The sequence below is a fragment of the Rhizobium sp. BT-226 genome, assembly GCF_025847085.2.
GTDB lineage: Bacteria > Pseudomonadota > Alphaproteobacteria > Rhizobiales > Rhizobiaceae > Rhizobium > Rhizobium sophorae.
Genome location: NZ_JAOYTI010000001.1, coordinates 610,986 through 1,061,170, shown reverse-complemented (window position 1 = coordinate 1,061,170; position 450,185 = coordinate 610,986). Strand labels below are relative to the sequence as shown.

The 450,185-nt window shown below is 61.4% G+C and carries 433 protein-coding genes, 9 pseudogenes and 5 riboswitches (2 of these 447 cut by a window edge); of the genes and pseudogenes, 228 read left to right on the top strand and 214 right to left on the bottom strand.

Annotated elements, in window-relative coordinates:
- A protein-coding gene (locus tag OIU37_RS05440) for a GNAT family N-acetyltransferase (protein ID WP_264256335.1) crosses the window boundary here: on the top strand, positions 1–277 show its 3' portion. Its footprint begins 230 nt before the window's first position; the window shows 277 of its 507 coding nt (coding positions 231–507); its start codon lies off the left edge, out of view; it ends in the stop codon at positions 275–277.
- A gap of 98 nt (positions 278–375) precedes the next feature.
- Positions 376–1,296 carry an ornithine cyclodeaminase family protein gene (locus tag OIU37_RS05435; RefSeq protein ID WP_264256334.1) on the top strand — a complete coding sequence of 307 codons (921 nt, stop codon included), beginning with the start codon at positions 376–378 and terminating at the stop codon, positions 1,294–1,296.
- Between the two features lie 14 nt (positions 1,297–1,310).
- On the opposite strand, the gene dapB is transcribed toward OIU37_RS05435, so the two are convergent.
- From dapB to OIU37_RS05420, 3 genes are all read right to left on the bottom strand, one after another.
- A complete protein-coding gene (gene dapB / locus OIU37_RS05430) occupies positions 1,311–2,081 on the bottom strand; it encodes a 4-hydroxy-tetrahydrodipicolinate reductase (protein ID WP_264256332.1) in 771 nt (256 codons plus the stop codon).
- A gap of 13 nt (positions 2,082–2,094) precedes the next feature.
- Positions 2,095–2,448: a hypothetical protein gene (locus OIU37_RS05425; protein ID WP_264256330.1), complete on the bottom strand. Its 354-nt coding sequence runs from the start codon at positions 2,446–2,448 to the stop codon at positions 2,095–2,097.
- A 62-nt stretch (positions 2,449–2,510) separates the two neighbouring features.
- Positions 2,511–2,726 carry a hypothetical protein gene (locus OIU37_RS05420; protein WP_171602912.1) on the bottom strand — a complete coding sequence of 72 codons (216 nt, stop codon included), beginning with the start codon at positions 2,724–2,726 and terminating at the stop codon, positions 2,511–2,513.
- Between the two features lie 192 nt (positions 2,727–2,918).
- On the opposite strand from OIU37_RS05420, the gene OIU37_RS05415 reads away from it, so the two are divergent.
- The 3 genes from OIU37_RS05415 to OIU37_RS05405 all read left to right on the top strand — a co-directional run bounded on the left by OIU37_RS05415 (position 2,919) and on the right by OIU37_RS05405 (position 5,302).
- A complete protein-coding gene (locus OIU37_RS05415) occupies positions 2,919–3,308 on the top strand; it encodes a VOC family protein (protein ID WP_180694778.1) in 390 nt (129 codons plus the stop codon).
- 221 nt (positions 3,309–3,529) lie between these two features.
- Positions 3,530–4,534 (top strand): carbon-nitrogen hydrolase family protein, encoded by a 1,005-nt coding sequence (locus OIU37_RS05410; protein ID WP_264256326.1) that lies wholly within the window; start codon positions 3,530–3,532, stop codon positions 4,532–4,534.
- A 294-nt stretch (positions 4,535–4,828) separates the two neighbouring features.
- On the top strand, positions 4,829–5,302 hold the full coding sequence (locus OIU37_RS05405; protein ID WP_264256324.1) for a VOC family protein: 474 nt from the start codon (positions 4,829–4,831) through the stop codon (positions 5,300–5,302).
- Positions 5,303–5,382: 80 nt separating this feature from the next.
- Here the strand turns inward: OIU37_RS05405 and OIU37_RS05400 are convergent.
- Positions 5,383–5,791, bottom strand: a pseudogene (locus tag OIU37_RS05400) (GFA family protein).
- A 106-nt stretch (positions 5,792–5,897) separates the two neighbouring features.
- Entirely contained in the window at positions 5,898–6,902 is a 1,005-nt protein-coding gene (locus OIU37_RS05395) for a LysR family transcriptional regulator (protein WP_264256322.1), read from the bottom strand.
- A gap of 89 nt (positions 6,903–6,991) precedes the next feature.
- Between OIU37_RS05395 and OIU37_RS05390 the strand changes: the two genes are divergently transcribed.
- On the top strand, positions 6,992–7,558 hold the full coding sequence (locus OIU37_RS05390) for a nuclear transport factor 2 family protein (protein ID WP_264256321.1): 567 nt from the start codon (positions 6,992–6,994) through the stop codon (positions 7,556–7,558).
- Positions 7,559–7,764: 206 nt separating this feature from the next.
- Entirely contained in the window at positions 7,765–9,645 is a 1,881-nt protein-coding gene (locus OIU37_RS05385) for an ABC transporter ATP-binding protein (RefSeq protein ID WP_264256319.1), read from the top strand.
- Between the two features lie 10 nt (positions 9,646–9,655).
- On the opposite strand, the gene OIU37_RS05380 is transcribed toward OIU37_RS05385, so the two are convergent.
- Entirely contained in the window at positions 9,656–10,432 is a 777-nt protein-coding gene (locus tag OIU37_RS05380; RefSeq protein WP_264256317.1) for a phosphodiester glycosidase family protein, read from the bottom strand.
- Between the two features lie 22 nt (positions 10,433–10,454).
- The gene (ubiA, locus tag OIU37_RS05375; RefSeq protein WP_264256316.1) at positions 10,455–11,369 is read right to left on the bottom strand and encodes a 4-hydroxybenzoate octaprenyltransferase; all 915 of its coding nucleotides are present in this window, start codon (positions 11,367–11,369) and stop codon (positions 10,455–10,457) included.
- 134 nt (positions 11,370–11,503) lie between these two features.
- On the opposite strand from ubiA, the pseudogene OIU37_RS05370 reads away from it, so the two are divergent.
- Positions 11,504–11,632 (top strand): annotated as a pseudogene (locus tag OIU37_RS05370) (VOC family protein); the annotation flags it as partial.
- Between the two features lie 161 nt (positions 11,633–11,793).
- On the opposite strand, the gene OIU37_RS05365 reads toward OIU37_RS05370, so the two are convergent.
- Entirely contained in the window at positions 11,794–11,967 is a 174-nt protein-coding gene (locus tag OIU37_RS05365) for a hypothetical protein (RefSeq protein WP_164735915.1), read from the bottom strand.
- 253 nt (positions 11,968–12,220) lie between these two features.
- Complete coding sequence (locus OIU37_RS05360; RefSeq protein WP_264256313.1) at positions 12,221–13,432, bottom strand: argininosuccinate synthase; 1,212 nt, start codon at positions 13,430–13,432, stop codon at positions 12,221–12,223.
- 124 nt (positions 13,433–13,556) lie between these two features.
- Between OIU37_RS05360 and OIU37_RS05355 the strand changes: the two genes are divergently transcribed.
- The gene (locus tag OIU37_RS05355) at positions 13,557–14,024 is read left to right on the top strand and encodes an Lrp/AsnC family transcriptional regulator (protein ID WP_171602904.1); all 468 of its coding nucleotides are present in this window, start codon (positions 13,557–13,559) and stop codon (positions 14,022–14,024) included.
- Positions 14,025–14,541: 517 nt separating this feature from the next.
- On the opposite strand, the gene OIU37_RS05350 is transcribed toward OIU37_RS05355, so the two are convergent.
- Positions 14,542–15,435: a hypothetical protein gene (locus OIU37_RS05350; RefSeq protein ID WP_264256311.1), complete on the bottom strand. Its 894-nt coding sequence runs from the start codon at positions 15,433–15,435 to the stop codon at positions 14,542–14,544.
- Positions 15,436–15,497: 62 nt separating this feature from the next.
- Between OIU37_RS05350 and OIU37_RS05345 the strand changes: the two genes are divergently transcribed.
- Complete coding sequence (locus OIU37_RS05345) at positions 15,498–16,373, top strand: helix-turn-helix domain-containing GNAT family N-acetyltransferase (protein WP_264256309.1); 876 nt, start codon at positions 15,498–15,500, stop codon at positions 16,371–16,373.
- A gap of 279 nt (positions 16,374–16,652) precedes the next feature.
- Here OIU37_RS05345 and OIU37_RS05340 read toward each other — a convergent pair whose 3' ends face one another.
- Positions 16,653–17,684 carry an aldo/keto reductase gene (locus OIU37_RS05340; RefSeq protein ID WP_264256307.1) on the bottom strand — a complete coding sequence of 344 codons (1,032 nt, stop codon included), beginning with the start codon at positions 17,682–17,684 and terminating at the stop codon, positions 16,653–16,655.
- Positions 17,685–17,819: 135 nt separating this feature from the next.
- Between OIU37_RS05340 and OIU37_RS05335 the strand changes: the two genes are divergently transcribed.
- Positions 17,820–18,440, top strand: a complete 621-nt coding sequence (locus OIU37_RS05335; RefSeq protein WP_264256306.1) for a TetR/AcrR family transcriptional regulator — start codon at positions 17,820–17,822, stop codon at positions 18,438–18,440.
- Positions 18,441–18,714: 274 nt separating this feature from the next.
- Here the strand turns inward: OIU37_RS05335 and OIU37_RS05330 are convergent, their stop codons facing one another.
- Positions 18,715–18,918, bottom strand: coding sequence for a hypothetical protein (locus OIU37_RS05330; protein WP_240603015.1), 204 nt, complete (start codon positions 18,916–18,918; stop codon positions 18,715–18,717).
- Between the two features lie 279 nt (positions 18,919–19,197).
- Positions 19,198–19,839, bottom strand: coding sequence for a dihydrofolate reductase family protein (locus OIU37_RS05325; RefSeq protein ID WP_171602896.1), 642 nt, complete (start codon positions 19,837–19,839; stop codon positions 19,198–19,200).
- A 90-nt stretch (positions 19,840–19,929) separates the two neighbouring features.
- On the opposite strand from OIU37_RS05325, the gene OIU37_RS05320 reads away from it, so the two are divergent.
- Positions 19,930–20,451 carry a helix-turn-helix domain-containing protein gene (locus OIU37_RS05320; protein ID WP_182209329.1) on the top strand — a complete coding sequence of 174 codons (522 nt, stop codon included), beginning with the start codon at positions 19,930–19,932 and terminating at the stop codon, positions 20,449–20,451.
- 25 nt (positions 20,452–20,476) lie between these two features.
- On the opposite strand, the gene OIU37_RS05315 is transcribed toward OIU37_RS05320, so the two are convergent.
- The 3 genes from OIU37_RS05315 to OIU37_RS05305 are packed head-to-tail and all read right to left on the bottom strand — an operon-like array spanning position 20,477 to position 23,099.
- Positions 20,477–21,280, bottom strand: a complete 804-nt coding sequence (locus tag OIU37_RS05315; RefSeq protein ID WP_264256300.1) for an ABC transporter permease — start codon at positions 21,278–21,280, stop codon at positions 20,477–20,479.
- Between the two features lie 2 nt (positions 21,281–21,282).
- Positions 21,283–22,083: an ABC-2 family transporter protein gene (locus OIU37_RS05310; protein WP_264256298.1), complete on the bottom strand. Its 801-nt coding sequence runs from the start codon at positions 22,081–22,083 to the stop codon at positions 21,283–21,285.
- Positions 22,080–23,099, bottom strand: a complete 1,020-nt coding sequence (locus tag OIU37_RS05305) for an ATP-binding cassette domain-containing protein (protein ID WP_240603017.1) — start codon at positions 23,097–23,099, stop codon at positions 22,080–22,082. The genes OIU37_RS05310 and OIU37_RS05305 overlap by 4 nt, the downstream gene beginning before the upstream one ends.
- A 161-nt stretch (positions 23,100–23,260) precedes the next feature.
- Between OIU37_RS05305 and OIU37_RS05300 the strand changes: the two genes are divergently transcribed.
- Complete coding sequence (locus tag OIU37_RS05300; RefSeq protein ID WP_264256296.1) at positions 23,261–23,803, top strand: NADPH-dependent FMN reductase; 543 nt, start codon at positions 23,261–23,263, stop codon at positions 23,801–23,803.
- A gap of 13 nt (positions 23,804–23,816) precedes the next feature.
- On the opposite strand, the gene OIU37_RS05295 is transcribed toward OIU37_RS05300, so the two are convergent.
- Positions 23,817–23,963 (bottom strand): hypothetical protein, encoded by a 147-nt coding sequence (locus OIU37_RS05295; protein ID WP_264256294.1) that lies wholly within the window; start codon positions 23,961–23,963, stop codon positions 23,817–23,819.
- A 140-nt stretch (positions 23,964–24,103) separates the two neighbouring features.
- On the opposite strand from OIU37_RS05295, the gene OIU37_RS05290 reads away from it, so the two are divergent.
- The 3 genes from OIU37_RS05290 (at position 24,104) to OIU37_RS05280 (ending at position 27,208) form a co-directional block, all read left to right on the top strand.
- Positions 24,104–24,775, top strand: a complete 672-nt coding sequence (locus tag OIU37_RS05290; protein WP_264256292.1) for a response regulator transcription factor — start codon at positions 24,104–24,106, stop codon at positions 24,773–24,775.
- Positions 24,775–26,127, top strand: a complete 1,353-nt coding sequence (locus OIU37_RS05285; protein WP_264256290.1) for a HAMP domain-containing sensor histidine kinase — start codon at positions 24,775–24,777, stop codon at positions 26,125–26,127. Before OIU37_RS05290 ends, OIU37_RS05285 begins: the two co-directional genes overlap by 1 nt.
- Positions 26,128–26,308: 181 nt before the next feature.
- Positions 26,309–27,208 (top strand): DUF3313 domain-containing protein, encoded by a 900-nt coding sequence (locus tag OIU37_RS05280; RefSeq protein ID WP_264256289.1) that lies wholly within the window; start codon positions 26,309–26,311, stop codon positions 27,206–27,208.
- Between the two features lie 132 nt (positions 27,209–27,340).
- Here OIU37_RS05280 and OIU37_RS05275 read toward each other — a convergent pair whose 3' ends face one another.
- From OIU37_RS05275 to OIU37_RS05265, 3 genes are all read right to left on the bottom strand, one after another.
- On the bottom strand, positions 27,341–27,931 hold the full coding sequence (locus OIU37_RS05275; RefSeq protein ID WP_264256287.1) for a GNAT family N-acetyltransferase: 591 nt from the start codon (positions 27,929–27,931) through the stop codon (positions 27,341–27,343).
- 154 nt (positions 27,932–28,085) lie between these two features.
- The gene (locus OIU37_RS05270) at positions 28,086–28,622 is read right to left on the bottom strand and encodes a BA14K family protein (RefSeq protein WP_264256285.1); all 537 of its coding nucleotides are present in this window, start codon (positions 28,620–28,622) and stop codon (positions 28,086–28,088) included.
- Between the two features lie 261 nt (positions 28,623–28,883).
- Positions 28,884–29,363 carry a BA14K family protein gene (locus OIU37_RS05265; protein WP_264256284.1) on the bottom strand — a complete coding sequence of 160 codons (480 nt, stop codon included), beginning with the start codon at positions 29,361–29,363 and terminating at the stop codon, positions 28,884–28,886.
- A 499-nt stretch (positions 29,364–29,862) separates the two neighbouring features.
- Here OIU37_RS05265 and OIU37_RS05260 point away from each other — a divergent pair, with 499 nt between their 5' ends.
- A complete protein-coding gene (locus tag OIU37_RS05260; protein ID WP_264256282.1) occupies positions 29,863–30,915 on the top strand; it encodes a calcium-binding protein in 1,053 nt (350 codons plus the stop codon).
- A gap of 162 nt (positions 30,916–31,077) precedes the next feature.
- On the opposite strand, the gene OIU37_RS05255 is transcribed toward OIU37_RS05260, so the two are convergent.
- The 3 genes from OIU37_RS05255 to OIU37_RS05245 all read right to left on the bottom strand — a co-directional run bounded on the left by OIU37_RS05255 (position 31,078) and on the right by OIU37_RS05245 (position 32,646).
- On the bottom strand, positions 31,078–31,287 hold the full coding sequence (locus OIU37_RS05255; RefSeq protein WP_180694802.1) for a hypothetical protein: 210 nt from the start codon (positions 31,285–31,287) through the stop codon (positions 31,078–31,080).
- A gap of 197 nt (positions 31,288–31,484) precedes the next feature.
- A complete protein-coding gene (locus tag OIU37_RS05250; RefSeq protein ID WP_264256279.1) occupies positions 31,485–31,766 on the bottom strand; it encodes a hypothetical protein in 282 nt (93 codons plus the stop codon).
- 43 nt (positions 31,767–31,809) lie between these two features.
- Positions 31,810–32,646 (bottom strand): alpha/beta fold hydrolase, encoded by an 837-nt coding sequence (locus OIU37_RS05245; RefSeq protein WP_168313299.1) that lies wholly within the window; start codon positions 32,644–32,646, stop codon positions 31,810–31,812.
- A gap of 635 nt (positions 32,647–33,281) precedes the next feature.
- Here OIU37_RS05245 and OIU37_RS05240 point away from each other — a divergent pair.
- Complete coding sequence (locus OIU37_RS05240; RefSeq protein ID WP_180694804.1) at positions 33,282–34,238, top strand: S1C family serine protease; 957 nt, start codon at positions 33,282–33,284, stop codon at positions 34,236–34,238.
- A gap of 37 nt (positions 34,239–34,275) precedes the next feature.
- On the opposite strand, the gene dusA is transcribed toward OIU37_RS05240, so the two are convergent.
- From dusA to OIU37_RS05185, 11 genes are all read right to left on the bottom strand, one after another.
- Complete coding sequence (gene dusA / locus OIU37_RS05235) at positions 34,276–35,277, bottom strand: tRNA dihydrouridine(20/20a) synthase DusA (protein ID WP_264256277.1); 1,002 nt, start codon at positions 35,275–35,277, stop codon at positions 34,276–34,278.
- Between the two features lie 185 nt (positions 35,278–35,462).
- The gene (locus OIU37_RS05230) at positions 35,463–35,675 is read right to left on the bottom strand and encodes a cold-shock protein (protein ID WP_003540801.1); all 213 of its coding nucleotides are present in this window, start codon (positions 35,673–35,675) and stop codon (positions 35,463–35,465) included.
- A gap of 532 nt (positions 35,676–36,207) precedes the next feature.
- Positions 36,208–36,675, bottom strand: a complete 468-nt coding sequence (locus tag OIU37_RS05225) for a YbjP/YqhG family protein (RefSeq protein WP_264256219.1) — start codon at positions 36,673–36,675, stop codon at positions 36,208–36,210.
- A gap of 228 nt (positions 36,676–36,903) precedes the next feature.
- Positions 36,904–39,732, bottom strand: coding sequence for a metal-binding protein (locus OIU37_RS05220; protein WP_264256217.1), 2,829 nt, complete (start codon positions 39,730–39,732; stop codon positions 36,904–36,906).
- Positions 39,733–39,920: 188 nt separating this feature from the next.
- On the bottom strand, positions 39,921–42,710 hold the full coding sequence (locus tag OIU37_RS05215) for a metal-binding protein (RefSeq protein ID WP_264256216.1): 2,790 nt from the start codon (positions 42,708–42,710) through the stop codon (positions 39,921–39,923).
- A gap of 381 nt (positions 42,711–43,091) precedes the next feature.
- Positions 43,092–43,478, bottom strand: a complete 387-nt coding sequence (locus OIU37_RS05210; RefSeq protein WP_264256214.1) for a GNAT family N-acetyltransferase — start codon at positions 43,476–43,478, stop codon at positions 43,092–43,094.
- Positions 43,479–43,547: 69 nt separating this feature from the next.
- Positions 43,548–43,955, bottom strand: coding sequence for a hypothetical protein (locus tag OIU37_RS05205; protein WP_264256213.1), 408 nt, complete (start codon positions 43,953–43,955; stop codon positions 43,548–43,550).
- A 345-nt stretch (positions 43,956–44,300) separates the two neighbouring features.
- On the bottom strand, positions 44,301–45,149 hold the full coding sequence (locus OIU37_RS05200) for a DUF4435 domain-containing protein (protein WP_264256211.1): 849 nt from the start codon (positions 45,147–45,149) through the stop codon (positions 44,301–44,303).
- Positions 45,146–46,540 (bottom strand): ATP-binding protein, encoded by a 1,395-nt coding sequence (locus OIU37_RS05195; RefSeq protein ID WP_264256209.1) that lies wholly within the window; start codon positions 46,538–46,540, stop codon positions 45,146–45,148. Before OIU37_RS05195 ends, OIU37_RS05200 begins: the two co-directional genes overlap by 4 nt.
- A gap of 442 nt (positions 46,541–46,982) precedes the next feature.
- Complete coding sequence (gene uvrB, locus OIU37_RS05190; RefSeq protein ID WP_264256208.1) at positions 46,983–50,012, bottom strand: excinuclease ABC subunit UvrB; 3,030 nt, start codon at positions 50,010–50,012, stop codon at positions 46,983–46,985.
- A 315-nt stretch (positions 50,013–50,327) separates the two neighbouring features.
- Entirely contained in the window at positions 50,328–52,118 is a 1,791-nt protein-coding gene (locus OIU37_RS05185) for a glycoside hydrolase family 15 protein (protein ID WP_168313852.1), read from the bottom strand.
- 248 nt (positions 52,119–52,366) lie between these two features.
- On the opposite strand from OIU37_RS05185, the gene OIU37_RS05180 reads away from it, so the two are divergent.
- Together OIU37_RS05180 and OIU37_RS05175 are read left to right on the top strand one after the other, a co-directional pair.
- Positions 52,367–52,708, top strand: a complete 342-nt coding sequence (locus tag OIU37_RS05180) for a hypothetical protein (RefSeq protein ID WP_168311667.1) — start codon at positions 52,367–52,369, stop codon at positions 52,706–52,708.
- Positions 52,709–52,913: 205 nt separating this feature from the next.
- Positions 52,914–53,207 (top strand): DUF982 domain-containing protein, encoded by a 294-nt coding sequence (locus OIU37_RS05175; RefSeq protein ID WP_319004710.1) that lies wholly within the window; start codon positions 52,914–52,916, stop codon positions 53,205–53,207.
- A 77-nt stretch (positions 53,208–53,284) separates the two neighbouring features.
- On the opposite strand, the gene OIU37_RS05170 is transcribed toward OIU37_RS05175, so the two are convergent.
- Positions 53,285–54,052, bottom strand: a complete 768-nt coding sequence (locus tag OIU37_RS05170; RefSeq protein ID WP_264256205.1) for an adenylate/guanylate cyclase domain-containing protein — start codon at positions 54,050–54,052, stop codon at positions 53,285–53,287.
- 231 nt (positions 54,053–54,283) lie between these two features.
- On the opposite strand from OIU37_RS05170, the gene OIU37_RS05165 reads away from it, so the two are divergent.
- Positions 54,284–56,500, top strand: a complete 2,217-nt coding sequence (locus tag OIU37_RS05165) for an adenylate/guanylate cyclase domain-containing protein (protein ID WP_264256204.1) — start codon at positions 54,284–54,286, stop codon at positions 56,498–56,500.
- 19 nt (positions 56,501–56,519) lie between these two features.
- On the opposite strand, the gene OIU37_RS05160 is transcribed toward OIU37_RS05165, so the two are convergent.
- Positions 56,520–57,044, bottom strand: a complete 525-nt coding sequence (locus OIU37_RS05160; protein ID WP_168311664.1) for a YHS domain-containing (seleno)protein — start codon at positions 57,042–57,044, stop codon at positions 56,520–56,522.
- 45 nt (positions 57,045–57,089) lie between these two features.
- Positions 57,090–57,737 (bottom strand): ankyrin repeat domain-containing protein, encoded by a 648-nt coding sequence (locus OIU37_RS05155; RefSeq protein WP_264256202.1) that lies wholly within the window; start codon positions 57,735–57,737, stop codon positions 57,090–57,092.
- A 210-nt stretch (positions 57,738–57,947) separates the two neighbouring features.
- Between OIU37_RS05155 and OIU37_RS05150 the strand changes: the two genes are divergently transcribed.
- From OIU37_RS05150 to OIU37_RS05130, 5 genes are all read left to right on the top strand, one after another.
- Entirely contained in the window at positions 57,948–58,736 is a 789-nt protein-coding gene (locus tag OIU37_RS05150) for a thioredoxin family protein (protein ID WP_264256200.1), read from the top strand.
- Positions 58,737–58,997: 261 nt separating this feature from the next.
- A complete protein-coding gene (locus tag OIU37_RS05145; RefSeq protein ID WP_264256199.1) occupies positions 58,998–60,758 on the top strand; it encodes a phospholipase D-like domain-containing protein in 1,761 nt (586 codons plus the stop codon).
- A gap of 158 nt (positions 60,759–60,916) precedes the next feature.
- Positions 60,917–61,282, top strand: coding sequence for a DUF4087 domain-containing protein (locus OIU37_RS05140; RefSeq protein WP_168313849.1), 366 nt, complete (start codon positions 60,917–60,919; stop codon positions 61,280–61,282).
- A gap of 129 nt (positions 61,283–61,411) precedes the next feature.
- Positions 61,412–61,789, top strand: coding sequence for a response regulator (locus OIU37_RS05135; RefSeq protein ID WP_168311659.1), 378 nt, complete (start codon positions 61,412–61,414; stop codon positions 61,787–61,789).
- A gap of 101 nt (positions 61,790–61,890) precedes the next feature.
- On the top strand, positions 61,891–62,142 hold the full coding sequence (locus OIU37_RS05130; protein WP_168311658.1) for a hypothetical protein: 252 nt from the start codon (positions 61,891–61,893) through the stop codon (positions 62,140–62,142).
- A 25-nt stretch (positions 62,143–62,167) separates the two neighbouring features.
- Here OIU37_RS05130 and OIU37_RS05125 read toward each other — a convergent pair.
- Positions 62,168–63,088: pseudogene (locus OIU37_RS05125) on the bottom strand (LysR substrate-binding domain-containing protein); the annotation flags it as partial.
- A gap of 100 nt (positions 63,089–63,188) precedes the next feature.
- Between OIU37_RS05125 and OIU37_RS05120 the strand changes: the two are divergent.
- A complete protein-coding gene (locus tag OIU37_RS05120; protein WP_168311657.1) occupies positions 63,189–64,070 on the top strand; it encodes an NmrA/HSCARG family protein in 882 nt (293 codons plus the stop codon).
- Between the two features lie 108 nt (positions 64,071–64,178).
- On the opposite strand, the gene OIU37_RS05115 is transcribed toward OIU37_RS05120, so the two are convergent.
- Complete coding sequence (locus tag OIU37_RS05115; protein ID WP_168313848.1) at positions 64,179–65,252, bottom strand: GlxA family transcriptional regulator; 1,074 nt, start codon at positions 65,250–65,252, stop codon at positions 64,179–64,181.
- A 98-nt stretch (positions 65,253–65,350) separates the two neighbouring features.
- Here OIU37_RS05115 and OIU37_RS05110 point away from each other — a divergent pair, with 98 nt between their 5' ends.
- The 3 genes and pseudogenes from OIU37_RS05110 (at position 65,351) to OIU37_RS05100 (ending at position 69,079) form a co-directional block, all read left to right on the top strand.
- Positions 65,351–66,400 carry a bifunctional 2-polyprenyl-6-hydroxyphenol methylase/3-demethylubiquinol 3-O-methyltransferase UbiG gene (locus OIU37_RS05110; RefSeq protein WP_168313847.1) on the top strand — a complete coding sequence of 350 codons (1,050 nt, stop codon included), beginning with the start codon at positions 65,351–65,353 and terminating at the stop codon, positions 66,398–66,400.
- A gap of 311 nt (positions 66,401–66,711) precedes the next feature.
- A pseudogene (locus tag OIU37_RS05105) lies at positions 66,712–67,519 on the top strand (class I SAM-dependent methyltransferase).
- Positions 67,520–67,828: 309 nt separating this feature from the next.
- Complete coding sequence (locus tag OIU37_RS05100; RefSeq protein WP_168313845.1) at positions 67,829–69,079, top strand: MFS transporter; 1,251 nt, start codon at positions 67,829–67,831, stop codon at positions 69,077–69,079.
- Positions 69,080–69,157: 78 nt separating this feature from the next.
- Here the strand turns inward: OIU37_RS05100 and OIU37_RS05095 are convergent, their stop codons facing one another.
- On the bottom strand, positions 69,158–69,991 hold the full coding sequence (locus tag OIU37_RS05095) for an RDD family protein (protein WP_168313844.1): 834 nt from the start codon (positions 69,989–69,991) through the stop codon (positions 69,158–69,160).
- 293 nt (positions 69,992–70,284) lie between these two features.
- On the opposite strand from OIU37_RS05095, the gene OIU37_RS05090 reads away from it, so the two are divergent.
- From OIU37_RS05090 to OIU37_RS05080, 3 genes are all read left to right on the top strand, one after another.
- Positions 70,285–70,632, top strand: coding sequence for a DMT family protein (locus tag OIU37_RS05090; protein ID WP_011652456.1), 348 nt, complete (start codon positions 70,285–70,287; stop codon positions 70,630–70,632).
- Between the two features lie 211 nt (positions 70,633–70,843).
- Complete coding sequence (locus OIU37_RS05085) at positions 70,844–72,355, top strand: DUF1800 family protein (RefSeq protein WP_264256182.1); 1,512 nt, start codon at positions 70,844–70,846, stop codon at positions 72,353–72,355.
- Positions 72,356–72,366: 11 nt separating this feature from the next.
- Positions 72,367–73,539 carry a DUF1501 domain-containing protein gene (locus OIU37_RS05080; protein ID WP_264256180.1) on the top strand — a complete coding sequence of 391 codons (1,173 nt, stop codon included), beginning with the start codon at positions 72,367–72,369 and terminating at the stop codon, positions 73,537–73,539.
- A 157-nt stretch (positions 73,540–73,696) separates the two neighbouring features.
- On the opposite strand, the gene OIU37_RS05075 is transcribed toward OIU37_RS05080, so the two are convergent.
- Complete coding sequence (locus OIU37_RS05075) at positions 73,697–74,284, bottom strand: hypothetical protein (protein WP_168313841.1); 588 nt, start codon at positions 74,282–74,284, stop codon at positions 73,697–73,699.
- A gap of 18 nt (positions 74,285–74,302) precedes the next feature.
- Positions 74,303–74,689: an acyl-CoA thioesterase gene (locus tag OIU37_RS05070; protein WP_168311648.1), complete on the bottom strand. Its 387-nt coding sequence runs from the start codon at positions 74,687–74,689 to the stop codon at positions 74,303–74,305.
- Positions 74,690–74,976: 287 nt separating this feature from the next.
- Here OIU37_RS05070 and OIU37_RS05065 point away from each other — a divergent pair, with 287 nt between their 5' ends.
- The 3 genes from OIU37_RS05065 to OIU37_RS05055 all read left to right on the top strand — a co-directional run bounded on the left by OIU37_RS05065 (position 74,977) and on the right by OIU37_RS05055 (position 78,730).
- Positions 74,977–76,794 (top strand): methyl-accepting chemotaxis protein, encoded by a 1,818-nt coding sequence (locus tag OIU37_RS05065; RefSeq protein ID WP_168313840.1) that lies wholly within the window; start codon positions 74,977–74,979, stop codon positions 76,792–76,794.
- Positions 76,795–76,945: 151 nt separating this feature from the next.
- Positions 76,946–78,247 (top strand): extensin family protein, encoded by a 1,302-nt coding sequence (locus OIU37_RS05060; protein ID WP_264256177.1) that lies wholly within the window; start codon positions 76,946–76,948, stop codon positions 78,245–78,247.
- A 135-nt stretch (positions 78,248–78,382) separates the two neighbouring features.
- Complete coding sequence (locus OIU37_RS05055; protein WP_264256176.1) at positions 78,383–78,730, top strand: CAP-Gly domain protein; 348 nt, start codon at positions 78,383–78,385, stop codon at positions 78,728–78,730.
- Between the two features lie 17 nt (positions 78,731–78,747).
- On the opposite strand, the pseudogene OIU37_RS05050 reads toward OIU37_RS05055, so the two are convergent.
- Positions 78,748–79,263, bottom strand: a pseudogene (locus tag OIU37_RS05050) (class I SAM-dependent methyltransferase); the annotation flags it as partial.
- 171 nt (positions 79,264–79,434) lie between these two features.
- Between OIU37_RS05050 and OIU37_RS05045 the strand changes: the two are divergent.
- Together OIU37_RS05045 and OIU37_RS05040 are read left to right on the top strand one after the other, a co-directional pair.
- A complete protein-coding gene (locus OIU37_RS05045) occupies positions 79,435–79,830 on the top strand; it encodes an Ohr family peroxiredoxin (protein WP_168311644.1) in 396 nt (131 codons plus the stop codon).
- A 114-nt stretch (positions 79,831–79,944) separates the two neighbouring features.
- Positions 79,945–80,991, top strand: a complete 1,047-nt coding sequence (locus tag OIU37_RS05040; protein ID WP_264256174.1) for a DUF3095 domain-containing protein — start codon at positions 79,945–79,947, stop codon at positions 80,989–80,991.
- A gap of 42 nt (positions 80,992–81,033) precedes the next feature.
- Here OIU37_RS05040 and OIU37_RS05035 read toward each other — a convergent pair whose 3' ends face one another.
- Positions 81,034–81,450, bottom strand: a complete 417-nt coding sequence (locus OIU37_RS05035) for an NUDIX hydrolase (protein ID WP_264256172.1) — start codon at positions 81,448–81,450, stop codon at positions 81,034–81,036.
- A gap of 232 nt (positions 81,451–81,682) precedes the next feature.
- On the opposite strand from OIU37_RS05035, the gene OIU37_RS05030 reads away from it, so the two are divergent.
- Positions 81,683–82,984: an epoxide hydrolase family protein gene (locus tag OIU37_RS05030; protein ID WP_264256170.1), complete on the top strand. Its 1,302-nt coding sequence runs from the start codon at positions 81,683–81,685 to the stop codon at positions 82,982–82,984.
- A gap of 86 nt (positions 82,985–83,070) precedes the next feature.
- Here OIU37_RS05030 and OIU37_RS05025 read toward each other — a convergent pair whose 3' ends face one another.
- Together OIU37_RS05025 and OIU37_RS05020 are read right to left on the bottom strand one after the other, a co-directional pair.
- A complete protein-coding gene (locus OIU37_RS05025; RefSeq protein ID WP_168313833.1) occupies positions 83,071–83,577 on the bottom strand; it encodes a MarR family winged helix-turn-helix transcriptional regulator in 507 nt (168 codons plus the stop codon).
- A gap of 147 nt (positions 83,578–83,724) precedes the next feature.
- The gene (locus OIU37_RS05020; protein ID WP_264256168.1) at positions 83,725–84,495 is read right to left on the bottom strand and encodes a siderophore-interacting protein; all 771 of its coding nucleotides are present in this window, start codon (positions 84,493–84,495) and stop codon (positions 83,725–83,727) included.
- A 238-nt stretch (positions 84,496–84,733) separates the two neighbouring features.
- Between OIU37_RS05020 and OIU37_RS05015 the strand changes: the two are divergent.
- Positions 84,734–84,823 (top strand): annotated as a pseudogene (locus OIU37_RS05015) (methyltransferase); the annotation flags it as partial.
- 120 nt (positions 84,824–84,943) lie between these two features.
- Complete coding sequence (locus OIU37_RS05010) at positions 84,944–85,339, top strand: hypothetical protein (protein WP_221981589.1); 396 nt, start codon at positions 84,944–84,946, stop codon at positions 85,337–85,339.
- Positions 85,340–85,344: 5 nt separating this feature from the next.
- On the opposite strand, the gene OIU37_RS05005 is transcribed toward OIU37_RS05010, so the two are convergent.
- Positions 85,345–86,037, bottom strand: coding sequence for a GntR family transcriptional regulator (locus OIU37_RS05005; RefSeq protein ID WP_168284355.1), 693 nt, complete (start codon positions 86,035–86,037; stop codon positions 85,345–85,347).
- 357 nt (positions 86,038–86,394) lie between these two features.
- Between OIU37_RS05005 and OIU37_RS05000 the strand changes: the two genes are divergently transcribed.
- Both OIU37_RS05000 and OIU37_RS04995 read left to right on the top strand, forming a co-directional pair.
- Positions 86,395–87,177, top strand: coding sequence for an alpha/beta fold hydrolase (locus OIU37_RS05000; protein ID WP_182210146.1), 783 nt, complete (start codon positions 86,395–86,397; stop codon positions 87,175–87,177).
- A 183-nt stretch (positions 87,178–87,360) separates the two neighbouring features.
- Positions 87,361–87,753 carry a VOC family protein gene (locus OIU37_RS04995; protein WP_171602846.1) on the top strand — a complete coding sequence of 131 codons (393 nt, stop codon included), beginning with the start codon at positions 87,361–87,363 and terminating at the stop codon, positions 87,751–87,753.
- 91 nt (positions 87,754–87,844) lie between these two features.
- Here OIU37_RS04995 and OIU37_RS04990 read toward each other — a convergent pair whose 3' ends face one another.
- The 3 genes from OIU37_RS04990 to OIU37_RS04980 all read right to left on the bottom strand — a co-directional run bounded on the left by OIU37_RS04990 (position 87,845) and on the right by OIU37_RS04980 (position 90,080).
- The gene (locus OIU37_RS04990) at positions 87,845–89,191 is read right to left on the bottom strand and encodes an epoxide hydrolase family protein (RefSeq protein ID WP_264256158.1); all 1,347 of its coding nucleotides are present in this window, start codon (positions 89,189–89,191) and stop codon (positions 87,845–87,847) included.
- A complete protein-coding gene (locus tag OIU37_RS04985; RefSeq protein ID WP_264256156.1) occupies positions 89,188–89,337 on the bottom strand; it encodes a hypothetical protein in 150 nt (49 codons plus the stop codon). The genes OIU37_RS04990 and OIU37_RS04985 overlap by 4 nt, the downstream gene beginning before the upstream one ends.
- A 71-nt stretch (positions 89,338–89,408) precedes the next feature.
- Positions 89,409–90,080 carry a TetR/AcrR family transcriptional regulator gene (locus OIU37_RS04980; protein ID WP_171602843.1) on the bottom strand — a complete coding sequence of 224 codons (672 nt, stop codon included), beginning with the start codon at positions 90,078–90,080 and terminating at the stop codon, positions 89,409–89,411.
- A gap of 93 nt (positions 90,081–90,173) precedes the next feature.
- Here OIU37_RS04980 and OIU37_RS04975 point away from each other — a divergent pair, with 93 nt between their 5' ends.
- From OIU37_RS04975 to OIU37_RS04960, 4 genes are all read left to right on the top strand, one after another.
- Positions 90,174–90,773 carry an NAD(P)H-dependent oxidoreductase gene (locus OIU37_RS04975; RefSeq protein WP_264256152.1) on the top strand — a complete coding sequence of 200 codons (600 nt, stop codon included), beginning with the start codon at positions 90,174–90,176 and terminating at the stop codon, positions 90,771–90,773.
- Positions 90,774–90,854: 81 nt separating this feature from the next.
- Positions 90,855–91,814: an acetylxylan esterase gene (locus OIU37_RS04970; RefSeq protein ID WP_180694842.1), complete on the top strand. Its 960-nt coding sequence runs from the start codon at positions 90,855–90,857 to the stop codon at positions 91,812–91,814.
- The gene (locus OIU37_RS04965) at positions 91,811–92,539 is read left to right on the top strand and encodes an esterase family protein (RefSeq protein ID WP_171602840.1); all 729 of its coding nucleotides are present in this window, start codon (positions 91,811–91,813) and stop codon (positions 92,537–92,539) included. Before OIU37_RS04970 ends, OIU37_RS04965 begins: the two co-directional genes overlap by 4 nt.
- A 212-nt stretch (positions 92,540–92,751) precedes the next feature.
- On the top strand, positions 92,752–93,264 hold the full coding sequence (locus OIU37_RS04960; RefSeq protein WP_264256146.1) for a hypothetical protein: 513 nt from the start codon (positions 92,752–92,754) through the stop codon (positions 93,262–93,264).
- A 101-nt stretch (positions 93,265–93,365) separates the two neighbouring features.
- Here the strand turns inward: OIU37_RS04960 and OIU37_RS04955 are convergent, their stop codons facing one another.
- The 13 genes from OIU37_RS04955 to OIU37_RS04895 all read right to left on the bottom strand — a co-directional run bounded on the left by OIU37_RS04955 (position 93,366) and on the right by OIU37_RS04895 (position 105,217).
- The gene (locus OIU37_RS04955) at positions 93,366–94,367 is read right to left on the bottom strand and encodes a dihydroxyacetone kinase subunit DhaK (protein ID WP_264256145.1); all 1,002 of its coding nucleotides are present in this window, start codon (positions 94,365–94,367) and stop codon (positions 93,366–93,368) included.
- Between the two features lie 47 nt (positions 94,368–94,414).
- Complete coding sequence (locus OIU37_RS04950; RefSeq protein ID WP_264256144.1) at positions 94,415–94,825, bottom strand: hypothetical protein; 411 nt, start codon at positions 94,823–94,825, stop codon at positions 94,415–94,417.
- 1 nt (position 94,826) lies between these two features.
- The gene (locus OIU37_RS04945) at positions 94,827–96,431 is read right to left on the bottom strand and encodes a putative PEP-binding protein (RefSeq protein ID WP_264256142.1); all 1,605 of its coding nucleotides are present in this window, start codon (positions 96,429–96,431) and stop codon (positions 94,827–94,829) included.
- Entirely contained in the window at positions 96,415–96,759 is a 345-nt protein-coding gene (locus OIU37_RS04940; RefSeq protein ID WP_180694845.1) for an HPr family phosphocarrier protein, read from the bottom strand. Before OIU37_RS04940 ends, OIU37_RS04945 begins: the two co-directional genes overlap by 17 nt.
- On the bottom strand, positions 96,759–97,157 hold the full coding sequence (gene dhaM, locus OIU37_RS04935; protein WP_264257448.1) for a dihydroxyacetone kinase phosphoryl donor subunit DhaM: 399 nt from the start codon (positions 97,155–97,157) through the stop codon (positions 96,759–96,761). Before dhaM ends, OIU37_RS04940 begins: the two co-directional genes overlap by 1 nt.
- 14 nt (positions 97,158–97,171) lie before the next feature.
- The gene (gene dhaL / locus OIU37_RS04930) at positions 97,172–97,792 is read right to left on the bottom strand and encodes a dihydroxyacetone kinase subunit DhaL (RefSeq protein WP_180694846.1); all 621 of its coding nucleotides are present in this window, start codon (positions 97,790–97,792) and stop codon (positions 97,172–97,174) included.
- A gap of 47 nt (positions 97,793–97,839) precedes the next feature.
- Positions 97,840–99,480 carry a dihydroxyacetone kinase subunit DhaK gene (locus OIU37_RS04925; RefSeq protein ID WP_264256138.1) on the bottom strand — a complete coding sequence of 547 codons (1,641 nt, stop codon included), beginning with the start codon at positions 99,478–99,480 and terminating at the stop codon, positions 97,840–97,842.
- Positions 99,481–99,533: 53 nt separating this feature from the next.
- Positions 99,534–100,541 (bottom strand): ABC transporter ATP-binding protein, encoded by a 1,008-nt coding sequence (locus OIU37_RS04920; RefSeq protein ID WP_180694848.1) that lies wholly within the window; start codon positions 100,539–100,541, stop codon positions 99,534–99,536.
- Positions 100,534–101,631: an ABC transporter ATP-binding protein gene (locus OIU37_RS04915; RefSeq protein ID WP_180694849.1), complete on the bottom strand. Its 1,098-nt coding sequence runs from the start codon at positions 101,629–101,631 to the stop codon at positions 100,534–100,536. Before OIU37_RS04915 ends, OIU37_RS04920 begins: the two co-directional genes overlap by 8 nt.
- Before the next feature lie 3 nt (positions 101,632–101,634).
- A complete protein-coding gene (locus OIU37_RS04910; protein WP_129420277.1) occupies positions 101,635–101,853 on the bottom strand; it encodes a hypothetical protein in 219 nt (72 codons plus the stop codon).
- Complete coding sequence (locus OIU37_RS04905; RefSeq protein ID WP_182210134.1) at positions 101,850–102,803, bottom strand: carbohydrate ABC transporter permease; 954 nt, start codon at positions 102,801–102,803, stop codon at positions 101,850–101,852. The genes OIU37_RS04910 and OIU37_RS04905 overlap by 4 nt, the downstream gene beginning before the upstream one ends.
- On the bottom strand, positions 102,800–103,768 hold the full coding sequence (locus OIU37_RS04900; protein WP_182210133.1) for a carbohydrate ABC transporter permease: 969 nt from the start codon (positions 103,766–103,768) through the stop codon (positions 102,800–102,802). The genes OIU37_RS04905 and OIU37_RS04900 overlap by 4 nt, the downstream gene beginning before the upstream one ends.
- A gap of 123 nt (positions 103,769–103,891) precedes the next feature.
- A complete protein-coding gene (locus tag OIU37_RS04895) occupies positions 103,892–105,217 on the bottom strand; it encodes an ABC transporter substrate-binding protein (RefSeq protein WP_182210132.1) in 1,326 nt (441 codons plus the stop codon).
- Positions 105,218–105,288: 71 nt separating this feature from the next.
- On the opposite strand from OIU37_RS04895, the gene OIU37_RS04890 reads away from it, so the two are divergent.
- From OIU37_RS04890 to OIU37_RS04865, 6 genes are all read left to right on the top strand, one after another.
- Positions 105,289–105,492, top strand: coding sequence for a hypothetical protein (locus OIU37_RS04890; protein WP_264256132.1), 204 nt, complete (start codon positions 105,289–105,291; stop codon positions 105,490–105,492).
- 342 nt (positions 105,493–105,834) lie between these two features.
- The gene (locus tag OIU37_RS04885; protein WP_264256131.1) at positions 105,835–107,280 is read left to right on the top strand and encodes an MFS transporter; all 1,446 of its coding nucleotides are present in this window, start codon (positions 105,835–105,837) and stop codon (positions 107,278–107,280) included.
- 277 nt (positions 107,281–107,557) lie between these two features.
- On the top strand, positions 107,558–108,622 hold the full coding sequence (locus tag OIU37_RS04880; protein ID WP_171602828.1) for a sensor histidine kinase: 1,065 nt from the start codon (positions 107,558–107,560) through the stop codon (positions 108,620–108,622).
- A gap of 223 nt (positions 108,623–108,845) precedes the next feature.
- A complete protein-coding gene (locus OIU37_RS04875; protein ID WP_264256130.1) occupies positions 108,846–109,397 on the top strand; it encodes a DUF924 family protein in 552 nt (183 codons plus the stop codon).
- A gap of 91 nt (positions 109,398–109,488) precedes the next feature.
- The gene (locus tag OIU37_RS04870) at positions 109,489–112,026 is read left to right on the top strand and encodes a mechanosensitive ion channel family protein (protein WP_264256129.1); all 2,538 of its coding nucleotides are present in this window, start codon (positions 109,489–109,491) and stop codon (positions 112,024–112,026) included.
- 112 nt (positions 112,027–112,138) lie between these two features.
- Positions 112,139–112,405, top strand: coding sequence for a hypothetical protein (locus tag OIU37_RS04865; RefSeq protein WP_168313812.1), 267 nt, complete (start codon positions 112,139–112,141; stop codon positions 112,403–112,405).
- A gap of 20 nt (positions 112,406–112,425) precedes the next feature.
- Here the strand turns inward: OIU37_RS04865 and arsK are convergent, their stop codons facing one another.
- The 6 genes from arsK to OIU37_RS04835 are packed head-to-tail and all read right to left on the bottom strand — an operon-like array spanning position 112,426 to position 116,355.
- On the bottom strand, positions 112,426–113,661 hold the full coding sequence (arsK, locus tag OIU37_RS04860) for an arsenite efflux MFS transporter ArsK (protein WP_180694854.1): 1,236 nt from the start codon (positions 113,659–113,661) through the stop codon (positions 112,426–112,428).
- Positions 113,658–114,383 (bottom strand): arsenical resistance protein ArsH, encoded by a 726-nt coding sequence (gene arsH / locus OIU37_RS04855; protein ID WP_264256124.1) that lies wholly within the window; start codon positions 114,381–114,383, stop codon positions 113,658–113,660. Before arsH ends, arsK begins: the two co-directional genes overlap by 4 nt.
- Positions 114,358–114,780, bottom strand: coding sequence for an arsenate reductase (glutaredoxin) (gene arsC / locus OIU37_RS04850; RefSeq protein ID WP_264256121.1), 423 nt, complete (start codon positions 114,778–114,780; stop codon positions 114,358–114,360). Before arsC ends, arsH begins: the two co-directional genes overlap by 26 nt.
- Entirely contained in the window at positions 114,777–115,472 is a 696-nt protein-coding gene (locus tag OIU37_RS04845; protein ID WP_171602822.1) for an MIP/aquaporin family protein, read from the bottom strand. The genes arsC and OIU37_RS04845 overlap by 4 nt, the downstream gene beginning before the upstream one ends.
- On the bottom strand, positions 115,472–116,002 hold the full coding sequence (locus tag OIU37_RS04840) for an arsenate reductase ArsC (protein WP_180694856.1): 531 nt from the start codon (positions 116,000–116,002) through the stop codon (positions 115,472–115,474). The genes OIU37_RS04845 and OIU37_RS04840 overlap by 1 nt, the downstream gene beginning before the upstream one ends.
- Positions 115,999–116,355, bottom strand: a complete 357-nt coding sequence (locus OIU37_RS04835) for a helix-turn-helix transcriptional regulator (protein ID WP_171602820.1) — start codon at positions 116,353–116,355, stop codon at positions 115,999–116,001. The genes OIU37_RS04840 and OIU37_RS04835 overlap by 4 nt, the downstream gene beginning before the upstream one ends.
- A 42-nt stretch (positions 116,356–116,397) precedes the next feature.
- Between OIU37_RS04835 and OIU37_RS04830 the strand changes: the two genes are divergently transcribed.
- Positions 116,398–116,922, top strand: a complete 525-nt coding sequence (locus OIU37_RS04830; RefSeq protein ID WP_264256119.1) for a DUF6428 family protein — start codon at positions 116,398–116,400, stop codon at positions 116,920–116,922.
- A gap of 107 nt (positions 116,923–117,029) precedes the next feature.
- On the opposite strand, the gene OIU37_RS04825 is transcribed toward OIU37_RS04830, so the two are convergent.
- On the bottom strand, positions 117,030–118,034 hold the full coding sequence (locus OIU37_RS04825; RefSeq protein WP_264256116.1) for a squalene cyclase: 1,005 nt from the start codon (positions 118,032–118,034) through the stop codon (positions 117,030–117,032).
- Between the two features lie 376 nt (positions 118,035–118,410).
- Here OIU37_RS04825 and OIU37_RS04820 point away from each other — a divergent pair, with 376 nt between their 5' ends.
- The gene (locus OIU37_RS04820) at positions 118,411–119,241 is read left to right on the top strand and encodes a response regulator (protein WP_171602817.1); all 831 of its coding nucleotides are present in this window, start codon (positions 118,411–118,413) and stop codon (positions 119,239–119,241) included.
- 186 nt (positions 119,242–119,427) lie between these two features.
- Positions 119,428–120,759: a diguanylate cyclase gene (locus OIU37_RS04815; RefSeq protein ID WP_017960878.1), complete on the top strand. Its 1,332-nt coding sequence runs from the start codon at positions 119,428–119,430 to the stop codon at positions 120,757–120,759.
- A gap of 219 nt (positions 120,760–120,978) precedes the next feature.
- Here the strand turns inward: OIU37_RS04815 and OIU37_RS04810 are convergent, their stop codons facing one another.
- Together OIU37_RS04810 and OIU37_RS04805 are read right to left on the bottom strand one after the other, a co-directional pair.
- A complete protein-coding gene (locus OIU37_RS04810; protein ID WP_180694859.1) occupies positions 120,979–121,998 on the bottom strand; it encodes a GlxA family transcriptional regulator in 1,020 nt (339 codons plus the stop codon).
- Between the two features lie 294 nt (positions 121,999–122,292).
- Entirely contained in the window at positions 122,293–122,493 is a 201-nt protein-coding gene (locus OIU37_RS04805; protein WP_240603056.1) for a hypothetical protein, read from the bottom strand.
- 132 nt (positions 122,494–122,625) lie between these two features.
- Here OIU37_RS04805 and OIU37_RS04800 point away from each other — a divergent pair, with 132 nt between their 5' ends.
- On the top strand, positions 122,626–122,763 hold the full coding sequence (locus OIU37_RS04800) for a hypothetical protein (protein WP_182210119.1): 138 nt from the start codon (positions 122,626–122,628) through the stop codon (positions 122,761–122,763).
- Between the two features lie 52 nt (positions 122,764–122,815).
- Here OIU37_RS04800 and OIU37_RS04795 read toward each other — a convergent pair whose 3' ends face one another.
- The 5 genes from OIU37_RS04795 to OIU37_RS04775 all read right to left on the bottom strand — a co-directional run bounded on the left by OIU37_RS04795 (position 122,816) and on the right by OIU37_RS04775 (position 129,521).
- Positions 122,816–123,463, bottom strand: coding sequence for a MarC family protein (locus tag OIU37_RS04795; RefSeq protein ID WP_240603057.1), 648 nt, complete (start codon positions 123,461–123,463; stop codon positions 122,816–122,818).
- Positions 123,464–123,570: 107 nt separating this feature from the next.
- Complete coding sequence (locus tag OIU37_RS04790; protein ID WP_240603058.1) at positions 123,571–123,975, bottom strand: hypothetical protein; 405 nt, start codon at positions 123,973–123,975, stop codon at positions 123,571–123,573.
- A 50-nt stretch (positions 123,976–124,025) separates the two neighbouring features.
- Entirely contained in the window at positions 124,026–126,182 is a 2,157-nt protein-coding gene (locus tag OIU37_RS04785; RefSeq protein ID WP_264256111.1) for a mechanosensitive ion channel family protein, read from the bottom strand.
- Positions 126,183–126,231: 49 nt separating this feature from the next.
- Positions 126,232–127,542 (bottom strand): alpha/beta hydrolase, encoded by a 1,311-nt coding sequence (locus tag OIU37_RS04780; protein ID WP_240603060.1) that lies wholly within the window; start codon positions 127,540–127,542, stop codon positions 126,232–126,234.
- 158 nt (positions 127,543–127,700) lie between these two features.
- Complete coding sequence (locus tag OIU37_RS04775; RefSeq protein ID WP_264256109.1) at positions 127,701–129,521, bottom strand: adenylate cyclase; 1,821 nt, start codon at positions 129,519–129,521, stop codon at positions 127,701–127,703.
- Positions 129,522–129,665: 144 nt separating this feature from the next.
- On the opposite strand from OIU37_RS04775, the gene OIU37_RS04770 reads away from it, so the two are divergent.
- The 9 genes from OIU37_RS04770 (at position 129,666) to OIU37_RS04730 (ending at position 136,483) form a co-directional block, all read left to right on the top strand.
- Positions 129,666–129,923 (top strand): hypothetical protein, encoded by a 258-nt coding sequence (locus tag OIU37_RS04770; RefSeq protein ID WP_180694867.1) that lies wholly within the window; start codon positions 129,666–129,668, stop codon positions 129,921–129,923.
- A gap of 152 nt (positions 129,924–130,075) precedes the next feature.
- A complete protein-coding gene (locus OIU37_RS04765) occupies positions 130,076–131,182 on the top strand; it encodes an HlyD family secretion protein (RefSeq protein WP_171602810.1) in 1,107 nt (368 codons plus the stop codon).
- Complete coding sequence (locus OIU37_RS04760; RefSeq protein ID WP_264256106.1) at positions 131,172–132,200, top strand: DUF2955 domain-containing protein; 1,029 nt, start codon at positions 131,172–131,174, stop codon at positions 132,198–132,200. Before OIU37_RS04765 ends, OIU37_RS04760 begins: the two co-directional genes overlap by 11 nt.
- 176 nt (positions 132,201–132,376) lie before the next feature.
- Positions 132,377–133,741 carry a DUF3300 domain-containing protein gene (locus OIU37_RS04755; RefSeq protein ID WP_180694870.1) on the top strand — a complete coding sequence of 455 codons (1,365 nt, stop codon included), beginning with the start codon at positions 132,377–132,379 and terminating at the stop codon, positions 133,739–133,741.
- A gap of 20 nt (positions 133,742–133,761) precedes the next feature.
- The gene (locus OIU37_RS04750; protein ID WP_264256104.1) at positions 133,762–134,718 is read left to right on the top strand and encodes a DUF2950 domain-containing protein; all 957 of its coding nucleotides are present in this window, start codon (positions 133,762–133,764) and stop codon (positions 134,716–134,718) included.
- Between the two features lie 81 nt (positions 134,719–134,799).
- Positions 134,800–135,033, top strand: coding sequence for a DUF2171 domain-containing protein (locus tag OIU37_RS04745; protein WP_171602806.1), 234 nt, complete (start codon positions 134,800–134,802; stop codon positions 135,031–135,033).
- Positions 135,034–135,155: 122 nt separating this feature from the next.
- Positions 135,156–135,341: a DUF3008 family protein gene (locus tag OIU37_RS04740; RefSeq protein WP_028756545.1), complete on the top strand. Its 186-nt coding sequence runs from the start codon at positions 135,156–135,158 to the stop codon at positions 135,339–135,341.
- Between the two features lie 192 nt (positions 135,342–135,533).
- Complete coding sequence (gene greA / locus OIU37_RS04735; RefSeq protein ID WP_171602805.1) at positions 135,534–136,016, top strand: transcription elongation factor GreA; 483 nt, start codon at positions 135,534–135,536, stop codon at positions 136,014–136,016.
- Between the two features lie 107 nt (positions 136,017–136,123).
- Positions 136,124–136,483, top strand: coding sequence for a FlxA-like family protein (locus OIU37_RS04730; protein ID WP_171602804.1), 360 nt, complete (start codon positions 136,124–136,126; stop codon positions 136,481–136,483).
- 38 nt (positions 136,484–136,521) lie between these two features.
- Here OIU37_RS04730 and OIU37_RS04725 read toward each other — a convergent pair whose 3' ends face one another.
- On the bottom strand, positions 136,522–137,415 hold the full coding sequence (locus OIU37_RS04725) for a LysR family transcriptional regulator ArgP (RefSeq protein WP_171602803.1): 894 nt from the start codon (positions 137,413–137,415) through the stop codon (positions 136,522–136,524).
- A gap of 100 nt (positions 137,416–137,515) precedes the next feature.
- Between OIU37_RS04725 and OIU37_RS04720 the strand changes: the two genes are divergently transcribed.
- Positions 137,516–138,124, top strand: a complete 609-nt coding sequence (locus tag OIU37_RS04720; RefSeq protein WP_171602802.1) for a LysE/ArgO family amino acid transporter — start codon at positions 137,516–137,518, stop codon at positions 138,122–138,124.
- Here OIU37_RS04720 and OIU37_RS04715 read toward each other — a convergent pair.
- Entirely contained in the window at positions 138,102–138,323 is a 222-nt protein-coding gene (locus tag OIU37_RS04715; RefSeq protein ID WP_240603064.1) for a hypothetical protein, read from the bottom strand. The genes OIU37_RS04720 and OIU37_RS04715 overlap by 23 nt on opposite strands.
- A gap of 72 nt (positions 138,324–138,395) precedes the next feature.
- Here OIU37_RS04715 and OIU37_RS04710 point away from each other — a divergent pair, with 72 nt between their 5' ends.
- Positions 138,396–139,337: a LysR family transcriptional regulator gene (locus tag OIU37_RS04710; protein WP_171602801.1), complete on the top strand. Its 942-nt coding sequence runs from the start codon at positions 138,396–138,398 to the stop codon at positions 139,335–139,337.
- 164 nt (positions 139,338–139,501) lie between these two features.
- A complete protein-coding gene (locus OIU37_RS04705; RefSeq protein ID WP_003540537.1) occupies positions 139,502–139,657 on the top strand; it encodes a hypothetical protein in 156 nt (51 codons plus the stop codon).
- 48 nt (positions 139,658–139,705) lie between these two features.
- Here OIU37_RS04705 and OIU37_RS04700 read toward each other — a convergent pair whose 3' ends face one another.
- Positions 139,706–140,059 carry a hypothetical protein gene (locus tag OIU37_RS04700; RefSeq protein ID WP_264256067.1) on the bottom strand — a complete coding sequence of 118 codons (354 nt, stop codon included), beginning with the start codon at positions 140,057–140,059 and terminating at the stop codon, positions 139,706–139,708.
- Between the two features lie 20 nt (positions 140,060–140,079).
- The gene (locus tag OIU37_RS04695) at positions 140,080–141,081 is read right to left on the bottom strand and encodes a glycine betaine ABC transporter substrate-binding protein (protein ID WP_180694874.1); all 1,002 of its coding nucleotides are present in this window, start codon (positions 141,079–141,081) and stop codon (positions 140,080–140,082) included.
- A 621-nt stretch (positions 141,082–141,702) separates the two neighbouring features.
- Between OIU37_RS04695 and OIU37_RS04690 the strand changes: the two genes are divergently transcribed.
- The 3 genes from OIU37_RS04690 (at position 141,703) to OIU37_RS04680 (ending at position 145,414) form a co-directional block, all read left to right on the top strand.
- A complete protein-coding gene (locus OIU37_RS04690; RefSeq protein ID WP_264257447.1) occupies positions 141,703–143,157 on the top strand; it encodes a cobyric acid synthase in 1,455 nt (484 codons plus the stop codon).
- A gap of 99 nt (positions 143,158–143,256) precedes the next feature.
- Complete coding sequence (locus OIU37_RS04685; protein WP_264256065.1) at positions 143,257–144,027, top strand: SDR family oxidoreductase; 771 nt, start codon at positions 143,257–143,259, stop codon at positions 144,025–144,027.
- A gap of 340 nt (positions 144,028–144,367) precedes the next feature.
- Entirely contained in the window at positions 144,368–145,414 is a 1,047-nt protein-coding gene (locus OIU37_RS04680; RefSeq protein ID WP_264256064.1) for an adenylate/guanylate cyclase domain-containing protein, read from the top strand.
- Between the two features lie 21 nt (positions 145,415–145,435).
- Here OIU37_RS04680 and OIU37_RS04675 read toward each other — a convergent pair whose 3' ends face one another.
- Positions 145,436–147,226, bottom strand: a complete 1,791-nt coding sequence (locus OIU37_RS04675) for a chloride channel protein (RefSeq protein ID WP_264256062.1) — start codon at positions 147,224–147,226, stop codon at positions 145,436–145,438.
- Positions 147,227–147,483: 257 nt separating this feature from the next.
- Positions 147,484–147,881, top strand: a riboswitch (cobalamin riboswitch).
- Positions 147,882–148,257: 376 nt separating this feature from the next.
- Between OIU37_RS04675 and cobU the strand changes: the two genes are divergently transcribed.
- From cobU to cobO, 4 genes are read left to right on the top strand one after another with little or no spacing between them, the layout of a single operon-like run.
- Positions 148,258–148,767, top strand: coding sequence for a bifunctional adenosylcobinamide kinase/adenosylcobinamide-phosphate guanylyltransferase (cobU, locus tag OIU37_RS04670; RefSeq protein WP_240603070.1), 510 nt, complete (start codon positions 148,258–148,260; stop codon positions 148,765–148,767).
- 4 nt (positions 148,768–148,771) lie between these two features.
- Positions 148,772–149,812 carry a cobalamin biosynthesis protein CobW gene (gene cobW, locus OIU37_RS04665; protein ID WP_264256059.1) on the top strand — a complete coding sequence of 347 codons (1,041 nt, stop codon included), beginning with the start codon at positions 148,772–148,774 and terminating at the stop codon, positions 149,810–149,812.
- A gap of 4 nt (positions 149,813–149,816) precedes the next feature.
- Complete coding sequence (gene cobN, locus OIU37_RS04660) at positions 149,817–153,974, top strand: cobaltochelatase subunit CobN (RefSeq protein ID WP_264256058.1); 4,158 nt, start codon at positions 149,817–149,819, stop codon at positions 153,972–153,974.
- Between the two features lie 13 nt (positions 153,975–153,987).
- Positions 153,988–154,638, top strand: a complete 651-nt coding sequence (cobO, locus tag OIU37_RS04655) for a cob(I)yrinic acid a,c-diamide adenosyltransferase (protein ID WP_264256056.1) — start codon at positions 153,988–153,990, stop codon at positions 154,636–154,638.
- A gap of 5 nt (positions 154,639–154,643) precedes the next feature.
- Here the strand turns inward: cobO and OIU37_RS04650 are convergent, their stop codons facing one another.
- The 3 genes from OIU37_RS04650 to OIU37_RS04640 all read right to left on the bottom strand — a co-directional run bounded on the left by OIU37_RS04650 (position 154,644) and on the right by OIU37_RS04640 (position 156,698).
- Positions 154,644–155,438 (bottom strand): helix-turn-helix domain-containing protein, encoded by a 795-nt coding sequence (locus OIU37_RS04650; protein WP_264256055.1) that lies wholly within the window; start codon positions 155,436–155,438, stop codon positions 154,644–154,646.
- Positions 155,438–155,803 carry a nuclear transport factor 2 family protein gene (locus tag OIU37_RS04645; RefSeq protein WP_264256054.1) on the bottom strand — a complete coding sequence of 122 codons (366 nt, stop codon included), beginning with the start codon at positions 155,801–155,803 and terminating at the stop codon, positions 155,438–155,440. The genes OIU37_RS04650 and OIU37_RS04645 overlap by 1 nt, the downstream gene beginning before the upstream one ends.
- A 109-nt stretch (positions 155,804–155,912) precedes the next feature.
- Complete coding sequence (locus tag OIU37_RS04640; RefSeq protein ID WP_264257446.1) at positions 155,913–156,698, bottom strand: TSUP family transporter; 786 nt, start codon at positions 156,696–156,698, stop codon at positions 155,913–155,915.
- Positions 156,699–156,798: 100 nt separating this feature from the next.
- Between OIU37_RS04640 and OIU37_RS04635 the strand changes: the two genes are divergently transcribed.
- The 8 genes from OIU37_RS04635 to OIU37_RS04600 all read left to right on the top strand — a co-directional run bounded on the left by OIU37_RS04635 (position 156,799) and on the right by OIU37_RS04600 (position 163,435).
- Positions 156,799–157,218 carry a cobalamin biosynthesis protein gene (locus tag OIU37_RS04635; RefSeq protein ID WP_264256052.1) on the top strand — a complete coding sequence of 140 codons (420 nt, stop codon included), beginning with the start codon at positions 156,799–156,801 and terminating at the stop codon, positions 157,216–157,218.
- Positions 157,219–157,288: 70 nt separating this feature from the next.
- Positions 157,289–158,242: a nucleoside hydrolase gene (locus OIU37_RS04630; RefSeq protein ID WP_264256050.1), complete on the top strand. Its 954-nt coding sequence runs from the start codon at positions 157,289–157,291 to the stop codon at positions 158,240–158,242.
- 190 nt (positions 158,243–158,432) lie between these two features.
- Positions 158,433–159,272, top strand: coding sequence for a uroporphyrinogen-III C-methyltransferase (cobA, locus tag OIU37_RS04625; protein ID WP_240603073.1), 840 nt, complete (start codon positions 158,433–158,435; stop codon positions 159,270–159,272).
- Positions 159,269–160,576 carry a cobyrinate a,c-diamide synthase gene (locus tag OIU37_RS04620; RefSeq protein ID WP_180694883.1) on the top strand — a complete coding sequence of 436 codons (1,308 nt, stop codon included), beginning with the start codon at positions 159,269–159,271 and terminating at the stop codon, positions 160,574–160,576. The genes cobA and OIU37_RS04620 overlap by 4 nt, the downstream gene beginning before the upstream one ends.
- Complete coding sequence (gene cobD / locus OIU37_RS04615) at positions 160,573–161,598, top strand: threonine-phosphate decarboxylase CobD (RefSeq protein WP_180694884.1); 1,026 nt, start codon at positions 160,573–160,575, stop codon at positions 161,596–161,598. Before OIU37_RS04620 ends, cobD begins: the two co-directional genes overlap by 4 nt.
- Positions 161,595–162,575 carry an adenosylcobinamide-phosphate synthase CbiB gene (gene cbiB / locus OIU37_RS04610; protein ID WP_171602786.1) on the top strand — a complete coding sequence of 327 codons (981 nt, stop codon included), beginning with the start codon at positions 161,595–161,597 and terminating at the stop codon, positions 162,573–162,575. The genes cobD and cbiB overlap by 4 nt, the downstream gene beginning before the upstream one ends.
- 80 nt (positions 162,576–162,655) lie before the next feature.
- A complete protein-coding gene (locus tag OIU37_RS04605) occupies positions 162,656–162,856 on the top strand; it encodes a hypothetical protein (RefSeq protein WP_171602785.1) in 201 nt (66 codons plus the stop codon).
- Positions 162,857–163,006: 150 nt separating this feature from the next.
- Positions 163,007–163,435, top strand: a complete 429-nt coding sequence (locus OIU37_RS04600) for a L,D-transpeptidase (protein ID WP_129420337.1) — start codon at positions 163,007–163,009, stop codon at positions 163,433–163,435.
- A gap of 113 nt (positions 163,436–163,548) precedes the next feature.
- Here the strand turns inward: OIU37_RS04600 and OIU37_RS04595 are convergent, their stop codons facing one another.
- Positions 163,549–164,271: a Crp/Fnr family transcriptional regulator gene (locus tag OIU37_RS04595; protein WP_264256045.1), complete on the bottom strand. Its 723-nt coding sequence runs from the start codon at positions 164,269–164,271 to the stop codon at positions 163,549–163,551.
- A 443-nt stretch (positions 164,272–164,714) separates the two neighbouring features.
- Here OIU37_RS04595 and OIU37_RS04590 point away from each other — a divergent pair, with 443 nt between their 5' ends.
- The 7 genes from OIU37_RS04590 (at position 164,715) to OIU37_RS04560 (ending at position 171,161) form a co-directional block, all read left to right on the top strand.
- The gene (locus tag OIU37_RS04590; RefSeq protein WP_003540486.1) at positions 164,715–164,993 is read left to right on the top strand and encodes an acyl carrier protein; all 279 of its coding nucleotides are present in this window, start codon (positions 164,715–164,717) and stop codon (positions 164,991–164,993) included.
- A gap of 204 nt (positions 164,994–165,197) precedes the next feature.
- Entirely contained in the window at positions 165,198–165,680 is a 483-nt protein-coding gene (locus tag OIU37_RS04585) for a 3-hydroxyacyl-ACP dehydratase FabZ family protein (RefSeq protein WP_171602783.1), read from the top strand.
- Positions 165,677–166,882 (top strand): beta-ketoacyl-ACP synthase, encoded by a 1,206-nt coding sequence (locus tag OIU37_RS04580; protein ID WP_171602782.1) that lies wholly within the window; start codon positions 165,677–165,679, stop codon positions 166,880–166,882. Before OIU37_RS04585 ends, OIU37_RS04580 begins: the two co-directional genes overlap by 4 nt.
- Positions 166,883–166,894: 12 nt before the next feature.
- Positions 166,895–168,181: a beta-ketoacyl-ACP synthase gene (locus tag OIU37_RS04575; protein WP_171602781.1), complete on the top strand. Its 1,287-nt coding sequence runs from the start codon at positions 166,895–166,897 to the stop codon at positions 168,179–168,181.
- Positions 168,182–168,237: 56 nt separating this feature from the next.
- The gene (locus OIU37_RS04570) at positions 168,238–169,266 is read left to right on the top strand and encodes a zinc-binding dehydrogenase (RefSeq protein ID WP_129420340.1); all 1,029 of its coding nucleotides are present in this window, start codon (positions 168,238–168,240) and stop codon (positions 169,264–169,266) included.
- A 4-nt stretch (positions 169,267–169,270) separates the two neighbouring features.
- Complete coding sequence (locus OIU37_RS04565) at positions 169,271–170,206, top strand: lipid A biosynthesis lauroyl acyltransferase (RefSeq protein ID WP_171602780.1); 936 nt, start codon at positions 169,271–169,273, stop codon at positions 170,204–170,206.
- A gap of 238 nt (positions 170,207–170,444) precedes the next feature.
- Positions 170,445–171,161 (top strand): PAS domain-containing protein, encoded by a 717-nt coding sequence (locus tag OIU37_RS04560; protein WP_171602779.1) that lies wholly within the window; start codon positions 170,445–170,447, stop codon positions 171,159–171,161.
- A 129-nt stretch (positions 171,162–171,290) separates the two neighbouring features.
- Here the strand turns inward: OIU37_RS04560 and OIU37_RS04555 are convergent, their stop codons facing one another.
- The 3 genes from OIU37_RS04555 to OIU37_RS04545 form a co-directional block, all read right to left on the bottom strand.
- The gene (locus tag OIU37_RS04555; RefSeq protein WP_171602778.1) at positions 171,291–171,650 is read right to left on the bottom strand and encodes a VOC family protein; all 360 of its coding nucleotides are present in this window, start codon (positions 171,648–171,650) and stop codon (positions 171,291–171,293) included.
- The gene (locus tag OIU37_RS04550; RefSeq protein ID WP_017988601.1) at positions 171,651–172,049 is read right to left on the bottom strand and encodes a polyketide cyclase; all 399 of its coding nucleotides are present in this window, start codon (positions 172,047–172,049) and stop codon (positions 171,651–171,653) included.
- Positions 172,050–172,119: 70 nt separating this feature from the next.
- Positions 172,120–172,911 (bottom strand): helix-turn-helix domain-containing protein, encoded by a 792-nt coding sequence (locus tag OIU37_RS04545; RefSeq protein WP_264256023.1) that lies wholly within the window; start codon positions 172,909–172,911, stop codon positions 172,120–172,122.
- Positions 172,912–173,121: 210 nt separating this feature from the next.
- Here OIU37_RS04545 and gndA point away from each other — a divergent pair, with 210 nt between their 5' ends.
- From gndA to OIU37_RS04520, 5 genes are all read left to right on the top strand, one after another.
- On the top strand, positions 173,122–174,573 hold the full coding sequence (gndA, locus tag OIU37_RS04540) for an NADP-dependent phosphogluconate dehydrogenase (RefSeq protein WP_017988599.1): 1,452 nt from the start codon (positions 173,122–173,124) through the stop codon (positions 174,571–174,573).
- 84 nt (positions 174,574–174,657) lie between these two features.
- Positions 174,658–175,416, top strand: coding sequence for a carbon-nitrogen hydrolase family protein (locus OIU37_RS04535; RefSeq protein WP_264256021.1), 759 nt, complete (start codon positions 174,658–174,660; stop codon positions 175,414–175,416).
- A 12-nt stretch (positions 175,417–175,428) separates the two neighbouring features.
- On the top strand, positions 175,429–175,923 hold the full coding sequence (locus tag OIU37_RS04530; RefSeq protein WP_264256019.1) for a GNAT family N-acetyltransferase: 495 nt from the start codon (positions 175,429–175,431) through the stop codon (positions 175,921–175,923).
- A gap of 54 nt (positions 175,924–175,977) precedes the next feature.
- Positions 175,978–176,487 (top strand): GNAT family N-acetyltransferase, encoded by a 510-nt coding sequence (locus OIU37_RS04525; protein ID WP_180694891.1) that lies wholly within the window; start codon positions 175,978–175,980, stop codon positions 176,485–176,487.
- A 104-nt stretch (positions 176,488–176,591) separates the two neighbouring features.
- Positions 176,592–177,209 carry a trans-aconitate 2-methyltransferase gene (locus OIU37_RS04520; protein WP_264256017.1) on the top strand — a complete coding sequence of 206 codons (618 nt, stop codon included), beginning with the start codon at positions 176,592–176,594 and terminating at the stop codon, positions 177,207–177,209.
- Positions 177,210–177,256: 47 nt separating this feature from the next.
- On the opposite strand, the pseudogene OIU37_RS04515 reads toward OIU37_RS04520, so the two are convergent.
- From OIU37_RS04515 to OIU37_RS04505, 3 genes and pseudogenes are all read right to left on the bottom strand, one after another.
- Positions 177,257–177,801: pseudogene (locus OIU37_RS04515) on the bottom strand (AAA family ATPase).
- 15 nt (positions 177,802–177,816) lie between these two features.
- The gene (locus tag OIU37_RS04510; protein WP_180694894.1) at positions 177,817–178,893 is read right to left on the bottom strand and encodes a D-alanine--D-alanine ligase family protein; all 1,077 of its coding nucleotides are present in this window, start codon (positions 178,891–178,893) and stop codon (positions 177,817–177,819) included.
- 33 nt (positions 178,894–178,926) lie between these two features.
- Positions 178,927–179,541 (bottom strand): C39 family peptidase, encoded by a 615-nt coding sequence (locus OIU37_RS04505; protein WP_180695441.1) that lies wholly within the window; start codon positions 179,539–179,541, stop codon positions 178,927–178,929.
- Between the two features lie 604 nt (positions 179,542–180,145).
- Here OIU37_RS04505 and leuS point away from each other — a divergent pair.
- The gene (gene leuS / locus OIU37_RS04500) at positions 180,146–182,662 is read left to right on the top strand and encodes a leucine--tRNA ligase (RefSeq protein WP_264256014.1); all 2,517 of its coding nucleotides are present in this window, start codon (positions 180,146–180,148) and stop codon (positions 182,660–182,662) included.
- Positions 182,663–182,719: 57 nt separating this feature from the next.
- Here leuS and OIU37_RS04495 read toward each other — a convergent pair whose 3' ends face one another.
- Positions 182,720–183,763 carry a LacI family transcriptional regulator gene (locus tag OIU37_RS04495; RefSeq protein ID WP_180694896.1) on the bottom strand — a complete coding sequence of 348 codons (1,044 nt, stop codon included), beginning with the start codon at positions 183,761–183,763 and terminating at the stop codon, positions 182,720–182,722.
- A gap of 454 nt (positions 183,764–184,217) precedes the next feature.
- Between OIU37_RS04495 and OIU37_RS04490 the strand changes: the two genes are divergently transcribed.
- The 11 genes from OIU37_RS04490 (at position 184,218) to OIU37_RS04440 (ending at position 198,665) form a co-directional block, all read left to right on the top strand.
- Positions 184,218–185,453: an ABC transporter substrate-binding protein gene (locus tag OIU37_RS04490; RefSeq protein ID WP_138329163.1), complete on the top strand. Its 1,236-nt coding sequence runs from the start codon at positions 184,218–184,220 to the stop codon at positions 185,451–185,453.
- 180 nt (positions 185,454–185,633) lie between these two features.
- Positions 185,634–186,539 (top strand): carbohydrate ABC transporter permease, encoded by a 906-nt coding sequence (locus tag OIU37_RS04485; protein WP_180694897.1) that lies wholly within the window; start codon positions 185,634–185,636, stop codon positions 186,537–186,539.
- A complete protein-coding gene (locus tag OIU37_RS04480; RefSeq protein ID WP_182210095.1) occupies positions 186,532–187,476 on the top strand; it encodes a carbohydrate ABC transporter permease in 945 nt (314 codons plus the stop codon). The genes OIU37_RS04485 and OIU37_RS04480 overlap by 8 nt, the downstream gene beginning before the upstream one ends.
- A gap of 4 nt (positions 187,477–187,480) precedes the next feature.
- Positions 187,481–188,572: an ABC transporter ATP-binding protein gene (locus OIU37_RS04475; RefSeq protein WP_180694899.1), complete on the top strand. Its 1,092-nt coding sequence runs from the start codon at positions 187,481–187,483 to the stop codon at positions 188,570–188,572.
- A 435-nt stretch (positions 188,573–189,007) separates the two neighbouring features.
- On the top strand, positions 189,008–191,467 hold the full coding sequence (locus tag OIU37_RS04470; RefSeq protein WP_264256010.1) for a glycoside hydrolase family 2 protein: 2,460 nt from the start codon (positions 189,008–189,010) through the stop codon (positions 191,465–191,467).
- 37 nt (positions 191,468–191,504) lie between these two features.
- Positions 191,505–192,266, top strand: a complete 762-nt coding sequence (locus OIU37_RS04465; RefSeq protein WP_180694901.1) for a sugar phosphate isomerase/epimerase — start codon at positions 191,505–191,507, stop codon at positions 192,264–192,266.
- 9 nt (positions 192,267–192,275) lie between these two features.
- Positions 192,276–193,409, top strand: coding sequence for a Gfo/Idh/MocA family protein (locus OIU37_RS04460; protein WP_240603094.1), 1,134 nt, complete (start codon positions 192,276–192,278; stop codon positions 193,407–193,409).
- Positions 193,410–193,720: 311 nt separating this feature from the next.
- Entirely contained in the window at positions 193,721–194,752 is a 1,032-nt protein-coding gene (gene mgrA, locus OIU37_RS04455) for an L-glyceraldehyde 3-phosphate reductase (RefSeq protein WP_264256008.1), read from the top strand.
- 93 nt (positions 194,753–194,845) lie between these two features.
- Positions 194,846–196,459, top strand: a complete 1,614-nt coding sequence (locus OIU37_RS04450; RefSeq protein WP_264256007.1) for a glycoside hydrolase family 43 protein — start codon at positions 194,846–194,848, stop codon at positions 196,457–196,459.
- 521 nt (positions 196,460–196,980) lie between these two features.
- Positions 196,981–197,907 carry an ABC transporter ATP-binding protein gene (locus OIU37_RS04445; protein ID WP_171602762.1) on the top strand — a complete coding sequence of 309 codons (927 nt, stop codon included), beginning with the start codon at positions 196,981–196,983 and terminating at the stop codon, positions 197,905–197,907.
- Positions 197,904–198,665 (top strand): ABC transporter permease, encoded by a 762-nt coding sequence (locus tag OIU37_RS04440; RefSeq protein ID WP_017964635.1) that lies wholly within the window; start codon positions 197,904–197,906, stop codon positions 198,663–198,665. The genes OIU37_RS04445 and OIU37_RS04440 overlap by 4 nt, the downstream gene beginning before the upstream one ends.
- A 521-nt stretch (positions 198,666–199,186) precedes the next feature.
- Here the strand turns inward: OIU37_RS04440 and OIU37_RS04435 are convergent.
- From OIU37_RS04435 to OIU37_RS04420, 4 genes are all read right to left on the bottom strand, one after another.
- Positions 199,187–199,624, bottom strand: a complete 438-nt coding sequence (locus OIU37_RS04435; protein WP_168313748.1) for an EamA family transporter — start codon at positions 199,622–199,624, stop codon at positions 199,187–199,189.
- 188 nt (positions 199,625–199,812) lie between these two features.
- A complete protein-coding gene (locus OIU37_RS04430; RefSeq protein ID WP_264256004.1) occupies positions 199,813–200,514 on the bottom strand; it encodes a TIGR02281 family clan AA aspartic protease in 702 nt (233 codons plus the stop codon).
- Positions 200,511–200,729 (bottom strand): DUF1289 domain-containing protein, encoded by a 219-nt coding sequence (locus OIU37_RS04425; RefSeq protein ID WP_171602757.1) that lies wholly within the window; start codon positions 200,727–200,729, stop codon positions 200,511–200,513. The genes OIU37_RS04430 and OIU37_RS04425 overlap by 4 nt, the downstream gene beginning before the upstream one ends.
- Before the next feature lie 18 nt (positions 200,730–200,747).
- Positions 200,748–201,530 carry an adenosylcobinamide-GDP ribazoletransferase gene (locus OIU37_RS04420; RefSeq protein WP_264256002.1) on the bottom strand — a complete coding sequence of 261 codons (783 nt, stop codon included), beginning with the start codon at positions 201,528–201,530 and terminating at the stop codon, positions 200,748–200,750.
- Positions 201,531–201,699: 169 nt separating this feature from the next.
- Here OIU37_RS04420 and cobT point away from each other — a divergent pair, with 169 nt between their 5' ends.
- Entirely contained in the window at positions 201,700–202,716 is a 1,017-nt protein-coding gene (gene cobT / locus OIU37_RS04415) for a nicotinate-nucleotide--dimethylbenzimidazole phosphoribosyltransferase (protein ID WP_264256000.1), read from the top strand.
- A 137-nt stretch (positions 202,717–202,853) separates the two neighbouring features.
- Positions 202,854–203,243, top strand: a complete 390-nt coding sequence (locus tag OIU37_RS04410) for a diacylglycerol kinase (RefSeq protein ID WP_264255998.1) — start codon at positions 202,854–202,856, stop codon at positions 203,241–203,243.
- Positions 203,244–203,347: 104 nt separating this feature from the next.
- Here OIU37_RS04410 and OIU37_RS04405 read toward each other — a convergent pair whose 3' ends face one another.
- Positions 203,348–204,883: a HAMP domain-containing sensor histidine kinase gene (locus OIU37_RS04405; RefSeq protein ID WP_180695442.1), complete on the bottom strand. Its 1,536-nt coding sequence runs from the start codon at positions 204,881–204,883 to the stop codon at positions 203,348–203,350.
- 106 nt (positions 204,884–204,989) lie between these two features.
- Here OIU37_RS04405 and OIU37_RS04400 point away from each other — a divergent pair, with 106 nt between their 5' ends.
- The 5 genes from OIU37_RS04400 (at position 204,990) to OIU37_RS04380 (ending at position 209,815) form a co-directional block, all read left to right on the top strand.
- Positions 204,990–205,547 carry a thermonuclease family protein gene (locus OIU37_RS04400; RefSeq protein WP_264255995.1) on the top strand — a complete coding sequence of 186 codons (558 nt, stop codon included), beginning with the start codon at positions 204,990–204,992 and terminating at the stop codon, positions 205,545–205,547.
- Positions 205,548–205,551: 4 nt separating this feature from the next.
- Positions 205,552–206,184 (top strand): uracil-DNA glycosylase family protein, encoded by a 633-nt coding sequence (locus OIU37_RS04395; protein ID WP_264255993.1) that lies wholly within the window; start codon positions 205,552–205,554, stop codon positions 206,182–206,184.
- Positions 206,185–206,253: 69 nt separating this feature from the next.
- The gene (locus tag OIU37_RS04390) at positions 206,254–206,742 is read left to right on the top strand and encodes an Lrp/AsnC family transcriptional regulator (RefSeq protein WP_003540387.1); all 489 of its coding nucleotides are present in this window, start codon (positions 206,254–206,256) and stop codon (positions 206,740–206,742) included.
- Positions 206,743–207,457: 715 nt separating this feature from the next.
- Entirely contained in the window at positions 207,458–208,486 is a 1,029-nt protein-coding gene (locus OIU37_RS04385; RefSeq protein ID WP_171602750.1) for a porin, read from the top strand.
- 432 nt (positions 208,487–208,918) lie between these two features.
- The gene (locus tag OIU37_RS04380; protein ID WP_180694909.1) at positions 208,919–209,815 is read left to right on the top strand and encodes a LysR substrate-binding domain-containing protein; all 897 of its coding nucleotides are present in this window, start codon (positions 208,919–208,921) and stop codon (positions 209,813–209,815) included.
- 27 nt (positions 209,816–209,842) lie between these two features.
- On the opposite strand, the gene OIU37_RS04375 is transcribed toward OIU37_RS04380, so the two are convergent.
- Positions 209,843–210,526, bottom strand: coding sequence for a DNA alkylation repair protein (locus tag OIU37_RS04375; RefSeq protein WP_264255932.1), 684 nt, complete (start codon positions 210,524–210,526; stop codon positions 209,843–209,845).
- Positions 210,523–211,392: an NAD(P)-dependent oxidoreductase gene (locus OIU37_RS04370; protein WP_182210083.1), complete on the bottom strand. Its 870-nt coding sequence runs from the start codon at positions 211,390–211,392 to the stop codon at positions 210,523–210,525. The genes OIU37_RS04375 and OIU37_RS04370 overlap by 4 nt, the downstream gene beginning before the upstream one ends.
- Before the next feature lie 266 nt (positions 211,393–211,658).
- Between OIU37_RS04370 and OIU37_RS04365 the strand changes: the two genes are divergently transcribed.
- The 10 genes from OIU37_RS04365 to OIU37_RS04320 all read left to right on the top strand — a co-directional run bounded on the left by OIU37_RS04365 (position 211,659) and on the right by OIU37_RS04320 (position 218,740).
- Positions 211,659–212,027 (top strand): hypothetical protein, encoded by a 369-nt coding sequence (locus OIU37_RS04365; protein ID WP_182210082.1) that lies wholly within the window; start codon positions 211,659–211,661, stop codon positions 212,025–212,027.
- A gap of 198 nt (positions 212,028–212,225) precedes the next feature.
- Positions 212,226–213,191: an aliphatic sulfonate ABC transporter substrate-binding protein gene (locus tag OIU37_RS04360; protein ID WP_240603106.1), complete on the top strand. Its 966-nt coding sequence runs from the start codon at positions 212,226–212,228 to the stop codon at positions 213,189–213,191.
- A gap of 369 nt (positions 213,192–213,560) precedes the next feature.
- A complete protein-coding gene (gene ssuD, locus OIU37_RS04355) occupies positions 213,561–214,736 on the top strand; it encodes an FMNH2-dependent alkanesulfonate monooxygenase (RefSeq protein WP_171602745.1) in 1,176 nt (391 codons plus the stop codon).
- 78 nt (positions 214,737–214,814) lie between these two features.
- Positions 214,815–215,651 (top strand): aliphatic sulfonate ABC transporter permease SsuC, encoded by an 837-nt coding sequence (ssuC, locus tag OIU37_RS04350; protein ID WP_240603107.1) that lies wholly within the window; start codon positions 214,815–214,817, stop codon positions 215,649–215,651.
- A gap of 10 nt (positions 215,652–215,661) precedes the next feature.
- On the top strand, positions 215,662–216,489 hold the full coding sequence (locus tag OIU37_RS04345; protein WP_240603108.1) for an ATP-binding cassette domain-containing protein: 828 nt from the start codon (positions 215,662–215,664) through the stop codon (positions 216,487–216,489).
- Positions 216,490–216,735: 246 nt separating this feature from the next.
- Positions 216,736–217,059: a helix-turn-helix transcriptional regulator gene (locus OIU37_RS04340; protein ID WP_171602742.1), complete on the top strand. Its 324-nt coding sequence runs from the start codon at positions 216,736–216,738 to the stop codon at positions 217,057–217,059.
- The gene (locus OIU37_RS04335) at positions 217,056–217,466 is read left to right on the top strand and encodes an SRPBCC domain-containing protein (RefSeq protein ID WP_180694916.1); all 411 of its coding nucleotides are present in this window, start codon (positions 217,056–217,058) and stop codon (positions 217,464–217,466) included. The genes OIU37_RS04340 and OIU37_RS04335 overlap by 4 nt, the downstream gene beginning before the upstream one ends.
- 57 nt (positions 217,467–217,523) lie before the next feature.
- Positions 217,524–217,745 (top strand): hypothetical protein, encoded by a 222-nt coding sequence (locus OIU37_RS04330; protein ID WP_171602740.1) that lies wholly within the window; start codon positions 217,524–217,526, stop codon positions 217,743–217,745.
- An 11-nt stretch (positions 217,746–217,756) separates the two neighbouring features.
- Positions 217,757–218,227, top strand: a complete 471-nt coding sequence (locus OIU37_RS04325; RefSeq protein WP_180694917.1) for a DUF1801 domain-containing protein — start codon at positions 217,757–217,759, stop codon at positions 218,225–218,227.
- 45 nt (positions 218,228–218,272) lie between these two features.
- Positions 218,273–218,740: a DUF1801 domain-containing protein gene (locus tag OIU37_RS04320; RefSeq protein WP_264255927.1), complete on the top strand. Its 468-nt coding sequence runs from the start codon at positions 218,273–218,275 to the stop codon at positions 218,738–218,740.
- A gap of 77 nt (positions 218,741–218,817) precedes the next feature.
- Here OIU37_RS04320 and OIU37_RS04315 read toward each other — a convergent pair whose 3' ends face one another.
- From OIU37_RS04315 to OIU37_RS04300, 4 genes are all read right to left on the bottom strand, one after another.
- Positions 218,818–219,294, bottom strand: a complete 477-nt coding sequence (locus tag OIU37_RS04315; RefSeq protein WP_180694919.1) for an SRPBCC family protein — start codon at positions 219,292–219,294, stop codon at positions 218,818–218,820.
- The gene (locus tag OIU37_RS04310) at positions 219,291–219,632 is read right to left on the bottom strand and encodes a helix-turn-helix transcriptional regulator (RefSeq protein WP_171602736.1); all 342 of its coding nucleotides are present in this window, start codon (positions 219,630–219,632) and stop codon (positions 219,291–219,293) included. Before OIU37_RS04310 ends, OIU37_RS04315 begins: the two co-directional genes overlap by 4 nt.
- Complete coding sequence (locus tag OIU37_RS04305) at positions 219,629–220,315, bottom strand: glutathione S-transferase family protein (RefSeq protein ID WP_264255926.1); 687 nt, start codon at positions 220,313–220,315, stop codon at positions 219,629–219,631. The genes OIU37_RS04310 and OIU37_RS04305 overlap by 4 nt, the downstream gene beginning before the upstream one ends.
- 102 nt (positions 220,316–220,417) lie before the next feature.
- Positions 220,418–221,236, bottom strand: a complete 819-nt coding sequence (locus OIU37_RS04300; RefSeq protein ID WP_264255924.1) for a class I SAM-dependent methyltransferase — start codon at positions 221,234–221,236, stop codon at positions 220,418–220,420.
- Between the two features lie 132 nt (positions 221,237–221,368).
- On the opposite strand from OIU37_RS04300, the gene OIU37_RS04295 reads away from it, so the two are divergent.
- Positions 221,369–222,094: a DUF2270 domain-containing protein gene (locus OIU37_RS04295; protein ID WP_171602733.1), complete on the top strand. Its 726-nt coding sequence runs from the start codon at positions 221,369–221,371 to the stop codon at positions 222,092–222,094.
- 50 nt (positions 222,095–222,144) lie between these two features.
- Here the strand turns inward: OIU37_RS04295 and OIU37_RS04290 are convergent, their stop codons facing one another.
- From OIU37_RS04290 to OIU37_RS04275, 4 genes are all read right to left on the bottom strand, one after another.
- Positions 222,145–222,411, bottom strand: coding sequence for an usg protein (locus tag OIU37_RS04290; protein WP_018242327.1), 267 nt, complete (start codon positions 222,409–222,411; stop codon positions 222,145–222,147).
- Between the two features lie 205 nt (positions 222,412–222,616).
- On the bottom strand, positions 222,617–223,447 hold the full coding sequence (locus tag OIU37_RS04285) for an ABC transporter permease (protein ID WP_171602732.1): 831 nt from the start codon (positions 223,445–223,447) through the stop codon (positions 222,617–222,619).
- A complete protein-coding gene (locus OIU37_RS04280) occupies positions 223,444–224,250 on the bottom strand; it encodes an ABC transporter permease (protein WP_171602731.1) in 807 nt (268 codons plus the stop codon). The genes OIU37_RS04285 and OIU37_RS04280 overlap by 4 nt, the downstream gene beginning before the upstream one ends.
- Positions 224,251–224,363: 113 nt before the next feature.
- Entirely contained in the window at positions 224,364–225,137 is a 774-nt protein-coding gene (locus OIU37_RS04275) for a transporter substrate-binding domain-containing protein (protein WP_171602730.1), read from the bottom strand.
- Between the two features lie 331 nt (positions 225,138–225,468).
- Here OIU37_RS04275 and OIU37_RS04270 point away from each other — a divergent pair, with 331 nt between their 5' ends.
- Positions 225,469–227,643, top strand: coding sequence for an OmpA family protein (locus OIU37_RS04270; protein ID WP_264255913.1), 2,175 nt, complete (start codon positions 225,469–225,471; stop codon positions 227,641–227,643).
- Between the two features lie 210 nt (positions 227,644–227,853).
- On the opposite strand, the gene OIU37_RS04265 is transcribed toward OIU37_RS04270, so the two are convergent.
- From OIU37_RS04265 to OIU37_RS04210, 12 genes are all read right to left on the bottom strand, one after another.
- Positions 227,854–228,942, bottom strand: coding sequence for an ABC transporter ATP-binding protein (locus tag OIU37_RS04265; RefSeq protein WP_171602728.1), 1,089 nt, complete (start codon positions 228,940–228,942; stop codon positions 227,854–227,856).
- A gap of 115 nt (positions 228,943–229,057) precedes the next feature.
- Complete coding sequence (locus OIU37_RS04260; protein WP_171602727.1) at positions 229,058–230,512, bottom strand: ABC transporter substrate-binding protein; 1,455 nt, start codon at positions 230,510–230,512, stop codon at positions 229,058–229,060.
- Between the two features lie 44 nt (positions 230,513–230,556).
- Positions 230,557–231,585, bottom strand: coding sequence for a carbohydrate ABC transporter permease (locus OIU37_RS04255; RefSeq protein ID WP_171602726.1), 1,029 nt, complete (start codon positions 231,583–231,585; stop codon positions 230,557–230,559).
- Positions 231,582–232,457 (bottom strand): carbohydrate ABC transporter permease, encoded by an 876-nt coding sequence (locus OIU37_RS04250; protein ID WP_171602725.1) that lies wholly within the window; start codon positions 232,455–232,457, stop codon positions 231,582–231,584. The genes OIU37_RS04255 and OIU37_RS04250 overlap by 4 nt, the downstream gene beginning before the upstream one ends.
- A complete protein-coding gene (gene rbsK / locus OIU37_RS04245) occupies positions 232,454–233,386 on the bottom strand; it encodes a ribokinase (RefSeq protein WP_264257445.1) in 933 nt (310 codons plus the stop codon). Before rbsK ends, OIU37_RS04250 begins: the two co-directional genes overlap by 4 nt.
- 11 nt (positions 233,387–233,397) lie before the next feature.
- Positions 233,398–233,853: an RbsD/FucU family protein gene (locus tag OIU37_RS04240; RefSeq protein WP_264255910.1), complete on the bottom strand. Its 456-nt coding sequence runs from the start codon at positions 233,851–233,853 to the stop codon at positions 233,398–233,400.
- A 158-nt stretch (positions 233,854–234,011) separates the two neighbouring features.
- A complete protein-coding gene (locus OIU37_RS04235) occupies positions 234,012–236,399 on the bottom strand; it encodes an aldehyde dehydrogenase family protein (protein ID WP_182210073.1) in 2,388 nt (795 codons plus the stop codon).
- Between the two features lie 5 nt (positions 236,400–236,404).
- Positions 236,405–237,418: a deoxyribose-phosphate aldolase gene (deoC, locus tag OIU37_RS04230; RefSeq protein ID WP_180694930.1), complete on the bottom strand. Its 1,014-nt coding sequence runs from the start codon at positions 237,416–237,418 to the stop codon at positions 236,405–236,407.
- 179 nt (positions 237,419–237,597) lie between these two features.
- The gene (locus tag OIU37_RS04225) at positions 237,598–238,320 is read right to left on the bottom strand and encodes a DeoR family transcriptional regulator (protein ID WP_171602720.1); all 723 of its coding nucleotides are present in this window, start codon (positions 238,318–238,320) and stop codon (positions 237,598–237,600) included.
- 90 nt (positions 238,321–238,410) lie between these two features.
- A complete protein-coding gene (locus OIU37_RS04220) occupies positions 238,411–238,683 on the bottom strand; it encodes a hypothetical protein (RefSeq protein ID WP_180694264.1) in 273 nt (90 codons plus the stop codon).
- Positions 238,684–238,708: 25 nt separating this feature from the next.
- Positions 238,709–239,467, bottom strand: a complete 759-nt coding sequence (locus tag OIU37_RS04215) for an alpha/beta fold hydrolase (protein ID WP_180694931.1) — start codon at positions 239,465–239,467, stop codon at positions 238,709–238,711.
- A 54-nt stretch (positions 239,468–239,521) separates the two neighbouring features.
- The gene (locus OIU37_RS04210) at positions 239,522–241,297 is read right to left on the bottom strand and encodes a cytochrome c biogenesis protein DipZ (RefSeq protein ID WP_182210072.1); all 1,776 of its coding nucleotides are present in this window, start codon (positions 241,295–241,297) and stop codon (positions 239,522–239,524) included.
- Positions 241,298–241,655: 358 nt separating this feature from the next.
- Between OIU37_RS04210 and OIU37_RS04205 the strand changes: the two genes are divergently transcribed.
- The 5 genes from OIU37_RS04205 to maiA all read left to right on the top strand — a co-directional run bounded on the left by OIU37_RS04205 (position 241,656) and on the right by maiA (position 246,405).
- Positions 241,656–242,705 carry an alpha/beta fold hydrolase gene (locus tag OIU37_RS04205; RefSeq protein WP_180694933.1) on the top strand — a complete coding sequence of 350 codons (1,050 nt, stop codon included), beginning with the start codon at positions 241,656–241,658 and terminating at the stop codon, positions 242,703–242,705.
- A 121-nt stretch (positions 242,706–242,826) separates the two neighbouring features.
- Complete coding sequence (locus OIU37_RS04200) at positions 242,827–243,567, top strand: response regulator (RefSeq protein WP_180694934.1); 741 nt, start codon at positions 242,827–242,829, stop codon at positions 243,565–243,567.
- Positions 243,564–244,886, top strand: a complete 1,323-nt coding sequence (locus OIU37_RS04195) for a HAMP domain-containing sensor histidine kinase (RefSeq protein WP_264255905.1) — start codon at positions 243,564–243,566, stop codon at positions 244,884–244,886. The genes OIU37_RS04200 and OIU37_RS04195 overlap by 4 nt, the downstream gene beginning before the upstream one ends.
- A gap of 191 nt (positions 244,887–245,077) precedes the next feature.
- On the top strand, positions 245,078–245,494 hold the full coding sequence (locus OIU37_RS04190) for an organic hydroperoxide resistance protein (RefSeq protein ID WP_264255903.1): 417 nt from the start codon (positions 245,078–245,080) through the stop codon (positions 245,492–245,494).
- Positions 245,495–245,769: 275 nt separating this feature from the next.
- The gene (gene maiA, locus OIU37_RS04185) at positions 245,770–246,405 is read left to right on the top strand and encodes a maleylacetoacetate isomerase (RefSeq protein WP_264255902.1); all 636 of its coding nucleotides are present in this window, start codon (positions 245,770–245,772) and stop codon (positions 246,403–246,405) included.
- 48 nt (positions 246,406–246,453) lie between these two features.
- Here the strand turns inward: maiA and OIU37_RS04180 are convergent, their stop codons facing one another.
- Both OIU37_RS04180 and OIU37_RS04175 read right to left on the bottom strand, forming a co-directional pair.
- On the bottom strand, positions 246,454–247,443 hold the full coding sequence (locus OIU37_RS04180) for an aldo/keto reductase (RefSeq protein ID WP_264255900.1): 990 nt from the start codon (positions 247,441–247,443) through the stop codon (positions 246,454–246,456).
- Between the two features lie 14 nt (positions 247,444–247,457).
- Positions 247,458–247,853 carry a cupin domain-containing protein gene (locus tag OIU37_RS04175; RefSeq protein ID WP_182210069.1) on the bottom strand — a complete coding sequence of 132 codons (396 nt, stop codon included), beginning with the start codon at positions 247,851–247,853 and terminating at the stop codon, positions 247,458–247,460.
- A gap of 186 nt (positions 247,854–248,039) precedes the next feature.
- Here OIU37_RS04175 and OIU37_RS04170 point away from each other — a divergent pair, with 186 nt between their 5' ends.
- The 3 genes from OIU37_RS04170 (at position 248,040) to OIU37_RS04160 (ending at position 252,740) form a co-directional block, all read left to right on the top strand.
- Positions 248,040–248,933, top strand: coding sequence for a LysR family transcriptional regulator (locus OIU37_RS04170; RefSeq protein WP_171602710.1), 894 nt, complete (start codon positions 248,040–248,042; stop codon positions 248,931–248,933).
- Between the two features lie 155 nt (positions 248,934–249,088).
- Positions 249,089–250,600 (top strand): ATPase domain-containing protein, encoded by a 1,512-nt coding sequence (locus OIU37_RS04165; protein WP_171602709.1) that lies wholly within the window; start codon positions 249,089–249,091, stop codon positions 250,598–250,600.
- On the top strand, positions 250,575–252,740 hold the full coding sequence (locus tag OIU37_RS04160) for a hybrid sensor histidine kinase/response regulator (protein ID WP_240603558.1): 2,166 nt from the start codon (positions 250,575–250,577) through the stop codon (positions 252,738–252,740). Before OIU37_RS04165 ends, OIU37_RS04160 begins: the two co-directional genes overlap by 26 nt.
- On the opposite strand, the gene mobB is transcribed toward OIU37_RS04160, so the two are convergent.
- From mobB to OIU37_RS04145, 3 genes are read right to left on the bottom strand one after another with little or no spacing between them, the layout of a single operon-like run.
- The gene (gene mobB / locus OIU37_RS04155) at positions 252,672–253,193 is read right to left on the bottom strand and encodes a molybdopterin-guanine dinucleotide biosynthesis protein B (protein WP_240603143.1); all 522 of its coding nucleotides are present in this window, start codon (positions 253,191–253,193) and stop codon (positions 252,672–252,674) included. The genes OIU37_RS04160 and mobB overlap by 69 nt on opposite strands.
- Positions 253,190–253,819 carry a molybdenum cofactor guanylyltransferase MobA gene (gene mobA, locus OIU37_RS04150; protein ID WP_171603065.1) on the bottom strand — a complete coding sequence of 210 codons (630 nt, stop codon included), beginning with the start codon at positions 253,817–253,819 and terminating at the stop codon, positions 253,190–253,192. The genes mobB and mobA overlap by 4 nt, the downstream gene beginning before the upstream one ends.
- A gap of 21 nt (positions 253,820–253,840) precedes the next feature.
- Positions 253,841–254,749, bottom strand: coding sequence for a DMT family transporter (locus OIU37_RS04145; RefSeq protein ID WP_171602707.1), 909 nt, complete (start codon positions 254,747–254,749; stop codon positions 253,841–253,843).
- Positions 254,750–255,078: 329 nt separating this feature from the next.
- On the opposite strand from OIU37_RS04145, the gene OIU37_RS04140 reads away from it, so the two are divergent.
- A complete protein-coding gene (locus OIU37_RS04140) occupies positions 255,079–255,846 on the top strand; it encodes an SDR family oxidoreductase (protein WP_264255894.1) in 768 nt (255 codons plus the stop codon).
- Between the two features lie 65 nt (positions 255,847–255,911).
- Here the strand turns inward: OIU37_RS04140 and ribB are convergent, their stop codons facing one another.
- The 6 genes from ribB to OIU37_RS04110 all read right to left on the bottom strand — a co-directional run bounded on the left by ribB (position 255,912) and on the right by OIU37_RS04110 (position 262,418).
- On the bottom strand, positions 255,912–256,547 hold the full coding sequence (ribB, locus tag OIU37_RS04135; RefSeq protein ID WP_168310848.1) for a 3,4-dihydroxy-2-butanone-4-phosphate synthase: 636 nt from the start codon (positions 256,545–256,547) through the stop codon (positions 255,912–255,914).
- Between the two features lie 126 nt (positions 256,548–256,673).
- Positions 256,674–256,824, bottom strand: a riboswitch (FMN riboswitch).
- 193 nt (positions 256,825–257,017) lie between these two features.
- A complete protein-coding gene (locus tag OIU37_RS04130) occupies positions 257,018–257,800 on the bottom strand; it encodes a glucose 1-dehydrogenase (protein ID WP_264255893.1) in 783 nt (260 codons plus the stop codon).
- 273 nt (positions 257,801–258,073) lie between these two features.
- Entirely contained in the window at positions 258,074–258,862 is a 789-nt protein-coding gene (locus OIU37_RS04125; protein WP_129420418.1) for an SDR family oxidoreductase, read from the bottom strand.
- 22 nt (positions 258,863–258,884) lie between these two features.
- Positions 258,885–260,363, bottom strand: coding sequence for a sugar ABC transporter ATP-binding protein (locus OIU37_RS04120; RefSeq protein ID WP_171602703.1), 1,479 nt, complete (start codon positions 260,361–260,363; stop codon positions 258,885–258,887).
- Positions 260,364–260,391: 28 nt separating this feature from the next.
- Positions 260,392–261,321, bottom strand: a complete 930-nt coding sequence (locus OIU37_RS04115; protein WP_171602702.1) for a sugar ABC transporter substrate-binding protein — start codon at positions 261,319–261,321, stop codon at positions 260,392–260,394.
- A gap of 116 nt (positions 261,322–261,437) precedes the next feature.
- Positions 261,438–262,418 carry an ABC transporter permease gene (locus tag OIU37_RS04110; protein ID WP_171602701.1) on the bottom strand — a complete coding sequence of 327 codons (981 nt, stop codon included), beginning with the start codon at positions 262,416–262,418 and terminating at the stop codon, positions 261,438–261,440.
- A gap of 204 nt (positions 262,419–262,622) precedes the next feature.
- On the opposite strand from OIU37_RS04110, the gene OIU37_RS04105 reads away from it, so the two are divergent.
- The 4 genes from OIU37_RS04105 (at position 262,623) to OIU37_RS04090 (ending at position 266,896) form a co-directional block, all read left to right on the top strand.
- Positions 262,623–263,432, top strand: a complete 810-nt coding sequence (locus OIU37_RS04105; RefSeq protein ID WP_171602700.1) for a transketolase — start codon at positions 262,623–262,625, stop codon at positions 263,430–263,432.
- Positions 263,432–264,388, top strand: a complete 957-nt coding sequence (locus OIU37_RS04100; RefSeq protein WP_168310842.1) for a transketolase family protein — start codon at positions 263,432–263,434, stop codon at positions 264,386–264,388. Before OIU37_RS04105 ends, OIU37_RS04100 begins: the two co-directional genes overlap by 1 nt.
- A 69-nt stretch (positions 264,389–264,457) precedes the next feature.
- Positions 264,458–265,924 carry an FGGY family carbohydrate kinase gene (locus tag OIU37_RS04095; protein ID WP_264255892.1) on the top strand — a complete coding sequence of 489 codons (1,467 nt, stop codon included), beginning with the start codon at positions 264,458–264,460 and terminating at the stop codon, positions 265,922–265,924.
- Between the two features lie 21 nt (positions 265,925–265,945).
- Complete coding sequence (locus tag OIU37_RS04090) at positions 265,946–266,896, top strand: sugar-binding transcriptional regulator (protein ID WP_168310840.1); 951 nt, start codon at positions 265,946–265,948, stop codon at positions 266,894–266,896.
- 114 nt (positions 266,897–267,010) lie between these two features.
- Here the strand turns inward: OIU37_RS04090 and OIU37_RS04085 are convergent, their stop codons facing one another.
- From OIU37_RS04085 to OIU37_RS04075, 3 genes are read right to left on the bottom strand one after another with little or no spacing between them, the layout of a single operon-like run.
- Entirely contained in the window at positions 267,011–267,763 is a 753-nt protein-coding gene (locus OIU37_RS04085; RefSeq protein WP_264255891.1) for an ABC transporter ATP-binding protein, read from the bottom strand.
- Complete coding sequence (locus OIU37_RS04080; RefSeq protein ID WP_264255890.1) at positions 267,757–268,827, bottom strand: iron ABC transporter permease; 1,071 nt, start codon at positions 268,825–268,827, stop codon at positions 267,757–267,759. The genes OIU37_RS04085 and OIU37_RS04080 overlap by 7 nt, the downstream gene beginning before the upstream one ends.
- 6 nt (positions 268,828–268,833) lie before the next feature.
- Entirely contained in the window at positions 268,834–269,970 is a 1,137-nt protein-coding gene (locus OIU37_RS04075) for an ABC transporter substrate-binding protein (RefSeq protein WP_171602696.1), read from the bottom strand.
- Between the two features lie 115 nt (positions 269,971–270,085).
- Here OIU37_RS04075 and OIU37_RS04070 point away from each other — a divergent pair, with 115 nt between their 5' ends.
- On the top strand, positions 270,086–270,871 hold the full coding sequence (locus OIU37_RS04070; RefSeq protein ID WP_171602695.1) for a methyltransferase domain-containing protein: 786 nt from the start codon (positions 270,086–270,088) through the stop codon (positions 270,869–270,871).
- A 160-nt stretch (positions 270,872–271,031) separates the two neighbouring features.
- Here the strand turns inward: OIU37_RS04070 and moaA are convergent, their stop codons facing one another.
- Positions 271,032–272,078 carry a GTP 3',8-cyclase MoaA gene (gene moaA, locus OIU37_RS04065; RefSeq protein ID WP_264255889.1) on the bottom strand — a complete coding sequence of 349 codons (1,047 nt, stop codon included), beginning with the start codon at positions 272,076–272,078 and terminating at the stop codon, positions 271,032–271,034.
- 136 nt (positions 272,079–272,214) lie between these two features.
- Between moaA and OIU37_RS04060 the strand changes: the two genes are divergently transcribed.
- Positions 272,215–272,589, top strand: coding sequence for a DUF971 domain-containing protein (locus OIU37_RS04060; RefSeq protein WP_264255888.1), 375 nt, complete (start codon positions 272,215–272,217; stop codon positions 272,587–272,589).
- Positions 272,590–272,650: 61 nt separating this feature from the next.
- On the top strand, positions 272,651–273,841 hold the full coding sequence (locus tag OIU37_RS04055; protein WP_264255887.1) for a low temperature requirement protein A: 1,191 nt from the start codon (positions 272,651–272,653) through the stop codon (positions 273,839–273,841).
- Positions 273,842–273,866: 25 nt separating this feature from the next.
- On the opposite strand, the gene OIU37_RS04050 is transcribed toward OIU37_RS04055, so the two are convergent.
- Both OIU37_RS04050 and OIU37_RS04045 read right to left on the bottom strand, forming a co-directional pair.
- Positions 273,867–274,490 (bottom strand): nuclear transport factor 2 family protein, encoded by a 624-nt coding sequence (locus OIU37_RS04050; protein ID WP_171602691.1) that lies wholly within the window; start codon positions 274,488–274,490, stop codon positions 273,867–273,869.
- Positions 274,491–274,559: 69 nt separating this feature from the next.
- Positions 274,560–275,039 carry a MarR family winged helix-turn-helix transcriptional regulator gene (locus tag OIU37_RS04045; RefSeq protein WP_171602690.1) on the bottom strand — a complete coding sequence of 160 codons (480 nt, stop codon included), beginning with the start codon at positions 275,037–275,039 and terminating at the stop codon, positions 274,560–274,562.
- A gap of 47 nt (positions 275,040–275,086) precedes the next feature.
- Between OIU37_RS04045 and OIU37_RS04040 the strand changes: the two genes are divergently transcribed.
- Together OIU37_RS04040 and OIU37_RS04035 are read left to right on the top strand one after the other, a co-directional pair.
- On the top strand, positions 275,087–276,067 hold the full coding sequence (locus tag OIU37_RS04040; RefSeq protein WP_171602689.1) for an alpha/beta hydrolase: 981 nt from the start codon (positions 275,087–275,089) through the stop codon (positions 276,065–276,067).
- A gap of 37 nt (positions 276,068–276,104) precedes the next feature.
- Entirely contained in the window at positions 276,105–276,716 is a 612-nt protein-coding gene (locus OIU37_RS04035) for a pyridoxamine 5'-phosphate oxidase family protein (protein ID WP_264255886.1), read from the top strand.
- Positions 276,717–276,912: 196 nt separating this feature from the next.
- Here OIU37_RS04035 and OIU37_RS04030 read toward each other — a convergent pair whose 3' ends face one another.
- The gene (locus OIU37_RS04030; RefSeq protein WP_171602687.1) at positions 276,913–277,980 is read right to left on the bottom strand and encodes a GGDEF domain-containing protein; all 1,068 of its coding nucleotides are present in this window, start codon (positions 277,978–277,980) and stop codon (positions 276,913–276,915) included.
- A gap of 347 nt (positions 277,981–278,327) precedes the next feature.
- Here OIU37_RS04030 and OIU37_RS04025 point away from each other — a divergent pair.
- A pseudogene (locus tag OIU37_RS04025) lies at positions 278,328–278,535 on the top strand (hypothetical protein).
- A gap of 25 nt (positions 278,536–278,560) precedes the next feature.
- On the opposite strand, the gene OIU37_RS04020 reads toward OIU37_RS04025, so the two are convergent.
- Positions 278,561–280,168, bottom strand: a complete 1,608-nt coding sequence (locus OIU37_RS04020) for a fumarate hydratase (RefSeq protein ID WP_171602686.1) — start codon at positions 280,166–280,168, stop codon at positions 278,561–278,563.
- A gap of 188 nt (positions 280,169–280,356) precedes the next feature.
- On the opposite strand from OIU37_RS04020, the gene OIU37_RS04015 reads away from it, so the two are divergent.
- Positions 280,357–281,190, top strand: a complete 834-nt coding sequence (locus tag OIU37_RS04015; protein ID WP_138329244.1) for an Ig-like domain-containing protein — start codon at positions 280,357–280,359, stop codon at positions 281,188–281,190.
- Between the two features lie 135 nt (positions 281,191–281,325).
- On the opposite strand, the gene fumC is transcribed toward OIU37_RS04015, so the two are convergent.
- Positions 281,326–282,717, bottom strand: a complete 1,392-nt coding sequence (gene fumC, locus OIU37_RS04010) for a class II fumarate hydratase (protein WP_171602685.1) — start codon at positions 282,715–282,717, stop codon at positions 281,326–281,328.
- A gap of 60 nt (positions 282,718–282,777) precedes the next feature.
- On the opposite strand from fumC, the gene OIU37_RS04005 reads away from it, so the two are divergent.
- Positions 282,778–283,044, top strand: a complete 267-nt coding sequence (locus OIU37_RS04005; protein ID WP_182211353.1) for a hypothetical protein — start codon at positions 282,778–282,780, stop codon at positions 283,042–283,044.
- 75 nt (positions 283,045–283,119) lie between these two features.
- On the top strand, positions 283,120–285,033 hold the full coding sequence (locus OIU37_RS04000; RefSeq protein ID WP_240603152.1) for a murein L,D-transpeptidase: 1,914 nt from the start codon (positions 283,120–283,122) through the stop codon (positions 285,031–285,033).
- 319 nt (positions 285,034–285,352) lie between these two features.
- On the opposite strand, the gene OIU37_RS03995 is transcribed toward OIU37_RS04000, so the two are convergent.
- Positions 285,353–286,069: an HAD family hydrolase gene (locus OIU37_RS03995; RefSeq protein WP_182211283.1), complete on the bottom strand. Its 717-nt coding sequence runs from the start codon at positions 286,067–286,069 to the stop codon at positions 285,353–285,355.
- A gap of 204 nt (positions 286,070–286,273) precedes the next feature.
- On the opposite strand from OIU37_RS03995, the gene rpiA reads away from it, so the two are divergent.
- The 3 genes from rpiA to OIU37_RS03980 all read left to right on the top strand — a co-directional run bounded on the left by rpiA (position 286,274) and on the right by OIU37_RS03980 (position 287,933).
- Positions 286,274–286,972 (top strand): ribose-5-phosphate isomerase RpiA, encoded by a 699-nt coding sequence (gene rpiA, locus OIU37_RS03990; RefSeq protein ID WP_138329249.1) that lies wholly within the window; start codon positions 286,274–286,276, stop codon positions 286,970–286,972.
- 15 nt (positions 286,973–286,987) lie between these two features.
- Entirely contained in the window at positions 286,988–287,551 is a 564-nt protein-coding gene (locus OIU37_RS03985) for a DUF2059 domain-containing protein (RefSeq protein WP_264255881.1), read from the top strand.
- 97 nt (positions 287,552–287,648) lie between these two features.
- A complete protein-coding gene (locus OIU37_RS03980) occupies positions 287,649–287,933 on the top strand; it encodes an acylphosphatase (RefSeq protein ID WP_264255879.1) in 285 nt (94 codons plus the stop codon).
- 57 nt (positions 287,934–287,990) lie between these two features.
- Here OIU37_RS03980 and OIU37_RS03975 read toward each other — a convergent pair whose 3' ends face one another.
- Positions 287,991–288,203, bottom strand: a complete 213-nt coding sequence (locus OIU37_RS03975; protein WP_064648318.1) for a hypothetical protein — start codon at positions 288,201–288,203, stop codon at positions 287,991–287,993.
- A 205-nt stretch (positions 288,204–288,408) separates the two neighbouring features.
- On the opposite strand from OIU37_RS03975, the gene gor reads away from it, so the two are divergent.
- Complete coding sequence (gene gor / locus OIU37_RS03970) at positions 288,409–289,794, top strand: glutathione-disulfide reductase (protein ID WP_264255877.1); 1,386 nt, start codon at positions 288,409–288,411, stop codon at positions 289,792–289,794.
- 6 nt (positions 289,795–289,800) lie between these two features.
- On the opposite strand, the gene OIU37_RS03965 is transcribed toward gor, so the two are convergent.
- Entirely contained in the window at positions 289,801–291,084 is a 1,284-nt protein-coding gene (locus tag OIU37_RS03965) for a pilus assembly protein TadG-related protein (RefSeq protein WP_182211286.1), read from the bottom strand.
- A gap of 219 nt (positions 291,085–291,303) precedes the next feature.
- Between OIU37_RS03965 and OIU37_RS03960 the strand changes: the two genes are divergently transcribed.
- Entirely contained in the window at positions 291,304–292,677 is a 1,374-nt protein-coding gene (locus tag OIU37_RS03960; protein WP_029875504.1) for a class II 3-deoxy-7-phosphoheptulonate synthase, read from the top strand.
- 212 nt (positions 292,678–292,889) lie between these two features.
- Here the strand turns inward: OIU37_RS03960 and OIU37_RS03955 are convergent, their stop codons facing one another.
- Positions 292,890–294,728, bottom strand: a complete 1,839-nt coding sequence (locus tag OIU37_RS03955; RefSeq protein ID WP_264255870.1) for an ABC transporter ATP-binding protein — start codon at positions 294,726–294,728, stop codon at positions 292,890–292,892.
- Positions 294,682–295,032, bottom strand: a complete 351-nt coding sequence (locus OIU37_RS03950) for a hypothetical protein (RefSeq protein ID WP_264255868.1) — start codon at positions 295,030–295,032, stop codon at positions 294,682–294,684. Before OIU37_RS03950 ends, OIU37_RS03955 begins: the two co-directional genes overlap by 47 nt.
- Here OIU37_RS03950 and OIU37_RS03945 point away from each other — a divergent pair.
- Complete coding sequence (locus OIU37_RS03945; protein WP_264255866.1) at positions 295,018–295,416, top strand: GFA family protein; 399 nt, start codon at positions 295,018–295,020, stop codon at positions 295,414–295,416. The genes OIU37_RS03950 and OIU37_RS03945 overlap by 15 nt on opposite strands.
- Here OIU37_RS03945 and OIU37_RS03940 read toward each other — a convergent pair.
- Positions 295,413–295,943: a DUF1003 domain-containing protein gene (locus OIU37_RS03940; protein WP_264255865.1), complete on the bottom strand. Its 531-nt coding sequence runs from the start codon at positions 295,941–295,943 to the stop codon at positions 295,413–295,415. The genes OIU37_RS03945 and OIU37_RS03940 overlap by 4 nt on opposite strands.
- Before the next feature lie 177 nt (positions 295,944–296,120).
- On the opposite strand from OIU37_RS03940, the gene OIU37_RS03935 reads away from it, so the two are divergent.
- Both OIU37_RS03935 and OIU37_RS03930 read left to right on the top strand, forming a co-directional pair.
- Positions 296,121–297,800: an NAD+ synthase gene (locus OIU37_RS03935; protein WP_168311179.1), complete on the top strand. Its 1,680-nt coding sequence runs from the start codon at positions 296,121–296,123 to the stop codon at positions 297,798–297,800.
- A 44-nt stretch (positions 297,801–297,844) separates the two neighbouring features.
- Complete coding sequence (locus tag OIU37_RS03930) at positions 297,845–298,672, top strand: hypothetical protein (protein ID WP_264255862.1); 828 nt, start codon at positions 297,845–297,847, stop codon at positions 298,670–298,672.
- Here the strand turns inward: OIU37_RS03930 and OIU37_RS03925 are convergent.
- From OIU37_RS03925 to OIU37_RS03910, 4 genes are all read right to left on the bottom strand, one after another.
- The gene (locus OIU37_RS03925; RefSeq protein WP_264255860.1) at positions 298,669–299,733 is read right to left on the bottom strand and encodes a 3-deoxy-7-phosphoheptulonate synthase; all 1,065 of its coding nucleotides are present in this window, start codon (positions 299,731–299,733) and stop codon (positions 298,669–298,671) included. The genes OIU37_RS03930 and OIU37_RS03925 overlap by 4 nt on opposite strands.
- Before the next feature lie 327 nt (positions 299,734–300,060).
- Positions 300,061–300,642 (bottom strand): hypothetical protein, encoded by a 582-nt coding sequence (locus OIU37_RS03920; RefSeq protein ID WP_168311182.1) that lies wholly within the window; start codon positions 300,640–300,642, stop codon positions 300,061–300,063.
- A 60-nt stretch (positions 300,643–300,702) separates the two neighbouring features.
- The gene (locus OIU37_RS03915) at positions 300,703–302,577 is read right to left on the bottom strand and encodes a methyl-accepting chemotaxis protein (RefSeq protein ID WP_168311183.1); all 1,875 of its coding nucleotides are present in this window, start codon (positions 302,575–302,577) and stop codon (positions 300,703–300,705) included.
- A 267-nt stretch (positions 302,578–302,844) separates the two neighbouring features.
- Positions 302,845–304,248, bottom strand: coding sequence for an MFS transporter (locus OIU37_RS03910; RefSeq protein WP_168311274.1), 1,404 nt, complete (start codon positions 304,246–304,248; stop codon positions 302,845–302,847).
- Positions 304,249–304,658: 410 nt separating this feature from the next.
- Positions 304,659–304,847, top strand: a riboswitch (cobalamin riboswitch).
- Between the two features lie 41 nt (positions 304,848–304,888).
- Between OIU37_RS03910 and bluB the strand changes: the two genes are divergently transcribed.
- A complete protein-coding gene (bluB, locus tag OIU37_RS03905; RefSeq protein WP_182211297.1) occupies positions 304,889–305,575 on the top strand; it encodes a 5,6-dimethylbenzimidazole synthase in 687 nt (228 codons plus the stop codon).
- 151 nt (positions 305,576–305,726) lie between these two features.
- Entirely contained in the window at positions 305,727–306,473 is a 747-nt protein-coding gene (locus OIU37_RS03900; protein ID WP_264255855.1) for an SDR family NAD(P)-dependent oxidoreductase, read from the top strand.
- Positions 306,474–306,589: 116 nt separating this feature from the next.
- Here the strand turns inward: OIU37_RS03900 and OIU37_RS03895 are convergent, their stop codons facing one another.
- On the bottom strand, positions 306,590–307,687 hold the full coding sequence (locus OIU37_RS03895) for a DUF2865 domain-containing protein (RefSeq protein WP_182211300.1): 1,098 nt from the start codon (positions 307,685–307,687) through the stop codon (positions 306,590–306,592).
- 575 nt (positions 307,688–308,262) lie between these two features.
- Here OIU37_RS03895 and OIU37_RS03890 point away from each other — a divergent pair.
- Entirely contained in the window at positions 308,263–309,900 is a 1,638-nt protein-coding gene (locus OIU37_RS03890; protein ID WP_182211302.1) for a hypothetical protein, read from the top strand.
- 149 nt (positions 309,901–310,049) lie between these two features.
- Here the strand turns inward: OIU37_RS03890 and OIU37_RS03885 are convergent, their stop codons facing one another.
- On the bottom strand, positions 310,050–310,646 hold the full coding sequence (locus OIU37_RS03885; RefSeq protein WP_171602664.1) for a demethoxyubiquinone hydroxylase family protein: 597 nt from the start codon (positions 310,644–310,646) through the stop codon (positions 310,050–310,052).
- Between the two features lie 129 nt (positions 310,647–310,775).
- On the opposite strand from OIU37_RS03885, the gene OIU37_RS03880 reads away from it, so the two are divergent.
- Entirely contained in the window at positions 310,776–311,309 is a 534-nt protein-coding gene (locus tag OIU37_RS03880) for a ribonuclease H (RefSeq protein WP_171602663.1), read from the top strand.
- A 171-nt stretch (positions 311,310–311,480) separates the two neighbouring features.
- Here the strand turns inward: OIU37_RS03880 and OIU37_RS03875 are convergent, their stop codons facing one another.
- The gene (locus OIU37_RS03875; RefSeq protein ID WP_168311191.1) at positions 311,481–313,793 is read right to left on the bottom strand and encodes an NADP-dependent malic enzyme; all 2,313 of its coding nucleotides are present in this window, start codon (positions 313,791–313,793) and stop codon (positions 311,481–311,483) included.
- A gap of 230 nt (positions 313,794–314,023) precedes the next feature.
- Between OIU37_RS03875 and OIU37_RS03870 the strand changes: the two genes are divergently transcribed.
- A complete protein-coding gene (locus OIU37_RS03870; RefSeq protein ID WP_264255846.1) occupies positions 314,024–315,463 on the top strand; it encodes an FAD-binding oxidoreductase in 1,440 nt (479 codons plus the stop codon).
- Between the two features lie 61 nt (positions 315,464–315,524).
- On the opposite strand, the gene OIU37_RS03865 is transcribed toward OIU37_RS03870, so the two are convergent.
- On the bottom strand, positions 315,525–316,085 hold the full coding sequence (locus OIU37_RS03865; protein WP_168317082.1) for a TetR/AcrR family transcriptional regulator: 561 nt from the start codon (positions 316,083–316,085) through the stop codon (positions 315,525–315,527).
- Positions 316,086–316,302: 217 nt separating this feature from the next.
- Here OIU37_RS03865 and OIU37_RS03860 point away from each other — a divergent pair, with 217 nt between their 5' ends.
- Complete coding sequence (locus tag OIU37_RS03860; protein WP_180694986.1) at positions 316,303–317,481, top strand: efflux RND transporter periplasmic adaptor subunit; 1,179 nt, start codon at positions 316,303–316,305, stop codon at positions 317,479–317,481.
- A 5-nt stretch (positions 317,482–317,486) separates the two neighbouring features.
- A complete protein-coding gene (locus OIU37_RS03855) occupies positions 317,487–320,639 on the top strand; it encodes an efflux RND transporter permease subunit (RefSeq protein WP_264255843.1) in 3,153 nt (1,050 codons plus the stop codon).
- Positions 320,640–320,704: 65 nt separating this feature from the next.
- On the opposite strand, the gene OIU37_RS03850 is transcribed toward OIU37_RS03855, so the two are convergent.
- The gene (locus tag OIU37_RS03850) at positions 320,705–321,454 is read right to left on the bottom strand and encodes a histidine phosphatase family protein (RefSeq protein WP_182211308.1); all 750 of its coding nucleotides are present in this window, start codon (positions 321,452–321,454) and stop codon (positions 320,705–320,707) included.
- A 257-nt stretch (positions 321,455–321,711) separates the two neighbouring features.
- On the opposite strand from OIU37_RS03850, the gene OIU37_RS03845 reads away from it, so the two are divergent.
- Entirely contained in the window at positions 321,712–322,554 is an 843-nt protein-coding gene (locus tag OIU37_RS03845) for a UDP-2,3-diacylglucosamine diphosphatase (protein WP_182211309.1), read from the top strand.
- Positions 322,555–322,765: 211 nt separating this feature from the next.
- On the top strand, positions 322,766–323,986 hold the full coding sequence (locus tag OIU37_RS03840) for an MFS transporter (protein WP_182211311.1): 1,221 nt from the start codon (positions 322,766–322,768) through the stop codon (positions 323,984–323,986).
- Here OIU37_RS03840 and dgcA read toward each other — a convergent pair.
- On the bottom strand, positions 323,938–324,921 hold the full coding sequence (gene dgcA, locus OIU37_RS03835) for an N-acetyl-D-Glu racemase DgcA (protein ID WP_182211313.1): 984 nt from the start codon (positions 324,919–324,921) through the stop codon (positions 323,938–323,940). The genes OIU37_RS03840 and dgcA overlap by 49 nt on opposite strands.
- 102 nt (positions 324,922–325,023) lie before the next feature.
- Between dgcA and OIU37_RS03830 the strand changes: the two genes are divergently transcribed.
- From OIU37_RS03830 to OIU37_RS03810, 5 genes are all read left to right on the top strand, one after another.
- Positions 325,024–326,193, top strand: coding sequence for an ABC transporter permease (locus OIU37_RS03830; protein ID WP_171602654.1), 1,170 nt, complete (start codon positions 325,024–325,026; stop codon positions 326,191–326,193).
- A 1-nt stretch (position 326,194) separates the two neighbouring features.
- A complete protein-coding gene (locus OIU37_RS03825; protein WP_171602653.1) occupies positions 326,195–327,037 on the top strand; it encodes an ABC transporter ATP-binding protein in 843 nt (280 codons plus the stop codon).
- A gap of 9 nt (positions 327,038–327,046) precedes the next feature.
- Positions 327,047–328,417, top strand: a complete 1,371-nt coding sequence (locus OIU37_RS03820; RefSeq protein ID WP_264255833.1) for an MlaD family protein — start codon at positions 327,047–327,049, stop codon at positions 328,415–328,417.
- Positions 328,418–328,441: 24 nt separating this feature from the next.
- A complete protein-coding gene (locus OIU37_RS03815; RefSeq protein WP_264255832.1) occupies positions 328,442–329,053 on the top strand; it encodes an ABC-type transport auxiliary lipoprotein family protein in 612 nt (203 codons plus the stop codon).
- 148 nt (positions 329,054–329,201) lie between these two features.
- Entirely contained in the window at positions 329,202–330,455 is a 1,254-nt protein-coding gene (locus OIU37_RS03810; RefSeq protein ID WP_264255831.1) for a sensor domain-containing diguanylate cyclase, read from the top strand.
- Between the two features lie 26 nt (positions 330,456–330,481).
- On the opposite strand, the gene OIU37_RS03805 is transcribed toward OIU37_RS03810, so the two are convergent.
- Positions 330,482–331,357, bottom strand: a complete 876-nt coding sequence (locus tag OIU37_RS03805) for a D-alanyl-D-alanine carboxypeptidase family protein (protein WP_264255829.1) — start codon at positions 331,355–331,357, stop codon at positions 330,482–330,484.
- A 372-nt stretch (positions 331,358–331,729) separates the two neighbouring features.
- Here OIU37_RS03805 and OIU37_RS03800 point away from each other — a divergent pair, with 372 nt between their 5' ends.
- Positions 331,730–332,479 (top strand): aminoacyl--tRNA ligase-related protein, encoded by a 750-nt coding sequence (locus OIU37_RS03800; protein ID WP_264255826.1) that lies wholly within the window; start codon positions 331,730–331,732, stop codon positions 332,477–332,479.
- A 72-nt stretch (positions 332,480–332,551) separates the two neighbouring features.
- On the opposite strand, the gene OIU37_RS03795 is transcribed toward OIU37_RS03800, so the two are convergent.
- Positions 332,552–339,676 (bottom strand): hypothetical protein, encoded by a 7,125-nt coding sequence (locus OIU37_RS03795; protein ID WP_264255823.1) that lies wholly within the window; start codon positions 339,674–339,676, stop codon positions 332,552–332,554.
- Between the two features lie 462 nt (positions 339,677–340,138).
- Here OIU37_RS03795 and OIU37_RS03790 point away from each other — a divergent pair, with 462 nt between their 5' ends.
- Both OIU37_RS03790 and OIU37_RS03785 read left to right on the top strand, forming a co-directional pair.
- A complete protein-coding gene (locus tag OIU37_RS03790) occupies positions 340,139–340,522 on the top strand; it encodes an Hpt domain-containing protein (RefSeq protein ID WP_003540152.1) in 384 nt (127 codons plus the stop codon).
- Between the two features lie 262 nt (positions 340,523–340,784).
- Complete coding sequence (locus OIU37_RS03785; RefSeq protein WP_003540151.1) at positions 340,785–341,105, top strand: 2Fe-2S iron-sulfur cluster-binding protein; 321 nt, start codon at positions 340,785–340,787, stop codon at positions 341,103–341,105.
- Positions 341,106–341,420: 315 nt separating this feature from the next.
- Here the strand turns inward: OIU37_RS03785 and OIU37_RS03780 are convergent, their stop codons facing one another.
- Entirely contained in the window at positions 341,421–342,047 is a 627-nt protein-coding gene (locus tag OIU37_RS03780) for a DUF922 domain-containing Zn-dependent protease (RefSeq protein ID WP_168311208.1), read from the bottom strand.
- Between the two features lie 101 nt (positions 342,048–342,148).
- Between OIU37_RS03780 and folP the strand changes: the two genes are divergently transcribed.
- From folP to folK, 3 genes are read left to right on the top strand one after another with little or no spacing between them, the layout of a single operon-like run.
- Positions 342,149–343,018 (top strand): dihydropteroate synthase, encoded by an 870-nt coding sequence (gene folP / locus OIU37_RS03775; RefSeq protein ID WP_168311209.1) that lies wholly within the window; start codon positions 342,149–342,151, stop codon positions 343,016–343,018.
- Complete coding sequence (gene folB / locus OIU37_RS03770) at positions 343,015–343,380, top strand: dihydroneopterin aldolase (protein WP_027667693.1); 366 nt, start codon at positions 343,015–343,017, stop codon at positions 343,378–343,380. The genes folP and folB overlap by 4 nt, the downstream gene beginning before the upstream one ends.
- Complete coding sequence (gene folK, locus OIU37_RS03765; RefSeq protein ID WP_168311276.1) at positions 343,373–343,891, top strand: 2-amino-4-hydroxy-6-hydroxymethyldihydropteridine diphosphokinase; 519 nt, start codon at positions 343,373–343,375, stop codon at positions 343,889–343,891. The genes folB and folK overlap by 8 nt, the downstream gene beginning before the upstream one ends.
- Before the next feature lie 67 nt (positions 343,892–343,958).
- Here the strand turns inward: folK and OIU37_RS03760 are convergent, their stop codons facing one another.
- The 4 genes from OIU37_RS03760 to OIU37_RS03745 all read right to left on the bottom strand — a co-directional run bounded on the left by OIU37_RS03760 (position 343,959) and on the right by OIU37_RS03745 (position 347,842).
- A complete protein-coding gene (locus tag OIU37_RS03760; protein WP_003540146.1) occupies positions 343,959–344,510 on the bottom strand; it encodes a hypothetical protein in 552 nt (183 codons plus the stop codon).
- A 210-nt stretch (positions 344,511–344,720) separates the two neighbouring features.
- Positions 344,721–345,800, bottom strand: a complete 1,080-nt coding sequence (locus tag OIU37_RS03755; protein WP_264255804.1) for a YcjF family protein — start codon at positions 345,798–345,800, stop codon at positions 344,721–344,723.
- Positions 345,797–347,272 (bottom strand): YcjX family protein, encoded by a 1,476-nt coding sequence (locus tag OIU37_RS03750; protein ID WP_168311212.1) that lies wholly within the window; start codon positions 347,270–347,272, stop codon positions 345,797–345,799. Before OIU37_RS03750 ends, OIU37_RS03755 begins: the two co-directional genes overlap by 4 nt.
- Positions 347,273–347,347: 75 nt before the next feature.
- Entirely contained in the window at positions 347,348–347,842 is a 495-nt protein-coding gene (locus OIU37_RS03745; RefSeq protein ID WP_168311213.1) for a histidine phosphatase family protein, read from the bottom strand.
- A gap of 276 nt (positions 347,843–348,118) precedes the next feature.
- Here OIU37_RS03745 and dksA point away from each other — a divergent pair, with 276 nt between their 5' ends.
- Positions 348,119–348,538 (top strand): RNA polymerase-binding protein DksA, encoded by a 420-nt coding sequence (gene dksA, locus OIU37_RS03740; protein ID WP_017964517.1) that lies wholly within the window; start codon positions 348,119–348,121, stop codon positions 348,536–348,538.
- 63 nt (positions 348,539–348,601) lie between these two features.
- Here dksA and OIU37_RS03735 read toward each other — a convergent pair whose 3' ends face one another.
- Together OIU37_RS03735 and OIU37_RS03730 are read right to left on the bottom strand one after the other, a co-directional pair.
- Positions 348,602–349,237: a DUF1062 domain-containing protein gene (locus tag OIU37_RS03735; RefSeq protein WP_264255795.1), complete on the bottom strand. Its 636-nt coding sequence runs from the start codon at positions 349,235–349,237 to the stop codon at positions 348,602–348,604.
- Between the two features lie 429 nt (positions 349,238–349,666).
- On the bottom strand, positions 349,667–350,737 hold the full coding sequence (locus OIU37_RS03730) for a flagellar biosynthetic protein FliO (protein ID WP_264255794.1): 1,071 nt from the start codon (positions 350,735–350,737) through the stop codon (positions 349,667–349,669).
- Positions 350,738–351,036: 299 nt separating this feature from the next.
- On the opposite strand from OIU37_RS03730, the gene cckA reads away from it, so the two are divergent.
- A complete protein-coding gene (cckA, locus tag OIU37_RS03725) occupies positions 351,037–353,640 on the top strand; it encodes a cell cycle histidine kinase CckA (RefSeq protein ID WP_077978293.1) in 2,604 nt (867 codons plus the stop codon).
- A gap of 237 nt (positions 353,641–353,877) precedes the next feature.
- Here cckA and OIU37_RS03720 read toward each other — a convergent pair whose 3' ends face one another.
- Both OIU37_RS03720 and OIU37_RS03715 read right to left on the bottom strand, forming a co-directional pair.
- Positions 353,878–354,804: a pseudouridine-5'-phosphate glycosidase gene (locus OIU37_RS03720; protein ID WP_240603175.1), complete on the bottom strand. Its 927-nt coding sequence runs from the start codon at positions 354,802–354,804 to the stop codon at positions 353,878–353,880.
- Positions 354,805–354,889: 85 nt separating this feature from the next.
- The gene (locus OIU37_RS03715) at positions 354,890–355,834 is read right to left on the bottom strand and encodes a carbohydrate kinase family protein (protein ID WP_171602635.1); all 945 of its coding nucleotides are present in this window, start codon (positions 355,832–355,834) and stop codon (positions 354,890–354,892) included.
- A gap of 229 nt (positions 355,835–356,063) precedes the next feature.
- On the opposite strand from OIU37_RS03715, the gene recA reads away from it, so the two are divergent.
- The 3 genes from recA to OIU37_RS03700 all read left to right on the top strand — a co-directional run bounded on the left by recA (position 356,064) and on the right by OIU37_RS03700 (position 360,980).
- Positions 356,064–357,158 (top strand): recombinase RecA, encoded by a 1,095-nt coding sequence (gene recA, locus OIU37_RS03710; protein ID WP_003540131.1) that lies wholly within the window; start codon positions 356,064–356,066, stop codon positions 357,156–357,158.
- Between the two features lie 154 nt (positions 357,159–357,312).
- The gene (alaS, locus tag OIU37_RS03705; protein WP_264255777.1) at positions 357,313–359,967 is read left to right on the top strand and encodes an alanine--tRNA ligase; all 2,655 of its coding nucleotides are present in this window, start codon (positions 357,313–357,315) and stop codon (positions 359,965–359,967) included.
- Between the two features lie 161 nt (positions 359,968–360,128).
- Entirely contained in the window at positions 360,129–360,980 is an 852-nt protein-coding gene (locus tag OIU37_RS03700; RefSeq protein WP_264255774.1) for a GyrI-like domain-containing protein, read from the top strand.
- A gap of 44 nt (positions 360,981–361,024) precedes the next feature.
- Here OIU37_RS03700 and OIU37_RS03695 read toward each other — a convergent pair whose 3' ends face one another.
- The 3 genes from OIU37_RS03695 to OIU37_RS03685 all read right to left on the bottom strand — a co-directional run bounded on the left by OIU37_RS03695 (position 361,025) and on the right by OIU37_RS03685 (position 363,457).
- Positions 361,025–361,651, bottom strand: a complete 627-nt coding sequence (locus OIU37_RS03695) for a glutathione S-transferase family protein (protein ID WP_182211344.1) — start codon at positions 361,649–361,651, stop codon at positions 361,025–361,027.
- A 77-nt stretch (positions 361,652–361,728) separates the two neighbouring features.
- The gene (locus OIU37_RS03690; protein WP_264255771.1) at positions 361,729–362,175 is read right to left on the bottom strand and encodes a GNAT family N-acetyltransferase; all 447 of its coding nucleotides are present in this window, start codon (positions 362,173–362,175) and stop codon (positions 361,729–361,731) included.
- Between the two features lie 70 nt (positions 362,176–362,245).
- A complete protein-coding gene (locus OIU37_RS03685; protein ID WP_240603179.1) occupies positions 362,246–363,457 on the bottom strand; it encodes an NADP-dependent isocitrate dehydrogenase in 1,212 nt (403 codons plus the stop codon).
- A gap of 186 nt (positions 363,458–363,643) precedes the next feature.
- On the opposite strand from OIU37_RS03685, the gene OIU37_RS03680 reads away from it, so the two are divergent.
- From OIU37_RS03680 to OIU37_RS03630, 11 genes are all read left to right on the top strand, one after another.
- On the top strand, positions 363,644–364,192 hold the full coding sequence (locus OIU37_RS03680) for a hypothetical protein (protein WP_171602630.1): 549 nt from the start codon (positions 363,644–363,646) through the stop codon (positions 364,190–364,192).
- 97 nt (positions 364,193–364,289) lie between these two features.
- On the top strand, positions 364,290–366,329 hold the full coding sequence (locus OIU37_RS03675; RefSeq protein ID WP_264255770.1) for an FUSC family protein: 2,040 nt from the start codon (positions 364,290–364,292) through the stop codon (positions 366,327–366,329).
- 4 nt (positions 366,330–366,333) lie between these two features.
- Positions 366,334–367,164 (top strand): RNA methyltransferase, encoded by an 831-nt coding sequence (locus OIU37_RS03670; protein WP_171602628.1) that lies wholly within the window; start codon positions 366,334–366,336, stop codon positions 367,162–367,164.
- On the top strand, positions 367,145–367,948 hold the full coding sequence (gene murI, locus OIU37_RS03665) for a glutamate racemase (RefSeq protein WP_264255768.1): 804 nt from the start codon (positions 367,145–367,147) through the stop codon (positions 367,946–367,948). Before OIU37_RS03670 ends, murI begins: the two co-directional genes overlap by 20 nt.
- A 91-nt stretch (positions 367,949–368,039) precedes the next feature.
- The gene (locus OIU37_RS03660) at positions 368,040–369,215 is read left to right on the top strand and encodes an MFS transporter (RefSeq protein WP_264255767.1); all 1,176 of its coding nucleotides are present in this window, start codon (positions 368,040–368,042) and stop codon (positions 369,213–369,215) included.
- Between the two features lie 109 nt (positions 369,216–369,324).
- Positions 369,325–370,839 carry an ATP-binding protein gene (locus OIU37_RS03655; protein ID WP_264255765.1) on the top strand — a complete coding sequence of 505 codons (1,515 nt, stop codon included), beginning with the start codon at positions 369,325–369,327 and terminating at the stop codon, positions 370,837–370,839.
- A gap of 223 nt (positions 370,840–371,062) precedes the next feature.
- Positions 371,063–371,680: a 30S ribosomal protein S4 gene (rpsD, locus tag OIU37_RS03650; protein ID WP_003586216.1), complete on the top strand. Its 618-nt coding sequence runs from the start codon at positions 371,063–371,065 to the stop codon at positions 371,678–371,680.
- Between the two features lie 102 nt (positions 371,681–371,782).
- Positions 371,783–372,712, top strand: a complete 930-nt coding sequence (locus OIU37_RS03645) for a glutaminase (protein WP_003540105.1) — start codon at positions 371,783–371,785, stop codon at positions 372,710–372,712.
- A 60-nt stretch (positions 372,713–372,772) separates the two neighbouring features.
- The gene (gene ttcA, locus OIU37_RS03640) at positions 372,773–373,642 is read left to right on the top strand and encodes a tRNA 2-thiocytidine(32) synthetase TtcA (RefSeq protein WP_264255758.1); all 870 of its coding nucleotides are present in this window, start codon (positions 372,773–372,775) and stop codon (positions 373,640–373,642) included.
- 47 nt (positions 373,643–373,689) lie between these two features.
- The gene (locus OIU37_RS03635) at positions 373,690–374,511 is read left to right on the top strand and encodes an inositol monophosphatase (RefSeq protein ID WP_264255756.1); all 822 of its coding nucleotides are present in this window, start codon (positions 373,690–373,692) and stop codon (positions 374,509–374,511) included.
- 40 nt (positions 374,512–374,551) lie between these two features.
- Positions 374,552–375,376: an inositol monophosphatase family protein gene (locus OIU37_RS03630; protein ID WP_264255755.1), complete on the top strand. Its 825-nt coding sequence runs from the start codon at positions 374,552–374,554 to the stop codon at positions 375,374–375,376.
- Between the two features lie 46 nt (positions 375,377–375,422).
- On the opposite strand, the gene OIU37_RS03625 is transcribed toward OIU37_RS03630, so the two are convergent.
- From OIU37_RS03625 to OIU37_RS03600, 6 genes are all read right to left on the bottom strand, one after another.
- Positions 375,423–376,253 carry a DMT family transporter gene (locus OIU37_RS03625; protein WP_182210183.1) on the bottom strand — a complete coding sequence of 277 codons (831 nt, stop codon included), beginning with the start codon at positions 376,251–376,253 and terminating at the stop codon, positions 375,423–375,425.
- Positions 376,250–376,831 carry a TetR/AcrR family transcriptional regulator gene (locus OIU37_RS03620; RefSeq protein WP_182210184.1) on the bottom strand — a complete coding sequence of 194 codons (582 nt, stop codon included), beginning with the start codon at positions 376,829–376,831 and terminating at the stop codon, positions 376,250–376,252. The genes OIU37_RS03625 and OIU37_RS03620 overlap by 4 nt, the downstream gene beginning before the upstream one ends.
- Positions 376,832–377,006: 175 nt before the next feature.
- Entirely contained in the window at positions 377,007–378,287 is a 1,281-nt protein-coding gene (locus OIU37_RS03615; protein ID WP_182210185.1) for a multidrug effflux MFS transporter, read from the bottom strand.
- A 35-nt stretch (positions 378,288–378,322) separates the two neighbouring features.
- Entirely contained in the window at positions 378,323–379,528 is a 1,206-nt protein-coding gene (locus tag OIU37_RS03610) for a multidrug effflux MFS transporter (RefSeq protein ID WP_182210186.1), read from the bottom strand.
- A gap of 137 nt (positions 379,529–379,665) precedes the next feature.
- On the bottom strand, positions 379,666–380,001 hold the full coding sequence (grxD, locus tag OIU37_RS03605) for a Grx4 family monothiol glutaredoxin (protein WP_182210187.1): 336 nt from the start codon (positions 379,999–380,001) through the stop codon (positions 379,666–379,668).
- A gap of 173 nt (positions 380,002–380,174) precedes the next feature.
- Complete coding sequence (locus OIU37_RS03600; protein ID WP_171602617.1) at positions 380,175–380,405, bottom strand: hypothetical protein; 231 nt, start codon at positions 380,403–380,405, stop codon at positions 380,175–380,177.
- Between the two features lie 163 nt (positions 380,406–380,568).
- On the opposite strand from OIU37_RS03600, the gene OIU37_RS03595 reads away from it, so the two are divergent.
- On the top strand, positions 380,569–381,747 hold the full coding sequence (locus OIU37_RS03595; RefSeq protein ID WP_182210188.1) for a hypothetical protein: 1,179 nt from the start codon (positions 380,569–380,571) through the stop codon (positions 381,745–381,747).
- Between the two features lie 175 nt (positions 381,748–381,922).
- Here the strand turns inward: OIU37_RS03595 and OIU37_RS03590 are convergent, their stop codons facing one another.
- The 4 genes from OIU37_RS03590 to OIU37_RS03575 are packed head-to-tail and all read right to left on the bottom strand — an operon-like array spanning position 381,923 to position 385,122.
- Positions 381,923–382,639, bottom strand: coding sequence for a transporter substrate-binding domain-containing protein (locus tag OIU37_RS03590; RefSeq protein WP_182210189.1), 717 nt, complete (start codon positions 382,637–382,639; stop codon positions 381,923–381,925).
- A gap of 13 nt (positions 382,640–382,652) precedes the next feature.
- Positions 382,653–383,417: a 4-hydroxy-2-oxoheptanedioate aldolase gene (hpaI, locus tag OIU37_RS03585; protein ID WP_264255750.1), complete on the bottom strand. Its 765-nt coding sequence runs from the start codon at positions 383,415–383,417 to the stop codon at positions 382,653–382,655.
- A 7-nt stretch (positions 383,418–383,424) separates the two neighbouring features.
- On the bottom strand, positions 383,425–384,207 hold the full coding sequence (hpaH, locus tag OIU37_RS03580) for a 2-oxo-hept-4-ene-1,7-dioate hydratase (protein WP_240603188.1): 783 nt from the start codon (positions 384,205–384,207) through the stop codon (positions 383,425–383,427).
- A gap of 21 nt (positions 384,208–384,228) precedes the next feature.
- Positions 384,229–385,122: an intradiol ring-cleavage dioxygenase gene (locus tag OIU37_RS03575; RefSeq protein ID WP_264255749.1), complete on the bottom strand. Its 894-nt coding sequence runs from the start codon at positions 385,120–385,122 to the stop codon at positions 384,229–384,231.
- A gap of 252 nt (positions 385,123–385,374) precedes the next feature.
- Here OIU37_RS03575 and OIU37_RS03570 point away from each other — a divergent pair, with 252 nt between their 5' ends.
- The 10 genes and pseudogenes from OIU37_RS03570 to OIU37_RS03525 all read left to right on the top strand — a co-directional run bounded on the left by OIU37_RS03570 (position 385,375) and on the right by OIU37_RS03525 (position 392,734).
- The gene (locus tag OIU37_RS03570) at positions 385,375–386,109 is read left to right on the top strand and encodes a GntR family transcriptional regulator (RefSeq protein ID WP_182210193.1); all 735 of its coding nucleotides are present in this window, start codon (positions 385,375–385,377) and stop codon (positions 386,107–386,109) included.
- Complete coding sequence (locus tag OIU37_RS03565; RefSeq protein ID WP_182210194.1) at positions 386,109–386,930, top strand: sugar phosphate isomerase/epimerase; 822 nt, start codon at positions 386,109–386,111, stop codon at positions 386,928–386,930. Before OIU37_RS03570 ends, OIU37_RS03565 begins: the two co-directional genes overlap by 1 nt.
- A 48-nt stretch (positions 386,931–386,978) precedes the next feature.
- On the top strand, positions 386,979–387,647 hold the full coding sequence (locus OIU37_RS03560) for an amino acid ABC transporter permease (protein WP_171602609.1): 669 nt from the start codon (positions 386,979–386,981) through the stop codon (positions 387,645–387,647).
- Between the two features lie 9 nt (positions 387,648–387,656).
- On the top strand, positions 387,657–388,307 hold the full coding sequence (locus OIU37_RS03555) for an amino acid ABC transporter permease (protein ID WP_264255746.1): 651 nt from the start codon (positions 387,657–387,659) through the stop codon (positions 388,305–388,307).
- Between the two features lie 43 nt (positions 388,308–388,350).
- On the top strand, positions 388,351–389,175 hold the full coding sequence (locus OIU37_RS03550) for a transporter substrate-binding domain-containing protein (RefSeq protein WP_182210197.1): 825 nt from the start codon (positions 388,351–388,353) through the stop codon (positions 389,173–389,175).
- A gap of 5 nt (positions 389,176–389,180) precedes the next feature.
- Positions 389,181–389,954, top strand: a complete 774-nt coding sequence (locus OIU37_RS03545) for an amino acid ABC transporter ATP-binding protein (protein WP_171602606.1) — start codon at positions 389,181–389,183, stop codon at positions 389,952–389,954.
- A gap of 18 nt (positions 389,955–389,972) precedes the next feature.
- Entirely contained in the window at positions 389,973–390,833 is an 861-nt protein-coding gene (locus OIU37_RS03540; protein ID WP_171602605.1) for a shikimate dehydrogenase, read from the top strand.
- A 15-nt stretch (positions 390,834–390,848) separates the two neighbouring features.
- Positions 390,849–391,217, top strand: a complete 369-nt coding sequence (locus OIU37_RS03535; protein ID WP_264255744.1) for a 5-carboxymethyl-2-hydroxymuconate Delta-isomerase — start codon at positions 390,849–390,851, stop codon at positions 391,215–391,217.
- A 32-nt stretch (positions 391,218–391,249) separates the two neighbouring features.
- Positions 391,250–391,699 carry a type II 3-dehydroquinate dehydratase gene (aroQ, locus tag OIU37_RS03530; protein WP_180695019.1) on the top strand — a complete coding sequence of 150 codons (450 nt, stop codon included), beginning with the start codon at positions 391,250–391,252 and terminating at the stop codon, positions 391,697–391,699.
- A gap of 2 nt (positions 391,700–391,701) precedes the next feature.
- Positions 391,702–392,734 (top strand): annotated as a pseudogene (locus OIU37_RS03525) (Gfo/Idh/MocA family protein).
- Positions 392,735–393,062: 328 nt separating this feature from the next.
- Here the strand turns inward: OIU37_RS03525 and OIU37_RS03520 are convergent.
- Positions 393,063–393,296 (bottom strand): BolA/IbaG family iron-sulfur metabolism protein, encoded by a 234-nt coding sequence (locus OIU37_RS03520; protein ID WP_004676237.1) that lies wholly within the window; start codon positions 393,294–393,296, stop codon positions 393,063–393,065.
- A gap of 19 nt (positions 393,297–393,315) precedes the next feature.
- Positions 393,316–395,547: a phosphoribosylformylglycinamidine synthase subunit PurL gene (gene purL, locus OIU37_RS03515; RefSeq protein WP_264255729.1), complete on the bottom strand. Its 2,232-nt coding sequence runs from the start codon at positions 395,545–395,547 to the stop codon at positions 393,316–393,318.
- Between the two features lie 261 nt (positions 395,548–395,808).
- On the opposite strand from purL, the gene OIU37_RS03510 reads away from it, so the two are divergent.
- A complete protein-coding gene (locus tag OIU37_RS03510; protein ID WP_264255728.1) occupies positions 395,809–397,551 on the top strand; it encodes an aconitase family protein in 1,743 nt (580 codons plus the stop codon).
- Positions 397,552–397,640: 89 nt separating this feature from the next.
- Here the strand turns inward: OIU37_RS03510 and OIU37_RS03505 are convergent, their stop codons facing one another.
- Together OIU37_RS03505 and OIU37_RS03500 are read right to left on the bottom strand one after the other, a co-directional pair.
- Positions 397,641–398,210, bottom strand: a complete 570-nt coding sequence (locus OIU37_RS03505; RefSeq protein WP_264255727.1) for an acyloxyacyl hydrolase — start codon at positions 398,208–398,210, stop codon at positions 397,641–397,643.
- Positions 398,211–398,332: 122 nt separating this feature from the next.
- Positions 398,333–399,751, bottom strand: coding sequence for a PLP-dependent aminotransferase family protein (locus tag OIU37_RS03500; protein ID WP_264255726.1), 1,419 nt, complete (start codon positions 399,749–399,751; stop codon positions 398,333–398,335).
- Between the two features lie 81 nt (positions 399,752–399,832).
- Here OIU37_RS03500 and OIU37_RS03495 point away from each other — a divergent pair, with 81 nt between their 5' ends.
- Positions 399,833–400,090, top strand: coding sequence for a DUF1127 domain-containing protein (locus OIU37_RS03495; protein WP_264255725.1), 258 nt, complete (start codon positions 399,833–399,835; stop codon positions 400,088–400,090).
- A gap of 44 nt (positions 400,091–400,134) precedes the next feature.
- Here OIU37_RS03495 and OIU37_RS03490 read toward each other — a convergent pair whose 3' ends face one another.
- From OIU37_RS03490 to OIU37_RS03460, 7 genes are all read right to left on the bottom strand, one after another.
- Positions 400,135–400,530, bottom strand: coding sequence for a hypothetical protein (locus OIU37_RS03490; RefSeq protein ID WP_171602597.1), 396 nt, complete (start codon positions 400,528–400,530; stop codon positions 400,135–400,137).
- 44 nt (positions 400,531–400,574) lie between these two features.
- Positions 400,575–401,246: a phosphoribosylformylglycinamidine synthase subunit PurQ gene (purQ, locus tag OIU37_RS03485; protein ID WP_264255723.1), complete on the bottom strand. Its 672-nt coding sequence runs from the start codon at positions 401,244–401,246 to the stop codon at positions 400,575–400,577.
- Positions 401,243–401,797, bottom strand: a complete 555-nt coding sequence (locus tag OIU37_RS03480; RefSeq protein ID WP_264255722.1) for an RNA 2'-phosphotransferase — start codon at positions 401,795–401,797, stop codon at positions 401,243–401,245. The genes purQ and OIU37_RS03480 overlap by 4 nt, the downstream gene beginning before the upstream one ends.
- Before the next feature lie 44 nt (positions 401,798–401,841).
- Positions 401,842–402,084 carry a phosphoribosylformylglycinamidine synthase subunit PurS gene (purS, locus tag OIU37_RS03475; RefSeq protein WP_018072257.1) on the bottom strand — a complete coding sequence of 81 codons (243 nt, stop codon included), beginning with the start codon at positions 402,082–402,084 and terminating at the stop codon, positions 401,842–401,844.
- Positions 402,085–402,099: 15 nt separating this feature from the next.
- Positions 402,100–402,864, bottom strand: a complete 765-nt coding sequence (gene purC / locus OIU37_RS03470) for a phosphoribosylaminoimidazolesuccinocarboxamide synthase (RefSeq protein ID WP_018242191.1) — start codon at positions 402,862–402,864, stop codon at positions 402,100–402,102.
- A 272-nt stretch (positions 402,865–403,136) separates the two neighbouring features.
- On the bottom strand, positions 403,137–405,428 hold the full coding sequence (locus tag OIU37_RS03465) for an EAL domain-containing protein (RefSeq protein WP_264255712.1): 2,292 nt from the start codon (positions 405,426–405,428) through the stop codon (positions 403,137–403,139).
- Positions 405,429–405,524: 96 nt separating this feature from the next.
- Positions 405,525–406,079 (bottom strand): alpha/beta hydrolase, encoded by a 555-nt coding sequence (locus tag OIU37_RS03460; protein WP_168311247.1) that lies wholly within the window; start codon positions 406,077–406,079, stop codon positions 405,525–405,527.
- 175 nt (positions 406,080–406,254) lie between these two features.
- Here OIU37_RS03460 and OIU37_RS03455 point away from each other — a divergent pair, with 175 nt between their 5' ends.
- Together OIU37_RS03455 and OIU37_RS03450 are read left to right on the top strand one after the other, a co-directional pair.
- The gene (locus OIU37_RS03455; RefSeq protein ID WP_264255709.1) at positions 406,255–407,067 is read left to right on the top strand and encodes a DUF2189 domain-containing protein; all 813 of its coding nucleotides are present in this window, start codon (positions 406,255–406,257) and stop codon (positions 407,065–407,067) included.
- 173 nt (positions 407,068–407,240) lie between these two features.
- Positions 407,241–407,729, top strand: a complete 489-nt coding sequence (locus OIU37_RS03450) for a low affinity iron permease family protein (RefSeq protein ID WP_264257444.1) — start codon at positions 407,241–407,243, stop codon at positions 407,727–407,729.
- Between the two features lie 532 nt (positions 407,730–408,261).
- Here the strand turns inward: OIU37_RS03450 and purB are convergent.
- From purB to OIU37_RS03425, 5 genes are all read right to left on the bottom strand, one after another.
- Positions 408,262–409,569 (bottom strand): adenylosuccinate lyase, encoded by a 1,308-nt coding sequence (purB, locus tag OIU37_RS03445; RefSeq protein WP_180695027.1) that lies wholly within the window; start codon positions 409,567–409,569, stop codon positions 408,262–408,264.
- A 125-nt stretch (positions 409,570–409,694) separates the two neighbouring features.
- Positions 409,695–410,180, bottom strand: a complete 486-nt coding sequence (locus OIU37_RS03440) for a hypothetical protein (RefSeq protein ID WP_180695028.1) — start codon at positions 410,178–410,180, stop codon at positions 409,695–409,697.
- Positions 410,181–410,212: 32 nt separating this feature from the next.
- The gene (locus OIU37_RS03435; protein WP_240603201.1) at positions 410,213–410,938 is read right to left on the bottom strand and encodes a DUF2259 domain-containing protein; all 726 of its coding nucleotides are present in this window, start codon (positions 410,936–410,938) and stop codon (positions 410,213–410,215) included.
- Positions 410,935–411,612 carry a ribulose-phosphate 3-epimerase gene (gene rpe, locus OIU37_RS03430; protein WP_003559730.1) on the bottom strand — a complete coding sequence of 226 codons (678 nt, stop codon included), beginning with the start codon at positions 411,610–411,612 and terminating at the stop codon, positions 410,935–410,937. The genes OIU37_RS03435 and rpe overlap by 4 nt, the downstream gene beginning before the upstream one ends.
- A 63-nt stretch (positions 411,613–411,675) precedes the next feature.
- Entirely contained in the window at positions 411,676–412,758 is a 1,083-nt protein-coding gene (locus OIU37_RS03425) for an ABC transporter substrate-binding protein (RefSeq protein ID WP_240603202.1), read from the bottom strand.
- A gap of 181 nt (positions 412,759–412,939) precedes the next feature.
- On the opposite strand from OIU37_RS03425, the gene OIU37_RS03420 reads away from it, so the two are divergent.
- Both OIU37_RS03420 and OIU37_RS03415 read left to right on the top strand, forming a co-directional pair.
- Positions 412,940–413,434, top strand: a complete 495-nt coding sequence (locus tag OIU37_RS03420) for a flavin reductase (RefSeq protein ID WP_171602587.1) — start codon at positions 412,940–412,942, stop codon at positions 413,432–413,434.
- Positions 413,435–413,470: 36 nt separating this feature from the next.
- Complete coding sequence (locus OIU37_RS03415; RefSeq protein ID WP_003540033.1) at positions 413,471–413,788, top strand: TfoX/Sxy family protein; 318 nt, start codon at positions 413,471–413,473, stop codon at positions 413,786–413,788.
- Here the strand turns inward: OIU37_RS03415 and OIU37_RS03410 are convergent, their stop codons facing one another.
- From OIU37_RS03410 to OIU37_RS03390, 5 genes are all read right to left on the bottom strand, one after another.
- Positions 413,789–414,211 carry an NUDIX domain-containing protein gene (locus OIU37_RS03410; RefSeq protein ID WP_240603203.1) on the bottom strand — a complete coding sequence of 141 codons (423 nt, stop codon included), beginning with the start codon at positions 414,209–414,211 and terminating at the stop codon, positions 413,789–413,791. It lies immediately after the preceding gene.
- A gap of 8 nt (positions 414,212–414,219) precedes the next feature.
- Positions 414,220–415,785: a DEAD/DEAH box helicase gene (locus OIU37_RS03405; RefSeq protein WP_171602585.1), complete on the bottom strand. Its 1,566-nt coding sequence runs from the start codon at positions 415,783–415,785 to the stop codon at positions 414,220–414,222.
- Between the two features lie 138 nt (positions 415,786–415,923).
- On the bottom strand, positions 415,924–417,243 hold the full coding sequence (locus OIU37_RS03400) for a peptidoglycan DD-metalloendopeptidase family protein (RefSeq protein ID WP_240603204.1): 1,320 nt from the start codon (positions 417,241–417,243) through the stop codon (positions 415,924–415,926).
- 104 nt (positions 417,244–417,347) lie between these two features.
- Positions 417,348–418,175 (bottom strand): ferritin-like domain-containing protein, encoded by an 828-nt coding sequence (locus tag OIU37_RS03395; protein WP_180695033.1) that lies wholly within the window; start codon positions 418,173–418,175, stop codon positions 417,348–417,350.
- Positions 418,172–418,645: a peroxiredoxin gene (locus OIU37_RS03390; protein ID WP_171602582.1), complete on the bottom strand. Its 474-nt coding sequence runs from the start codon at positions 418,643–418,645 to the stop codon at positions 418,172–418,174. The genes OIU37_RS03395 and OIU37_RS03390 overlap by 4 nt, the downstream gene beginning before the upstream one ends.
- 124 nt (positions 418,646–418,769) lie before the next feature.
- On the opposite strand from OIU37_RS03390, the gene OIU37_RS03385 reads away from it, so the two are divergent.
- Positions 418,770–422,174: an AsmA-like C-terminal domain-containing protein gene (locus OIU37_RS03385; RefSeq protein ID WP_264255692.1), complete on the top strand. Its 3,405-nt coding sequence runs from the start codon at positions 418,770–418,772 to the stop codon at positions 422,172–422,174.
- A 38-nt stretch (positions 422,175–422,212) separates the two neighbouring features.
- Here OIU37_RS03385 and OIU37_RS03380 read toward each other — a convergent pair whose 3' ends face one another.
- On the bottom strand, positions 422,213–423,874 hold the full coding sequence (locus OIU37_RS03380) for an alpha-amylase family protein (protein WP_240603206.1): 1,662 nt from the start codon (positions 423,872–423,874) through the stop codon (positions 422,213–422,215).
- 224 nt (positions 423,875–424,098) lie between these two features.
- Between OIU37_RS03380 and OIU37_RS03375 the strand changes: the two genes are divergently transcribed.
- Positions 424,099–424,419, top strand: coding sequence for a hypothetical protein (locus tag OIU37_RS03375; RefSeq protein WP_182210217.1), 321 nt, complete (start codon positions 424,099–424,101; stop codon positions 424,417–424,419).
- A gap of 56 nt (positions 424,420–424,475) precedes the next feature.
- Here the strand turns inward: OIU37_RS03375 and tyrS are convergent, their stop codons facing one another.
- A complete protein-coding gene (tyrS, locus tag OIU37_RS03370; RefSeq protein WP_171602578.1) occupies positions 424,476–425,732 on the bottom strand; it encodes a tyrosine--tRNA ligase in 1,257 nt (418 codons plus the stop codon).
- Positions 425,733–425,865: 133 nt separating this feature from the next.
- On the opposite strand from tyrS, the gene OIU37_RS03365 reads away from it, so the two are divergent.
- Together OIU37_RS03365 and OIU37_RS03360 are read left to right on the top strand one after the other, a co-directional pair.
- Complete coding sequence (locus OIU37_RS03365) at positions 425,866–426,984, top strand: anhydro-N-acetylmuramic acid kinase (RefSeq protein ID WP_240603207.1); 1,119 nt, start codon at positions 425,866–425,868, stop codon at positions 426,982–426,984.
- A complete protein-coding gene (locus tag OIU37_RS03360; RefSeq protein WP_240603208.1) occupies positions 426,981–427,508 on the top strand; it encodes a GNAT family N-acetyltransferase in 528 nt (175 codons plus the stop codon). The genes OIU37_RS03365 and OIU37_RS03360 overlap by 4 nt, the downstream gene beginning before the upstream one ends.
- On the opposite strand, the gene OIU37_RS03355 is transcribed toward OIU37_RS03360, so the two are convergent.
- Both OIU37_RS03355 and OIU37_RS03350 read right to left on the bottom strand, forming a co-directional pair.
- Positions 427,505–428,680, bottom strand: a complete 1,176-nt coding sequence (locus OIU37_RS03355) for an acyltransferase (protein ID WP_168317041.1) — start codon at positions 428,678–428,680, stop codon at positions 427,505–427,507. The two genes, OIU37_RS03360 and OIU37_RS03355, sit on opposite strands and share 4 nt — an antisense overlap.
- Positions 428,681–428,822: 142 nt before the next feature.
- Positions 428,823–429,500 carry an alpha/beta hydrolase gene (locus tag OIU37_RS03350; RefSeq protein ID WP_003559715.1) on the bottom strand — a complete coding sequence of 226 codons (678 nt, stop codon included), beginning with the start codon at positions 429,498–429,500 and terminating at the stop codon, positions 428,823–428,825.
- Positions 429,501–429,717: 217 nt separating this feature from the next.
- Here OIU37_RS03350 and OIU37_RS03345 point away from each other — a divergent pair, with 217 nt between their 5' ends.
- The 8 genes from OIU37_RS03345 (at position 429,718) to sufA (ending at position 437,124) form a co-directional block, all read left to right on the top strand.
- Positions 429,718–430,935, top strand: a complete 1,218-nt coding sequence (locus OIU37_RS03345; RefSeq protein ID WP_240603209.1) for a cysteine desulfurase family protein — start codon at positions 429,718–429,720, stop codon at positions 430,933–430,935.
- Between the two features lie 93 nt (positions 430,936–431,028).
- Entirely contained in the window at positions 431,029–432,498 is a 1,470-nt protein-coding gene (gene sufB / locus OIU37_RS03340) for a Fe-S cluster assembly protein SufB (RefSeq protein WP_168317039.1), read from the top strand.
- Position 432,499: 1 nt separating this feature from the next.
- Positions 432,500–432,745: a hypothetical protein gene (locus OIU37_RS03335; RefSeq protein ID WP_180695041.1), complete on the top strand. Its 246-nt coding sequence runs from the start codon at positions 432,500–432,502 to the stop codon at positions 432,743–432,745.
- An 80-nt stretch (positions 432,746–432,825) separates the two neighbouring features.
- On the top strand, positions 432,826–433,581 hold the full coding sequence (sufC, locus tag OIU37_RS03330; protein WP_018445225.1) for a Fe-S cluster assembly ATPase SufC: 756 nt from the start codon (positions 432,826–432,828) through the stop codon (positions 433,579–433,581).
- A gap of 25 nt (positions 433,582–433,606) precedes the next feature.
- Positions 433,607–434,881 carry a Fe-S cluster assembly protein SufD gene (gene sufD / locus OIU37_RS03325; protein ID WP_182210220.1) on the top strand — a complete coding sequence of 425 codons (1,275 nt, stop codon included), beginning with the start codon at positions 433,607–433,609 and terminating at the stop codon, positions 434,879–434,881.
- Between the two features lie 12 nt (positions 434,882–434,893).
- Positions 434,894–436,135 carry a cysteine desulfurase gene (locus OIU37_RS03320; protein ID WP_240603210.1) on the top strand — a complete coding sequence of 414 codons (1,242 nt, stop codon included), beginning with the start codon at positions 434,894–434,896 and terminating at the stop codon, positions 436,133–436,135.
- Positions 436,136–436,147: 12 nt separating this feature from the next.
- Positions 436,148–436,528, top strand: coding sequence for an SUF system Fe-S cluster assembly protein (locus OIU37_RS03315; RefSeq protein WP_003559708.1), 381 nt, complete (start codon positions 436,148–436,150; stop codon positions 436,526–436,528).
- A 203-nt stretch (positions 436,529–436,731) separates the two neighbouring features.
- The gene (sufA, locus tag OIU37_RS03310; RefSeq protein WP_180695045.1) at positions 436,732–437,124 is read left to right on the top strand and encodes a Fe-S cluster assembly scaffold SufA; all 393 of its coding nucleotides are present in this window, start codon (positions 436,732–436,734) and stop codon (positions 437,122–437,124) included.
- Positions 437,125–437,275: 151 nt separating this feature from the next.
- Here sufA and OIU37_RS03305 read toward each other — a convergent pair whose 3' ends face one another.
- From OIU37_RS03305 to OIU37_RS03290, 4 genes are all read right to left on the bottom strand, one after another.
- Complete coding sequence (locus tag OIU37_RS03305; RefSeq protein WP_240603211.1) at positions 437,276–437,746, bottom strand: alpha/beta hydrolase; 471 nt, start codon at positions 437,744–437,746, stop codon at positions 437,276–437,278.
- A 126-nt stretch (positions 437,747–437,872) separates the two neighbouring features.
- Entirely contained in the window at positions 437,873–438,178 is a 306-nt protein-coding gene (locus OIU37_RS03300) for a flagellar basal body rod protein FlgC (protein ID WP_180695046.1), read from the bottom strand.
- Positions 438,179–438,338: 160 nt separating this feature from the next.
- Positions 438,339–439,385, bottom strand: coding sequence for a GH25 family lysozyme (locus OIU37_RS03295; protein ID WP_171602570.1), 1,047 nt, complete (start codon positions 439,383–439,385; stop codon positions 438,339–438,341).
- Between the two features lie 166 nt (positions 439,386–439,551).
- A complete protein-coding gene (locus OIU37_RS03290) occupies positions 439,552–440,136 on the bottom strand; it encodes a TetR/AcrR family transcriptional regulator (protein WP_180695048.1) in 585 nt (194 codons plus the stop codon).
- 134 nt (positions 440,137–440,270) lie between these two features.
- Here OIU37_RS03290 and OIU37_RS03285 point away from each other — a divergent pair, with 134 nt between their 5' ends.
- Entirely contained in the window at positions 440,271–441,239 is a 969-nt protein-coding gene (locus OIU37_RS03285) for an SDR family NAD(P)-dependent oxidoreductase (protein WP_180695049.1), read from the top strand.
- A gap of 181 nt (positions 441,240–441,420) precedes the next feature.
- Here OIU37_RS03285 and OIU37_RS03280 read toward each other — a convergent pair whose 3' ends face one another.
- The 4 genes from OIU37_RS03280 to gcvT all read right to left on the bottom strand — a co-directional run bounded on the left by OIU37_RS03280 (position 441,421) and on the right by gcvT (position 446,184).
- Positions 441,421–441,666, bottom strand: a complete 246-nt coding sequence (locus OIU37_RS03280; RefSeq protein WP_240603560.1) for a DUF982 domain-containing protein — start codon at positions 441,664–441,666, stop codon at positions 441,421–441,423.
- Positions 441,667–441,797: 131 nt separating this feature from the next.
- Positions 441,798–444,662, bottom strand: a complete 2,865-nt coding sequence (gene gcvP, locus OIU37_RS03275) for an aminomethyl-transferring glycine dehydrogenase (protein ID WP_240603212.1) — start codon at positions 444,660–444,662, stop codon at positions 441,798–441,800.
- Entirely contained in the window at positions 444,662–445,024 is a 363-nt protein-coding gene (gene gcvH / locus OIU37_RS03270; RefSeq protein WP_003539971.1) for a glycine cleavage system protein GcvH, read from the bottom strand. Before gcvH ends, gcvP begins: the two co-directional genes overlap by 1 nt.
- A 23-nt stretch (positions 445,025–445,047) precedes the next feature.
- A complete protein-coding gene (gene gcvT, locus OIU37_RS03265; protein WP_264255636.1) occupies positions 445,048–446,184 on the bottom strand; it encodes a glycine cleavage system aminomethyltransferase GcvT in 1,137 nt (378 codons plus the stop codon).
- A gap of 76 nt (positions 446,185–446,260) precedes the next feature.
- Positions 446,261–446,341: riboswitch (glycine riboswitch) on the bottom strand.
- A gap of 3 nt (positions 446,342–446,344) precedes the next feature.
- Positions 446,345–446,433, bottom strand: a riboswitch (glycine riboswitch).
- Between the two features lie 156 nt (positions 446,434–446,589).
- Here gcvT and OIU37_RS03260 point away from each other — a divergent pair.
- Both OIU37_RS03260 and OIU37_RS03255 read left to right on the top strand, forming a co-directional pair.
- On the top strand, positions 446,590–446,970 hold the full coding sequence (locus OIU37_RS03260) for a hypothetical protein (protein WP_171602565.1): 381 nt from the start codon (positions 446,590–446,592) through the stop codon (positions 446,968–446,970).
- A 71-nt stretch (positions 446,971–447,041) separates the two neighbouring features.
- The gene (locus OIU37_RS03255) at positions 447,042–448,043 is read left to right on the top strand and encodes a DUF1775 domain-containing protein (protein WP_264255634.1); all 1,002 of its coding nucleotides are present in this window, start codon (positions 447,042–447,044) and stop codon (positions 448,041–448,043) included.
- Between the two features lie 73 nt (positions 448,044–448,116).
- Here the strand turns inward: OIU37_RS03255 and OIU37_RS03250 are convergent, their stop codons facing one another.
- Entirely contained in the window at positions 448,117–448,383 is a 267-nt protein-coding gene (locus OIU37_RS03250; protein WP_180695053.1) for a hypothetical protein, read from the bottom strand.
- 121 nt (positions 448,384–448,504) lie between these two features.
- Here OIU37_RS03250 and crcB point away from each other — a divergent pair, with 121 nt between their 5' ends.
- The 3 genes from crcB to OIU37_RS03235 all read left to right on the top strand — a co-directional run.
- Positions 448,505–448,882 carry a fluoride efflux transporter CrcB gene (gene crcB / locus OIU37_RS03245; protein WP_264255633.1) on the top strand — a complete coding sequence of 126 codons (378 nt, stop codon included), beginning with the start codon at positions 448,505–448,507 and terminating at the stop codon, positions 448,880–448,882.
- 94 nt (positions 448,883–448,976) lie between these two features.
- Positions 448,977–449,969 (top strand): RluA family pseudouridine synthase, encoded by a 993-nt coding sequence (locus OIU37_RS03240; RefSeq protein ID WP_168311378.1) that lies wholly within the window; start codon positions 448,977–448,979, stop codon positions 449,967–449,969.
- Positions 449,966–450,185: the start of an HAD-IA family hydrolase gene (locus OIU37_RS03235; protein WP_264255631.1), read on the top strand. 434 nt of this gene lie beyond the right edge of the window; only the first 220 of its 654 coding nucleotides appear in the window; it begins with the start codon at positions 449,966–449,968; its stop codon lies off the right edge, out of view. The genes OIU37_RS03240 and OIU37_RS03235 overlap by 4 nt, the downstream gene beginning before the upstream one ends.

The window sequence follows — 450,185 nt, the reverse complement described above, 5'->3', positions numbered from 1 at the left end:
GAGCAAGATGGCCCATCGTGCGACGATCATCATGGTTTACGTGAGAAGGAGCATGCGCGGAACGGGCCTTGCCGGCAAGCTGCTCAGCGCGGTGGCCGATCACGCGCGCGATATCGGCATCCTGCAGCTGGAACTCTTCGTCAGCGCGGAGAACCCGGCGGCAATACGCTTCTATCAGCGGGAAGGCTTCTCCGAGATCGGCAGGATTCCCGGCGGGGTTCTGGAGGAGGGCAGGGAGATCGACGACGTCATGATGGCTCGCCGTTTGGTCGGTTAGGTCTCACGCGGATGGCTCAACGCATATCGGCTTGCGCGACCTATTGACCTCAAGCGGGGTTGGGGTTGCAGCATGCCGGCATGCCTGGAGGTTTGGCGGTGACTAAAATTCTGAAAGACGAGGATCTGGTCGGCAGCTCGCTGATGATGATCGCGATCGATGCTCTCGAGACCGCTTTTCTCGCGAGAGCCGACAATCGACTGATCTCTCCGCCCCGGCACCATGTCTCGTTTCCCGAGCGCGGCGATCTCGTCTTCACCGTCGGCGGCATCCTCGGCGAGAAACCGCTCGCGGGCTTCCGGGTCTATGAAACATTCGACGGGGCGGAGCATTCGCAGATCGTCGCGGTATGGTCGGCCGACGACGCCAAGCTCAAGGGCATTATTCTTGGAGAGCGCCTCGGCAACCTCAGGACGGGTGCGATCGGAGGTCTCGCCATCCGCCATCTCAGTGCGCCGGATGCCAGGACCGTGGGGATACTCGGCAGCGGAGCACAAGCGCGAACCCAACTCGCCGCGGCTGCCGCCGTTCGGAACCTTGACCGCGCCCGCGTCTATAGCCGCGACGAGAAAAATCGCGCCGCCTTTGCAGCTGAGATGCAGCAGGTCTTGGGTATTGAAGTGGAGCCTGCCGGCAGCGCCTCAGAAGCCGTCGATGACGCCGACATCGTCATCTGCGCGACGACGAGCCGAACGCCCGTCATTCAGGCCAGGGATTTGAAGCCCGGCGTGCACGTCAACACCGTCGGCCCGAAAACGTGTGAGGGATACGAACTCGGCCTGGATATCGCCAATGTCGCAGCCGTGATTGCGACGGACTCTTCCGAACAGACGCGCGCCTATGCTTCGCCCTTTTTCCTGGCCGGCTCCGGCAATGAGCATCGCATGGCCGACCTTGCCGATATCATTGCCGGGAAAGCGGCCGGGAGAGGATCGCCTGGCGATACGACGCTGTTTTGCTCCGTCGGGTTGGCTGGAACCGAGGTCGTCGTCGCCTTGGCAATCCTTGATATACTGTGAGTCGTTTCCCCTATTCACGGCAGACCCAGCACATCTCCCATGGCGTATTCGCCGGGTGCGCGCCCTGCGATCCAGCGGGCGGCGGCAAGCGCGCCGCGGGCGAACATGCCGCGGTCGAGAGCCGAATGCGAGAGTGTCACGACCTCCTCGGCGGCGGCAAACAGCACGCTGTGTTCTCCAACGATCCCGCCGGCCCGCAACGCGGCAAAGCCGATTTCGCCGGGCGGGCGCTCGCCGGTAATGCCGTCGCGCCCGCGCCGCTCGACGGATGCAAGAGAAACGCCACGGCCCTCGGCGGCCGCTTCGCCAAGCATCAGCGCCGTGCCGGACGGCGCGTCGATCTTCTTGTTGTGATGGGCTTCGAGGATTTCGATATCCCAGCCATGCGCGGGAAGGGTGCGCGCGGCCTGGGCGACGAGGCCGGCCAGCATGTTGACGCCAATGGAGAAATTGCCGGAGCGCAGGATCGGAATCCCGCGGGCGGCCTCTGCGATCCGTTGGAGTTCATCCGGCTCGAAACCCGTCGCCCCGATCACCAGGGCCGGTCCGCCGGCCGACGCGCACAAGCCGGCAAGTTCGGCGGCAGCGCGTCCCGTCGTGAAATCCAGGATCACGTCGGCCGCCTTAACCGCAGCCGAACGGTCGATCAGCCCGGCACCCATGGAGTCCTCACGGCCAATGCCGCCGACGAACGCAAAAGCCGGATCTGTCGTCAGTAGCGGCAGGATGGCGCGCCCCATGCGGCCGTTCGCGCCGGCGACGGCTATTTTGATTGGTGAAATCACGGTCTTTCCTAATTCAGGAGGACAGGTGTGGTGCGGAGACGTTTTGGCGTTTTGCACGCAGACCAAGCAAAACGATAGCATAAACAACGAGTACCAATGGCGTTTCCCACAAGATCGGAAGTACCATGAAGCCATCGCCAGGTCCGCCAACTTCGTCTGGCGCCATCGTTGGCGTCGTCAATATGGCGAGCGTCAACGGCGAGAAGAACACCCATAGAAATGCGATTGTGTGTGGCAGCCATCTGCGCCGCTTGAGCCTTCGCGCAGCGAAAATAGCTGAAACAGGTATCAGGATGTTCAAAACGAAGACGAACGAAAGCGCGATGAACTCCGGCAAGATTGTCGGGTAATGCGGATCATATTCCATAAGGTTTTCTCAAAGACTGCTATCGATGGGATGTCGGCCAGTCCCAGCGGGTCAGCTGAGGTTTACCAGTTGCCGGGGTCGGCGGTGTGATCGATGCTGGCGAATTCATCGGCCTTCTCCCGGTCCAGCCTCACCTCCGTGGTCGCCTTCGTCTCGTCGGTGACCGCGTAGCGGTCAGGGACCGGTCCCCTTGATAGTTCCTGATACAGAAGCAGGGCGGCTTCCTCGGCGGTGTCGGCCTCGATCTCGCGGGCAATGGTGACGGTGAACTTGTGCATGGCTTCGGGCCTTTCGATCGGGTGCAGGCGTATGCGCAGCGAGACCAGTCTGACACGAGTTTTGTGTCGAGGACACAAAAAGCGCGCTGTTTAGAATTTGATTCATGCGACGGCTTCAGCTCTTTGTTTTTATGTGTGTCGTGGTGCCAAACCGCTGCGTCGTTGGACGAATTCAACCGAGGAGGGTAGATCATGCGCCTGAACCAGGTAACCGTTACCATGCCTGACCTCGATGCGGGCTGGAACTTCTACTGCGCTCTCGGTCTCAGGCCCATCGTCGACGCTCGTCCTCGCTATGCACGCTTCGTCTGCCCGGACGGGGACAGCACCTTCTCCCTGCATCAGGGCGAAAGTGGCGGTGGTGGAACCACGGTGTATTTCGAGTGCGAGAAGCTGGACGAGACGGTCGGCAGCCTCAGCGAGGCTGGTCTTCGTTTCGTCACCGGGCCAGAGGACAAGAGTTGGCTCTGGCGTGAAGTCGAGCTGTTCGACCCCGGCGGCAACCGCATCATCCTCTATTTCGCCGGATCGAACCGCACCGATCCGCCATGGCGAGTGGATAAGGTGGACCACCCGAAGTAGGGCCTTGGCGCCGGCCGATCCCGGCCATTCTCCGAATTGACGAATCGCGGCCGCCTCGGCATCTTTGCTTCGGCGTGGCCTAACGCCGAACCTCCCTAGACCTTCCCCAGCAGGGTCTTCAACCGGAGGCAAAGGGACTTTCGTCTCGGGTCGTGATCCTTGGTCCTGATGTTTCGGGCCTGTTGCTGGGGAACGATGTCCGGAACGTGAGAGGCCATGATATGACTGAGAACGGAAATTTCAAGCGGCGGGTGCGTGCGCGCGCCGCCAAGACGGGTGAATCCTACACCGCCGCCCGCATGCATGTTCTCCCCAAATCGGCGAATGACGCAGCGCCTGAGGTGAAACGCCTGCGTCTGGCCGTGGCGCAGACCACCTATGCGGACGATCCCCGCGATATCGACAAGCTTCGCCAAAGCGGGCAGGAGATGCGCCTGCTGATGAGGCAGGCGCGAGAGGCGGACGCGCGGCTCATCCACTTTCCCGAAGGGACGACATCATCGCCTAACAAGCGCATCATGTCGGAAATCGGGCCGAGAGAGATCGGGCCGTCCGATTGGCGGCGGTTCGAATGGGCCGTGTTGCGTGAGGAGCTGGATGCAACGCGCAAGCTGGCACGCGAGCTTGGACTGTGGACGGTCATCGGCTCGGTGCATCCGCTGACGCCGCCGCACCGGCCGCACAACAGCCTTTATGTCGTCTCCGATCGCGGCGAACTGGTGACGCGCTACGACGAGCGGCTGCTGTCCAACACCAAGATCTCCTTCATGTACACGCCGGGCTCGATACCAGTGACCTTCGAGGTCGACGGCATTCGTTTCGGCTGTGCGCTCGGCATGGAGTGCAACTTTCCTCAAATTTTTACCGAATACGAGCGGCTCGATGTCCACTGCGTGCTGTTTTCGTCCACTGGGGGGACGTCGGCCAATGATACCTCCTTCGCCGCCGAGGTGCAGGGGTATGCGGCGAGCAACAGGTACTGGGTGAGTTTCTCCATACTCGCACATCCCGGCCTAGCCGATCCGGTGCCTTCCGGGATCGTCGCTCCCGGTGGCCGGTGGGCGGCGCAATGCCCTACAGGTGGAATGGCCGCGATATCGCTTGCCGATATCGACGACAATCCCGAGGATATTGCCCGGCCGTGGCGGCGCAAAGCGCTGGGCGGCCTCTATGAGCCGCATCGCGTTGACGGCGACCCGCGCAGCGACGCGCGGGATATGTTTTAGAGCCGCGTCGCGCCAGCAAAGCGGGTAGAGACGATGCTGACCGCATTTGCGAAATTGTAACCCACGATTCCGCAGCCGCCCGCACATCCGCTTGGTATCTCTGCGCCCAAGGACTTGGGCGCACTGGATCCCTGTGACGAGCACAGGGATGAGGGAGGAGAGATGTGGCGGCGCCTCCACCAATTCAGCGCTCGGCAAGTATATGCGTGAAATCGCTCGTACCGGGCTGGAGAAAGACGGTTTGCCTCTTATTTCAGAACGAAAATGCCAAGCGAAGAGCGAGAGGATCATGCAATGGCAAAGAACACGATCTGCGTATGGTACGACAAGGACGCCGAGACTGCTGCCCGCTTCTATGCCGCCACGTTTCCCGACAGCGCCGTCGGCGCCGTCATTCGTGCGCCGGGGGATTATCCCGATGGGAAGCAGGGAGACGTCCTGGTCGTGGAATTCACCGTTGCGGGTATTCCCTGCATCGGCCTGAACGGCGGTCCTGTGTTCAAACACAACGAAGCCTTCTCCTTTCAGATCGCAACCGATGATCAGGAAGAAACCGATCGTTACTGGAACGCCATCGTTGGCAATGGCGGCCAGGAAAGTGAGTGCGGCTGGTGCAAGGACAAGTGGGGTGTGTCCTGGCAGATTACGCCGCGCATCCTCTCCGAAGCGCTGGCGGCGGGTGGCGGTCAGGCAAAGCGTGCTTTTGACGCGATGATGACCATGAGGAAGATCGACGTCGCGGTGATCGAGGCCGCCCGGCGCGGCTGAGGCAGCTTCGCGCAGAACGATCTTTTACCAGGAGCTCGCATCTGATGCGATCCGGCTCGGTGGCGTCTTCGCGGGTCGACTCAGAACCAGAGATCGCGTACGCAGCGCCCCTTGGACGGAAGGTCTTCAAATGTATCCAGGCCATCGAAATGATCGATAGTCAGATCCTGAACGATATCCGGCGGCGCAAGCCGGATATTGACAGCCATGCGCCTGCGGCCATCCTTTCGAAGCCGCAAGCCGCAAGCCGCGCCAGCTCAAGACACAGGCGCAGGAAGGGCAGAACAATATTTCGAGAGACGGCTCGTCTCTGTCGGCGCGGGTGTAGGAGGCGGTCTCACCGGTGAGAGCGATGCGCTCTCCTTCGTAGTCATAGGCCCACAGCGTGCCGTAGCGTCGGCAGAGCGTGCAGTTGCAGGCGGTAATCGAGCCCGGATCACCTTCGAGTTTCCAGCTTGCCTTGCCGCAATGACATGAGCCCGTCAGCATGAGCGTCGGTTCGATCCTGCTTTCTATTCAGGGACGGCATCCTGCCTCAATCGTGCGATGATCGCAATTGGGCGATCCAGGTGTCCGGTCTTATGCTATCGGCGGCTCAAGTGCCCGCCTTTATGGGAGCCGGACGACTTCCGCTGTCAGTGCGGGTTTTATCTATCGCGTTGCCGATGGATGCCTGCAGGAGCCTTACGAGCCAGGCCACGCCCTCGTCACGCATTGCCGCCTTCGGTGCAGCCGCGTTGATGGCGAAGCGTCCGAGGGGCAGGGGAGGATTGACGCTGACGACGCCGAACCGCGCGGTATGCATCTCGACGAAGCGGCGTGGCAAGGCCGAGATAAAGTCGGTTTCCGCAAGCACGGCGAGCGCAAACATGAAGTTCGGCACCGTCAGCGCCACGCGTCTGGAGTGTCCGTGGCTGGCCAGCACATTGTCGACAAAGCCATGTGTATCGCCCATATGCGAGACCACTAGGTGCCGCATGGCGCAGTAGGTGGCCAGCGTCTGATCTGTCAGGAAAGGGTGGCCCTGACGCGCGGCGATGACAAAATCCTCCTCGTAGAGCAGCAGGCTTGCGAAGCGGACCGGAAATTCGGCCTGAGGAATGATGGCGATGTCCATGTCGCGGGCTTCCAACGCGGCCAACGCATCGCGCCAAGCCATATCTGGCGATGGCTCGCCCTGTCTCGGCAGCAATTGCCGGACGCTGATTGCGATGCCGGGAGCAGACTTGGCCAATAGATCGAGCAATGGCGGCAGAAACACAGACGAAACGCCATCGGGCGCCCCGATCGTAAAGCGTCGCTGAGAGCGGGCTGGATCGAATGGCTCCGCTGTCGCCACCACGCTGCGAACGCGCGCCAATATATCGGCGATGGGTGCGGCAAGTCGCTCAGCCCGGTCTGTCGGAACGACACCCTTCGGTGTTTTGAGAAACAGCGGGTCGTCCAGCAACATGCGCAGCCGACCAAGGCCGTGACTGATGGCCGAAGGCGAGAGGTTCAACCGCTGCCCCGAACGCCCGACATGGCGTTCCTCAATAACAGTCTCGAACAGCACGAGCAGGTTGAGATCGATTCTGGAGAGATCAATTTGATTCAGCATATCGATGAAATCGTATCATTGGATTCATCATGATGAAAGTGAGAAATAACCATCATTCCGGTATTGCCGGCCACCGACAGGAAGATCCAATGTCCTCTTTCAAAAACAAAACGGCGCGCGGCGACCAACCCGTGCACGAGGCCACAACCATATCCCGGCGAGCCGCCCTGACGATGGCGATCGCTGCAACAGGGCGCGTCGTGCATGCCACCCCGGCATCCGATCAGGCGTTGCCAGGCATCATCCGCCGGACAGAACAGCAGGCAGCGGCTTTCATGGCCGGCGACATGACAAGGTGGGCGAGCCTCATCCAGCTCGATGACGATTTCACCCTGATGCAGCCATTCGGCGGCCCGGCCAGCCATGGCTTCGACGACAGTCCCGAGCATCTGGCCGAACTCGCTCGGTACTTCCGCAACGGCGGTGGAACCCTGGAGGTGGAAAAGTCCTATGTCTGCGGCGATCTAATCGTACTGGTGATGATCGAGCGCCAGCATGGCGAGGTTGGCGGCCTGCCGGACCAGAACTGGTCGCTGCGCGTCACGCAGGTCTATCGCCGGCATGGATCGGACTGGCGGCTCGCCCATCGTCACGCCGACCCCCTGGTTGGGAAGATCTCGCTGGAACAGGCCGCAGTCCTCGCCCGAGGCGAATGATGTCAGGCCGAATTGAAGCGATCGATGAATAGGAAGCAACTGTGGCTTGTTCGATGAAGGGGATGTGGGCCGGTCAGCCTTTCACGATAAACGCCTGTTGGGAGATTTTCTGAAATTTCTGATTGAGATGGTGGCCGGAAGGTGATTTTCTGCGACCCAGCGTAGCTGAGTCCACGCCTCCTCCCGATTTTTGATCCGAGTGGCCCATGTCGATTTCAGATGCGATCTATCGTCCCTTCGAAACCTTGATCCGGCCGCTCGACCTCCCTTACCGGCCGCTGCCGGCCAAGGGGCCGGTGGCCGTCCTTTTGCATTTCATCTCGATGTTTCGAGGCGTTCTGATTGCGCTCGCGCTTGCCTCCATGGCGATCGAGGCCATCAATCTGACGATCATCTGGGGGCTTTCGGTCATCGTCGACGGGGTGACGCAAAAGGGCGCGCCAGCTTTCCTACACAGCGAATGGCCACTGCTTGCCTTCCTCGGGCTGCTGATCTTTCCGGGTATGCCGATCGCCTCGTTCCTACTCAACACGTTCAACTCGCATACGCTCGGCGTCGGCATGCCAGCCGCCATCCAGTGGCAGGGCCACAAGGCGGTGGAGCGGCAGGATCTCGCCTTCTTTCACGACCTTTTTGCCGGGCAGGTCGCCTCACGCCTGTCACAGGTGGTGTCCTCCGTCCAGCAGCAGATCATTATTGCCTTCCAGACCGGTCCGCGTTTCCTGCTGCAGATGATCGGCTCGGTGATCCTGCTCATGAGCCTGTCCTGGCAGCTTGCCTTGCCTGTTATCGTCTGGATCGCGCTTAATGTGGCGCTGGCCATCAGGATGGCGCCGACCTTTGCCGAACGCTCGCGCCGTACCGCCAAGCAGCGCAGTCTTGTCGCAGGCGCCATCACTGATCTCTACACCAACATGCAGATGATCAAACAGTTTGCGGCCGAAGACAGCGAGGCGGGCGCAATACGCCGCGTCATTCAGAAATCCGTGCAGACGCAACATAGTGAGCAACGTATCTACCGCACGTCGGAATTGATCGTCGTGGCGCTCAACATGGTGCTGTGGCTCGCCATGCTTTCGATCGGCTTTTCGGGCCTCGTCAAGGGCTTTCTGACGGTCGGCGAGTTCGTGGGCGCGGTCTATATCCTCCAGCGGTTGTCTGGGCACACCTTCACTTTTCTGCAGATGGGCCAGCAGATCTTTCAGGCGATCGGCACGATTAAGGACGCCATGCCCGTCCTAACGACGCCGCCCACCATTACCGACCGGCCTGATGCGAAAAGCCTGATGGTCAGCCGGGGAGAGATCCGTTTCGAAAACGTCGACTTCGCCTACAAGTCAGGCAAGCCTGTCATCGACAGACTATCGCTGATGGTCCGGCCCGGCGAAAAGGTCGGGCTGGTCGGTCTCTCCGGGGCCGGCAAGACGACGCTCGCAAACCTGCTTTTACGTTTCTACGACATTCGCGGCGGCGCGATCCTGATCGACGGTCAGGACATTCGCGAGGTGACGCAGGCAAGCCTTCGCCGTGCCATCGGGGTCATCGCGCAGGACGTCGCGCTGCTGCACCGTTCAGTCGGCGACAATATCCGTTACGGCCGGCCGGAGGCGACGAAGGACGAGATCGAAGCGGTGGCAAAGATGGCAAGCGCCGATGGCTTCATTGCCGATCTCGCGGACGGCGAGGGCCGCAGGGGCTACGACGCCTTCGTCGGCGACCGCGGCATCAAGCTCTCCGGCGGCCAGCGCCAGCGCGTGGCCATCGCCCGCGTTCTCCTGAAAGACGCGCCTATCCTGGTGTTGGACGAAGCGACCTCCGCCCTCGACAGCGAATCCGAAGCCGCCATCCAGGAACGGCTCAACCTTGTGATGGAGGGAAAGACGGTGATCGCCATCGCCCACCGCCTGTCGACCATCGCCAGGATGGACCGGATCGTCGTGCTCGACCACGGGCGCATCGTGGAGGAGGGCAGGCCGGACGAACTGGTCGAACAAGACGGCTTGTTCGCGCGCCTATGGAAACGCCAGACCGGCGGCTTCATTCCCGAAGATATCGACGAACCCTTGTCGGCCTCGCCTGCGACCTGATGCGAGTGCGCTATTCGACGAGCCCGAAGATAGGGCCGTAACCGCCGTGCCAAGACCGGTCGTTGCGGCCCATTTCGGGGTTGTAAAGTCCGACACCCCGTCCGCCATCGAGAAACAGGGCATCCGGGCATTTCAGATGGTCGCGGAAGAGCCGTGCGAAATCGTGGAAATTCACCCCGTCTTCGCTCATCGCGAAACGAACCGCGCCGCGCTCGCAGACGCCGACACCGCTGCGGCGGGTTCGGTCGGTCGAGCCGACGATGAAGATCGGGTTCAGCTTGTTGGCGATGACAAGGATCGGACCGGATTGCGTGGCGAACCGCACTTTGGGCCGATGCTTCAGAAATTCATCCGTCGGGAGTATGCCGGCGCTTGCTTCACCCAGAAAGAACACGCCGTTCGGTTTCTTATAGAAATTCGGTACCTGACCGGCGGAGCTTTCGGCCTCTGTCGTATTGGCGGGTTTTAATTCCCTGCCGTTCTCGACATAGAGTCCCATCGGCGAAAAATCGGCACCATACATCCCGGCGTTAACAGCTAATGTCAGTGTTCGCCCCTCGGCGCGAACGGCTTCGGCAAGGCTTGAAAAAGCGCGGTATGGCGCGCCGTCGGCATTCTTCCAGAATAATCGCAGGTCGGCTTTGCCCGGCTCCAGCGTGCAGACGACGTATTTTGCTTCTTCGAAGGTTCGCTGCTCGCATGGTTGCGCATGCGCCTCATGCAGAGATGTCATCGTTGCTGCCAGCGTCACGACCGCGGCGAGCACGCTGTGTTTGAAGTAGGTCATCGGTGCTGCGTCCTCGAGCTGCTTACCATGTGCCTGAAAACGCCGTGCAGGCGAGCAGCACCCCCATCAGGATATTCGCCAGGAACAAGCGATAATTCACGTCCGGGCGGGCAAGGTCGATCCGCTGGGTCTGCCAGCCAAGATGGACAACGATCACCAGCATTCCGATCGCATAAGACGGCGACATTTCCAACAGCCAGCCCCCGAGCGACCACGCTCCGACCGCCAGAGCATAGCACAGGCCGATCAAGGTCTTGCCGTGCCGGCCGAACAGGATTGCCGTCGATTTCAGGCCAAGACGGGTGTCGTCCTTCAGATCGACATAGGCATAGATCGTATCATAGCCGATCTGCCAGGCGATGGCTCCGGCCCACATCAGCACGGCGCCGACCGGGATATGTCCGGCAGCCTCGGCCCATGCCATCAGCATCCCCCAATTGAACGCCGCGCCCAGGACCGCCTGCGGCCAGTGGGTGAAGCGCTTGCAGAGCGGATAGACAAAGACGAGCGGCAGCACACATATCGCGATGAGGCGGGTGTAAGGGGTCAGGAAAAACAGAAGCGAAGCTGCCAGTGCGAGCTCAGCAGTCAGGAAGATAAAGGCCGGCAGCGTGGCGATCTCTCCGCTTGCCAAGGGCCGAAAGCGGGTCCGCTCGACATGGCCGTCAAACTTCCGATCGGCGATGTCGTTGACCGTGGAACCGGCGCTTCTCATCAGAAGAGCGCCGAGAGAGAAGGTCGCCATTTGCCTGAGGTCCGGGAGACCGTGGGATGCCTGGATAAGGGCGGCCCAGCACGGGAAGAGCGTCAACCATATTCCGACCGGGCGATCCAGCCGCGCCAACCGCGTATATGGCCGCCATGCGGCCGGCAGCCGGCGATCCACCCAGTCGCCACGGTGGATATCGCTGAGATCGGGGCGGCTCAGAGTCGTCATGATGTGATCCAGATTCCTGTCGCAGTCGTGGGGTGCGCCGAGGTTTCATCGCTATCGGCAATGCGCAGAATAGGAATTTTTGCGGACACGGCAATCACCGTCTGCTGCGATGATTTTCGCGAAACTGCCAGTAAGCTGCGATGACCGATGGGGGAACGGATGAGGGCGCATCTGGTCTACGTCCGCATTACGGGCCGAACTGGTATTCCGCTTATATGCGTGACCCGGCTGGGAACAAGGTTGCTGTCGTCTGCAACGGCTGAGGTCAGCTCGATTGCCGTTCTCCGATGTTTCGGGGAATGTTCCTATTTGCCCCGGCATGGGGATCGGCGCCGCAGGCGGACGCTCAGGCGTCCGACTGGCAAGAAGCGGCGTTTCGCGCGTCCTTCGAGGCGGAGGGAGTTGGAGAGTGCCGCCTCGATCCCTACCAGGCGGTACGGGCGGTGCCGAGCGCGGTCGTATGGGAGGATGAGACGTGGGCGACGTTGGCTTTGAGCGACACGACGCAGTTTCCCGGAACGCTTAGCTTGTGCAACGTCAAGTGTTTCAGCAATGTCTCGGGGTCGCGCTTTTCGGTTAACGGAAATGTCACAGTCATGCGAGTTCTCCAACGAATAAACTGAGCATCCGCAACAATTAATGTCTAAATTCTTTTGCGTCGCAACAAGAAAATTTTAACGATAAAATTAAAATCGATTAACTTTCGAGTTGCTGTTTTAAAATCGTTTGAAATTGGTCGCGCTTCTCCATCCTAACCGGCTCGTTTCGTCCGGTTTCCGCCGGGCGAAGTGCTGAGGGGAAGGCGTTTGCAGTGTCGTGAGCGCGAAGTGCGCTGACCTAAGATCGGCCGGTCATCTGCCGTTGCGGGCTGCCCAACTCTTAAGCCGCAAGCCGTTAAGCCTGATGAAACCTTCGGCGTCATGATGATCGTAGGCGACCGGGCTTTCCTCGAAGGTGACGAGGTCGGCTGAATAGAGTGACCAGGGAGAGGTGCGCGAGATGACCGAGGCGCTTCCCTTGTAGAGCCTGAGCGTCACTTCGCCGCTGACGAAAGCCTGGCTTTGGTCGATCAAGGCTTGCAGCATTTCCCGCTCCGGCGCGAACCAGAAGCCGTTGTAGATGAGCTCGGCGTAGCGGGGCATGATCTCATCCTTCAGATGCGCCGCGGCGCGATCGAGCGTGATCGATTCAATGCCGCGATGCGCGGCGAGGAGGATCGTGCCTCCGGGCGTCTCATATATTCCCCTCGACTTCATGCCGATGAAGCGGTTTTCGACCAGATCGAGCCGCCCGATGCCATGCCGGCCGCCCAGTCCATTGAGTTCGCTCAGCAATGCGGCCGGTGTCATTGCCGTTCCGTTCAGGGAAACCGGATCACCTCCCTCGAAACCAATGGTGATGATCTCGGGGGCGTCAGGCGCATCGAGCGGATCAACCGTGCGCTGATAGACATAATCGGGCGCGACCTCCGCCGGATTTTCGAGAATCTTGCCTTCGGTCGAGGTGTGCAGCAGGTTGGCGTCGATCGAGAACGGCGCCTCGCCGCGTTTGTCGCCTGGCACCGGGATCCGATGCTTCTCGGCATATTCCAGAAGCTGCGTACGGGAGCGGATGTTCCATTGGCGCCAGGGAGCAATGACCTTAAGCGACGGATCGAGTGCATTGACGGCCAGCTCGAACCGGACCTGATCATTGCCCTTGCCCGTCGCGCCGTGGGCAATGGCATCCGCGCCAACCTCCTGGGCTATGCCGACCAGATGCTTGGCAATCAGCGGCCGTGCGATGGAACTGCCCAGCAGATATTGCCCCTCATAGAGCGCGTTCGCCCGCAGCATCGGAAAGACGAAATCGCTGACGAACTCCTCGCGCAGATCGACGATGCGGATGTCCTTGATCCCTGACATCTCCGCCTTTGCTCGTGCCGGCTCGAGTTCCTCGCCCTGGCCGAGATCGGCGGTGAACGTCACGACCTCGCATCCGTAGGTCTCCTGCAACCATTTGAGGATGATCGAGGTATCCAGCCCGCCCGAATAGGAAAGCACAATTTTCTCTATCTTCGTCATCAACCCATCTCCATCTCGATGCTGGAACGATAGGCCAAGTCCTACGCAATGAGCTTGCGAAGCGTCCGTAAAAATGCGAAAGTTTAGCATATCATGCCATTGCGGCACGGGTTGGAGCTATGAAATGCCAGTCACTTTGGATCCGATCGACCGCCATATCCTGCGCGTGCTTCAACGTGACGGGCGCATTTCGAACGTCGATCTGGCGAAGGAGGTAGGCCTTTCACCGTCACCGTGCCTGCGTCGCGTGCGGCTGCTGGAAGAGGCCGGGATCATCGATCGCTACGTCGCCGTGCTGGACCCTGCAAAAGTCGGGGCGGGGCTGACGGTTTTTGCCCGCGTGTGGTTCAAGACCCAGGATGCCGAGGTCACGCTCCGGTTCGCCGAAGCGGTCAGGCGGTTTCCCGAGGTGATGGAATGCTACCTGACGACAGGGGAGTGCGACGCCGTGCTTCGGATCGTCACCGCCGATCTGCATAGTTACTGGCGTTTTCAGGCCGATCACCTGACGCGCATCCCGAGCGTCCTCAGCGTCAAGACCGACGTGCCGATGGAGACGCTGAAGCGGAGCTACGAACTGCCGTTGCGATAGGCGTCGTGGCTCGATCCTTATCCCGAGGGAGAGGTGTTCCGGTTCCTTGCCAGCCAGACGAGGCCGGTGACCAGGAGCAGGATCATCGCGGCTTGCGGGGTCGTACGACCCTCCCTCCGGCCTCGTCCTGAGGTGCCCCGGAGGGGCCTCGAAGGACGGGGCCGGCCACCGGCGTCTCATCCGGCGATATCGGCATGCAGCGCCACTTGCCCTCCCTGCCGCCCGGCGTGGCAGGTGTTCCGGCGTTTGATGGATGCAGTGCTGCGGCGTGTCCTTCGAGGCTTCGCCCTTCGGGCTGCGCGTACAAGGATAAGGGACGTTGTAGGATGCCGCACTTCCAATAGATACGTTGGGTGATGCCGCACCAGCGTCGAAATGAGCCTCATCCCAAGGTGCGATCCGCTGAGAGTGGGAAGCGCCCTCTCCAAACTTTTTGTAATGGCGGTAATGGTTGCATCCGCGTTTGGCGGACAAACCGCCGATCCTGAGGGTCTGGGCAAGAGGGCCGGCGAGAGGGTTACTCGACCTGGATATGAATATGGTCGTCATGGCGGGCGGCGCGGCAGCCTTGAAAGCGGATATGGCTGTCGGTGATGCCGAGCGCGTTCTTCAGATGCGGCTCGATGAAGATCTTTTGCAGGCCGAAGCGCGTCACACCTTCGCTCGTCAACCAGCCGATCGCGGCCGATGTGCGCTGCTCCTCGATGCGATAGGCCGGAAACAGAGGCTGCAGCACATTGAAATCCCAGCGGGTTGTGAGCCAGTCGTTGCGCCCTTCGCATGGCAGTTCGTCGCCGGGGGCGGGTTGCTCGAAGGCGAAATAGCCGATCGGGGAGCGGGTGGCGCCATTCAGGAAGGCGCCGTCCACATCCCTGTAATAATAGGCGAAGTCCAGCTTTTTTCCGTCGGCATGCGACAGATGCGGCAGCAGCGGAAAGCCTCTCACGAAGGGAAAATTCGCATCCAGCGCGACGGTGACGGTTCCAGGAAATTCCCTGTCCATGTGGGCGGCAAGCGCCTTTGCCAGATCGTGCACCTCGGGTGTGACGTAGTTGCGGTTCAGCAGGCAATAGATCGGGGAGCGGACCACGAGCCGGTCCGCGGCGTCGGCGAGGCAGGAGAGGGGAACCCGCCCGAAGATCGGCGCGGCGAAGGTCGCGGTAAAGGTGGCGCCAGCATAGCAAAGCAGGAAGATCGCAAGCTTGGGCAGAAATCGCCGTAAGCCCCAGGCGCGTGAGGCGGCCAGCGCCACGAGATAGGCGATGCCGCCGATCTGCGTCAGCAACGTCAGAACGAGAACGATCAGGGCGTGGAGAGCAAAACGGAACACGGGAAGGCCTTGGGGACGTTGCCATTCCCATAAGCGAGGGGATGGTGGCGCGCAAGGCGGATGGTGGAGTGCGCGGCTCATTTGCGCGTCCCCTGAAGTGCCTTGAATTGACAGGATCAATTATCTGACTAAAGTCAGACAATATGACCTACGATCCTGTCTCTCGCGTCCGTCGCTTCAACCGTGCCGTCACCTCCGAAGTCGGCGCTCTCGATACGTCTTTCCTCGGGCGCGGCCGTCCGCTGGGTGCTGCCCGCGTTCTCAATTCGATCGGCCGGGGCCAATCGGATGTTGCGGTGATCCGCGATTATCTCGGTCTCGACTCCGGCTTGATGAGTCGCCTGCTGCGCAGTCTGGAAGAGGAGGGTCTCATCGAGACGGTGCCGAACCCTCAGGACGCGCGTCGCCGCGTTGCCAGGCTGACCGAAACCGGCCGTTCTGAGTTTCAGGCTTATGAAGCGCTTTCCAATGCGCAGGCGAAATCGTTTCTGGCGCGCCATCGTCGCCCGGACGAACTGCTGCGCGCCATGGATATCGTCGCTTCTTCGCTGAGACGTGAGCAGATCGTGCTCGAGGAGAAAGACCCGCGACACGAGGACGCCAGCTATTGTCTGCGCGAATACTACGGCGAACTCGCACGCCGCTTCGAGAAGGGTTTCGATGTATCGCTTTCTCGCGATCCAGACGCCAAGGATATGATCCGTCCGCGCGGTGCGTTCCTGGTGGCCATGTCGGATGGCCTGCCGATCGGCTGTGTCGGGCTGAAGGGTAATGGCGGCGAGGTCGCGGAGATCAAAAGGCTCTGGGTTGCCCCATCCGCGCGTGGCCTTGGGCTCGCAACGCGCCTTATGACAGCCGCGGAGAACATCGCCCGCGAACTATCCATCAAGCTCCTGCGTCTGGATACGAATAGCGCGCTGCCCGAGGCAACGCAGCTTTATCGCGGAACCGGCTGGAGTGAGATCGACCGTTTCAATGACGATCCATACCCGGACACGTTCTTTGAGAAACGCCTTTAAACGCAGGGGGCTTTGTGCTGCTCACTTCTCCTCCGTTATTCCTGTGCTCGTCACAGGAATCGTGTGCGCCCAAGTCCTTGGGCGCACGAGAGTTGTTGCTTGGATGGGAGTCATTCACGGCGCAGACGCGCCGTGGCTGGATTCCTGTGACAGGCACAGGAATGAGGGAGGTGAGGCGCTGCAGCCCGGCCCTTCGCTTGGCTCAGGGCGTTCGGCTCTGCGATCGATTCACTGGATCGATCGCTCCTGCTTTGCAGGACCGGGCCTCACCCCTGAGGATCAGGCGGCGAAGCGCTCCGTTATCGGACGGCGGCGCAGGTTGGGCTGCGTCACCGCAAGCGGGTTATAGGCCACCTCCAGCGGGCCGGTGTCGGTGCCGGGCGGGACGATCGCGTCAATCCGGTCGAGGATTTCGTCCGTCAAGCTCACCCCGGCGCCCGCAAGCAGATCGTCGAAGTGCTCCATCGTGCGCGGGCCGATGATCGCCGAGGTGACGGCGGGATGGGCGATGGTGAAAGCCATCGCCATGTGCGCCAGCGAAAGACCTGCCTGCTGCGCGAGCGGGATGAGTCGTTCGACCGCGTCCAGCCGGCGCTCGTCGTTCATCTGCCTGGGGAAGCGCTTGGCGCGGGCGCTGTCGGGTTGCGGTGCGCCCTTGCGATATTTGCCTGTGAGCATGCCCATCGCCAGCGGGCTCCACACCATCGCGCCCATTCCGTAACGCTCGCAGGCGGGCAGAACCTCACGTTCGATGCCGCGGTTGAGGATCGAATAGGGCGGCTGCTCGGCGCGGAAACGTGCCAGCCCGCGGCGCTCGGAAACCCATTGCGCCTCGATAATCTCCGAGACGGGGAAGGTCGACGATCCCACGGCGCGCACCTTGCCCGTCCGTATCAGGTCGGTGAGGGCCGATAGCGTCTCCTCGATATCGGTATCGGGCGCCGGCCGGTGGATTAGGTAGAGATCGATATGGTCGGTCTGCAGGCGACGGAGCGAATCCTCGACTGCGTGGATCAGCCAGCGGCGCGAATTGCCCTGTCGGTTTGGGTCGTCGCCCATCGGCAGATGCGCCTTGGTGGCGAGCACGACGTCGTCGCGCCGGCCCTTGAGCGCCTTGCCGACGATCTCCTCGGATTCGCCGCGGCTGTAGATATCGGCGGTGTCGATGAAGTTGATGCCGGCATCGAGAGCCTTGTGGATGATCCGGATCGAATCCTCGTGGTCGGGATTACCGGCAGAGCCAAACATCATCGCGCCGAGGCAATAGGGGCTGACCTTGATGCCGGTTCTTCCAAGCGTGCGGTATTGCATGGTCTGTTCCTTTTATTGGGGAGGCGGACTTCGTGCGCATCGATGTGGCCAACACCGCCGCGCTGTGTTAATTTGCATAAACGGAACCGAATTCCGTTTATATACGGAACAATGTTCCGTTTTGCAAGTGAGTGAATGATGAGCGACGCCAGACAAGAGCAGGAGGACGGCCTGAAGTCCGGGGAAAGCGCGGACAGGCGCGTGCGCGCCGACGCCAAGCGCAATCTCGACGGGCTGCTTCAGGCGGCATTGACGGTGTTTGCGACCTCCGGCGTTGATGCTCCGGTGCGTGAGATCGCGGAGAAGGCCGGCGTCGGCATCGGCACCGTTTACCGGCATTTTCCCGAGCGTTCCGACCTCGTCGTCGCCGTCTTCCGCCGCGAAATCGACGCCTGCGCCGACGCCGCGCTGATCCTTGCCGCCGAACATGCGCCGGGCGAGGCGCTGGCCAGATGGATGCAGCGTTTCGTGGATTTCATCGCGGCAAAGCGCGGGCTTGCGGCGGCCCTGCACTCCGGCAACCCCGCCTTCGATGCCTTGCCCGCCTACTTCCAGCAGCGGCTGCAGCCGGCCCTTCGCTCGCTTCTCGACGCTGCCGCTGCCGCCGGCGAGGTCCGCACCGATATCGCCGCCGAGGATCTTTTGAATGCGGCAGCAAGCCTCAGCATGCACGCCTACGCCCAAGGGTCAGAACATGCCCGGCGTATGGTTTCCCTGCTGGTCGACGGGCTGCGCTACGGCGCTGTACAGCGGTGACGCTCCGACAATGAAACGCGCCATTGCCCGGCCGGCACGCGCGCTCGGCCGGACAACGGGCCTACCCCCAAAGCGCTAGATCCTAGCCTATGCAGACGCCATGGCCGGTATGTTCTGTGCCTACCTCGAACAGCTTGGGACTGGCCGGCTGCGCTCTGTTGTGCCCGTGCTCGTGGTGCTCAGGGCGGCGGCGCGAGGGGAGTGGTAAGCGAAAGCGCTGCATCCCATCCGCCTGTCATCGCAGCTGTGGTCGTTCGATGGATGGAGTAGGGTTCTACAGGTGGTCCAGTTGCTTTGACATCTCGGCAAAAAGCTTGTCGCGGTCGGTGTTCATCTGGACGAGATCGACGGCGACGGTAATGGCGTGGCGTCCTTCGATGCTGTCGATGTCGAGCTTCCTCTGGCAGCACCATTGCCGAACGGCATCGGTGACGATGGTTATTTCATCATCATTCAGTGAGATGAGGGACAGGAGCAACTTCGTACCCTCCATGAAGCGGCAAGAGCACCTATGGTCTCTCAAGCGGTCGCGTCGATGATCCGATGGCGTTTACTCTACGCCCATTCCACAGCAATACCACGGCCATTTTGACACAGTTTGGTGAGAGCCGAACGATCCCGACAGGCGGCCGTCAGAGCGGTACCTGCCAGGATTGCTGGATCTTCTGCATCGGGATTTCCGTCTTGATGTTGCGGACGCCTTCAATGCGGACAAGGTATTCCACCTGAAAGCGCCTAAGATATCGACCGGGCTCGTTTATTTCGCCAGCACGATATGCGTAGCGTGTTCGGTTGCGACATGCTCGGCGACGCGGAAGCCGAGGGCCGGGAGGTCGATGCCTGTGAACATTGCTTCGCCCTTGCCGAGGACGACGGGGGAGATGGCGAAATGCAGTTCGTCGATCAGGCCGGCCTGCAGATATTGGCGGACGGTGCTGACGCCGCCGCCGATTTTCACATCCTTGCCGCCGGCCGCGGCCTTCGCCTTATCAAGCGCTTCCTCGACGCCGCCGGTGACGAAGTGAAACGTCGTGCCGCCTTCCATGACAATCGGTTCGCGGGGATAATGCGTCAGGATATAGGTCGGCGCGTGATAGGGCGGGTTCGGCCCCCACCAGCCTTTCCAGACGTCATCCGGCCACTCGCCGCGGATGGGGCCGAACATGTTGCGCCCGAGAATGAAGGCGCCGAAATTGGCCATGCCGCGGGCCGCATAACCCTCGTCGACGCCTTCAGAACCGCCGTCCTTTCCGATCATCGCGCGGAAGGTGCGGGTACGGAAAAACCATTCGAACATCTCCGTTCCCCGCTTGCCCAGCGGATCGGTCATGCTTTGCTCCGGCCCGGCGCCGAAACCATCCACGGAAAGGGAAAATGCTGCGACACGCACTTTGGACATGCTGCTCTCCTCCATCTGATTGCGGACCGAAACTAGTTGCGTTGTCGCATAAGTGATCCTATATTGCAACCAGTTTTAAGGAGAGAATTCGTGGATATTGAACTGAGGTCGGGCTGCCCGATCAACCTGACGATGGAAGTGCTGGGCGATCGGTGGAGCCTCATCATCATCAGGGACATCATGTTCGGCAACCGCCGCCATTTCCGCGATCTCCTGACCCATTCGGAGGAGGGAATTGCCTCCAACATTCTGGCCGCCAGGCTGAAGCGTCTGCTCTCGCTCGGGTTCATCAGCAAGCGGGACGACCCGAGCCACAGCCAGAAAGCGATCTACAGCCTGGCGGAGCCAGCGATCCAACTCGTGCCCGTCTTTGCGATGATCGGCGCCTGGGGACGACGGCATCTGCCTGCAAGCGAGGAGTTGAGCATTCGAGCGCAGCTTCTCGAAGAAGGCGGGCCGCCGCTGTGGGACGAGTTCATGGAGGATCTCCGGCAGATCCACATCGCCGATCCAATCGGTGGCGCCAACGGCACATGCACCTCGCCGGTGCTGGCGAAGCTGACGGCTGCGTTCCTCGAGGTCCGCGCGAGATCGTTGTCGCAGGCATCCTGATATCCAGGAAGATCAGTCCGCCTAATCAGCCGCCAGCGCCCTGGTACTTGCCGGTGGCATACCGCCAGTGAGCGATTGATATCAACACCCAGACTGGGCCGGCCACGAGAGCCACGGGCCCGGCCCAGTCCCCGAGGATCGGGATGGGTTTGCCGAGCAGGGCGCCGACGGGAACAGAACTGGTGAGGGCCAGCGGGACTGCGGTGATGAGGATGGTCTGGATGCCGCCCGGAAAAATATTGAGCGGGTAGCGGGTCAATTCCCAAAACCCGAAGAAGATCGAGAACAGGTGGTTGGACCGCACCCAGATCAGCGCCGTGGCGCCGATCATGGTGATGAGCGCACCCGTCAGCAGCGTCGCGCTGATAAGCGCAGCAATGAAGAATGACGCGGACCAGACCGACCAGGTGAAGTCGACGGACAGAACGGCCCAACCCATCAGCACCACCGCCAGGATGACGTGGCCGGCATAGCCGATATTGAGGCCAGAAAAAACCAGATAGGCCCAGGGGCTGAAAGGCTTGACCAACAGCGTGTCGAAAGTGCCGAGCCGCACCAGTTCTTCGAGGTCGCGCAATTGCACGAAGCTCATTGCGGCGCCGAGCGAGTAAGCCAGCAGCTGGAAGCTGAACAGCAGCGCCAACTCCGGCCAGGTCCAGCCGCCGAGCGTATCGAAGCGGGCGAGCAGAATGCCGATGGTGGCGAAGACGCTGCCATAGGAAAGGATCTGCGCAAGACGGTCGAGCCAGAAGGCACCGCGATATTCCATCTGGGAGCGGACATGCATCCGCACCAGCAGCGGCAGGACGCGAAGGTGATGAATAAGCACGATCAGCCTCCCTGCACGGTGATGCGGGTGGAGGCGCAGCGCCACAGCCAGAGGACGCCGGCGAGGAACAGCGCGGCCCAGGCAAGGCCCAGGCCGAGATGCAGCCAGACATCGGCCGCGGACAGCCTGCCGAGATAGACGGCATTGGGATAATAGACCACCCAGGCGAAGGGCAGGTGGCGGGCAATCGTGGCCAGCGGTTCGGGGAAGAACCAGAACGGTATCAGCAGGCCCGAGAACAATTGCAGCAGGGCGCCCAGGATCCAGTCCAGTGAGAAGCTCGTCATCAGCCAGAAGGCGACGAGGCCGAAGAGCGCCGACATCAGGAACAGCAGCGTAAAGGACAGCGCCCAGAAGGCGATGAACATCAGGCCATCGAACAGGCTTGCCGGCGGCAGCATGCCGTAAAACAACGCGGTGAAGGCGACGGTCGGAATGACCTGGGTCATCAGGCGATAGCCGAAACTGCCGCATTCGTTGGCGAAGAGATAGAGCGGATAGGACAAGGGCTTGAGCAGCCAAACCGCGATATCGCCCGTCTTCAGCGACCGGCCGATTTCGCCGATGATCCTTTCAGGGCGGGTTGCGCCCATCACGGCGCCGCCGAGCAGGGCATAGGTCACCATCTGCTGCAGGGAGACCCCGTCGACCACGATTGCGCCGAGGCCGGCATAGGCCGCCTGCCAGATGGCGACACGCGCGAAGACCTGCACGAGTTTGCCGAAGATGTTGGCCCATACTTCGTTGCGGTAGGCGAGCTGCGAATGGAAGGCACTGCGCGCGAAGGCGAAATAGGCGCTCATGATGCCCGGGCCTTGGCATTGCCACGCTGGTCGGCGTTGCGGCGCTGGTAGAAGGTGCGGATGACCTCTTCGATGTCGGGCTCATGCAGCGCCACATCCTTGAGGCCGCGCCCGCTGCCCACCTCCGACAGGATTGCGACCAGCGATATGTCTTCACGCTCGATGAGATAGTTCTTGCGCAAGCCTTCGTCGCTGACGAGGGTCGCGGTGCGCAACGACAGCGGTCCGGGGTCGCTGGCAAATTCGAGTGTCAGCCGCCGAGCCGAGCCCAATGCCGCGCGCAGGCTCTTCAACTCACCGTCGAAGATGAGCCTGCTGTGATCGACCATGATCAGCCGCGGGCAGATGGTCTCGATGTCCTGCAGATCATGGGTGGTGAGGATGATGGTGACGCCGCGCTCACGGTTGATCTCGGCGAGAAAACGCCGCACGGCATCCTTGGCGACCACATCAAGCCCGATGGTCGGCTCGTCCAGAAAGAGGATCTTGGGGTCGTGCAGCAGCGACATCACGATCTCGGCGCGCATGCGCTGACCGAGGCTGAGCTGGCGCACCGCGCGGTCGAGAAAGGGCGTCAAGTCCAGCAACTCGCTGAAACGTCGGAGATTATCCGCATAACGGGCGGCGGGGATGTCGTAGATGCGCTGGTGCAAGGTAAAACTGTCGACCAGTGGCAGGTCCCACCACAGCTGGCTGCGCTGGCCGAAAACGACGCCGATCTCGCGGGCATTGTCCATTCGCTTCAGATGGGGCGTTCGGCCGAGTACCGAAAGCGTGCCGGCGCTCGGCACCAAAATGCCGGTCATCATCTTGATCATCGTCGATTTGCCGGCGCCATTCGGGCCGAGATAGCCAACGGCTTCGCCTGCCGCAATGTCGAAACCGATGTCGGAAACGGCCAGAACTTCCGTATATTCGTTGGTCACCAACGTCTTCAGCGCACCCAGCAGACCCGGAAATCTCTTGTGCTGCCGGAAGCGTTTGCTGACGTCCCGCGCCTCGATCAAAGCCGTCATATGTATTTCCTCGAGGGTGGTTCCAGCCGATTCGGCAGCAGCATCCAGGCTAACGCGGGGCTCGGCCAGTTCAAGCAAAAGTCGCTTTTGGGGCGCTACTCAATCGAGCCTAGCCGAGCCTTTTGCGTTGACAGCCATGATCAAACATTTCCTGTGGGGTCATGAAGATTCTCGCAATATCCGGCAGCGTCCGGCACAATTCCACCAATACGGCCATGCTGCAGGCTGTCTGTGCCATTGCGCCAAGTGAGATCGAGATTTCGATCTTCGACGGCGTGGGGCGGTTGCCGGTATTCTCGCCTGATCTCGAGGGGGAGAATCTACCGGAGGCGGTGCGGGAGTTGATCGGTGTCATCGCAGAGAGCGATGGCCTGATCATTGCGAGCCCGGAGTATGTCCGATCCATTCCCGGCGGCCTCAAGAATGCGATCGATTGGCTCGTGTCAGGAGACGAGATCGTCCATAAGCCGATCGCCCTGCTGCACGCATCGCATCGAGGCGATGATATGCTGGCGGGTCTTCGCACCGTTCTTGCGACCATCACCGACCGGTTCGCTGGCGATATTTTCCTCAGGCTTCCTCTGATGAAGCTGGAGCCGGCCGAGGTGTTCAAGGCCGTCGAGGCAGCGGAGAACCGTTCCAGAGTGCAGGCCTATCTTCAGGCATTCTCGGCCTATTGCATGGCAGGCAGTAAGACCGCCTGAGGTTTCCGCTGCATCATCGGACCTCCATCAGCAGGCCGTTGTCGAATACCGTCTTTTCGTAAAGCGTGTGCAGAATGACGAGCGGGGCTGCGAGCAGCGCGGCGAGGATGAAGGCGGAGAGGAAGTGTCTCGTCAGGAGACGAAGGATTGGTCGGATCATCTTGATCTCCAGCGGCTGCAGATATTCTTTGTGCTGGACTTCAACAATTGCAGCAGCATGACCGGCTGCCTTGCAAGCTCCGCAATGCTGCCGCAACCCTTGTGGCAGAGAGAGGGGGAGAGCGAAACAATGGGCGGGCGATGCGGATACTGTTGATAGAGGATGAGAGGGAGCTGGCCGAAGCGCTGTCGGCCGCACTCGGCAAACATGGGATCGTCACCGACCACACGATGCATCTGGCCGATGCGGTCGAGCTGACGCGGCAGAACCTCTACGATGCGATCCTGCTCGACCGGCGCCTGCCCGACGGAGAGGGCCTGCACTTCATTCCCGAGCTGAGGCGGACGGGGAAAGATACGCCGATCATCGTGCTGACGGCGCTGAACGAACCGAAGGAGCGGATCGAAGGCCTCGACCTCGGGGCGGACGACTATCTCGGAAAGCCGTTCCTGGTGGAGGAACTGATGGCGCGGCTCAGGGCCGTGCTGCGGCGATCGCCCGAACTGGCCGAACTCAAGATCACGGCCGGGCGGATGGTGATCGACCCGCTGCATCTGAGTGTCGCCGTCGATGCCGTGCCGCTCGATCTGCCCCGGCGCGAACTTCTGGTGCTGGCGGCACTCGCAAGGCGCAAGGAGAAGACCGTGCTGCGCTCGACCCTGGAGGCGGCGGTTTACAACTACGAAGAGGAAATCCAGTCGAACGCACTCGACGCGCATATTTCGCGGCTGCGCAAGCGGCTGATCGATGCCGGTGCCGGCGTCGCGATCCATAATATCCGTGGCGTCGGCTATCTCATGAAGGAAGAATGATGCGCGAGGCGACCAAGTCGAACCTTTCACTCTGGTGGACGCTCAGCTGGCAGCTCAGTATCTTTTTCGTGGCCGTTGTTGCGACGGTGATCATCGGGCTTTGCATTTACGCCACCAGCATCCTCTCGCCCAATGAAGGAATGCAGGTTCAACTGACTGCAGCCCTCGAGGAAGCTCTTACGCGTGACACGCAGGGCGGGATCGTCATAGCTGATAGCCCGCGTCTCAGGTCGTTCAAGGCTGAGAACAACAGGCTCTGGTTTTTCGTCGCAACACCCAGTGGAGAAACGGCCTCCTACGGCGTAATACCGGCGCCCTATGCGGACCTAGCCCGGTACGTCTACCTCATCAAAGACGCCGACATACGAGGGGCGTCTGGTACGACCGAGGTCGCCTCCATCGACCGTGTCGACACGGCAGAAGGCGAGTACAGAGTGATGTACGGCGGAAACGCCAGCAGAAGCTCCGCATTTCTGGCAATACTCGGCAAAACCTACCTCATTTACACACCACTTTTGGCCATCGCTTTGCCCGGGGTTTTTCTAACGATCCCCCGCGTCGTAGCGCGCGCTTTGGCCGGCGTGAAGGATATAGCGAGCAAGGCATCGGAAATCGAACCCCGCCGGCAAGGAGCCCGATTGCCGGTGGATGGTATTCCCACGGAAATCGCACCATTGGTGATTGCTTTTAACGGAACGCTTGAGCGGCTCGAGAACGAGTTTAAGAAACGCCAGCGATTTCTGATGGACGCGGCGCATGAGCTGCGGACCCCTATCGCTATCATGCAGACGCGCATCGACGGCATGCCCGATGGGCGCGAGCGGCAGCGGCTGCTTGACGACGTGGCGCGGCTGGCCGAGGCGGCCGAGCAATTGCTCGATTTCGAGCGCAACGATCAAGCGGCTGACCTCGACGAACCTGTCGATCTCGTCGAGATCGCCCGCGGCGTGGTGGCCGATCTCGCGCCACTCGCAATCGGCGCCGGCTACCAAATTTCGTTTCAAAGCGAGATCGAGAGGCTGGAGCGCAAGGGCAGCCCTTCCGCCCTGCCGCGGGCTATGAGCAACCTCGTGCGCAACGCCATCGACCATGGCGGCGACAGAGGCATGATCACGGTTTCGGTGTCGCGCTCGACTTCCGGCAGCGGCCGGATCAGTGTCGCCGACGAAGGGCCAGGCATTCCGGCCGAGCATCGGGAGCTGGTTTTCGAGCCCTTCTATCGCGTCACCCCGAAGAGCAAGGGCGCCGGTCTCGGCCTCAGCCTCGTCAAGCAGGTCGTCGCAAATCATGGCGGCGAGGTCAGCATCGAAAGCGGTGCTGCCGGGACGCGCGTGACGATCGATCTCGCATAGGTGAGGCCTGTTTGAGCAGCATCCGCTCCTCCGAAACAAACTGTAATGCTGCGGCAATTCTCGACCGCCACTTTCGCCCGACACTAGAGCGCAGCGCGTCCGACAAGACGCGCCAAGGACGCTCTAGCGCTTTAAACCTGCGCATAATCCTTTCCGAAAATCGATTTCAATTTTCGGGGTTATGCGCTATCGGCGACGGAGGCCAGACAGCGTGCGCAGCAATCCATTCCTATTTTCCTTCCCATGGGCGTCGAGAGGTTTGTCCCTCGCTCTGCCGCTGGCGCTCGCCTTGGCCGCGGCCGGGTGCAGCTCGGTGCCGCTGAAGGAGGCCGGCACGCTTTCTTCCTACGGCAATCTCGGCGTGCCGAAGGGCAAGCTGTCGAAATCGCGCGTCTATGTCGACGGGACGCGCCTTAGCCCGGCAAAGACGGTGAGCATCGTGCCGACGACCTTCGCCTTCCACGCTGCGACCCGCGTCAAGTCGGATGCTGACCGCGTGATGGTGGCGAATGCTCTGGACCGGGCGCTTTGCATTTCGCTCAGCGACAGATATCAGCTGGTCTCTGCCGGTCAGCCAGCGGATCTAACGATCCGCGCCGTCGTTACCGACATCGTGCCGACCAACAAGGCGATGGCGGGTGTTTCGACCGTCGTGACCGTCGGCACCGGTTTCGTGCTGCCCGTCAGCGTGCCGCGGTTGCCGGCCGGCCTCGGCGGGCTGGCGGTCGAGGCGGAAGCCGTCGACAGCGGTGGAGTGCAGCGGGCGGCGATCGTCTGGTCGCGCGGGGCAAACTCGCTGCAGAACAACCCCCGCGTTTCCGAAGTGGGCGATGCCTATAGCCTGGCTTCGAAATTCAGCAGCGAGTTTTCCCGCATGCTGATCAAAGGCAATGAGCCGAAGGGATTGGATATCTCGCTGCCGTCCGGGCAGCGGATGAAATCCTGGCTCGGCGGGAAACCGAAATACGCCGCCTGCGACGCATTCGGCCGGCCGCCCGGGCTGATGGGGGCGGTGGCCGCCAAATACGGCGCCCCCCCGCAATGGACAGAGAAGAAGCCGAAACCGGCCGCGACCTATTGAGAGAATCCGGCGGCGGCGCCCGACAAGCGGCCGCGATCAGCACTCAGCCCGCCCCAGGCTGAGGGGACGGACGGAGCAAAAGCGGGTAAGGCTTGTGCTCCGTCCGTCTGAAAGTCCGTCGCGTATTTCACGTCAGCCGGCGGCTCCGGGCTTCAGCCAGAAATACAGTTTGATCTGATCGGGCCTGTCGGAGGGATGCGGGCCGCGCATGAACAATTCGCCGCCATTGCGCTCGATCACGCGCCGCGAGGCGTCGTTGCCCTCGTTGCAGAGGACGGTGAGGCGGTCGAGGCCTTCCTTCGCCGCCACGGCCAACAGAAGGCTCAGGGCGGTGGTCGCGTGGCCATTGCGCTGCTTCCACGGCACGACGGAATATCCGACATGGCCCGACACCTCGGGAGGCAGCTCCTCGTTGCACGCTTGAAAGCGCAGGCTGATGCTGCCGCAGAATTCGCCGTCCCAGATCCAGAACAGACGGATGGTCAGCGGCGGCGGTCCGGATCCGGCGCGTCGCCTGCCATCAGGACTGAGATCGTCGAGAAACCTTGATCTGTCCTGGCGCAGCCGCTGAAGCTCGCCGCGAACGTAGGCTTGGTCGCCCGCTCGGCGCGGATCGGGAGACCAGCCGGCGGCGAGCGCTGCTTCGAAGCCCGACAGGTTTTCCAGATCCGGCGGCAGCAGGATGACGGGGCCGGCGCGCTTTACTATATCTCCAGATGTCATTTCGCACCTATAGCGCGTTATCTACCTAAATGGGTCGACCAATCCTGGCCGCGCAGACAAGCACGACCGACCGGCGATCGGAAGCCGTGCAAGCTTCCGGCCATCAAAAAAGCCCCGCATCTTCATGCGAGGCTTGCTCCGATGGATGATTGGATTACCGGCACTGGCGGCGCGGGCCGTAGTTCGGCTGGTAGGTATTGTCATAGGCGCGGTATGACCGGTAGCGGCTATAGCAATACTCGGCATGTGAACTATAGGCACGCGCGCGCGGCTGCGAAGCGATGATGCCGCCGATGAGGGCGCCGGCTGCGAGGCCACCGATGATAGCGCCGCTGTTGTCATGTCGGCGATACCGGCGATCGTAGCGGCGATCCCAGCCGTACCGGTCGCCACGATCGTAGCGGCGATCCCAGCCATAGCGGTCGTCACGGTCATAGCGGCGCTCGCGGTAGCTGCGGCGGTCGCGGTCGCGATCGTTGTCGCGATTGCGGTAGGATCGGCGGTTGTCGCCATCGCGCGAGCAGACGATGGAGTATGGGTTGCAGGCGACGGTCATGACCCGGGCATCGGTACTTTGAGGGACCGTCTGGGCCGATAGCATCGGGCTCGGCATGAAGACCGGGCCTGCCGAGGCCGGCATTCCCGAGAAGGCCGTCGCTATCGACAGGGCAATGATGCCTAATTTGTTCATTTCACTCACCTTGGGTCAACGGATGTATGGAGGGGATAACGCGGGGGGAGGGAATAAGTTTCATTTTGGGATGGGGAGGGGTTATTTATGTGCGTATCTGCTAACGTACCGTGCTTTCATACATATAGGGCTGGTCGATAGGGGGCAAGGCGATTTGCTGTACGGCGTGCACTCTACGGTGTCCTGGGAAGTCGCGTAACGGGCTTTCGGCTATCAAAAAGCCCTGCATCTTCATACGAGGCTTGCACTAATGGATCGGCCCTAGCGGCACCGGCGGCGCGGGCCGTAGTTCGGCTGATAGGTATTGTCGGAGGCGCGATAGGACCGATAGCGGCTGTAGCAATAGTCCGCATGCGAAGAACCATAGGCAAGTGCGCGCGGCTGCGAAGCGATGATGCCGCCGATGATGGCGCCAGCCGCTAGGCCGCCGATAATGGCGCCGGTGTTGTCGTGACGGCGGTACCGGCGATCGTAGCGCCGATCCCAGCCATAGCGGTCGTCGCGGTAGTAGCGCCGGTCGCGATAGTCGTGGCGGTTGCGATACCATCTGCGATTATTGCTGAACTGACCCGGGCAGTTCGTGAAGTTGTTGCAGCCAACGGTCATGATGCGGGCATCGGAGCTTTGAGACGTCGCCTGCGCCGATTGCATCGGGCTCGGCAGGAAAGCCGGGCCTGCCGAAGCCGGCATTCCCGAGAAGGCCGTCGCTATCGACAGGGCAACGATGGCGAATCTGTTCATTTCACTCACCTTGGGGTAAACGGATGCATCGCGGGCAACGCAGGGGCAGGGATTAAGTTTCATTTTGGGATGGACGGGAGGGGCATATGTGCGTCGGCGCTAACGCAACAGGTGCTCGCCCAAAGGCCGACAGCGCGATACCGCAAATGGCCGGACCATCCGAAACGCTGATCGGCCGGCGCGTCTCCGCGGTGGCCTTCGCGATCTATGCCGCTGATGGCGCCGAGACGGGTCCATGGCTGGGGAAGCGCTGCCGGATGCGGTTTCGGAATTGTGGCTGCTGATACACGCCGATCTCAGCCGGACGGCGCGGGTGCGGGCTTTCAATACGTTTGTGTGGTGGGGGAACGGGATTTGCTGGAGGGGTGTGGGGATCGGTCTTCTTGCAATAGGTAGCGTTAACGCAACAGACATCTCAGAGTGGTAATTCCCTCCAAAAAGGGCTTGGTTACTGGCGGCGGTCGATGCCACTGGGTGCGTCTTGCCGGGGACTGGAAGAATGCTGAATTTGCGCGTGCCGCGGACGGCCCTGATCCTTGGATTGGGCCTGATTTTGTCGATAGGCATCTACGATAGGACATCCCGTGACAGCGCGCAGGTCGTCAACAACATCGTCCTTAAATCCGATCCCGACAGCAACCAACGGATCCATGCCGGGGCGGGTGATGACGTGGTATATGGTCGAGGCGGACAGGATGAAATCCGGGGTGACGAAGGGGACGACACGCTCTATGGCAACGAGGATGACGACCTTTTGACCGGCGGCACCGGCAACGACACCTACGGTTATGCACGCGGCGACGGCAACGACACCATTCTGGAAACGATCGAGGACAGCGGCAACGCCGACACCCTGATCTTTTCCGATATCGGCCCCGGCGATATCGCCCTTCGCCAGGAGGGCGACGATCTCATCGTTGCGATCAGGATGAGTGCGGCAGATGCCGCCAAGAACGCATCAATTATCGAGGAAGCGAGGCTTGCGGCCAAGAGCGACGGCAGGCTCGCCGGGGCGCTTGAAAGGACTGTCGCACTTATGGCCGCGGGCGGGTCGATCCTCATCAAGTCGGGACGATCAGGCGGCGAGAAGGGGATCGAAAGCATCAGGTTCAGCGACGGGACAATCTGGTCGAAGCAGGACATCGCCGCGCATATCAGCGTGGCTCAGCCCGAGGGTATAGCCGGCACGTCCGGCGGGGAAACCGTGGAAGGCACGATGGGCGACGACCTGATCATTGGGCTTGAAGGAAACGACACGCTTTCCGGATCCTTTGGCGACGACACCTATGTCTATGCCAGCGGCCATGGCTCCGACGTCATCGATGACATCGTCAACATGTCGAACGAGATCGACACGCTTCGCCTGACCGATCTCACCGCTTCCGACGTGATGTTGCTGCGGGATGCGGCAAAGCTGATGGTGATAGTCAAGCCCACGGGCGAAGTGATCACCGTCGAGAAGCAGTTCTTGGCCGAGGGCTATTGGGGAATCGAAAAGATCGAATTTTCCGATGGAATGTCCTGGGACAGGGACAAGATTCTTATGCGCTAGGTGCTGAACTGGAATGACTGCGCTGACTCCCAACGTGGTGTGTTCATCAGCGGCGGCGCAAGTTTCCGCGCCCAGGGTCTCTCCATGTGCCTGTCGGTGCCGGTAGATGGCGGGAGGAGTCGGTCCGCCCTTCGTTGTGCTAACGTGAGGCCGCTATCAGGCTCACCCTCCGCCGGCCAGCAATCGAAGCTGGTTCTCGTCATGCACACCCTGGCGGTAAAGCTCGATGATGAGGGCGCCTAAGCGGTCGGCCTCCTTGCCTGATCGGTCGATCTTTAGCCCACTACAGAGAGCTTCGTGGACACGCCGGCACACATCGAGGTCCTCGGAGGCGAGCGGTTCGTCACGCGTGCTGAACAGCTTGTCTGACATCGCAATCTGCCCTTTTTTGGATGCCGTGAATCGCTTTCGTGAAAAAAGATAATTTCGCGATCTTTGCTCTGCAAGATGGGCGAAGGTCTGAAATTCAAAAACAATTTTGGACACGCACGGGAAGATACGGGCGAGGGCGGCAGGGCATGGATATGAGACCCGATCGGCGTGCCGGCCTGATGGATAGCTTGCGCGTGCTATTTGGTTGCGGGGTCCTTGGCGCCTAGCTGCGATAGGCGCAGCTCTTTCAGCCGCTTGGTTTTTTCCCGGTGGGCCCGCTGCTCCGCCTCGATGGTTTCCTTGGCGGCTCGCTCGGTGTTTTCGAAACGATCCTGCCGGTAAGCCTTTGATGAGGGTTCACGTTCTCTTTTCATGGCCGCTAAACGCAAATCGGCGAAAACGGTTTCATGGGAAAATGAGTCTCTGGCTGTCAATCGATCGACATGGCCAGAACGCCGGCGTCTAGGATGGCAAGCCATCGTGGCAACCGGGCGCCTGATCGGCGCCCGGCAACATCACGGATCAGCCTTTGATGAAGGCGAGGATGTCGGGGTTTATGATGTCGGCATGGGTGGTGCACATGCCGTGGGGGAATTTCTCATAGACCTTCAACGTAGCGTTCTGCAGGAGCTTGGACGAGAGCAGGGCGGAGTCGGCGATCGGCACGATCTGGTCGTCGTCGCCGTGCATGACGAAGGTCGGCACGGTGATGATCTTCAAGTCTTCGGTGAAGTCGGTTTCCGAAAAGGCCTTGATGCCGTCGTAATGCGCCTTGGCGCCGCCGATCATACCCTGGCGCCACCAATTGTTGATGATCGGCTCCGAAACTTTCGCGCCCGGCCGGTTGAAGCTGTAAAACGGACCGGCCGGCAGGTCACGATAGAATTGCGAGCGGTTGGCGGCGAGCTGCTTGCGCAGATCGTCGAAGACTTCGATCGGCAGGCCGCCGGGATTGGCATCGGTTTTGACCATGATGGGCGGCACGGCGCCGATGATGACGAGCTTGGCGACGCGGCCCTGCGGCTGGCCGTGGCGGGCGACATAATGGGTCGCTTCGCCGCCGCCGGTGGAGTGGCCGATATGGACGGTGTTCCTGAGATCGAGATGCTCGACGACGGCTGCGGCATCGGCGGCGTAATGATCCATATCGTGACCGTCGCCGACCTGGGTGGAGCGGCCGTGACCGCGCCGGTCATGGGCGACGACGCGGTAGCCCTTCTCAAGGAAGAACAGCATCTGGGCGTCCCAGTCGTCGGAGCATAGCGGCCAGCCGTGATGGAACATGATCGGCTGGGCGTTCTTCGGCCCCCAATCCTTGTAGAAGATCTCGACGCCGTCCTTGGTGGTAACCGTGCTCATCTTTTGGCTCCGTTGGTTGGGGTTGGTTGGATTAATGCGGTCAGAAGTTTGCGCCGTTGCCGGCAGAATTGGCAAGGCCACGAGCGTGGTTGCGCCGGAGGCTTGGGGCAAGAAGATCACGCCTGAGGGGATCAACCGGCTCGAATTATGCTGATATGCTTATTGAATGGCTCTTTCTATTCTATTGATATGACAGAAGTTTGTATGGTTTCGCGAGTTGGGCGCGCAGCACCCGTCCATCTCGCATGACGGGGACGGGGGATTTGGCGATCCTCATCTGGCTGCTTCGTACTGCGAACATCTTTTGATCCCCGGTATGTCCGCCTGTTGAACACCTCAGGCATGTTCGTCATGGCATAACGAAGGCAGCTGATTTGACGGGCGAATGTCTGCAGTGAGCCAATTTTCTGCCGTTCGTTCAAGATATCTGTGCGGGTAGTTCAATATATCTGTCCGGCTAGGTGTGTTGGCATTCTCTGCGTTGCGCGCATTGCAGACTGCTGCTGGCGCTCACTTGAACGCGGGCCGACGCCCAACCATCTAATCCTCACATAACAGCACAATGGCGAACCGTCGCAATCGCGACCGCTTCGCCGGCAGCGGGACGGCCGTTATTGCCGCCTGAGGATCAAATAATGGGTTACATGGATAAGGACATAGCGCCTCAGAATGATGGGGCGCTGATCGATGCCTATTCGCAATCGATCGCAGCTGCAGTCGATATCGTCGGGCCGGCGGTCAGCCGGATCGAGAGGGTGGGTGGCCGGCAGGGGCATGGTTCGGGCTTCGCTATATCGCCTGACGGCCTGATCATCACCAACAGCCACGTCGTCGACGACGCCAAGGCCGTTCGCATCACCACGCCTGATGGCTTCGTCACCGAGGGTCGGGTGCTCGGCCGGGATGTGGATACCGATATCGCCCTCATTCGCGCCAATACCAGCACTGGCGCCTGGGCGAAGCTCGGAGATTCCCAGCGCTTGCGCCGGGGCCATATCGCCATCGCGATCGGAAACCCGCTCGGCTTCGAATGGACTGTTACGGCCGGCATCGTCTCGGCGCTCGGACGGTCGATGCGGGCGGCCAGCGGTCGGCTGATGGACGATGTCATCCAGACCGATGCGGCGCTCAATCCCGGCAATTCAGGCGGGCCGCTGGTGTCTTCCAGCGGCGAGGTTATCGGCGTCAATACCGCCGTCATTCAGGGTGCGCAGAGCATCGCCTTTGCCGTGGCGTCGAACACGGCCAATTTCGTGGTTTCGGAGATTCTTCGCTATGGCCAGGTCAGGCGCGCCTTCATCGGTATCGCCGGCGATACGATCGTGCTGCCGCGCCGGGTCGCGCTTGCGGCGGGCACGGTGCAGACGACCTCCGTCCGCATCCGGCGCGTCGAGCCGGAAGGGCCGGCGGCAAAGGGAGGGCTGCAGGAGGGCGATTATATCCTCGCCATCGACGGCAGCCCGGTCGGCGGCGTCGACGATATCGTCCGTTTGATGGATGGCAGCAGGATCGGCAGGGATACGGAGATTCTGGTGTTTTCGGTGGCGGGCCGGATCGAGAAGAAGATCTTGCTGCCGATGGCCCGGTCATGACGCCGCACGTCGGCGTCATGACAAGCCGTCATTTACGTCAGGCGCTGACGGCCTCCTGCTCGGTCCCCGAAAAATCCACCGCCGCAAAGGCTGCCGCCAGCACCTCCGGCCCGGCGCCGTTTTTCGCGGCATCGGTGGAGAGGATCTGGCGGTAGCGCCTTGCGCCGGGCAAGCCTGTGAAGAGACCGACCATGTGGCGGGCCACGTGCTGCAGCCGGCCGCCGCTGGCGATGTGGCTTTCGGCATAGGCCATCATCCGGTCACGCAGCGCCTCCCAGTCCGGCTCGCTCGCAGGCGCGCCGAAGAAACGCTGGTCGACGTCAGTAAGGATCGCAGAATTCTGATAGGCGGCCCGGCCAAGCATGACGCCATCGACATGGGTGAGGTGGGTTGCGGCCTCGTCGAGCGTGCGGATACCGCCGTTGATGCCGATGAAGACATCGGGCCAGCGCTGCTTCATCCGGTAGACGATCTCGTAGTCGAGCGGCGGGATCTCGCGGTTTTCTTTGGGGCTCAAACCCTTCAGCCAGGCCTTGCGGGCATGGATCCAGATCGCGTCGGCGCCGGCATCGAGAACGCGGGTGATCAGCTCGGGCAGTGCCTGTTCCGGGTCCTGCTCGTCGACGCCGATCCGGCATTTCACCGTCACCGGCACGGTCGCGACTGCCTTCATCGCAGCGACGCATGCGGCCACAGTTTCCGGCGTCAGCATCAGGCAGGCGCCGAAGGTACCAGACTGCACGCGGTCAGAGGGGCAGCCGACGTTGAGGTTGATCTCGTCATAGAGGTAGGGTTCGGCGATCTTCACCGCCTCGGCAAGCTTTGCCGGCTCCGATCCGCCGAGCTGCAGCGCCAGCGGGTGCTCGGCGGCGTCATGACCAAGCAGCCGGTCGCGCGGGCCGTGGATGATCGCATCGGCCACCACCATCTCGGTATAGAGCAGCGCCTCGCGGCTGATCTGGCGGTGGAAATAGCGGCAATGCCGATCCGTCCAGTCGATCATCGGGGCGACCGCAAAAATCGGCCTCTTCTGCGTCATCGACGTTCCATTGTTTGTTGTCTCTGGGTGCCGCAATGCGGCACCGCACCGCCGCAGGGGCGGGATCATCCATAAAGCGCGCATATAACACTTGCCGATGCGATCGACAAACGGCCGCCGCGCCGCAAACAGAAACGGCGCCCCTTGCGGAGCGCCGTTCAATGCCGCGTGAGCGGAAATCTGACTTACGAAGCCGAGATGTTGACGGCCTTCGGGCCCTTGCCCATGCGGTCCGGCTCGGTGTCGAAGGTAACCTGCTGGCCTTCGCGCAGCGACTGGATGCCAGAAGCCTGCAGCGCAGAGATATGGACGAAAACGTCCTTTGCGCCGCCGTCCGGCGTGATGAAACCAAAACCCTTGTCCTGGTTGAAGAATTTTACGGTGCCCTTGGTGGCCATTGGGATCGTCCTTTTCCCTTAGTCTGTGTAGTATCCGCGCCCCCGAGAGGAAGCGGACGGCTTTAGCTTTCGCCCCGATCGATTGGGACGAAGGGTCAGTCGGAGAAGTCACGTACGGGGAAAGAACGTCTACGTAGGCGGGTAGTCCCGCGCCGCCTTCCAAACGGAAGGGATTACCACATCAGTCCAGTCACCGGCATGCAAATGCCCGAGTAAGTCAATTCGTGCCAGCATTTCGGGCAAAAAGCAAGCGGGATTATTGTGGCATGCCCGCATCGATACCGGGAAATGCCGAAGATTCAGATACTTGACGATGGGTTAACGGATTCTTGCACGCCTGTGCCATATCGGGATTCCGTGCCGAAACGAGATGACGGGCGGATTCGATAGCCGGCCAGGGATTTCGTGGGCGGTCGGGGCGGCGGGCACACCGATCAGTCTTCATGGTGGGGTGAGGAACGGAGCAATCGATCCAGTGAAATCGATTGCAGTGGCAAACGCAGGGAACCACGAGGGCGCCCGGGCCGCCCGCCTACTGCGCGTCGCCCAGCAACGCGCCGAGGCTCCACGGACTATCACCCTTTTGATTGGCGATATCGTCGACCTTCCAGCCGCCGTGTTCACGCACCAGGGTGTAGAAGAGCGTCACCTCCTCGCCGTTTTCGAATTGCACCTCCACCTCGGCCTTGTCATTCAGCAGGATCGGTTGGCCGATCCTGACGTCGCTCGCCGCGCCATCCTGGCCAGCGATGACGGGATCGAAGTCGATCGCGCCGACATCGCCCTCCGCCGTGTTGTCGAGATCGGTCTGGAGGAGCTTGTTCAGGTGGTCGGAAAAGAAGGTCGAATAAGGTGAGGGCGCCTCGGCGTCGCTGTTGTCGGTGTCGTAGCTATAGAGCGCCTTAAGCAGCGCCTTCGGCGTCTTGTAGGTCTGCGCCGATGCAGGCAAGGCTGCGAGCGCCGAGACGGCGAGGGCGAGGATGAATGTGGGCAGGCGCATGCGGGCTCTCCTCGGATCGGCAGGAAATCATAGCCGAATCGGGTGCGAAGGGGGAGCAGCAATTTGGACCGGGCGGTCAGCCGAACTCCCTCTTCTACCCAGTGGGGAGAAGAGATTCGGTGGGGCACCTTGTTCCGCCTGATCGATACGGGGGCTTGCTGACCGCAAGCACCCCGTTTTGAAGGCCATTGGCGACGCATTTCTGCGTCGCCTGGAATCCAGTCGCAGTTAGATCAACGCCTCATGCGACAAGCTCGAAACCGACGCCTCGAAGACGTCCTTCACGGCGAGTGTGAAATCGTGGCTGGTGACGTTTCCTGCCGCGTCGTAGGCTTCGGCGGTGAAGGTCAGGCTATGGGTGCTTTCGTAGTCGATTGCGGCCTTTGTCTGGATCTTATTGCCGACGAGTTTGAAGATGCCGTCAGCATCGTCCGTCAGCCGCCATTTTACCGTGCCGCCTTCCGGATCGCGCGCCGAGAGAAGGCCGACCGAGGTGCCGATCGCGATATTCTCGGAGACTGAGCCGCGCGAGAAGGCGAGATTGGTCGGCGCCTTGTTGACAGGGGCTTCGTTGACGTCGAGGACATTGATCGTGATGTCCTTTTCGACCGTGACCTTGCCATCCGAAACGGCAACCTTGATCGTGTGCGACTTGTCGGTCTCGTAATCCAGCGCCTTGGAGGTGACGATACGGTCGCCCTTTATCCGGAAATGATCGTTGGCTCCGTCGAGCAGCGTATAGGTGAGGGCGTCGCCATCGGCGTCCTTGGCGCTGAGCAAGCCAACGGTGGTCCAGATCGGCGTGTCCTCTGAGAGGGCGGTCTTCGAAAGCTGGAAATTGGTCGGCGCGGTGTTATTGCTTGTGAAAGTTTCCGTGGCGAAATCGTAGATGCCGTCGGCGAAACGGGCGAATTCGATGTCGGTCAAGGTATCCTTGCCCTCCAGGGCGCTCGTCAGGATGTGGCTGCCATTGTCGATCGCGAAGGAATAGCTGGCGAAATCGCCGGAGAAGACGGCCGTGTCGATGCCGGTGCCGCCAAAGAGCATGTCGTTCCCGCCATAGCCATCAATTCTGTCATTACCAGCTCCACCGTCGAATATGTCGTTACCATCGGTGCCTTCAAGTTGGTCGCTGCCGCCACCGGTCGCGACGTCAATGCCGAAGGCCGTGCCACTTATATATGCCGAACGGGTGGCCAACTCGTCCGAGAGATCGACATGGGCACTGTCGGTCAATGTCAAGGAGATGATGCTTTCGTATCCCGGCTCGTAGACTACGATTTTGTCGAAACTTTCGAACTGCGCAGCCGAACCAATAGCGCCCGCTCCACCCAATTCGAGGATTTCGAAATTTTGGATCGTCAGGCCGCTCAGATTATAGGCTTGCAGCGTGTCGGTGTCGGCACCGCCATTGAGTGTTCCGGACGCCTCGACATCGGAGCCTCGAAACACAGTTACGGTGTCGTTGCCGTTGCCTGCATCTATATCGAAGATTTTTGCATCGGCGTAGTCGTCACCATCGGTGATCGTATCATCGCCCGCACCGCCTCTCAGGACGTCATTGCCGGCGTAGCCATGGATAACGTCATTGCCGGCGCCGCCGTCGAAAATGTCGTTGCCATCAGTACCTTCAAGTTGATCATTGCCGCCACCGGTCGTGACGTCGATGCCGAAGGCATTGCCGCTGATATGCGCCGAACGGGTGGCCAGTTCACCAGCAAGGTCGACGTGAACCCCGTCCGTCAATTTCAACGAGATGGCATAGCTATCGTAGTTTGGATCGTTGTAGACGACGATCTTTTCAAAGCTTTCAAACCGCGCCGCCGAACCAATAGTTTCCATTCCCCCCGTCTCAAGAATTTCGAAATTCTTGATCGTCAAGCCGCTCAGATTATAGGCTTGCAGCGTGTCGGTGTCGGCACCGCCATCAACTATTCCCGAATTCTCGATACTGTATGCGATCTGCAGGTTCACGGTATCATTGCCGTCGCCCCCATCTATATCGAAGACTTCTGGAGGGCCGAAAAAGTCACCGTCGCCGATCGTGTCGTTACCCGTTCCACCCCTGATCACATCATTTCCGGCGTCCCCATAGACTTGGTCGTTGCCTTCGCCGCCGGTCAACAGGTCATTTCCAGCATTGCCATGCAATGTGTCGTTGCCGGCGCCGCCGTCGAAAATGTCGTTACCGGCTGTTCCGACGAAATTGTCATTACCGGCGCCCGTCGTGACGTCTATGCCGAAGGCGGTGCCTGTGATGGAGGTCCGACGGGCTGCCAGCTCGTCGGAGAGATCGACATGAACGCCATCCGCCAATATCAAGGAGATGACGGAACTGTCGTAGATCGGATTGTCACCGTAGATGATCTTGTCGAAGCTTTCGAACTGCGCAGCCGAACCGGCAAGGTGGATCCCTCCCGTTTCAAGAATTTCGAAGTTCTGTATCGTAAAAGCGGTCAGATTGTTCAAGCCGGAAAGAACGTCGATCCCGTTGCCGCCATCGATCGCCCCTGTCAGCGATTCATCGCTTGCTAATATAATTACTTTGTCGTCGCCGTCCCCTGCATCGATCGTCGTTTTCGGTGTGTTAAAGTGCGCAGAGTCGGTGATCGTGTCATTGCCCGCGCCACCATTGATCTTGTCATTACCTTGCCCGCCGTCGAGCGTGTCGTTGCCGTCCCCGCCATTCAGCGTGTCATTACCAGCTCCACCTCGGATCGTATCTTCTCCGGCACCGCCGTTCAGCGTGTCTGCGCCATCGTCGCCATTTAGCGTATCGTTGCCTTCTCCGCCATTCAGCGTGTCATTGCCATTTCCGCCCGATATAGTGTCGTTGCCTCCGCCGGTCGTGATCGCATTGGCAGTGCTTGAGCCCGTCACCACTGCAGAAACCTGGCCCAACTCATCTGCAAGGTTTATCGTACCAAAATCCGACACCTTCAGAGTGACCATGGAGAGAGGATTATCGGCGGAGTAGCGGATGACATCGTAGGCTTCGAAGTCAGCGCCGGTCTTGGTGACCGTGGCGCCGTTCGTGTCCAAAATATTCAAGGCCATAGTTTAACTTTCCAAAAGGTGCGTGGTGCCAGCCTGGACGTGGCAGCGCCTCACGCGGAGGCGCGGCAGTCGTAGGCTGAAGCTCGAAGGGCAGGGAGCGCCGGATGCTCATTTTAGCGGAGCGCCGGCGTATTCTGGTCTCTTGAGCCCATCGGACGCATATCGCGTCCAGGGCAATCGTGCTGTGGCTAAATCAACGCCTCATGCGACAGGCTCGAAACCGACAGCTCGAAGACGTCCTTTACTGCCACCATGAAATCGTGGCTGGTGACGTTTCCGGCCGCGTCATAGGCTTCGGCGGTGAAGGTCAGGCTATGGGTGCTTTCGTAGTCGATTGCGGCCTTGGTCTGGATCTTGTTGCCGACGAGTTTGAAGATGCCGTCGGCATCGTCCGTCAGCCGCCATTTCACCGTGTCGCCTTCCGGATCCTTTGCCGTGAGCAGGCCGAGGGAGGTGCCGATCGCGACATTCTCGGAGACGGAGGTGCGCGAGAAGGCGAGGTTGGTCGGCGCCTTGTTGACCGGGGCTTCGTTGACGTCGAGGACGTTGATCGTGATGTCCTTTTCGACGGTGACCTTGCCGTCGGAGACAGCCACCTTGATCGTGTGCGACTTGTCCGTCTCGTAGTCCAGCGCCTTCGAGGTGACGATGCGGTTGCCATTGAGCCGGAAGTGATCGTCCGCCCCGTTGATCAGCGTATAGGTAAGCGTGTCGCCGTCGGCGTCCTTGGCGCTGAGCAGGCCGACCGTGGTCCAGATCGGCGTGCTCTCCAACAGGGAGGTTTTCGAAAGCTGGATATTGGTGGGCGCGCTGTTGCTGCCGTCGGGCGTGAACTTTGCCTTCGCGAAATCATAGACGCCGTCGGCAAAACGGGCGAATTCAACATCGGTCAGCGTATCCTTGCCCTCCAGGGCGCTCGTCAGGATGTGGCTGCCATTGTTCAACGCGAAGGAGTATTTGGCGAAATTGCCGGAGAAGACCGCCGTATCGATGCCTGCACCGCCAAGGAGCACGTCGTTGCCGGCGCCGCCTTCGAACCTGTCATTGCCGCCGGTTCCGTAGAAGTAATCGTCGCCGCCGCCGGTCTTGACGTCGATGCCGAAGGCGGTGCCGAAAATGTCGACGTGGCGGTTTGCCAACTCGTCGGAGAGGTCGGCATGGGCGCTGTCCGTCAAAGTCAGTGCGAGCACATCGTTCTCATAGCCCGGCTTGTCGTAAATGACGATCTTGTCGAAGCTTTCGAACTGGGCGGCCGAGGCGAGAACCTCGGCTCCCGCTGTTTCAAGAATTTCGACGTTCTTGATCGTCAGGCCGGCAAGCCCGATGAATTCATTGCCAGGGGCCAACGTGGGCTCGATCACACGGAGCGTATCCGTGCCGGCTCCGCCATCGATCGTTCCAGAAAGCGCGGAGGAGTGTGACTGCAAGTTGATGGCATCATTGCCGTCGCCGGCGTCAATGTCGAAGGCCTCAGGGGCGGTGGACATATTATCGCCGTCGGTGATCTTGTCGTCGCCCGCGCCACCCCTGATGACGTCATTTCCGGCGCCGCCTGAGAGCTGGTCATTGCCATCGCCGCCGGTCAATTTGTCATTGCCAGCATTGCCGTTGATCGTGTCGTTGCCGCCGCTGCCGTCGAAAATATCGTTGGCGGCCGTACCCGTAAACAGGTCGTCGCCGCCGCCGGTTTTGACGTCGATAGCGGAGACGGTGCCAATGATGCTAGCCCGACTCATTCCAAGCTCGTCGGAAAGATCGAGATGGGCATTGTCCGTCACTCTCAAAACGGCGAGAGAGGAGCCGAAAGCGTCCTTCGTTCCCGAGATCTTGTCGAAGCTTTCTAACTGTGCGGTCGAACCCGTAAAACCATAGTCACCGGTTTCAAGATTTTCGAAGTTCTTGATCGTCAGCTGGGCAAACCTGGACACTCGCAGTGTATCAATCCCGGCACCGCCGTCGATCGTCCCGGAAAGCGCCTGAGACGGTGTCTGGAGGCTTACGACATCGTTTCCGTCGCCCGCATTGATGTCGAAAACTTCCGGCGAAGAGCTGGAAAGCTGGCCATCGATGATCGTGTCGTCGCCCTTGCCGCCGATCAACCGGTCATTTCCGCCATTGCCATTGATATAATCGTTGCCGTCGCCGGCGTCTAAGATGTCTCTGCCGGCAGTCCCGGTGAGAAAGTCGCGAGCGCTTCCGGTCGTGACATCGATACCGGAAACGTTAGAGCTGCCAAAGATGTAGTTTAGCTTGCCTGCCAACTCGTCGGAAAGATCGACATGGGCGCCGTCTGTTAAGCTCAACTGGACGGAAGAATCGGAGCCTGTGCCGATGATCTTGTCAAAGGATTCGAACTGCGCGGTCGATGCGGTCACACCGGATGTCGCTGATTGGAGGATCTCGATGTTCTTGATCGTCAGGCCTGTTAGATCATTGGCTTGCAGCGTGTCGGTGCCAGCGCCGCCGTCTATCGTTCCCGATACCTTGGCGAAAGGGCCGTTGAACAAAGTCACTTTGTCGTTGCCATCGCCGGCATCGATATTGAAGGTTTCAGCGACATTGGAAAAATAATCTCCATCGCTGATCGTGTCATTACCCGCGCCACCCTTGAGAACGTCGTTGCCGACGCCGCCGTAAATCTCGTCATTGCCGTCGCCGCCATTCAGCGTGTCATTGCCAGCTTCACCATTGAGCAAGTCGTCGCCGCCGCCGCCGCTTAACGTGTCTGCGCCACCGCCGCTCACTATGGTATCTTTGCCTGCGCCCGTCGTGATCGTGTTGTCGCCGCTCGAGCCGGTCACGTTCGCGGAAACCGAGCCCAGTTCGTCTGCCAGATCTGCCACGCCGGAACCTGAGACGGCGAGGGTGACGGCGGCGAGAGGAGTGGCTTCAGAGTGGCGGATAACATCGTAAGCTTCGAACTCAGCGCCGGTCTTGGCAACTGTGGCGCCGTTCGTGTCCAGAATATTCAAGGCCATATATATCTTTCCCCAAAAGATGCGTTGTACTCGGCAATATGAGACATCCGCGAAAGAACTGTTTTATTGCTCGGCGGACGACAACCCCTCGGGGATCTATGCCAATCCCCGATTAAGTTTTCAATGCAAAATTGTGTCTTTTCATTGCTTTTTTAATGAAAAACTAAGGATGAAATACTGTGTAAACGAATTTTAATTTGAGAACTCAAAGACATACTTTGGTCTCCTAAATAGTATTATCTTTCATTTTCGGGTAGGATGCTCTCGCGAAAATTGTGTTTTCAGCGAGGTCTTCGCTGGTGCCGCGCCGCGCGACCATCCGCGTCACTATCGCAGGTTGGTGCTGGCTTCGACTTGTTTCGGCCTCTCTCGCGGGACGCCTCACACGAGCTTGATGAGTCCTGCCTTCGTCGGCTTGAATCCGCAGGCGCGGTAGAAGCCGCTCAGGCGCGGTTCGAAATCGACATGCAGCCACTCGGCGCCCCGCTCCCGCGCAACCCGCGTCGCTTCCCTGACCAGACGCGTCGCGATCCCCTGCCTTCGCATGTCGGGATGGACCGATGTATCGAGGATGAAGGCATGGATGCCGCCATCCCAAGCGACATTGACGAAGCCGATGAGCTGGTTGTCGTGGTAGGCGCCGATATGGGCGAGGCTGCGGGAGAGGATGTGGGTGAAGTCGCGCGGGGCGGGGGTGCCCCAGGCGGCGGACCAGAGGGCGTTGAATTCGGCGGAGGAGGGGAAGGGGTCGATGCGGAGTTCTGGCATGGGTGGCGGCTCCTTCCCTCATGCTGGCGGTGCTTTGGTCGGCCGTCCTGGCGAGTGTCCTGATATAACCTAAACCTGCCCCCATATTTTCCGCAGTGAAGATCCAAGGCATTCAGCCATCTTCCGGTCCTGCTCCTCGGTGGTATCGCCGATGCCCGGATTGTGGGCCTCGAGAGCAAAGCGGCCGAACGCGGCGGGCCAGACATACCGCAAGTCGTTCAATGATACGGTGGCGCCGCAGCAAGGGGCCATAGTGCTGAGGTCTTTAAACCCATCGGCAGACGCGGTTTCCATCGCCTCTCCCCACCATTCCTCGGCATCTGCACCGCAGGCGCTGCACTCCACGCCAGACCAGTTTTCGCCGGGATCGTAGAACCTGACCTCATCCTCGAAGCTCGATTTCACTTCGCCCGCGCCGGGGACGATGTTTCCAGCAGGGAGACCGCCTTGGTGGCGTTTTCCGGGGAGGGTTGCCAAGACGGGTCGGCTGGGACGTAGCGTAGGATGGTGTCGGACATTATTGGTTTCTTTCTGGTCACAGGCGCTCGTCAAACTGCGATAGGTATTCGATGCTTGAGGGGTTATTTGCAAGGTCCAGGAGGGTGAGCTAGGCGGCTGACCAGAGGGCGTTTAGTTCCGTAGCGGCGGGAAAGGAGTCGACGCGGAGTTCTGGCATCGCGGCTCCTTCGGTCATACTGTCGTGGCTTGACGATGTTCAGCCAGTTCCACATCTTGAAACAGGACATGTCGTCGCTGTCTATCTGCAATCTGGCAGCCCGCTTCTGCGGAGTCATGCTACGCCGGCGAGCTTATTGACGGTCATCATTTGAAAATATAGCGAAGCTTCAGATCAAAGTATTGTGCGCGCTCGTCCGCTTCATCAATGCTATTGAAACTGCGTGAAAGAAATGCCCGAATTAGGAATTTTTTTTCCACAGAAAACCGTGAATCCAGCTTTCTTGCCAAAAAGACCACCATTCTGTAGCTGATGTCCATCAGAAAATGGCCATTAATTCTTCTCTGCCAGTTTCCGTCCACATTCTCGTGCGAATTTTCCTGAAGATTTTGAGATATCCTAGACTGCTCGATTTCAACTATTTCCTCAGCTATTGTGGGTTTTCCGCCCAAGCGGCCATCTGTATACAGTCTCTGAAAACCGTCAGTTGCTATACCACCAACGTTAATCTTCCTGCTCATCTGATCGAATTTTGCAATCGTTCTCAGTATTTCGTCAGTATCTTCAAAGTAATTCATAATTTCCTGATTCCATTGTTGGCGGCGTTCGGCAATAGGGAGCTGATTATAGATAAAATAATCTATAAGCTCTTTCGAAAAAATGTCGTTTTCAAAGCTGTAACCGTATGTATATAGAACGTCACTACGATCAATATAATCTCCGCAGATATCATCGTAATCTCTATCCAACAAAAATAACGAGTTTCTATTCTCTTCCGGAGCTCCCTTTAGTATTTCTAGGATATCTGTTTTGCCGCCTGAAGGTAAGAATCTTACCTTAAGATCCGGACGAAAGCATTCGAATACATTGTTCCAAAATAAAGTATCAAGAGATATATCGTCCGTGCTGTTGCCTTCGTGGTACGCAACAATATCAACGCCTAGAAAAAGTGCGCGATTTGATATTCCATCAGGGGAGCGCTCGAATACAGTCACGAGCTTTTGCCTTCTTCAAGAATATGTTCCATGCGTATAACATTACGCTGGTTTCCAGCAACGATATCTGGAGAGTGAGTCGCAAATATTATTTGTGCATATGGATTAAGATGTTTTAGATTTGCAACGAGCTTTCTTTGCCAGTCTATATGCAGCGACAATTCCGGCTCGTCAGCAAGATATATGAAAGGTGCATTTTCTTGCACCAAAGAACTTCCTAGCATAATGAAAAGCTGTTTTTCTCCTGATGAGAGATCAGTAATGTCGACCTTTTTGTTATTGGCCGTAAATAACGGTTGATTTCGCTCGTCAAATCGGAATTTCTTGTTGACGAGTAAACCGTTTATTACCTCCGAAAATTTGTTTTTTGGTCCAAACGTTTCTTCCTTATCCTTTTGCAGCTCATTCCAAGTATCTACTAGTTTGTGAAGTCGAATTGTGTCGGATATAGCGATAAAATCGTTATAAAGAAGTGGTTTATTGTTTCTTCTGGTGGATATTGCTTTCTTTGCTCGATTGAAATGATTTTTAATAGATGTTCTATATATTGTATTGTCTTTAAAAAATTCTCTGAATATTTGTTCTAGACCAACTTGCTCCTTGTCCAAGTCGTATTGTTCTGCGTTCTCAATTTTTTCGACTGTTGCATTCAGCATGGATAAAAAATAATTCTGCTGAAATTCTTCTAGTTTTTTTGAATAGATTGTATCTAGAGCTGATAGATACTTAGTTGTTTCAATAATTATTTGGGATATCTTTTGATCGATCGGATTTTTTATGGTCTCGCCTATGCTCGATTTCTGAGACAGAAGGCCTCGATGCAGCGGGAGCCAGATCGCATTAGGCATCATTTCTGTAATGGCATTCTTTTCAGGCTCTTCTTCATCGTGGCCTAAAGTAAATATAGTCCATGTGTTAAGCGCCGATCTCGTGGTATCCGTGGTAGATATCACAATTATTGGATCGGCTTTCGAGGTGTTTCTGTATTGATACTCTATTGCCCACCGCATGGTGGTTGAAGTCGGTCGCTTTAGGATACGCAAATTTGGGCGATTTTTTCCTAATACCGGTATAAAAAATATAGATATTTCTTCGAATTCGGCTCCCCTTAGTGCCCGCGTATCGCAGTTCAACGCAGATCTAATTAAATTTATTAAGGTGGTTTTCCCGGTTCCGTTTAGGCCTATTATAAAGTTTATACTCTGGTCAAATCGGACTTCGATATTATTTTGCCCTAGAAACCCACGAATACTAATGTAGTCTATATACTTATTTCTCATCACATCCTCCGATTGAGTCATTTTAGGATGCCCTTTTCCGTTAAGCAAGATTGCAGAGTGAAGTTCTCCAATCCAAAGTGGCCATGGCGAGGCGGATACTCTTCCCTTCATCCACCACGCGAAGCTACTGCTGCCTAGAGCCGCGGATTGGTGTTAATGCATAGCGTGGGACGAATATAAGCACGTGCTCGCACTAGTTCGGTGCGTTAGATGAACCGTCCGCGTTTTTTGGGATATCAGCCAGGCTTGGCTCGGTGGGCTTTTACGTTTCGGCGCTGATTCCATTGAAGCTGTAGTGGCGAGTCACACCGGCTTCCTGCTCGTTTCTATTGGCTTAATATTGCGGCTTCGCGATTGCACGAGATGCAGGAGGCGAGATAAATGCATCGTCAATTTGTTCGTGACTAAGCGCTGAAAGCGCCGGACTATGACGGTGGCAGAACCATCTTGAGACGTGCCGTGTCGTCATCAATAATGTAATCGCTGGTCAGGTTGAGTATATCGATAGGCGATTGGAGTGACCGCCGCCGCATCGTTACGGACGCTCAGCCCTTCACCGCCCCGGCCGCCCGGTCTTCCCCTTCGTCCGCCCCTTGCGCTTCTGCTCGCCCGGGTCCTCATAGCTGCCCACGCCCGTCTTCCCGCGCACCACCGGCCGCACGTCGTCGCGTTCCGGCTGCGCGTCAAGCAACGGTGAAAACCGCTTCGTGCTCTTGGCGGCCTCCGGCTTTTCCGGAACCTGTCCGATGACCGGCTTTTCCGTTCGGCCGACCGTCATTTCATCGAGGTCGTTCTTGCGGAAGAGGGTCTTCTTCGTGGGTTCGGCGATGTCGCGGCCCATCTCATCCAGAGCGGGTTTGCGGAAGAGAGGGGTGGTGGTGTCGGTGCCTGGGCCCATGTCGTCGAGGCTGGGTCTGGAGAAGTAGGAGGGGGTGGCCCCCTCATCCGCCCTGCCGGGCACCGACCGGGGTCGAGCCACTTGTCTCGACCCGTCCTCCGGACCCCCGGCTGGGAGAAGGGACTCGCGGGTCGCTTTGGCGTTCCGTCTGACGCCTTCCATCGCCTTCGACTCCTCGCGCGCCATGGGATCGTCCATAATCGCCAGCTCGGCAGCCTTGAGGCGTTTGATTTCGTCGCGGAGGCGGGCGGCTTTTTCGAAGTCGAGGTCGGCGGCGGCGTCGCGCATGCTTTTTTCGAGCGCGTTGAGATGGGTCTGCAGGTTGTTGCCGACGAGGTTGCCGCCATCGGCGAAGCCCTTGCCCGAGACGCCGGAGATATCGGCGCGGACGTGGTCGCGTTCGTAGACGCTGTCGAGGATGTCGTTGATCCTGGCCTTGACCGATTCCGGGGTGATGCCGTGTTCCTGGTTATAGATCATCTGCTTTTCGCGGCGGCGGCTGGTTTCCTCCATCGCCCGCTTCATCGAGCCGGTGACCTGGTCGGCATAGAGGATGACCTTGCCGTCGACGTTACGCGCGGCGCGGCCGATCGTCTGAATCAGCGACGTTTCCGAGCGCAGGAATCCTTCCTTGTCGGCGTCGAGAATGGCGACGAAGCCGCATTCGGGAATGTCGAGGCCTTCGCGCAAAAGGTTGATGCCGACGAGCACGTCGAAGGCGCCGAGGCGCAGATCGCGGAGGATCTCGATACGCTCCAGCGTGTCGATGTCGGAGTGCATGTAGCGCACGCGGATCCCCTGCTCATGCAGATATTCGGTCAGGTCCTCGGCCATGCGTTTGGTCAGCACGGTGCAGAGGGTACGGTAGCCCTTGGCCGATGTCTCGCGGATCTCGCCGAGCACGTCGTCGACCTGGGTGCGGGCCGAGCGGACCTCGACCGGCGGGTCGATCAGGCCGGTCGGGCGGATCACCTGTTCGGCGAAGACGCCGCCCGATTGCTCCATTTCCCAGGCGCCGGGCGTGGCCGAAACGGCGATGGTGTCGGGGCGCATGGCGTCCCATTCTTCGAAGCGCAGCGGCCGGTTGTCCATGCAGGAGGGCAGGCGGAAGCCGTATTCGGCCAGCGTCGCCTTGCGCCTGAAGTCGCCCCGGTACATGCCGCCGATCTGCGGCACGGTGACGTGGCTTTCGTCGATGAAGACGAGGGCGTTGTCGGGGATGTATTCGAACAGCGTCGGCGGCGGGTCGCCGGGGTCGCGGCCAGTGAGATAACGCGAATAGTTCTCGATGCCCTGGCAGGAGCCTGTCGCTTCGAGCATTTCGATATCATAGCGGGTGCGCTGCTCCAGGCGCTGGGCCTCCAGCAAGCGGCCGGCCTTTTCCAGCTCCGCAAGGCGAAGCCTGAGCTCCTCCTTGATCGACTTGATGGCGCCGTTCAGCGTCGGGCGCGGGGTGACATAGTGCGAATTGGCGTAGATCTTCACCGATTTCAGGTCGCCGACCTTCTGGCCGGTGAGCGGGTCGAATTCGGTGATGGCGTCGATCTCGTCGCCGAACATCGAGATGCGCCAGGCGGCATCCTCCAAGTGGGCGGGGAAGAGTTCGATCGTGTCGCCGCGCACGCGGAAACTGCCGCGGGTGAAATCCATGTCGCGGCGCTTATATTGCTGGGCGACGAGGTCGGCCAGCAGTTGGCGCTGGTCGAGCCGGTCGCCGACCGACATCTGGAAGGTCATCGCCGTATAGGTCTCGACCGAGCCGATACCGTAGATGCAGGAGACCGAGGCGACGATGATGCAGTCGTCGCGTTCGAGCAGCGAGCGAGTCGCCGAGTGGCGCATGCGGTCGATCTGCTCGTTGATCGAGGATTCCTTCTCGATATAGGTGTCGGAGCGCGGCACATAGGCTTCCGGCTGGTAGTAATCGTAGTAGGAAACGAAATATTCCACCGCATTGTCGGGGAAGAAATTCTTGAATTCGGAATAGAGCTGGGCGGCCAGCGTCTTGTTCGGCGCCAGGATGACGGCCGGGCGCTGCGTCGCCTCGATCACCTTGGCCATGGTGAAGGTCTTGCCGGAGCCGGTGACGCCGAGCAGCACCTGGCTGCGGTCGCCATTCTCCAGCCCCTCGACGAGATCGCGGATGGCTGTGGGCTGGTCGCCGGCCGGCTCGTAATCCGACTGCATGCGGATGGCGATGCCGCCTTCCGATTTGTCGGGCCGGGCAGGGCGGTGCGGCGTCCAGATCTTGCCGTTCTTGTGCAGCGGATTGCCGCTCTCGATCAGCGCCGACAGCGCCTCGACCGTGGCGGTGACGGCGGTGCCAGCCTGCAGCGACGAGGCTTCCTCCAGCGTCGTATCCATACCGGAAACGGGATTGAGGCCGGCGGCCGCGCGCGTCTTCGGGTCGGTCGAGCCGCCCATCGAGGTGCCGCGCGCCGATTTCGAGGCGCTGACGCCGCCGTCGCTGGTTTTCGTCCTGGCTGCAATCTCCACCTTCTTGCGGTGTTTGCCCGCCTTGGAGGCGATCTGGCGCTGGGTCTCGACGCCCGAGGCCTCGGCATCGGCCTCCAGCTGCTTCACCCAATCGGCGACGGAGCCGGAAAGCGGCGCTCCCTCAAAGGACGATTGGGGAGCTTCCTCGAAGCCATTCGGGGCGGGGGATTTCTTCGGAGATCTGGCCATGGCGCGAATATGGAGAGAGTCAGCGCGAAAGTGAAGAGGGAAAGAGTACAAAAGGGAAACGAATGAATCGTTCGGATTTTTGAATAGTCTCCCGGTCGCGTGATACTAAAAGACCCCGCCCCAAACCCCTCCTGTCGGATGCCGGGGTCGAGCCACGGGTCTCGACCCGTCCTTCGGACCCCCACAAGTGGGAGGGGCTTAACCTGCCGCGCCGGCTTTCCAAATCCTCAACGTTTCGGAAGAGGCAAGGCGGTGCCGCCGGATTAGCCCCTTCCACCTGTGGGGAGGGGTCTTTCTTCAGCGATTCTACACTCATCAAGCCGAACGCTGGTCCGCCGGCCCCTCCAGCCGCGCGAGGTTCAACGCACTGTTGATCAACCCGACATGGCTGAAGGCCTGCGGGAAGTTGCCGAGCATGCGGCGGGCGGCGGGATCATATTCTTCCGCCAGAAGCCCGACATCGTTGCAGATATCAAGCAGCCGCTCGAACAGGCGCAGCGCATCGTCGCGGCGGCCGATCATGCCGAGGGCGTCGACGAGCCAGAAGCTGCAGGCGAGGAACGCGCCTTCGCCTGATGGTAGGCCGTCGTCCACCTCCTGCGTCTCGTAGCGCAGCAGCAGGCCATCGCGCAGCAGCTTGCGCTCGATCGCCTCGACTGTCGCGACATAGCGCGGATCATCAGGCGGGATGAAGCCGACCATGCCGAGCTGCAGCAGGCTGGCATCTAGCGCCTTGGAGCCGTAGGCCTGCACGAAACAGCCGAGTTCGGGATCGAAAGCCTTCTCGCAAACCTCGGCATGGATGTGATCTGCGAGCGTGCGCCAACGTCCGGCGGTCTCGGGCTCGCCGTCCGCCGCGGCAATCTGGACGGCGCGGTCGAAGGCCACCCAGGCCATGACCTTCGAATAGGTGAAATGCTGGCGCTGGCTGCGCACCTCCCAGATGCCTTCATCGGGCTCCACCCAGATTTTTTCGAGAAAGGGCAGAATGGCCGCCGCCAGTTCGCGTTCGCGGTGATGCGGCGGAAGCCCGCCCTTGCGGGCCTGCAGCATTGCGTCGGCCACCTCGCCATAGACATCGAGCTGCACCTGTTCGGCAGCGGCATTGCCGACGCGCACAGGTGTCGAGCCCTCGTAGCCACTCAGCCAGGGAACCTGCCATTCCAGCAGGTTTCGCTCGCCGGCGACGCCATACATGATCTGCATCTGCGCCGGGGCGCCGGCGACCGCCCGCAGCAGCCACTTGCGCCAGGCGCTAGCTTCCTCGTAGTAGCCGAGTTTCATCAGGGCGAGCAGGGTCAGCGTCGCGTCGCGCAGCCAGCAATAGCGATAGTCCCAGTTGCGCGGCCCGCCGATCTTTTCCGGCAGGGAGGTCGTCGCCGCGGCGATGATGCCGCCCGTCGGCATGTAGGTCAGTGCCTTGAGCGTGATGAGCGAGCGTTTGACCTGTTCCGTCCACCGGCCCACTTTCGGACATTTTGCGGCAAAGGATTGCCAGAATTCCTCCGTGTCCGGCAGCGCATATTCCACCTGCCGCTGAGCCGGCTGCGGCATGTGCGAGGGGGACCAGGTCAGGGTGAAGATCTGGCTCTCGCCAGCGGCAACCTGGAAGGAGCCGACCGTGCTCAGGCCGCGGCCTTCGAGCGGGACGGCGCAATTCAGGGTTAGCCTGTCCGGGCCGGCAATGGCGGTGATGCCGCCATCCTCGCCATGCGTGACCCAGGGAACGGTTCGGCCGTAATCGAAGCGAAGGTTGAGTTCCATATCGAAGGCGACAGTGCCGCTCTTGCCCTCGACGATGCGCATCAGATCGCTGGTGCCATCGCGAAGCGGCATGAAGTCGATGAGAACGGCGGTGCCGGTCTCGGTCTGAAACTCGGTTTCGAGAATGAGCGTATCGTTGCGGTAGCGGCGCGTGACGTGGACATTTTCACCTGACGGTGACAGCGACCAGAAGCCGTTATCCTCGGCGCCGAGCAGGGCGGCAAAACAGGCGGGGGAATCGAAGCGCGGAAAACAGAGCCAGTCGATCGAGCCGTTCTTCGAGACGAGTGCGGCGGTTTCGCAATCGCCGATGAGCGCGTAGTCCTCAATGGGTACCGACACCGGAGCCTCCTTTGCATAGCAGTCGGGCTTTTAGGTAGAGGCCGTGCGCGGAGGTCAAGCGCGGAAACTAACGGGGCGGTAGGCGTGCCGGGTATCATGCGAACTCCGGATATCGATGGGGGGCATCGCCAGCAATGCCAAGCCGAAATGGAAAGTGGCGATAAATAAAAGTCTGTGGTTGAAGGCTCCGCCGCCTCCCGCATTGCGCGCGCCGTTGTTACAGCTGTTGCGGGAATTGGGGACCATTCATGAACAAGATAATCATTGCATTCGCGGCCGCCGCGGCGCTTGCCAGCTGCGCCAAACGTCCTGACGCCATCGTCCAGGTCGATATTCCGATGGCTGCCTATACGAACCTCAGTTGCGAGGCGCTCGCAGTGGAACATAAGAAAGAGAAGGCCAAGCTCGACGACCTGTCCAAGCAGCAGATCAGCGCAGCGAACGGCGATGCTTTCGGTGTCTTCCTCGTCGGCGTCCCCATCGGCAGTGTCGCCGGGGGAGACAAGGAAGGCGAAATTGCCGCGTCCAAAGGCAAGGTTTCGGCCATGCAGTCCGCTGGAATGAGCAAGGGCTGCAAGCTGCCCGGCTGACAGCCGGGTCCGCAACCATAAAGATCGGCCCGGCCAAAAGTGAGGCATTGGCCGGCGATCCCGATTTCAATATCCATTCGCGCCCGTCGTTTCTTCGCCGAAAGGTCGGCGGCATTCGTGCAATGCCGCGCGGCCCCTCGTATCGGAACCAGAATCGGCCTTCCGCAGTTAGTTTCCTGTCACTTCAGCTTCAGGTGCTACTGCCATTAGCGATCATTCTGCCTTCTGGGAAAACCCCGTCTCGATCGACCTTGATACCGGCGAACGGCTGGTTCTTCGCTCACCGCAGGATGCGCTTTATGCACTCGTCTCGGACTGGCCGGTCAATGGTGGCGTCCACCAGCAAAGGGCGATCGATTTTTGCCGCGCCTGGCTTGCCGGACGGATGCCGGCCGAGACGGTGCGGCAGGCCGTTATCCTGGCGGCGCTGGAAGGTGGCGTTACGATCAATGATGATGACGACGGCGCAGAAGCCTCCGCTTTGAACCCTGCGGTATAGCTGGAGCGACGCGGCTATATCCACGCGTCACACGACCGGCATCCGTTTCGAAGAGATCGTCGCGTGGTCGCAGTCACTCAGGGCTTGGCCAGCACCCGTGCCTGCACCGGCTGCTCGATGCCCTTGAGCACAAGCATTCGGGTTTCGGCGCCTGCGGCGAGATCGGCAGCCTTCGCCGCCGTTTCGGAGGAGATCAGAATCTCGCCGGCTGCGGCCTGGGATTCCAGCCTTGCGGCCTGATTGACGACGCCGCCGATGGCGGTGAAATCGCTGCGGAAGCTTGAGAATTCGCCGATCTGAACCTCGCCGGAATGGATGCCGACGCCGACGCCGAGAGTGCGGCCGGGCAATGCCTCGAGCGCCAGACCGTTCAGCGCGGCGGCGCAGTTTTGCTGGATCTCCTGCGCGGCCAGGATCGCGGCGCCGGCGTGATCCTTTCTGACGATCGGAAAATTGAAAATCGCCATCAGGCCGTCGCCCATCTGCTTGTTGACGATGCCGTCATGCGCCCAGATTGCTTGCGCGCAACGATCCTGGAACTGGCTGACGATCTCGCTCAGCTGCACCGCTTCGATGCGCTCCGAAAGATCCGTGAAGCCCCTGATATCGGCAAACAGGATTGTGGCGTCGACGGTGATCTGGCGCTGCTTCTTGACATATCGGAAGGAGCGTTCGCAGATCGTGCAGATATCGGGGTTCATCTTGCTGCGGGTGATGCCGAGGGCGCGGAAGGGCAAGGCAAGCGGACCGCCGATCGGGATCGGCATATGCATCTGGTCCCAGCAGCCGCGGCAGATCCTGGCGCTGCCATGCCTGGCCGGCTCCGTGAAAGAGGCTGTCGTCATATCTAGCAATCCGTCGCCTGATAGCAAAAAATGAGCTTCCAACACTCGCCTGTTTTTGGCAACTCTACCGACCGTCGAGGGCGAGGATGGCTCGAACTATTTCGTCCGGGCCTATTCTTATCGGATACATCGCCACTAAGTTGAATATCGCACGGTCCGGCGATAGCATCGCGCTGGGACCTCCTGTAGGATATTGTTAACAATACATTCGCTCTCCAGGAAAGACCGGGGATGGAGCGCCGTCTTGCAGCAATCCTGATCGCTGATGTCGTCGGTTACAGTCGATTGAGCCAGATTGACGAAGAGGGCACCCGTGCGCGCTTTCAGGTGGACCAGAATGATGTCTTCGAGCCGGCGATCGAGCGTCACCACGGGCGGCTGGTCAAAACCATGGGCGATGGTCTGCTGGTCGAATTCCAGAGTGTCGTCGATGCCTTGCGCTGCGCGGTGGAGATTCAGCAACTGAAAGCCACGCAGAGTGCCGCGGCGCTGCCGGAACATCGGCTCGAGTTCCGGATCGGTATCAATCTCGGCGATATTATCGTCGAGGGCGAAGACATCCAGGGCGACGGCGTCAATATCGCCGATCGAATACAGGCGCTGGCCGAACCGGGCGGTATCGCCATATCGGGCACGACATATGATCAGGTGAAATCGAAAATCCCGGTCGGTTTCGCTTCGCTCGGCGAACAGCGGTTGAAGAGTATCACCGAACCGATCCGGGTCTATCGCATCCTGCTTGACCCGACTGCTGCCGGCAAGACCATCAAGACCCGCAGGCGCCTGCCGAGACGCCGCCTCGTTGCCGGCATCGCAGCGGCCGTCGTCCTCGCGCTGGCGGGCGCAGCACTCTGGTGGCAGCCGTGGATGGCGGCAAAACCGCCAGGGCCTGGCGAACGTTTCGCCTATCCGCTGCCGGACAAGCCCTCGGTCGCGGTTCTGCCCTTCATCAATGTCAGCGGTGACACCGACCACGACCATCTCGCGGACGGGTTGACGGACGATCTGATCACCGAATTGTCCAAAGTCTCAGGCCTCTTCGTCATCGCCCGCCATTCGGTCTTCGCCATCCGGGACTCCGTCGGCAAGATCCAGGATGTCGCCGCCGAACTCGGCGTTCAGTACGTGCTTGAGGGGACCTTACAGCGCGCCGGGCCGAGGCTGCGGATCAATGTCAAACTGATCGACGCAGTCACCGGCCTCTCGATCTGGGCCGAGCGCTACGATCGCCAGTATGCCGACCTCTTCGCCGTTCAGGACGATGTGATCGGCAAGATCATCTCGGCCCTGTCGGTCAAGCTCAGCGCCCGCGAGCGCGATCAACTGGCCCAAATCCCCACCGAAAATCTCGAAGCCTACGATTATTACTTGAGGGCCGAGCAGGAGGGCTTCATTTTACGGGATGTCGATACCTATCGCCGGACCCTGTCCTTCTACCAGAAGGCGATCGACCTCGATCCGGGCTTTGCCAATGCCCATGCGGGAATCGCCCGCGTGGCCGTCGATGTCTGGCGCAACGACTATAATTACCTCTGGTCGGCCGCCGTCGCCCGCAAGATTGCCTATGACGCCGCCGGGCAAGCCCTCAAGCTGGATCCCAACAATGCCAGGGCGCACACGGTGCTTGCCCTGCTGCAATGGGTGGATGGGCGCGAGACGGAGGCCAGGAACTCCGCCAACATGGCGGTTGCAATGGAGCCGAACGATGCGGAGTCCGCCGCCAACCTCGCTCTCATCCTGGTCCACACCGGAAGCAGCGGGCAGGCGATCACGGAGATTGAAAAGGCTTTGCGGCTCGACCCTTCGCCGGCGTCGAGCTTTCAACTGCTGGCGGGGATCGTCTTTTATACCGCGGGCGACGATCAGCGCGCGATCTCACTGATAGAGCCGACGCTCGACAGCCTGCCGAAGGTCGAGCCGGCACGCGAATATCTGGCTGCGGCCTATGCCGACCAGGGCAATGAAACCAAGGCTGCAGCGGAGACGGCAAAGCTGCTGGAGCTGTTCCCCGAAAGCAATCTCACCTATTACGGCTATCTCTATGATTACTGGCGGGACGGCGATCTGCAGCGCCATCTGGCCGGATTGCGAAAGGCCGGCATTCCCGAATGGCCCTTCGGCTTTACAGGCAGTCAAGCCGATAGGCTCGGCGAGGCAGACCTGCGCAATCTTGTCGATGGCAAGAGCTGGACCGGCAAGCACAAGAACGGCACGGATTTCACCCAGTATTTCGACAAGGCTGGAAACACGGCCTATCGCAGCGCGAATACCAACATCACCGGCACGATCGAGGTGCGGGGCGACAGTCTCTGCGAAAAATTCGACGGTTATTTCCTCGACCGGATGGTGTGCGGATATGTTTACCGCAACACCTCCGGCGAACAGCGCGACAGGCCATACGTACATGTCACGCCGCGCGCCTTGACGTTCTTTTCACCCACACCTTGACGGGCCGGGCGTTGCGGCTTCATTTCGTATCCGGTTGCTGCCAGACGGTGTGCATCTTCTCCGAAATCAGCGTCTGCTGAACTTCGGACCAATGCTTCTTCGAGTCGGTCACCTTGGTCGGATTCTTCTCCATGCCTTCCGCTGCCCCCGGGTCATAGCTCAGATACAGTTTGCCATCGATGATCCGCCAGGCCTTGGGATCGATATTGGTGGTCACCGTCCCGAAAGACACGCCGTCGGCGCAATAGCCGCCATATTGCGGCGCATACCTGGATGGATCGCCCTTGAAGAGATCGCGATTTTCCGCGCTGGCGAAATGCCAGGTCGCGCCAAGCCAGTGGTAGGAATATGTCTCGGACCCTTTAACGGCCTGGTTTTCGGTGAAATAGGCAACCGGGTCATAACCCTTGATCGCGATATCGCCGAAATAGCCGGTATTGACGAGATCTTCCGCTGCCGCGGGCTGAAGGAAAGAAAGCAGCATGACCGCAGCCCCAAGCGCCGCTCCCGTCCGCTTTCCGCATTTTTGCACGTGATAAGACATAACAAGCTCCGTTCCCGGACGCGGTCTATTACCTCAAGCGAAACGCTATTGCCGTTTGGTGCATTCCTTGTAGAGCGGTTCACCCACAAGCTCGGCTTTCTGGCAAACAGCACCGGCTTCCATCAGTAATTTGGCCGTATCCCAATGCGCCCGCCACCCGGCTTGAGTGAGAGGCGTGTACCCGTTTCTTTCCGTCGCTTCGACATCCGCGCTCTTCGTCAGCAGAAAAGCGACCACATCGGTGCGGCCCTCTTCGGCGGCGCCGTGCAGCGGCGACATTTGATAGAAATTCTTCCTGTCGTTGACATCAGCTCCCTCGGCGACAAGCCGTTTCACCACCTCCAGTTTTCCTGCATAGGCTGCTGCATGCAGCGCCGTCAGCCCACCCTTGTTGCGAATTTCGATGTCGGCGCCGCGATCCAGCAAAAGAACGACGACATCGGCATGGCCCGCCAATGACGCGATAATCAGCGCCGGCTCGCCCGCCTCATCGAGCTCCGACAGATCGGAGCCCTGGTCCAGCAACTGTGTGACGCGGGCGATATCGCCGTCCTTGGCCGCCTGATGCAAAGGACCTGCCCATGCCGGCAGGACGCCAATGACAAGCGTAGCAACAGTCGCGATAAAAATATTCACGGGCACGATCTCGGTTTGATCAGGGTTCGTATGCGCCGTTTTGTCGCGTTTTAGCACGTGTGCAATTTGTAAACAAGATTGCGCTAATGGACTCGCTCCCGGTTAACCGCACTTGCGCGCTACGGCTGCGACCGGCGGTATTCATGGAATACGGTCACACTTGTTACTCCCCCAGTTCGATTTCCGATGCGAAACTATCTCAGACCAATGCGCGATGAACGGGGCTTCCAAGCCCCAGAAATCGCCCCAATGAGGAGATTGAAAGCCATGACTGCTTCAGCCGAGAATGGAAAAAGCGGACAAGCGATGCACAAACCGCCGGTCGTGTCGCCGCAAGCCTGGGAAGCGGCCCGTGCGCAGCTGCTCGTCAAGGAAAAGGCTGAGACCCGCGCCCGCGACGCGCTTGCCGCCGAGCGCCGGCGTATGCCGTGGATGGCGGTCGAGAAGGCCTATGCGTTCGAAGGGCCTCAGGGCAAGGTCAGCCTGCTCGACCTGTTCGAAGGCAGACACCAGCTCATCCTCTACCGCGCCTTCTATGAGCCCGGCGTGTTCGGCTGGCCCGAACATGCCTGCCGCGGCTGCTCGATGGTCGCCGATCAGGTTGCCCATGTCGCGCATCTCAACGCGCGCGACACAACGCTGGTCTTTGCCTCGCGCGCGCCGCAGGCCGACATTGCACGGCTGAAGGCGCGGATGGGCTGGACGATGCCATGGGTCACGATCACCGACAGCTTCGACAAGGACTTCGGCGTCGACGAGTGGCACGGCACCAATGTGTTCTACCGCGACGGCGAGCGCATCTTCCGCACCTATTTCATCAACAGCCGCGGCGACGAGCAGATGGGCGGCACCTGGAACTATCTCGACATCACGCCGCTCGGCCGCCAGGAGGTCTGGGAGGATTCGCCCGAGGGCTATCCCCAGACGCCGACCTACAAGTGGTGGAACTGGCACGACAGCTATGTGCCGGACGCCGAGCCAGACAAGAAATGGGTCGAGGTCTCCGACGCCGGCGAGGCGGCGTTCAGGGCCGAGAGCGCAAACGAGAAACCGTAGGGTTGGTCCGGCTGTATCCTCCGTCCCGCCGGGGCAGGAGGGTACGGCGGTCCGCCTGAGATTTATTTCGGCGGTTTTTTCGGAGTGGTAGGGCTCAGCGTGCTCACCTTGGCCGAAGATTGTGCGACGGGGCGCTATCCCAGAACGTGCTTGCGCCATGCCGTCACGCCCTGCACCTTCTGCGGGCAAAATTTCACCGACATATCTCCTTACTGTCATGGAACCATGCTAGATTTCCTCCGATTTTGAGGGGAGGTGGGCATGGATACGGATTTTCGTGTGACCGGCGGGAATGCGGCTGCGCTCTTTGCGCTGACCATCCATCGCGGCGATGGCATGGTGCTGCTCGGCATGGACTGGAAGGACGGTCGGCCGCCGGTCGATTTCGTCGGCTTCGCCATCCAGTATCGCGAGCCGGGCACGGATTTCTTCAAGACAGTGCGCAACCGTATCGGCTTTCCCGGCCAGCCGGTTCCGGCAGACGGCATCCGCACCACCGAGGCGCCGATCCAGAAGTTTCGCTGGGTGCATTTTCCCTTCAATGCCGATCTGCCGGGCAAGTTTATCTATCGCATCACGCCAAAGTTCATGGATGCCGCCGGCGTGCTGACATCGGGCGAGGCGCAGGAGGCGGAACTGGCGCTGATGCGCGAGACCATTCCCGGCAAGCTCAACGTCGCCTTCACCCGCGGCTTCGTCTCGTCGCAGGCTTTCGTTCGCAATTTTGCCGCCGGCGAGCCGACGATCGTCACGCTGGTGCCGCCGAATGGCGACCAGGGGCTGGATTTCGTGCCGACCCATGCGAATGCCGAGCGGGCGCTTGCCTGGATGGGCTTCGAGGCGCGGGCGGAAACGCTCGATCTGCTCGACAGGGCTCACGATGTCGGCGCCGAGGTGCGCGTCATCGCCTATGACCTCAACCTGCCCGAGGTGGTCACCCGGCTGGAGGCGCTGGGGGACAAGCTCAAGATCATCATCGACGACAGCAACCGCACCGAGGGCCACGGCCGCCCGGATTCACCCGAGACGCGGGCCGCGGAGCGGCTGATCGCCTCGGCGGGTGCCGCCAACGTCAAGCGCCAGCATATGGCCAACCTGCAGCACCAGAAGTCGATCGCGGTCAGCGGCGGCGGCATCTCGACGGTGCTCTACGGCTCGACCAATCTCAGCTGGCGCGGTCTCTACGTGCAGTCGAACAACAGCCTCGCCGTTCATAGCGACAAGGCGATCGACGATTATTTCACCGCCTTCGAGAGCTATTTCACCGCCAATCGCGCCGAGGATTTCCGCGACTCGCCAAGTTCCGCCGGCTGGATCGATCTCGGCCTTGCCGGCGTCGACGCCAAGGTTGCTTTCTCCCCGCACAGCGCCGCCAATGGCCGGCTTGATGAAATCGGCGCCGATATCGATACCGCCCAGTCGAGCGTATTCTTCTCGCTCGCCTTCCTCGGCCAGATGACCAGGGGGGCGATCGGCCCGGCATTGGGGCGCGCCCTGGAGCGTCCCGGAATGCATGTCATGGGCATCGCCGATGCCGAGGTGCGGGCGGGCAATCTCGGCCTCACCGTCATGAGCCCCGACAAACGCCAAAGGGTGGTGCGCTCGGCAGCGCTCACCGGCAACGTGCCGCCGCCCTTCCTGACCGAGCCCTCGGGCCTTGCCGGTGTCGATGGCAACCAGCGCGGCACGCGCATGCACCACAAGTTCGTCGTGCTCGACTTCGACAAGCCGACGGCGCGGGTCTATCTCGGCTCCTACAATTTCTCCGAACCCGCCGATGACGAGAACGGCGAGAACCTGGTTCTCGTCCGTGACCGGACTGTGGCGACCAGCTATATGATCGAGGCGCTCCGGATGTACGACCACTACATCTTCCGCGTCGCCTCCGAAGCGGACGAGGGCACCGCCCGCCCGCTGGAGCTGAAACGTCCGCCCCAGCCCGGCGGCACCCCCTGGTTCGAGCGCGACTGGACCGACCCCATCCGCGCCCGCGACCGGGAGCTGTTTTCGCGGGCGGAGTAATGTTGCCGGTCACGACGGCCCTTAAACCTCAACCATTCCACCCGGGCGATATCGAAAAGGCGCAACAGGCGTTCGACGGACGGCTGCGGTGATACGGTCTTTCGCTTTGGGGGCGATTGCCTTGTCCGTCGAACGCATAGTGGTGCGTGGAGGGGCCGATGACCAGATTGACTGCGCTTGTTCTGGTGATTTTGCTTGCGTCCGCCGCGGCGCAGGCCGAGCAGCGCTGCGGCTGGCTGGATAATACCGCCGCGCGGACCTGGTCGCTGAACGATGCCGACGGCGGCTGGAGCATCATGGACAATACAGGCGGTCCCACGGCTAAGGGAATGGATGAGATTCCCGACATGACGCGCGGCGAATATGTCTACACGAATGCGGGTCACGGCTATGCCTGCGCCTGCATGAACGTCGATACGGATGACGAAGGGGCGATTACCCGGATTCATTCCGTGCGGCAATTGGCGCTTTCCCGATGCCGGAGCGACCGCGCCATCGGCTGGTTCCTCCACAAGGACGAATAGCAGAACCGGTAACGTGGCGCTGCCCGCCGATCGCCAACATTCTTCTCAAAGTGGAAACCTTCCGGTGACGGTTGCGTTGTAGCCGCTACCGGTAGTGCGCCTGACAGCACGCTAGGAGGAGGCTCATTCATGAAGGTCATGATTGTTGAAGACGAGAATTTTATTGCTCTGGAGCTCGAACGCATTGCGCAAGAGGCTGGACACCAGACTATTGGGCCGGTTTCGACAGTGGAGCAGGCTCTCGCCCACGCTCAAAGAAGCGATGTCGCGCTCGTCGATCTCAGTCTCTCCGATGGGCTGAGCGGCGCCCAACTCGCACGCCGGCTGATCGACCGCCATCGGGTTGACGTCATCTTCGTGACCGGCAGTCCCGAGAATGTCGGGCATGGTATCGAAGGCGCACTTGATGTCATCTCCAAGCCCTTCACCGATGAGAGGATTGCCAATGCGCTCTCGCGGGCGGAGGAGCGACGTCGAAACTTCGACAGCAGCAAGGCTGCTTTGTGACCGGCCGTGACGCTGCGTTGTGAACAGCGACCGGCGGCGTTGTGATAAGAAAGAAATCGACGTCGTTAGGCCGCTGGCGTCTGCCCGAGGAGATAGTCCGGATGAAACACGCGCTCCTTGCCGTTCTCTTCGCTCTCTCGGCCTGCGCCAGCGCAGGGGATCCGCAGCCTCTTCCCGGCAGCCTCACCTATGGCGAAAAGGTCATCCGGTCACCCTACCGTCCGGGAACGGTGGTCAAGAATACCTTTCTTGGCGATTTTGGCTACCGTGTGTTCGAGACTTACGTGGTCCAGCGGGACGGAACCCTCAAGCTTACCTCCCAGAGCACGGGGCCGGACTTCCTTTGGCAGTGAGGACTTCCGGTTCCTCAGCGCCCAAGCGCGAGACGATCGCGAATTCATCGCCGCCGGCGGTTCCCGTGGCGTTCAGCCGTCTGACGGCCAGCTCGATGAATGCCTTGACCAAAGGCGGCAGGTGCCGGCTGCTGGGATAGACGACGTGCAGGCCGCCGGCCGGCGTCGTGTAGCCGTCGAGAACGCGGCGCAGCCGCCCGTCCTTGATGCAGGCTTCGGCGAATCGGTGCGGCAATTGGGCGATGCCATGGCCGGCGATCGCGGCGGCCATCACCGCCTGCATCTCGTTGGCGGCGAAGCGGCCCGAAACCGCGACCGTTTCCTGACCGTGCGGACCTTCCAGCAACCATTGCGCATGGGCGGCCTGGCCGGCGATGACGCAGTCGTGGCGGACGAGATCTTCAGGCGCAGCGGGCGGGCCGCAGCGGGCGAGATAATCTGGGCTTGCGCAGAGAACGCGGTACATCGAGCCGAGTTTGCGGGCGACCAAGGTAGAATCTTCGAGGACGCCGGTGCGGAACGCGAGGTCTATACCGCTTTCGACGAGGTTCAGCCTGTCGTCGGTCAGGCGCAGTTCGACCCTCGTCTTCGGGTAGGTCGAAAGAAATTCGAAGATCGCATCCTGGAGGAAGTGGCCGCCGAAGCCGACCGGCGCCGATATACGGATCGTGCCGGCAGGCTCCAAACGCGCTTCCGCAAGCCGCTGGTTGGCGCCTTCGATGGTGCGCAGCGCCTGGCTGCTTTCTTCGTAATAGAGACGCCCTGAAGCCGTCGGGTTGAGGCTGCGGGTCGTGCGCTGCAGCAGCCGCACGCCGAGTTCGCGTTCCAGCTCGGCGATGCGGCGGCTGACCGTCGTCTTCGGGATGCCGAGCAAGCGCGCGGCGGCGGTGAAGCTGCCCGCTTCGACGACTCGGGCGAAGATCATGATATCGTTGAGATCGAGCATTGTATCCTGGGATGGCACGATGTTTTCCAATTATATGCCATTATGGCTCAATACGACAGGCCCTAACTTTGCTTCATCGGTCACAACAAGGAGCAGACAGATGAGCAATATAAGAAGCGTTCTGGTCACCGGCGCCACCGGCCAGCAGGGCGGCGCGGTCGTGCGCGCCCTGATCGCGCGGGGACATCGCGTCAGGGCGATCTCGCGCAAGCCTGACAGCGACGGCGCGAAGCGGCTGGCCGCGGCAGGGGTCGAAGTCGTCACAGGCAATCTTGATGACGGCGCATCGGTCGTGAAGGCCGCAAGCGGCGTCGACACGATGTTCCTGATGGGCAACAGCTACGAGGCCGGAGTGGAAGCGGAAACGCGCCAGGGCATCCTTGCTGCCGATGCGGCAAAGGCCGCCGGCATCGGCCACCTGATCTATTCCTCCGTCGGCGATGCCGACAAGAAGACCGGCATTCCGCATTTCGACAGCAAGTATCTCGTCGAGCAGCATATCGCCGGCCTCGGCATTCCCTACACGATCAGCGCGCCCGTCGCCTTCATGGAAAACACCGTGGCGCCCTGGGCGATCGACGGCCTGCGCCAGGGCGTCTATGCCGCCGCCCTGCCGCCCGCCCGCGTGCTGCAACAGATCACCATCGATGACATCGGCGCTTTCGTGGCAGCACTGGCCGAGCGGCGTGAGCAGGTGTTCGGCAAGCGTTTCGATATTGCCGGCGACGAATTGTCGGGCGAGCAGCAGGCGAAGACCCTATCCGAGGTCCTTGGCCGCCCGCTCCGCTACCAGGAATTGCCGATCGCGGCGATACGGCAGCAGAGCGAGGATACGGCGCTGATGTTCGAATGGTTCGACCGCACCGGCTACGACGCTGACATCGCCGCCCTCCGCCGGGATTTTCCTGAGGTTGGCTGGCATCGTTATGCCGGCTGGGCGAAGGGGTTTGATTGGAGTGTTGTCGACAAGGCCGCCGGCTGAGTTCGCCGTGACACCGGGTGATGCGATTGGCGTCACCGGCTGGTGATATATGGAAGGAAGCGGATCGGCTCGATCCGCTTTCCGAACGCGGCGAACGAGGCATCGTATTCAGGCACGCGCCATCGGCGCCACTGCTTGCAGCGCCGCCTCGACGTTGGCGGGCAGCCTGAAACGGCGGCGATATTCGCCGGGCGTCAGGCCGGCGAGCTTGCGGAACAGGCGGCGGAAGGAGGCGAGGTCGGAATAGCCGACTTCAAACGCGATCTCCTCGACCGGCCTGTCCTCCATTTCAAGCATCTGCTTGGCTTCCTCGACCCGCAGCCACTGGATATATTCGAGCGGCGAATAACCCGTCGCCTTCCTGAAGCGGCGGTCGAATGACCGCTTCGGCAGGCCGGAAAGCTTGAGCAGTTCGGCGACGATATCCGCCGACTGGTAGTGCAGGGGGGCATATTCCTGGCACTTCTTCACCACGGCGTCGCCGTGATCGGCATTGGCGATCATCGAGGCGTAGGGAAGCTGGCCATCGCGATGCCATTGATAGAGGAAGATCTTCGATATGCGGATGGCTTCCGCCGTTCCGGCATGCCGGGCGATGAGGAAGAGCGTCAGGTCCTGCCAGGATGATGCTCCGCCGGCACAGACGATAGAATGACCAGCGCCGGCCTGGACCAGGATGCGCTCTTCCTTAAGTTCCACATTCGGAAACTGGCTGCGAAACAGCGGCGCATACATCCAGTGCGTCGTCGCCGGCTGCCCTTCCAGCAGCCCCGCCTCGGCAAGCACGATCGAGCCGCCGCAGGCCGCCAGCAGACGCGCGCCGCGCCGATGCATCTCGATAATCCAGTTCAAGAGCCTGCGGTCGAGCGCCCTGATGGTTTCTGGCGTGTCGACAAGCACGTTCGGAACGAGGACATAGTCAGTCTCTTCGATGTCATCGATCGTTTCCTGCGGCATGATCGTCACGCCTGTTATCAGCCTCAGCGGGCCGGGCTCGGCGGCGACCAGGCGCGGCGCGAACATCACCTCGCTCGTCGGCTCGTTCGAGCTGCTTTTCCAGTTGGCGCCGGCGATCCAGAGCGTGTCGAAGATGCCGTACATGATCGAGGGGTCGCATTCCGGAAACGCGACGATGCTGACCCGCAAGGGACGCTTGGCGGAATGTGGCTCTATCGGCTTCATAGCGGCCATCCTGCCTCTGCTGCGGACCATTAGCAACACGTAAAAGGCGCTTCGAAAGGGGCGGTATGTCGCTGCCTGATGGAGAGGGTATCGCATCAATGGAACTGAATATCGAGAAATTGCAGACGCTGCTCGGCGTCATGGTGAGTGAACTCGGGGCGGCGCAGAACTCCGCCCTCGTCATCATCGGCGAGGAACTGGGTCTTTATCGCAAGATGGCGGAAAGGGGAGCGATCTCATCGATCGAGCTTGCTGAAGCGACCGACACAAAAGAGCGCTACGTCAGGGAATGGCTCGCCGCCCAGGCCGCGTCGGGATTTGTCGACTATGACGCGGCGACCGGCAGGTTCACGCTTTCGCCGGAACAGGCGGCGGTCTTTGCCGTCGAGGACAGCCCGGTCAACATGATCGGCGGCTTTGTTGCCCTCGACGCCATCTATGCCGATCGCGCCAAGCTCACCCATGCCTTCCGCCATGGCGGCGGCGTGTCGTGGACGGACCGGTGCAACTGCATGTTCTGCGGCACCGACCGCTTCTTCCGGCCGGGCTACAAGGCCAATCTCGTCGAGAGCTGGCTTCCATCACTCGACGGCGTCGTCGAGCAACTGGAGCGCGGCGCGCGGGTTGCTGACGTCGGCTGCGGCTTCGGTTCGTCGACGCTGATGATGGCGACGGCGTTTCCGAAGTCGCAATTCACCGGCATCGATTTTCACGCCCATTCGATCGAGCATGCGAGCAAGCACGCCGGGGGCATGAGCAATGTCCGGTTCGAGACGGCGCGGGCGCAGGATTTCGAGGGGGCGGGCTTCGACCTCGTCACCATCTTCGACGCGCTGCACGACATGGGCGACCCGGTCGGTGCCGTCAGACATATCGCCAAGGCTCTGAAGCCGGAGGGCACGCTGATGTTGGTCGAGCCGATGGCGGGCGACAGCCTGGCCGACAACCTCAACCCCGTCGGCCGCGTCTTCTATGCCGCTTCGGCTAACACCTGCGTCCCGGCCTCGCTCGGCCAGGAAGTGGGCGCCGCCCTCGGCGCGCAGGCCGGCCAGGCAAAGCTGACCGAGGTGCTCAAGGCGGGTGGCTTCTCGAAGGTGCGGCGCGCGACGGAGACCCCGTTCAACATGGTGCTGGAAGCTCGGCTCTGAAGGTTGCGGACGCAAATCGAGATGCGGGTGGCCGATGGCCGCCCGCAGAGGATATTGTGATCCACCGGGAATGGCTCCCGACCTTCTTGCCAATGCCGCGAACGCTCGCAAGCCGGCGTCGCGGGGAGTGCTGCTGTGCCGAGTGCGAGTGCTTCAAGCGGCGGCGTCCATCTCCGGGATCTTGTCCAGTTCCCCGGCAAGCACCTGAGCCTGTATCTTCAGATCGCCTCCTGGAGAAGTCCGCTTGCGATGCCTGCGGCGGAATCCTATTGTTTGACGGCAGACCAGCGTCCTTGACGGGGGAGACTTCAATGCCGTCGAGTTTCAATGTCGAAAGTGCGGATGGTTATGAACGGCTGATGGGGCGTTGGAGCAGGAAGCTTGCGCCGATGCTGATCGATTTTACCGGTCTTGCTGATGGCGACCATGTGCTCGATGTTGGTTGCGGCACCGGCAGCCTGACCTTCACTCTGGCGGAGACGTCGGGCCTCCGAGAGATCGTCGCGGTCGACTACTCGCCCGTCTTCGTCGAGGCTGCAACGCGGCGCAATACCGACCCGCGCATATCGATCCGGCAGGCCGATGCCTGCGCGCTGCCGTTCGAGGACGGCCTATTCGACCGGGCGATGTCGCTGCTCGTGCTGCATTTCGTGCCGGAGGCAGGAAAGGCGGTATCCGAGATGCGCCGTGTTGTGCGCCCGGGCGGCGTGGTCGCGGCCGCCGTCTGGGACCATTATGGCGGCATGTCCGGCATGCGGATGATGTGGGATACGGTGGCGATGCTTGATGAGGGCGCGCTGCCCCTGCGCCGCAAATATTGTTTCCAGCCGATGATGCGGCCGGGGGAAATGAAGGAAGCTTCATCGCGCAGGGCCTTGCCGATGTCGAGGAAACCTCGCTGCTGATCCGGATGGAATACCTCTCCTTCGAAGACTACTGGGACCCGATCGCCGCCGGCGAGGGACCGCTCGGCAAATATGTCGCGGGGCTGGACCCGGCGAAGCGAAAAGCGGTCGATGCCGCCGTCAGGGCCGCTTACGAGGCTGGCGATCCGGATGGGCCGCGGTCGTTTCGTCGGTGGCGTGGGCGTGCCGGGGCAGGGTGCCGGGAAAGAGCTAGGCATAGCGTTTTCGCTGTGGCTGCCTGTGGTGCGTATGGCGGCAACATCCAAGAGAGCGTCAGGATGAGGGGGTTGGAGGATGCCGGGCCGGCGGGCGGGCGGTCGTATGCCTGCGACAAGGAGCCGCGTGGGACGCCACCCGATCACGCCAATCGTGATGGAACAGCGGCAGGATTGCTGACGTTATTGCCCGCTGTCTCCGACTGCAAACGCAGCCGCTACAGCATCACCCGCCCGTTTCGGGCACCCCTTCCGACGGCATCCGGAATTGCCCGCCTCGCCGCCGCTTTCGGACGGAGGAATATCAGATGTCCGCTTTGGAAAGCCTGCGCCGGCTGACGCCGCAGCAGCGCAACACCGTCATCGCCAGCTATCTCGGCTGGACGCTCGACGCCTTCGATTTCTTCATTCTCGTCTTCGTTCTCAAATATATCGCCGAGGAATTCCACACCGACGTTCCGGCCGTCTCGGTGGCGATCTTCCTGACGCTTGCCATGCGGGCGCTCGGCGCGCTGGTCTTCGGGCTGGCGGCTGACCATTACGGGCGGCGCATCACGCTGATGGCCGACGTGCTGCTCTATTCGATATTTGAATTTTTGACCGGCTTTTCCACCGGGCTCACCATGTTCCTCGTCTTCCGCGCGCTCTACGGCATCGCCATGGGCGGCGAATGGGGCGTCGGCGCCTCGCTGGTCATGGAGACGGTGCCGGAGGATTCGCGCGGTATCGTCTCGGGCATCCTGCAGGCGGGCTATCCCTCGGGTTATCTGATCGCCTCCATCGTGTTCTTCCTACTGTTCCCCGTCATCGGCTGGCGCGGCATGTTTTTCGTCGGCGCGCTGCCGGCGCTGCTGGTGCTCTACATCAGGCGCAATGTCGAGGAGAGCCCGGCCTTCCTGAAGCGGCAGGCCGAAGGGCGCCGGCCTTTCCTGGCGGTGTTGCGGGAGAATATTCCGCTGTTCATCTGGGCGGTGCTCTTGATGACGGCGTTCAACTTCTTCAGCCACGGCACGCAGGATATCTACCCGACCTTCCTTGAGACGCAGCGCAACTATTCGAGCTACACGGTCGGCGCGATTGCCATCGTCTACAATATCGGGGCGATCTGCGGCGGGCTGTTCTTCGGGGCGCTGTCGCAGCGGATCGGCCGCCGACGGGCGATCGTCATCGCCGCGCTGATCGCCGTGCCCGTCGCGCCGCTCTGGGCCTATGCGCCGGGGCCAGTGCTGCTCGCCATCGGCGCTTTCCTGATGCAGTTCTTCGTCCAGGGCGCCTGGGGCATCGTGCCGGTGCATCTGAACGAGCTGTCGCCGGATGAGGTGCGCGGCACCTTCCCCGGCTTTGCCTACCAGCTCGGCAACCTGCTTGCGTCAGGCAATGCGACGCTGCAGGCGGGCTTGGCTGCCCGCTGGGATGGCGACTATGCCTATGCGCTGCTGATCGTCGCGGCCGTGGTGGCGCTCATCGTCGCGGCCCTTGCCGGCTTCGGCTACGAGAAGAAGGATGTCCGCTTCGGCACGGAGGAGGCCGAGGAACCGCATGGCGCGATGCGAATCTAGCGCTGCCTGCGGTTATGAAGGCCGGCGGCGGTGTCGCCGGCCTTTCCTTGTGCTCTGTCGCCCAGGCTACAGAGCCTTTCAATTCTTCACCACTTTGCAGGCGCAGATGCGATCGTAAAAGGTCTGTCCTCGCCAGAAGATGAGGGGCAAGAACCACCAAATCAGGGCAGCGATACCCAGGACGATGTCGAACATTGCGGCACCACTGTCCAAAAGTGTGTATCCGTCGCGGGACATGCGGAGCAACGCGTCGAAGTCTTCCGTGGGAAAGACCGGAAACAACGAAAACGCGAAATCGGCAGCGATGAAAAGCAGATACGGGCTGAATTTCAGGATCTCTCGTCTAAACTCGGTGCCAAGGCCGGGGTTTTTACCATCGACGGATTGGACTCTCACGCCCAGCAGCCTTTTTCCGATCGTGCGGCGGCCATTTGCGGAAAAATACGCAAAAGCCAACGCAAGAAGTGCAATGTTGACGATGCCGGAGATCACGATGGGGTATACGGACGCGGTTCCGATCGCTGGATTGCCGTCCGCGTCGACAGGGATGGTCAGCCACCGGGCCGATGTCCAGTTGTCTGTTTGATGGGAGACGCCCGTCTGCAGGTATCTTTGCTTGTCCGAACCGATTTGGCTGACTTCGCAGATCTGGTTAATGCGAACTTCCCCCGGTTTCAACGGCCATCCGGCGTCAATTCGCTTTGCAAGTTGATCCGACACCTCCACGCCGCACTGTGTGTAACTCCAGCCGGCAAAACGGAAGTCCAGAGGAATAACTGTTGAAATGCAGTAAACGGCTATGAGAATGACAGCCTGAAAGATGATGATGTCGACGATGCAGGCCACGGCGCGTCGCCAGAAGTGGCGGGAAGGCAAAGTAGCGTATTGCGGTATCTGCAGTGTCGTGTCCATGTCGCCCCCTATGTATCCGCGCAACCTAGTCCGGCAGGTTGATTCGTTTCAACATTAAGTAGAAAAATGCGCGGCATTTGTCACAGAAGCATCGCGCTCCCGCGAGTCAGGTTCCGATGCAATCTCTGCGCTGGGAAGGCGAGCCGCCGCGCGACCTGCCTGGTATCCGCATCGTCTCAGTGGCGTAAGGTCGCAACCGTTCCCGGGGCTTGCCGTCGAATAGCGGCGTGCTAGGTAAGGCGCGCCGGCATCTCGCCGGATCCATCGTTCCCTCCAAAGCCCCCGAGTTACCCATGCCATTTTCTCCCGCCGCCCTCTGGCCCGTCGTCATGCTGTTTGCCTCCAACATCTTCATGACCTTTGCCTGGTACGGGCATCTCAAGCACAAGAGCAGCGCCATCTTCCTCGCCATCATCGTCAGCTGGGGCATTGCCTTTTTCGAATACTGCCTAGCGGTACCGGCCAACCGGATCGGCTCGGCGGTCTATACGACGGCACAGCTGAAGACGATGCAGGAGGTGATCACGCTGATTGTCTTTGCCGGTTTCTCGATCTTCTGGCTCGGCGAGAACCTGACCTGGAACCATGCGATCGGCTTTGCCCTGATTGCAATCGGGGCATCGTTCATCTTCCGTGCATAAACTTTAGCCTTTTCAATAGATTACAAATTGTCCATGTCGGGAAAACGCCACATTTCCTACAGATTGGCGTCGCAATTGGTTGAGACTCTGTCACCTCAAGTATTTCCGGGTCACGGAAATGCTCTGACGTTTGTTTCACGCAATTCCGGACGCAAAACCGCGACGCACTTTTGCTGGAATTGCTTTAGCGGTGATCAGGAGGTGAACGGCCATGAGTCTGTCTTTCCCGACGATGGCGGCGATCCGGTTCGGCTATGGTTTTCGGCCGGGCGAGGTGCCGCCGAGCAGCAAGGACGAGCTCATCGGCCAACTGCGCTTTGGGGCGGCGGCAACGCCGGACTTTCCGCTCGGCGGCCCCGACATGCGCCACCAGGCGATTCTCAGCCTGCAGGCGCAGCTGCGGCAGATCCGGCAGGACGCCAAGACGGTGACCGACGATACGACGCAGCGCGAGATGCGCAAGGGCGTGCAGCGGCAGGCGCAGCAGCAGTTCCAACACGATGTGAACCTGCGGCTGATGCAGGCGGTACTGTCGCCCTACGGCTTCTACGAGCGGCTGGCGACTTTCTGGACTGATCATTTCTCCGCCAGCGCCAACAAGAGCCTGCCGATGCGCCTCATCGTGCCGCTCTACGAGGCCGAGGCGATCCGGCCGTTCATATCAGGCAAGTTCGGCAATCTGCTGCGCAATGCCACCGCCCATCCGGCCATGCTGATCTATCTCGACCAGGCGGATTCGCTCGGGCCGGATTCGGTCGGCGGCATCAAGCGTAACAAAGGGCTGAACGAGAATCTCGGCCGCGAACTGCTGGAGCTGCACACGCTCGGCGCCGGCAGCGGCTACAGCCAGGCGGATGTGACGGCGGCAGCCATGGTGCTGACGGGGCTCACCATCGACCGCAAGGAGATGGACATCGCCTTCCGGCCGAATATTTCCGAGCCCGGCTCACATGAGGTGCTCGGCGTCAGTTATGGCGGGCGCAGGCGCTCGCGCGATGATTATCTCGATATGCTCGACGATCTCGCGCTCCATCCGAAGACGGCGGTGCATATCAGCCGCAAGCTCGCGGTGCATTTCATCGCCGACCAGCCCGACGAGGGCATGGTGTCCAATATGGCCGAAGCCTGGAAGAAAACGGATGGCGATCTGACTGCCGTCTACACTGCGATGCTCGACCATCCCGCCGCCTGGCGCGACGAGGGCGCCAAGGCGCGCCAGCCCTTCGATTATATAGTCGCCGGCCTGAGGGCGCTGAATGCGGGACCGGTCAACGGCGTCGTCGGCAGCTTCCTGGCGGCGAACCAGCAGGGCACGGACGAGGGCGACATGGCGGCGAACACGCCTGGCATGGCTGGATCGCCGGTGACGACCGATCCCGCCGGCGAGGCAAGGGAGAAGCGCCTCAAGGCGTTCCGGACGGCGCGGGCGCTGGGGCAGGGAGCGCTCAGGCGCATGGGCCAGCCGACCTGGCTGCCGCCGAGCCCGGCCGGTTTCGAGGAAGGCTTCTCCGCCTGGATCACCGGCAGCCAGCTCGCCGAGCGGCTGGCCTGGGCAAGGCGGGCCGCAGCACAGTTCGGCCGGGACGAGGATCCGCGCGAATTCCTGAAATCGACGCTTGCCGATGCCGCGCGCGACGAAACGATCCGCGTGGTGTCGCAGGCGCCGAACAAGATCAGCGGGCTGACGCTGGTATTGGCATCGCCCGAATTCAACCGCCGTTAGGAGCCTCTGTTATGAACCAGATCTCGCTTTCCCGCCGCGGCTTTCTGACCTCTGCCTGTTGTCTTGCCGCCGCTCCCATCTTCACGCCCGTCACCCTCGCGGCGATGCCGGGTGACAACCGTTTCGTCACCATCGTGCTGCGCGGCGCGATGGACGGGCTGGACCTAGTTCAGCCCTATGGCGATGCCGGTTTCGCCGCACTCCGGCCGACCCTGGCGCTGACGCCCGACACCGGGCTGCTCGATCTCGACGGGCATTTCGGCCTCAATCCGGCCGCGGCCGATCTGATGCCGCTGTGGAAGAGCCGCGAGCTTGCCTTCGTGCATGCGGTCTCCACACCCTATCGCGACCAGCGCAGCCATTTCGACGGGCAAGACATGCTGGAATCCGGCGGCGAGCATGTCGCCGAGGAAAAGACCGGCTGGCTGAACCGGGCGCTCGCCGTCATTCCGCGCTCGGGTGCGCGCAAGGCAATCGACATCAATACCTCGACGGAGCTGATCCTCTCCGGACCGAACAATGTCGACGTCTGGGCGTCGGATTCCAATCTGGCGCCGGCGCGCGACGAGATGCAGTTCCTGGCGCGGCTCTATGCCGGCGATCCGCCGTTCGCCGAGGCGCTTGCCGAGGCGACACGGGCCGACACCGCCTCGATGATGGTCGAGCCGGAGGGCCAGCGCGGCGCAAAGATCGCCGATGTGGCGGCCCTCGCCGGCAACATGCTGAAGGGCGATTACCGCATCGCCAGCTTCTCGATATCAGGCTGGGACACGCATATCGGCCAGGCCGGCCAGTTCAAACGGCCGGTGCAGGACCTTTCGCAGGCGATCAATATGTTGAAGACCACGCTCGGGCCCGAGATCTGGGCAAAGACGGTGGTGCTTGCCCTGACCGAATTCGGCCGCACGGTGCGTCAGAACGGCTCCGGCGGCACCGATCACGGCACTGGCAGCTGCGCCCTGCTATCAGGCGGCGCGATCGACGGCGGCCGCATCCTCGGCCGCTGGCCGGGCGTTGGTGACGGTCAACTGCTCGACGACCGCGACCTGATGCCGACCGCCGACGTGCGCGAACTCGCCGCGGCGATGCTCTACCGGCAATTCGATGTGAGTGCGGATGATTTGTCGGGGAAGATCTTTCCAGGGCTGGGGTTCGACAAGGGGTCGCAGTTTTTGAGGGGATGAGCGGCGGGGCGAATGCACGGAGCGTAAGCGAAGGGCAAGAATAAGGTCCTCTCCTGGCTAGCCAGGGAGCTTGCCGCTTCCCGGCCCCTCGCATGGCTCAGGGCGTTCGACGTTTGCAATCGATTCACCGATTGCTCCCGCTTCGTGGGACCACGTCTCACCCCAGCACATCATAAAGCCTGAAGATGAAGCTGACTTGGTAGATCAGGTTGGCGATGATGAAGGCTGCGTGGAAGCGGCGGCTGGGAGTCCAGGCGGCGATGGCGCAGAGGATGATGTAGACGATGTTGCGGGCGGGATACTCCCAGCCGAGCGAGAGGATGCGCTCGTGGCCCTTGATCGCCGTGTCGAGAACATCGACCGCGTAGGTGAGACCAAGGATGCCGAAGAACCATTTGCGCCGGGAAATGAAATATTCCTCGTAGCCGCCATATTCGTCGAGTGAAGCAGGAAAGAGCAGGGCGCAGAGCAGGAAGAACAGACTGCAGAAGCAGACGAGGAAGAGATAGATGCCGAACCCGATCGCAGGCACGGCCTGCAGGCGATATTCCCACCACCAGATATGGATGATGAACAGGAACATCGACAGCGCCCAGCCGAGATGGATCGGATAGACCTTGGCCTTACCAGGATGCTGGACGATGCCGGCAAGGCCGGTCAGCACCCTCGCGAGCGAAAGGCTGATGACCATGCCCATCACCACCTTGATGTGAAGGAAAACCTCCGGCGAGCTGACCGTTTCCATGCTTTCGATCCTGGCCTGTCACTCTTCGGGGACTTGCTTCGGTTTGCCCTCTTCGTCGAGCGCCACCATGATGAAGGTGCCGGCCGTGACCTTTTCCTGTTGGTTGTAACGTGAACGATGCGCCCAGGCTTCGACGATCAGCGTGATCGAGGTGCGCCCGACACGCTCGATATCGGTATAGACCGACAGTGTATCGCCGATTTTGACAGGCAGCTCGAAGGCCATTTCCTTGACCGCAGCGGTGACGACGCGGCCTTTGGCGCGCTCGGCCGCACGGATACCCGATGCAAGGTCCATCTGCGCCATGACCCAGCCGCCGAAGATATCGCCAGCCGGATTGGCATCGCCAGGCATGGCAAGTGTGCGCAGCGTCAGTTCGCCTCTCGGCTTGGCGGCATCGGTCATCAAATCTTCTCCATCTGGCGCAGGGTAGGGTGTGTGATTCACTGAGAAAGACCCTAGTGCAAGGCCGTGGGCTGTAAAAGATGGGAAGGCCTGGCGCTGCGGGCGATGAACGGAAGAAATGCCGCATCCGTTTCCAATTGAAATTTCATTCGATTTCAACTGGTTGAATTTTGCAACCGCAGCATCCCCTTACGTTATTTAATCATCTTCTAATTAAGCTTTACGCTCCAGTAATTCCGATGGTTCAGTGTGGGACTGATCTCACACAAAGAATCGCCGGGAACCTCATGCGCAACGTCAAGATTTCCACCCGTCTTTACTGCCTCGTCGCCTTCACGCTTGCCGTGCTCACGGCGACGATGGTCTTCTTTCTGAACTATTCCTATTCCGAGCTGGAAGCGGAGCGGAAGGCAGGGCTGGCGCAACTCGATGCGACGGCGCTCGGCATCTTCGAAAAATATTACAAGATGGAGCAGGCGGGCACGATGACCCGCGAGCAGGCGCAGGCGGCCGCCAAGGACGTGATCGGCGCGATGCGCTACGGCGCCGACGGCTATTTCTGGATCAACGATATGCATCCCAAAATGGTGATGCACCCGATCAAGCCGGCGCTTGATGGTACCGATATCTCGCAGATGAAGGACCCGACCGGCAAATTCCTGTTCGTCGAGTTCGTCAATAAGGTGAAGAAGGACGGCAAGGGTTTCGTCGACTATCTCTGGCCGAAGCCGGGCGCCGATGAGCCAGTGCTGAAATACTCCTATGTCGCCGGTTTCGAGCCCTGGGGCTGGATCGTCGGCACCGGCGTCTATGCCGACGACCTTGCCGCGCTTTATCGCCAGAATTTGCTCTGGGCCACGATGGCCTGCCTGATTGGCGCTGCGGCGACGATCGCGATCGCCTTTGCCATCGTGCGCAGCGTGACGGCGCCGATTGCCCGGCTGAGGAAAGCGATGAATGCGATTGCTGCCGAAGAAGCGTCGGTAGAGATCGCCGGCAGCGAGTATCGCGACGAGGTCGGCCAGATGGCCAAGGTGCTGCTGGTGCTGCGCGACTCCGTCGATGAGCGCAGCGCGCTGCGCGGTCGGGAAGACGAGAGGCAGCGGCAGATCGAAGAAGAGCGCCGCGGCAACGAGGCGAGCCTGCGCTCTGCCTCCGAACGGCAGACCCATGCGATGCAGGCGCTCGGCGTCGGCCTCGAAAAGCTTGCGAGCGGCGATCTGACGGTCGCGATCGGCGATATCGGCGACGATTACGCCAAGCTCAGGAATGACTTCAATGCGGCGGTCGACGCGCTGAACGGCGTCATCCACGCGATCGCCGAATCGAGCCGCGTCGTCAACGACAGCGCGTCCGATATCAGCGAGGCGACGGGTAATTTGTCGAAGCGCACGGAACAGCAGGCTGCTGCGCTGGAAGAAACGGCCGCAGCGCTCGACGAGATCACCGCGACGGTCAAGACCGCATCCGAACGGGCGAACGAGGCGCGCGAGATGGTGGCCGAGACCAAGGCGAGTGCCGGAAAATCCGGCGAGATCGTCCGCAACGCGGTGACGGCGATGGGCCGGATCGAGGATTCGTCCAACCGCATCGGTCAGATCATCTCGGTCATCGACGAAATCGCCTTCCAGACGAACCTTTTGGCGCTGAATGCCGGCGTCGAGGCTGCGCGGGCGGGCGAGGCGGGCCGCGGCTTTGCCGTCGTCGCCCAGGAAGTGCGTGAACTTGCCCAGCGGTCCGCCAATGCGGCCAAGGAGATCAAGGAGTTGATCAGCCGGTCGGCGACTGAGGTCGAGGGCGGGGTGGCGCTGGTGCGCTCGACGGGCGAGGCGCTGCTGGAGATCGAGGCGCTGGTCAACCAGGTCAACGATCACGTCGCATCGATCGCGACGGCGGCGCGCGAGCAGTCGACCGGGCTGAACGAGATCAACGGCTCCGTCAATCACATGGACCAGATGACGCAGCAGAATGCCGCGATGGTGGAGGAGACGACGGCGGCAAGCCGCACGCTCGCCGACGAGAGCACCCAGCTGAAGACGCTGCTTTCGAATTTCCGCCTGCGCGGGGAGCCGCCGCCGGTGACCCGATACACACGGGCAGCGTGAGGAAACGTAGAGATGAGAGGCCGGGAAACCGGCCTTTTTCATTTCCGTCGCGTTCAGATTGTGCCGGTAAGTTTTCATTCACCGTTTTTAATTAAAATTGGAGTGAGTTTTTTCGGTCACTGCCCAGCCAGCCTGCGGAAGCGATAAGAGTATGGCGTTTGTTTCCTTTCCTCGGCGATCCCTTTTGCCCGTGCTGCTCTCGGTGGCGCTGACGACCTGTTCGATCAGCGACGGGCTGGTGCCGCCGGCCAATGTCGACAACGGCACCAGGGTCAGCTCGATTTCGCCGTCGCGGGGGGCAGCGCGCATGGCGCCTGCCGTGCGCATGGCGCCGGTGGAGAGCCAGGCCTCCTATCCGGTTTCCAGCGCGCCCGTCGGCAATAGCCAGGGCTCCGTCGATTATCTCGATACGCCAAACCTTGCCGGCACCGGCCACGCGCAGCGGGCGCAGGGGGGTAGGCTACCGATGATCGACAGCGACGAGGCGCTGGCGGCAGGCCAACCGAGCGGCAACTGGGGCGGCACGCAGGCGCTTGCGATCCCGTCGGGCGGCGTCAACATGGATGACGATCTCGGGGCGGAGCCGGTCGTCGGGCTGGCGCAGGAACAACATCAGCAGATCGCCGAGGGCAACGCCACCGAGCCGGTTGTCGACGGCATCGGCACCGATAATCCAACGCAGCTCAACCAGCCCATGCGCCAGCCCCCGCAGCAGCCAATGCCGCAGCCGGCGGCCGAGGCACAGATGAGCCGGGCGCCCGCGTGGAACGACGGCAGCCCTGTGGTGGCGCCGGCCCGTGTTCCCGAAGAGGACGAGAGCGAAGAGGTCGCGATGCTGCGGCCGAACAATCCGATGATGAGCCAACCGGCAGCACCCGTCGATCCCAGCGTCATGCCGTCCTCCGAGCTTGCCTGCCGGCGCGAGCTGAAGCGCATGGGGGTGCTCTTCGACGACAAGCCGCCGATTTCGAACGGCCCGGCCTGCCGGGTGCCTTATCCGGTGTCGCTGAAGGGGCTTTCCGGCAATATCGGCGTCCGCCCGGCTGTAACGCTGAACTGCCAGGTGACGCTTGCCTTCGCCAAATGGGTGAAGAACGAACTGGCGCCGTCCGCCCGCTACCGTTACTGGTCCGGCATCAAGACCATCCAGCCGCTCGGCGGCTATTCCTGCCGGCGCATGAACAACAGCCGGCAGAGATACAATCCGATGTCGGAACACGCCCGCGGCAACGCCATCGACGTCGGCAAGTTCGTGCTGAAGAACGGCCATGAGATCGACGTGCGCAAGAAGGGCCTGTTCTCGCTACGCGAAGGGCGGCTGCTGAAGGCGGTGCGCAGCGACAGCTGCCGCTATTTCAATACCGTGCTCGGGCCGGGCAGCAACCCGGAGCACTGGAACCACTTCCACTTCGATCTTCGCTCCCGCAAGAGCGGCAAGGCCTATTGCGACTGATGCATATCGCCTAAGCCATGCGGCGCGGGTGCGGCTGATGTCGCAGCATCGGCCTCGGCTGCCAAAAAACGGTTCATCCCTGCCGCAGGGCGCGCTATAGATCGGCGAGCCGATTGCGTTTCGAGAGTTTGATCCATGAGCTATGATTTCCATGTCGGCCAGAAGGTCATCTGCATCAACGACACCTTCAAGCATGTCAGCATCGACCAGCTGATCCGCAAGGGCGAGATCTATACGATCCGCTGGGTGGGTGAATATACCCATTATATCGACGGCACCTTCATCGGGGTGAAGCTCGCGGAGATCAACCGCGGCAATGACGACGGGCCGGAAGGTTATGGCGCGGCCGACATGCCCTATCGTGCCACGCGCTTCCGGCCGCTGGTGAAGGACAAGATCTCGTCGCTGCGCAAGCTGTTGGCGCCGACGCCCGATGCACCGGTGGAACCGAAGGAAAAAATCAGGAAAAAAGAGAAGGTCTGAACGCCCCACGGCACCGATCAGACCGTCTTTCTGCTCAGGAACAGCGCAGTCTCTTTGCTGACCTCAAGCACGCCGTCGCGTTGGCTGAACGCATCGGCAATGGCTTGACGGAACCTGACGAGTTGGGTTTCGTCGGCGCCATCGCCGGGCGGATAGGAGGTGAGCGCCAGGAAGACATCCTCAGGCTCGGTGATCCGCAGGCTTGCCGGTTGCTGCGACATTATCACGTTTCCAAACTGCGACCGCATCGATCGCTCGGCAGCGTCATATCCGAAGGCTTCGGCAGCCGGATCGTATGGGGCACTGCCGAATACGGTCGTCAGCGCGTAGATCTCACGCATATTGCCGGCGCCGTTGGTTGTGACTGCGAGTAAGCCGCCCGGTCTCAGCACTCTCGACATGTCCGCCATGCCTGCGGCCGGGTCGGGCAGGTGATAGAGCATATGCATCGCGACCACTGCATCGAAGGCGCCATCTTCGAAGGGGAGCGCGGCGGCGTCGGCCTGGCAGCCCCGAACGGAGCCGGGCCAGCTTGTTCGCATAGCTGCCGCTGAGGGTTGCCCGGATATGGCGCGTTTCCACATTTGCAAATAAATCGCATCCGATTAAATCGGAATGTTGTTGACATTGATTTTGGTGGGGCGTATTAAAGCGCATCCGATTTAATCGGACACGTATCAAACTTAGACCGAAAGGATATCACCATGACCGAGAAGCTTCTCTTTACCGGCAAAACCCACATCTCCGGCGGCCGCGACGGCTCCGCGCGCAGCAGCGACGGGACGATCGACATCAAGCTGCCGCAGCCGCATCCGGCCGCCGAAAACCTGTTCGGCATCGCCTGGTCGGCCTGCTACATCGGCGCCATCGAACTTGCCGCTGCCCAGAGAAAGATCACGCTGCCGGCCGGTCCCGAGGTCGACGCGGAGATTACTCTCAACGCCGACAACGGCTCCTTCTTCCTGAGGGCGCGCCTCAATGTCAGCCTATCCGGCATCGATCGCGACGTTGCGCAAGAGCTGATCGAGGCAGCACATGGCATCTGCCCTTATTCCAAGGCGACACACGGCAATATCGACGTCGAGACCAAGCTTGTCTGAGCGGGCGAGGGCAGACGTCATCGCCGAAGGATTTGATGCGGAGGGCCTGCCGGCCGGCAGACCTCTTGCTGAGGTAGCAGGCACGGGAAACCTTGCCGATCTGGAGAGCAAGCCATGATCAATAGCCACGGCCAGTCGCACCAGGCCTATGACGAGTTTTCACATGTGCTCGACCCCGATGTCTATCAGCCGTTGCCAGATGACTGGCTGATCGGCATCACTGATGTCGTCAACTCGACCACGGCGATCCGGTCGGGGCGCTACGAAGACGTCAATTATGCGGGCGCATCTGTTATCGCTGCCCTCGGCAATGCCTGGAGATCGTTCGATTTCCCCTTCGTGTTTCGCGGAGACGGGGCGGCATTTGCCTTGCCGCCGCAAGGCATCATGGCGGCGACATCGGCATTGCGGCAGGTCGCGGGCTTTGCAAGAGCCGATCTCGATCTTACCCTTCGTATCGGGCTGCTGACCGTGCGCGAAATCCGCACCAGTGGGCGCGACGTCAGAATTGCCCGTTATGCCGCCTCCGGGAACGCGAACTATGCGATGTTTACAGGGGGCGGGCTCAAATGGGCGGAGCAGCAGATCAAGAACGGCCGGTATCTGGTCAAGCCGGGCCGCTACGCGACGAAGCCCGATCTGACCGGCCTCAGTTGTGACTGGACGCCGTTCCCAAGCCAGAGGGGCGAGATCCTGTCGCTGCTGGTCGAGCCAAATGACCATACCCGTCCCGAGGTCTTTGCGGCGCTGGCGAAACGCGTGCTTGCGATTTTCGATGCCGCACCGCGCCAATCTCATCCGCTTCCCGGCGATGTTCCCATGTCAGGAGACAGCGGGAAGCAGGTCGATGCGAAAGGCTGGGCGGAGGTCGCCGCCAATTCGGATTTCCGCAAATTCGACGACGGTTTGCGCCTGACGCTGGACTGCACGCCGGAGCAGATCGACAGGGTCGAAGCGATCCTCGTTCCGGCGAGGGCGCGCGGCAAAATCAAGTTCGGACTGCATTGGCAATCCCATGCGCTGATGACCTGTCTCGTGCCATCGGACAGGCCGGATTCGCACCTGCATTTCCTCGATGGAATGGGCGGCGGCTATGCCAGGGCCGCCGAGAAGATGGAGGAAGGCGCGCTTGACGATGTCGTCCGGCATCATGCTCCGTAGGCTCAGGACCCAGCCGGCGCGGGATCATGGCCGCCAAGAGATCTAAGCGGGCTTCCCCGTCTCCCGGCTGACCAGGTTTGCGAGCATTTTGCCGAGTTGAGGTGGCGCCAGCTCGACATCGCATTCTATCGTGGCGACACTAAACCATCTAAGCTCGGTGTGTTCGTCATCGACCAGCCGCGGATAGCCGTGCCACTGATCGATGCGGTAGACATGGAAGGTGACGGATGCCTCAGGCGGGTCTTCCGATACGAACTTCCCAGCAAACTGCAAGCGCTGCGGCGTCACGCCTATTTCTTCCATCAATTCCCGGCGCATTGCCGTCTCGGCGTCTTCGCCGTGTTCGATATGGCCGCCCGGGAGGCTCCACCGATCCGGGTGCACCCTGCGCTTGGAACTGCGCTTGGCCAGAAGAACGGTTCCGTTCTGGCTCAAGACGCCCATCGCGATGTCGGGCATGCAATCTCCTCTGCCTCATCGATCTCGCGCCCATGCTGCCCGCAGCCATGGCTCTTTGCAATGACCGGTCGTCCATCGAGACAGTCGAGGCATAGCCTGACAGGGTAAGTTGACCCCTGTATTGCCCGGGCGCATAGTCCCCAGACAGACGCGAATGACCTGCTGTTGCGAACGAGGTCGGTCAGTCGATCTTCGTCCGTTTCCGAACAGATCAAACGAAGAGGAGAGCGTCATGCCGCCCACATCCCTGTCAACGCCCACGCGGCGCGAGCTGCTTGCGGCCACGGCCGCAGCCGGAGCCATCGGCATGCTTGCCGGGACGCGTAGCGCTGAGGCAAACGGCGACGGGCTTAGCCCGTTCAGCGTCAATTTCCCCGAGGATCAGCTTGACGATTTGCGCCGGCGCGTCGCGGCCACCCGTTGGCCTGATAAGGAGACCGTCGCGGATGATACGCAGGGCGTGCAGCTCGCGACAATCCAGAAACTCGCCAAGCATTGGGCGACGGATTACGACTGGCGCAAGATGGAGGCGCGGCTCAATGCTTTGCCGCAATTCATCACCGAGATCGACGGGCTGGATATCCACTTCATTCACGTCCGCTCCAAGCATAAAAATGCGCTGCCGCTGATCGTCACGCATGGATGGCCCGGCTCGATCATCGAGCAACTGAAGATCATCGAACCGCTCACCGATCCGACAGCGCATGGCGGGAGCGAAGAGGACGCATTTGACGTGGTGATCCCGTCTTTGCCGGGTTACGGCTTTTCCGGGAAACCGACGGGGTCGGGGAACTGGAACCCGCCCCGCATCGCGCATGCCTGGGCGACGCTGATGCAACGTCTCGGCTACACGAAGTTCGTGGCGCAGGGTGGCGACTGGGGCAATGCGGTGACCGAATTGATGGCGGTGCAGGAGCCGGCGGGATTGCTCGGCATTCACACGAACATGGCGGCCACGGTTCCTGCTGACATCGCCAAGGCTCTTGCCGCCGGTGGCATGCCGCCAGCCGACCTGTCGCCGGACGAAAGGCGCGCCTTCGATCAGCTCGACGATTTTTACAAGAATGGGCTGGGCTATGCCATCGAGATGAACAACCGGCCGCAGACGCTCTACGGGATCGTCGACTCGCCGGTCGGGCTTGCGTCGTGGATGCTCGATCACGACATCCGCAGTTATCGGATGATCGCCCGCGTTTTCGACGGAGAGCCCGAGGGGTTGACCAAGGACGATATCCTCGACAACGTCACGCTCTACTGGCTGACGAACACAGCAATCTCCTCGGCACGACTCTATTGGGACAACGCGCACCATCCGTCGGGCGGGTTCTTCGACCCCAGGGGGATCAAGATCCCGGTGGCGGTCAGTGCTTTTCCCGACGAGATCTACCAGGCGCCGCAGAGCTGGGCGGAGAAGGCCTATCCGAAGCTCATCCATTACAACCGGTTGCCGAAGGGCGGTCACTTCGCCGCCTGGGAACAGCCGATGGTTTTCACTGCCGAGCTCAGGACGGCGTTCCGGCCGCTGCGGCAGTAGACTTAAAGCGTGTTGCGATCCTTTAGATTCGCTTGCCACGTTTTAGGTCTTTGATTTTCCTCATGCCGCGATCGCAAATGCCGCGATCACGATTTCCCCGGTTCGCCCTGAGTTGACCGTAGGAGGTTGTCGCGCAGCGTCGTCACCGATTTCTGCACGACGGGAAAGTCGTCGCCAAGGCCGGTGGCCCCAAGCAGCGCGTTGCCGGGATCGGTTTCAACGAGTTGGCGCCCTGCCGGCGTCAGGCTGACCCGTACCTGCCGTTCGTCGGCGGGATCGCGGTGACGGGTGATATAGCCATTCGACTCCAGCTTCTTGAGGATGGGCGTCAGCGTGTTGGATTCGAGGAACATTTTTTCCCCCAACACTCCAACGGTCTGGTCGTCCTCTTCGGAGAGGGCCACCATGGCGATGTATTGCGTATAGGTCAGGCCAAGTTCATCCAGGATCGGCTTGTAGGCGCGGCCGAAGGCGAGATTTGCAGAATAGACCGCGAAGCACAGAAAGTTGGAAAGTTTCCGGCCGTCCTTGCCCGCTGACGGGGAGGCGGGCGCAGGCGTCCCAGGCTGTCTTGCGGTTTTAGATACGGGCATGGTTTCATCCTATCCAGGCTCTGAATACTAGGAGTTACATATACATCGTATCCGATTAAATCGCAACTGAATTTGTGACTCTTTTCGATCAGCTTGTCCGGCCGTCGCCCCAGTTTCGGGAGCGGCGGTCCGTAGACGCCTCGCCGCCTAGCCGAACTTCTCCGTCGTATCGGCCTTGCCGAATACCCAGTAGCCGGACGCCTTGATCCAGCCGAGTGGGCAACCTCGTTCCAGCAGGTAGGCGCGGATATCGCGTGTCACCGAGGCTTCCGCCGCGACCCAGACGAAGGTCTCCGGCTGGATATCGACCGCGCTCAACAGCTTCAGCAGCGCTGCGGCATCGGTTGCCTGCGAGAGAGGCCGATGCGCCCAGTGGAGGTGCAGTTCGGCTGATGTCTCGAAGCTCTGCTCTTCCAAGGGGCCGGTGACGGCTGCGATTGTGGTGATGACGGTTCCGGCGCCGCTCTCCTCGATCCGGCGGCCGATCGCCGGCAACGCGGTTTCGTCGCCAATCAGCAGCCACCGTTTGACTGTTGCGGAAACTACGGCGGAGCCCCTTGGTCCGCCGATCTCGAGCCTGTCGCCGGGGCGCGAATTGATCGCCCATTGGGTCACCGGGCCTGCTTCGTGCAGGGCGAAGTCGATGGTCAATTTCCGCTCGGCATTGTCATAGCGGCGCGGCGTGTAGTCACGACGTTCTTCTCCACCATCGGCAGTGGGAGTGAAGATCTTGATGTGATCGTCAGCACCGAGACTGATGAAATCGGCGAGATCGTCACCTGCCAATATGACCCGGCGCATGCTCGGAGTGATATTGATGACGCTTTCGACCGTCAGTAAGCGCCGCCGCGTATCGTGGCGAATCCGCTCAATGCCAGGGGTCGATGAAGCTTGAACTTTGAATTGATTGTTATCCATGTGTCCTTCCGGGGCTTCTGAAGCTCGATCCGCAGGACACAGTCGCGCAGATCGAAGCCGCAAAGCCGTTCGATCATACGCGTTGAGTGACGTTAACGCTTACGTGGCCGGGTGACCCGACCATTGACGGCATGATGTAGCCGACGACGGCGGCATCTGCAACGGCAAGGTGGTCAACAAGAGCGATGATTGCCAAAGTTTAACTTTCCGGTGCCGTTCCGCCGGGGCAATGATCGGCCGATCAGCGGAAGCCGTTCGCGCCAAGCCAGGGATATCAAGCGTGCTGCTGACGGTCGGCAGCGGGCTTGAGGTCAGTCGGTTCTATTGAGGCTGAGCAAGATTAGCGGCCATTTTGTTTTTTGGTTGCAGCAAAAAAGATGACACGTTTGAAGCTAATTTCCGACACTTTCCCGATCAAAGCTCCGCCATCGCGAGCTTTGGAGATGTGATGTCGGGCATTCTTATCGCCACGCTGTTGGCAACGGTTTCAGCAAAGATTCCCGCCGGATTTTCCAGCGGTGACCTCCTTTATTCTGATTGCGGCGGCTCACGGCAGTTTGTCGTCGGATATGTCGCGGGTTGGTTGGACAAGTGGAACCGGGACGAGTATTTGGCCCGCCGTATTTTCACCGAAGTCGTTCCTGCGCCCAAAGCAATGGTGAACTCGGCGTATTTTGCCAACTCCGTTGGGGTAAACGTCTGTGTGCCGGTTGGAACGACTGCGGAAGCAATCGGCAATACATTGTGTACATTCCTCCAAGAGAATCCCGGCATTCGCGAGGCCACCGGCGACGAGCTGATGACGACCTTGATCGCCTATAAATACCGCTGCCCCGTGCCGTAGGAACGTCAAACTCCCCCCGGCTTGTTGGTTTCGATGAAACGGCTGAGCGAGGTGGCGGCGTTCAGCATGTGGGCGCGCATGCGCCGGGATGCCATCTCACCGTCGCCTTCGGCGATCGCCTGCATGATTGCCTCGTGTTCGTCCCGGGATCGGCGGAGCCGTTCGCCCTGGCGCAACTGCGTGCGCCGGAAGGCGTTCAGGCGGTTACGCACGGCGATCGCCTGTTCGGCAAGGAAGCTATTGTGGGTGGCGTGATAGATGGCTTCATGGAATTGGCGGTTGAGGCTGTCGTAGGCATCGAAATTTCCGGCTTCGACGATCGGCTCTGAGAGGTCGTGCAGTTCGATCAGATGGCTGCGCTCCAGCGGCGTCATGCGGTAGGCGGCGAGCCTGACGCATACTGCCTCGATCTCGGCCACCGTTTCGAACATTTCCATGATGCGTTCCGGCGTCATGCGGGCGACGACACCGCCGCGTCGGGCGCGAAGCTCGACGAGCCCGCCCGCCGCCAGCTGACGCAGCGCTTCGCGAACCGGCGTGCGGGAGGCGCCGAAACGATCGGCAAGCTGCTGTTCGTCCAATGCTGCGCCCGCCGCCAGCGTGCCGGTGGCGATCTCGTCGGTCAGGGCGTTGCGGATGCGGTCGGAGAGCAACCCGCGATCATCGCCGTCATCCTCGGTTTCGAATCCATTCGCCATTCCGTTATCTCCCGACCTGTTTCAACATCGACGGCTCTATCGATTGTGTATGCAAATGCGATTGATGCGCCGCTCAGCGTATACACTTATGGCATCACGAAGGTTTTACGTATTCAATAATTGACTTTATATCGGATGGGAATACATAAATCTCAGTAAGCAAGGCTTCTGCATACACGAAGCGCTTCAAATACCATTTGAATACGACTGGAACCGCAACGCGACGAAGGCAGCGCCTGGCAAAGCGAACCGTTCCGATACGGCATCACAGACCAATTTTGACTTGGCTTCGGTTCTTCGGTTCCGTGCCAACATGCTTTCGATCCTTCAATTCCCCTACGCACAAGGAACCAGATCATGATGATGAACAGACGGACTTTCTCGGCTGCCCTTGTTGCCGGCGCCGCCGCTTCTCTGCTTTCTACCCGCGGCATGGCCGCGACATCCGCTCCCGTTAAGGCGCGCAACGTCGTGCTGGCGCACGGGCTGTTTGCCGACGGCTCGTGCTGGACCGAGGTGCTCGCGCGCCTGCAGGCGGCCGGGCTCAATGCCACGGCGGTGCAGAACCCGCTGACGACGCTGCCGGAGGCCGTCGCTGCCGTGAAGCGGGTGCTCGACCGGCAGGATGGCCCGACGGTTCTGGTCGGGCATTCGTTTTCCGGTATGATGGTCACCGAGGCCGGCGTGCACCCTGACGTTTCGGCGCTCGTCTATGTGGCGGCGCGGGCGCCGGATGCAGGTGAGGATTATACCGCTCTCGCCAAGACCTACCCGACGCCGCCGGCTTCGGCCGGCATCGTCTTCGACGGCGACGAGGGGCGGCTGAGCGAGGAAGCCTTCCTGCGTGATTTCGCCGGCGACCTGCCGGAGGCGAAAGCGAAAGTTCTCTATGCTGTGCAGCAGCCATTCCAAAAGGCGCTGCTGACCGGCAAGACGACGCAGGCCGCCTGGCGTTCGAAGCCGAGCTGGTATGCGGTTTCGACCGAGGACCGGACGATAAATCCCGATCTCGAACGCTTCATGGCCAAACGGATGGGCGCGAAGACCATTGAAATCCAGGCCAGCCATCTGTCGTTGATCTCCCACCCGGACGAGATCACAAAGCTGATCCTCGAGGCGGCGGGGCAGAATACGGACTGATGCCGAGGCCGGGAAGCGGCAGGGCCGTTCGCCGGCTGGTCACCGCTTGCTTTGGTGATGGGCCATGATGCCGCGACGGTCGCGTCAAGTTTGGCCGAGGTTCGGAACAAGAGGCGGCCGAGGGTGTTCACCGAACTAAGCCTCCATCGAAGTTGCAGGTCACCTCGTTTGCGAGAGACCGCTATGGCCATCCACTTCAATCATACCATCCTCTTGGCTCGCGACAGCAAGACCTCGGCAGATTTTCTGGCCGATATGTTGGGGCTGCCGGCGCCGCGGCGCTGGGGGCCGTTCTACATGGTCACGACCGACAACGACGCCAATCTCGATTATATGGATACGGAAGGCGAGATCGTCCGCCAACACTACGCCTTCCTGGTCGGAGATGATGAATTCGAGGCGATATTCAATCGAATTCGCGAGCGGAACCTGCGTTACTGGGCTGACCCCGGCCAGCGGAAGCCGAGCGAGACCAATGACCACGACAACGGGCGCGGGGTCTATTTCGAAGATCCGAACGGCCACCTGGTTGAGATCATCACGCGCGCTTATGGCAGCGGCGGCTGGAATCCGTGAGCTTGGCGCCAAGGGAGGCGACCCCCGTGCCGATCATGGACAATCATACCAGGCGGCAGCATCCCTGAGCGGCGAGGGGCCGCCGCTCCTCTCATATCGGTCGGCGCAACGGCCTGAACGCGGCTCGAAGCTCGGCGGAGAAGAGCTCCGGCTGCTCCCAGGCGGCGAAGTGGCCGCCCTTGTCGACCTTGTGGAAATAGCTAAGGTTGCGATAGGCGCGACGGGCCCATGTCTCGGGGGCCTGATAGCTCTCCCCAGGAAAGACGGTGATGGCGACCGGAAGCGCGATCTTGGAGGTCTTCTCCCCGGCCGCAAGGACGGGACTGCGCCCGCCGCCATATTCCCAGTAGATCCGGGCCGAGGAAGCGGCGCTGTTGGTCAACCAGTAAAGCGTGATGTCGTCGAGCACCTCGTCGGGAGACTTTTCGGGATCTCTGCTGTCGTAGGTCCAGTGTGTGAAGCCTGGATGACCGAGCGTCCATGCCGCAAGGCCGGCCGGGGAATCCGATATGGCGTAGCCGATCGTCTGCGGCCTCGTGCCCATCATCGTGGCATAGGACCTGTTCCCCATCTTGGCTGCGGCGCTGAGGGCATCGAACGCCGCGCGTTCCTCGGTGGAGAGTCGCTGCGGCGCCGGCCCGCCCGCGGCGAGCACCGCGGCAACTTCGGGCGGCACGACAGCCGGCAGGTTGATGTGGATGCCGAGCAGGCCTTGTGGCGCGAGCCGTGCCATCGCGCCGGAGACCGGCGAGCCCCAGTCGCCGCCCTGGGCGACGTAGCTGCTGTAAGCGAGGCGCTTCATCAATTCCGCCCAGGCCCGCGCGATGCGGTCCGGCCCCCAGCCGGTGCCGGTCGGCTTGCCGGAGAAGCCGTAGCCCGGCATCGACGGAATGACCACGTCGAACGCATCTTCGGCGCGTCCGCCGTGAGCGGTCGGATCGGTGAGCGGGCCGATGATCTTGAGGTTCTCGAATACCGATCCCGGCCAGCCATGGGTGATGATGACGGGCAGGGCATTCGGATGTTTCGAGCGGACGTGAATGAAGTGGATGTCTAGGCCGTCGATTTCGGTGATGAATTGCGGCAGCGCGTTCAGCTTCGCTTCCGCCTTTCGCCAGTCGTAGCCGGTGCCCCAATAATCGACGAGCGGCTTGATCTTTTCGAGCTGTATGCCCTGTGACTGGTCGTCGACCGTCTCTCGTTCGGGCCAGCGTGTTGCCAGCACGCGCCGGCGAAGGTCGAGGAGGTCCGCCTCGGGAGTGTCGACGCGAAACGGGCGGATCGCATCTCCCGTGGCAGCCGATGCCGGATAGGACGGAAACAGGCTGGTCGCGCCCGCGGCGGCGATCCCGATCGCCGCGGTGGTCAGGAACCTGCGCCGGTCGCGGTTCAGGGATTCCGAGCCGGCACTTGTGAGCATTTTGAAGAGCATGGTCATGGCATTGTCTCCTTTGAAGCAGACGCCTTGGGCAAGACTTCGATGAGTTCCGCCGTCGTCAGAATAGCATGGGCGTAGGTCGGGCCGTTCAGCTTGTGCGCAGCATCCATCATTTGGTGCGAGAAGGCGGCCGTCGCGTCGCTCACCAGGTCGTCCCGAAATAACCGAGTTCCATGGCGAAACGGGCGGTGGATTCGATACAGGTAGTCCCGCCGGATCATCTCGATGCGAGGCCGGCCGTATCGCGCAGGTGAGCGGGATGCGTGCCGCCGCCCATACTTCTCGCCACCATCGCGACGATGGTTTCGAAGAGTTCGTTCTTTGCCTCGACAGCGGTGATGTCGCCCGACGCGGCGGCATAGGAGAGGGCTTCGGCGGCGCCGAGCATGGCCCAGAGGCCGGCTGCGGCGATCGTGCCGGCACCGGTAAAGGGCGAAAGCGCGATGCGGCATTTCTCGATGAAGGCCGCTTCGTATTCGCGCTTGATCCTTTCGAGTTCCGGCGAGCCGGCAAGTGCTGCGATCACACCGGGGATTTCGCGGCCCTGAAGAAGCACGCAGTCGACATAGGAGGTGGCGATGACTGTGGCCCGGTCTACGAGCGACGGCTGGCTTGCTGCAAGGGCTGCGTCCATCACAGCCGTCTGGCGGGCGTCGAATTCGCGGTAGAGCGCTGCGAGCAGGCCGGGGCGGGTTTCGAAATGATCATAGACAACGGGTTTCGTTACGCCCGCCCGCTCGGAAAGCCGGCCGAGGGTCAGCGCTTCCGTTCCCTCGTCACGGGCGATCTGCCAAGCAACGTCGAGCAACTGGCGATGCCGATCCTGCCGCGACAGGCGGCGGCGCGGTTGCGGATCGGTCGGCTGACCTGTTGTTTCGGCGCTTGACATCACTATATACCAAAAGTAACTTACTGAAAGTAGCTTACCAAAGGTATACAGCCCGCGTCTTCCGTCCGCAATCATTCAACAGGAGTTTTCTGCATGCACGCGCTCATCGTCGTCGCGCATCCCGATCCCCGGTCGCTCACCCACGGCGTTGCCGCCCATCTTGCCGAAGGTGTCACACTTTCCGATGCCGGCCATTCCGTCGAGTTTGCCGATCTCGCGGCCGAGGGCTTCGATCCCCGGTTCAGCGCTGCCGATCTCGGCCTGCATCTGAGGGACGAGGCGGTGCCGGCCGATGTCGCCGCCGAGCAGGCGAGGATCGACCGCGCCGATGCGCTGGTGCTCGTCTATCCCGTCTACTGGTGGTCGATGCCGGGGCTGCTCAAGGGATGGATTGACCGGGTGTTCACCAATGGCTGGGCTTATGACGATCGCTCGGGTACCGGGGTGGCGAAGCTGCTCGGCCGTCTGCCGGTGCATCTGGTCGGGCTTGGCGGCGCCGATGCCGGGACCTATGCGCGGCACGGCTATTTCGGCGCCATGAAGACGCAGATCGATCACGGCATCTTCAACTATTGCGGCGCCCCCGTAGTGACATCGGAGCTGCTGCTCGAAGCCGGGCCGGACGATGTGGCCGCTCATCTCAAGGCGGCGCGTGCCATCGGCTGCGGGCTTTTTGACGGTTCGCGGCAATAGAGGGCTGTCCGGCCGCGCCGTTTTGCGGGTCGGCGGAGGCAGAGTCTTGCGCCGCCGGCCTTTTCACGAGAAAAGCCTTGGATGAGCATTCCCAAGACACATCCCTTCGATTTCGACCCCACCTACGGCATGCCTCTCGCGGAGCTTCTCGCGGTCGAGCCGCCCGAGGCGCCTGAGGGTTTCGATGCGTTCTGGCAGGCGCGCTATCTGAAAGCGCTGGCGGTTGATCCGCAGCCGGTGCTGCGCCGGAGCAAGATCACCCATCCCGACTGGCACGTGCTCGACCTCGTCTATCTCTCGACCGGCTCTTTCCGCATTGGCGGCTGGCTCATCCTGCCGCGCAAGGGGGAGGTGCGGCGCGGCCTCGTCGTCGGGCATGGTTATGGCGGGCGGGATCGGCCTGAATTCGATCTGCCGGTCACGGAGACGGCGGTGCTCTTTCCCTGCTGCCGCGGGCTGTCCCTTAGTGCTCGTCCGCCGATCTCGCAGAATCCCTCCTGGCATGTGCTCCACGATATCGACAAGCCGAAATCCTATATCATCGGCGGCTGCGTCGAGGATATCTGGCTCGCGGTTTCGACGCTTGCGGCGCTCTATCCCTGGCTGTCAGGGCATATAGGTTATAGCGGCATCAGCTTCGGCGGCGGTGTCGGGGCGATGGCGATTGCTTACGACCAGCGCATCGATCGCGGTCATCTGGCGCTGCCGAGCTTCGGGGATCAGCCGCTGCGGCTGACCTTGCCGACAGTCGGCAGCGCGCAATCGGTGCAGGAGTATTATAAGAAACACGCAGATGTGCTCGAGACGCTTCGGCTCTACGATGCGGCAACGGCCGCTTCGCGGATCAAGGTGCCGATGCTGGTTGCCGTTGCGCTGTTCGATCCTTCGGTGGCGCCGCCCTGCCAGTTTGCTGTCGCGAATGCGATACCAAAATTTAATGAAATCTTCATCCTGGATGCAGGGCATTTCGACTATCCTGGCAGCGCTGAGCAAGAGGCGGTTCTCCGCGACAAGGTGGGACAGTTTTTCAGGGTGCCATGAACCGCGAATATCTGCGCTGGTACAGTCAGCGGCTGCATCGAGACATGGAGATGCTGGTGTTCGGCCATGCCGGCGCCAAGGTGCTGGTTTTTCCGACGCGGGAAGGGCGCTTCTTCGAATATGAGCAGCTCGGCCTGGTCGGCAGCCTTGCCGACAAGCTGCAGGCCGGACAACTTCAACTCTATTGCATCGAAGGCTTGGCGGTCGAGACCTTCTATGCCTTCCACCATCACCCGGCCGAGCGCATCCGCCGGCATGGCGCCTTCGAGGATTATATCCTGCACGAAGTTCTGCCGTTGATGGCGGCGAAGAACCCGCATGACTGCACCATCGTGCACGGCTGCAGCCTCGGCGCCTTCCAGGCGGCAAGCCTGTTCTTTCGTCATCCGCATCTCTTCCGCAAGCTCGTCGCCTTTTCCGGCCGCTACGACCTGACGATGAGGGTGGAATCCTTCGGCGACCTGTTCGACGGTTATTACGACGACAGCGTCTATTTCCACACGCCGACGCATTTCCTTCCCGGTCTTGGCAGCGACTGGCGGCTAGACAGGCTGCGCGAGAGCGACATCGTCCTCACCATCGGCGATGCCGACCCCTTCCTCGACAATAACCGCTATCTCAGCCGGCTGCTTGGTGAAAAAAATATCGGCCATCAGCTGCATGTCTGGGACGGACGCGCCCACCGCGCCGGCGCCTGGAGGAAGATGGCGCCGCTTTACATCTGACGTCCTCGGGATGCGTTCATATGCAATCCAAACTCGCCGAGGTGTAAGCGGCACCTATGAATGTCGTAGTTTTTATGTGCGTCGGCCTTTGAAGCATTGACATTTGCAAAGAGTAATTCAAACGTAAAACGTTTTTGGCGATCGAAATGCACGCAGAGGATTAGTATTCTGGTTGTTGTTTAACACCGCATCAGACTTGTTCTGCAAATATGATGAATTTACTCGGCTTAAGATTGAATATTGGGGGTAGAAGTTTGTTTGTCGGTCGCCCTCGTCTTTACGGGCTTATTGTCGCTGCACTGGTATTTTTGCCGGGATTTAAAGCGACTGCGGCAGGCCTGACTTGTCACCAAAACATTGAAGGTTCAAGCCTTCCCACTCCTCCCTCTGGTTTTCTTGGGTTCTTCTGGAGTTTTGAGAGCGACGTTATTGCCGCCTTTCCACTTACTACGCCTGCTAGCCGGCTTTCATCTTGGATGGATCAGGAGAGCTTTAGCTGGCTGTCTTACGGTCCCTTCGATACAGCTACTATCGACGAAGATGATGAGATCCGAAGATCCTCTGAGCGGGTAGCCGCTGCGAAGAAAATAAATAGTAGATTTAAAGAGATTCGGACTTGGTGTGGGGTGTCGTACTTCTCAGTCGCTTGGAATTCCGATGGATGTGGAAACCTAACTGAGGTTTTCGCTGACGAAAAAATATGTGTAATGGATATTCTTCCGTAGGGGACAACTAATGGGCTCGCTACAATAGGCGTTAATAATTTTATTCTGGGTTTCGGCCACGCATTTGTCGAGATCGAAACGAGTAACGGCAGCAGGCAGATTCACGGAATTCCGCCCCAATGTAATGCGGCCGTCGCCACAGGGGCGTCCCAAAGCACGATCTCCTCGTCGGTCAGCAAGGCAAGGGTGACCGACAGTCCCTGCATGTCGAGCGAGGTGACGTAGGTTCCGACCAGCGAGCGCTCGACCGGGATGGCTTTCTCCTCGATGAAACGGCGGGCACTGTTATAGGCGAGGTAGAGCTCGGCGGGCGGGGTGCCCCCGAGGCCGTTGACGAAGAGCAGCGCCTTCGTACCCGGCGCTGCCGCGATGTCGCCGGCGATGGTTTCGCAGAGATGGCCGATGATGGCGTCGGAGGTGGTGAACGGCTGCCTGGCATGGCCGGGCTCGCCATGGATGCCGACGCCCATTTCCATTTCGTCGGGTCCGAGCGCAAACGTCGTGCGCTCGGTGTGCGGCACCGTCACGCCGTTCAGCGCCACACCCATCGAGCGGATGCGCGTGTTCAACCCCTCGCCAAGCTGCTTCAACTCGGCAAGCGGCATGCCGCGTTCGGCCGCAGCACCCAGGATCTTTTCGACGATCAGCGTTCCGGCGACGCCGCGCCGACCGCGGCCTTCGCCCGTTCTCGATGTTTCGATATCGTCGCTGACGACCACCATGTCGAGGCTGTGGTGGTCGCCGGCCATCTCGATCGCCATTTCGAAGTTCATCAGGTCGCCGTCGTAATTCTTGACCACGAGCAGGCAGCCGGCGCCGGTATCGGCCTCTTCGATGGCGGTAATGATCTGACTCGGTGTCGGCGAGGTGAAAATATGGCCGACGCAGGCGGCATCCAGCATGCCGTGGCCAACGAAGCCGATATGCATCGGCTCATGACCGGCGCCGCCGCCTGATATGAGCGCCACCTTGCCAGGGGTAAGATGGCGGCGGCGGATGCATTTGCGCTCGGGCCCGAACACCACGAAGGCCTCATGGGCGCGCACGAAGCCTTCGACGCTTTCGGCGACCATGGTTTCCGCAGTGTTCATGAACTTCTTCATCAAGCCTCTCCCAAGGCCAAGGGCATTACGTTACGTTAATCTGCTCACTACTCACTCGCCACTGAAAGCGCGACGATCTTCTGCACCAGATCGGAGATCGCCTCTTCCAGCAGGCGGTTTTTCCTGTCGTCGCCGAAATCAGGCACCATCAGCGACAGATGCCGCAATTTCTCGGAATGGCCGAGGTCCGGCAGCTTGCCGGGATGGGCGGCCTGATAGGCTTCGAGAAAGCGCTCCTGTTCAGCGGCGCTGAAATGGCAGACGCGGACGATCGTCGCGAGATGGCGCGCCGGCAGCGGCGTTGCATAGGTCGGGCTGGTGATCTGGGTGACGAAGCTGCGGTGTTTTCCAAGCGCCCTTGCCAGGCGCTGGCGCGTGCCCGATGGCCTGTTGTCGATGATCTGCGCCAGAATGGACTTGTAGGCGATAATGGCGTCTTCGGTGTCTTCGCGCGCCATTCTACTCTCCGGCTGCCCTTGTGCCATCGGCGTTGAGGCCGATGATCGCCGATCTTATCGCGGGACGCGGGGCCGGCGCCACGGAAAAATGCCGGAGGCCGGCGGCGAGTAATCCCGGCAGATAGTGCGGGTCACCGGCCATGTCGCCGCAGATGCTGATGGGCTTGCCGGCGGCAAGCTTCACCGCCTGGGCAATCAGCCGGAGCACGGCGGGCGCTGCCTTGCCGGCATCGGCGTCGATGTCGTCGCGGGCGGAGGCGGCGAGATACTGGGTGAGATCGTTGGTTCCGAACGAGAAGAACGCGGCAGATCCAAAAGTGTCGAGCATCAATGCGGCTGCCGGCACCTCCACCATCATGCCGATCGGCGGCATACGATGGAGCAGGGAACGGCGGCCGAGCTTTTCGGCTTCCTCGCGGAATATTTCGCGCATCCTGTCGATCTCGTCGGGAAAGGTCACCATCGGCAGCATTACCGACAGCTTGCCGAAGACGGCGGCGCGCAGCAGGGCGCGGGCCTGGACGCGGGCGATTTCCGGCCGGGCAAGCAGCAGCCGGATGCCGCGCAGGCCCGGGGAGAGAGCCGGCAGATCTTCGAGGCCGGCGAGCGGCTTGTCGCCGCCGATATCGAGCATTCTTATGGTCACCGGCTTTTCGCCCGCCTGTTCCATCACGTGGCGATAGATCGCGAGCTGCCGTTCCTCATTGGCGGCATCGGCGAGCGAGGTGACGGAAAATTCCGAGCGCATCAGGCCGACGCCCGCCGTTGCCGGATCGAGCGCATCGATCTCGGCGGGATCGTTGATGTTGATGGAGACGAGGATGGGCACACCGTCTGCCGTGCGCAGTTCACCGCTTTCGGTTTGCGTGTCGCCGGCGGGCGCTTGTGGGGGTGCAAGCGGCGGGATCAGCATGCCGCCCGCCTGCAGGACGACCGTGCCGGCGTCGCCATCGACGCTGACAGGATCGCCCTCCGCGACCGAAAAGCGGCCGGTGCCGACCACCATCGGTACCGATTTCGCCCGGGCGAGCAGGGCGACGTGGCCGGCGGTGCTGCCTGCAAAAAGCGCGATGCCGCCGCCTTTCGACCAGTCATGGGCGAGAAAACGGCTCGGCTCCATGTCCTTGCCGACGAAGACCGAGCCGAGCGGAAAATCGGCGATCGGAGTGCCGGCGAGCGCACCGAGCACGCGGTTCTTGATGTCGAGAATATCGACGGCGCGGGCCTGCATCTGTTCCTCATCAGCCGCTTCGAGTTCGCCGATATAGGCGTCCAGGGTGGCGACCCAGGCGAAGACGACGTTTTCGTCGCCCTGCATGCGTGCGCCCGTCGCCTCCGCGATCGTCGGATCGCGCAGCACCTCGATCTGGAAATCGATGATATCGCGGCTTTCGGCGTCGGCGCCCTCGGCGAGGCGTTCGAGTTCGCCGATCGAGATGTCGATCGCCTTTTCCAGCGCGCCGAATCCGCCGACGGTTCCGGGTGCTGCGGCAGCGTCCGGCCGTTCGGCAGCGGAAGGAGCCTTCGGCTCCTCCGCGAGAAAGGCCGGGCCGGATGCGATACCCGGGGATGCGCTCTTTGCCTTCAGCTTAAGCGGTTCGGCCATGTTTCTTTTCCTCATCGAAGTTGCGCTCGATGAGTTCCTTCAGGGCGCGGATCGCCTCTTCGGCCAGAATGCCGTCGGCGCGGATCCGGAGGATCGATCCTTTGCGGATCCTCGCGCCCATGATCTTGATGATGCTCTTGCCGTTCAGCCAGACATCGCTGCCGTTGACGGCGACCTCGATCGAGCAGGGGAAGGACTTGGCAAGCCGCGTGAAGGTGACGGAGGGGCGGGCATGCAGCCCGACGCCGTGCTTGACTTCCACCTCCGTCTGGCAATTCACATGCAATGGACCAGGCTCCTGTTTTTCAATCCGCAATCCGCTCGTCATCAGGGGGAGAGTTCCTCGGCTGTGGCGACGACCTTGGCCAGCGACGCGCCCCCCGACGCCTCGGCAGCGGCGACGACGGCGCCTTCGACGAGCGGCGCGTTGCAGATGGAGACGAGGCCCGAACGGGGAAGGCCCAGCATTTCGATCGCCATCTCGCTGTTGGTTTCTGCGCCGCCGAGATCGACGAAGACGGCGACGCCGGCATCGGACCAGGCCGCCTCGATCGCCTTGAGGATGCCGCCGGCATCGGTGCCGAGCTCGCCATGGACATTGCCGCCCGACCAGGCGAGCGGCACGCAGTCGCCGACCATCTGCCGCACCATGTCGGCGATCCCCTTTGCCACCAGCGGCGAGTGGGAGACGATCACGATACCCACATTTGCGGTCTTTCCATTCATGTCGGTCCTTGCATTCATTGGGGGCGGTGCTCCCCGAGGTAGCGGCAGATCGCCGTGGTCAGCAGCGCGCAACTCGACGCGCCGGGATCGACATGGCCGATCGAGCGGTCGCCCAGATAGGCGGCGCGCCCGCGCATCGCCTTCATCGCGGCGGTCCTGCTGGCTGACCGTTCGGCCTTGCGGGCGATGTCGCCAAGTGGAGACCGCTTTGCCAGTGCGGCATGCACGGGATAGAGCACATCAAGAAGCGTCTTATCGCCGGCATGCGCCCGCCCGCGCCTTGCTACGGCGTCGATCGCTTGTTTCAGCACCTGCGAAAAAACCGCCTTTTCCTCGCTTTTGCGAAGCTCGCGGCCGATCTCCATCAGCAGCGTGCCGTAGAGCGGTCCGGCCGCGCCGCCGACATTCATCACCAGCGTCAGGCCGATCTTTTCCACGGCATCGGGGAAGGGCAGGCTGGACAGGCTCTCGCCCTCGGCGCTCACCGCCTCGCAGCCGCGCCGCATATTGGTTCCGTGATCGCCATCGCCGATGGCGCGATCGAGTGCGCAGAGGCGATCGGTGTTCTCCGCGATCGTCGCGCGGCACACCTCGATCAATCCTGCCACCAGCATCGGTTCCGCCTGCACTGCCATCCTCCCTGTCGCCGCGTCTCCCGCGCGGCTCTCGAACTTTACGCCGGTCAGGCGAGGCTTGCCACCACGCCGAACGCGCCGGCAACCGCGACCGCACCGGGATCGGCAACGCCCGCCAGATCCCTTTCGCCGACGTAGGAGGCGCGTCCGGCTCTCGCCTTCGTCATCGTCTTGGTCGACTCCGCCCCCACTACGGCTGCCCTTGCGGCTGCGGCGACATCGCCGGATGCGAGCGCCTGCAGGGCAGGCGAGAGCGCATCGACCATCGTCCGGTCGCCGACTGCGGCTCCTCCATAGAACGTCATCCTGTCGAGCCCGGCAAGAAGGGCTGCCGATATATCGGCCTTGTCGGCCATCGCCTTTGCCGCCGCAGTGAAGAAGATCGACAACAGCACGCCGCTCGATCCGCCCATGCTGGTGCCGAGAATATCGCCGAGCGCGGCGAGCGTTGCCGCCGGCCGGTCGAGCGGCAGCGCGTCCAGGCGGGCAAGCACACTGCGGGCGCCCGTCGCCACCGTCGAACCGGTATCGCCATCGCCGACGCGGCCGTCCAGCCGGTTGAGCTCGCTTTCCTGTGAGATCAGATGCTCGCAGAGCGCCGTGATCAGGCGCCGGTTGTGGGCGTTCTCCCCGGCCACGGCCGCGCCGTTCAATCCGGCGGATGTTCTCGGTGCGGCGATGACCCTGATCTCGTGGCGTTCGACGGCCGGCATCCAGGCATGCGGCTCGACCGCTGCCGTCAGCGCCGCTTCGCGCGTGGCATCCAGTCGGATCAGCGACAGCGAGAAACCATTCATGTTGAGCGCGGTCATCATCGGCGCCGGGCCAACGATCAGCCGAATGCGATCGGCAAGCGGCGATGAGAGCACGGCATTGGCGATGACGGTCATTTCTAGCGGCGGCACCGCGCCGAGATTGTTGATGAGGAGGGCGTGGTTTGCGCCTTCGCGCAAGGCCGGGGTCAGGCGCGCTGCCATGGTGGCGACGATATCGACGACCGGCTGCAAAGTGATGCGCTCGACACCGGGCTCGCCATGGATGCCGAGGCCAAGTTCACCCTCGTTCTCGCCGAGGCGGTCCTCATGCGCCTGGCCGGGCACGCTGCAAGTGGAAAGCGACATGCCGAGCGAGACGATGTCGCCGGCCGCAGCCGCGGCATGGGCTGCGACCGTTTTCAGGTCCTCGCCCCTTTCGGCGTGATATCCAGCGATCTTATGGACGAACAGCGTGCCAGCGACGCCGCGCGGCTGGGTGATGCCGGGGATGGCGATGTCGTCGGCGACAATGACCATTTCGACGTCGAAGCCCTCGGCGCGCGCCTTCTCGGCGGCGAGGCCGAAATTCAGGCGGTCGCCGGTGTAGTTCTTGACGATCAGCAGGGCGCCTTTCGGGCCGGTCACGGCGCGGATTGCCGTCAGCACCGCATCGACGCTCGGCGAGGCGAAGATTTCGCCGGATACGGCAGCCGTCAACATGCCCTTACCGACGAAGCCGGCATGCGAGGGCTCATGGCCGGCGCCGCCGCCGGATATGATCGCCACCTTCGACTTGTCCCAGTCCGCGCGCAGGATCACCTTGATGTCGGGAAAGTTGTCGAGGCGGGCAAGACGGCCTTTGCTGCTCGTCAGAAGCAGACCGTCCAAGGCTTCGGTGACGATGTTTTCCCTGCGGTTGAAGAAATGTTTCATCGATTGAGACCCGTCTGTTGGTTTTTCATGCCATCGTCATGTCTGTTTGCCGGTCAGGACAGGCGCTGTCCAGCCGCATCGAAATAAAGCGGATCACGCAGCGTCAGGCTGATTCGGTCGCCTGGCGCAATCGCCAGATAAGGATCTGCAAGTGTGACGAGCTTGTGATTGCCAGCTCTGATATGCAGATGGTTCTGGTCGCCGAGATGCTCGATCCAATCGATCTCGGCATTGGCATCCGGGCCTAAGACGATATCAAGATGTTCGGTGCGGGCGCCGACTGTTTTCGTGCCGGCCGGTGGCTGGCCGCCCGGGAGAAGGTCGGCCGGCAACAGATTGATATGTGGCTGGCCGAGGCGGGCGGCCACATGCAGGTTGGCGGGATTACCATAAATCTCGCGCGGCGTTCCAACCTGCATCAGCAGTCCCTCGGCAACGATGCCGATGCGGTCGGCCATGGTCATGGCTTCCACTTGGTCGTGAGTGACATAGAGCAGCGTCGAGCCGAGTTCCTTCTGGATACGCTTCAGTTCCAGGCGCAGTTCGGCGCGCAGCTTGGCGTCAAGCGACGACAGCGGTTCGTCCATCAGATAGATCGCCGGCCGGCGCACCAGCGCCCGGCCGATCGCGACACGCTGCATCTCGCCGCCGGAAAGCCTGGTCGAGCGGTTCTCCAGCTTGTGGTCGATCCGGACCATGCGCGCGACTTCGCGCACGCGCCGGTCGATCTCCGCTGCACTCAGCTTACGGACCGGCGCCTTCAGCGGGAAGGCGAGGTTCTCGTAAACCGTCATATGCGGATAGAGCGAATATTGCTGGAAGACGAAGGCGACATCGCGTTCGGCAGGCGCTTCGGCGGCGACGTTGCGTCCGCCGATCTCGATGCCGCCGCTATCGGGCTTTTCGAGGCCGGCGATCAGCCGCAACGTCGTCGTTTTGCCGGCGCCGGTCGGCCCGAGCAGCACGACGAACTCGCCGTCGCGGATCGAAAGATCGAGGTCGACCAAAGCCTGGGTGTCGCCGAAGCGCTTGGCGAGGTTCCTGAGGACGACATCAGCCATGCCGGGTCTCCTGATAGAGCGAGGATGGCACCGCGCGGCCGGACGTGCAGTCGAAGAGCGCGAGTTTCGCCGGGTTGAATTCGAGGCCGACGGTCTCGCCGATCTGGAAGCTGCGATTGGCGGGAACGCGGGCCTTGATCAGGCCGCCCGGGGTTTCCACAGCCACGACCTGATTGGTGCCGAGATATTCGGCGCCATAGACGGCGCCGCGCAGCTGCGAGGCGTCGCTGAAGCGGATATGCTCCGGCCGCACGCCGAGCGCCAGTTCGCTTTCGGCCATGTCCTGATGGATTTCGGGAACGGCAACATCGACGCCGTCGAGCAGGATGGAACGGTCGCCGCTTTTCAGGCCGGAGGTGAAGCGCATGAAGTTCATCGGCGGCGAGCCGATGAAATCGGCGACATACATAGTCGCCGGCTTCGCATAGATCTCCTGCGGCGTGCCGAACTGCTCGATGACGCCATGGTTCATGACGGCGATCTTGTCGGCCATTGCCATCGCCTCATGCTGGTCATGGGTGACGTAGACGGTGGTCGCGTGGATGCGGTTGTGCAGTTCGCGCAGCTCATGGACCATGATCTCGCGGAACTCGGCGTCGAGTGTGCCGAGCGGCTCGTCCATCAGAAAGCATTTCGGACGCCGGACGATGGCGCGGCCGAGCGCCACGCGCTGCCGGTCACCGCCGGCAAGGCCCGAGACCGAGCGGTTTAGAATATGATCGATCTGCAGCAGACGCGCGGTCTCTTCGACACGCTGATGGATTTCGGCCTTGGGCATGCCCTGCGACAGCAGCGGGAAGCCGATATTTTTGCGCACGTTCATATGCGGATAGAGCGCGAAGAGCTGGAAGACGAAGGCGATGTCGCGGGCGCTGGCGCGGTTGAAGGTGACGTCCTCGCCGTCGAGATAGATCTTGCCGCTCGACGGCAGCTCGAGGCCGGCGATCATGCGAAGCGTCGTCGTCTTGCCGCAGCCGGAAGGGCCTAGAAGCGCCAGGAACTCGCCGTCATGGACGGTGAAGCTCGAATCCTCGACGGCGACGAAGCTGCCGAATTCCTTGCGGAGATTTTCGATCCGGATGTCCGCCATGGTTCACTCCGGGAATTTCGAAACGATGATGAACATGACGGTGCCTATGAGCAAGGTCACAAGCGAATAGGTATAGAGCACCAGCAGGAAGGGCTGGAACAGCATCAGGAAGCCGAGCCCGATCAGCACGGTGGCGATGGCCTCCATCGGGCCACGCCGCAGGAAGAACGGCCGTTTCGGGCGGGCAGGGGTGCGTGTGCGCGTTTCGATCAGATGGCTCATTTGCGGACGGCTCCGAAGGTGATGCCGCGCAGCAGCTGCTTGCGCAGGAGAATGGTGAAGACGAGGATCGGGATCAGGAAGATCGTCGTGCCGGCGGCGACCGCCGGCCAGTCCTGTCCGCCTTCGCCGATGATCGTCGGGATGAAGGGCGGCGCGGTCTGGGCCTCGCCCGAGGTCAGAAGGGCGGCGAAGGCATATTCGTTCCAGGCGAAGATCAGGCAGAAGATCGCGGTCGCGGCAATGCCGGTCGTTGCCTGCGGCAGCACGACCTTGCGGAAGGCCTGCAGTCTCGTATAGCCGTCGATCATTGCCGCTTCCTCGTATTCGCGCGGGATTTCGTCGATGAAGCCCTTGAGCAGCCAGACGGCGAGCGAGACGTTGACGGCGGTGTAGAGCAGGATCATGCCCAAGGCGGTGTCGGACAGGCCGAGCTCGCGATACATCAGGTAGATCGGGATGGCGACGGCGATCGGCGGCATCATGCGCGTCGACAGGATGAAGAACAGCAGGTCGTCGGCGAGCGGCACCCTGAAGCGGGAGAAGCCGTAGGCGGCGAGCGTGCCGAGGAAGACCGCCAGGAAGGTCGAGCCGAAGGCGATGACCAGCGAATTGACGAAGCGTGGCACGAAATTCGACGGGCCTGCTATCACCATGTTGCGCTTGCGCGTCACCTCATCGCAGGTGCCGACCGGTGCCGGCAGCGAGGCGATATAGTCAGGCGTCTGGCGCGTGCGCGTCGTGAACAGGTTGCAATAGCCTTCGAGCGACGGGGTGAAGACGATCTTGGGGGGATAGCTGATTGAATCCGGTGGCGACTTGATGCTGGTCAGGAAGATCCAGACGAGCGGGATGAGGGTGATCAGCGCATAGAGCACGACAATCGTGGCGGCGATGCGCTTGCTGGACAAGCTCGGTTCGACGACCGAATGGGCGGAGTTGGCGGCGCTCATCGTTGCTTCACCTTGTTCAATGCCTTGACGTAGATGTTGGCGAGGCCGAACACCGCGACGAAGAGGATGATGGCGAAGGCCGAGGCCCGGCCGGTCGCCCAGCTTTCGAAGGCGGCGCGCTTCAGCGTGATCGAGGCGACTTCGGTGACCGAGCCCGGACCGCCGCCGGTGAGCAGCGTCACCATGTCGAACATCTTGAAATTCTCGATGCCGCGGAAGAGCACGGCGAGCATGATGAAGGGCAGGGCCATCGGCACGGTGATCGACCAGAACTGGCGCCATGGCGAAGCGCGGTCGACCTCGGCTGCCTCATAGATATAGTCGGGGATCGAGCGCAAGCCGGCGAGGCAGATCAGCATCACATAGGGCGTCCACATCCAGGTATCGACGATGATGATTGCCCAGGGTGCCAGCGTCACATTGCCGAGCATCTGGATATCCGATGTCGGAATGCCTGTGACCAGCGACACGGCATAGGCGAAGAGGCCGATCTGCGGCTCGTAGAGAAAGCGCCAGAAATTGCCGACGACGGCGGGCGACAGCATCATCGGGATCAGGATGATCGTCGTCCAGAAGGCATGGCCGCGAAACTTGCGGTCGATCAGATAGGCGAGCGTAAAGCCGATCACTGTTTGCAGCACGATCGTCCAGAAGACGAAATGCGCGGTGGTCTGCATTGCCTGCCAGATATCGGGATCGTTGAGGACGCGCTGGTAATTTCCGAAGCCGACACCCAGGACCGGCGCATTCGGCCGGTTGGCGCGGTAGTTGGTGAAGGAGAGATAGACCGCCCAAAGCAGCGGGAAGATGTTGATCGCCAAGAGCAGCGTGATGGCAGGCGCAATGAACAGCCAAGCGATTGCCCTGTCGGAGAGGCCGCGGACGCGCCGGGCGACCGTGGAGGGCGTTGCCCTTACTGTCGCATCGGCTGCCTTCTCGACGATGGAGGAAGGGGAAATAGTCAAGTTTTCACCTGGCCTTTTTGGATTACTGGGTCTTTTGGGATATGGGAAATCTGGCGGCCCGGCTCGTCTGCCGATCCGGGCCGCCATCCTGCCGAGGATAGCGCGCATCAGGGATGCCACGCGTCAGATCTTGCCGTCGTCCTTGAAGACGTCGCTCCAGTCCTTCACCAGGCCATCGAGTGCTTCCTGGGCGGTGCCGTTGCCGGCGACCACGTAGTTGTGGACGCGCTTCTGCATGGCCTGCAGCAGCGAGGCGTAGCTCGGCTCGGCCCAGAAGTCCTTGACGATCGCCATCGAGTCCAGGAAGGCCTGGGCATAAGGCTGGCTCTTGGCAAAGTCCGGCGCGTTGACGACGGAGTTCAGGCAGGAAAAACCGCCGAGTTCCCACCACTTGGCCTGCACGTCGGGCTGTGCGAACCATTTGATGTATTGCAGGGCGGAGTCGCGCTTGTCGGAGTAGGAGACCACCGAGATGCCCTGGCCGCCAAGCTGGGCGAAATGCGCCTTCTCAGCCGGATTGGGGAAGAAGCCGATCCTGTCGCCGCCGACCTTCTCGTCCTTGTAGAGGCCGGGCCAGGTGAAGGCGAAGTTCATCTGCATGGCGACCTGGCCGGATTTGAAGGCATCGGCGGATTCGACCATGTAGACGTTGGAGCTGCCGGGCGGGGTGCAGCAGTCGTAGAGGGACTTGTAGAATTCGAGGCCCTTGACCGCATCGGCCGAGTTGACGAAGCCTTCCATGTCATAGGGCTTCTGCGGGTTGTCGTACTGGAAGCCCCAGTCGTAGAGCACGTTGGTCACGCCCATGGTGATGCCTTCGGAGCCGCGCTCGGTATAGATCGAGGCGCCGTAGACGGTCTTGCCGTCGATCTCGCGCTTCTGGAAGAACTCGGCGATCTGCTTCAGCTCACCATAGGTCTTCGGCGCTGCGAGATCGTGGCCGTATTTCTCCTTGAATTCCTTCTGCAGTTCCGGCTTCTCGAACCAGTCCTTGCGGTAGGTCCAGCCGACGACGTCGCCCATCGCAGGCAGCGCCCAGTAATTCGGGGTGTTCTTCGGCCATTCCGAGTAGCCGACGACGGTCGCCGGCACGAAGTCATCCATCTTGATGCCTTCCTTGTCGAAGAAGTCGTTGAGCTTGACATAGTGGCCATTCTCGGCCGAGCCGCCGATCCACTGGCTGTCGCCGATGATGAGGTCGCAGAGCTTGCCATGGGAATTCAGCTCGTTGAGGAAGCGGTCGGCATAACTCGTCCAGGGAACGAATTCGAACTTCATCTGCGTGCCGGTCTTGGCGGTGAAATCCTTCGACAGCTCGACGAGTGCATTGGCGGGGTCCCATGCGGCCCAGCACAGCGTCAGTTCATCGGCTTTGGCGAGATTGGGCAATGCCGACGACATGACGAATGCCGTGGCTAGCCCGAAAAGGGCTTTCGATGTTTTCTGCATAAGTTCCTCCCAGAACCAAGAGCCGGCTCCCCGCCGGCGTCGCATGTTCACCCACTTCAGAGAATGCTTACATGAACTCCTCAATCATCATGTTTAGCAATATGTTTAGTGATATCTATTTTTATAAACATTGCAAGCGCCAATCGTTGCTGCAATGCGACAGGCGTCGCACCACATGGGCGGATAGTTTTGGGGGGCCGATCTTTTTCGGCAGAACGCGAAAAATTCTTGGCGAGCGTACCGATGCAGCGACATCTGGCCTCGCTGCGACATGAATCGCACGGTATGGACTGCACGCCGCTCCCGTATTTCCCCGGAGCGGTTCAAGCTTGGCCTCGCTTCGGTGGGGCCTTTTTCTTGAATCCTGTTCTACGTTATATAGTTAGAGCATGATGTCGTCCGAAACCGCTCACACTTTTCGGCATCATGCTCTAGGTATCGGGCCGCATCGGGAATATTCCCGCGCAGTGCGAGATTTAGCCTTTCCGGCCGGATGCAACGGGCGTATTCAGCCAGTGCGCGGCTTTCCATGTCCGCGCTCCTCCGCGCGGCAGATCTCTGATCGGCTTCCTTCCCGTTTGCCTGCCGCGTCATCTTGAATTTTCATTGGCAGATCGATGACCACGGCAGAGACGAGCGAGAATGGGCAAGAGGCCGCAGGCGGCCGCCAGGCGAAGATCGTGGCACTGGTCGTTGCCGTTTCCTTCTTCATGCAGATCCTCGACGGCACGATCGTCGCCACCTCGCTGCCGCAGATGGCGGCAAGCTTCGGCGTGCAGCCGGTGTCGATGAGCATTGGCATCACCGTCTACATGCTGACGATGGCCGCCTTCATTCCGCTGTCGGGCTGGCTCGGCGACCGGTTCGGCGCGCGCCGTATCTTCCTGATGTCGATCGCCGTCTTCACCGGCGCCTCGCTGTTCTGCGGGCTCTCCGGCAGCCTTGCGGAGTTCGTCCTGTGGCGCGCCGTGCAGGGGGCGGGCAGCGCACTGATGACGCCGGTCGGGCGCATTATCGTCTTGAAAAATGCCCGCAAGTCGGAACTCGTGCAGGCGATCGCACTGATCACTTGGCCGGCGCTGACGGCGCCGGTGCTCGGCCCGGTGCTCGGCGGCTTCATCACCACCTATGCCAGCTGGCATTGGAACTTCCTCATCAATATCCCGATCGGCATCCTCGGCATCGCGTTGGTGCTGCGCTTCGTGCCGGAGCAGCGCGAAACCAATCCCGGCCGGCTGGATTTCGTCGGCTTCGTCCTCAGTGCTGCCGGGCTGACTTTCCTGCTTGCCGCACTGGAGCTTTCAGTCAAATGGCACGGCGGTCTCTTGCCGGTCATATCGATGCTGGCAGCCGGCATCGTGCTGTCGGTCATGGCGACGCGGCATTTCCTCGCCGTCGACAATCCGCTGCTCGACCTTTCGGCTTTCCGCATCCAGACCTTCTCGATGTCGACGCTGTCGGCGGGCACGGCCTGTAGGGTGGCGATCAATGCGACGCCGTTTCTGCTGCCTTTGCTGTTTCAGCTCGGCTTCGGCCTGAGCTCGATTGCCGCCGGCACCTATCTACTCGTCTATTTCCTCGGCAATTTCAGCATGAAGGCGGTGACGACACCGCTGCTGCGCTTCTTCGGCTTTCGCACAGTGCTTGGGGTCAACGGGCTGATCGCAGCGCTTTCGATCGTCGGCTGCGGTTTCCTCTCGCCGGAGACGCCGCCGTTTTTCATCCATGCGCTGCTTTTCCTCGCCGGCCTGTCGCGGTCGATGGAATTCACCGCTTTGAACACGCTCGCCTTTGCCGATATCGGCCCGGCGCAGCGAAGCTCGGCCTCGACGCTGTCGAGCATGCTGCAGCAGGTATCGATGCTACTCGGCGTGGCGGTGGCGGCGGCCGTGCTCAATATCGCCTCGGCTCTCAGGGGCGCTGACAATCCCGTTCTTGCCGATTTCCGCTGGGCTTTCATCTTGGTCGGCGCGATCGGCGTCGTCTCGTCGCTACGCTTCCTGCAGTTGCCGGCAGAGGCAGGGGCCGAAGTATCCGGCCATCGGAAATTCCAGAAAAATTAGCTTATTTACGGAACCAATCGGGCCGCGCGGCGTTCATGCATCTCATTTCAGGTTTTCGTTTCCCCATCTTCTTCAACGACTTTCATAGGGATCCTCCCAAGTCAGGGTCATGTTCTGAAAATGCCGGCTTCCCGACATCCTCCTTCCGCGCCGCCTGCGACAAGAGCGAGGGATAACCGCTGTTTACCCCAGGCGGCCAATGCAATACGACATTGCCATGCGGACGACTCGGACGCTTGCGGGCGGTCGTCGCTGCGAGAGAACGCCGGGAGACCGAATGAGCAATTCTAGCGGCGATGCGGATGCCCTGATCCACATCCTCTATATCGACGACGACGAGGGGCTTGCCCTACTGTTGCAGAAAAACCTGCGTCGGCGCGGCTTTTCGGTCGAGTGGGCCGAGAGCGGCGCTGCCGGCCTTGCAAGACTTGGCGAAGGCGGTATCGACGCCGTCGTGCTCGATCATGTCCTGGCCGGCGAGACGGGCCTCGACATTCTGCCCAGCATCACGGCGATGCCGGATCATCCGCCGGTCATCTATGCGACAGGTTCGGACGATACCAGCATCGCGGTCGCCGCGCTGAAAGCCGGCGCCGACGATTACATGCTGAAGGGGATCTCAGCCGATTATTTCGACCTGCTCGCCGCCGCCCTCGAACAGTCGCTGGAGCGGGCGCGGTTTCGCCGCGAGACGGCGCAGGCACAGGAGGTGATCCGCCAGCAGCGCGACCTTGCAGAAATGCTGCTTGCCGAAGTCAATCACCGCATCGCCAACAGCCTCGGCCTCGTCGGCGCGCTGATCCGCATGCAATCCTCGATGACCACGGACCAGGTGGCGATCGACGCGTTGCACGAAACACAGATGCGCATCAACGCCATCGCCAGCGTGCACCGCCGGCTCTATACCAACCGGCAGGTCGGCTCGGTGCAGGTCGATGAATATCTGAACAGCCTGCTCACCGAACTCGAAACCTCGATGCGCGACGACAAGCGGCCGCACCGGATCGTGCTGACCGCGCAGCCAGTCAATCTGGCGACCGACAAGGTGATCACGCTCGGGCTGATCGTCAGCGAGCTCGTCACCAATGCCTTCAAATATGCCTATCCGGACAGCGTGCCAGGCGAGATCCGCGTCATCGTCGACCAGACGGATGAGACATTGCGCGTCATAGTCGAGGATGACGGCGCCGGTTTCGACCCGTCGAGCCCGGCCAGGGGAACCGGCCTTGGTACACGCATCCTGGCGGCCATGGCAGCCAGCCTGAAATCGGATTTCGCCTATGACCCCGGGCATGATGGGACGAAGGCGACGCTGGTGTTTTCGTTGCATGAGGGGAAGTAGGCCGTGCAGCGTAGGGTGTGCCGTGTGGCCCCCTCATCCGCCCTACGGGCACCTTCTCCCCGAGGGGAGAAGGGGGAATGGAGATGTTGCCGCGAATCTCTTCTCCCCAGCGGGGAGAAGGTGGCGGCAGCCGGATGAGGGGGCCACCGGCACGGTGTTATCCCTTTTCCTACAATAATTTACCGACATTGCATCAACAAACCTAACGTTAGGGGATGAAAACATGCCGACGATCCGTACGCCGAAGGAGGTTTACGATTTCTGGTTCATCCGATGCGGCCGGGAGCTGTGGTTCCGCGCGCCGCCGGAGCTTGACGCCGAGATCCGCGAAGGCTTCCGCGATACGCATCTGGCGCTTGCCGCAGGCGTGAGCGACGAATGGCGGGCCGACCCTGTCAGTCGGCTGGCGGCCGTCATCGTGCTCGACCAGTTTCCCCGCAACATCTATCGCGGCACGGCGCTTGCCGTTGCGACCGATGGGCTGGCGCTTCGGGAAGCCAAGTTGGCGCTTGCGGCGGGTGCCGACCGCGCGGTCGAGAGCGCATGCCGCACCTTCTTCTACATGCCGTTCGAACATGCCGAAAACCTCAGCGAGCAGGAGCGTTCGGTGGAATTGTTCACCGCCCTCGGCGACGAGGAATATCGCGATTATGCGATCCGCCACCGCGACGTCATTGCCGCCTATGGCCGTTTTCCGCACCGCAATGCCATGCTCGGGCGGGAGTCGACGGCGGCAGAGTGCGACTATCTCTCTACGCCCGGCGCCGGTTTCTAAGCCTTTCCAGGGAGCTTCCGCCTTTCTGTCGCCTTTCTTTACTAAGACAAGCTGGCATTCTATTCCGACGATAACCCTTCCGGAGGCGCTTTTGCGGCTGAGACCGATCCTGCTTCGCACCATTCTTCTGTTGACGCTGGCGGTCGCCGGCGCGCATTTCAAGGGTGCTGCGGCCTTCGCGCAGGAGCCGCAGGCACCGGCTGTCGCGCAGGAGGCACCGCTTACCGATACGCCGCTCGACCAGGCGACAAAGGAGATCGAAAAGGCGAAGGTCCAGCTGACGGCGCTTCAGGACGGCGCCAAGCAGAATGCCGACAATGACGATGCCCTGGTCGGGCTCGCCACCAAGGCCGACGAGCTCAGCCGCGCCGTCATCACCATATCGGTCAATCTCAGGCCGCGTTTCGACCAGATCAAGAACCGGCTTGCCGAGATCGGCGATCCGCCGAAGGACGGGCAGCCGCCCGAGGCGCAGATTGTCGCGGACGAGCGCAATGCGCTTACTGCCGAGCGCGCGCAGATCAACGCGGTGACCGGTGACGCCGAAAACCTGTCGATCGCGGTGACGAAGCTCCTCAACGAGATCATCGAGATGCGGCGGCGACTTTTCGCCGACACGCTTTTCAGGCGCACCGAGATCTCAGTCTCGGTGCTCGACGATGCCGCGAGTGCCTTCGTGCACGAGGTCAGCGAATTCTCGCAGGCTTTGTCGAGCTGGGCCTCTTTCGTCTGGAAGTTCAAGCGGTTCCCGCTGTTTGCCGCGATCTTCCTGTCGCTTGCGTCAGCACTCATCCTGTTATCCGGCAGCTATCGGCTGTTCGGCTCGTACCTGCGCCGGGACGAGGCGATCGAGAATCCGTCCTATATCGGCCGGCTGTCGATCGCCTTCTGGTCGACGTTGATCCGCACCATGGCGCTCTCGGTACTGCTCGTCACCTCGTTCTTCTTCCTCAACAGTTTCAATGTTCTGCGGCCCGACATCGCACCTGTCATCGGCGCCCTGTTCGGAGCGATCGGGCTCGTCTATTTCGTCGGCCGCTTCGTCAACGCCATCTTCGCGCCGCGCGAACCCCGCTGGCGGCTCGTCAGGCTTTCCAATCTCGGCGCTCGCTCGATCGGCTATTGCCTGCTGGCGATGGCGATCGTCAACGCGCTCGATTATCTGTTCGGTACGATCGGCGAGGCGATGGGCTCGCCGCTGGTGCTGACCGTGATCAGGAGCCTGATTGCCGCGCTGATCATCGGCCTGATCCTGATCGCGGTCTCCTTCGGCAGACCGATGCTGGCGAAGAACGGCGATCCCGATGCGCCGGGAAGGCATTGGCCTCGCGGCATGGCGATCATCCTGCGGGTCGTCGGCGCCGGCCTCATCCTCACAGCGCTCACGGGTTATGTCGGGCTCGCGCGCTTCGTCGCCACGCAGCTCATCATCACCGGCGCGCTGGTCGCCACCATGTATGTCGGCCTGCTCTCCGGCAAGGCGATATCAAGGCAGGAAAGCTTCGGCGATACCTTCTTCGCAAGCTTCCTGACGCGCCGCTTCAAGCTCGGGCCGGTGGCGATCGATCAGGCCGGCCTGCTCGTCGGCCTTGCCATCTATGCAGTGGCGCTTCTCGTCGGCATCCCGCTGATCCTGCTGCTCTGGGGCTTCCATGTGCAGGATCTGCAGATTCTTGCCTATCGGCTGTTTACCGAGGTCAGGCTCGGCGGTATCAGCATCTCGCTGCTCGGCATCTGCACCGGCATTCTCTTGTTTGCCGGCGTCTACCTGCTGACGCGCTGGCTGCAGCGCTGGCTCGATGGCAATGTGATGGCCAGAAGCCATGTCGATCTTGGCGTGCGCAATTCGGTCAAGACGGGCATCGGCTATCTCGGCGTCGGCATAGCGGCGATCATCGGCGTTTCGGCGGCCGGCATCGACCTGTCGAGCTTCGCGCTCGTCGCTTCCGCACTTTCGGTCGGTATCGGTTTCGGTCTCCAGAACATCGTCTCCAACTTCGTCTCCGGCCTGATCCTGCTCGTCGAACGGCCGTTCAAGGTCGGCGACCATGTGGTTTCCGGCACGGCCGAAGGCATCGTTAAACGCATTTCGGTGCGCGCCACCGAGATCGAGACCTTCCGCAAGCAGTCGATCATCGTGCCGAATTCCGAGTTGATCAACGGCCTCGTCGGCAACTGGACGCACCGCAACAAGATCGGCCGCTCGGAAATCCCGGTTTCCGTCGCCTACAACGCCGATCCGCAGCAGGTGATGGACATCCTGCTCGAGCTGACGGCCAAGATACCGCTCGTCATGCGCAACCCGGAGCCGCATGTCGAATTCCTGCGTTTCGGTCCGTATTCGCTGGATTTCGAGCTGCGCTTCTTCCTCGCCGACATGGGCGACGGTATGGCGGTGCGCAACAATCTCAGGATCGAGATCCTCAAGCGCTTCAAGGCCGAGGGCATCGAGATCCCGCTGCCACAGACCGATCTTACCATCCATCGGGAGGCTCGTCCCGCGCTTGCCGAAGCGGGCAGGGATCAACCCAACGAGCAGGAAAGCTCGGCGGACACGCTCATGGAAGAGGAAGAGCAGCCGGTGCGGCAATTGCGCAGCAAGACGGCAGACGGCAATCGGAAAGGCTGAACGGGTCATTCAGCCATCATTCACAGCTATATGTGCATGATCTCCATTATCGGGATCGCTGCCGGGGGCAGCACCGATCGTTCGAGGGGAGGGCGCGCCAGCGCCGCCGCACATGATGGCAAGATTTGCCGCCGTTCTGCTTGTCCCGCTGCTTGCCGCAACCGCGGCTGAAGCGGCATCCATCACCAACACCGATCCGGCAGCCGTCGTGCTCGTCATCACCGAGAGCGGCCAGCGCGTCGAGGTCGTGGTCGATGCCGGCGCTTCGGAAAACCTCTGTGCTTCCGGCTGCTTCATGACAACGCCCGACGGCGACCGCATCGGGCTCGACGGCGGCGAGACGATCGACATCGTCAAGGGCTCGGCCGTCGTCAAGTAGCGCCTGTCTGACTAATGCGCTCAAGCTTCTCGGGGATTGGGAACAGTTTCCGGCCCGGCAACCGGGCGCGTCAGCCGCATAATGGCGAAGAATGCGGCAACCGCGACGGTGCTGAGCAATGCAGCGATCGACAGCGACCACGATACGCCGAGATTACCCATCAGGAAGGCGAGTGCGAACGGCGCCATCGAGGAGACGACGAGACGGACCGACATGATTTGTCCTTGCCGCTGGCCGTAGCCATCGCTTCCGAAGAGCGCGAGCGGCAAGGTTCCGTAGACGATGCTGTTAAGGCCCGAGCCGAGGCCGAAAACGACGGCGAAGACCAGCGCGCCGGGCACCGAGGGTGCGGTGGCGATGAGGATGACAAGGGCTGTCGGCAGCAGGATGGCACAGATGATCGCCAGCATCACTTGCGACAAGCTCTCGCCGAAGACCATGTTGATGAGGCGGCTCAACACCTGTGACGGGCCGAAGAGCGTTCCGACCACCACTGCCATGGCGCCGAGGCCGAGCGCCGACATCACGGGCACCATGTGAACCAGAAGTGCCGCGTTCACGAAGCTTTCCAAAGCAAAACCCGTCACCATCAGGACAAAGGCCGGCCTGCGCATCGACGGCTGAAGGCCCGGCTCGACGTGCTTTGCGGCTTCCCCCGCCTCGCGCTTGCGCGTTTCGCTGACGCCACGGGACAGCCAGGCATGAATGGGCAGGCAGACCGCAAGGTTGAGGGCGGCGAAGATCAGATAGACGTTCTGCCAGGACAGGTGCGCGTGCAGCGCTGTGGTGATCGGCCAGAAGATGGTCGAGGCGAAGCCGGCGATCAGGGTCAGGTAAGTGATGCTGCGCTGGGCGACCCGCGGCCTGATCTGGACGAGCAGGGCGAAGGCAGCGCCATATTGCACGAGGTTCGACGCTGTCTCGACGGCGATCAGGGCTGCGACGAAGGCGATCTTTCCCGGCGCGAAGGCGCAGGCGACAAGGGCGGCGGCGGCAATCGCCGACCCTGATGTCATGACGCGGCCGGCGCCGAAGCGATCGATCCATCGGCCCATGAGAGGTGCTGCCAGGCCGCCGATCAGAAGGGCGGCGGAGAGCGCGCCGAAGATCCATTCCGTCGACCAGTCGAAACTCCTCGCCATATCAGGCGCGAGGATGCTGAAGCTGTAATAGAGCGTCCCGTAGCCGATGATCTGCGTCAGCCCGAGTGCGGCGATCGCGGCTACCGGCGGCCGTTCGGTGCTGACGATTGTCATAGGGATCTCAGGCTCACGCGCTGTTCGAGCTTTTCGGTTTCTTCTTTCCGCTCGCTGTAGCGGTCGGTCAGATAATTCGAGGCGTCACGGGTCAGCAGGGTGAACTTCACCAGTTCCTCGCAGACGTCGACGACGCGGTCGTAATAGGATGAGGGTTTCATACGGCCGTCCGCGTCGAATTCCTGGAAAGCTTTCGCGACCGAGGACTGATTGGGGATAGCGATCATCCGCATCCAGCGGCCAAGGATGCGAAGCTGGCCCACCGCATTGAAGGACTGGGAACCGCCGGAGACCTGCATCACCGCCAGCGTCTTGCCTTGTGTCGGCCGTACCGAGCCGACCGACAGTGGAATCCAGTCGATCTGCGCTTTCATGATGCCGCTCATTGCGCCATGCCGTTCAGGGCTGACCCAGACCTGGCCTTCCGACCATGCAGACAATTCACGCAGCTCTTGGACCTTTGGGTGGCTCGCCGGTTCCGCGTCGGGCAGCGGCAGACCTTCGGGATTGAAGATCCGCACTTCGCAGCCGAAATATTCGAGCAGCCGCCCGGCCTCCTGTGCGAGGAGGCGGCTGTAGGACACTGCTCGCAACGAGCCATAAAGGATCAGGATGCGCGGCTTATGCGTCGAGAACGCCGGCCTGAGTGCATCCATATCCGGTTGATGCAAATGCATCGGGGACGCTGCAGGCAGATCAGACAATGCGCTTGCCTTCGGCATCGAGCACCTTCTCGCCGTCTTCCTTGGTGAAAGCGCCCTTGTGGGTCTCCGGCAGGATTTCCAGAACCACTTCGGACGGCCGTGACAGACGTGTGCCGAGCGGCGTGACGACGAATGGCCGGTTGATCAGGATCGGTTGCGCGAGCATGGCGTCGAGAAGCTGGTCGTCGCTGAGTTCTGGATTGTCGAGGCCGAGTTCGCCGTATGGGGTATCCTTCTGCCGAATGGATTCCCTCACGGTGAGGCCGGCGCCGGCAATCATCCTGACCAGTTCGGCACGTGACGGCGGATTTTCCAGATATTCGATGATATCAGGTTCGATGCCAACATTGCGGATCATCGCAAGCGTATTGCGGGACGTGCCACATGCCGGGTTGTGGTAGATGGTGACGTTCATAGCTTTGCCTCTGACGACAGGGTTGATGAAGCGCCTGGCTGCAACAGCCAGGTGAAGAGGAGAAGGGCTGCGACCGCGCCTGCGATTTCGGCGATCCAGAAGCCGGGCAGATCGACCGGGCGGATGCCGGAGAAGGTGTCGGTCAGCGACCGGGCGAGCGCGACGGCCGGATTGGCGAAGGAGGTCGAGGCGGTGAACCAGTAGGCGGCGGTGATATAAAGCCCGACCAGCCACGGCACCGCCTTCTGCTCGAACTTGATGCCGGCAAGAATGACCGCCACCAGGCCGAAGGTGGCAACAACTTCGGAGAACCATTGCGCACCGCCGGTTCGAACCTTGCTCGACAATTCGACGAGTGGCAGGTCGAACATGAGGTGGGCGGCGATTGTGCCAGCCACACCGCCGGCAATCTGCGCCACGACATATCCGCCGAGATCGCGTTTCGGCAGTACGCGCGACATCGCAAAGACCAGCGAGACTGCCGGATTGAAGTGGGCGCCGGAGATCGGTCCGAGAACGGTGATCAGCACCACCAGGATGGCGCCCGTCGCCAGCGTATTGCCGAGCAGGGCAAGTCCCACATCCTCAGTCAGCGATGTCGCCATGATGCCGGACCCGACGACGGTCGCGACCAGCATGGCGGTGCCGAGGGCTTCAGCGACCAGACGGCGCGGCAAATCGAACGACGCCATCAGCCGGCCTTGGACGGTTTTGCGGTCGTGCCTTCCATGGCGCCGATCTGATGTAGGTGCGATTGCAGCGCCAGTTTGTCGATCGACGACAGCGGCAGGCTGAGGAAGGCAATGATCCGGTTCTTCAAGAAGCGGGCGGCCTGCGCGAAAGCACGGCCCTTGTCGACTTCGCTGCCCTCGACGGCAGCGGGATCCTCGACGCCCCAATGGGCGGTCATCGGATGGCCGATCCAGACCGGGCAGGCTTCGCCATGGGCGGTGTCGCAGACGGTGAAGATGAAGTCCATCTCCGGAGCTCCAGGCTCGGCGAACTCGTCCCAGCTCTTCGAGCGAAAGCCGGTCGTGGGATAGCCCTGCGCCGCAAGCTCCTTCAGCGCATAGGGATTGACCTCACCCTTCGGCTGGCTGCCTGCCGAATAGGCCTTAAACCGGCCCTTGCCTTCGGTCTCCAGGATGGATTCCGCCAGGATCGAGCGGGATGAATTGGCGGTGCAGAGAAAGAGCACATTGTAAACGCGGTCTGTGGTCATTGCAGTTCCCCCTTGGTTGCAGGTGTACAGCATGCGGCGACGGCGGCAGCCGGAGCGCAGATCTCCGGGTTGCCGCCGCAGCAATCCTCCATCAGAAAACGGATCAGGCCGCCGAGGGCCTCGTAATTGGCGGTGTAGATGATCGAGCGGGATTCCCGCTGCTGGGCAATCAGGCCGGAGCGTTCCAGCTCCTTCAGGTGGAAGGAGATGTTGGATGGCGAGACTTCGGCCTTTTCGGCGATTGAGCCCGCCGCCATTCCGTCAGGCCCCGATACTACGAGCATGCGGACGATGTGCAGGCGGGTCTCCTGCGAGAGCGCACCGAATGCGACGAGGGCTTGACGTTGATCCATATTTCAATAATCCTTGAAGTGTTGAAACGAGGATTAGCTGATATGAACGCCATCGACAATAGCAAAATTCAGGCGGGCGACATCAATCTTGGCCTGCTGCTCAACATACTCGCCGGCGAGAGAGACTCGCCGCTGGTTTTCTATTACGGCGGCCAACCGGTGAAGCCCGGCTATCATATCACCGAGGTCAAGGCGGGCCAATTCTCAGCGCTCGATTGCGGCGCCAATCCCGAGGCCTGGACGGAGATCTTCATCCAACTCTGGGACATCGAGGAGGGCGACCGCACGCATATGCCGGCCGGCAAGTTCTATTCCATTATCCGCAAGGTGACGGACCATGTGCAGCTGGATGGTTCGGCGAAGCTCACCTTCGAAGTCAGCGACGGCGTGCAGCCGATGCAGCTTTACTGCGCTGCGACGCCGGTTCTCCGCGCCGGCGCCGTCCACGTTACGCTTTCGCCGCGACCGGCAAGCTGCAAGCCGCGCGATCGCTGGCTGGCAGAGGAAAACAGCAAGGCCGCGGCCTGCTGTGGGCCGCGAGCGGCAACGAGCGGATGCTGCGTGTAAGGACATCTAAGATCGGGTGTTGGCGAGAATGCCTGGTTGGTCAGTGATCCCGGCGTCAATCCTGCACGGTGCGGTCAATCAGCCCGGCATCGGTGAGGCGAAATTTCCTACGTCGACTGGAATTGCCGCCAGGCATTGATTGAGGGCTGGCCATCCCACCATCTGAGCACCCGCATCGCCCGGAGCGTTACCCACCGTGAGGGCTTGCCTTGCCCGTCATCGACCTCGAACCACACCCGACCGGCAGGGCTTCCGTCGAGCGGCCAACTGCCGTCCTGCAAGCGTCTGGAACGAAGATGGTCGATCGCCACGCCGAGGCGCGGATCGGGATCGGCGCCGGTCAGGATCGCGCTGGCGCGGAAATAGTCGAGCGCGCGCAAAATGTCGTAGCGCCAGCGGTTCGGGTGCAGGAAGTGCAGGAAGCGTTCGTCGGCCGGTTCGCCGGTGCCAAGGCGGCGGAAGAGGTTGCGGGCCAGCAGGAATTCCTCGCCCGTCCTGCGCGCCTCTCGAGACCGATGCGTGCCGCCGGTCGATCTCTCATATTCCAGCAAACCTTCCAGCACATTGATGGTGCTGGCGAAAGACGAGCGGACAGAGCCTCTGATCCGCTCGCAGTTCCAGCCGCCGTCGTCGAGACGCTCGCCGGCCAGCCTGTCGACGATGGGCGAGACGTCGACGCCGAAATAGGCCCCGTCGGCAACGGTGCGGCCGTTGATGCACTCCTCGACTTCGCCCTCCCAATAGGGCTGGCCGCCTTCTTCCCAACGGCTGTTGGCGCCGATCAATTTGACGGTGCGCCTGGCGCAGCCGCAGGCGGGATCGAGACCGAACTCCCGCAATTGCGACAGCGAGAAGGTCGTAGCCGTCCACGGCTGACCATGCTCCTTCCACTCCTGCGGGTCGAAACCGGCGGGCAGGAAGGCGCCCCCCGCCCATTGCCCGTCCTCGTCCTGGCAGGAGAGCAGCCTGGCGCCCCAGCCATCGGTCTCGATTTTGGCCCGCTCGGCCATCCATTCCGGCTCGGGGACGTCGAGCAGGTCGCGCATCACCTGCCATCGGATCGATGGGTCGGAGTCGAGAAGCCATGCGATCACCGGGTCGGATTGGATCATGGGCGAACCTGTCGGCGGGTCGGGGTCGATGGCTCGTTTATAACCGCTTCGGCCAAGCGGTGCCAGCCAGATGGGCTCGTCGGCCGCGCCACCAACGGCACCTTCGGCTTCCGCATCAACCGCTCGCTGACGCTTGCCATGCTGGGCCGGATTTCCCAAGGAAGGCACGAATAGTGCGACGGTTGTCGGCGAAAGCCTTTTCGATGCCGAGCATGCGGCGTTTCGCGCCTGATTTCTTAATCATATCCGCAAAGAAGTCGAAGACGGGCCCCTCGGGCCGCCTCTTCATTTATATCAGGCCCGCCGATTAATAATTATTCAAATCAATCGATGTATCGATTTGATCCGGGTACATATTTTACATCAAAGGTTTGCTATGGCGTTTCTAGGTATTTCGGGGATGCAATATTCCGGAGAAATGTTTGCCGGTGCGCGTATTATTGTCGCGGAAGATTCCAACGTATTCACCTCGATGATCAGCAAACGCCTCAAGGAGCTGTTCGACATTGATGTCGAGATCTGCCGCAGCTTCGAGGATCTGCAGTTTTCCTACGACAAGTCTTCCGATCCGATCACTCTGGCGATCTCGAACATCAACCTGCCCGGTGCCGAAAACGGCGAAGCGCTCGAATATCTGGTCGATCTCTCCATCCCGACCATCGTTTTCACCGGCACCTTCCATGAAAACATGCGCGACAAGCTGATGGCCAAGGATATCGTCGACTATATCCTCAAGGACAATATCTTCGCCGTCGATCTTCTGGCGGAATCGATATGCCGCTTCCTCACCAATCATCGCCACCACGTGCTGATCGTCGACGATAGCGCGACCGCGCGCGCTTTGCTGTCGAGCCGGCTGAAGCGCTACAATTTCCGTGTCAGCGTCGCCGAGAGTGGCGGCAAGGCGTTGGAAATCCTGAAGACCAACCGCGATATCGGCCTTGTCATCACCGACTACAACATGCCCGACATCGATGGCTTCGAACTGACGCGGCGCATCCGTGCCAGTATCGGCTCGCACGAACTGCGCATCATCGGCGTTTCCTCCTCCTCGAACCGGCTGCTTTCGGCACGATTCCTGAAGGCCGGCGGCAATGATTTCATGCTGCGTCCCTTCATCGACGAGGAGTTCTACTGCCGCGTCAACCAGAACCTCGATACGCTGCTGCAAATTCAATCGATGCGCAAGGAACGGGCGGTTGCCTGACGGCCCTTCCAGTATCGGTATCGCCAGGGGGGCGGAAATGACGGTCGAGGACAGTCGTCGAATTTTTGCAATTACAAGTAATAGCGCCGTTATTTGTCCCCTTCACGCGCACAGGCCTGTCGGTTATCGTCCCCGCCGGGGAGAGGGCCGAGTCGCGCCCGTCAGACGCATGGGGGAGTAGCGGCTGTGGCTTTTCAAGCGGATTTTCAGCGGGATGGCATCGGGTTACGCTCCGGCGGGCTCAAAATACTTCTGGTTGAAGATTCCCGGATGTTTTCCGCGGTGCTCTGTCACCGGTTCCAGACGGAACTCGGCCTTGCCGTCAAATCCTGCCCATCGCTGAAGGCTCTTCGCAAGGAACTTGCCGACGACGCTCACGGCTACACCATGGCCGTCGTCGATCTCAACCTGCCGGATTCGCCCTATGGCGAAGCGCTCGACTGCACGATCGAGCACGATATCCCGGCGATCGTCTTCACCGCGACATTCGATCTCAACACGCGCAACAAGATCATGGAGCGCAATGTCATCGATTACGTGCTGAAGGACAATGAATTCGCGCTCGACAATCTGGTCGCCACCGTCCGGCGGGCGATCTCCAACCGCAAGACGCGGGTGCTCGTCGTCGACGATGTCGTCTCGGCGCGCCAGGTGCTCGTCGACCTCCTGAAGGCACAGCAATATCTCGTCGTCGAGGCAAATTCGGGGCTCGAGGCGCTGGCAGCGCTCGAGGCCTATAGCGATATCGAGCTCGTCGTCACCGATCATCACATGCCCGATATGAGCGGCTATGAACTGACGCGGCGCATCCGCCATCGCTTCGGTTCGGACAGGCTGCGCGTCATCGGCGTTTCCTCCTCCAACGACCGCATGCTTTCGGCGAGTTTCCTCAAGGCCGGCGCCAGCGATTTCGTCTACCGGCCCTTCGTCGCCGAGGAGCTGCAATGCCGAATCGCCAACAATGCCGAAACGCTGGCGCAGATGCGGCAGCTGAGGGCAGCGGCGGCCTGCGACTATCTGACCGGCCTCTATAACCGCCGCTATTTCTACGACAACGGCCCGAAGCTGGTGAACGAGTGCCTACGGCTGAAGGTGCCGAGCTCCGTCGCCATTCTCGATATCGACCATTTCAAGCGGCTGAACGATACCTATGGCCACGAGATCGGCGACAAGGTGCTGAAGGCTGTCGCAAACAGGCTGTTTACGATCTTCGAGGGCAGCGACAATCTTCTCTCGCGGCTCGGGGGTGAGGAATTCGCCATCCTTTTCCCGCAGATGGATTCGGCAGCCGCGACCAAGCTCTGCGACGAGATCCGCTCGGACATTTCGCGGCTGAAGGTCACGGCCGACGACGAGGAGCTCGGCGTCACGATTTCGATCGGCATCGCCGAGATCGCCGGTTACGAAACCTTCGAGAATTACCTCAACGCCGCCGACCAGTTTCTCTACATGGCCAAACACAGGGGCCGCAACCAAGTCTATTCCGACGCCAGAATGACGGAAGAGGCGGCGCAGTAGAGTTTTCCTGATCTTTGGATAGGTGGTTTGGACTGGCCGCTTGACGTCTGACGTCATCCTCGGCCTCGTTGCCGAGGATCTGCTACATATCAAAACACGAAACGGCGGTAGATGCTCGGGACAAGCCCGAGCACGACGGAAGAGGGGTTAGTGCCCTCATCAGAATCTCAAAGGCGGCTGAGTGAGCTGCCTCTCTCTTTTTCTTCAGCGGTGGTTATCTCAAGCCGCAACCGCCTGTCTTGCGGTCGCCATGGTCATCTTGCGCTCGGCGCGCTCCTGCTGCGGCGAACGATGGTAGAGTTCGCGATAACACTTGGAGAAATGCGAGGCGGAGACGAAGCCGCAGGCGACAGCGACCTCGACGACCGGCATCGAGGACTGCACCAGAAGGTGGCGTGCGCGGTCCAGGCGGATTTCCAGATAGTAGCGGGCCGGCGAGCGTCCCATCTCCTGGCGGAACAGCCGCTCGATCTGGCGGCGCGAGAGGCCGGCGCCGTCGGCGATCTCGATCAGCGACAGCGGCTCGGCGAGATTGCCTTCCATCAGCTCGATGATCGACAGCACCTTGGCGTTCTGCACGCCGAGGCGGGCGCGCAGGGGCAGACGCTGGCGGTCGTGCGGGTTGCGCACGCGGTCCGTCAGGTGCTGCTCGCAAATACGGTTGACAAGGCTTTCGCCGAAATCTTCGCCGACGAGGTTCAGCATCATGTCGAGCGAGGCGGTGCCGCCGGCGCAGGTGTAGAGATTGCCGTCGATCTCGTAGAGATCGGCATAGACCTCCGCCTGCGGGAAGGCTTCCGAAAAGCCCGGTAGGTTTTCCCAGTGGATGGCGCAGCGCTTGCCGTTCAGGAGGCCGGCCTGGGCAAGCACATGCGCGCCCGTACAGAGGCTGCCGACGGCAACGCCGCGATTGTAGCATTCACGCAGCCAGGCATTGACCGATTTGTTGTTGAACTCTTCGACATCGATGCCGGAACAGACGAGCACCATGCCCGGCCGGTTTTCACCGCCGAGATGGCGGCGTTCCTCGGCAAGCGAGGAATTGGCCTCGACGCCGATGCCGCAGGACGAATAGACCTTTTCCCCGTCGACGGAGGTCAGCCGCCAGGTATAGGCCTGATAGCCGAGCATGCGATTGGCGATGCGCAACGTGTCCACGGCCGCCGAAAAGGGCAGCATGGTGAATTGCGGTACCATAAAGAAGACTACCGAACGCTTCTTGATCTGCATCCTGTTCATAGCGAAATCCATGCTCGAGGGGCGATGACACATTCGTTGCGCGGAATGCGTCGCGCCGATGTCCTGAAAGCGACACTGGCATGGAAAAATGCGGCCGGGAAGAGCAAATATGCGACATCGGCCACGATTTGGCCTGTCAAACCGCCGGGACGGCCGCGGGCAGCCAGCTGATAGGCTGATAGCAACTGAAATTCAATGTTGAAAATGGGTTTGGAATAGGACGGCCAGGCTACGAAAAAGGCGGCGTTGCACGAAGCAGGCGCCGCCCTTATCTTGGGAGGAATGTCGCATTCATTATATGGTCCGGTGTTTGCTGTCGTCCGTGCTCGGCCAGCCGATGTCCTTGCGGATGTCGAAGGGCATGGCTTCGATTTCGCGGGCCGTCTGCCAGCGCGTCCAGGCGAGCACGAGGCTACGGGCATAATGTGCCAGATCGAAGCGGCCGTGGCTGGAGGTGAGGGACTTACCACCACCGCGATAGGTGAGCGTGGTCATTTTCCGGTTCCTTTCTTGGGTCGGGGACATGGTCGTCGTTGGGAGGTTCGTCCACGTCCATGATCCTAATATGGCCCCCTGGAACTCATCATTCAAACGAATAGAACTTATGGATAGCATCAGAGATATTGAATGATCGCGGTGATCCCGGCGGTCGATGGTGACAGTCTGTCACCGACCTTAATCTCCGGGCTTTCCGCTCAGGGGAGAGCAAATCCGCAGTTGAGCATGATGCCGAAGACCGAGCGGCTTTCGGCTTTATTTCTTTGATTTAAATCCGGGTTCAGATTTTTGGGCCAATCCGGCCCAAGATCATTCGCATCTAATGCGCGGCTGTCGGGGTGATAATCCCGAGGTTGCCAAGCCCGGCGACGATCAGCTGGACTGCGACTGCGGTCAGCAGGATGCCGAAGACGACCTCCGAGACGATCATGGTGACTGGCTTCATGCGCTTGGCGAGCTTGTCGATGTTGGTGAACACCAGATAGTCCAACGCACCGACGATCAGGATCAGAGCGGTGACGAGGATCGCGCTGGCGATCGAGACGACTTCGCCGGAGGCGATGATGATGACCGTGATGCCGACAGGATTAAGGAGGTAAGGGACCGCGAGCGGAAAGATGGCCAGCTTGTCCGGGTCGACGGGGGCCGCAAAGTCGTCGTGCGGCTTCTCCGTTGGTCCTGATGCCATCTTGATCGCGATCAGCGCGAGGATGATGCCGCCGGCGACGGCGACTGCGCCGCCCGTGATGTGGAGAAGCCGCATCAGCAGAGCGCCGGTGGCGAAAAGGATCAGCGCCGTGACGACAGCGATCAGAACCATCTGGCGGCCGATACGCGCCTTGGTTTCGGTATCGAAGGCGTGGGTCTTTTCCAGAAACGGCACCAGGGCGATCTTCGGCCCCATGCCGATCAGAAGCAGTAGCAGAAGTTTTCCGACGAGTGCGGCATCGATGACGGTGAAATCCATGGAACGTACCCTCTAAATTGTGACGTGGAAATCGAGGTCCTCCCCACTCCGGGGAGGGCGGGCGGCGAGGAGAGCCAAGCGAGCTTGCAGTTTTTCTGCCGAGCCGCTCAGCGCGGGCACACGTCCCAGAAGCCCGTGGTCTTGGCGGGTGAGGTGTAGTACCAGCATTGACCGGACTGCGGCGGCGTGCCTGCCAGTGAAACGGCGGCTGCTCCGGCGACAAAGCCGATGGCGGCACCCGCGGCGATGGCTGTACCCGGACGCCAGTAGCGGCGAGGGGCGACGACCACGACACCACGCCGGACGGGCGGGCGAACGACTGGAGCGGTCCGGCGTCCGACGGCAGCGCATCCACGCGGTCCGCAGGCCGCAGCGCCGCAGCCTCTCGGGCCACATGCCGCAACGCCTCGACGAGCGGCTTCGGCCGTCGCGGGAACGAGGACGGGAGCGCAGACCGTCACTATGACGGCAAGTGTCGCAAGCGTGTGCGATAGGATGGCCAGAATCTTCATTTCATTTCCTCCCATTGCTCTCGTGTTTCGCTTCATATCCTCAGTGCTTCTCAGGCCGGGCCTGCGGCGGTCGCCGCGTTTTGCGCGGCGAGCGTCTGCTGAGCCGCGGCTGCGATGCTATCGTCCTTTCCGCCTGAGACCTGGACGGTCGGCACGGCGAGCTTGATGCCATTTTCGTTGAAAGCCTGATGGATCATCCGGAGAGCCCGCCGCTTCAGCGTGAACTGCTCGCCCGGAAGCGTCATGACCTTCATGCGCAGAAGCAGGCCGGAGTCGCCCAGGCTGTCGATCCCCTGCATCTTCAGCGGCTCGATCGTGGTCGGTTTGAACTCCGGATCCTCGAACAGTTCCAGGCCGATCTTCTTGATGATCTTGCGGGCCTTCTCGATGTCGGAATCGTAAGTAATGGTGATCGTCATCTTCTCGATCACCCAATCGCGGCTCATGTTCTGGACCGCTCCGAGTTCGCTGAACGGGACGATGTAGACCGCGCCGCGGTGATGCCTGAGCTTGATGGACCGCAAGCTGAAGGACTCGACGGTGCCCTTGTAGCTGCCGCTCTGGATATATTCGCCAACCCGGAAGGCGTCGTCGAGCAGGTAGAACATCCCGCTGATGACGTCCTTGACCACGGTCTGCGCCCCGAAGCCGATGGCGACGCCGACCACGCCGGCACCCGCGATCAACGGGCCGATTTCGACGCCGAGCGACGACAGCGCCATCATGATCGCGATGGCGACGAAGAGGATCATCAGGAAATTGCGAAGGATCGGTAGCAGGGTTCTGAGACGCGTGCGCCGCCGCTCCCGTTCGCTGCCGATTTCAAGGACGGCCTCGGTGTCGCCGAGCTTGCGGTCGATCAGCACTTTTACGACGCTCCAGGCGAGATCGACGATCAGGAGAATGATTCCGGCACTGAGGAGGCCGCGAACGAGGCGCAGAAGCGGCGAATCCTGCATCGTCATCTGCGTCAGCCTGACGTCCAGGGCATCCGCAAGCAGAACGATCGCGCCGACGATCAGCGCTGCCCTGATACCACGCTCGACGATCACCGAGACAACGGTGCCTTTCTTGTGTCCGTCCTCTTCGGCGACGGAAGAACGCAGGATATTGTTGACGGACGCCTTGGTGAGGGCAATGGCGCCGGGCAGGGCGGCACAGACCACCGCAATCCAGAACAGCCTCATGGCGCCGACCACCCACAGCAGCCAGACGGCTGCGAAGTAGACCGTCCAGAGCCAGTTCCGCGCCCGCAGTCCGATCCGGCTGGCTTGGCCGGCAGATAATGGGGTCGGACGTCTCCAGACAGCTTCGATGCCGATGACGAGCAACACGAGGCCAAGCGAATATGCCACGAGTTGCCGGGCCGGGACGGAAAAGCCGAGAGTGCCGAGCAGGCGGATGGTCACCCAGCCAAAGGCATACCAGCCAACGAGATAACCCAGGCGTTTCGCCCAGTGGCCGGCGGCATCCTTCGTGATCGGGACGACACGGAACCGACCCTCTTCCTCCGCCCGTGGCGCCAGAAGCACGTCGAAAAGCGCGCTCGCCAGGCGGAAGACGACGATCGCGAAGAGGTAGCCGACGACGATCTCCCGGATAACAGGCGGCCATTGGAACAGCAGGAAGAAGCCTATGCTGCCGAGGCCGAATGAAAGGACGTAACATGCCGCCCACAGAAGCCTCGCGGCCAGTGCGATCACCCTCTCGCGAACCGTGGCAAAGGGCGCGCGCGCCATCCAGGAGCGCCAGCCGGTGCTGATCCACCAGAACAGCCATTGTGCGGCCAGCCCGACGGCGACGAAGGCCGCGACCAGGAAGATCGGCCGTGTCCCGCCGTTCGCCTGGATGTCACGTTCGAGTACGGCCCCGCCGCGCATCGTCTCCAGGGGAAAGGACTGGATGGCGCCGAGAAGGCCGGAGGCATGGGCACGGAACCGCATCGCGAATTCGGAGAATGAAGGGTCGCGGTTCGGGACTTCCAAAGGCGGCTCCGCCGCGGGTTTGGCTGCTTGCGATTGCTGCTGCAGGAAGCGCTGGACGTCGGGATCCGAGAGCATTCCGATAAAGCGCTGGACACTTTCCGGCTGTGGGCTTGCGGGCGTCACGCTCTGGGCCATGGCAATCGAAGCGCCAAGGAGGACGGACACCAGAGCAGCCCCGGTAAAAAGCGATCTAAACATGCGGATCCTGGAAAGTAATAACATCGTTTATCCTGATCTCGATGAACCTGTTCGCCTGCCGGTTCCTAAGCCGTCATTGCCTGCACGACTCCTTCGACCGGCCTGCGGCAATGCAGTCTGGTGCTCGCGGCTGCGTACCCACAGGACCTGTGAGGCCGCTGACCTGGCCGGCGTAATTATCTCTGGTATCCGCATCGACGACGGCGACCGGGGCGGCAAGGATCAGGCCGGCTGCGCTGCCTGCCGCCGCCGCAGTGCTCGTCGTCGCGGCAAGGATCTTGTCCCCGAGCCCGACCTTGCTGTCGGTCAGCGTCTGGCCGTCGGAAATCCGCGCTCCGATCAGCTGAACGACCTCGGGCGATTCCGCGAATTTTCCATGGTTCAGCCTGTCGCCCGCCTTGACCTTGGTGAGGTCGATCACCGTGATCTGGCTGTCGGCCAGTTCCTTCTTGAAGGGCGCCTGCTCGGGATCGATGGCGCCGAGTCTGGCGACGTCGCCCCATACCCTGCGGGATACCGCGAGCGCGCGGTCGTCTCGCGAAACGAACAGGGTGAACTTTGGGTGCTGTTTACCCATGTCGACGATCTGCTGGCGAAAGACATCGACATCCACATCGGGCGAGGCCAGCATCACATTCTCGAATTTGTCGGGAAGGCGGCCGTTGCGGATCGCCATCTGGCGAAGCGCTTCCAGGGCCAGCCAGTTCCCCATGGAATGCGCCAGGATCGAGACTTCCTTCACCTCTGGATCCCTGGCGAGATACTGGAACAGCGTCTCCAAGGCGTTGCGGGTGTAGTTCGTGCTCTCCCTGTCATATCCGTATGCGAGCAGGCTGCCGCGCGACGGCCATGTTACCAGCACCGGCGCGCTATGGACGCCGGAATCCTTGACGATCTGGGCGAAGCGATAGACGGAGTCTTCGAAACGGTTGTTGAAGCCATGGATGAACACCAGCACGCTGCGGTCGCGGCTCTTCCTGACCGAGGCGCTCAGCCATTTCCTGGCGTCGTCGCGGGTGATCTCGTCGGCTTTCAAGGTTGCGAAGTCGGTTGCGGGATTGGAGGGAAGCCGCCTCGGCCAGGCGACTTCGCCGATCTTGCGGACGTTCGCAGGCGGGATGGATACGGTGATGTCGGCAAAGGCCGGGGCGAGTGCACGCTCGCCTGTGAACATTTCGCCTTGGATCGTGGAGCGGGTGCGCGTCGTGGTCACCAGCATCTCGACCTTGGTGGCGTTCGGCGCGCTATCGGCAACGGGGATCAGCACATTCTTCGGGTGGCCTCCACATCCGCCTAATGCACAAAGCAGCAGGAGAGCCGAGATCCATTTCAAACCTTGGGAAGGGCTTGGTCGAAGTCGCCCATCTCGATATCTTGTGCTCACTGCTGTTCCTCATCGCCCCGTCAAGTTCAGGCCTTGTCAAGTTCCGGCAGTCCTCGACGCCGCACACCGCGGCGGTCGAAGTCGGCACTGGGCGAGACTATGCGAAGATCAGATGGCTTACCCGTATGATCGGGTATGTTACGGTCAGGGAGACAGTATCAGCGGGGTTGCAGGTCCGAGGTGGCGGCGCTCGACGCAATTGCATCGGGATCAGGCACCGTCATCCCCGCCTTGCGAAGTCCTTCGATCAGGCGGTCTCGATCTTCGGGCTGCATGTTTCGCATCGCGAGTTCTGTTACAATGTTCGGCAGGAAATCAGGTCGCATGCTGACGAACACCTGTCCTTCCCGGCGGGCATCGTCCATCATGCCAGCCTCCGCGTAGATGATGGCGGCGACAACATGGAAGAGAGGGAACTTCTGCATGTTCGCCCGCCTGATCTCCAGCACGGCGGTGTCGTTGTCGTGAAGCATGTAGGCGGCCAGGGCTCGCGTTCCGTGGTAGAAGCCGCCGCTGCCCGGATTAAGGGCAATGGCCTGGTCCAGGAGGGCTGCTCCGCGCTGCCACTGGCCGGCGATCGCAAGCCGCGTTCCGAATTCGCCCATCAGTTCGGTGTCGTTGGGATTGGTGGCGAGTGCCTGCTCGCCCACCCGAAGCGATTCAGCAAGCTGCCTGTCGAAGAACAGCGCCGTCATCAACGCTTGAAGTCCGCGCGTATTGTTCGGATCGATCTGGGTTGCGCGCCTGGCGGCATCGAGGGCACGCCGTGTGGCTGAATCCTGGCCTGATGTCGGATTGAACTTGTAGCGGTCCTCATCGAGATAGACGATCGACAGCATTGCCCAAGCGGTCGCATAGCTTGGAAACCGCGCTAGCGCGGCCTCGAGGCAATCCCGGACGCGGGCATGCGCCTCGACGCTCAATTCCGAACGATAGGCATAGAAGCGCAAAGTGCATTCATAGGCACCGAGATCATCAGGCGGCGGGCTGGCGGAGTCGACCTGCGCCATGACCCCGTAGGGTTGGGCGATAGCGGTCGCAACCTTTCTGGCGACATCCGTCTGGATCGCAAACAGGTCGCCCGATGCGAGATCATTGTCATAATTCTCCGACCAGAGGATCTCGCCGTCCGACGTATCGAGCAATCTCGCCGTCACACGAAGACGCTTGCCCGACGTGCGGACTCCGCCGGCAAGGAGATAACGAGCGCCGAATTCGGCCCGGACCTCCGATGCACCCACATCCGCGGGGAGGGACTTGGACGTCTCGCGGCCGAACACCTTGATCTCCTTGAACCGTGGCAGGATGGTCATCAGTTCCTCGGTCAGGCCGGCAGTGTAGAGCTGCGCTTCCGGCCCTTCGCCGAGATTGGCAAACGGGGCCACCACGAGGGCCGGACGATCGGGCGACAGGCCTGCAACGCGGTCGAGCGACGGAGCGGGAGACCGCGTCCCGATCCAATAGAGCGAAATGGCGACTGCAGCGAGGGCGGCGGCACCCGGCAACAAAACCCGCTTTGTGGCCCACCAGCGTCCGGTGTGGACCTTGGAGGGTGATGCGTCTTCGACTTCTTCGTGCCCAGTGTCGACTAACTCCGGACAGGACCAGGCGAAAGTTGGGATATATCCGCCTTTGGGAATGTCGATCCTGACCGGATCATGCTGTCCGGCGACGAGATAATAGCGCTCGAGCGACCGCCGCAGCCGCCCGGCCTCGATCCTGACCACCGGATCGTCCTGGGTGAAGCCGGCATCCCGGCCGAACACCTCGATCGCGATCGAATAGGCTTTGATCCGGTTCCCCCGACCCTCGAGGGTTTCCGAGACGACATAGCGAAGAAACGCTGCGGCCCGACCGACGCCTGGGAATTCAGGGCTGGAGACGACACGCTCCAACTGCTCCCTGATATCCTCGGCTTGAGGCGCAGGCCTCAAAGAAATCCGTGCTGCAGACCCCTCTGCTGGTACCCACGTCTGCATGTCTGTCCCCAATCCCCCGTTGAGTCACATCACTGCCAGACCGTATGTTACGGTAACATACTCCACGAACCCTCCTTCGTCCATGAAGATTGGCCGGCACCATGTTGCAGAGGCAGCGTCCCGGAGGCCGTTAAGGAGTGAACCATGGACGAAGGCATGACCGCAGTCCGTCGGCAATTTCCAACCAGGATCAAGGCGATCGACGATCTCTCTGCCCGCAGTGAGGACTTTCGAGAGATCTGCAGGGACTTTGCCGACGCTCAATCGGCGCTGGAGAAATGGGACGTCTCAACAGATCCGAAGCGCGCCGAGCGCGTCGTCGAATACCAGGAGTTGGTCGCAGAACTCTCCAAGGAGATAGAGGGCGCGCTTGACCACGCCTCGTTATCGCCACCTCGCTGATATGCGCGGCCAGGCTCCGGCGGCCAGGCATCGCGAGGCGTATGTTACGGTTACCTACTTGCGTTCCATCGCCCGGTAACGACCATCACGACAGAGGTCCAGCACTGAACTTTCAGCTTCCACGAAACAAAACGCTTCCGAAGGATATTGCCGTGGTTTCCGAAAACTTGGACGAGCCTGCCATTTCCCCAGCGCCTCGGAATCCACTCCGCAGGATAGCGCTTATCGTCGTCCTGCTGGCGCTCGTCCTGTTCGTCCTCTCCATCTTCATGGAGCGGCGCACGCCATCGACCTCGCAAGCCCAGGTCCAGGCCTATATCGTCGGCATCGCGCCCGAAGTCACCGGCCGTGTGGTGGAAGTGGGAGTCGCCGACAACTCGCGCGTCGAGGCCAATCAGGTTCTCTTTCGTATCGATCCCGAGCGCTACGAGCTCGCGGTCAATGAGGCCGAGGCGAGCCTTGCAAGTGTCGGCCAGTCAATGGGCGCGTCAACGGCTGCTGTCGATGCGGCGCAGGCAAAGCTCGTCACGGCCCAGGTTGATCGGGACAATCTTCGCGAACAAGCTGCGCGCGCCGAAGAGCTGCAAAAGAGGGGCGTGTATTCCAAAGCGCGGGCTGATTCAACCAAATCGGCTTTCGGTCAGTCAGAGGCGGCCGTCACCGGTGCTGAGGCCGAGCTGGCCAAGGCCAAGGAGCAGCTCGGGCCGAGCGGAAATGACAATCCGCAGCTCCGGGCAGCTCTGGCAGCGCTCGAAAAGGCAAGACTCGATCTGCTGCGGACCACCGTTCAGGCACCTTCGGCCGGGGTCGTGACCAACCTCCAACTTACAACCGGTAAGGTCGTGTCGGCTGGACAGTCAGCCATGACCTTCATCGATGCCGGCACGATCTGGATCACCGCCGCCTTCAAGGAGAACAGCCTCGAGAATGTGGCAGTCGGCAACCGGGCGGAAGTCCTTTTCGACGCGCTTCCCGGTCGGCTGTTTCCGGCGCAAGTCGAGAGCGTTGGTTTCGGCGTATCGCAGGGCAGCACGGACCCGAACACCGGATTGCCGACGATCCGGAGTGATAGCGGCTGGGTCCAGGAGCCGCAGCGGTTTCCAGTCCGCCTCATCATCGAGGAGGCTGAGCGGCCCAAGGGCGGCGTGCGCTACGGCTCGCAGGCGACCGTCGTCATCTACACGGGCAACAACCCGGTCACCAATGCCTGGGGATCGCTCTGGATCCGCATCATGTCGGTGCTGACCTATGTTCGCTGAGAGGAGCCCCGCTGTCGAGGAGCAGAAACGCAAGGGGCTTCGGGTTGCGTTCGCCGTCTCCATCGGCTTCACGTTCGCAGTCTATGTCGGGGCCATCGTGCCGTTCCTCGGTCCGCTCTTTGCCGCCCAGTTTCTGCTCGGAAGTTCGCGGCCCATGCCGCTCGGCAAGACCGTCGGCGCGGCGATGGTTATTCTGATCGCCGGGATGGCGATGATGGTTCTGACCAACATGCTCGGCGACCGTCCGGCGCCGTTCCTTCTGATCCTAGGGCTAACCTATTTTGCGTGCTTCGCCGCACAGTCGACGGGAAAGGGAGGACCGGCCGTCTTTCTCGTGCTCGTCGTTTCGATCATCGTGCCTCTGCTGGGTATCCTGAACAAGGAGCTCGCCAATTCCATTCTGTCCATCCTGGTCGCCGGGGTGTTGTCGGGCGCAGTTCTGATGTGGCTCGCCCATGCGATCTTTCCCGAGCCGTTCTCCCAGGAGGTCGAGGCGGTGGCGATCGACGAGCGACCGCCGGCTTTGCTTCGGGCGCTGGCAAACACGGTCATCCTCTTGGGCTCCGTCGTGATCTGCCTGACGAGCGACAACCTAACGGCTGCGGCAGTCATTCCGATAACAGTGGCGTCGCTGCTCGGACAGCTCGACGTTGGCGCGAGCGGGCGGGCAGCGATGGGGCTCGTGCTCGTCAATCTGTTCGGTGGCGTGCTCGCCTCCGCCGCGTATGCCGCGCTGTCGCTGCGCCCTAATCTCCTCTCGATCTTCCTCATCGTTCTTGTCGTCGTTCTCCTGCTCGGAGGGCGCGCAGCCGCCCGGTCAAAGGACGCGCCAGTATTTGCCGGTGCCCTGACGACCTTCCTGATCCTCTTCGGCCTCGGGGTCTCGCCTCTGCCGGGGAGTGCTGCAGAATCCTTCGCCACCCGCATCGTCTATGTCGCGGCGGCCTTGATCTACGCACTGCTGTTTGCCGCCATCCTGTGGCCGCGAACCAGCAACGCGAAGAGGATATCGGCATGACGCACGCTCTCGGAGAGCACCTCACCCGAGGACGTCGGCTGCCTCCCAAAGGCACAAAGACGGCTGTGCCGATGTTTTCGCTATCAATTCTGCTCCACTGAGGAGAATATAAGCATAAGCGAAAATACAATAGTCGACAGCCTACACACCATGTCTGACCGCAAGGAGGATTTGAGATGGCTAGACCTCACGCTTTGTTACTCGCCACGGGCCTATTCCTGCCTTTTGCAGGGTTCCCGTTTTCGCCACTTCTGGTGCTGACTGCCGCCGCGCAGGAGCCGGCTGCTTCCAGTCCCGTCGCCGCGGAAGACGACGCGCCGGCGCCTCTGAGCGAGGACGAACTCGAAATCCTGGTGGCGCGGATCGCGCTCTATCCGGATGAACTGGTTGCGCTCGTCACGTCGGCGTCGCTCTATCCGCTGCAGGTCGTGGAAGCGGCCCGGTTCCTCGAAACCTTGAAGAAGCAGCCCACGCTCAAGCCGAAGACGACGTGGGACGGCAGTATCGTATCGCTGCTGAATTATCCTCAGATCGTCACGATGATGAGCGAGGATCTGGACTGGACGCAGTCTCTCGGAGAGGCGCTTTCCTACCAGCAGAAGGACGTTCTGATCGCCATACAGCAACTGCGCGACAAGGCGGTTGCCGACGGCATCATCAAGACCGACGACAAGATCAAGGTCAGCCAGGAGAACGACAACGTCGTGATCGTCTCCGCCAGTCCCGAGAAGATCTACGTTCCGCAATACGCGCCGGAGATGCTGTATGAACCGAACTATGTGGCCGAGCCTATCGGCTACTATTCCGAGCCGTATCCGAACTACTACTATCCGACCGCCACCTTTTTCGCGGGCGTGGTGACGGGAGCGGTGTGGGCCGCCGCCGTCGACTGGAACCGCTGGGGCGTATGGGGCGGGCGCTGGAACGGCAATGTCGATATCGATTGCAACAACTGTTTGAACAACATCAACGGCAAGGTGAATATCAACGACGTCGACTGGAAAAACGTCGACCGCAGCAAGATCGGGTTCGACAGCGCGCAGTTCAACAAGATCGACCGCGGCTCCTTCCGGACCAGTATCGAGGCGAACGCCGGCGACAGGGTCGGAGCAAGAGGCAACGACCGTGCGAACACGATCCGCGACAAGCCAGGCAAAGTCAGTGTCAACGATGTCCGCAAGAGCAAGATCGATGCGGACAGGGTCAATGCTGCTCGCAACAAGGCAGGCAATACAGGCGCGGCTTCCGGGGGCGGGAAGGGAGCGCAGGCTGCGCAGAACCGCAGGCCTGAGGCAAGGACGCCGAACAGGGCTGCCGAAAACGCAAGGCCCGGGGTCAACGCCAAACGCCCGGTCGCAAAGCCGAAGCCTGCGGCCCGGGTCGACAGCCGTCCCAAAAAGCCTTCGGCGCTCGGTCAGGTCGACAGCGGCAGACGCGCTCAGATGCAGTCCAGCCGCGGCAGACAGGCCATGGCCGGCGGCAGTCGCGGTGGTGGCGGTGGAGAAATGCGCCGCGGCGGTGGCGGTGGCCGTCGTCGATAACCGGAAGAAGGAGGAAAGTCATGACAAAGTCAGTCAGAAACATGCTTCTGGGTTCGGTGTTTGCTCTTGCGGCTCTCGCCACCAATCCGGTTCCGGCATCTGCAGAAGAGCCATCCGACGCGACCGTCATCTCGGGCTTCGCTTCGCAGAGCGATCCGCCCGTATTCGAGACGCCGGAACAAGCCGTCGACGCCTTCAAGGCGGCGCTAGCGGCTGATGATTTCGACAAGTTCGCGGCGCTGCTGGGTATCGATGCAGTGAAAGCGAAGGCAGGCGAAGGGGTGATGGACACCTATGCCCAAATCCGCGACGGCACACAGAAGAAGGTCGTCGTGAAGGACGTCGATGGCCGCAAGATCATCGAGATCGGCGACAAATTATGGCCTTTGCCGTTTCCGATCGTGAAGGGCGACGATGGCAAGTGGGGTTTCGACACCTATGCCGGGTTCGAGGAGATCATCAATCGTCGCGTCGGCGAGAACGAATTACAGACCATCGACACGATGCAGGCCTATGTAGACGCTCAAAAGGAATATGCTTCCGCCGACCACGATGATGACGGCGTTCTCGAATATGCCCAGAAACTGATCAGCAGCGACGGAAAAACCGATGGTCTCTACTGGTCGCCTGATCTGGGCGAGGGGGATAGCCCGGCGGGCAACGCGCTCGAAGACAATGCGGCGCTTGATAAGGCCAAGGCCGGCGAGGGCTATTACGGCTATCGCTACAGGATCATCGACGCCCAGGGACCGAACATCGCCGGCGGAGAGTTCGATTATGTGATCAACGGCAATATGATCGCGGGATTTGCCCTGATCGCCTGGCCGATCCGATATGGCGAAACCGGCGTGCACACCTTCGCGGTGAATGCCAATGGCACGGTCTACCAGGCTGATCTAGGCCGCGAGACCGAAAAAATAGCGGCCGGCATCAGGACCTTCAATCCCGACGACAACTGGAACGTGACGGCCGATTGAACAGGGTCGCGGGTGTTGGGAACCAAGTCTGCTGCACGTCGTTGCCGCTTCGTACCCGACAATGATACAAAGGAGGAAACAATGATTTCCGCAGATCAGATCCGCGAACATATGGAAGTACGGGCTGCCGACGGCACCCAAGTCGGCACAGTCGACCATCTCGACGGCCCCACGCGCATCAAGCTGACGAAGCTCGATTCGGAAGACGGCAAGCACCACTTGATCCCCATCGATTGGGTCGATCACGTCGATGCACACGTCCATTTGTCCAAGAATGCCAGGGATGTCCGGATGCAATGGGCGACCATCAACTGACAGTTGGTCGGCTGCGGCCTACGGGCCGCAGCGTCCCTGCAAGGGAGCCAGCGCGCTGCACGCAGGCCTGACGAATTCAAGATAGTTTGACGCGGGGGGCGCTCAAGAGACAGGAGATCGATATGCCAGCTAAGTCCAAGGCCCAGCAAAAGGCGGCAGGCGCCGCACTTTCTGCCAAGCGTGGCGAGACGCCGAAGAGTGAACTCAAAGGCGCCTCAAAACAGATGGTCGAATCCATGAGCGAAAAACAGCTCGAGGAGTTCGCATCAACCAAGAGGAAAGGCAAGCCCGAGCACGTGTCGAAATAAAGGGATGGGGGCACCGCCAGCGGTGTCGGACCTTCCCGCCGCTCCCAATCTAGGGAGTCATGATCTTGAAAGCGGCTGCCGATGAAGCAGGATTGGCGGTTCGTGCGCGGTCGATGTATGGTTTCGACAGAGATTTGGGGCAATTGCCCATCAGCTAGAAGTGCGCACTGCGCCCTAAAACGGAGTCCGAGATTGGCCGTCGCCTTTACGAAGGAAGAGAGTTTTGAAACGGCTTCGGAAACCCTGCTGCCCGACCGTCCGATTTCGCCGCACCCGAACCTTGTCACGGAGGCGGGGTTGAAGGCTCTGGAGGTGCATTTCCGGCAGGCCCGCGAGGCCTATGATGCTGCGAGCACCATCGACGATGTGAACGAACGGCGGCGGCAGACAGCCAATCCTTTGCGTGATCTCCGCTACTTGGCCGCAAGACTTCGCACCGCCCAGCTCATGCCTGACCCTACGTCAACCGACACCGTCGTCTTCGGCAGCACGGTGACTTTCCGCCGTGACGACGGGCGCGTGCAGACCTATCGCATCGTCGGGGAGGACGAAGCCGATCCCAAGGCCGGATCGATTTCCTACGTCTCCCCGGTGGCGCGGTTGCTGATGGGCAAGGCTGTCGGTGATGTGGCGGAGACAGGCGGCCAGGAACTGGAGATCATCGCCATCGCATAGGAGCGCGCTCTTTGCTTGGTCCTCATTATTTTGGTACCATCCGGTACTTTATTTATCGAACCTTTACCATCCGTGGCTAGAACGATGACATTCCATCATCGAAAGTCATGCTCATGGTCAGCGCAATTTCCAGTTCTGCATCCACCATTTTGAGTTCCGCCGCTTCAGCCTCGTCTTCCAGTTTGTCGGACCAGCTTGCCTCTCTCGAGGCGCAACTCGCCGAAGAGAAGGCAGCTCTGTCGGAAACGCAGGACGAGCAGGAGAAGGCCACGATCGAAAAATCTATCGATACGCTGGAAGCGAAGATCGCCAAGCTCGAAGCGAGCGAGAGCAGCCAAACTCAAGCGTCCGCTGCATCGAAGCCTGCCAATGAAGCTCCGAAAGAACTTTCCGGCGAAAGCGAGCGTATCGGCACGACGAATTTTGACGAGACCAGCGCGTTCGGCAGCCGCACGGCTTACGTCTGACAAAGCGACCCGGTTCTGCTGCATTCTTGAGTGACCCGTCAAAGACGGCGCTTGGCCACCGTGACGACTTCGCGAGTCAGATCCGCCAGGCGGTCGGCGGCGAGGCGGTTTATCTGCCAGTAGAGCGGGACATCGAGCGGTGTGTCGGGCACCAGTTCGACCAGCCGTCCGGATGCGAGATGCTCGCGAGTCAGCTGGATCGGGTTCATTCCCCAGCACATGCCTGAAAGGCTCGCCTCGACGAAGCTCTGCGGCGACGGCAGCCAGTGGGTGGGAAAATCGAGATCGCGCCCGAACGTTTTGCGTATCCAGCTGCTCTGCAGCCTGTCTTTCTGGTTGAAGGTCAGGGCCGGAGCATTGCGGATCGCCTCTGATGTTACGCCCTGCGGAAAATGGCGCGCGACGAAATCGGGCGTTGCCGTGGCGTGGTAACGCAGAGCGCCAAGGGCAAAACGCCGGCACCCGCGAACCGGCTTTTCCAGGCTGGTGACGGCGGCGATCACCCGCCCGCGCTGCAGCCATTCGGCGGTGTGGTCCTGATCGTCGACGGCAACGTTCAGCAGATAGGAAGAGCTTTTGGCGAAATTCGACATGGCCTCGACGAACCATGTCCCGAGGCTGTCGGCATTCGTGGCGATTTGAAGCGTGACCCTTTGGCGGGGCTCGTCGGGATCGACGAGAGCCGGCAGCTGCCCGAAGAGTTCGGCTTCGAGCACGCCGACATTCTCCATATGGCGACAGAGCCATTCTCCCTTTTCCGTTGCCGTGCACGGCGTGCCCCTGACGATGAGGACGACGCCGAGACGCTCTTCCAGCTGTTTCACGCGCTGCGAAATGGCTGAAGGGGTCACGTTCAGGACCGCCGCCGCTCTTTCGAAGCTGCCTGTCTGGACAATGGTTGCGACGGCGCGAAGAGCGGGATAGTCGAGCATGGATTAGTTTCACTTAATCGGAGTAAGTTGGATTAATTAGCCTAATTCTCACAATCGCGGTAGGCGCAACCTCACCGAAATGAGAGGCTTAGCCGAAGAGATGAATTTTTCGATCTATATAACCGGCCTGATGATGGGCCTCAGCCTGATTGTCGCCATCGGCGCGCAGAACGCCTTCATCCTCCGCCAGGGCCTACGCAACGAGCATGTCTTCGCCGTCTGCCTCGCATGCGCGGTATCGGATGCGGCGCTGATCGTGCTTGGCGTGACCAGCCTCCATCAAATCGCCAGGTTCATGCCCTGGTTCGATCCCGTCATGCGCTATGGCGGAGCCGCATTTCTGGTCTGGTACGGGGCAAAAAGCCTCTATTCCGCCTTGCGGTCGTCCGCCGCTCTGACGGCCGGGGAAGCCAAGCCGTCGAGCTTTCGGCAGACGCTCGCGACCTGCCTCGCACTCACCTGGCTCAACCCGCATGTCTATCTCGACACTGTCGTGCTGCTCGGCACGATATCGACACGATATCCGGGACAGCAGGCTTCTTTTGCGGCAGGGGCGGTGACGGGGTCCTTCCTGTTCTTCTTTTCGCTCGGATATGGCGCGACGCGGCTGCGGCCGATCTTCTCGAAACCCTCATCCTGGCGCATGCTGGAAACGCTCGTCGCTTTCACGATGTGGATCATAGCGTTCAAGCTGCTGGGCGGGTTGTGACCGCTGTTCGATCGTCGATCATTCGCTTCAGCGGCCGAGGGGGGACGGTCAACTCCATCTCGCGCTGGCAATCTGCCAGCAGATGTGGCGGAAAACGCCTTAGTTCCCGGAGCGCATGCTCATGGTTCGCATCCCTGCGCCTCTGCGACTTGAATGCGGAAAGGGCCTGTACGATATTCCAGATGCTTGTTTGAGACATGTCGGGCCTCCTTTGCTGCTTTAGCTGCCGACGCTCGAAATATGAGTGTCAATTGACATTCAATCAAACAAAATGATATGGGGTTATAAATCAGAAAAATTGAAAGATGCGACGATGAGTATTCCCTTTCGCCGTCCCATTCCACTGCTTGACAACGACGTGCTGCGCACTTTCGTGGCTATCGCAGAGACAGGCAATTTTTCGACCGCCGCAGAGGCGGTGTTCCGCACACCGTCGGCGGTGTCGATGCAGATCAAGAAGCTTGAAGAACAGCTTGGTGCGACGCTGTTTCTGCGCGACGCCCGCTCGGTATCGTTGACGCGCCACGGCGAGATGCTGCTGTCCTATGCCCGCAACATCCTGGCGCTGTCGAACGAGGCGGTGTCGCGCTTCATCATGCCGGAGCTTAGCGGCGTCGTGCGGCTCGGCGCGCCGGAGGATATCGGCGAACGGTTGCTGCCGAGCATCCTGAAGAGTTTTGCCGAAAGCTATCCCGGCATCATGGTCGACGTGACGATCGACATGAGCATCGGGCTGAAGAAGCGTATGGAGGAGCAGCGGCTCGACCTGGCGTTGATCAACTGTGCGACACGGCCGTTCCCGACGGGCGGTGAGGTGGTGTTCCGCGAGCGGCTGGTCTGGGCCGGCGCCAAGTGCGGTTCGGCGCATCGCCGGGATCCGCTGCCGATCTCGATCTGGGAAGACGGCTGCATCTGGCGCCAGGAGGCACTCTCCCAGCTCGAACGCAACAAGCGGCATTATCGCGTCGCCTATCTCAGCGGCCACACGATGGCGCAGCGCGCCGCCGTGCTTTCCGATCTCGCCATCGCGCCGCTGCCGCTGTCCTATGTCAACGAGGACATGGCGATCCTCGGGCCTCAGGAAGGGCTGCCGGAGCTCGGCGCCTTCGATATCCGCCTGCTGACCGCCTCGCAGGTGTCGGGGCCGATCGAAACGGTGGCCGACAGCATTCGCGGCGCCTTTGCCGAAAGAGCGAAGGCGGTCGCCGCCTAGCCGCACAACCCCGAAAATCGGAACCGATTCCGGACAGGATTATGCGCCGATCGAAAGTGACAGCGCGTATCCTTTCAGCGCTGAACCTTTTGGTTTGTCGTGCGTTATCGGCGCGGACGGCATTTGTCGCCGTTCGGGGTTGATTTCAAACAAGGATATCCGAGATGACGACAACGGCCAAAATTGCCGCAGCCTTGATGGTTCTTCTTGCCCTTTCCTCCTGCGGCAACACGATTCGCGGCATAGGAAAGGATACGGCAAACACCGTGAACGCCACGCAGGATGCCGGCCGCTCGGTCGACCGCGCTGCGAAGAAGTGACGGTTCAGATTGCTGCTAGAATCGCCGGATCGGGTGCTGACCGGGGGATCAAGTGTTGGCCGGAGGGTAAACCTTTTCCAGCCCGCCGGATCGGCTGAGGCCGGTCCGGAAGGCCTGGTAGGCGGGGTGTTGGCTGGAGCGGGCGGTTTCGGTGAGCCGGATCTGCAACCGGTCCGGCGCATGACTTCCGAGCCACATTCCGAGATTTTCGAGCTTCAGCGAATTCAGGAAACGTGATCCGGCGGCAAGATCGAGATGGCGGCGCACGCCGTCAAGCAGGTTGTCGTCCTGGGCAGCGTTTTCCATGAGCAGCGCCAGGTAGGACTTGTCGGTCTCCGACAGCACGGCGAGCTTTTCCGCAACGGTATCGCGGTCGGGAAAAGGAATCATCGAATCGTCCATGCTTGATCGTGTTTTGGCCGTTATAGGCTCGCTTTGACCTTCTCGGCTACATCGACTGGCACCCATTTCGTCCACAGACTCTCGTAATTGCGAAGGAAATAGATCGCGGCATCCTCGTTGCTTTCGCGGTTTTCGTCCTGCCAGGCGAGCACCTGGTTGATCGTCGCATTGTCCCATTTGCGGGTCTTGAGATAGGTCGTGACTGGTCCGGCGCGGGTGGCAAAGGACCTGGTCATCAGGGTGAAGGCGCGCGAGACCGGGTAGGAATTAAGCTCGGGCCTGACGCAACCGGCAACCGCGGTACAGCGATCCCATTCATTCTTGTTGTGGCCGACGCCGAAGCTCAGGCGCGTCATGTCGTATTTGCCGAGGATGGCGGTCGGCGCCCAGTAATAACCGAGCCAACCGATCTTGTTGTCGAAGGCGCGGGCAATCGACGCGTCGAGCCGTTCGGGGCTGCCGGTCTCGACAAGCTCGAAGCCCTTCTTGTCGGCGGCAAGCGCCTTGAACAGGTTGGTGGTCGATATCTGGCAACTCCAGTCGGCGGGGCAGTTGTAAACTGCGCCTTTCGACGGGTCGTCTTCGGCGGGAAAGAGTTCGGGATGCTTCAGCGCGTCCTCGACCGAGCGGATGTCGGGGTGGGCGTCGGCGATGAATTTCGGGATCCACCAACCCTCGACGGCGCCGTCGGCCAGGATTTCGGCCCCCTGTACCAGCCGGCCACTGTTGACAGCCTGATCGAGCAGGGACCTCACGGAATTGATCCAGTATTCCGAGGCGATGTCGGGGATGCCTTTCTCATTCATCGAGGCGAAGGTCGGCAGGGTGTCGCCATCGACGATGGTGACGGAGCAGCCGTAGCCCTTTTCCAGGATGATCTTGTCGAAACTCGCCGCAATGCCTGCCGAGGCCCATTTCATTTCGGCGATCGAAACGCTGCCGCATTCGGCGGCTTCGGCCGGCGCGACGGTAGAAAGAGCCGCGGCAAAGACGGCCGGAATCAGAAACGTCTTCATCGTCATTCCCCGAATTCTTCTTAGGCGGACGTGCAGCAGGCTCTGAAATTCACCGACAACTATCTCCGGCACCCGAAGGGAAAATGCCTGCCGGGCGATACCGCAACAGGCTTTCCGGTTCATGGGCAGGCCATGTTCAACAATGGCGCGTTATGACCGAGCCTACCCGTTCGCTCGCAGAAATCAACCATCTTCTGCTCATGGTTGCGTGACTAAATTATTGAATTCGAAGAATTTATGTCAGCATCCCGAAATTGGCGCCCTCGGGCGAAAAGCACGCTCTTCGCAACCGGCGGCGGATCTTCGGCAGAAATTTCGACCAGAATGTCAAAAAAGGTCAAAATTAACATTTGCGTAAGTCTTCAATAACTCTCCGGTAAGAATGTGCCGTTATCAGTTGGGTCGTGGCAGCAATGACCGCCGCTTCTCCGGTTCAGGTAGTGCGTACCGGAGAAAGCGAGCTTCGCCGTGTAAGGGCGAAGACGCCTGAGTTTTCGGCAAACCGCGCAGAGCCAAGGCCATGCGCGGTTTTCGCGTTTGTGTGGGAACGTGACTGAGGCCAAGTCTTGACCCGGGATTACCGCCCATTGTAGGCCTCGCCTGAACGAGAGGCGAATGCGAGCCACCATGGCAAGAGCGATCATGCTGCAGGGAACCGGCTCCGATGTCGGCAAGACGGTGCTGGTCGCGGGGCTCTGCCGGCTGGCGGCCAATCGCGGGCTGACGGTCCGGCCGTTCAAGCCGCAGAACATGTCGAACAATGCGGCGGTCGCCGATGACGGCGGCGAGATCGGCCGGGCGCAGTGGCTGCAGTCGCTGGCCGCGCGCACGCCATCTTCGGTCCACATGAACCCGGTGCTGCTCAAGCCGCAATCGGAGAATGGCAGCCAGATCATCGTTCAGGGCAGGGTGTTCGGACAGGCGAAGGGGCGGGACTACCAGCGGCTGAAGCCTGAGTTGCTCGGCGCCGTGCTCGAGAGTTTTGAAAACGTGGCTGCGGGGACCGACCTCGTTATCGTCGAGGGCGCCGGATCGCCGGCCGAGATCAATCTCAGGGTCGGCGATATCGCCAATATGGGCTTTGCGACGCGGGCCGGCGTGCCGGTCGTACTCGTCGGCGATATCGACCGCGGCGGCGTCATCGCTTCGCTGGTCGGCACGCATGCGATCCTCGAAGATGGCGACCGGGCGATGATTGCGGGCTACATCATCAACAAGTTCCGCGGCGACGTCTCGCTGTTTGACGACGGCATCCGCGCGATCGAGGGCTTTACCGGCTGGCCGTGTTTCGGCGTCGTGCCGTGGCTGCCGGGTGCTGCGCGCCTGCCGGCCGAGGATTCGGTCGTGCTCGAACGGTTGGCAAGGGGCAGGGCCGGCGCGCTGAAGATTGCCGTGCCGGTGCTGCCGCGCATCGCCAATTTCGACGATCTCGATCCGCTGCGGACCGAGCCGGATGTCGAGCTGGTCTTCGTGCGATCAGGCGAGCGGATCCCTGGGGACGTGAGCCTCGTCGTGCTTCCCGGCTCGAAATCGACGATATCGGATCTCGCCGACTTTAGGGTCCAGGGCTGGGACCGCGATCTCCAGGCACATGTCAGGCGCGGCGGCCGGGTGATCGGCATCTGCGGCGGCTACCAGATGCTCGGCCGGACGGTGCACGACCCGCTTGGCATCGAGGGCGGGACGCTCGAGACGCCGGGGCTTGGGCTGCTCGACATCGAGACCGAGATGGCGCCGGAAAAGACCGTGCGCAATAGCCAGGCTCGCTCGACCGAATATGACGCGCCGCTTGCCGGCTACCAGATCCATCTCGGCATCACCCGCGGCCTGGATTGCAATCGGCCTTCGGCGATCATCGACGGCGCGCCCGACGGGGCGATTTCGGCCGACGGCCGGATCATGGGCACCTATCTGCACGGGCTCTTCGGCAGCGACGCGTACCGCGCCCGGCTGCTTCAAAGCTTCGGCCTATCAGGCGAGCAGCGGAATTACCGCGAGAGCGTCGAGCAGGCGCTCGACGAGATCGCCGGAGAACTGGAACGTCATCTCGATCCGCACTGGCTGGCCGGGCTGCTCGGTTAAGCCGGATGCGTCATCCGGTCTCGTCGTTCCGCTATTGCCAAATTAGTTGACTGAGTCCATTAATTGTTACGACGGACCCGGTTGGGAGCGACGAAAACTATGAGCGTACTGGATAGATTTTCACTGGCAGGACAGGTGGCGCTGGTGACCGGCGGCGGGCGTGGTTTGGGATTCGAGATGGCGCGCGCCCTTGCCGAGGCCGGCGCGCATGTCATCGTCAACGGACGCACGGCGGCGACGCTGGAAGACGCCGTAAAGGCCATCCGGGCTGCGGGCGGCGCGGCGGAGGCGGCCGTATTCGACGTCGCCGACCGCGAGGCACAGCGTGCTGTGATGGCCGATATCGATAAGACCCATGGCCGTCTCGATATTTTGATCAACAATGTCGGCGCCCGTGACCGGCGGCCGTTGGCCGAATTCGACGATGATGCGATCATCGAGCTGCTGCGCACCGATCTGGCGGCGGCCATGACGCTTTCGCGCGACGCTGCCGTGCTGATGAAGCGACGCAATCACGGCCGCCTGATCGCGGTGACCTCGATCAGCGGCCATGTCGTCATGCCCGGCGACTGCGTCTATCCGGCAGCCAAGCAGGGCCTGACCGGACTGATGCGTGGCATGGCGGTCGAATTCGGCCCGCACGGGATCACCAGCAACGCGATTGCGCCCGGCTGGTTTGCCACCGAGACGAACGCGGCGATGGCCGCGAACGAGGAATTGATGCCCTTCGTGCGTCAGCGCATCCCGGTCCAGCGCTGGGGACGCCCGGACGAAATCGCCGGCGCGGCGCTGTTTCTTGCAAGTGACGCTGCTTCCTTCGTCAACGGCCACGTGCTGACGGTGGACGGCGGCATGACAGTCAGGATGTGAGATATCCGTAGGCGCTGCGGCACCATCTTTCACTTCTGCGGCACTCTCACAGCTCCTCGTCGGCAGGCGAATGACTGATTGTCGTTGCCGGAGACCACGGCTAGAAATATCTGCCTGACTCGACTATTGGTTGATATGGCAACCCCGGTGATCATCGCCGTCCATTTGCCCGATTTCCGACCATAAACTGCGTCGGTCATTTGGAGGTTCGGAAATTAACAATCATATTCAGTGGCTTATAGAACACGGAATCACGGCTGAGCATATTGCCGAGCTGATAGCCGGATTGTGCGATCGGCTGATCGCGGATGGCTTTCCGATCTGGCGGGGAAGCATTTCAATGCCGTCTATTCATCCCATGTATGGCGGCGTCTCGGCCAATTTCGTGCGCGGCGGTGCGACCACGATCGAGAATGCCGAATATGGCAATGCGGGAGTGCTGAATTTCGAGAAGACCCCGATCTACTATCTTTTGGGCCGCAGCGAAACGTCAGGTCGCTGGAACATCGCCAAGGGCGAGGGTGTCGATGACTACCCGCAGCTTGCGGAATTCGCGGATGGCGGCGGCACGGATCACCTGGTCAGCCTGCTGGAATTTCCGAAGGAGGCTGCGCTGCGCGGGGTCAGTCTGTCTCTCACAAGCGACAGGCCGGGCGGATTTTCTGACGACCAACTGGCGATCGTCGCGAAGCTCTTCCCGGCGCTGGGGCTGGCTTGTTATCGTATTGCGGCATCGAAAACCGCATCGGATATCCTTGCCGTCTATACTGGCGCCAAGACAAGTGCACGCATCCTTGCAGGCGATATTCAGAGGGGAAAGGGAGGGGCGATCAACGCTGCGATCCTGCTTGCGGACCTGAGAAACTTCACGGCGCTGACCGAGGTGTATCAGCCGGGCGAAATCGCCGGGTTTCTGAATGAACATTTCGAGCTGATCGGCTGGCATGTCGAGGAAAATTCGGGCGAGATCCTCAAGTTCATGGGCGATAGCGTGCTGGCGATCTTTCCTACCGATGCTGAAGATCCGCAAAAGGCCTGCATGGCCGCACTGGCTTCGGCAAGGAATATTCTGGAAGCCAACAAGGTGCTGAATGGTCAGCGGAGGAATGATGGAGGTCCTGACATCGGCGTCGATGTCGTGCTGCATCTCGGCGAGGTCTTCTACGGAAATATCGGCGCACGTGGCAGGCTTGATTTCACCGTCATCGGCAGCGCAGTCAACGAGGCCTCGCGGCTCGAAAAGCTCTGCGGCACGCTTGGGCACCATCTGCTGATGTCGGAGAGTTTCGCCGTCACCACTGCCGTTGCCAGTGAATGTCTCGGCTCCTTCGAATTGCGCGGAGTTTCGAAGCCGGTCAACGTCTTCAAGCTCGCGGACGCCGACTGACGACGGCGTGTTCCGACTTGCTCAGATCTCGCCTGAGACCTCGCGGCGGCGGCGGTCGAGTTCTTCGCTGTAGCGGCGCAGCGTATAGCTTTCGCTGAGCTGGCCGATCACCTTGCGTTCGATCAGGTTGTTGACGACGGCGAGCGCTTCGCTTTCGCTCTTGTCGAAAATCGCCGCGGCCTGCCTGGCATTCATCTGCGGCTGCAGAAAATCGTTTCGGTAGTGGATGAAATCGGCAAGCGCCTTGCCCTCGTCCTGCGCGTCGGTCGGGTTGGCGTAGATCTCCGGCACCAGCACGAGGCCTGCATATTTGTCGCTCTCCTCGACGAGGATGACGCGCTGGGTCGAGCCGATCGGAAAGGCCTGCTTGAATTCCTCCAGAGAGATGCCCGCCCTTGCCGTCTTGATGTCGGCGCGCATCAGCTTGTCGACTGTCAGGTTACGGATCCAGCCGACGTCGTGGGCGCTGCGGATGCTTTCACCGCGGAGATGAAAGCGCCATGTGGCGAAAGAGTAGCCGAAGGTCGAACGCACGACGAGCGAGGAGGTGATGACGGCGGCGAGCACCAGCGCCGTGATCGGAAAATCGCCGGTGATCTCGAGCGCCAGGAACGTCATGGTCAGCGGCCCGCCGATGACGGCGACGGCAAGCGAACTCATGCCGACCACGGCATAGATGACGGGCGTCAGCGTCGCATCGGCGAAATAGGGGCCGCAATAGGCAAAGAGCTTGCCGAGCAGGGCGCCCATGAACAATGAGGCGAAGAACAGCCCGCCCCTGAAGCCGGAGCCGATCGAGATCGCCGAGGCGAAGGATTTCAAGAGGAAGAGGCCGATCAGAGTCGGGATCGCCACCTCATGGGAAAGGTTGAGATGCAGTGCGCCGTGGCCGGCCGAGAGTACCTGCGGCGAGATCATCGCCAACAGCCCGACGATGATGCCGCCGAGCGCCGGGCGGAAGGGTGGGGCGATTGAGCTCTTGCGCGCCAGCTCCTCGACAAAAGCGACGCCCTGCATGATCAGGATGCCGACACCGGCGCAGGAAGCGCCGAGCAGCAGCGCCGGGATATAATCGGCCGGCACGACCGAGCCGAAGCTGCCGATATCGATGGTGAAATCGCTGCCGGCGAGCAGCCTTGCGATCAGGGTGGAGACAAGGGCAGAGACGACGACCGGGGTCAGCGAGACGATCGTATAGGTGCCGATGATCAGCTCGAAAGCATAGAAGGCGCCGGTCAGCGGCGCATTGAAGGCGGCGGCGATGGCGCCGGCCGCGCCGCAACCGACGAGGGTGCGCAGGTCCGAGCGGCGAAGCTGCAGCTTCAGGCCGAATTTCGAGGCGAGGCCGGCAGCAAGCTGAGTATAGCCGGCCTCCAGGCCGACCGAGGCGCCGAAACCGTTGGAGATCAGGTTTTGCACGGCAACGATGATGCTGTCGGTCAGGGACAGGCGGCCGCCATGCAGCGCATTGGCTTCGATCGGGTCGACCATCGGCTTCTTGCGCCGTTTCGCCAGCACGAAAAGCAGCAGGCCGAGCAGGGCGCCGCCGATGACGGGGGCGGTGAGCAGCAGCAGCTTGTTCTCGATCTCGGACGAGCTCAACCTTTCGCTGTCGGCGATGCCGAAGACCAGCTGATGCAGCTCGTTGGAGACGTAGCTCATGCCGGTGACGGCGAGGCCCGAGATGACGCCGACGACGGCGCCCGCCAGCGACAGGCCGACCTCGCTGCGCCGGGTCAGAGCCCGCAGGCGTCCCGGATCTAAGAATACACGCAGCGCACGAAAACGGCGCCGATCCAATTTCATAAGCATGGCTAGACAACTAGGCGGGGAGAGGCCCGGTCAAGGGCAGAGATGGTCGCGCAGTCCGCTTGCGATGCAATTGCGGCGAAAAGCCGGCGGTTTGAATAAATTTCGGTGACGTAAGTCTCTGATAAATGACGATATTTTAGGTAGGGTAAGTCGTGTTTGGGTGGTCACGCCGCAGGGCCAGCCATCGGGCGGCCGCCAAGGCCGGTTGACTTCATCCCTGCGCTTGCCTAACCATCCCGATAACGGATGGTCGACTGACCATCCTGACAACGGATGGTTCCGGATCGGTGTAGCGCCCTTCCGGATGAAAAGGGAATGTGACGGGGCGGACCCAAGCCGGGCGCCTTCATCACAGCCGACCCCGCGACTGTAGAGCGGTCAGGGTCTTCCATCCGGCATCAGGCCCTTCCGGCCGGCGGCTTGCAATGATGCAAGCGGGCGGGATGGGCGATATGCCGGAAAAGCCACTGGATATGCATGGTGATCAACCGGGGTCGGACGCCTCTCAAGTCTACGAATCGTCCACCTTTTCACTGATGCAGCCGGGAAGGCGAGGATGATCCGCTGGCACGATCAGGGCGACCGGTTTCCGGTCTGCCCCGATCGAGGCCGATAACCGCGAGCCAGGAGACCTGCCATGCGTGCCGGGCGAGAAGCCCACACCTGGGCACTATGCCCGTTGCCAGCACGGAGGTTGTCTTGGCTGAACGATTGAATTCGGCGCGGCCTGGTGCGGCGCACGCCACGCCTCCAAGCAGCGCTGCAAGAGGAATGTTTTCGGCCGCTTTTGTCGAATGCTGGGTACCCCCCTCTGTCCTGCCGGACATCCCCCCCACAAGGAGGGAGATCGGCAAGCAGCACGACCGTCGTCCTACATCAATTGTTTGGAGAAAAGCTCTCGGCGATTCAATCTCCCCCCCTGTGGGGGAGATGTCCGGCAGGACAGAGGGGGGTGTCACACCCTCATTAGCCGAGAAAGGTGCATTCGGAACAGGCCACGGCTACGCACGCTCTCTGAGGGGCGTTTGAGTATGGCGGCCACCTTCATCCTCGGCGGCGCCCGCTCCGGCAAATCCCGTTTCGCCGAATCCCTCGTCACGGCAACCGGCCTCGACCGCCACTATCTCGCGACCGGCCGCGCCTGGGACGAGGAGATGCAGGCGCGCATCGTCCAGCACAAGGCCGATCGGGGTCCGTCCTGGACAACGCATGAAGAGCCGATCGATCTCGTCGGCAAGCTCACTGCCATCGACGGCGAAGGGCGCATCGTGCTGATCGATTGCCTGACGCTCTGGGTCACCAATCTGATGATCGAGGAGCGCGACATGGTGGCGGAATTTGCCGCGCTTGCCGATTTCCTGTCCGCCGCGAAGGCGCGGCTCGTTTTCGTTTCCAACGAGGTCGGTCTCGGCATCGTGCCCGACAATCGCATGGCGCGGGATTTTCGCGATCATGCCGGCCGGCTGCACCAATCGATCGCGGCGAAAGCCACTGAGGTCTATTTCATCGCGGCAGGCCTGCCGCTGAAAATGAAGGGTTAAGTTAATGAAGATTCCCGCAACCGTGATCACCGGCTTCCTCGGTGCCGGCAAGACGACGATGATCCGCAACCTGCTCACCAATGCCGGCGGCAAGAAGATTGCGCTGATTATCAACGAGTTCGGCGATCTCGGCGTCGACGGCGATGTGCTGAAGGGGTGCGGTGCCGAGAATTGCACCGAGGACGACATTATCGAGCTGACCAATGGCTGCATTTGCTGCACCGTCGCCGATGACTTCATCCCGACGATGACCAAGCTGCTCGAGCGCGAACAGCGTCCCGACCATATCGTCATCGAAACATCTGGCCTTGCTTTGCCGCAGCCGCTGGTCGCCGCCTTCAACTGGCCCGACATTCGCACCCAGGTGACCGTCGACGGCGTCATCACGGTGGTCGACAGCGCGGCTGTTGCCGCCGGCCGCTTTGCCGACGATCATGATGCCGTCGACGCGCGCCGTGCCGAAGATGAATCGCTCGATCACGAAAGCCCGATCGAGGAACTGTTCGAGGATCAGCTCACCTGCGCCGATCTCATCGTGCTCAACAAGACAGACTTGATCGACGCTGCCGGCCTTATCAGGGTGCGCGACGAGGTCGCCTCCCGCACGGTGCGCAAACCCGTGATGATCGAAGCGAGGAATGGCGAGGTGTCGGCCGGCATCCTGCTCGGCCTCGGCATCGGCACGGAGGACGATGTCGCCAATCGCAAGTCGCATCACGAGCTGGAGCATGAAGACGGTGCGCCGCATGACCATGACGAATTCGACAGCTTCGTCGTCGATCTCGGCCCGGTTGCCGATCCCGCCGGCTTTATCGAGTCGCTGAAGACGATCATCGCTGCGCATGACGTGCTGCGCCTCAAGGGCTTTGTCGATGTGTCAGGCAAGCCGATGCGCCTGCAGATCCAGGCCGTCGGCAGCCGCATCGACCACTATTTCGACCGCGCCTGGGCACCTGGTGAAAGACGCGCCACGCGCCTCGTCGTCATCGGCCTGCATGAGATGGATCAGGACGCGGTGCGGGCAGCGATCGAAGCGCTGGCATAGACCGATGCATCTGCTTCTGGCTCAGCAGGGAACGATCAGCGACGGCGAGGAGGCGATCGACCTCGGGCAGACGCCGGGCGACATCCTGTTCCTGTCGGCTGCCGATACCGAGCTTGCCGCGATCGCCGCCGCCCATCGCGAGCGCGGTGGGCCGTATTCGCTCAGGCTCGCCAGCCTGATGAGCCTCAAGCATCCGATGTCCGTCGACACCTATGTCGAGCGCACCGCGCGGCATGCCAAGCTGATTGTCCTGCGGGCGCTCGGGGGCGCCAGCTATTTCCATTATGCGTTGGAAGCGCTGCATGCGGCAGCGTCCCGCGTCGGTGCATTGATCGCGGTGCTGCCGGGCGATGCCAGGCCAGATGCGGGGCTGATTCCTTTTTCCAATGTTGATCTGGACGATCTCAACGCGCTCTGGGCCTATCTGATCGAGGGCGGCGATGCCAATGCGCGGGCGTTTCTCGATTATGCCGGGGCGATGCTGTCGGGCACGGAGAAGCCGGCACCGGCGGCGCCCTTGATGAAGGCCGGGATCTGGTGGCCGGGGCGGGGACTGATTGGGGTTGAGGAGTGGCGGCTGGTTTCTACTGCCGTGGTGTCTTCGCGTGTGGCTGTCCCTTTGTCGGTTGAGCTAGGGACACCCCCCTCTGTCCTGCCGGACATCTCCCCCACAAGGGGGGAGATCGAAGATGAGAGGTCTCGTTCCATCTCCCGGGCCAAAGGTGCGGCGTCTTCAAACGTTTCTTTTGTGAGAAGCCCAAGCGACTTGCCGATCTCCCCCCTTGTGGGGGAGATGTCCGGCAGGACAGAGGGGGGTACCTCAAGTTCGAGGGAAGAGGCGGGATTCGAACCCACTTCTTCCCCCATCGTCGCCATCAGCTTCTACCGCGCCCTGGTGCAGAGCGGCGAGACCGGACCGATCGAAGCACTGGTCGAAGCGCTGGCGACACTCGGTCTCCGGCCGCTGCCGGTCTTTGCCTATAGCCTGAAGGATCCGGTTTCCACAGGCATTCTCGAAAGCGTGTTTTCGGCGCTGAAACCCGATGTCGTCATCAACACGACCGGCTTTGCCGTCTCGGCACCGGGTGCAGACCGGCAGCCGACGGTGTTGGAGGCGAATGAGGCGATCGTGCTGCAGGCGATCCTCTCGGCCTCGTCGAGGGAGGCGTGGGTCGCTTCCTCGCAAGGTCTGTCGGCGCGCGATCTCGGCATGAACGTGGCGCTGCCTGAAGTCGACGGGCGGGTGCTGGCACGGGCTGTTTCCTTCAAGACGGCGGCGCGCTACGATGCTGCCGTCGAGACGAATATTGTCGCCAGCGAACCGGATGCTGGCCGGGTACGTTATACGGCGGAGCTTGCCGCCAATTGGGCGCGGCTGCGGAAGACTTCCGCCGGCGACCGGCGTATCGCGCTGGTCATGGCCAACTATCCGAATCGCGACGGCCGGCTCGGCAACGGCGTCGGCCTCGATACGCCGGCCGGCACCATCGAGGTGTTGGAGGCAATGCGGGCGGCGGGTTATCCGGTCGCGGACATCCCGGCCGATGGCGACGCGTTGATACGGCATCTGATGGAAGGGCCGACCAATTCCGGCCATGACGGCAAGATCATCCGCGAGACGCTTTCCCTGAGTCGCTACAACAGCTTCCTGGGATCTCTTCCGAAAAAGATTCAGGACGAGATGCGAGCCCGCTGGGGCGGCCCGCAAGACGATCCATATTTTCGCGGGGGCGCTTTCGCCCTGCCGTTCGCCCGTTTCGGCGGGGTGCTTGTCGGTATCCAGCCGGCGCGCGGCTATAATATCGATCCGAAAGAGAGCTATCATTCGCCGGATCTTGTGCCGCCGCACGGGTATCTCGCCTTCTATGCGTTCCTGCGCCGCGAGTTCGGCGCGCATGCCGTCATCCATATGGGCAAACACGGCAACCTCGAGTGGCTGCCGGGCAAGGCGCTGGCGCTGTCGGAGACATGTTATCCCGAGGCGATCCTCGGGCCGCTGCCGCACCTCTATCCCTTCATCGTCAACGATCCAGGCGAGGGCACGCAGGCCAAGCGCCGCAGTGCCGCCGTCATCATTGACCACCTGACGCCGCCATTGACCCGGGCCGAGAGCTACGGGCCGCTGAAGGATCTGGAGGCACTGGTCGACGAATATTACGAGGCCTCCGGCGGCGATCCCCGCCGCATCCGCCTGCTCAGCCGCCAGATCCTCGATCTGGTGACCGATATCGGCCTCGACCGTGATGCCGGCATTGCCAAGGGTGAAAGCGAGGGTGAGGCGCTGAAGAAGCTCGACGCCTATCTCTGCGACCTCAAGGAAATGCAGATTCGCGACGGGCTGCATGTGTTCGGCGTTTCGCCCGAGGGGCGGCTGTTGACGGATCTCACCGTGGCGCTGGCGCGGGTGCCGCGCGGGTTGGGCGAGGGCGGGGATGCGAGTTTGCAAAGGGCGATTGCGGTGGATGCGGGATTGAGCGCCGTGCCTGTGACACCCCCCTCTGTCCTGCCGGACATCTCCCCCACAAGGGGGGAGATCGGCAAGGGGCCGGACCGCAGCCTTACATCGGTTGTTTGGGGAGGAGCTCTCGCCGATCAGATCTCCCCCCTTGTGGGGGAGATGCCCGGCAGGGCAGATGGGGGTGCCTCCACCTTCGACCCTCTCGACTGCAATATGACCGTTCCCTGGACAGGCCCACGTCCTGACGTCCTCGCAGATATCGTCGACACCCCATGGCGAACCCACGGAGACACCGTCGAGCGCATCGAACTGTTGGCGGCAAAGTTCGTCTCGGGCGAAATGGAATGTCCGGCCCTCTGGCTCCAAACCAGATCGGTGCTCTCCAAAATCGACACCCGTCTCAAACCCTCCATCCTCGCCTGCGGTCCCGCCGAGATCGCCGGCCTGCTCAAGGGCCTCGACGGTCGCTTCGTTGCGCCCGGACCCTCCGGCGCGCCGACGCGCGGACGGCCGGACGTGCTGCCGACCGGCCGCAATTTCTACTCGGTCGACAGCCGCGCCGTACCGACGCCGGCCGCCTACGAGCTCGGTAAGAAATCGGCGGAGCTGCTTGTCCGCCGCTATGTGCAGGATCACGGCGAATGGCCTGTCTCCTTCGGGCTGACGGCCTGGGGCACGTCAAACATGCGCACCGGCGGCGATGATATCGCCCAGGCGCTGGCGCTGATCGGCGTCAGGCCGCTCTGGGACATGAGCTCGCGCCGTGTCACCGGCTACGAGATCATTCCGCCGGCGATGCTCGGGCGGGCGCGCGTCGACGTGACGCTCCGCATTTCCGGCTTCTTCCGCGATGCCTTTCCCGAGCAGATCGCGCTGTTCGACAAGGCGATCCGTGCCGTCGGCGCGCTTGAAGAGGACGAGGCCGACAATCCGATCGCGACGCGCATGCGTGGCGAAGCGGCAAGGCTTGCGGCTGCCGGTCTTGACGAAGTCTCGGCAAGGCGCCGGGCGGGCTATCGCGTCTTTGGCTCGAAGCCCGGCGCCTATGGCGCCGGCCTGCAGGCGCTGATCGATGAAAAGGGCTGGGAGCGGCGCGCCGATCTCGCCGAGGCCTATCTCGTCTGGGGCAGCTATGCCTATGGTGCAGGCGAGGAGGGCAAGGCCGAACGCGGCCTGTTCGAAGAACGGCTGCGTTCGGTGCAAGCCGTGATCCAGAACCAGGACAATCGCGAGCACGATCTGCTCGATAGCGATGACTATTACCAGTTCGAGGGCGGCATGGCCGCCGCCGCCGAGCAACTCGCCGGCGCGCGTCCTTCGATCTATCATAATGACCATTCCAGGCCGGAAAGGCCGGTGATCCGCTCGCTGGAAGAGGAAATCGGCCGGGTGGTGCGCGGGCGTATCGTCAATCCGAAATGGATCGCGGGCGTCATGCGCCATGGCTACAAGGGGGCGGCAGAGATTGCCGCCACCGTCGACTATCTCTTCGCCTTTTCGGCGACGACGGGTGCGGTTGGCGCTCATCATTTCGAGGCCGTCTATCAGGCCTTCGTCGCCGATCCGGCCGTGCGTGACTTCATGATCGAGAAAAACCCGGCGGCATTCGACGAGATGAGGGAGCGGCTGCGCGAAGCAATCGAGCGCAGCCTCTGGACGCCGCGCAGCAATTCGGCCCGGTTCGACCTGGCCGCCAGACAATAGAATGAGGTGACCAATGAGCGACGAAGCACCAGAGAACGAGATCCCGGGAAACGAAACCGGAAAAGACGACGCGCGCCACGCCGAGAAGATGGCGAAGAAGAAGGCCGCGCGCGACAAGATCATGGCGACCAAGACCGACGGCAAGGGCCTGATCATCGTCCATACCGGCAAAGGCAAAGGCAAGTCGTCTTCCGCCTTCGGCATGATCTTCCGCCACATCGCCCATGGCAAGCCGTCCGCCGTCGTGCAGTTCATCAAGGGCGCAATGTGGACCGGCGAGCGCGATCTGATCGAGAAGCATTTCTCCGATCTCTGCGAGTTCCACACGATGGGCGAGGGTTTCACCTGGGAAACGCAGGACCGCGCCCGCGATGTCGCCGCAGCCTCGGCCGCCTGGGAAAAGGCCAAAGAGCTGATCCGCGACGAGCGCAATTCCATGGTGTTGCTCGACGAGATCAACATCGCGTTGCGCTACGACTATCTCGATATCAACGAAGTAGTTGCCTTTCTTAAGAGCGAGAAGCCCGCCATGACGCATGTCGTGCTGACGGGGCGCAACGCCAAGGAGGAGTTGATCGAGATCGCCGATCTGGTCACCGAAATGGAACTGATCAAACATCCCTTCCGCTCCGGCATCAAAGGTCAGCCGGGCGTCGAGTTCTGAGGCGGTCAGTTGAGCGAGAGGCTGCGCAGGATGGCAGCCGTTTCCTCATCCGCCGGAAAGAAGGATTCGACCGCGAGTTCCGACAAAGTGATGTCGACGGGGGTGCCGAAGACCGTCGTTGTCGAGATCAGCGAAAGCAAGCCGGCCTTGGTCGAAAGCTGAAGGGGAACAGCGATGCCGGCATAGTCGGGATGGACCTCGCCAGCAGTTTTGGGCGCTGGATAGGACAGCAACTCCTTCAAAAGCTTTTCCAGCATTGGATCACCCGAAGCCGAGAATTGTTGGCGCAGCCTGCCGATAAGGTGGGCGCGCCACTCGGAGAGGTTTTTGATATGGGGCGCCAATCCTTGTGGATGCAGGCTGAGGCGCAGTACGTTGACGGGCGGTGTGAGCAGGGACTGGTCGGCAACGGCTGAGAGCAGCGGAGCGATGGCCGCATTGGCTGCGATGAGTGTCCAAAGGCGGTCGACGGCAATTGCCGGGAAGGGCTCGTGCCCTTTCAGCACCATGTCGATGGCGCGACGGGCCGGCTCCAGTGCGGGATCGTCGAGGGCGCGTTCGGCAAAAACAGGAGCGAAACCCGCCGCGAGCAGCAGCGGGTTCCGATCGCGAAGGGGCACGTCGAGCCGTTCGGCAAGATGCAGCAGCATGTCGCGGCTCGGTGTCGAGCGCCCGCTCTCGATGAAGCTCAGATGCCGCTGCGAGATCTCCGCCTCCAGCGCGAGGTCGAGCTGGCTCATGCGGCGGCGCTGGCGCCATTCGCGCAGATGGTCTCCAAGGGAGCGGGCGGTCGGCGTCATCAGGCGGCTTCCGGCAGCAAATCTATGAAACCGCGGACGGATTTCAGCTTGCCGCCTTCGAGCTCGGCGAAATCCGTGCCCTTGATCAGCGCTTCATCATTTTCCGGGCCGAGGCCCCAGGAGAAGCGCAGGTTGTCGCCGTAGCCGTCGGCCGCCCCGATCAGGGCGAAGCGGAAGCCGGGGAAGCGGCTTTGCACGGCCTCGACCAGCGAGTTGATCTGCTCATGGCCCTCGCCGCGCATCAGCGGGTCGATATAGGTCGCGGCTTTGCTCCAGCTCTCGGCGATGAGAGCGCGGCGGCGAGCGGCATCCGTTTCATTCCAGATGGCGAGATAGCGCTCTGCGTTGGTGTTTGCGTCGTTCATCAGGTCATCTCCTTTGATCGCCCGTCAAATCCAGGCAGCCCGATCATGCGGGAAGGCGATGCATCCTATCAATTACGTCAGAGGTAATGGAAGATGGTCGAGGGTTCGGTCAGACGCCGAGCCAGACACGCAGCGGATTTGCCGGGTCGGCGAGCAGCTTCACCGCAAGGGCGACGCAAACGATCACGAGCAGCGGCTTGATGAGCTTTGCGCCGATGCGCATGGCAAGCCGCGAGCCCAGCTGCGCGCCGAGGAACTGGCAGGCACCCATCAACAGGCCGATCTTCCAGAGTATCGCACCGAAGCTCGCGAAGACGATCAGCGCGCCGAAATTCGAGCCGAGATTGAGAAGCTTGGTGTGGGCCGTCGCCTTCAGCACGCCGAAGCCGGCGAGCGTGACGAAGGCCAGCATGAAGAAGGAGCCCGTGCCGGGGCCGAAGACGCCGTCATAGAAGCCAATGACGGGTACCAGCGTCAGGCCGAAGATAAAGGGAGTCACGCTGCGGTGCGTGTCGAGGTCGTTGAGGTTCGGCTTGACGGCGAAGAAGATGGCGATCGCCACCAGGAGCACCGGCATGATGGCCTGTAGCACCTGGCCTGGAACAATAGTGGCGAGTGCCGCGCCGAGCGCCCCGCCCATGATGGCCGTCAGCGCCATCGGCAATTGTTCAGCAAGCTGCATATGACCCTTTCGGGCGTAGGCGATCGTGGCCGAGGCGGCGCCGAAGAGGGACTGCACCTTGTTGGTGCCGAGGGTCTGGATGGGCGGAATGCCGGCGATCAGCATGACGGGAACGGTGATGAGGCCGCCGCCGCCGGCAATAGAATCGACGAAACCGGCAAAGAAAGCCGCTGCGCAGAGCAGCAGAAGCAGATGAAAGGCGATATCGGGCAAGGTGGTATTCCGGGGAGGGATTTCGGACGGCCTTGTTGCATTTGCCGTCCCAAGCTGCAATGGCTGCAACGACATGGGCAGGGCGTATTTGACGGTTTCCATGAGCGATATCTCTTTCGATACGGCGAGGCTCCACGTGCTCGGCCTCGGCTGCGAGCGCGGGACGTCGCCTGCAGAGGTAGTGGCGCTTGCGATCGAGGCGCTCGATGTAGCCGGTATCGGCGCGGCGGAACTCGCAGCCATTGCCTCGATCGACAGCCGAAGACTGGAGCCGGCGATCCTTGCTGTTGCCGCGCATTTTTCCGTGCCTGCCGTGTTCTTCGACGCGCCGCGGCTTGAAGAGGAGACGCCGCGGCTCGCGAATCCCTCTGCGATCGTCTTTGCCCGTGTCGGCTGCCATGGGGTCGCCGAGGCCGCCGCGCTGGCGGCTGCGGGGCCGGATGCCGAGCTTGCTGTCGCCAAGATCAAATCTGCACATGCGACGGCGGCAGTTGCCCGCAGCGGGTTGCAGAAAGCCTAGTGGACGTTATGGTGGCGGCAATTCGCGGCGCCGTCCGGCAGCTTCGCGGTTCACATTCAGAGGATATCTCATGCATAAAGTCATCTATGACACCGACCCTGGCGTCGACGACGCCATGGCGCTTCTCTTCCTGCACCGTCATCCCGAAATCGACCTTCTCGGCATCACCACCGTCTTCGGCAATGCCTCGGTGGAGACGACGACGCGCAATGCGCTCTTCCTGAAGCGCGAATGGGATATTCCGGCACCCGTTGCCAAGGGCGCCAGCGTCACCATCGATGCCGCGCGCGCGGAGCGGCCATGGCCGGCCATGGTGCATGGCGATAATGGCCTCGGCGATATCGACGTGCCCGAGACGATCGACCTGCCGCTCGATCCGCGCCCGGCGCATCGCTTCATCATCGATACGGTGCGCGCCCATCCGGGCGAGGTACGCCTTGTCGCCGTCGGCCGGATGACCAATCTGGCGCTGGCGCTGAAGGAGGACCCCGAGATTGCGACGCTGGTCAAGGACATCGTCATCATGGGCGGCAATTTCTATGTGCCGGGCAACGTTTCGCCGGTCGCCGAGGCCAATATCCACGGCGATCCCGAGGCTGCCGACATCATCATGACCGCGCCGTGGAAGGTGGCCGTCATCGGCCTCGACGTCACCGCAATCACCACGATGAGCCGCAGCTATCTCGGCGAAATGGCAGCGAGGGGTGACAAGGCGGTCAAGCAGCTCGACGCACTCTCGCAGTCCTACATCGATTTCTACAAGCATGCGGTCGAAGACGGCATGATGGTGCATGACAGCTGCGCTTGTGTCTATGCCGTGGCGCCGGAGCTGTTCTCGTCGATATCGGGTGCGGTGCGTGTTGTCTGCGGCGGCATCGCCGATGGCCAGACGATCGTCAAGCGGGACGGCCGGCATTTTCCGCCTGATGGAGAATGGGACGGCCTGCCAAGCCAGATCGTCTGCACCGGCATCGATTCGGAGAAGGTCATCGACCTCATCCGCAACACGCTGCTTGCCGCCTGACGGACTGGAAGGCCGGCCGCGCCGCGGCTAGCCTTTGTGATGATATTATAATGTATTCATATTGTTGGGTGGGTTTGTTGCGAAATCGAATCCGCCTTTTCACAAAGTGAGTCATAGCAATCTCAGCAACTTCCAGTGAGGTGACGGGCGCGGCGTTGACCTTACCCTTTGCGGGGCCTAGATCAGCAACATGATCGATGCCGCATTCTCCCATCTTCCGGTGCTTGAGCCGGGCAGCGTCTGGCTGGTCGGCGCCGGTCCCGGCGATCCCGGGCTTTTGACGCTGCTCGCCGCCAAGGGGCTTTTCGAGGCCGACGTCATCGTCCACGATGCGCTGGTCAATGAGGAATGCCTGGCGCTGGCGCGGCCGGAAACGCTGGTGGAATATGCCGGCAAACGCGGCGGCAAGCCTTCAGCGAAACAGCGCGACATTTCGCTGCGGCTGGTGGAGTTGGCGCGCGCCGGCAAGCGAGTGCTGCGGCTGAAGGGCGGCGATCCTTTCGTTTTCGGCCGCGGCGGCGAGGAGGCGTTGACGCTGGTCGAGCACAATATCCCCTTCCGCATCGTGCCAGGCATCACCGCCGGCATCGGCGGGCTCGCCTATGCCGGCATCCCGGTAACGCATCGCGACATCAACCATGCCGTGACCTTCCTCACCGGCCATGATTCTTCCGGCATCGTGCCCGACAGGATCAACTGGGAGGCGATCGGCCGAGGTTCGCCCGTCATCGTCATGTACATGGCGATGAAGCATATCGCCGAGATCAGCGCCCGCCTGATCGCCGCAGGCCGGCTGCCATCCGAGCCCGTCGCCTTCGTCTGCAATGCCGCGACCGGCCGGCAGCAGGTGCTGGAGACGACGCTCGGAGAGGCGACCGAGGCTGTTGCCGCTTCAGGGCTCGAACCGCCGGCCGTAGTCGTCGTCGGCGAGGTGGTGCGGCTCCGGGCTTCACTCGATTGGCTCGGTGCACTGGCTGGGCGGCGCTTACTGCCCGATCCGTTCCGGCGGTCAGGCAAGGTGCGGGCATGAGCGGCCTCCTGATCGCAGCCCCTTCCTCCGGCGCCGGCAAGACGACGGTGACGCTCGGGCTGCTCAGGGCGCTTCGCCGGCGCGGTATTGCGGTCGCGCCCGGCAAGGCCGGCCCTGACTATATCGACCCTGCCTTCCATGCGGCGGCAAGCGGCGCGCCCTGCCTGAATTTCGACCCTTGGGCGATGCGCCCCGAGCTGATCTCGGCCAACTCAGCTCTTCACCGCTCAGGCGACCGCATTCTTGTCATCGAGGCGATGATGGGGCTTTTCGACGGCGCGGCTGACGGAAAGGGCACGGCCGCCGATCTTGCCGCCCAGCTTGGCCTTTCCGTGGTGCTCGTCGTCGATGCCTCGCGAATGTCGCAGTCGGTGGCGCCGCTGGTTGCCGGTTTTGCCGGTTTTCGCGCCGATGTCCGCGTTGCCGGCGTCATCCTTAACAAGGTCGGCAGCGACCGGCACGAGGCGATGCTGCGCCAGGCCCTTGAAGCTATCCGTATGCCCGTCATCGCCGTCATCGGCACCGACAAGGCGCTTTCCCTGCCGGAGCGCCATCTCGGTCTCGTCCAAGCCGGTGAACATGCGACCCTTGAAAGCTTCATCGATCACGCGGCGGATGCCGTCTCCGAGGAATGCAATTTCGAATTCCTGCTGCGCATCGCCAGGCAGGGGCTCAACCGGCCATCGGCCGCCAATATCGACCGGCTGATGCCGCTGGGCGCCCGTATCGCGGTGGCACGCGATGTCGCCTTTGCCTTTTCCTACGAGCATATGCTGCTCGGCTGGCGTCGCCGGGGTGCTGCGATCTCCTTCTTCTCGCCGCTTGCCGACGAGGCGCCGGCTGGCGATGCCGATGCGATCTATCTGCCCGGCGGTTATCCCGAGCTGCATGCCGGGCGGCTCGCAGAGGCGCAGAATTTCCGCGCCGGCATGCTTGACGCGGCGGCGCGCGACATCAGGATCTACGGCGAGTGCGGCGGCTACATGGTGCTTGGCGACGGGCTGATCGACGCGGAAGGGCGCCGCCACGAAATGCTCGGCCTGCTGCCCGTCGTCACCAGCTATGCCAAGCGGAAACGTCATCTGGGCTATCGCCGCGTCATGCCGCTCGACGGCGCCTTCTTCGCGCGGACGATGACGGCGCATGAATTCCACTATTCCACCGTCGTCTCCGAGGGTGAGGGGAAGCGACTGTTCGCAACGCAGGATGCACTCGGGACCGATCTGGGTGCTGCCGGGCTCCGGCGCGACCAGGTGGCGGGCTCCTACATGCATCTGATCGATCTGGCCGGAGCTGCCGCATGAGCGCACCGATCGCCCATGGCGGCGGCATCACCGCCGCTGCCGCCATCTTCGGCGGCAGGCTGGACGACTGGCTCGATCTTTCCACAGGCATCAATCCGTGCCCCGTCGCTCTGCCTGACATTCCGGCAAGGGCCTGGCATCGCCTGCCGGACCGGCATCTCGTCGATGAGGCAAGGCGCGCGGCGCGTGATCATTATGGCAGCGGTGAGATCCTGCCGCTCCCCGTGCCCGGCACGCAATCGGTGATCCAGCTTCTGCCGCGCCTCATCGAGGCGGGCAGGGGAACCACGACGGACAAGAGGGTTGCCGTGGCCGTGGTGTCGCCGACCTATGGGGAATATGCTCAGGCTTTCACCTCGGCCGGTTTTGCCGTCGATGCGGTCGGCGATGTCGCCGCGGTCCGCGCCGAGCATCTGCTGGCCGTCGTTGTCAATCCGAACAATCCAGACGGCAGGGCCTCGCCGGCCGAAACGCTGATTGCCCTCCACGACAGAATGAAAGCGGCAGGCGGGCTTCTCGTCGTTGATGAGGCTTTCGGAGATACCGATCCGGCGCTGAGCCTCGCAGCTCGCGTGCAAGAACTTTCCAACCTGATCATCTTCCGCTCCTTCGGCAAGTTTTTCGGGCTTGCCGGCCTGCGGCTCGGTTTTGCGATTGCGCGGGATGATATTCTCGCGCGTTTCGAAGACTGGCTCGGCCCCTGGGCGGTCTCCGGCCCGGCTCTTTCGATTGCAGGTTCGCTGCTGCGCTCGGACGTTGCTCCGATCCGCAGCCGCATCAATGAGCGTTGCGCCGGTCTGCATGCAGTGCTGAAGGGCGCGGGATTGCGGATGGCGGGAGGGACGGCGCTGTTTACCCTTGTCGCCGATGCGAGAGCCGGCGACATTTACACGCATCTCTGCCGCCATCATATTCTCGTCCGCAAGTTCGATTATGCGCCGGAGTGGCTGCGTTTCGGGCTGACGCCCGATGTGGCGGCGGACAGGCGGCTTAGCCAAGCCCTTCAGAGATTTGAGCAATGACGATCGACGAAAACCTTCTCGTGCTGCTTCTGGCGCTCCTGCTCGACCGGATCGTCGGCGATCCGCAATGGCTGTGGTCGCGGGTGCCGCATCCCGTCGCCATCTTCGGCGCGGCGATCTCCTATGCCGACCAGCAGCTCAATCCATCAAGCCTGACGGGTTCGCAACGCCGGATGAACGGCGTCGCCGCTATCCTGGCGCTGCTTCTTCTGGCAGGGGCCGCAGGGTTCGTGTTCGACCGGTTCTTCGCGCTGTTCGGCCTTGCCGGCATTCTGCTGGAAACGGGGCTGGTGGCGATCTTCCTGGCGCAAAAAAGTCTTGCCGATCATGTCGCAGCCGTTGCCGTCGCCTTACGCGACGAGGGGCTTGCCGGTGGGCGATCCGCGGTCTCACGCGTCGTCGGGCGCGATCCCGAGACTTTGGACGAACCGGCCGTGTGTCGCGCGGCGATCGAAAGCCTTGCCGAGAATTTCTCCGATGGCGTGGTGGCGCCGGCGCTCTGCTATGCCGTCTTCGGCCTGCCGGGACTGCTCGTCTACAAGATGCTGAACACAGCCGATTCGATGATCGGCCACAGGTCGGAAAAATACATCGATTTCGGCTGGGCGGCGGCCCGGCTCGACGATATCGCCAACTGGCCGGCTGCCCGCCTCTCGATCCTGCTGATCGCCGCCGGCGCCTGGATCAGGCGCGGCACCAGTGCCAGCCGAGAAGCGGTTCGGGTGGCGATGCGCGATGGCGGCCTGCACCGCTCGCCGAATTCCGGCCGTCCGGAAGCGGCAATGGCCGGTGCGCTCAATGTCCAGCTCGCCGGCCCCCGGGTCTATGGCGGCGTCCTCGTGGCAGAGCCGATGATCAACAATCCCGGGCGCGATATGGCCACTGCGGCCGACATCGAGGACGGCGTTTCGGTGTTCTATGCCAGCTGCATGGTGCTTACGGGCATCATCTTCGGGCTGTTCTTGTGTTTTCTCTAGGGTACCCCACGCCCGGTGGACATGGCCGCCGCAAAGGTTTATTCGAACCGCCTCATATCTTATCAGACGGAAACAGAGCGATGACAGTTCAGGTTGAATTACCGTGCCCGAAGTGCAAGAGCACCAAGATGAAGTTCGAGCGCCCGGAGATCCAGGAGACCGACATCATCACCTGCGCTGCCTGCGGCCATAATCTCGGTACGATGGCCTCGATCCGCGAGAAGATGAACAAGGCCTATCAGCGGCTGAATCAGCCTTCGGCGGCGCGCAAGCTGCAGTAAGCGGGCGCTGCGTTCTTACGGTGCATCGTGTCCGGCCTGCCCCGTTAAAATTGTGATTACCATTCGGATTAAAGCAATCTAATAAGTATTGCCGTAGTCTCTCTTTCGTGAGGGCGCAATTAAGCTGCGCGAGTTCGAAGAGGGGTTATGATGAAGACGATTTTGGCGGCTGCGGCCGCAAGTTTATTGCTGCAGTTTTCTCCTGTTGCCGCTCAGGCAGCAACGCTGGTCGCCAATATCAGCATCGGCAAGCAGACGATGACTGTTTCCGAGAACGGCTTCGTCAAGTATCGGTGGAAGGTTTCGACCGCGCGCAACGGCTATGTCACGCCGACCGGTTCGTGGCGCGCCAAGTGGCTGTCGCGCGATCACCGCTCCAGGAAATACGACAATGCGCCGATGCCCTACGCCGTATTCTTCAACGGCGGTTATGCCGTTCACGCCACTTTCGACCTGAAGCGCCTGGGTCGGCCGGCTTCGCATGGCTGTGTTCGGCTGCATCCCGACAATGCCGCCCAGTTCTTCTCGCTGACGCGGCAGGCCGGCCTTGCCAATACCCGCGTGGTCATTACGCGCTAACCCAACGGGTTATGCGCCGCGCTGATCTCGGATCAGCAAATCGACAGCTGATCCCCCTTTTATGCGCTGATCTCAGATCAGCGCCTGACCCGAAATCGGCAGCTGATCCCAGTTTACGCGCTGATCATCCGCTCCAGCTCATCCATGTCGGGAACGATGATATGTCGGAAGTTCTCGATGCGAATGACGCCGCTCTTGCGCAGCCTAGTCATCTGGCGGCTGACGGTTTCGATCGTCAGCCCGAGGAAGTCGGCGATCTCGGCGCGGGATAGCGGCAGGTCGAAGGCGGTGCTCGTGGCCGTTTGCGGTTCGGCGTGGGTGGCGATGAGGTGGAGCAGGCTTGCGACCTTCTCCTCGGCGGTGCGCCGGCCGAGCGTCAGCATCCATTCGCGCGCGGCATCCAGCTCCGTCAGCGCCTGATCGTGCAGGCTGCGCTGCAGTTCCGGCGTCTCCGATATCATGCGGTCGAGCAGGTTGCGCGGGAAGACGCAGATTTCGGAATCGGTCGCAGCCTCGGCCGACAGCGTGCTTTCGCGCACGAAGGGCCTGCCGACGAAATCGGGGGAGAATTGCAGGCCGACGATCTGCTGGCGCCCGTCCGGCATCACCTTGCTGAGTTTCACCACCCCGCGCATGATGTTCGAATAGAAAGAGCTTTCCGAGCCTTGAGCGATGATCTCGCTGCCGGCATCGACCTTGCGGCGCAGCGAGTGGCGGCCGAGTTCCCGGAGCTGGCTGCTCGACAGCGCGCCGCAGACGACGCCGTGCCGCGCCTGGCAGGAACGGCAGGCGACGAGAGTGCCGGCGTCGGAAACCTCACTGCGTGCGACGTCCATGTCCTGATCCCTTCGAAATCCGCGTGTGCCGGTATGGCTGCGCATGCCGGGCGTGCTGGGCATACCCTAGACGATTACGCCGCGATTGCGGGTTCGGCTATCCCGATTTCTTCCAGCGCGGCTTGATGATTATCAATTTCGCCGGGATCGCGATTTGATCCAGATCAAAGTTTCCGTGCCCTGGCTGTTGTTGTTGGAGGCGCCTGCGCCGAGAAGAGGCCGTCCGCGGGCTTGATTCGGACGGCTTCTTCGCCCCGCCGGCGGGGCGAACTTTCTGCTGCGGCATCGCCTCGTGCCCTGGGTGACGGCAAAGGCCGGCATTCCATTGCTGTTTAGGCAACACCCAGCCGGCAAATTGCCGCAACGCCGGGACGAAAGCATTGGCTTTTGAAATGGATTTGCCTATGAGGGGGTTTAAATCGTCATTTCATGAGGTACAGCGCGTGACCGCTACATTCGATAAAGTTGCCGACATTATTGCAGAAACCAGCGAGATCGACCGCGCGACGATCACGCCGGAGAGCCATACGATCGACGACCTCGGTATCGACAGCCTCGATTTCCTCGACATCGTCTTTGCGATCGACAAGGAATTCGGCATCAAGATCCCGCTCGAAAAGTGGACGCAGGAAGTCAACGAAGGCAAGGTTTCCACCGAAGAATATTTCGTGCTGAAGAACCTCTGCGCCAAGATCGACGAGCTCAAAGCAGCCAAGGCCTGAGCGATATAACAGTCTTTTTTGAACGCCCTGCCGCCGTGAATATGGCGGCCGGGCGGTTTCGTTCCTAACTAGTGCATGCCGCCCAAAAGTGCGCAGCGGTTTTGGGACAACGGCATGCATAAAAACAAAGACCTAAAGTGCGAACCAGACGCGCTTTAGGCGTCACCGGCGGGCGGATCTGGCCTGTCGGGCCGGAGGATCCGAATGCTGCTGGAATATTTCCAGATGATTGACCGCGTCGAAGCGGTGGACCTGAAGAAGGGCACGCTTAAGGCGCGATCCGTCGTGCCGGCCAAGAGCCCCGTCTTCGAGGGTCATTTTCCCGGAATGCCGCTGGTTCCCGGCGTGCTCCTGATCGAGACCATGGCCCAGGCCTCCGGCATGCTGGTGCTTGCCGTCACCAATTTTGCCGCCATGCCCTTCCTGATGGCGGTCGACGGCGCCAAGATGCGCACCTTCGTCGAGCCGGAAGCCGTGCTCGACATCGAGGCGGTGCTGGAGCATGACGGTTCGGGTTTTGCGGTCACCAAGGCTAAAATCACCAGCGGCGGCAAGAAGGTCTGCGATGCGCAGCTGAAACTGCGCACCATGCCGTTTTCCGAGGTGCCGCTCGGCGATATCGTGAAGAAACGTGCCGGCGAGATCGGGCTTCTCGAAGCGATCGCGGCGCAGGGAGTGATTGGATGAGCAAGGCTGCAAACGACGTCGTTATCTCGGGCATCGGCATCGTCACCTGTCAGGGCGTCGGCAAGGACGCGCATATCGCGCTGCTTTCGGCCGCGAGCAGCCCGAAGGCGATCGTCGAGACCGAGAAGTTCAAGCCCTATCCGGTGCATCCGCTGCCCGAGATCGACTGGTCGCAGCAGATTGCCAAGCGCGGCGATCAGCGCCAGATGGAGAATTGGCAGCGCATCGGTGTCTTTGCCGCCGGCCTTGCGCTCGACGATGCCGGCTTCAAGGATGATATCGAAGCCTGCGGCACGATGGACATGATCGTGGCAGCCGGGGGCGGCGAGCGCGACATCAATGTCGACACACTGATCGTCGACGAGGCGCTGAAGCGCAATGACCGCGAGTTGCTGCTCAACGAGAAGCTGACGACCGAGTTGAGGCCGACACTGTTCCTCGCCCAGCTTTCCAACCTGCTCGCCGGTAATATCTCGATCGTGCACAAGGTCACCGGTTCCTCGCGCACCTTCATGGGCGAGGAAGCGGCCGGCATATCCGCCGTCGAAACCGCCTTCTACCGCATCAAATCAGGCGAATCCTCGCATGCGCTTGTTGGAGGCGCCTTCGCGGCTGAACGGCCGGATATGATCCTGCTCACCGAAGCGATCGGCGCTCATGCGCGCGGCGACTGGGTGCCGCTCTGGTCGCGCAAGCCGAGCGACGGCGGCGGCATGATCACCGGTTCGGCAGGCGCCTTCCTGGTGCTCGAATCGCGCAGACACGCCGAAGCCCGCGGCGCCCATATCTATGCCGTCATCGACGCGGTCGAGGGCGACCGCGGCAACCGCAATTCCGGCAATCTCGAAGTCCGGCTGGAGCGGCTCTTGGCGCCGGCTGCCGGGCTTGCCGCTGAGAGCACGGCGATCTTTTCCGGATCGACCGGCATGCACGATCTTGCCGCTCGCGAGCGGGCGGTGCTCGAGCATCAATTGCCCGACGTTGCGATCCGCGGCTTCGGCGGCGTCACCGGCCATACGATCGAGACGCAGTTCACCCTGGGTCTGGCGCTTGCAGCCCTTGCCGTCGACGGCAGGGCCAAGGTTCCGCCCTTCGACGCCGCCCATGAGGCGCCGATGCGGGCAGGGGCCACGGCCGCCGTCGTGACCACGGTCGGACACCAGCGCGGCGAGGGCGTTGCCGTTCTTTCCGCAGACGCGTGAGGAGTGAGAGATATGACAGCTTCCGCTTATAGAGATCACCTCGGCCGTCCGATCGTGGCTGTTACCGGCATGGGCATCATCACCTCGCTCGGCCAAGGCCTCAGCGACAACTGGGCAGCGCTTTCGTCAGGCACGTCGGGCATCCACGAGATCAACCGCTTCCCGACCGAAGGCCTATCGACGCGGATCGCCGGCACCGTCGATTTTATCGGCATTCCGGCGCCGAACGCTGTCGAGCGCTCCTATGCCTTCGCCCGCGAGACGACGATCGAGGCGCTTGCCGATGCCGGCCTTTCCGGCGATTTCAACGGCCCGCTGTTTCTCGCTGCCCCGCCGATCGAACCGGAATGGAGCGCGCGTTTCGAGCTTGCCGACCGTTCGCCGGCTTCCGACCATCCAGGGGATGCCTATGAGCGCTTCCTGACGGCGCTGCGCCAGCGTCCGGATCCTGCCTTCCATGAGGCCGCCCTGTTCGGCGCGATTTCCGAGCGCCTTGCCGACCGGTTCGGCACCCGAGGCCTTCCCGTCACGCTGTCGACGGCCTGCGCCTCCGGCGTCACGGCGATCCAGCTCGGCATTGAGGCGATCCGCCAAGGCCGTACGGATCGCGCGCTGACGGTCGCAACCGACGGATCGCTGAGTGCCGAAGCGCTGATCCGCTTCTCGTTGCTGTCAGCCCTTTCGACACAGAACGATCCGCCGACCAAGGCTTCCAAGCCGTTCAGCAAGGATCGCGACGGCTTCGTCATCGCCGAAGGTGCAGCGACCCTGGTGCTGGAATCGCTGGAATCAGCGGTTGCCCGCGGCGCCAAGGTGCTGGGCATCATGAAGGGCGCCGGCGACAAGGCCGACAGCTTCCACCGTACCCGGTCGTCGCCCGACGGCGGCCCGGCAATTGCGACGATCCGCGCGGCCCTTGCCGATGCCGGCATCGACGAGAGCGGTATCGGCTACATCAATGCGCATGGCACCTCGACGCCTGAGAACGACAAGATGGAGTATGGCGCGATGTCGGCTGTGTTCGGTGATCGGCTCGTCGGCATTCCGGTGTCGTCCAACAAGTCGATGATCGGCCATACGCTGACGGCGGCGGGCGCCGTCGAGGCGGTGTTCTCGCTGCAGACGATGTTGACCGGAACGCTGCCGCCGACCATCAACTACAATAACCCCGATCCGTCGATCGTTCTCGATGTCGTGCCGAACAAGAAGCGGGAAGCTCAGGTTTCAGCCGTGCTTTCCAACTCCTTCGGCTTCGGCGGGCAGAATGCCAGCCTTGTCATGGCGCTCGAACCGGCTTAAGCGGTTCGCGACAATTTCAAAACAAGAAGACCGTCTTGAAGGCGAGGGATTTTGCCATGCGCGCTTTGCAACTGATCGATGACCGCAAGCTTGAGATCACCGACCTGCCGGAACCGGACGCTCCTGGTGCCGGCGAGGTGACGCTGCGCGTCAAGGCGGTGGCGCTCAACCATATCGACGTCTGGGGCTGGCGCGGCATGGCATTCGCCAAGCGCAAGATGCCGCTGGTCATCGGTGCGGAAGCTTCTGGAGTCGTCGAGGCGATCGGCCCGGGCGTCGCCAACGTGCTGCCGGGCCAGCTCGTCTCCATCTACGGCGCGCGTACCTGCGGCCTTTGCCGCCCTTGCCGCGAAGGCCGCGACAATCTCTGCGAACATGTCTCGGGCGTGCACGGCTTCCATCTCGACGGCTTTGCGCAGGAGAAGGTCAACCTGCCGGCGCGCCTGCTGGTGCCGGCTCCTCCCGGCGTCGATGCGATCGGCGCGGCGCTTGCTCCCGTCACCTTCGGCACGGTCGAGCACATGCTGTTCGACAATGCCAAGCTTGAGCCGGGCGAGACGATCCTCGTCCATGCCGGCGGCTCCGGCATCGGCACGGCGGCGATCCAGCTTGCCAAGAAGATCGGCTGCACCGTCATCACCACGGTCGGTTCGGACGACAAGATCGAAAAGGCCAAGGCGCTTGGCGCCGATCACGTGATCAACTACCGCACCGACCGTTTCGAAGGCGTGGTGCGCAAGCTCACCAAGAAGAAGGGCGTCGACGTCGTCTTCGAACATGTCGGCAAGGACACCTGGGCAGGCTCGATGCTCTGCATGAAGCGCGGCGGGCGCCTCGTCACCTGCGGCTCGACCTCGGGTGTTTCCACAGAGATGAACCTGATGATGCTGTTCCAGCAGCAGCTGAAGCTCTTCGGCTCCTTCGGCTGCCGCATGGAGAACATGGCGGATGCGATGCAGAAGATGGGTCGCGGGCTCGTCCATCCCGTCATCGATACGGAGGTCAGCTTCAGCGATATCGACCGGGCGCTGGAGCGGATGGAATCGCGCCAGATCTTCGGCAAGATCATCCTGAAGATGGATTGACCGCGTGAAGCTCTTCATCACCCGGATCGTTCTGGCGCTGAGGAATTTCCAGCAATGGCTGGTGGCTCAGGTGATGTTCGGCTTCCTGAATTTCCTGAAGCTGTTTCCGGCCGATGGCGCCATCCGTTTTGCCGACAGGACGATGCGCCGCCTCGGCCGGCTGACCAGCCGCCACAGATTGATGCTGACCAATCTCCGCAACGCCTTCCCTGAGAAGAGCGAGGCCGAGATCGAGGAGATCGCGCTTGGCAGCTGGGGCAATATGGGCCGGCTTGCGGCTGAATACGTCTTCCTCGATCAGCTGTTCGACTATGATCCCGAAAAGTCGGAGCCGGGCAGGGTAGAGGTGTCGGGCGTCCCGATCTTCCTCGACCTGCGTGACAATCCGCGCCCCTTCATCGTCTTTACCGGCCATACCGCCAATTTCGAGCTGCTGCCGGTGGCGGGTGCCGCCTTCGGGCTCAACGTCACCGTGCTCTTTCGGCCGCCGAATAATCCTTATGTCGCCAAGAAGGTGTTCGACTTCCGGAGCGCCCGCATGGGCAAGCTGGTGCCGTCGCATGCCGGCTCCTCCTTCGCGCTTGCCCGTCAGCTGGAAGCGGGCCAGGGCGTGGGCGTGCTGGTCGACCAGAAATTCCGTAAGGGGCTGAAGGGCACCTTCTTTGGTCGCGACGTCAAGACCAATCCGCTGCTGCCGAAGCTGGTGCGACAGTTCGACTGCGAAGTCTATCCGGCCCGCTGCATCCGACTGCCCGGAAATCGCTACCGGCTGGAAATCGAGCCGCGGCTAGACATGCCCCGCGACGCCAAGGGCAATCTCGACCTGCCGGCCGCCGCCCAGCTGCTCAACGACAAGGTGGAAAGCTGGGTGCGGGAATACCCGGAGCAATGGCTCTGGTATCATGATCGCTGGCAGATCAAGCAGACGCTCGTGCCTTAGTTGGAGCATGCTGTCGCCCGAAAACCGCTCACACTTTTCGGCATCATACTCTAAAAAAGGTCCACCCCCATTTATCAGCGGTGAAAAGCGGCAGCTGCTCTCGGATTGAAACTGAGGGCACTTCATGTTACCCGTCACCACCAAGACGCGAATAGTGTCTACCGGAAGGCGCATTTTTTGGAAATGCAGCATGTGAGGTTTCGGACTCGTCTCTTGGGCAATGGGAGTGGGAGGCGTCTTGCTGGAGCTTTTTCGAGCTTTTTCTTTGCGTTGCGTGCAAATCGAGGAAGCCATACGCCTGGGCGACGACCAGCGCGTCACGGCGCTCGACCGTCATGTCGAGCCGCTGGTCGAGGCAATCCTCGCCTGCCGGGCTGCCAATCTGCTCGAAGTCTACATGCAATTGCAGTTTGTGAGCCACCTGATCAGCCAGGATGCCGACGACAGCGCCAGCGTCACGGAGCACACGTCGGTGCTTTCCTACCTGCTCGACCGCTATTTCGGGGCGCATGGGCCGGACTGGCGCGTGCCTTCGCCGCAGGATGTGCGCATCGAGCCGCCGCCAGCCTATGTGCCGGATACCGACAATGGCCAATTCCTCAACGCGGTGATCCTCGAAAGCCTGCCGGACCGCGTGGCGGTGCTGACAAGGGACTATCGCTACCTCTATTCCAATCCAGCCAACAGCGCCCATCTCAACAGAAAGCCGATGGAACTCATCGGCCGCCACCTTTCCGAATTCATCGGCGAGGAGCGGTTTGCCGAATGCGCCAAGCATAAGCTCGACGCCTGTTTTGCCGGCGACCAGATCGACTATACCTATGAGCGCTCGGCCGGCAGCGGCGGATCGCGGCAGGTGCGCTGTCGCATGTCGCCGCTGCGCGATGCGGGCGGCACGGTGATCGGCGCCCTGCTCGTCATGGAAGATCTCGATCGGCTGTCGCAGGCCGCCTGAGCAATCCGGCTGCCTTGGGTAGTCTGGCTGGAGCGGTTTAGCTTTTCATGGAAACGCAGAACCGCTCTAATTTTTTGTTTTTACGCAATTCCGTACGGAAAACCGCTTCACACTTTTCCTGGAAGTGCTCTAAGCGGTCGCCCAGACGGCGAGCTCGTAACCGTCGCGGTCGAGGAAGTGGAAGCGACGGCCGCCGGGAAAATCGGTGATCGGCCGGCAGATCGTGCCGCCGGCTCTTTCGACTGAGGTCAGCACTTCTTCCAGATCACTGGCATAGACGACGACCAGCGGGCCGCCCGGCCGCACCGGTCCGAAATCGGTAAAGCCGCCCTTCAGCCGGCCATCGTCGAATTCGCAATAATTGGGGCCGTAATCGGTGAAGCGCCAGCCGAAGGCCGAGCCGTAAAAGGCTTTGGCGGCAGCGATGTCGGCGACGTTGAATTCGACATAGTCGATGCGGCGGTCGTTGTTTTCTGTCTTCTCGGCCATCTATCTCTCCATCAGGGCTTTCAGCATGGCGAGATCCTTCTCGACATGGGCGGCATCGGCGGAAAACTGCGCGTCGGTCATGCCGGGCAGACGCAGCAGCGTGAACATGACCTCGCAGCCATCGCCGTTCGGAACGATGCGCAGGGCATTATAGACCCTGAGGCCGGATTCGATCGTCACCGTATGGTCGATCACGCCGAATTCATTGGCAGGCACGAAGCTCACCCTGATTTTTCCGAGAGCGCCATCGGCGACCCAGTCGGCACCATCAGGATCGAGACCGGTCGCAAGGCCGGAGGCCCAGAGCGGCATGTTCTCCGGCTTTCCGGCGAATTCATAGACGTCGCGCCAATCGCGCTCGATCGACCGGTGGATGATTTTCGCGGGCATTGTCGTCATGGCTTGCAGGTCCCTGTCATTTGGTTTCGTCAGAATAACAAACCTGCCGGCAGCGTCTTGAACAAAACGGTCAGTCGGCTCTTTTCCGCATGCCGAGCTGGTCGAAAATGACAGCGGGCGTCAGCGTCGAAAGCTCGCCGACCTCCCGTGTCATGTGGGGCTGGTCGGCAAAGCCAGCTTCTAGCGCAAGGCGGGCAAGCGGCATCGTGCCCGATTTGCGGCAGAGGTCGAGGAAACGCTGGAACCGACGGATCCGTTCCAGCGTCTTTGCGCCATAGCCGAAATGATGGTGGCAGCGGCGGCGCAGCTGCCTTTCGCTCATGCCGAGCCGGTCGAGCAGGCTGGAAGCCGGGCGACCGCTGTCGGCGGCGGCGAAAATCATGGCGGCGTCGCGGGCAGGCTCCTCCGCATCGCGCGCGATCTCTTCGAGCAGTCGGCCAAACAGCGCCCTCGCGGCTGAGGGGTCGGGACAATCCGCAAGCCGCGCTTCGAACTCGGCGGTGTCCTTCCGGCCGATGTCGGCAAGGGGTACCGAGCAGCCGACCAGTGCCGAGAGCGGCGTCTTCAGCCAGGGTGCCGCGACGCCGGGCGCAAAACGTGCGCCGATGACAGTCGCGCCCGGCCGGATGACGGGAAAGGCCGCCGTCCTGTCGGGGCCGGCGACGACCAGCCGGCCGTCGATCCAGAGGAGATCGCAATAGCCATCCGGCACGATCGCCACCATTGCCGCCGGTCTGTCATGGAGCGCATGCGACCAGAGCCGGCTGAAATGGCGTCGCAGCGTCGGCGGCGGCGCATATTCGCGGTAGCGGCCGGCGCGGGCCGCCAGGAGAGCCGTGTCTTTCCGTTTTTCCGATGCCAATGCGATATCTCCCGAGGCACTGATGATAACATGAGATAGGGCATTACGGGCAGGACACGCGAAAAACTTGCGGCTTCGGATTAAGCGGCAGCCGGTGGGTTGTCGGACAAGCGGGGATATTGCAAGCCTCATTTCATTGGCTTTTGCGAACCGATTAGACCCTTGCGAGACTTGCCGTTTGACCGAGACAGTGCCACAACACCGGTCCAAATGACACATCGGAGGTTTGTCGTGGAAAAGGCAGAAATCGGACTGATCGGCCTTGCGGTAATGGGCTCCAACCTGGCGCTCAACATCGCGGAGAAAGGCAATAAAATCGCGGTCTTCAACCGCACGCCGGAGAAAACCGACGAATTCTACGAAAGCGCCGGCGATCTGAAGAAGCAGATCATTCCCTGCAAGACCATCGAAGAATTCGTCGATGCAATCCGGCCGCCGCGTCCGATCATCATCATGATCAAGGCGGGCGAGCCCGTCGACCAGCAGATGGAGCTGCTGCGCCCGCATCTCTCCAAGGGCGACATCATGATCGATGCCGGCAACGCCAATTTCCGCGACACCGTCGCCCGCTTCGATCGGCTGAAGAATACCGAGCTGACCTTCATCGGCATGGGTGTTTCCGGCGGCGAAGAAGGTGCGCGCCACGGCCCGTCGATCATGGTCGGCGGCACCGAAGAGTCCTGGAAGCGCGTCGAGAAGGTGCTGACCTCGATTGCCGCCCGCTACAATGACGAGCCCTGCGTCGCCTGGCTCGGCAATGACGGCGCCGGCCATTTCGTCAAGACCATCCATAACGGCATCGAATATGCCGACATGCAGATGATCGCCGAAATCTACGGCATCCTGCGCGACGGCCTCGGCAAGAGTGCCTCCGAAATCTCCGGCATCTTCGGCGAATGGAACAAGGGCCGGCTGAACTCCTACCTGATCGAAATCTCCGAGAAGGTGCTTGCCGCCACCGATCCGGTTTCCGGCGGGCCGATGGTCGACATGATCCTCGACAAGGCCGGCCAGAAGGGTACCGGCAAGTGGTCGGCGATCGAGGCGCAGAACATGGGCATTCCGGCAACGGCGATCGAAGCCGCCGTCGCCGCCCGCAGCCTCTCTTCGATGAAGTCGCAGCGTGAGGCCGCCGAGAAGATCTTCGGAACGCAGGCCGTGTCCTTCCCGATCGCTTACGGCCCCGAGCTCAACAAGGATCTGGAGCTGGCGCTTTTCGCTGCCAAGATCGGCGCCTATGCGCAGGGCTTCGCGGTGATGGCGGAAGCATCGCGCGAGTTCAACTGGTCGCTGCCGATGCCGACGATTGCCAGGATCTGGCGCGCCGGCTGCATCATCCGCTCGCAGTTCCTCGACGAGATCACCTCGGCCTTCACCAAGGCGCCTGATGCTGCAAACCTGATCGTCACGCCGGCTTTCTCCGACATGGTCAAGGAATCGATCCCGGCGCTGCGCCGTGTCGTCGGTGCCGCGATTGCCGCCGGCCTGCCGGTGCCGGCGCTGACCTCGGCGCTCACCTATTTCGACGCCTATCGCCAGGGCAGGGGAACGGCAAACCTCATCCAGGCGCAGCGCGATTTCTTCGGCGCCCACGGCTTCGACCGCCTTGATGGTAAGGATTTCCACCACGGCCCCTGGGGCAGCGGTGCCTCGACCTTTTGAGGTTCAGCCCGATTTTCAAGGAGAGGCCCGGCCACTGCGCCGGGCCTTTCGCTGAAGGGCCGAGGCTAAAACCCGGAGGTCACGGTGAATAGCATTCGGATAGCCGCAGCTCAGACGCCGGAGTTTCGGGGGAATGTCGAGGCGGCACTGGATTATGCCTGCGGGATGGCTGCTCGTGCCGAGGCTGAGGGTGTTGCCCTGCTGGTCTTTCCCGAAGGTTTTCTGCAAGGCTACCTGACCGATGAAGCATCGGCGCGGCGGGTTGCCCTGGATCTCGCGTCGTCCGAGTTCGCGGCGATCCTGGATCGGTTGCCGAAGTCGGGACCGGTGCTGGTCATGGGGCTGATCGAGATCGATGACGGGCGATTGTTCAACACCGCTGTTGTCATCGATCGCGGCATTCTCCTCGGCCGTTACAGGAAGGCCCACCTGTTGGGCGGCGAACGGGCTTTCGAGGCTGGAAAGGAGAGCCCGCTCTTTACGATCGGTGCCCTGCGCTTCGGGATCAACATCTGCTACGACACCAATTTTCCGGAGGCAGCCGCAAAGGTCGCCGCGTCTGGTGCATCGCTGATCTTATGCCTGTCCAACAACATGATGCCACGGGAGAAGGCGGAAATATTCAAGCCTCTGCATAATGCCGTTCGCGGTCAAAGATGCCGCGAGACAGGCCTGTGGCTGATATCATCCGACGTGACAGGCGAGCGCGACGGACGCATCGCCTGGGGACCGACGGCCGTGCTGAACCGGCAAGGGCAGGTCGTGGCGCAGCTGCCGCTGGAGGAACCCGGCTTGCTGCTCTTCGATTTTCCCTGCATAGCACCTGTGAACTATGGCGGTTGAGGATTGATAGAGATGCTTATCCGAGGCGAGACGCCTGATGATATCGATGCGATCCATGATCTCACCTCGACCGCCTTCAAGCCGATGCCCTACAGCGACGGTACGGAAGCGGAGATTGTCCGAGGACTTCGCGCGGCGGGCGATCTCAAGATATCGCTGGTGGCCGAGCAGGACGGCGAGATTGTCGGGCATGTGGCGTTTTCGCCGGTGACGATCGACGGTGCGCATGACGGCTGGTTCGGGCTGGGGCCGATATCGGTCAAGCCGGAGAGGCAGCGGCAGGGCATCGGCAAGGCACTGATCGCCAGGGGTCTGGACCTGCTGAAAGAGCGCGGCGCGAGCGGCTGTGCACTGATTGGCAATCCCGAGATCTATAGCCGTGTCGGTTTCAGCAGTGATGGACAACTGAAGTATCTCGACCTCGATACACGGCTCGTGCAGAGAATTGTTTTTCGCGGATCGCCGCCAAGCGGGACGTTGCAATTCGCCCCGGCATTTGAAAGCTAATATTTCGTTCAACGGCCGAAACTCCAAACCCAAGCTGACAGAGAAGGTGACGACATGTCCGAAGCGGGCGCGATGACCATTCGAACCGAGCGTCTTAAGCTCCGCATGCCGGAGATCGACGATTTCGCCGCCTATGCTGAGATCATGGCGTCGCCGCGATCCGTCGGAATGGGCGGCCCGTTCGATCTGCGCGCGGCATGGGGGATGTTCTGTCACGACGTGGCTCTCTGGCAGCTTTTCGGGCATGGAGCACTGACGATCGAGCTTGGCGAAACCGGCGAATGCGTCGGTCAGGTGGGGATCAATCACGGGCCGCTCTTTCCTGAGAAGGAACTGGGCTGGTTCGTCTATGAGGAATATGAGGGCAAGGGCTACGCCACCGAAGCGGCCCTGGCGCTGCGCGACTGGGCCTTCGCAACACTCAAGCTGCCATCGCTCGTCAGCTATATCGCTCCCGGCAATGCTGCATCCGTTGCCGTTGCAGAACGGCTGGGCGCGCGCCTCGATCCTGCGGCACCCCGAGATGACCCCAAGGATCTGGTCTACCGTCACTTCGCTTCCTGAACGAAGAACATTGTGCTGGGCGCACTGTGACTGGTTGCAGACGTCTCGGTCCCTACATGTTGATCAGTTGGGCAATCGGGCTCTGCAAGAGATGGGGATATCGGATGACAGGGGAGAAGCGGGAACACTGGGACGAGGTCTACCGCACGAAATCTGCCGACAGCGTCAGCTGGTATCAGCCGAGGCCTGGGCCTTCCTTGCGGGCGCTTGACGAGCTGCAACTGCCGGCCACGGCCTCGCTGATCGATGTGGGCGGCGGCGCATCGAACCTTGTCGACTGTCTTGTCGAGCGCGGGTGGTCCGATCTCACCGTCCTCGACATCGCCGCGCCGGCGCTTGAGGTCGCCAAGGCGCGGCTGCGTGATGATGCCGCTCGCATCGCCTGGGTGGTTGCCGACGTCACTTCATGGCAACCCGACCGCCATTACGATGTGTGGCACGACCGCGCCGTCTTTCACTTTCTCACCGAGCCCGAGCAGCGGCTGGCCTATCGCCGCGCGCTCGAAACTGGCACGGCGCCGGGCAGCGTCGTGATCATCGCGACCTTTGCGCCGGACGGGCCGGAACGGTGCAGCGGCCTGCCGGTCCAGCGTTACGACGCGGTGGCGCTTGCGACCGAATTCTCGTGCACCTTCGCGCTTCAGCGTGACTGGCGGGAGGAACACACGACACCCGGCGGCGGCCGGCAGTCGTTCCAGTGGTGTGTTTTTCGCAGGCGCTGAGCCTCTTTTGAAAAGGCGGCCGAGAGACAGAACCCTGACGATCTCGTCTACTGCTGCCTCGTTTCCCGAGAGAGGCAGTCAAGGATGAAATCCGCCCGGTCGGCGACCGCGATTTTCGGCAGAATGACGACGTCATAGCCAAGCGTCGGATAGACGGCGGCAAGGCGATCATATTCGGCGACGGCGTCGTCGAAGCCATGGAGCTGCTCGGGGTCGGTCGTGTAGATTTCGGGCCATGGCTGCGTGAGAAAAATCCTCGGGTGATAGCGGTGGGCGGCGCCCAATTTTTCCAGGACCGGTTCTCCGGTCAGGTGTTGCAGCGCTGCCGTCGCATCGATCAGCCCGCGATCGAAAACGTCCAGCCGGTCCGCTCACGCGCCGCCGTGTAGTCGGCCATCGCCATCTCGATTGCGCGGCGGGCAAAGGCCGCCATGTCGACCCAGGGCAGGGCTGCGCCGTTGCCTTCGAGTTCCTGTTTGACGATCTGTCGGCCGGGCTCTTCGACGACGGCATGACCGTGGGCGGCAAGTTCTGCAAGCAGTGTCGATTTTCCACCGCCGGAACATCCCGACATCAAGACCGACCTGTTCATGATCGAGCTCCCGTCTCAGGTGGCCCGTCGGGCGCGCGCCAGGCCGTGGTCCACTAGGCGGTCGATGATTTCGGCGTAGGTGACGCCGCTTGCCGCCATCGCCTTGGAATACATGCTGATATCGGTAAAGCCAGGGATGGTGTTGATTTCATTGACGAGGAACCGCATGTCATTCGTCAGGAAGAAGTCGATGCGGGCCATGCCGTCGCAGCCGACGGCTCTGAAGGCTTTTGCGGCCACGTCGCGCATGGCGGTTTCGATCTCCTGCGGCAATTCGGCCGGCACTTTCAGCGCCGCACCTTTCTCGTCGATATATTTGGCATCGTAGCTATAGAAGCCGTGGCTCTCGGCCGGCACGATCTCGCCCGGCCGGGAGACGAAGAGTTCTCCTGCCGCATCCTCCAGCACGCTGAATTCGATCTCACGGCCGCGCACGAATTCCTCGGCGAGCAGCGTGCGATCGTGGCGGAAGGCCTCAGTAAGGGCGGGCGCGAATTCCTGGCTGGCATGGACCTTGGCGACGCCGACCGACGATCCCTGCCGCGCCGGCTTAATGAAGAGCGGCAGGCCGAGCTCACCTTCGAGGGCTGCCAGCGAAGGCGCGGCACCCTGATGAATCGTTACCGCGCGCGCCACCGGCAGGTCCGCTGCCCTCAGCAGGCGTTTGGCGATGTCCTTGTCGAGCGCTGCGGCGGAACCGAGGATGCCGCAACCGGCGAGTGGAACGCGGGCCACCTCCGCCGTGCCCTGTACTGATCCGTCCTCGCCATGCGGGCCGTGCAGCACGGGAAACAGGATGTCGATCCGCGCCAGCTCATAGGGTGCGCCATGAGTTGGGATCGCCAGGACGCGGCCGCGCCCACCCGGCACCAGGCAGATTTCCGTGCCCGATGAAGGTGTCGCCAGCACGCCATCCTCAAAACTGCTTAGCAGCCATTGTCCGTCGCGGGTGATGAAGACAGGGACGGCGTCGTATTTCTCGGGCTTGAGCGCGCCCATGACATTGGTTGCCGAGAGCATGGAAACCTCATGCTCGGCCGAGCGGCCGCCGAAGAGCACGACAATGCGCAGCCTGTTTGGGGAAGGGGTCATGAAAGCCTCCGAAACGATCTGGTGTTGAAAAAGTCAGGCGTCGACAGATATGCCGCGATTGGCGAAGAAGCGGTCGAAGACGGCAAGCGGCAGCGTCACATCGGCCTGGCTCGCTTCGTCATGACCGGACGGGTTGTGAAAGCGGATTGTGTCGTCGCTGGCTGCCGTCACCAGCACCAGGTGTCCGCCCTTCGAGGGCGGCTCGCGCTCCGGCCAGCGGATGCCCGAGTTCACCGAGGCGATGAAGAACCGGCGCTTCGACAGAAGCTCGGCAATGGCCGATGTCTCTACGCCGGTCATCGTCTCGGCGCTAAGCGCGAATCGGTCGGCGGCGAAGCGGACAAAGGGTGCGTAGACCAGCCCTTTGATCGAGGCATCCATCTCGTTGACGACATAACCGCCATAGGCGGTGCAGGCGCGGGCAAGCTCGAGGGTCGGATGGATCTCGCCGCGGGCGGCAAGGATCATCTTCAGGCAGGCCATGCCGCAGACATTGACCGCCCAGCGCGCATATTCCTCGATCGTCGCGGCCCCAGAATGGCGCCAGAGCGGGTCGTTGAGCAACGCCTGCGATCCCTCGGCAAGCACCGGCAGCGTCATGCCCGGTGTTTCCCATTGGCTGAAATAGGGCACGCCGCTCTGCTGCATCCTGTCGATATCCCCCGTGACTCGTCTCATGAGATGGCGGGCAATCTTGGCTTTTTTCGAACCGATGCGGCACACCGTGACGTCAACCCGCTGGCGCCCGCCTATCGCGGTATCCATGCCGTGACATGGCGCGGCGAAGGCCGCCACCCCGAAGATCGCGGCGGTGTTCGATCAACTGGTAAGGAACGCGCTGGGGGAATCTGATCGGAGCTTTTCGTGCGAATACTCTCTTGGCATAAGCGATCATATCGGGCACTCTTGGCTTATGACCATGGCAACTCAAGCACCAATTGCCCGCGGAAGCGGTGCACGACTTATCACCACGGCCTCCTGATCGGAGCCGGGTCAATGCTGTCGTTTGCTTTCCGTTTGTTTGCCTGAGTTACCATCCATGGACATCAGATCGTTTCCCAAGCCATATTGTGCCTTTTCCGTCCTGCAGGCGGTACTGAGATTCCGTGCCGCAACTCCGCACGCGTTTCGACTTAGCCGCGGCTGCCGGACGTCACCGGAGCACCGGCAGCCGTAGCTGCTCCTGAACCAAAGAACGCCTCCATTTTTCAGGACACGCCGCCGCAGAGCCGGCCGGCGCCAGGAGTGATGCATGCCCTATGATCCCAAGACGATCGAACCGAAGTGGCAGGCTTATTGGGCCGATCACCGTATTTTTCGAGCGGAGATCGATCCGGCCAGACCGAAATTCTACGCACTCGACATGTTCCCATATCCTTCGGGTGCGGGCCTGCATGTCGGCCATCCCCTCGGCTATACGGCCACTGATATAACGTGCCGCTACAAGCGCATGCGCGGCTTCAACGTCCTGCATCCGATGGGATGGGACAGTTTCGGCCTGCCGGCGGAGCGCCACGCGATGCGGACTGGTGTGCATCCCGATATCACGACGAAGCGCAATATCGAGACGTTTCGCGGGCAGGTGCAGAGGCTGGGTTTTTCTTATGACTGGAGTCGCGAGTTTGCCACGACCGACCCCGCCTATGTGCGCTGGACGCAGTGGATCTTCCTGAAGCTGCTCGAGAAGGGCCTCGCCTATCAGGCGGAGGTCGCGGTCAACTGGTGCCCGGCCCAGAACGCGGTGCTTGCCGACGAGGAGGTCAAGGACGGGCGTTATGTCGAGACCGGCGATCCCGTCATTCGCCGCAGGATGCGCCAGTGGATGCTGCGCATCACGGCCTATGCCGATCGGCTGCTGCAGGGACTGGACGGCCTCGACTGGCCCGAAAACCTGAAAACCATGCAGCGCAACTGGATCGGACGCTCCGAGGGCGCCGAAATCCGGTTTCCGCTCGAGCACGGCAAAGAGGTCATCACCGTCTTCACGACGCGCCCCGAGACCCTGTTCGGAGCAAGCTATATCGTGCTCGCGCCGGAGCATCCTGCGGTTGCCGCGATCGTCGAGCCGGAAACGCGCGAGGCGGTGGCCGCCTATATTGCCGAGGCCGAAGGATTGGAAGAGACGGTGAGGGCCGATGCCGGGCGCGAGAAGGCGGGCGTCTTCACCGGCGCCTATGCGATCCACCCTGCCAACGGAGCCCGGCTGCCGGTTTGGGTGGCCGATTACGTGCTGGCTGGCTACGGCACCGGCGCCCTGATGGCTGTGCCGGCCCATGACGCTCGGGACCACGCCTTTGCACGTGCGCACGGCCTGCCGATTATTCGCGTGATCGACAGCGGGAAGGATGTCGAAAAGGCGGCCGATGAAGGCGAGGGGGCGATGGTCAATTCCGGGTTCCTGAATGGCTTGGGCTCGCCGGAGGCGAGATCCGCCATCATCGCCTGGCTGCAGGCGAGCGGCGCGGGCTGGCCGAAAGTTACCTATCGCCTGCGCGACTGGCTGTTCTCCCGTCAGCGCTACTGGGGTGAGCCGATCCCGGTGCTGCATCTGGCGGATGGCTCGGTGGTACCTCTGCCCGATGAATGCCTGCCGCTGCTGGCGCCTGAACTGGACGACTACGCCCCGACGCCGGATGGCGAGCCGCCACTTGCCCGCGCGCCAGATTGGGTCGAAACGACGGTGCCGGGTACTGACATTCCGGCCTGGCGGGAGACCAACACGATGCCGCAATGGGCGGGCTCCTGCTGGTATTTTCTGAGGTTCCTCGATCCCGACAACGCCCGCGAGCCCGTCGGGCGCGAGGCCGAGCGCTATTGGATGCCGGTCGATCTCTATGTCGGCGGCGCCGAGCACGCGGTCCTGCATCTGCTCTATGCCCGCTTCTGGCATAAGGTGCTCTACGACATCGGCGTCGTTTCGACGGAAGAGCCGTTCCAGCGGCTGTTCAACCAAGGCATGATCCTTGCTCATTCCTACCTCGATGCGGCGGGCCGGTATTGCGCGCCGTCGTCCGTCGTCGAAGAGGAGGGCAGATGGTTCGCTGGGTCGGTCGAAGTGCGGCGCGCCGTCGAGAAGATGTCGAAGTCGCGGCTGAACGTTGTTAACCCCGACGATGTCGTCCGTCAGTTCGGGGCCGACGCCTTGCGCCTGTACGAGATGTTCATGGGACCTCTGGACGCGGCAAAACCCTGGCAGACCGCTGGCGTCATCGGCGTGCGTCGGTTTCTGGAGCGTGCCTGGCGCATTGTCTGCGACGAGAACGATGGACTTTCTCCAGTGGTGCTGGCGGCGGCCCCCAGCCCGCAGCTTCTGCGCTTGCGCCACCAGACGGTGAAGACCGTGACGGCGGATATCGAAGCAATTCGGTTCAATACCGCGGTTTCCCGGCTGATGGAACTGGCCAACGCACTGACGGCGGAAGCAGTGCGTCCGCGCGAAGTGGTGGAGACATTCGTGCTGTTGCTCGCACCCTTTGCGCCTCACATCGCGGAGGAGTTATGGAGCAAGCTAGGTCACGGTGGAACACTGACGTGGGTATCCTGGCCGACCTTCGACCCTGCGATAATCGAGATGGAGACCCGCGAATATGTCGTGCAGATCAACGGCAAGGTTCGCCACCGCTTCGAAGCCGCCGCCGATCTCGGCGAGGCGCTGCTTGCAGCGGCGCGATCCGAACCTTCCGTTATGGCCTTGCTCGACGGCAAAACGGTGGTCAAGGAAGTTCTGGTCCCGGGGCGACTGGTGAATTTCGTCGTCGAAGACCTGTGATCATCCAAAGCGGATCGTCGGATTTGAGCCCGACGGTCCGTTCCTTCAACCGACCGCCTACCTGCCACTCTCCGGCCAGGTCGGCTGACTAATGCTCTGCAGCAGTTCCGGTTCGACGCCGTCGATGCGGGCGATGACGGCTTTGGCCATTTCGCGGCCGGCGTGGCGGACGTCCTCCTGGGCGGTGATGATCTCGGGGCGGATCCAGTTCAGGATCGGTACCGATTGCTTGGAGACCATATCGAGGTCTCGGCCGAGCGCCTTGCCGGCGGCCTCAATGCCGGCATTGACGGCGATTGCAGCACTGCCGGCCGAACAGACGATGCCGTCAGGGGCATTCGCCGAGCGCATCATCACCTCGACGACGTCGCGGATGTCGGCGAGCGGAGCGTCGGTGTTGATGCGCAGCGGCACTTCCTCGGCGCCGTGATCATGCAGGCCCGTCTGGAAGCCGATGCGGATATGGGCGTAGTAAGTGAGCTTGCTCGGCGGCTGCAGCAGGGCGATGCGGCGCCGGCCGCGCTTGACCAGCTTTTCCACCGCCTGATGAGCGAAGGCCTCGTTGTCGAAATCGTGGAACGGGTGCGTGAGACCCGCATCGGTGCGCCCATGTGTAGCAAAGGGCATGCCGCGCTCGCTCAGCAGCCGCACGCGCGGATCGTCTGGCTCGATGCGTGAGATGATGACGCCGTCGGCCGAGCCGGTATCAAGGATATAGCGCACCGGCAGCATTGGGTCCTTGCTGTGCGAATGCGGCGTGATGACGATATGATAGGGCGTGCCGGATAGCACCTCGGAGATGCCGAAGACCATCTGGCTCGAGAAGCCCATGATCTCCTCGTCGATGCTGAGGACGAGGGCGATGACGTTGGTCTTGCCGGTACGGAGGCGCACACCCGCCCTGTTCGGCTGGTAGCCGAGCTGGCGGGCGACCATGCGCACGCGCTCCTTGGTTTCGGCCCCGATATCCGGCGCATCCTTCAGCGCGCGCGACACCGTCGTCACGCCAAGGCCCGTCATGAAGGCGATCGTCTTCAACGTCGGGCGCTCGCGCGCTGCCGGCGTCGATGCCGCGTTCCCGAAATTTCCCTTGTTTTCCATCCCTTTAGGCCGTCCTGCGCGAATTGGTGTCGCTTATAGAGGCTTTTTCCAGCGTCGTAAGCCCGCCGCATGCCAAAATCGCACCTCCCTGAAGAATGCAATCTGTAACGATACAGTAGAAATGTCGAGTGCTTTTTGTTGTGTGCAGTGCAACATTGTACGTACAGGTTGAATCGGCAATCCGTGCTCTGTTTTATTGCGATTGCGAAGAGACTGAATTGGAAGGCTAACTTTCTCGTGGAAAATTACTAGGCAAATTCAAATTGATAAAGCGAAAACACATATGCGAGAAAGCCCGGCCTGGTATCGTTTCAAGGGGATGCAATGCTCCTGATGTAAACAGGCAGAAGTAGCAATTCCGGTTATCACGGAAAAATTTGCCTGCGGGCAGTTGCGTGGAGAAATCGATTGATCTAAGTTTTTCCGGCAACGTTTCAGTGAGGGAGGAGAACTCATGAAAATCCGTATAATGGCGGCCGTGCTTGCCGCTTCGGTCGCGCTTCCGTTCAGCGCCGCAAACGCCACCGATCTCGAAGTCACGCACTGGTGGACATCGGGCGGCGAATCCGCTGCCGTCGCCGAGCTGGCAAAGGCATTCGACGCCACCGGCAACCACTGGGTCGACGGTGCTATCGCCGGTTCGGGCGGCACTGCCCGTCCGATCATGATCAGCCGCATCACCGGCGGTGATCCGATGGGAGCAACCCAGTTCAACCATGGCCGCCAGGCCGAGGAACTCGTCCAGGCCGGCCTGATGCGCGATCTGACCGATGTGGCGACCGCCGAGAAGTGGAAGGACATTATTCGCCCGTCGAGCCTGCTCGATTCCTGCACCATCGACGGAAAGATCTACTGCGCTCCCGTCAACATCCACTCCTGGCAGTGGCTGTGGCTTTCGAACGCCGCCTTCAAGAAGGCCGGCGTCGAGGTTCCGAAGAATTGGGACGAGTTCGTCGCTGCTGCTCCGGCTCTCGAAAAGGCCGGCATCATTCCGCTCGCCGTCGGCGGTCAGCCGTGGCAGGCAACTGGCGCCTTCGACGTGCTGATGGTTGCCGTTGCCGGCAAGGATACCTTCAACAAGGTCTTCAAGGACAAGGATGCTGAAGTTGCCGCCGGTCCCGAAATCGCCAAGGTGTTCAAGGCGGCCGACGACGCTCGGCGTATGGCCAAAGGCAGCAACGTCCAGGATTGGAACCAGGCTACCAACCTTGTCATCACAGGCAAGGCCGGCGGCCAGATTATGGGCGATTGGGCGCAGGGCGAATTCGCTCTCGCCGGTCAGAAGGCCGGTACCGACTATACCTGCCTGCCGGGCCTCGGCGTGAACGAGATCATCTCGACCGGCGGCGACGCCTTCTACTTCCCGCTGCTGAAGGACGAGGAAAAATCCAAGGCGCAGGCCGTGCTTGCCAAGACCCTGCTCGATCCCAAGACCCAGGTTGCCTTCAACCTGAAGAAGGGTTCTCTGCCGGTTCGCGGCGACGTCGATCTCGCCGCCGCCAACGATTGCATGAAGAAGGGTCTCGACATCCTGGCCAAGGGCAACGTGATCCAAGGCACCGACCAGCTGCTTTCGGCAGACAGCCAGAAGCAGAAGGAAGACCTCTTCTCCGAGTTCTTCGCCAACCCATCGATGACGCCGGAAGACGCTCAGAAGCGTTTCGCCGGGATCATCGCTTCTGCTGACTGATCAGCAGACTTGCTGCTTGCGGTCCGGCTCCCATGGGGGGCCGGATCGGTCCGGACGGTTGGTGATGGTCCGGCGGGTGGCGGCGTCTCTCCGGAATCTTCAACAGGTTCGGAGGTGGGGACGACAGGCGGCGTCTTGCCGTTTTGTTACTGTCGCAGTTGCGATTGAGGAGAAGTGTTTATGACGGGTCAAGCGCGAGCAGGCCGGCCAAACAAGTTACTGCGCAATCTGAATGCCAAGATTGCGTCCATCCCGATGATCCTGACAGCGCTGGTGATCTTTGTCGGCGGCACGTTCTGGACGGTCTTTTATTCCTTCACCAATTCCAAGCTCCTTCCGCGGTTGAGCTTTGTCGGCTTCGATCAGTACGAGCGCCTCTGGGCGGCACCCCGCTGGGTGACGGCGATCGAGAATCTGGCTGTCTACGGCATTCTCTCGCTGATCTTCAGCCTGGTCATCGGTTTCATGCTCGCCGCGCTGATGGACCAGAAGATCCGCTTCGAAAACACCTTCCGCACCATCTTTCTCTATCCCTTCGCGCTGTCCTTCATTGTGACGGGCCTCGTCTGGCAATGGGTTCTGAATCCCGATTTCGGCATTCAGGCGGTGGTGCGCTCGATCGGGTGGACGAGCTTCACCTTCAATCCGCTCTATACGCCTGAAATCGTCATCTACGGCATTCTGATCGCGGCGCTTTGGCAGGGGACGGGTCTCGTCATGTGCCTGATGCTCGCCGGCCTGCGTGGGATTGACGAGGACATCTGGAAAGCGGCGCGCGTGGACGGCATTCCGATGTGGAGGACCTATCTCTTCATCGTGATCCCGATGATGCGGCCGGTCTTCATCACGACGATCGTCATCATCGCCTCCGGCATCGTCAAGGTCTACGACCTCGTGGTCGCCCAGACATCGGGCGGGCCCGGCATTTCCTCGGAAGTGCCGGCGAAATATGTCTACGACTACATGTTCCAGGCGCAGAACCTGGGGCAGGGCTTTGCTGCCTCGACGATGATGCTGGTCACAGTCGCGATCATCATCGTTCCGTGGGCCTATCTGGAATTCGGCGGAGGGCGCAAGCGTGGCTGATGTAGGAACTCTCAACACCACGGCTGCCGGCATCGACGCCGTCGCGCCGAAACTCGCCGAAGGCCCGAGCGGCCCCCGGCCGCGCCCGGCGCTGTCGGCGCGCAACATCATGCTCTATGGCACACTGACGATCGCAGCGCTCTACTATCTGCTGCCGCTCTACGTGATGGTGGTGACGTCGCTGAAGGGCATGCCGGAAATCCGTCTCGGCAACATCTTTTCGCCGCCGATGGAGATCACCTTCGAACCCTGGGTGAAAGCCTGGGCGCAGGCCTGCACCGGGCTCAACTGCGATGGCCTGTCGCGCGGCTTCTGGAATTCGGTGCGCATCACGGTGCCGTCGGTCATCATCTCGATCGCGATCGCCTCGGTGAACGGCTATGCGCTGGCAAACTGGCGCTTCAGAGGATCCGAGCTTTTCTTCTCGATCCTCATCATCGGGGCATTCATTCCCTATCAGGTCATGATCTATCCGATCGTCATCATCCTGCGCGAAATCGGCATTTACGGCACGCTGAGCGGCCTCGTCATCGTGCATTCGATCTTCGGCATGCCGATCCTGACGCTGCTCTTCCGCAACTATTTCGTGTCGCTGCCGGAGGAGCTGTTCAAGGCGGCGCGTGTCGACGGGGCGGGCTTCTGGCAGATCTTCCTGCGGATCATGCTGCCGATGTCGCTGCCGATCTTCGTCGTCGCGATGATCCTGCAGGTGACCGGCATCTGGAACGACTTCTTGTTCGGCGTGGTCTTCACCCGACCGGATACCTATCCGATGACCGTACAGCTCAACAACATCGTCAATTCCGTCCAGGGCGTGAAGGAATACAACGTCAACATGGCGGCAACGATTCTCACCGGTCTTGTGCCGCTCATCGTCTACTTCGTGTCGGGACGGCTTTTCGTCCGCGGCATCGCCGCCGGCGCAGTGAAGGGTTGATCTCATGAATATGAATGCAAGCGTCTCCATCAAGGATCTGTCTCTGAACTTCGGTTCGGTCAGCGTGCTGAAGGATCTCAACCTCGACATCAACGACGGCGAATTCCTGGTGCTGCTCGGTTCGTCCGGCTGCGGCAAGTCGACCTTGCTGAATTGCATCGCCGGCCTGCTCGACGCCTCGGAAGGGCAGATCTTCATCAAGGGCAAGAACGTCACCTGGGAAGAGCCGAAGGACCGCGGCATCGGCATGGTGTTCCAGTCCTATGCGCTCTATCCGCAGATGACCGTCGAGAAGAACCTATCCTTCGGGCTTCGCGTCGCCAAGGTGCCGCAGGCCGAGATCGACAAGCGGGTGGCACGTGCCTCCGAAATCCTGCAGATTCAGCCGCTCCTGAAGCGCAAGCCAGCCGAGCTTTCCGGCGGCCAGCGCCAACGCGTGGCGATCGGCCGGGCACTGGTGCGCGATGTCGACGTCTTCCTGTTCGATGAGCCGCTGTCCAACCTCGACGCCAAACTCCGCTCGGAGCTGCGCGTTGAGATCAAGCGCCTGCACCAGTCGCTGAAGAATACGATGATTTACGTCACCCACGACCAGATCGAGGCGCTGACGCTCGCCGACCGCATCGCCATCATGAAGAGCGGCATCATCCAGCAGCTCGACGATCCGACGACGATCTACAACAGGCCGCGCAACCTCTTCGTCGCCGGCTTCATTGGCTCGCCATCGATGAATTTCCTGCGCGGCGAGCTGGTCAAATCAGGCGACGGCATTGCCTTTTTAGCCAACGGCGTCATTTTCTCGCTCGCCGGCTACGATGCCAACGAGACGCTGCAGCCCGGCCGCAAGGTGGTGCTCGGCGTTCGTCCGGAACACATCAAGGTCAACGAGAATACCGGCGGCGAAGAACATGACGCCACCGTCGATATCGAAGAGCCGATGGGCGCGGACAATCTGCTGTGGCTGAAACATGCCGGTCACACGATGTCGGTACGCGTCAACGGCGCGCGTCGCTTCAATGTCGGAGCGAAGGTGAAGCTCAGCTTCGACATGTCGGTCGCCTCGGTCTTCGATGCCGAAAGCGAGCTGCGTCTTTAGAAGGTTCTATGGGCGGGGGCTACTAGGCTAGGGCGAGTTTGGCGAGAAGACCAATCCACTCTCCGTCATCCTCGGGCTTGACCCGAGGATCTATCCCCGCTGCTGCTGGTGGATACGCTGTGGATGCTCGGGTCAAGCCCGAGCATGACGGAGGCTGGGGCGGACGGAAGGGGACCAAGGCGCTGCTACACATCTCTTCTCCCCAACGGGGAGAAGGTGCCGGCAGGCGGATGAGGGGGTGAGTGACGATAGGAGCGAGGCGCTGAGCGCAAGTGAAGTGCAACTAAGGGCGTGCCGTGTGGCCCCCTCATCCGACCCTTCGGGCCACCTTCTCCCCGCTGGGGAGAAGAGGGAGCCAAGCCCTTTGACGAACGACAGCTACCGGACGACGACCATGCGCCGTCTCTTTCAAAAACGTAAATCGGAAACGATATCGTGACGCATCGATCAACTACTCCCAACATCGACCTTTCCGGTTCGTGGCAGCTCGCCTCCGTCGACGGCGAAATTCGCACCGCGATCATGCTGCCGGGCGACGTGCACACGGCGCTGCACCGGGCAGGACTGATCCCCGATCCCTATTTCGGCCGCAACGAGGAAAAGGTGCAGTGGGTCGCCGAGCGCGAATGGGCGGTCGAGCGCAGCTTCACGCTTCAGGAGGTCGAGGGCGACTGGTATCTCGATATCGACTATCTCGACACGGTCGCCAGCGTCCACGTCAACGGTTTCCTGGCGCTCGAAGCCGACAACAGCTTCCGCCGCTACCGGCCCGATGTCTCCAGCATGCTGAAATCAGGCGACAACAGCATCCGCATCGTCTTTGCCTCGAACATCGCCGTCGGCGCTGAGCGGCAGAAACAGCAGCCCTTCTACATTCCCTACAGCACGGGCAATTCGCCGATCCCCGACGGCAACATGCTGCGCAAGCCGCAATGCCATTTCGGCTGGGACTGGAACATCGCCATTGCGCCGCTCGGCCTTTACGGGACGATCGCGCTGAAAAAGCTCGAAACGGCGCGCATCGAACACGTCGTCACCCGCCAGACCCACAATAATGACGGCTCGGTCGATCTCAAAGTGACGGCGACGCTGTTTTCCAAGGGGCCAGACATTGCCCAGGTTTATTTCGACCTCGACGGCGAGCGCGTGCGCCTGGATGTCGGCGTCAACGGCGAGACCCATGTCAACCACCTCTTCCATATCGACAATCCGCGCCTCTGGTGGCCTTCCGGCAGCGGCGAGCAGGCGCTCTACAGGCTTTCCGTCGAATTGCCGACGGATGAGGTGACCAAGCAGATCGGTCTTCGCACCGTCGAACTGATCACCACGCCGGATGCGGCCGGCAGTCGCTTTGCCTTCAAGGTCAACGGCCGCGAGATCTTCTGCCGCGGCGCCAACTGGATCCCGGCCGACGCGCTGTTTTCGCTGTCTTCGCCTGAAAAGACCGAAGATCTGCTGCAATCGGCCAAAGCCGCCAACATGAACATGATCCGCGTCTGGGGCGGCGGCTTCTATGAGCAGGATCATTTCTACGATCTCTGCGACCGGCTGGGCCTGATGGTCTGGCAGGACTTCATGTTCGCGTGCAACCTCTATCCCTCGACCGAGGACTTTCTCGACAATGTGACGATCGAGGTTGATTACCAGGTGCGCCGGCTCTCCTCGCATCCCTCGATCGTGCTCTGGTGCGGCGACAATGAGCTGGTCGGGGCGCTCACATGGTTCGAGGAATCGAGGAAGGACCGCGACCGCTATCTCGTCTCCTATGATCGCCTCAACCGCACGATCGAGCAGGCAGTGAAAAAGGCGCTGCCCGGCGCCCTCTGGTGGCCGTCGAGCCCGGCGTCCGGCTATCTCGATTTCGGCGATGCCTGGCATGCGGACGGGTCCGGCGACATGCATTACTGGTCGGTCTGGCACGAGAACAAGTCGTTCGACAATTACCGTTCGGTGCGTCCACGCTTCTGCTCGGAATTCGGCTTCCAGTCCTACACGTCGCTGCCTGTGATCAAGACCTATGCCGAGGCGAAGGACATGAACGTCGCTTCCCCGGTCATGGAGCTGCACCAGAAGAATGCCGGCGGCAACGAGCGCATCGCCGGCACGATGTTCCGTTATTTCCGATTCCCCAAGGATTTTCCGAACTTCGTCTATCTCTCCCAGATCCAGCAGGGGTTGGCGATCAAGACGGCGGTGGAATACTGGCGGTCGCTCAAACCCCATTGCATGGGCACGATCTACTGGCAGCTCAACGACACCTGGCCGGTCGCTTCCTGGTCGAGCCTCGACTATGGCGGCCGCTGGAAGGCGATGCATTATCTCGTCAAGCGCTTCTTCCAGCCGGTCGCGGTCTCGGCCATTCCTTCCGACGACGGAAAGACGATCCGCTTCTCGCTGGTCAACGACACACTTGCCGATGTCAGCGTCGACCTTTCGATCTCGCTGCTGACGACGCAGGGCGAGCGCCGGCACCTGAGAGACGTACGGGCCATATGTTCGCCGGATGCGGCCGTGACTGCCACGAGCATCGACGTTTCCGATATTCCCGAGGGAACGTTGCTTGCCTGGCGTTTCACCGCGTCGAACGGCACGGGCGGCGAGGGGCACCATGTCAACGGTACCTACAAGGCGCTGGAACTGGAACCCGCGGGGCTGACAGTCACCCACGAATATGTCGAGGAAAACGGCTCCGTCGACATCAACGTCACCGCTAGGGGACTTGCGCTTTTCGTGATGATCGAAACCGAGACCGACGGCAAATATTCCGACAACGCCTTCGATCTTGCGGCCGGCGAAAGCCGCCGCATCACCTTTACCCCGGCACGGCCGCTTGATCGTGGCGCGCTACCGGAGTTCCGGTTCTACGACCTGTATTCCTGCCAGTCGGCGGATTGATCTTGCAAGAATGGGCACGAGGCCCAAGGAGAACATGATGACGAAACTCAGCTACCAGCTCTATAGCGCCCGTAACTTCCAGCCCTATTCGGCGATCTTCGAAAAGCTCGGCAAGGCTGGCTATGCCGAAGTCGAGGGCTTCGGCGGCATCTATGCCGATCTCGACGATGCCGGACTGAAGAGCCTTCGCGCTGAGCTCGACAAGAACGGCCTGGTCATGGCGAGCGGCCATTTCAGCCCCGATTTCCTGGAGAAGGAAGTCGAGAAGTCGCTGAACATTGCCAAGATTCTCGGCATGGATTCGATCTATGCGCCGCATTTGGCCGCTGACCAGCGGCCCTCCGACGCCGCCGGCTGGGTCGCCTTTGGCAAGCGTCTGCAGGAGATAGCCAAGCCCTACAAGGCTGCCGGCTACGAATTCGGCTGGCACAATCATGATTTCGAATTCTTCAAGCTGCAGGACGGCTCGCGGCCGATCGAGCGTATCTTCGAAGGCGCGCCCGATATTTCCTGGGAAGCCGACATCGCCTGGGTTATCCGCGGCGGCGCCGATCCCTTCGCCTGGGTCGAGAAGCTTGGGTCCCGCATCACCGCCGTGCACGTCAAGGACATCGCGCCGGCCGGCGAAGCGAAGGACGAGGACGGCTGGGCCGATGTCGGTCACGGCAAGGTTGAGTGGGCCAGGCTGATGACGGCATTGCGCGCCACCAAGGCCAAGCACTACGTCGTCGAACACGATAACCCGAATGACATCGACCGCAATATCAGCCGCTCGATCGCATCCTTCCAGACCTACTGAGGCTTCATCATGACCAGGGAACTTGGCGTCGGCATCATCGGATGCGGCAACATCTCCACCACTTACTTCTCACTGGCACCGCTCTTCAAGGGGCTGAAGGTACTGGCCTGCGCCGATATCAACGTGCAGGCGGCCGAGGCGCGCGCCCAGGAATATGGCGTCAAAGCGCAGACGATCGACGAGCTTCTCGCCAATGACGAGATCGACGTCGTCGTCAACCTGACGATCCCGGATGCGCATTTCCGGGTATCGAAGGCGATCCTCGAGGCCGGAAAACATGTCTATTCCGAAAAGCCGCTGGTGCTTTCACTCGAAGAGGGTGAGGAGCTTCGCCGCATCGCCAAGGAAAAGAACCTTGCCGTCGGCTGCGCGCCCGACACTTTCCTCGGTGGCGCCCATCAGCTCGCCCGCAAGTTCATCGACGACGGCGGCATCGGCCGGGTGACTTCGGGCGCCTGCTACGTGATGAGCCCCGGCATGGAGATGTGGCATCCGAACCCGGACTTTTTCTTCCTGCCGGGCGGCGGCCCGATCCTCGATCTCGGTCCTTATTACATCGCCAACCTGATCAACCTGATCGGCCCGGTCAAACGTGTCGGCGGCATGACCTCTATGGCGTCGCCGACCCGCACCATCACCAGTCAGCCGCGCAACGGCGAGATCATCCCGGTCAAAACGCCGACGACGATCCAGGCCCTGCTCGAATTCGTCAACGGCGCCACGGTGACGCTGACGGCGAGCTGGGACGTGTGGTCGCACCGCCATGCCAATATGGAACTCTACGGCACCGACGGCTCGCTCTACGTTCCGGATCCGAACTTCTTCGGCGGCGTAGTCGAGGCAAGCGGCCGTGACAAGGACATCAAGCCGCTCGAGGCCTGGGAGCATCCCTTCGGCAAGATCAATCAGGAAAGCCCGAATGGCTCGCGCGCCAACTACCGCACTGCCGGGCTTGCCGACATGGCGATGGCGCTGATCGAGGGTCGCGACGCGCGCTGCTCGCTCGACCGCACGCTGCACGGCGTCGACGTCATGACCTCGATCCTGAAATCGGGCGAAGAGGGCCGTTTCATCGACCTGACCACGACCTGCACGCAGCCGGCCGCCCTCGGCATCGAGGAGGCGCAGGCGCTGTTGAGGTAGAGATGACGCGCGCCGTGCGCTTGCCGTATCGGTGCATTTGTAACAATAGTTCGTCACGCTCGGGCTTGTCCCACGGCTGTCCGGTTCGCGCCTGCCCCTCACCCTAACCCTCTCCCCGTAAAAAACGAGGAGAGGGGACGTGCCAAACGCAGCGTCGAGGTTGAGGTTGAGGAAGGCGGCGCGGCATGTCCCTTCGCCCCGTTTACGGGGAGAAGGTGGCGGCAGCCGGATGAGGGGCAGGTGTCGGCAATCTCTTGGGCCGAGGATGTCGCATGACGACCAGATAGCTATTTTATCAAGGAGACATTCAGATGAGCTGGCAACCGGCCGCAGACCGTTATTCGAAAATGAAATATAACCGCACGGGCCGTTCCGGCCTGAAGCTGCCGGCCGTCTCGCTCGGCCTTTGGCACAATTTCGGCGGCGACACGCCGCATGACCGCAAAATCGATATGTGCCGCACGGCCTTCGACCTCGGCATCACCCATTTCGACCTCGCCAACAATTACGGCCCGCCTCCCGGCAGCGCTGAGACCGCCTTCGGCGAAATCATGCGCGCCGAATTCGTCGGGCTTCGCGACGAGTTGATCATCTCCTCCAAGGCCGGCTACGACATGTGGCCTGGACCCTATGGCGAATGGGGCAGCCGGAAATATCTGATCGCCTCTTGCGACCAGAGCCTGAAGCGCATGGGCCTCGATTATGTCGACATCTTCTACTCACACCGCTTCGACCCGGAAACACCGCTGGAAGAGACCTGCGGCGCGCTCGATCATATCGTCCGTTCCGGCCGGGCGCTCTATGTCGGTATTTCCTCCTATAATTCGCAGCGCTCGCGTGAAGCCGCAAAGATCCTCAAGGATCTCGGCACGCCGTGCCTGATTCACCAGCCGAGCTACTCGATGCTCAACCGCTGGGTCGAGGACGACCGGCTGCTCGATACGCTGGATGAGGTCGGCATGGGCTCGATCGTCTTCTCGCCACTCGCCCAGGGCATGCTGACGACCAAATATCTCGGTGGCATTCCCGAAGACAGCCGCGCGGCGCAGAACCACTTTCTCAAGCGCGACTACATCCGCCCCTCGATCATCGACAATATCCGCAAGCTCAACGAGATCGCCGAAAGACGCGGCCAGACTTTGGCGCAGATGGCGATCGCCTGGGTACTGCGCGGCGGCCGCGTGACCTCGGCGCTGATCGGCGCAAGCCGCTCGTCGCAGATCGTCGATTGCGTCAAGGCGCTGGATAATCTCGAATTCAGTGTCGAGGAGCTTGCTGAGATCGATGTCTATGCCCGCGAGGCCGACATCAACCTCTGGGCCAAGTCCGCCGAACGCGAATAGTCATCTCAGGCCCGGAGGCAACTCTTCCCGGCCTTTTCTGCTATAATCTGATGTACGTACAGCAAAACACCGCCGGTCGGAGGAGACCCTGTCATGATCCGCAATCCCATCCTGCCCGGGTTCAATCCCGATCCGTCGATCTGCCGCGTCGGCGGGGATTATTACATCGCTACCTCGACCTTCGAATGGTATCCGGGTGTGCAGATCCACCATTCGCAGGATCTGGTGAACTGGACGCTGGTGCGCCGGCCGTTGGAGCGCAGATCGCAGCTCGACATGCGCGGCAACCCCGATAGCTGCGGCATCTGGGCGCCGTGTCTTTCCTTTGCCGACGGGCAATTCTGGCTGGTCTATACCGACGTCAAACGCTTCGACGGCAGCTTCAAGGACGCGCCGAACTACATCGTCACGGCCCCCACGATTGAGGCCGAATGGTCCGAGCCGGTCTATGTCAATTCCTCCGGCTTCGATCCTTCGCTCTTCCACGACGATGACGGCCGCAAGTGGTTCGTCAACATGCAGTGGAACCACCGCACCGAAAGCTATGGCGGCTCGCCGAAATCGCCGGCCTTCGACGGCATCCTGCTGCAGGAATGGGATTCGGCGGCAAAGGCGCTGAAGGGGCCGATCAAGAACATTTTCGCCGGCAGCCCGCTCGGCCTCGTCGAGGGCCCGCATCTCTTCAAGCGCAACGGCTGGTACTACCTGACGACCGCCGAGGGTGGCACCGGCTACGACCATGCCGTCACCATGGCGCGGTCGCGTAATATCGACGGACCCTATGAGATGCATCCGAACATGCATCTCATCACCTCCAAGGATCATCCAGGCGCGGTACTGCAGCGGGCAGGGCATGGCCAATATGTCGAAACGCCCGAGGGCGAGGCCTATCACACCCATCTTTGCGGCCGGCCGCTACCCCCAAAGCGGCGCTGCACGCTGGGCCGCGAGACCGCCCTGCAAAAGTGCGTCTGGCGCGACGACGACTGGCTCTATCTCGAAAACGGAACCACCGTGCCCGATGTCGATGTGCCCGGCCTCTCCGGCGCGGTGCCCGTGGAAAAGCCGATGCGCAGCGAATACAGCTTCGATGGCGGCACGCTGCCCGCCGATTTCCAATGGCTGCGCACGCCAGAGCCCGCGCGCATCTTCAACCTGACGGATCGTCCCGGCCATTTGCGTCTGATTGCACGCGAAAGCATCGGCTCCTGGTTTGAACAGTCGCTGGTCGCCCGCCGCCAGGAACACCACAGTTTCCGCGCCGAAACCGTGATCGAGTTCTCGCCCGACACCTATCAACAGGTGGCGGGCCTGACGCATTATTACAGCCGCCACAAGTTTCACGCGGTCGCTGTAACGCTGCACGAAACACTCGGCCGCTGCGTGACGATCCTCTCCTGCAACGGCGACTACCCGAACGGACGCCTCAGCTTTCCCGCCGAAAGCGGCGTGGCGATTGCCGCCGGGGGCCGCGTCCAACTTGCCATGGAAATCCGCGAGAACGACCTGCAATTCTTCTGGCAGACCGAGGGCAAGGGCGCCTGGCAACCGATCGGCCCGATCCTCGACGCCGGCGTGATTTCCGACGAAGGCGGACGCGGCGAACACGGCTCCTTCACCGGCGCCTTCGCTGGTGTATTCGCCTTCGATACGTCGGGCCGGGCCAAGGCCGCGGATTTCGACTGGTTCAATTACGACGAGCTGTGAGGGGCACCCTTGGTCTCTTTCATCCGCCCGGACGGAAAGAGCGAGGTACGGAAGGAACGCAAAAAGAAGCCGGCGCAAGGCCGGCTAAGACGAACGCGGCTGGACAGGGGATACTGGCCGGTTCCAAGCACTTCGTGACTGAACAATAACTTTCACTACATGCGGAGGCAGCAAAAAAAGGGGCGCAACGAGAACACCCGAGACGGCTCCGCAAAGGGGTGGGCGGCGGGGCGGATGCCGGTGCTGGCCTCGGTTCTTTTATCGGGCACGAATGTCACCAGATGATGACATTTGAAACCAGCTGCTGCCTTTCTTTTGCCGGCGAGGTCGCTTCGTCGCAAAGACCCGATGCCGGCTATCTCTCACCTGCGCCAGCGGGTCCACCTGCACCAGCGGGACGCCTAAGCCAAACTGTGTTAACAGCGCGCGAATGCAGTGTTCATGCGCTTAAGGATGTTAAAGCGTTACAAAGGGACTATATAGCGGCCGAAGTAACTTCCGAGAATCCGCAAGAGTCCCGCATGGCCCCCATCATTTCCGTTCAGAACCTCACCAAGACCTATGCCAATGGGTTCGAGGCCCTGAAGGGCATCAATCTCGACGTCGAAAAGGGTGAGATCCTGGCGCTGCTCGGGCCAAACGGCGCGGGCAAGACGACGCTGATCTCGATCATCTGCGGCATCGCCAATCCGAGCGGCGGCCGGGTGCTGGTCGCCGGCCACGACGTCGTGAAGGATTTCCGCGCCACCCGCGGGATGATTGGGCTGGTGCCGCAGGAGCTCACTACCGATCAGTTCGAGACGGTGTTCAATACAGTCAGCTTTTCGCGCGGGCTGCACGGCAAGAAAGCCAATCCAGCGCATATTGAGAAGGTGCTGCGCGCGCTCTCGCTCTGGGACAAGAAGGACAATATGCTGCGCCAGCTCTCTGGCGGGATGAAGCGGCGGGTGCTGATCGCCAAGGCGCTCTCGCATGAGCCGGATATCCTTTTCCTCGACGAGCCGACTGCCGGCGTCGATGTGACGCTGCGCAAGGACATGTGGCATGTCGTCGAAGAGCTTCGAGCCTCGGGCGTCACCATCATCCTGACCACCCATTATATCGAAGAGGCCGAGGAAATCGCCGACCGTGTCGGCGTCATCAACGGTGGCGAGTTGCTGCTCGTCGAGGATAAGGCGGCACTGATGGCCAAGCTCGGCCGCAAGCAGCTCATTCTCGATCTCACCGAACCGCTGAGCCGCCTGCCGGATTGTTTTGCCGGCAACGGGCTGACGTTGGAAGCGGACGGCAACCGGCTGACCTATGATTTCGACGCTGGCAACGAACAGGAAAGCATTGCGGCACTGCTGACCCGGCTCGGCGAGAACAATATCCATTTCAAGGATCTCTCGACGCGGCAAAGCTCGCTCGAGGACATCTTCGTGGCGCTGGTGGGAGCGGATAAATGAACGTCGAGGCCGTCAAATCGATCTATTTCTTCGAGATGGCGCGCACGCGCCGCACGCTGCTGCAGAGCGTCATCTCGCCCGTCATCTCGACTTCGCTCTATTTCATCGTTTTCGGCGCCGCAGTCGGCTCGCGCATCCAGGAGGTGGAGGGCGTGTCCTACGGCGCCTTCATCACGCCCGGCCTGATCATGCTGACACTGCTCGGCCAGTGCATCAGCAATGGCTCCTTTGGCATCTATTTCCCGAAATTCACCGGCACGATCTACGAGGTGCTTTCCGCGCCGGTGGCGATGACGGAGATCCTGCTCGGTTATGTCGGGGCGGCGGCGACCAAGGGAATGATCATTGGCTTCATCATTCTCCTGACCGCCAATCTCTTCGTTGACGTCAGGATCGAGCATCCCTTCATGATGATCCTGTTCTTCTTGCTGACGGCGATCACCTTCAGCCTCTTCGGCTTCATGATCGGTATCTGGGCCGGCAATTTCGAACAGCTGAATCTCATTCCCATGCTGGTCGTGCCGCCGCTGACCTTCCTCGGTGGGAGCTTCTACTCCGTCAGCATGCTGCCGCCCTTCTGGCAGGCAGTCAGCCACCTCAACCCGGTGCTCTATCTCGTCAGCGGCTTCCGCTGGAGTTTTTACGGGATCGCCGACGTCAACCCGGCGATCAGCCTGGCAATGATCACGATGTTTCTGGTGATCTGCCTGGGAACACTCGCCTGGATCTTCAAGACCGGCTACCGGTTGCGCAACTGATCCGGCCCTCAGGAAGTGCCGCAATTTCAACATGAAAGATTGCTCAGCAAGACGTCATCGGTCATGGGGCAATCTGATGGTCAGCAGCAATGTGCTTGGATGTCTCGCAATCGCATCCATCTATTACCTAGTACCGCAGCAAAGCCCGTCGCAGGAGGCCGTCCATCCCATCAAGGTTACCTTTGCTGTGGTGGTCGAGGGAAAGGAGCCTTTCTCTGCCGAGGTGTCATGCCTTCCGGACGACACCTGCAGTCTCGCCAAGCATGACGGTCTCGGCATTGACCTTGCAACTACAGTGTTTTCGGGCTCAGAGGCGCATGGTGAATTGAGCATTTATTGCTCGCCCAATCCTTGTTCCTTCCGAATTTGCGATCACGGATGGCGTTCTTCGGTCGGCGTGCTACTGTCGATATCTTGTCCGGCGAGCCAGATTTCGGTGTCGCGACGTCGCTGGTTATAAGGCAACGGCCGGAGATAGGCGAAGTGCTCATCTCGTACTGAGCGTGTTGCCCCGTTTCCCGTCAGGCGCTGCTGACGAGAACGGCGCCCGAGATGATGAGGAGGGTGCCGGCGGCGAGCTTTATTATGTCGAGTTCGGAGGCTTCGCCGAGAAAGACGGCGCCGATTGCCAGCGTCACCAGCACGTTGCAGCTCCAGATTGGGGCGAGCTTCGAGACCGGGACACCATAAGTGAAAAGCGCAAAGCTGATCAGGCCGGTGCCGATGGCGAAGCAGGCGCCGGCGGTGGCAGCAAAACCGAGACCTTCGGCGGTCCAGGGGGCAGGGCGCCAGATCAGGGCGGCAATCATGCCGGCAAGCGCGCAGGCAGCGCCGAAGGCGATCAGATAGACGGCGGAGCCGGTGGCCGATGTGGCGCTCTGTTTCTGGAAGATGGCGGTGATGCCCCAGAAGAGGGCGGGCAGAACGCCGCCGATGACGATCGGCCAGAGTGAATTCATTGCGAAGCTCCTGTCGCACCCACGGGTCAAGGCCTCGCGTGAGGCGAGGGCCGGTCAAACATGCGGTGCCACCAGACTAGGAGTTTCTTTTTGTTCTTTGTGGTCTTGCCATTGCGCCTGAAGGTGACAGATCCGACCGCTGCCGTAAAGACGCCCGCAGTGGCAGCGGATCATGAGCTCTGCGAGGCTTAATCACGCATGCGGAGTTCGTCGGTCTGCATCTGGAGCGAGCCCAGCGTTTCCAGGAAGCTCATGCCGAGCAGGCTCTGGTCGAGCCGGCCGTCCTCTGCGACGCTGGCTGCGACATTGTTGCGGACGATAGGCCCGATCGCCACCTGATCGAGCGTCACGGGTGCTGCGCGGCCGCGGCCATTGGCGGTCATGATCGTCATGGAATAGGTGAGGCGGGAGAGGTCGATACCGATCCGTTCGGCATCGTCGTGCGACAGCGCCACTATGCTGGCGCCGGTATCGACAAGCATCTCGACCGTCTGGCCATTGACCGAGACATCAGCTTCGAAATGGCCGTTCAGCAGCTTGTGCAGGATGATCTCCCGGCCGCCCTCGCTTGTCGTGACGACGACGGCGCGGCCGGGAACCAGGCCGGCGAGCAGCCTGTTGCCGACGCCGAGCGCTTCCTGGCGATAGAGATAGACGGTCACGAGCGCCAGGATGATGACCAGCCAGATCATCATCTGGCGCATCGTTTCGCCGACACTGCGCCGGCTCGCCCAGATGCCGGCCGACAACATCAGCGCGATCGGCAGCAGGTAGACGACGCGGCCGAAGTCATCACTCTGCAGGCCAAGGATGCGGCTGCTGTCATTGTTGACGATCAGTACGGCAAGGCCGATGCCTATCACGACGAGGAAGACGGTCAAACGGATCATAAAACCCGCTCCGGCCCGCCAGCGAGGCTCATTTTCATATGGTTCGACAGCGTGGTAGCGCCTGCAAGCCTTGCCGGCAGCAGCGCCATGATCCGTTGCCGCTCGGTGTCGGAATAGCTCGTCCAGTTGCCGATTTCCTGAAGAGTCCGGCCGCAGCCGGCGCAAAATCCGGTGGTGGGCTCCAGGGAGCAGAGGTGAATGCAGGGCGTTTGCATGAAGGATATATCGGAGTTTCAAAGAGCCGTGGCAAGGGCGCAAAGAGTGGCGATCTCGCAAATTTGCTGCGTCGCGCCCAGCGTATCGCCGGTGTGTCCGGCAAGTTTGCGGCGGATGAAATCGGTGAAGGCGAGCCCTGCGATGCCGGTGGCGAGCAGGCTTGCAACCAGCGGCCGCAGGCCGAATGCCGGCCAGATCAGAAGCGCTGCGACGAGGCCGGCTGAGGCGAGCGCAAACTGCATCGCCGCCTCGTCCGGCTGGCCCGTCGAGGCGGCCACGCCATCGGCCTTTGCCGGTGCCAACCGTTGCCAGTGCCAGGCGATGGCGCCGCGGCTGAGAGCCGCGACGGCGGGAATGGCGAGGGCTGCAGTGAGCGGCGCGGAATGGCGGGCGATCACAGCAAGCGCGGCTGCGCGGATCGCGAAGGAGAGAATCAGCGCTATCGCGCCATAGGTGCCGATCCGGCTGTCTTTCATGATGAGAAGGCTCTGTTCGCGGCTCTTGCCGCCGCCGATGCCATCGGCCGTATCGGCCAGGCCGTCCTCGTGCAGCGCGCCGGTGACGAGGACCTGGACGGAAAGCGCGATCAGGGCTGCCATCAGCGGGTCCGCACGCAGCCCCAAAAGGAGGAGGAGGGCGAGTGCGGGGACGAGACCGATGACGATGCCGGCAAAAGGAAAGGCGCGCACCAGCCGGCCGAGCCTGCCGTCATAGCCTTTGAACAGCGATTGCGGCATGGGAATGCGGCTGAGGAAGGCGACGGCGCGGGCGGTATCGACCGCATAGTCCTTAATCTTCATTCTGCTTCGTTCTGCCAGAGGTTTCGGCTTGTGGTCTCGGCTTATGGTCGCGGCGGCGCTTTTGGAGTTGTTCGCTTCGTCCGCCCGCTTTAAGAGAGTTGCCATCCGCAAAGAAGCTGATTTGCGTGGAAAAAACAAGAATACCCGGATTTATAGGAAAACCGCACAGATGAGCGTTTCAGGCCTGCCGTTCGACGATTTCCGTACCCTTCTCCGCGACCTGCCGGGGCCGGATGCCCGCGCGCTGGTGACCGCGCGTGAACGCGACGCGCAGCTAACCAAGCCGCCGGGCGCGCTCGGACGGCTCGAGGAAATCGCTTTCTGGCTTGCTGCCTGGACGGGCCGTACACCTGCCGTCAACCGGCCGCTGGTGGCGATCTTTGCCGGCAATCACGGTGTCACCAGGCAAGGCATCACGCCCTTTCCGCCTGCGGTGACGCAACAGATGGTCGAGAACTTTGCAGCCGGCGGTGCTGCGATCAACCAGATCTGTGTCGCCTATGATCTCGGGCTGAAAGTCTTCGATCTGGCGCTCGATTATCCCACCGGCGATATCACCGAGGAGGCAGCCCTTTCCGAGCGCGATTGCGCAGCAACCATGGCCTTCGGCATGGAAGCGATCGCCGGCGGCACCGACCTGCTTTGCATCGGCGAGATGGGCATCGGCAATACGACGATTGCGGCGGCGATCAACTATGCGCTTTATGGCGGCTCGGCTCGTGACTGGGTAGGGCCGGGCACCGGTTCGGAGGGCGAGATGCTGGAGCGCAAGATCGCGGCGGTGGAAAGGGCGGTGGCGCTGCATGCAGACCATCTCGACGATCCGCTCGAGATCATGCGCCGGCTTGGCGGCCGCGAGATCGCGGCGATGGCCGGCGCCATCCTTGCCGCCCGCATGGAGCGCATCCCGGTTCTGATCGACGGTTATGTCGCGACCGCAGCGGCGGCGATCCTGAAAGCCGCCAATCCGTCGGCACTCGATCATTGCCTGATCGGCCACGTCTCCGGCGAGCCCGGACATCTGCGCGCAATCGAGATGCTCGGCAAGACGCCGCTTCTGGCGCTTGGCATGCGGCTCGGCGAAGGCACCGGTGCGGCGCTGGCCGCCGGCATCGTCAAGGCGGCCGCTGCCTGCCATTCCGGCATGGCGACCTTCGCCCAGGCAGGTGTGACCAACAAACATTGAGGCTGCGGTCAGCGCCGCCGATCCGCACGCGTTCGCTTGCGCCGTTCAAATGGATTCGGTATTTGCGTATTCGCTCATCGAAGGGGACGGCAAAGCCCTTCCCGGTCTGTGATGCAACGGCAAGAGGAGAGGGCATCTTGACGAAGCCTGTGGTGACGAAAGAGACCGGAATTCGGCATTTCATCGCCGCCGCCAGCTATTCCTGGGCGGGCTTCCTGCGGGTGTTGAAAGAGGCGGCCTTCCGTCAGGAGCTCGGTTTCTTCGTCGTTTCGATCGCGGCACTAGCGCTCGTCGGTGCAAGTGCCGGCGAGATTGTCGTCGCGGTGCTCTTGTTTCTCGGGCTCTTTTCGATGGAGGCGATGAATACCGCCGTCGAAGAGGTGATCGATCGGATTTCGCCGGAGATTTCGATCGTCGGTAAACATGCCAAGGATCTCGGCTCCTTCGCGGTGACCTGCATGATCGCCGCCTGCTGCCTCTATCTCGGCTTCGTCCTAGCCAAGCACCTGTTCTTTGGATCCGGATGATTTCACGCTGGATCGGCCTGAAGTCATCCGGATCCAAGTCAAAAATTGGAGCATGATGTCGCCCGACAACCGCTCACACTTTTCGGCATCATGCTTTCGCTGAATCAGGCAAAACTCTTGCGCTTGCGCGCGACGGCCTGCGCTTCCTCGACTGCCGGCAGGCTCTGGAGCACGCGCTTGGCGGGCAGGATGGCGATGACCTCGGTGCCCTCGCGCAGCTTCGATTTCAGCAGGAACTGACCGTCATGCTTGGCAAGGATCGCCTGGACGATCGGCAGGCCGAGGCCGGTACCCTGTTCGGCGCTCTTGATGGCGATCGAGCCCTGGCCGAAAGCCGACAGAACGACCGGAATCTCTTCTTCCGGAATGCCGGGGCCGTTGTCCTTGATCGAGATGTATTGTCCACCGCCGGCCGTCCAGCCGACCTTGACGTGGATTTCGCCGCCCTGCGGCGTGAACTTGACGGCATTGGAGAGAAGGTTGAGCACCACCTGGCGCATCGACTTTTCATCGGCCCAGATGGCCGGAAGCTGCCGCTCGAATTGGTCCGAAATGGCAATGTTCTTGGCGCGTGCGCGCAGCTGGACCATGCCGATGCAATCTTCGGTGATATCGAGAAGCGAGATCGCCTCCTCGCTCAGCTCGTACTTTCCGGCCTCGATGCGGGAGAGGTCGAGGATCTCGTTGATGAGATCGAGCAGATGCTGGCCGGAGCGGTGGATGTCGCCGGCATATTCCTTGTAGGTCGGATTGGCGAGCGGCCCCATGACTTCGGCCGTCATCACCTCGGAAAAGCCGAGGATGGCGTTGAGCGGGGTCCTGAGCTCGTGCGACATGGAGGCAAGGAAGCGCGACTTGGCGAGATTTGCCTCTTCGGCGCGGCGGCGAGCCTCGTCCGACATCGATTTCGCCACCTCCAGCTCAGCGATCAGGTCGTCCTTCTCCGATTGGTAGGAAAGGATCCTGAGGTTCGACTTGAAGAGCCGGTCGCTGATATAATTGAAGAAGACGAGGGTGGTGGTGAAGAGCCCCGTCAGGCTGATTTCGAGGAGGTCGCGCGACAGGCCGCTCTTGGCGGCAAGCGCCAGGACCGCCGGCGAGAAGGCGGCGAGCACGGCGGGCGTCAGCATGAAGTTCGACATCGCCGTGACGGAGAGCGCGATCAGCAGCGTGGCGCCCTTATAAAGAATGAAGCTCGATGGCTCGCAGGTGTCGCACCCCTGCAGCGCGAAGACGGCCCAGCAGCAGCCGAGCAGGAACTGGCCGAGAAGCAGCAGGCGGCGCCATTTGCGGGCGCTCTCGGAGGTGATCTCCTGCCGGCGCGCGCGCCTTGCAAGCAGGATATTGCCGGCGTGACAGGTGAGTGTCAGCAGCGCCCAGAAGAGCAATTGCGTGTTCTGGGTGAAGTAGACGCCAAGCGCGGTGATGATGACGACGAAGAGCGGCATGATCGTTGCGCCCTGCAGCACCGACGCCACATACATGTTGAGCACGTCACGATCGAAGGAGGAATTGGACGCATGACCGGACTGAAGACGTTCGCGTGTCTGCCGCACGGCCTTGGAAACGGCCTTGTTGCGGTGGCTGCGCGACCTGTCGACGATGATCTTGTCGGTCGATGTGCTTACGCCGGTACTCATGTGCACGTTGAAACTTCATCCCAGGGTGGATAAGAGCTTAACCGGCAATTCTTAAGAAGATGTTTGCCATCTTTGCCAAGGATTTGTTTTTTAAGGAGGCAAAAGCGTGACACGGGGCCTGCGCCTGATTCGCGACGGCGTGACTGCTTTTGCCCTGCTGGCGCTCGTGGCGCTGATCACCGCCAAGCTCAACGATGCAGCAAAAATCGAGCATGCAGGCGCCTTCCATGCTGCCGACGGCGACAGCTTGGCATTGGGAGACGAGCGTTTGCGCCTCGACGGCATCGATGCGCCGGAGCTCAACCAGAGCTGCGAGCGGGCGGGGAAAGCCTGGGCCTGCGGGCGGGCGGCGCGTGCGGCGCTGCAGGAGATGGTGCTGGTATCGGGAACGCTTTGTCAGGGCAGCCGGCGCGACCGCTACGAAAGGCTGCTCGTCGTCTGCCGGAGCGGGGCAGGCGGCGACATCAATGCCGCCATGGTGGGCCGGGGCATGGCCATCTCTTATGGCGATTATGGCAAGGAGGAGGCCGAGGCCAAGGCTCAGAAGGCGGGTCTCTGGGCCGGGACTTTCGAACGGCCGCGCGATGTGCGCGATCATGCGCGCCAGACTTCCGTTTTCGACGGCGCCCTGCGCTTCATCGGGCAGATCGTCGGATGGGAGTAAAGCCATGAGCGACGAAGCCATGCTGGAGACGCTGCGGCAGGAGATCGCCTCCTGTCGCATCTGTCGAGACGCACCGGCGAAAGGCCTCGAATACCGGCTGCCGCACGAGCCGCGGCCGGTGGCGGTGATCTCATCGAGCGCGCGCATCCTGATTGCCGGGCAGGCGCCCGGGCTTCGGGTGCATGAGAGCGGCCTGCCGTTCGACGATGCATCGGGAGACCGGCTGCGGTCATGGCTCGGCGTTGACAGGGCAAGCTTCTACGACCGGGACCGCTTCGCCATCGTGCCGATGGGCTTCTGCTTTCCTGGCTACGACGACAAGGGTGCGGATCTGCCGCCGCGGCGCGAATGCGCGCCGTTCTGGCGGCAAAGAGTGATTTCGGCCATGCCGCAGATCGAACTGGTGCTGGTCATCGGTCAATATGCGCAGGCCTGGCATATGGTTGACGAAAGGCGGGACAATATGACCGAGACGGTGCGAGCGTGGCGCGACAGTCTTCTGTCCGGCCGATCGCCGGCGGTGCTACCGCTTCCGCATCCGAGCTGGCGCAACAGCGGCTGGCTGAAGCGCAATCCCTGGTTCGAGCAAGAATTGCTCCCGGTCTTGCAGGATCGGACAAAAATGCTGCTTTCCTGAAACAAAATTCTTTTCGTTGCGCGGAATCGAGTTATACAAAGAAAATAATTCGAAAGGACTGTTGTGCGCATGGATCGCCTCGACCGAAAAATACTGCGTCTTCTGCAAGAAGATTCGACGCTTGCCGTTGCCGATCTCGCCAAGAAAGTGGGGCTTTCGACGACGCCGTGCTGGCGGCGAATCCAGAAAATGGAAGAAGACGGCGTCATCAAGCGCCGAGTCGCCATCCTCGATCCGGAGAAGGTCAACACCAAGGTCACCGTCTTCGTGTCGATTCGCACTGCCACCCATTCGATTGAGTGGTTGCGCCGCTTTTCCGAGGTGGTCGCCGAATTCCCCGAAGTGGTTGAATTCTACCGGATGAGTGGCGATGTCGATTATCTCCTGCGAGTCGTCGTGCCCGATATTGCCGCCTATGACGCTTTTTATAAGCGGATGATCGCCAAGATCGAGATTCGCGACGTTTCCTCCGCCTTTGCGATGGAGCAGATCAAGTATTCGACGCAACTGCCGCTCGACTACATGATTCTCGACAATGCCAAATCCAACGAGGATTGAGTCCAGCGTGCGGCGATGACCGCACGCAATCTTGCAAAATCCAACGAGGACTGGGACCAGGCGTCAGTCTGACCGGCGATATGCCCGTTGGAGGCGAGATGTGATACCCTGGCCGCGCGCGGAAATGCCGGTTCGGCAAAGACCGGGTTTTGGCATATCCGGCGGCGATTACAAAAAAGCCTCAAAAATAGCGAAAAGACGCTCAAATCGGCCCCAAATTCCTGGAAAAGTGAATAGCCTGGTAAGGATTCCGGGGATACGGTCGATGTAGCCAATGGCGATATGTCATAATATTGTCTCATTGGTATCGAATTCAGAACATCATGTTCTAGACCGTCACCTTGTTTGTGCTTGTTAGCCGGCGGTAGAATTTATGCGCTTCACCAGTATGTTCGACGGGGGTTGGACGGTGGAGAATTTAACAATGGGGGTATAGCGTTTGCGGCTTGCGATGGAGGATTTCCGTCGCGGAGCCTTTTGGTGCTTCTTTCATATAAGTATTTGAAATTGTTGTATAAAAATCACGTTGCCGGTGAAAGTGTCTCAAGGGACCCATCCGGCGAGTATCGTGAATTGCTTGATAGGGCCTCGTATGTGATGACGGTTTGGCGGTTCGATCGATCCGCACGCCGAGATGGCTGTTCAAACTGGGCCGGCTTCAAATCGACTCCCCGATCTGAAGCCAGCTCCGATCGACAAAGGAATGGATTGGTAAATGAACATCAGAATGGTTTTGCTTGCATCAGCAGCAGCATTTGCAGCATCGACGCCGGTTCTTGCAGCTGACGCTATCGTTGCTGCCGAGCCGGAACCGGTTGAATATGTTCGCGTCTGCGACGCTTACGGCACCGGCTACTTCTACATCCCGGGCACCGAAACCTGCCTCAAGATCGAAGGCTACATCCGTTTCCAGGTCAACGTTGGCGACCAGCCAGGTGGTGACAACGATTCTGATTGGGATGCAGTAACTCGCGGTCAGGTTCAGTTCACGGCCAAGAGCGACACCGAGTATGGTCCGCTGACCGGCGTCATCGTCATGCAGTTCAATGCTGACAACGCCACCGATCAGGATGCCATTCTCGACTCCGCTTACCTCGACGTCGCCGGCTTCCGCGCCGGTCTGTTCTACAGCTGGTGGGACGATGGTCTCTCCGGTGAAACCGACGACATCGGTTCGGTCGTAACGCTGCACAACTCCCTCCGCTATCAGTATGAAAGCGGCACCTTCTACGCTGGCCTCAGCGTCGATGAACTGGAAGACGGCGTTTACAAGCTCGGCGAAGAAGCCAACAACGTTGGCGTTGCCTTCGGCGTTGGCGGCACTGCCGGTGCGTTCAGCTACCAGATCACCGGTGGCTATGACGTCGACAACGAAGACGGCGCTATCCGTGCAATGGGTACGGTTGACATCGGTCCCGGTACGCTCGGCCTCGCCGGCGTGTACTCCACCGGCCCGAACTCCTACTACTCCGCAGCTGAATGGGCTGTTGCTGCTGAATACGCTATCAAGGCAACCGACAAGCTCAAGATCACCCCGGCCGTCCAGTACTACGGCAACTACTTCGGCGGCGGCACTGTCGTTCCGGATGACTTCGACGGTCTCGGCGATGCCTGGAAGGTCGGTCTGACGGTTGATTACCAGATCGTCGACAACTTCTACGCCAAGGCTACCGTATCGTATCTCGATCCGGATGATGGTGACGACTCCACTTCGGGCTTCTTCCGCCTGCAGCGTTCGTTCTAATCCACTTGGTGGATGCTCCCGGTCTTCGGATCGGGGGCACTTCAATCAGTTTCTGATCCGAGTGACCTCCGATCAGCTACGGGGACGGGTCCGGTCTTCCCTGCCGGGCCGTCCTTGCAGTGTTTCTGGTGTACCGTCTTCAAGGCCGTCGATCACGATGGCTTTTGGCGAGCCGATCACATGTCGGCTTCCTGCCAGCCTTGTTTCTTGAGGTACCCCGTTTTCAATTTTTTCAACGTGCTGGATCGACCGGTAGAATTGTCGTGCGGGCGGCTGGTTGTCCGTTGTCCTATTCGGTGTCGGCTGGTTTTGCCGCAACAAGTCGCGAAAAGAAAATCCAATGCCGACAATGTGATCACAGCTTTTTAGGAGAGAGGATACAACCCTTGCTGGGGGGCGGCATTCATTCCTACTCTCGGATAGCTTGTTCTTATGGACGATCTCAACGACTACTATTATTTCGCCGCTGTCGTCTCCAGCGGCGGTTTCGCTTCTGCAAGTCGCGATCTCAAAATACCGCGTTCGAAACTCAGCAGGCGGGTCAGCCGGCTTGAGGAAGGGCTTGGCGCAAGGCTCATAGAGCGCTCGACCCGACACTTCCGGGTGACTGAAATCGGACAGGCTTTCTACGAAAGATGCCAGACCATCCTGCAGGAGGCCGATCGTGCCAAATCGATCGTCAGCGAGGCTCAGTCCGACCCGCAAGGTGTGGTGCGGATGGGCTGCCCGCTCGGCCTCGTCGACATCTCGGTCGGGGAGATCCTGCCCGAATTCCTGGAACGTTATCCGAAGATCAAGCTGCAGATCATCGGCTCCGACCGGCGCGCCGATCTCATCAACGAACGGATCGACCTCGAGGTGAGGGCGACCAACGAGCCGGAGACGCAGACGAGCCTGACGATGCGCAAGCTCGACCGCATCAGGCGTATCCTGGTCGCAAGTCCGTCGCTCATCGAGCGTACCGGCAACTTGAATTGCGTGGACGAACTCGCCGACCTGCCGACGCTGGCGATGACGTCATGGGTGTCGTACCACACCTGGGAACTGGTCGGTCCAAATGACGCCAAGCAGGTGATTCGGCATCAGCCGCGGCTCACCTGCCGCAGTATGACCGCCATCCTCGACGCAGCCCGTGCCGGCCTCGGCTTCGGGCTTCTGCTCGAAAGTGCCTGCGAGGCCGATCTCCAGGCCGGCAAGCTGGTGCGGGTGCTGCCGGACTGGCAGTCGGAGGAGAGCCAGTTCTACATCGTCTTCACGACGGCCAAGGGCATGCCGCCGGCGGTGCGGGTCCTGATCGATTTCCTGGTCGAAAAGTCCAGGCAGCATTGATTTAGTTATTCGAGCCGGCATCCCGCCTTATCTCAACCGTGCCAATAGCTTTTCGCCGGCCAGTTCCCTGGCGGCATCCTTGCCGATCCAGCGGGCTGTTTTATCGGAGCTTTCCGCGAGGATCTTTGCGAGTGCCAGTGCCGGCGCATGGCAGGCGAGATTGCGCTTGCCGATGCTGCGCAGCGCCCAGTTGACCGCCTTGCGCACGAAATTTCGCGGGTCGCCGGCATGGGCCTCGATCAGCGGCATCCATGTGAGGAGAGTGGCGTCGGACTCCTTTTTCCGATGGACGGCGGCACCGGCAATCATGGCGAAGGCGGTGCGCCTGATAAATTCACGGTCGTCGGCGGCGAAATCCCAGATGAGCTCGTCCAGCCGGGCTTCAACGAAGAGATCGGCGGCGCAATCGACGATCTCCCAGGAGTTGAAATCATTTGCCCAATTTCGGGCTTCTTCCATCGTCAACCGCTTCGGCTCGGCTGTGTAGAGGGCAAGCAGGCGGGCTTCGCGGATATGGCTTCGCCAGAGCTGCATTGCCCTGACATGATCCTTCTTCGCCAGTCTGGCGACCGCCTTGATATCGGGATTGGAGATACCGAGGGCGCGATCGGTGACGATGCCGAAGCGCGCCATGCCGGCAACATTCTCCTCCGAACGCAGCGTTTCGAGATGCGCGATCAATTCGGCCGCCTCGGAGGAGGGGCCGATCATTTCTCGAGGCGGGCGAGCAGCGAGGATGTGTCCCAGCGATTGCCGCCCATTGCCTGCACGTCGCCATAGAACTGGTCGACGACGGCGGTGACCGGCAGCTTGGCGCCATTGCGGCGGGCTTCGGTGAGCACGATGCCTAGATCCTTGCGCATCCAGTCGACCGCGAAGCCGAAATCATATTTGCCGGCGTTCATGGTCTTATGGCGGTTTTCCATCTGCCAGGAACCGGCCGCACCCTTGGAAATCACCTCGACGACCTTTTCGATATCGAGGCCGGCGCGCTTGCCGAAATGCAGCGCTTCGGCAAGTCCCTGGACGAGGCCGGCGATGCAGATCTGGTTGACCATCTTGGTCAGCTGGCCCGAGCCCGCCGGTCCCATCAGGCCAACCATGCGGGCATAGGCGTCGATGACAGGCCTGGCGCGTTCGAAGACGGCCTCGTCGCCGCCGCACATGACGGTCAGGGCACCGTTTTCGGCGCCGGCCTGGCCGCCGGAGACGGGAGCGTCAATGAAATCGACACCTCTTTCCTTGGCCGCGGCATAAAGTTCGCGGGCGACCTCAGCGCTGGCGGTGGTGTTGTCGATCAACACCGAACCCGGCTTCATGGCGTGCAGGGCGCCGTTCTCACCCGATGTCACCGAGCGGAGATCTTCGTCATTGCCGACGCAGACGAAGACGAAATCGGCGCCGGCCGCGGCCTCGGCCGGGGTGGGGGCAGATTTTCCGGAGAATTTCTCGGCCCAGGCGGCGGCCTTTTCGGCGGTACGGTTGTAGACGGTAACATCGTGGCCGCCCTTCGTCTTCAGATGGCCAGCCATGGGGAAACCCATGACGCCGAGACCGATGAACGCGACTTTAGCCATATGTCCTATCCTTTTCCTCAAGTGCAGGTCCGAGGATTAACCGAAACGGCGGGAGCAGAAAAGCCCGTGAAGGCGGACTTCCTTCCGATTGACGCATATGAGGCTGGCGGCCTTTCGGACGAGCCCTAAAGCGCGTCGCGATCTTTCAGATACGCTTGCCACGCGTTAGGTCTTTACTTTTCCGCATGTCTTTATCGCAAAACCGCTGCACACTTTTGCGAGACATGCTCTAGATTGGAGGGAAGGCATTATGTTCCGGGGGTGACATGAGCGAAATTCCGACGATCAAGCCGCGGCGCAAAGGCCGCAGCGGAATGCAGGCGATGCTCATTCCGTCGCAAGAGATGGTCGCAGAGCAGATACGATCGGCACCGGAAGGCATTCTCACCGACGGCGGCGTCCTCCGCCGCCGTCTCGCTGCCCAATACGGAGCGGACGCCTGTTGCCCGGTGACCGTGCAGCGGCATCTGCGCGCGATCGCTGAGCAGTCCTTCGGCGCGCTGGAAAAGGGCGAGCCGGTTTCGACGGTCACGCCCTATTGGCGCATGGTCGATCCTGCAAGCCTGCTTGCGAAGCGTCTTGCCGGCGGCCCCACCTTCATCCGGGAGCGGCTGGCCGCCGAAGGTCGGGAGTGAGCCCGGTTAGGGAAGCATAAGCCGCGCGCGAAAAAAATTTCGCTTGAGGGCGATTTTCGGGCCGCAAAATTTCAGCAAAGGCGGAAACTTGCAAATAAAATTGTCGATATAAATTATAGATTTCATCATCATGGCCTTCATCACTGACAGGGTCGACCAGCCGAAAACAGGCCCGGCACCATCAAAAAGGGGAAAGTCATGATTTCACGTCGACAAACGCTCGGGCTTTTCGCAGCAGCCGCGGCCACGGCAATCCTGCCGGCTGTCAGGCCGGCACGCGCTGCCGCCAGCGAATTCCGCATTGGTTGGCAAAAGAACGGCGTGCTGGCGCTCGCCAAGCGTCGCAGCGCACTTGAAAAGCGGCTTGCCGATCGCGGCATTACCGTCAGTTGGTCGGAATTCACCTCCGGCCCACCGCTTCTTGAAGCATTGGGCGCCGGCGCTCTCGATTTCGGCGCGACCGGCGATGTGCCGCCGCTGTTTGCCCAGGCGGCCGGCGGGCAGCTCTATTATGTCGGTCTCTACAAGGGCAGCCCGGCAGCCTCGGCCATCGTCGTGCGCAAGGATTCGCCCATCAAGACGCTTGAAGACCTCAAGGGTAAGAAGGTCGCCTTCAAGCGCGGCTCCAGCGCCCACAACGTAACTGTCAAGGTTCTGCGTAGGGCGGGCCTGAAGCCCGACGATGTCGAGCAGGTCGACCTTTCGCCGCCGGATGCCGCCGCCGCCTTCAAGAACGGCAGTATCGACGCCTGGTCGATCTGGGATCCTTATCTGGCGATTGCCGAAGCCGATCCGGAGACGCGTATCCTGACGACCGCCGAAGGCATTGTCGACTCCTATAGTTTCTTCCTCGCCAACCGTGATTTCACCGAAGCGAACGGGCAGGTGATCGTCGACGTGATCGATGAGCTTGCCAAGGTCGGCAAGTCGGCACAAAGCAATCTCGACGCGACGGTGAAGGAGCTTTCCGAAATCACCGGTGTGCCGGCTGAGGTGACGCGCGCGACATTGACGCGCAAGGGCGCCGATCTCGGCAGCGTCTCGACCATCACCGATGCCGCTGCCGCCTATCAGCAGGCGCTCGCCGACGAGTTCCACGGGCTCGGCATCCTGCCGAAGAAGCTTACGACAGGCGATATCGTCTGGCGTCCTAAGGCGAGCTGATTTTTCGCCCGGGGCGAAGTTTTTCGCGGGGCGGCATGAAGAGGGCCTCCATGTCGCCGATCCGGAAAAATATTCTCCAAAATGGACTACAATAGCAAATTGATATTGTCGATCTAATTAGTGGTCTATGTCACTATTCTCGCGATCCGTGGGTGGATGCCGGGAACGTATCCACCCGATCGACAGGAATATTTCAGATGCTCACGCACAGACAGCCACCCGGCCTTCTCCGCCACCACCGCGATCCTCCCGAGCATCCGCGCGGTGGCGGCGCTGCGCAGGCAGACGGTTTGCGCGTGTTGTCGCTGGCCAGGGGCCATCTTGACCACGTGAGTTGATTTTCGAATTCGCAGCAAAGGACCGTCTTCCATGACCGCCACCTCAAATCCCATCAATTTCCTCTGGTTCATCCCGACATCGGGCGACGGCACCTATCTCGGCTCCTCCGATCTCAACCGCGCGCCCGAGATCGGCTATCTCACGCAGATCGCCCAGGCCGTCGACCGGCTCGGCTATTCCGGCGTGCTGCTGCCGACCGGAGTTGCTTGCGAAGAATCCTTCGTGACGGCAGCAGCCCTTGCCGCCAAGACCGAGAAGCTGCAGTTCCTGGTGGCAATCCGTCCCGGCACGGCATCGCCTGCCTATTACGCGCGTCTTGCGACGACGCTCGACCGCATCTCCAACGGCCGCCTGCTGCTCAACATCGTCGTCGGCGGTAGCCCGGCGGAGCTTGCCGGCGATGGCATCCATCTCGAACATGACGAGCGCTACGCCCATGCCGAGGAGTTCTTCACCGTCTTCGAGGAACTGCTGGAAAAGGGAACGGCAAGTTTCGACGGCAAATACATCAAGGCGACCAATGCGCGCCTCGGCTTCCCCTCGGTGCAGAACCCGCGCCCACCGCTCTATTTCGGCGGGTCGTCGGATGCGGGTATCGATTTCTCCGTCGGCCGTGTCGACAAGTATCTGACCTGGGGCGAGCCGCCGGCGCAGGTGGCCGAAAAGGTCGCCAAGGTGCGCAAGGCTGCCGGCGAGCGCGGCCGTGAGGTGAGCTTCGGCATTCGTCTGCACTTCATTGTGCGCGAAACCGATGATGAAGCATGGGAGGCGGCCGAGCGACTGATCCGCCATCTCGACGACGATACGATCCGCGAGGCGCAGGAGCGCTTCGTCCACGAGTCCGACTCGGTCGGCCAGAAGCGCATGGCCGCCCTTCACGGCGGCCGGCGCGACAAGCTCGAAGTCTCGCCGAACCTCTGGGCCGGCGTCGGCCTGGTGCGCGCCGGCGCGGGCACGGCGCTGGTCGGCTCGCCGAAGACGGTGGCCGCGCGCCTTCGCGAGTATCAGGAGATCGGCATCGATACGGTGATCGGCTCCGGCTATCCGCATCTCGAAGAGGCCTATCGCGTCGCCGAGCTGCTTTTCCCTGAACTCGGCATCACCCGCGAGCAGCAGCGCCTGGGCTTCAACAATGAGTTCGGCCGCAAGCAGGTCTTCGCAGGCGGCAGCCATGGCGGCAATCTGAAAGTCGTTTCCGGCTCCTGAGATCGAACAGAGCGTGACACCGTCGCAAGCCGCTTACGGCTTGCGCCATCCTGCTTTCGATAGACGCGAGGACAAAGCATGTCGACTTTCGATACTCCGTTCGTACGATCGGTCGCTTCCGAAAAGGCCGGGAAGGCGGGTCTGCGCCTGCCGCTGCCCGGCCTGGAGAAGCTGACGCCTTACCTGGTGCCGGTGGCGATCGTGGCGTTCTGGCAGCTTGCCTCCTCTGTCGGCTGGATCTCGTCGCGCATCATGCCGTCGCCGGCCGATGTCGGCCTCGCCTTCTGGTCGACGACGGTTTCCGGCCAGTTGCCGAATGACGTGCTGGTGAGCGCCGGCCGCGCCTTTACCGGTCTTCTCGTCGGCGGCTCGATCGGCTTCCTGCTCGGCATCGCCAATGGGGTATCGCGCATTTCCGAGCAGCTGACGGATACGACGCTGCAGATGCTGCGCACCATTCCGCATCTGGCGATGATCCCGCTCGTCATCCTGTGGTTCGGGATCGGCGAGGAATCGAAGCTGTTTCTGACCTCGCTCGGCGTGCTCTTCCCGGTTTATCTCAACACCTATCACGGGGTGCGCAATGTCGATCGCGATCTGATCGAGATGGGCAAGGTCTATGGCATGGGCAACTGGACGCTTTTCCGCAAGGTGATCTTTCCAGGTGCGCTGCCGTCGATCTTCGTCGGCTTGAGATATGCGCTCGGCATCATGTGGCTGACGCTGATCGTATCGGAATCGATTGCTGCATCGTCTGGTATCGGCCATATGGCCAACAATGCCCGCGAATTCATGATGACTGACGTCGTCGTGCTCGCCCTCGTCATTTATGCCGTGCTCGGCAAGCTTGCCGATGTCATCGCCCGGGTTCTGGAGAGGCGGCTGCTTGCCTGGAACCCGGTCTATCAGAAGTAGGAGAGACGCGATGACATCGATCGCACATGAGCGTTTTCACGCCGTCGCCGAAGAGCCAGCTTATGCGCGCGAAAACGCGCCGGCAGTGGGCCGTAGTGCGCCAGCGGCGATCAGCCTGACGGGGCTTGAGAAGAGTTTTGGGGCCAACCGCGTGCTGCGTGGCATCAACCTGCATATTCCGGCCGGCCAGTTCGTCGCCGTGATCGGCAAGAGCGGCTGCGGCAAGAGCACGCTGCTGCGCATCCTGATGGGCCTCGACGAGCCGAGTGCCGGCGAGCTGCATTTCGAAGATGCCGACGGGGCGCAGGCGAGCCCGAACACGCGCATCGTCTTTCAGGAGCCGCGGCTGCTACCCTGGCTTAGTGTCGCCGATAATGTGGTGGTCGGGCTCGGCGATGGCATCGACAGTCGGGCGGCGGCAAAGGCGGCCGATGCCGTACTTGCCGAAGTCCAGCTTGGCGAAAAGACCAGGGAATGGCCGGCGCGGCTTTCTGGCGGGCAGCGGCAGCGCGTGGCGTTGGCGCGGGCGCTGGTCAGCCGGCCCGGCGTGCTGGCGCTCGACGAACCGCTCGGCGCACTCGATGCGCTGACGCGGATCAGCATGCAGGAACTCATCAACCGTGTCTGGCGCGAACTCGGCTTCACCGCCGTGCTCGTCACCCATGATGTCAGCGAGGCGGTGCATCTCGCCGACCGGGTCATCGTGCTCGACGAGGGGCGGATCGCACTCGATCTTCCCATTCCCTATCCGCATCCGCGCCGGCACGGCAACCCCGACCTTGCCGAGCTCGAAGGCCGGCTGCTCGCCGCGATCCTCGGCACCGACGGCGGTCATTGATCCCAGCGCTATTCGCGAAGTTGTATGATCTCGGCATAGGCGAGGCCTGTCGACGCGAGCATGCGACCGATGGCGAAAATGTATAGGCGTCTGGGTATGAGAAATAACCTGTCTCTGCCGAGGCGTGCTGCCACATGCGCGTAACTCGGCAACAACAGCTCCCCCAAGCCGTTTCACGTCTAGCTTGACTCACTCATACCTCTATGGCTATACGTTAACTCATAGCTATCGGGGTATGGATCATAGATGTCGAACGCTCAGGACATGCTCTTCAGAACGCTCGCCGATCCGACCCGCAGGGCGCTTTTCGAGCGGCTGTGCCGTGAAGGAGAGAAGACGGTCGGAGCTCTCACGGCGCGGGCGGGGGTCTCGCAACCGGTCGTTTCAAAACATCTCGGAATCCTGAAGCAGGCCGGATTGGTGCGCGACCGCCATGAAGGTCGCCAGACGCATTATAGCGCGCAGCTCGGTGCGCTGGCGCCGCTGGTCGACTGGACAAGCGAGATGGCGGGCTTCTGGCAAAATCGGTTCGATCAGCTGGAGGATCTATTGAAAAGGATGGACCAATGACCGAAATTTCAAACGAAACCCGTTCCGTCATCGTCGAACGAGAGATCCCTTTTCCGCCGGAAAAGATCTGGCGCGCGCTCACCCAACCGCATCTGATCGCGGACTGGCTGATGAAGAACGACTTCGTGCCGGTCGTGGATCACCGTTTCAAGCTGAGCGCGGATTGGGGCTCCGTCGACTGCCAGGTCCTGGAAGTCGAGCCGAACAAAACCCTGTCTTACACCTGGGCTGCCTATGATCTCGAAAGTGTCGTCACCTGGACTCTCACGCCCATGGGCGCGGGCACGCACCTGCGCATGGAGCAGTCGGGCTTCCGGCCGGATCAGCGGCAGGCTTACGGAGGCGCCAAAAGCGGTTGGCAGCAGTTTTTCGCAAAGCTGGAGCAGGTGCTGACGCGCATAGAGTGAGACCGCTGCCAAAACGGATCACGCCATCCGCTTCGCTTGTTTTCGCAGGAGGTTCCCTTGACTTGGAATAACTGGCTTCGGCAGATCCACCGTTGGCTGTCCATTGCCTTTACGCTGGCCGTCATAATTAATATCATCGCGATGGTGCAGGAGAAATCGTCCGTCTGGGTGGGCTTCATGGCGCTGCTGCCGCTGACCTTGCTGCTGCTCACCGGTCTCTACTTGTTTGCGCTGCCATATGCCGCCAAGTGGCACGGCGCGGGACGCAGCGGAGGGTAGGAGTGAAGGCAATGTCCGGGAAGACATCCAAGACCGCAGCAAAGGTCACGAAGAAGACAACCGCCAAGCCTGGTGCCGCGGAGCCGGTCCTTCTCTCCGGTGGCAACCCTCAGATCGCCAAGGGTTACGGCGACGCTCCCGTGCAAGCCTACATCGCCGCTATGCCCGGCTGGAAAAGCGACGTCGGGCGCCGTCTCGACGCGCTCATCACGCGTGCGGTGCCCGGAGTGTATAAGGCCGTGAAATGGAATTCGCCCCTCTATGGCATGGAAGGGCAGGGCTGGTTTCTCGGTGTTCATTGCTTCGCGAAATATATCAAGGTCGCTTTCTTCCGCGGCAGGTCACTCAGTCCCATCCCGCCCGGCGAGTCCAAACAAAAGGAAGTGCGCTACTTCCACATTCATGAGGAAGACCAACTCGACGAGGCTCAGCTCGCCGCCTGGGTGGAACAGGCAAGCCAATTGCCCGGCGAACGAATGTGAGCGGATGTTAGGCTATCAGCACTAAGAGACGGAGGAGCGATATCGATGAAGAAAGCCACGGCAACGCTGAAGAAGAGCGACTCCAGCGAAGAGAAGGACGGCGACTCTCCTTCTCGATTGATCGATGCGAGAATCGAGGAGTTGAGCGATTGGCGCGGCAAGACGCTCGCTCAAGTCCGAACTCTCATCAGGCAGGCAGAGCCCGACGTGGTCGAGGAATGGAAGTGGAGAGGCGTTCCCGTGTGGGAGCACGCCGGGATCATCTGCACTGGCGAGACTTATAAGAGCGTGGTGAAACTGACCTTCGCCAAGGGCGCCTCGCTGGAGGACCCTTCAGGCCTCTTCAACTCCAGTCTTGACGGCAATACCAGACGCGCCATCGATTTCCATGAGGGCGACGAGATTGACGAGCAGGCGTTGACAGCGCTCATTCGCGGCGCTGTCGCACTCAACACTTCAAAGCGGGCCGCCGCTCGTCCTGCCGGCTCGCGGAAGAAACCAAGCAGCGCTTGAGGCTTGGCTTATTTCGTCTGAAACTCGTCGCCTCAAACTGATTCATGCGAGGCGATTTGGTTTTGCGTGACATGCGATCAGTGGATCGGGCTTTCCTCGCGCTCGAGGAAGAGTTCCAGGTTGTCGAGGCCGATCTCGGTGCCCTGGAGGCGGGCGCCGTTGTCGGCGTAGCCGTCGAGGAAGACCACCTGTTCGGTGAAGACCATTTTCGTGCCGCCGGGTGCGGCTTCGAAGGCAACGGTGGCGAGCGACGCGGAGATGCGGCTTTCCCCAAGCTTCATCTCATAGGCATAGATGATGCGGGCATCGGGCACGATATCGATGTAATGGGCGTCATAGGCGTGCAGAAGGCCGTCAGTATCGGCGACGTAGTTCCTTTCCGCGCCGCCGGGGCGGAAATCGAGCCCGTAGTCCAGCGGCACCCACTCGCCATGGCACGCGAACCATTGCCGTTTGGATTCCGGTGTTGACCAGGCGCGGAAGGCGCGGGCGACTGGCGCCTTCAGGTGGCGTTCGATGACGAGAGTGGTGTGTTCGGCAGATCGTGTCGTCATTCGGGAAGAGTCTCCGTTTCATTGGCGAGAAAGTGGTCCAGCCTGTCGAAGGTGGTCGTCCATTGGATCTTCCGCTGTTCCACCCAGCGCTCGACGGCGGCAAGCGCGTCCTGCTGCAAGCGGTAAGTTCGCACCCGGCCGGATTTTTCGGAGAGCACGAGGCCGCTTTCCTCCAGCACCTGCAGATGTTTCATCACCGTCGGCAGCGCAACCGCGAGCGGCGCGGCCAGTTCGGTGACGGAGGCCGGGCCGCGGCCGAGGCGATCGATCATGCCGCGGCGGCTGCGATCGGAAAGCGCATGGAACATACGGTCGAGATCCGCCTGGCTTTCGATCATCCCGCGGTATCCCGGAAGCGGGCTGGCAGCCTTTCTTTGTAGGGGTAGAACTTGAAGTAGGGGCGGGCCTCTTCCAGAACCCTTGCAAAGGACGGGCGCTCCAGCAACCGATCATAGTAGGCGCGAAGGTTCGGCTGTTCCTGAGTGAAGGGAATCAGCGTCTCAGCATAGAAGAGCGCAGGGGCTGCGGCGCAATCGGCCATGGTGAGGCCGGCGCCCGATATCCATTGCTTGCCGGCGAGCTGCTTTTCGATCATCGCATAGGCGCTGGCGAGCGTCGCCTTGGCGGCGGCCACCTCGATTTCATCCGCCGCGCCCTCGGGCCGCCGGCGATTGCTGACGAGCGTCTGCATCGGCGCCTGGACATAGTGGTCGAAGAAGCGGTCCCAGAGGCGGACTTGCAGCGCCCGGTCGATCTCCAGCGGCAGAAGGCGAACGGGGCCGGGATAATATTGCTCGAGATATTCGATGATGATCGATGTCTCGGGAATGGTGCTATCGCGCGCCTCGTCCCGCAGCAGCGGCATCTTGCCTATCGGCCAGAAGCGAAAGAGATCGGCGCGCGAGCTTTCGTCGGAAAGATCGACGATGCGATTCTCGAAGGGAGTGCCGTTTTCATAAAGCGCGATCAGCACTTTGTGGCAGAAGGAGGCGAGCGGATGCCCATAGAGCACGAGCGACATGCGGCAACCTTTCCTATCGTTGCGATAAACTTTACCGATCGACTAACTATCAGGTCGCGACGCACCAGGCAATAGATACTTCGCCAATCGTGCAAGTATCCGTCAGCCGATATAGCGGGCGATGACAAGATGGCCGGGTGTCGGCTGCCCGTCTTCCATGCGCACGTTGATATCCGATATTTCGACGAGTTCGAAACCGGTGGCCGTCAGGCGTTCTCTGACATAGGCGTCGGCATGAGCGAAGCGCTGGTGCGGGCCGACCATGTAGGCGCGGCCGGCGAGGATTTCCTCGGGCAGGGTTTCCGAGGAGAAGATGAACAGGCCGCCCGGCGTCAGGTTCTCGGCGGCGCCGAAGAACAGCGGTTCGAGCGCGCCGAGATAGGGCAGCACGTCGGTGGCGGCGATGATGTCGAAGGCCTCCTCGTCGTTGTCGTCGAGGAAATCCTCGACCTCGGCGACGAAGAGCGTCTCGTAGAGATCCTTCTCATGGGCGATCTCGACCATCTTCTCCGATATGTCGATGCCGGTCATATCAGCGCAGAGGTCGCGCAGTGCGCCGCCGGTGAGACCCGTGCCGCAGCCCAGATCAAGCAGCCGCTTGAACGGTCCGAGGTTTAGCGCCTGCAGGCGTTGGCGCACCAGCATCGGCACGTGATAGCCGAGCTGCTCGACGAGCACGTCCTCGAAAACCTCGGCATGCTGGTCGAACAAGGTCTCGACATAGGCATCGGGCGCCTTGACCGGCGTTTCGCCGCGGCCCATCGCGGCAATGCGCACGGCCGCACCGCCGTGATCGTCGGGATCGAGTGCTAGGACTTCCTCATAGGCTGCAACGGCCGCATCGACATCGCCGGCCTTTTCCAGCGCCAGAGCCCGGTTATAGGCCTCGCCAAGGGCTTCTTCGTCGATCTTCTTTGCCATCGCAGTCCATCGTCCTTTGTTTCAGGCCGTCCTTTTGTTTCAGGCATGCGTCTAAGGCTGCTTTCGATGTTTTGCAATGGCGTACTTGCGGGCGCAGAATGGCCGAAAAGAAGACGAAGGGAGGAACGAGCCATGAAAATGGAGGAAGACAGGACGTCATCGGTACGGGAAGGAGAGGGCGCGCGGCCATTGCTACTGCCAAGTACACCAGGCGAGGTCACCAACACGCTCATTCATTATTACCGCGGCGAACTCGGACGGATGACGAGTTGGCGCGACCGCATCGACCGGACGTCGAACTGGGCGATCACCGTCGTCGCAGCACTGCTCTCGGTGTCGCTGTCGACGCCGACCTCGCATCACGGAGTGCTGCTGTTCGGGATGATGCTGGTGACGCTGCTGCTGATGATCGAAGCGCGGCGCTACCGTTTCTTCGATATTTACCGCGCCCGCATTCGCCAGATCGAGCGCTGCTATTTCGCGCAGATTCTCGCGCCGGAGGTCGGGACTGGTGGCGAATGGGCGATGGTGGTCGCCCGCAGCCTGCGCAAACCGCGCTTCCTGCTCAGCTATCAGGAGGCGATGCACCGCCGGCTCAAACGCAACTACGGCTGGATGTATTTCATTCTGTTGCTCGCCTGGTGCCTGAAGATCTCGACGCCGAAACTGCAGACGGAGGGCATGCCGGCGCTGCAGGCGCAGTCATGGGCCTATGTCATCGACAATGCCGTGCTCGGGCCGGTTCCCGGCCTTGCGGTCATCGCCATTGTCGTCGCCTTCTATCTCGGCATGCTCGGTTTCGCGCTTCGCCCGGATCGCGACGAAGGCGAATTCGGCCATGGCGAGGCGCATGTCTGACCATGCCGCCCGAACCGCTCACACTTTTCGGCATCCTGCTGCAGAGCCGATCAGTGCAGGATGAACTCGCCCTTCAGCGCCCGCCACTCGGTTGCCGAGATCAGCTTGCGGTGGATGTAGCGCACCGAATGCAGCGGCCCGTCGAGCTTCTCTTCCCAGAATTTCAGGAAGCCGCGCATTTCGGGAAAATCGGGGGCGAGGTCGTAGTCCTGCCAGACATAGGTCTGCAGGATCGCCGGGTGGTCCGGCAGATGGTAGAGGATCTGGGCGGTCGTCAGACCGTAGCCCTGCAATTGTTTTTCCATGTCCTTGTGCATCGCATTCCACTTCTTCTTGTTCCCACTCGCGCGCTTATTAGCGCTACGTGATATGGAAACATGCGAGTGGTTAATGAAAACTTTACAGATACTTCATAAAAGGACAATTTATTTTTTATATCAATGAGTTGGCAGCATCACGCCGGGAGTGCTGCCAAGTCTGCTTTGTGTCATGCATGCCGTTATCCCAAAACTGTGACACGCATCAGCGCTTGAGATGCCGGGTCAGGCGGCGTTCGATCCAGGCCCAGAGATGGCGTAGAGCCTCAACGATGGCGAGATAGAAGATCGCCGCCCAGAGATAGGTCTGGTAGTCGAAGGTGCGGGAGAAGGCGTAGCGGGTTTCGCCCATCAGGTCGAGCACGGTGATGATGGCGACGACCGCCGAGCCCTTGATCAGCAGGATGATCTCGTTGCCATAAGGGCGAAGCGCGACGATGAGAGCCTGTGGCAGGATGATTTTGCGGAAAGCGATGAACTTGTGGATACCGAGTGCGGCGGCCGCCTCGTGCTGGCCATGCGACACGCTTTCGATCGCGCCGCGCAGGATTTCAGCCTGGTAGGCTGCGGTATTGATGGTCATGGCAAAGAGGCCGCAATACCAGGCATCGCGGAAGAACCACCAGATGCCGACGGCCTCAAGCTGCGGCCGGAATATGCCGAGGCCGTAATAGACCAGGAACAGCTGGGCAAGCAGCGGTGTGCCGCGGAAGAAGTAGATGTAACTGTAGGCCAGCGCATTCAGCACCCGGTTCCTTGACATGCGCGCCACGGCAAGCGGCAGCGACAGCATGGCGCCGCAGATGACGGAAATGAAAACGAGGCTCAGCGTTATCCACAGACCATGGAGGTAACGCGGCCCGTAACGGGCGAATTTTTCTGGATCCCAGCCGTTGACGACGGAATAGACAAGGAGCGCCGCGAGCAGAGCCCAGACGGCGACGAAGATATAGCCGGCCATGCGCGCCGGCGTCATCGGCTTCGTCACTTCGCGGGGTGCGGGCTGCGGCGGGATCAGCGTTTCGGCGTAGCTCATCGGCGGATCTCCGAACGCTTGGCCCAACGCTCGACATAGACGAGCAGAAAGGAAGAGAGGATGGCGAGCACCAGATAGAGGCAACAGGCCAGACCATAGAAGAAGAAGGGTTCCTTGGTCACACGCACGGCGACACTCGTCTGGCGGAGGATATCGGCAAGGCTGATGATCGAGACGTAGGAGGTGTCCTTCAGCAACACCATCCAGAGGTTCGTCAGGCCTGGCAGCGCGATGCGCACGAGCTGCGGCAGGATGATCAGGCGTAGCGTGCGGCCGCTATGCAGCCCGAGCGCGTCGCCTGCCTCGTATTGCCCCTTGGGAATGGCGCGGAAGGCCGAGAGCAGCACCTCCGAACAGTAGGCGGAGAAGACGACCGAGAGCGCGATGACGCCGGCGAGAAAGGCGTTGATCTCGACCGGTGGTCCGTCATAACCGACGAAGGTCAGCAGAGACTGGATCAGCATCTGCATGCCGTAATAGATGATGAAGAGCGTCAGAAGCTCCGGCAGGCCGCGAAAGATCGTGGTGTAGATGCCGGCCGCCAGCCGCAGCGGCTTTTCCTCCGACTGCTGGCCGAGCGCCACCAGGAAGCCGATGGCGAGGCCGATCGGCAGGGTGACGATCGCCACCGAAACGGTGACCTGCAGGCCAAGCGCGATCTCGTCGCCCCAGCCGGTATCGCCACAGGCAAGAATCGTCGACGGACCTAACCAAGTGAAGATGCCAACGGGTCCGCATAGCGGATCGAAAATATGCACAATCCAGCTCCAGAAGGAGCCTAGCGCGGAATATAATCCGCCCATGCGAGAATTCCCCTCACGGCTTTTGCCGTTTTGATCTTGCCATCTTTGTCAAACAAAAATGGCGGAAGAGCAAGCCTTCCGCCACTATCTTCATCGGCCAGATAGCGAATTTCTTATTCGCCGTAAACGTCGAAGTCGAAGTACTTGTCCTGGATCTTCTTGTATTCACCGTTGGCGCGGATCGCGGCGATCGCCGTGTTCAGCTTTTCCCTGAGCGGGTCACCCTTGCGGATAGCAATTCCGGCGCCGTTGCCATTGATTTCCTTGTCGACCGGCAGGGTCGTCAGGATCTTGCAGCAGGCGCCGGCGTCGGACTTGACCCATTCGGAGAGAACGACGACGTCGTCGATGACGGCGTCGACACGGCCGCTGGCAACGTCGAGCTTGTATTCGTCAGCGGTCGGATAGAGCTTGAGCTCTGTGTCGGCGAGATGCTTCTCGGCATAGTTGGCGTGCGTCGTGGAGGTCTGCGCGCCGATCACCTTGCCCTTGAGGCCGGCGACGTCTGATATCGTCGAATCCTTCGGCACGGCGATTGCCGGCGGGGTGTTGTAGTACTTGTTGGAGAAGTCGACGAGCTTTAGGCGCTCCGGTGTGATCGACATGGAGGAGACGATCATGTCGAACTTCTTGGCGTTCAGCGCCGGGATGATGCCGTCCCAGTCGGTGCTGACGAAGGAGCATTCGGCCTTCATCTCAGCGCAGAGCGCCTTGGTGATATCGATGTCGAAGCCCTGGATCGTGCCGCTGGCATCGACGAATTCGAAGGGCGGATAGGTCGAATCGGTGCCGATCACATACTTCTCGCCATCGGCCATGGCCGAGCCGGCAAAAAGGGACATCGCCGCGATCGAGGCTGCCGCGAAAATACGGGTGGAATTAAGCATGAGGATCCTCTCTGTTGGTAGCCGTCGCTCCTTTTTCTGTTGGGCTGACGGCTGCAGTTCAACGGTGCTGAGACCGCCTTGCGGCGATAATCAGACTTTTTTTCATGGAATTGCAACACAAATCCCATCGCAATTGTGCGGTGCAAATAACAGGCGAGATGAACGCCGGCAGACTGCAACATTCACGCGAGGTTAATCCCCGACTTCCTAGAACCGGAACAAATCGGCGGCTCGGCGATTGCCATTCCGCCGTTTCGCCTCAATGCGACGCTAGGGGCGGAACCAGGGCCTAGCGGCCTTCAAGAAGCTCAAACAGGATCGAGGAAACCCGATGGGCATGAAATCAAGATTGTTCGCGAGCGCGGCTTTTCCGCTGCTTTCTCTGTCGCTGGCGCTGCAGCCGGCATCGGCGATGGCAGCCGTACGCGACGTCGCGACGCAGGCATCGGCCGTGCGGCAGGCTGAGCAGGGCAGCTTCGAGGTGGCGCAGGATGCGCCTTCCGAGGAGGAACTGCTGAAGAAGAAGCGCAAGCAGCAGGAGGAAGCTCCGGCCGAAAAGGCGCCTGCCGCCGAGCAGCCGGCGCAGCAGGAAGCGCCTGCCGAAAAGCCGAAGGCCGAGCGGAAGGAAGCGCCTGAACCCAAGGCAGAGCCGGAAGCGCCGAAGGCGGAGGCACCTGCGGAGCAGCCTGAAAGCAAGCCCGAGCGGAAAGCCAAACAGCAGGCCCAGCCCGAGGCAAAGCCGGAGGCCGCGCCGCAGCAGGAAGAGCAGCCGGTAACGCAGGAAAAGCCGAAGAAGCCGAGGAAGCAGGAGACGCAGCAGGCCGAGCCGGAGGCTCAGCCGCAGCCCGAACAGCAGCCGGCAGCAAAGGAAGCTCAGCCGGAAACGGAACAGGCACAACCTGAAGCCAAGCCGGAAGGCGGCAAGCGGGAGAAAGGGCAGGATAAGGCCCAAGGCAAAGATAAAGGCAAGGGCAAGGCTGAGACTGCCGCTCCCGAGGCGGTGACACCGACCGAAGAACAGGCCAAGCCCGAAGCCAAACCAGAGGTGAAACCCGCAGCCGAAGCGCCTGCCGAGCAGAAGCCGACAAAGGGCGAGACTGCAGCACCTGCAGACAAGGTACCTGCAGACAAGGCACCTGCGGCTAAGACGACCGAAGACAAGGCGGCGGCACCGGAAGCCGAGCCCGCCGAGAAGCCGAAGGAGGGTACAGCAGCGAAGCCCGCCGGCGAGCAGCCGGCCGCGCCCGCAACTGATACCGCCCAGCCGCTGCCGGACGCCAGTGGCGGCCAGCAGGCGGAGCAGGCCATTCCGGCGCCGGAAAAGGTATCGCCCGAGGAGCTGGAGCGCCGCAAGAAGATCGCCGCAGATCCGGCCAAGAGCAACGAGACCGTCGTGCTGCCGGTGGAGAACGGTGCCGCTGTGCTCGACAGCGACAAGGATGCGGACCGCAGCAAGGGCCGGGAAGGCCGCCGCGATCGCGATAGGCAGCGCGCCGACAGCCAGGAGGTGAAGGTGCCGACCTCGGATGCCGATGCACAGGCTTCGAGCGGCGCCAAAGCGCCGGCGCCGGTCAAGCTCGAGGCGGTGACCCGCGAGAAGGGCAGGAAGCTCGATGAGCGGCCACGATTCGTCCGTCCCGACGGCGCGCGCTTCGACGACCGCGGCGACGACAGCCGTGTGATCATCCAGTACGACAACAGGACGATCGTGCGCGGCGACGACGACAGGCGCTTCCTGCGCGACGGCGAGCGGCCGAGTTATGAGGAGCTCTCAGGCGACCGCTACCGCGAGACGATCACGCGGCCGGAAGGCTACCGCATCGTGACGATCCGCAACCGTTACGGCGACATCATCCAGCGGTCGCGCGTCGACGCCCGCGGGCGCGAGGACGTGCTCTATTATTCGCAGGACCTCTATGACGATCCGGACCGCGACTATTTCGAGGATCCGGGCGCCGATCTGCCGCCGATGCGGCTGCGCGTGCCGCTCAGCGACTACATCATTGATACCCGCAGCGACCCGAACCGGGACTATTACGAGTTCCTGAGCGAGCCGCCGGTCGAGCCTGTGGAACGCGTCTATTCGCTGGACGAGGTGAAGTATTCGGCCCGTATCCGCGACAAGGTGCGCCGCATCGACCTCGACACGATCACCTTCGCGACCGGTAGCGCCGATATCCCGATGACCCAGGCGCGCACGCTGCGCAAGGTCGCCGACGCGATCAGCGAGGTGCTCAAGAAGGATCCGAGCGAGACCTTCCTGATCGAGGGGCATACCGATGCCGTCGGCTCAGACCAGAGCAACCTGCTCCTGTCCGACCAGCGGGCGGAATCGGTCGCCAATGTGCTCTCCGACGTTTACGGCATCGCGCCGGAGAACCTCGCGACGCAGGGTTATGGTGAGCAGTATCTGAAGGTCAACACGTCGGCCCCCGAGCAGGAAAACCGCCGCGTCACCATCCGCCGCGTCACGGCGCTGGTCCGCCCGGTCGCTGCCAACAGGTAATGATGTTGCCCCTCTCCATTCCCGGGGAGGGGCATTTCGCTCTTTTGCGCGACGCGCTTTAGCGCCTAAGCGGCGCTGCCAACACCACGTATCAGTTCATCCGGCGCAGATCGCGATGTCCGAATGTCCTTTCGGACGCACAAAGGACGCTCGAACAGTTTCAATTCTCCCATCGGCCCGAAAATCAATTCTGATTTTCGGGCCGATGCGCTAGCCGACCGTGTCTCCGGTACTTTTAAGGAAAAAGTGCATTTTTTGGGCATCAATGGGAACGTTGATCCTGTCATCCGGGCCAACGCGCGAGGACGCGTCGATTTGGGCAGTAAAGGCCGCTGTCCCGACCTTGCCGATCGCCAGTGTGTATGGGCCGAGGGGCTCGATATCGGCGACATGCAGGCTTGCAGTCGAAGCGTTTGCATCCCTGACCATAGTATGTTCCGGTCGGATTCCGAGAACCACCGACTGTCCTACCGCCGCCGAAAGGCGCTCGGCTCTTTGCGTAGGAATCGCAATGTCGACGTCACCCTCGGCTTGGAAGGCAATTCCACCGGAGGTTTGCACAAGTCGCCCGTCGATGAAGTTCATGCTTGGCGAGCCGATGAAGGCAGCGACGAAGAGATTCTTCGGAGATTCATAAAGGGTGATCGGATCAGCGGCCTGCTCGATACGCCCTTGATTCATAACCACGACACGATCTGCCATCGTCATCGCCTCTACCTGATCGTGCGTAACATACACGATCGTGGTTTTGAGCCTGCGATGTAGGAGTTTGATTTCTGTTCGCATTTCAATGCGCAATTTGGCGTCGAGATTGGATAACGGTTCGTCGAACAGGAACACATCCGGCTGGCGAACGATCGCCCGGCCAATCGCCACGCGTTGGCGTTGGCCACCCGAAAGCGCGTTCGGCTTGCGTTTCAAATAGGCACCGAGATTGAGAATGCGCGCCGCATTTGCAACGGCGGCATCGATGTCCTGCTTCGGCGTTCCGCGCACCTTCATGCCGTAGCCGATGTTTTCGGCGACTGTCATATGCGGATAGAGCGCGTAATTCTGAAACACCATCGAGCAATTGCGCAAACCCGGGCGCAGCGTCGTAACGTCCCGCTCGCCGATACGGATTTCCCCGGACGTCGTCTGTTCCAGCCCCGCGATCATCCGCAGGGTGGTTGTCTTCCCGCAGCCGGACGGCCCGACGAGAACCACGAATTCCTTGTCGGCAATTGCCAAATCGAGCGGAGGGATGACCTCAACGCTACCAAAGGATTTGGTGACCTGATCCAAACGCACCTGGGACATGCTGTAACCTTTTCACGAGAATTCCATCGCCAGCCCTAAGCGACGATAGTCTCCATCTTCTGCAACGATGTCTGATCCCATCCCGGCATCGCCGGGATGGGTGTTGAGGATGGGTTTACTTCGCAGGCAGGCCCATCGACGAACGATAGGCTGCCAGTTGCTTGTCGCGGCCAAACTCGTCCGTCAGCTTGTTCCATCCGGCAGCCACGGTATCCAGCGCCTGCTGCGGCGTGACTTCTCCAGCCAATGCCTTGGAAAGCTCGATCTCGAGAATTTCCGTATAGGAGAAATAGCCCGGCAGGCGCATGTCGAGTGCGGTGTTCTTGGCGGTGACCGCATCCTTCTGGCTTCCAAGATATTCCTTTGCCTCACGCTCGGAGAATATCTTCGACCACAATTCCGTATTTGTCGTGTGCGAAAGACGGTAAGGATTGACGCCTGTGCCGCCGGTGATCGCCGCCTGACCGGAAACTGCCGGGCTCGTCAGGAACTGGATATAGTTCCAGGCCGCCTCCTGGTTCTTGGAGGACGACGGAACAGCCGCCTGCCAGCCGCCGAAGGCCATGAAGGAAGTCTGGACGACATCGGGCTGCTTGTCCCACTTCTTGGTCTTGTAGTTCCAGATCTCGTCCGAGCCCGGCAGCGATGCCGAACCGACATTGCCGGCGACCTTGGACTGCTTCGGGTCGGCGGCGATGACGCCGGTATCGCCCCAGCCGATCGATTCCGCGACCTGGCCACCGGCAAAGGCCGCGTTCACTTCGCCGAACGAGAAGTTCAGCGCATTTGGCGGCGCCAATTTCGAAGCGCGAATATATTCCTCCAGGCCGCGTACCCAGCCCGGATTGTTGACCTGCGCATCCATCGTATCCGGATCGAAGAACATGCCGCCGGGATTGTCGGGATGGCTTGTGTAGCCGGCAACATGGCTGAACAGGAACCAGAATTGCTGGCCACCACGGCGAAAGGCTTCCGCCGTGCCCCAGAGGCCCTTGTCCGGTTGCTGGAAGAACTCGGCGATATCGAGATATTCCTTCCAGGTTTTCGGCGGCGCGAGATCATGACCATACTTTGCCTTGAAGGCTTTCTGGTTGTCGGCGTTCTCGAAAAGGTCGATGCGGTAGGTATAGGTATGAGCGTCACCGTCCATGGTCTGTGACAGCACTTTGCCGTTCCAGACCATCAGTTGCTCGCGGTAAACCGGGGCGATGTCGTCCCAATCGGCACCCGATTGCATCGCCTTGGGCATTTCCGAGAGAAAATCAGTGAAGTCCGGCGCCCAGGCCGGTGCGAAGGCGACCACGTCGAACGTGTCTTCGCCCGAGGTCAGCGAGGTGACGATCTTGGGATAGAGTTCCGACCACGGAAATTCCACCACATTCACCTTGCCGCAGGTCTTTTCCTCCCAGCCCTTGGCCGCGAGTTGCAGCGCAGAAGCGATGTAAGGTCCCGTCTGCGTCGTGGCCGTGAGGGTGACACCGGTGTAGTCCGGTTCGCATGCGAGCGCGGATGTTGTGCCCGCCGCAGCAAGCAGTACTGCGGCCGTTGAACTCAGTAGTAATCTTCTCATGTTTTCCTCCCCGGAATTGAACAATGACTAGGCTTGTCGAACGGTCACTTTATTGCTCCCAAAAGCAGGCCGGACCGCATCAGCCTGCTCAAAATGCCCGCCATGACGACCATGGGTATGATCGCGACCAGGGCGGCTGCCGATATCGACCACCACTCGTCGCCGCGCTGGCTGTTTTGCCCTGCGACGAGAATGGGAAGCGTCTGCCATTTGGAACTGGTCAGGAAGAGTGCGAACAGGAACTCGTTCCAGACGAAGGCGAGGGTGATCATGAATGTCGCGATCAGGCCCGGCTTGGACATGGGCAGGACGATACCGAAGAAAATTCTCCACGACGGCACATTGTCGACCATCGCCGCCTCTTCGACTTCAACCGGCAGCGCCGCAAAGAAATCGCGCATCAGCCAGATCACGATCGGCAGCGAGAAGGCGACATAGGCGAAGGTGAGGCCTGTATAAGTGTCCACCAGCTTGAACCCCAACTTGCCCATTTCCGTATACATCAGGAACAAGGCAAAGGCGGCGACGATCGGCGGAAACATGCGCTGGCTCACAAACCAGAAGACGATATCGTCATTGCCGAGGACCGGCCCTGGAAGCTTGATACGGCTGGAGCCGATGGCGAGCGCAAGCGCTGCAACAAAGGCAAAGATCAGCGAAACAGCCTGCCCGTAACCCAGCACATGACGACCAAGCAGATATCCGCCGAAGGCAACAACGACGAAAATCACGCCGGACAGCAGCTTGACCTCGAAGGTGAAGCGCACCAGCGCATAGGCTGCCATCGATCCGATGAAGGTGGCCAGCACCGATGCGGAAAGCCCGACGATCGTGGAGGCGATGAAGGTGTTGTAGAACTGGCCGCGCGCGCCCGACAGAAGCTCGCTCCAGGCTGTCAGCGTCGGGTCGAAGTCGACAAATGGAATATAGGTCGGCCCGCCGACGACGCCAAGCGGCGACTTGAACGAGGTGATCGCGACCCAGTAAAGCGGAAAGAAGGTGAAGGCCAGCCAGAGCAGGCAGCCTGCGAGCGCCCACCAGCGGCCGGATCCTTTGAGGTCACGAACGCTCATTTGTGCTTCTCCAGATAGGGCTTCAGGATGGCGAGATAGACGAGCCCGATGACGGTGATGACGATCAGGAACAGGAAGGACAGGGCGGAGGTGTAGCCGAGGTTGAACTTCTTGAAGCCCTCCTGATACGCGAACAAAGTGAGCGTTTCGGTCGAAATGCCGGGCCCACCGCCTGTCATGACGAATACCGTGTCGATGATCTTGTAGCTCTCGATGAGGCGGATGAAGACCACAGCCACCGAAATCGGCAGCATCATCGGGAAAGTGATCCCCCAGAACTGCTGCCAGGGGCTGGCATTTTCAAGCGCGGCAGCCTCGTAGACGTCCTCCGGCAGGGTTTGCAACCCGGCAAGAAGCATAAGGATGACGAAGGGTGTCCACTGCCACACTTCGACGGAAATGATGGCGCCGATAGCCCATCTGGTCTGCGTCAGAAATGGCAGATTCGGAAAGCCGAAAGCGGTCATCAACTCATTGAGCGGGCCCATCGTGGGATTGAGGATCTGGCGGGCAATGAGTGCAACAGCAACGGGCGCCACCAGCATCGGCACCAGGAAGCTGACCCGAAACAAACCTTCGCCGGGCACGCGACGGTTGAGCGCCAGCGCCACGGAAAAACCGATGACATACTGCAGCGTCACCGCGACAAAAGCGATGATCGTCGTCGTCCAGGCGACATTCCAGAAGCGCGGATTCTGAAGCAGTTCCGTATAATTGCCGAAGCCGACGAAACGCGCGGGGATCGGCGGGACGAGCCGCAGGCTCATGAAGCTGGTGGTCAGCGAATAGATCAGCGGGAAGATCGAGATCACCAGCACGATCAGCAACGCCGGCCAGATGAAGACGTGTTTGATCGGATCGTTGCGGGTCATGCCGCGCTTCCTTTCTGGAGAAGCGCCTCGATTTCCTCGATCGTCGGCATTGCCGGCGCGGTACCGCGCCGCGTCACCGCAATACCGGCGGTCGCGCAGCCGAAACGCACGGCCTCGACCGGACTAGCGCCCCGCGAGAGCGCTGCCGAGAAGCCGCCGACAAATGCATCGCCGGCGCCGGTGGTATCGATGACCGCTCCCGACGAGACCGCCGGAACATGAACCGATTGGCCGGCCGTATGATACAGCACACCGCGACCACCCAGTGTGATCAGCGCGGCTTTCACGCCCTTGGCAAGGAAGGCGTCGCCAGCCCGTCTGGCGTCGTCGAGCGTGTCGAGCGGAAAACCGACGATGGCGGCCGCTTCGGTTTCGTTTGGCACGATATAGTCACAGAGCGGATAGATCGTGTCCGGAAACGGCTCGGCCGGCGCTGGATTGAAAACAGTGGTAACGCCGGCCGCATGGGCGATTTCGAGGGCGCGCTGCGCCGCTTCAGCCGGTTGTTCGAGCTGGGTCACGAAAACAGCCGATTGCTCGATGGTTTCGCGTGCCGCCTCAACATCACCAACGCCTATGGTGCCTGCGGCACCTGGATAGACGATAATCGCATTGTCGCCGTTACCGTCATTGACGTAGATGAAGGCAGCGCCGGTCGGCATATCGTCCATCTGTACGACCTTCGGCGTCACGCCTGCTTCCGCATAGGACTTCAGGGCCATGTCGCCGAATGTGTCGCGGCCGATCTTCGAGATGAAGGAGACTGTTCCGCCGGCGCGGGCAGCAGCGACAGCCTGGTTGGAGCCCTTGCCGCCTGGGCCTACCGCAAAACCGGTCCCGGTGATGGTTTCGCCAATGTTTGGCATGCGCTTAGCCAGATAAGCCGTGTCGGCGACGAAAATCCCGAGGATCGAAACACCCACCTTCATTTCGTTTCCCCTCATACGGTTTCCGGCGGAATCACGCCTTTGGTGAACAGGAAGCAGCCGTAGAAGCGGTTTTCGCCCGTGGTGATGACGCAATAGGCCTTTTTGGCTTCCTCATAGAAGGCGAAACGCTCGATGCCATACATCGGCGCCGGCTTGCCCTCGGCGCCGTCGATCACGGCCTGGACTTGCTGCTGCACTGGAGGGATCTCGTCCGGCGCGCCCATGATTTCCATTCGCCCGGCAGACGGCTGCAGCGGCGTATCCAGCGGCATTACCGAAAGAATAGCTTTGATGGCGCGGGCAGAGGACACATTGTCTATGCGCAACAGCTTGCCGAGCACCGTTTGCCGGGCAATCGCATCCGAAGGAAAATTAGTGTCGGAAACGACGAGCGTGTCGCCATGCCCCATGGACCGGAGTGCGTGCAGCACATCGGCATTCAGAGCCGGATCGATATTCTTCAGCATGAAGTCCTCCCTTAATTGCACCATTTCGCAGCACCTCCTGCCGCAAAACAGCGCCCGATAACCGCAGCGCCGTTACAGCTCTGCGATTCCCTCAAATTCCGTGGTTCTCGCCTGCCGGAGCGGTTCTCCTCCCGCCCGGATGACCAGAGTTGGATCCCTTATTCTCCGTAGGGGATCCAGATATTCTTCACATCCACAGCGCGGCGAAGGTATAGCGCGCCTTCGGCGGCGGATCTGTCCATCCAGTCCGTCGCCTTGCCATTGTCCACGAAGGTTCGCTTGAGATTGCCCGAAGACAGCTTCTCCACCGTCGTCGAAAGTTCCGCCGAGCCGAAGGCCCACAACGCATCAACGTCATTGTGCGCGGCAAGGATCTTTGCCAGTTCCATCGCCGACCCGGTGACGATATTGACGACACCAGCAGGCAGATCCGACGTTTCCAGAACGGAATAGAAATCCGTCGCCGAAAGCGGGAAAGGCTCACTCGGCACAGCGACGACACGATTGCCGGTGGCAATCAACGGCGCAACCAGACTGATAAAGCCGAGCAGCGGCGCTTCCGGCGGGCAAATGACGCCAACCACGCCGATGGCTTCCGGCATGGCCAGCGCAACGCCGCGAAGCGGCGGCTGGTGAATGCCGCCTTCATATTTGTCCGCCCAGGCTGCGTAGGTGAAGAGACGCGAAATCGCGGCGTCGACCTCGGCGTTTGCATTGGCTGCGGAAGCTCCGGTCATCGCTGTTATCCGCGAGGCGAACTCGTCGGCGCGGCCACTGAGGTTTTCGGCGATGTAATAGAGAATCTGGGCGCGGTTATGAGCGGTCGCATTCGACCAGCCGGAGGCGGCCTGCGCGGCAACCACTGCATTGCGGATGTCCTTGCGGTTGCCTTCGCCGACCTCCCCGATCGCCTTGCCCTTGGGTGAGGCGATGACCCGGGAATAATTGCCGTCCGGGCGTGCCTGCTTGCCGCCGATGAAGAGCTTTGCCGTCCGGTCGATGCTTGGCAGGGCAAAATCGCCGGCAACCGGCTTTACTTGCGAAAGTGCGGGCATTGCTGCGCGCGCCTTGCGACCGACCCAAGCCTTCGGCTTCAGATATTCGTAGCAACCTTCGCGTCCGCCTTCGCGGCCGAATCCGGATTCACGCTTGCCGCCAAAACCGACGGCGGCATCGAAAAGATTGGTGGCATTCACCCAGACCACGCCGGCTGCGAGCTTTGCCGCAACGTTCAGCGCCAAGCCGATCGTCTCGCTCCAGACGCTCGCGGCGAGGCCGTAGCGGGTGTGATTGGCAAGCTGGATAGCCTCTTCCGGTGTGCGAAAAGTCATGGAGACCGCAACCGGCCCGAAGATTTCCTCGGTCGCGACGATCGATGTCGGCTGCACGCCGCTCAGAAGCGTCGGCGGGTAGAAGCTGCCGCCTTTCGGCAGGTCGATCTTAGCCTGATGCAGCGTCGCGCCTTCTGAAACTCCCTTTTTCACCAGGGTTTCGATACGCGTCAATTGCACGGGTGCGATGATCGCACCCATATCGATGCACTTGTCCAAAGGCTGACCGACCCGCAATGTCTGCATGCGGCGCTTCAGCCGCTCGTGGAAAAGATCGGCAACGCCTTCCTGGATCAGAAGCCGCGAACCGGCGCAGCAGACCTGTCCCTGATTGAACCAGATCGCGTCGACCACGCCTTCCACGGCGCCGTCGATATCGGCGTCGTCAAAAACGACGAAAGGTGACTTGCCGCCGAGTTCGAGCGTCAATGATTTGCCGCTGCCTGCGGTACGCTCGCGAATAATGCGCCCGACTTCGGTCGATCCGGTAAAAGCGATTTTGTCGATATCCTCATGCCCGACGAGCAGCGCGCCTGTTTCGCCTTCTCCCGTCACGATATTGAGCACGCCCGGCGGAAGGCCCGCCGCAGATGCCAGTTCGGCAAAGAGAAGCGCCGTCAGCGACGTGAATTCGGCAGGCTTCAGGATGACGGCGTTGCCGAGCGCCAAAGCCGGCGCCACTTTCCAGGCCAGCATCAGGAATGGGAAATTCCACGGGATGATCTGGCCGACGACGCCCACCGGCACATGATCGGCAAATTCCGTGTCCTGGATCTGCGCCCATCCGGCGTGATGATAGAAATGACGGGCGGCCAGCGGCACGTCGAGATCGCGGGTTTCCCGGATCGGCTTGCCGTTGTCGATTGCCTCGACCACGGCAATCAGACGCGCATGGCGCTGGATCATCCGGGCAAGCGCATAGAGATGGCGCGCCCGCGCGTGGCCTGGCAATCGCGCCCATGACGCCTGTGCCTTGCGGGCCGCAGCAACCGCATTGTCCACATCCGCCGCGCCGCCGCTGGCGAGCTTCGCCAGGACCTTGCCGGTGGCTGGCTCGAACGTGTCGAAGCTCTTGCCCGACACGGAGGGCACGAACGCGCCATCGATGAAGTGACCGAAACCGGAAGCGTGGCGCGCCAGCCAGTCGCGAGCTTCGATATCGGATTCAGGGGCGGGGCCGTAGGACATTTCGTCGAAATACTTTGCAACGGTCATCTGGATCATCCAATCGGGTGTCTGTTGAGGGCCGAATAGGCACCGGTGACGTGATGCTCCAGCTGCCGCTCGATATCCGCAAGCAAGCTCGATGCGCCGATGCGGAAGAGATCGGGCTCCAGCCACTCGCGCCCCAGTTCGTCCTTCATCAGAAACTGGTAGTTCAACACGTCCTTCGCCGCGGAAATGCCACCGGCCGGCTTGTAGCCGATCTTGATGCCGGTGCGCTCATAATAGGCGCGGATCGCCCGCAGCATGGTCAATGTCACGGCCAGCGTCGCATTGACGCCTTCCTTGCCGGTCGAGGTCTTGATGAAATCGGCTCCCGCCATCATGCAGACCAGCGAGGCTTTGGCGACATTGCGGAGCGTCTTCAGGTCGCCGGTCGCCAGAATGGCCTTGACATGCGCATCACCGCAGGCGGCGCGATATTCTTTCATTTCCTCGTAGAGCGCCGTCCAGTTGCCGGTCAGCACATGCTCGCGGGTGATGACGATGTCGATTTCGCTCGCGCCATCGGCAACCGATGCCTCGATTTCCTTGACCTTGAGGTGGTGTGGGCTGAGGCCGGCGGGGAAACCGGTCGAAACCGCGGCGACCGGAATGCCGGAATCCCCGAGTGCCTCGACGGCCGTTGCAACAAAACGATGGTAGACGCAGATGGCGCCGGTGGTGATCGAACGGCCGCTCATGCCAAGCGAATCCAGAATGTCGGCGCGTACCGGGTTCATCGCCTTCGCGCATAACCGCTTGACGCGCTCGGGAGTATCGTCGCCGTTCAACGTCGTCAGATCGATGCAGGTCACCGCCTTCAGGAGCCAAGCCGCCTGTGCGTCTTTTTTGACGGTCCGGCGTCCGGGAAGCGAGGCTACGCGGCGCTCGGTGGCAGACAGGTTGACCCGGGTGTCAAGCACCCACGACAGATCGAGTTCCATACCGGCATTGCGCGGCCGGTTATGGGTGCGCTCCGGCGATTGCGAGGGGGCGTTTGCCGCATTGTGAACAGCAACGGTTTCCAAATAGAATCCTCCCGGGCAGAGCATGAAGATCCTGTTGCTGTTAGTGCAAAAGCACGCAGCGGAAGACGGTCTTCACAACCAACTCAAATGTGATTTTTTTTTCATTATTTGTGAGACTTGCACCAGCTTGCCGTCGCGTCAAGTTAGATTTCGACAGACGCGGAAAAAATACCGATTTCTCAGTCGAAATCGTTCATGCCGTTTTCGGTGATGACCACATCGAACGACTTCATGTCGCTGAAAAAGGCCGGCTTGAGCTTGCCGATTTTGCTACTATCGGCGAGAAGAATATTCTTTCGTGCCCGGGACATCGCCTTTTTCTTGATCTCCGCTTCGTGAAAATGCGCGCAGGTCGCGCCACGCCGGGCATCGACACCCGCTGCAGAAAGAAATGCCACGTTGATCACAAGCTGATCGAGCATTTCCAGCCCCGAGGCACCGGAAAAGCTGGCCGATGCTGGGTGGTAAAGACCACCGAGCATAACAAGGCGAACGTTGGGTTTTCGGGTCAGACGATCGGCGACATTCATGGCGTAACAGATCGCCGTTATGTGAATCCGGTCTGGGAGAAGATCGACCAGATAGGGCAAGGTGGTGCCGCAATCGAAAAACACCGTATCATCATGGTGAATGTAATCAATGGCTTGCTGGCAAACTAGCCGTTTTGCAGCGGCATGACTGTCGGCTGCCTTGGAAATTTCATAGGGATCGTTTTCCGTTTCGACAGCCGGGACGATATGGCCGCCGAGGAAGGCGAACTGGCCTGCATTGGCGCTGACATCACGTCGCACCGTCATCTCTGAGACGCCCAGGATCTCGGCAGCATTCTTGATGTGCAGAATGCGATGTTGTGAAAGGGCCTCGGATAAGACTGCGATGCGCCGGCCCCTGCGACTATCCATACCGCATGTCTCCCTTATCGTTTACTCTGGAATAGTGTTTTGATGAAAATTTAACAAGGAACTGCCATTCCCATCTCGGTTGTCCTCGACCTACGATTCGGCATTTGCGCTGAGATACAGCTTCTGCACCAGCCGGTTGCGCGCAACATGGCATATCATCTCAATTATTTTATAGGGAAACCCGGCAATTTGAAATGAGAATTTGTGACTTATCTTCCATTTTTTGATGGAATAGTCACAAAATTGCATGGATGGTGGCCCGACTTCGGCTGCGGGGAGGCGGGTGACGACGAGATCGACATTCTTGGCCGGCCGCGACTTCTCACGCCTCTGGCCGGGCGGGCGTCCGACCAGAGGCTTCATGCTTAGGAACATTCCTGGCTGCGCGCTACTCGCCAGCTTTCCTTGCTGCCGTTTCGATCGCATCGGCAACCTTTTCCGGTTGGGAGGCGAAGACGGCGTGGCTGGCCTTTATCTCGGTCACTTCGCTGCCGGCGCGTTTTGCCATGTCACGCTCCAGATCGGGGTTGATAGAGCGATCCTCGGTGGCGACGATCGACCAGCTTTTCTTCGTCCGCCATGCCGGCTGAGTGATCTTGGTGGAGAATGCCTGCTTCGAGGCGAAGACCTGTGACTTTGCCATGAAATCGGCTTCGGCTTGCGGAAGGTCGGCTGCGAAAGCCGCGGCGAAGGCGCCCGGATCGAGATAGAGGTATTTGCCGTCCTTCGTTTCCTTTATATCCATGCTGCCTGCGGGTTTCGAGCTGGCGAGGCTCAGCAGACTTTCTCCCTTGTCGGGCTGGAATGCCGCGACATAGACCAGGCCCGCGACCGCGGGATCGTTGCCGGCTTCGGTGATGACCATGCCGCCGTAGCTGTGGCCGACGAGCAGGACCGGTCCGTCCTGAAGGTCGAGAACCCGCTTGGTCGCCGCCACATCGTCGTCGAGAGAGGTAATGGGCTGCTGGACGATGGTGACGTTGAAGCCGCGATTCTCGAGAATCTCCGTCGCCTTGCGCCATCCCGAGCCGTCGGCCAGCGCGCCGTGGACGATCACGATGTTCTTGACCGCGGCAGCCTCTGCTGCGAACGCGATGGCGGTGGTGGCAAATGCAAGCGCTGCCGTGAAAAGAAGACGTTTGTTCATGACTATCACTCCTTTGGTCATTGTTGATGATCGGGATATTGATGCGTTTCAGGTTCAGCCGAATGTGAAGGCGTAGGCCTGCACCCCGGGGTCGAGGAAGCGGATTTCGAAATTGCGGGCGACGACCGGGCCGGACTGGCGGACAAGCTGGTAAAGCCTCGTCGCGGTCACCGTGCCGTTGCCGTCGGCATCGATGTCTGCACCGTGGTCAGGCCCCGGCATCTTGCCGTCGATCTTCACCTGGAAGCGGATCGGTTTGCCGCCGGCACCAGGCCCGAGAACGAGATGCAGATCGCGGGCGCTGAAGCGATAAGTGATGCCGCCGCCCGGCTGATCAAGCGTCGCCTGATCCCGGCCGACGACCCAGCTTCCGGACAGGCCCCAGCCGTTGAGACCGGGTTCGCCGACCGTATAGTTTTGTGCCATGTCAGCCTGCAGCCCTTCCGGAGAGGCGAAATTCGCCGCCTGTTCGTAGCCGAGATAGGTCTCGCCGGAGCGGATATTGCGGAGATCCGGGCCTGCTTCCACGCCCTTGGCATCCGGCGCGACTGGCGCGCTTGCCGTTGTTTGGCTGCCGGCCTCGCGCAACAGGTCCTGAATGGCCTTTTCGGTCCTGCCGTAATTGCCTTCACCGAAATGATGGTAGCGGATCTGGCCCTTGGCATCGATCAGATAGGCGGCCGGCCAGTAGCTGTTTTCGAAAGCGCGCCAGATTTTGTAATCATTGTCGATCGCAACGGGATAGCCGATCTTGAAATCGTCGATTGCGCTTTTGACGTTGTCGATCTTCTTCTCGAAGGCAAATTCCGGGGCGTGGACGCCGATCACCACGAGGCCTTGATCGGCGTATTTTTCCGCCCAGGCCCTGACATAAGGGATGGTGCGAATGCAGTTGATGCAGGAATAGGTCCAGAAGTCGACGAGGACCACTTTACCCTGCAACTGCTCTGATGTCAGCGGCTTGGAGTTCAGCCATTCGACCGCACCGCCAAGCGACGGCGCATGGCCTTCGATGGGCAGATCGCTGCGGAAAGGCTGCTTTGCATCGGCGGCCGCAATCATCACGTCGTTGCTCGCTACCTCTGAGGATGCGCCGCCCAAGGGCTTCGCATGCAGCCTGTCAAGAACGGCCTGTTCCAGGGACGCGGTGCTGGCATAGGAAATCCGCGCCAGCAGGGTGGTATCCAGTCCAAGGGCGATGACGGCGACACCCGCCAACACGGCTGCGCCGAGCACCTGGCGAATCCGGTCACCAAGGCCGAGGGAACGCTTCATGGCGGCGAAGAGCTTGCCACCGACCAGCAGGGCGACGGCAAGCGAACTTGCAGCACCAGCAGCATAAGCGATCAGCAGGAAGGTCGTTTGCAGATTGGCGCCCTGTAATGCGGCGCCGGTCAGCACCAGGCCGAGGATCGGACCGGCGCAGGGCGCCCAGAGCAGTCCGGTGGCGACGCCGAGAAGAAGCGCATTCTTCACGGTCGTGGTGCCGCGCCCGCCGCCGCTGGCGTTCATAAGATTGTTGCCAAGGTCGACGACCGGCCGGGCAAGCGTGCTTGCAAAGCGCGGCGAAAGCAGGCTCACGCCGAAGAGCGCAAGCAGGACGATGGCGGCAAGGCGGCCATATTCATTGGCGCGAATGGCCCAGCTGCCGCCGACTGCGGCAAGCGTGGCGACCAGCGCGAAGGTGGCAGCCATGCCCGCCAGCATGGGCAGCGTGCTCCTGACGAAGGGCTGTCCGGCACGGGCGAAGACGAAGGGGAGGATGGGGAGGATGCAGGGGCTGAGGATGGTCAGCGCGCCTCCGAGATAGGCAATGATCAGAAGTGTCATCATCGTTTCCTTTGAACCGATTGATCGGGCTCTGGACGGCGATGGGGCCTGAACCAGCAACGGCGGGGATATGGCCGTGCGGACGTATCCCCGATGTGTCCGGTTTCGCGGGGAAATGTACCGAACTATTGCGGTCGGGGGCGGGCGATACAAAGCGATACAAACTGCCGTCCCGGCGGTGGGCCGCGGCGAAATGGCTGCTGGCGGTGCGATGCTTTACTCCGTCGGCGCGATTGTATCAGAATGTATCCCGGCGGCCGGAAACTACATCCGCATTCAAAACCGACGGCTTGTGACATATGGGGGATACAAGCCCAACGTCATATCAGCACCGTGATCCATTCGACAGGAGAGACCGATGTCCGAGCAAATCAACCATCACCGCCGCCGTTTCTTCGGCATGACGGCAATCGCCCTTGCGGCGGTCGAATTCGGCGTGGCCGGCACCGCCGCCGCCCAGTCGTCTGCGACGGCCGCTTCGGTGCCAGCTATAAAGCCCGGAACCAACACGTCCTTCGAAGCGCTGAAGCAGGTCAAGGCAGGCGTGCTCGACATCGGTTATGCCGAGGCGGGAAAGGCGGATGCCCCTGTCGTATTGCTGCTGCATGGCTGGCCCTATGACATCTATAGTTTCGTCGATGTCGCACCGCTGCTTGCCTCGGCGGGCTACAGGGTGATTGTGCCTTATCTGCGCGGTTACGGGACGACCCGCTTCCTGGACGAGCAGACGCCGCGCAACGGCCAGCCGTCAGCGCTCGCCGCCGATATGATCGCGCTGCTCGATGCGCTCGATATCGAGAAAGCTGTCATTGCGGGCTATGACTGGGGCGGGCGGACCGCCAACATCATGGCGGCGCTCTGGCCCGAGCGCTGCAAGGCGATGGTATCGGTGAGCGGCTACCTGATCGGCAGCCAGGAGGCCAACAAGAAGCCGCTTCCGCCGAAAGCCGAACTCGCCTGGTGGTACCAGTTCTATTTCGCCACCGAACGCGGTCGTCAGGGATACGAGAGCAACACGCATGATTTCGCAAAGCTCATCTGGCAGACGGCATCGCCGAAGTGGAACTTCGACGATGCGACATTCGACAGGTCGGCCGCTGCCTTCGACAATCCCGATCACGTCGCCATCGTCATTCACAATTATCGCTGGCGCCTGGGGCTTGTCGAAGGCGAGGCAAAGTACGATGCCTACGAGACGACTCTCGCCGCAACGCCTGTCATTTCGGTGCCGACCATCACCATGGAAGGCGATGCAAACGGTGCGCCGCATCCGCAGCCTTCCGCCTACGCCGGAAAATTCTCCGGCAAATACGAGCATCGCACCATCGGCGGCGGCATCGGCCACAATTTGCCTCAGGAGGCGCCTCAGGCCTTCGCGCAGGCTGTCATAGACGTCGATCGCTTTTAAGCCGACGGTATCGGGCTGCAGGGCCTCGTTGCTCCGGCCGGCGGAATATGTGTAGGTCGTGTCAACCGCCTCGTATGGGGTGGAGGGCGCGGCCGCTTCTATCGGTAAGGAACCGGGAAATATGGATCATGTCGATCACATCCTGATCGTCGATGACGATCGCGAAATCCGCGAGCTGGTCTCGGGCTATCTGCAGAAGAACGGTTTGAGGACAAGCGTGGCTGCGGACGGGCGCCAGATGCGCAGCTTTATCGAGGCCAATGCGGTCGACCTGATCGTGCTCGATGTGATGATGCCCGGTGACGATGGGCTGGTGCTGTGCCGCGAACTGCGCGCCGGACGGCACAAGGCGATCCCGATCCTGATGCTGACGGCCCGCACCGACGAGATGGACAGGATCCTCGGGCTGGAGATGGGCGCCGACGACTATCTTCCCAAGCCCTTTGCCGCGCGTGAGCTTCTCGCCCGCATCAAGGCGGTGCTGCGGCGGACGCGGATGCTGCCGCCCAACCTGCAGATCAGCGAGGCCGGACAGTTGCTGACTTTCGGTGACTGGCGGCTCGATACTGTCGCCCGGCACCTTCTCGACAGGGAAGGGACCGCGATTGCGCTGAGCGGGGCCGAATACCGTCTGCTCCGTGTCTTCATCGATCACCCGCAACGTGTGCTCAATCGCGACCAGCTTCTGAGCCTGACACAGGGCCGCGACGCTGATCTCTTCGATCGCTCGATTGATCTCTTGGTCAGCCGCCTGCGTCAGCGGCTGGGTGACGATGCGCGCGAACCGACCTATATCAAGACGGTACGCAGCGAAGGCTATGTGTTTTCGGTTCCCGTCGAAATATCGGAGCCGCGCCAATGAAGGCGGCAATCCCCTTGCCTTCGGGCCTGACGTGGCCGAGCACGTTGCGGTCGCGGATCTTCCTGATCCTGCTGATCGGACTGGCCTTGGCCTACGGGCTGTCTTTCAGTGTGCTCTATATGGAGCGGTACATGTCGGCCAAGGCGGTGATGCTCGGCACGCTGGAAAACGATGTGGCAACATCGATTGCCGTTCTCGATCGGCTTCCTCCAGGTGAGCGCGGCGACCTGCTCGATCGGCTGAGCCGCGGCAATTACCGTTTCGTGCTCGGACCCGGCCTTCCCGGCGTGCCTGACACGTCAAGCAAAGGGGCGGAAATCTCAGGAAAGATCGAGCAGGCTATCGGGCACCGCTTTCCAATCCGGATCGAACGGATTCCAGGCGATGTGAACCGGCTGCAGGCGCATCTGACGCTGACCGACGGAAGCCCCTTGACGATTGACGTCACGCCGAAGGGCGTCATGCCGATTGCCGCATGGCTGCCTTATGTCTTTATCGTCCAGATGGCTCTGCTGATCCTCTGCACCTGGTTTGCGGTTCGCCAGGCGATCCGGCCGCTCGGCGAGCTTGCCGCCGCCGCCGATGCTCTCGACCCGAACAAGGACGGTCCGGCCCTGAGCGAGGCGGGGCCGAGCGAGGTCGCGCATGCGGCAAGGGCGTTCAACGCGATGCGGGAGAGGATTGCCCTTTACCTCGAAGAGCGCGTCCAGATCCTGGCGGCAATCTCGCATGACCTGCAGACGCCGATCACCCGCATGCGGCTGCGCGCCGACATGGCGGAGGAGTCGCCGGAGAAAGACAAGCTGGTGCATGATCTCGGCGAGATCCAGCGTCTCGTCCAGGATGGCATTGCCTATGCTCGCAGCGCGCATGGCAACGGCGAGAAGAGCGCCCGGATCGATCTCGCCTCGTTCATCGACAGCATAGCCTATGACTACCAGGATACCGGAAAGGCCGTCACCGTCGTCGGGCTGGTTCACGGCGCTGCCTTCACCAAGCCGCATGCGCTTCGCCGAATCCTGTCGAACTTCATCGACAATGCCCTGAAGTTCGCTGGTGCTGCCGAGATCAGCGTCGAGCGCAGCGCCGAGAACGATATCGTCATCACAGTCATGGATCGCGGGCCGGGAATTCCGGACGATATGCTGGAAGCCGCCATGCAGCCATTCTTCCGGTTGGAACAATCCCGCAACCGGGAAACCGGCGGCACCGGTCTCGGTCTTGCGATCGCCCAGCAACTGACGGCCAAGATCGGCGGGGCGCTCCGGCTCTATAATCGCACCGGCGGCGGACTGGCAGCAGAAGTCACCATCCGTTGACATCGGCAGTCGTCGCAAAATTTCGAGATGTTTGTATATAAAGATGTCCCCGATATCGGATGCTACGTTTCGTGACATTTCGGGCGATTTCGGAAACATGGCGGATATATCCGTCGGTCAAACCACACTCCGTCAACCCGGCCGCGCAACGCGGCCAGTCGCCTGGAGCGACGCAACACAAGGAGTGTTCCATGACAAAGATCGATAAGGTTCTCTATACCGGCAAGACCCATACGACGGGCGGGCGCGATGGCGCTTCGCACAGCGACGATGGCCAGTTGGAGATCAAGCTTTCGCCTCCGGGCAGCAACCGCGCCGGCACCAATCCCGAACAGCTTTTCGCCGCCGGCTGGTCTGCCTGCTTCATCGGCGCGATCGGCTTTGCCGCGGCCAATCAAAAGGTCAGGCTCCCCGCCGACCTTGCCGTCGACACCGAGGTCGATTTGGGGACGGCCGATGGCGGCTATTTCCTGCAGGCCCGTCTCAAGGTCAGCCTGCCGGGGATCGAAGCGGATGTGGCAAGAGCACTCATTGAAGACGCTCACCAGACCTGCCCCTACTCGAAGGCTACACGCGGCAATATCCATGTCGAATTGAGCGTTGCCTGACGAATACATTGCCCGCCGAAGGCCATTGGCTGCGGCGGGCAATGGACAGGAGCTGAAAGCAAACAGGACGAGGCCGACCGGGCCTCGCCGATGGAGGATCTGGTGAGATTGATGATCATCTGCATTCTGGGAGCGGCGGTCTTCGCCGCGCCCTGCATCTACGACGTAAGCTCGCAGGAGCCTTCGCCGCTAGCGGGCCTCGTGACGGCAGCATCGTTTTCCGGGGAGCAAGCGGCCGTTCCAGCCCCTCTTTTAAGTCACCAGGGAGAAGACCCGTGAAGCTCTATCAGAATGAAATTTCCTCGGCGACATCGCGAGTCCGCATCGCGCTCGCCCTGAAGGGATTGGCGGCGGAAACACTGCCGGTGACCATCCTCGGCGAAGATGCCGAAAGCCGGCAGGCCGGATATCGCAGCGTCAATCCGCAAGGGCTGGTGCCGGCCTTGCTGACGGACAGCGGCGTCCTCATCACCCAGTCACTGGCGATCGTCGAATATCTCGACGAGCTTCACCCCGAACCGCCGCTGCTGCCCGACACGACGGAGGGCAGGGCGCTGGCGCGGTCGATCGCGCTTGCAATCGCAGCCGAGATCCATGCGCTGCTGCCGCCGCGGATCGGCCTCCACCTCAAAACGGCCTTCCAGGCGGATGCCGATGCCATTGCCGCCTGGAGCCGTCACTGGGTCGGCGAGGGAATGGCCGCTGTGGAGACGACGATCGCCGGCCGCAGGCAAGGCGCCTTCGCCATCGGCGACCGGCCGGGTATTGCCGATATCTTTCTCTTCCCGCAGGCGATCAGCGCCCGGCGCATGGGCTTCGATCTCGCCCTGTGGCCTAATATCGCGGAGATTGTCGGCAGGCTCGAGGCGATCCCGGCTTTCCAGGAGAATGCGCCGGCGCCGAGACGATGATGCGATCAATGAAGAAGCGACCGCAAACGATGGCGGCCGTTTCTTTTCTCAGCGGTTGACCCTTGCCTGCAGATGCGCGGGATATCGATCGCCTTCCACCTTGATGGTGGCGAGCGCGCTTTCGATATTGCCGAGATCCTCGGCCGTCAATTCGACCTCGGCGGCCCGGATGTTCTCCTCCAGGCGATGCAGCTTGGTGGTGCCGGGGATCGGCACGATCCAAGGTTTTTGCGCCAGCAGCCATACGAGAGCCACCTGTGCGGAGGTGGCCTTCTTGCGGGCGGCGATTTCGGCGAGGAGATCGACGAGCGCCTGATTGGCCTTTCGCGCTTCCTGAGAAAAGCGCGGCACGATGTTGCGGAAGTCCTTGCTGTCGAAGGTCGTCGTTTCGCTGATCGCGCCGGTGAGGAAGCCCTTGCCGAGCGGGCTGAAGGGCACGAAACCGATGCCGAGCTCTTCTAGCATCGGCAGGATTTCCTGCTCGGGTTCGCGCCACCATAGCGAATATTCACTCTGCAACGCCGCCACCGGCTGGACGGCATGGGCGCGGCGGGTCGTCTGGGCGCCGGCTTCCGAGAGACCGAAATGCCTGACCTTGCCCTCGGCGATCAACGCCTTGACCGTGCCGGCGACATCCTCGATCGGAACATCGGGGTCGACGCGATGCTGGTAGAAGAGATCGATGACATCGGTCTTCAAACGCTTCAGCGCCTGGTCGGCGACTGCGCGGATCTGCTCCGGCCGGCTGTTCATGCCGCTCTGGCCGCCATTGGCATCGAAGTTGAAGCCGAATTTCGTGGCGATCACCACCTCGTCGCGGAAGGGTGCCAGCGCCTCTCCCAGAAGCTCTTCATTCTTATAGGGACCATAGGCCTCGGCCGTGTCGAAGAAGGTCACGCCACGTTCGAACGCGCGGCGGATCAGTGCGGTCGCTTCCTGAATATCTGTCGCCGGGCCATAGCCGTAACTCAGCCCCATGCAGCCGAGACCGATAGCCGAGACATGAAGTCCGCTCTTTCCAAGTTCACGTTTCTGCATAGAAGTTTCCTTTTCTAGCCTTGGTATTGCGTGTCGGTGACATGCTCCATCCAGTCGACGACCTTGCCGTCGAGCTGTTCCTGGATGGCGATATGGGTCATCGCCGTCGTCGGCGATGCGCCGTGCCAATGGCGTTCAGCCGGTGCGAAGCAGACGACGTCGCCAGCCCGGATCTCCTCGACGGGGCCGCCTTCGCGCTGCACGCGACCGCAGCCCGACGTGACGATCAGCGTCTGGCCGAGAGGATGGGTATGCCAGGCGGTGCGGGCGCCAGGCTCGAAGGTGACGCTGGCGCCAGCCGCGCGTGCGGGGCTGGCCACGGCAAATAGTGGGTCGACACGCACGCTGCCGGTGAACCAGTCGGCCGGTCCCTTGGCCGAAGGCTGCGAACCGCTTCGCTTGATCTCCATCTCGTCTTCCTTCCGATGTCGGGGTGGGGCCAGGTAAACAAGTCCGCCTGTGCAGGACAGGTCTGGCCGGGGCAGATAGGTCTGCCTGGGCAGATGCGTCTGCCCGGGATGACAGGATATTTACCGCGTGCGCTTGGTTGTGATTAGATAGTATAAACGGCAAGAACCCATGAGAAAGTTTCATAAATGCCGCGCCCCGCCGTCAACGGCCTCATCGCCTTCATCGCCGTCGCGCGCGCTCAAAGCTTCACCAAGGCGGCGGGCAAGCTCGGTGTGTCTCAGTCGGCGCTCAGCCACACCATCCGAGGGCTTGAGGAACGGCTTGGACTGCGATTGCTGACACGCACGACCCGTAGCGTTTCGCCGACGGAAGCCGGCGAACGCCTGCTCGTCTCCATCGGACCGCGCTTAGACGAGATCGAGAGCGAGCTGGCTGCCTTGAGCGCGTTCCGGGAGAAGCCGGCAGGCACCATTCGCATCAATGCCGGCGAGCATGCGGCCGATGCCGTCCTCTGGCCCGCCCTGGAAAAGCTGCTGCCTGATTATCCCGATATCAATGTCGAGATCATCGTCGACTACGGCCTGACCGACATCGTCGCGGAGCGTTACGATGCGGGAGTGCGGCTTGGAGAACAGGTGGCGAAGGACATGATTGCGGTGCGCATCGGCCCCGACATGCGCATGGCCGTTGTCGGCGCTCCCGCCTATTTCGACACCAGGCCGAAGCCGCTGACGCCGCAGGACCTTACGGATCACAATTGCATCAATCTGCGCCTCCCGACCTATGGCAGCGTTTATGCGTGGGAGTTCGAGAAGGATGGGCGCGAGCTCAGGGTTCGCGTCGAAGGACAGTTGGTCTTCAACAATATAGCGCTCCGGCTGAATGCCGTGCTGGCCGGTCTGGGCCTCGCCTATATGCCGGAGAACTTGGTCGAGACGCATCTTGCCGATGGGCGGCTGGTGCGGGTCCTCGAGGATTGGTGCCTGCCGTTTTCCGGCTACCATCTCTACTATCCGAGCCGCAGGCATACGTCGCCGGCATTCGCCCTCGTCGTCGATGCACTTCGCTATCGGGGATAGGTCTCGCCGTTTCGAGCTGTCCGGACAGGGCATAGATCCGAGCTACCTGACGTCCAATCGATTGGCTCTTGCCGAAGGTGAAATCATGCGCGCTTGACTATTTGACATTCCATCGGTCGCCACTAATTCCCGTTATAAGCTGAAGGAAACAATGAATGAATACTGCTATACCTGCCATGAAAGCCCGGACTGGCGTGTCCGGTTTGGACACAATTCTGGCAGGGGGGCTTTCGCCGGGGCACGTGTTTCTCCTGGAGGGAAATCCAGGGGCGGGAAAGACAACGATTGCATTGCAGTTTCTGATCGAGGGTGCGCGGATCGGCGAGCAGGGGCTCTACATCACCCTTTCCGAAACCGAGAGTGAGCTTCGTGCCGGTGCGGCATCGCACGGGATGGTGATCGACGGCCATATCGAGGTCTTCGAGGTCGTGCCTCCGGAAAGCCTGCTGGATGCCGACCAGCAGCAGAGCCTGCTCTATTCATCAGACCTGGAACTCGGAGAGACGACAAAGGAGATCTTTGCCGCTTTCGAGCGGGTTAAGCCCAGTCGTGTGGTTCTCGACAGCCTGTCGGAGATCAGGCTGCTGGCGCAAAGCTCGCTGCGCTACCGGCGGCAGATCCTCGCGCTCAAACACTATTTTGCCCGGCAGGGGGCGACAGTCCTTTTGCTCGATGATCTGACGTCCGACGTGCTTGACAAAACGGTTCATAGCGTCGTGCACGGCGTCATCCATCTCGAGGAGATGGCGCCGAGCTATGGGGCCGAGCGCCGGCGGCTCAGGATCACGAAATACCGTGGGCAAGCCTTCCGCGGCGGTTTCCACGATTTCACCATTCAAACCGGCGGCGTCGTTGTTTTTCCACGTCTCGTCGCCGCCGAACATCGGTCGACCTATGTCCGCGATGAGTTATCCTCAAATATTCCGGAACTGGACCTTCTATTGGGCGGGGGGTTGGAGAGAGGTTCCAGTACACTTATCCTCGGTCCATCCGGTACCGGCAAGAGCACTTTCTCGTTTCAATTCCTGGTCGCGGCGGTTGCGCGTGGCGAGAGAGCCGCGGCCTTCATCTTCGACGAAGAGCTTGGCCTGCTCTTTACGCGGCTCAAGGCGCTGGGAATAGATCTCGAGAGTCTAAGGAGCAGCGGTCTAATTCACATCGAACAGCTCGACGCCGCTGAACTGTCACCAGGTGAATTCGCGCATCGCGTGCGCGAGTGCGTGGACAAGTCGAATGCCAAGACCGTCATCATCGACAGCATCAACGGCTATCAAGCATCGATGCCGGATGAAAATTCGCTGATCCTTCACATGCATGAGTTGCTTCAATATTTGAACAGGCAAGGCGCCAATACCTTCCTTACCGTTGCACAGCATGGACTTGTCGGCGACATGAAGGCGCCTGTCGACGTGACCTATCTTGCGGACACAGTCATACTGTTGCGCTACTTCGAGGCCGCGGGGAGGGTGCGGCGAGCGGTCTCCGTGATCAAGAAAAGAACTGGGCTGCATGAGGATACAATCCGAGAGTATCGTATCGACAGTTCGGGGCTGACGTTCGGGGATCCTCTGGTCGGGTTCCAGGGTGTGCTTCGCGGCGTTCCCGAATTTGTCACTAGCGCAGAGCCGCTCCTGTCGACTGATGGCGGGGATCGCGGCAATTCCTAACTCCGTAAAGCCGAAAGCATTGATCTATACTCCTGCCGGACGCGATGCCCAGGTGGCGGTATCGCTAATCGACGAAGCCGGCCTATCATCGATCGCGGCTGCCGACCTGAATGTCTTTGCCTCTTTACTTAACGATGAGATCGCGCTTGGCGTGCTGACCGAAGAGGCCGTTCGCTGGAGCGATTTGAAGCCAATTGCTGCCTGGGTCTCCGCCCAGCCAAGCTGGTCCGATCTACCGTTCATCGTGCTCACCACGCGCGGCGGCGGACCTGAACGAAATCCGGCCGCTGCCAGGCTTTCAGAGGTTCTCGGCAACGTCACTTTCCTGGAAAGGCCGTTCCATGCGACCTCCTTCATCAGTATTGCGCGGACCGCGTTAAAAGGGCGCCTGCGCCAATATGAGGCTCAAGCTCAGCTCGAGGCTTTGGGCGAGGGCGAGCGACGGTTGCAGACGGCGCTTGCAGCCGGTCGTCTTGGGGCGTGGGAGCTGGAGCTATCCTCGATGGCCCTGTCTGCCTCGGCCACCTGCAAGGCAGTCTTCGGCCGAAAGCCGGACGATGATGTCACACGCGACGATCTGATCGCAAGCATCCATCCCGACGACCGAGATCTTGTGTTGGCACGCCTGCGCGAGACGATCGATACCGGACGCGACTATTCGATCGAGCACAGGACAATCTGGCCGGATGGTTCACTCCATTGGACGGAGGTCCATGCGCAGCTTTATTCCGACAGATATGGTTCCGCGAGGAAACTCGTCGGGGTCTGTTCCGATACCACCGCCCGCAAGACCATCGAGGAAAATCTGAGACGCCTCAATGAAAACCTCGAAGAGCGTGTGCGGGAACGGACGAGGGAGGTCAACGCCGCTCACCAGACGCTGCTCGAAGAAGTCGCCCAGCGTGAAAAAGCCGAGGAGCAGCTACGCCAATCGCAGAAGATGGAGGCAATCGGTCAGTTGACCGGCGGCGTCGCCCACGATTTCAACAATTTGCTGATGGTCGTTCTTGGTAATCTGGAATTACTCGGCAAGCACGTTGCCGGAGATGCCAAGGCGACGCGTCTGGTTGAGGGGGCAGTGCAGGGTGCGAGGCGCGGAGCGGCTCTGACGCAACGGCTGCTGGCTTTTGCCCGGCAGCAGGATCTGCAGGTCAAGCCCGTCGATCTGGCCGAGCTAGTCTCCGGCATGAACGACCTGCTGCAGCGCTCGGTCGGATCCTCGATCAGCATCGAAACCAATCTGCCGACAAGCCTGCCGCCGGCCCTGGTTGATGCGAACCAGCTCGAATTGGCGCTGCTCAACCTTGCCGTCAATGCCCGTGATGCGATGCCGGATGGCGGGACGTTGGCCATATCGCTGCGCGAGGAAGAGGTTGTCGGCGATGGCGGCGCTCTCGGTAAAGGGGCCTATCTTGTGCTGGCAGTGGCCGACAGCGGCACCGGCATGGACGCGGAAACATTGAAGAAGGCGGTCGATCCGTTTTTCTCGACCAAGGAACTCGGAAAGGGCACAGGCCTCGGCTTATCGATGATCCACGGACTTGCCGTTCAGCTCAATGGCGCACTTCTTCTGACCAGCGAGCTTGGTGTCGGAACGACCGCCGAACTGTGGCTTCCGGCGACCGAACGGCGCCCCGAGCGGCCAGCCGAGGCGGAGCTGCCCGTCCCGCAAGCTGCATCCAGACTGAAGATTCTGCTCGTCGATGACGATGCCTTGATTGCCATGAGTTCGGTCGACATGCTTGAAGATCTCGGCCACGAGGTCGTCGAAGCAAACTCCGGCTCGCAGGCGCTGGAACTGATCAGCAGCGGTCAGCATTTCGACCTTGTCATTACCGACTATTCGATGCCCGGTATGACCGGCGCACAGCTCGCCCAGGCTGCGCGCGACATTCATCCGGAATTGCCGATCGTGCTGGCGACAGGCTACGCCGATCTTCCTGCCGGTACCGATATCGATCTTCCGAGATTGGCAAAGCCCTATGATCAGGCGCAGCTCGCCAAGGAAATCGCCAAGGCGATGGCCCGCGAAACGGCTCCGCTTCTTAGATCCGGCGGCGACGCAGTTGGTTCAGAGCCTCGCTTGTTCAAGGCCAACGATGTCAGCGATGAAATCGGCGATGGCGCCTGTGTCGTCTAGATCGAAGACCGGCAGGGCCGTATCCGGAACGGCATGATCAGCAGCGATGGCGCAGATATGGGGATCGCTCGGCGCCAACGGTTCACGATTGGCGGCCTCCAGGCGGCGGGCCTCGATCTTCGGCATCGGTTCGCGTTTGTAGCCTTCGATCAGCACGAGATCGCAGGGTGCGAGACGGGCGAGTATCTCCTCGAACTCAGGTTGGGGGGCGCCGCGCAACTCGTGCATGATGGCGTAGCGTGTGCCGGAGACGATGGTGACCTCATGGGCTCCCGCCTGGCGATGGCGGTAACTGTCGGCCCCGACCTTGTCGATGTCGAAATCGTGATGGGCGTGCTTGATCGTCGAGATCCTGTAACCACGGCGGGTGAACTCCGTCACCAGCCGGACGGCGAGACCCGTCTTGCCCGAGTTCTTCCAGCCGGCGATGCCGAAGATTTTCGGTGCGGTCATGCGCGAAGGGCCTCCAGCCAGCGTTCCGCCTCGACGAGATCGTCGGGCGTGTTGATGTTGAAGAAGGGATCGAGCAGGCTGGCGCGGGTCGGATGCAGCGGGAACGCCACTTCCGTAACGTCATGCCGCAACAGGAAGTCGCGTACGCGGCGCTTCTGGTCGGTGGCGATCCAGGTTTCGAGATCGGCGGCCAGCGTCACCGGCCAGAGCCCGAAGACGGGATGGCTGCGGCCCTCGGAGGCGGCGATGGCGATCTGCGAGGGGTGCTCGACCGTTGCGGCCAGCCGGGCGACGAGATCGGCCGGGAAGAACGGGCAATCCACCGAGACGGTGGCGACATGGGTAATCGATGGCAGGCCGGCGGCATAGACCATGGCCGCATGGATGCCGGCCATCGGCCCGGCCTTGCCGGGAAAAAGGTCGGGAACGACAGGCACGTCCTCGGCGGCAGTATCGGCATTGACTGCAACGAGCGGGATCTGCTGCGAGAGGCGGGTCAACACATGGCGGAGCAGGCTCTCGGCCCCAAGCATTACGCCCGCCTTGTCGCGGCCCATGCGCTGCGAGCGGCCGCCGGCCAACACGACGCCTGCTATGTCAGATCTGTCGAGCGAGAAGTCAGCCATCACACTGCTCAAAATCCTTCCTCAGACCGGCGCGCGCGGCGCGGATTCCTGCGCGATCGGAGACACGCGGCGCTTGGCCTCACGATAGAACGTATAGAGGCCGGAGGCGATGACGATTGCAGCCCCCACGAGCGTCCAGCTGTCAGGCACTTCGGCAAAGAAGAAGAAACCCAGCAGGGAGGAGAAGATCAGGCTGGTATAGCGGAACGGGGCGACGAAGGAGATTTCGCCGGTACGCATGGCGAGGATGACCGACTGGTAGCCGACCAGCACCAGTACAGAGGCAAGCAGGAGATGCCCGAGCGCGGTAGCGCTGACCGGCTGCCAGCCGCCGAGCACCGGGATGAGCAGCGCGCCGAAGAAGGAGGCTGACATGGCGGTGATGACGGTTATCATCAGCGAGGGGATTTCCGGACTGATGCTCCGGGTGGCGAGATCACGGCCGGCTGTCGTCAGCACCGCACCGACGCAGAGGAGGGCGGCGGCAGTGAAACCTTCCGGGCCGGGGCGGATGATGATCATCACGCCGACGAGGCCGACGAGGATTGCCGACCAGCGCCGCCAGCCGACCGGCTCGCCGAAGAAAAGCGCCGCACCGAAGGTGACGACCAGCGGCAGCGACTGCAGGATCGCCGAGGCATTGGCAATCGGCATCATGCCGAGCGCGGTGATATAGGTGACGGCGGAGAGCATCTCGCAGATGATCCGGAAGATGATCATCGGCTGCAGCACGACGCGCCAGGAGCGTAGCGCGCCCATTTTCCAGGCGATCAGATAGACGAGCAGGCTGGTAAAGAGGCCGCGCAGGAACATGATCTCGCCGGCGTTCATATAGGCGACCACCGATTTGGACAGGGCGTCGCTTGCGGAAAAGCCGGCCATCGCCATGCTCATATAGATGGCGCCCTGAGTATTGCGTGACCGCGGCATGAAGAGATTCCCTTTACCTGTGCGCTCCTTTTAGTCGCGAAGATGGATGAAGGGAATCGGATGAATGTCACACCAGGCATAAATCGATCATGCAGTGCACAACGGCACTGATGCCAACGCAGGCATCGGGGTGGGAGTCCCAGCAAATCCCCGTTTTATAAGACGAATTCCGCTATTTCCGACGCCGCAATCACGGCGTCGATGGGGAAACGTCGTCGCGCCTGCCGGTTCGCCCATAGGCGTTTTTCTCGTGCTGCGCGGGAAACGGGTGGCTGCATCGTCTGAAGTTTGAGCATCTCAGATATCGCAACAACCCAGGAGAGACCGATATGACACTTCTCAACGATAAGATCGCAATCATCACCGGCGCAAGCTCCGGCATCGGCCGCGCGGCGGCGAAACTCTTTGCCCGGGAAGGCGCCAAGCTCGTGGTTACCGGCCGGCGGCAGGACGCGCTCGATGCCGTCATCGCCGAAATCGAGGCGGAGGGTGGTCAGGCCGTCGCCATATCCGGCGATGTCAGGGACGAGGCTCTGCAGGCAAGGCTCGTCGAGACGGCAGTCTCGCGTTTCGGCCGGCTCGACATCGCCTTCAACAATGCCGGCATCATCGGTGAGATGGGGCCGGTCGCCGGGTTGTCGCTGGAGGGCTGGCGCGAGACGATCGAGACCAATCTCACCGCCGCGTTCCTCGGCGCCAAGCACCAGTCGGCGGCGATGGGAAAAGGCGGCGGATCGCTGATCTTCACCTCGACTTTCGTCGGGCACACCGTCGGCATGCCTGGCATGGCCGCCTATGCGGCGAGCAAGGCGGGTCTGATTGGCTTCGTGCAGGTGCTCGCCGCCGAACTCGGAGCGCAAAAGATCCGCGTCAACGCACTGCTTCCCGGCGGCACCGACACGCCCGCCAGCATCACCAACGCGCCTGATGCCACGCCGGAGGTGCTAGCCTTCGTGGAGGGGCTGCATGCGCTGAAACGCATGGCGCAGCCCGAAGAGATCGCCAATGCGGCGCTTTTCCTCGCCTCCGACATGTCGAGCTTCGTCACCGGCACGGCGATGGTGGCGGATGGCGGGGTTTCGATCAACCGGACATAGGACGGGCAAGGGGAAGGTGTCGTCAGAGTTGCGGCGGGGCTATGCCGCCGCAACAAAGGCACCGATCAGGCGACTTCGCGTATGTCTCTTGCTGCCTGGCGGTCGAGATAGGCGACCAGGTCCTCGATGGTGACGAGCGGGAGGTTGTGGCGTTCGGCAAAGAGCGTGAGTTCGGGCAGGCGGGACATGGTTCCGTCGTCGTTGGCGACTTCGCAGATGACGCCGGCGGGGATCCTTCCGGCCAGGCGGGCGAGGTCGACGGCGGCTTCAGTGTGGCCGGGGCGGCCGAGGACGCCGCGGGGATTGGCGCGCAGCGGAAAGATGTGGCCGGGGCGGGCGAATTCGTCAGGCTTTGCGCGATCGTCGACGAGGGCGCGGACGGTGGCGGCGCGGTCGGCAGCCGAGATGCCCGTCGTCGTGCCCTTGAGATAATCGACCGAGACCGTGAAGGCGGTTTTGTGCGATTCCGTATTGTTGGGCACCATCAGCGGAATATCGAGCGCATCGAGACGCTCGCCTTCCATGGCGATGCAGATGAGACCACGGGCGTGGGTCATCATGAAGGCGATTGTTTCCGGGGTGACGGCATCGGCCGCGACCACGATATCGCCTTCGTTTTCCCGGTTCTGGTCGTCGACGACGACGACCATCTTGCCGCTGGCGATGGCTGATATGGCATCTTCAATTGTTGCGATAGTCATGCTGTCTGGCCTTTCAAGGGTTATGTCAGCGGGCTGACATGGTCTGCAAGGCTCAATCCGTGAGCCAGCCTTCTGCCCTTGGGCGAACAAACGTCAGCCGACTCCGGGATGGAGTGCGACTGCCCGTGTTGTCCTCTTCCATCCGGACTATACCGTCGGCTCCGGCATCTCACCGGATCTGCTGACCTTCCGACAGGAGGTGCCGGAAGCGCTCGCGGGCTCCAGGATTGCTCCTGATACCGCCGGTGGGGAATTGCACCCCGCCCTGAGAACATTTCAAAGATAGGATCAAACACAGGCGGATGGCAAGGTCACTCGACCGGGCGAAAATGCAAAGCTGCCCTAACGCCGATGGACACACTGTTCACACGGAGGCGACGACCGTGTCGCCTTCCGCGCTTCATTGGTGGTTTGATCTTTCCATGCATGTCGTTGTCCCAAAACCGCTGCGCAGTTTTGGGCGACCTGTGTCAGGACATGATCAGCCCGCCGTCGACATTGATCGTCTGGCCGGTGATATAGGCGGCGTCATCGCTGGCGAGGAAGGTGACCAGGCCGGCGACGTCTTCGCCAGAGCCGGCCCGTTTCATCGGGATGCCCTCGACCCATTCCTTCATCAATTCGCCGGGAGCGTAGTTGCCGAGCAGCTTGCCCCAGGCCTGGTCGTTATAGGCCCACATGTCGGTCTCGATGATACCGGGGCAGAAGGCGTTGACGGTGATCTTCTCGGTCGCGACTTCCTTGGCCAGGCTCTGGGTGATGCCGACGACGCCCATTTTCGAGGCGGCATAATGCGGCGTGTAGATGAAGCCGTCGCGCGCCTGGCCGGAGGCGGTGTTGATGATGCGACCGCCGCGCTTGTGCTTGCGCATTCTAAGAATCGCCTCCTGAGCGCAGAGGAAAACGCCCTTTGTGTTGACGGCCATGACCTTGTCCCACTCGTTTTCGGTCAGGTCCTCGACGCGGGCGATGGTGATGACCCCAGCATTCTGGATCGAGACGTCGACCGCGCCGAATTCCCTCTCGGCGGCATCATAGAGGGCGGTGACGCTCGCCTTGTCGGTGACATCGCCGATGAAGGAGATCGCCTTGCCGCCTTCGGCCCGGATTTGTTCGGCGACGCCGTGGACCAGGTCCTCATTGGCCGATACGACGAGATTGGCGCCTTCTTTCGCAAAGCGTTTGGCGATCGCCGCTCCGATGCCGCGGCTACCCCCGGTAATGACGACAGTCTTCTGCTCAAAGCGTTTCATGCTCTTTCCTTGTGTCCGTCGATAAACAGCAAATCTGGGTGCGACCTACCATGCGATCATTATTAGAGCTCAACCGGTTGTCGCAAATTCAGGCAGTCTTGAGCGCCGATGACGACGCGCCGAGCCATCCGCCCGTTCGATCGGCGTGAAGGGCGGGCAGACGACGATATCGCACGCCGTCATACCCGTTGGTCCCTTCAGCGCCTCGATCTCAGCCAGGGAGGAAGCGAGACCGTGCATTTTCCAGCGGCGGCAATGAGTTTTCTCATCGCATCACCAGCAGCAGAAACCGCCGTCGACGAGAAGATCGACGCCGGTCACGAAACTTGCCGCATTCGACAGCAGGAACACCGCCGGACCTACCATCTCATCCACCGCTGCCATTCGCTGCATTGGCGTCTGCTCTTCGAAGAGCTTGGTCTGATGAACCATCTCGGGACGGGTGTTCATGGGCGTTGCCGTGTATCCGGGGGAGATGGTGTTGACGCGAATGCCGCGGTCGACCCATTCCATCGCCATGGACTTCGACATATGGATGACGCCCGCCTTGGAGGCGTTATAGTGCGCTTGGCTCAGCCCGCGGTTTACGATCACACCGGACATGGAAGCGATGTTGACGATGGAGCCGCGTCCATTCTTCAGCATGGCGCGAGCCTCTGCCTGGCAGGAAAGAAAGACGCCTTTCAGGTTGATATCCATCAACGTCTGATATTGGTCCTCCTCCATCTCTTCCGCAGCGTTCGCGTTAGCGATGCCCGCCGCGTTGACTGCAAGTGTCAATGGGCCGAGATCGGCCTCGGTACGTGCTATTGCCTCTCCAAGGGAAGATTTGCTCGTGACATCCGCCGCGATCTGGATCGAGCGGCGGCCGGCGGCGCGAGTATGTTCAGCCGTCTTGGCCAATCCGTCGTCGGTTCGGCGGTCGAGCAGCGCCACGTCGGCGCCGCATTGCGCAAGGCCGATGGCAATGCGCTGCCCAATGCCGCTCCCGGCTCCGGTAACGATGGCAACCTGGCCGCTGAGATCGAAAAGCTTCGGGGCGTTCAGAGTGATGTCGGACACCGCTCTTCCTTTCTCTGTCTGTTTAGATAGTGGCTAGCTCCATGACCGAAACGTCATTCGCCTCGTCACGATTGAGAATGCCTGCCTGTTTGCCTTGGGCAAGCACGAGAATGCGATTGGAAACTCCGAGAACCTCCTCGAGGTCCGAGCTTACGACGATGACCGCCACGCCCCGTTTGGCAAGATTGACGATGATGTCGTAGATGCCCGCTCGGGCGCCGACGTCGATGCCTCTCGTCGGTTCGTCGAGTACGACGACCTTGGGATCGCGCATCAGCCACTTCGCGATGACGACCTTCTGCTGGTTGCCGCCGGACAGGTCCGAGGCATATTGCTCCGCACGGCCCTTTACGCCGAACTTGGCAACTGCCTTCTCCGCAAACGAGCGCTTGACGCGCGGCGTAATCCAACGCCCGCCCAGCTTGTCGAGATTGGCGTAGATAATGTTCTCGCTGATCCGGTGCCCGACGATGAGCCCCTGCTCCTTGCGGTCTTCCGGAACCATCACGACACCCTTGGCGATCGCGTCCGCCGGATCGCGCAGCCTGAGTTCCTCGCCTTCCAGCTTGATCGAACCGGCACTGATTGGGTCTGCTCCCGAAATCGCACGCACCAGTTCGGTGCGGCCGGCGCCGACCAATCCGGCGATCCCGAGAATTTCTCCGGCCCGCACCTCGAAGGTAACATTACGGAACGAGTTTTCCGGCGAACTCAGCCCGGATACCTCAAGTACCGGTCGGTCTGTCGGAACGGGCAGGGCGGGGAACAAGCGGTCAAGCGGGCGTCCAACCATGCTCTCGACGATCGTTCGCACCGGGGTCGCGCTGTCTGAGAATTCTTGCACCCGCTCGCCGTCGCGAAGAACGACGATCCGGTCGGTGATCTGCTTGATCTCTTCCATGCGGTGGGAAATGTAGACGATGCCGACACCTTCTGAGCGAAGCTTCCGAACCTGTTCGAAGAGAGCTTCCGTCTCGGCGCCGCCAAGGGCGGCTGTCGGCTCATCGAGGATCAGCAGCTTTGCGTTGAGAGCAAGTGCCTTGGCGATCTCGATAAGTTGCTGATTTGCCGTGGAAAGGCCGGCGACCGTCCGCGTTGCAGGGATGTGAAGGTTCAATCGAGCGAGCTGGTCCTGGGCCCGGCGAACCATCTGGGCGCGGTCGACGACGCCGTTCTTCATCGGCCAACGTCCGATGAAGACGTTTTCCGCGATCGACAGCTGCGGCAGAAGCTGCAGCTCCTGGTGGATCAGGACAACGCCCTTGTCGATCGCTTCCCTTGGGGTGGCCGGGGCATAAGGCTGCCCCAGCCATGTCATTGATCCTTCGGACGGTGTGCGTGACCCGGCGATGATGCCTGATAGCGTTGACTTGCCCGCTCCGTTTTCACCGAGAAGTGCAACCACTTCGCCCGGATAGACGTCCAAGCTGACATTCTTCAGAACCTGGAGCGGCCCATACCATTTGGATATGCCCCTCAGGGAAAGAACTGGATCAGTCACGGCACACCTCCTCAAGACCTCAACTTCATTACGGATGGTTGGCGATGAAGCCTGCGACGTTTTCCTTGGTTGTCAGCGTGGCATCCAGGAGCTGGACCGGTGGCACCTTTTCTCCGGCGACAAGCTTGGCGGCGTTTTCAACCGCGTCGCGGCCCATCTTCTGCGTCTGCTGGGTCGCAGTTACGTTGAAGACACCCTTGCTGAGCGCTTCGAGAGCTGCGGTGTCACCATCGAAGCCGCCAACCACGATCTTCTGGGAAGGATTGGCGACCTTGATCGCCTGCGCGGCGCCGAGGGCGAGGCCGTCGGCCTGGGCGAACACGATCGAAACGTCCGGATTTGCCTGCAGCATATTCTGCATGATCTGGAAGCCTTCATCCTGGCTCCAGATGTTCGAGAACTGCTCGGCGACAACCTTGACGTCCGGATATGCCTTGAGAGATTCAGCGCAGCCCTTCGAGCGATCGACTTCCGGCGTCGTGCCCTTCTGGCCGTGGATGATGACCATCTTCCCCTTGCCGCCGGCTTCCTTCAGGATGTAGTCGCACACCGCCTTGGCAGAGGCGACGGAATCCGTTGCAAGGAAGGTATCACCGGGTGCTCCGTCGGCGTTGCGGTCAACGTTCACGACCGGAATACCGGCGCTTTTCGCGAGCTTGACCGGAACGGTCGCAGCCGCCGCACCTGCCGGAATGTAGATCAGCGCGTCGATTTTCTGGGTCAGAAGGTCCTGGATCTGATTGACCTGCGTCGGCCCGTCGCCCTTTGCGTCGACGGTGATGACTTCGATGCCGCGCTTCTTGGCTTCGGCTTCGACGGATTGCTTGATCTGGTTGAAGAAGTTTGCCTGAAGGTTGGCAACGGCCAGGCCGAGCTTCTTCAGTTCCGCCGCATGTACGGGGCCGAGCGTGAGGCTGAGCAGTGCAGCAGACGCGAGCATGGTGCGCGCAATTTTCATTGTATTTCCTCCGTTGTTGATGGAACCCTCGGGTATGTCCTCCCCCTCGGGGTATTGATCCGCCCCAACATTCCGGGGCGGAATTCCGGGTCCGCCAACACGGCGGACCCCGCTCGTCAGGCGCGACGCCGACGAATGGTCTCCGCGCCGACCGCGAGCACGATGACGATGCCGATGATCACTTGCTGCAGGAACGGTGAGACGTTGAGAAGATTGAGCCCGTTGCGAAGGACGCCGATGATAAGAACACCGATCAGTGTCCCTCCGATACCGCCCGCGCCCCCCGAGAGCGAAGTCCCGCCGATGACGACGGCAGCGATGGTGTCCAGCTCATAGCCCAGGCCGCTGGACGGCTGGACGGAATCCAGCCTGGCGGCCAGTACGATGCCTGCGAGCCCCGCAAGGACTGAACTTGCGACATAGACGCCAATCGTCACGAGCGGGACGTTGATACCCGCCAGCCGAGCGACTTCCGGATTTCCTCCCACCGCGTAGAGCATGCGACCTTCGGACCGGAAGTGCAGGAAAAGCCACGCAGCAAGAACAACCGCAAGCATGAGGAACACAGTGGCTGTCAACACGCCGAAATGGCGATCGATTGCCAGCATCATGAACCAGTCGGGAAATCCGACGATCTGCTGGCCGTCCGTGATCATATTTGCGACGCCGCGAGCCGCGGACATCATCGCAAGAGTGGCAATAAACGCGGGAACCCTGAATTGCGTCACCAGAAGTCCGACGATCAGGCCCGAAACGCCCGATGCGACCAGAGCAAAAGCGATCCCGACCGGCAGCGGTAGGCCGGCGACATTCGCAGTCCAGCCCATGACCATCATCGCAAGAGCGAGTGCCGAGCCGACGGAGAGATCGATGCCGCCGATCAGAATGACAAAGGTCATTCCGACGGCCATGATGCCGAGAACAGTGATCTGATCGAGGATGTTGAGGCCGTTCCGAACCGAAAGAAACGTGTCGGTGCTGAAGCTCAGAAAGACGCAAAGCGCGAGCAGCCCCACGAGCGGCCCGGTGGCTCCCTTGAGCTTGCTCAACCAGGCGCCGGACGAAAGCCCGTTTTCATTGATTTCGAGCGCCACCATTGTTCCTCCCTATGCCTAGGCTAACCGCTAGTTCATCTAGAATAAATATTCACTGATGCTGGAAAATTCATTAACAAGTTGCCTCCAAGCTGTCAACAGGATTTTCTAGACCTGCAACTGCCAGTATACTGCTTAAAGGGCTTGACTAATCGGCACCATGTGCAAAAATATTGATAACTGAATATTTATGCATGAGAGGAATCCATGAATACGACAGAACTCGAGCGGATCGCTCGCGAGATTCGATTGCGCGATCTCCAGGCGGTTTTCGAAGCGGGCGCCGGCCATATAGGCGGGGAAATGTCTGTTATCGACATTTTGACTGCCCTCTATTTTCGTGTGCTGAATGTTTGGCCCGATCAGCCGAAGCACCCCGACCGCGACAGGTTCGTTCTGTCGAAGGGACATACGGCATGCGCTCTGTATGTGACGCTCGCAAAACGCGGCTTCATCCCGGAGGAAGAGATTTCCACCTTCTTGCAGCCGCATTCGAGGCTGAACGGGCATCCAAATTGCAACAAGGTTCCTGGCGTCGAAACGAATACCGGGCCGCTCGGGCACGGTCTTCCAGTCGCAATAGGAATGGCGAAAGCCGCCAAACTCTCGGGCGCGAAATATCACACCTACGTCGTCACCGGCGACGGTGAGATGCAGGAGGGCTCCAACTGGGAAGCGATCATGGCGGCCGCGCAGTTCAAGCTCGATAACTTGACGCTGGTCATCGACCACAACAGGTTCCAGCAGGGCGCCGCCCTGGCGGAGACCAACGATCTCGCCCCGCTGCGTCCGAAGCTTGAAGCTTTCGATTGGGAAGTCACCGAGATCAATGGGAACAATATGAGCGAAGTGGTTTCAGCCCTCGAACACCGGGGATCGAGACCGCATTGCATCGTCGCCCATACCAACAAGGGGCATGGAATCTCGTTCATGCAAGACCGAGTCGACTGGCACCACAAGGTACCGAGCAAGGAACAATACGAAATCGCATTGGCAGAATTGTCGGAGGCACAGTAATGAACGCGCCAATAAACGCACCCAAGCTCTACGATTGCCGCGACGCATTCGCCTCTACGCTCGAGCGGCTGGCAGCCGAAAACGAAACGATCGTTGCCGTCTGCAACGACTCCGTCGGCTCCTCCAAGCTCGGCGGCTTCAAGGCGAAGTTTGGAGAGCGCCTGGTCAATGTCGGTATCGCCGAGCAGAACATGGTGGGGGTTGGAGCAGGCCTCGCCAACGGCGGACGCCTTCCGTTCGTGTGCGCCGCCGCTCCGTTTCTCACGGGACGGTCGCTGGAGCAGATCAAAGCCGATATTTCGTATTCGAATGCCAACGTCAAGCTGGTCGGCATTTCTTCTGGAATGGCCTATGGCGAACTTGGTCCGACCCATCACTCGATCGAAGACTTCGCCTGGACGCGGGTTCTGCCTAATCTTCCGGTCATTGCACCTTGTGACCGCATCGAAACAGCTGCTGCGGTTGAGTGGGCCGCGACCTACAACGGTCCCTGTTTCCTGCGTCTGTCTCGCGTAGGTGTACCTGATCTCCTTCCGGAGGGTCACAAGTTCGAACTCGGCAAGGCAAACCTCCTTCGCCAGGGTTCCGATGTCACCCTTATCGCAAACGGTACTTTGACTCATCGAATTCTGAAGGCTGCCGAGATCCTCGCAGAACGCGGCATCAACGCCAGAGTGCTCAACCTTGCAACGGTTCGTCCGATCGACGAGGACGCCATCATCGCCGCGGCGAAGGAAACCGGAGCGATCGTCACAGCCGAAGAGCATTCGATCTTTGGCGGGCTCGGTTCCGCGGTCGCCGAAGTGGTGGTCGACAACGCTCCAGTCCCGATGAAACGTCTCGGCGTTCCCGGAGTCTACGCTCCGACCGGTTCGGCAGAGTTCCTGCTCGACGAATTCGGGATGGCGCCGTCCGCGATCGCCGACGCCGCGCAGTCGCTGATCAGGCGCAAGTAACTGGGATCACGTGATCGGCCGGGCCGCCTATTTGTCGTCCCGGCTGCCGTCTGATCTGGGGAGGATAGAATGCGGGCAATTCTGGCAATTGACCAGGGCACGACCAATTCAAAGGCCGTTCTCGTTTCCGAAAAGGGAGAAATTGTCGGCAGAGGTTCGGCTGCTGTCGGCATCACCTATCCCAAGCCAGGCTGGGTCGAACAAGACCCACGCCGGCTCTACGCATCCGTCTGCGAGGCGATCGACGCCTGCCTGAAGGCCGCCCCTGACGTGGTTATCGAGGCCGTGGCGATTTCCAATCAGCGCGAGTCGGTCACGGCCTGGGGCGCCGAAACGGGAGAAGCACTTGGACCGGTGGTGAGCTGGCAGTGCCGTCGAACGGCACAGGATTGCGAACGTCTCATTGCCGAAGGCCACCTTGACCGGGTGCAGGCGCTCACGGGCCTGCCACTGGATCCGATGTTCCCGGGTTCGAAATTCCGATGGCTGCTCGACCGTATTCCGGCCGGGCGATTAGTGCGGCTGGGAACGGTCGACAGTTGGCTCGTCCACTGCCTGACGGGCGGGCGCCGGCACGTTTGCGATGCTTCGAATGCCGCCAGGAGCCAGTTGTTCGATCTCCAGGAGCAGAGATGGTGCGAGGAACTTGGCGGGATTTTCGGCGTGGATATCGCGCTCCTCCCCGAGGTACTCGACAGCTCTGCCGACTTCGGCAGGACGCAAGGGTTGCCAGGCGTGCCGGATGGAACTCCGATAATGGCCGTGATCGGAGACAGTCATGCTGCGCTGTTCGGTCATGGAGCATTCAAGCCGGGTGATGGCAAGGTAACCTTCGGAACCGGCTCGTCGGTGATGACGACGATTCCGCGATTTATTCCCCCACGCAACGGCGTCACAACGACCGTAGCATGGCGTCTCCATGGAAAGCCGACTTTCGCTTTCGAAGGCAATATTCTCGTTTGCGCCGCCAGTCTCCCCTGGATGGCAGGCATTCTCGGCCTTTCGGACGTGGCGGCCCTCGTCGAACTTGCGGCGAGCGCCGAACCGGGCGGACCGGGTTTCGTGCCGGCATTCGTGGGACTGGGCGCACCCTATTGGAACTCCGACGCCCGTGCCCTGTTCTCCCAGATCAACTTCAATACGACACGTGCGCAAATGGCGCGGTCGGTCACCGACTCGGTCGCCTTCCAGGTGCACGACGTGATCGCCGCCATGCGAGCACAAAGCGGCGGCGAGCTCGGGGCGCTCTATGTGGACGGCGGACCGAGCCAGAACCGCTTCCTGATGCAGAGTGTCGCCAACCTCATCGAACATCCCGTGATTCAATGCGAAGCGCCCGAGGCGTCGGCTTTGGGGGCCGCATATCTCGCGGGTCTCTCACTTGGCCTGTGGAGCGATCTTCAGGAGATCGCAGAGCTCCCGCGGAGCTCACATGTCATTGACCCGGAACCCGTGGATCGAGTGGTGCTTCTGAATACCTGGAATGATGCGCTTGCCCGCTCGACGTTACGCGAAACACCGGCTAATGATGAATAAAAATTCACCCTAGGATTAGCGATGACTCGCCTCAATGAACTCCGCCTCATCTCAAGGGTCGCCCAGATGTACCACTTGGAGGGACGGCGACAGGCGGAGATCGCGCAGCACCTTCGCCTGTCGCAGGCGACGGTGTCGCGAATGCTCAAGCGTGCCGAGGCTGAAGATATCGTGCGAACCAGCGTGACGCCCCCCGTTGGCACCTACAGCGAGCTTGAGGGCGCCCTTCGCGAGAAATATGATTTGCCGGAGGCGGTCGTCGTGGAGTGCACGGAAGATCGGGACGGAGCCATCATGGCCCGTATCGGAGAGGCAGCGGCTCATCTCCTTGAGGTGACGCTTGCGCCAGGGGAGATCATCGGCGTTTCGAGTTGGAGCCAAACCATCTCCAAGATGGTCGAGAACATTCATCCCCTGAAGAGCGCTCAGGCGAAGTATGTCGTCCAAACCCTCGGAGGCATGGGCGATCCTTCAGTGCAGACGCATGCGACGCAGCTTACCACGCGGCTTGCTCGGCTGACCGGCGCTGAGCCAAAACTGCTCGCTGTGCAGGGCGTTACGACGTCCAGAGAGGCAAAATTTCTTATGCAGGCCGATCCATACGTGCGGGAGACGATGGACCTGTTCGGCAGCATAACGCTTGCGATTGTCGGAATCGGAGCAGTCGAACCGTCCGAACTTCTCGCACGGTCCGGCAACATTTTTTCGTCCCGCGAACTGTCTGATCTCGCGGAAGCGGGAGCCGTCGGCGACATCTCGCTTCGCTTCTTCGATAAAAACGGCAAGCCGGTCAAGACGCCCCTGGACGACCGGGTCATAGGGCTTCCACTCGAGGATCTCGAACGGGTGGACCGGGTCATTGCTCTTGCCGGCGGGTCGAAAAAGACCGACGCTATCGCAGGCGCGCTCCGCGTGGGCGTCATCGACATGCTTGTTACGGACAAGTTTACCGCGCAGCGATTGATCGACTGACGGGGCAGGGTGGGAGCGCCCGCCTCGTCCTTCGAGGCTTAGCCTTATGGGCTACGCGCCCGAGGATGAGGCTCTCTCGGGTATTATTGGCGCCTCGGGATAGGCTCTCTTGGGTCAATGCGCCGTTCCATCCACAATTACATGGTCGTGGTCCAGCGAGCATTTCTCCACTCGGGCCTCGACCCGGTAGATCTCCCGCAGCATTTCGGCGGTGACGACATCCCTCGGGGTGCCGCAGGCGTGCATGCGGCCGTTGGCGATGACGAGGACCTTGTCGGCGAAGCGCAGCGCCTGGTTGATATCGTGAATGGCGATCAGCACGATCATGCCCTTGGCGCGGGCCTGTCGGCGCATGAAGTCGAGGACTTCGACCTGGCGGTGCAGGTCGAGCGCGCTGGTCGGTTCGTCCATCAGCATGATTTCGGGCTCGCGCACCAGCGCCTGGGCGATCGAGACGAGCTGGCGCTGGCCGCCGGAGAGCGCGCCGAGATCGCGGAAGGCGATGGCGGTGATATGAAGCGCCTTCATTATTTCGTCGATGAAACGTAGGTCGCTGTCGCTGACGGCCCAGGACTGGCCCTGCTTGCGGGCAAGCAGGACGGATTCGTAGACCGTCAGCACCGCGTTGGCCGAAGTATCCTGCGGCATGTAGCTGATGGCGTTTTTTGTCTTCGAGCCTTCGACGATGACATGGCCCGGTCCCTTGAGCAGGCCGGTGATGCGCTTGAAGAGGGTCGACTTGCCGGCGGCGTTCGGGCCGATCACCGCGACGACCTCGCCCGATTTCATCACCGGCGTCGTCACGTCTTCGACGAAGAGCTTGCGGCCATGATAGGCGCCGACCGACTGCAACTGAAGCGCTACCACGACCGGCTCCTGTTCGAGAGGATGAGCGAGAAGAAGAAGGGTACCCCGACCAGAGCGGTGATGATGCCGATCGGGAAGACGACGCCTGGAATGATCGACTTCGAGACGATCGAGGTCAGCGACAAGAGCAGCGCGCCCGACAGGATCGAGCCCGGCAGGAAGAAGCGCTGATCCTCGCCGAGGATCATGCGGGCGATATGCGGACCGACGAGGCCGACGAAACCGATCGTGCCGACGAAGCTGACGGGGACTGCGGCAAGCAGCGAGACCACGAGCATGGTCTCCAGCCGGATGCGGCGGACATTGACGCCGAAGCTTGCGGCCTTGTCCTCGCCGAGGCGGATGGCGGTCAGCGCCCAGGCGTTGCGCGCAAAGAGCGGCAGCGCGATCAGGAGAACGGTAAGCGTTACCCAGATCTTCGGCCAGGTGGCCTTGGTGAGGCTGCCCATCGTCCAAAAGACGACAGCCGACAGCGCCTGTTCTGAGGCGAGATATTGCAGGAAGGCGAGCAACGCATTGAAGGTGAAGACCAGCGCGATGCCGAGCAGTACCACCGTCTGCACCGAGACGCCGCGAGCCTGCGAGACGAAATGGATGAAGAGCGTGGCAATCAGCGCCATGATGAAGGCATTGACCGGCACCAGCAGGCCGGCGGCGACCGGCAGCAGTGGAACGCTGGTGACGATCGCAAGGGCCGCGCCGAAGCTTGCCGCCGCCGAAATGCCGAGCGTGAAGGGGCTGGCGAGCGGATTGGCGAGGATCGTCTGCATCTGCGCGCCGGCGACGGAGAGCGAGGCGCCGACGACGATCGCCATCACGGCAACCGGCATGCGGATGCCCCAGACGACGGCCCGCACCTGGTCGGAAACGGAGGAGGGGTCGAGAAGGGCGGAGACGACTTCGCTGAGACTGTAGCGGGCCGGCCCCCAGGCGAGATCGACGGCGAAGGAGAGGCAGAGCGCTGCCGTCATGGCGGCAAGGATCAGCAGCTTGCGCCGGGCGAGGGCGCGGTAGCGCTCCCTCCCGGCTTCGGCTTCGATCGATATGGCGGCGATCTCGACCATTTCGGATTACCGACCCGCCTTGGCGTCGACCCAGTAACCCGGCTGGTAGGCGACCGGCAGGAATTTTTCGTGGAATTCCTTGAAGGTGGCATCGGGATCGAGGTCGGCAAAGAGGTTAGGATGGAACCACTTGGCCAGTTGCTGGACGGCGACGAACTGGTAGGGGCTGGTATAGAACTGGTGCCAGATCGCATGGACATTGCCGCCGGCAACCGCCCTGGAGCCGGTGAAGGCAGGGTTTTCCATCAGCGTGTTCAGCGCCTTGCGGCTGTCGTCGAAGGTGGCGGCGGCTTTCGGGCCGACATTCACGAAGTCCTTGGCATTCTTGGTCTGGCTCCAGTTGGAGCCGGTGACAACGATGACGTCAGGATTGGAGGCGACGACCTGCTCGGCATTGATCGAGCCGGTATAGCCCGGCAGGAAATCGGAGCCGAGATTGTGGCCGCCGGCCCAATCGACCATCAGGCCGAAATTGTCGGGGCCGAAGGTGCCGCAGCATTCGACCAGGCCTGCGGCGCGGTACATGAAAACATTGGGCTTCGGCGGGTTGGCGGCCTTCAGCTTGTCGGTGACGCGGGCCATCTGCTCTTTCCAGAAGCTGGCGACGGCTTCGGCGCGGTCTTCATGGCCGAAGATCTGGCCGAGGATCTTCAGGCTCGGCTCGGTGTTGGCGAGAATGTGCTCGCGGAAATCGATATAGACGATCTTCACGCCGATGCCGTTCAGCATGTCTTCGAGCTTCACCTCGTCGGCCGCTGCCTTGTTGCCGATCGGCAGCAGCAGCACATCGGGATGAAGCTTGACGACCGTCTCGGTCTGCAGCGTGCCGTCGGTCAGGTTGCCGAGGAAGGGCAGGTCCTTGCCCTTCGGAAACTTCTCGACATAGGCGTTGAAGCCGTCCTTGTCGGTGGTCCAGAGATCGTTGCGCCAACCGACGATCTTGGCGAAGGGATCTTCCTTCTCGATCGGCGCGACTGCGTAGAGCATGCGGCCTTCCCCAAGGATCACACGCTCGACCGGCTTGTCGAAGGTCACCTCACGGCCTGCCACGTCCTTGATGGTGAAGGACTGCGCCCAAGCCGAAAGCGGCATGAAGCCGGCAATCGCAGCTGCGGAGACTGCGAGCATTTTTACGAAATTCATCTGGAAATTCCCCCGATGTCTGAATAATGTCCGCAGGCATATGAAATATGACTTTGTGAATCAAGTTTTATGTTTTAGAGCGTTTCCAAAGTGATCCAAAGCCGGGATGCCCAAGATGAATTCCATGAATACGAACTACTCGATCCGCGACGAAATTCGCGACTTCTGGTCGGAAAGGGCGGCGACCTTCGACCAGAGCGTCGGCCATGAAATCTTTTCGGAAGCGGAACGCAAAGGCTGGCAGCGGCTGATCAGAAAACATCTCGGCGAAGGGAAGGGGCGCGCGGCCCTCGATCTCGCCTGCGGCACCGCCGTCATCTCGCATCTGATGCATGATGCCGGCTTTGCGGTCACGGGGCTCGACTGGTCGGATGCGATGCTCGCGCAGGCGCGCGCCAAGGCGAAGAAGCGCGGCACCGATATCCGCTTCGTTTCCGGCGACGCCGAAAACACGATGGAGCCCAAGAACAGCTACGACGTCATCACCAACCGGCATCTCGTCTGGACACTGGTGGACCCGGCGTCGGCCTTCAAGGAATGGTTCTCGGTGCTGAAGCCGGGCGGCAAAGTGCTAATCCTCGACGGCAATATGGGCAAGGAGACCTGGGTCAAGGGGCTGCAGAAGCTCTGGACGAAGGTGACAGGCAAACCGCCAGCGAGCCATATGTCGCCGGATATGATGGCACGGCACCAGAAGATCCGCTCTCGGGTGCATTTCTCCAAGCAGATGCCAGCGGAAGCAGTCGTCGATCTTCTGCGCCAAGCCGGTTTTACGGATATTGTCGTCGACCGCAAACTCGCCGACATCCATTGGGCGCAGGCTCGAAAGATGCCGTTTCTGCGCGGGCTTGAGCGGATGGTGCAGGAGCGGTTTGCGATTTGTGCGCGTAAGCCTGGGTGATGGGGTTGGCGCGGCGGTTCCACTTGCCCCCTCTTCTCCCCGCTGGGGAGAAGAGAAGATGGAGTCTGCCGCACCCTATCCCGGCCCTTCGCATGGCTCAGGGCGTTCGAAGCTGCAATCGATTCACTGGATCGATTGCTCCCGCTTGCGGGACCGCTTCTCACCCACCAGTAACACTCATATGCCTGGCCACGGCAGGGCGATTATGCGTGCGGTCGATGATGAAGTCGTGGCCTTTGGGTTTGCGGGTGATGGCCTCGTCGATGGCGGCGTGGAGGAGGGCGTCGTCTTCGGTGGCGCGGAGTGCGGCGCGGAGATCGGCGGCGTCGTTCTGGCCGAGGCACATGTAGAGCGTGCCGGTGCAGGTGAGGCGCACGCGGTTGCAGCTTTCGCAAAAATTATGGGTCATCGGCGTGATGAAGCCAAGGCGGCCGCCGGTTTCTTCGACCCTGACGTAACGCGCCGGGCCGCCGGTCTGGTAATCGATGTCCGCAAGGGTGAACTGCTCTTCGAGATCGGCGCGCAGCTTTGAAAGCGGCAGATACTGGTCGGTGCGATCTTCTTCGATCTCGCCCATCGGCATGGTTTCGATGACGGTGAGATCCATGCCGCGGCCATGGGCGAAGCGCAGCAGCTCCGGCATCTCGGCATCATTGAAATCCTTCAGCGCCACGGCGTTGAGCTTGATTTTCAGACCGGCTTTCTGAGCCGCGTCAATGCCTTCCATGACTTTGGCGAAGTCGCCCCAGCGGGTGATCTTGCGGAACTTGTCGGGGTCGAGCGTATCCACCGAGACGTTGATGCGGCGCACGCCGCAATCATAGAGCTCGTCGGCATGGCGGGAAAGCTGAGAGCCGTTGGTGGTCAGCGTCAATTCGTCGAGGCCGGAGCCGATCTTCTGGCCGAGCTGGCGCACCAGATACATGATGTTCTTGCGCACCAAGGGCTCGCCGCCGGTCAGCCTGATCTTCCTGACACCCTTGGCGATGAAGGCGGAACAGAGCCGGTCGAGCTCTTCCAGCGTCAAAAGATCCTTCTTCGGCAGAAAGGTCATATTCTCCGCCATGCAATAGGTGCAGCGGAAATCGCAGCGGTCGGTGACGGAGACGCGGAGATAGGTGACCGCCCGCCCGAAGGGGTCGATCATCGGATGTGCACCCGCCACCAGCGGCGATGCATTGCCTATCGTTTCGACTCTGGTGTTCACCTGTATCTCCGTACTCTCATCAATGTGGGCATATGCTATTGTCGCGTCAAGGGAAACAGCCCGCGCGAGCATGGCAATTTCAGCTTGCGCTGAAAAAGATCAGCGCCTACTCCTCGCATGAGAAGAGGACAAAATGATGAGCGATTTCTGGCCGAGCGAACTTCGCGTCTCGAAAGACAGGCAGCGGCTGGTGGTGACCTTCAACGACGGCCAGAGCTTCGATCTGTCGGCCGAGCTGTTGCGTGTGCTGTCGCCCTCGGCCGAGGTGCAGGGCCACGGGCCGGGGCAGAAAGTGACGGTGCCCGGCAAACGCAATGTTGCGATCATCTCGATGATGCCGACCGGCAATTACGCGGTCCGGATCGGCTTCGACGACATGCACGATACCGGCATCTACACCTGGACCTATCTGCGCGAGCTCGGCGAACGGGGCGCGGAGCTGTTTTCGGCCTATGAGGACGAGCTCAGCAAAAAGGGCATGAACCGCGACACGGCGGAGAAGCCGCGCTGACGCTCACGAGAGCGCCGCTATCAGTTTCAATAGACCCATAATTCCAGCCATCGGGGGCCATATGGCGAAAACGAACGGAAAGAACTGGCTGCGCGCCAAGGGGAGTGCTGCCGGCAACAAGGTGACCTTCCTCGAACTGTTCTTCGACCTGGTCTTCGTCTTTTCGATCTCGCAGCTTTCGCATGCGCTCGCCGCCCACTACACGCCGCTCGGTGCCGCCGAAGCGGCGCTGATGACTTTCGCCGTCTGGTGGGTGTGGATCTTCACAACCTGGGTGACGAACTGGCTCGATCCGGACAAGATGCCGGTGCGCGGGATGCTGGTGGCGCTGATGATGCTCGGGCTGCTGCTGTCTGCCTCGATCCCCGAGGCTTTCGGCGACAAGGGGCTGCTGTTTGCCGGCGCCTATGTGGCGATGCAGGTCGGGCGCTCGCTGTTTACGACCTATGCGATGACACGCGTCGACCGCGCCAATACGCTGAATTTCGTCCGCATTACCGCCTGGCTCGTGGTTTCCGGGGTCTTCTGGATTGCCGGCGGGCTGCTCGAGCATGAAGCCCGGCTGATTGCCTGGGTGATAGCGCTTGCGATCGAATATGCTGGGCCGGCCGCGGGCTTTGCCGTGCCGGGGCTCGGCCACTCGACGGCGCGGGACTGGGACGTTTCCGGCGCGCACATGGCGGAGCGCTGCGCGCTCTTCGTTATCATCTGCCTCGGCGAGGCAATCCTCGTTTCCGGCCGCACCTTTTCCGAGCTGCCGTTCTCGGGGCTGACCGGCGTCGTCTTCGTCACCGCCTTCATCGGCACGGTCGCCATGTGGTGGCTCTACTTCCGCTTCGGCCACGGGCGCGCCGCCCACCGGATCGAGCATGAAGAGGCGCCGGGAAGCTTGGCGCGGCAGGCCTTCACCTATGGGCATATCCCAATTCTTGCCGGCATCATCGTCCATGCGGTCGCGGTCGAGTTCATGTTCTCGCATCCGCACGAGACGGGCAATCTCGGCATCGCCGCGGCCGTGCTCGGCGGCTCCGGCCTGTTCCTGATCGGTAATCTCTGGTTCAAGGGCGCGACCAGCGGGAAGATGCCGCTATCGCATCTCGCCGGCCTGGTGTTCTTGATCCTGCTCGCCTTCGCAGCACCGTTCATCGAGGTCTATTTGATGGGCATTCTGGCGACGCTGGTGCTGATCATCGTCGCCGCCTGGGAATATCGCTCGCTGACCGGCACGACGGCGGCGCCGACGCTGCACTAGCGTCGTCCGGCGCCGAGGCATAAGCTCACGTGACCGACAGAAACTCCTGTGGCGTAACGGCAAGCCCCTCCAGCCAGCGATCGCCGCGCTGATAGAGCGCCTCCACCTGCTTGCCCTTCAGACCCGGCATGTCGCGTTTTACGCGATAGCCGATCTGCTCCTGAATATAGGCGAGATGCCGGTATCCTTCCGGAAATGCCTGTAAAGCCCCCTGGTCGAGCTCGGGTAAGTCAGCCGGCAAAACGGGGTCGATCCTGTCTTTCTCATAGATCGGTTGCCGGATCACGATCGCCCAGCGGTCGTTTCTCTTTTCAAGGAAATCGTAGAAACGGCCGGTGCAGACGACGTCGCAAAGGCAGCCGTGAATCGATGCCCGCTGGGAGATTGTCATCTTGGTCTGAGCGATCGCCCGATGCGCTCTGATGTCGATCGAACTGCCTCCGAGAAAGTGGAGGATATTGACGCCTTTGTCCCAGCCCTCCCTGCTGACCCGAATGAACTCCGTTGCAGGCCCCTGGAACCAAGTCGCCATCATCCACCCGTCGTCGTGCCACACGGTCTGGAAACGCTCCCAATGACCGGCATCCCGCCAGATCGCCCAGTTGTGGAGAAGCTCATCGATTGCAAGCTTGTCGTCCCATCCCGACATGATCGCTTACCCCGCTTGTGCGCTACAGGTTTCGAAGATAGCACACACCCACTTGATACCGGAACCAATTCAGCTCTCTGCTCGGTCTTCGTCGCGCAGGTCCCTGAGCAGCACGGTGATGATCCGCTCCATCGATGCGGCGGTCGCCATGCATTGCTCTATCGGCTCGTCCGACAGCACGCGGTCGATGAGGCCGGTCTGGATGGCCATGGCTTCCTCACTGAGCTTTCGACCCTCTGGCGTCAAATAGAGGCGCAGCACGCGCTTGTCGCGCTCGTCATCGCGGCGAAGGAGCAGACCGCGCTTTTCCATCTGTGGCAGCAGCATGCTCATATTGGAGCGGCCGACCAGCAGCTTGCGCGCCAGCTCCTGCTGCGAGATGCCCTCGAAACGATAGAGATTGACCAGGATATCGAGGTGCGGCGGCTTGATGTCGAGATCGGCAAGCGAGCGGGAAAGGGATTGTTGCATCAGCTGGCAAGCGCGAGCCACCGCGATCCAGCTGCGAAAACGCGGATGATCCCAGGGAAGGGATTGATTTTTGTTCATCGTTGTACTTTATTGTTCAGTGTTGAACAGTCTTTTGGAATCCCACTATGGCAAACTTTGCGCTTGACGTCACCCGCCTCGGGTTTTCGGTTCTGCAGGCGGTTTCTCCTGATCTGGCAGGCAGAGCGGCGTTCCAGTTATTCTGCCGGACGCCATCGACAAAGCCGAAGGGAGCAAAGGCGAAGGCGGCGCATGCGGTCGGCGCGGCCCGGCTTGCCGGTGCCGAACGCTTCACCCTCCGGCTTGCCGGCGGGCGCCAAGCGCATGCCTATCGGCTGAACGGCGGGGCGAGGGGCAAACGCAAGCGCTATCTGGTGACGCATGGCTGGGGATCGAGCGCGGCTTATATGGCCGAACTCGTCTCGATGCTTGCGGCGACGGGCGCGGAGGTTGTGGCACTCGATTTTCCCGGCCACGGCCGTTCGGGCGGGCGCTTCCTGCATATGGGGCTTGCCGTCGAGACGATCGCGGCGGCCGAGGCGCGCTTCGGGGCATTCGATGCGGCGATCGGCCATTCCTTCGGTGGGGCGGCGCTGATGGTTTCGGCGGCTGGCCTGCTGCCCGGCGTGGCCCCTGTTGGCGGCGATCGCCTGGTGCTGATCGGCGCGCCGAGCGAGATGGGCTGGCTGTTTACCGATTTCGGCCGGATGATCGGCCTTCGCGCTGCAACGCAAGCGGCACTGGAAAATGAAGTCCATCGCGTCACCGGACGGAGACTTGAGGATTTCGACGCCGGCGCGGCGGCGGGCGTCATCGGCCGGCCGGTGCTCGTCATCCATGCCGAAGATGACAAGGAGGTGTCGTCACTCCATGCCAGGCGCTACGGCGCGGCGGGAAAGGGCGTTCGACTCCTCTGGGCGAACGGCTTCGGCCACCGGCGCATCATCGGCGCCGCGCCGGTTCTTGCCGCGATCGCGGCGTTTCTCGACGGCGATCGGGGCGTGGGTGAAGTGCTGGATGAAAGCATCAAAAAAGATGCGGAGATCATTCCGTTTTTTGAGCTTCCGGCAAGGCGCGCGGCATTGTAGCGTCCGTCGCGAAGATCAAGCCGCGGCGGGACGCCTCATGAAAATCATCAGCAGCATCGAAGAGCTCAATACGATCTATGGCGCCGGGCTTTCGCCGGCCTCGGTCACCAAGGTGACGAAGCAATTGACCCCGCTCTATCGTGAGATGATCGAGATCTCACCGTTTGCGGCGCTTGCGACCGTCGGGCCGGAAGGGCTCGATTGTTCACCGCGCGGCGATCTTGGCGGCGTGGTGCGTGTCATCGACAACGAGACGCTGCATCTGCCGGACTGGCGCGGCAACAACCGCGTCGATTCGCTCTCCAACATCGTCCGTGATCCGCGGCTGGCGCTGATGTTCCTGATCCCCGGCTCGAACACGACGGTGCGTATCAACGGCCGAGGCGTCGTCTCCAACGATGAGGCGCTGCTTTCGAGCTTCGAGATGGACGGCAAACATCCGCGCACCGTCGTCGTCATTTCGATCGACGAGGTCTATTTCCAATGCGCACGTGCCGTGATGCGGGCCGAGCTCTGGAATGGAGAACACTTTGCCGATCCGGCGAAGCTGCCGACGCCCGGGCAGATGCTGAAGGCCGCGACCGGCGATTTCGACCAGGAAACCTACGACCGGGAATGGCCGGGGCGCGCGGCGAAGACGATGTGGTAGGGCATCGTCACCTTGGCCCAGACTGCCGACAAAGTCGGCCAACTTTTATTTCGTCATGCTCGGGCTTGTCCCGAGCATCTGCAGCCGGTGCAGCAGATCCTCGGCACAAGGCCGAGGATGACGCCGAGTAAGGAACGAGGTTTGTCAACAAATCAAACCGTCACCTGCCGGTGACAGCGCGCGGCGTTGGATCACCTCACGTCTTATAAATCAACCAGCTCTTGGTGAAATCCTTCTGCATGCCGTCCTGATAGAGGATGGTGCAGTTGCGGCCGGCATTCTTGGCGCCGTAGAGCGCGATGTCGGTCTTGCTATAGAGTTCGCCGGCATCCTCGGCATTGGAGGCCATGCAGATGCCGATCGAGACGGTGACCGGACCGTAATTTACCCGCGTGCGAGAATTTTTGAAGGGCGTCGTCTCAAGCGTGCGGCGGATGCGCTCGGCGATCGCGGTAACTTCCTCGGGCGTGTTGCCGTCGATGATGAGGGCGAACTCCTCGCCGCCAGTGCGGGCGACGAAGATGTCGCGACGAACGTTGCTGCGGATGACAGAGGCGACGGTGGCGAGCACCTTGTCGCCGACCGGATGGCCGTAGGTGTCGTTGATCTTCTTGAAATTGTCGATGTCGCAGAGCAGCAGTGCCGTCACCGGCCGCATGCTAGAATTGTCGAAGATGGCGGCGAGACGGTCGTCGAAGGCGCGGCGGTTGGAAAGGCGCGTCAGCGAGTCGGTGTTGGCGATGCGCTTGTATTCGTCGAGTTCCTTGCGGACCTGATCCATCTCCTGCGAGCGCTGGACGACGTCCTCGACGGTGCGTTCGCCATGCGCCATGGTGTCTCCGGTCGCCTGGCTCAGCAGATCGATGGCGTTTTCGATCAGTTCGACGCTGGCATTGCTCTTGGAGGTGATGCGCTTGTGGGTCTCGCCGAGCAGCCTGGTATAGCTTTCGAGCGAGCTCTGCTCCTGCCTGAGAATGCGTAGCAGGCCGTCGAGTTCGCCGGCAATGCGCGTATGGGCGTCGTCGAAGACACGGGCCGGGCTGTGAGTGAAGTGCTGCGCGCCGAGCGCATCGAGTTCGGCCTGGGTCACCTGGCCGCCGAGGGCCGCGAGCTCGCGGGTCAGCGCAGGATTGGAGCCGATATAGGCCTCGTAGAAGAGTTCGTAATTGCGCGGTATCGGCGCAACGCCCATGGAGCGCATGGCATAGGTGATCTGACCCGCAACGTCGGGAACCGGCACCTTGGGCGCGACAGCCGTATTCATCCGGCGAACTCCTCATATATTCAAAGGCAATATTCTGTTTGTTAGCTTAAATTTCTTGGGAAAAGATTAAAGCGATATATACCAAAGATTACATACGACAAATGCTCCATGGGCCAATACTTCGATCAAGCCTATGATTCTCCACGGAAAAACGTATCTTTAGCAGGACAGTGCATACTCGCTGAGCGGGTACAGTGTCCGGAAAACTAACAGTTCTTCTCTGGCGGAGACCGTATTCATCTTGTCGACAGCTGGTTTTGGCCGTTTCGTATTGCAGTCCCGGTATTTCGGCATGATATTTCTTGACGGCAAACCCGATCGTAGCCTGCAAGCCAGGGCGTGAGATCGTGGAAACCTGCCGTCATATTTTCTTTCGCTATCCTCGCCTTCACCGTGCTGGCCGCCGGCACCTTGCTGCTGGAGCACACCGGCTTCTTCGCCGGCGCGTTCCGCACGGAGATCCTGGCAAGGGTCGATGCCGGGGATGTGGTGAGCGTAGGCGAGGCGGTGACGGCGCGGAATGTCAACGCGTCGGATAAGGCGTCGGCACGGTAGCGCAGGCGGCAACGCAGCCTGCCCATTACCCCAAATTCAGCTCCTGGAAGAAATCATTGCCCTTGTCGTCAATGACGATGAAGGCCGGGAAGTCTTCGACTTCGATCTTCCAGACCGCTTCCATGCCGAGTTCGGGATATTCGAAGACCTCGACCTTGCGAATGCAGTCCTGGGCAAGACGGGCGGCGGGGCCGCCGATCGAGCCGAGATAGAATCCGCCGTGTTTCTTGCAGGCTTCGCGTACGGCGCGCGAACGATTGCCCTTGGCGAGCATCACCATCGAGCCGCCGAAGGACTGGAACTGGTCGACGTAACTGTCCATGCGGCCTGCCGTGGTCGGGCCGAAGGAGCCGGAGGCGTAGCCGACCGGCGTCTTGGCGGGGCCGGCATAATAGACCGGGTGGTTTTTCAGGTAATCGGGCATGCCTTCGCCTTTTTCGAGCCGTTCGCGGATTTTGGCATGGGCGAGGTCACGGGCGACGATGATGGTGCCGGTCAAGGACAGGCGTGTCTTGACGGGATGTCGGGAGAGTTCGGCCAGCACCTCGGGCATCGGCCGGTTGAGGTCCATACGCACCGTCGATTCCGACAGTTTCGCCTCGTCGATCTCGGGCATGTATTTCGACGGATCGGTTTCGAGTTGTTCGAGGAAGATGCCATCGCGGGTGATGCGGCCCTTGGCCTGACGGTCGGCGGAACAGGAGACGCCGAGGCCGATCGGCAGCGAGGCGCCGTGGCGGGGCAGGCGGATGACGCGCACGTCATGGCAGAAATACTTGCCGCCGAACTGAGCGCCGACGCCCATCTGCTGGGTCAGCTTGTGGATTTCCTTCTCCATTTCGACGTCGCGGAAGGCGTGGCCGCTCTCGGAACCTTCGGTCGGCAGCTCGTCGAGATAACGCGTCGAGGCAAGCTTGACGGTTTTCAGGTTCATTTCGGCCGAAGTGCCACCGATGACGATCGCCAAATGATAGGGAGGACAGGCTGCCGTCCCTAACGTCAGGATCTTCTCCTTAAGGAAGTCGATCATCCGGTCATGGGTCAAGAGCGAGGGCGTGCCCTGGTAGAGAAAGGTCTTGTTGGCCGAGCCGCCGCCCTTGGCGACGAAGAGGAATTCATAGGCGTCTGTGCCTTCCTCGTAGATGTCGATCTGGGCCGGCAGATTGTTCCTGGTGTTCTTCTCCTCGAACATTTTGACCGGCGCGAGCTGCGAGTAACGCAAGTTCTTCTTCTCGTAGGCGTCCATGACGCCGCGGGCCAGCGCTGCACTATCCTCGCCCTCGGTCCAGACCCTGCGGCCTTTCTTGCCCATGATGATCGCCGTGCCGGTATCCTGGCACATGGGCAGCACGCCTCCGGCGGCGATATTAGCATTCTTCAAGAGGTCGTAGGCAACGAAACGGTCATTATCGGTCGCCTCAGGGTCATCGAGGATCGAGGCGAGCTGTTTCAGGTGGCCGGGGCGCAGCAGATGGTTGATGTCGGCAAAGGCGGTTTCGGCCAGCAGGCGGATGCCTTCCGGCTCGACGGTCAGGATCTCCTGGCCCTTGAACGTGTCGACCGAGACGTGGTCGCCGCTGAGCTTGCGGTAGGGGGTGGTATCCTTGCCGAGAGGGAAGAGATCGTCAGCCATCGAAGTGACCTTTCTGGTAGGGCGTCGCTAGATTGGAACCGGTCTAAATCCGCCGCGGGGCAAATGCAATCAGGATACGGCCGGAGTTCGGTGGGATCGGCGCGTGCCTCGATAAAGGACGACTTCAGGTTGCCTTCCGGTCGAGGCCAGTTCATATTCCCGGCAGCGTTAACTTGCCGGGGCTTCCAATGACAAATGCAAAGCCAACTGCTGTCGACGACCTTCTCGTTTTTTTCGAAGACAATTGGATCCGTGGGGATCTGCTGCGCCTCGCCAGTGATCCCGAGGGAGCGGACATGTATGCTCGCTTCGTTAATGGCGTGCGTATCGACGCCAAACATGGGCCTGACCATGAAACGATCATCAAGGGCGAGTACGGAACCTTCAGAGTGAAGCCGGACGGCCACTTCGAATATGAGCTGGACTACACGCTCGACGTCGTGAAGAATTTAGGGAAATACGATCAGCTCATCGAGACGCTGAGCTACAAGATGTCCGATGGCTCAGGGGGCACGGACCTCGGCGTGCTGACCCTTGCGATCGACGGCGTCGACGTAGGCGAAAAATACCACGAAGTCCTGGATTTCGACGATATGGGCGTCACCTCGAGGGCGGATAATTTCTCTCTACCTGACTACCGCAACTTTGCACTTTCGGTGAACGGCAGCCACGACCTGACGCTTCTGAACGGGTATGTCTATGATACCATCCCGGGCGTCGACGCCATCACCGAGGACGGTTTCAGCGATACGGTCCTATTTCCAGGTTCCGCGCCCGTAAGCTTGAAAATGCTCGATGGCGGGGAGTTCACCTTTCAGAGCGTTTCGATTGCCGAATTGTCGGCAGCGCCCTTTCACCTGACGCTCACCGCCCTGAACGATGGCCAGATCGTCTATCAGCAGGAGCTTGAAGTCACCGGCCCCACTCTCGAGGTCAATCTCGAAGACATTGAAGAAATCCGTTTCGATTTCATGGGCAATTCCGTCGTGATGGACAATTTTTCGCTGTTTGCCTTGCTATAGGCTGGAGGGAGTCGAGGCGTTGCGGCATATCCCCTTCTCCCCCCGAGCGGGGGTCCGAAGGACGGGTCGAGACCTGTGGCTCGACCCCGGTTGGTGGCGGCAGCCGGATGAGGGGCTGTGGCCTATGCGACCTTCTTACTTCGGCCCGATCATCGTTTCCGGGCGCACGATCTCGTCGTACTCTTCCGATGTCACCAGGCCGCTGGCGAGGGCCTCTTCCTTCAGCGTCGTGCCGTTCTTGTGCGCCGTCTTGGCGATCTTGGCCGCCGCGTCGTAGCCGATCTTCGGGGCAAGTGCAGTGACCAGCATCAGCGAGCGTTCGAGGCCCGCCTTGATATTGTCTTCGCGCGCCTCGATGCCGACGACGCAATTGTCGGTGAAGGAGACGGCGGCGTCGGCGAGCAGCTGCACCGACTGCAGGAAGTTATAGGCCATCATCGGATTATAGACGTTGAGTTCGAAATGGCCCTGGCTGTCGGCGAAGGTCAGAGCCGCGTTGTTGCCGAAGATATGGATACAGACCTGCGTCAGCGCCTCGCACTGGGTCGGATTGACCTTGCCGGGCATGATCGAGGAGCCGGGCTCGTTTTCCGGCAGCGCCAGCTCGCCGAGGCCGGCGCGCGGGCCGGAACCGAGCAGGCGGATGTCGTTGGCGATCTTGAAGAGGGCGGCGGCTGCCGCGTTGATGGCACCGTGGGAAAAGACCATGCTGTCATGCGAGGCGAGCGCCTCGAACTTGTTGGGCGCAGTGACGAAAGGCATGCCTGTGATGGCGGCGATCTCTTCGGCGACCTTTTCGGCAAAGCCCACCGGCGCGTTGAGGCCGGTGCCGACGGCAGTACCGCCCTGGGCGAGCTCGCAAAGGCCGGGCAGGGTCATTTCGATGCGCTTGATGGCGGAGCCGACCTGTGCGGCATAACCCGAAAATTCCTGGCCGAGTGTCAGCGGCGTCGCATCCTGGGTGTGGGTGCGGCCGATCTTGATGATGTGGCTGAATTCGGTGACCTTCATATCAAGGGCGGCATGCAGGTGCTTGAGGGCCGGGAGCAGGTGATGGGCGATTTGCTCGGCGCAGGCGATGTGCATGGCCGTCGGATAGGTGTCGTTCGACGACTGGCTCATGTTGACGTGATCGTTCGGATGCACCGGCTTCTTGGAACCCATGACGCCGCCGAGCATTTCTATCGCACGATTGGAGATCACCTCGTTGGCATTCATATTGGACTGCGTGCCTGAACCGGTCTGCCAGACGACCAGCGGAAAGTGGTCGTTCAGCTTGCCGTCGATCACCTCCTGGGCGGCCTCGACGATCGCTTTGCCGAGGGCAGGATCGAGCTGGTCGAGCGACATGTTGGCGCGGGCGGCGGCCTGCTTGACGATGCCGAGCGCGCGCACGATCGACAGCGGCTGCTTTTCCCAGCCGATCTTGAAATTGCCGAGCGAACGCTCGGCCTGGGCGCCCCAATATCGGTCGGCGGCGACCTCGATCGGGCCAAAAGTATCGGTTTCGGTGCGGGTTGCGGTCATCAGCCTTGCCTTCCCTTTACATGCTGTTTTCGGACATTTTCGAAGATGAGGTCTTATAGGTTGGAAAGCTTGATAAGAAAACCGGACGCCGTGCGAAATATTGAAAGCGGAACTCATGTTTGCCCTGGCCTGGCGGCGTGCTTTTTAGGCCACGTTGGATATTTTATGCGCCGAGGCGTTTTCGCCGCACTGGTCTGCCGGCAAAAATTCGGTAAAAAATTAACTAATAATTTCATAATTTTGTGTGAACTGCTGCACGGCGCCGTGCAGGATCTCCGTCACACAGAATTGAGTCCGCCGGCGCTGGCGGCGCAAGCCGGTTTCTGATCAATGAGGCCCTACGCTGCTTGAGTTTCGCGGGATTTGAGCTGAGAACAGCATGACACCGGGACTGGAATATATATGACCTTCGTTTTGAAAAGCGCGGCATCCGCGTTGGCAATTTCCTGCGGCGTGGCATTGATGAGCGCCGCTCCCGCGCATGCTTACACACTGATGGATATGCTGCGCGGCGATAGGCAGCGGACCCAGAGCACTATCTTCATGGACCAGATGCCGCCCGGCCGCGTAGGCCAGCGGGGCGGCGTTGGCGGATCGCTTGGCGGGCTCGACCCGGAAGCGCCGCTGCCGAAGGTGAGCGGTCCGCGTTATTATACCTATAAAACTGAGACGCTGCAGTTCGTCGACACCGGCAGGTTCGCCGATCCCGTCGTCACCGGCGCGGTCGCCGATGTTTCGGGCAGCGGTGATGCCAGCGCCGAGCCGGCCGTGCAGCGCCGTTTCCTGGCGCAGGCCAAGGTGCGCGCCAATGCCGACGTCGCAAAGGCGCTTGAAGCCTATTACGGCGACAGCCGCAATCCGCTTGTCTGGGTCGAAGGCAACCAGATCAACGACCGCGCCAAGTCGGCGATGCTGGTACTTGCCGATGCGTCCTTCGTTGGCCTCGACCCGGCGGATTACGCCGTCCAGACGCCTGATATCGACCCGGCCAATCCCGATCCCGCCTTTCGCGATCGGGCGCTGACACAGTTCGAGCTCGATCTCTCCGCCAAGGTGCTCGCCTTCGTGCAGGACACGGTGCGCGGCCGCATCGATCCGAACAAGATCTCCGGCTATCACGACTTCCAGCGCAAGGTGGTCAATCTGGCCCCGGTGCTGAAGCTTGCCCGCCTGAGCCCCGATGTCGGCGCCTACATCGCCAGCCGCTCGCCTGATAGTCCGCAGTTCCAGGCGCTGAAGGCGGAGCTTGCCAAGCTTCGCGCCGCCGACGGCGGCAATGAGGAGCGAATCGTCGTTTCGCTCGACAGGTTGCTGAGGCCTGGCGACAGCTCGCCGGAGATCGCCAATATCGTCAAGGCGATTGGCAAGCACGGTTCCGAAACGCTGAGGACCGATCATGCGGCAACGCTTGCTGCTTACGCCGGCAGCATCGACTATTCGCCCGACATCGTTTCGCTGGTCGAGGATTTCCAGAAAGAGCGTGGGCTGAAGCCCGATGGCGTCATCGGCCAGGCGACGGTGCGCGCCATGACCGGCGGCGATACCAATGCCTCGAAGATCGACAAGCTCGTCGTCGCCATGGAGCAGGCGCGCTGGCTGCCGGAGGATCTCGGTTCCCGTTACGTCATGATCAACCAGCCGGCTTACATGGTCTACTACCACAATGACGGCAAGGAACAGCTGTCGATGCGCGTAGTGGTCGGCGGCAAGAACAACCAGACCTATTTCTTCGACGACGAAATCGAGACGGTCGAGTTCAACCCTTTCTGGGGCGTGCCGCAGTCGATCATCATCAACGAGATGCTGCCGAAGCTGCGCTCGGATCCGAACTATCTCGACCAGCTCGGTTATGAGGTCGAGGTGAACGGCCACGCCGTCGCCTCGTCGAGTGTCGACTGGTATGGCTCGACCAATAATGTTTCGGTGCGCCAGCCGCCGAGCAGCGACAATGCGCTCGGCGAACTGAAGATCCTCTTCCCGAACAGCCACGCGATCTACATGCACGACACGCCGTCGAAGAGCTTCTTCAAGCGCGACATGCGGGCGCTGAGCCACGGTTGCGTGCGCCTTGCCGATCCGCGCGCGATGGCGGCCGCCGTGCTCGGCACGACGGTCGACGACGTCGCCAAGCAGATCGCCAGCGGCCAGAATCATGCGGTGCGCGTGCCGCAGAAGATCCCGGTCTACGTCTCCTACTTCACCGCCTGGCCGAACAAGGACGGCGTGGTGGAATATTTCGACGACGTCTACGGCCGCGACGCTTATGTCGACAAGGCTTTCGACGCGACGAGCAAGGCGCGAGGGGCGCAGATCTGATATCGGATTTGATTAGTGGTGCTGGCGGGCGGTCTCCGGGCCGCCCGTTTTGTTTTTGGCGGCGTTTGCGCGCCATAGAAGTGAAGTGTGGCCCGAAGCTTCGGATGAATGGGCTTTATCCGCGTTGGCAAAAAACTTGGCGAGAACCGCGACTACCATCTCCCTCATTCCTGTGCTCGTCACAGGAATCCAGTGCGCCCAAGTCATTGGGCGCGAAGGACTCTTCCCTTGAGGTATTGATTCATTCACGGCGCTGACGCGCCGTGGCTGGATTCCTGTGACGAGCACAGGAAGGAGGGAGGAGAGGTGAGCGGCCGCCTCAGACCGCAACCTTCGTCGCAAACTCCCGCAACAGTCTCTCCACCAGTTCCGGCGTCAGCTCATCGTAATGCATAATGATCTTATCCGGATCGAGGCTTGAGACCGGCACATCCGAATAACCGAAAGGCACGGCGATCGACGGTACGCCGGCGTTTCTCGCAACGGCGATGTCGTTGACGCTGTCGCCGATCATCACGGTGCGGGTGATGTCGCCGCCGGCACGTTCGATGGTGCCGGTGAGGTGGCGGGCGTCGGGCTTGCGATATTCGAAGCTGTCGCCGCCGGTGATGGCGTCGAAATATCGGGTAAGCTCGAGCTTGCCGAGCAGGCCGAGCGCCAGGCTCTCCATCTTGTTGGTGCAGACGGCGAGGCGGTAACCCTGAGATTTCAGCCGGTCCATCGCGGCAACCAGGCCCGGATAGGGTTCGGTCCGGCCGGGCATGTTGCCGGCATAATGGGCGACGAAACGCTCGACCAGCGGCGGCAAGGCGTCGCTTTCAAGCGGATGGCCACGCAGCCGGCAGGCGCGCTCGATCATGACGCGCGCGCCCTGGCCGACGAGATGAGTGAGGTCGTCGTAGCTGACCGGTTCGAGGTCAAGGGCCGCGATCGTATGGTTCAGGCTCTCGACCAGATCTACGTGGGTATCGAGAAGGGTGCCGTCGAGATCGAAGACGACGAGCGCCGGGCGAGCGGGAACAGGGGTCAAGGGCATGTCTCTTTGAGCGATGGTCGTCTTGAGAAGCGATGGATCGTCCTGAGGTAGGCGATCATGCGGCGGAAAGCAACGTCCGGCGATGGTTGGGAAGGCTGCAGGCCTCTGTTTCGGCTTTTCATTTTCCGTGATGATTTTGACTTTCGTTTGCTAGGCGAGCCGTGTAAACAGCACATCCAACGCAATAATCGGAGCTGGCGGCGCATGGATGCCCGCGAAATGAAGATCAAGGCCGCCGAGGCCGCACTCGCTCATGTCGAAAGCGGGATGCGTCTCGGGATCGGCACCGGCAGCACGGCGGAAGAATTCGTTCGCCTGCTGGCGGAGAAGGTCGCGGGCGGCTTCAGGGTCGAAGGGGTTCCGACGTCCGAACGAACCGCGCGGCTCTGCGTCGAACTCGGCGTGCCGCTGAAGTCGCTCGACGAACTGCCGGCACTCGACCTAACGATCGATGGCGCCGACGAGGTCGATCAGGCGCTCAGGCTGATCAAGGGCGGTGGCGGCGCGCTGTTGCGCGAAAAGATCGTCGCGGCCGCCTCCGAGCGAATGATCGTCATTGCCGACGAGAGCAAGCTGGTGGAAACGCTCGGCGCCTTCGCGCTGCCGATCGAGGTCAATCCTTTCGGGCTCGTCTCGACACGGATCGCCATCGAAAAGGTCGCGGCTCGGCTCGGTCTTGCCGGTGAACTCGATCTGCGCCAGTCGGGTGACGGAGAGTTTACCACGGATGGCGGCCATCACATCATCGATGCATCTTTTGGCCGCATTCCTGATGCAGAGGCGCTTTCGAGCGAGCTGAATTCCATACCCGGCGTCGTTGAACACGGGCTCTTTATCAATATGGCGGCACTTGCGATCATTGCCGGTCCTGCGGGTGCGCGCACGCTGCAGGCAAACAGATAACAGGAGCATATACTCATGATGAACATTGCAGGTCTTGGCCGTCTCGCCGCTGCGACCGTCGTTCTTTCCGGGCTTGCCTTCGTCTCCGCCGTCCAGGCGCAGGAAGTCTCCGAGGAGCAGCTGAAGGCGTCTCGCGCGGCGATCGACGCCATCGGCGCCACGGCTCAGTTCGACAACATCCTGCCCGGTCTCGCCGAGCGTCTGAAGGCCGGCTTGATCCAGGATTCGCCGAACTACCAGGACATCATTTCGTCGACGGTCGATGCGCAGGCGCTGGCGCTGGCGCCGCGCCGCGGCGATCTGGAGAAGGAGGCGGCACTGACCTATGCCAAGACCTTCACCGTCGAAGAGCTGAAGGCGATCGCCGACTTCTATAATTCCGACGTCGGCAAGAAGCTGCTGCGCGATGGCCCGGTCGCCTCGCGCGAGACGGCGAAGGCTGCCGACATCTGGGCGCAGGGCATTTCCCGCGACCTGGAAAAACAGAGCAACGCCGAGCTTTCCAAGGTGATCAAGGCACCGCCGCCGGCAACCGACAGCCCGACCGCTCCGGCTCCGGCACCGGCTGCCCAGCAGTAAGGTCTGGCCCATCAAATTTACAAAAGCCCGGCATCGTCCGGGCTTTTTTGTTATGATGCGGTAAATGCTGCCGGCGAGGCTTCAGGTGACTGCAGACATGTCCGATCACGGTAGGGCCGTCCGAGTGCGGATATCCGGCAAGGTCCAGGGTGTGGGTTTTCGCTATTGGACCCGCGATGAGGCGGTGCGGCTCGGCTTGACGGGTTGGGTTCGCAATGAAGAGGACGGGGCTGTCGTCGCTGTGATCGCAGGACCCGACGCCGCCGTCACGACAATGATCGAGCGTTTCAGGCGCGGGCCTTCGGGGGCGTCTGTTTCGAGCGTCGAGACGGAAGCAACCCAGCTTGAGGAGAACCCGACGGATTTCCGGATTACCCGCTGACAGCGCCGATCGCTAAGCATATGCAATTGGCAACGCATGTGCGCCGCAACTCAGCCCCTACGGGTTCGGGTTCTTTGCAAGTTGCCATTCACCCGTCTCATCCGGCTCTACGCGCTTGTTGCCACGATAGAAGATCGGCAGCCTCGTCTTCTTATCGATCGAGAAGCGGCTCGGCGTGTATTTTTCATTCTCATGGCCTTGAATAGCGAGGCCGAGCGCTTCCTTGAATTTGCCGGCCTTGCACAGGTTGCTGAAGAGAGTTTGATCCATCTTTTGCTCCGCCATTCTTTTCCATCCCATGGATTGCCTGCCAGCCTCGGCCGACCGGGTCAACCGTAAACGGTGACTGGGGTCAGCCCTGTACAATGAAGATTCGGCAATGGGAACCGGATGACGCAGGAGCGGGCTTTTGTTTTCATGACGATCGCCCCTATATCAGGAACATCCGTCCTGCGATTCCCTTCCGGAGCTCCTCATGTCTTCCTACGACTACGACCTCTTCGTCATCGGCGGCGGTTCCGGAGGCGTGCGCGGCGCCCGTGTCGCCGCATCGCTCGGCAAGAAAGTGGCGATCGCCGAGGAGTATCGCTACGGCGGCACCTGCGTCATCCGCGGCTGCGTGCCGAAGAAGCTCTTCGTCTATGCTTCGCAGTTCCACGAGCATTTCGAGGATGCGGCGGGCTTCGGCTGGACGGTTGGCGAAAGCAGCTTCGACTGGAAGAAGCTGGTGGCGGCCAAGGATGTTGAAATCGCCCGTCTGGAGGGCCTCTACAAGAAAGGTCTCGCCGGCGCCAATGCCGAGATCCTGGAAACGCGCGCGGAACTCGTCGATGCCCATACGGTCCGGCTGCTGAAGACCGGACAGACGGTGACGGCAAAGACGATCGTAATCGCCACCGGCGGACGGCCGAATCCGCATGCAGCGCTTCCCGGTCACGAGCTCTGCATCTCCTCCAACGAGGCTTTTCATCTCGAAGAGCTGCCGAAATCGATCGTGATCGCGGGCGGCGGCTATATCGCCGTCGAGTTCGCCAATATCTTCCATGGTCTCGGCGTCGAGACGACGCTGATCTATCGCGGCGCCGAGATCCTGTCGCGTTTCGACGAGGATCTGAGGCGTGGGCTGCATGAGGCGATGGCCGCCAAGGGCATCCGCATCTTTTGCCACGACACGCTGCAGAAGGTTTCGAAGGGTGAGGACGGGCTCATTCTGGAGACGCTGAACAACGGCACGCTGCAAGCCGGCGTCGTCATGCTGGCTCTCGGGCGCGATCCGAACACCGAAGGCCTCGGCCTCGAGGCGGCCGGCGTCGCCGTCGACGAACGCGGCGCCGTTATCGTTGACGAATATTCCCGCACCAATGTCGAAAACATCTATGCGCTCGGCGATGTCACCAACCGGGTACAGCTGACGCCGGTGGCGATCCACGAGGCGATGTGCTTCATCGAGACCGAGTACAAGAATAATCCGACCCGGCCGGACTACGAGCTGATCCCGACTGCCGTCTTCTCGCAGCCTGAGATCGGCACCGTCGGCCTCTCGGAAGAGGAGGCGGGCAAGCGTTATTCCGAACTCGAAGTCTACCGCGCCCAGTTCCGGCCGCTGAAGGCCACGCTTTCCGGGCGGGCTGAGCGGATGATCATGAAGCTGATCGTCGATGCGGCAAGCCGCAAGGTGGTCGGCGCCCACATCCTCGGCCACGATGCCGGCGAGATGGCGCAGCTGCTCGGCATCACGCTGAAGGCAGGCTGCACCAAGGACGATTTCGACCGGACGATGGCGCTGCACCCGACGGCGGCCGAAGAGCTCGTCACCATGTATGCGCCGAGCTATCGGATCCGCGACGGCAAGCGGATTTGAGCCCTCTTAGCTGGTGATGCGCGGCGCGCGGATGACCTTGAGGAAGAGTTCTTTCATCGCTTCGGCGATGCCTTCGGTCGGCGACACCTCGAAATAAAGGCCGGGCGAGGCGCAGGCCTGCATCTTCGTCGGGATCTCGCTCTGGAACGGCCTGATCCAGTCTTTATACCAGTCGTTGCTCGGCAGCGGCAGGTAGGTGGTGTAGAGCACAGCGATCTTGACGCCGCGATCCTTCAAGGGCTTGCAGAAGGAGGTATCGATCGGCTCCTGGCAGCGACCGCCGGTCGTCTTCTTGGTGCATGTCGACGGCTTGTAGCTGTCGCCGACGCCATCGGAAACGAAGAACAGGATCTTTTGCGGGCTGATATTCGATGTGCCATCACCGGCAGTATCGATGATGGTGTTCATCTGCGTCATGGCGCTGTCGAAATTGGTGAGTTGGTCCTTGTTGTAGTTCTGGTAGGGAATGGTCATCAGGTCGACCGCGTCTGTGTAATTTTTCACCTTCGTGAGGTCGGAGGTGAGGCCCGAAATGGTCGTCAGCTTCGCGTCTTCGGCTTTGGTGCCGAAAGTATAGACGCCCATGCGGAACTGGTCGCTGCTGACACGCTCGGTCTTGGCCGTGTCGGTCAGTGCCTGGGTGGCCAAACGCACCACATCGATGCGCATGGCGACGCCGAGGCTCTTGGCAATGGTGTAGTTGTTGGTGCTCTTGTCCATCTGGTGGCAGGCGAAGGCGCAGCCTGTCTTGGCCTCCAGCTTCGAGACGTCGCTCGGGGTCGCGCCGACACCCATGGAGGGCGTGTTGTCGAGCAGGATGTAGAAATCCATGAAGGCGGCGGTTTGATATTCGGCAGTCGCGGCGCCGGCGATCGTGATCGAGTCCCGGCCGAGGATGCGCATGAAGGTGGTGGGCACGGTCGCGCTGAAGGAAACCTGCGCATTCAGCTTGTTGGCAGTCTTGGTGACGTCGATTCCGAGATCGACATGAACGTCAGTTAGCTCGCCGGACATTTGAGACATGAAGATATTGCGGGCGTCGTCCTTGCCGAGCGAGATCGTGCCGTTGCCGCTCATGGTCATGGCGGCTGCGACCGCGCCGGATTTCTCCGCGATCGAACCGACGGCGGCGGCATCGGCAGCGGCGTAGAGCTGCGTCCTCAAGCTGAGTGCGTGGGCGAAATCCACCGCCATGCCGGCCGCACCGAAGAGCGGCACCACCAGCAGTGCCGTCATGATGCCGAAATTGCCCGAGCGGTCCGATATGAAACCGGGCGGAAGGATTGCCATGCCACGTCCCCGAAATTGAAACTCTCTCCGGTTCTACATTGAAAGTCTAAAATATGGGAAAATCGACATGGTATATGCTGGTTTAACCAGAGCAGGGTGGGCGGCGGCGGCGAGGCGACAACTGTCGGCGAATGGTCTTTGCAAGCCGGGTCTAAAGGTCTATAAGCCGCCGCATATTGAGGGCATCCTGAGGTATGGATGTGAGAACAGGTGAGTGAGATGGCAGACAATTGGACCCCGAGCAGCTGGCGGCAAAAACCGATCCTGCAGGTTCCCGAATATCCCGACGCAGCCGCTTTGGCGGCAACGGAAGCCACGCTCGCCAGCTATCCGCCGCTTGTCTTTGCAGGTGAAGCGCGCCGCCTGAAGAAGCATCTCGCCAATGTCGCCGAAGGCAACGGCTTCCTGCTGCAGGGCGGCGACTGCGCCGAGAGCTTCGCCGAACACGGCGCCGACAATATCCGCGATTTCTTCCGCGCCTTCCTGCAAATGGCCGTGGTGCTGACCTTCGGTGCGCAGTTGCCGGTCGTCAAGGTCGGCCGCATCGCCGGCCAGTTCGCCAAGCCGCGTTCGTCGAATGTCGAGAAGCAGGGCGACGTGACGCTGCCGGCCTATCGCGGCGACATCATCAACGGCATCGAGTTCACCGAGGAGTCGCGCATTCCGAATCCGGAACGCCAGGCCATGGCTTATCGCCAGTCGGCTGCAACGCTGAACCTGCTGCGCGCCTTCGCGATGGGCGGTTACGCCAATCTCGAAAACGTGCATCAGTGGATGCTCGGCTTCGTCAAGGACAGCCCGCAGGGCGAGCGCTACCGCAAACTTGCCGACCGGATCAGCGAAACCATGGATTTCATGAAGGCGATCGGCATTACCTCGGAAAACCATCCGAGCCTGCGCGAGACCGACTTCTTCACCAGCCATGAGGCGCTGCTGCTCGGTTACGAGGAGGCGCTGACCCGTGTCGATTCCACATCGGGCGACTGGTATGCAACGTCGGGCCACATGATCTGGATCGGCGACCGTACGCGCCAGGCCGACCATGCGCATGTCGAATATTGCCGCGGCATCAAGAACCCGATCGGCCTGAAATGCGGCCCGTCGCTGCAGGCCGACGACCTGCTGCAACTGATCGACATCCTGAATCCTGCCAACGAGGCCGGGCGCCTGACGCTGATCTGCCGCTTCGGCCATGAGAAGGTCGCCGACAGCCTGCCGAAGCTCATTCGTGCCGTCGAGCGCGAGGGCCGCAAGGTCGTCTGGTCCTGCGATCCGATGCACGGCAACACGATCACGCTCAACAACTACAAGACCCGTCCCTTCGAGCGGATCCTGTCGGAAGTCGAAAGCTTCTTCCAGATCCACCGCGCCGAAGGCTCGCATCCGGGCGGCATCCATATCGAGATGACTGGCAAGGACGTGACCGAGTGCACCGGCGGCGCTCGCGCGGTCTCCGCAGAAGACCTGCAGGACCGCTACCACACCCATTGCGATCCGCGCCTCAACGCCGACCAGGCACTCGAGCTGGCCTTCCTGCTTGCCGAACGCATGAAGGGCGGCCGCGACGAGAAGCGGATGGTTGCCAACGGCTGAGATTAGGCCAAAACATATGATAAAAGCCCGGTTCCGCCGGGCTTTCTGTTGACTGGCCTTGCCCTTCACTCGGCGTCATCCTCGGCCTTGTGCCGAGGATCTGCTGAGCCGTCGGCAGGTGCTCGGGACAAGCCCGAGCATGACGAAAGAGGGGTTGGCCGGTTTTTTCGGCTGTCCGATCGCGGGGCGATCCGTGCTTTTTGTTGCTGCACTCATATACTCGCCTGGACACTGTGCAGATTGGCGTAGACGCCGTCTTGCGCCATGAGCTCGTCATGGGTGCCCTGTTCGGCGATGCCATCAGCCGTCAGAACCAGGATGCGGTCGGCATGGCGGACGGTCGACAAGCGGTGGGCGATGACCAGGGTGGTTCGGCCGTTTGCCAGGCTGAGCAGCGCCTGCTGCACCGCCCGTTCGCTCTCGTTGTCGAGCGCGCTGGTCGCCTCATCGAAGATCAGGATCTCCGGATTCTTGAGGAAGGCGCGGGCGATGGTGATGCGCTGGCGCTGGCCGCCCGAGAGCTTGACGCCGCGTTGGCCGATATCTGTGTCATAGCCATGGGGCAGGGCGATGATGAAGTCGTGCGCATTGGCGGCGCGCGCGGCGGCTTCCAGCTCGGCATCGCTGGCGTCGGGCCGGCCATAACGCAGGTTTTCCGCCACCGTGCCGGCAAACAGGTAGACATCCTGCTGTACCACCCCGACATGGCGCCGGAGCGAGGCCAGCGTCACATCGCGGATGTCGATGCCATCGATCTGGATCGCCCCGGCCTCGACATCGTAGAAACGCGGTATCAGCGCGCAAAGCGTGCTCTTGCCGACCCCTGACGGGCCGACCAGGGCGACGAACTCCCCGGGGGCGATGGTGAGGGACAGCTGCTCGAGCACCCGCGGGCCATCGGCCTCGTAACCGAAGGCGACGTTGGAAAAACTGATCTCGCCCCTTGGTGCCGGCATCGGCCGCGCTTCCGGCCGATCGGTGATGTCAGGGGCAATTTCCAGGATCTCCATGGCCCTGACGAAGCCGGTATAACCCTCCTGCCAGAGGCGCACGAAATTCGCCAGCCGCTGCACAGGATCGACCAGCACGGCGACGCAGAGCAGGAAGGTCAGCATATCAGGCACGGTCAGCTCCGCCGCCAGGATGCGCAGGCCGCCGACGATGATCACCAATATGGTGACGAGCTGGGCGAAGGTTTCGGTGCCGACTGAAAACCAGGCTTCGCTGCGGTAGCCTTCGGCGCGGCTTTGCAGGAAGCGCCGGTTCTGCTCGGCGAAGCGTTCCTTCTCCAGCGCCTCGTTGGCGAAGGACTGGACCACGCGGATGCCTGCAAGCGCATCCTCGACGCGTTCATTGACGGCGGCGATCTGCCGTTTGCTGGCTTCGAGCGCGCGGTTCATGCGGCGGTTGAAATAGAGCGCGTAGGCGACCGCCACCGGGGTGAGCAGCAGGATGATGCCTGCCAATGGCGGATCGATGAAGAACAGCACCAGCATGGCGCCGCCGTATTTGAGTACGGCGATGGAAAGATCCTCGGGGCCATGATGAAAGAGCTCGCCCAGCCACAGGCTGTCATTGGTGATGCGGCTCATCAGCTGTCCGGTGCGCTGGCGGTCGTAGAAGCTGAACGAGAGCTTCTGGCAGTGCTCGAAGAGTTCCTGCCGCACCGTCGCTTCGATGCGCGCGCCCATCACGTGGCCGCGATAATCGACGAAGAAGATGGCGACGATCTGGACGGCCAGAACGGTCAACATGATGCCTCCCATCACAAGGATCTGCGCGAAAGCCTGCGGTGCGTCGGGCAGAGTCAAAAGCCGGCTGGTGACGACGTTGGCGCAGAGCGGCAGGGCGACCGCCGTGCCGGCGACAAGGATGGCGCAAAGCAGATCCGCCAGCAGCAAAGGCAAGTGCGGACGGTAGTAGGAGAGGAATTTGCGCATACGCGACCAACGCCGCTCGCGGTCGGCGGCATTCGCATCGTCGCGGAAGAATTTCAGGAAGAGGTTATGGCGTCGCGAGCTTTTCCTCGCGCGGGAGAACCGAATGTTCATGAAGCTGAATGTCCTTGTGGGGGATGTTTCCTTTCTGTTCGGACAGGGTCGCTCTCATGTCAGTCTCCCGAGATTGAATTGAGCCGTTAGTATTGCCGACAACCGCGATCGATTCAATGCGATGCTGGGAGGAGGTTGGCGGGTGTTGTCTACAAGCAACACGGGAGTCGCGCCGGCCAAGTGCATAAGGACGACGATCCTCAAAATTTCTGATGATTTTGTTGAAGGGAATGGATTTGACGCCGCGGGCGATCGGCGGCAACGTTCCGTCATAAGCGGGAGAGCGATCATGACTGAACGGCATACAGGCGGCTGCCTTTGCGGCACCGTGCGATTTTCAACGACGGCGAAGCCAGGACCTGTCGTCGGCTGCCATTGCTCGCAGTGCCGCCGGCAGACGGGGTTTTATTACGCCGCGGTCAACGTGGCCCGCGCGGCTCTTTCGGTAGAAGGCACCGAGGCGGTCCGTTGGTACCGGTCGAGCGAGGAGGCGCAGCGTGGCTTCTGCTCGAATTGCGGTTCCGCGCTGTTCTGGCAGGCGGACGGATCGGCGGAGATTTCGGTGATGGCAGGCGCTTTCGACGAACCGAGTGGGCTTGCATTCGGCCACCATATCTACTGCGCCGACAAGGGCGATTTCTACGAAATATCGGACGGCCTGCCGCAATACGCGGTGAATCCGGTTTAACCCTTGGCGGCAAGCGCAGCGCTGAGGCGAGCCACATCCTCGCGCAGCGCCGTCAGTTCGGTCAGCACGCTCATGTCGATCTTCTGGTGCAGCGAGAGCACTTCGAGCTCGGCCTTGAGATTGACTTCGTAATCCTTGGCGGCCTCGAAGCGGTCGCGCTCGGCCTGGCGGTTCTGCGACATCATGATGATCGGCGCCTGGATGGCGGCAAGCATCGACAGGATCAGGTTCAGGAAGACGAAGGGGTAGGGGTCGAAAGCGCCGGTCGCCAGGATGATGGTGTTGATCACAGTCCAGACGACGAGAAAGGCGAGGAAGGCGATGATGAAGGACCAGGAGCCACCGACGCGGGCGATGCCGTCGGCGATACGCTCGCCGAATGAGGCTTCGGCGGAGAAGGCGGCATTGACGTCGGTCGAGATGATCTTGCGCGCGTGCGCTTTTGCCAGCACGCGCTTCTCGATCGTGCCGAGCTCTTCGGCTGGCTTGTCGAAATGATGGTGCACGAAGTTCGAAAAGTTATTCATGGCTGTGTTTCCGATGCTGTCGCTTCCGGCGCAGTATTCCGCTCCGTCTGTAAATTGCAATGTGTATCGAGTCCCGCGGCGCTCTGGCGCACCCTTCATAAAAATTTGGTCACTGCCGGGTGGTGCTTTCGCAGCGAACATGTTGCCGTTGCGGAAGCTGCAGGCTAAATAAATGACATGACACAGGAAAACGCGCTCTCTGATATCTTCCGCATCGCCATCGGCCAGCTCAATCCAACTGTCGGCGACGTCGCAGCCAATCTCGCCAAAGCGCGTGAGGCGCGCGCTGACGCTGCCCGGGAGGGCGCGCATCTGCTCGTCTTGACCGAGCTTTTCATCTCCGGTTATCCGCCGGAGGACCTTGTACTGAAGCCCGCCTTCATCCGCGCCTGCTGGAAGGCGGTCGAGAATCTCGCGGCCGATACCGCCGATGGCGGACCGGGCGTCATCATCGGCTTTCCCCGGCAGGACGAGACCGGGCGCTACAATTCGGTCGCCGTGCTCGACGGCGGCAAGGTGATCGCGGTGCGCGACAAGATCGACCTGCCGAACTACGGCGAGTTCGACGAGAAGCGTGTCTTCGATCAGGGCGCCATGCCGGGGCCGGTGAATTTTCGTGGCGTGCGCATCGGCATTCCGATCTGCGAGGATATCTGGGGCGATCTCGGCGTCTGTGAGACGCTGGCCGAAAGCGGGGCTGAAATCCTGCTGTCGCCGAACGGTTCGCCCTATTATCGGGGCAAGGTCGATATCCGCCATCAGGTGGTGCTGAAGCAGGTGATCGAGACCGGGCTGCCGCTGATCTATGCCGCCCAGCTCGGCGGCCAGGACGAGCTGGTCTTCGACGGCGCGAGCTTCGCTTTCAATGCCGACAAGTCGCTCGCCTTCCAGATGAGCCAGTTCGAAACCGCGCTGGCGGTGACGACATGGAAGCGCGGCGACAGCGGTTGGCACTGCGCCGAAGGGCCCATGGCGCATATTCCCGAGCGCGAGGAGGCCGATTACCGCGCCTGCCTGCTCGGCTTTCGCGATTATGTCAACAAGAACGGCTTCAAGACCGTCGTGCTCGGCCTTTCCGGCGGCATCGACTCGGCGATCTGCGCGGCGATCGCCGTCGACGCACTTGGCGAGGAGCGGGTACGCACCGTCATGCTGCCTTACCGTTACACCTCCGAGGATTCGCTGAAGGATGCGGCCGATTGCGCCAAGGCGCTTGGCTGCCGCTATGACATCGTGCCGATCGAGCAGCCGGTGACGGGCTTCAGCAATGCGCTCTCCAGCCTTTTCGAGGGGACGGATAGCGGCATCACCGAAGAGAACTTGCAGAGTCGGGCGCGCGGCGTCATCCTGATGGCGATCTCCAACAAGTTCGGCTCGATGGTGGTGACGACGGGTAACAAGTCGGAAATGTCGGTCGGCTATGCCACGCTTTACGGCGACATGAACGGCGGCTTCAATCCGATCAAGGATCTCTACAAGATGCAGGTCTATGCGCTTTCCCGCTGGCGCAACGAAAATGTGCCGCCGGGGGCGTTGGGACCGTCAGGCGAGGTGATCCCGCGAAATATCATCGACAAGGCGCCATCGGCCGAACTGCGCCCGGACCAGAAGGACCAGGATTCACTGCCGCCCTATCCCGTGCTCGACGATATTCTCGAATGCCTGGTGGAAAAGGAGATGGCGGTCGAGGAGATCGTCGCACGCGGCCATGATGTTGCGACCGTCCACCGGGTCGAGCACCTGCTCTATCTCGCCGAATACAAGCGCCGGCAATCGGCGCCCGGCGTGAAGATCACCAAGAAGAATTTCGGCCGCGACCGGCGCTATCCGATCACCAACCGTTTCCGGGATCGCTGACGCAATTGAGATCGCTGACGGCATCAAGCTTTGCGGGAGGAAACATGCGCAGCTCGGTTGAGATATACAATGTCAGGACGGGCTGGGCGCGCGAAGTCTGGCAGACGGACAGGCTGGTCGAGGCGCCGAACTTCTCGCCCGACGGTTCCACCCTGCTCTTGAACGGCGACGGGCTGCTCTACAGATTGCCGCTCGATGGCGGCGAGGTGGTCAAGGTCGATACCGGCTTTGCCGTCAACTGCAACAATGATCACGGCATTTCGCCCGATGGCACTGAGATCGTCATTTCCGACAAGACCGAATTCGGCAAGTCGGCGATCTATATCCTGCCGATCGAAGGCGGCACGCCGCGGCTGATCACCCAGAACCTGCCATCCTACTGGCATGGCTGGTCGCCGGACGGGCGCCAGCTTGCCTATTGCGGCATCCGCGACGACCTCTTCGATATCTACACGATCTCCGTCGACGGCGGCACCGAGACGCGGCTGACGCATGGCGAGGGCCGCAATGACGGACCGGATTATTCCGCCGACGGACAGTGGATCTATTTCAATTCCAGCCGCACCGGGCTGATGCAGATCTGGCGCATCCATCCCGATGGCACGAGTCTCCACCAGGTGACATCGGACGATTACGGCAACTGGTTCGCCCATCCGTCGCCTTCGAATGACAAGGTGCTGATCCTGTCCTACGACCCTTCAGTGTTCGACCATCCGCGCGATCTCGACGTGCGGCTGCGGCTGATGGACATGGACGGCGGCAATCTGAAGACGCTGTTCGAGCTTTTCGGCGGGCAGGGCACGATCAACGTGCCCTGCTGGTCACCAGACGGCGAAGAATTCGCCTATGTCCGGTACTTTCCGGCGGGTTAGGCCGCCGCTGCCTTGCGACGATCGCGTGCCGATTTCGCGAGGTCTTCCAGCACGGCGACCGACATATCCCAGTCGATACAGCCATCGGTGATGGACTGGCCGTAGACCAGCGGCTTGCCAGGAAGGAGATCCTGGCGGCCGGCGACGAGGTTGCTTTCGATCATCATGCCCTTGATGTCGTTGTTGCCGGCGGCGATCTGCGCTGCGACGGATTTGACGACGCGCGGCTGGTTCAACGGATCCTTGCCGCTGTTGGCATGGCTGGCATCGATGAGGATGCGCGGGGCGACGCCGAGCTTGACGGCTTCGGCGGTGACAGCTTCGACGTCAGCCGCCTCATAGTTCGGCCGTTTGCCGCCGCGTAAGATGATGTGGCAGTCCTCATTGCCCGTCGTTGAGGCGATGGCCGCCTGGCCGTCCTTGGTGACCGCAGGGAAGTGATGCGGCTGCGAGGCGGCGAGGATCGCATCGAGGGCCACGCGCGCACCGCCGTCGGTGCCGTTTTTGAAGCCGATCGGGCAGGAGAGGCCGGAGGCAAGCTGCCGGTGGATCTGGCTTTCGGTCGTGCGGGCGCCGATCGCGCCCCAGCTGACGAGGTCGGCGATGTATTGCGGGGTGATCGTGTCGAGGAATTCGACACCGGCCGGAAGGCCCATTGCATTGATATCGAGCAGCAGGCGTCGTGCAATCCTCAACCCTTCCTCGATGCGGTAGCTGCCGTCGAGGTGTGGGTCGTTGATCAGGCCCTTCCAGCCGACGGTCGTGCGGGGCTTTTCGAAGTAGACGCGCATGACGATCTCGAGATCGCCGGCAAAGCGCCGCCGCTGTTCCTCGAGCCGCGCGGCATATTCCCGGGCGGCAACCGGATCGTGGATGGAGCAGGGGCCGATCACGACAATCAAGCGATCGTCTTCGCCACGGAGAATCTTGTGGATCGCATCGCGGTTGCTGGTCACTGTCTCGGTGACGGCAGTATCGCGGTGAATTTCTGCGAGGATATCGGCGGGTTTGGTGAGGGGCGTGATCTCGAGGATACGTAGATCATCAATAGCATCAGACACGGTATGGCTCCTGTTTGGTCATACCGTGCGGAACAAAAAAGCCGCCAGGTAGACTAGCGGCTGTTCGGGTTGTCGTCGCGTCGAATTCAATTACGCATGGACCCGCGTCCGCTGAGAGCAGCGGTACCAATAAAATCGCGAGGCGTTGATTGACGTGTTCGACATGACGCTGATTTAGCGTCACGCCCGCGCATTGTCACGCAGATTTTTCTGCCTAAACCGGACGCTCCTGGGGACAGCAACTGCTCTTGCGCGAACTACACCCACCGGGGCAGGAAGCCCGTCGCACTCGATCTCACTCGTGCGACGTGCTCAGGGTCTTTGAGATCAGAGGGCGTCGACGTTCACGCCGACGGTGATGGCACCGATCGGTGTTCCCGTGTCGTCTGATATCGTCACGCTTGCCTGCGACTGGAGCGTCTGGGTCGATTCATCTTTTTCGATCTCATCGACGAAGACGGCATCCTTGCCGGCGCCGAAGGACTTCTGGAACTTGCCCTCGTCGCCCTGCCAGTAGTCTGAGGTGACGTCGCTTTGGCCGACATTCAGGCCCTTGGCATCCATGACGAAGATCTCAGTGATCTTGCCGCCGGAGGCCTCCTTCTTTGCCTGAAGGAATTTCGACAGCGCATTGTTGAGCACGCCGTCGATCATCGAATGGTCGGAACCATCGACTTCGGCGCGCCACTTCTTGTCGAGGGCGTCGATATCGGCCGCACTGAGATTGGCGTTGGCAGCGTCCTGCGCCTTGACGGCCTCGATGATGGCGGGGTCGTTCAACCAGGGCGTTACGTCGCTCTTCACGTAGTCGAAGATCGGGGCAAGCTTGGCATCCTGCGCCATGGATACGCCCATGGGCGCGGCAACTGCGGTGCAGGCCAAAAGAAATGCGGGCACGAGTTTCTTCATAACTGTTTCCTTCCTGATTATCGGTTGCTGAGAACTAAGGCTTATCGGACGAAGATGAGGTCAGAACTCCTCCCAGGCGCCGGGAGCAGCGGCAACGGCGGCATTTCCTGCATGCCGCTGCACGTAGGCTCTGGGTTCGGGACGAGATTGGCGGGCGACTTGAACGGGTTTGGTCTGGCTGGCTGCGGACGCGCCAACGACGAACCTGCCGGCCGAGTCCTGCAGAAGGCGTCCTTGCTGCAGCAGTTCCTGGCAGGCCGCGTTGGTTTCCTCGACCATTGCCGCGTTCTGCTGTGTCGCCTGATCCATCTGATTGATCGCGCCATTGATTTCCTGCAGACCCGTTGCCTGTTCGCGATAGGATTGAACAATGGAAGCGATACTGTCGCTGATGCGGTTGATCTGTTCCTCGATCTTCAGCAGGGCGTCGCCTGTTTCGTTCACTAGCCCGACGCCTGCGGCAACCTCTTGGCCGGACACATTGATCAGGTTCTTAATTTCCTTGGCCGCATTTGCCGACCGCTGGGCGAGTTCACGCACCTCCTGCGCGACAACCGCAAAACCCTTGCCGGCCTCACCGGCACGTGCCGCCTCGACGCCGGCATTCAGCGCCAGCAGGTTTGTCTGGAACGCGATTTCATCGATGACGCCGATAATGCGGCCGATCTGGCTCGACGAGGTCTGAATCCGGTCCATCGCCCCGATGGCATCACGCACCACCGTCGCCGAGACATGAGCGCTCCGCTTTGTCTCCTCGACCAGCTTCCCGGCATTTTCGGCGCGCTGCGACGATGTTCGGACCGTGGTGGTCACTTCATCCAGTGCAGCAGCGGTCTCTTCCAATGATGCCGCCTGTTGCTCGGTTCGCTTGGCGAGCTGATCTGCGGAGGAGGCCAGCTCGCTCGAGCCGCCTTCAACCGCCACGGAGGCGGCCTTGATCTCCGTCAGGGCGGCGGCGACGGCCTCGACCATGTTGTTGAAATCCTGCCGTAACTTATCGAACTCCGGACCGAGATCGGCCAGGTGTACGGAAAAGTCGCCTGCTGCGAGCTTTTCCAATGCATTTGCGAGAGCGGTCATGACCAGCCGCTGCGTGTTGCTGGCTTCTTCCGTGAACAATGCATTGCGCGCCCGTTCGGCATCGAGCGAAGCGCTCTGCTCGGCAGCGGCCTGCTCCCTTTCGACCTTCGCAATAGCCTCGTGGCGGAAAACTTCCAAGGCACGCGCCAGAAAGCCGATCTCGTCGCCATTTTCCTTGTAGGTGACGGGAGAGGCCAGGTCGCCTTTCTGCAAGGCGCTGATCCGTTCGCTGATGATCCGGATCGGCCGGCCAACGAGGCTGCGCATGGCAAGAAGGAAGGCGATGACCGCCAAGGCGGTGATCACGGACTGCGTGAGCAGCGATACGAGAACCTTCTGCCTGACTTCAGCAGCGATTTTTTCGACGGACCAGTTCGTGACGATGTAGCCGGTCGCCTTACCTGATTTATCCAGCGGGAGCGGCGCGATGATCGTGACCACGCCGGCGGCTATTCCGCTATCGTCGATCGTCGTTTTCTCCGGCTTGGCACTGAGGCTCTTCGCCAGATCGGCCGGTGCGGGCAAACCGTTGATGCCATCGCGTGTCCATGTGTCGACGGCGGCAGGTTCCGCGTTGAATGCGGCAAACTGCACAAGATCGAGCGAAGGGTCGTCGCGGTAGAGCGAATAAGCTTCACGGACCGCATTCGCCTTGCCCCACTTGACGCCGCCGGCGGCCAGCGAGGCAAACTGCTCCGCATCCTTGGACCAGTTGGCCTTGGCGCCATCGATCAATGCCCGGGTTTCGTACATCCACGTATAGGTGGCGAAAGCGGAAATGCCGCAGAGGTTGACGGCAACGATAATCGCCGCCAGCTTGGCTGTCAGAGGCATAGTTTTCAAAAATTGGAACATTCCGCGGCGGCCTAGAATTGCGGCTCAGTCGAACATGCCCGACCGGCGTCTCGATACGGGCATCCGCGCTGACGGTCACATCACGAGCCCTCATGCCCATGTCCGGATTGCAACCCAAAACGCGCAAACGCAGTGTGTATTTGATATGTGAATAAATCATAAAGTAGAATGGGATGTTGAGCACACGCGTGCCATTCGCCCTTGCTCCCGCCGGCCCCGAGCCTTGCGCACCGTTGTGGGAGTAGTGCTTCCAACGCGCCAGGGAGATCAGCTATTTTCCGCCACGGCCTCTTCGGGCTCGGCATGCCGGCGCTTGCGGCCGCGCGCCGTCAGTTCCGCGCCGGCATCATGCGGCAAGCGCAGGAAGGTGATGCAGGCCAGCGCCGAAATCGCCGAGACGCTGAAGAAGGCAATGTGGAAATCCGAGACCAGCAGCCTGCCACCATGGAAGCTGCTGGAAATTTCAAGAATGCCGCCGGCGATCGCCACACCCATCGCCATGGAGATGCGCTGGGCAACGGCATTGATCGCGGTCGCCTGGCTGCTCTCGGCGTCGTCGACATCGCCAAAGGCCATGGCGTTGACGCCCGAGAAAGCCATGGAGCGAAACAAGCCGCCGATCAGCAGGCTGGCCATGATCAGGAACAGCGGTGTTTCGGCGGTGAACAGACCGTTGATGCCGAGGAAGATCGCCGCCAGCAAGGTGGTGAGCGAGATCACCGTGCGGAAGCCGAAGGCATTGAAGGTGCGCGAGGCGGCGAATTTCGAGCCCATGGAGCCGAGCGCGCTGACGAAGGTGACCGAGCCCGATTGCAGCGGCGTCAGGCCGAAGCCGAGCTGCAGCATCAATGGCATCAGGAACGGCAGGGCGCCAAGCCCCATGCGGAAATTCGAGGCGCCGAGGATCGCTGCCCGGAACATCGGGTAACGGAACATCTTCGGATCGAGAAGCGGATAGGGCACGCGGCGGGCATGCAGGAGGTAGAAGAGGCCGGCAAGGATGCCGATCGTCACCGCGGCATAACCATAGATGACGGGCACGGCTGGCAGGCTGATCACCGACAGGCCGAAGACGAAGCCGGAGAAGCCGAGGCCGCACAGCAAGAAGCCCGGAAAGTCCATCGGTCGCGGACTGCGTGGCTCGACGGCCGGCAGGAAACGCGTGACGAGGATGATGCCGAGCACGCCGATCGGGACGTTGATCCAGAAAATCCAGTGCCATGTGAGATAGGTGGTGAGGAAACCGCCGATCGGTGGACCCATGATCGGGCCGATCAAAGCGGGAATGGTGAGCCAGGCCATGGCATCGACGAGTTCGTGGCGTGGCGTTCCCCGAACCAGCAGCAGGCGGCTGACCGGTGTCATCATCGAGCCGCCGGCGCCCTGGATCAGGCGCGAGATGACGAAGGCCGTGATCGAGTTGGAAAAGGCGCAAGCGATCGAACCGATCATGAAAACGAAGATCGCCATGCGAAAGATGTTGCGCGCACCGAAGCGATCGGACATCCAGCCGCTGATCGGGATGAAGATCGCCAGCGCCACGAGATAACTGGTGACGGCGAGCTTCAGCGCGATCGGCGAGGTGCCGATATCGGCGGCGATTGCCGGCAGGCTGGTGGCGATCACGGTCGAATCCATCTGTTCCATGAACAGGGCGACCGCAAGGATCATGGGTGTGAGGCGGGGCACGGGCAACCGGGATGCTGCGATGGACTGGCTCAGTCCATACGCCTTCGGCGGGGACAAGGCCATAGAAACTATCGATGAAGGGCTTTGCCACGCCGCTTCAAACCGACGCGGGTGGGCTTGTTCCCTTAAGACCAGACAGCAGCAGCGCTGTCATGTTAGCCACATGCACCAATGCCCAAGAGAGCCTCCTCCTGAGGTGCGCAGCCAAAGGCCGAAGCCTCGAAGGGCGAGGCGGGTGCACCGGCGCGGACGCGAAATGATGAATGACGAAAGAAGCGGCGCTGCGGCGTGTCCTTCGAGGCTCCTACGGGGCAAGGATGGAATCGTGGAGGATGCCGCGCCGTCCTCTCAACCGCCTGTCGGCTCGCGGCTTGCCGCCGCAGCACTTTCCTGAAATAGATGCGCCGTCAGGTGCCCGCCGGTAAGGCGGGAGAATCGGGAATCCGGTGCAAGGCCGGAACGTGCCCAACGCTGTAAGGCCGACGCTTGCCGCATCATCATGCCACTGGCTTTTTGCCGGGAAGGCTGCGGCAGACGGATGACGCCGAGTCAGAAGACCGGCCTGGCAAGATAGACCGATCCGCGCGGACGGCGGAGCGGTTGCATTGTTGGGGATTTGACGATGCGACCCTTTGATGAGGATGCCCTTTCGGCGGCGTCCGGTTTTTCCTTGGCCGAACGCGAGGCCGTCTATCATGCGATCATGACGCGGCGCGACGTTCGCAGCCAGTTCCTGCCCGATCCCTTGCCGGATGACCTTGTGCGGCGGCTGCTGACGGCAGCCCATCATGCACCCTCCGTCGGCTTCATGCAGCCGTGGAATTTCATTCTGGTGAAAAGTGCCGCTGTCCGGACGCGCGTCCGGGATGCCTTCGCGAGCGCCAACGACGAGGCGGCGCTGATGTTTGCCGGCGAGCGGCGGCAGGCCTACCGCGCCCTCAAGCTTGAAGGTATCGTCGAGGCGCCGCTCGGCATATGCGTGACCTGCGATCCCACCCGCAGCGGCAGCGTCGTGCTGGGGCGCACGCACAATCCCAAGATGGATAGCTATTCCACCGTCTGCGCCATCCAGAATCTCTGGCTTGCGGCGCGGGCGGAAGGGGTCGGCATCGGCTGGGTCAGCATTTTTCGCGAAGGCGATCTGAAGAGCATTCTCGGCATACCCGAGCATATCGAAGTGGTCGCCTGGCTCTGTGCCGGTTTCGTCGATCGGCTCTATGACGAGCCTGAACTCTCCGTCAAAGGCTGGCGGCAGCGGCTGCCGCTCGATGAACTCGTCTTCTACGATGGATGGGGACTGAACACCTAAAGCGCGTCGCGATCTTTCGATGCCGGTATCGCCGACGCCGTGCGAGGCCGAGTGATATCTTTATTCCTGACCTTCATATCGATACGCTGAAAGCGAAATCCCGGAACTAGATATTCGGCTATCTGCGGCTCAATCGGAGGATAACGGCCCAATGAACATGATCGACTTGAAGGAGCGGATCATCGTGATCACAGGCGGTGCGCGCGGCATCGGCTATGCTATCGCAGAGCGCGTCATCCAGTCTGGTGGCAAGGTGGCCATCTGGGACCTGAACGAAAACCTGGCGAAGGACAGCGCTTCCGCTCTCGGATCCGGTACGGTCGCTTTCGGCGTCAACGTCGCAGATCCCGTATCAGTGAAAAACGCGGCGGCGACGACCGAAGAGATTTTTGGCCGTATCGACGGGCTCGTCAATTCCGCCGGGATTACCGGTCCGGTAAAGCCCGCGATCGAATACGATGTCAGCGAGTGGAAAGACGTCATCGATGTCTGCCTCACGGGAACCTTCAATTGTTGCCGGCACGTCGTTCCGGTCATGTTAAAGCGCGACTACGGGCGGATCGTGAACATCTCCTCGGTTGCGGGCAAGGAAGGAAATCCGAACATCGCCGCCTACAGCGCAGCGAAAGCTGGTGTGCTGGGCTTTACCAAATCTCTTGGCAAGGAACTCGCAAAGACGGGGATCGCCGTGAACGCGGTAACGCCGACCACCGCAAGGACACCTATATTGGACGGGCTGACACCCGAGTTTATCGAATATATGCGCGTCCGCATCCCGCGCGATCGTTTCGTCGAACTTGGTGAGATCGCTTCCATGGTCGTCTGGCTGCTCTCCGAAGAGAATTCCTTCACGACCGCATCGACGTTCGACCTGAGCGGCGGTCGTACGACCTACTGACCATGCTCAAGCGACCCGCATTCACATCCCGCCGAACGTTCGCGTGACATCGCCGCATCTCATGCACCCTGGCACAACGTCGCTATGGTTCCGCCGCCGCTGTTCCAGCTGTTCAATCACTGCTGCTGTTGCGGCTGCGGGCCCGGCGTTGCCGGGTTGGCGAGGTCGATCGAGCCCTGATCGCCGGCCAGAAATTGCGGGCCGACCTGACGGACGCGGTTCTGCGTCGGATCATAGGGGCGCTCGGGAACGGAGGGTTGCGGCGCTGCGGCTGCGGCATCCTTCGCCGGGGGATTGGTGCGGATGGTGGTGATCGAGCCCTGCTGCGGCGGTTCGCTCACCGCCTGCCTGCCGCGCATCTCCTCGTAATAGGCGGTGAGATTGCAGGCGCAGGAGGACTTTTCCCCGGGTGTGCGGTTCTTGTAGGCAAAGGCGTTCTTCATGGCGCTATAGGGCGTGCCTGTTGCGACCGAGATCATGTTCGAGGCTTCGGTGCTCGTCACGTCCCGATAGAACAATTCGGTCTCGATGCCCGGGCACATCTTGGCGCAGGTCTGGGCGTCGCGGCCGAAATCGACCGATGTGGCGTTCGAACTGATCGGGAAGAAGCCGCCGTCGCAGCTGCGCACGCACATGGTGCTGACTGGCGACAGCATCTCGGCCCGCGGCAGGCCGTAACGTGGATCGACCTCTTCGCCGCCGCCGAGCGGGATGAAGGTATCGGCGCGCATCGCCTGTTCCTCGACACTCGGGGGCGGCTCGGCGGCGCTGCGCTCGTCCGGGGCATAGAAGTTTTCGCTGTTGCAGCCATTGCGGTCGAGAGCAGCCATCAGTTCGCGGCGGGCCTGGTCGTTGTCGCTGCCCCGGCCGAGCAATTCGGCACGGCGGTCCTGGAGATAGCGGATATTGTCGATCATGCGGGCTTCGGATTGCGAGAGCTCATCGCAATAATCGGCATTCTCGCCGCCGATCACGACCATGCTGCCCGACGTGCAGTCATTGCTGCGCAGCTCGTTGCGGACCTTGCGCAACTCGAGGTTCTGTTCTGCCAGGGCGCTGGAATAGTGGCGGGCTTCCGGCCCGTTGCCATTGCCGATCGATCGCGGCAGGTCGGCAAGGCGGCCGCGCAGATCCTCACAGATTGCGCTGCTTTGCGCGGCGGCAGGCGCCGCAAGGGCAAGGAGAAGGACAAGAGACAGGTTTCGGCGTTTCACGGCGTCGTCCCGGAATGAGCAAAGAATCGATCGGTCGATTGCGGCCTCGATCGCCGCGCGTTGTCTCTTAACGTGTTTCTCTTAATAAGCTTGGAGAAATTCCTAGCGCATTTTCGCGATCTTATCCAGCAGGCCACGTCCGCCGAGGGACGTCAGCTGCCATTCGCGCCGTATTCCAGTCATTGATCCATCTCACCCCCAGCCAAAACTGGAAGCGATCATGGGGCCAGTCGCGTTGACGGTATGCGCCATACCGATTAAGCAAATACAATAAATGATTGACCTATTAAATTAATAATGCAACCATACATAAGCTTAAATCGCCTGATGCTGGCGATGCGATTAGTATCTCTTTTTATGGTTGCCATAGAAGTACTTGTCGCCCTTGGTAATGCCGCTGGGGGCGATGGGTACGACTTTAACCTGTTGAGAGTACCGAGCACCGGACTTAGGCCCGCTGTTCGATAGCTATCGGTTGCTATGTCGACCTTCGTGCAACGCGAATGCCGCGCTTGATGCGTGCCCCAAGCATTTTCTATTCGATCAACTTTTCCGTAGGCTTAGGAGGAATGAGCATGAGAAAAGTGTCGCTTGCGAGAATGATTTTCAACGGCTTTGTTTCGATTTCCCTCCCTTTCACCGCGTTGGCGGCGGAACCGCCTTCCTGTCCACGCGCAGATGGTAAGCTGACCGCCGACGCGTTGAAAACAGTCGTTATCACTCAGAAGGATCATTCCACGGTCTTTGATGGAGATCGTTTTTCTCTTTCACTTACCCTGCAATCCATTCTTGCCACGGCCTTCACGCCCAAAACGGGATCTCCCATCCCTGTCGAACAGCAGAAAGCGCTCGCGTCGTCCCACACCGAACAGCTTGCGCTGCTGACGAGCTTGATCCGATCATTTCGGAATCTGGATCGTTCATCCAATGGTGTCACCAACAACGCAACGTTCCGCCTACACGAGGCCGAGCTGGAGCCAGAGGCGCTATTGGCTTCCATGAAACCTGTAGGCCTGTTCAACCGCTTCGACCTTGCTCCCGCGAATTGGAGCTACTGTGGGGAGCATCGCGTGGTGTACGCAATGGGTACCGGAACAAATCGAATGTTCCTGATATTCGAGGCTGCCGTCGACAATCCCGACCCTACGAACGCCGAAATCGGCTGTCAGCGCATTGCCGAATTCTGGGGAGGACTACAGTCCAAGCCGGAGGGCGAACTGCCGGATGCTCTTCGCAGTTTTTACTATGACGGTGAATTGGGTGACGGCAAACCGCCTATCACGCCCGTGCTTCACAACCAGCACTTCGGCGTTCCCTTCGGTCAGGTGAGAGGCAATCTTTTCCTTACGCAGCCGGAAGGGCCTGGCGTCATTCCATGGATGCTGAGGGAATGGCGGACATTTCCTTCGGCTCAGTCTGTCACGACACTCGTCCCAGATACGGTGAAGTCCAACCCAAACCCCGAACTCTACAATGACGACCCGATCAATCTTGCCGGCAACGGCCGCGACCAAGGGTTTGTTGATCTTCGCGCCGAGTTTCAAGACAAGTTCGTTGTCAGTCATGTCAGAGAATTAATCGACGTGGATCTCGAGGCGGCGCTACAAGGTCGGAAACCCACAGGCGACGAGCTATTCAACCAGCTGAGCGCCGCTTTCGACGACAAGTTCAATGATTTTGAAAGCGTTTCGCAAGGCAGCGCAGATGTCGTACGCGGTTCCTCCAGTCTGATCTCGCGGATCGATCATGAGTTGATGAAATACAAGCTTCCCACTGGTTGGACTCTCACTCCGGAACACATTCTGGCGCGTGCCGAGGCGCTGAGCTGCGCAGGCTGCCACAACCTTACACAGGGCAAGGAAATAGCGCCACAAGCTGATATCAAATGGCCGAATGCATTGGCTTTCACACACATAAATGAGAAGGCCGAACTGTCCGAGGCGCTTGTGAACAGCTTTCTTCCCGCGCGTTGTGACAATCTTCAAAGATTTTTGCGACGCACAGAGCCGACCGTTGCGCTCAGTGAGCCGAGCAGCGAGGTTCGGACACCAGCCCTTGCAAAAACGCGCCTTTCGGTTACGACATTTGAAAATGCGATAACCGATGCAGAAACATCGACCGCACTTTCTGAGCTGGCGTCGGACATCCAGACAGCGAGACAGCAGGATAGCGTTACCGCTGGCGCGTTCAGAAGGTTTCGGCGAACGCACTGAAACTTTCACACGCCCAGTATTTTCTCGATCTTATTGAGCAGATGCCCCGCCTTCCAAAGGGAGGGCGGGAGCAGCTTCGAGCCGGCAGTGATTATCGTACATCACAAAAGGTCGTCGTTCGCACACAGCTCACTCCGGTCGCCAGACCATCAGACCCGCCTGGAGCGCGCCATTTCGGCGCGCATCCAGCTTGAGTCTCCCCATGTCGAGAGCCAGATCATCAGGTCGGTAAGCGCGGCGACGACGGGCAGAAGCAGTGCGTGGCCGACGCCGCGCCTTGTCTGGTTTTTCTCGGCCTTCCTGAGGTGAGCCAATTCCTCTTCCTGAATGGAGGCAATAAGGCCGTGAAGCTGTGGATCACGGGTCTCCAGGAAAGCCAATTGATCTTCCAGATGACGGTGAACCGTGCTTTCGACCGCCTCGGTGCAGATCCAGACCATGTTGCGTCCGCCGAGGGCTGTGAGAAAACCGAGCACATAACCGCCGAGGCTCCAGAATGCCATGACGCGGCAGGGCTTGGCATCCCTGGTGGGCATTGCGTCTCGAAACAGGCGGCAATGCTCGATCTCGTCGTCCCGCATGGCACAAAGCGCCGGCACGATGTCAGGAAACAGCCGACGGGCCATCCAGATCTGTGCGCCGTAGATGCGAATTGCGCCGAACTCGCCGGCGTGATTGACCTTGAGAATGCGGCGAACGGTTAAAGCTCCATCGCGCTTACCTGTCTTGTTCAACGGATTGTCCATGATCCACGCTGCCCACTGTTCCCGGTACACAATAAGGCACTGGTGCCGCCATGATCGTCAACGGTTGACACAGTGGATGAGGTGCAATTCCAATGAGCGGGCGCGGCGAAAGCGAGAATGGCGGAGACAATGACAGGCATTTCCAATGAACTCCGCTCCCCTGCGACGACGATTGGAATACCGGAAATCCAACACGGCCTTCATGTCTTCGTGGATGGTTGTCATGAGCCCGGCTCCGCGCAAGGAGGATGGGCATTTGTCGTTTACCGCGATGCCGTGGAAATCGGCTCCGGTTTTGGTGGCGTCGAAGATTCCGCCAATAATTCGATGGAATTGATCGCTGTCCTCAAGGCAGCACTATGGATCAATAGCGAAGCGTCGGGCGAAGCTGCGACCATCTGGTCGGACTCCATCTACGCCGTCAAAGGCTGCAACAGCAGGCGACATATCTGGAAGAACAATGGCTGGAAGAAAAGCAGCCCAAATGGGAATGGCCGAAGCCGAACGATCGCCAATGCGGAACTCTGGAAAGCGTTGGATCTTCAGTTATCCCGGAACGCTCTGGTGACCATTGCCTGGTGTAAGGGACATTCCGGCATTGACGGCAACGAACGCGCGGATGAACTGGCGGATAGAGGGCGCCTGTCGTTGCGGGGTACCTGATCTGTGTGACATCAGGACATGTATCGGAGCGGCTTCAAGGGCCGCTCGTACCAAAGGATTTTATCCCAGGGCCCCGTGCCTGGTATCTGCTGCACCTGATACAGATGCTCGGGACAAAGCTCGAGCATGACGAAAGAAGCGTTGGTCGGCTTGTCGGCAGTCTGAGCCGGCTCACGCCGGTTGCGATGCCTCGACGACGGCGAGCGCTGCCATATTGACGACGCCGCGGGAGGTGACCGAGGGGGCGAGGATATGGGCGGGTAGCGCCGTGCCGAGGAGGATCGGGCCGACATGCAGGCCGTCCGTCATCGACTTCACCACACCGAGGGTGATGTTGGCGGCATCGAGGTTCGGGAAGACCAGGAGGTTCGCCTCATCGTGCAGCGTCGTGTCCGGCATGACGCGCTTGCGCAGCGCTTCGGTGATGGCGCTTTCGCCGTGCATCTCGCCGTCGACTTCAAGGTCCGGTGCAGCGTCACGCACGAGCTGCAGGGCGCTGCGCATCTTCGTGGCGCTTTCGGATTCACGCGAGCCGAAGTTGGAATGCGAGACTAGGGCGGCGCGCGGGGTGATGCCGAAACGGCGGATTTCCTCGGCCGCCAGCACCGTCGCCTCGGCAACCTCCTCGGCGGTCGGATTGAAGGTGACGTAGGTGTCGGTGAAGAAGGTGGCGCCGCGCTGCGAAATCATCAGGCTGAGTGCGGAGAAATCGCGGACATTCTTGCGCTTGCCAATGATCTGGCGAACATCGCGCAGGTGCTTCTCGTAGCGACCTTCGAGGCCGCAGATCAGCGCATCGGCCTCGCCACGCCTCAGCGCCAGCGCGCCGATGACGGTGGTATTGGTGCGCACGATCGTGCGGGCCGCTTCCGGGATGACGCCGCGCCGGCCGACGAGGGAGAAATAGAGATCGACATATTCGCGGAAGCGCGGATCGTCTTCCGGGTTGATCACCTCGAAATCCTGCAGCGGGCGAATGCGCAGGCCGTAGCGCTTCAGGCGCGTCTCGATGACTTGCGGGCGGCCGATCAGGATCGGTTCGGCAAGGCCTTCTTCGAGCAGCACCTGAGCAGCGCGCAGCACGCGCTCGTCCTCGCCTTCGGAGAAGATGACGCGCTTGCGCTCGGCGGCCTTGGCGGCGGTGAAGATCGGCTTCATGACGAAGCCGGAGCGGAAGACGAAGCGGTTCAGCTGGTCGAGATAGGCGTCGAAATCCTGGATCGGGCGGCGTGCCACCCCGCTCTGTTCGGCGGCCTTGGCGACGGCCGGTGCGATGCGCAGGATCAGCCGCGGATCGAAGGGCGAGGGGATGAGGTAGTCAGGGCCGAAGACCGGAGTTTCACCGGAATAGGCGCGGGCGGCGACGTCGGAGGGCTCTTCGCGGGCAAGTGCGGCGATGGCGCGCACGGCCGCCATCTTCATTTCTTCATTGATCGTCTCGGCGCCGCAATCGAGCGCGCCGCGGAAGATATAGGGGAAGCAGAGGACGTTGTTGACCTGGTTGGCGAAATCCGAGCGGCCGGTGCAGATCATCGCGTCGGGGCGGGCAGCACGGGCGAGATCGGGCATGATCTCGGGCGTCGGATTGGCGAGCGCCATGATCAGCGGCTTGTCGGCCATCTGCGCCAGCAGCTCCGGCTTCAGCACGCCGGCGGCGGAAAGGCCGAGGAAGACGTCGGCGCCGCCGATATTTTCGGCGAGCGTGCGCGTCTCGCTCTTCTGGGCATAGATGGATTTCCATTCATCCATCAGCTCGATGCGGCCCTCATAGACGAGGCCTTCGAGATCGTGGACCCAGATGTTTTCGCGTTTTGCCCCGAGAATGACAAGCAGGTTGAGGCAGGCTAGGGCGGCAGCACCGGCTCCGGAGGCGACGATCTTGATGTCGGCGATGTTCTTGCCGGCGAGCTCCAGCCCGTTCAGGATCGCGGCGGCGACGATGATCGCCGTGCCATGCTGATCATCGTGGAAGACGGGGATCTTCATCTTTTCGCGCAGGCGCCGCTCGACGTCGAAACATTCCGGCGCCTTGATGTCTTCGAGGTTGATGCCGCCGAATGTCGGCTCCAGCGAGGCGATGGTCGAGACCATCTGGTCGACGCTTGCCGCGTCGATCTCGATATCGAAGACGTCGATGCCGGCGAATTTCTTGAAGAGTACGGCTTTGCCCTCCATGACCGGTTTGGAGGCAAGCGGGCCGATATTGCCGAGGCCAAGCACGGCGGTGCCGTTGGAGATGACGGCGACGAGATTGGCGCGCGAGGTATATTCTGCCGCCATTTCGGGATTGTCGCGGATGGCAAGGCAAGGGGCGGCAACGCCGGGCGAATAGGCAAGCGCCAGGTCGCGCTGGTTGCCGAGCGGCTTTGTCGCCTGGATCTCAAGCTTGCCGGGGCGAGGATAGCGGTGGAAGAAAAGCGCCTGTTCGTCGAGATCGCCGCTCGTCAGGTTCTTTTCCGTCTTCGATTTTTCCAGGTGATCCATCGCCGCCTCCGTGCACGTCTTTTGAGTTCTCTCCATACATCAATCGGATACGGGCGACAGTATGGAAATGAGGGATGGGAGAAGTTTTCGTGAGGTGGGCGGGGGGCCCACGGGACGACCATTCGACCCTGATGCCAATGGCTAATCCTTTTGGAAAACTTGTTTGACGACTTCAACAAGCGCAAAATGCCGCCGCGACGGTGCGGGGCGCCGGTCGCATGGAGGAAATCATGGACAATTTGAACCTGACGACCCTGCAAAGGGGTCAGACGATGGTCAATGACGTGGCCATCGATGCCTTTGCCGCCGGATTTCGCGGCAGTCTCCTGACCAGCAAAGATATGGATTACAATGAGGCGCGGGCGATCTGGAATGCGATGATCGACCGCCGGCCCGGGCTTATCGCGCGCTGTGCCGGTGCCGCCGATGTCGTGCGGGCGGTGCGGTTTGCACGCGACAACAATCTGCTCGTTTCAGTTCGCGGCGGCGGGCACGGCATTGCCGGCAATGCCGTCTGCGAGGGTGGTGAGGTCATCGACCTGTCGGCGATGAAATCGGTGCGAGTCGATCCGCAAACGCGGCGCGCCAGGATCGAGCCGGGCGCCACGCTTGCCGATGTCGACAAGGAAACGCTGGCCTTCGGGCTGGTGCTGCCGACCGGCATCAATTCCACCACCGGCATCGCCGGGCTGACGCTCGGCGGCGGCTTCGGCTGGCTCACACGCAAATTCGGGCTGACGCTCGATAATCTGCTTTCAGTGGACGTGGTGACGGCCGATGGTGAGTTGGTCAAGGCGAGCGAGACGGAAAAGCCGGACCTCTTCTGGGCGTTGCGCGGCGGCGGCGGCAATTTCGGTGTCGTCACATCCTTTGAATTTAAACTCAACCCGCTCAATCCGGAGGTGCTCGCCGGGCTGGTCGTGCATCCCTTCGCCGATGCGGAGAAGGTGCTGAGGGAATATCGGCAGGCGCTGGACGCGGCACCCGATGAGCTGACCTGCTGGGTGGTGATGCGCCAGGCGCCGCCGCTGCCGTTCCTTCCGGCCGAATGGCACGGCAAGGAGATCGTCGTGCTCGCCATGTGCTATTGCGGAGACATCGCTGCGGGCGAAAAGGCGGCGGCCAGATTGCGCACCATCGGAAATCCGATTGCCGACGTCGTTGGCCCGGTGCCGTTTACCGGCTGGCAGCAGGCATTCGACCCGCTGCTCACGCCCGGTGCACGCAATTACTGGAAGAGCCAGGATTTCGCCTCGCTCTCGGATGCGGCGATCGATGTGCTGCTCAAGGCCGTGCGCAAGCTGCCCGGACCGGAATGCGAGATCTTCATCGGCCATGTCGGCGGTGCTGCCGGGCGTGTGCCCATCGAGGCCACCGCATTTCCGCAACGCAGCTCGCATTTCGTCATGAATGTGCATGCGCGCTGGCGGGAGGCCGGGATGGACGGAAGCTGCATCGGCTGGGCGCGGGAGCTCTTCGAGGCTACCAAGCCGCATTCTGTCGGCACCGCCTACATCAACTTCATGCCTGATGATGAAGGCGATCGTGTCGAAGCCGCCTACGGCGCCAACTACGCTCGCCTTGCCGAAGCCAAGCGGCGCTACGATCCGAACAATCTTTTCCGGATGAACCAGAACGTCAAACCCGTGGCAGCCGTGCGGGCTGCCTAGCCGGATCATCCCTCATCCGCGCTCAGGTGAAATCACTTGGGCGCGGGATGCCGATCGCCTGTCACCCCTCGGTGAGTTGGATCAATTCCTTCAGCAGAACCGCGTCGTCGGAGCCGGCATGGTCGTCCGGTCTCAGAACATGGGCAAGCCATGCTCCGTCTGCTGCCAGGCGAACGATCTCGAGCCGCATTCCGGCGTCGGTTTCGGCGTGCCTGACAAGCCGGTCATTCATCCATCTGTGCCAGAGGCTCTTGGAGTAGGGGTCGGCAAGCACGGTCATGGTTTGCGCCGACCATGGGCTGTTGTTGAGGGCGCGGTCGGCAAACAGGGTGCGGACATAGGCGCGGGTGAATGTGCCGCGGCCGCCCTTATCCTTTTCCAGTTCCTGGTCGATTTCGCGGTCGAGGTTTTCCATCATGCCGTCGAACACGGCCTCTATAAGCGCCTGCTTATTGGGGAAGTGGTGAAACAGACCTCCCTTGGTCACGCCGGCTGCGCTGGCGACAGCCTGCAGGCTGACGGCGGCCAGACCATGCTCGAGCGCCAGCTTGGTGGCGCAATCGAGAAGAGCCTGCCGCACGACATCCGGCTGTTTCTTTCTGTTGCGGGGGCTATCTACCAATGCATGACTCGTGTTCGAGATGAGCTTCGTGACGATCAGTATCACTCCCGGGATCGCGGTTCCATGGGCACGCTGAACGTGATAAGGCTATCATACCAACCGGTAGGTATCTTGCAAGGCGGAAAAATATCGACTATCTGTCGGCTCAGAGGCCCGCCGAACGTCATGTCGGCGGGCTGTGCTTTTTTGGACGACATTGGGGCCACCTGGAAGGCTGATGACCATGCTTCTTCATACGAAATCATTGCGTTACGCGCTGACCTTGGCGCTGCTTCTCAGTGCAGGCCTGCCGGCTTCCGCCCAGGAAGGCGGGGCGATGCCGCCTGCCGCCGTCAGTGTCCTGACGCTTAGCAGCCGCCCCGTTCCTGTGGTCAGCGAACTGCCCGGCCGCATTGCCGCAACGCGCGTTTCCGAAGTGCGGGCCAGGGTTTCCGGCATCTTGCAGCAGCGGATCTTCGAGCAGGGCAGCCTCGTTCATCAAGGCGATGTGCTCTACCGGATCGATCCGGCGCTGTTCCGCGTCCGGGTGGCAAGTGCGGAGGCAAGCCTCGATCGCGCCAAGGCGACGCAGCTGAATGCTCGCCAGCAACTGGACCGGCAGAAGTCGCTGCGGGACCGCGATGTTGCCAGCGGTATCGAATACGATGCGGCAGCCGTCGCCCTTGCCCAGGCCGATGCCGATGTCGCGCTGGCGCAGGCCGCCCTCGACGAAGCGAAAATCAATCTCGGCTATACCGAAGTTCGTGCGCCGATATCAGGCATCATCGGCGGCGCACTGGTGACGGAAGGCGCGCTGGTGACGGCCGACGCCGGCGATGCGCTGGCGATGATCCAGCAGATCGACCCCGTCTATGCCGACTTCACGCAATCTTCCGGAGACCTGCTGGCGCTGAAGCGGGCGGTCGAGAATGGCAGCCTCACATCGACCGAACCAGGCAAGGCCGATATCAAGCTCGTCTTCGATGACGGCACGGTCTATGGCGAAGCCGGCAAGCTGCTCTTCAGCAGTGCCAGCGTCGATGCGACGACGGGCCAGGTCACCCTTCGCGGTGAATTTCCCAATCCGAAGGGCGATCTGCTGCCGGGTCTTTACATCAGGGTCCGCATCGAACAGGCCGTCCGTGAGAAGGCAATCCTCATCCCGCAGCGCGCCGTCATCCGCACGGCCGACGGCAAGGCGCAGGTCTATGTCGTCCAGGAGGGAGACGTAGCACAGCCGCGTGACGTGGAGCTCGGTCAATCCTTCGGTAATGAATGGGTGGTCGAAAGCGGCCTGTCATCAGGTGAGCGTCTCGTTGTCGACGGCAGCCAGAAACTGCAGCCGGGCGCAAAGGTCGCGCCGGAAGAATGGCGGGATGGCCAGCTCGCGTCCGGTGACGCCAAGAAGCCGGAGTAGGATCGATGGCACGTTTCTTTATCGATCGCCCGATCCTTGCCTGGGTCTTTGCGATCTTCATCTCCATAGCCGGCCTGATCGCGCTGCCGTTCCTGCCGGTCGCGCAATATCCGAAGGTCGCGCCGCCGCAGCTAAGCATAACCACCAGCTATCCCGGCGCATCGCCGCAGGACATCTATCAAGGCGTCACTCGCCAGATCGAGGAGGAGCTGAACGGGGTCGAGCACCTTTCCTATTTTGAGTCGACCTCCGATACATCGGGCGCGATGACGATCACCGCGACCTTTGCCGCGGGCACTGATATCGACCAGGCTTCCGTCGACGTTCAGAATGCCATCCGCCGCGTCGAACCGAGGCTGCCGCAATCCGTCAAGGATCAGGGCATCACCGTCGAGGAGGCGTCCTCAGGCTTCCTGATGTTCATCTCGCTGACCTCGACGGACGGGAAGACCGACGAGGTGGCGCTCGGCGATTATCTCAACCGAAACGTCATCGGCGAACTGCGCCGTCTTGAGGGTGTCGGCCGCGCGCAGCTGTTTGCTTCGCAGCGGGCGATGCGCATCTGGATCGATCCCGACAAGATGGTCGGCCTGAGCCTCACCGCGTCCGACATCAGCGCGGCCATCTCGGCGCAGAATGCCCAGGTGGCGGCGGGCCAGATCGGCGCGGCGCCCAATCCGATCTCGCAGGACCTGACGGCGACGGTGCTGGTCAAGGGGCAACTGACTGACATCAAGGAGTTCGGAGACATCGTGCTGCGCGCCAATGCCGACGGATCGAACGTCCGGCTGCGCGACGTCGCGCGCATCGAAGAGGGCAGCGAGAGCTACAGCTTCTCCACCCGCTTGAACGGGCAGCCGAGTGCGGCCATCGCCATCCAGCTGTCGTCGACGGGCAATGCCGTCAATACGTCCAACCTGGTCAAGGCGAAGATGGAGGAACTGTCACGCTTCTTCCCTGATGGCGTCGAATATTCCGTTCCCTATGATACCAGCCCGTTCGTCTCGGCATCGATCGAGAAGGTGGCGCATACGCTTGCAGAAGCCGTCGCGCTCGTCTTCGTCGTCATGCTCATCTTCCTGCAGAGCTTCCGCTACACTATCATTCCGACGCTCGTCGTGCCCGTCGCGCTGCTCGGGACGCTGGCTGTCATGTATGCCGCCGGCTTCTCGATCAACGTGTTGACGATGTTTGCGATGGTGCTTGCCATCGGCATTCTCGTCGACGACGCCATCGTGGTGGTGGAAAACGTCGAGCGGCTGATGGCGGTGGAAGGGCTGTCGCCGAAGGAAGCGACCAAGAAGGCGATGCGGCAGATCACCGGTGCGATCCTCGGGATTACGCTGGTTCTCTCCTGCGTCTTCGTGCCAATGGCGTTCTTTCCGGGCTCGACCGGCATCATCTACCGTCAGTTCAGCCTGACCATGGTCGTATCCATCCTGTTTTCGGCCTTCCTGGCGCTGTCGCTGACCCCGGCGCTCTGCGCTACTTTCCTAAAGCCGATTAAGGGTCATCACGAGAAGAAGGGCATCGCCGGCTGGTTCAACCGCAATTTCGACCGGCTGACCGGCCGTTATGCCCGCACCGTCGAAGGACTGGCCAAGCGCTCTTGGCGGGTCATGGCCGTTTATGTCGCGCTGCTCATCGGCCTTGGCTACCTCTTCGTCAACCTGCCGAGCAGCTTCGTGCCGGATGAGGATCAGGGCTTCCTGATCGTCGACGTGCAGGGACCGCCGGAGGCGAGCCGCAACCGCACGGTGGCCTCGCTCGAAAGCATCGAGGCGATCTTCAAGAAGGAGCCGGCCGTTGCAAACGTCGTCGCGATCCAGGGCTTCAGCTTCTCGGGGCAGGGACCGAACGCTGCCCTGGTGTTCGTCACGCTCAAGGACTGGGCCGAACGCGGCGCCGGCAATTCGGTACAAGAGATCTCCAACCGCGCCAACATGCAGTTGTTTGGGCTGAAGGACGCCACATCCTTCGCGCTTTCGCCTCCGCCGATCGAAGGGTTCGGCACGACCAACGGCTTCACCTTCCGTCTGCAGGATCGCGGAGGGAAGGGCCAGGCGGCACTGACCGAGGCGGCTGGCATGCTGATCGGCAAGGCATCTGGGAATCCCATCATCGCCGGTATCCGCCCGGAAGGCATGCCCGACTCGGCCCAGCTTGTGCTGGTCATCGACCGCGAAAAAGCCAATACCTTTGGCGTCGCCTTCGCTGACATCAACAGCACGATCACCGCCAATCTCGGTTCGAGCTATGTCAACGACTTCCCGAATTCGGGCCGCATGCAGCGCGTCATCGTGCAGGCGCAGGACAAGAGCAGACTTCAGGCGGAAGACCTGATGAAGCTCAACGTCCGCAATGCGAGCGGCGGCATGGTGCCGCTATCATCCTTCGCCGTCGCCGAATGGCAGAAGGGACCGGCGCAGATCGTCGGCTATAACGGCTACCCTTCCGTGCGTATCTCCGGCGCTCCGGCGCCGGGATATTCGTCGGGGGCGGCGATTACCGAAATGGAGCGGCTGGCCTCGGAACTTCCCGACGGCTTCGGCTTCGAATGGACCGGCCAGTCGCTGGAGGAGTTGAGATCGGGATCGCAGGCGCCGTTCCTGTTCGGCCTCAGCATTCTCTTCGTCTTCCTGCTGCTGTCGGGGCTTTACGAAAGCTGGTCCATCCCGTTGTCGGTGATGCTGGTCGTGCCGCTCGGCGTCATCGGCTGCGTGCTGGCGGTGATGAGCCGCGACATGTCCAACGACATCTACTTCAAGGTCGGCCTGATCGCGATCATCGGACTGTCGGCAAAGAACGCGATCCTGATCGTCGAATTCGCCAAGGACGGCTATGCCGAGGGCAAATCGTTGATGGACGCCGCGATCGAAGGCGCCCGTCTGCGCTTCCGGCCGATCATTATGACCTCGCTCGCCTTCACTTTGGGCGTGGTGCCTCTGGCGATCGCCACCGGGCCAAGCGCGGCGAGCCAGAATGCCATCGGCACGGGCGTGCTCGGCGGCATGATCTCGGCGACGGTGCTGGCGATCTTCTTCGTTCCCGTCTTCTTCGTCTTCGTGCTGCGTCTCTTGAGGACGAAGCGGCCGGAGACGGTGAACGAGGAGGCGCCGGCCGGGCTGGAGCCGGCAACCGTCACGTCGCCGACCTGAGGTGAAGAATTGGCGGGTTGCCTTGGGCAACCCGCCGCACCTTTGCGCCGGTCCGATTTCAGGAATTATGCAGTCGGCTTCGGCGTGATCGTCACGTCGGCGCCATAGGCATCGCGCAGCTTGCCTTCCTCTCCCGGCTGCCGGTCGGCGGCCTGATGCAGCAGGATCGACTCGTATCCTTGCGAGCGCGTCCCCTCGATCAGCGTGATATCGGCATTTCCGGGATTGTCGGAGCGCTCGAACCACTCGACGGGGCGGTGCAGGAAATTCATTTCGACTGCCCGGTTGGTGACGCCATGACCAACGATTACGACGTTGTGGTCGCTACGTTCGGCGTCGTGCATGACGGTCTGCAGGAATAGGCGCACCCGCTGGGCCACATCCGCCCGGCTTTCGCCATCCGGCGGCCGTGCGTAGAACTTGCCGCTGTTGCTGCGCAGCCTCGCCCATTTTTCGAACTCTTCGGGAAACTTCTGCTTCTGTTCGGCGTGGTCGTAGATTTCGGTGAAGAGACCGAAATCCTGCTCGCGCAGCAGATAATCCTCCCTGATATCGCCGACGAAGCTTTCCGGCAGTGCTTCGAGCAGCGCATCCTTGCTCTGCCGAGTCCTGAGAAAGGGCGAATACCAGATCTGCAGCTTGCCGAAACCCGCGCTCGGCAATGCCTTGAGATAGGACGCGATCACGCCGCCTGCCTCCAGTGCCTGCCGATGGCCCCACTGCGTCAGCGGCACGTTGTGATCGCCGAATTGGCGGTAGGCCTGTTCGTTAATGTTGCCGAGGGATTCGCCGTGGCGAACGAGAAAGAGACGCATCAGCCATCCCGCATTGTCGGATATGAATCGCCGTCATCATGAACGCCCTGAATGCACAGGGCAACCTTGTCCGCGGGCCTGGCGGCGACGGGCATGCTGCCCGCGTGGCGACGGGTATACTGTCCGCGCGGCGACGGGCATGCTGCCTTCGCGACGACGGGCATTCTGCCCGCGTGAGATGAACAGGTTTGCAGGGCTTTTCCCCAGCTTGTCATCTTCCTGAAACACGAGTCTGGTTTTGGAAGGTTAGATGAAAGATGGGACATGAGCGGCAGCTCGTGAAAGACATGATGGAACCCAGACATTTCCGCACGCTCTTCATTTCCGATGTCCATCTCGGCTCGAAGGCCGCGAAGGCCGACTTCCTGCTGGATTTCCTGCGCCACCACGAGGCCGACACGATCGTGCTCGTCGGTGACATTGTCGACGGCTGGCGCCTGAAGCGCAGCTGGTACTGGCCGCAGGTCTGCAACGACGTCGTCCAGAAACTGTTGCGCAAGGCGCGCAAGGGCACGCGCGTCGTCTATATTCCCGGCAATCACGACGAATTCCTGCGCGCCTTCCCGGGCATGCATTTCGGCGGCATCGAGGTCGTCGAGCGCATGATGCATGACGGTGCCGACGGCAAGAAATACCTGATCCTGCACGGCGATGAGTTCGACGTCGTCGTCCGCAACGCCCGACTGCTCGCCTATCTCGGCGACTGGGCCTATGACACGGCAATCCGCATCAACATCATCCTTGCGGCAGTGCGCCGCCGGCTCGGCATGCCCTACTGGTCGTTCTCTGCCTGGGCGAAGCTGCAGGTCAAGCATGCCGTCAATTTCATCGGCGAATTCGAGCGCGTCGTGGCCGAGGAAGCCCGCAAAAACGGCGCCGACGGCGTCATCTGCGGACATATCCATCATGCCGTGATCCAGGAAATGGACGGCATCCGCTACATCAACACCGGCGACTGGGTGGAGAGCTGCACGGCGGTCGCCGAACACGAGGATGGCACCTTCGAACTGATCACCTGGCGGTCGCTCGCCAGCAGCGTGCCGGCGCTTGCCGCCATCGAAATGCATGACGAGGGTGAGCTGGCTCCGCAGGCCGCCTGATTTTGGCGCCGGCGCTTTACAGCGCCGCGCGTCTTTTCAGACGCGCAAAGGATGCCGTAGCACTTTGAAATTTTGCCGTAGGAATTTAGCCGTTACCGTCAGGCGACAGGCCCTATTTATTTTCTAAAACGTTTCAGAACGGCTATTTCTCGCAATAGTCGCTTCCAGGGTGGTGTGTTAGGACAACGACCAGTTTCCTTCAGGTCCACCCATGATTCCCGCTCAAAATTCTCCGACGGGTGAGGGAGCGCCGCCGCGCTTCCGGCTGCTCAGCGCGCTTTCCTATTGCGCGCCGCTGCTCGTCAACGGCATCGTCCTGCCGTTCTTCCCCGTCTGGCTTGCGGGCCACAGCTTCAGCGACCACGAAATCGGTGTCATCCTGGCCGTTCCCATGGTCGTGCGCGTGCTTGTGGCGCCTGTTGTCGCCATGATCGCCGACCGGATGAAGGAACGCGCCGACGTGCTGCTCTGGTCAGGCGGCCTGTCGCTGCTGACGGCGGTAGCACTCTATTGGACGACGACTTTCTGGCCTGTCTTCATCGTCTTTACGCTGCAGGGCGCTACCTTCGCGCCCTATGTGCCGGTCGTCGAATCGATCGTCATATCGGGCGTGCGCCGCTGGGGGCTCGATTACGGATCGATGCGGGTCTGGGGCTCGATTGCTTTCATCGTTTCGACGCTGGTTGGCGGCGAACTCATCAACCAGTGGGGCGGGGGGATGGTGCTGCCGATCATGATGTTCGGCTTTATCATGACCGTGGTCATGGCGATCTTCTGCCCGCGCATCGGGCCGACGCGGCGGCGAGGCCAGCCGATCGATCTTCCGGCCGCCACCGGCAGCGGCCTGCGTGAGCCGCACCTGCTGCTGCTCTTGATCGGCGTCGCCATCCAGCAATCGAGCCATGCGGTGCTCAACGCCTTCTCCTCGATCTACTGGCATCACCTCGGCTTTTCCGGCACCGAGGTCGGCCTGCTCTGGAGCGCCGGCGTCGCTTCGGAAGTGACGGTGTTCTTTCTGTCGAAGCGTCTCAGCCGTCGCTTCGACGCCTGGACGCTGATCCGCTTCGGCTGCGCCGTCAGCGTCTGCCGCTGGATCCTGTTTCCGATGAATACGGGTTTTGCCGGTTTCTTCCTGCTGCAATGTTTCCACGGTTTCACCTATGCCTTCGTGCATACCGGCGTTCAGCGGCGGATCGTGGCGACGGTGCAGGAGACGCAGGAGTCCTCGGCACAGGGCGCCTATTTCTTCTATGTCGGCATGGCGATGGCGCTGATGACCCTGGCGTCGGGTTATCTCTATGCCTGGCTCGGCGTCGTCAGCTATTACGTCATGGCCGTCGTGGCGTTCGCCGGCCTCGGCCTCGTTATCTCAGCCTATTACCTTCAGCCCCAAAGGCTAGTTTCGGGCGGAAATACCAGGGAAGCGGCGTAACGCAGGCCAGGTTCGCGGTCGCGAGCAAGTAGCAGCGGACCATCGAGATCGACGAAATCGGCATTCTGGGCGAGCAGAACGGCGGGCGCCATGGCAAGCGAGGTGCCGACCATGCAGCCGATCATGATGCTGAATCCAAGCCGTTCGGCCTCGGCCTTCATCGACAACGCCTCCGTCAGGCCGCCCGTCTTGTCGAGCTTGATGTTGATCGCGTCGTAGCGGTCGGCAAGGCTTGCGAGATCGCCGGTGTGGTGGACGCTCTCATCGGCGCAGACGAGGAGCGGGCGGCGGATTTCGGCGAGCAGCCCATCGCGGCCGGCCGGCAGCGGCTGCTCGACGAGGGCGATGCCTGCTTCCGCGGCGATATGGAGATGACGCTCCAACACCGCTTCCGGCCAACCTTCATTGGCGTCGAGGATGATTTCGGCATCGGGCGCGGCGGCGCGGACGGCGCGGATGCGGCTTTCATCGTCGCCGGTGCCGATCTTGACCTTCAGCAGGGCGCGGCCGGCATGCTCGCGCGCCTGGGCGGCCATCACCTCCGGCTCACCGAGCGAGATGGTGTAGGCTGTGGTGAGCGGCTGCGGAGCGGACAGGCCGAGGCGGACGGCGACACTGTCTCCCGTCCGCTTCGCCTCGAGGTCCCAAAGGGCGCAGTCGACGGCGTTGCGGGCCGCACCCGGCGGCATGGCCGACAGCAGGTCATGGCGCGAGATGCCGGCCTCGATCAGCGGTCGCGCCGCCTCGATCTGGGCGAAAACACTCTCCATGGTCTCGCCGTAGCGGCGGTAAGGCACACATTCGCCGAGCCCCTGTGCACCCTCTTCGATAAGCGTGCAGGTGATGACCTCGGCTTCGGTCTTTGCCCCGCGCGAGATGGTGAAGGTCCCGGCAATCCGAAAGGAATTCATCTGGATATCGAGGGTGCGCGGCATTATTGCTCTCCTGCAAGCATGGAAATTGCACGGTGCTTCTGTATATTGACGCGCCGGGCGACGAACGATCTGCTTCGCGATTCGGCGATGTCGCTGTAAGCCTTGAAAGACACAAGTATCTTGAACGCCGAGAATCGCAACGCCGCCTCCCTTGATGTGGACGACCAGGCTGATGGCTCGGGACAGCGTGTGCGTCTTCAGGGAAATTGGCGCAGCGCCTACATCCATCTGGTGCTTCGCGATTTCGAAAAGCTCCTGCAGAAGAAGACCGGCGACCTGACGGTAGACCTCTCGGATATTTCGGAGATCGACACAGCCGGCATCTGGCTGCTGTGCCGGCTGAAAAAGCAGGAAGAGGCTGGCGGGCGTACGGTTCGCTTCGAAGGCACCAATCCGCATATCGACGAAATGCTGGAGATGTTTTCCGAGGAGCCGGCCAAACCCGAGCCGGAGCAGACGGAAAAAGTCTCGCTTGCCGCGCGCATATTCGCGCCGATCGGCAGGATGACCTACGACCTCTGGGACAATTTCGCCGCCTCCATGTATATCCTCGGCTCGGCGGTGCGCGGCGCGCAGATGAAGTTCGGCCGCGGCAGCGGCGTTTCGCCAGCCTCCATCGTCAACCAGATCGACCATATGGGCGTTCGCGCCGTTCCGATCATTCTGTTGATGTCGTTTCTGATCGGGGCGATCATCGCCCAGCAGGGCGCCTTCCAGCTGCGTTATTTCGGCGCGGAGGTTTTCGTCGTCGATCTCGTCGGCATCCTGCAATTGCGCGAAATCGGCGTGCTTCTGACCTCGATCATGATCGCCGGCCGTTCCGGCAGCGCCATCACCGCCGAAATCGGCTCGATGAAGATGCGCGAAGAGATCGACGCGCTGAAGGTGATGGGGTTGAACCCCATCGGCGTGCTGATCTTCCCGCGGCTGGTGGCGCTGACCATCGCGCTGCCGCTTTTGACGGTGCTCGCAAATTTCGCTTCGCTGGGCGGGGCTGCCGCTGTTGCCTGGGGCTATTCCGGCATCACCTTCGCCAACTTCCTGTCGCGCCTGCACGAGGCGGTGACACTGTCGACGGTGCTCTCAGGCATGATCAAGGCGCCGTTCATGGCGCTCGTCATCGGCATCGTCGCCGCCGTCGAGGGGCTGAAGGTCGGCGGCAGCGCGGAATCGCTCGGCCAGCATGTGACGGCCGCGGTGGTGAAGGCGATTTTCGTCGTCATCCTGATGGACGGGCTTTTTGCGATGTTCTATGCAGCGATCGATTTCTAGGATGGCAGACCGCGTGGACGAGAAACCGATCGATACGGAAGACAAGGACGAAAGGGACATCGTGTTGTCGGCGCGCGACGTCACCGTCGGCTTCGGCTCCAAGGTCGTGCTCGACAATCTGAACCTCAATATCTATCGCGGCGAGATCCTCGGTTTCGTCGGCGCGTCGGGCACCGGCAAATCGGTGTTGATGCGCACGGTGCTCCGGCTGTTGCCGCGCCGCTCCGGCACGATCAAGATCCTCGGCCAGGATTTCGACGAGCTCGATGAACCGCAGCGCAACGCGCTTGACATGCGGCTCGGCGTGCTGTTTCAGCAGGGGGCACTGTTCTCGTCGCTGACGGTCAAGGAAAACATCCAGGTGCCGATGCGCGAATATCTCGACCTGCCGCGCTCGCTGATGGACGAATTGGCGCATCTGAAGATCCGCATGGTCGGGCTTGCGGCCGACGCCGCCGACAAATATCCGTCCGAGCTTTCCGGCGGCATGATCAAGCGCGCCGCCCTTGCCCGCGCGCTGGCGCTCGATCCGGAACTCGTCTTCCTGGACGAACCGACCTCGGGTCTCGACCCGATCGGTGCGGCCGAATTCGACGAACTGATCGCCAACCTGCGCGATAGTCTTGGACTGACCGTGTATATGGTGACGCACGACCTCGACAGCCTGTTTTCGGTCTGCGACCGTATTGCCGTGCTCGGAAAGAAACGGGTAATGGTGGAAGGCACGATCGAAGACATGCTGGCCTATGACGATCCGTGGGTGCAGGCCTATTTCAAAGGTAAGCGGGCGCGGTCGATCGTGCCGCAGGACGATGGCGCGCGGCACGGCAGCAGCGGGAAGTGACCGGATAAGATGGAAACCAAAGCCAATTATACAATTGTCGGTTTTTTCACGGTGCTGGTGATCGCGGCGGCCTTCGGCTTCGTTTACTGGATGGCCGAATATGGCCGCGGCGGCCCGATGACGGAGCTGATCGTTCGTATTCCGGGCTCGGCCAACGGGCTTAGCGTCGGCTCGCCGGTGCGCTTCAACGGTATCCAGATCGGCTCGGTGCAGACGCTGTCGATCGATGCCGACGATCCGCAATATTCGCTGGCCTTCACTCAGGTGCGCACCGATGCGCCGATCTACCCCTCCACCAAGGCCGCCCTTGAAATCCAGGGTTTGACCGGGGCTGCCTATATCGAACTCTCGGGCGGTCGCAAGGGCGAGGAAAGCATCCTCCAGCATGCGATCGACAATAACAAACGCGCCGTCATCGTCGCCGACCAGTCGAGTGTCACCAATCTTCTGGCGACCGCCGACAAGATCCTCGATCGCGCCAACGACGCGGTCGGCGAGCTTCAGGGTTTCATCGAAGATTCGCGCGGGCCGTTGACCGAGACTTTCAAGAATGCCGAGACGTTTTCGGATGCGCTTGCCAAGAATTCCGGCAATATCGATGCCTTCCTGCAGAGCGTGGGTGAGCTCTCCAATACGGTGAAGGCGGTCTCCGGCCGTGTCGATTCGACGCTTCAAGCTGTCGAATCGCTGGTCAAGGCGGTCGATGCGCAGAAGATCGACAACATCGTCTCCAATGCCGAGAAGATCACCGCCAATGTCGCCGATGCCTCGGGCGACCTCAAGGGCGCGATCCAGAAGTTCGACCAGACGGCCACCACCTTCAACGATTTCGGCAAGCAGGCTCAGGCGACACTCGACCGCGTCGATACGCTCGTTGCCCAGATCGACCCGGCGAAGGTGAAGGGTTCGGTCGACGATATCGCGCAGGCGACCAAGGATGCGCGCGCCGCCGTCGCCTCGATCCGCGATGTCGCCAACACGGTTTCGGCGCGTCAGAAAGATATCGACCAGACGATCCAGGACGTGTCGCAGCTTTCCAACAAGCTGAATTCGGCCTCGACCCGAATCGACGGCATTCTCATCAAGGTCGATGCGCTGCTTGGAACCGACAATACGCAATCGCTGTTCACGGAAGCGCGCAATACGCTGGAATCCTTCAAGAAGGTCGCCGACAACCTGAACTCTCGGATCGGGCCGATTGCCGACAATCTGCAGAAATTCTCGAGCGGCGGCTTGCGCGACGTGCAGACTCTCGTCAACGACATGCGCGGAACCGTGAGCAATCTGAACGATACGATCACCAACTTCGACCGTAATCCGCAGCGCCTGATCTTCGGCGGGGACACGGTGAAGCAATATGACGGCCGGACGCGGCGTTAACTGGGAAATCAGGGGTAGCCTAATATGGTCGCATCGCATCTGTTGTCGTGCCGTTCTTGGATCAGGGGAACGGTGATCGCGCTGCCGCTGACGGCGCTGATCCTTTCGGGGTGCGGCACCGCGGCCAAGAACGACACCTATGACCTGCCCGCTGCCGTCGACGGCAGCGGACCCGCGGCCAAATCCCGCCAGATCCTGATCGCCAGCCCCACGGCGCTAAGGTCGCTCGACAGCGAGCAGATCGTCATCCGTGTTTCGCCGTCGGAAATTCAGTATCTCTCAAAGGCGCAGTGGGGCGACAAGCTGCCGCGCATAGTGCAGTCGAAGCTGGTGGAAGCCTTCGAGAACTCGGGCAAGCTCGGCGGCGTCGGCATGCCGGGGCAGGGGCTGGCGATCGACTACCAGATCGTCACCGATATCCGCGCCTTCGAGATCGATGCTTCGAACAGCAACCAGGCGGTGGTCGAAATTTCCGCCAAGATCCTCAACGATCGCAACGGTTCGGTGCGCGCTCAGAAGGTGTTCCGCGCCATGGCGCCGGCTGGCGGCGACAATGACGGCTTTGTCAAGGGCCTCGACCGCGCCTTCTCAACGGTTGCCTCCGAAATCGTCACCTGGACGCTGCGCTCAATTTGAACTGGAATTTCGAGGCCGCCCCGTGAATATCGGGGGTTGTCGATTGTGAAAAATATTTGAACCCATGGCATGGGTGTCGTCATCGTATTCAATTTCTTCATGAATTTATGGAACGCATCATACAATCCCTTTTCAGGAGGAATGTTGCATGGTGGCTGCACGAGTCTTCGGGAAATCGTCATCGGAAGCGATCCAACGCGAAAATGATCGCCTGGCTGTGCTGCAGCAACTCGACATCCTCGACACGCCGAGGGACGAGGGCTTCGAGCGGATCGTACGGCTGATAAAGGAGATATTTTCCATCGACATCGGCATCGTGTCGCTGATCGATGCGCATCGGCAATGGTATAAGGCATGCTCCGGCCTTTCGGCCGACGAGGTGTCGCGCGAAGATACGTTCTGCCGCTATGTCGTGGACTGTGAAAGGCCTGTTGTCGTGCAGGACGCTACCAAGGACTCGCGGTTTTTACAGCATCCTTCGGTGACGGGCGACGACAATATTCGTTTTTATGCCGGTGTGCCGTTGAGAACAAAAGCCGGGCACATGATCGGAACGGTATGCGCCATCGACCGCAGGCCACGATCATTCGGCAACCGAGATCTCGGCATTCTCGAGGAACTGGCGGGGGCCGCCATGGACCGCATCGAGCTCATGCAGTCGGCCGCGATCGACAGCCTCACCGAGGCGATGACGCGGCGTGCCTTCAAGCAGGAGGCGGAGCAGCTGATTTCGCTCGCTTTGCGACACCAACACGACCTGTCGTGCATCGTCTTCGATATCGACCATTTCAAGCAGGTGAACGATACGCATGGGCATGCGGCAGGAGACGAGGTTCTCAAGGCGGTCGCATCGACTTGCAAGACGGCCCTTCGAGCCGGTGATCTGTTCGGCCGTCTTGGCGGCGAGGAATTTGCCGTCATCCTGCCGCATGTCGATCGGGAAGGTGCCGTCGCCGTCGCCGAGAAACTCAGAGCCGCCGTCGCCTCTCAGATCATACGCGGCGATCATGGCACCCTGACCGTAACAGCCAGCTTCGGAACGTCGGCACTCTCGATCGTCAGCAAGGAGATCGAGACCCTGCTGGCTCAGGCGGATGCGGCAATGTATCAGGCCAAGCATGGCGGACGGAATCGTTGCGTGTCGTGGAGTTCCATCCACGCCGATCACGCCATTGGCGCTCGGCGGCGGGTGCTGAAGGCGGGTTCGATCCTGTTCAACGATCGACGCTCGACCATCGACTGCACCGTCAAATCCATCGGCTCGGAGAGCGCCGGCATTTCAGTCTCCAATACATCAGGCATTCCTTCGGAATTCATCCTGGCCATCAAAGGCGAAGGATTCGAAACGAATTGCCGGGTGATCGCGCAAGACCGCCAGCATCTGGAAGTAGCTTTCAGGTAATCTGTCGACGAGTCACCGCTCATCAACTACTTCGTCAGCTGCGAATCCGTCATCGTCGCTCCCGGCTGGCTGCCCGGTGTCGTGGATGCCGTGGCGGTCGATGACGATGACAGGGTGCTGTCCAGCAGACTTGCCATCTTGTCATCGCGTATACTCGCGGTTTTTTCGCCCATGACGACGCCGACCACGCGGCGGCCATCCTTCAGGGCCGAGGTCACGACGTTGTAGCCCGATGCATCGGTGTAGCCTGTCTTGATGCCGTCGACGCCATCATAGCGATACATGAGGTTGTTGTGGCCGCGCAGCTTCATGCCGCGGAATTGGAAGCCGCGCATGGAGAAGAGCTTGAATTCCTCGGGGAAGTCCCGCATCAGCGAAACGCCGAGCGTCGCCATGTCCCGCGCCGTGGTGACCTGCTCGGGATCGGGAAGGCCCGACGGGTTCTTGAAGACCGTATCCTTCATGCCGAGCTGGCGCGCCTTGTCGGTCATCGTCTTGGCGAAGGCCTGTTCGGTGCCGCCAAGCTGCTCGGCGATCGCCACAGCTGCATCATTGGCGGAGAGCACGACAATCCCTTCGACGGCTTCGCGCACAGTCACCTTGCGGCCAACGCCGACGGCGAGCTTGAAAGGCTCCTTGCTCTCGGCATTTTCCGACATGGTGAGCTTCTGGTCCCAGTTGAGGCGTCCGTCATGCAGGGCTTCGAAGGCGAGATAGAGCGTCATCATCTTGGTCAGCGACGCCGGGTAGTTCAGATCGTCCTGGTTGGAACCTTCGAGGACCTGGCCGGACTGCACATCCACGACGAAGCTTGCCTGGCCTGCCTGAACCTGAGTGAAAGTACTCACCAGGAAAAAGGAGGAGAGCGCGGTGGCAAGGAGCCGGGATGTCGTCTTGGTCATCAATGTTGCTGTCTCTGTCGTTTGGATGGCGGAGTGAGCCGTTCTGTTTGAATATGAGCGGATCAGAAAAGTTTGTGACGGAATGAAGGACAGGGGGCAATAAAAAAGGATCATCCACAGCTGATTCCTTTTGTTTCACCCTCTTCGGTTTTGACAATGATGCGGACTGCACGTAAAAAACGCGCCATGAGCATGAAGCGCGCGTCTTTCTCCCGTCATATCAGCACCTGCCTGCAGGTCGCGATCGTGCGCGCTCTTGGCGGACGAGGTCTTCGCGTCCTGCTGTGACGTCGGGGCGCTAGGCGGTCCGGCGCGCTGCTGGACGTAAAGCCCCTCACCACGTCAATCAAGGTTGCCAGGGAGACAGGCGCCGTGCTCAATATTTATCATGTCAATTCGCTCGTCCATTGGGAGGAGCGCGAGATCCATTTGCGCGATCATATGATCGGCTTCTTCTCGCAAGAGGTCCGCAGGTTTCTCAGATCCGTCAATCCGGCCTGGGATGTCAGAAGGGTCGAGGCGCCGGCGCTGATGCCGCGATCGCTGGTTTCAAGCGCCTATTCGAACGCCGATATCTGGGTCCAGGAACAGCTTTCCGCCAGCGATCCCGCGCTGGTGCTAAGACCGGAGACCACGCCGTCGACCTACATCTACATGCAGCATATTCTCGGCAATCACTCGAAGACACGGCTGCCACTCTGCGTCTGGCAGGCGGGCCGATCCTATCGTCGCGAGCAGGAACAGCCGAGCAAACACATGCGGCTGAAGGAATTCTGGCAGCTCGAATTCCAATGTGCCTTCACCGCCGATAGCGGCAACGACTATCACGCCGCCTGCCTCGAACCGGTGCGCCGCATGATCGCCTCGCTGATCCATCTGCCGACGCGGATCGTACCCTCCGACCGGTTGCCGGCCTATTCCGAGGTGACGATGGATATCGAGGTCGACAATGGCGACAAGTGGATGGAGGTCTGCTCGATCTCCCGACGCACGGACTTTCCACAGCGCTACCAGTCGCAGCCGAGGAAGGGAGCGGCCGTCGAGCACGATGTTCTCGTGCTTGAAATCGCCATCGGCCTCGACCGGTGTATCTATAACTGGAACATAGCGGCCGATCGGTGAGGGCATTGTAAAACGAAAGCCGCCTGACACCTGTTCAAGCGGCTTTCCCATATCTGGTTCAGATCAGCAAGTTCAGCCGAGCCTGCCTGCTGCATGAGCGAGCATGGTGTAGACCTTGCCCGTGTCCGAGGTGAGGTAGGATTGCGTCACCGTGCGGTTCGGGTCGGTGCGGGCGACATCGGCGAGCAGCTTTTCGAAATCACCGATGTAGCGGTCGACGGCTGTGCGGAATTCCGGTTCGCGGTCGTATTTGCGCTTGATCTCGTCGAAGGTCTGCTGGCCCTTCAGCGTGTAGAGGCGGCGGGTGAAGACGTCGCGCTCGCCGCGTTGATAACGGCGCCAGAGATCGACCGAGGCGTCGTGGTCGATGGCGCGGGCGATATCGACCGAGAGCGAGTTCAGCGATTCGACGACGTGGCGCGGATTGCGGCTGTCATTGCTGCGCGCGGTCGGTGCTGCAGTTTCCGCCGGGCGGGCCGGAGCGCGGGCAGCCGCCTCGTCAGCAGCCTCCTCACGCGAGGCGCCGCGCAGGAGATCGCTGATCCAGCCGCCGCTTTCCGGACGGGCCGGCTCTTGGCGACCTGTTTCCGGGCGACCTGTTTCCTGGCGAGCGGGGGCAGGCTGCGAGGCGGCGCGCTGGGGGGCGGCAGCCGGCGCAGACGGTGCGATCGTTCCGCGCAGACCTGTCGCTTCGATCGGCGGCGGCGCTGCCGGCTGCGGAGGCTGGGCTGCGACCGGCTGGGCGGGGCGGGGCGCCGGCTGGACCTGGGCGAGCGTGCGGGCGACGGGCTCGGAGATCTCGAGCTGCTGGCTGGAGCGGCCGACGAGCTGGGAGATATCCTGCAGCGCCTTGATCTGCTCGGCGACGGCCCGGCGCATGGCCGAGGCGCTTTCCTTGGCCTCTTCGGGAAGATCGAAGGCGCCGCGCTTCAGTTCGGCGCGGGTGGCGTCGAGTTCGCTGCGGATGTCGGCGGCGGAGCGGCGGATATCCTCGGTGGCGCCGGAGAAGCGGCCGACGGCATCATCGATCGCCTCGCGCAGCGCTTCGCGCATGTGCTGGGCGGCACCGTCGGAGGCGCGGCCGGCTTCGCCGAGCATGCGCTCGACCTCCGACAGCGAGGCGGTGAGACCACCGCGAATGCGATTGGAGAGATCGCCGGAGCGGCGCTCGACATTGGCGAAGGTGCCGTCGATCGTCGTATTGGCCTCGTCGCCGGCGCGGGTGATCGCCTCGCGCATCGTCTCTGCCGCTTCCTGGGCGCGCTTCTCGGTTTCGGTGAGAATGCGGCCGATATCGGCGAAGGAGGACTGCACGCCCTGGCGCAGATTGCCGGTGACTTGGGTCGAGCGCTGCTCTGCCCGCTCGAATACGGTTTCGATCATGCCGCCGAGGCCGCGCATGGTCTTTTCGATCTCGGCCGAGCGCTGGACGAGGCCGACGGAGAGCGTCTGCAGAGCGCTCTCGCGCTCCTCGAGCGTCGAGGCGAGGTTGGACTGGGCGGCACCGAGAAGCTGCGAGGCCTGGGTCAGGACCTTGGAGTGTTCGTCGAAGCGGCCGATGATGCTGCCGACTTGCGATAGCGTCTGGCCCGAAATGTCGGAGAGGCGGTCGACCTTGCCTTCGAGAAGCCTGGTCGAGGCCGAGACCATTTCAGCAGCCTTGGTGGCGGAATCGGCAAAGCGCGTCGTGGTATCGCCGAGACGGCCGTCGACGCTGGTCAGTTGCTCGGCGGCGCGGTTCATCATCATCGCCATCGCCGCGCTGCTTTCCGACATGCGCTCGACAAGGCCGTTGACGTTGCCGACCAGGCTGTTCTCGATGGCGCTGACGGCATTGGCGACATTCTCGGTGCGGGCGGCAACGGCGCTGGCGAGCGCTTCGTTTTCGGCGCGCAGACGATCGGCGCTGAGGTTGGCCGCGGCGGTGATGCGAGCGGCAGCCTGCTCGCCGGCATCGGTGTAGCGGTCGATGATCGGGCGGGCCGTTTCGTCGAGGATGCGCGTCAATTCGACCGAACGGCCAGCGAGCATCGAGTTGAGGTCGCGGGTGCGTTCCTCGAGCGTCGAGCGGATCGAGTTGCCGCGCGCTTCGAGCCCCCGGTCGATCTCGGAGAACGTCGTATCGATCTCGCGGGCGCGCTCCTCGAGATTGGAGCGGATGGCGCTGCTGCGGGCTTCGAGCGCTCGGTCGACATCCGCCATGGTGGCGGAAATCTCGCTGCCGGCGCCCGACAGCGTCGAGCGGATGGCACTGCCGCGCGCCTCCAGAGACTGGCCGGCATCCGACAGCACCTTGGAGATGGCATTGACTTGCGTGCCGACAATGGTCTCGGCCTCGGCGACCTTGTTGACGATGGCGTTGCCGGCTTCCGAGAAGGTTTGGGCGACGGCAGCAGCCTGGCTTGCCAGTCGGTTCTGAGCTTCGGCGACCCGGGTGACGATCTGCGACGAGCGCTCATCCATGGTGCGGGTGAATTCGTCGCTTTTCGCATTGAGATCCTCAGCGAATTGCTGGCCGGTCTTGCCGAGCAGTTCGGTGGTTCTCGTCGCTTCGCCTTCCATTCCCTGGGCCGCGTCGGCAACCGCGCTGCGCAGCGTCGAGGCGAGACCGGCGGCCTTGCCTTCGATGGTGCGGTTGACGGCTTCAAGGCCGACGGTCAAGGCGCGGTCCATAGTCGAGAGACGTTCCTCGATGCGTTCATTGCCGCGGTCGAGGGTTTCGCCGAGGCTTGCAGTGCGGCCTTCGATGGCGCCCGTCAGGGTCGTGGTGCGGCTGTCCAGCGTCTCGGCCAGATTGGCGGTGCGGCTGTCGATCGCCTGAGTGAGGTTTGCAGCACTGCCTTCGAGCGTCGCCGAGATGCGCTGCGCAGCGTCGTCGCTAAGCGCACCGAGACGGGAAACGCCGTCGGCAAGTACGCCGGACAGCTGGCCGGTGGCCGCTTCGACCTTTTCGGCAACGCCGCCGACGCCGTCGCGGATGCGGGTCTCGATCGCAGCAAGACCGGCTTCCACACGCGATCCGGTTTCTTCAAAACGGCCCGTCAGGCTTTCGACCGACCGATCGAGATGGGTGGACAAATCCTGGGTGGAGCTCGAAATCGCGTTTGCCGCCTCCTGGAAACGGCCGGCGATCTGGCCGGCGCCGGCATGCATGCGATCTTCCAATGTCTGGGCGCCGGCATCAATCGCCTGGCGGATAGCGGCTTCACGGTGCTCCAGCGACAATTCGAGCATGCCGACGCTCGTCGCCACCGAGGTGCCGATGCTGGTCGCCTGTTCGGCCAGCGTATCGCTGATCAGCGCATGGGCCTGGTTCAGCGACAGGTCTATGGCGTTGGCGCGGTCTTCGAGCGTCGTGCGGATGCGCTCATGGGCAGAGGCGAGCCCGCCCTCGATGCGCGCCGCGGCCTCGTCGGCGAGGCCCCCGAGCCGCGTATGTGCATCGGTCAGGCGGCCTTCGATGCGGCCGGTCAAGCCGCCGACGAGATCCTCGAAGCGGTCGCCGCCGGCATCGAGAACGCCCGAGAGGGCGGCGCTATGTTCGGAAAGCGCATTTTCGAGCCGCTGCTGATTGTCGGTATAGGCGGTGCGGATCGCATCGGTCTTGTCGGAGAAGGCGCCGGCCACTCGTGCCTCGGCACCGGAGACGGCCTCCATGATGGCGTTGCTGCGGGCTTCGAGCACACTGTCGAAGCGGCTCTGGTTATCGTCGAGCGAAATGGCGAGCGCCATGGTCTTTTCATCGAGCGTATCGGTGAGCCGATCGTGGGTTGCCGTTACGGCGCCGATGATCGCGGCGGTGCGGTGGCCCAAGGCTTCTTCGAGGCGGGCCTGGCCTTCGCTCAGCGAGGAGGCGAGGGCGGCGGCCTTCTGGTCGAGTACACCGTTCAGGCCGTCATGCGTGCCGGAGACCGCATTGGTGATCGCATCGGCGCCTGTTGTCAGCGTCTCCTCGAGACGGCTCTGGCTCTCGTTCAGCGAGATGGCAAGCGCCATCGCCCGATCGTCGAGTGTCTCCGACAGGCGGTCGTGCGTGGCGGAGACCGCATTCAGGAAGGACTCCGAGCGGCTATCCAGCGTATCCTGCAGGCGGCTCTGACTCTCGTTCAGGGAGGCGGCGATCGCCGTCGCCTTTTCGTCGAGCGTCTCCGAGAGACGGTCGTGCGTGCCGGACACGGCCTTGAGGAAGGCTTCGGAGCGTGCTTCCAGCGTGTCTTCGATCCGCGATTGGCTCTCATTGAGCGAGATGGCGAGCGTCATCGCCTTCTCGTCCAGCGTTTCGGACAGACGGTCATGGGTGCCGGAGACGGCATTCAGCAGGGCCGTCGAGCGGGTTTCCAGCGTGTCCTCGATCCGCGTCTGGGTTTCGTTGAGCGAGATGGCGAGTGCCATCGCTTTTTCGTCGAGCGTTTCGGAGAGGCGATCATGGGTACCGGAGACGGCATTCAGCAGCGCTGCGGAGCGGGTTTCGAGCGTATTCTCGATACGGGCCTGGCCTTCACTCAACGAGGCGTCAAAAGCTGCCGCCTTGCCGTCCAGCGTCTCCGAGAGGCGGTCATGGGTGCCGGAGACGGCGTTCAGCAGGGCGGCGGAACGGGTTTCAAGCGTATCCTCGATGCGGGCCTGGCCTTCGTTCAAGGAAATGGCGAGCGCCATCGCCTTCTCGTCGAGCGTCTCGGCAAGGCGGTCGCGCGTGCCGGATACAGTGTTCAGCAGTGCCTCGGCGCGCGTTCCAAGCGCATCCTCGATGCGGGCATGGCGCTCGTCGAGCGAGGTTGTAAGGGCCGCCGCCTTGCTGTCCAACGTTTCCGACAGGCGATCATGCGTGCCGGAGACGGCATTGAGGAAGGCCTCGGAGCGCGTCTCGAGCGTATCTTCGATGCGGGCCTGGTTTTCGCTGAGCGAAATGGCCAGCGCCATCGCCTTCTCGTCGAGCGTCTCGGAGAGGCGATCATGGGTGCCGGAGACGGCGTTCAACAAAGCTTCGGAGCGGGTCTCGAGCGTGTCCTCGATGCGGGCCTGGCTCTCGTTCAGAGAGATGGCAAGCGCCATCGCCTTTTCATCGAGGGTCTCGGCAAGACGGTCATGGGTGCCGGAGACGGCATTGATGATGGCGTCGGAGCGGGTCGTCAGCGCTTCCTCGAAGCGGCCGTGATGGGTGGTCAGCGCCTCGAGCAATGCGCCGCCGCGCTCTGCCATGACGCTGTCGATACGGCCGTGGGCCGTGCCGAGCGCCTCGCTGATTTCGGCCGCGCGGGCGGTAAGCACGCCGCTGAGCTCCTCGGCGCGACCGCCGAAGGCAGCGGTCACCTGCTCGGTGCCAGCGGCAACGGCCGTCGTCAGATCGGTGGTGGTGGTGCGCAGCGTGTCGCGGAATTCGGCCGAGCGTGTCTGAAGGTTGTTCTGCAGCTCGGAGGTGCCGGTCGCAAGCGTCAGCGCAATTTCCGAAGTGGCGCTCTGCAGCGCCGAGGTCAGCTCGCCGGTGCGGCTGGTGAGTGCCGTGGTGATTTCGTCCACCCGGTTGCCGAGCGTGCTTTCCAGCACTTCGTGGCCGGTGGCAAGCGCGGTGGCAAGCGCCAGCGACTGGTCGCTCATCGACGAACCGAGCCGGTCGATGCCGGTATTCAGGATGCCGTCGATTGAATCCGAGCCGCCGGTCAGCGTCTCGTTGATACGGGCGAGGCTCTCCATCAGCTTGGTGTCGAGCGAGCCGGTGCGTTTGTCGAAGGCGCTGGTGAATTCGGCGACGCGTTCGTCGAAGGCGGTCGACAGCTGGGCGACGGTCGTCTGCAGCCGCTCCTCGAAGAAGCCGGAGCGCACGTCGAGATCCATGACGGCGTCGTCGGCGGTGGTCTGCAGGCTCTGGCGGAAGCTTGCGCCCTTTTCGTCGAGCGCGCTGTTAAGCTTCGACAGAACGTCGTCGAGCGTGCCGCCGATGGTGCGTTCGCCTGACGTCAGGCTCTCATTGATCTCGCGGGTGCGGGCGATCAGGATCTCGTTGAGCTGGTGCGTACGCTCGTTCAGCGCCGCATTCAGCTTTTCGGTGCTGCTGTCCATGGTCGAGGCGCGCGTCTCGAACTGGCTAAGCAGCCTTTCGCCATGGTCGTTGAGATTGACGGAGAGGGCTTCGAGGCGGTTGTCGAATTCGGTGGCCAGCGCAAAACCCGATGCGTTCAGGGTCTGCAGCAGGGTATCGGTCTTGGCTGCGAGCAGGCTGCCCATCGACTGCAGGGCGCTGTCCGACTTTTCCAGGATCGTCGCGGCGCGTGTATCGATCAGCGAGGCGAAGGCTTCACCCGACGTGGCAAGCCGCACCGCGATCTCTTCGGTCGCAAGCGACAGCTCTTCCTTCAACTGGTCGTGGACGCTGCCGATCGAAGTGCGGATACGGTCGGCATGGTTGACGATCGCCTCGCGCTCGGAGCCGAGTTCGTGGACAAGGCCGCGAACGCGCAACTCGTTGTCGGCATAAGAACGCTCAAGCGCATTGACTTCGGAATGGACGAGCGTTTCCAGCTCGGAGGCACGCGCGATGGTGCGCTCGATGCCTTCATTCATAGCCGAGACCTCACGGCGCACGGCCTGGCCGACGGTCATGATGCGCTCGGAGGCTATGGTTTCCGGCTCTGCCAGGCGCAACGCCACCTCTGCCATGGAGCGGGCGGCGTTGCGCATGTCCTGGGCGCGGGAGATCATGATGGCGAAGGCATAGAACATCATCACGGGAATGATGATGCCGACGAGGCCAGCGATAACGCCGGGCAGGGCGACGAGATCGGCGAGCGAACGGATCTGCCAGATCTGTGGAGCATAAAGCAGCGACATCAGGCCGAGGCCGGCCATGACCCAAAGCACGGAAAACAGGGTGGCGGTGCGCACCGCCGAGCGGCTGGAGGCGCCGTCGAAGGATTTCAGGATCGAGGCGGGCGTATTGCGGCTGGCATCGTTGGCGGGCGCGAAGGCCGGACCCCTGGAAGCCTGCTCGCCGGCGGCACCGCGGCGGCTGCGGCGCTGCGCTTCTTCCTGGGCCTGCTGGTTACGCGCATTTACTGGATCAGACACATTAGCCTCCGGGGCCTGGGGCGCGTCGCCGCGGCGAGACGGTACGTTATCCTTGCTAAAGTCGATCTGGAGCGCCTCGTCCAATGCCTTGAACGCCTTGTCCTCAATTGACTCGTTATATTTGTTGTTCGCCATTCGGTTATGCCTCGTTACTGTCAGCCAGTCCGACAGCGCATCCTGGGCTTCCGCCTCACCCGGGAACAACTTTGCCGTTCCAGCCTTCCATCCCAACGAAGGACGGATAAGCATGTCATTTCAGAGTAGATAGCCGCTTTTTCAAACGGAAGGTATCAAAACACTACCATTATCCACTCGCTCGGCAAAGGCGCGTACCATAAACCCGCTCCACCAGTATCGTAGTGACACATCTGGGCTCTTCACACAATTAATGAAGGCTTGAGATTCACGGCGCGTTAACCCGTTGTTAACACCTTTGAATCCTAGGCGCGGCTTAAAAACCAATAATTTAGGGATATTTAACGGATGTTAACCATATGGCGAGATTTCCACCCTGAATGTGCCGGAATTTAACGTGATGGCCACCCTCCTGTCGCAGAACTGTTGCAACTGCGGACGACAGAGACGGGAGAATTGGCAATGGCAGCCCAGATGGCAGCATTGAACATCGTATTCGAGGCGCCTGATAATGCAAAGGGACCGTGTCCCTCCAAGGTCCGGCCGATCGATCTGGTCCATCTCGCAAAGCAGACGATGGGCGACAAGACGCTGGAACTCGAAGTCCTTCAGATGTTTGCGCGTCAGGCCCGCGCATGCCTTCAGGATATTGCCAGCGGCGAAACCATCCGTATCGGCGCAGCCGCGCATCGGCTGAAAGGCGCGGCAAGCTCGGTCGGCGCGTTCCGCGTGTCGCAGACAGCGGAAGCCGTCGAGGAGAACGGCGGCGATGCCGGCGCGACGGCAGCGCTCGGTGCCGCCGTCATCGACGCCGAGAATTTCATTCTGAAGCTCTGCCGCGGCTGATTTCCAAGTCTTTCGTTGATGCATGTCGTTGTCCCAAAACCGCTGCACAGTTTTGGACGGCATGCATAAGATGCCGTTCGAACGAGGCCCGTTGTTCCATTGCGGAACCTCGGGTCTTTTTGCGACCTGCTTCATGACGCTTTGAAGACGGCGGACGAAGGCCTGATCTGCGACGCTATGGCGAATTGCCGCGATGTTGACTGACGCGTCGATTTGTCGGAAGAAAATCCGCCCACCCACTTGAAGACCGGAAATAGTCCTGATGCCCAAACTTACCATCGTCGCCTTCGACGGCACGCGCTTCGACCTCGATGTCGACCAAGGCTCCACCGTGATGGAGAATGCCGTGCGCAATTCGGTGCCCGGCATCGAGGCCGAATGCGGTGGCGCCTGCGCCTGCGCGACCTGTCATGTCTATGTCGACGAGGAGTGGACGGAGAAGGTCGGCCAGCCTGAAGCGATGGAAGAGGACATGCTCGACTTCGCCTTCGATGTGCGCCCGACCTCGCGGCTGTCCTGTCAGATCCGGATGAAGGCTGTCTATGACGGGCTCGTGGTGCACGTGCCGGAACGCCAGGCCTGAAGCACGCTGCTCTTCAAACGTCGCCGAAAAATTCGATACCAAAAAAACGCCTCGCGCGCTAGAGCGAGCGAGGCGAGGCGGGCGCATTACCTACGGATGAGGGAGGAACATCCGCGGCTTCGGAACGCGCCAGGAGAACCCAGCGATGAAAGTGCAGATGCCGTACCTGAACTTTCGAATGTGTTCATATTAACGCGTTCCGGTTGAGTCTGCCAGGATGAAAAATGACCAGTAAATCGCTGGGGAGGGTGCAAGTTTCGCACAAGTTTCGTTATGCAGCTAAGGTTTTCCGCTCGCAACCAGACTGAAAAAGCCTTATTTTGCGCCGGCTCGACCGTTGATTCGATTGTTCAGCAACCTCAGCATGCGCTTCTGAAAATTGACCGCCTCGACCCGGTCGAATCGCGCCTGCTGCCGGTCGTGCTCCTCTATACCGCGAGCTGATTCGTCGGAGACGAGTTCCTGCATGGCTTCGCAGCTGCGCTGCCGCGGCAGCGCGCGAATGGCGCGCTCCATGGCGCGGGCCTGGTCGCGGGCGATCTCGGCATGGCGCTCCTCGTGGCGCTTGATATCGCTCGACAGCGCGTCCCAGATCATCGACAGCTCCTTGCTGGCGCCCTTGCGGCTGCTCCAGCGCGGCAGGATGATCTGGGTGTGGACCGTGACCTTGACGTAGCCGACGCGGCAGCGCCCGTTATTCTGAACATAGGTTGCCTCGCCGCCGAAGCGGATCTTCGTAGCGCCGGGATGGCGTGCCGAGGAACCGCTTGCCGTTGGGCCGCGCCGGCTGAGTTCGCGGTCGAGCTCATCCGCGGTTTTGCCGCGAATGTCGAAATAGGAATAGCTTTTCGATGCGATCACTTCGGCTGCCGACGGGCTGCAAAGAGAAAGAGCAATGGAAAAGGCGATGGGAACGACCATATAACGCACTGCAAGCGGCATTCTGAACGCAACCCGTGTTGAAATCGACAGGAGCTTGGGGCATAGCCACCCCAAGCGCAATATCAGATGGCGCTTTTTTCGTCATCAATGGGATAAGTCTGGTGACAGGGCTCGAAGGCAGCATATGGCGTGTCGGCCATGGCCGGGAGATCGAACTCGGCCGTCGTTCGGTGATCATGGCGATCATCAACGTGACGCCGGACTCCTTTTCCGACGGCGGACGTTTTGAAACCGTCGATGCGGCGGTCGAACAGGCGCTGCGGGCGGTGAGCGAGGGTGCCGGCATCATTGATATCGGCGGCGAATCGACCCGGCCGAACGCAGCAACCGTCAGCCCTTCCGAGGAGCAGGCGCGCGTGCTGCCCGTTATCCAGGCACTGCGCGGCCGCACCCAGGCGCTGATCTCGATCGATACTTACCGCGCCGAGACGGCGCGGCTTGCGATCAGTGCCGGCGCCCATATCGTCAACGACGTCTTCGGGCTGCAGAAGGAGCCCGATATCGCCGATATCGCTGCGGTGACCGGAGCCGGGCTCTGTATCATGCATACCGGCCGCGACAGGGCGAAGCTTCCCGATGTCATCGCCGACCAGGTGCATTTTCTCAAACGGTCGCTTGCCATCGCTGCGGCATCAGGCGTCAACAGCGACCGTATCGTGCTCGATCCGGGCTTCGGCTTTGCCAAGGAGACGGCAGAGGAGAATCTGGAACTGATGGCGCGGTTTTCCGAACTTTCCCGCTTCGGCTTGCCGCTGCTCGCCGGCACGTCGCGCAAGCGCTTCCTCGGCACGGTGACGGGGCGTGAGGCGCAGGACAGGGATGCGGCGACGGCTGCGACCAGCGCGCTGCTCAGGCTTCAAGGGGCTGCGGTTTTCCGCGTGCACAATGTCGCAATCAACAGGGACGCGCTCGAGATCGCCGATGCTATGCTGAATGCGCGCCAGGAATTCGAGAGGAAGCGGCCGACATGACCACCTACACGATCACGCTGCAGAACTGCGCCTTCTTCGCGCGCCACGGCGTGCATGACGAGGAGGAATTCCTCGGCCAGCGTTTCTTCGTCGATGCCGAGCTCGATGTCGTCGCCGGCGAGGCGCTGGAAAGCGATTCGATCAACGACACCGTCAATTACGGCATCGCCTTCACCGTGATCGAGCAGATCGTCACCGGCAAGCGGCGCTACCTGATCGAGGCCCTGGCGCTCGATATCGCCAAGGGGCTCTGCGAGACATTCCCGCAGATCCGGCGGGCGAAGATCACGGTGCGCAAGCCGAACGCGCCGGTGCCCGGCGTGCTCGATTTCGTGCAGGTGAGCGTTGAACACTTTGCCTGAGGCCGCACTAAAAACCGCCACACTCGGCCTCGGCGGTAATATCGGCGACCCTGTGAAGGCGATGGCTGCGGCACTGCAGAAGCTGGACGGACGCAACGACTGCCGGGTTACGGCGGTCTCGCGGCTCTATCGCACGCCGCCCTGGGGCAAGACCGACCAATCGTTCTTCTTCAATGCCTGTGCTGTTGTCGACACCAGGCTGGAGCCTGAGGCTTTGCTCGATGTCTGCCTGTCGATCGAACGAGAGATGAAACGCGAGCGCATCGAGCGCTGGGGTCCGCGCACGCTCGATATCGACGTGCTGACTTATGGCGACGTGATTCAGGACGCGCCGCGGCTGGAACTGCCGCATCCGCGCATGACGGATCGCGGTTTCGTGCTGATGCCGCTTGCCGATATCGCGCCGGGTCTTCTGGTCAGGGGCAGGGCGGTCGGTGACTGGCTTGATGATGCCGAAGTGACCGGTATCGAGATTGCCGACGACAGTCGCGACTGGTGGCTGAGCGCCTGAAGAAGGGAACCTGAAACGGAAACGGCGGGAAACCCGCCGCTTCAGGAAAATCCGCAGTGCGGTTTGTCTACTGGATGGAACCGACGGCCATCTCGTCGACCTGGCGGGTCAGTGTCAGGCCGATCACCGGGATCATCTGACTTTCGACCTTGACTGAAACGGTGACGTTCATCGTCTTGTCGTCGCGCACGCGCGCGATCATCGCACCATTCAGCTTGGCGCGGTTGATGCCGACAACGACGGTATCCTCGCTGACGGCACCGGAGACGACGTCAAGGCCCTTGCCGGCGGCGCCGTCGAGGAATTTGCCCTTATAGCTCGAGCCCGACTGAGAGATGACGGCGGTCATCGGCTGCTTGAAGACGCCGACGCGGCAGGTGCCGTCGAGCTTGATGCCGGCGCTGCTGTCGCCGGTGGGCTCACCGATCAGGTTGCAGGTGAATTTTGTGCCCTTGTACTTGCCGGCGACGATTTCACCGGGGCCCTTCCAGGAGCCGGCGACGGAATCGAAGAAGGCCTTGTCACGGGTTGCAGCGGTGGCTGCCGGTGCGACATCTGCGACGGGAGACAATGCCGCGGCGGCCAAGCCGCATACGATGAGAAACTTGCGCGAATACATGGATTTTCCTTGGCAAACACCACTCACGAACTGACTGCAAGTTTTGCCGAAGAATGGTTAATCCTTCCTTTCGATTGTGCCGAAATGCAAGGCAACACAGAGCTTTCGTGCGGCAGAGATTTTAAATCTTCGTCACTAAAGCGTTGAAGCTGCTAGAGTTTCTTCGGCATTACGCAAGGGGAGGCAAAATCTGGTTATTCGCTGCTTTGTTCAGGGATTGTTGCCGCGCGGCGACATGGAGGGAGTGAGATCGCCGATGAAATCACCGATTCCCGGCCGCTTCAGGGCGCGGAAGGCGAGCGGGCGGCAGAGATCCATCGCCGCGATTCCAATTCGGGCGGTCATCAGGCCGTTGATGACGCCTTCGCCCAGTCGGGCCGAGAGCTTCGAGGCCAGCCCGTGGCCGAGCACCTGCTGGACGAGGCTGTCGCCAACGGCAATAGAGCCGGTGACGGCCAGATGCGCCAGTACGTCACGCAGCAGACGGAACATGCCGAGCGTGCCGGGACGGCCGCCGTAAAGCTCGGCCATGGCGCGGATGAGGCGCACGGCCTCATAGAGCACGTAGAGCAGGTCGACCACGGCGCGCGGGCTGACGGCGGTAACGATCGAGACGCGCTTCGAGGCGTTGACGATCAGGGCGCGGGCCTTGCGGTCGAGCGGAGCGAGCAGTTCCCGTTCGGCGAGCGCGATCAGATGCGGGGGATCGATAACCTCGCCCTCGGTCTCCTTCAGCGTCGCGCGGCCCTTCGCCGTCTCCGGATTGGTGGAAAGGAGCGTGGTAAGGCGTGCGACTACGGCGCGCGCTTTCACTGGTCGGGTTTCGAGCATCGCCACGTCTGCCTCGGCCTTGATCGTCTGGACGGCGGCAAGGCGCATCATGCCGACGGTTTCGCGGATGACGAGGGCAAGTACGGCGAGGATGCCGACTGCGAGCACGGCAAGGGCGGCATAACCCAACCAGTCGGCGCGGGTGAAGAGATCGCGGATCAGGCTATCGGTCCAGAGGCCGATGGCCAGAGACAGCAGGATGCCGAAGGCGCCGGCGGCGATCTTGCCGAAGGAGGTCCGCCGCTTGCGCGGCGCTTGAACGGGGATCGCGCTCAGATCCTTGTCGGGATTGAGGAAGGGATCGTCCTCATCAGGCGTCACGACGATATTCTCGGCGAAGCTTTCCGGCTTGCGCCGCTCACCTCCTTGCCGGCCGTTGTCACGCCGCTCGGTGGCTTCGTCCTCATAGATGAAGGCGGCGGGCGCGCGGCGCGGCGGATCGGACGGGGGCTTGCTCATGCGAGACGGTCTCCGAACAGGAACTGCATGGCACGGTCGAGGCGGATATGCGGCACCGACAGCTTGATGCCGCCGCCGGTTTCCTCAAGATGCGGCGGCCGGAACCTGACGACGTTGACATCGGGCAGCTGCAGGCCGCTCTCGCCCGAGGCGATGCGGTCGAACAGGCTTTCTGGATCCTCCGGCAGGTCGCCGGGGAAGATCGCGGTCTTTCTCTCCCCGTCGAAACGCTCGCCGGCGATCGTTTCGCCCTCCATCGGCGTGCCGACGATAACCGGCAATTCATGGCCGTCGCGTTTGACGGTCGCCTCGCGGGTGGCGCGCACGGAGGCAAGCGCCATGACGTCGATGCCGGCGCCGGCCATGCCGATGCGGTCGATGGCGCGATCCACCAGGCGGCGGGTCAGGGCATCGAGCCGGTCGTGGCTTTCATGATGGAGATGATCGGCCTTGGTGGCAGCGACCAGCACGCGGTCGATGCGGCGCCCGAGCAGGGAGGAGAGCAGCGAATTGGTGCCGGGGCGGAAACAGGCGAGCACGTCGGTCAGTGCGCGCTCCAGATCCTGCACGGCTTCGGGGCCGCGGTTCATCGCCTGCAGCGCATCGACCAGGACGATCTGGCGGTCGAGCCGGGCGAAATGCTCGCGGAAGAAAGGTTTGACGACGACCGATTTGTAGGCCTCGTAGCGCCGCTCCATCATCGTCCAGAGCGAGCCTCGGCCGGGACGGCCATCCGGCGGCAGAGCCAGCGGCGCGAAGGTCAACGCCGGCGAGCCGTCGAGATCGCCGGGCAGGAGCAGACGGCCAGGCGGCAAGGTGGAAAGCGAGCGTTCGTCGGCTTTGCAGGCTTTGAGATAATCGGCAAAAGCGGTGGCGAGGTCGCGGGCGACCATCTCGTCGGCGCCGGCATGGATATCGGCGGCACGTGTCAGCGCCAGCCATTGGCGCGACAGCTCGGAGCGGACGCCGGTTTCGGCAAGCGCGATCGTCTCTTCGCTGAACGTGCGGTAGTCCTTGCCGAGCAGCGGCAGGTCGAGCAGCCATTCGCCGGGATAATCGACGATATCGATCGACAAGCGACCGGGCGAAAACAACCGATTCCAGCCGCTGGCGCTCTGATAATCCAGCGTGATGCGCAGTTCTGATATGGCGCGGGTCGAATCCGGCCAGATACGGTCCTTCACCAGCGCGCGGATATGGTCCTCGTACTGGAAGCGTGGCACGGCATCATCCGGCTGCGGCTCCAGCCGCACCGCCGAGACGCGGCCGGATTGGATCGGCTCGAACAGTGGCAGTCGGCCGCCATGCAGCAGATTGTGAACCAGCGAGGAGATGAAGACCGTCTTGCCGGAGCGGGAGAGGCCGGTAACGCCGAGCCGCACGGTTGGGTTGACGAGGCCGCTCGCCCGGTCGGCGAGATTGTCGAAGGCGATGCGGGCGTCATCGGCAAAGGATGTCAGGCGTGGCGGCAAGGCGCGATTCCGGTTGGTGACTGCCGGCAATATAGGAAGGGCGCGCCGCCCGCAAAAGACGCGGCGCGAAAGTCTTCAGACGACGACGAAATCGGTGAGGCGCCAGACGGCGGCGGAAGCGTCGTAATCGACGACGGCAAGGCCTGCCGTCGGGAAGCCGCCGGGAAGGGCGCTTGCCATCGCCTCATGACCGATCAGCGCTTCCAGCGCCTGCTCCATGGTTGGATTGTGGCCGACCAGCATGACGGCCGCCTCATCCTGCGCATCGACGATCTCCAGATAGGTATCGACCGTGGCGTTGTAGAGCGCATCGACATAGCGCACGTCGAGCGTGACGCCCATTGCCCGGTGGACGGCGCCGGCGGTGTCGCGGCAGCGCAGTGCAGTCGAACTGATCACAAGATCGGGACGGTAGCCCTTGTCGGCGGCCTTATCGGCGATGATTTCGGCATCGCCAAAGCCCTTTTCGTTGAGCGGCCGGTCGAAATCGCGCTGTCCGGGTTCGGCCCAGGCGGCCTCGGCGTGGCGCAGGAGATAGATGCGGTTGGGCGGAGGCAGGGGTACGGTCATGGGCAAATCCAGGATCCAGCGGGCCTTTTCAGTAGCGGTTGCAATCGGCCGGCGTCAACCGTCCGCGCTGCTCCGGCTGCCCAAAACGCGGCTGACAACACGGCCTTTTGAAGGCGAAGCAAAAAACGCAGGCCGGAATAATGATGAGAAAATAGTCTGTTAGCCGAAAACTGTAACAGATTTAAAAATCTGTTTACCTGTCGTATTAGGCTTGAATCGCGGCTAGCGCTTGGGATATACACCCGGCCAGATGAGATGTTCTTCAGGAGAATCGCGTTGAGTGAGAAGATCGATCTTAGCAATTACGTTCCCTCGGAAGAGGAAGAATTCATGAACGTAAACCAGCGTGCGTACTTCAGGGCGAAGCTGGTTGCATGGAGAAATGATATCCTTAGAGAAGCGCGTGAGACACTCGACCATCTGGCCGAGGAAAGCGCAAACCATCCCGACCTCGCCGACCGGGCGTCGTCGGAAACAGACCGGGCGATCGAACTTCGCGCCCGTGACAGACAGCGAAAGCTGATTTCGAAGATCGACGCGGCACTGCAGCGCATCGAAGACGGCACCTACGGCTATTGCGAGGAAACCGGCGAACCGATCGGCCTTAAGCGTCTCGACGCCCGCCCGATCGCGACATTGTCGATCGAGGCGCAGGAGCGCCACGAACGCCGCGAAAAGGTCTATCGCGACGAATGACAATTTTCACGCAGGCATGAAAGCAGAACAGGCGCCGCGATCCGATCGCGGCGCCTTTTACAATTACGGTGAGCTTCCGGTCGCCACAGACCTCCACCATTGCTCCCGGCCGGTCTCGGCGGCGAGGTCGACTGTAACCGTGGTGCCGCTCTTGATCCGCCGCCGCAAAACGTCGGCTCGATTCGAATCCGTCCGCAGCATGCCACCATCGTGAAGAGCCTGTAGCCGGGTGCGTGAAACTTGCAACTCGGACGCCAGCAGGCGGTCGAGGCGCGTACTTGATGGAAACGGGACCATCAGTTCGATTTCCAGTCGCGTCCAATTGGCAATTTCCTGCTGCATCTCTTTTGCGATTTCAAATTCGGCAAACTCGTCGACATGCTGCGACTTGCGCCTGAGAGCCTCGAGGTTGAACGCTTCTGCCCGGATCCAATCCGGATCGTTGGACTGCAACGCCTCGAGGATCGCGGGATCGATGTCGCGAACATTGCGGCGCTCGAAGATCGGACGGTTCCACGTCTTTTCGCAGGTCGAGCATTTGTAGATAAGCCAGGCATCGAGCTTGCGGCCATTGGCGTTGAGCCGGATCTTGTTGCTGCATCGGAAAGCTCTGAGTCCCCCGCAGCCGCTGCATACAATCCAGGGCTGGGGCGCTGTTTTCGGCAGAATGGTCCATCGGACCCGAAGGGTATTGCACATATCGTGTTGGTCTTCCGTTCGGAAGTCCACCAGGATGGTGCGTGAGAAAGCCCTTGCGGGCGCGGTGTGGCGATGTTCTGGGCGGGGCGGAAGAGCTGAGACAGCGGAGCTGCACATGGCACATGTCAACAATGCCAAACCGGTCTCTCGCCACCACCCGATGAACATGTTCATACGCCGTCAGCGCGTCGCTGTCCGGCAGTACGGGTGAAATTGGAGTGAGACCGGTATTTACTTAGGCAAACTATGACCTCGATGCGCCAACGCTCTTCAACCGGAGCGATACCAAATTATCAGCACAAGATGGAGTCCCCTGACGCATCGGGAACTGAAAGTCGCGGCATTGCGGCTTTTATGCAACTTGGTGATGAAGGAAAGTCGGAGGTACGTTCCGCTCACTTGTCGCGCCCGGTCACTTGTCGTGCCCAGTCACTTGTCGCGGTTGACGCTCATCTCGCCGAAGATACGGGCGACTTCCTTTTGCAGATCGGTATCGGCGCCGGTGATCGGGGCCATTTCCGGATCGCGGCGCGGCAGGTTTCCGGGTTGCGGCGCTCCGGGCCGGGGCGCCTGGTTTGCCGGCGCCGGCACGATGCGTTCGGCGGTCAGATTGTTCGACATTTCCTGTTCCAGCACCCGCTGGAAATCAAGACGGCTCGCTGCTGCCGACTGCGCGGCCGAATCGTCTTCGGCGCTACCTAGTGCGGCGCGTGCGGCCGCCGGCATATCCTTGACAGGCGGGGCGGAGACCTCGGGTTCGATGCGCTGCTGCGGCAGCACGCGCTGGCGGGCGGCATCGAGGATCTCGGTGGCACTTGAGGTATCGTGAAACGGTATGGGCTGCGCGGCCGGGGGAACGACGGGACGCTCCAGTGGGCGCGGCTGGGGCGGGACGGCACGCAGAGGATTGTCGCGTTCGGCCGACAGCGGCGCTGTCACCGGCTCTGCCGGAAGGGGGCTCGTGACCACCGGCGGTGCCACGGCAGGCTGGGCCGGCGGTTGGGCCAACGGTTGGGCCGATGATTCTGGCCGCGGGCGCGGCTCTGGCGAAGCCGGCGCGGAGAAAGTGGGCTCGGCGGCCGGCTCGACACGGGCTGCGACCGGCGGGCGCGGTGGCGAGACCGGTGGCGTTTCCGGCCGCGCGACAGATATCGGACGCTGCTCGACGGGTTGCGGACGGATGGCGCGGTCCGGCTGCTCGGCCGCTGCCGGTAGGATACGGCTTTCAATGACGATATCGCTCGGGCCGCCGATCATGATCAGGTGCTCGACATCGTCGCGGCGCACCAGCACCAGCCGGCGACGGGCATCGACGGCTGCGGCATCCAGCACTTGCAGGCGGGGTTGGCGATTGCGGCCGCCGCGCACGAAGGGTGAGGGCGCCCGGCTGCGGATCACCCAGAGCACGATGATGAGCAGGAGAAGCGCCAGGCCGACGCCACCGGCCGCAAGCAGGAAACGGCTGCCATAAGCTCCGACAACATCATCCAACATAGTCACTCACTCCATTTCGCATTCGGCACATATTGACGACTTTTCCGTTCCTTAGGCAAGGGCCGCCGATGCTGTCCAGTCACGGGAGAACGCGATTTCGTGTTCCGCTGCTTGGCACCCGGCGACCTTGCGCACGGGTGGCAGCGTTGGGCTTCTGGGGCAGATGGCGCTGTTGCCTGTGAATTCAAGCAGTCTTGCCGGCTAGCGGTGTTTTTGCCGACGCGGCAAATTGCTAAGAAGGAAAGAGTGCCTGATTCCTGCTTCGTGTTCGTGCTACGAAGCGGGAGGGCTTATGTGAGGAATACATGACGAAACCGCGTCAGGCCGACGACTATAACGCACCGCTTGTGGATCGTGGGGGGCGTTCTGGCACGGTCTTGCGCATTCTTCTGCTGGCGCTCGTGCTGATCGCAGCTGCCGGCGCCTTCGTCTTCTTCAAAAAGTCGCTCGACAACGAGGTGGTGCTTGGCGGTCTCGGCGTGCTCGCCATGGTCGGCATCTTCTTTCTGGTGTCTTCGGTCATCGGCTTCATCGAGGTGATGCCGCAGCATCAGTCCGACAGCCTGGCGCGCGCCTTCCTCAACAGCCATCCCGACGGTACGCTGATCACCGACGAAAAAGGCCGGATCATCTATGCCAATGCCGCCTATGGCGCGCTGACCGGCGCACGTAAGGCGACCGAGGTGCAGACGCTGGAAACGCTGCTGTCGCGCCATCGCGAATCCAACGAGGCGCTCTACAGGCTGGTCAACGGCCTGCGCGAGGGCAAGGAAGGCCGGGAGGAATTTCGCCTGCTGCGCGCCGTCGGGCCTGGCAGCAACAGCTCCGGCGCGCATTGGTACCGGCTGAAGGCGCGACTGCTGCAGCCGGAGGAAAACGGCGGCAAGCCGCTGCAGATCTGGCAGATCACCGATATCACCACGGAGCGCGACGACCAGGAGCGCTTCTTCAAGGAATTGCAGAACGCGATCGACTATCTCGACCATGCGCCGGCCGGCTTCTTTTCCGCCGGCAGGAAGGGCGAGATCTTCTACCTGAATGCGACGCTTGCCGAATGGCTGGGCCTCGACCTCACCAAGTTCGTGCCGGGCTCGATGACGATCGGCGACGTCGTGGCAGGCGAGGGACTGGCGCTGATCCAGTCGGTGCAGGCCGAACCGGGCCTGAAGAAGACCGTGACGCTCGATCTCGACCTGCGCAAGAGCAACGGCCAGAGCCTGCCGGTGCAGATCATTCATAGTGTCACCTCGATGCGCGATGGCGCACCCGGCGAAAGCCGGACGATCGTGCTGGCGCGTGAAAAGAGCGATGCCGGCGGCCAGTCCGCTTCGGCCGCCGCCATGCGCTTCACCCGCTTCTTCAACAATACGCCGATGGCGATCGCCTCGGTCGACGGCAACGGGCGCATCTTGCGGACTAACGCGCCGTTCCTGAAGATGTTCTCCGGCGTCGTCTCGCGCGACGATCTCGAAAAGGCGCCGCATCTTGAAACCATCGTACAGGAGAGCGACCGGCCACAGCTGGCCGCGGCGCTGGCGGCGGCCAAGGACCGGCAGGGCGACATCGCGCCCCTCGACACCCGCACACCGACCGACGAGGCGCGCTATTTCCGCTTCTATGTCAATGCCGTCATCGACCAGAGCGATGAGGCGCCAGAGGAGGCGGCGATCGTTTATGCCGTCGAGGTGACCGAGCAGAAGGCGCTGGAAGCGCAGATGGCGCAGACGCAGAAGATGAATGCGGTCGGCACGCTCGCCGGCGGCATTGCACATGATTTCAACAATGTACTGACGGCGATCCTGCTTTCCTCCGACCATCTGCTGCTGCAGGCGCGGCCGGCCGATGCTAGCTTTGCCGACCTGATAGAGATCAAGCGCAACGCCAACCGCGCCGCAGTGCTGGTGCGCCAGCTGCTCGCCTTCTCACGCAAGCAGACGATGCGGCCCTCGGTGCTGAACCTGACCGATGTCGTCGGCGACCTGCGCATGCTGGTCGACCGGCTGCTTTCCGGCACCAATGTCAAGCTCGACGTGCAATATGGCCGCGACCTCTGGCCTGTCAAAACCGACCTTTCGCAGTTCGAGCAAGTGTTGATCAATCTCTGCGTCAATGCGCGCGACGCGATGCCCGAGGGTGGCACGCTGACACTGCGCACCCGCAATCTGACCGCCGCCGAGGTCTCGGCCTTCAATTACTCCTACATGCCGGCCGAGGACATGGTGCTGGTCGAAGTCGCCGATAACGGCACCGGTATCGCACCGGAGATCATGGACAAGATCTTCGAGCCTTTCTTCACTACCAAGGATGTCGGCAAGGGCACCGGTCTTGGCCTCGCCATGGTCTACGGCATCGTCAAACAGTCGGGCGGCTACATCCAGCCGGAATCCGAAGTCGGCAAAGGCACGACCTTCCGCGTCTTCCTGCCGCGCCACATTCCGGAGCCGGCGGTGGCCGCCGAAGCAGGTTCGATCGACGGCGCCATCGCCGGGGCCGAAGTGGTGCCGCTGCCGGTGTCGCCGCAGCAGCCGGAGGACCTGACGGGATCGGCCGTCATCCTTCTCGTCGAGGACGAGGAGGCGGTGCGCCGTGGCGGCAAGCGCATGCTGGAAACGCGCGGCTACACGGTGCACGAGGCGGGCTCGGGTGTCGAGGCGCTGGCCATCTTGGAAGAACTCGACGGTAAGGTCGACATCGTCGTTTCCGACGTCGTCATGCCCGAAATGGACGGCCCGACGCTGCTGCGCGAGCTGCGTAAGACCTATCCCGACATGAAATTCATCTTTGTTTCCGGCTACGCCGAAGATGCCTTTGCCCGTAATCTGCCGCCGGAGGCGAAGTTCGGCTTCCTGCCGAAGCCGTTTTCGCTGAAGCAGCTTGCTGTTGTGGTGAAGGAGACGTTGGACGGGTGAGGGAGGGTTGTCGGAGGGTGAGCGTGGGCGTTGTGCCGTGTCAGCCCCCTCTACCCTGCCGAGCATCTCCCCCACAGGTGGGGAGATCACAAGGGGCGAACGCTTTCCATCACATCAACGTTTCTCCGAGCTGCAATGGAAACTTGGTTGGGGAAGCCGGTGCTTCCTGCCAATCTCCCCACCCGTGGGGGAGATGCCCGCCAGGGCAGAGGGGGCACCGCCGGCGGCCCGTAGTCCTCATTCACCCAGCGCCACCGCAATCTCAGCAGCAAGCCGCGCGTTGTTTTCGACGAGCGCGATGTTGGTCTTCAGGCTCTGGCCATCCGTCAGGTCGAAAATAGTCGACAGAAGATAAGGTGTAACCGCCTTGCCGGTCACTTCATCGCGCTCGGCGCTGTCGAGCGCTCGCTCGATATAGATTTCCATCTCTTCGCGCGCGATCTCGTCGGCCTCGGGCACGGGGTTGGCGACGAGCATGCCGCCGTCGATGCCGAGCTGCTCGCGCACCGTCTGGAAATTGGCGATCGCGGCCGGGCTGTTCAGCGACAGTGGGCTTGGAATGCCGGAGGAGCGCGACCAGAAGGCGGGGAATTCCTCGCTCTCATAGGTGACGACGGGCACGCCGCGGGTTTCCAGCACTTCCAGCGTCTTTGGAATGTCGAGGATCGCCTTGGCGCCGGCGCAGACGACGATGACGCCGGTGCGCGCGAGTTCCTCGAGATCGGCCGAGATATCGAAGCTTTCCTCGGCGCCGCGATGGACGCCGCCGATGCCGCCTGTGGCAAAGACACGGATGCCGGCGCGCGCCGCCGCAATCATCGTCGCCGCAACCGTGGTGGCGCCGGTGCGGCGCTCGGCGATGGCGAAGGCGAGATCGGCGCGCGACACCTTCATCACTTCGGTCGCCTTGGCGAGTTGCTCCAGTTCCGCAGCTTCAAGGCCGATGTGCAGCGTGCCGTGAATGACGGCGATCGTTGCCGGCACCGCACCCTGTTCGCGAATAATCGCCTCGACGCTGCGGGCCATCTCGATATTGCCGGGATAGGGCATGCCGTGGGTGATGATCGTCGATTCCAGCGCCACCAGCGGCGCGCCGCGCTGCTTGGCGCTGGCGACTTCCTTCGAATAAGCGATCGGCAAAAGAGGGGAGACGGGCTTGGTCATGGTCTTGTCCTGTGATCGACAGAGCATGATGCCGAAGGTGTGAGTGGTTTTCGGACAACATCATGCTCAACTATAGTTAGCCGCTTCAATGCAGAATTCTGACCTTGGGAACAAGGGCGAGCACCTCATTCAGCAGATCGGGCGTCAGATTTTCGTTGACGGCGTGCTGCGACTGCACGGTCAGTATGGCGGCCGCAGTGCCGTGGCGGACGGCTTCTTCGAGCGGCAGGCCTGATATCAAGGCAGCGAGTGTGCCGGCAGCAAGAGAATCGCCGGCACCCGTGACATCGGCGACGGTGTCGGCGATCGGCGGCTGCAGCGTCACGGCGCTGCCATCGCAAAACGCGACGAGCTCGCGCCGGCCGCGGGTGACGACGGCGTTCCTGATGCCGATCTCGTTCAGCAACGGCGGCCAGCCCGCAGCCTCTTCCGGCCGCTCACCGGCAAGGGCGGCAGCTTCAGCCTCATTCAGAAACAGGTAGTCGATATCTCCGATGCAGGGCTTCAGCCTGACGACCTTGGCCGGCGAGATGGCAATTGCCGCAACGGGCTTGTCTAGCGAGCGTGCCTTGGCGACGATCGCCGCGATCGTCTCTTCCGGCAGGTTGGCGTCGAAGAGGATGAAATCATGCGCGGCGAAGGCCTCCCGCACCCAGCGGATGGAGAGACGTCGCGGCACGAAGAAGCGGTAAAGATCCATGTCGGCGAGGGCGATCACCAGATTGCCGTCCTTCTCGATGATCGCCGTGTAGCTCGGCGTCTTGCGGTCCAGGAAGACGAAGGGCCGGTCGTCGATGCCGGCGAAATCGGCAGCTTCTCCGACCGTCTCGCCCATCGGATCGCCGCCGCGCGGCGAGATCATCGTCACCTGAAAACCGAGCCTCGCCAAGTTGCGCGCCGCATTGAAGCCACCGCCGCCCGGTTCCTCGAACCAGGTGCCGGGATTGCTGGCGCCAGGCGCCGTCTCACCGGAGATGCGGCCGCGCCGGTCGACATGGGCGCCGCCGAGAACAAGAATCTTTTTCTTCATCCGATCCGCTCTCCCGATGCCCGAAGGACGAATCGATACGGTGCGCCACGTCGCGGTTGAGTCGACACTTTTGGCCTAAGCCGTTGCTTTTCATTGATAAAACAAATGCAGAACACGTGTCGTTTTACCTTTTTCTTTCAACTGTTTGATCGCCTATTGCGAGATTGGAACAAATAGGGTACAAACTCGACATTGCTTGAGCGGCTTCAATAACCTAAAGGTGGATCGGATGTCTCAGAATTCATTGCGGCTGGTAGAGGACAAATCGGTGGACAAAAGCAAGGCGCTTGAAGCGGCACTCTCACAGATAGAGCGGTCGTTCGGCAAGGGCTCGATCATGAAACTCGGCTCCAACGAGAATGTTGTCGAGATCGAGACGATCTCGACCGGCTCGCTTGGCCTCGATATTGCACTCGGCGTTGGTGGCCTGCCGAGGGGCCGCATCATCGAAATCTACGGGCCGGAAAGCTCCGGCAAGACGACGCTTGCACTACAGACGATTGCCGAAGCGCAGAAGAAGGGTGGCATCTGCGCCTTCGTCGATGCCGAACATGCGCTCGATCCCGTCTATGCCCGCAAGCTTGGCGTCGACCTGCAGAACCTTCTGATCTCGCAGCCCGATACCGGCGAGCAAGCGCTCGAAATCACCGATACGCTGGTGCGCTCCGGCGCCGTCGACGTTCTCGTCGTTGACTCGGTCGCCGCACTGACGCCGCGTGCCGAAATCGAGGGCGAGATGGGCGATAGCCTTCCCGGTCTTCAGGCGCGCCTGATGAGCCAGGCGCTGCGTAAGCTCACCGCTTCGATCTCCAAGTCGAACACCATGGTTATCTTCATCAACCAGATCCGCATGAAGATCGGCGTCATGTTCGGTTCGCCTGAGACGACGACGGGCGGCAATGCGCTGAAATTCTATGCCTCCGTGCGCCTCGACATCCGCCGCATCGGCGCGGTCAAGGAACGTGAAGAGGTGATCGGCAACCAGACCCGCGTCAAGGTCGTCAAGAACAAGATGGCGCCGCCCTTCAAGCAGGTCGAGTTCGACATCATGTATGGCGAGGGTGTTTCCAAGACCGGCGAACTGGTCGATCTCGGCGTCAAGGCCGGCATCGTCGAGAAGTCAGGCGCCTGGTTCTCCTATAACAGCCAGCGTCTCGGCCAGGGCCGTGAAAACGCCAAAACCTTCCTGCGCGACAATCCGGATCTCGCCCGCGAGATCGAACTGTCGCTGCGCCAGAATGCCGGCCTGATCGCCGACCGCTTCCTGCAGAATGGCGGACCGGACCCGGATGACGGCGATGGCGATGCCACTGCGGAAATGTAATTTTCGCGCTTGAACTCATCGGACAGTTCCAACCGGCCGCATTCCTGATGAGAATGCGGCCGGTTTTGTTTGTCTGCTGGACAGTGGCGGGGGCGAACGTTAAAAGCCGATGGATTTAAATTTACCTGCCTCGGGCAGCATTGAAGGGCATAGCATGAGCGGCGTGAACGATATCCGGTCGACCTTCCTCGACTATTTCAAGAAGAACGGCCATGAGATCGTCCCGTCGAGCCCGCTCGTGCCGCGCAACGACCCGACGCTGATGTTCACCAATGCCGGCATGGTGCAGTTCAAGAACGTCTTCACCGGCCTCGAAAAGCGTCCCTATTCGACGGCGACGACGTCGCAGAAATGCGTGCGAGCCGGCGGCAAGCACAACGACCTCGACAATGTCGGCTATACTGCACGCCACCTGACCTTCTTCGAGATGCTCGGCAACTTCTCCTTCGGCGACTATTTCAAGGAGAATGCGATCGAGCTTGCCTGGAAGCTCGTCACCGAAGGCTTCGACCTTCCGAAGAACCGCCTGCTGGTAACCGTCTATTCCGAGGACGAAGAAGCAGCAGCGCTTTGGAAGAAGATCGCCGGCTTTTCCGACGACAAGATCATCCGCATCCCGACCTCTGACAATTTCTGGCAGATGGGCGATACAGGCCCCTGCGGCCCATGCTCGGAAATCTTCATCGACCAGGGTGAGAATGTTTGGGGCGGCCCTCCGGGCTCAGCGGAGGAAGATGGCGACCGGTTCCTGGAATTCTGGAACCTCGTCTTCATGCAGTTCGAGCAGACCGAGCCTGGCGTTCGCAACCCGCTGCCCCGTCCGTCGATCGACACCGGCATGGGTCTGGAGCGCATGGCCTGTATTCTCCAGGGCGTCCAGAGCGTATTCGATACCGACCTCTTCCGCACGCTGACCGGCACCATCGAGGATACGATAGGCGTCAAGGCGGAGGGCAGCGCCAGTCACCGTGTCATCGCCGACCACCTGCGCTCCTCTGCCTTCCTGATTGCTGACGGCGTGTTGCCTTCAAATGAAGGCCGCGGCTATGTGCTGCGCCGTATCATGCGCCGCGCCATGCGCCATGCGCAGCTTCTCGGCGCCAAAGAACCGCTGATGTACAAGCTGCTGCCGACGCTGGTGCAGCAGATGGGTCGCGCCTATCCGGAACTGGTGCGTGCCGAGCCGCTGATATCAGAAACGCTGAAACTCGAGGAAAACCGCTTCCGCAAGACGCTGGAGCGCGGCCTATCGCTTCTCTCCGACGCGACTGCGGACCTTGCCAAGGGCGACATGCTTGATGGCGAGACCGCCTTCAAGCTCTACGATACCTATGGTTTCCCGCTCGACCTGACGCAGGATGCGCTACGCGCCCGCGAGATCGGCGTCGACATCTCCGGCTTCACCGATGCGATGCAGCGGCAGAAGGCGGAAGCCCGCTCGCATTGGGCCGGTTCAGGCGAAAAGGCGACCGAGACCATCTGGTTCGAGCTCAAGGAAAAGCACGGCGCGACCGAATTCCTGGGTTACGACACCGAGACGGCTGAAGGCGTGGTGCAGGCGATCGTTAGGGACGGCGCTGTTACGGCCCAAGCTATGGCCGGCGACAAGGTACAGATCGTCGTCAACCAGACGCCGTTCTACGGCGAATCCGGCGGCCAGATGGGCGATACAGGCGTGATCTCGTCCGATCACGGCAAAATCGAGATTTCAGACACGCAAAAGAGGGGCGAAGGCCTGTTCGTGCATCAGGGTACTGTCATCGACGGTGTGGTCAAGGACGGCGATGCGGTCGTGCTTACGGTCGATCATGCCCGTCGTTCGCGGCTGCGCGCCAACCACTCGGCGACCCACCTGCTGCATGAGGCGCTACGCGAGGTGCTCGGCACGCATGTGGCGCAGAAGGGGTCGCTGGTCGCGCCCGAGCGCCTGCGCTTCGACGTTTCGCATCCGAAGCCGATGTCGGCCGAGGAGCTGAAGTTCGTCGAGGATATGGCAAACGAGATCGTGCTGCAGAATTCGCCGGTTACCACGAGGTTGATGAGCGTCGATGATGCGATCGCTGAAGGCGCGATGGCGCTGTTCGGCGAAAAATACGGCGATGAAGTCCGGGTTGTCGCGATGGGCGAGGGTGTACGCGGCGCCAAGGCCGGCAAGCCCTATTCGATCGAACTCTGTGGCGGCACCCATGTCGGAGCCACCGGCCAGATCGGCCTGATCCGCGTTCTCGGCGAAAATGCCGTCGGCGCCGGCGTTCGCCGTATCGAGGCCGTCACTGGCGAATCGGCGCGCGAATATCTGGCCGAACAGGACGAGCGCGTGAAGACGCTTGCCGCCTCGCTGAAGGTGCAGCCGGGCGAAGTGCTGTCACGTGTCGAAGCGTTGATCGACGAGCGCCGCAAGCTCGAAAAGGAATTGGCCGACGCCAAGCGCAAACTCGCCATGGGCGGCGGGCAGGGCGGCTCGGCCGATGCCGTGCGTGAAGTCGCCGGCGTCAAGTTCCTCGGCAAAGCGATTTCGGGCGTCGATCCCAAGGATTTGAAGGGACTTGCCGATGACGGCAAGACCAGCATCGGCTCTGGCGTCGTTGCTCTCGTCGGCGTGTCCGACGACGGCAAGGCAAGTGCTGTCGTGGCGGTGACACCGGATCTGGTGCAGCGCTACAGCGCCGTCGATCTCGTCCGCATCGCATCTGCCGCCCTCGGCGGCAAAGGCGGCGGCGGCCGCCCCGACATGGCGCAGGCCGGCGGCCCCGACGGATCGAAGGCCGGCGAGGCGATCGAGGCGGTTGCCGTAGCACTCGCCGGCTGAGCTGCCGGTTTATTCCCGAGTTTCGAAAGGCGGAGGCTTAGCTTCCGCCTTTTTCGTTTCATCCTTTTTGTTCTGGGGCTTCCGCCTCAGAGCAAGTCAGCAGGATTTGTCAAATCGGGATAGGGTTCTCTCAAGCCGATCGATTTGCACGAGGTTCCGACATGAATGGCGAAACGGCATGGGCACTTTATGAAAACCGTCTGAGACGGGTTTCGGCCTATATTCACGACCACCTCGACGAAGAGCTGGATATGGAGCGCCTTGCCGAGATCGCCTGCATGTCGAGCTATCACTGGCACAGGATCTACCGGGCGATTTACGGCGAGACGCTGGCGGCCACCGTCAAGCGGCTCAGGCTGCATCGCGCGGCGGGCGAGATCGTCCGCACCGAGCTTGCCGTCGGCGAAATTGCGAAGCGATCAGGCTATCCCAATCTCCAATCCTTCAATCGTATCTTCAAGTCGGTCTACGGCATGCCGCCGGCCCGCTACCGGAAAGAGGGAAGCCACACAGCCTTTGAACCCTCACCTAACGGAAAGACCAAAGCCATGTTAGACATTACCATACGCGAGATCGGGCCGATCGAGGTGATCGGCGTTGCCCATACCGGTTCCTACATGCAGATCGACAAGGCCTTCGAGACGCTGTTCGGCACGCTTTACGCCCGCGGCCTCGCCAAGCCCGACATGCGGATGATTGGCATCTATCTCGACGATCCCGATCTTGTGCCGGAAGAAAAGTTGCGCTCGATCGCCTGCGTCACCGGCGCTGCCGAAATGCCGGCGGCGGCACCCTTCGAGCGGCGCACGATCGACGGCGGCGATTATGCGGTGCTGCGCCACAAGGGTCCCTATGCCGACATGTCCAAGTCCTATCAGTGGCTCTTTGCCGAATGGCTGCCGAAATCCGGCCGGCAGTTGAAGGACAGGGTCATGTTCGAGGAATATCTCAACAATCCGCGCGAGGTGCCGCCGACCGAGCTTCTGACGGACATTCACATGCCGCTTGTCTAAAGTCGTCGGTCGGGGGCGCGGCGGATCCGCCGCGCCTTTGACACTCAAGCGGCCTGCATGGTCTTGATGGCTTCGTCATCAAGGGCGTTGGCCCGCTTGTAGGCCTCACGCTGGCTGATGCGGCCGACATAGTCGAGGAAGGCCTGGCGTCTTTCGATGCCGCCGAATCCGATGCCCCAGCCGATATGGGAGCCGACATAGACGTCGGCGGCGGTGAAGCGCTCGCCGGCGATGTAGGTCGAAGCGGAGACGGCTTTCTCCAATGTGTCCATGACGTCGTCGAAACCGCCGCAGCCGGCCATGCGCAGGCGTTCCTTCGGAATTTCGAAGCCGAGAGCCTTCATCGTCACCGCCGATTCGAGAGGACCGGCGGCAAAGAATATCCAGCGGTAATAGCGCGCACGCTCTTCCGGTCTCGGCGCCAGCGCCTTGTCGGGGAAGGTTTCGGCGAGATAGGCGCAGATCGCCGCGCATTCGGTGACGATAGTATCGCCATGGCGGATCGCCGGCACCTTGCCCATCGGATTGACCGCGAGATATTTGGGCGCTTTCATCGTGTCGCCGAAGGTCAGGTATTCGGTGCGGTAGGGCTGGCCGATCTCCTCCAGCATCCAGCGCGCGATGCGGCCGCGCGACATTGGGTTCGTATAGAATACCAGTTCCTCGGTCATGAAATCCTCCTCGTGTTCCGGTTATTCCATCCCACGGAATCAATAGGGCAGCGATGTCTGCCTGCAAGCCCCAATCGTCAGAGCGGCTTGCGATACTGGATGAAACCGGAGCGCTCTGCGATCCTGTCGTAGAGCTGGCGGGCCGTTGCATTCGTTTCGTGGGTCATCCAATAGAGCCTGCCTGCACCGTTTGCGCGGGCGAGATCGGCGACGGCCTCGATCAATACGGCACCGGTGCCGAGCCCGCGCTGGCTGTTGTCGACATAGAGATCCTGCAGGTAGCAGGTCCATTGCGGCAGCCAGCAGGAGCGGTGAAAGACGGCATGGACGATGCCGACGAGACGGCCATCTTCGTCGAAGGCGCCGAGCGCATGTATCGGTTCGTCAGGATCGTGGAAGCGAGCCCAGGTGAGATCCGTGGTTTCGGGCGGGATGACCACTTCGTAGAAGCGCTGATAGGCCTCCCATAGGGGTTCCCAAGCCGTACGATCCGAGGGTTCAAGCGGTCGCAGGATGGCCGTCATCGGTTCATTCTCCCAAAATAAAACGGCGGGGAAATCCCCGCCGCTTCGATGTTATCTCGGAAAGACCGGCTTACGCCATGGCCTTCTGCAGGTTCTGGTCGATCTTGTCGAGGAAGGCGGTGGTGGAGAGCCACGGCTGATCGGGGCCGATGAGCAGCGCCAGGTCCTTGGTCATGAAGCCGGATTCGACGGTGTCGACGCAGACCTTTTCCAGCGTTGCGGCGAAGCGGGCAAGCTCGGCATTGTCGTCGAGCTTGGCGCGATGCGCCAGGCCACGGGTCCAGGCGAAGATCGAGGCGATCGAGTTCGTCGAGGTTTCCTGGCCCTTCTGATGCTGGCGGTAGTGACGGGTGACCGTGCCGTGCGCGGCTTCGGCTTCGACCGTCTTGCCGTCGGGCGTCAGCAGAACCGAGGTCATCAGGCCGAGCGAGCCGAAGCCCTGGGCAACGGTATCGGACTGGACGTCGCCGTCATAGTTCTTGCAGGCCCAGACGTAGCCGCCGGACCACTTGAGCGCCGAGGCGACCATGTCGTCGATCAGGCGGTGTTCATAGGTGATGCCGGCTTCCTTGAACTGATCCTTGAATTCGGTCTCGAAAACTTCCTCGAAGATGTCCTTGAAGCGGCCGTCATAAGCCTTGAGGATGGTGTTCTTTGTCGACAGATAGACCGGCCACTTGCGCATCAGGCCGTACATCATCGAAGCGCGGGCAAATTCGCGGATCGATTCGTCGAGGTTGTACATGGCCATGGCAACGCCGGCGCCCGGTGCGTTGAAGACTTCCTTCTCGATGACGGTGCCGTCTTCGCCGACGAACTTGATCGTCAGCTTGCCCTTGCCGGGGAACTTGAAATCGGTGGCGCGGTACTGGTCGCCGAAGGCGTGACGGCCGACGACGATCGGCTTGGTCCAGCCTGGAACCAGGCGCGGCACATTCTTGCAGATGATCGGCTCGCGGAAGATGACGCCGCCGAGGATGTTGCGGATCGTGCCGTTCGGGCTCTTCCACATTTCCTTGAGGTTGAATTCCTTGACGCGGGCTTCATCCGGCGTGATCGTCGCGCACTTGATGCCGACGCCGTACTTCTTGATGGCGTTGGCGGCATCGACGGTCACCTGGTCGTTGGTGGCGTCGCGGTTTTCGACGGACAGGTCGAAATAGTCGATGTCGAGGTCGAGATACGGATGGATCAGCTTATCCTTGATGAGCTGCCAGATGATGCGCGTCATTTCATCGCCGTCGAGATCGGCGACGGGATTGGCGACCTTGATCTTGTTCATGTATCTGCCTCGTTCGAGCTTGAATGGGGACGGAGTCCCGGGTGGGTGATGTGATGAGGAGCGCTATAGCATTGTGAACCGGGAACGCAAAGCTGCAAGGGGTTCGACAATGCGTTTTTGCCGGCATTGCCAGGCGCTGAAATTTAGCTAGTGTCCGCCTCGATCTACCGCTCCGGACATTCGACCATGAAGACAATCGCCGTTGTTATCGCATGCCTTATCGCCTTTTCGGGCGCCAGCCATGCTGGCGCCGACATCGGTGATGCCGCTGACATCACCGCTCCCGTGAAGGAGATCATGGATGCGACCAGGAGCAACTGGGCCGACAATAACAGCGACTGGACCGACATCTTCGACGCGAGCCGGCTTGATCATCTCTACAGCCGCGATTTCGTCGCGAAATACCAGGCGGCGGCGCAGTTTCCCGCCGTCGACGACGATGGCATTTCGCCCTTCGACTACGACGTCATCGTCAATGGCCAGGATGCCTGCCCGCTGGAGGATCTGACGATGGTGGCAGCGCCTGTGGTCGACGGCGTGGCCGAGGTGACCGTGCGCTTCAAGAAATCCGCCTGTTCGCATGCGCCCGATGCCAAGGATTATACGACCGTTCGTTTCGAGGTGGTCGAGGAAGGCGGCAAGCCCGTCATCGACGATATCGTCACCGAGAATATCGAAACGCAGGCGCGCGATTCCCTGAAGACAACGATGGCGCTGATTGCCAAGGGCCAATAGGCGCGGGACGTTCAAGAGCATCGAGATTCGATCTCGGGCGGTTTGATTTCCGCTCTTGCGGCGGTATCTGTTGATCCCTGGGCGGCATGAGGGGCTCTTGCATTTGTTTTCCGGTTTTCAGTTCCGCGACTGGCTGCTTGCCAACGATCCGGCGCTTTCGCGCCTGCGCATGGCCTCGCGGGTGACGCTGACGATCGTCCTTTCCTTTGCCATCCTGTTTGCCATCCAGATGTTCATCGTGCCGCTGCCGACGGCGGCCTTCGGTCTCGGCATCGTACTGTCGATCGAAGGTGGGGTGGCGGTGCGCGACAAGGGCAATTCGCGCCAGCTGGTGACTCGGCTTTTCGGCTGTCTCGCGAGCATTGCCGTCGTCGCCATCGCCGCGGGGCTGGAGGATCGACGTTTTCTCTCCGATCTCGTCTTCCTGGTGGTGATCGCGCTCGCATCGGCTGGGCGGGTGTTCGGGCCGCGCGGTTTCGCAATCGGCATGTTCGCCTTCACCTCCTATTTCATGGGCGCCTATTTCCAGCCTTCGCTTGCCGAGCTGCCTTATGTGGCGACCGGCCCCGTCGTCGCGGTGCTGGTCGGCCATGTGGTGAGGGCGGTGCTTCTGCCGGATGATTGGCGGCGCGACCTGCTGCGCTCGCTCGAAAGCGTGCGCGGCCGGATCAACCAGATCCTCTTCAAGCTCGCCACCCTTGCCGGCAGCGGTCATATCGGCGAGGCCGACCGGCAGGAGCTGCGCCAGCTGGAGGACCGGCTGAAGGAAGTGGTGCTGATGGCCGAAACCTTCATCCCGCGCCCGCCGGCCGGCGTCTTCGACGGTGCTTCCGATCCCGCCGCGGAACTGGCGATCCGGCTCTTCGATGCGCATCTCGCTGCCGAAAGCGCGATCGTGGTGAGTTTTCAGAGCCTGCCGCCCTTTGCGCTCGTTCATGCGGTGATCGAGGCGGATGCGACTGAACTAGCACCCTATAGTGCCATGGCGGAAGCCATCAAGGACGAGCCGCAGGGCGAAACCGTGCGGGCGCTGCTCTGGCTCGGCGAGGCGCGGCAGCAATTGACGCAGGCGATTGGCGAGGGGCAGGCTTCCGGCTTTGCCGGCATCGATGCCGTCAAGGACACGGCGCAGCCTGAAAAGATCGACTTTTCCTTTGCCAATCCGCTGCTGCGCTCGGCGCTGCAGATCACGCTCGCCTCGGCACTCGCCATGGGCTTCGGTCTGCTTCTGTCGCGCGAACGCTGGTTCTGGGCGGTGCTGGCCGCCTTCCTCGTCTTCACCAACACCAATTCACGCGGCGATACGGCGATGAAGGCGCTGTCGCGCTCGCTGGGCACGGTGTTCGGGATTGCCATCGGCCTTGCGCTGGCGACGCTGATTTCGGGTCAACTGGTCATCGCCATTCCGGTAGCGGCCGCCTGCATCTTCCTCGCCTTCTATTTCCTGCAGGTCTCCTATGCGACGATGACCTTCTTCATCTCAATCGTGCTCTGCCTGGTCTACGGCATGACCGGGGTGCTGACGCTCGATCTCCTGCAATTGCGCATCGGGGAGACCGTGATCGGCGCGGTGGCCGGGACAGCGGTCGCCTTCCTCGTCTTTCCCGCACGCACGCGTGGCGCGCTTGATGCAGCACTCGCCCGCTGGTTTCAGGCGCTGGACGAGTTGTTGAGCGCGATCGGCAAAGGCAAGAGCGGTTTTGCGCTGATTGCGCTGTCGCAGAAGATCGATGCCTGCTACCGCGACGTAACGGTGGCGGCGCGGCCGCTCGGCTCGTCCTGGTCGGTGGTGACGCGGCCCGGCCAGATCCGCCAGACGCTGGCGATCTTCCTCTCCTGCACCTATTGGGCGCGCATCCTGGCGAAGAGCTACGCAGCATCGGCCGAGGCCGACGAGCTGAAGAGGCTGATCGCGGCGGATCTGGCGCTGACCAGGGATGCCGCCCCGCGTGGCTCGACCTGTTTCTTCATCGAGCGTACGGCGTCGCGCACGACAGGACGGCATCTGCCGCTGTCGCGCGAGGGCGCCAGACTCGGGCTCGAAATGATCGGTTCGGCGCTGGAAAGGCTCTATCCGCAGGCTGATGTCTTGCCGTTTGCACCGGGCGAGGCTATTGCGCGCTCGAGACAGGGATAAGATCATGGCAGGCACCAACAGCGAACGTCAACTTCTGGCCGAAGGGCCGGCCATCATTCTGGTCGAGCCGCAGATGGGCGAGAATATCGGCATGGTGGCGCGCGCCATGGCGAATTTCGGCCTTGCAGAACTGCGCCTCGTCAATCCGCGCGACGGCTGGCCGAACGAGAAGGCGCTGGCGACCGCCTCCAAGGCCGATCACGTGATCGAGGCGACCAAGGTCTACGACACGCTGGAGCAGGCCGTCGCCGATCTCAACTTCGTCTATGCGACGACGGCGCGTGAGCGCGACGGTTACAAGCCGGTGCGTTCACCCGTCATCGCCGCCGAAACGCTGAGGACCAGGTTCCGCGCGGGCGAGGGGACCGGCATCCTTTTCGGCCGTGAGCGCTGGGGGCTGACCAACGAGGAGGTCGCGCTTGCCGACGAGATCGTCACCTTTCCCGTCAATCCGGCTTTCGCGTCGCTGAACATTGCCCAGGCCGTGCTGCTGATGTCTTATGAATGGATGAAATCCGGCATGGAGGATCTTGGCGCCGTGCCCTTCCAGGCGATGGGGCAGACGCCTTCGACCAAGGAACAGCTGTTCGGCCTGTTCGACCAGCTGGAAGAGGCGCTCGATGCGCGCGGTTATTTCCATCCTGCCGGGAAAAAGCCGAAAATGGTCGACAATCTGCGCGCTGTTCTCTCCCGCCGGGCCTTCACGGAGCAGGAAATCAGCGTGTTGCGCGGCGTCATCTCCTCCCTCGACCGCTTCTCGCGCAAGAGCCCGCGCGGCGGCCGGTTCCCGACAGCGGCCAAGGAAACACCGCCAGATGACAGCGCCGACGCATGAGCTGAAACCCGTCCTCGTCTTCGATTCCGGCATTGGCGGGCTGACCGTCTTGCGCGAGGCGCGCGTGCTGATGCCGGAACGCGGCTTCATTTATGTCGCCGACGATGCCGGTTTCCCCTACGGCGGCTGGGAAGAGCAGGCGCTGAAGGAGCGGGTGATCGGGCTTTTCGGCCGGCTGCTTGAGGAGCACGATCCCGAAGTCTGCATCATCGCCTGCAACACCGCCTTCACGCTTGTTGGTGCCGATCTGCGCGCCGCCTTTCCTCAGATGACCTTCGTCGGCACCGTGCCGGCGATCAAACCGGCGGCGGAGCGCACGCGGTCCGGCCTGGTCTCGGTGCTCGCGACGCCGGGCACGGTCAAGCGTGCCTATACGCGCGATCTCATCCAGTCCTTCGCGCAGCAATGCCATGTTCGCCTCGTCGGCTCGGAGAACCTTGCGCGCATGGCCGAGGCCTATATCCGGGGTGGCGCTGTCTCCGACGACGCGGTGCTTGCCGAAATTGACCAATGTTTCGTCGAGAAGGACAGTCAGAGGACCGATATCGTCGTGCTCGCCTGCACGCATTATCCCTTCATGGCGAACCTATTCCGCAGACTGGCGCCTTGGCCGGTGGACTGGCTGGATCCGGCAGAAGCCATTGCCCGGCGGGCGCGCACACTGGTTCCGCAGATCGCCGATGCTGTTCACCCCGATAACTTCGACTTTGCCGTCTTTACATCCGGCAATCCCGACTTTGCGACGCGCCGACTGATGCAGGGTTTCGGTCTCAGCACGCGATAAGGCATTGCGCGCTTTATTTCACCGATGTCATCGCGCAAGATCTCCGGGGAATCGCAGGCGGGTGTCCGCTAATTACATAAAGGGATGCACCGTGCCGCTGCAAAGACTTGTCATGCTGATCTTCTTTCTGCAGCCGATAGCCTTTGGTGCCTGGTTACCGCGCATTCCCGATATCCAGGCGAAGCTTGAACTCGGCACCGCCGATCTGGCCGTCGCACTTCTGGGATTGCCGATCGGCACGCTGATCATCCTGCCGTTTGCCGGCCGCCTCGTCTCGCGCATCGGCGGGCGCATGGCGATTATCTATGGTTTCATCTTCTTTCTTGCCGTGGTTTCGCTTCCAGCCTTCGCGCCCAGCGTCATGCTTCTGTTCTTCGCCTTGATTGTCGTTGGGGTCGCGCTTTCGACGGTGGAACTCGGCATGAATGTCGAGGCCGATGTGACGGAGAAGGCGACGGGGCTGATCATCATGAGCCGCTGCCACGGCTTCTGGAGCTTCGGCATCATGGCCGGCAGCCTGATCGGTGTTGGTGCCATAGCAATCGGGCTTTCGCCGCACTGGTCGATCCTGATCACGGCGATCGTCATCCTGCCGGTGGCGCTGATTGCCAGCCTGCGCCTGCCGAAATTTCCGGAAAGTCACCATGCGGAGAATTCGCAGGCAAAGACCGGCTTCAAGCCGCCAAGCCTTGCGCTGCTCGGGATCTGCGCCTTCGTCTTCGGCGTGACCATGACCGAAGGTGCGATCGCCGATTGGTCGGCGATTTACCTCCGCGATGTCATGCATGCCGAGGGCGCGCAAACCGGCCTTGGTTATTCGGTTTTCGCTTTCATGGTTGCGGCGGGGCGCTTCAGCGGTGATTACATGAAAGGCCGCTTCGGCGCGGTTGCCATTGCCCGCGGCTGCGGCATCGCCTCGCTTGCCGGCATGCTCGTCGTTCTCCTTGCGCCCGCGACGCCGCTTGCCCTCATCGGCTTTGCCGCAGTCGGTGTCGGCGTCTCGGTCGGGTTTCCGCTTGCGGTGACAGCCGTCGCTTCGCTGACCGACCGCCCGCCCGCGTCAAGCGTTGCGACGCTCTCCTTCGCAGCCCTGAGCGGCTTTCTCATCGGGCCGCCGATCATCGGCTTTCTCGGCGAACTCCTGGGCTTGCGTGTGGGGCTTGCGGTCTTGCTGATACCGCTTTTCGTCAGCCTGCTCTGCACCCGTTTGCTGATTCCGATGCAGAAGGACATGGTGGCCGACCTCGTTGAGCGCGAGGCGGTGTAAAAACCTATTTCCCAAGGCTGACTTTCCCTGTGGGTTCTTGACGGTTTGACGACAACAGCGGCTGCGAATCTGCTAGAGACGGGCCGGGAATTTGTAAGGGGAATTGGACGTGCAGGTTGGCATCGATATGGGACTGGCGTCCGGCGCTCCGGCGACGCTCGATATCGAGGAGCTGCTGGCGACACGCCTGCTCGTTCAGGGCAATTCCGGATCGGGCAAGTCGCATCTGCTGCGCCGCCTGCTCGAGCAATCGGCGCAATGGGTGCAACAGGTCATCATCGATCCCGAGGGTGATTTCGTCACACTCAGCGACAGGTACGGCCATGTCGTCGTCGACGGTGAGCGCACCGAGGCCGAGCTTGCCGGCATTGCCAACCGTATCCGCCAGCACCGCGTATCCTGCGTGCTGACGCTGGAAGGGCTTGATATCGAGCAGCAGATGCGGGCGGCGGCCGCCTTCCTCAACGGCATGTTCGATGCCGATCGCGAATATTGGTATCCTGTTCTCGTCGTGGTCGACGAAGCGCAGATGTTTGCGCCGTCGGTCGGCGGCGACGTGTCGGAAGATGCGCGCAAGGCTTCGCTCGGTGCCATGACCAATCTCATGTGTCGCGGGCGAAAGCGCGGACTTGCCGGCGTCATAGCCACACAGCGTCTTGCCAAGCTTGCAAAGAACGTGGCGGCTGAAGCCTCGAACTTCCTGATGGGCCGCACCTTCCTCGATATCGACATGGCGCGCGCCGCAGACCTGCTCGGCATGGACCGTCGCCAGGCGGAAATGTTCCGAGATCTCAAGCGCGGCCATTTCGTAGCGCTCGGTCCGGCATTGTCGCGCCGGCCGCTGCCGATCCAGATCGGCAATGTCGAGACCTCGGCGCGCTCTTCCAGCCCGAAGCTGATGCCGCTGCCGGATGCGCCTCAGGATGTGGAAGACCTGATCTTCACGCCCGATCCGGAGGAATTCCAACGCCCGCTGGTGCGCCGCGCCCCGCCGGCGCCGCGGCCGACGACCGATATTCTGGCCGAACTCTCGCGCTCGACGCCGGCGGCATCGGCTGCACCTGCCGAGGCGAGGGCCAGCCAGGTGGAAGTCTCCGCCGAGGAGCGGGAGGAGCGGCTTGCCGGTGTGCTTGCCGAAATCCTCGACGATCCCACCTCCGCCTTCCGTACCGATTCGGTGCTCTACCAGGATTTTCTGGTCCGGCTGCGCATGCGCCGGGTGCCGGGACCGCCGATCGCGCTGCCGGATTTCCGCCGGCGGGTGGCGATTTCGCGCTCCGGCGTCGATGCGGGAACGGCCGCGACCGATGCCTGGGCGACGGCGCTGTCGCTGTCATCAGCCGTCACCGATGACCTGCAAGGCGTTTTCCTGATGCTTGCCAAGGCCGCCGTCTGCGGCGAGCCATGCCCCTCGGACGCGCGCGTCGCCCGCGCCTACGGCACCCATTCCGCCCGCCGAGCGCGGCGCCTGCTTGGCTATTTCGAGGAGCAGGGCATCATCGTCGTGCACGCCGATTTTTCCGGCAAGCGTATCGTCGCCTTCCCGGACATGGACTGTCAGACGGCGCCGGGCGACGCCAACGCACCTGATGCTGGCGGGGACCAACCGCTGGCGGCGGAATAGTGGCGCTTTCCAGGTTGCTGCTGTTGACATTTTCATGACGGGCCTCTAAAGACCGCCGCAAGCACCGGGCAGCAATGTCCGGTGTTTCATTTGACATGTCCCGTGGATCGTTCCTGTTCGCTAACCGGAACATCCTGTCAGGTCTTGGAAGAGACCAGAGGAGGGCGTGTTTCCTTCGTGCGGTTTGGCAACAAACCGTCATAAACCTTTGAAAGGAAATACGATGAGCAAGCGCGAATCGTCCAAGTACAAAATTGACCGCCGTATGGGCGAAAATATCTGGGGTCGTCCGAAGTCCCCGGTGAACCGCCGCGAATATGGCCCGGGCCAGCACGGCCAGCGCCGCAAGGGCAAGCTTTCGGACTTCGGTGTGCAGCTGCGCGCCAAGCAGAAGCTCAAGGGTTACTACGGTGACCTGCGCGAAAAGCAGTTCCGCGCGATCTTCGCCGAAGCCGACCGCCGCAAGGGCGACACGTCTGAAAACCTGATCGGCCTCTTGGAATCGCGCCTCGACGCAATCGTCTATCGCGCCAAGTTCGTCCCGACGGTCTTTGCTGCCCGCCAGTTCGTCAACCATGGTCACGTCACCGTCAACGGTGTGCGCGTGAACATCGGTTCCTACCGTTGCAAGGCCGGCGACGTCATCGAAGTTCGCGAAAAGTCGAAGCAGCTGGTAATCGTTCTGGAAGCCGTCAGCCTCGCAGAGCGTGACGTTCCCGACTATATCGAAGTCGATCACAACAAGATGGTCGCAACCTTCGGCCGCGTTCCGACGCTCAGCGACGTTCCGTTCCCGGTCGTCATGGAACCGCACCTGGTCGTCGAATTCTATTCGCGTTAATGCCTTCGTCTCGCAGTCGAAACCGATTGCGAGACAACAGCATGCGTCGATATACGGAAAGCCGCTCTTTCGAGCGGCTTTTTTGCGATCTGGAGAGAAGCAATGGCAGATTTGCAGGCGACCCTCGATAGCATCTACGCCGATATCCAGCCGCGGATCGGCGAGGGCAAGGTCGCGGATTATATTCCCGAGCTCGCCAAGGTCGATCCGAAGCAGTTCGGCATGGCGATCGTCACCGTCGACGGCAAAGTCTATCGCGTCGGCGATGCCGACATCGCCTTCTCGATCCAGAGCATATCGAAGGTCTTCATGCTGACGCTGGCGCTCGGCAAGGTCGGCGAGGGGCTGTGGAAGCGCGTCGGGCGCGAACCCTCCGGATCGGCTTTCAACTCGATCGTCCAGCTCGAGCACGAGAGCGGCATCCCCCGCAACCCCTTCATCAATGCCGGTGCGATCGCCGTCAGCGACGTCGTCATGGCCGGCCATGCCCCGCGCGAGGCAATCGGCGAGCTGTTGCGCTTCGTGCGTTATCTGGCCGATGACGAGTCGATCACCATCGACGACAAGGTGGCGCGCTCGGAAACCCAGACGGGATACCGCAATTTCGCGCTTGCCAACTTCATGCGCGCCTACCGCAATCTCGACCATCCCGTCGACCACGTGCTCGGCGTTTATTTCCATCAATGCGCGCTGTCGATGAGCTGCGAGCAGCTCGCCCGCGCCGGGCTGTTCCTGGCGGCGCGCGGCAGCAATCCGACGACTGGCCATTCGGTGGTCTCGCCGAAGCGGGCCCGGCGCATCAATGCGCTGATGCTGACCTGCGGCCATTACGACGGCTCGGGTGATTTCGCCTATCATGTCGGCCTGCCCGGCAAGAGCGGCGTCGGAGGCGGCATTTTCGCGGTGGCGCCGGGCATCGCCTCGATCGCGGTGTGGTCGCCGGGGCTGAACAAGGTCGGCAATTCGCAGCTCGGCGCCGCGGCGCTGGAAATGCTCGCAGCGCGCACCGGCTGGTCGGTTTTCGGCGATTGAAGCTGTGTTGCCAGGCGGGTTTCTGCTAGAGCAAGTGTGGAATTTCGGTAGGACGAAGCAATGAATATCGCAACCAATATCGCCGACGAGTTGGAGAGTAGCGAGGCCGACGCCAGCGGACATGCGCTGTTTGCCGATGCGCCGCGTTCCGTCTCCTTCAACAAGCTGCGAAAGCGGCTGCTGCGGCAGGTGCGTCAGGCCTTCGACGATTTCGACATGCTGAAGGGCCAGAAGCGCTGGCTGATCGGCCTTTCCGGCGGCAAGGATTCCTATGGGCTGCTGGCACTGCTGCTCGATCTCAAATGGCGCGGCCTGCTGCCGGTCGAACTGATCGCCTGCAATCTCGACCAGGGACAGCCGAATTTCCCGAAGCACGTGCTGCCGGACTATCTGACGAAGATCGGCGTCCGGCATCGGATCGAATATCGCGACACCTATTCGATCGTGAAGGAGAAGGTGCCTGAAGGCGCCACCTATTGCTCGCTCTGTTCGCGGCTGCGGCGCGGCAATCTCTACCGCGTGGCGCGCGAAGAGGGCTGCGATGCTCTGGTGCTCGGCCACCACCGCGAAGACATTCTCGAAACCTTCTTCATGAATTTCTTCCATGGCGGGCGGCTTGCCTCGATGCCGGCGAAGCTTCTGAACGACGAGGGCGACCTGATGGTGCTGCGCCCGCTTGCCTATGCCGCCGAGGATGACCTCGCGAAATTCGCCGCCGCCATGCAGTTTCCGATCATCCCCTGCGATCTCTGCGGCTCGCAGGACGGGCTGCAGCGCAATGCGATGAAGGACATGCTCGCCGATATCGAGCGGCGGATGCCGGGACGTAAGGATACGATGCTACGGGCGCTTTCGCATGTGAACCCGTCGCATCTGCTCGACCCGAAACTCTTCGACTTTTCCACCCTTGGTGTTACCGATCCTTCATGAAAGGCCGGCTAAGCAGGCTGCTTATTGTATGACGGACAGGATTTCGCATGACTATTTCAGATCAGGATATTCTCTTTCTCGGCGATTGCGTCAGGGAAGCGGCGCAAGCCGAGATCATGCCGCGTTTCCGTAATCTCGGCGCTGCCGATGTTTCGGAGAAGACTTCGGCAATCGATCTGGTGACGCAGGCGGACGTGCTTGCCGAACACCGGATCACCGCGGCGCTGAGAGAGCGCTTTCCCAAAGCACTCGTCGTCGGCGAGGAGGCTTATGATGCCGACCGCTCGGTCGTGCCGGCACTTGCCGATGCCGAGCTCGCCTTCGTCATTGACCCTGTCGACGGGACGTTCAATTTCGCCGCCGGGCTTCCCGTCTTCGGGACGATGTTGGCGGTGACGATCAAGGGCGAGACGGTCGCCGGCATCATTCATGATCCCGTTCTCAGTGACACGGTGACGGCGATAAAGGGGGCAGGCGCCTTTCTGACGCGTCGGGATGGGCAGTCGACAAAGCTGAAGGTCGCTGAGCCTGCTAGCCTGAACCAGATGGTCGGTGGCCTGTCATGGAGCCACATGGACGAACCGGATCGCGCGCGCATTTGCGCCAACATGGCAAAGATCCGGATGACCTTTGCCTTCAACTGCTCGGCCTACGAATATTGCGCCTCAGGCAAGATGCATTTTATCGGCCATGCGAAGCTGATGCCCTGGGATCACCTGGCCGGCGTGCTCGCGCATCAGGAGGCCGGCGGTCACACGGCGAAATTCGACGGCACGCCCTATCGCCCCGGCGAGACGACGGGTGGCATCATCTCTGCGCCCGATCGGGAGAGCTGGCAGCTCATCCGGCGCGAGATCGTCGGCATCTGATTCAAGCTTCTCCTAAGAGACCTAAGCGTGAGGATTTGACATGACTTCGACTGTTGACGTGACCGTTCTGGCCAATTTGTTGCGCCGCGCGGCGAAGGCAGAGATCCTGCCACGCTTCCGCCGGCTTGGTCAGAGCGATGTGCGCGCCAAGAGCGAGGCGACCGATCTCGTCACCGAGGCTGATGAGCAGGCCGAGCGGATGATCAAGGCGGAAGCTGAGAGGCTCTGGCCGGGCGCGCTGTTCCTTGGCGAAGAATCAGTCGCGGCCGATCCCGATTTGCTCCACAGGCTCGAACATGCCGATCTCGCGATCGTCGTCGATCCGGTCGATGGCACGTTCAATTTCGCCGCCGGCATCCCGGCCTTCGGCGTCATGGCCTCCGTTGTGTCCGGCGGCGAGACGGTCGCCGGTATCATCTACGATCCGATGGGCGACGACTGGGTGATGGCGGAAAAGGGCGGCGGCGCCTGGCTGCGGCGGCCGGATGGCGAAGCGCAGCGGCTCTCGGTGGCAGCTCCTGTGGGACTGGAGCATATGGTCGGCATGGCTTCCACCGGCTACCTGCCGCAGCAGAAGCGCGCCGAAGTGCTCGGCAATCTTGCCAAGGTGCGCTTCCTCACCAATTACCGCTGTGCGGCCCACGAATACCGCACCTTTGCCGGCGGCCATGTGCATTACCTCATGTACAACAAGCTGATGCCCTGGGATCACCTTGCCGGCACGCTGATTGCGCAGGAGGCCGGCGCCTATGCGGCGCGCTTCGACGGCTCACCCTATCTGCCGCACCATCTTGACGGCGGGCTGCTGATTGCGCCCGACAAGGCCTCGTGGGACGTGTTGCGGCACGAGGTTTTCACGGTCTGAATGCACGGAAAGCCAAGCGATCGGGCTAGCCGTACCGTCGCATAATTTAATGTCCGAGCAGAATTGCGCCCGCTGCGACGATCAAGCAGGCGAGAATGCGCCGAAACGTCAGGGTTTCCTTCAGAAACAGCCAGCCGATCAGGACGGCGAAAACAACGCTCGTTTCCCGCAGCGCCGTGATCGGTCCGGCAGGCCCGAGCGAGAAGGCTGCGATGACAACCCCGTAGGCGATCATAGCGACCAGTCCGCCGCCAAGCGCCTTCCATGTGTCCGGCGCTCGAAAATCGACGACCAGCCGCCTGCGCATGGCGATGAACATGGCTGGAAGAAACGTGCCGTAGAGCACCAATACCCAGGCTGTATATGCACCGCTCGCACTGGTCTGCCGCACACCGATGGAATCGACGGTAGCATAGGCGGCGATGATGGTCCCGGTCGCGAGAGCAAGCAGATTGGACGCAGTAGAAGCTCTGCCTTTGCCAAGCGACAGGCTCATGATTCCCAGAGCGACAAGCACGACGCCAGCGAATTGGGAAAGATCCAGACGATCGCCCGCGATGATGAAGCTGCCAATTGTCACCAGAAGTGGGACTGTCCCGCGAACGATCGGGTAGACCTGTCCCAGTTCTCCATTTCGGTAGGCGGCGACGAGGAAGACGCTGTAACCCACCTGAAGAGCGGCCGAGAGTAGAATATAGGGCCACGCGTCAGATGTCGGCAGGGGATAGACGAACAGGAACGGCAGGGCCACGGTCGTACTGGCAAAACTCATGAGGGTAACGGTCCTTAGCCGATCACCGCCGCTGCGCAGGAATGCGTTCCAGGTCGCGTGCAGGATCGCTGCAAAGAGCGCCAGGCCGATAACGATAGCGCTCATTGTCGTATTTCCGCCAAGAGAATCCCGGTCGCGATCCTTCGAGCGTTGTTGATCGCTTCCTTTCCTTGTGCCATCTGCGCGAGGAGGGTCGCCCCTTCGATCAGCATGAACAGGCTCATGGCGGCTTGCTTCGCACGATCGTCCGGTATGGATTTCGCCAGGATGCGGTGCAGCCGTTCCTGAAGATCGCGCTTCTGTCGGGTGACCGCCTCGAACACTGCATGTTTCGGCTTTCCGAACTCGGCAAGCGCGTGCTGAAACAAGCATCCGTGGAAATCCGGACTGTCGAACCAGCGTTCGTGCCATTCGAAAATTGCGAGGATGCTCTCTTGCGGCGACAATGCCGCTTCGGCCAGCCGGTCGAGTTGGCGTTTGAATCTTTCCGCCCGCCAGTCCAGAACCTCGACAATGAGGCCGTCCTTGCTTGGGAAATGCCGATACATGGTCATCTTCGCGACGGCAGCCTCGGCAATGATCTTGTCTATGCCGGTGGCGTGGAAGCCGTCTCGTTTGAAGAGGCGATAGGCGGTTTCAACGATGAGTTGGCGTTTCTCGGCGGCGTCGGCGCGAAGCGACATGGGAGACCTTAAATCTTAAATGATGCAGACCTGTCTCACTCATATAATGGCCGCCGGCTTTGGTCAACGGGCGATCGCACAGCGATGCACTTCCCCAATCTCCCGATCCAGGCGACAGTTTTCCGTCTGATTTCACAGCGTCGCAAAAAATCAGCCTTCGGCGGCGCTTCCCATTTCAGAAATGGGCAGCACCCGGATCGAGCTGCGGACTGTCTCCCGGATGGGTGAAGAGCTTGCCGTTTTCGGCCCAGAGGGTGGCTGCGATCGTCACCGCGCCGAAGAGGGCGAATCCGCCGAAGAGCGGCTGCACCGTGCCGTTGAACATCTGGCCGACCAGGCCGCCGAGGATGGCGCCGAAGGTCGTCGAGACGAAGCCGGTGATGGCGGTCGCCGTGCCGGCGAGATTACCCATCGGCTCGAGGCTGATCGCGGTGAAATTGGTGGCGATCAGGGCAAACATCATCAGTACGATGGTGAAGATGCCGTAGGCGATGGCAAAATCCGGCTTGCCGGCCAGCGAATAGAAAAAGCCGACAGCCGACAGCGCCGTGAAGATCAGCAGGGCGGCGTGCGAGATTCGGCGCATGCCGAATTTGCGCACGAAGAAGCCGTTGGCGAAATTGGCGACGGCGATGCCGCCGGCGGTGGCCGCAAAGGCGATCGGCAGCCAGTCGCCAAGGCCATAGACCTCGCCGAAGACCTGCTGCACCGAGATCACATAGGCACTGATGACGCCGGTGAACATGGTGAGGCCGATCATGTAGCCGCAGGTGATGCGGTTTGTGAGCACGGTCTTGAAACCGTCCACGACAGAGCCGACCGACAGCGGCAGCCGCTCTTCCGGCGGCAGCGATTCCTTCAGCCGCAGGAGAGCCCAGACAAACAGGATGGCGGCGATGATCCCGAGCAGGATAAAGATCCAATGCCAGTTGGCATAGAGGATGATGAGTTGGCCGACGGATGGGGCAACGATCGGCACGATCATGAAGACGATCATCACATAGGACATGACACGGGCCATTTCGCGGCCACCGAAGCAGTCGCGGACGATGGCCATGGTTGTGATGCGCACGGCCGCACCGCCAATACCCTGAACGAAGCGCATGACGAGCAGCATTTCGAAGCTGCCGGTCGCTGCGGCGGCAAACATTCCGACAATATAGCAGGCCAAGCCGCCGAGCAGGATGTTGCGGCGGCCGAACGTATCCGAAAGGCTGCCGAAGAATATCTGCGAGACGCCGAAGCCTAAGAAGAACACGCCGATGATCAGCTGCGCGTCGTTGGTATTGGTGACGCCGAGGGAATGGCCGATATTGGGCAATGCCGGCAGCATGCTGTCGATCGCCATAGCGACGCTGGCGGTCATGATGGCGATGGTAACGACGAATTCGCCAAAGCCCATGCCGATGCGGCGGGAGCCCTGGTTTTCCTGGTGCGGTTTATGCGGCGGCGTCATGTGGTGAAATCCCGGATGCGTACGAGGCCCGCCGTTCAGACGGCTGGGTTCTGCGATTGGAAGAGGCGGCCCTTCTCGGCGATCAGCACGAAGACGAGCCCGATGATCGACACGGTGAAATAACCGGCGACCATCGGCAGTGCTGTGCCGTCGAAGGCCTGGCCGATGCCGGCGCCGATAATGGCGCCGCCAACCGTGCTCATGAAGCCGAGGACGGAGGAGGCGGTGCCGGCGACATGGCCGAGCGGCTCCATGGCGAGCGAATTGAAGTTCGAGCCGATCCAGCCGAACTGGAACATGGAAAGGCCGAAGAAGGAGATGAACAGAGCAAAGGGCATCGGCTCCGTGCTGGCCATCTGGACGATCAGCCAGATGGTGTTGATGGCGATGAAGCCGATGAGCGAACCGTGCGACAGGCGGCGCATGCCGAGCTTGCCGACAAAGCGCGAATTGAAGAAGGACGACAACGACATGAAGATCGCCACGCCGGCGAAGGCGAAGGGGAAATAGACGCCGAGATCGTAGATGCCGACATAGACTTGCTGGGCGGAATTGATGAAGCCGAAGAGCGCGCCGAAGATGAAGGTGCTGGCGATGGTGTAGCAGAGCGCCACGCGATTGGTCAGCACCAGCTTGAAGGCGCCGAAGATCGAGCGGGCAGTGAAGGGGCGGACGTTCTGCGGATGCAAGGTTTCCGGCAGACGGAGATAGGCCCAGACGGCGATAGCAGTCGCCATCGCGGCGATGAAGAGGAAGATCAGGTGCCAATTGCCGAAGAACATGACGATCTGGCCAGTGCCCGGCGCAATAACCGGTACGATCATGAAGACCATCATGATCAGCGACATGACTTCAGCCATCTGCCGGCCGCCATAGATATCGCGAACGATGGAGACGGTGATGACGCGGGTTGCGGCGGAGCCGACACCCTGGATGAAGCGCAGGGCGAGCAACCCAGCAAAGGAAGGAACGAAGACGATACTAATGGCGGACAGGATATAGATGACGAGGCCGATCAGAAGCGGCGTGCGGCGGCCGAAACGGTCGGAGAGCGGACCGTAGAACAGCTGGGCGCAGCCGAAGCCGAGCAGATAGGTGGAGACGACGAATTGCCGGTGGTTCTCGCTCTCGACGCCGAGGCTCGCGCCGATCTGCTGCAAGGCCGGGAGCATGATGTCGATCGCCAGCGAGTTAATGGCCATCAGGAAGGCTGCGAGCGCGATGAATTCTCGCTTGCCCATGGGCAGGCGGCCCGCGGACACGGCTTGTGAAGAATCTGTCACAATGAAATTCCCATAAACAGGTCAAGGCGCTGCTGGCCGCAGCGCCTCGAACTCAAGAAACAGATTTGGAAACCGGGCGGACGTCCGGTGACCGGTCAGGAGGCGGCGCGCACCGTGATGCCGTTTTCCTGGAGGTGCTGCTGCAACTCACCAGCCTGGAACATTTCCCGGACGATGTCACAGCCGCCGACGAATTCGCCCTTTATGTAAAGCTGCGGGATCGTCGGCCAGTTGGAATATTCCTTGATGCCCTGGCGAATTTCCGAATCGGCGAGCACGTTGACGCCCTTGTAGTCGACGCCGATGTAATCGAGAATCTGCACGACCTGGCCGGAGAAACCGCACTGCGGAAACTGCGGCGTGCCCTTCATGAAGAGGACGACGTCGTTGCTCTTGATTTCGTTGTCGATGAATTCGTGAATGCCGCTCATGGGACCTAATCCTTTCAACAGGCGGGTTAAAGGCCCACCGTTTCAATCGTTGCCTTTAGATAGCATGCGACGGCAGGAATTCCAGCCGCCCGAACCAAAAAAAGACCAATTCGGGCTGGGCCTCGCTGAGGATTGTTGCCGTCGCGTTACGGCCGGAGTTTTTGCCGCTCGCCTCAGCTGCGACGCTGGCGGCTGCGGCCGGCGGCGGTGCGGCGCTTGCTGACCTGTTTGCGGGCGGGCTTGGCCTTGGCCGAGGTCGTCTTGCGCGTTGCCGTTGTCGTCGCGACGGGGCGTGTCTTACGCCTCCTGCGTTTCGTCGTAGCGCGGCCGGTGGTTTTCTTCAGGATTTCCTTCAGCACGGTGTCGACGACGCCCGATATCAATTCTTTCACCAGGTCGGCCACAAAACCCCTCCGTTCGTGTTGGAAACGACATGGCCGCTATTGAATTCCGGAAGAGTTCGGTTAGCAAGACCGCTTCGAGACCGTAGCTGCCTTTTCGCCGATATAAGCGACCAGCAGCCGGATCGTAGCAACAAGCCGGCCATTGCCCGGCCGGAAGAACGGAATGAAATTGATCGAGAAGCGGGTCGTCCTGCACTTTCCCGGCTTCGAGCCGCTCGACGGTACCGCCCACCGGGCGCGCTACGAGCGTTCGGCAAAACAGAGTGCGGCCGTCTGGGGCTATTCGCTCGAGATGGGGGCGCCGGTGTCGGAAAGCAACCCGTTGAGCTTCACGGTCACGACAGCCGGCGAAGCGGCGTCCGGGTCAGAGACCATATCCTCCGCCTGGCAGACGAAGAGCCGGATCTATATGGTCGATCATGATCTGCTCGTGCGCCGGTTGCGCAGCGGCAATACGATCAGTCAGATTCTTGCGGGCTTTCGCAGCTGCGTCCAGATCATGATCGAAGGCGGCATGCGGGGATATTTCCGCCATGCCTGGCGTTTCGGGCTGTTCTTCCTCTTCCCCTTTCTGCTGACGGCGCTGGCAATCGTGTTGACCGCGGTAATCGCCCTCACGCCCTATAGTCTCGGCTTTTCCGCCTGGCACATGCTCTGGAGCGGACCGCTGGCGCTCTGCTTCTTTATCTTCGCTTTTCTGCCGTTTTCCGAACGCTTCCACACGCTGCATCTCTTTGCCGACTGGGGAATGGCGGTGGCGCTCGGCCGGATGGACCGGGCCGATTTCAATAACTGGCTGGAAGACCGGGCGACCGTCGTGCGTGAGGTGTTCACCGAAGAAGCGGACGAGTATGTGATCTCGTCGCACAGCATGGGATCGAGTGTGGCCGCCCATGTCATTGGCATGTTGCTCGAAAGGGAGCCGGAGATCTTCGCGGGCAAGCGAGTGGTATTCGCCACGCTCGGCAGCGCCATCCTGCAATGCGCGCTGCTGTCATCGGCGAGCCTGCTGCGCGCCCGCGTCGGTCTGATCGCCCGCTGTCCCGAGATTTCCTGGCTCGACGTGCAGTGCCTGACGGATTCGATCAATTTCTACAAGGTGCCGGTTGTGGCGGTCTCAGGGCATGAGGATTCGCCTCCGGCGAAGATCCTGCTCATTCGTGTCAAGCAGATGCTGACGCGCGAACATTACCGCAAGATTCGCAAAGACCAGCTGCGCGTTCATCGGCAATATGTGCTAGGGCCTGATCTGAAGGCGCCGTTCGATTTCACACTGATGACCTCGGGGCCGATGCCGGCGTCGGTCTTTGCCTCTCCGGAGCAGAACAAGCTGCCGGCTTGAGGGCTGGGTTCCGTCGGCAGCGTAGACTGAGGGGGGTGCGGTGGTGTTGAATTGCTACGTGAAGGAGAGGAAGGAAACGTCGTTCTGGTCGAAGATCTGAACTTGTTGCAGATATTGCAGAGTTTTTGCCGCTCGGCGAGCGCGGGATCAAGCTCGACCCATTTCCGCGCCGCTATCATGGGAGATTCTCTTCACCGTCGCCGGCCAGGTCAACGTCTCCCGCGGCAGTTTCGCTCAGACGGCGTATGAAATCCGCAAAGAAGGCCGAGGCATGAACGGATCTTCGGTGCACGGCGATCGTCTGGGGAATTTCGGAGAATGCTCCCTCCACTAGTCGGAAGCCGGAAATCCGCTCCGAAGTCTGAACGAGGAATTCGGTCAATCCCGCAGCCGCGTCGCATTGCGACCCGACAAGGAGATCGATGGCAGCTGCCGGGCTGTCAGTATGCGAGACAGTGGCCTTTTCAAGGATACGTTCGAGCTGCTTCGTATAGGCGGCACTCCTTGCGGAGGCGATTTGCACGCTTTCAATGTCGAGGTCTCCGACCGTCCGGAACGCCGAAGCCTCAGCCACCATATAGGTCGCTTTGACGGACATATAGGGGGGTGAAAAGGAGAACCGGTCGGCTCTGGATGGATCCGAGGCAATGAAAGCAATGTCCCACTCGCCGCGATCCGCAGCGGCGAGGATGTCGGCGGCCGAGCCGTACTGGATCAGCGACAGTCCGCAATCCAGTTGCTCGGCAATCTTGTGTCCGATCAGAGCGCTTGGACCGATCAATGCGGCCGCCTGATCGTCCCACCGGACCAAGGCTGCATTCGACATGTTGACGGCGGCCCGGATTACGCCCGCGGGCGCTATCTCGGACAGAACTTTCTTCCGCGTCGACATCGGCGCGAACTCCCTAAGATGCAAACCGGGCTGCTAGCGCCTCGGATCCTCTCGCAAGAAGGGCGACGTCTACGCCAACGGCGGTGAACGACGTCCCGAGCGAAATGCAGCGGGCTGCAAACGTCTCGTCCGGCGTGAGGATGCCTGCCGGCTTTCCAAGAATTTTCAGGCGTCCGATCGCGTCTTCGATCGCCGCGACCACCTCAGGATGCCCCGGTTGGCCGGGATGACCGAAGCTGGCCGCCAGATCGGCGGGGCCGATGAAGACGCCGTCGACGCCTTCGGTCGCTGCGATCGCCTCTAGCCGACCGAGTGCCTCTCGGGTCTCGATCTGCAGAAGCAGGCAGATCTCCTGTTCGGCAATCCGCGCGTAGTTCGGCACGCGCCCGAAGCGGGTGGCGCGCGTCAAGGCGGAGACCCCGCGAACACCGTGCGGCGGATACCGTATGGCGGCGACCGCTGCCTTCGCTTCCTCTTCGTTCTGCACATAGGGAACGAGGAGCGTCTGGACGCCGATGTCCAAGAAGCGTTTGATCAGCACGGGATCGTTGAATGCCGGGCGTACGACTGGGGAAACATCGTAAGACGCGACCGCCTGCAATTGCGGTAGGACGGTGAGGACGTCGCTTGGAGAGTGCTCGGTATCGAACAGCAGCCAGTCGAAGCCCGACGGCGCGACGATTTCTGCCGCGTAGCTTCCGGGAAGGCCGCACCAGAGACCGATCTGGCTTTTACCGGCTCTCAGTTTCCGTTTGAAGTGATTGACGGGAAGTTCCATCGGCGCCTCACACGAACGAGACGCCGATGGAGCCGACCGGACCGTAGTCGGCTTGGATGACATCGCCCTTGACGATGTCCACGGGGCGGGTGAACGAGCCGGCAAGCACAATCTGGCCCTTCTTCAAGCCGCCTCCGACGGCATGGAGCTTGTTCACGAGCCAGGCGATACCCGCGGCCGGATGCCCCATTATAGCTGCGGAAACACCCGATTCCTCGATGATGCCGTTTTTCGAAAGGGTCGCGCCGACCCAGCGGATGTCAATATCCATCGGCCGGATGATACGACCACCCACGACGATCGCTCCGAAAGCGGCGTTGTCGGCGATCGTGTCGGTGATCGCTCTGGGTACCTCGGTTCGGTAGTCGATGATCTCAAGCGCAGGAACGACAAACTCCGTCGCGCGCATGACATCATAGATCCGAGTGCCCGGACCCTCGAGATCCTCACCCATCACGAAGGCGAGCTCAACTTCGAGGCGAGGCTTGATAAAGAGCTCCGCCTTGATCTGCGCTCCGTCGTTGAAAAGGGCGTCGTCGAGAATGACGCCGTAGTCAGGCTCGGTCATTTTCGAGGCCATCTGCATCGCCCGCGATGTCAGTCCGATCTTATGACCCGCGATCCGCGCGCCCTTTGCGATCCGCGCCTGCGCCCAGAGTGCTTGGATCTTGTAAGCGTCTTCAAGTTCCAAATTCGGATATGTCCTGCTCGGCTGGACGATGGGCTTGCGTTCGGTTTCTGCCTTCAGCAGTGCGTCGGCTGCCGCCTGGCGTTCTTTTTCCGTAATCATGATGTGGCTCTGCTGGTTTCGTTACTTGATCGGGGGACGCGGCAGAATGGCCTCGCCCGGCTCCATGACGTAGGTGTAGTCGAGCGAGAACCACGGGCCACTGACGTCCGTGTCGGATGGGTGCGGCTCGTCATGACGGACAAAGTCGCCTGTCAAAGCCGCGGTGACGCCGAACTGCACGTCGGACTCGATATTCGGATCGCTCGGGTCGAAGACCTGGGAAATGAGGGTTTTGTATCCCTCTTTGAAGATCAGCGCGTGCAGATGAGCAGGTCGGTAGGGGTGGCGGCCTTGCGCTTGGAGAAGCCGACCTACGACTCCGTCGACAGGGATGGGATAGCCGACCATCTTGACCGTTCTAAACCAGAACCGACCCTCGTCGTCCGTAGTGAACTTGCCGCGCAGGTTCATTTCCGCCTGATCAGGATCCTGGTTCTCGTAAAGGCCGACAGGAGAGGCGTGCCATACGTCTATCTCGGCGCCTGGGATGGGCTTACCTCCCCGATCAACCACCTTCGCGTGGACAAACAAGGGTGTTCCCGGAGTTTCCGACCGGATGATGGTTCCGCCGTTTTCGACCCGCGGAGAGTTGAGCCGCCAGAACGGCCCGAGTAGCGACTGTGAAGTCTCTGTCTGCCCGTTGTCGCCGTTGTTGAGCAGGCATACAAGCGACGAGACGCCAAGCGATCCTGCCATGAGCACGAATTCGTTGTGGCTGTCGGTCTTCAGCTGGCCAATTTCGTTGAGGATGGCGGTCGCTTCGCGAAACTCGACTTCCGACAGCCTGACTTCCCGCACGAATGCGTGGAGATGCTTCACCATCGCAACGAGTATATCTCGCAACCGTGGATCTTCGGTGCGGTTCATCACGGCGAGGACGGCAGGCGTCAACTCGCTTTCGGTCCTGATTGCCATAAGGCTACCTCCCAATGAGGCTCGACTATCAGAATAATCGATTATCAGTCAAGTCGCTCATTGAATTTTCAACGCTCGTGGCAGAGACGGAATCGCGCTTGATGGCAAATAAATACCTGTAATAACTTGATTAACGTGAATTTACACAGGCAAAGACGTAGGCATTCAGTGCTTTTTGACCCTATCAAGTTGACATAAATAATCGTTTATTATATCGATCATCGAAACTTGGTTGAATTGCTTGGAGGAAAGATGGACTCGGCCGACGACAGCTCTCTTGGGCCGTTGACAGAAGATGTGCCGCCAGCCGGCTTCCTCGACGATGGCAAGAACACCATCGGCAGCCAGCTCGCATCGCGCCTTCGGGAGGCGATCATCTCCGGTGAGCTGGAAGCCGGCAGCAAGATCAATCTCGACAAGGCGCGGAAGACTTTCAATGTCAGTCTGAGCCCGTTGCGGGAGGGCTTAGCCCGGCTCATTTCAGACGGCCTGGTCGAGTTTCAGGACAACAGAGGCTATCGCGTCGCGCCGATCTCGCTGGCTAATCTCGAAGAGGTTACGAGCCTGCGCGAGGAGCTCGAGGTTTTCGCGCTGCGTGAATCCATGCGTCTTGGCGACGTCGAATGGGAGGGCAACATTATGCGTGCGCTTCATCGTCTAAACCGCACGGAGCGCGACGCCGCGCGTCCCGAAACGCTGGAGCACTGGGAAGCGCTTCACCGCGAATTCCACCTCACCTTGATCTCGGGCTGTGGCAAGCCTCTGCTACTTCACTTCTGCAGTCTTCTGCTGAATCTCAACGACCGATATCGCCGCGTCTTCCTGATCCGTACGTCGGGGGACCGCAATGTAGGGCAGGAGCACAGCGAGATTGCCCAGGGAGCGGTCGCGCGTGATGTCGACTATGCCTGCGAAAAGCTCCGCCAGCACATTCATCGCACCGGCACCAATCTTCGCAACCATCTCGCGACGAAGGGAATCGCGTGATGGCCGCCGCAACATCGAAATCGGCGCCCCTGATTGGCGTCGCGCACTTCTCATCGATATTGCTGTCTCCCGTGGAATTTGCGAAGGCCGCAGCGCGCGCGGGATTTTCGAGGATCGGGCTCAGACTGAACCCGGCGTTCCCTGGTGCGCCTTACTACGAATTGCCTGTCGGTAGTTCAGCTGCAGGCGAGCTGAAATCCGTGCTTACGGGTGAAGGCGTCGAGGTTTTCGATATCGAGTTCTTCGTAATCGACCCCTCCTTCGACGCGTCTTCGGTGGAGGCCACAGTCGCCGGGGCTGCGAACATTGGAGCACGCCGGCTCAGTGTCTGCGGAGATGATCCTGACCAAGCCAGATTGGCATCGAACTTCTCGGATCTCTGCGGCCTTGCGGACCGATACGGGTTGGCTGTCGACATCGAGAACATGGGTTGGCGGGTGATTAAAACCTTCCAGGACAGCGTCGGCCTTGTGAAGGCGAGTGGTGCCCGCAATGCCGGCGTCCTTGTCGACGCAGTACATTTCTTCAGGAATGGCGGCACGCTCGCCTCGCTCCGAACCGAGATCGGCTGGGTAAAGCACGTTCAGTTGTGCGATGTCGCTGGACCGGCGCCGGTGACACCAGAGGAGATGATCGCTGAAGCTAGAGGCGGGCGGTTCGCACCGGGGGAGGGCGAATTGCCGTTGAAGGAACTCGTCGCAGCGGTCGCTAGCTCCGCGGCGATCTCGGTGGAAGTCCCACTCGCAGGGTCTGCCCCGCCTGAGACGCATTTGAAACAACTGTACGACAAGGCCGAAGGATTATTCGGGCCGGATCGCTGATCCGGCGCCGGCGCGGCGTGAGCCGCGTCGGAGGGAGGAAGTCAACATATGGGTTATACGTTCGATTTTGGTGCGGTCTTCGACCGCGCCCCGGAATTGTTTTGGGGTTCGCTTGGGACGCTCGGTCTTGCGGTTGCAGGAATGATCCTTGCGCTCGCGATCGGTATTCTCGGCGTCGCTGCAAGAACATCCAAGAACAAACTCGTTCGAGCTCCAGTGATTACCTTCGTCGAGATTGTTCGAAACACACCCTTCCTGGTGCAGATATTCTTCATCTACTTCGCACTTCCGCTCATGGGCATCCGACTGAACCCCACCGCTACCGCTATCATCGCGCTGGGGATCAATGGCGGCGCCTATGCGATTGAGATCATTCGAGGCGGCGTGGAAAGCGTGAGCAAGGGACAGGTTGAGGCAGGCTTTGCGTTGGGCTTGCATAAGGCCGATGTGTTCCGGCTGATCGTTCTGAAGCCGGCCCTGCGGGCGATCTATCCGTCCCTGACCAGCCAGTTCGTGATGCTGACCTTGACGACTTCGGTCTGCACTTCGATCGCCGCCTACGAGTTGACCTCGGCGGCCCAACGGATCGAATCCGACACTTTCCGAAGCTTCGAGGTCTATTTCAGCGTGACCGCAATCTACCTCGTCATCTCGAGCCTGATGATGGGCATCTTCGCCCTTATCTCCCGTTACTACTTCAACTACCCGACCCGATAGGAGGCGTTCATGGGTCCCATCGGCGAAAACGAGCTGTTCTTCCTCTTGCAGGGTCTGAAGTGGACTGTGCTGCTGGCCATCATCGGCTTCCTCGGCGGAGGTGTATTTGGAATCCTGATCGCTCTGGTGCGCACGTCGAAGAACCGCTTCGCACGTTTCGTATCGTCGGGCTACATCGGGCTCTTCCAGGGCACGCCGCTCCTGATGCAGCTCTTCGTCGTCTATTACGGCGTCGCGCTATTGGGCGTCGACGTCAATGCATGGATCGCTGTGGCAATCGCGTTCACCCTCCATGCGAGCGCCTTCCTGGGCGAGATCTGGCGCGGCTCGATCGAAGCCGTTCCGAAGGGCCAGACCGAAGCCGCGAACGCGCTCGGGCTGCATTACATCTCCCGAATGAGGGACGTTATCCTGCCGCAGGCGCTGAAGATCTCGATGCCTGCAACCATCGGATTTCTCGTTCAGCTGATCAAGGGAACATCGCTCGCCGCAATCGTCGGCTTCATAGAGCTGACCCGTGCCGGACAGATCATTTCGAACCAGACCTACCGCCCGCTGCTCGTCTTTGGGATCGTCGGAATAATCTACTTCATCATTTGTTGGCCTCTCTCCCACATCGGGAGCGGCCTCGAAAAACGGATGGCGAAAGCTGTCCGATAACCTTGCTTCGCCCGAAGCAAAGACCACAGAGGAGGAGAATGGAATGTATAGCAATCGCAGACAATTTCTTGGAATGGCCCTGGCTACGGCCGCCTTCGCCACCGTAGGCGCGGCTGCAGCTTCCGCAGCGACCGTCGAGGAGATCAAGGCCAAGGGCACGATCGTCGTCGGCATTCAGGGCGACAACGCGCCATGGGGCTTCGTCAACACGAGCGGCAAGCAGGACGGATTCGACGCCGATGTCGCGACACTCTTCGCCAAGGAGCTCGGAGTTAAGGTCCAGTTCCAACCGCTTGCCGTCGCCAACCGCATTCCGGCCCTGACCACCGGCAAGGTCGACATCCTGTTCGCCACCATGGCCATGACGGAAGAGCGCGCCAAATCAATCCAGTACAGCAAGCCATACGCGGCGAACACGATCTCACTTTATGCGGCAAAGGCCGATACCGCTAAAACGCCTGCCGATGTTGCCGGCTGGGAAATCGGCGTGCCGAAGTCCAGCTCGCAGGACAAGGCCATTACCGACGCGATGGGGTCGACGGCCACCATCCGCCGCTTCGACGACGACGCCGCAACCATTCAGGCGCTGGTCTCCGGACAGGTCAAGGCCGTCGGGGGCAACATGTTCTACGGACAGCGGCTCGATGCTGCCAGCGCCGGCACCTACGAGCGCAAGATCGACTTCCTGACGACTTACAATGGCGTTGGGACGCGACTGGGCGAGAAGGACTGGAACGAGGCCGTCAATGCCTTCCTCGACAAGATCAAGGCTAATGGCGAACTTGCAGCCATCACCAAGAAGTGGATGAACATCGATCTGCCGACGTTCCCGGAATCCATCCCCAACATCCCGTTCACCGTCAAGTAAAGCATATGGAGGGCGCCGTGCTCAGTTCCGCTAATGATCAGTCGACATTGATATCTCTTGATAAAGTGGAGAAATGGTACGGCTCCTTCCATGCGCTGAAAAACATCAGCCTGTCGGTTCGCAAAGGCGAGAAGATCGTACTTTGCGGACCTTCGGGTTCCGGCAAGTCGACGTTGATCCGCTGCATCAACGCTCTCGAGCTGATCCAGGAAGGCAGGATTGTCGTCGAGGGACAGTTGCTCGACGGCACAAGCAAGGCGGTTGATGCCATTCGGCGTGAAGTCGGGATGGTGTTCCAGAACTTCAATTTGTTCCCGCACATGACCGTTCTGCAGAACTGCGCGCTTGCGCCTATGAGGGTCCGCGGAACCAGCCGGGCCGACGCCGAGAGGCTGGCGAGAAAGTACCTCGAACGGGTTCGAATCCTTGATCAGGCGGAGAAGTATCCCGCTCAGCTCAGCGGAGGGCAGCAACAGCGTGTCGCCATTGCCCGGGCGCTCTGCATGGAACCCAAGGCGATGTTGTTCGACGAACCGACATCGGCGCTCGATCCGGAAATGGTGAAGGAAGTGCTGGACACGATGATCGGTCTCGCACGCGACGGCATGACCATGATCTGCGTCACCCATGAAATGGGCTTCGCCCGTCAGGTTGCAGACAGGGTCATCTTTATGGCTTCCGGCGAGATCATAGAGGAGGCCGAGCCCGAGGTCTTCTTCAAGTCTCCGAAGCATGAGCGCACCAAGGCTTTCCTTGGCGAGATCCTCGCACATCACTGAGCTGATGGGGCTATCGAAATGAACAACAACAAATTCCTCGTCGGTCTCATCGGGGCCGACATCCAGATGTCGAAGTCGCCCGCACTGCACGAAACCGAGGCGCGGCACTTGGAGCTGGATTACCATTACGAGCTCGTCGATTTCGCCGAGCGCAGTTTACCCGCTTCTGCGCTGCCTGAATTGCTCGTAGAACTCGAAGACCGCGGCTTCGCAGGAAGCAACATCACGCACCCGTGCAAGCAGACGGTCATCGCCCATCTTAGCAGCCTGTCCGAGGACGCCGAGATGCTCGGAGCAGTCAACACAGTCGTGCTTCGGGATGGAGAGCGGATCGGGCACAATACGGACTGGTATGGCTTCTACAAGAATTTCGAGCGCGGTATGCCCGGTGTCGCCAAAACTCATGCCGTCCTGCTCGGCGCAGGCGGCGCGGGGGTCGCCGTAGCGCACGCAGCAATCAAGCTCGGTATCGCGATGCTCTCGATCTTCGACCAGGACACAAATCGCGCCGCCGCGCTTGCCGATCAGCTCAACCGACGCTTTTCAAGAACCTGCGCGCAGCCGGTCAGGGAAGTCGGTGCGGCGCTCGCTTCGGCCGACGGGCTGATTCACGCTACGCCGACGGGCATGCGAAGTCATCCGGGTCTCCCGATCGAACCGGAATGGCTTCATCCACGTCACTGGGTCGCCGATATCGTCTACATGCCGCTCGTGACCGAACTTCTGGCCCTGGCAGAGAAGAAGGGGTGCAGGACCTTGCCGGGCGGCGGCATGACCGTGTTCCAGGCCGCGGCAGCCTTTGAACTGTTCACGGGTGTAAAACCGGATGCGGAACGCATGTCGCGTCACTTCGAAGAATTGTGCCGAGCTCCAGCCTGACCGGGAGAACATGCCTTGCCGCACATCATTATCGACTATAGCCAGGGTGCTGCCGAACGGGTGGCGATCGATGAATTGACCAGAGCGGTCCACCATCGGGTGCGCGACGGAGGCTTGGTCAAGCCCACTGCAGTGCGGACCTTCGCCAGGGAGGCGACCTTCTCCTGCGTCGGAGACGAGCATCCGGACAATCACTTCATCCAGATAGTCGTCCGCGTGGCGCCTGGCCGGCCGGCTGAGACGAAGCGGGAGTTGTTGAAGGCTGTGCTCGAAGCGGCGCGCGGTGTCGCGGCCCCCGCGCTGCAAGCGGGCCGGCTGGGGCTGCGGGCCGATCTTTACGAATCCGATCCGGATTTCGCATTCCAGGAAATAGCGTTTGCCTGAGCTTGGCAACGCGCCTCACAAGGACAATTGCAATGAGCCTGATCTACGTTCTCAACGGCCCAAACCTGAATTTGCTCGGCAAGCGTCAGCCAGACATCTATGGTCACGAGACGCTGGCCGATGTCGAGGCAGACTGCCGGAAACTGGCCTCGGAACTCGGCCACGAGATCCGTTTCCACCAGAGCAACCGTGAATATGAAATCATCGACTGGATCCACGAAGCGCGCGAAGACGGAGTCGGCATCGTCATCAATCCGGCTGCATTCACGCACACGTCGCTTGCCATCCTCGACGCCTTGAACACGTTCGAGGGTCCCATCATCGAGATCCATATCTCCAACGTGCATAAGCGCGAAAGCTTCCGTCATCATTCCTTCGTTTCCCACCGCGCCGACGGCGTCATCGCCGGTCTTGGTACGGAAGGCTATCAGCTCGGAATCCGCCGCATCGCGACGATGCTCAAGGCGCCGAAGAAGGACTGACAATGGCTCCCCCAGTCAAACTGGCGGTCCTCGGCGCGGGGCGGAAGGCGTCACATCAAACACGTGCTGGACGAACCGATGGCGGAGCTTGTCGCGATCGTCGACCCGAGCCCGGTTGGAGAGGCGATCGCAAGCGAGGTCGGCGCCAAATGGTTTTCGAGCTTCGCTGAAATGGTCGCCGCAGCTCGCCCTGACGGCGTCATCATCGCGACGCCCAACCAGATCCATGTCAGAAACGGTTTTGAGGCCGTAGAGGCCGGCATCCCGGCATTGATCGAGAAGCCAATCGCCGACGATATTAGCGCCGGCGAAGAGCTCATTGCGGCGGCGGCGGCCAAAGGAATCCCGTTGCTGACCGGACATCATCGCCGACATAATCCGATGATGCAAAAAGCTAAACAGATCATCGAAAGCGGAAAGCTCGGGCGGATACTGGTCGTGAATGCGATGTTCTGGCTATTCAAGCCGGACGAATACTTCGATATTGCCTGGCGGCGCGAACGCGGAGCGGGGCCAATCTTTCTCAATCTGATCCACGACATCGACAACCTTCGCTACTTATTCGGGGAGGTCACTGCGGTCCAGGCACGCGAATCCAACGCAGTTCGCGGAAACGCCGTTGAGGAGACCGCGGTGATCCTCATCGAGTTCAAGAACGGAATTCTCGGCTCTGCTTCCGTTTCGGATTCCGTTGTTGCGCCCTGGAGTTGGGAGATGACGACCGGCGAAAACCCCGCTTATCCTAAAACTGAGGAGGCCTGCTACATGATCGGCGGTACCCACGGGTCGCTGTCGGTGCCGTCACTCAACATGTGGAGCAATCCCGGCAACAGGGGCTGGATGGAACCGTTCGAATGTAATCGCGCCAAAATTGAGAACGAGGATCCGCTCGTCCTGCAGATACGCCAGCTTTGCAGGGTCATCAGAGGCGAGGAAGCACCGCTGGTCAGTGGATGTGAGGGACTGGAAACCTTGAAGGTTATCGACGCCGTGAAGCGATCCGCCGCAGCGGGTCAGCGTATCAGCCTGGTCTAAATGGTTGCGCGCCAGCTTAAGGCGGTCGCAACTCGCGCGAACGATCTTACGCCATCTCGCGTGAGGTGATGTTGGACCTCTCTGGAACACGGCCACAGGTCCGTCATCCTTATGGACGGGCGCGACGCCGCGAAGACACCCTTGAGCATAAGGACACGCGCGCGCTGTGACAGGCACAAGAACGGGGAGGTTGAAGTACGGCGCACAACGAGTTCGGACGCCTTTGTCATCTGGAACCGCTTTGCAGAGAACCAAAGACCCGGCAGGAAGGAATCCTTCCACCCGGGTCTGTTTCATTTCAAAGCTTCAACCGGCCGAAGCTGGCATGTCAATCCGGCGCGGAGGTCTGCAGGGCCAAAGCGTGCAGCACGCCGCCCATATTGCCCTTCAGCGCCTCGTAGACCATCTGGTGCTGTTGCACGCGGCTCTTGCCGCGGAAGGCTTCGGCGACGACTTCGGCGGCGTAGTGATCGCCGTCGCCCGCCAGATCGCGGATCGTCACCTTGGCACCGGGAATCCCAGCCTTGATCATGTCTTCGATATCGCCGGGTTTCATGGCCATGATCGTTACTCCTTGCGCATCATTCCGCAGCAAGCTCGCCGCGGCCTTCCATGAAATCAGGGAACCACGATTCATGGGCATCGCGCAATTGCTGAATCGGCAGCGAGATCAGATCGCCGACGACGAGCGCCGATCCTCCGACCGTGCCGAGACGGCGGAAGGGAACGCCGCCACCTTCTGCATTGACGCAGACGAAATCGGCGACATCGGCAGGCAACGTCAGCACGTAGCGCGCCTGATCCTCACCGAAGAGCAGCGCATGCGGTTCACCCTTGCCTTCACTCAGATCGATCGTCAGGCCTTTGCCCGAGGCCATCGCCATCTCGGCGAGCGCCACCGCAAGACCACCCGAGGAAATGTCGTGGCAGGCGGTCGCCTGGCCGTTGCGGATGACGGAGCGAACGAAATCGCCGTTACGGCGTTCGGCGAACAGATCCACCTCCGGCGCCGGACCTTCGCTGCTGGAAAGCACATCGCGGAGATAGACGGACTGGCCGAGATGGCTGCCGTCGACACCGATCATGATGACCTTATCGCCGTCGTTGGCGCTGCCGATGCGGGCCATCTTGCTCCAGTCCGGCAGCAGGCCGACGCCCGCGATCGTGGGGGTTGGCAGAATGGCTACGCCGTTGGTCTCGTTGTAGAGCGAGACGTTGCCGGAGACGATCGGGAAGTCGAGCGCGCGGCAGGCCTCGCCGATGCCCTTCACCGCCTCAACGAACTGGCCCATGATCTCGGGCTTTTCGGGATTGCCGAAGTTCAGGTTGTCGGTGGCGGCGAGCGGTTCGGCGCCTGTCGCGGTGATGTTGCGCCAGCATTCGGCGACCGCCTGCTTGCCGCCTTCGAAGGGATCGGCCTCGACATAACGCGGAGTGACGTCGGAGGAGAAGGCGAGCGCCTTGGAGGGATGGCCGTCGACACGTACGACGCCGGCATCGCCGCCCGGAAGCTGCAGCGAATTGCCCTGGATCAGCGTGTCGTATTGCTCATAGACCCAACGGCGGCTCGACTGGTTGGCGGAGCCGACGAGTTGCAGCAGCGCCTGGCCGTAATCCTGAGGTGCGGCGACGAGATTGGCGGGCAGGGGAGCGTGCTTGCCGGATTCGCGCCAGGGGCGATCATATTCGGGCGCCTGGTCGCCGAGATCCTTGATCGGCAGGTTGGCGACCTCCTCACCCTGGTGCATGACGCGGAAGCGCAGATCGTCGGTCGTCCAGCCGACGATGGCAAAGTCGAGGCCCCACTTGACGAAGATCGCCTTGGCTTCCTCTTCCTTTTCAGGCTGCAGCACCATGAGCATGCGCTCCTGGCTTTCCGACAGCATCATCTCGTAGGCCGTCATTCTCTCTTCGCGCACCGGCACCTTGTCGAGTTCGAGCAGGATGCCGAGATCACCCTTAGCGCCCATTTCGACAGCCGAGCAGGTGAGGCCGGCCGCACCCATATCCTGGATGGCGATGACGGCGCCGGTCTGCATCAGCTCTAGGCAGGCTTCCAGCAGGCACTTTTCGGTGAAGGGGTCGCCGACCTGAACGGTCGGCCGCTTCTCTTCGATCGATTCGTCGAATTCGGCCGATGCCATCGTCGCGCCGCCGACGCCGTCGCGGCCGGTCTTGGCGCCGAGATAGACGACCGGAAGGCCGACGCCCTTGGCTTCGGACAGGAAGATGGCGTTGGATTTGGCGATGCCGGCGGCAAAGGCGTTGACCAGGATATTGCCGTTGTAGCGGGCGTCGAACTCGACCTCACCGCCGACCGTCGGCACGCCGAAGGAATTGCCGTAGCCGCCGACGCCGGAAACGACGCCGGAGACGAGGTGGCGGGTCTTCGGGTGATCCGGTTCGCCGAAGCGCAGCGCGTTCATCGCGGCGATCGGGCGCGCACCCATGGTGAAGACGTCGCGCAGGATGCCGCCGACGCCGGTCGCAGCGCCCTGATAAGGCTCGATATAGGAGGGGTGGTTGTGGCTCTCCATCTTGAAGACGACGCAATCGCCGTCATCGATATCGACCACGCCGGCATTTTCGCCCGGGCCTTGGATGACGCGCGGTCCCTTGGTCGGCAGTGTGCGCAACCATTTCTTCGAGGATTTGTAGGAGCAGTGCTCGTTCCACATGGCAGAGAAGATGCCGAGCTCGGTAAACGTCGGTTCGCGACCGATCAGATCCAGAATACGCTGGTACTCGTCGGGCTTCAGGCCATGGCTCGCGATGAGTTCCGGCGTGATCGGGATGGTGTTTGGAATGGTCATGAGCTCTCGGAAGTCCCTGCCGTTGCGCGTTTTCCGCTCTTTAACCTATGTAGGGACGGCGCGCGACAGGAAAATGCCCGCCGTCAACAGCGGCGGGCGACTTCTTCGGCCCCATACGGGCGGCCGCTTCTCAGAGTCTGTTTGACAACTTGCTTTTGATTCTCGATCGATAGCAATGGGCAAGGCTCCGGCCCAGCTTTTGTGTGCCGCTGATGTTTCCTATAGGAAACTTTTCTTCTTGGTTGATGGTATCGAGATACAATGCCAGACATACAACAACAGGCAGACGAAAAGGTATTTGCCGGGCGCGCGCTTGTGGCTGGCTTCGCTACAGGGTCGATCGTATTCAGCGACACGGCGCTCAGCTTCTGGGGCGGCGTCGACTCCCGGACCGGAGAAGTCATCGACCGCCACCATCCCCTGTCGACACAGGTCCTGACAGGAAAGATTCTCGCCATCCCCGGCGGACGCGGTTCGTGTACGGGCAGCAGCGTGCTCATGGAGCTGATCATGAACAGGCACGCTCCCGCCGGCATCGTGGTCTCGCGCCAGGAGGAAATACTGTCGCTCGGAGTGATCGTCGCGGACGAAGTGTTCGGCCGATCGATCCCCGTTGTCCAGCTCTCCGAAGACGACTTCGCCGAGCTGCACTCTATCCCTGAAGTCACCCTCATCGGCGACAAGGTCATCGCGGGCCGGATCGAAACCGCCCCCGGTTTCGATGCCGCCGATCGCACCTATGGAAATTCAATAGTGCTGACATCGAGGGATCGGTCGGCTTTGAACGGGGAAATGGGCAAGGCCGTGCAGGTGGCAATGAGGGCCACGACGCGCATGGCTGAAATTCAGGGAGCGACGGAACTTATCGATATCTCCCAGGTCCATATCGATGGCTGCATCTACACCGGGCCGACCAGCCTGGAATTCGCGAAACGCATGCGGGACTGGGAGGGTAGGGTTGTCGTTCCAACGACCCTGAACTCGATATCGGTGGACCAGATGCGTTGGCGGGAGCAGGGCGTGTCTCCCGGCGTCGCCGGACCCGCATCAGAATTGGGTGAGGCTTACGCCTCCATGGGAGCACGAAAGACGTTCACCTGCGCACCCTATCAGCTGTCGTCCGCACCCAGGCAGGGTGAGCAGGTGGCTTGGGCGGAGTCGAACGCCGTCGTATTCGCGAACAGCGTTTTGGGTGCTCGCACTGCCAAGTATCCTGACTACCTGGATCTGTGCATCGCTCTCACCGGGCGCGCGCCGCTGACCGGGCCGCATATCGCCGACAACAGGCGCGCGAGCCTCGTGGTCAAGGTGTCGGGCTTCGTGTCGCGGGATGACATGGTCTACCCCATTCTCGGCTACCACATCGGCAAGCTTGTCGGAGATGAAATTCCGGTCGTGATCGGCCTAGAGACGTGGAAGCCGAATCTGGACGACCTAAAGGCGTTCGGGGCGGGTTTCGCGACGACATCAGGCTCTCCCATGTTCCATATCGTCGGTGTCACGCCGGAGGCCGACAGCCTTGAGAGCGTTGTCGGAAGTAAGATCAAGGCGAGCTATGAAGTCTGTCCCGAGGACGTCGTTGCCGACTGGAGGAAACTCAACGGCGGGTCTGTGGATGGCATCGAGTTCGTTGCGCTGGGCAATCCCCATTTCTCTTTCGACGAATGCGAGCGGCTGGCCGCGCTCTGCGAAGGCCTGGCGAAACATCCTGACGTTAAGGTTCTGGTTACCTGCAACCGTGCGACGTTCGAAAGGGCTTCCGCTGCGCATCTTGTCGGCAAATTGTCGGACTTCGGCGTAGAATTCGTAACCGATGCGTGCTGGTGCACACTTGCGGAGCCTGTCATCCCAATATCGGTCGATACAATTATCACCAATTCCGCGAAGTTCGCTCACTACGGTCCTGGATTGACGGGTAAGGCGCTTCGGTTTGGCAGCCTGGCGGACTGCGTCGCGGCGGCTTGTCAGGGCGAGTTGAAGCCTGTTCGTCCCACATGGGACTGAACGGTTTCCGCCTGCCGATGGTCGATCAGACGGCCGCAATGAGCAGTTCAATGATCCGTCGGCCAACCCGCTGAAATTGTCGAACGGACTCAGAACTTGTAGCCGACCTGCAAGCCGGCGCGCGTCATGCCGTCGTTCGGCCCATCGCAGAGATTGGCATGCGAGGAATGGGCGATCTGGGCCATCACGTTCCAGTGGGCGTTGAAACGGTAGCCGGCGCCCACATATTCGTGGAAAAGGACGCGACAGCCGAGTTCCGGACCGTCATCATCGCCTTCGAGATCGCCGGTATGGATGACGCCGCCGAAGCCGGCTTCGGCAAAGAGCTTCTCGTTGAAATCGACCGTCCAGGTGAAACCGGTGAAGAACTGGGTGGCTTCGCCCGACGTGCCGATCGAGGTACCGAGATGGACACGTGGGTGCAGCAGCTGTTGCTGCCAGCCGACCGCCGTGTCGTAGCCGAAAGGATCGAAGAGAGCGGTAATCTCCGGAAAGACGCCGTCTTCCCTGGAATGGCCCGACTGCACCGAGGCCGAGGCGCCGAAGCGTAATTCATCAAATATCTGCTCGCCGGCAGTTGCAGAGCCCGCAACCGAGACGGCGGCTGCCGCTGCCATACTCAAAAAACGCAACCCGATCCTTCCGAAGTCGACCCTCATTTGCTGTCCTTTGATTTGCATCAGACGGGAACAACAAAGAGGTAACACGGAGGTTGAGTCGCTAAAGCGCTCCGAAGAGGCTGCGGCGTTTTTTCCGATTTATGACGTGTATTTGCAACACGTCATATTTCGCCGTCATAGGCGGATCCGCCATTTTCCAGCAGCCGGCGCAGGATCATCAGTCCCGAGGTCAGTTCCTGCCCCGTCTTCGGCGAGGACAAACCGATGCGAACGCGGTGATAGGCTTTCTCGCCACGGGCCGCCTTGAACTCGTCCTCATCGTCGACGAGCACGCCGTCGCGGTAGGCGGCGTTCTTGAATGTGCCGGACATCCAGGGCTCCGGCAGTTTCAGCCAGAGGAAGGGCGCGTGGAGATGCGATTCGAAATCGAAACCCTGCAACTGCTCGCGGGCGAGCTGGACGCGCCTGGAAAGTTCTTTGACGCTCGCTTTGCGGATCTCGTGCGCTGTGCCGCTTTCGACGAGGCGCGCACAGGTCTCCGCCAGGATGAAGGGCAGGCCGCCGGTGATCATCTTGTGTGTCACCCTGATGCGCTGGGCAAAATGCGGCGGGCAGGCGACCCAGCCGCCGCGCACGCCGGCGGCGACCGATTTCGACAGGCCGTTGACGAGGAAGGTGCGGTCGGGCGCGATCGAGGCGAGCAGCGGCGTATCGTCGTCGGCCATGCCGCCGTAGAGGTCGTCCTCGATCAGCCAGACGCTGTGTTTCCTGGCGATTGCAGCGATGGCCGCGCGCCGCTCATAGGGCATGATCGCCAGCGTCGGATTGTGGACGGTCGGCATCAGGAAGGCGATCTTCGGATGCTGCTGCTGGCAGAGCCGCTCGAAATCCTCGGGGATCATGCCAAGCTTGTCGGAATCGACCGTCAGTGTGCGGCGGCCGAGCAGGCGGGCGCTGCGGCTGACCTGGGTGTAGGTGAGATCCTCGAAGACGATCTTGTCACCCGGCGCCGAGACGGCGGCGATAACGGCGATCGCCGCCGCATGGGCGCCGAGCGTCGGCACGATGTTTTCAACCTCCGGCGTCCAGCCGCTGCGGGCAAGCCACAGGCGGCCGGCCTCGAACCAGTTCTGCGGGAAACTCCGGGAATAGGAGGAGATTTCGGAAAGATGCTGCTCACCGATCTCGGCGAGGATACCCGCTATGATCTTGCCCTGGCCGAGATCGGGCGCGGCTGTCGTGTCGAAACGGATCTTGTTCGCCGGCGCATCCTGGACGCGGGTGCCGCCGAGCGAGACGGTCAGCGGATCAATCTGTTCCCCGGGCGGCGTCTCGGAACGGTTCAGCACATAAGTGCCGCGCCCCACTTCGCCGGCGACCAGGCCGCGCTCATGCACCAGCGCATAGGCGCGGCCGATCGTGCCGATCGTCACGCCGATATCATAGGCGAGGTTGCGCTGCGGCGGCAGCTTGCTGCCGGCGGGCAGGGCGCCGCTTGCTATGGCGGATTCGATGCTGTCGGCAAGCCGGAGATAGACCGGCCCGGAACCGCGGGATATATCGGGAAGCCAATTTGTCATGGTGACAATTGTATATATTGTCACATTGTACCCGTCAAGCGTATGAGTTAATTCCAATGGCAAACCGAGAGGATTCCTGGAATGTCTGCCTTGCCTGAGATCAAAATGCCGATTGTACCGATTGTCTCTCGCGATGACAGGAGACAAATCATCCTCCCCGACGCGCCCGCTGAGGTGACGACGCATCTGGAGCGAATCTGGGCCGCCATTCTTCTCTGGCATCAGAAGCGGGAAGGCCGGCGCGTGTTGAGAGGCCTGACGGCGACCGAACTGAAGGATATCGGTGTGTCGCAGTCCGATGCGGCGCGCGAAGTCGGCAAGTCGTTTTTCTTCGACTGACAGTGCTTTCGGGAGTGATCGTATTTCGGTCCTGATCGGGGCGATCAGCTGCAGGCCTTGTTGCCGCCAGACCAGCGATTGACGTCGGCGGTGATGCGACCGGCGACCGGTTCCTGCATCATGGGGCCGAAGGCCTGCAGGCGCGACGGGCTTCCCTCGGCCTGCACGACGAGCAGTGGCCGGCTTTCCGGGCTGCCCTTATGGACGAGCAGGATGCGCGGACGGCCGGAGAAGGAATTGAGCTCCGGCGCGAGCTTATAGGCTGCAAAGGCCGGATCGCCCGATTTGAACCAGCAGGCATTGGCGCCAAGCGCCACGCGTTCCATCGTTGGCAGTGCGGCGCGGTTCGGGCCTGTCGGCGCCGGCGTCTGGCAAGCTGCCACCATGGCTGCGATAGCGGTCAACAGGGCGGCGTGTGCGACAGAGAGGCGAGGGCGCATCGATTGCTCCAGATCCGAACAGAAGGATTTTCGTGTGCCGAGGTTCAGGCGGCGATGACGTCGAGCGCCGAGGCGAATATGCCGCGGCCGTCCGAACCGCCATGGGCGGCCTCGATCAGGTTCTCGGGATGCGGCATCATGCCGAGCACGTTGCCCTTTTCGTTCATGACGGCGGCGATATCATTGATCGAGCCATTCGGGTTGGTGCCTTCGGCATAACGGAACACCACCTGGCCGTTGCCTTCGATCGCAGCCAGCGTCGCATCGTCAGCGAAATAATTGCCGTCATGATGGGCAACCGGGCAGCGGATGACCTGGCCCTGCGCATAGGCGCGGGTGAAATCCGTCTCGGCATTGACGACTTCGAGCTTGATCTCGCGGCAGACGAATTTCAGCGAGGAATTGCGCATCAGCGCGCCAGGCAGCAGGCCGGCCTCGACGAGGATCTGGAAGCCGTTGCAGACGCCGAGCACCTTCACGCCCTTTGCAGCCTTGTCGATGATCGCCTGCATGACCGGCATGCGGGCGGCGATCGCGCCGCAGCGCAGATAATCGCCATAAGAAAAGCCGCCGGGGATGACGATCAGATCGACATCGGGGATCTCGTTTTCCGTCTGCCAGATCGTCACCGGGGGCTGGCCGGAGATCTTGGTCAAGGCGGCGATCATGTCGCGGTCGCGGTTGAGGCCCGGAAGTTGAACGACGGCTGATTTCATGGGGTCCCTGCGTTTCGCGAAAGATATTGAACTGGAACGCTTGCGGCGAGCCATACTCCATTGTCGGAGACAAAGAAAGAATGACCCTCTGAAAACATGCGGGCCGCGTCCACACGCAGGATGAGATGTTCACCCTTGCGGCGCATTGCGACGATTTTCGCCGTTTCGACATCAGCAGACAGATGAACGTGGTGTCGTTGCATCTTCTTCAAGCCTTCGCCCTCGATCGACTGCCAGTTCGTCAGAGACGTGCCGTGAAAAAGAGCAGCCGGCGGTTCAACCTGGTTCAATGCAAGATCGACCTCGACGCTATGACCTTGGTTTGCGCGAATTCTGTTATCGGCGAGCGTGAAGCGCTTCTTTGGATTGTTTTCGACAATCTCGATGATCTCGGCGCGGGAAACGTCATATTTCGACGCCAACGCTTTTTCGAGCTCGTCGAACGACACCCAACCCTCGCTATCAAGCGTCAAGCCCGCAGATTCCGGCGCATGACGCAAAACATAGCTCATATATTTCGAGACTTCCGTCTCCAGCTTTGCTTTCATCATGACGCCAAATCCTCAAAGTCCGCCAGACGACGGGTCTGTGATCATCAGTCGATCGCGATTGCGTAGTTCTCGATCACCGTGTTGGCGAGCAGTTTTTCGCACATGGCTTTGAGGTCGGCCTCGGCCTTGCCCTTGTCGGCGCCTTCCAGCTCCAGGTCGAAGACCTTGCCCTGGCGGATATGGCCGACGCCTGAGAAGCCGAGGGCGCCAAGCGCACCCTCGATAGCCTTGCCCTGCGGATCGAGAACGCCATTTTTCAGCGTGACGGTGACACGAGCCTTGATCACTTTGTCTTTCCTGCCTTACTTGACGAGAACCGGGCCGGTGCCGCGCACAGGCTCGTTTTCATTGATGATGCCGAGACGGCGCGCCACTTCGGAATAGGCTTCGAGCAACCCGCCGAGGTCGCGGCGGAAGCGGTCCTTGTCCATCTTCTCGTGGGTTTCGATATCCCAGAGCCGGCAGCTGTCCGGCGAGATTTCGTCGGCGAGGATGATGCGCATCATATCGCCTTCGAAGAGACGGCCGCATTCGATCTTGAAATCGACGAGCTGGATGCCGACGCCGAGGAAGAGGCCGGTCATGAAGTCGTTGACGCGGATGGCAAGCGCCATGATGTCATCGAGTTCGGCGGGGTTTGCCCAGCCGAAGGCTGTAATATGCTCTTCGGAAACCATCGGATCGTCGAGCGCGTCGGACTTGTAATAGAATTCGATGATCGAGCGCGGCAGCACGACGCCTTCGTCGATGCCGAGGCGCTTGGCGAGAGAACCGGCCGCGACATTGCGCACGACGATCTCCAGCGGGATCATCTCCACTTCCTTGATCAACTGCTCGCGCATGTTGAGCCGGCGGATGAAATGAGTGGGAATGCCGATCTTGTTCAGATGGCTAAAGATATACTCGGAAATGCGGTTGTTGAGGACGCCCTTGCCATCGATGACTTCGTGTTTTTTCTTGTTGAAGGCAGTGGCATCGTCCTTGAAGAACTGAATCAAAGTGCCCGGTTCCGGGCCTTCATACAGAATCTTTGCCTTGCCCTCGTAGATACGGCGGCGACGGTTCATCGTGGTCATTCTCTGTTGTTGGCGCTCTTGGGATAGCGCGAGTGGATCGATCTCGTGGCGTCCCCTTAAAGGAAAAGAGAGGGTTTCACAATCCGCCTGTCGCTCCTTCCCGGGTTTCGGATTCTCTTGGCCCCGGTTTCGGGTTTTCCCGGCCCTGGTTTCCAATTTTACGGAATACCGCCAAGAGAATCGAATGAATTCGCAAGACGAGTTTAGCGTCTTTTCCTCTACGGTGGAATGAAGGCAAAATGGCGGGGCGCTTTTGCAGGTTTTTATTTGGCGGCTCTGCTTCGCAGCGCGCGACGGAGCTGCGTCTGCAAGGCGCGAGCAGCGATTTGCCCGTGGCGCCAGCTTCCGGCGCGGATGAAGGAGGGGATCTGCATGGCCGGCATCGGCCGGGCGAGTGCGTAGCCCTGCAGCGTGTCACAGTCGAGTTCTTCGAGAATGCGGATATGATCCGCCGTCTCGACGCCCTCGGCGATGACGAGAATGTTCAGCGAGCGGCCGATATCGATGATCGAGCCGACGAGTTTGCGCTGCTCGGACGATTGCGGCAGCATGCGGATCAGTTCGCGGTCGATCTTCAGCGTTTTCGGGCTCAATCGCAGCAGGCTGACGATCGAGGCATGGCCGGTGCCGAAATCGTCGATCTGGATGTCGATGCCGAGCTTGCGCAGCTTTTTCAGGTTGGCGGCCACCGCCTCGTCGCAATCGTCGAGCGAGATCGATTCCAGCAACTCGAAGGAGATGGTGCCGGGCTCGATCTTCAGGGCCTGAAGCTTCTTGCCGAGATCGGGGTCGGCGAGCCGCCTGGCGGAGACATTGACCGATATCTTCGGGATCGACAGCCCGTCCTTGATCCAGACGTGGCGGTCGGCCAGCGCTCGCTCCAGGATCAAGGCGTCGATGGTCGAGACGACGTCGAGGTCTTCGGCGATGTCGAGAAAGCGGTCGGGCGTCAGCAGCCCGTGCACCGGGTGCTGCCAGCGGGCAAGCGTTTCAATGCCTACGACATCGAGCGTGCGGGCATCGAACTGCAGCTGATAGAAAGGCACGAATTCATCGCGCTCGAGGCCGATCAGGATCTCGTCGGCAAGGTGCTTGGCGGAGATGATGTCGCGGCGGGCAGCGGCCGAGAAGAATTCGAAGCGATTGCGGCCCAGGCCCTTGGCGCGATAAAGCGCGATATCGGCGTCGAGCAGCATTTGCTTGGCGTCGAGCGTCGGTCCGCTATCGATGGCGATTCCAATGCTGGCGCCGAAACGGCAATCGTGCCCCTCATATCTGACGGGTTTGCGCAATTCGCGGATAACACGTTCGGCAAGGCCGGCGATCTTCTTCGACGCTGGATCGACGGCGCAGAGGATGACGAATTCATCGCCGCCGATGCGGGCGACGAAATCGGCGGCGCGGACGGAATTTCTCAGCACGCTTGCGGCGTGCTGCAGCATGGCGTCGCCGGCCCGGTGACCGAGTGTGTCGTTGATCTGCTTGAAGCGGTCGAGATCGATATGCAGGATCGCCAGTGCCAGGCCCTTTGCCCGGCATTCGGCCGAGCGCTCGCCCAGCATCTTGTCGAGATAGCGGCGGTTCGGCAGGCCGGTGAGATAATCGTGCAGCGCCAGGTGCTCGATGCTCTCCTTGGCGGCTTCGAGCTCGCGGTTGCGCGCCTCGGCCAGATCCTTGGCGCGCTGCAGTTCGTTGCGGAGCGCGACTTCCTCGGTGACGTCCCAGTTGGCGCCAATCAGCTTGCGGTGGCCGTTGCCGTCGATGAAGAAGGCCGAGCGGGCGCGGATGACGCGTTCGGCGCCGTCGCCGCGGATGATGCGGTATTCCTGCTGGAAATCGCTTCCGCTTTCGACGCTGCGGTCGGACAAGCCAAGCACGCGCTCGCGGTCGTCGGGATGCAGGCTTTTCGCCCAGGCGTCGCTGCCGATCAGGCGTGAGGCGCCCTGCAGCCCGTAAATGGCGATGAGGCGGTCGTCCCATTCGACGCTATCACGCTCGATATCGGCCTCGAAGACGCCGATGCGGGAAACCTCCAGCGCCAAATCAAGCCGGCGCGACAAACGCGATAGTGTTTCCTCGGCTTCCTTGCGGGCGGTGATATCCGTATCCGTGCCGATGATGCGCGTCGGCACGCCGTTCTCGTCCCATTCGACGCAGGCGCCGCGACACTCGATCCAGACCCAGTGGCCGTCCTTGTGACGCTCGCGATATTCGAAGATCTGGTAATTTGGATCGCCGGCATTCTGCCGGTCGATTGCATGGACGACGAAATCGCGATCGTCGGGATGAACGAGCTGCAGCCAGGCCTCGTAATCGCCGTCGGCTTCCTCGTCGGGCGCCATGCCGCGGATGGTTTTCCACGTTGGCGAGTAATATTTCCGGTCGAGACGGTAGTTGTGATCCCATACGCCGAGGCCAGAGCCGACGAGCGCATAATTCCAGCGGCTCTCCCGCTCGGCCAGGTCGGAATCGTCGGTTGCCCCATTGCCGATGCCTGCTTCAGCCGCATCGCCATGCGGATCACCGGCCTCTGTATGGGCTTTCTTCACGGGCATTCTCGCTTATCTCACCTCGGCGCAGTCTGCTGTCATTCCATTAAGAAAGACTTAGAAAGCAGCTGCTCAACAAGCGAGATGGCGGCTTTTCCTCGATCAGGGGGAGAGCCGGCCGAGGAACTGGGCAAAGACCATGGTACCTTCGGGCCAGGGGCCGTGACCGGAATCGGCATTGATATGACCGGACTCGCCGGCATCGACGAGGAAGGAGCCCCAGCTGCTGGCAATATCGTCGGCATGGTCGTAGCTGCCGAAAGGATCGTTGCGGCTGGCCACCGTGATTGACGGGAAGGGCAGCGGATCGCGCGGATAGGGGCCGAAAGTCATCAGGTGCTTCGGGCGGATGTCGGGATTGGCGACATCGGGCGGGGCGACCAGGAAAGCGCCCGCCACGCGGTTGCGGAAATGCGGAATGGCGTGGATCACCGAGGGCACGCCCAGCGAATGGGCGACGAGGACGACCGGACGGGTCGAGGCGTTCACCTCCTCGGCGATGCGGGCGATCCAATCCTCGCGGACCGGCTTTGTCCATTCGGCCTGCTCGACCCGCCGCGCCGTGCTGAGTTTTGCCTCCCAGCGGCTCTGCCAATGGCTCGGGCCGGAGTTGGTGTAGCCGGGGATGATGAGGATATCTGCGTCTGAGGCTTTCATAGTGCCGCCGATGTGAGAAAGCTGGTCCAAGATGTCAAGAGGGGATGTCAAGCAAGAGAGCGACACGGGCGCTGAGATTTGTTATATTGCGCCAGTGCCGGTTGCGGATTTCGTGTCGGCTTGCCCGCCGATGCTTACCGCCGCCGACCAGGTCTCGGCTGAGGAGGAGAAAGCCATGGCGGCATTTCATGTCATGACGGGTGCCAGCGAAAGCTTCGCACGGCCCGTCGTCAATCGCATCGGTATCGCTGATGTCTTCGACGCGCTGAAGCGCGGATACGAGGATTTCATGGAGAAACCGTCCCACTATGTGTTCCTGTGCCTGATGTACCCGATCGCCGGCGTCTTCCTGACGCTGTGGACCTCGGGCGCCAATCTTTTGCCGATGGTCTTCCCGCTGATGGCAGGTTTCGTGCTGATCGGCCCGATCGCAGCGATTGGCCTCTATGAAATCAGCCGCCGTCGCGAGGCCGGCCTCGATCCGTCGTGGACGCATGCGCTTGATGTGCGCCATTCGCCGGCGCTACCGGCGATCGTGGCGGTCGGGCTGATGCTCTGCGGCCTCTTCGTCGTCTGGCTGGTGACGGCACAGACGCTCTACAGCAATCTGCTCGGCGAAGTGTTCCCGCGCAGCATGGCGGATTTCTTCCGCCAGGTCTTCGGCACGTCAGAGGGCATGCAGTTGATCATCTGGGGCAATCTCATCGGCTTCGTCTTTGCGCTCGTCGTGCTGGCGATGACCGTCATTACCTTTCCGCTGCTGCTCGACCGCGATGTCGGGGCGGTGGCAGCCGTCACGGCGTCGATCCGCGCCACGGTTCTCAATCCGGTGCCGGTGCTGCTCTGGGGCCTGATCGTCGCTGCGCTGCTCGTCATCGGCACGATCCCGGTCTTTGCCGGACTTGCGCTCGTCATCCCGATCCTCGGCCATGCGACCTGGCATCTCTATCGCAAGCTGATAGGGCGGGAAGGGGAAGTCACAGCATAACCACGGCTTCGCCTGCGGGGAATCACGGAGATCCCTCAGGGGAATCTCCGATCCTTAGGGGAATCTGAGATCCCTGGGGAACCTCGATCCTGGCTCGGAGTTTGTTCAGCCGAGAGCATGATGTCGTCGACATCATGCTCCGGAGACTTCGAGGGAGGATTCCAGAGGTGACGATGAAACATCTGTTCGCCCGCTTCGCAACAAAGGTATCGGAATGGGCGGGCAAACCCGTCATCTTCATCCTAGCACTGATCGCTGTCGTCATCTGGGCTGGGCTCGGGCCCTTTTTCGATTATTCGGAAACCTGGCAACTGGTCATCAATACCGGCACGACCATCGTCACTTTCCTGATGGTCTTCGTGCTGCAAAACGCCCAGACGCGCGACACCAGGGCGATCCAGGCCAAGCTCAACGAAATCATTCTGACCAGTCATGCCGAGAACCGTTTCATTGGTATCGAGAATCTCGACGAGGAAGAGTTGAAGCACCTCGACGAGCTGGTCGCCAAGGCCGCAAGGGGCAGGGGCGAGAGGGAGGCTTGCAGGACATCGGAGGCAGTCGAAGCAGCGAAGGCGGCGCCCTCCAAGAAGGCGGAGGCGCGCAAGAGCTCTGTGGCTGCCAAACTGCCGAAGCAAAAACAACGGCCGCTTGAGAAAAGCTAAACTATGAAATAGAATCGGCAATTATATTGAGTTCATTAAATCCAACTCCGTAGGGGAAAATGAACGACTCCTTTCTTAGAGAGCCGCAAGTCGAGCTGTTCTTTCAGGCTTATTTCATAGGAATGACATTAGGTCATTTGCCATTTTTCTTCGACGATATCGGCTTTGTCGCGTTTATCCCGAAGTTTATTGTTTCGCTGCCAATCGTCTTTGTATTGTTTATTTTTTATCGCGTTAGATACTGTGAAATAAATTCACGCCCATTTCTTTGGTCATCTATTATTTTTATAGTAACTTTGTTGCTGATTGTGGCGGTTTTCTTTTTGTTGTTAGGCGGAAGTATTCAGAGGATGACCTTGTTAGCTTTTCTCCTACTCATTTCTCTGCCTTCTGTCTTAGTCGCATGCCTCTACTTCCCAGTTATGATCAGGCTGCGACTGAGGAAAGCCGTCCGATAGATTCTTGATGGAGAGGGTCGCCGGCAGAAAAACGGCGCCTGCAAGCGCGCCGCTATATCGTTGATGCAGATCGCTCAGGCGTTGCCAAACACGCGTCGGAAGATCGTGTCGACATGCTTCGTATGATAGCCGAGATCAAACTTCTCCCGAATATCCTCCTCCGACAGCGCGGCGCGAACCTCGGCATCGGCAAGCAGCTCTTCCAGGAAATCCTTGCCCTGTTCCCAGACCTTCATGGCGTTGCGCTGGACGAGGCGGTAGGCATCCTCGCGGGAGGTGCCGGCCTGCGTCAGCGCCAGCAGAACGCGCTGGGAATGGACGAGGCCGCGGAACTTGTTGAGGTTCTTTTCCATGTTCTCGGGGTAGACGAGCAGCTTTTCGATGACGCCGGCCAGCCGCGACAGGGCGAAATCGAGCGTCACCGTGGCATCGGGGCCGATCATGCGCTCGACCGAGGAATGCGAGATATCGCGTTCATGCCAGAGGGCGACGTTTTCCATGGCCGGCATGGCGTAGGAGCGGACCATGCGGGCAAGGCCGGTCAGGTTTTCGGTCAGCACCGGGTTGCGCTTGTGCGGCATGGCCGAAGAGCCCTTCTGGCCGGGCGAGAAATATTCCTCGGCTTCCAGCACTTCGGTGCGCTGCAGGTGGCGGATTTCCGTTGCCAGCCGTTCGATCGAGGAGGCGACGACGCCGAGGGTGGCGAAATACATGGCGTGGCGGTCACGCGGGATGACCTGGGTCGAAACCGGCTCGGCCTTCAGGCCCAGCGCCTCGGCGACGTGTTCCTCAACGCGCGGATCGATATTGGCGAAGGTGCCGACAGCGCCCGATATGGCGCAGGTCGCGACTTCCTCGCGGGCGGCGACGAGGCGCTGGCGGCAGCGCTCGAATTCGGCATAGGCAAGCGCCAGCTTGACGCCGAAGGTGGTGGGCTCGGCGTGGATGCCGTGCGAGCGGCCGATGGTGACGGTGTCCTTGTGTTCGAAGGCGCGGCTTTTCAGCGCCGCGAGCAGACGGTCGAGATCGGCGATGAGGATATCGGTGGCGCGTACCAGCTGGACGTTGAAGCAGGTATCGAGCACGTCAGACGAAGTCATGCCCTGGTGGACGAAGCGCGCATCCGGGCCGACGATCTCGGCGAGATGGGTGAGGAAGGCGATGACATCATGCTTGGTGACGGCCTCGATCTCATCGATGCGGTCGACGTCGAAGGTGGCGTTGCCGCCCTTTTCCCAGATCGTCTTTGCCGCCGATTTCGGGATGACGCCGAGTTCGGCCAGCGCGTCACAGGCATGCGCCTCGATCTCGAACCAGATGCGAAACTTGGTTTCGGGAGACCAGATGGCGACCATTTCGGTCCGGGAATAACGCGGGATCATGGGTGGCTGCCTTCACTTCAAGAGGTTTGTCGACGTTTTGTTTTTGCGCAATTCCGGACGCAAAACCGCTGCACACTTTTGCTGGAATTGCTTTAGCGCCCCTGTAGCAAAGAAGGGCGGCAATCTCAACGCATGCGTTTGGCAAGATGATAGCTGCTTGCGACAAGACAGACGAGGCCGAGCGGCAGGAAGAGGCGCAGGCCGATCACCAGGAACTGATAGACTGCGCTGATACTGGTGAAGACGAACTGGAAGGCCCAGACGATGCTGCCGAAGGGCGCGTGCCAGCGCGAATAGAACATCCGGTATTCCATGGCGAAGAGGAAGGCGGTCATCAGGATCGTGGCCGCTGTCAGCGTCACGAAAAAAGCGGCAAAACGCGTTTCCAGCGGCCTGTCATAGGCCAGGAAGCGGGCAACCGGCAGGGCGAAGGGCCAGGCGAACAGGCCGCCGGCGAAATAGAGTGCGGCGATCTCGGCGAGGCGGCTCGTCTGCAGGCCGTTGCGCAGGTAAAGGCCGAGCATGGCGGCGGCGAGCATCTGCATGCCCCAAAGCAACGCGCCGGCGATCAGATCGGGATAGGGCGGTCGTGCAGCTCTTAGACGATCCATCCTGGGGCGATCCGTCCTCGGACGATCCATGTTCAGGGATGAACCGGAACGGCGATCCAGCGTCCGTTCCTGTCGGCATCGAAGGCGAGGACGAGGGCGATGTGAACCTGGTTTCCGCCTTCCGGCTGATAGACCACGGCGCCGCCGATCCGGTATTCGACCGAACATACACGCTCGGCCGGAACTGCGGTGGCCTGGCGCGCCGCCTGCCGGTTCGGAGCGCCTTCCTTCTCAATCATCTGCAGGCTGAAACCGATAACGCGCTTGTCGACCGCCGTGCAGTCCTTTGGCGTCGGCACCGGCATCTCGCCGAGCGACAGCGTATAAGGCGCTTTCGGCGGACCGTCGGTTGCAAGCGTCGTGTAGCGAAGCGTCTTCGATGGTGAGCCAAGCTCGGTCGGCGGATTGAAGGCGGCAATCAGGCCGGGATTGGTGAGGAGATCGTATTTGTCCATCTGGCTGCGTGCCGCCGTCAGGTTCTGCCGCCGCGCCTTGGAGAGATTGGCGTCCTTGTCGGTCAGCTCGGTATGGAAGGGCGTGCCCTCGAGATAGTGGCCGTCTTCGGTATCGATGAAATAAGTGTTGGAGTAGGGAAGGTTGCCGCTCTCCTCGATGCCGAATTCCTGAAATCCGAAGACCTTGCCGTCGGCGGAAAAACCGATCGGCTGGATATTGGCGATGTCGCCGGCAAGCGACAGGCCGGGCAGGCTGGCAAATGCGACGGCAAGCATGCCACCGATAATCAGACGTTTCTTCATGCTCGTGCCCCTTCGGCTGCCTGACGCAGATCGGCGACGGTCCGGCGATAATCCTCGACCGTATCGCCCTTGAAAATTGCCGAGCCGGCGACGAGGACGTTGCCGCCCGCCCGCGCGATATCAGGCGCCGTTTCCACGGTGACGCCGCCATCGACCTCGAGTTCGATCGGCCGATCACCGATCAGTGACTTTGCCGCCGCGATCTTCTTCGCCATCGCCGGAATGAATTTCTGTCCGCCGAAGCCGGGATTGACCGACATGATCAGGATGAGATCGACATCGTCGAGCACGTTCTCGATGGCGCTGAGCGGTGTCGCCGGATTGATCGTCACCCCGACCTTCTTGCCGAGATTGCGGATGGTCTGCAGCGAGCGATGCAGATGCGGTCCGGCTTCGGCATGGACGGTGATACGGTCGCAGCCGGCCTTGGCGAAGGCTTCGAGATAGTCGTCGACCGGCGAGATCATCAGGTGGCAGTCGAAGGTGGCTGATGTATAGGAGCGCAGCGACTTGATGACATCGGGGCCGAAGGAGATGTTCGGCACGAAATGCCCGTCCATCACGTCGAGATGGATCCAGTCGGCGCCGGCGGCCGTCACGTCGCGCACCTCCTCGCCGAGCCTGGCGAAATCCGCTGCGAGGATCGAGGGTGCAATGCGAATGGGCAGCGTCATCAAATTATACTCCGTATGGGGCTCCATCTGTCCACGGCGCCCGAATTCAAGGCTGATGCCCGCTCATTGCGTCGGCGCGGCAGGTGGAAAAAAGCCGTTGCTCCGCCATTCGAGCAGGCGGTAGGGGTTTTGCGAAAGTTCATGCGCGCCGGTGAAGCCGACGGCGCCGATCGGCGTCTGGAATGTCGTGCCGACAAGCGTCTCTTGCAGAGGTTTGCCCGCTGCGGCGGCGGCTTCTCCCGCCTGGCCGGCAATGAGGGCGGCGGCCAGCGACGGCAGGACATAACCTTCCGGCTCGATGCCTTTGGCGCGCAGCGCGTCGGCCGCAGCCGTGCCTTCCGGCAGGATAGCATATTCTGGCAGGGCGACGGCGCGCACGCCGGCATCAAGCGGCAGCGGCTGATCGGCAGCGCGCATGGCATCGCCGCCCAGGATGGACAACTGGATGTTCTCGGCCTTGGCGTCGCGGGCGATGACGGCGACGTCGTTGCGGTCGCCGCCGATGAAGACCCTGGTGGCGCCGGCCCGTTTCAGGCGGCGGACGAGGGCGATCTGCTGCTCCTGTCCCGGCCGGTAGGTGTCGGTAAAGACCGGCTTCAGGCCGTTCTGCTCCAGCGCGTTGCGCACCGCTTCGGTCAGTTCGCGGCCATGAATGGTGCCGTCCTCGATCAGGGCGATCGGATCGGCGGCCCAGTCTTTCAGGATCACCTCGATGACCCTTGCCGCCTCGGCGCCGTCGGCGGGCGCCGCCCGGAAGAGCGGCCAGCCGTTCTTCAGCGCATCCTCCATCAGGATGCGGGAGCGCACGGAGACGGTGATCGCCGGAATATTGGCGTCCTTCAGTTTCGGCAGCGCGCCTTCCAGCGTCTCGCTGCAGAGAAAGCCGACCGCGACCTGCACCTTGGCATTGACAAGCGCATCGGCGACCGCGGCACCATTATTGTCCTCGCAGGTCTCGTTGATGGCGACGAGGGTATTTCCGGACTGTTGGATCTCGAAACCGGCGCCGGCGGCAATCTGGGCGCCGAGCAGAGAGAGGGGGCCGTTTTGAGGGGCGACGACACCGATCGTCACGCCGGCCGCATGGCTTTCAGCCGCCGCTCCCAGCAGCGCCAGAAAAGCTGCTATGCCACGCAGGTTGATCATGAAAGGCGGAGATCCCTAGCCATCGTCCTTGCCCTTTTATCCGCAAGGCCGCGATCGTCAAAGAAAAACAAGCGCAACACAGCGCTTTTCACCGGTCCTATTGTAGAAAAGGTAACCGATGCTCGCCATATTGGCGCGATAACAAGTCGATCCAGACAGAATAAGCCTACGGGAGAAGCAGGTGTTGAACAGGCAGCATATCGACCCCGGCCTTTATCGCGATGCCATGAGCCGCTATGCCGGCCATGTGCAACTCGTGACGACGGCGATGGGCGAGCTGCGCCGCGGCGTCACCATCACCGCCGCCTGCTCGGTCTCGGACAATCCGGCCTCGGTGCTGATCTGCCTCAACAACACCAATCCGAAGAACGAGATCTTCTTCCGTAGCGGCATCTTCGTGCTCAACACGCTTGGCGCTCATCACCAGGCCGTTGCCGACGCTTTCTCCGGGCGCACCGCGCTTACCAATGACGACCGCTTCGCCAGCGCCCGTTTCGACACACTCGTCACCGGCGCGCCGGTTCTCTTCGATGCGCTCGCCGCCTTCGATTGCCGGGTGACCGACATCAAGGAAATGCCGACGCACAATGTCGTCTTCGGCGAGGTCGCGGCTGTCCGCTTCAGCGAAAAACACCCGGCGCTCATCTATATGGACCGGGATTATCACGCGCTGTGATGTGAGCGGCGACAGGGATTTCAAGGGAATAAGAGCATGGACAATGCCGGCATCGAGGAAATGTTTCAGGGGCTCGGCCCCGTCACGGTCAAGCGCATGTTCGGCGGCAAGGGCATCTATCATCTCGGGCGCATCATCGCGCTCGAAGTGCGCGACGAGATGCTGCTGAAAGCCGACGAGACAAGCGCTCCGGAGTTTGCCGCTGCCGGCGCCACGCAATGGACCTATGAGGGCAAAAAGGGCAAGCCGGTAAAAATGCCCTACTGGTCGATCCCCGACGAGGCCTACGACGATCCCGATCTGATGGCGAAATGGGTGCGGCTTGCCTATGAGGCGTCGCTTCGCGCCGAATGACTAGCCGCGTTCGGCAGTCGGCAATGCTGCTATGGCAGCCTTGGTGAAGGCCGACAGTGGCTCGGGCAGATCCGTCAGGGGAAACCAGCCGAAATCCGAGAGCTTGTCCGGTTCGGTCAGTTGAGGCTCGCCCTCGACATCGCGGGCGAGATAGAGAATTGAGATCCAGTGTTGGCGGTCGGCATCGATGATCTGTTCGGTCATGCCGATTCGCTCGATGCGGCCGATCGTCAGGCCGGTTTCCTCCGCGGCCTCACGACGCGCGGCTTCCTCAGCCGGCTCCATGTGATCGACCTTGCCGCCGACGATATTCCAATAGCCGGCTTCAGGTGGACGCATGCGTTTGTAAAGAAGGATCCTGGCGTCGCGCAGAATCACAAGGCCGACGCCGAAGCCCGGAAAATCGAGACCGGGCTTACCCATGGCAATGCTCAGACCTTGGCGCTGCCGGCGATCAGCATGAAGGCGGGAATGTCGTCGCCGAAGCCGACCGGAGTTGGGCCGTCGTCGTGATCGCGATGACGGCGGCGGTCGCGGCTGTCGTCGTTTGCCGGGTAGGGCCGACTGTTGCGCGCATTGTTCTGCGGCTTCTGCTCTGCTTTGCGCTCGTTCTTCACGATGTCGGCCTTTACTGGTGCTGCTTCGATCACGTCGACGCCATTATCCTGTATGTCGTTATCAGATTTATGACTCGCGGCGGCGCGATTGCCGCGTCCGCGTCCACGATCCTTGTCGCCATTCTCTCTCGGCGCACGATCTCGGCCTGCACCGTCTCTGGCGCCACGCTCGCGGCTATTGCGGCGCGGGCGTTCGCTGTCCCGGCTGTCTTCTGCCGGCGGCGGCAGCGACGTCAGGTCACCGCTCAGCCATTCGACCTTTTCCCCGATCAGCTTCTCGATGGCATCGATGAACTTAGTGTCGCGCTTGGTGACGAGAGTGAAGGCGGCACCCGAGCGGCCGGCACGGCCGGTGCGGCCGATGCGGTGGACGTAATCCTCGGAATGGATCGGTACGTCGAAATTGAAGACGTGGCTGACATCAGGGATATCGAGGCCGCGGGCGGCGACGTCGGAAGCGACCAGAAGCTGGAGATTGCCGTCACGGAAGCTCTGCAGCGTCATCGTGCGGGAGCGCTGGTCCATGTCACCATGCAGGGCGCCGACCGAGAAGCCGTGACGCTCGAGCGACCGGAAGAGATCGGCGACATCCTTCTTGCGGTTGCAGAAGACGATGGCGTTCTTGAGTTCGGTCTGGGCGCGGACGAGTTCGCGCAAAACGGCGCGCTTTTCGTAATCCTTGCCGTGCGAAGCGACGAAACGCTGCGTCACGGTCGCTGCGGCGGAAGCCGGCTTTGCAACCTCGATACGTTCGGGATTCTGCAGGAAGCGGTCGGCGAGCTTCTGGATCTCCGACGGCATGGTTGCCGAGAAGAACAGCGTCTGGCGGGTGAACGGGATCATCTTGGCGATGCGTTCGATATCCGGGATGAAACCCATGTCGAGCATGCGGTCGGCCTCGTCGATGACGAGGATCTCGACGCCGCTCATCAGGAGCTTGCCACGCTCGAAATGGTCGAGAAGGCGGCCGGGGGTGCAGATCAGCACGTCGGCGCCGCGTTCGAGCTTGCGGTCCTGGTCCTCGAAGGAAACGCCGCCGATCAGAAGGGCGACGTTAAGGCGGTGGTTCTTGCCGTATTTCTCGAAATTCTCGGCGACCTGGGCGGCGAGTTCGCGCGTCGGCTCGAGAATCAGTGTGCGGGGCATGCGCGCACGCGCACGGCCCTTTTCGAGAAGCGACAGCATTGGCAGCACGAAGGATGCCGTCTTGCCAGTGCCGGTCTGCGCGATGCCGCAAATATCGCGGCGCTCAAGCGCAAACGGGATGGCTCCCGCCTGAATGGGCGTGGGGATCGTGTAGCCCGCATCCGTAACAGCGGATAGCACTTTTTGGCTCAAGCCAAGGTCAGCAAATGTCGTCAAAGGGAAAACTGTTTCCATTCCGTTCGGCCGAGCTCTGAACGAGTCGGCGGGATTGCATGCCGCAATGCAGCGCGACATAGCCCCGAATGGCCGGCAAGTCAAGAAATAGAGACGCCGCACCCATTGCAGAGTGAAGCGTTGGTTACCGGGCAGGAGTTACTTGATATAGGTGGCGAGTTTAAGGCCAGCATTCATGAAATATACTGGATCGACGGCATGGCCATCCTGGCGCACTTCATAATGCAGGTGCGTGCCCGTCGAGCGGCCGGTGCTGCCGGCAAGGCCGATGACGTCGTTGCGGTCGACGGTGTCGCCGACCTTGACCAGAACCTCCGACATATGCCCGTAACGCGTCGAGATGCCGTTGCCATGATCGACCTCGACCATGTTGCCGTAGCCGCCGGTCCAGCCGGCCGAAACCACCTTGCCGGGCGCCGCCGGGCGGATCCTTTCGCCCGGCGAAAAGCGAAAGTCGATGCCGGAATGGAGCGCGAGGCGGCCGAGGAAGGGATCACGGCGATTGCCGAAGGGGCTGGTCACTTCCTTGCCGATAGCGGGATTGCGGAAGGGCAGGGATTCGGCAGTGCTGCGCACGGCTTCGAGCCGGGTCAACGCACCGTCGAGCGCTGCCAGCGAATTGTTGAAGCCGTCGTTGCTTTCTGGCTCGATATAGGGGCCACCGACGGAATCGTCATCGTCTTTCCTGGCAGCGGTCTCGGGCATCGGAATCTTGAAGCGGGTCAGCACGGTCTCGATGGCGTTGGCGGCATTGCCGGCATCGCTCGTCAACTGTTCGACACGGCTGCGCTGATCCTGTTCGACATCTTTAAGGGACAGCGTCACCTTGGAGAAGATGCGGTCGGCGCGGTCGCCGACCGTGTCAGTGGCCGGCACATAGGCAAGCGTCGAATTGTCGGGCGTCGCATCGGCGGGCGCGCCGCTCGCCAGCTGTTTCTCGATCGCCTCGATGCCGCCACGGTTAAGCGAAGCGCGCTTATCCTTGACATCGGGTGCATAGGACTGAACGGGCGAAGACGGCGTAGGCGGGGCGCCGTCCTTTTCCGTCAGGCCGGAGCTTTCGGCCCGGTCGAGCAGATTATCGAGTTTGCCATGGCGCGAGGTCAGCGCCATCTGCTGCTCCATCAGCTTGTCGACCTTGTCTTCCACCACCTGCTGGTCGAGAAGCTGGCGGGAGGTGATGCGGTCGACCTGCGCGCGAAGGGCGGCGATGCGGTCTTCATAATCGTGCTGCATGCGGGCCTGGCGGGCCATCGTGGCGCCGATCAGGTCGTCGCGCAGCACCAGATAGGACGTGGCGAGGAGATAGCCGATCGAGAAGACGCCGACGAAGCAGAAGGCAAGTGCTGCCATCCATGGCCGGACCGTCATATGGCGGACCTTGTCGCCGCTGGCGAGGATGAGGATATGTTCCTTCGCCCGCCTGCCGAATACCCGGTGCTGATGTCCGCTGTTCACGCAGGCTCTCCCGATTGATGCTCTACGCCTCTTTCGGAAATTAGACACCGTTATGGTTAATGAATGCTTTCGTTGTTGTCGTCACATCATAAATTTCAGTGACTTCAAGCGTAGCTGATCGATGCGAGCGAGCGGTAGAAAGACGGCGTCAGTCCGGCTTCGGCGCGGGCAAGGTCGTTGAAGGGCGGCTTCAGCGGTCCGCGGAAATTGGCGCGCACCAACTCCTGGAAGGCCTTTGCCGGGTCGCGCTTCTCGCGGGCGCAGAGGAAGCGGAACCATTTGGCGCCGACGGCGACATGGCCTTTCTCGTCATTGTAGATGACGTCGAGCACCGCTGCACTTTCGAGATCGCCTGTCTGGCGCATCTTCGCCTGCAGTGACGGCGTGACGTCGAGGCCGCGGGCTTCCAGAATCAGCGGCACGACGGCGAGCCTTGCCGTCAGATCGTTGCGCGTCGAATGGGCGGCCTGCCAGAGCCCGTCATGGGCGGGCAGATCGCCATAATCGGCGCCGAGATCGTTGAGCCTGGCGCGCACCATGCGGAAATGTTTCGCCTCCTCGAAGGCGACCAGCATCCAGCCGTCGAAAAAGGAATTCGGCACCTGCTCGGTTGCGAATCGCGCGACGATATCGAGCGCCAGATCGACGGCATTGAGCTCGATATGGGCGATGGCATGGAGCAGGGCGATCCGCCCTTTGAGGGTATGCAGCGAGCGCTTCTCCACCTGGGTCGGCGGCGTCAGCACCGGTTTATCAGGACGGCCGGGCCTGTCGGGCAGGGCCGCATCGAGCGGCGAGCGCAGCGACACCCGGCGGGCGAACCAGCGGGTGGCGCTTTCCTGCGCAAGTGCTGTCTTGCGGTCGAGATCGGCAGAAGAGATCGCATCGATGGCACCTCCGCGCAGCGAGCTTATCGTGAGATCCCCGGTCACGCCGCCAGGTTCCTCACGGCCTCGAGCACGGTTTCGGCATGGCCTTGCACCTTCACCTTCTGCCAGATGGTGGCGATTGTGCCGTCCTGGCGGATCAGGAAGGTGGTACGCTCGACACCCATGAAGTTGCGGCCGTACATGCTCTTTTCCTTCCAGACGCCATAGGCCTGCAGCGTCGTCTTTTCCTCGTCCGAGGCAAGCGCCACCGAAAGACGGTGCTTCTTGATGAACTTGTCATGGCAGGCGGCCGAATCGGGCGACATGCCGATGACTGCGGCACCGGCCGCTTCGAACTCGGCTGCTAACGCGGTGAAAGCCAGTGATTCGGCGGTGCAGCCCGTCGTGTCGTCCTTAGGATAGAAGAACAATACGAGCGGCTTGCCGTGGAATTCGGCCAGCGAAACGCGGCCGCCGCCGTCGCGGGGAAGGTTGAAATCAGGGGCCGTGGCGCCGATGCCGGGAACCGCCATTGGGAAAACCTTTCTTTTGCCGGGTTTGTGGATGACACTTTCTCTCCCCGAATTATATAGTGGACGGATACCCGTCCAGCATGGCCGGGTTCAATTCTTCACTAAAGGGAGAGCCCGAGGGCGCATGTCAGCCATCCGCGGCGAAAAGGTCACGTTTCGCAAGAAGGATATCGTTGCGCTGGACCGCTTGCCGTCCGCCCAGGCCGAGGATCCGATCATCGTCCATTGCCCGCCGCCGCGTTCGCCGATGCGGCGCACGGCGAAGCTGACCTCAGGATTTCTGGGGCTGATCCTTGTTATTCTGGCCGGCATCATTTTCACCGTCGAGAGCGGCATGTTCGACAAGCCGCTGTCGCAACAGGCGCAGGCGGCGCTGAATGGGGTAGCTGGACCGCGTTATCGCGCCGAGGTCGGTTCCACCGTCATCCGCTTCACCTCGGATTTCCGGCTGGCACTGGAAGCGCGCAACGTCAACATGATCGACCAGGAGAGTGGCCAGCACCTGTCGACGACGGGTTCGGTGCGCCTGGGGCTCGATCCGCTGCAGCTTTTCCGCGGCCGCATCGCCGTCGCGGACATCGAAGCGGAGGATATCGCGCTCGATACCGCGCTTCTGCCCTCCGGCAATGCCGTCAAGCTCGACGATCTGCGCATCGACGCCATGCCTGCGGCGATGGAGAAGTTCTTCTCGCAGTTCGACATGTTCGACAGCATCGTGACCCGCGGCTCGACCAATTCTGTGCGCATCTCCGGCATCGACATCAAGCTTGCCGATACCGCCAACGGTCCGCTGTCGCTCGTCATCGACAATCTCGTCTTTGCCCATGCCGGCCCGTCCTCGCTGCAATTGACCGGCGAAGTCGCGCTGAACGGCGAAGTGGCGGAGCTCGACGTGCTGGCCGAGAAGGAAGATGGCCACGTGTCGAAGGTCGTGGCGACGCTCAAGCATGCCGACCTCACCCCTTTTGCGCTGAAACGCAACGATCAGGGCGTGATCCGGCAAGGACTCAGCGCCTTTGCCGATCTGACAGCGTCGGCCACCCGAGCGCGTGATGGCGTGCAGCCGGCGCTTACGGCGACGATCGAGATCGATCCCGGCCAGATCTATGCGGACGGCGATCCGCAGGAACTGTCGGGCGGGCAAATCAACCTCGTCTACGATTTCTCCAAGCAGACACTCGAGATCGCCCGGTCGAACGCCCGGTTCGGCGCGACCACGCTTCCCATCAATGGCGCGTTGATCGATCTCGACAAGCTCGACCCGCAGGCAGGAAAAGGCTTCGGCATCGACCTGCTCGTCAGCGGCGGCACGGCAGCCCCCGGCGGCTCCGGCGAGCAGCCACTCTCCTTCGACATCCAGGCGACCGGGCGCTACATGGTCGCCGGCCGCGAATTCCAGTTTCCCAACATGACCGTTTCCAGCCCGCTCGGCGCGCTCTACGGTTCACTTGATATCAAGCTCGGCGACAAATCGCCGGAAATCAGCTTCGCCGGCCAGTCGGCGCAGCTGCAGACGACGGCGATCAAGCAGCTCTGGCCGTTCTGGATGGCGCCCAAGGTGCGCACCTGGGTGCATGGCAATCTCTTCGGTGGCACCGTCACCAACGCCACAATATCCGTCTTCATTCCTTTCGGCAGGTTGGACGAGGCAGCCGGCGGCAAGGGATTGAAGCTCGACGCCAACCAGATCCGCATCGGCTTCGACATTGCGGAGGCGCGGATGAACGTCGCCGGCGACATTCCGCCGATCCGCGACACGTCGGCGCATTTCGACCTGACCGGTCCGGTTGCGACGATCGCGATCAAGAGCGGTACCTCCTACTTCCCCTCCGGCCGGTCGGTCGGTTTAGGGCAGGGGACGTTCATCCTGCCCGCCACTTACGATAAACCGCTGATGGCCGATATCGATCTCGCGGTCTCCGGAGCGGCGGACGCCGTCGGCGAGCTTCTGACCTACCGGCCGATCCGGGTGCTGCAGCGCGCCGGCTTTACGCCCGACGATCTCAAGGGTCGGATCGAGGCGAATGTGAAGGCGCATTTCGGCCTGCTCTCCTCGCAAAACCCGCCGCCGGCCGAATGGACGGCGGCAATGAAGCTCACCGATATCGATCTTGCCAAGCCGTTTTCCGGTCGGATGATCAGCAATCTCGACGGCACGCTGAACGGCAATCCGAAGCGGATCACGCTCGACGCCAAGGCCCAGATCGACGGCGTCCCGGCCGATATCGAACTTACCGAACCGGTCGAGGCAGCCGATGCAGCGGCCAGGCAGCGGGTGATCACCGCGACGCTTTCCGAGGACCAGCGCAACAAGCTGATACCCGGGCTTTCCGGCATCGTCGGCGGCAGCGTGAAGATGGTGCTGACGCGGATCGACGACGATCGGCAGGATGTCCAGCTCGACCTTACCAAGTCGCTGCTGGAACTCCCTTGGATCGGCTGGTCGAAGGGCAGCGGCATTGCCGCCACCGCCGAATTCGAAACATCAGGCCCGGCCGACAATACTCAGATCAAGAACTTCCGGCTGAAGGGCGATGGTTTCGGCGCCAACGGATCGCTGAACATCGGCAAGGGCGGGCTGATCTCGGCCGATTTCGACAGCGTCAAGCTCTCGTCGCTCGACGATTTCGCCCTGTCGGTGAAGCGCAGCAAAGGCAATTTCGACGTCTCGGTCTCCGGCGACAGCGCCGATGCGCGGCCGGTCATTGCGCGGTTGAAAGCGGGCTCCGACGGCGATGGTGATGGTGATGGTGATGGCGGCAACACCGGCGTATCGGTGCGCGCCAGACTGAAAAACGTCATCGGCTTCAACGACGAGAAGGTCGGCAATTTTCAGGCGCAAATATCACTGCGCGGCGACAAGCTGCAGGCACTCAATTTTTCCGCCGTTACCGACAGCGGCGAGGCCGTGGTCAGCCAGATGAAGGACGGCGGCGTCATCAACATCACCAGCGGCGATGCCGGCGCGGTATCGCGTTTCGCCGATCTCTACCAGCACATGCAGGGCGGCCTGCTCAATCTGGCGATCCGGCTTTCGGCGGAGGGCGGCTGGGACGGCTCGCTCGACGTGCGCCGCTTCGCGATCGTCAACGAACAACGCCTGCGCTCGATCGTCTCGACACCGGTCGGAAATGAGCAGCGCAGTCTCAACGAGGCGGTCAAGCGCGACATCGATACTTCGTCGCAGCGCTTCCAGCGCGGCTTTGCCCGCGTCGTCTCGCGCAATGGCATGGTCGGCATCGAGAACGGCGTGCTGCGCGGCGACCAGATCGGCGCAACCTTCCAGGGCATCGTGCGCGACCGCAAGGGCAACATGGACATGACCGGCACCTTCATGCCAGCCTACGGCCTCAACCGCCTCTTCGCCGAATTGCCATTGATCGGCGTCATCCTCGGCAATGGCAGCGACCGCGGCCTGATCGGCATTACCTTCAAGCTGACAGGCAAGTTCGACCAGCCGAACCTGCAGATCAATCCGCTGTCGATCATCGCGCCTGGTGTTTTCCGGCAGATTTTTGAGTTTCAGTGAGGGGAAGCGGTCACGGCAGAGGCCGTGCCGAGAAGTACTTAAATCTCCGTCCGCCTGAGGAGATAGTCGAGGCCGCCGACGCGATACCAGCGATAGCCGTATGCATCGAGCATGACGGTATGAAATCCTTTCTCGTCTGCCTTGCTGCTCGCGCCATCGGCGATATCGATCAATTGTCGGCCGTCTTCGCCTCTATCGGGATCAAAGGTCACTTCCGTCGGCTGCGCATGCAGATTGTGCAGGATCAACACGGAATTGCCACGCCAGTCATAACGAAGCGCCAGCACGCCGTCATTCCCGGTGTCGATCACGGAGAAGTCGCCCCAGCCGATTTCAGGGGCCTCCTTGCGCATCCGGATCATCCGCTCGGTCCAGTTCAGCAAGGAATTGGGATCGCGCCGCTGTTCGGCAACATTCACATGCTGGAAACCGTAGGGACCATCCTTGATGACCGGCAAGATGGGCTTTTTGCTTTTGGTGAATCCGCCTTCCGGCTCCGTCGACCATTGCATCGGCGTGCGTGCGCAATTGCGTTCCGGCAGGCCTAGATCGTCGCCCATGCCGATTTCGTCGCCGTAGCGGATGACGGGCGTTCCAGGCAACGAAAACAACAGGCTGTAGGCCATTTCGATCCTGCGGTGGTCGCCGCCGAGCATCGGCGCCAGGCGGCGGCGAATGCCCCTGTCGTAAAGCTGCATGTCCTTTTCAGCTCCGAAGGCCGCAAATACCGCGCCGCGTTGCTTTTCCGTCAGCCGGCCGAGATCCAGTTCATCGTGGTTGCGGAGGAAGAGGCCCCATTGGGCGGTCGCCGGGCGCGGTTTCGTGGCCTCCATGGCCTTCTTGAGCGGCCGCGTATCGGCGCTGGCGAAAGCGTAAAACAGCGCCTGATTGACCTGAAAATTGAACATCATCTGCATGCGGTCGCCATCATCGCCGAAATATTCGAAATTGTCCTTCGGCAGGATATTGGCCTCAGCCAGTATGATGGAATCGCCCAGGCGCCACTGCAGGAATTCGCGAAACTTCCGCAGCATATCGAACTGTTCGACAGGCTTGGTAACGTCGGCGCCTTTCGTTGCGATGATGAACGGGGCGGCATCCATCCTGAAGCCGGAGACTCCGAGCTGGATCCAGAAGCCCATGATCTTGAGGATTTCCGCCTGCACCTCGGGGTTTGACGTATTGAGATCGGGCTGATGATCGTAGAAGCGGTGAAAATAATAGGCCTTCGCCTTGTCGTCATAGGTCCAGGTCGTCTTCTGCACGCCGGGGAAGACCATGCCCTGATCGGCATTCGCCGGCTTTTTCTCCGACCAGACATACCAGTCGCGATAGCGCGAGCGCGGATCGCTCCTGGCGTCCTGGAACCAGGGATGGTCCTTGGATGTGTGGTTGATCACCAGATCGATCAGCACCCGGATACCGCGCTGCTTGGCGCCATGGGTGAATTCGACGAAATCGCCGAGCGAGCCATAGCGCGGGTCGACATTGTAATAATCGGAGACGTCGTAACCGTCGTCGCGACCGGGCGACGCCTGAAACGGCATGAGCCAGATCGCCGTCACGCCGAGGCCGGAGAGATAATCGAGGCGCCGCATCAGACCCTGAAAATCACCGACGCCGTCACCGTTCGCATCCATGAAGGTCTCGACGGAGAGGCAGTAGATGACAGCGTTCTTATACCAGAGGTCGTTGATCATGCCGGGGCTCCAATCCAATCTGGTCGCAAATCCCGGCGGGCGGAAAAGGTTCCGATAAAGCATTCGCTATGAGGGTCGCTAAGCTTCGCAGTAGAAAATGCGCGGGCTCCTCCTCGACAAAACCGATCCCAAGCCAGGCTGACAAATCCGGCAGTGATGCTTTGCCTATTTTAGGAAAATCTGATGTACTATAGTGTCCCGGCCAGGAAGCAACGGCCGGTGCAATGTCGGAGGATGCGATGCGGTGCGCCCGGACAGTTTCTTTTGCATCGGCCGCCCTAATGGCCGTCACGATTGCCGACGTGTCGCTTTCTGCGGAAAAGAGCGTGCGGCTGAAATCGCAAGAGGCGGTCATCCGTTCCGACCACGTCCTGATGGTTCCTCTAGACGCGATGATGACGCCGCCGATCTTCTCTATCAGCTGGTGGTCGCGGGTGAAACCCGCTTCTAGCATCGATCCGCCGGGCTATCTTCTTAAGACACCAGACGAGATGACGAAGAATACCGGCAGGGAGCTGAATGATCTTGCTCGCCGACCCGAATAGTGAGGCAAAGAAAAGCCGGCCCGGGCGCCGGCTTCGATATTCGGAATTGAGGGCCCTTACGCCGCGCGGCGAATCAGGATGTGCTTCTTCTTGCCGAGCGAGAGCTTGATGACGCCGTCAGCGGTGATTTCGCCGCTGCCGATCATCTTGCGTTCGTCGCTGACCGCCTCGTCGTTGATGCGGACTGCGCCGCCCTGGACGTGACGGCGGGCCTCGCCGTTCGACGAGGCAAGGCCGGCACGAACGATCAGCGACAGCAGGCCGATGCCAGCGTCGAGCTCGGAGGCGGGCACATCGACCGACGGCAGGTTTTCCGAGAGGCCACCTTCCTCGAAGGTCTTGCGTGCCGTTTCGGCAGCCTGTTCAGCGGCTTGGCGGCCGTGCAGGATTGCCGTCACCTCGGTTGCAAGGATCTTCTTGACCTCGTTGATCTCCGAGCCGCCGAGTGCGGAGAGACGGGCGATTTCATCCATCGGCAGCGTTGTGTAGAGCTTCAGGAATCGCGAGACGTCTGCATCCTCGGTGTTGCGCCAGTACTGCCAGAAATCATAGGCCGAGAGCATGTCGGCGTTCAGCCAGACAGCGCCGGTCGCCGACTTGCCCATCTTGGCCCCGGACGACGTCGTCAGCAGCGGCGATGTCAGCGCATACAGTTGCTTTGTCCCCATGCGGTGACCCAGATCGATACCGTTGACGATATTGCCCCACTGGTCCGAACCGCCCATCTGCAGGCGGCAATCATAGCGCTTGGCAAGCTCGACGAAGTCGTAGGCCTGGAGGATCATGTAGTTGAATTCCAGGAAGGACAGCGACTGTTCGCGGTCGAGACGCGTCTTCACGCTGTCGAAGGACAGCATGCGGTTGACCGAGAAGTGCTTGCCGACATCGCGCAGGAATTCGAGATAGTTGAGCGAGCGCAGCCATTCGGCGTTGTTGATCATCAACGCTTCCTTGGGACCGTCGCCGTAGTTCAGGTAATTGGAGAAGACGCGTTTGATCGACGCGATATTGCCTTCGATCGTATCCACGGTCATGAGCTGGCGCGCCTCCTCCTTGAAGGAGGGATCGCCGACCATGCCGGTGCCGCCGCCCATTAGCGAGATGGCGCGATGACCGGTCTTCTGCATCCAGTGCAGCATCATGATCTGGATCAGCGAGCCGGCGTGCAGGCTGGGCGCCGTCGGATCGAAGCCGATATAGGCCGTCACGGTTTCCTTGGCGAACAGGTCGTCGAGGCCGCTTTCATCGGAAATCTGATGAATGAAGCCGCGCTCTTTCAGCGTGCGGAGGAAATCGGACTTGAACTCGGACATAGGTTTCGTCTCTTGGTGTCTGCTCCGCACCCCATGGGGGCTTGATGCAAGTTCGTTGTTGTTGATCTGTCGCGGCGCGTTTAGCACTGTTTTTATAAAAGTGCATCCGGGAATCGCATGGGAGGCAAGCCTCATGGATGTCATCAGGACCGCGATCGGGCTGATGAGCGGCACGTCGATGGACGGAATCGACGTCGCGTTGATCAGGACCGACGGCCGCGGCTTCATCGAGCGCGGGCCGTTCATGGGCGTGCCCTATGACGCCGATTTTCGCGGGCAGCTCAAGCGGGCGCTTGAACTGTCCCGTCCACTCAGTGAGAGAAGCCAGCGACCGGCTGAGCTGCGCGATATCGAGCTTGAGCTGACGTTGCGGCATGCAATTGCCGTTACGGCATTCATGGAGCGTTTCGAGCTTTCTGCCGGTGCGGTCGATATCCTCGGCTTCCATGGCCAGACAGTGCTTCATCGCCCTGATGAGGGATTGACGATCCAGATCGGCGACGGCGGGGAACTGGCGCGCCGAACCGGCATATCTGTGGTCTACGACATGCGCGCCAACGACATGGTTCATGGCGGGCAGGGCGCACCGCTGGTGCCGGCCTATCACGCAGCACTTGCAGGAAAATTCCAGCAGGCGGGACAGGCAGTGTGCTTCGTCAATATCGGCGGCATCTCCAATCTGACCTTTATCGGCACGGACGGCCGGATATCTGCCTTCGACAGCGGTCCGGGCAATACGCTGATCGACCAGTGGGTGGAGATGCAGACCGGCAAAGCTTATGACCCTGGCGGCGAGATCGGTGGGCGCGGCAAGGTCGTGGCCGCTCTCGCGGAACGCTATCTGCAAAGCCCGTTCTTCCGCGGCAATGTTCGTCGTTCCCTTGATCGCGGTGATTTCGCGCCGCTTCGGCCCGAGGAGGCGAGCCTTGAAGACGGCGCCCGGACGCTGGCGCATGTCGCCGCCGCCTCGATCATCAAATCCGCCGGTTTCCTGCCCGAGACCCCAGCGCTCTATATCGTCTGCGGCGGCGGGCGGCTGAACGCCACTCTGATGGCAGAGTTCTCAGTCATGGCCGAAAGGCTGGGCTCGAGGGTGTTGACGGCCGAGGAGGCGGGCTTCGACGGCGATGCGATGGAAGCCGAGGCCTGGGCCTATCTCGCCGTCCGCTCGCTGGACGGGCTGCCGCTGACATTTCCCAGCACGACGGGGGTCGCGGCTCCCGTCAGCGGCGGGGTGCTGGCAACGCCATGACAGAGAAAAGGGTCATACTGAAGACGCCACGGCTTATCTTCGTCATGTGGGACGAAGGTGATGCGACCCTGGTGCAACAGCTGCATTCAACGATGGCGACGACCCAATATCTGTCCGGCAACATGCCGTGGAGCCTCCAAAAGGCTGAGGAACGGCTGCGCGGCTGGTTCGAGGAACAGGCGCGCGACGGCACGGCCAAATACAAGCTCCTCGCCGAGGACGGTCGATTTGTCGGCCGTGCGGGGATTTCGAAGTTCAAGAACGAGCAATTCGAACTCGGCTATTCCCTGCGCGAGGAGGCGTGGGGCAAGGGCCTGGCAACAGAAGCGGCGAGCGCGCTTGCCGACTGGTTCTTCGAAAGGGAGCTTGCATCGGGCTTCATCTCCTTCACGCATCCCGAAAACACCGCTTCGCAGCGCGTCCTCAGAAAGATCGGCATGCGCGAACGCGCGCCGATTCTGGTCGATGGAGTGCTGGACACCGCCTTTGAACTCACCGCCGAGCTGCGGCCGGCAAAGTCCTAGCTCTTTACGGCGACCGGCCGAACATTGGGTTCACGCCCAGCCTGATTGCCATCCTCGACGCCCCTGACCTGGGCGATGAACGAGAATTTCTTGCGAAGGCCGAGGATCGGCTTCTCGATGAAATGCCAGGACAGCACCGCAACGGCGAGAGCCGATGGCAGGCCGACGAGATAGAGCGCCAGCGCACCATATTTCGGATAGAGGAAAACCGACGGGAACGAGCTGATCCAGATCTGCAAAAACGGGTCGTGATAGAGATAAACGCCGTAGGAATAGTCGCCTTTCCTGAAAAAGGCCGGGATGGGCACCTCGGACAGGCCGACGAAGACGGTGATGTAGACAAGAGAGGTGATGACCAAAGGCCGGTTGAGCACCGACTCCGTCGCCCGGCTGTCGAGGGTGAGGATGGCGACGATGCAAACCAGGCAGGCGGCGCCGAATATCCAGCGGGAATGCGGAATGACTGCCCTGAACTGAAAGGCGACGATGCCCATCATGAAGGCCGTTATCAGCTGGGAGCCGCGGCTCATGAACAGGAAGCGAGCGATCGGCTTGATCGAGCCTGGCAACAGATAAGGCATCTTCTGCACGATAAGGCCGATGACGATGTAGGCGATCGTGACCGCCAGCAGCTTGTAGCGCGTCTTGACGATGGCGGTGATCATCAGGAACGACATGATGATGTAGCAGAAGATTTCCCAGGGAACCGTCCAGAGAGCGCCGTTGACACGCTGGCTCGGATTATCCTGGAAGACGCCCGGCAGCTCATAATGGATCCAGCCGACGATATTCAGGAAGTATTTGAAAAACCGCTGATCGGTAAAATATTCGGAGTGGTAAACGACCGTAATAATCGGCCCGATGATCAGCGAACAAACGACGATATCGACGGCAAGGGCCGGGACGATGCGCAAGCCTCGGTTGATCAGAAAATTCCGAAGGCTCAGGCGCTGGGCGCTGCCAGCGATCAGAAATCCGCTCAATGCGAAGAACATTGGAACAAGAGCGTATTCAGTGAACCAGAATACTGACCCCCTGATGAAGTCATTGTTGTCGGTTAACAAAAAGGAATGGGTCAATACGATGGAAAAGGCGAGCCCTATTCGAAGGAAATCGAACCCCGGACCAATTCCCCTATACTTATCCAGGACTTCCCCGAACGACTTGGTCATTGCGGACCTCGCTTTTGTTAGGATCGCGAGGACCCTACCGCACTGCAACATGGATTGCAACACGGTAGGTGATCTGTTCCGGCACAGCCGGCCGGTTGTGTTCCGGACCGTCATGGCATCGATGAGGCCGAGATTTGTGGTGTCAGCGAATCCGCTTGGCGGCCGGTTCCGGCACCAGTTCGCCGTTGAGGCGACGGTCGAGATAGTCCTCGCATTCGCCCATCAGCGTTTCCACCTGGCCATTGAAGAAGTGGTTGGCGTTGGCAACGGTGCGGTGGGTGATGAGGATGCCCTTCTGGGTCTTCAGCTTCTCGACCAGGCCGTTGACATCCTTTTCCGGGGCCACCTTGTCGGCCTCGCCGTTGATGATCAGGCCGGAAGACGGGCAGGGCGCCAGGAAGGAAAAGTCGTAGGTGTTCGGCTGCGGCGCGATCGACATGAAGCCTTCGATCTCCGGCCGACGCATCAGGAGCTGCATGCCGATCCAGGAGCCGAAGGAATAACCGGCGACCCAACAGGTCTTCGAATCGGGATGCAGGCTCTGCACCCAGTCGAGCGCCGAGGCGGCATCCGAGAGCTCGCCGGCGCCGTGGTCGAATTCACCCTGGCTGCGGCCGATTCCCCGAAAATTGAAGCGCAGCGTCGTGAACCCGCGCTTCTGGAACATATAGAAGAGCTGGTAGACGATCTGATTGTTCATCGTGCCGCCGAACTGCGGATGCGGATGCAGAATCAGGGCGATGGGCGCGCTTTTTTCCTTGGAGGGCTGGTAGCGGCCTTCAAGACGGCCGGCTGGGCCGTTGAAAATAACTTCGGGCATTGGTACTCCGGGTTTTATTTCGCGTTCGCGCGGCGTTGGACGACAACATGACTTGACTAGTGTTGTCAGCTTTTCTAAAACGCAGTTTAGAACAATTCGAAACTTGCATGGCGATCCACGCATCGTGGAATGTGTCATAAGGCAAGCCCGGCGGAAATTTCAAGAAAAATGAACCGCTGATGCTGAAGCAAGCTCGTCAAGCGCAGGACTGAAGATCATGGCGCCGCCACGCCTTTATCTCGACTGGAACGCCACAGCGCCGCTGCACCCCACAGCACGCGCGGCGATCATGCGCGCCATCGATATTTTCGGCAATCCAAATTCCGTTCACGGCGAGGGCCGGGCCGCCCGCGCCGCCATCGAAGGCGCACGGCGCAAGGTAGCAGCACTTGTCGGTACCGATGCCGGCAATGTGGTCTTTACCAGCGGCGCGACTGAGGCCGCCAATCTCGTGCTGACGTCGGATTTCCGCATGGGCCGCACGCCGCTTCGGCTTGGCCATCTTTATTTTTCGGCGATCGAGCATCCTGCGGTGCGCGAAGGCGGCCGCTTCGCCAGAGAGAAGATGACGGAGATCCCGGTGACGAAAGCCGGCATCGTCGATCTCGACGCGCTCGGCCGCCTGCTCGATGCGCATGACAAGGCCGCCGGCCTGCCGATGGTCGCTATCATGCTCGTCAACAACGAGACGGGCATCGTGCAGCCTGTGGAGGCAGCTGCAAAGATCGTCCACGCTTATGGCGGGCTCTTCGTCGTCGACGCCGTGCAGGCGGCCGGTCGCATCGCGCTCGATATCGAGAAGATCGGCGCCGACTTCATGATCGTTTCCTCGCACAAGATCGGCGGGCCGAAGGGGGCCGGCGCGCTCATTGCGCGCGGCGAGGCGCTGATGCCCAGACCGCTGATCCAGGGCGGCGGGCAGGAGCGGGGTCACCGCTCAGGGACACAGAATTCGCTGGCGCTGATCGGCTTCGGCGCGGCAGCAGAAGCGGCGTGCGACGAACTTGAGGCGCGCAATGCGGCAATCGGCGCGTTGCGCGAGCGGCTCGAAGCCGGCATGCGTGAAGCAGCAGCCGATGTGCTGATCCACGGCGAGGGTGGTGAGCGTGTCACCAATACGATCTTCTTCACCCTGCCGGGGCTGAAGGCTGAGACCGGACAGATCGCCTTCGATCTCGAAGGCGTTGCACTTTCCGCAGGTTCGGCCTGCTCATCGGGTCGGCTTGGCGAAAGCCACGTGCTGACGGCGATGGGACGTGATGCCAAGCTCGGGGCGCTGCGCATCTCGCTCGGCTTTTCGACGACGGAAGAGGATATCGACAGGGCGATTGCGGCTTTCGCAAAGATCGCCAACCGGCGCAGGTCGGCTGGGGAGGCGGCGTGCCCGCTGTCAAAACTTGCGGAAACGCAAATTTCTGCTTGCCAATCGGGCTGAAAAGTCCCTTTTGGCCTCTTACATGAGGGGCAAGATAATTGCCCAAACGCTACAAGCTGCCGGACCTTGTATCCGGCGAGATTGGAGAATGAGATGGCTGCCGTGCAGGAAACAATCGACCAGGTGCGCCTGATCGATGTGGATCAGTACAAATACGGTTTCGAGACCGTCATCGAGATGGACAAGGCGCCGAAAGGCCTGTCCGAGGACATCATTCGTTTCATTTCGGCGAAGAAGCAGGAGCCGGAGTGGATGCTGGAATGGCGTCTCGAGGCCTATCGTCGCTGGCTGACGCTGGAAGAGCCGACCTGGGCGCGCGTCGACTATCCGAAGATCGATTTCAACGACATCTATTATTACGCCGCGCCGAAGAGCACGCCGGGTCCAAAATCGCTCGACGAGGTCGATCCGGAGCTGTTGAAGGTCTATGAGAAGCTCGGCATCCCGCTGCGTGAGCAGGAGATCCTTGCCGGCGTCGAGAAGCCGAAGATCGCCGTCGACGCCGTTTTCGACAGCGTCTCGGTCGTCACCACCTTCAAGGCAGAGCTGAAGAAGGCCGGCGTGATCTTCATGTCGATCTCGGAAGCCATCCGCGAGCATCCGGAACTGGTGCAGAAGTACCTCGGCTCCGTCGTTCCGACGAGCGACAACTACTATGCGACGCTCAATTCGGCAGTCTTTACCGACGGTTCCTTCGTCTTCGTGCCGAAGGGCGTTCGCTGCCCGATGGAGCTTTCCACCTATTTCCGCATCAACGAGAAGGGCACCGGCCAGTTCGAGCGCACGCTGATCATCGCGGAAGAGGGCGCCTACGTCTCCTATCTCGAAGGCTGCACGGCGCCGCAGCGCGACGAAAACCAGCTGCACGCTGCCGTGGTCGAGCTGGTTGCGCTCGATGATGCCGAGATCAAATATTCGACGGTGCAGAACTGGTATCCGGGCGACAAGAACGGCAAGGGCGGCATCTACAACTTCGTCACCAAGCGCGGCGATTGCCGCGGCGACCGTTCGAAGATTTCGTGGACGCAGGTCGAAACCGGCTCGGCGATCACCTGGAAATATCCATCCTGCATCCTGCGCGGCGACGACAGCCGCGGCGAGTTCTACTCGATCGCCGTGTCCAACGGCCATCAGCAGATCGACAGCGGCACCAAGATGATCCATCTCGGCAAGAACACGTCGAGCCGCATCGTTTCCAAGGGCATTGCCGCCGGTGTTTCCAACAACACTTATCGCGGCCAGGTTTCGGCTCACCGCAAGGCGTCGAACGCGCGCAACTTCACCCAGTGCGATTCGCTGTTGATCGGCGACAAGTGCGGCGCCCATACCGTGCCCTACATCGAGGCGAAGAACTCGACGGCGCAGTTCGAGCATGAAGCGACAACCTCGAAGATCTCCGAGGATCAGCTGTTCTACTGCCTGCAGCGCGGCATCCCGACCGAAGCGGCGATCGCGCTGATCGTCAACGGCTTCGTCAAGGAAGTCCTGCAGGAGCTGCCGATGGAATTCGCTGTCGAGGCGCAGAAGCTGATCAGCATCTCGCTGGAAGGCTCGGTGGGGTGACATGAGCGAGGCGGACAAGAAACGCATTCTTGATCGTCTGGATAATATGCGCGGGGAGATATTGGCGAAAATTCGCCCGCGCGAGCAGAGATATGAAACCGAGAAGCCGCCGGAGCATCCTTATGTGTTTCTCCAGCAGCGTATGGAAAAGCCGGGAAAGATCGTTCAGGGGATCCCGGAATTTCTCGAATGGCTTTGGCTCGTAACGGTCGCGGTTTTCCGTGTCATCCGTTTCTTTTGGCGATAGCGCCGAGCCCAACATGTTGATGTCCTTAGAAATTACGCGAGGCTCTGATGAGCTGCGCAGAGAAAACGCAGGAACCAAAGATGCTTGAAATCAGAAACCTCCATGCCCGCATCGCCGAAGACGGCACCGAGATCATTCGTGGCTTGAACCTGACGGTGAAGGCCGGCGAAGTTGCCGCGATCATGGGGCCGAACGGCTCCGGCAAGTCGACGCTCTCCTATGTCCTGTCCGGCCGCAGCGACTACGAAGTCACCGAGGGCGACATTCTCTATAATGGCGAGAGCATTCTCGAGCTCGATCCGGCCGAGCGCGCCGCCAAGGGCATCTTCCTGGCCTTCCAGTATCCGGTCGAAATTCCGGGCGTTGCCACCATGCAGTTCCTGAAGGTGGCGATGAACGAGCAGCGCAAGGCGCGTGGCGAGGACGAGCTGACGACGCCGGATTTCATGCGCCGCGTCAAGGATGCCGCCGGCAAGCTGCAGATCAATACCGAGATGTTGAAGCGGCCGCTGAACGTCGGCTTCTCCGGCGGCGAGAAGAAGCGCGCCGAAATCCTTCAGATGGCGCTGCTCGAACCGAAGCTCTGCGTGCTTGACGAAACCGATTCCGGCCTCGACATCGATGCGCTGAAGATCGTCGCCGACGGCGTCAACGCGCTGCGTTCGCCGGACCGCGCGGTCGTGGTCATCACCCACTACCAGCGCCTGCTCGACTATATCGTGCCGGATACCGTCCACGTTCTCTACAAGGGCCAGGTGATCAAGTCGGGCGACAAGACGCTGGCACATGAGCTGGAAGCCAACGGCTATGCCGACATCATCGGCACGGCGGCCTGAGTTTCGGGTGGAAAGGACGACGTCCATGAACATGCAGACGACGAGCCGCCTGACGGCGGCCGAGACGGCGCTGATCGAGGCTTTCAACCAGCAGATCGGCGAGCTGCCGGGCAATGGCGCGGTGACGGCACTGCGCGACCGGCTTCTCGACGACCTGAAGAAAGCCGGCCTGCCGACGCGCCGCATCGAGGCGTGGCACTATAGCGACCTCAAGAACCTGCTGCGCACTGTCCCGCAGCAGGCGGGCGATGCCGGCTCGCAGGCTTTGGAGCCGCTTGTTGCCGACTCCACGGTGCTGGCGGTGATCCAGGGCCATTCCAACCAGAAGGCTACGGTCGATGGTCTTGGCGTTTCGGCCTATTCCGAACGTCTGCTTGACGGTTCTGCCGCAGGCGGACTCGATGCGCTCGGCAGCGACGACGCGGTCGGCCGCATCAATGGCAGCTTCGTGCGCGACGGCTATGTCGTCGACGTGCCTGCCGATACCGAGCTTGAAAACCCGCTCGAAATCCAATTCATCCATGCCGGCGGGCAGACACATACGCGCCTGCCCGTGTCCTTCGGTGCCGGTGTCAAGGCGACCGTCATCGAGCGTCACCGCACGGTGACCGGTGATGCAGCACTGGTGTCCCATGTCAGCGACATCACGGTCGGCGAAGGCACGGAACTGACCTGGATCATCCTGCAGCAGCAGGGGGCCGACGATACGCATCTCGGGCAGATCCGCATCGATCTCGGCGCTGACGCCAAGCTCCGGCTTTTCGTCATCAATGCCGGCGGCAAGCTGGTGCGCCAGGAGCTGCATATCAAGGTGACGGGCGAGGGCGCCGATCTGACCCTGCGCGGCATCAACCTGCTCGGAGCAGAAAGCCATACCGACGTGACGATGGTGCTCGGCCATGACGTGCCGAATACCGGCTCGACCGAAGTCATCCGCAACGTCGTCTTCGACCGCGCCAAGGGCGTCTTCCAGGGCATGATCCGGGTGGCGCCCGATGCGCAGAAAACCGATGCCAAGATGGCCTGCAACACGCTGTTGATGTCCGACGATGCCGAATTCTCGGTCAAGCCCGAGCTCGAAATTTTCGCCGACGACGTGCAGTGCGGTCACGGCGCGACGGTGACTGATATCGACGCCAACCATCTCTATTACATGATGGCGCGCGGCATTCCGGAGAACAAGGCGCGGGCGATGCTCGTCAACGCCTTCGTCGCCGAGATCGTCGAGGAACTGGAAGACGAAGCCCTGGTCGAGGCGCTGGAAGGCGTGATTTCGGCCTGGCTCGAAAAGCACGCCTGATCGGATATAGCAATGGACAAGATAGTGCCGGCCACGCAATACGACGTCGAAGCCATCCGCCGGGATTTCCCGATCCTGGCGGAAAAGGTGTATGGCAAGCCGCTGGTCTATCTCGACAACGGCGCATCGGCGCAGAAGCCGCAGGTGGTGATCGATGCCATCTCGCATGCCTATTCCCATGAATATGCCAATGTGCATCGCGGCCTGCACTATCTCTCGAATGCGGCGACGGACGCTTATGAGGGAGCGCGCGAGAAGGTCCGCCGCTTCCTCAATGCGCCTTCGGTGAACGACATCGTCTTCACCAAGAATTCGACGGAAGCGATCAACACCGTTGCCTATGGCTGGGGCATGCCGAAGATTGGTGAAGGCGACGAGATCGTGCTCACGATCATGGAGCACCATTCCAACATCGTGCCCTGGCATTTCATCCGCGAGCGGCAGGGGGCCAAACTCGTCTGGGTGTCGGTCGACGACGAGGGCGCCTTCCATATCGAGGATTTTGAAAAGAGCCTGACGGAGCGCACCAAGCTCGTCGCCATCACCCATATGTCGAATGCGCTCGGCACGATCGTTCCGGTCAAGGAAGTCTGCCGGATCGCGCATGAGCGCGGCATTCCGGTGCTGATCGACGGCAGCCAGGGCGCCGTGCATCTGCCTGTCGACGTGCAGGATATCGATTGCGACTGGTACGTGATGACCGGCCACAAGCTCTACGGCCCGTCCGGCATCGGCGTGCTCTACGGCAAGAAGGAGCGGCTTTTCGAGATGCGCCCGTTCCAGGGCGGCGGCGAGATGATCTTCGAAGTCGCCGAAGACGTGGTTACCTATAATGATCCGCCGCATCGCTTCGAGGCCGGCACGCCGCCGATCGTGCAGGCGATCGGGCTGGGTTATGCGCTCGACTATATGGAGAAGATCGGCCGCGAGGCGATCGCCAGCCATGAAGCCGATCTTGCGGCCTATGCGGTCGAACGTCTCAGATCGGTCAATTCGCTGCGCATGTTCGGGACGACGACGGAGAAGGGAAGTATCTTCTCCTTCGAACTTGCAGGCATTCATGCCCATGACGTCTCGATGGTGATCGACAGGCAGGGTGTTGCGGTGAGGGCCGGCACGCATTGCGCCATGCCGCTCTTGAAACGCTTCGGCGTCACCTCCACATGCCGTGCATCCTTCGGCATGTACAATACCCGCGCCGAGGTCGATGCCTTGGCCGATGCGCTTGATTATGCGCGCAAGTTCTTTGCTTGAGGAGTGTCCGTGATGAGCCTGGACGAAAGCGAACAGAAGATCGACGTGCGCGAAGGCATCGTGCATTCCAGCATTCCGGCCGATGAGCTGGCGCGGCTGAGCGACGACGTCATCAGCGCGCTGAAGACCGTCTACGATCCGGAAATTCCCGCCGACATCTTCGAGCTCGGTCTGATCTACAAGATCGACATCGAAGACGACCGGATGGTGAAAATCATGATGACGTTGACCGCCCCCGGCTGCCCGGTGGCCGGCGAGATGCCCGGCTGGGTCGAAAACGCAGTCGGTGCCGTCGAAGGCGTGTCGGGCGTCGAGGTTGCCATGACCTTCGATCCGCCGTGGACGCCGGACCGCATGTCGGAAGAGGCGCAGGTCGCCGTCGGCTGGTATTGACATCCCGCGGTGCTGGGACTGACATCCCGCGGTGCTGGGACTGACATCCCGCGGTGCTGGGACTGACATCCCGCGGTGCTGGGACTGACATCCCGCGGTGCTGGGACTGACATCCCGCGGTATTGATCCGTTTACGAACGGGTACTACATTTGAGTGATGATGCGCCGGATCTTGACCCCGGTTGCAGAAGGAGAATTGGCCGATGGGCTTTGCAATCATGAGTATGACGGACGGGGCTGCTGCCCGCGTCAAGGCGATCGTCGAGAACTCGGGGCCGGAGGCCAAGGGCGTGCGCGTCGGCATCAAGAAGGGCGGCTGCGCCGGGATGGAATATACCATCGACCTGGTGACCGAGCCCAACGCCAAGGACGACCTGATCGAGCACGACGGTGCCAAAGTCTGGGTCGAGCCATCGGCAGCTCTCTATCTGCTCGGCACCGAGATGGGGTTCGAGACGACGACGTTGCGCTCCGGCTTCACCTTCACCAACCCGAACCAGACATCGGCCTGCGGCTGCGGCGAATCCGTCGAGCTGAAACCTGCCGATCTCGCAGCCCTTGCCGCCCAGCGCCAAAGCGAGCCGGCGCATTCTTGACAGCTACCCTCAGGCTGGTGGGAAATTTTCCGCCAGCCAACTCTCGATAAAATCCGGTTCGTTCTCATCCAGGCCATGGCCCGCCGGGAACAGTAGCGTCGTGACGCCGGCTCCGCTTCTTTCGATCTGATCCCTCACCAGCACAACATCCTCAGGCGCGCGCCGCTCGTGGCGTTCGCCGGCGAGGGCCTGTCAGCTCGGGAAAATCGGCGGCCGGCGCGGGTGAGAGCGGCCGCAACAGGATAGCGCCGGCTGCGGTTTCCGGCCGATGCAGCAGGATCGAAGCGGCGATGATCGCGCCGTTGGAAAAGCCGAGCAGCACAGGCGGCCGTTTCAGCAGGCCGTTCTCCATTGCCTTCAGCAGGAAATCGGCGAGATGATGGGTCTGGTTGAAGAGGTCGATGTAATCAAGCGTGCGGTCGGAGTTTCGGCGAAAGAAGGCAAAGCCTTCCTCCCATTCCACAGCGCCCCTCAGCGCCACATAGGGACGATCCGGCCCGACCATGTCCGCAAGCCCAATGAGATTGCGTTCATGCATGCCGCTGCCATGCAACAGCACCAGTGGTGCTGCATCGAACTCGGCTCGTCCTTTGATGAAAACGAAATCCTGACATTCCGGCATGGCATCGATCCGCGACAATAGCGCGGATCGGCATAGGCCTGATTCGAGACGATCTTATAACAAAGCCGTCGAAAGCTATTGGTGTTCGCGACCAATCGCGGCAGGGACGTTATGCGGGTAGGGCGCTCAGTCGCGCTTGATGCTCATGAGCATTTCCCACATGTCGGCGCCGGTCTCGAAGACCACGGCGTTTGCCTTGTAGCTCTGCTCGGCTTCGATCAGGTCGGTCAGTTCGGTGGCCGGATCGATATCTGACGCCGTCGGGTTGACGACGGCCTGGACGCCACCAGTCTCAACCGGAGAGAGGCTGGTGTTCAGCCTGGCATAGCCCGGCGTGCTGCTGTTTGCGATGTTGTTTGCAATCGCGCTAACCCGCGTCGTCTGTGCCCGCATTCCCGAAAGAGCCGTGCTCGTAATACCCGATATGCTCATCAACCATTTCCCCAGAACTGGATGAAATTCTTCTACATGCAAGGGCTTAGAGAATGTTGAAGGCGTTGCGTTAGCAAAGACCTATAGATGCGCGCGCCTTGCCGCTGCATCTGTTCCGGATTGGTACGGAACGGGAGGCGGCAGAACCATGGAGCAGTCGCTATCGCGACGCCACCCAGTCGTGCCAATCGCTCTCGCTGCCGTTGAAGACGTTGAGGTCGATCTTGCCGTCGACCCCTTCGGAGAGGCCGGAGCCGGAATATTGCCAGAAGACCCACTTGCGGCCGGGGTAGACCTTGGAGGGGTGAGCGGCCACCGAGCGCAGCCAGAAGGGATAGTTGAGCAGCTGACCCTTCAAATTGTCGCGGTAGAAATCCGGCGCGGTATAGATGATCGGGCGCTGGCCGTAATGGCGCTCCAGCTTGTCCATGAAAACCTGCATCTTTTCCCGAACACGTGCGGGGGAGATGCGCCTCTTGCAGCTCGATTCGCCGTTCCATTCGACGTCGATGACGGGCGGAAGAGCGTTGGCTTCCCTCGGCACGTTGCGGATAAACCAGTCGGCCTGCTCACCGGCTGTCCGGCACCAATAGAAGAAGTGATAGGCGCCGTGTTTCAGGCCGGCTTCCTTGGCCCGGCGCCAGTTCTTCTTGAACATCGGATCAAGGTGATCGCCGCCGTCGGTCGCCTTGATGTAGACGAAGTTCGCGCCTTGCCGCCGCAACGTCTCCCAGTCGATCTCGCCCTGCCAGCGCGACACATCGACGCCGTGCACGGCAAGCTTTCTCGGCGAAGTGGAGCCGAAGTTGATCGGCTTGGCATCGCGGAAGCGGTGGCCGTAAATTTGCCCGCGTGTCGGCGATCTGGTGCCGACATCGGGCATTGCATTGCCGGCGGGATTGGACGGCATCAGCAGCGCGACCGGCTTATCTGTCGGCAGCGGCATTCCGACCGGCCTGTCGGCGGGCACGAGCGCCTGCGGCTCGGGAACTTGTCCAGCCCAGCTCAACGCCTGCTGCGGCGGGCTTGCCAGCGGCGCGGAAACGCCCACCGCGGCGGCAGGAATCGGGCCGCTCGGCTGGGCGATGGCATTAGTCGTTTCCGGTGACGGCACATTGCCCAGCACATCTTCGGCGCCAGAACTGGCAGCGCATCCCGAGAGGATCAGGGCGGCGAGGAGGATTGCTGGCACTGCCGATGGACGCATAAGAACCTGCACGCAAAACAAGGGATCGACGGTGATCCACTCTGATGGAAGCCGCCTTTCTGAATTGCTAACAGAGACTTGCTAAGAAAGGTTAAATTTGATCCTTGTGCCCGGAAATCCTCCATGTCGATGTCGCCATTCTCTCGCACCTCCGTCCGAAACAGCCTCAGCGACTGGCTCTCATACCCGCAATCAGAATATCGATGAGTTGCCTTGCCGCATCCCGCCAGGCGGGGCCACAGCTGATGCTCGCGCCGCCGGCCAGCGCGCGCAGGATATCGAGCGGGTCCATCGCCAGACGGATTTCACCGGTGGCGACTGCGCGATCCACCAGCAGATTGACGGCGCCTATGATCAAATCGGCAGAATCGGCATAGAGCTCGGAGGTGCCGCCAACCAAAGAATCCAGTACCTCGGACATGCCGCGTTTCGTCACGACATAATCGACGAACTGCACCAGCCACAGGCGAAGCGCTTCGACAGGCGGATGTGTCTCGGCAAGGCTTTTTGCGGCAGCGGCAAGCTGCGTCGTCTCGTTGCGGTAGATGGCGGAAACCAGTGCATCACGCGTCGGGAAATGGCGATAGAGTGTGCCGATGCCGACGCCGGCGATCCGGGCGATTTCCTCCAGGCTGGCGCTGGAACCCTTGTCGGCAAAGACGGTCTTTGCCGTTTCCATCAGCAGAAGACGATTGCGTTCGGCATCCGCACGCGGCTTTCGGACGGTGGACCCGTCACTTTTTTCGGCCATTTCCGAGAGGTCCCCTTGATAAACGGAGGCGCCCTCCGTATTTATCTGGAGGCATCCTCCTTTTATTCCATTTGAGGCCTGTGGGCAATGGTTCACCAGTCCGGAGCGGTGCGTCCATGATCAAGGAGATAATCATGAGTGGATTTTTTGGCGCGACATCGACCACCGACGAGGTGCTCGCCGGCGTTGATCTCAAGGGCAAGCGTGTTCTGGTGACGGGTGTTTCGGCCGGGCTCGGCGTCGAAACCGCGCGTGTGCTGGCAGCCCGTGGAGCGCAGGTGGTGGGTACGGCACGTGACCTCGCAAAGGGGAGGGCGGCAACGGAAGTCGTGCGCGCGGGTGCCGCCAATGGTGGCAGCCTTGATATCGTCGAGCTCGATCTTGCTTCTCTGGCAAGCGTGCGCGCCTGCGCCGATGCGCTCATTGCGGATGGCCGCCCCTTCGATGTCGTCATTGCCAATGCCGGCGTGATGGCCGCTCCCTTCGGGCGCACCGCCGATGGTTTCGAAACGCAGTTCGGCACCAACCATCTCGGTCATTTCGTGCTGGTCAACCGCATCGCACCACTCGTCAAATCGGGTGGACGTGTGGTGATCGTCGCATCCTCGGGCCATCGCATGGCTCCGTTCAGCCTCGAAGACCTCAATTTCGAGAGCAAGACCTATGAGCCTTGGGCGGCCTATGCCCAGTCGAAAACCGCAAATGTCCTGTTCGCGGTGGAACTCGACCGGCGCCTCCAGGAGCGCGGCATCCGTGCGACGGCACTGCATCCCGGCGGCATCAACACCGAGCTCGGCCGTCATCTCGAGCCTGACATGATCGAAGGTATGATAGCGCAGATCAACGCAGCACTCGCCGCCGAGGGCAAGCCGCCCTTCCAGTGGAAGACGATCCCGCAGGGTGCCGCTACATCGGTCTGGGCAGGTTTCGTCGCCCCGGCAGACGTGGTCGGCGGCAGATATTGCGAAAACTGCCACGTCTCCGAAGTGACGGATGCAGAGATCAGCCCGATTTCCGAAGGCGTGCGCAGCTACGCGCTCGATCCCGAGACGGCCAGGGGATTGTGGGCCAAAAGCGAGGATATGGTCGGCGAGCGCTTCTAGGCCGTAAACCGCACACACTTTGGTGCTGACAGAGTAGAGCAGGGGTACTGGGAAACTGGTGCCCCTGCCGAGGAATTGAACCCGGATCGGCTGCAAACCAGTCCACTGCTCTTAAGTTGAGCTACGCGGGGCGCGGAGTCTTTATCGTCCATTCCAGCGGCTCTTTGCCGATCGCCGCCCTTCAGGCCTTGATGTCGAGGCCCGCTTCGACTGCGGCGGCGATGAACGCTTTGCGTGCATCCTCGCCGGCGCGCTTGCCCTTGATGACGTCGGCGCAGATCAGCAGCGCCTGGTCGAGTGCGGCACCGTCTTCCGTCGGCCAGTCCTCGATCATCGCCCAGGAGGCGGCCTGGGTGTTATCGATGGTCACGTATTGGCCGGGCTCTTCGAGGGCGATAAGCACGGGCTTCGACCAGGGCGCCTGCATTCTTGCTTCGCTTTGATCCTGGGGCATGAGATGACCTTCTTTCGCGCATTCTATCAGAATTAGGAAAGCCCCTCCCATGATGGAAGGGGCTTGGATTGTCCAGCCTTTCGCTACTGAATCAGGCTTGACCGCTACTCGGCGGCCTCCGCGTAAGCCTCCACCGGCGGGCAGGTGCAGATCAGGTTGCGGTCGCCATAGACATTGTCGACGCGGTTGACCGGCGACCAGTATTTGTCGACGCGGAAGGCGCCGGGCGGGAAGCAGGCCTGTTCTCGGCTGTAGGGGCGATCCCATTCGCCGACGAGATCTTCCACCGTGTGCGGGGCGTTCTTCAGCGGGTTGTTCACCTTGTCCATGCGGCCGTCCTCGATGGCGCGGGCTTCCTCGCGGATCGCCAGCATCGCCTCGCAGAAACGGTCGAGTTCGGCCTTGGTCTCGCTTTCCGTCGGTTCGATCATCAATGTGCCGGCGACCGGCCAGCTCATGGTCGGCGCATGGAAGCCGCAGTCGATCAGGCGTTTGGCGACGTCGTCGACGGTGACACCGGAGCTGTCGACCAGCGGGCGGGTATCGATGATACATTCATGCGCCACACGGCCGGCCTCCGATTTGTAGAGCACGTCGTAGGCGCCCTTCAACCGGGTGGCGATATAGTTGGCGTTGAGGATCGCCACCTTGGTCGCCTGCGTCAGGCCTTCGCCGCCCATCATCAGGCAATAGCTCCAGGAGATCGGCAGGATCGAGGCCGAGCCGAAGGCAGCGGCCGAGACCGCACCCGAGCGGCCGTCGGTTTCGGGATGGCCGGGCAGATAGGGAGCCAGATGCTCCTTAACGCCGATCGGGCCCATGCCGGGTCCGCCGCCGCCATGCGGGATGCAGAAAGTCTTGTGCAGGTTCAGGTGGCTGACGTCGGAGCCGATGTCACCGGGACGGGACAGGCCGACCATGGCGTTCATATTGGCGCCGTCGAGATAGACCTGGCCGCCGTGCTCATGCACCAGATCGCAGATTTCCTTGACGGTCTCCTCGAAGACGCCGTGCGTCGAAGGATAGGTGATCATGCAGCAGGAGAGGTTTGCCGCATGCTGCTCCGCCTTGGCGCGGAAATCGTCGAGATCGATATCGCCGTTTTCGCGCACCTTGACGACGACGACCTTCATGCCGACCATCTGGGCCGAAGCCGGGTTGGTGCCGTGCGCCGAGGTCGGGATCAGGCAGACGTCGCGATGGCCGTCGCCATTGGCGATATGATAGTTGCGGATGGTCAGCAGGCCGGCATATTCGCCCTGCGCACCGGAATTCGGCTGCATGGAGAAGGCGTCGTAACCGGTGACGGCGCAGAGCTTTTCGATCAGGTCGTCGATCATCTCGCGGTAGCCGAGCGCCTGGTCTGATGGCACGAAGGGATGGATGTCGGAAAATTCCGGCCAGGTGATCGGCAGCATTTCCGCCGTCGCGTTGAGCTTCATCGTGCAGGAGCCGAGTGGGATCATCGAGCGGTCGAGCGCCAGATCCCGGTCGGAGAGCCGGCGGATGTAACGCGTCATCTCGCTTTCGGCGCGGTTCATGTGGAAGATCGGATGGGTGAGGTAATCGCTGGTCCTGAGCAGGCCCTTCGGCAGCCGGTAGGAAGGCTCGAAATCGGCGATAGTGAAATTGCCGCCGAAGGCGCGCCAGACGGCTTCGAGCGTCGCCGGCCGGGTCCGTTCGTCGAGGCTCATGCCGATTTTGGTTTCGCCGACCTTGCGCAGATTGACGCCTTCGGCGACGGCGGCGCGCAGGATGAGGCCCTGCATATGGCCGACATCGACGGTGATGGTGTCGAAGAAGGTCTCGGGTTCGACCTTGTAACCGAGCTTTTCCAGGCCCTTGGCCATCAGCACGGCCTTCTGGTGCACCTGCTGGGCGATCGCCTTGATGCCCTTCGGGCCGTGGAAGACGGCGTACATCGAGGCCATGACGGCCAGCAGCACTTGGGCGGTGCAGATGTTCGACGTCGCCTTTTCGCGGCGGATATGCTGTTCGCGGGTCTGCAGCGACAGGCGATAGGCGCGGTTGCCGCGGGCATCGACGGAAACGCCGACGAGGCGGCCAGGCATGGAGCGCTTGATGGCATCCTTGACCGACATATAAGCCGCATGCGGGCCGCCGTAGCCGACCGGGACGCCGAAGCGCTGCGAGGAGCCGACGGCAATATCGGCACCCATTTCGCCGGGCGATTTCAGCAGCGTCAGCGCCAGGATATCGGCGGCGACGATTGCGATGGCGCCGGTCTGATGCAGGCGCGAGATCAGGCCGGTAAAATCATGCACATGACCGTGCGTGCCGGGATACTGGAAGATCGCGCCAAAGACGTCGACAGGATCGAGATCGGTGAAGGGATTGCCGACGATGACGCTCCAGCCGAGTGGCTCGGCGCGGGTGCGGATGAGGGCGATGGTCTGCGGATGGCAGTCGGCATCGACGAAGAAGGCCTTCGCCTTCGACTTGGCGACACGCTCGGCGATCGCCATGCCTTCGGCGGCGGCGGTCGCCTCATCGAGCAGCGAGGCGTTGGCGACGTCGAGGCCGGTGAGGTCGCAGATCATCGTCTGGTAGTTCAGGAGCGCTTCCAGGCGGCCCTGGCTGATCTCCGGCTGGTAGGGCGTATAGGCGGTGTACCAGGCCGGGTTTTCCAGGATGTTGCGCTGGATGACAGGCGGCGTGATGGTGCCGTAGTAACCCTGGCCGATCAGCGAGACCAGCACCTTGTTCTTGTTGGCGGTCTCGCGCAGCTTGTCGAGCGCCTCGCGCTCGGTCATCGGCGCACCCCAGACGAGCGGCGCCTTCTGGCGGATCGAGGGCGGCAGCGTCGCGTCGATCAGGCCATCGAGGCTGTTATAGCCGATCACCTTCAGCATATCGGTCATCTCGGCCGGCGAGGGGCCGATATGGCGGCGATTGGCGAAATCGTAGGGCTGATAGTCGGTGAACTGGAATTCTGTCGGCGTCGTCATTACGCAGTGAGCTCCTTGTAGGCCGCCTCGTCGAGCAGACCATCGGCGTCCGCAGCGTTTGCCAGCTTCAGCTTGAAGAACCAGCCGGCGCCCTGAGGATCGGAATTGACCAGCGAGGGATCTGCAACGATGGCCGGATTGACCTCGGTGATTTCGCCATCCAGCGGACAATAGACATCGGAAGCAGCCTTGACGGATTCAACGGTCGCGGCATTGCCGTTCTTGGAGAAGGTCGCGCCGACTTCCGGCAGTTCGACGAAAACCAGGTCGCCGAGCTGTTCGACGGCATAAGTCGTGATGCCGACCGTTGCAACGCCGCCTTCGATCTTCAGCCATTCGTGTTCTTCGGTAAACTTCAGCATTGTTCGTCCTCTCTGGAAAAGGTTTAGCGTTTGTAGGTCGGGGTGACGAAGGGCAGGGCGCTGACGGTGATCGGCAGATATTTGCCACGCACCTCGGCATAGACGAGCGTGCCTGCCGCAGCATGGGAGAGCGGCACATAGCCCATGGCGACGGGTCCTTCGACGCTGGGGCCGAAGCCGCCCGAGGTGACCTCGCCGATTTCGATCTTGCCCTCGGCATCGGCATAGAGCTTGGCATGGCCGCGCACCGGCGCCTTGCCTTCCGGCTTCAGGCCGACGCGGCGGCGGGCAGCGCCGTTTTCGAGTTCGGACAGGATGCGGCCGGAGCCCGGGAAGCCGCCGGCACGCGCACCGTTGCCGCGCCTTGCCTTCTGCATGGCCCATTCCAGCGCCGCCTCGACCGGCGAGGTGGTCGTGTCGATGTCGTTGCCGTAGAGGCAGAGACCGGCTTCGAGGCGCAGCGAATCGCGGGCGCCGAGGCCGATCGCCTGGACATCGGGATGTTCGAGCAAGCGCATGGTGACATCCACGGCCTTGTCTGATGGAATCGAGATCTCGAAGCCGTCCTCGCCGCTATAGCCGGAGCGCGAGACCAGACAGGAAACATCGTGCAGGCGGCAGTGGCGCACGTCCATGAACTTCATCGCAGCGACGTCGGCCCAGAGTTCGGCGAGAACCGCGACTGCGCGCGGCCCCTGCAGCGCGATCAAAGCGCGGTTGAGAAGGGTGACGTCGCACTGGTCGCCGATATGTGCCTGCAGATGGGCGAGATCGGCCTCCTTGCAGGCGGCGTTGACGACGACGAAGAGGTGGTCGTCGAGATGGGCGATCATCAGATCGTCGAGAATGCAGCCGGTATCATCGGTGAAGAAGCCATAACGCTGGCGACCTTCGGCAAGGCCTAGGATGTCCACCGGCACCAGGCTTTCAAGCGCCAGCGCCGCATCCTCGTAGCTGCCCGACTTCGCCTTCACGATGACCTGGCCCATGTGGGAGACATCGAAGAGGCCGGCCTCAGTGCGGGTATGAAGATGTTCCTTCATCACGCCCAAGGGGTATTGCACCGGCATGTCGTAACCCGCGAACGGCACCATGCGGGCGCCGAGCGAAAGATGCAGGGCATGCAGCGGGGTTTTCTTCAGGGCAGCAGTATCGTCCAAAAGACGCCTCCGGGGTTTGCGCCTTCTCGCGAAGGCGCGGGCTCAAATCTGAAGGCGCGGCTGCGCACTTCTCTCCTGAGCCCCCTCTGTCCCTTTGCCTGAGATTGTTATCCCTTCGGCGAGCGTTTCGAGAACGCTTCTCTCCAGAGTTCCGTCTGCCCCTTGCTGGTCCTTTTGCCTGAGAGTTTCCGGGGCGGTTGCTCCTTCGGCACCGGTGGCGAAAGCACCGGCTTCTCCCAACAAGGTTGGCGCAATTATCCGGCGGGTGCAGCGCTTGGCAAGGCCAAATGTCGTCACCGGACAATTTTTTGTCGCCATATGCCGGCTGAGCCCTAATCTGCGGCAATCTGCTTTTGCATTTCACCGGGAAACCGGCTATCGCGACATGCTGTTGAAGGGGATCTCATGCGGCAGACCGGACTGAAAGCGACGCTCTTCCTGCGCATGCTTTGCGCATTGAGCTTGGCTTTGCTCGGCCTCGCCCATCAGGCGCCGCAGGCTGTCGCCTCCGAAGGCTACGATAGCGCGGCCTATGTGCTGCCCGACGGCACTTTCGCCTCGCTCTGCATTACCGTGAAGGACGCCGACGGAAAGACCTCCGCCTTCAAACCGAATTGCGAAGCCTGCCGGCTGTCGGCCTCCGTCATCCTGCCGATGCCGGATGCGGGCTCCTGGCTCGAGCGCAAACTCGCCTCGCTGATCAACGCGCCGATCGAAATCTCAGCCGTTGCCGATGCAAGTGCTGTCAGCCGGCCGAATTCCCGCGCGCCTCCCATCCTCGCCTGATCTGCCTTCGCAATCATGAGCAGCATGCCGGTCCGCCCGAGAGAAGTCCGCGGCCGGCGAGGAGACATCCGATGAAAACTATCAAGACATTTGGCAAGACGTTCGGGCTTGCTGCCGTTTTTTCCGTGGCCGCCTTTGCCGGCGCCGAGGCGCATGTGACCTTCCTCGACAGAGAGGCGACGCAGGACAGCACCATTCTCGCCGCGCTGCAGGTGCCGCATGGCTGCGACGGCAAGGCGACCACGGAAGTGCGGGTCAAACTGCCGGAAGGCTTCGTCTTCGCCAAGCCGCAGCCGAAGGCCGGCTGGGAACTCGAGGTGATCAAGGGCAACTACCGGAAGACCTACGATAATCACGGCGACAAGGTGAAGACGGGCGCGATCGAGATCCGCTGGAAGAATGGCAATCTCTCCGACGATTTCTACGACACCTTCGTCATCCAGGGTAAAGTATCGGGCGTCGAGGCCGGCACCTCGCTCGCCTTTCCGGTGACGCAGATGTGCGGCGACACGGTCACGGCCTGGGATCAGGTGGCCAAGGAAGGCGGCGACGCGCATGGGATGAAAAGCCCGGCGCCGCTGTTGAAGGTCGTTGCCGGTGAAGACCATGGCCACGATCATCACGATATGGCCGGCATGGACATGTCTGGTATGGCGGGCATGGGCGCTGCTGCACCGGCCGGCGACACGGTCAAGGCCGGTGATCTCGAAATCTCCGGCGGGTTCGCCAAGGCAATGCTGCCCGGCCAGCCGGTCGGCGGCGGCTTTTTTACGGTGAAGAATAACGGCCAGGCGGACGATCGCCTGGTGTCGGTCAGCTCGTCTGCAGCTGGGGAGGTTCAGATCCACGAGATGGTGACGAAGGACAATGTCATGCGGATGCGCCAGCTGAAGGACGGTATCGCCATCGCCGCCGGCGAGACGGTCAAGCTCGAGCCCGGCAACCTGCACCTGATGTTCCAGAAGGTGAAGACGCCGTTCAAGCAGGGCGATACGGTGCCGGTAACGCTGACCTTCGAAAAGGCCGGCAAGGTCGATCTTGTCCTGCAGGTACTCTCCGCCCAAGGCAAATGAAGTAGACTGATCAAACAGAAAAGCCCGCGACTGTAGGCTGCAGCCGCGGGCTTTCGTTTGGAAGGCGATGGCCTCAGAAATCTTCGTAGGATCGCAGCGCCTGTTTCAGGCCGGCCTGCGGCTGGCGGTTGCCTTTGGCCATCAGGTCGAGGGCCACTTCGGTTGACTGGATGATGCTGGAGGGCTCCTCTATTTCCTCAGTGCCTTCGGCCTTCAGCTGCCGGTCGGCAATGCGGCGCGCATCGCGGGCGGCGGTGCTCGTCGCAACACGCTGCGGGATTCGGAGCGAGTCGAAGGCAATGGCGGCGGTGTTCGCCGATATGGACAGGAGCTGGGTCATGCCGTCAGCGTATCGGCACGACCTTGGCGCCATTATAAAAAAATCATCGGCATTTTACCGGATGGTAAGAATTCATTCCTTCTCGATTGGAATCGCTGCGGAGTTGCGATAAATCCGGCTGATGATCCAGGCTCTTCTCGTCGCCGTCGGCGGCGCCATCGGTTCTCTTCTCAGATATTATGTCGGCCAATGGGCGCTGAGACTCATGGGTCCATCATTTCCCTGGGGCACGCTCGCCGTCAATGTCGTCGGCTGTTTCCTCATCGGCGTCTTCGCCGAGCTGATCGCGCGGAAGTTCAACGCCTCGGTGGAACTGCGCCTCCTCTTGATCACCGGCTTCCTCGGCGGCTTCACAACCTTCTCGGCCTTCTCGCTGGATGCGATCTCGCTGTTCGAACGCGGCGAGGCTGTCGCCGGCAGCATTTACATTGCGGCGAGCGTCGGGCTTTCGATGGCGGCCGTCATCGCCGGCCTTGCCGTCATGCGCGCTTTGGCCTGATTTCTTTTCCGGTTTCCGTTTTGCGCGAAAATGCTCTAAAGGCTGCGGCAAGAACGCCGGCTTGGCCTGCGCTGCAATTTCCGAAAGATTTCTTATGGCTGGCATAGAACATATCAAGGTTGAACCCGATGAAGCCGGCATGCGGCTCGATCGCTGGTTCAAGGTGCATTTTCCCGGGCTCGGCTTCGGTCCGCTGCAGAAGCTCTTGCGCTCCGGCCAGGTGCGCGTCGACGGTGGACGTGTCAAATCGGATGCGCGCGTGCAGCCCGGCCAGACGGTGCGCGTGCCGCCGATGGATGTCGATGCGAAGCTGAAATCCGGACCGATCGCCGGTAAGGATCTCAAGCATTCGACCGATTTCGAACTTCTGTCGCGCATGGTGCTGCACGAGGACGAAAAGGTGATCGTGCTCAACAAGCCCCCTGGTCTTGCGGTGCAGGGTGGCTCGGGTGTGGCCAGGCATATCGACCAGATGCTCGAAGCCTGGACCAGCCCGAAGGGCGAGAAGCCGCGGCTCGTCCATCGTCTCGACCGCGACACATCGGGTGTTCTCGTCATCGCCCGCACCCGCGGTGCGGCACAGAAACTGACGGCTGCCTTCCGCGAGCGCGATACCAAGAAGACCTATTGGGCGCTGGTCAAGGGCGTGCCGCGTAAGCACGAGGACAAGATCTCGACCTGGCTGGTGAAGGAGCCGACCGCCGACGGCGACCGGATGCGCATCGCCAAGCACGGCGAGGACGGCGCCGACCATGCGATTTCCTTCTACCGCGTGCTGGAGACGGCGGCACAGAACCTCGCATGGCTGGAGATGGAGCCCTATACCGGCCGTACCCATCAGTTGCGCGTTCATGCTCTGCATATCGGCCACCCGATCATCGGCGATCCGAAGTATTTCGACGACGATCCGAATTGGGATTTTCCAGGCGGCGTCCAGAAGAAGCTGCATCTGCACGCACGTCACATCGACATCCCGCACCCCTCCGGTGGCCGCCTGCGCGTCAGCGCGCCGCTGCCGTCACATATGGTCCAGACCTGGAATCTTCTCGGCCTCGATCTCGCCAGTGCCGAAAGGGACGCCGAATGAAACTTGCCCTTTTCGATTGCGACGGCACGCTGGTCGACAGTGCTGCGCTGATCCACGAAACCATCCGCAGGACCTTCGACAAGTTCGGCAAGCCGGAACCGCGATTTGAAGACACCAAGGCTATTATCGGCTTGTCCCTCGATATTGCGATCGCCCGCATGCAGGGCAGGCCGCATGTGGAGCAGCAAGATATCGACATGACGGCGCACTACAAGT

Bases quoted from the DNA above. Each gene is read 5' to 3' on its own strand.
- OIU37_RS05425 (WP_264256330.1), bottom strand. From the start codon at position 2,448: ATGGAATATGATCCGCATTACCCGACAATCTTGCCGGAGTTCATCGCG.
- OIU37_RS05420 (WP_171602912.1), bottom strand. From the start codon at position 2,726: ATGCACAAGTTCACCGTCACCATTGCCCGCGAGATCGAGGCCGACACC.
- OIU37_RS05415 (WP_180694778.1), top strand. From the start codon at position 2,919: ATGCGCCTGAACCAGGTAACCGTTACCATGCCTGACCTCGATGCGGGC.
- OIU37_RS05410 (WP_264256326.1), top strand. From the start codon at position 3,530: ATGACTGAGAACGGAAATTTCAAGCGGCGGGTGCGTGCGCGCGCCGCC.
- OIU37_RS05405 (WP_264256324.1), top strand. From the start codon at position 4,829: ATGGCAAAGAACACGATCTGCGTATGGTACGACAAGGACGCCGAGACT.
- OIU37_RS05395 (WP_264256322.1), bottom strand. From the start codon at position 6,902: ATGCTGAATCAAATTGATCTCTCCAGAATCGATCTCAACCTGCTCGTG.
- OIU37_RS05390 (WP_264256321.1), top strand. From the start codon at position 6,992: ATGTCCTCTTTCAAAAACAAAACGGCGCGCGGCGACCAACCCGTGCAC.
- OIU37_RS05385 (WP_264256319.1), top strand. From the start codon at position 7,765: ATGTCGATTTCAGATGCGATCTATCGTCCCTTCGAAACCTTGATCCGG.
- OIU37_RS05380 (WP_264256317.1), bottom strand. From the start codon at position 10,432: ATGACCTACTTCAAACACAGCGTGCTCGCCGCGGTCGTGACGCTGGCA.
- ubiA (WP_264256316.1), bottom strand. From the start codon at position 11,369: ATGACGACTCTGAGCCGCCCCGATCTCAGCGATATCCACCGTGGCGAC.
- OIU37_RS05365 (WP_164735915.1), bottom strand. From the start codon at position 11,967: ATGACTGTGACATTTCCGTTAACCGAAAAGCGCGACCCCGAGACATTG.
- OIU37_RS05360 (WP_264256313.1), bottom strand. From the start codon at position 13,432: ATGACGAAGATAGAGAAAATTGTGCTTTCCTATTCGGGCGGGCTGGAT.
- OIU37_RS05355 (WP_171602904.1), top strand. From the start codon at position 13,557: ATGCCAGTCACTTTGGATCCGATCGACCGCCATATCCTGCGCGTGCTT.
- OIU37_RS05350 (WP_264256311.1), bottom strand. From the start codon at position 15,435: ATGAGCCGCGCACTCCACCATCCGCCTTGCGCGCCACCATCCCCTCGC.
- OIU37_RS05345 (WP_264256309.1), top strand. From the start codon at position 15,498: ATGACCTACGATCCTGTCTCTCGCGTCCGTCGCTTCAACCGTGCCGTC.
- OIU37_RS05340 (WP_264256307.1), bottom strand. From the start codon at position 17,684: ATGCAATACCGCACGCTTGGAAGAACCGGCATCAAGGTCAGCCCCTAT.
- OIU37_RS05335 (WP_264256306.1), top strand. From the start codon at position 17,820: ATGATGAGCGACGCCAGACAAGAGCAGGAGGACGGCCTGAAGTCCGGG.
- OIU37_RS05325 (WP_171602896.1), bottom strand. From the start codon at position 19,839: ATGTCCAAAGTGCGTGTCGCAGCATTTTCCCTTTCCGTGGATGGTTTC.
- OIU37_RS05310 (WP_264256298.1), bottom strand. From the start codon at position 22,083: ATGAGCGCCTATTTCGCCTTCGCGCGCAGTGCCTTCCATTCGCAGCTC.
- OIU37_RS05305 (WP_240603017.1), bottom strand. From the start codon at position 23,099: ATGACGGCTTTGATCGAGGCGCGGGACGTCAGCAAACGCTTCCGGCAG.
- OIU37_RS05300 (WP_264256296.1), top strand. From the start codon at position 23,261: ATGAAGATTCTCGCAATATCCGGCAGCGTCCGGCACAATTCCACCAAT.
- OIU37_RS05295 (WP_264256294.1), bottom strand. From the start codon at position 23,963: ATGATCCGACCAATCCTTCGTCTCCTGACGAGACACTTCCTCTCCGCC.
- OIU37_RS05290 (WP_264256292.1), top strand. From the start codon at position 24,104: ATGCGGATACTGTTGATAGAGGATGAGAGGGAGCTGGCCGAAGCGCTG.
- OIU37_RS05285 (WP_264256290.1), top strand. From the start codon at position 24,775: ATGCGCGAGGCGACCAAGTCGAACCTTTCACTCTGGTGGACGCTCAGC.
- OIU37_RS05280 (WP_264256289.1), top strand. From the start codon at position 26,309: ATGCGCTATCGGCGACGGAGGCCAGACAGCGTGCGCAGCAATCCATTC.
- OIU37_RS05275 (WP_264256287.1), bottom strand. From the start codon at position 27,931: ATGACATCTGGAGATATAGTAAAGCGCGCCGGCCCCGTCATCCTGCTG.
- OIU37_RS05270 (WP_264256285.1), bottom strand. From the start codon at position 28,622: ATGAACAAATTAGGCATCATTGCCCTGTCGATAGCGACGGCCTTCTCG.
- OIU37_RS05265 (WP_264256284.1), bottom strand. From the start codon at position 29,363: ATGAACAGATTCGCCATCGTTGCCCTGTCGATAGCGACGGCCTTCTCG.
- OIU37_RS05260 (WP_264256282.1), top strand. From the start codon at position 29,863: ATGCTGAATTTGCGCGTGCCGCGGACGGCCCTGATCCTTGGATTGGGC.
- OIU37_RS05255 (WP_180694802.1), bottom strand. From the start codon at position 31,287: ATGTCAGACAAGCTGTTCAGCACGCGTGACGAACCGCTCGCCTCCGAG.
- OIU37_RS05250 (WP_264256279.1), bottom strand. From the start codon at position 31,766: ATGGCTTGCCATCCTAGACGCCGGCGTTCTGGCCATGTCGATCGATTG.
- OIU37_RS05245 (WP_168313299.1), bottom strand. From the start codon at position 32,646: ATGAGCACGGTTACCACCAAGGACGGCGTCGAGATCTTCTACAAGGAT.
- OIU37_RS05240 (WP_180694804.1), top strand. From the start codon at position 33,282: ATGGGTTACATGGATAAGGACATAGCGCCTCAGAATGATGGGGCGCTG.
- dusA (WP_264256277.1), bottom strand. From the start codon at position 35,277: ATGACGCAGAAGAGGCCGATTTTTGCGGTCGCCCCGATGATCGACTGG.
- OIU37_RS05230 (WP_003540801.1), bottom strand. From the start codon at position 35,675: ATGGCCACCAAGGGCACCGTAAAATTCTTCAACCAGGACAAGGGTTTT.
- OIU37_RS05225 (WP_264256219.1), bottom strand. From the start codon at position 36,675: ATGCGCCTGCCCACATTCATCCTCGCCCTCGCCGTCTCGGCGCTCGCA.
- OIU37_RS05220 (WP_264256217.1), bottom strand. From the start codon at position 39,732: ATGGCCTTGAATATTTTGGACACGAACGGCGCCACGGTCACCAAGACC.
- OIU37_RS05215 (WP_264256216.1), bottom strand. From the start codon at position 42,710: ATGGCCTTGAATATTCTGGACACGAACGGCGCCACAGTTGCCAAGACC.
- OIU37_RS05210 (WP_264256214.1), bottom strand. From the start codon at position 43,478: ATGCCAGAACTCCGCATCGACCCCTTCCCCTCCTCCGCCGAATTCAAC.
- OIU37_RS05195 (WP_264256209.1), bottom strand. From the start codon at position 46,540: ATGAAGGGAAGAGTATCCGCCTCGCCATGGCCACTTTGGATTGGAGAA.
- uvrB (WP_264256208.1), bottom strand. From the start codon at position 50,012: ATGGCCAGATCTCCGAAGAAATCCCCCGCCCCGAATGGCTTCGAGGAA.
- OIU37_RS05180 (WP_168311667.1), top strand. From the start codon at position 52,367: ATGAACAAGATAATCATTGCATTCGCGGCCGCCGCGGCGCTTGCCAGC.
- OIU37_RS05170 (WP_264256205.1), bottom strand. From the start codon at position 54,052: ATGACGACAGCCTCTTTCACGGAGCCGGCCAGGCATGGCAGCGCCAGG.
- OIU37_RS05165 (WP_264256204.1), top strand. From the start codon at position 54,284: ATGGAGCGCCGTCTTGCAGCAATCCTGATCGCTGATGTCGTCGGTTAC.
- OIU37_RS05160 (WP_168311664.1), bottom strand. From the start codon at position 57,044: ATGTCTTATCACGTGCAAAAATGCGGAAAGCGGACGGGAGCGGCGCTT.
- OIU37_RS05150 (WP_264256200.1), top strand. From the start codon at position 57,948: ATGACTGCTTCAGCCGAGAATGGAAAAAGCGGACAAGCGATGCACAAA.
- OIU37_RS05145 (WP_264256199.1), top strand. From the start codon at position 58,998: ATGGATACGGATTTTCGTGTGACCGGCGGGAATGCGGCTGCGCTCTTT.
- OIU37_RS05140 (WP_168313849.1), top strand. From the start codon at position 60,917: ATGACCAGATTGACTGCGCTTGTTCTGGTGATTTTGCTTGCGTCCGCC.
- OIU37_RS05135 (WP_168311659.1), top strand. From the start codon at position 61,412: ATGAAGGTCATGATTGTTGAAGACGAGAATTTTATTGCTCTGGAGCTC.
- OIU37_RS05130 (WP_168311658.1), top strand. From the start codon at position 61,891: ATGAAACACGCGCTCCTTGCCGTTCTCTTCGCTCTCTCGGCCTGCGCC.
- OIU37_RS05120 (WP_168311657.1), top strand. From the start codon at position 63,189: ATGAGCAATATAAGAAGCGTTCTGGTCACCGGCGCCACCGGCCAGCAG.
- OIU37_RS05115 (WP_168313848.1), bottom strand. From the start codon at position 65,252: ATGAAGCCGATAGAGCCACATTCCGCCAAGCGTCCCTTGCGGGTCAGC.
- OIU37_RS05110 (WP_168313847.1), top strand. From the start codon at position 65,351: ATGGAACTGAATATCGAGAAATTGCAGACGCTGCTCGGCGTCATGGTG.
- OIU37_RS05100 (WP_168313845.1), top strand. From the start codon at position 67,829: ATGTCCGCTTTGGAAAGCCTGCGCCGGCTGACGCCGCAGCAGCGCAAC.
- OIU37_RS05095 (WP_168313844.1), bottom strand. From the start codon at position 69,991: ATGGACACGACACTGCAGATACCGCAATACGCTACTTTGCCTTCCCGC.
- OIU37_RS05090 (WP_011652456.1), top strand. From the start codon at position 70,285: ATGCCATTTTCTCCCGCCGCCCTCTGGCCCGTCGTCATGCTGTTTGCC.
- OIU37_RS05085 (WP_264256182.1), top strand. From the start codon at position 70,844: ATGAGTCTGTCTTTCCCGACGATGGCGGCGATCCGGTTCGGCTATGGT.
- OIU37_RS05080 (WP_264256180.1), top strand. From the start codon at position 72,367: ATGAACCAGATCTCGCTTTCCCGCCGCGGCTTTCTGACCTCTGCCTGT.
- OIU37_RS05075 (WP_168313841.1), bottom strand. From the start codon at position 74,284: ATGGAAACGGTCAGCTCGCCGGAGGTTTTCCTTCACATCAAGGTGGTG.
- OIU37_RS05070 (WP_168311648.1), bottom strand. From the start codon at position 74,689: ATGACCGATGCCGCCAAGCCGAGAGGCGAACTGACGCTGCGCACACTT.
- OIU37_RS05065 (WP_168313840.1), top strand. From the start codon at position 74,977: ATGCGCAACGTCAAGATTTCCACCCGTCTTTACTGCCTCGTCGCCTTC.
- OIU37_RS05060 (WP_264256177.1), top strand. From the start codon at position 76,946: ATGGCGTTTGTTTCCTTTCCTCGGCGATCCCTTTTGCCCGTGCTGCTC.
- OIU37_RS05055 (WP_264256176.1), top strand. From the start codon at position 78,383: ATGAGCTATGATTTCCATGTCGGCCAGAAGGTCATCTGCATCAACGAC.
- OIU37_RS05045 (WP_168311644.1), top strand. From the start codon at position 79,435: ATGACCGAGAAGCTTCTCTTTACCGGCAAAACCCACATCTCCGGCGGC.
- OIU37_RS05040 (WP_264256174.1), top strand. From the start codon at position 79,945: ATGATCAATAGCCACGGCCAGTCGCACCAGGCCTATGACGAGTTTTCA.
- OIU37_RS05035 (WP_264256172.1), bottom strand. From the start codon at position 81,450: ATGCCCGACATCGCGATGGGCGTCTTGAGCCAGAACGGAACCGTTCTT.
- OIU37_RS05030 (WP_264256170.1), top strand. From the start codon at position 81,683: ATGCCGCCCACATCCCTGTCAACGCCCACGCGGCGCGAGCTGCTTGCG.
- OIU37_RS05025 (WP_168313833.1), bottom strand. From the start codon at position 83,577: ATGCCCGTATCTAAAACCGCAAGACAGCCTGGGACGCCTGCGCCCGCC.
- OIU37_RS05020 (WP_264256168.1), bottom strand. From the start codon at position 84,495: ATGGATAACAATCAATTCAAAGTTCAAGCTTCATCGACCCCTGGCATT.
- OIU37_RS05010 (WP_221981589.1), top strand. From the start codon at position 84,944: ATGTCGGGCATTCTTATCGCCACGCTGTTGGCAACGGTTTCAGCAAAG.
- OIU37_RS05005 (WP_168284355.1), bottom strand. From the start codon at position 86,037: ATGGCGAATGGATTCGAAACCGAGGATGACGGCGATGATCGCGGGTTG.
- OIU37_RS05000 (WP_182210146.1), top strand. From the start codon at position 86,395: ATGATGATGAACAGACGGACTTTCTCGGCTGCCCTTGTTGCCGGCGCC.
- OIU37_RS04995 (WP_171602846.1), top strand. From the start codon at position 87,361: ATGGCCATCCACTTCAATCATACCATCCTCTTGGCTCGCGACAGCAAG.
- OIU37_RS04990 (WP_264256158.1), bottom strand. From the start codon at position 89,191: ATGACCATGCTCTTCAAAATGCTCACAAGTGCCGGCTCGGAATCCCTG.
- OIU37_RS04980 (WP_171602843.1), bottom strand. From the start codon at position 90,080: ATGTCAAGCGCCGAAACAACAGGTCAGCCGACCGATCCGCAACCGCGC.
- OIU37_RS04975 (WP_264256152.1), top strand. From the start codon at position 90,174: ATGCACGCGCTCATCGTCGTCGCGCATCCCGATCCCCGGTCGCTCACC.
- OIU37_RS04970 (WP_180694842.1), top strand. From the start codon at position 90,855: ATGAGCATTCCCAAGACACATCCCTTCGATTTCGACCCCACCTACGGC.
- OIU37_RS04965 (WP_171602840.1), top strand. From the start codon at position 91,811: ATGAACCGCGAATATCTGCGCTGGTACAGTCAGCGGCTGCATCGAGAC.
- OIU37_RS04960 (WP_264256146.1), top strand. From the start codon at position 92,752: ATGAATTTACTCGGCTTAAGATTGAATATTGGGGGTAGAAGTTTGTTT.
- OIU37_RS04955 (WP_264256145.1), bottom strand. From the start codon at position 94,367: ATGAAGAAGTTCATGAACACTGCGGAAACCATGGTCGCCGAAAGCGTC.
- OIU37_RS04950 (WP_264256144.1), bottom strand. From the start codon at position 94,825: ATGGCGCGCGAAGACACCGAAGACGCCATTATCGCCTACAAGTCCATT.
- OIU37_RS04945 (WP_264256142.1), bottom strand. From the start codon at position 96,431: ATGGCCGAACCGCTTAAGCTGAAGGCAAAGAGCGCATCCCCGGGTATC.
- OIU37_RS04940 (WP_180694845.1), bottom strand. From the start codon at position 96,759: ATGACGAGCGGATTGCGGATTGAAAAACAGGAGCCTGGTCCATTGCAT.
- dhaM (WP_264257448.1), bottom strand. From the start codon at position 97,157: ATGAATGGAAAGACCGCAAATGTGGGTATCGTGATCGTCTCCCACTCG.
- dhaL (WP_180694846.1), bottom strand. From the start codon at position 97,792: ATGGCAGTGCAGGCGGAACCGATGCTGGTGGCAGGATTGATCGAGGTG.
- OIU37_RS04925 (WP_264256138.1), bottom strand. From the start codon at position 99,480: ATGAAACATTTCTTCAACCGCAGGGAAAACATCGTCACCGAAGCCTTG.
- OIU37_RS04920 (WP_180694848.1), bottom strand. From the start codon at position 100,541: ATGGCTGATGTCGTCCTCAGGAACCTCGCCAAGCGCTTCGGCGACACC.
- OIU37_RS04915 (WP_180694849.1), bottom strand. From the start codon at position 101,631: ATGGCGGACATCCGGATCGAAAATCTCCGCAAGGAATTCGGCAGCTTC.
- OIU37_RS04910 (WP_129420277.1), bottom strand. From the start codon at position 101,853: ATGAGCCATCTGATCGAAACGCGCACACGCACCCCTGCCCGCCCGAAA.
- OIU37_RS04905 (WP_182210134.1), bottom strand. From the start codon at position 102,803: ATGAGCGCCGCCAACTCCGCCCATTCGGTCGTCGAACCGAGCTTGTCC.
- OIU37_RS04895 (WP_182210132.1), bottom strand. From the start codon at position 105,217: ATGCAGAAAACATCGAAAGCCCTTTTCGGGCTAGCCACGGCATTCGTC.
- OIU37_RS04890 (WP_264256132.1), top strand. From the start codon at position 105,289: ATGAACTCCTCAATCATCATGTTTAGCAATATGTTTAGTGATATCTAT.
- OIU37_RS04885 (WP_264256131.1), top strand. From the start codon at position 105,835: ATGACCACGGCAGAGACGAGCGAGAATGGGCAAGAGGCCGCAGGCGGC.
- OIU37_RS04880 (WP_171602828.1), top strand. From the start codon at position 107,558: ATGAGCAATTCTAGCGGCGATGCGGATGCCCTGATCCACATCCTCTAT.
- OIU37_RS04875 (WP_264256130.1), top strand. From the start codon at position 108,846: ATGCCGACGATCCGTACGCCGAAGGAGGTTTACGATTTCTGGTTCATC.
- OIU37_RS04865 (WP_168313812.1), top strand. From the start codon at position 112,139: ATGATGGCAAGATTTGCCGCCGTTCTGCTTGTCCCGCTGCTTGCCGCA.
- arsK (WP_180694854.1), bottom strand. From the start codon at position 113,661: ATGACAATCGTCAGCACCGAACGGCCGCCGGTAGCCGCGATCGCCGCA.
- arsH (WP_264256124.1), bottom strand. From the start codon at position 114,383: ATGCCGAAGGCAAGCGCATTGTCTGATCTGCCTGCAGCGTCCCCGATG.
- arsC (WP_264256121.1), bottom strand. From the start codon at position 114,780: ATGAACGTCACCATCTACCACAACCCGGCATGTGGCACGTCCCGCAAT.
- OIU37_RS04845 (WP_171602822.1), bottom strand. From the start codon at position 115,472: ATGGCGTCGTTCGATTTGCCGCGCCGTCTGGTCGCTGAAGCCCTCGGC.
- OIU37_RS04840 (WP_180694856.1), bottom strand. From the start codon at position 116,002: ATGACCACAGACCGCGTTTACAATGTGCTCTTTCTCTGCACCGCCAAT.
- OIU37_RS04835 (WP_171602820.1), bottom strand. From the start codon at position 116,355: ATGGATCAACGTCAAGCCCTCGTCGCATTCGGTGCGCTCTCGCAGGAG.
- OIU37_RS04830 (WP_264256119.1), top strand. From the start codon at position 116,398: ATGAACGCCATCGACAATAGCAAAATTCAGGCGGGCGACATCAATCTT.
- OIU37_RS04825 (WP_264256116.1), bottom strand. From the start codon at position 118,034: ATGATCCAATCCGACCCGGTGATCGCATGGCTTCTCGACTCCGACCCA.
- OIU37_RS04820 (WP_171602817.1), top strand. From the start codon at position 118,411: ATGGCGTTTCTAGGTATTTCGGGGATGCAATATTCCGGAGAAATGTTT.
- OIU37_RS04810 (WP_180694859.1), bottom strand. From the start codon at position 121,998: ATGAACAGGATGCAGATCAAGAAGCGTTCGGTAGTCTTCTTTATGGTA.
- OIU37_RS04805 (WP_240603056.1), bottom strand. From the start codon at position 122,493: ATGACCACGCTCACCTATCGCGGTGGTGGTAAGTCCCTCACCTCCAGC.
- OIU37_RS04800 (WP_182210119.1), top strand. From the start codon at position 122,626: ATGATCGCGGTGATCCCGGCGGTCGATGGTGACAGTCTGTCACCGACC.
- OIU37_RS04795 (WP_240603057.1), bottom strand. From the start codon at position 123,463: ATGGATTTCACCGTCATCGATGCCGCACTCGTCGGAAAACTTCTGCTA.
- OIU37_RS04790 (WP_240603058.1), bottom strand. From the start codon at position 123,975: ATGAAGATTCTGGCCATCCTATCGCACACGCTTGCGACACTTGCCGTC.
- OIU37_RS04785 (WP_264256111.1), bottom strand. From the start codon at position 126,182: ATGTTATTACTTTCCAGGATCCGCATGTTTAGATCGCTTTTTACCGGG.
- OIU37_RS04775 (WP_264256109.1), bottom strand. From the start codon at position 129,521: ATGCAGACGTGGGTACCAGCAGAGGGGTCTGCAGCACGGATTTCTTTG.
- OIU37_RS04770 (WP_180694867.1), top strand. From the start codon at position 129,666: ATGGACGAAGGCATGACCGCAGTCCGTCGGCAATTTCCAACCAGGATC.
- OIU37_RS04760 (WP_264256106.1), top strand. From the start codon at position 131,172: ATGTTCGCTGAGAGGAGCCCCGCTGTCGAGGAGCAGAAACGCAAGGGG.
- OIU37_RS04755 (WP_180694870.1), top strand. From the start codon at position 132,377: ATGGCTAGACCTCACGCTTTGTTACTCGCCACGGGCCTATTCCTGCCT.
- OIU37_RS04750 (WP_264256104.1), top strand. From the start codon at position 133,762: ATGACAAAGTCAGTCAGAAACATGCTTCTGGGTTCGGTGTTTGCTCTT.
- OIU37_RS04745 (WP_171602806.1), top strand. From the start codon at position 134,800: ATGATTTCCGCAGATCAGATCCGCGAACATATGGAAGTACGGGCTGCC.
- OIU37_RS04740 (WP_028756545.1), top strand. From the start codon at position 135,156: ATGCCAGCTAAGTCCAAGGCCCAGCAAAAGGCGGCAGGCGCCGCACTT.
- OIU37_RS04730 (WP_171602804.1), top strand. From the start codon at position 136,124: ATGCTCATGGTCAGCGCAATTTCCAGTTCTGCATCCACCATTTTGAGT.
- OIU37_RS04725 (WP_171602803.1), bottom strand. From the start codon at position 137,415: ATGCTCGACTATCCCGCTCTTCGCGCCGTCGCAACCATTGTCCAGACA.
- OIU37_RS04720 (WP_171602802.1), top strand. From the start codon at position 137,516: ATGAATTTTTCGATCTATATAACCGGCCTGATGATGGGCCTCAGCCTG.
- OIU37_RS04715 (WP_240603064.1), bottom strand. From the start codon at position 138,323: ATGTCTCAAACAAGCATCTGGAATATCGTACAGGCCCTTTCCGCATTC.
- OIU37_RS04710 (WP_171602801.1), top strand. From the start codon at position 138,396: ATGATATGGGGTTATAAATCAGAAAAATTGAAAGATGCGACGATGAGT.
- OIU37_RS04705 (WP_003540537.1), top strand. From the start codon at position 139,502: ATGACGACAACGGCCAAAATTGCCGCAGCCTTGATGGTTCTTCTTGCC.
- OIU37_RS04700 (WP_264256067.1), bottom strand. From the start codon at position 140,059: ATGGACGATTCGATGATTCCTTTTCCCGACCGCGATACCGTTGCGGAA.
- OIU37_RS04695 (WP_180694874.1), bottom strand. From the start codon at position 141,081: ATGACGATGAAGACGTTTCTGATTCCGGCCGTCTTTGCCGCGGCTCTT.
- OIU37_RS04690 (WP_264257447.1), top strand. From the start codon at position 141,703: ATGGCAAGAGCGATCATGCTGCAGGGAACCGGCTCCGATGTCGGCAAG.
- OIU37_RS04685 (WP_264256065.1), top strand. From the start codon at position 143,257: ATGAGCGTACTGGATAGATTTTCACTGGCAGGACAGGTGGCGCTGGTG.
- OIU37_RS04680 (WP_264256064.1), top strand. From the start codon at position 144,368: ATGCCGTCTATTCATCCCATGTATGGCGGCGTCTCGGCCAATTTCGTG.
- OIU37_RS04675 (WP_264256062.1), bottom strand. From the start codon at position 147,226: ATGCTTATGAAATTGGATCGGCGCCGTTTTCGTGCGCTGCGTGTATTC.
- cobU (WP_240603070.1), top strand. From the start codon at position 148,258: ATGGCGGCCACCTTCATCCTCGGCGGCGCCCGCTCCGGCAAATCCCGT.
- cobW (WP_264256059.1), top strand. From the start codon at position 148,772: ATGAAGATTCCCGCAACCGTGATCACCGGCTTCCTCGGTGCCGGCAAG.
- cobN (WP_264256058.1), top strand. From the start codon at position 149,817: ATGCATCTGCTTCTGGCTCAGCAGGGAACGATCAGCGACGGCGAGGAG.
- cobO (WP_264256056.1), top strand. From the start codon at position 153,988: ATGAGCGACGAAGCACCAGAGAACGAGATCCCGGGAAACGAAACCGGA.
- OIU37_RS04650 (WP_264256055.1), bottom strand. From the start codon at position 155,438: ATGACGCCGACCGCCCGCTCCCTTGGAGACCATCTGCGCGAATGGCGC.
- OIU37_RS04645 (WP_264256054.1), bottom strand. From the start codon at position 155,803: ATGAACGACGCAAACACCAACGCAGAGCGCTATCTCGCCATCTGGAAT.
- OIU37_RS04635 (WP_264256052.1), top strand. From the start codon at position 156,799: ATGAGCGATATCTCTTTCGATACGGCGAGGCTCCACGTGCTCGGCCTC.
- OIU37_RS04630 (WP_264256050.1), top strand. From the start codon at position 157,289: ATGCATAAAGTCATCTATGACACCGACCCTGGCGTCGACGACGCCATG.
- cobA (WP_240603073.1), top strand. From the start codon at position 158,433: ATGATCGATGCCGCATTCTCCCATCTTCCGGTGCTTGAGCCGGGCAGC.
- OIU37_RS04620 (WP_180694883.1), top strand. From the start codon at position 159,269: ATGAGCGGCCTCCTGATCGCAGCCCCTTCCTCCGGCGCCGGCAAGACG.
- cobD (WP_180694884.1), top strand. From the start codon at position 160,573: ATGAGCGCACCGATCGCCCATGGCGGCGGCATCACCGCCGCTGCCGCC.
- cbiB (WP_171602786.1), top strand. From the start codon at position 161,595: ATGACGATCGACGAAAACCTTCTCGTGCTGCTTCTGGCGCTCCTGCTC.
- OIU37_RS04605 (WP_171602785.1), top strand. From the start codon at position 162,656: ATGACAGTTCAGGTTGAATTACCGTGCCCGAAGTGCAAGAGCACCAAG.
- OIU37_RS04600 (WP_129420337.1), top strand. From the start codon at position 163,007: ATGAAGACGATTTTGGCGGCTGCGGCCGCAAGTTTATTGCTGCAGTTT.
- OIU37_RS04595 (WP_264256045.1), bottom strand. From the start codon at position 164,271: ATGGACGTCGCACGCAGTGAGGTTTCCGACGCCGGCACTCTCGTCGCC.
- OIU37_RS04585 (WP_171602783.1), top strand. From the start codon at position 165,198: ATGCTGCTGGAATATTTCCAGATGATTGACCGCGTCGAAGCGGTGGAC.
- OIU37_RS04580 (WP_171602782.1), top strand. From the start codon at position 165,677: ATGAGCAAGGCTGCAAACGACGTCGTTATCTCGGGCATCGGCATCGTC.
- OIU37_RS04575 (WP_171602781.1), top strand. From the start codon at position 166,895: ATGACAGCTTCCGCTTATAGAGATCACCTCGGCCGTCCGATCGTGGCT.
- OIU37_RS04570 (WP_129420340.1), top strand. From the start codon at position 168,238: ATGCGCGCTTTGCAACTGATCGATGACCGCAAGCTTGAGATCACCGAC.
- OIU37_RS04555 (WP_171602778.1), bottom strand. From the start codon at position 171,650: ATGGCCGAGAAGACAGAAAACAACGACCGCCGCATCGACTATGTCGAA.
- OIU37_RS04550 (WP_017988601.1), bottom strand. From the start codon at position 172,049: ATGACGACAATGCCCGCGAAAATCATCCACCGGTCGATCGAGCGCGAT.
- gndA (WP_017988599.1), top strand. From the start codon at position 173,122: ATGACACATCGGAGGTTTGTCGTGGAAAAGGCAGAAATCGGACTGATC.
- OIU37_RS04530 (WP_264256019.1), top strand. From the start codon at position 175,429: ATGCTTATCCGAGGCGAGACGCCTGATGATATCGATGCGATCCATGAT.
- OIU37_RS04525 (WP_180694891.1), top strand. From the start codon at position 175,978: ATGTCCGAAGCGGGCGCGATGACCATTCGAACCGAGCGTCTTAAGCTC.
- OIU37_RS04520 (WP_264256017.1), top strand. From the start codon at position 176,592: ATGACAGGGGAGAAGCGGGAACACTGGGACGAGGTCTACCGCACGAAA.
- OIU37_RS04510 (WP_180694894.1), bottom strand. From the start codon at position 178,893: ATGACCCCTTCCCCAAACAGGCTGCGCATTGTCGTGCTCTTCGGCGGC.
- OIU37_RS04505 (WP_180695441.1), bottom strand. From the start codon at position 179,541: ATGCAGCAGAGCGGCGTGCCCTATTTCAGCCAATGGGAAACACCGGGC.
- leuS (WP_264256014.1), top strand. From the start codon at position 180,146: ATGCCCTATGATCCCAAGACGATCGAACCGAAGTGGCAGGCTTATTGG.
- OIU37_RS04495 (WP_180694896.1), bottom strand. From the start codon at position 183,763: ATGGAAAACAAGGGAAATTTCGGGAACGCGGCATCGACGCCGGCAGCG.
- OIU37_RS04490 (WP_138329163.1), top strand. From the start codon at position 184,218: ATGAAAATCCGTATAATGGCGGCCGTGCTTGCCGCTTCGGTCGCGCTT.
- OIU37_RS04485 (WP_180694897.1), top strand. From the start codon at position 185,634: ATGACGGGTCAAGCGCGAGCAGGCCGGCCAAACAAGTTACTGCGCAAT.
- OIU37_RS04475 (WP_180694899.1), top strand. From the start codon at position 187,481: ATGAATATGAATGCAAGCGTCTCCATCAAGGATCTGTCTCTGAACTTC.
- OIU37_RS04465 (WP_180694901.1), top strand. From the start codon at position 191,505: ATGACGAAACTCAGCTACCAGCTCTATAGCGCCCGTAACTTCCAGCCC.
- OIU37_RS04460 (WP_240603094.1), top strand. From the start codon at position 192,276: ATGACCAGGGAACTTGGCGTCGGCATCATCGGATGCGGCAACATCTCC.
- mgrA (WP_264256008.1), top strand. From the start codon at position 193,721: ATGAGCTGGCAACCGGCCGCAGACCGTTATTCGAAAATGAAATATAAC.
- OIU37_RS04450 (WP_264256007.1), top strand. From the start codon at position 194,846: ATGATCCGCAATCCCATCCTGCCCGGGTTCAATCCCGATCCGTCGATC.
- OIU37_RS04445 (WP_171602762.1), top strand. From the start codon at position 196,981: ATGGCCCCCATCATTTCCGTTCAGAACCTCACCAAGACCTATGCCAAT.
- OIU37_RS04440 (WP_017964635.1), top strand. From the start codon at position 197,904: ATGAACGTCGAGGCCGTCAAATCGATCTATTTCTTCGAGATGGCGCGC.
- OIU37_RS04435 (WP_168313748.1), bottom strand. From the start codon at position 199,624: ATGAATTCACTCTGGCCGATCGTCATCGGCGGCGTTCTGCCCGCCCTC.
- OIU37_RS04430 (WP_264256004.1), bottom strand. From the start codon at position 200,514: ATGATCCGTTTGACCGTCTTCCTCGTCGTGATAGGCATCGGCCTTGCC.
- OIU37_RS04425 (WP_171602757.1), bottom strand. From the start codon at position 200,729: ATGCAAACGCCCTGCATTCACCTCTGCTCCCTGGAGCCCACCACCGGA.
- OIU37_RS04420 (WP_264256002.1), bottom strand. From the start codon at position 201,530: ATGAAGATTAAGGACTATGCGGTCGATACCGCCCGCGCCGTCGCCTTC.
- cobT (WP_264256000.1), top strand. From the start codon at position 201,700: ATGAGCGTTTCAGGCCTGCCGTTCGACGATTTCCGTACCCTTCTCCGC.
- OIU37_RS04405 (WP_180695442.1), bottom strand. From the start codon at position 204,883: ATGAGTACCGGCGTAAGCACATCGACCGACAAGATCATCGTCGACAGG.
- OIU37_RS04395 (WP_264255993.1), top strand. From the start codon at position 205,552: ATGAGCGACGAAGCCATGCTGGAGACGCTGCGGCAGGAGATCGCCTCC.
- OIU37_RS04390 (WP_003540387.1), top strand. From the start codon at position 206,254: ATGGATCGCCTCGACCGAAAAATACTGCGTCTTCTGCAAGAAGATTCG.
- OIU37_RS04385 (WP_171602750.1), top strand. From the start codon at position 207,458: ATGAACATCAGAATGGTTTTGCTTGCATCAGCAGCAGCATTTGCAGCA.
- OIU37_RS04380 (WP_180694909.1), top strand. From the start codon at position 208,919: ATGGACGATCTCAACGACTACTATTATTTCGCCGCTGTCGTCTCCAGC.
- OIU37_RS04375 (WP_264255932.1), bottom strand. From the start codon at position 210,526: ATGATCGGCCCCTCCTCCGAGGCGGCCGAATTGATCGCGCATCTCGAA.
- OIU37_RS04370 (WP_182210083.1), bottom strand. From the start codon at position 211,392: ATGGCTAAAGTCGCGTTCATCGGTCTCGGCGTCATGGGTTTCCCCATG.
- OIU37_RS04365 (WP_182210082.1), top strand. From the start codon at position 211,659: ATGAGCGAAATTCCGACGATCAAGCCGCGGCGCAAAGGCCGCAGCGGA.
- OIU37_RS04360 (WP_240603106.1), top strand. From the start codon at position 212,226: ATGATTTCACGTCGACAAACGCTCGGGCTTTTCGCAGCAGCCGCGGCC.
- ssuD (WP_171602745.1), top strand. From the start codon at position 213,561: ATGACCGCCACCTCAAATCCCATCAATTTCCTCTGGTTCATCCCGACA.
- ssuC (WP_240603107.1), top strand. From the start codon at position 214,815: ATGTCGACTTTCGATACTCCGTTCGTACGATCGGTCGCTTCCGAAAAG.
- OIU37_RS04345 (WP_240603108.1), top strand. From the start codon at position 215,662: ATGACATCGATCGCACATGAGCGTTTTCACGCCGTCGCCGAAGAGCCA.
- OIU37_RS04340 (WP_171602742.1), top strand. From the start codon at position 216,736: ATGTCGAACGCTCAGGACATGCTCTTCAGAACGCTCGCCGATCCGACC.
- OIU37_RS04335 (WP_180694916.1), top strand. From the start codon at position 217,056: ATGACCGAAATTTCAAACGAAACCCGTTCCGTCATCGTCGAACGAGAG.
- OIU37_RS04325 (WP_180694917.1), top strand. From the start codon at position 217,757: ATGTCCGGGAAGACATCCAAGACCGCAGCAAAGGTCACGAAGAAGACA.
- OIU37_RS04320 (WP_264255927.1), top strand. From the start codon at position 218,273: ATGAAGAAAGCCACGGCAACGCTGAAGAAGAGCGACTCCAGCGAAGAG.
- OIU37_RS04315 (WP_180694919.1), bottom strand. From the start codon at position 219,294: ATGACGACACGATCTGCCGAACACACCACTCTCGTCATCGAACGCCAC.
- OIU37_RS04310 (WP_171602736.1), bottom strand. From the start codon at position 219,632: ATGATCGAAAGCCAGGCGGATCTCGACCGTATGTTCCATGCGCTTTCC.
- OIU37_RS04305 (WP_264255926.1), bottom strand. From the start codon at position 220,315: ATGTCGCTCGTGCTCTATGGGCATCCGCTCGCCTCCTTCTGCCACAAA.
- OIU37_RS04300 (WP_264255924.1), bottom strand. From the start codon at position 221,236: ATGGCAAAGAAGATCGACGAAGAAGCCCTTGGCGAGGCCTATAACCGG.
- OIU37_RS04295 (WP_171602733.1), top strand. From the start codon at position 221,369: ATGAAAATGGAGGAAGACAGGACGTCATCGGTACGGGAAGGAGAGGGC.
- OIU37_RS04290 (WP_018242327.1), bottom strand. From the start codon at position 222,411: ATGCACAAGGACATGGAAAAACAATTGCAGGGCTACGGTCTGACGACC.
- OIU37_RS04285 (WP_171602732.1), bottom strand. From the start codon at position 223,447: ATGAGCTACGCCGAAACGCTGATCCCGCCGCAGCCCGCACCCCGCGAA.
- OIU37_RS04280 (WP_171602731.1), bottom strand. From the start codon at position 224,250: ATGGGCGGATTATATTCCGCGCTAGGCTCCTTCTGGAGCTGGATTGTG.
- OIU37_RS04275 (WP_171602730.1), bottom strand. From the start codon at position 225,137: ATGCTTAATTCCACCCGTATTTTCGCGGCAGCCTCGATCGCGGCGATG.
- OIU37_RS04270 (WP_264255913.1), top strand. From the start codon at position 225,469: ATGGGCATGAAATCAAGATTGTTCGCGAGCGCGGCTTTTCCGCTGCTT.
- OIU37_RS04265 (WP_171602728.1), bottom strand. From the start codon at position 228,942: ATGTCCCAGGTGCGTTTGGATCAGGTCACCAAATCCTTTGGTAGCGTT.
- OIU37_RS04260 (WP_171602727.1), bottom strand. From the start codon at position 230,512: ATGAGAAGATTACTACTGAGTTCAACGGCCGCAGTACTGCTTGCTGCG.
- OIU37_RS04255 (WP_171602726.1), bottom strand. From the start codon at position 231,585: ATGAGCGTTCGTGACCTCAAAGGATCCGGCCGCTGGTGGGCGCTCGCA.
- OIU37_RS04250 (WP_171602725.1), bottom strand. From the start codon at position 232,457: ATGACCCGCAACGATCCGATCAAACACGTCTTCATCTGGCCGGCGTTG.
- rbsK (WP_264257445.1), bottom strand. From the start codon at position 233,386: ATGAAGGTGGGTGTTTCGATCCTCGGGATTTTCGTCGCCGACACGGCT.
- OIU37_RS04240 (WP_264255910.1), bottom strand. From the start codon at position 233,853: ATGCTGAAGAATATCGATCCGGCTCTGAATGCCGATGTGCTGCACGCA.
- OIU37_RS04235 (WP_182210073.1), bottom strand. From the start codon at position 236,399: ATGACCGTTGCAAAGTATTTCGACGAAATGTCCTACGGCCCCGCCCCT.
- OIU37_RS04225 (WP_171602720.1), bottom strand. From the start codon at position 238,320: ATGGATAGTCGCAGGGGCCGGCGCATCGCAGTCTTATCCGAGGCCCTT.
- OIU37_RS04220 (WP_180694264.1), bottom strand. From the start codon at position 238,683: ATGAAGCCTCTGGTCGGACGCCCGCCCGGCCAGAGGCGTGAGAAGTCG.
- OIU37_RS04215 (WP_180694931.1), bottom strand. From the start codon at position 239,467: ATGAACAAACGTCTTCTTTTCACGGCAGCGCTTGCATTTGCCACCACC.
- OIU37_RS04210 (WP_182210072.1), bottom strand. From the start codon at position 241,297: ATGACACTTCTGATCATTGCCTATCTCGGAGGCGCGCTGACCATCCTC.
- OIU37_RS04205 (WP_180694933.1), top strand. From the start codon at position 241,656: ATGTCCGAGCAAATCAACCATCACCGCCGCCGTTTCTTCGGCATGACG.
- OIU37_RS04200 (WP_180694934.1), top strand. From the start codon at position 242,827: ATGGATCATGTCGATCACATCCTGATCGTCGATGACGATCGCGAAATC.
- OIU37_RS04195 (WP_264255905.1), top strand. From the start codon at position 243,564: ATGAAGGCGGCAATCCCCTTGCCTTCGGGCCTGACGTGGCCGAGCACG.
- OIU37_RS04190 (WP_264255903.1), top strand. From the start codon at position 245,078: ATGACAAAGATCGATAAGGTTCTCTATACCGGCAAGACCCATACGACG.
- OIU37_RS04180 (WP_264255900.1), bottom strand. From the start codon at position 247,443: ATGCAGAAACGTGAACTTGGAAAGAGCGGACTTCATGTCTCGGCTATC.
- OIU37_RS04175 (WP_182210069.1), bottom strand. From the start codon at position 247,853: ATGGAGATCAAGCGAAGCGGTTCGCAGCCTTCGGCCAAGGGACCGGCC.
- OIU37_RS04170 (WP_171602710.1), top strand. From the start codon at position 248,040: ATGCCGCGCCCCGCCGTCAACGGCCTCATCGCCTTCATCGCCGTCGCG.
- OIU37_RS04165 (WP_171602709.1), top strand. From the start codon at position 249,089: ATGAATACTGCTATACCTGCCATGAAAGCCCGGACTGGCGTGTCCGGT.
- OIU37_RS04160 (WP_240603558.1), top strand. From the start codon at position 250,575: ATGGCGGGGATCGCGGCAATTCCTAACTCCGTAAAGCCGAAAGCATTG.
- mobB (WP_240603143.1), bottom strand. From the start codon at position 253,193: ATGACCGCACCGAAAATCTTCGGCATCGCCGGCTGGAAGAACTCGGGC.
- mobA (WP_171603065.1), bottom strand. From the start codon at position 253,819: ATGGCTGACTTCTCGCTCGACAGATCTGACATAGCAGGCGTCGTGTTG.
- OIU37_RS04145 (WP_171602707.1), bottom strand. From the start codon at position 254,749: ATGCCGCGGTCACGCAATACTCAGGGCGCCATCTATATGAGCATGGCG.
- OIU37_RS04140 (WP_264255894.1), top strand. From the start codon at position 255,079: ATGACACTTCTCAACGATAAGATCGCAATCATCACCGGCGCAAGCTCC.
- ribB (WP_168310848.1), bottom strand. From the start codon at position 256,547: ATGACTATCGCAACAATTGAAGATGCCATATCAGCCATCGCCAGCGGC.
- OIU37_RS04130 (WP_264255893.1), bottom strand. From the start codon at position 257,800: ATGAAACGCTTTGAGCAGAAGACTGTCGTCATTACCGGGGGTAGCCGC.
- OIU37_RS04115 (WP_171602702.1), bottom strand. From the start codon at position 261,321: ATGAAAATTGCGCGCACCATGCTCGCGTCTGCTGCACTGCTCAGCCTC.
- OIU37_RS04110 (WP_171602701.1), bottom strand. From the start codon at position 262,418: ATGGTGGCGCTCGAAATCAATGAAAACGGGCTTTCGTCCGGCGCCTGG.
- OIU37_RS04105 (WP_171602700.1), top strand. From the start codon at position 262,623: ATGAATACGACAGAACTCGAGCGGATCGCTCGCGAGATTCGATTGCGC.
- OIU37_RS04100 (WP_168310842.1), top strand. From the start codon at position 263,432: ATGAACGCGCCAATAAACGCACCCAAGCTCTACGATTGCCGCGACGCA.
- OIU37_RS04095 (WP_264255892.1), top strand. From the start codon at position 264,458: ATGCGGGCAATTCTGGCAATTGACCAGGGCACGACCAATTCAAAGGCC.
- OIU37_RS04090 (WP_168310840.1), top strand. From the start codon at position 265,946: ATGACTCGCCTCAATGAACTCCGCCTCATCTCAAGGGTCGCCCAGATG.
- OIU37_RS04080 (WP_264255890.1), bottom strand. From the start codon at position 268,827: ATGGTCGAGATCGCCGCCATATCGATCGAAGCCGAAGCCGGGAGGGAG.
- OIU37_RS04075 (WP_171602696.1), bottom strand. From the start codon at position 269,970: ATGAATTTCGTAAAAATGCTCGCAGTCTCCGCAGCTGCGATTGCCGGC.
- OIU37_RS04070 (WP_171602695.1), top strand. From the start codon at position 270,086: ATGAATTCCATGAATACGAACTACTCGATCCGCGACGAAATTCGCGAC.
- OIU37_RS04060 (WP_264255888.1), top strand. From the start codon at position 272,215: ATGAGCGATTTCTGGCCGAGCGAACTTCGCGTCTCGAAAGACAGGCAG.
- OIU37_RS04055 (WP_264255887.1), top strand. From the start codon at position 272,651: ATGGCGAAAACGAACGGAAAGAACTGGCTGCGCGCCAAGGGGAGTGCT.
- OIU37_RS04050 (WP_171602691.1), bottom strand. From the start codon at position 274,490: ATGTCGGGATGGGACGACAAGCTTGCAATCGATGAGCTTCTCCACAAC.
- OIU37_RS04045 (WP_171602690.1), bottom strand. From the start codon at position 275,039: ATGAACAAAAATCAATCCCTTCCCTGGGATCATCCGCGTTTTCGCAGC.
- OIU37_RS04040 (WP_171602689.1), top strand. From the start codon at position 275,087: ATGGCAAACTTTGCGCTTGACGTCACCCGCCTCGGGTTTTCGGTTCTG.
- OIU37_RS04035 (WP_264255886.1), top strand. From the start codon at position 276,105: ATGAAAATCATCAGCAGCATCGAAGAGCTCAATACGATCTATGGCGCC.
- OIU37_RS04030 (WP_171602687.1), bottom strand. From the start codon at position 277,980: ATGAATACGGCTGTCGCGCCCAAGGTGCCGGTTCCCGACGTTGCGGGT.
- OIU37_RS04020 (WP_171602686.1), bottom strand. From the start codon at position 280,168: ATGGCTGACGATCTCTTCCCTCTCGGCAAGGATACCACCCCCTACCGC.
- OIU37_RS04015 (WP_138329244.1), top strand. From the start codon at position 280,357: ATGACAAATGCAAAGCCAACTGCTGTCGACGACCTTCTCGTTTTTTTC.
- fumC (WP_171602685.1), bottom strand. From the start codon at position 282,717: ATGACCGCAACCCGCACCGAAACCGATACTTTTGGCCCGATCGAGGTC.
- OIU37_RS04000 (WP_240603152.1), top strand. From the start codon at position 283,120: ATGACCTTCGTTTTGAAAAGCGCGGCATCCGCGTTGGCAATTTCCTGC.
- OIU37_RS03995 (WP_182211283.1), bottom strand. From the start codon at position 286,069: ATGCCCTTGACCCCTGTTCCCGCTCGCCCGGCGCTCGTCGTCTTCGAT.
- rpiA (WP_138329249.1), top strand. From the start codon at position 286,274: ATGGATGCCCGCGAAATGAAGATCAAGGCCGCCGAGGCCGCACTCGCT.
- OIU37_RS03985 (WP_264255881.1), top strand. From the start codon at position 286,988: ATGATGAACATTGCAGGTCTTGGCCGTCTCGCCGCTGCGACCGTCGTT.
- OIU37_RS03980 (WP_264255879.1), top strand. From the start codon at position 287,649: ATGTCCGATCACGGTAGGGCCGTCCGAGTGCGGATATCCGGCAAGGTC.
- OIU37_RS03975 (WP_064648318.1), bottom strand. From the start codon at position 288,203: ATGGATCAAACTCTCTTCAGCAACCTGTGCAAGGCCGGCAAATTCAAG.
- gor (WP_264255877.1), top strand. From the start codon at position 288,409: ATGTCTTCCTACGACTACGACCTCTTCGTCATCGGCGGCGGTTCCGGA.
- OIU37_RS03965 (WP_182211286.1), bottom strand. From the start codon at position 291,084: ATGGCAATCCTTCCGCCCGGTTTCATATCGGACCGCTCGGGCAATTTC.
- OIU37_RS03960 (WP_029875504.1), top strand. From the start codon at position 291,304: ATGGCAGACAATTGGACCCCGAGCAGCTGGCGGCAAAAACCGATCCTG.
- OIU37_RS03955 (WP_264255870.1), bottom strand. From the start codon at position 294,728: ATGAACATTCGGTTCTCCCGCGCGAGGAAAAGCTCGCGACGCCATAAC.
- OIU37_RS03945 (WP_264255866.1), top strand. From the start codon at position 295,018: ATGACTGAACGGCATACAGGCGGCTGCCTTTGCGGCACCGTGCGATTT.
- OIU37_RS03950 (WP_264255868.1), bottom strand. From the start codon at position 295,032: ATGCCGTTCAGTCATGATCGCTCTCCCGCTTATGACGGAACGTTGCCG.
- OIU37_RS03940 (WP_264255865.1), bottom strand. From the start codon at position 295,943: ATGAATAACTTTTCGAACTTCGTGCACCATCATTTCGACAAGCCAGCC.
- OIU37_RS03935 (WP_168311179.1), top strand. From the start codon at position 296,121: ATGACACAGGAAAACGCGCTCTCTGATATCTTCCGCATCGCCATCGGC.
- OIU37_RS03930 (WP_264255862.1), top strand. From the start codon at position 297,845: ATGCGCAGCTCGGTTGAGATATACAATGTCAGGACGGGCTGGGCGCGC.
- OIU37_RS03920 (WP_168311182.1), bottom strand. From the start codon at position 300,642: ATGAAGAAACTCGTGCCCGCATTTCTTTTGGCCTGCACCGCAGTTGCC.
- OIU37_RS03915 (WP_168311183.1), bottom strand. From the start codon at position 302,577: ATGTTCCAATTTTTGAAAACTATGCCTCTGACAGCCAAGCTGGCGGCG.
- OIU37_RS03910 (WP_168311274.1), bottom strand. From the start codon at position 304,248: ATGATCCTTGCGGTCGCCCTGTTCATGGAACAGATGGATTCGACCGTG.
- bluB (WP_182211297.1), top strand. From the start codon at position 304,889: ATGCGACCCTTTGATGAGGATGCCCTTTCGGCGGCGTCCGGTTTTTCC.
- OIU37_RS03900 (WP_264255855.1), top strand. From the start codon at position 305,727: ATGAACATGATCGACTTGAAGGAGCGGATCATCGTGATCACAGGCGGT.
- OIU37_RS03890 (WP_182211302.1), top strand. From the start codon at position 308,263: ATGAGAAAAGTGTCGCTTGCGAGAATGATTTTCAACGGCTTTGTTTCG.
- OIU37_RS03885 (WP_171602664.1), bottom strand. From the start codon at position 310,646: ATGGACAATCCGTTGAACAAGACAGGTAAGCGCGATGGAGCTTTAACC.
- OIU37_RS03880 (WP_171602663.1), top strand. From the start codon at position 310,776: ATGACAGGCATTTCCAATGAACTCCGCTCCCCTGCGACGACGATTGGA.
- OIU37_RS03875 (WP_168311191.1), bottom strand. From the start codon at position 313,793: ATGGATCACCTGGAAAAATCGAAGACGGAAAAGAACCTGACGAGCGGC.
- OIU37_RS03870 (WP_264255846.1), top strand. From the start codon at position 314,024: ATGGACAATTTGAACCTGACGACCCTGCAAAGGGGTCAGACGATGGTC.
- OIU37_RS03860 (WP_180694986.1), top strand. From the start codon at position 316,303: ATGACCATGCTTCTTCATACGAAATCATTGCGTTACGCGCTGACCTTG.
- OIU37_RS03855 (WP_264255843.1), top strand. From the start codon at position 317,487: ATGGCACGTTTCTTTATCGATCGCCCGATCCTTGCCTGGGTCTTTGCG.
- OIU37_RS03850 (WP_182211308.1), bottom strand. From the start codon at position 321,454: ATGCGTCTCTTTCTCGTTCGCCACGGCGAATCCCTCGGCAACATTAAC.
- OIU37_RS03845 (WP_182211309.1), top strand. From the start codon at position 321,712: ATGGGACATGAGCGGCAGCTCGTGAAAGACATGATGGAACCCAGACAT.
- OIU37_RS03840 (WP_182211311.1), top strand. From the start codon at position 322,766: ATGATTCCCGCTCAAAATTCTCCGACGGGTGAGGGAGCGCCGCCGCGC.
- dgcA (WP_182211313.1), bottom strand. From the start codon at position 324,921: ATGCCGCGCACCCTCGATATCCAGATGAATTCCTTTCGGATTGCCGGG.
- OIU37_RS03825 (WP_171602653.1), top strand. From the start codon at position 326,195: ATGGCAGACCGCGTGGACGAGAAACCGATCGATACGGAAGACAAGGAC.
- OIU37_RS03820 (WP_264255833.1), top strand. From the start codon at position 327,047: ATGGAAACCAAAGCCAATTATACAATTGTCGGTTTTTTCACGGTGCTG.
- OIU37_RS03815 (WP_264255832.1), top strand. From the start codon at position 328,442: ATGGTCGCATCGCATCTGTTGTCGTGCCGTTCTTGGATCAGGGGAACG.
- OIU37_RS03810 (WP_264255831.1), top strand. From the start codon at position 329,202: ATGGTGGCTGCACGAGTCTTCGGGAAATCGTCATCGGAAGCGATCCAA.
- OIU37_RS03805 (WP_264255829.1), bottom strand. From the start codon at position 331,357: ATGACCAAGACGACATCCCGGCTCCTTGCCACCGCGCTCTCCTCCTTT.
- OIU37_RS03795 (WP_264255823.1), bottom strand. From the start codon at position 339,676: ATGGCGAACAACAAATATAACGAGTCAATTGAGGACAAGGCGTTCAAG.
- OIU37_RS03790 (WP_003540152.1), top strand. From the start codon at position 340,139: ATGGCAGCCCAGATGGCAGCATTGAACATCGTATTCGAGGCGCCTGAT.
- OIU37_RS03785 (WP_003540151.1), top strand. From the start codon at position 340,785: ATGCCCAAACTTACCATCGTCGCCTTCGACGGCACGCGCTTCGACCTC.
- OIU37_RS03780 (WP_168311208.1), bottom strand. From the start codon at position 342,047: ATGCCGCTTGCAGTGCGTTATATGGTCGTTCCCATCGCCTTTTCCATT.
- folB (WP_027667693.1), top strand. From the start codon at position 343,015: ATGACCACCTACACGATCACGCTGCAGAACTGCGCCTTCTTCGCGCGC.
- OIU37_RS03760 (WP_003540146.1), bottom strand. From the start codon at position 344,510: ATGTATTCGCGCAAGTTTCTCATCGTATGCGGCTTGGCCGCCGCGGCA.
- OIU37_RS03755 (WP_264255804.1), bottom strand. From the start codon at position 345,800: ATGAGCAAGCCCCCGTCCGATCCGCCGCGCCGCGCGCCCGCCGCCTTC.
- OIU37_RS03745 (WP_168311213.1), bottom strand. From the start codon at position 347,842: ATGACCGTACCCCTGCCTCCGCCCAACCGCATCTATCTCCTGCGCCAC.
- OIU37_RS03735 (WP_264255795.1), bottom strand. From the start codon at position 349,237: ATGTGCAATACCCTTCGGGTCCGATGGACCATTCTGCCGAAAACAGCG.
- cckA (WP_077978293.1), top strand. From the start codon at position 351,037: ATGACGAAACCGCGTCAGGCCGACGACTATAACGCACCGCTTGTGGAT.
- OIU37_RS03720 (WP_240603175.1), bottom strand. From the start codon at position 354,804: ATGACCAAGCCCGTCTCCCCTCTTTTGCCGATCGCTTATTCGAAGGAA.
- OIU37_RS03715 (WP_171602635.1), bottom strand. From the start codon at position 355,834: ATGAAGAAAAAGATTCTTGTTCTCGGCGGCGCCCATGTCGACCGGCGC.
- recA (WP_003540131.1), top strand. From the start codon at position 356,064: ATGTCTCAGAATTCATTGCGGCTGGTAGAGGACAAATCGGTGGACAAA.
- alaS (WP_264255777.1), top strand. From the start codon at position 357,313: ATGAGCGGCGTGAACGATATCCGGTCGACCTTCCTCGACTATTTCAAG.
- OIU37_RS03700 (WP_264255774.1), top strand. From the start codon at position 360,129: ATGAATGGCGAAACGGCATGGGCACTTTATGAAAACCGTCTGAGACGG.
- OIU37_RS03695 (WP_182211344.1), bottom strand. From the start codon at position 361,651: ATGACCGAGGAACTGGTATTCTATACGAACCCAATGTCGCGCGGCCGC.
- OIU37_RS03690 (WP_264255771.1), bottom strand. From the start codon at position 362,175: ATGACGGCCATCCTGCGACCGCTTGAACCCTCGGATCGTACGGCTTGG.
- OIU37_RS03685 (WP_240603179.1), bottom strand. From the start codon at position 363,457: ATGAACAAGATCAAGGTCGCCAATCCCGTCGCCGATCTCGACGGCGAT.
- OIU37_RS03680 (WP_171602630.1), top strand. From the start codon at position 363,644: ATGAAGACAATCGCCGTTGTTATCGCATGCCTTATCGCCTTTTCGGGC.
- OIU37_RS03670 (WP_171602628.1), top strand. From the start codon at position 366,334: ATGGCAGGCACCAACAGCGAACGTCAACTTCTGGCCGAAGGGCCGGCC.
- murI (WP_264255768.1), top strand. From the start codon at position 367,145: ATGACAGCGCCGACGCATGAGCTGAAACCCGTCCTCGTCTTCGATTCC.
- rpsD (WP_003586216.1), top strand. From the start codon at position 371,063: ATGAGCAAGCGCGAATCGTCCAAGTACAAAATTGACCGCCGTATGGGC.
- OIU37_RS03645 (WP_003540105.1), top strand. From the start codon at position 371,783: ATGGCAGATTTGCAGGCGACCCTCGATAGCATCTACGCCGATATCCAG.
- ttcA (WP_264255758.1), top strand. From the start codon at position 372,773: ATGAATATCGCAACCAATATCGCCGACGAGTTGGAGAGTAGCGAGGCC.
- OIU37_RS03635 (WP_264255756.1), top strand. From the start codon at position 373,690: ATGACTATTTCAGATCAGGATATTCTCTTTCTCGGCGATTGCGTCAGG.
- OIU37_RS03630 (WP_264255755.1), top strand. From the start codon at position 374,552: ATGACTTCGACTGTTGACGTGACCGTTCTGGCCAATTTGTTGCGCCGC.
- OIU37_RS03625 (WP_182210183.1), bottom strand. From the start codon at position 376,253: ATGAGCGCTATCGTTATCGGCCTGGCGCTCTTTGCAGCGATCCTGCAC.
- OIU37_RS03620 (WP_182210184.1), bottom strand. From the start codon at position 376,831: ATGTCGCTTCGCGCCGACGCCGCCGAGAAACGCCAACTCATCGTTGAA.
- OIU37_RS03615 (WP_182210185.1), bottom strand. From the start codon at position 378,287: ATGACGCCGCCGCATAAACCGCACCAGGAAAACCAGGGCTCCCGCCGC.
- OIU37_RS03610 (WP_182210186.1), bottom strand. From the start codon at position 379,528: ATGGGCAAGCGAGAATTCATCGCGCTCGCAGCCTTCCTGATGGCCATT.
- grxD (WP_182210187.1), bottom strand. From the start codon at position 380,001: ATGAGCGGCATTCACGAATTCATCGACAACGAAATCAAGAGCAACGAC.
- OIU37_RS03595 (WP_182210188.1), top strand. From the start codon at position 380,569: ATGAAATTGATCGAGAAGCGGGTCGTCCTGCACTTTCCCGGCTTCGAG.
- OIU37_RS03590 (WP_182210189.1), bottom strand. From the start codon at position 382,639: ATGTCGACGCGGAAGAAAGTTCTGTCCGAGATAGCGCCCGCGGGCGTA.
- hpaI (WP_264255750.1), bottom strand. From the start codon at position 383,417: ATGGAACTTCCCGTCAATCACTTCAAACGGAAACTGAGAGCCGGTAAA.
- hpaH (WP_240603188.1), bottom strand. From the start codon at position 384,207: ATGATTACGGAAAAAGAACGCCAGGCGGCAGCCGACGCACTGCTGAAG.
- OIU37_RS03575 (WP_264255749.1), bottom strand. From the start codon at position 385,122: ATGGCAATCAGGACCGAAAGCGAGTTGACGCCTGCCGTCCTCGCCGTG.
- OIU37_RS03570 (WP_182210193.1), top strand. From the start codon at position 385,375: ATGGACTCGGCCGACGACAGCTCTCTTGGGCCGTTGACAGAAGATGTG.
- OIU37_RS03565 (WP_182210194.1), top strand. From the start codon at position 386,109: ATGGCCGCCGCAACATCGAAATCGGCGCCCCTGATTGGCGTCGCGCAC.
- OIU37_RS03560 (WP_171602609.1), top strand. From the start codon at position 386,979: ATGGGTTATACGTTCGATTTTGGTGCGGTCTTCGACCGCGCCCCGGAA.
- OIU37_RS03555 (WP_264255746.1), top strand. From the start codon at position 387,657: ATGGGTCCCATCGGCGAAAACGAGCTGTTCTTCCTCTTGCAGGGTCTG.
- OIU37_RS03550 (WP_182210197.1), top strand. From the start codon at position 388,351: ATGTATAGCAATCGCAGACAATTTCTTGGAATGGCCCTGGCTACGGCC.
- OIU37_RS03545 (WP_171602606.1), top strand. From the start codon at position 389,181: ATGGAGGGCGCCGTGCTCAGTTCCGCTAATGATCAGTCGACATTGATA.
- OIU37_RS03540 (WP_171602605.1), top strand. From the start codon at position 389,973: ATGAACAACAACAAATTCCTCGTCGGTCTCATCGGGGCCGACATCCAG.
- aroQ (WP_180695019.1), top strand. From the start codon at position 391,250: ATGAGCCTGATCTACGTTCTCAACGGCCCAAACCTGAATTTGCTCGGC.
- OIU37_RS03520 (WP_004676237.1), bottom strand. From the start codon at position 393,296: ATGGCCATGAAACCCGGCGATATCGAAGACATGATCAAGGCTGGGATT.
- purL (WP_264255729.1), bottom strand. From the start codon at position 395,547: ATGACCATTCCAAACACCATCCCGATCACGCCGGAACTCATCGCGAGC.
- OIU37_RS03510 (WP_264255728.1), top strand. From the start codon at position 395,809: ATGCCAGACATACAACAACAGGCAGACGAAAAGGTATTTGCCGGGCGC.
- OIU37_RS03505 (WP_264255727.1), bottom strand. From the start codon at position 398,210: ATGAGGGTCGACTTCGGAAGGATCGGGTTGCGTTTTTTGAGTATGGCA.
- OIU37_RS03500 (WP_264255726.1), bottom strand. From the start codon at position 399,751: ATGACAAATTGGCTTCCCGATATATCCCGCGGTTCCGGGCCGGTCTAT.
- OIU37_RS03495 (WP_264255725.1), top strand. From the start codon at position 399,833: ATGTCTGCCTTGCCTGAGATCAAAATGCCGATTGTACCGATTGTCTCT.
- OIU37_RS03490 (WP_171602597.1), bottom strand. From the start codon at position 400,530: ATGCGCCCTCGCCTCTCTGTCGCACACGCCGCCCTGTTGACCGCTATC.
- purQ (WP_264255723.1), bottom strand. From the start codon at position 401,246: ATGAAATCAGCCGTCGTTCAACTTCCGGGCCTCAACCGCGACCGCGAC.
- OIU37_RS03480 (WP_264255722.1), bottom strand. From the start codon at position 401,797: ATGATGAAAGCAAAGCTGGAGACGGAAGTCTCGAAATATATGAGCTAT.
- purC (WP_018242191.1), bottom strand. From the start codon at position 402,864: ATGAACCGTCGCCGCCGTATCTACGAGGGCAAGGCAAAGATTCTGTAT.
- OIU37_RS03465 (WP_264255712.1), bottom strand. From the start codon at position 405,428: ATGCCCGTGAAGAAAGCCCATACAGAGGCCGGTGATCCGCATGGCGAT.
- OIU37_RS03460 (WP_168311247.1), bottom strand. From the start codon at position 406,079: ATGAAAGCCTCAGACGCAGATATCCTCATCATCCCCGGCTACACCAAC.
- OIU37_RS03455 (WP_264255709.1), top strand. From the start codon at position 406,255: ATGGCGGCATTTCATGTCATGACGGGTGCCAGCGAAAGCTTCGCACGG.
- OIU37_RS03450 (WP_264257444.1), top strand. From the start codon at position 407,241: ATGAAACATCTGTTCGCCCGCTTCGCAACAAAGGTATCGGAATGGGCG.
- purB (WP_180695027.1), bottom strand. From the start codon at position 409,569: ATGATCCCGCGTTATTCCCGGACCGAAATGGTCGCCATCTGGTCTCCC.
- OIU37_RS03440 (WP_180695028.1), bottom strand. From the start codon at position 410,180: ATGGATCGTCTAAGAGCTGCACGACCGCCCTATCCCGATCTGATCGCC.
- OIU37_RS03435 (WP_240603201.1), bottom strand. From the start codon at position 410,938: ATGAAGAAACGTCTGATTATCGGTGGCATGCTTGCCGTCGCATTTGCC.
- rpe (WP_003559730.1), bottom strand. From the start codon at position 411,612: ATGACGCTGCCCATTCGCATTGCACCCTCGATCCTCGCAGCGGATTTC.
- OIU37_RS03425 (WP_240603202.1), bottom strand. From the start codon at position 412,758: ATGATCAACCTGCGTGGCATAGCAGCTTTTCTGGCGCTGCTGGGAGCG.
- OIU37_RS03415 (WP_003540033.1), top strand. From the start codon at position 413,471: ATGGACAATGCCGGCATCGAGGAAATGTTTCAGGGGCTCGGCCCCGTC.
- OIU37_RS03410 (WP_240603203.1), bottom strand. From the start codon at position 414,211: ATGGGTAAGCCCGGTCTCGATTTTCCGGGCTTCGGCGTCGGCCTTGTG.
- OIU37_RS03405 (WP_171602585.1), bottom strand. From the start codon at position 415,785: ATGGAAACAGTTTTCCCTTTGACGACATTTGCTGACCTTGGCTTGAGC.
- OIU37_RS03390 (WP_171602582.1), bottom strand. From the start codon at position 418,645: ATGGCGGTTCCCGGCATCGGCGCCACGGCCCCTGATTTCAACCTTCCC.
- OIU37_RS03385 (WP_264255692.1), top strand. From the start codon at position 418,770: ATGTCAGCCATCCGCGGCGAAAAGGTCACGTTTCGCAAGAAGGATATC.
- OIU37_RS03380 (WP_240603206.1), bottom strand. From the start codon at position 423,874: ATGATCAACGACCTCTGGTATAAGAACGCTGTCATCTACTGCCTCTCC.
- OIU37_RS03375 (WP_182210217.1), top strand. From the start codon at position 424,099: ATGTCGGAGGATGCGATGCGGTGCGCCCGGACAGTTTCTTTTGCATCG.
- tyrS (WP_171602578.1), bottom strand. From the start codon at position 425,732: ATGTCCGAGTTCAAGTCCGATTTCCTCCGCACGCTGAAAGAGCGCGGC.
- OIU37_RS03365 (WP_240603207.1), top strand. From the start codon at position 425,866: ATGGATGTCATCAGGACCGCGATCGGGCTGATGAGCGGCACGTCGATG.
- OIU37_RS03360 (WP_240603208.1), top strand. From the start codon at position 426,981: ATGACAGAGAAAAGGGTCATACTGAAGACGCCACGGCTTATCTTCGTC.
- OIU37_RS03355 (WP_168317041.1), bottom strand. From the start codon at position 428,680: ATGACCAAGTCGTTCGGGGAAGTCCTGGATAAGTATAGGGGAATTGGT.
- OIU37_RS03350 (WP_003559715.1), bottom strand. From the start codon at position 429,500: ATGCCCGAAGTTATTTTCAACGGCCCAGCCGGCCGTCTTGAAGGCCGC.
- OIU37_RS03345 (WP_240603209.1), top strand. From the start codon at position 429,718: ATGGCGCCGCCACGCCTTTATCTCGACTGGAACGCCACAGCGCCGCTG.
- sufB (WP_168317039.1), top strand. From the start codon at position 431,029: ATGGCTGCCGTGCAGGAAACAATCGACCAGGTGCGCCTGATCGATGTG.
- OIU37_RS03335 (WP_180695041.1), top strand. From the start codon at position 432,500: ATGAGCGAGGCGGACAAGAAACGCATTCTTGATCGTCTGGATAATATG.
- sufC (WP_018445225.1), top strand. From the start codon at position 432,826: ATGCTTGAAATCAGAAACCTCCATGCCCGCATCGCCGAAGACGGCACC.
- sufD (WP_182210220.1), top strand. From the start codon at position 433,607: ATGAACATGCAGACGACGAGCCGCCTGACGGCGGCCGAGACGGCGCTG.
- OIU37_RS03320 (WP_240603210.1), top strand. From the start codon at position 434,894: ATGGACAAGATAGTGCCGGCCACGCAATACGACGTCGAAGCCATCCGC.
- OIU37_RS03315 (WP_003559708.1), top strand. From the start codon at position 436,148: ATGAGCCTGGACGAAAGCGAACAGAAGATCGACGTGCGCGAAGGCATC.
- sufA (WP_180695045.1), top strand. From the start codon at position 436,732: ATGGGCTTTGCAATCATGAGTATGACGGACGGGGCTGCTGCCCGCGTC.
- OIU37_RS03305 (WP_240603211.1), bottom strand. From the start codon at position 437,746: ATGCCGGAATGTCAGGATTTCGTTTTCATCAAAGGACGAGCCGAGTTC.
- OIU37_RS03300 (WP_180695046.1), bottom strand. From the start codon at position 438,178: ATGAGCATATCGGGTATTACGAGCACGGCTCTTTCGGGAATGCGGGCA.
- OIU37_RS03295 (WP_171602570.1), bottom strand. From the start codon at position 439,385: ATGCGTCCATCGGCAGTGCCAGCAATCCTCCTCGCCGCCCTGATCCTC.
- OIU37_RS03290 (WP_180695048.1), bottom strand. From the start codon at position 440,136: ATGGCCGAAAAAAGTGACGGGTCCACCGTCCGAAAGCCGCGTGCGGAT.
- OIU37_RS03285 (WP_180695049.1), top strand. From the start codon at position 440,271: ATGAGTGGATTTTTTGGCGCGACATCGACCACCGACGAGGTGCTCGCC.
- OIU37_RS03280 (WP_240603560.1), bottom strand. From the start codon at position 441,666: ATGCAGGCGCCCTGGTCGAAGCCCGTGCTTATCGCCCTCGAAGAGCCC.
- gcvP (WP_240603212.1), bottom strand. From the start codon at position 444,662: ATGACGACGCCGACAGAATTCCAGTTCACCGACTATCAGCCCTACGAT.
- gcvH (WP_003539971.1), bottom strand. From the start codon at position 445,024: ATGCTGAAGTTTACCGAAGAACACGAATGGCTGAAGATCGAAGGCGGC.
- OIU37_RS03260 (WP_171602565.1), top strand. From the start codon at position 446,590: ATGCGGCAGACCGGACTGAAAGCGACGCTCTTCCTGCGCATGCTTTGC.
- OIU37_RS03255 (WP_264255634.1), top strand. From the start codon at position 447,042: ATGAAAACTATCAAGACATTTGGCAAGACGTTCGGGCTTGCTGCCGTT.
- OIU37_RS03250 (WP_180695053.1), bottom strand. From the start codon at position 448,383: ATGACCCAGCTCCTGTCCATATCGGCGAACACCGCCGCCATTGCCTTC.
- crcB (WP_264255633.1), top strand. From the start codon at position 448,505: ATGATCCAGGCTCTTCTCGTCGCCGTCGGCGGCGCCATCGGTTCTCTT.
- OIU37_RS03240 (WP_168311378.1), top strand. From the start codon at position 448,977: ATGGCTGGCATAGAACATATCAAGGTTGAACCCGATGAAGCCGGCATG.